General features: G+C 38.9%; 428 protein-coding genes, 1 tRNA gene, 2 rRNA genes, 1 other RNA gene, 13 pseudogenes, 7 riboswitches and 1 other annotated feature (2 of these 453 running past the window's edge). Of the genes and pseudogenes, 105 read left to right on the plus strand and 340 right to left on the minus strand.

Going from position 1 to position 461,373, the window contains the following annotated elements; translation table 11 throughout:
• Both OLD84_RS12315 and OLD84_RS12320 read right to left on the minus strand, forming a co-directional pair.
• Positions 1-1,500: ribosomal RNA gene (locus OLD84_RS12315) — 23S ribosomal RNA — on the minus strand (it extends 1,420 nt beyond the left edge of the window).
• Between the two features lie 195 nt (positions 1,501-1,695).
• Positions 1,696-3,263: ribosomal RNA gene (locus tag OLD84_RS12320) — 16S ribosomal RNA — on the minus strand.
• The 16S and 23S rRNA genes sit together here, the layout of an rRNA operon.
• Before the next feature lie 941 nt (positions 3,264-4,204).
• Here OLD84_RS12320 and OLD84_RS12325 point away from each other — a divergent pair.
• Positions 4,205-4,960, plus strand: coding sequence for a hypothetical protein (locus tag OLD84_RS12325; RefSeq protein ID WP_209462746.1), 756 nt, complete (start codon positions 4,205-4,207; stop codon positions 4,958-4,960).
• A gap of 51 nt (positions 4,961-5,011) precedes the next feature.
• On the opposite strand, the gene leuS is transcribed toward OLD84_RS12325, so the two are convergent.
• Complete coding sequence (gene leuS, locus OLD84_RS12330) at positions 5,012-7,426, minus strand: leucine--tRNA ligase (protein WP_209462745.1); 2,415 nt, start codon at positions 7,424-7,426, stop codon at positions 5,012-5,014.
• A 43-nt stretch (positions 7,427-7,469) separates the two neighbouring features.
• Positions 7,470-7,684, minus strand: a binding site (T-box leader).
• A gap of 179 nt (positions 7,685-7,863) precedes the next feature.
• Here leuS and OLD84_RS12335 point away from each other — a divergent pair.
• Positions 7,864-8,424, plus strand: coding sequence for a tRNA 5-(aminomethyl)-2-thiouridylate-methyltransferase MnmM (locus tag OLD84_RS12335; RefSeq protein WP_209462744.1), 561 nt, complete (start codon positions 7,864-7,866; stop codon positions 8,422-8,424).
• Positions 8,425-8,447: 23 nt separating this feature from the next.
• Here the strand turns inward: OLD84_RS12335 and OLD84_RS12340 are convergent, their stop codons facing one another.
• Positions 8,448-9,515, minus strand: coding sequence for a tetraprenyl-beta-curcumene synthase family protein (locus tag OLD84_RS12340; protein WP_209462762.1), 1,068 nt, complete (start codon positions 9,513-9,515; stop codon positions 8,448-8,450).
• A gap of 97 nt (positions 9,516-9,612) precedes the next feature.
• Here OLD84_RS12340 and OLD84_RS12345 point away from each other — a divergent pair, with 97 nt between their 5' ends.
• Positions 9,613-10,128 (plus strand): gamma carbonic anhydrase, encoded by a 516-nt coding sequence (locus OLD84_RS12345; protein ID WP_209462743.1) that lies wholly within the window; start codon positions 9,613-9,615, stop codon positions 10,126-10,128.
• A gap of 212 nt (positions 10,129-10,340) precedes the next feature.
• Here the strand turns inward: OLD84_RS12345 and metK are convergent, their stop codons facing one another.
• Positions 10,341-11,552 (minus strand): methionine adenosyltransferase, encoded by a 1,212-nt coding sequence (gene metK, locus OLD84_RS12350; protein ID WP_209462742.1) that lies wholly within the window; start codon positions 11,550-11,552, stop codon positions 10,341-10,343.
• Between the two features lie 122 nt (positions 11,553-11,674).
• A riboswitch (SAM riboswitch) is annotated at positions 11,675-11,792 on the minus strand.
• A gap of 362 nt (positions 11,793-12,154) precedes the next feature.
• Between metK and pckA the strand changes: the two genes are divergently transcribed.
• The 4 genes from pckA (at position 12,155) to OLD84_RS12370 (ending at position 16,556) form a co-directional block, all read left to right on the plus strand.
• Positions 12,155-13,741, plus strand: coding sequence for a phosphoenolpyruvate carboxykinase (ATP) (pckA, locus tag OLD84_RS12355; RefSeq protein ID WP_209462741.1), 1,587 nt, complete (start codon positions 12,155-12,157; stop codon positions 13,739-13,741).
• A gap of 206 nt (positions 13,742-13,947) precedes the next feature.
• Positions 13,948-14,937, plus strand: a complete 990-nt coding sequence (locus OLD84_RS12360; protein WP_209462740.1) for an ABC transporter substrate-binding protein — start codon at positions 13,948-13,950, stop codon at positions 14,935-14,937.
• 13 nt (positions 14,938-14,950) lie between these two features.
• Entirely contained in the window at positions 14,951-15,760 is an 810-nt protein-coding gene (locus tag OLD84_RS12365) for an ABC transporter ATP-binding protein (RefSeq protein WP_209462739.1), read from the plus strand.
• The gene (locus tag OLD84_RS12370; RefSeq protein WP_209462738.1) at positions 15,750-16,556 is read left to right on the plus strand and encodes an ABC transporter permease; all 807 of its coding nucleotides are present in this window, start codon (positions 15,750-15,752) and stop codon (positions 16,554-16,556) included. The genes OLD84_RS12365 and OLD84_RS12370 overlap by 11 nt, the downstream gene beginning before the upstream one ends.
• A gap of 699 nt (positions 16,557-17,255) precedes the next feature.
• Here the strand turns inward: OLD84_RS12370 and ytkD are convergent.
• The 8 genes from ytkD to OLD84_RS12410 form a co-directional block, all read right to left on the minus strand.
• Positions 17,256-17,738, minus strand: coding sequence for an RNA deprotection pyrophosphohydrolase (gene ytkD / locus OLD84_RS12375; protein WP_209462737.1), 483 nt, complete (start codon positions 17,736-17,738; stop codon positions 17,256-17,258).
• A gap of 17 nt (positions 17,739-17,755) precedes the next feature.
• Complete coding sequence (locus OLD84_RS12380; protein ID WP_209462736.1) at positions 17,756-18,280, minus strand: hypothetical protein; 525 nt, start codon at positions 18,278-18,280, stop codon at positions 17,756-17,758.
• 121 nt (positions 18,281-18,401) lie between these two features.
• The gene (locus OLD84_RS12385; RefSeq protein WP_209462735.1) at positions 18,402-18,722 is read right to left on the minus strand and encodes a hydrolase; all 321 of its coding nucleotides are present in this window, start codon (positions 18,720-18,722) and stop codon (positions 18,402-18,404) included.
• Between the two features lie 112 nt (positions 18,723-18,834).
• Positions 18,835-20,292 (minus strand): o-succinylbenzoate--CoA ligase, encoded by a 1,458-nt coding sequence (locus tag OLD84_RS12390; RefSeq protein ID WP_209462734.1) that lies wholly within the window; start codon positions 20,290-20,292, stop codon positions 18,835-18,837.
• A gap of 413 nt (positions 20,293-20,705) precedes the next feature.
• Entirely contained in the window at positions 20,706-21,524 is an 819-nt protein-coding gene (gene menB, locus OLD84_RS12395) for a 1,4-dihydroxy-2-naphthoyl-CoA synthase (protein WP_209462733.1), read from the minus strand.
• 43 nt (positions 21,525-21,567) lie between these two features.
• Entirely contained in the window at positions 21,568-22,377 is an 810-nt protein-coding gene (gene menH, locus OLD84_RS12400) for a 2-succinyl-6-hydroxy-2,4-cyclohexadiene-1-carboxylate synthase (RefSeq protein WP_209462732.1), read from the minus strand.
• A 4-nt stretch (positions 22,378-22,381) separates the two neighbouring features.
• Entirely contained in the window at positions 22,382-24,121 is a 1,740-nt protein-coding gene (menD, locus tag OLD84_RS12405; RefSeq protein ID WP_209462761.1) for a 2-succinyl-5-enolpyruvyl-6-hydroxy-3-cyclohexene-1-carboxylic-acid synthase, read from the minus strand.
• A gap of 2 nt (positions 24,122-24,123) precedes the next feature.
• A complete protein-coding gene (locus OLD84_RS12410; RefSeq protein ID WP_209462731.1) occupies positions 24,124-25,509 on the minus strand; it encodes an isochorismate synthase in 1,386 nt (461 codons plus the stop codon).
• Positions 25,510-25,760: 251 nt separating this feature from the next.
• Between OLD84_RS12410 and OLD84_RS12415 the strand changes: the two genes are divergently transcribed.
• From OLD84_RS12415 to OLD84_RS12425, 3 genes are read left to right on the plus strand one after another with little or no spacing between them, the layout of a single operon-like run.
• A complete protein-coding gene (locus OLD84_RS12415) occupies positions 25,761-26,696 on the plus strand; it encodes a 1,4-dihydroxy-2-naphthoate polyprenyltransferase (protein ID WP_209462730.1) in 936 nt (311 codons plus the stop codon).
• Positions 26,697-26,712: 16 nt separating this feature from the next.
• The gene (locus OLD84_RS12420; protein WP_209462729.1) at positions 26,713-27,105 is read left to right on the plus strand and encodes a hotdog fold thioesterase; all 393 of its coding nucleotides are present in this window, start codon (positions 26,713-26,715) and stop codon (positions 27,103-27,105) included.
• A 15-nt stretch (positions 27,106-27,120) separates the two neighbouring features.
• Positions 27,121-27,483, plus strand: coding sequence for a TraR/DksA C4-type zinc finger protein (locus OLD84_RS12425; RefSeq protein ID WP_209462728.1), 363 nt, complete (start codon positions 27,121-27,123; stop codon positions 27,481-27,483).
• Positions 27,484-27,598: 115 nt separating this feature from the next.
• Here OLD84_RS12425 and OLD84_RS12430 read toward each other — a convergent pair whose 3' ends face one another.
• The 3 genes from OLD84_RS12430 to OLD84_RS12440 form a co-directional block, all read right to left on the minus strand.
• Positions 27,599-28,183, minus strand: a complete 585-nt coding sequence (locus tag OLD84_RS12430; RefSeq protein WP_245301529.1) for an ECF transporter S component — start codon at positions 28,181-28,183, stop codon at positions 27,599-27,601.
• A gap of 154 nt (positions 28,184-28,337) precedes the next feature.
• Positions 28,338-28,487: riboswitch (FMN riboswitch) on the minus strand.
• Positions 28,488-28,581: 94 nt separating this feature from the next.
• Positions 28,582-32,991, minus strand: a complete 4,410-nt coding sequence (locus OLD84_RS12435) for a S8 family serine peptidase (protein WP_209462759.1) — start codon at positions 32,989-32,991, stop codon at positions 28,582-28,584.
• Positions 32,992-33,801: 810 nt separating this feature from the next.
• Positions 33,802-34,857: a M20/M25/M40 family metallo-hydrolase gene (locus OLD84_RS12440; protein WP_209462727.1), complete on the minus strand. Its 1,056-nt coding sequence runs from the start codon at positions 34,855-34,857 to the stop codon at positions 33,802-33,804.
• Positions 34,858-34,982: 125 nt separating this feature from the next.
• Here OLD84_RS12440 and OLD84_RS12445 point away from each other — a divergent pair, with 125 nt between their 5' ends.
• The 5 genes from OLD84_RS12445 (at position 34,983) to OLD84_RS12465 (ending at position 40,028) form a co-directional block, all read left to right on the plus strand.
• Entirely contained in the window at positions 34,983-35,537 is a 555-nt protein-coding gene (locus OLD84_RS12445) for a thioredoxin family protein (protein WP_209462726.1), read from the plus strand.
• Between the two features lie 103 nt (positions 35,538-35,640).
• Positions 35,641-36,648 carry a potassium channel family protein gene (locus OLD84_RS12450; protein ID WP_209462725.1) on the plus strand — a complete coding sequence of 336 codons (1,008 nt, stop codon included), beginning with the start codon at positions 35,641-35,643 and terminating at the stop codon, positions 36,646-36,648.
• Positions 36,649-36,743: 95 nt separating this feature from the next.
• Entirely contained in the window at positions 36,744-37,118 is a 375-nt protein-coding gene (gene yugI, locus OLD84_RS12455; protein ID WP_209462724.1) for a S1 domain-containing post-transcriptional regulator GSP13, read from the plus strand.
• A gap of 160 nt (positions 37,119-37,278) precedes the next feature.
• Positions 37,279-38,625: a glucose-6-phosphate isomerase gene (locus OLD84_RS12460; RefSeq protein ID WP_209462723.1), complete on the plus strand. Its 1,347-nt coding sequence runs from the start codon at positions 37,279-37,281 to the stop codon at positions 38,623-38,625.
• A gap of 233 nt (positions 38,626-38,858) precedes the next feature.
• A complete protein-coding gene (locus OLD84_RS12465; protein WP_209462722.1) occupies positions 38,859-40,028 on the plus strand; it encodes a MalY/PatB family protein in 1,170 nt (389 codons plus the stop codon).
• 76 nt (positions 40,029-40,104) lie between these two features.
• On the opposite strand, the gene OLD84_RS12470 is transcribed toward OLD84_RS12465, so the two are convergent.
• Both OLD84_RS12470 and OLD84_RS12475 read right to left on the minus strand, forming a co-directional pair.
• The gene (locus tag OLD84_RS12470; RefSeq protein ID WP_209462721.1) at positions 40,105-40,674 is read right to left on the minus strand and encodes a superoxide dismutase family protein; all 570 of its coding nucleotides are present in this window, start codon (positions 40,672-40,674) and stop codon (positions 40,105-40,107) included.
• Positions 40,675-40,779: 105 nt separating this feature from the next.
• The gene (locus OLD84_RS12475; RefSeq protein ID WP_209462720.1) at positions 40,780-40,983 is read right to left on the minus strand and encodes a hypothetical protein; all 204 of its coding nucleotides are present in this window, start codon (positions 40,981-40,983) and stop codon (positions 40,780-40,782) included.
• Positions 40,984-41,261: 278 nt separating this feature from the next.
• Between OLD84_RS12475 and kapB the strand changes: the two genes are divergently transcribed.
• Positions 41,262-41,654, plus strand: coding sequence for a kinase-associated lipoprotein KapB (gene kapB, locus OLD84_RS12480; protein ID WP_209462719.1), 393 nt, complete (start codon positions 41,262-41,264; stop codon positions 41,652-41,654).
• Positions 41,655-41,745: 91 nt separating this feature from the next.
• Here the strand turns inward: kapB and OLD84_RS12485 are convergent, their stop codons facing one another.
• Positions 41,746-42,009: a phosphocarrier protein HPr gene (locus tag OLD84_RS12485; RefSeq protein ID WP_209462718.1), complete on the minus strand. Its 264-nt coding sequence runs from the start codon at positions 42,007-42,009 to the stop codon at positions 41,746-41,748.
• A gap of 216 nt (positions 42,010-42,225) precedes the next feature.
• Between OLD84_RS12485 and deoD the strand changes: the two genes are divergently transcribed.
• The 3 genes from deoD to OLD84_RS12500 all read left to right on the plus strand — a co-directional run bounded on the left by deoD (position 42,226) and on the right by OLD84_RS12500 (position 44,206).
• The gene (deoD, locus tag OLD84_RS12490; RefSeq protein WP_209462717.1) at positions 42,226-42,933 is read left to right on the plus strand and encodes a purine-nucleoside phosphorylase; all 708 of its coding nucleotides are present in this window, start codon (positions 42,226-42,228) and stop codon (positions 42,931-42,933) included.
• 90 nt (positions 42,934-43,023) lie between these two features.
• Positions 43,024-43,617, plus strand: coding sequence for a biotin transporter BioY (locus OLD84_RS12495; RefSeq protein WP_209462716.1), 594 nt, complete (start codon positions 43,024-43,026; stop codon positions 43,615-43,617).
• Between the two features lie 115 nt (positions 43,618-43,732).
• Positions 43,733-44,206, plus strand: coding sequence for a divergent PAP2 family protein (locus OLD84_RS12500; protein WP_209462715.1), 474 nt, complete (start codon positions 43,733-43,735; stop codon positions 44,204-44,206).
• Positions 44,207-44,247: 41 nt separating this feature from the next.
• Here OLD84_RS12500 and OLD84_RS12505 read toward each other — a convergent pair whose 3' ends face one another.
• The 3 genes from OLD84_RS12505 to OLD84_RS12515 all read right to left on the minus strand — a co-directional run bounded on the left by OLD84_RS12505 (position 44,248) and on the right by OLD84_RS12515 (position 46,642).
• Positions 44,248-44,952, minus strand: coding sequence for a 3D domain-containing protein (locus OLD84_RS12505; protein ID WP_209462714.1), 705 nt, complete (start codon positions 44,950-44,952; stop codon positions 44,248-44,250).
• Positions 44,953-45,011: 59 nt separating this feature from the next.
• Entirely contained in the window at positions 45,012-45,323 is a 312-nt protein-coding gene (locus OLD84_RS12510) for a YuiB family protein (RefSeq protein ID WP_209462713.1), read from the minus strand.
• Between the two features lie 98 nt (positions 45,324-45,421).
• Positions 45,422-46,642, minus strand: coding sequence for an NAD(P)/FAD-dependent oxidoreductase (locus tag OLD84_RS12515; protein ID WP_209462712.1), 1,221 nt, complete (start codon positions 46,640-46,642; stop codon positions 45,422-45,424).
• 323 nt (positions 46,643-46,965) lie between these two features.
• Between OLD84_RS12515 and OLD84_RS12520 the strand changes: the two genes are divergently transcribed.
• Complete coding sequence (locus tag OLD84_RS12520; RefSeq protein WP_209462711.1) at positions 46,966-47,949, plus strand: NAD(P)/FAD-dependent oxidoreductase; 984 nt, start codon at positions 46,966-46,968, stop codon at positions 47,947-47,949.
• A 417-nt stretch (positions 47,950-48,366) separates the two neighbouring features.
• Here the strand turns inward: OLD84_RS12520 and OLD84_RS12525 are convergent, their stop codons facing one another.
• Positions 48,367-48,723, minus strand: a complete 357-nt coding sequence (locus OLD84_RS12525) for a HesB/IscA family protein (RefSeq protein ID WP_209462710.1) — start codon at positions 48,721-48,723, stop codon at positions 48,367-48,369.
• Between the two features lie 434 nt (positions 48,724-49,157).
• A pseudogene (locus OLD84_RS12530) lies at positions 49,158-49,256 on the minus strand (DUF1462 family protein); the annotation flags it as partial.
• A gap of 143 nt (positions 49,257-49,399) precedes the next feature.
• Between OLD84_RS12530 and OLD84_RS12535 the strand changes: the two are divergent.
• A complete protein-coding gene (locus tag OLD84_RS12535) occupies positions 49,400-49,624 on the plus strand; it encodes a NifU family protein (protein WP_209462709.1) in 225 nt (74 codons plus the stop codon).
• Positions 49,625-49,829: 205 nt separating this feature from the next.
• Here the strand turns inward: OLD84_RS12535 and OLD84_RS12540 are convergent, their stop codons facing one another.
• The gene (locus tag OLD84_RS12540; protein WP_209462708.1) at positions 49,830-50,792 is read right to left on the minus strand and encodes a 2-hydroxyacid dehydrogenase; all 963 of its coding nucleotides are present in this window, start codon (positions 50,790-50,792) and stop codon (positions 49,830-49,832) included.
• A gap of 36 nt (positions 50,793-50,828) precedes the next feature.
• Positions 50,829-51,803, minus strand: coding sequence for a protein kinase family protein (locus OLD84_RS12545; RefSeq protein WP_245301521.1), 975 nt, complete (start codon positions 51,801-51,803; stop codon positions 50,829-50,831).
• A 93-nt stretch (positions 51,804-51,896) separates the two neighbouring features.
• Here OLD84_RS12545 and OLD84_RS12550 point away from each other — a divergent pair, with 93 nt between their 5' ends.
• Positions 51,897-52,409, plus strand: a complete 513-nt coding sequence (locus tag OLD84_RS12550) for a phosphatidylglycerophosphatase A family protein (RefSeq protein ID WP_209462707.1) — start codon at positions 51,897-51,899, stop codon at positions 52,407-52,409.
• 17 nt (positions 52,410-52,426) lie between these two features.
• On the opposite strand, the gene OLD84_RS12555 is transcribed toward OLD84_RS12550, so the two are convergent.
• On the minus strand, positions 52,427-53,209 hold the full coding sequence (locus OLD84_RS12555) for a TIGR01457 family HAD-type hydrolase (RefSeq protein ID WP_209462706.1): 783 nt from the start codon (positions 53,207-53,209) through the stop codon (positions 52,427-52,429).
• Positions 53,210-53,441: 232 nt separating this feature from the next.
• Positions 53,442-53,882 carry a DUF86 domain-containing protein gene (locus OLD84_RS12560; protein ID WP_209462705.1) on the minus strand — a complete coding sequence of 147 codons (441 nt, stop codon included), beginning with the start codon at positions 53,880-53,882 and terminating at the stop codon, positions 53,442-53,444.
• A 101-nt stretch (positions 53,883-53,983) separates the two neighbouring features.
• On the opposite strand from OLD84_RS12560, the gene OLD84_RS12565 reads away from it, so the two are divergent.
• Together OLD84_RS12565 and OLD84_RS12570 are read left to right on the plus strand one after the other, a co-directional pair.
• Positions 53,984-55,432, plus strand: coding sequence for an amidase (locus OLD84_RS12565; RefSeq protein WP_245301520.1), 1,449 nt, complete (start codon positions 53,984-53,986; stop codon positions 55,430-55,432).
• A gap of 601 nt (positions 55,433-56,033) precedes the next feature.
• Positions 56,034-56,312, plus strand: coding sequence for a hypothetical protein (locus OLD84_RS12570; protein WP_209462704.1), 279 nt, complete (start codon positions 56,034-56,036; stop codon positions 56,310-56,312).
• 38 nt (positions 56,313-56,350) lie between these two features.
• Here OLD84_RS12570 and OLD84_RS12575 read toward each other — a convergent pair whose 3' ends face one another.
• Positions 56,351-56,623 (minus strand): YutD family protein, encoded by a 273-nt coding sequence (locus OLD84_RS12575; protein WP_209462703.1) that lies wholly within the window; start codon positions 56,621-56,623, stop codon positions 56,351-56,353.
• 138 nt (positions 56,624-56,761) lie between these two features.
• Here OLD84_RS12575 and OLD84_RS12580 point away from each other — a divergent pair, with 138 nt between their 5' ends.
• Positions 56,762-57,325 (plus strand): YhcN/YlaJ family sporulation lipoprotein, encoded by a 564-nt coding sequence (locus OLD84_RS12580; protein WP_245301519.1) that lies wholly within the window; start codon positions 56,762-56,764, stop codon positions 57,323-57,325.
• Between the two features lie 86 nt (positions 57,326-57,411).
• Positions 57,412-58,338 (plus strand): M23 family metallopeptidase, encoded by a 927-nt coding sequence (locus tag OLD84_RS12585; RefSeq protein WP_209462755.1) that lies wholly within the window; start codon positions 57,412-57,414, stop codon positions 58,336-58,338.
• A 181-nt stretch (positions 58,339-58,519) separates the two neighbouring features.
• On the opposite strand, the gene OLD84_RS12590 is transcribed toward OLD84_RS12585, so the two are convergent.
• The 21 genes from OLD84_RS12590 to OLD84_RS12690 all read right to left on the minus strand — a co-directional run bounded on the left by OLD84_RS12590 (position 58,520) and on the right by OLD84_RS12690 (position 81,080).
• Positions 58,520-60,079: a Na+/H+ antiporter NhaC family protein gene (locus tag OLD84_RS12590; RefSeq protein WP_209462702.1), complete on the minus strand. Its 1,560-nt coding sequence runs from the start codon at positions 60,077-60,079 to the stop codon at positions 58,520-58,522.
• 145 nt (positions 60,080-60,224) lie between these two features.
• Positions 60,225-60,489: riboswitch (Lysine riboswitch) on the minus strand.
• Between the two features lie 73 nt (positions 60,490-60,562).
• The gene (yunB, locus tag OLD84_RS12595; RefSeq protein WP_245301518.1) at positions 60,563-61,279 is read right to left on the minus strand and encodes a sporulation protein YunB; all 717 of its coding nucleotides are present in this window, start codon (positions 61,277-61,279) and stop codon (positions 60,563-60,565) included.
• A gap of 786 nt (positions 61,280-62,065) precedes the next feature.
• Positions 62,066-62,377, minus strand: coding sequence for a YunC family protein (locus OLD84_RS12600; protein ID WP_209462700.1), 312 nt, complete (start codon positions 62,375-62,377; stop codon positions 62,066-62,068).
• Between the two features lie 60 nt (positions 62,378-62,437).
• Positions 62,438-63,838: a bifunctional metallophosphatase/5'-nucleotidase gene (locus OLD84_RS12605; protein WP_209462699.1), complete on the minus strand. Its 1,401-nt coding sequence runs from the start codon at positions 63,836-63,838 to the stop codon at positions 62,438-62,440.
• Between the two features lie 12 nt (positions 63,839-63,850).
• Positions 63,851-64,669, minus strand: a complete 819-nt coding sequence (locus OLD84_RS12610) for a sulfite exporter TauE/SafE family protein (protein WP_209462698.1) — start codon at positions 64,667-64,669, stop codon at positions 63,851-63,853.
• Between the two features lie 238 nt (positions 64,670-64,907).
• Positions 64,908-66,305 carry a Fe-S cluster assembly protein SufB gene (gene sufB / locus OLD84_RS12615; protein WP_209462697.1) on the minus strand — a complete coding sequence of 466 codons (1,398 nt, stop codon included), beginning with the start codon at positions 66,303-66,305 and terminating at the stop codon, positions 64,908-64,910.
• Positions 66,306-66,373: 68 nt separating this feature from the next.
• Positions 66,374-66,802, minus strand: a complete 429-nt coding sequence (gene sufU / locus OLD84_RS12620; protein WP_209462696.1) for a Fe-S cluster assembly sulfur transfer protein SufU — start codon at positions 66,800-66,802, stop codon at positions 66,374-66,376.
• Positions 66,789-68,012, minus strand: a complete 1,224-nt coding sequence (locus tag OLD84_RS12625; RefSeq protein ID WP_209462695.1) for a cysteine desulfurase — start codon at positions 68,010-68,012, stop codon at positions 66,789-66,791. The genes sufU and OLD84_RS12625 overlap by 14 nt, the downstream gene beginning before the upstream one ends.
• Positions 68,012-69,319, minus strand: a complete 1,308-nt coding sequence (gene sufD / locus OLD84_RS12630) for a Fe-S cluster assembly protein SufD (protein WP_209462694.1) — start codon at positions 69,317-69,319, stop codon at positions 68,012-68,014. Before sufD ends, OLD84_RS12625 begins: the two co-directional genes overlap by 1 nt.
• 17 nt (positions 69,320-69,336) lie before the next feature.
• Positions 69,337-70,128 (minus strand): Fe-S cluster assembly ATPase SufC, encoded by a 792-nt coding sequence (gene sufC / locus OLD84_RS12635; protein WP_209462693.1) that lies wholly within the window; start codon positions 70,126-70,128, stop codon positions 69,337-69,339.
• A gap of 303 nt (positions 70,129-70,431) precedes the next feature.
• Positions 70,432-70,602 carry a YuzK family famiily protein gene (locus OLD84_RS12640; RefSeq protein WP_209462692.1) on the minus strand — a complete coding sequence of 57 codons (171 nt, stop codon included), beginning with the start codon at positions 70,600-70,602 and terminating at the stop codon, positions 70,432-70,434.
• Positions 70,603-70,826: 224 nt separating this feature from the next.
• The gene (locus tag OLD84_RS12645; protein WP_209462691.1) at positions 70,827-71,681 is read right to left on the minus strand and encodes a MetQ/NlpA family ABC transporter substrate-binding protein; all 855 of its coding nucleotides are present in this window, start codon (positions 71,679-71,681) and stop codon (positions 70,827-70,829) included.
• A 20-nt stretch (positions 71,682-71,701) separates the two neighbouring features.
• Complete coding sequence (locus tag OLD84_RS12650; RefSeq protein ID WP_209462690.1) at positions 71,702-72,370, minus strand: methionine ABC transporter permease; 669 nt, start codon at positions 72,368-72,370, stop codon at positions 71,702-71,704.
• Complete coding sequence (locus OLD84_RS12655) at positions 72,360-73,391, minus strand: methionine ABC transporter ATP-binding protein (protein ID WP_209462689.1); 1,032 nt, start codon at positions 73,389-73,391, stop codon at positions 72,360-72,362. Before OLD84_RS12655 ends, OLD84_RS12650 begins: the two co-directional genes overlap by 11 nt.
• A 107-nt stretch (positions 73,392-73,498) precedes the next feature.
• Positions 73,499-73,612, minus strand: a riboswitch (SAM riboswitch).
• Between the two features lie 121 nt (positions 73,613-73,733).
• Positions 73,734-74,048, minus strand: a complete 315-nt coding sequence (locus tag OLD84_RS12660) for a thioredoxin family protein (RefSeq protein WP_209462688.1) — start codon at positions 74,046-74,048, stop codon at positions 73,734-73,736.
• 10 nt (positions 74,049-74,058) lie between these two features.
• Positions 74,059-74,406 (minus strand): toprim domain-containing protein, encoded by a 348-nt coding sequence (locus OLD84_RS12665; RefSeq protein ID WP_390336730.1) that lies wholly within the window; start codon positions 74,404-74,406, stop codon positions 74,059-74,061.
• A 124-nt stretch (positions 74,407-74,530) separates the two neighbouring features.
• Positions 74,531-74,920 (minus strand): glycine cleavage system protein GcvH, encoded by a 390-nt coding sequence (gene gcvH / locus OLD84_RS12670; protein ID WP_209462686.1) that lies wholly within the window; start codon positions 74,918-74,920, stop codon positions 74,531-74,533.
• A 191-nt stretch (positions 74,921-75,111) separates the two neighbouring features.
• Positions 75,112-75,468, minus strand: coding sequence for an arsenate reductase family protein (locus OLD84_RS12675; RefSeq protein WP_209462685.1), 357 nt, complete (start codon positions 75,466-75,468; stop codon positions 75,112-75,114).
• Between the two features lie 182 nt (positions 75,469-75,650).
• Complete coding sequence (locus OLD84_RS12680; RefSeq protein WP_209462684.1) at positions 75,651-77,435, minus strand: acyl-CoA dehydrogenase family protein; 1,785 nt, start codon at positions 77,433-77,435, stop codon at positions 75,651-75,653.
• A gap of 50 nt (positions 77,436-77,485) precedes the next feature.
• Positions 77,486-78,661 carry an acetyl-CoA C-acetyltransferase gene (locus OLD84_RS12685; RefSeq protein ID WP_209462683.1) on the minus strand — a complete coding sequence of 392 codons (1,176 nt, stop codon included), beginning with the start codon at positions 78,659-78,661 and terminating at the stop codon, positions 77,486-77,488.
• 19 nt (positions 78,662-78,680) lie between these two features.
• Positions 78,681-81,080: a 3-hydroxyacyl-CoA dehydrogenase/enoyl-CoA hydratase family protein gene (locus OLD84_RS12690; protein WP_209462682.1), complete on the minus strand. Its 2,400-nt coding sequence runs from the start codon at positions 81,078-81,080 to the stop codon at positions 78,681-78,683.
• 910 nt (positions 81,081-81,990) lie between these two features.
• On the opposite strand from OLD84_RS12690, the gene OLD84_RS12695 reads away from it, so the two are divergent.
• The 4 genes from OLD84_RS12695 to OLD84_RS12710 are packed head-to-tail and all read left to right on the plus strand — an operon-like array spanning position 81,991 to position 85,026.
• Entirely contained in the window at positions 81,991-82,950 is a 960-nt protein-coding gene (locus OLD84_RS12695; RefSeq protein WP_245301517.1) for a metal ABC transporter solute-binding protein, Zn/Mn family, read from the plus strand.
• Between the two features lie 42 nt (positions 82,951-82,992).
• Positions 82,993-83,748, plus strand: a complete 756-nt coding sequence (locus OLD84_RS12700) for a metal ABC transporter ATP-binding protein (RefSeq protein WP_209462681.1) — start codon at positions 82,993-82,995, stop codon at positions 83,746-83,748.
• Positions 83,749-83,764: 16 nt separating this feature from the next.
• Positions 83,765-84,616: a metal ABC transporter permease gene (locus tag OLD84_RS12705; protein WP_209462680.1), complete on the plus strand. Its 852-nt coding sequence runs from the start codon at positions 83,765-83,767 to the stop codon at positions 84,614-84,616.
• Positions 84,613-85,026, plus strand: coding sequence for a Fur family transcriptional regulator (locus OLD84_RS12710; protein WP_209462679.1), 414 nt, complete (start codon positions 84,613-84,615; stop codon positions 85,024-85,026). The genes OLD84_RS12705 and OLD84_RS12710 overlap by 4 nt, the downstream gene beginning before the upstream one ends.
• 236 nt (positions 85,027-85,262) lie before the next feature.
• On the opposite strand, the gene OLD84_RS12715 is transcribed toward OLD84_RS12710, so the two are convergent.
• The 9 genes from OLD84_RS12715 to OLD84_RS12755 form a co-directional block, all read right to left on the minus strand.
• Positions 85,263-85,772 carry a YfiT family bacillithiol transferase gene (locus OLD84_RS12715; protein ID WP_209462678.1) on the minus strand — a complete coding sequence of 170 codons (510 nt, stop codon included), beginning with the start codon at positions 85,770-85,772 and terminating at the stop codon, positions 85,263-85,265.
• A 103-nt stretch (positions 85,773-85,875) separates the two neighbouring features.
• Entirely contained in the window at positions 85,876-86,664 is a 789-nt protein-coding gene (locus OLD84_RS12720) for a VLRF1 family aeRF1-type release factor (RefSeq protein ID WP_209462677.1), read from the minus strand.
• Positions 86,665-86,758: 94 nt separating this feature from the next.
• Positions 86,759-87,946, minus strand: coding sequence for a hypothetical protein (locus tag OLD84_RS12725; protein WP_209462676.1), 1,188 nt, complete (start codon positions 87,944-87,946; stop codon positions 86,759-86,761).
• Positions 87,936-89,153: a DUF58 domain-containing protein gene (locus OLD84_RS12730; RefSeq protein ID WP_209462675.1), complete on the minus strand. Its 1,218-nt coding sequence runs from the start codon at positions 89,151-89,153 to the stop codon at positions 87,936-87,938. Before OLD84_RS12730 ends, OLD84_RS12725 begins: the two co-directional genes overlap by 11 nt.
• On the minus strand, positions 89,150-90,094 hold the full coding sequence (locus OLD84_RS12735; protein WP_209462674.1) for an AAA family ATPase: 945 nt from the start codon (positions 90,092-90,094) through the stop codon (positions 89,150-89,152). The genes OLD84_RS12730 and OLD84_RS12735 overlap by 4 nt, the downstream gene beginning before the upstream one ends.
• Positions 90,095-90,558: 464 nt before the next feature.
• Positions 90,559-91,857: a C40 family peptidase gene (locus OLD84_RS12740; protein ID WP_209462753.1), complete on the minus strand. Its 1,299-nt coding sequence runs from the start codon at positions 91,855-91,857 to the stop codon at positions 90,559-90,561.
• Positions 91,858-92,192: 335 nt separating this feature from the next.
• Entirely contained in the window at positions 92,193-93,467 is a 1,275-nt protein-coding gene (aceA, locus tag OLD84_RS12745) for an isocitrate lyase (protein WP_209462673.1), read from the minus strand.
• The gene (gene aceB, locus OLD84_RS12750; RefSeq protein WP_209462672.1) at positions 93,460-95,061 is read right to left on the minus strand and encodes a malate synthase A; all 1,602 of its coding nucleotides are present in this window, start codon (positions 95,059-95,061) and stop codon (positions 93,460-93,462) included. Before aceB ends, aceA begins: the two co-directional genes overlap by 8 nt.
• Before the next feature lie 69 nt (positions 95,062-95,130).
• The gene (locus OLD84_RS12755; protein ID WP_209462671.1) at positions 95,131-95,244 is read right to left on the minus strand and encodes a YhfH family protein; all 114 of its coding nucleotides are present in this window, start codon (positions 95,242-95,244) and stop codon (positions 95,131-95,133) included.
• Between the two features lie 155 nt (positions 95,245-95,399).
• Between OLD84_RS12755 and OLD84_RS12760 the strand changes: the two genes are divergently transcribed.
• Positions 95,400-96,419 (plus strand): FUSC family protein, encoded by a 1,020-nt coding sequence (locus tag OLD84_RS12760; protein WP_209462670.1) that lies wholly within the window; start codon positions 95,400-95,402, stop codon positions 96,417-96,419.
• Between the two features lie 89 nt (positions 96,420-96,508).
• Here OLD84_RS12760 and OLD84_RS12765 read toward each other — a convergent pair whose 3' ends face one another.
• The 8 genes from OLD84_RS12765 to OLD84_RS12800 form a co-directional block, all read right to left on the minus strand.
• Positions 96,509-97,141, minus strand: coding sequence for a response regulator transcription factor (locus tag OLD84_RS12765; protein WP_209462669.1), 633 nt, complete (start codon positions 97,139-97,141; stop codon positions 96,509-96,511).
• Positions 97,134-98,177 (minus strand): sensor histidine kinase, encoded by a 1,044-nt coding sequence (locus OLD84_RS12770; RefSeq protein WP_209462668.1) that lies wholly within the window; start codon positions 98,175-98,177, stop codon positions 97,134-97,136. Before OLD84_RS12770 ends, OLD84_RS12765 begins: the two co-directional genes overlap by 8 nt.
• A complete protein-coding gene (liaF, locus tag OLD84_RS12775; protein WP_209462667.1) occupies positions 98,174-98,905 on the minus strand; it encodes a cell wall-active antibiotics response protein LiaF in 732 nt (243 codons plus the stop codon). The genes OLD84_RS12770 and liaF overlap by 4 nt, the downstream gene beginning before the upstream one ends.
• Before the next feature lie 92 nt (positions 98,906-98,997).
• Positions 98,998-99,630, minus strand: a complete 633-nt coding sequence (locus OLD84_RS12780; RefSeq protein ID WP_209462666.1) for a PspA/IM30 family protein — start codon at positions 99,628-99,630, stop codon at positions 98,998-99,000.
• 18 nt (positions 99,631-99,648) lie between these two features.
• Positions 99,649-100,002: a lmo0954 family membrane protein gene (locus OLD84_RS12785; RefSeq protein ID WP_209462665.1), complete on the minus strand. Its 354-nt coding sequence runs from the start codon at positions 100,000-100,002 to the stop codon at positions 99,649-99,651.
• Between the two features lie 185 nt (positions 100,003-100,187).
• Positions 100,188-101,177 carry an LLM class flavin-dependent oxidoreductase gene (locus OLD84_RS12790; protein ID WP_209462664.1) on the minus strand — a complete coding sequence of 330 codons (990 nt, stop codon included), beginning with the start codon at positions 101,175-101,177 and terminating at the stop codon, positions 100,188-100,190.
• Positions 101,178-101,205: 28 nt separating this feature from the next.
• Positions 101,206-102,261 carry a M42 family metallopeptidase gene (locus OLD84_RS12795; protein ID WP_209462663.1) on the minus strand — a complete coding sequence of 352 codons (1,056 nt, stop codon included), beginning with the start codon at positions 102,259-102,261 and terminating at the stop codon, positions 101,206-101,208.
• 525 nt (positions 102,262-102,786) lie between these two features.
• A complete protein-coding gene (locus OLD84_RS12800) occupies positions 102,787-102,891 on the minus strand; it encodes a YjcZ family sporulation protein (RefSeq protein ID WP_209462662.1) in 105 nt (34 codons plus the stop codon).
• Between the two features lie 199 nt (positions 102,892-103,090).
• Between OLD84_RS12800 and OLD84_RS12805 the strand changes: the two genes are divergently transcribed.
• On the plus strand, positions 103,091-103,534 hold the full coding sequence (locus OLD84_RS12805) for an Hsp20/alpha crystallin family protein (protein WP_209462661.1): 444 nt from the start codon (positions 103,091-103,093) through the stop codon (positions 103,532-103,534).
• Positions 103,535-103,609: 75 nt separating this feature from the next.
• Here the strand turns inward: OLD84_RS12805 and OLD84_RS12810 are convergent, their stop codons facing one another.
• Positions 103,610-103,852, minus strand: coding sequence for a hypothetical protein (locus OLD84_RS12810; RefSeq protein ID WP_209462660.1), 243 nt, complete (start codon positions 103,850-103,852; stop codon positions 103,610-103,612).
• Positions 103,853-104,070: 218 nt separating this feature from the next.
• Between OLD84_RS12810 and OLD84_RS12815 the strand changes: the two genes are divergently transcribed.
• The 8 genes and pseudogenes from OLD84_RS12815 to cbiQ all read left to right on the plus strand — a co-directional run bounded on the left by OLD84_RS12815 (position 104,071) and on the right by cbiQ (position 109,588).
• On the plus strand, positions 104,071-104,178 hold the full coding sequence (locus OLD84_RS12815; RefSeq protein WP_209462659.1) for a YjcZ family sporulation protein: 108 nt from the start codon (positions 104,071-104,073) through the stop codon (positions 104,176-104,178).
• A gap of 50 nt (positions 104,179-104,228) precedes the next feature.
• Positions 104,229-104,354, plus strand: coding sequence for a YjcZ family sporulation protein (locus OLD84_RS12820; protein WP_209462658.1), 126 nt, complete (start codon positions 104,229-104,231; stop codon positions 104,352-104,354).
• Positions 104,355-104,763: 409 nt separating this feature from the next.
• Positions 104,764-105,117, plus strand: a pseudogene (locus tag OLD84_RS12825) (arginase family protein).
• A gap of 338 nt (positions 105,118-105,455) precedes the next feature.
• Positions 105,456-106,280 (plus strand): ATP-binding cassette domain-containing protein, encoded by an 825-nt coding sequence (locus OLD84_RS12830; protein ID WP_209462657.1) that lies wholly within the window; start codon positions 105,456-105,458, stop codon positions 106,278-106,280.
• Between the two features lie 629 nt (positions 106,281-106,909).
• Positions 106,910-107,548 (plus strand): CbiM family transporter, encoded by a 639-nt coding sequence (locus OLD84_RS12835; protein ID WP_209462656.1) that lies wholly within the window; start codon positions 106,910-106,912, stop codon positions 107,546-107,548.
• Positions 107,541-107,987 (plus strand): hypothetical protein, encoded by a 447-nt coding sequence (locus OLD84_RS12840; RefSeq protein ID WP_209462655.1) that lies wholly within the window; start codon positions 107,541-107,543, stop codon positions 107,985-107,987. The genes OLD84_RS12835 and OLD84_RS12840 overlap by 8 nt, the downstream gene beginning before the upstream one ends.
• Entirely contained in the window at positions 107,984-108,814 is an 831-nt protein-coding gene (locus OLD84_RS12845) for a DUF4198 domain-containing protein (protein WP_209462654.1), read from the plus strand. The genes OLD84_RS12840 and OLD84_RS12845 overlap by 4 nt, the downstream gene beginning before the upstream one ends.
• 30 nt (positions 108,815-108,844) lie before the next feature.
• Positions 108,845-109,588 (plus strand): cobalt ECF transporter T component CbiQ, encoded by a 744-nt coding sequence (gene cbiQ / locus OLD84_RS12850; protein WP_209462653.1) that lies wholly within the window; start codon positions 108,845-108,847, stop codon positions 109,586-109,588.
• A gap of 138 nt (positions 109,589-109,726) precedes the next feature.
• Here the strand turns inward: cbiQ and OLD84_RS12855 are convergent, their stop codons facing one another.
• From OLD84_RS12855 to sda, 7 genes are all read right to left on the minus strand, one after another.
• Positions 109,727-110,008, minus strand: coding sequence for a nucleotidyltransferase substrate binding protein (locus OLD84_RS12855; protein ID WP_245301526.1), 282 nt, complete (start codon positions 110,006-110,008; stop codon positions 109,727-109,729).
• Complete coding sequence (locus OLD84_RS12860) at positions 109,980-110,105, minus strand: hypothetical protein (protein ID WP_264917509.1); 126 nt, start codon at positions 110,103-110,105, stop codon at positions 109,980-109,982. The genes OLD84_RS12855 and OLD84_RS12860 overlap by 29 nt, the downstream gene beginning before the upstream one ends.
• 232 nt (positions 110,106-110,337) lie before the next feature.
• A complete protein-coding gene (locus tag OLD84_RS12865) occupies positions 110,338-112,164 on the minus strand; it encodes a gamma-glutamyltransferase family protein (protein ID WP_209462651.1) in 1,827 nt (608 codons plus the stop codon).
• Complete coding sequence (locus OLD84_RS12870; protein WP_209462650.1) at positions 112,161-113,435, minus strand: CapA family protein; 1,275 nt, start codon at positions 113,433-113,435, stop codon at positions 112,161-112,163. The genes OLD84_RS12865 and OLD84_RS12870 overlap by 4 nt, the downstream gene beginning before the upstream one ends.
• 258 nt (positions 113,436-113,693) lie before the next feature.
• Positions 113,694-114,143: a poly-gamma-glutamate biosynthesis protein PgsC gene (pgsC, locus tag OLD84_RS12875; RefSeq protein ID WP_209462649.1), complete on the minus strand. Its 450-nt coding sequence runs from the start codon at positions 114,141-114,143 to the stop codon at positions 113,694-113,696.
• Positions 114,144-114,361: 218 nt separating this feature from the next.
• Complete coding sequence (gene pgsB, locus OLD84_RS12880; RefSeq protein WP_209462648.1) at positions 114,362-115,630, minus strand: poly-gamma-glutamate synthase PgsB; 1,269 nt, start codon at positions 115,628-115,630, stop codon at positions 114,362-114,364.
• A gap of 324 nt (positions 115,631-115,954) precedes the next feature.
• Positions 115,955-116,104 (minus strand): sporulation histidine kinase inhibitor Sda, encoded by a 150-nt coding sequence (gene sda, locus OLD84_RS12885; protein WP_209462647.1) that lies wholly within the window; start codon positions 116,102-116,104, stop codon positions 115,955-115,957.
• A gap of 1,151 nt (positions 116,105-117,255) precedes the next feature.
• Between sda and OLD84_RS12890 the strand changes: the two are divergent.
• Positions 117,256-117,397, plus strand: a pseudogene (locus tag OLD84_RS12890) (cell wall hydrolase); the annotation flags it as partial.
• Here OLD84_RS12890 and OLD84_RS19475 read toward each other — a convergent pair.
• The 7 genes and pseudogenes from OLD84_RS19475 to secG all read right to left on the minus strand — a co-directional run.
• Positions 117,395-117,686 (minus strand): annotated as a pseudogene (locus OLD84_RS19475) (cell wall hydrolase); the annotation flags it as partial. The pseudogenes OLD84_RS12890 and OLD84_RS19475 sit on opposite strands and share 3 nt — an antisense overlap.
• A gap of 411 nt (positions 117,687-118,097) precedes the next feature.
• Positions 118,098-118,438, minus strand: a transfer-messenger RNA (tmRNA) gene (gene ssrA, locus OLD84_RS12900).
• Between the two features lie 129 nt (positions 118,439-118,567).
• Positions 118,568-119,035 (minus strand): SsrA-binding protein SmpB, encoded by a 468-nt coding sequence (gene smpB, locus OLD84_RS12905; protein WP_209462645.1) that lies wholly within the window; start codon positions 119,033-119,035, stop codon positions 118,568-118,570.
• Between the two features lie 80 nt (positions 119,036-119,115).
• Positions 119,116-119,925 carry a zinc transporter ZupT gene (zupT, locus tag OLD84_RS12910; protein WP_209462644.1) on the minus strand — a complete coding sequence of 270 codons (810 nt, stop codon included), beginning with the start codon at positions 119,923-119,925 and terminating at the stop codon, positions 119,116-119,118.
• 229 nt (positions 119,926-120,154) lie between these two features.
• Positions 120,155-122,350, minus strand: a complete 2,196-nt coding sequence (gene rnr / locus OLD84_RS12915; protein ID WP_245301516.1) for a ribonuclease R — start codon at positions 122,348-122,350, stop codon at positions 120,155-120,157.
• Positions 122,351-122,399: 49 nt separating this feature from the next.
• Positions 122,400-123,146: an alpha/beta hydrolase gene (locus tag OLD84_RS12920; RefSeq protein WP_209462642.1), complete on the minus strand. Its 747-nt coding sequence runs from the start codon at positions 123,144-123,146 to the stop codon at positions 122,400-122,402.
• 144 nt (positions 123,147-123,290) lie between these two features.
• Entirely contained in the window at positions 123,291-123,524 is a 234-nt protein-coding gene (gene secG, locus OLD84_RS12925) for a preprotein translocase subunit SecG (protein WP_209462641.1), read from the minus strand.
• Between the two features lie 152 nt (positions 123,525-123,676).
• Between secG and OLD84_RS12930 the strand changes: the two genes are divergently transcribed.
• Positions 123,677-124,588, plus strand: a complete 912-nt coding sequence (locus OLD84_RS12930; protein ID WP_209462640.1) for an alpha/beta hydrolase — start codon at positions 123,677-123,679, stop codon at positions 124,586-124,588.
• Between the two features lie 90 nt (positions 124,589-124,678).
• Positions 124,679-126,391 (plus strand): phosphoenolpyruvate--protein phosphotransferase, encoded by a 1,713-nt coding sequence (gene ptsP, locus OLD84_RS12935; protein ID WP_209462639.1) that lies wholly within the window; start codon positions 124,679-124,681, stop codon positions 126,389-126,391.
• Positions 126,392-126,701: 310 nt separating this feature from the next.
• Here ptsP and OLD84_RS12940 read toward each other — a convergent pair whose 3' ends face one another.
• From OLD84_RS12940 to OLD84_RS12985, 10 genes are all read right to left on the minus strand, one after another.
• Complete coding sequence (locus OLD84_RS12940; protein ID WP_264917202.1) at positions 126,702-127,289, minus strand: nitroreductase family protein; 588 nt, start codon at positions 127,287-127,289, stop codon at positions 126,702-126,704.
• A 256-nt stretch (positions 127,290-127,545) separates the two neighbouring features.
• On the minus strand, positions 127,546-128,832 hold the full coding sequence (gene eno / locus OLD84_RS12945) for a phosphopyruvate hydratase (RefSeq protein ID WP_209462638.1): 1,287 nt from the start codon (positions 128,830-128,832) through the stop codon (positions 127,546-127,548).
• A gap of 68 nt (positions 128,833-128,900) precedes the next feature.
• A complete protein-coding gene (gpmI, locus tag OLD84_RS12950; RefSeq protein WP_209462637.1) occupies positions 128,901-130,439 on the minus strand; it encodes a 2,3-bisphosphoglycerate-independent phosphoglycerate mutase in 1,539 nt (512 codons plus the stop codon).
• A complete protein-coding gene (gene tpiA, locus OLD84_RS12955; RefSeq protein WP_209462636.1) occupies positions 130,436-131,194 on the minus strand; it encodes a triose-phosphate isomerase in 759 nt (252 codons plus the stop codon). Before tpiA ends, gpmI begins: the two co-directional genes overlap by 4 nt.
• Positions 131,195-131,257: 63 nt before the next feature.
• The gene (locus tag OLD84_RS12960; protein WP_209462635.1) at positions 131,258-132,439 is read right to left on the minus strand and encodes a phosphoglycerate kinase; all 1,182 of its coding nucleotides are present in this window, start codon (positions 132,437-132,439) and stop codon (positions 131,258-131,260) included.
• 120 nt (positions 132,440-132,559) lie between these two features.
• Positions 132,560-133,567 (minus strand): type I glyceraldehyde-3-phosphate dehydrogenase, encoded by a 1,008-nt coding sequence (gene gap, locus OLD84_RS12965; protein ID WP_209462634.1) that lies wholly within the window; start codon positions 133,565-133,567, stop codon positions 132,560-132,562.
• Positions 133,568-133,611: 44 nt separating this feature from the next.
• Complete coding sequence (locus tag OLD84_RS12970; protein WP_209462633.1) at positions 133,612-134,640, minus strand: sugar-binding transcriptional regulator; 1,029 nt, start codon at positions 134,638-134,640, stop codon at positions 133,612-133,614.
• 270 nt (positions 134,641-134,910) lie between these two features.
• Positions 134,911-135,153, minus strand: coding sequence for a glutaredoxin family protein (locus OLD84_RS12975; protein ID WP_209462632.1), 243 nt, complete (start codon positions 135,151-135,153; stop codon positions 134,911-134,913).
• Positions 135,154-135,165: 12 nt separating this feature from the next.
• On the minus strand, positions 135,166-136,449 hold the full coding sequence (rpoN, locus tag OLD84_RS12980; RefSeq protein ID WP_209462631.1) for an RNA polymerase factor sigma-54: 1,284 nt from the start codon (positions 136,447-136,449) through the stop codon (positions 135,166-135,168).
• 88 nt (positions 136,450-136,537) lie between these two features.
• On the minus strand, positions 136,538-136,813 hold the full coding sequence (locus OLD84_RS12985) for a hypothetical protein (RefSeq protein WP_209462630.1): 276 nt from the start codon (positions 136,811-136,813) through the stop codon (positions 136,538-136,540).
• Positions 136,814-137,061: 248 nt separating this feature from the next.
• Here OLD84_RS12985 and OLD84_RS12990 point away from each other — a divergent pair, with 248 nt between their 5' ends.
• A complete protein-coding gene (locus OLD84_RS12990; protein ID WP_209462629.1) occupies positions 137,062-137,451 on the plus strand; it encodes an RNase H family protein in 390 nt (129 codons plus the stop codon).
• 54 nt (positions 137,452-137,505) lie between these two features.
• Here the strand turns inward: OLD84_RS12990 and OLD84_RS12995 are convergent, their stop codons facing one another.
• From OLD84_RS12995 to OLD84_RS19570, 3 genes and pseudogenes are all read right to left on the minus strand, one after another.
• Complete coding sequence (locus tag OLD84_RS12995) at positions 137,506-138,441, minus strand: fumarylacetoacetate hydrolase family protein (protein ID WP_209462628.1); 936 nt, start codon at positions 138,439-138,441, stop codon at positions 137,506-137,508.
• A gap of 90 nt (positions 138,442-138,531) precedes the next feature.
• Positions 138,532-138,687: an SMR family transporter gene (locus tag OLD84_RS13000; protein ID WP_264917203.1), complete on the minus strand. Its 156-nt coding sequence runs from the start codon at positions 138,685-138,687 to the stop codon at positions 138,532-138,534.
• A pseudogene (locus OLD84_RS19570) lies at positions 138,680-138,757 on the minus strand (IS200/IS605 family transposase); the annotation flags it as partial. The pseudogene OLD84_RS19570 and the gene OLD84_RS13000, both read right to left, overlap by 8 nt.
• Before the next feature lie 339 nt (positions 138,758-139,096).
• Between OLD84_RS19570 and OLD84_RS13005 the strand changes: the two are divergent.
• Together OLD84_RS13005 and OLD84_RS13010 are read left to right on the plus strand one after the other, a co-directional pair.
• Positions 139,097-139,873 carry a FixH family protein gene (locus OLD84_RS13005; RefSeq protein ID WP_209462627.1) on the plus strand — a complete coding sequence of 259 codons (777 nt, stop codon included), beginning with the start codon at positions 139,097-139,099 and terminating at the stop codon, positions 139,871-139,873.
• 496 nt (positions 139,874-140,369) lie between these two features.
• Positions 140,370-141,824, plus strand: a complete 1,455-nt coding sequence (locus tag OLD84_RS13010) for a UDP-N-acetylmuramoyl-L-alanyl-D-glutamate--2,6-diaminopimelate ligase (RefSeq protein WP_209462626.1) — start codon at positions 140,370-140,372, stop codon at positions 141,822-141,824.
• 68 nt (positions 141,825-141,892) lie between these two features.
• Here the strand turns inward: OLD84_RS13010 and OLD84_RS13015 are convergent, their stop codons facing one another.
• From OLD84_RS13015 to OLD84_RS13035, 5 genes are all read right to left on the minus strand, one after another.
• Entirely contained in the window at positions 141,893-142,819 is a 927-nt protein-coding gene (locus OLD84_RS13015; RefSeq protein WP_209462625.1) for an ABC transporter permease, read from the minus strand.
• Positions 142,820-142,833: 14 nt separating this feature from the next.
• Entirely contained in the window at positions 142,834-143,835 is a 1,002-nt protein-coding gene (locus OLD84_RS13020; protein WP_209462750.1) for an ABC transporter permease, read from the minus strand.
• A 124-nt stretch (positions 143,836-143,959) separates the two neighbouring features.
• Entirely contained in the window at positions 143,960-145,660 is a 1,701-nt protein-coding gene (locus OLD84_RS13025; RefSeq protein WP_209462624.1) for an ABC transporter substrate-binding protein, read from the minus strand.
• A gap of 36 nt (positions 145,661-145,696) precedes the next feature.
• Positions 145,697-146,674, minus strand: coding sequence for an ABC transporter ATP-binding protein (locus tag OLD84_RS13030; protein WP_209462623.1), 978 nt, complete (start codon positions 146,672-146,674; stop codon positions 145,697-145,699).
• Positions 146,649-147,680, minus strand: a complete 1,032-nt coding sequence (locus tag OLD84_RS13035) for an ABC transporter ATP-binding protein (protein WP_209462622.1) — start codon at positions 147,678-147,680, stop codon at positions 146,649-146,651. Before OLD84_RS13035 ends, OLD84_RS13030 begins: the two co-directional genes overlap by 26 nt.
• Before the next feature lie 316 nt (positions 147,681-147,996).
• Between OLD84_RS13035 and OLD84_RS13040 the strand changes: the two genes are divergently transcribed.
• Complete coding sequence (locus tag OLD84_RS13040; protein ID WP_209462621.1) at positions 147,997-148,533, plus strand: shikimate kinase; 537 nt, start codon at positions 147,997-147,999, stop codon at positions 148,531-148,533.
• A 66-nt stretch (positions 148,534-148,599) separates the two neighbouring features.
• Here OLD84_RS13040 and OLD84_RS13045 read toward each other — a convergent pair.
• Positions 148,600-148,673, minus strand: a tRNA-Arg gene (locus tag OLD84_RS13045).
• A gap of 363 nt (positions 148,674-149,036) precedes the next feature.
• Between OLD84_RS13045 and clpP the strand changes: the two genes are divergently transcribed.
• Positions 149,037-149,630: an ATP-dependent Clp endopeptidase proteolytic subunit ClpP gene (clpP, locus tag OLD84_RS13050; protein WP_209462620.1), complete on the plus strand. Its 594-nt coding sequence runs from the start codon at positions 149,037-149,039 to the stop codon at positions 149,628-149,630.
• A 42-nt stretch (positions 149,631-149,672) separates the two neighbouring features.
• Here clpP and OLD84_RS13055 read toward each other — a convergent pair whose 3' ends face one another.
• The 21 genes from OLD84_RS13055 to OLD84_RS13155 form a co-directional block, all read right to left on the minus strand.
• The gene (locus tag OLD84_RS13055; RefSeq protein WP_209462619.1) at positions 149,673-149,927 is read right to left on the minus strand and encodes an HPr family phosphocarrier protein; all 255 of its coding nucleotides are present in this window, start codon (positions 149,925-149,927) and stop codon (positions 149,673-149,675) included.
• Between the two features lie 170 nt (positions 149,928-150,097).
• Positions 150,098-151,042 (minus strand): DNA-binding protein WhiA, encoded by a 945-nt coding sequence (gene whiA / locus OLD84_RS13060; RefSeq protein ID WP_209462618.1) that lies wholly within the window; start codon positions 151,040-151,042, stop codon positions 150,098-150,100.
• 36 nt (positions 151,043-151,078) lie between these two features.
• Entirely contained in the window at positions 151,079-152,041 is a 963-nt protein-coding gene (locus OLD84_RS13065; RefSeq protein ID WP_209462617.1) for a gluconeogenesis factor YvcK family protein, read from the minus strand.
• Positions 152,042-152,043: 2 nt separating this feature from the next.
• Complete coding sequence (rapZ, locus tag OLD84_RS13070) at positions 152,044-152,928, minus strand: RNase adapter RapZ (RefSeq protein ID WP_209462616.1); 885 nt, start codon at positions 152,926-152,928, stop codon at positions 152,044-152,046.
• A gap of 25 nt (positions 152,929-152,953) precedes the next feature.
• Positions 152,954-153,421, minus strand: a complete 468-nt coding sequence (locus OLD84_RS13075) for an 8-oxo-dGTP diphosphatase (protein ID WP_209462749.1) — start codon at positions 153,419-153,421, stop codon at positions 152,954-152,956.
• Between the two features lie 651 nt (positions 153,422-154,072).
• Positions 154,073-155,026 (minus strand): thioredoxin-disulfide reductase, encoded by a 954-nt coding sequence (gene trxB / locus OLD84_RS13080; protein ID WP_209462615.1) that lies wholly within the window; start codon positions 155,024-155,026, stop codon positions 154,073-154,075.
• A gap of 84 nt (positions 155,027-155,110) precedes the next feature.
• The gene (locus OLD84_RS13085) at positions 155,111-156,118 is read right to left on the minus strand and encodes a tetratricopeptide repeat protein (protein ID WP_209462614.1); all 1,008 of its coding nucleotides are present in this window, start codon (positions 156,116-156,118) and stop codon (positions 155,111-155,113) included.
• Between the two features lie 577 nt (positions 156,119-156,695).
• On the minus strand, positions 156,696-158,360 hold the full coding sequence (locus OLD84_RS13090; RefSeq protein ID WP_209462613.1) for a glycerol-3-phosphate dehydrogenase/oxidase: 1,665 nt from the start codon (positions 158,358-158,360) through the stop codon (positions 156,696-156,698).
• A gap of 229 nt (positions 158,361-158,589) precedes the next feature.
• The gene (locus OLD84_RS13095; protein WP_209462612.1) at positions 158,590-159,132 is read right to left on the minus strand and encodes a glycerol-3-phosphate responsive antiterminator; all 543 of its coding nucleotides are present in this window, start codon (positions 159,130-159,132) and stop codon (positions 158,590-158,592) included.
• A gap of 13 nt (positions 159,133-159,145) precedes the next feature.
• Entirely contained in the window at positions 159,146-159,664 is a 519-nt protein-coding gene (locus tag OLD84_RS13100) for an acyltransferase (protein WP_209462611.1), read from the minus strand.
• Between the two features lie 3 nt (positions 159,665-159,667).
• Positions 159,668-160,303, minus strand: coding sequence for a pyrophosphatase PpaX (gene ppaX / locus OLD84_RS13105; RefSeq protein ID WP_209462610.1), 636 nt, complete (start codon positions 160,301-160,303; stop codon positions 159,668-159,670).
• The gene (locus OLD84_RS13110) at positions 160,278-161,237 is read right to left on the minus strand and encodes a nucleoside recognition domain-containing protein (RefSeq protein WP_209462609.1); all 960 of its coding nucleotides are present in this window, start codon (positions 161,235-161,237) and stop codon (positions 160,278-160,280) included. The genes ppaX and OLD84_RS13110 overlap by 26 nt, the downstream gene beginning before the upstream one ends.
• Positions 161,238-161,270: 33 nt before the next feature.
• Complete coding sequence (gene lgt, locus OLD84_RS13115) at positions 161,271-162,149, minus strand: prolipoprotein diacylglyceryl transferase (RefSeq protein ID WP_209462608.1); 879 nt, start codon at positions 162,147-162,149, stop codon at positions 161,271-161,273.
• Positions 162,150-162,160: 11 nt separating this feature from the next.
• The gene (gene hprK / locus OLD84_RS13120; RefSeq protein ID WP_209462607.1) at positions 162,161-163,099 is read right to left on the minus strand and encodes an HPr(Ser) kinase/phosphatase; all 939 of its coding nucleotides are present in this window, start codon (positions 163,097-163,099) and stop codon (positions 162,161-162,163) included.
• An 869-nt stretch (positions 163,100-163,968) separates the two neighbouring features.
• Positions 163,969-164,325: a phage holin family protein gene (locus OLD84_RS13125; protein WP_209462606.1), complete on the minus strand. Its 357-nt coding sequence runs from the start codon at positions 164,323-164,325 to the stop codon at positions 163,969-163,971.
• Positions 164,325-164,519 carry a PspC domain-containing protein gene (locus OLD84_RS13130; RefSeq protein WP_209462605.1) on the minus strand — a complete coding sequence of 65 codons (195 nt, stop codon included), beginning with the start codon at positions 164,517-164,519 and terminating at the stop codon, positions 164,325-164,327. Before OLD84_RS13130 ends, OLD84_RS13125 begins: the two co-directional genes overlap by 1 nt.
• Positions 164,520-164,697: 178 nt before the next feature.
• Complete coding sequence (bshB2, locus tag OLD84_RS13135; RefSeq protein WP_209462604.1) at positions 164,698-165,366, minus strand: bacillithiol biosynthesis deacetylase BshB2; 669 nt, start codon at positions 165,364-165,366, stop codon at positions 164,698-164,700.
• A 24-nt stretch (positions 165,367-165,390) separates the two neighbouring features.
• Complete coding sequence (locus OLD84_RS13140) at positions 165,391-165,744, minus strand: YojF family protein (protein WP_209462603.1); 354 nt, start codon at positions 165,742-165,744, stop codon at positions 165,391-165,393.
• Between the two features lie 965 nt (positions 165,745-166,709).
• Positions 166,710-169,598, minus strand: a complete 2,889-nt coding sequence (uvrA, locus tag OLD84_RS13145) for an excinuclease ABC subunit UvrA (protein WP_209462602.1) — start codon at positions 169,596-169,598, stop codon at positions 166,710-166,712.
• Positions 169,599-169,605: 7 nt separating this feature from the next.
• Positions 169,606-171,588 carry an excinuclease ABC subunit UvrB gene (uvrB, locus tag OLD84_RS13150; protein WP_209462601.1) on the minus strand — a complete coding sequence of 661 codons (1,983 nt, stop codon included), beginning with the start codon at positions 171,586-171,588 and terminating at the stop codon, positions 169,606-169,608.
• 262 nt (positions 171,589-171,850) lie between these two features.
• Positions 171,851-172,978: an MGDG synthase family glycosyltransferase gene (locus tag OLD84_RS13155; protein WP_209462748.1), complete on the minus strand. Its 1,128-nt coding sequence runs from the start codon at positions 172,976-172,978 to the stop codon at positions 171,851-171,853.
• Positions 172,979-173,067: 89 nt separating this feature from the next.
• On the opposite strand from OLD84_RS13155, the gene OLD84_RS13160 reads away from it, so the two are divergent.
• A complete protein-coding gene (locus OLD84_RS13160) occupies positions 173,068-173,889 on the plus strand; it encodes a metallophosphoesterase (protein WP_209462600.1) in 822 nt (273 codons plus the stop codon).
• Here the strand turns inward: OLD84_RS13160 and OLD84_RS13165 are convergent.
• The 3 genes from OLD84_RS13165 to OLD84_RS13175 all read right to left on the minus strand — a co-directional run bounded on the left by OLD84_RS13165 (position 173,882) and on the right by OLD84_RS13175 (position 176,983).
• Entirely contained in the window at positions 173,882-174,424 is a 543-nt protein-coding gene (locus OLD84_RS13165; protein WP_209462599.1) for a YkoP family protein, read from the minus strand. The two genes, OLD84_RS13160 and OLD84_RS13165, sit on opposite strands and share 8 nt — an antisense overlap.
• Positions 174,425-174,634: 210 nt before the next feature.
• Positions 174,635-175,723, minus strand: coding sequence for a class II aldolase/adducin family protein (locus tag OLD84_RS13170; protein ID WP_209462598.1), 1,089 nt, complete (start codon positions 175,721-175,723; stop codon positions 174,635-174,637).
• 36 nt (positions 175,724-175,759) lie between these two features.
• Positions 175,760-176,983, minus strand: coding sequence for a zinc-dependent alcohol dehydrogenase (locus OLD84_RS13175; protein WP_209462747.1), 1,224 nt, complete (start codon positions 176,981-176,983; stop codon positions 175,760-175,762).
• A gap of 468 nt (positions 176,984-177,451) precedes the next feature.
• Here OLD84_RS13175 and OLD84_RS13180 point away from each other — a divergent pair, with 468 nt between their 5' ends.
• The 3 genes from OLD84_RS13180 (at position 177,452) to OLD84_RS13190 (ending at position 181,526) form a co-directional block, all read left to right on the plus strand.
• Positions 177,452-179,026 carry an alkaline phosphatase family protein gene (locus tag OLD84_RS13180; RefSeq protein ID WP_209462597.1) on the plus strand — a complete coding sequence of 525 codons (1,575 nt, stop codon included), beginning with the start codon at positions 177,452-177,454 and terminating at the stop codon, positions 179,024-179,026.
• A 630-nt stretch (positions 179,027-179,656) separates the two neighbouring features.
• Positions 179,657-180,568: a diacylglycerol/lipid kinase family protein gene (locus OLD84_RS13185; RefSeq protein ID WP_209462596.1), complete on the plus strand. Its 912-nt coding sequence runs from the start codon at positions 179,657-179,659 to the stop codon at positions 180,566-180,568.
• Positions 180,569-180,632: 64 nt separating this feature from the next.
• Positions 180,633-181,526, plus strand: coding sequence for a diacylglycerol/lipid kinase family protein (locus OLD84_RS13190; RefSeq protein WP_319961196.1), 894 nt, complete (start codon positions 180,633-180,635; stop codon positions 181,524-181,526).
• Between the two features lie 130 nt (positions 181,527-181,656).
• On the opposite strand, the gene OLD84_RS13195 is transcribed toward OLD84_RS13190, so the two are convergent.
• Both OLD84_RS13195 and OLD84_RS13200 read right to left on the minus strand, forming a co-directional pair.
• Positions 181,657-181,989 carry an endonuclease/exonuclease/phosphatase family protein gene (locus OLD84_RS13195; RefSeq protein WP_264917205.1) on the minus strand — a complete coding sequence of 111 codons (333 nt, stop codon included), beginning with the start codon at positions 181,987-181,989 and terminating at the stop codon, positions 181,657-181,659.
• 22 nt (positions 181,990-182,011) lie between these two features.
• Positions 182,012-182,401, minus strand: coding sequence for an endonuclease/exonuclease/phosphatase family protein (locus OLD84_RS13200; protein WP_264917206.1), 390 nt, complete (start codon positions 182,399-182,401; stop codon positions 182,012-182,014).
• Positions 182,402-182,488: 87 nt separating this feature from the next.
• Between OLD84_RS13200 and OLD84_RS13205 the strand changes: the two genes are divergently transcribed.
• Positions 182,489-182,755: a hypothetical protein gene (locus OLD84_RS13205; protein ID WP_209462594.1), complete on the plus strand. Its 267-nt coding sequence runs from the start codon at positions 182,489-182,491 to the stop codon at positions 182,753-182,755.
• 85 nt (positions 182,756-182,840) lie between these two features.
• Here the strand turns inward: OLD84_RS13205 and OLD84_RS13210 are convergent, their stop codons facing one another.
• From OLD84_RS13210 to secA, 9 genes are all read right to left on the minus strand, one after another.
• Entirely contained in the window at positions 182,841-183,884 is a 1,044-nt protein-coding gene (locus tag OLD84_RS13210; RefSeq protein ID WP_245301512.1) for a multicopper oxidase domain-containing protein, read from the minus strand.
• Positions 183,885-184,375: 491 nt separating this feature from the next.
• The gene (locus OLD84_RS13215) at positions 184,376-185,551 is read right to left on the minus strand and encodes a PDZ domain-containing protein (RefSeq protein ID WP_209462592.1); all 1,176 of its coding nucleotides are present in this window, start codon (positions 185,549-185,551) and stop codon (positions 184,376-184,378) included.
• Positions 185,552-185,684: 133 nt separating this feature from the next.
• Positions 185,685-187,142, minus strand: a complete 1,458-nt coding sequence (locus OLD84_RS13220) for a S41 family peptidase (protein ID WP_209462591.1) — start codon at positions 187,140-187,142, stop codon at positions 185,685-185,687.
• 162 nt (positions 187,143-187,304) lie between these two features.
• Positions 187,305-188,705, minus strand: coding sequence for a murein hydrolase activator EnvC family protein (locus tag OLD84_RS13225; RefSeq protein ID WP_209462590.1), 1,401 nt, complete (start codon positions 188,703-188,705; stop codon positions 187,305-187,307).
• Positions 188,706-188,764: 59 nt separating this feature from the next.
• Complete coding sequence (gene ftsX / locus OLD84_RS13230) at positions 188,765-189,658, minus strand: permease-like cell division protein FtsX (RefSeq protein ID WP_209462589.1); 894 nt, start codon at positions 189,656-189,658, stop codon at positions 188,765-188,767.
• The gene (ftsE, locus tag OLD84_RS13235; RefSeq protein WP_209462588.1) at positions 189,648-190,334 is read right to left on the minus strand and encodes a cell division ATP-binding protein FtsE; all 687 of its coding nucleotides are present in this window, start codon (positions 190,332-190,334) and stop codon (positions 189,648-189,650) included. Before ftsE ends, ftsX begins: the two co-directional genes overlap by 11 nt.
• 483 nt (positions 190,335-190,817) lie before the next feature.
• On the minus strand, positions 190,818-191,177 hold the full coding sequence (gene cccB, locus OLD84_RS13240) for a cytochrome c551 (RefSeq protein WP_209462587.1): 360 nt from the start codon (positions 191,175-191,177) through the stop codon (positions 190,818-190,820).
• Between the two features lie 201 nt (positions 191,178-191,378).
• Positions 191,379-192,480 (minus strand): peptide chain release factor 2 gene (prfB, locus tag OLD84_RS13245; RefSeq protein ID WP_209462586.1). Its coding sequence is split into 2 segments (ribosomal slippage): positions 191,379-192,407 and positions 192,409-192,480, totalling 1,101 coding nucleotides; the frame shifts between segments, so codons are not numbered across the junction.
• Between the two features lie 124 nt (positions 192,481-192,604).
• Positions 192,605-195,121, minus strand: coding sequence for a preprotein translocase subunit SecA (gene secA, locus OLD84_RS13250; protein ID WP_209462585.1), 2,517 nt, complete (start codon positions 195,119-195,121; stop codon positions 192,605-192,607).
• Between the two features lie 259 nt (positions 195,122-195,380).
• Between secA and tnpB (OLD84_RS13255) the strand changes: the two genes are divergently transcribed.
• A complete protein-coding gene (gene tnpB, locus OLD84_RS13255) occupies positions 195,381-196,556 on the plus strand; it encodes an IS200/IS605 family element RNA-guided endonuclease TnpB (RefSeq protein ID WP_264917207.1) in 1,176 nt (391 codons plus the stop codon).
• Positions 196,557-196,804: 248 nt separating this feature from the next.
• Here the strand turns inward: tnpB (OLD84_RS13255) and OLD84_RS13260 are convergent, their stop codons facing one another.
• The 5 genes from OLD84_RS13260 to OLD84_RS13280 form a co-directional block, all read right to left on the minus strand.
• Complete coding sequence (locus OLD84_RS13260) at positions 196,805-196,972, minus strand: hypothetical protein (protein ID WP_209464227.1); 168 nt, start codon at positions 196,970-196,972, stop codon at positions 196,805-196,807.
• 313 nt (positions 196,973-197,285) lie between these two features.
• Positions 197,286-197,843, minus strand: coding sequence for a ribosome hibernation-promoting factor, HPF/YfiA family (gene hpf, locus OLD84_RS13265; protein WP_209464228.1), 558 nt, complete (start codon positions 197,841-197,843; stop codon positions 197,286-197,288).
• Between the two features lie 176 nt (positions 197,844-198,019).
• On the minus strand, positions 198,020-198,151 hold the full coding sequence (locus OLD84_RS13270) for a hypothetical protein (RefSeq protein ID WP_264917208.1): 132 nt from the start codon (positions 198,149-198,151) through the stop codon (positions 198,020-198,022).
• Positions 198,121-199,950 carry a YhgE/Pip domain-containing protein gene (locus OLD84_RS13275; protein WP_209464229.1) on the minus strand — a complete coding sequence of 610 codons (1,830 nt, stop codon included), beginning with the start codon at positions 199,948-199,950 and terminating at the stop codon, positions 198,121-198,123. The genes OLD84_RS13270 and OLD84_RS13275 overlap by 31 nt, the downstream gene beginning before the upstream one ends.
• Before the next feature lies 1 nt (position 199,951).
• Positions 199,952-202,003, minus strand: coding sequence for an efflux RND transporter permease subunit (locus OLD84_RS13280; protein ID WP_209464230.1), 2,052 nt, complete (start codon positions 202,001-202,003; stop codon positions 199,952-199,954).
• Positions 202,004-202,166: 163 nt separating this feature from the next.
• Between OLD84_RS13280 and OLD84_RS13285 the strand changes: the two genes are divergently transcribed.
• On the plus strand, positions 202,167-202,718 hold the full coding sequence (locus OLD84_RS13285) for a TetR/AcrR family transcriptional regulator (RefSeq protein ID WP_209464231.1): 552 nt from the start codon (positions 202,167-202,169) through the stop codon (positions 202,716-202,718).
• A gap of 253 nt (positions 202,719-202,971) precedes the next feature.
• On the opposite strand, the gene OLD84_RS13290 is transcribed toward OLD84_RS13285, so the two are convergent.
• From OLD84_RS13290 to OLD84_RS13370, 17 genes are all read right to left on the minus strand, one after another.
• Positions 202,972-203,325: a flagellar protein FliT gene (locus tag OLD84_RS13290; protein WP_209464232.1), complete on the minus strand. Its 354-nt coding sequence runs from the start codon at positions 203,323-203,325 to the stop codon at positions 202,972-202,974.
• Complete coding sequence (fliS, locus tag OLD84_RS13295; RefSeq protein ID WP_209464233.1) at positions 203,325-203,726, minus strand: flagellar export chaperone FliS; 402 nt, start codon at positions 203,724-203,726, stop codon at positions 203,325-203,327. The genes OLD84_RS13290 and fliS overlap by 1 nt, the downstream gene beginning before the upstream one ends.
• 36 nt (positions 203,727-203,762) lie before the next feature.
• Positions 203,763-205,274: a flagellar hook-associated protein 2 gene (locus OLD84_RS13300; protein ID WP_209464234.1), complete on the minus strand. Its 1,512-nt coding sequence runs from the start codon at positions 205,272-205,274 to the stop codon at positions 203,763-203,765.
• Positions 205,275-205,287: 13 nt separating this feature from the next.
• Positions 205,288-205,548 (minus strand): flagellar protein FlaG, encoded by a 261-nt coding sequence (gene flaG / locus OLD84_RS13305; RefSeq protein WP_209464235.1) that lies wholly within the window; start codon positions 205,546-205,548, stop codon positions 205,288-205,290.
• A 119-nt stretch (positions 205,549-205,667) separates the two neighbouring features.
• Positions 205,668-205,892, minus strand: a complete 225-nt coding sequence (csrA, locus tag OLD84_RS13310) for a carbon storage regulator CsrA (RefSeq protein ID WP_209464236.1) — start codon at positions 205,890-205,892, stop codon at positions 205,668-205,670.
• Between the two features lie 2 nt (positions 205,893-205,894).
• Positions 205,895-206,344: a flagellar assembly protein FliW gene (gene fliW, locus OLD84_RS13315; RefSeq protein ID WP_209464237.1), complete on the minus strand. Its 450-nt coding sequence runs from the start codon at positions 206,342-206,344 to the stop codon at positions 205,895-205,897.
• Positions 206,345-206,364: 20 nt separating this feature from the next.
• A complete protein-coding gene (locus OLD84_RS13320; protein ID WP_209464238.1) occupies positions 206,365-206,928 on the minus strand; it encodes a DUF6470 family protein in 564 nt (187 codons plus the stop codon).
• 63 nt (positions 206,929-206,991) lie between these two features.
• Entirely contained in the window at positions 206,992-207,876 is an 885-nt protein-coding gene (flgL, locus tag OLD84_RS13325; RefSeq protein WP_209464239.1) for a flagellar hook-associated protein FlgL, read from the minus strand.
• Positions 207,877-207,886: 10 nt separating this feature from the next.
• Positions 207,887-209,410, minus strand: coding sequence for a flagellar hook-associated protein FlgK (gene flgK, locus OLD84_RS13330; protein ID WP_209464240.1), 1,524 nt, complete (start codon positions 209,408-209,410; stop codon positions 207,887-207,889).
• A 78-nt stretch (positions 209,411-209,488) separates the two neighbouring features.
• Positions 209,489-209,980, minus strand: coding sequence for a flagellar protein FlgN (locus tag OLD84_RS13335; RefSeq protein ID WP_209464241.1), 492 nt, complete (start codon positions 209,978-209,980; stop codon positions 209,489-209,491).
• Between the two features lie 37 nt (positions 209,981-210,017).
• Positions 210,018-210,281, minus strand: a complete 264-nt coding sequence (gene flgM, locus OLD84_RS13340; RefSeq protein WP_209464242.1) for a flagellar biosynthesis anti-sigma factor FlgM — start codon at positions 210,279-210,281, stop codon at positions 210,018-210,020.
• A gap of 227 nt (positions 210,282-210,508) precedes the next feature.
• Positions 210,509-210,931 (minus strand): TIGR03826 family flagellar region protein, encoded by a 423-nt coding sequence (locus OLD84_RS13345; RefSeq protein WP_209464243.1) that lies wholly within the window; start codon positions 210,929-210,931, stop codon positions 210,509-210,511.
• Between the two features lie 43 nt (positions 210,932-210,974).
• Positions 210,975-211,607, minus strand: coding sequence for a ComF family protein (locus OLD84_RS13350; RefSeq protein WP_245301660.1), 633 nt, complete (start codon positions 211,605-211,607; stop codon positions 210,975-210,977).
• 49 nt (positions 211,608-211,656) lie between these two features.
• Positions 211,657-212,784 (minus strand): ATP-dependent helicase ComFA, encoded by a 1,128-nt coding sequence (locus OLD84_RS13355; RefSeq protein WP_245301661.1) that lies wholly within the window; start codon positions 212,782-212,784, stop codon positions 211,657-211,659.
• 389 nt (positions 212,785-213,173) lie between these two features.
• Positions 213,174-214,016 carry a DegV family protein gene (locus OLD84_RS13360; protein WP_209464246.1) on the minus strand — a complete coding sequence of 281 codons (843 nt, stop codon included), beginning with the start codon at positions 214,014-214,016 and terminating at the stop codon, positions 213,174-213,176.
• Positions 214,017-214,525: 509 nt separating this feature from the next.
• On the minus strand, positions 214,526-215,218 hold the full coding sequence (locus OLD84_RS13365; RefSeq protein ID WP_209464247.1) for a response regulator: 693 nt from the start codon (positions 215,216-215,218) through the stop codon (positions 214,526-214,528).
• A 136-nt stretch (positions 215,219-215,354) separates the two neighbouring features.
• Entirely contained in the window at positions 215,355-216,491 is a 1,137-nt protein-coding gene (locus OLD84_RS13370; RefSeq protein ID WP_209464248.1) for a sensor histidine kinase, read from the minus strand.
• Between the two features lie 130 nt (positions 216,492-216,621).
• Between OLD84_RS13370 and OLD84_RS13375 the strand changes: the two genes are divergently transcribed.
• Positions 216,622-217,269 (plus strand): YigZ family protein, encoded by a 648-nt coding sequence (locus OLD84_RS13375; RefSeq protein WP_209464249.1) that lies wholly within the window; start codon positions 216,622-216,624, stop codon positions 217,267-217,269.
• Positions 217,270-217,393: 124 nt separating this feature from the next.
• Here OLD84_RS13375 and nagB read toward each other — a convergent pair whose 3' ends face one another.
• From nagB to OLD84_RS13425, 10 genes are all read right to left on the minus strand, one after another.
• Entirely contained in the window at positions 217,394-218,113 is a 720-nt protein-coding gene (nagB, locus tag OLD84_RS13380; RefSeq protein WP_209464250.1) for a glucosamine-6-phosphate deaminase, read from the minus strand.
• Complete coding sequence (nagA, locus tag OLD84_RS13385; protein WP_209464251.1) at positions 218,091-219,296, minus strand: N-acetylglucosamine-6-phosphate deacetylase; 1,206 nt, start codon at positions 219,294-219,296, stop codon at positions 218,091-218,093. Before nagA ends, nagB begins: the two co-directional genes overlap by 23 nt.
• A gap of 223 nt (positions 219,297-219,519) precedes the next feature.
• Positions 219,520-219,681 (minus strand): hypothetical protein, encoded by a 162-nt coding sequence (locus tag OLD84_RS13390; RefSeq protein ID WP_209464252.1) that lies wholly within the window; start codon positions 219,679-219,681, stop codon positions 219,520-219,522.
• Between the two features lie 540 nt (positions 219,682-220,221).
• Positions 220,222-220,545 (minus strand): helix-turn-helix domain-containing protein, encoded by a 324-nt coding sequence (locus OLD84_RS13395; RefSeq protein ID WP_209464253.1) that lies wholly within the window; start codon positions 220,543-220,545, stop codon positions 220,222-220,224.
• Positions 220,546-220,617: 72 nt separating this feature from the next.
• Positions 220,618-220,752, minus strand: a complete 135-nt coding sequence (locus OLD84_RS13400) for an anti-repressor SinI family protein (RefSeq protein WP_209464254.1) — start codon at positions 220,750-220,752, stop codon at positions 220,618-220,620.
• A gap of 23 nt (positions 220,753-220,775) precedes the next feature.
• Positions 220,776-220,860, minus strand: a riboswitch (cyclic di-GMP riboswitch).
• Between the two features lie 129 nt (positions 220,861-220,989).
• Positions 220,990-221,679, minus strand: coding sequence for an LPXTG cell wall anchor domain-containing protein (locus OLD84_RS13405; RefSeq protein ID WP_209464255.1), 690 nt, complete (start codon positions 221,677-221,679; stop codon positions 220,990-220,992).
• 39 nt (positions 221,680-221,718) lie between these two features.
• The gene (sipW, locus tag OLD84_RS13410) at positions 221,719-222,300 is read right to left on the minus strand and encodes a signal peptidase I SipW (protein WP_209464256.1); all 582 of its coding nucleotides are present in this window, start codon (positions 222,298-222,300) and stop codon (positions 221,719-221,721) included.
• The gene (gene tapA, locus OLD84_RS13415) at positions 222,297-223,127 is read right to left on the minus strand and encodes an amyloid fiber anchoring/assembly protein TapA (protein ID WP_209464257.1); all 831 of its coding nucleotides are present in this window, start codon (positions 223,125-223,127) and stop codon (positions 222,297-222,299) included. The genes sipW and tapA overlap by 4 nt, the downstream gene beginning before the upstream one ends.
• A gap of 142 nt (positions 223,128-223,269) precedes the next feature.
• Positions 223,270-223,806, minus strand: a complete 537-nt coding sequence (locus OLD84_RS13420) for a TasA family protein (RefSeq protein ID WP_209464258.1) — start codon at positions 223,804-223,806, stop codon at positions 223,270-223,272.
• 85 nt (positions 223,807-223,891) lie between these two features.
• Positions 223,892-224,539: a TasA family protein gene (locus OLD84_RS13425; protein ID WP_209464259.1), complete on the minus strand. Its 648-nt coding sequence runs from the start codon at positions 224,537-224,539 to the stop codon at positions 223,892-223,894.
• A 522-nt stretch (positions 224,540-225,061) separates the two neighbouring features.
• Here OLD84_RS13425 and OLD84_RS13430 point away from each other — a divergent pair.
• The 3 genes from OLD84_RS13430 to OLD84_RS13440 all read left to right on the plus strand — a co-directional run bounded on the left by OLD84_RS13430 (position 225,062) and on the right by OLD84_RS13440 (position 228,967).
• Complete coding sequence (locus OLD84_RS13430) at positions 225,062-225,640, plus strand: class D sortase (protein WP_209464260.1); 579 nt, start codon at positions 225,062-225,064, stop codon at positions 225,638-225,640.
• Between the two features lie 194 nt (positions 225,641-225,834).
• Positions 225,835-226,779 carry an LCP family glycopolymer transferase gene (locus tag OLD84_RS13435; protein WP_209464261.1) on the plus strand — a complete coding sequence of 315 codons (945 nt, stop codon included), beginning with the start codon at positions 225,835-225,837 and terminating at the stop codon, positions 226,777-226,779.
• A gap of 166 nt (positions 226,780-226,945) precedes the next feature.
• Positions 226,946-228,967 (plus strand): penicillin-binding transpeptidase domain-containing protein, encoded by a 2,022-nt coding sequence (locus OLD84_RS13440; RefSeq protein WP_209464262.1) that lies wholly within the window; start codon positions 226,946-226,948, stop codon positions 228,965-228,967.
• Between the two features lie 74 nt (positions 228,968-229,041).
• Here OLD84_RS13440 and OLD84_RS13445 read toward each other — a convergent pair whose 3' ends face one another.
• The 7 genes from OLD84_RS13445 to OLD84_RS13475 form a co-directional block, all read right to left on the minus strand.
• Positions 229,042-229,479: an IDEAL domain-containing protein gene (locus OLD84_RS13445; RefSeq protein WP_209464263.1), complete on the minus strand. Its 438-nt coding sequence runs from the start codon at positions 229,477-229,479 to the stop codon at positions 229,042-229,044.
• A 234-nt stretch (positions 229,480-229,713) separates the two neighbouring features.
• Positions 229,714-230,157 carry an IDEAL domain-containing protein gene (locus OLD84_RS13450; RefSeq protein WP_209464264.1) on the minus strand — a complete coding sequence of 148 codons (444 nt, stop codon included), beginning with the start codon at positions 230,155-230,157 and terminating at the stop codon, positions 229,714-229,716.
• A 138-nt stretch (positions 230,158-230,295) separates the two neighbouring features.
• Positions 230,296-231,348 (minus strand): hypothetical protein, encoded by a 1,053-nt coding sequence (locus OLD84_RS13455; protein ID WP_209464265.1) that lies wholly within the window; start codon positions 231,346-231,348, stop codon positions 230,296-230,298.
• A gap of 268 nt (positions 231,349-231,616) precedes the next feature.
• Positions 231,617-231,976 carry a DUF779 domain-containing protein gene (locus OLD84_RS13460; protein ID WP_209464266.1) on the minus strand — a complete coding sequence of 120 codons (360 nt, stop codon included), beginning with the start codon at positions 231,974-231,976 and terminating at the stop codon, positions 231,617-231,619.
• Between the two features lie 93 nt (positions 231,977-232,069).
• A complete protein-coding gene (exaC, locus tag OLD84_RS13465) occupies positions 232,070-233,590 on the minus strand; it encodes an acetaldehyde dehydrogenase ExaC (protein ID WP_209464267.1) in 1,521 nt (506 codons plus the stop codon).
• A gap of 711 nt (positions 233,591-234,301) precedes the next feature.
• On the minus strand, positions 234,302-234,484 hold the full coding sequence (locus OLD84_RS13470; protein ID WP_209464268.1) for a cold-shock protein: 183 nt from the start codon (positions 234,482-234,484) through the stop codon (positions 234,302-234,304).
• A 150-nt stretch (positions 234,485-234,634) separates the two neighbouring features.
• Entirely contained in the window at positions 234,635-235,513 is an 879-nt protein-coding gene (locus OLD84_RS13475; protein WP_209464269.1) for a LysR family transcriptional regulator, read from the minus strand.
• 150 nt (positions 235,514-235,663) lie between these two features.
• Here OLD84_RS13475 and OLD84_RS13480 point away from each other — a divergent pair, with 150 nt between their 5' ends.
• Positions 235,664-236,683 carry a YeiH family protein gene (locus OLD84_RS13480; RefSeq protein WP_209464270.1) on the plus strand — a complete coding sequence of 340 codons (1,020 nt, stop codon included), beginning with the start codon at positions 235,664-235,666 and terminating at the stop codon, positions 236,681-236,683.
• Positions 236,684-237,048: 365 nt separating this feature from the next.
• On the opposite strand, the gene OLD84_RS13485 is transcribed toward OLD84_RS13480, so the two are convergent.
• From OLD84_RS13485 to motA, 13 genes are all read right to left on the minus strand, one after another.
• On the minus strand, positions 237,049-237,792 hold the full coding sequence (locus OLD84_RS13485) for a Cof-type HAD-IIB family hydrolase (protein ID WP_209464271.1): 744 nt from the start codon (positions 237,790-237,792) through the stop codon (positions 237,049-237,051).
• A gap of 99 nt (positions 237,793-237,891) precedes the next feature.
• Positions 237,892-238,401 (minus strand): DUF1648 domain-containing protein, encoded by a 510-nt coding sequence (locus OLD84_RS13490; RefSeq protein ID WP_209464272.1) that lies wholly within the window; start codon positions 238,399-238,401, stop codon positions 237,892-237,894.
• 77 nt (positions 238,402-238,478) lie between these two features.
• Complete coding sequence (locus OLD84_RS13495; RefSeq protein WP_209464273.1) at positions 238,479-239,684, minus strand: MFS transporter; 1,206 nt, start codon at positions 239,682-239,684, stop codon at positions 238,479-238,481.
• A 63-nt stretch (positions 239,685-239,747) separates the two neighbouring features.
• Positions 239,748-240,959, minus strand: coding sequence for a CynX/NimT family MFS transporter (locus OLD84_RS13500; RefSeq protein ID WP_264917209.1), 1,212 nt, complete (start codon positions 240,957-240,959; stop codon positions 239,748-239,750).
• A gap of 387 nt (positions 240,960-241,346) precedes the next feature.
• The gene (locus tag OLD84_RS13505) at positions 241,347-241,436 is read right to left on the minus strand and encodes a putative holin-like toxin (protein ID WP_245301662.1); all 90 of its coding nucleotides are present in this window, start codon (positions 241,434-241,436) and stop codon (positions 241,347-241,349) included.
• Positions 241,437-241,631: 195 nt separating this feature from the next.
• Positions 241,632-243,602, minus strand: coding sequence for a TRAP transporter permease (locus OLD84_RS13510; protein ID WP_209464274.1), 1,971 nt, complete (start codon positions 243,600-243,602; stop codon positions 241,632-241,634).
• Between the two features lie 105 nt (positions 243,603-243,707).
• Positions 243,708-244,703, minus strand: coding sequence for a TAXI family TRAP transporter solute-binding subunit (locus OLD84_RS13515; protein ID WP_209464275.1), 996 nt, complete (start codon positions 244,701-244,703; stop codon positions 243,708-243,710).
• Positions 244,704-245,209: 506 nt separating this feature from the next.
• Positions 245,210-246,898, minus strand: a complete 1,689-nt coding sequence (locus OLD84_RS13520; protein ID WP_209464276.1) for a methyl-accepting chemotaxis protein — start codon at positions 246,896-246,898, stop codon at positions 245,210-245,212.
• A 35-nt stretch (positions 246,899-246,933) separates the two neighbouring features.
• Entirely contained in the window at positions 246,934-247,290 is a 357-nt protein-coding gene (locus OLD84_RS13525) for a response regulator (protein ID WP_209464277.1), read from the minus strand.
• Between the two features lie 19 nt (positions 247,291-247,309).
• The gene (locus OLD84_RS13530) at positions 247,310-247,771 is read right to left on the minus strand and encodes a chemotaxis protein CheW (RefSeq protein ID WP_209464278.1); all 462 of its coding nucleotides are present in this window, start codon (positions 247,769-247,771) and stop codon (positions 247,310-247,312) included.
• An 18-nt stretch (positions 247,772-247,789) separates the two neighbouring features.
• Positions 247,790-249,769: a chemotaxis protein CheA gene (locus tag OLD84_RS13535; protein ID WP_209464279.1), complete on the minus strand. Its 1,980-nt coding sequence runs from the start codon at positions 249,767-249,769 to the stop codon at positions 247,790-247,792.
• Between the two features lie 56 nt (positions 249,770-249,825).
• Positions 249,826-250,644, minus strand: a complete 819-nt coding sequence (gene motB, locus OLD84_RS13540) for a flagellar motor protein MotB (protein ID WP_245301663.1) — start codon at positions 250,642-250,644, stop codon at positions 249,826-249,828.
• Entirely contained in the window at positions 250,637-251,425 is a 789-nt protein-coding gene (gene motA, locus OLD84_RS13545; RefSeq protein WP_209464280.1) for a flagellar motor stator protein MotA, read from the minus strand. Before motA ends, motB begins: the two co-directional genes overlap by 8 nt.
• A 324-nt stretch (positions 251,426-251,749) precedes the next feature.
• On the opposite strand from motA, the gene OLD84_RS13550 reads away from it, so the two are divergent.
• The 3 genes from OLD84_RS13550 to OLD84_RS13560 all read left to right on the plus strand — a co-directional run bounded on the left by OLD84_RS13550 (position 251,750) and on the right by OLD84_RS13560 (position 255,839).
• The gene (locus OLD84_RS13550; RefSeq protein WP_209464281.1) at positions 251,750-252,601 is read left to right on the plus strand and encodes a methyl-accepting chemotaxis protein; all 852 of its coding nucleotides are present in this window, start codon (positions 251,750-251,752) and stop codon (positions 252,599-252,601) included.
• 15 nt (positions 252,602-252,616) lie between these two features.
• Positions 252,617-254,077, plus strand: a complete 1,461-nt coding sequence (locus tag OLD84_RS13555; RefSeq protein ID WP_209464282.1) for an aldehyde dehydrogenase family protein — start codon at positions 252,617-252,619, stop codon at positions 254,075-254,077.
• A gap of 433 nt (positions 254,078-254,510) precedes the next feature.
• Positions 254,511-255,839, plus strand: coding sequence for a short-chain fatty acid transporter (locus tag OLD84_RS13560; RefSeq protein ID WP_209464283.1), 1,329 nt, complete (start codon positions 254,511-254,513; stop codon positions 255,837-255,839).
• A gap of 22 nt (positions 255,840-255,861) precedes the next feature.
• Here OLD84_RS13560 and OLD84_RS13565 read toward each other — a convergent pair whose 3' ends face one another.
• The 6 genes from OLD84_RS13565 to OLD84_RS13590 form a co-directional block, all read right to left on the minus strand.
• Positions 255,862-256,776, minus strand: coding sequence for a DMT family transporter (locus OLD84_RS13565; protein ID WP_209464284.1), 915 nt, complete (start codon positions 256,774-256,776; stop codon positions 255,862-255,864).
• Positions 256,777-256,892: 116 nt separating this feature from the next.
• Positions 256,893-257,141 carry a hypothetical protein gene (locus OLD84_RS13570; RefSeq protein WP_209464285.1) on the minus strand — a complete coding sequence of 83 codons (249 nt, stop codon included), beginning with the start codon at positions 257,139-257,141 and terminating at the stop codon, positions 256,893-256,895.
• A 583-nt stretch (positions 257,142-257,724) separates the two neighbouring features.
• Positions 257,725-259,035: a globin-coupled sensor protein gene (locus OLD84_RS13575; RefSeq protein WP_209464286.1), complete on the minus strand. Its 1,311-nt coding sequence runs from the start codon at positions 259,033-259,035 to the stop codon at positions 257,725-257,727.
• A gap of 223 nt (positions 259,036-259,258) precedes the next feature.
• Entirely contained in the window at positions 259,259-259,564 is a 306-nt protein-coding gene (locus tag OLD84_RS13580; protein WP_209464287.1) for a hypothetical protein, read from the minus strand.
• A 42-nt stretch (positions 259,565-259,606) separates the two neighbouring features.
• On the minus strand, positions 259,607-259,903 hold the full coding sequence (locus OLD84_RS13585; RefSeq protein ID WP_209464288.1) for a DUF2730 family protein: 297 nt from the start codon (positions 259,901-259,903) through the stop codon (positions 259,607-259,609).
• Between the two features lie 458 nt (positions 259,904-260,361).
• Positions 260,362-260,691, minus strand: a complete 330-nt coding sequence (locus OLD84_RS13590) for a DUF2399 domain-containing protein (RefSeq protein WP_319961229.1) — start codon at positions 260,689-260,691, stop codon at positions 260,362-260,364.
• Between the two features lie 95 nt (positions 260,692-260,786).
• On the opposite strand from OLD84_RS13590, the gene OLD84_RS13595 reads away from it, so the two are divergent.
• A complete protein-coding gene (locus tag OLD84_RS13595; RefSeq protein ID WP_209464290.1) occupies positions 260,787-262,043 on the plus strand; it encodes an IS110 family RNA-guided transposase in 1,257 nt (418 codons plus the stop codon).
• Between the two features lie 400 nt (positions 262,044-262,443).
• Here OLD84_RS13595 and OLD84_RS13600 read toward each other — a convergent pair whose 3' ends face one another.
• The 6 genes and pseudogenes from OLD84_RS13600 to OLD84_RS13625 form a co-directional block, all read right to left on the minus strand.
• A complete protein-coding gene (locus OLD84_RS13600; RefSeq protein ID WP_245301667.1) occupies positions 262,444-262,755 on the minus strand; it encodes a DUF2399 domain-containing protein in 312 nt (103 codons plus the stop codon).
• Positions 262,756-263,887, minus strand: a pseudogene (locus OLD84_RS13605) (TIGR02679 domain-containing protein); the annotation flags it as partial.
• Positions 263,888-264,106: 219 nt separating this feature from the next.
• Positions 264,107-264,510, minus strand: a pseudogene (locus OLD84_RS13610) (DUF2397 family protein); the annotation flags it as partial.
• A 196-nt stretch (positions 264,511-264,706) separates the two neighbouring features.
• Positions 264,707-265,591 (minus strand): annotated as a pseudogene (locus tag OLD84_RS13615) (IS3 family transposase); the annotation flags it as partial.
• Complete coding sequence (locus OLD84_RS13620; RefSeq protein WP_319961232.1) at positions 265,537-266,100, minus strand: transposase; 564 nt, start codon at positions 266,098-266,100, stop codon at positions 265,537-265,539. The pseudogene OLD84_RS13615 and the gene OLD84_RS13620, both read right to left, overlap by 55 nt.
• 159 nt (positions 266,101-266,259) lie before the next feature.
• Positions 266,260-267,222 (minus strand): agmatinase family protein, encoded by a 963-nt coding sequence (locus OLD84_RS13625; protein ID WP_209464591.1) that lies wholly within the window; start codon positions 267,220-267,222, stop codon positions 266,260-266,262.
• 282 nt (positions 267,223-267,504) lie between these two features.
• Between OLD84_RS13625 and OLD84_RS13630 the strand changes: the two genes are divergently transcribed.
• Positions 267,505-267,876 (plus strand): hypothetical protein, encoded by a 372-nt coding sequence (locus OLD84_RS13630; protein WP_209464590.1) that lies wholly within the window; start codon positions 267,505-267,507, stop codon positions 267,874-267,876.
• On the opposite strand, the gene OLD84_RS13635 is transcribed toward OLD84_RS13630, so the two are convergent.
• From OLD84_RS13635 to ftsW, 17 genes are all read right to left on the minus strand, one after another.
• Complete coding sequence (locus OLD84_RS13635) at positions 267,816-268,658, minus strand: carbohydrate ABC transporter permease (RefSeq protein WP_209464589.1); 843 nt, start codon at positions 268,656-268,658, stop codon at positions 267,816-267,818. The genes OLD84_RS13630 and OLD84_RS13635 overlap by 61 nt on opposite strands.
• Before the next feature lie 84 nt (positions 268,659-268,742).
• Positions 268,743-269,636, minus strand: a complete 894-nt coding sequence (locus OLD84_RS13640; protein ID WP_209464588.1) for a carbohydrate ABC transporter permease — start codon at positions 269,634-269,636, stop codon at positions 268,743-268,745.
• A gap of 200 nt (positions 269,637-269,836) precedes the next feature.
• Positions 269,837-271,201 carry an ABC transporter substrate-binding protein gene (locus OLD84_RS13645; protein WP_209464587.1) on the minus strand — a complete coding sequence of 455 codons (1,365 nt, stop codon included), beginning with the start codon at positions 271,199-271,201 and terminating at the stop codon, positions 269,837-269,839.
• 191 nt (positions 271,202-271,392) lie between these two features.
• Complete coding sequence (locus OLD84_RS13650; RefSeq protein WP_209464586.1) at positions 271,393-272,145, minus strand: ChbG/HpnK family deacetylase; 753 nt, start codon at positions 272,143-272,145, stop codon at positions 271,393-271,395.
• 97 nt (positions 272,146-272,242) lie between these two features.
• The gene (murQ, locus tag OLD84_RS13655; protein ID WP_209464585.1) at positions 272,243-273,148 is read right to left on the minus strand and encodes an N-acetylmuramic acid 6-phosphate etherase; all 906 of its coding nucleotides are present in this window, start codon (positions 273,146-273,148) and stop codon (positions 272,243-272,245) included.
• A 35-nt stretch (positions 273,149-273,183) separates the two neighbouring features.
• Positions 273,184-274,389 carry an exo-beta-N-acetylmuramidase NamZ family protein gene (locus OLD84_RS13660; RefSeq protein WP_209464584.1) on the minus strand — a complete coding sequence of 402 codons (1,206 nt, stop codon included), beginning with the start codon at positions 274,387-274,389 and terminating at the stop codon, positions 273,184-273,186.
• A gap of 102 nt (positions 274,390-274,491) precedes the next feature.
• Entirely contained in the window at positions 274,492-275,805 is a 1,314-nt protein-coding gene (locus tag OLD84_RS13665) for a 6-phospho-beta-glucosidase (protein ID WP_209464583.1), read from the minus strand.
• A complete protein-coding gene (locus OLD84_RS13670; RefSeq protein ID WP_209464582.1) occupies positions 275,802-276,782 on the minus strand; it encodes an N-acetylglucosamine kinase in 981 nt (326 codons plus the stop codon). The genes OLD84_RS13665 and OLD84_RS13670 overlap by 4 nt, the downstream gene beginning before the upstream one ends.
• 73 nt (positions 276,783-276,855) lie before the next feature.
• Positions 276,856-277,728, minus strand: a complete 873-nt coding sequence (locus OLD84_RS13675) for a carbohydrate ABC transporter permease (protein WP_209464581.1) — start codon at positions 277,726-277,728, stop codon at positions 276,856-276,858.
• 14 nt (positions 277,729-277,742) lie between these two features.
• Positions 277,743-278,612, minus strand: coding sequence for a carbohydrate ABC transporter permease (locus tag OLD84_RS13680; protein WP_209464580.1), 870 nt, complete (start codon positions 278,610-278,612; stop codon positions 277,743-277,745).
• A gap of 124 nt (positions 278,613-278,736) precedes the next feature.
• A complete protein-coding gene (locus OLD84_RS13685) occupies positions 278,737-280,026 on the minus strand; it encodes an ABC transporter substrate-binding protein (protein ID WP_209464579.1) in 1,290 nt (429 codons plus the stop codon).
• 75 nt (positions 280,027-280,101) lie between these two features.
• Positions 280,102-281,250, minus strand: coding sequence for an exo-beta-N-acetylmuramidase NamZ family protein (locus tag OLD84_RS13690; protein WP_209464578.1), 1,149 nt, complete (start codon positions 281,248-281,250; stop codon positions 280,102-280,104).
• A gap of 26 nt (positions 281,251-281,276) precedes the next feature.
• Complete coding sequence (locus OLD84_RS13695; RefSeq protein WP_245301698.1) at positions 281,277-282,386, minus strand: serine hydrolase domain-containing protein; 1,110 nt, start codon at positions 282,384-282,386, stop codon at positions 281,277-281,279.
• Positions 282,387-282,720: 334 nt separating this feature from the next.
• Positions 282,721-283,581, minus strand: coding sequence for a MurR/RpiR family transcriptional regulator (locus OLD84_RS13700; protein ID WP_209464575.1), 861 nt, complete (start codon positions 283,579-283,581; stop codon positions 282,721-282,723).
• A gap of 16 nt (positions 283,582-283,597) precedes the next feature.
• A complete protein-coding gene (locus OLD84_RS13705) occupies positions 283,598-284,563 on the minus strand; it encodes an N-acetylglucosamine kinase (RefSeq protein ID WP_209464574.1) in 966 nt (321 codons plus the stop codon).
• Positions 284,564-284,722: 159 nt separating this feature from the next.
• Entirely contained in the window at positions 284,723-285,895 is a 1,173-nt protein-coding gene (rodA, locus tag OLD84_RS13710; protein ID WP_209464573.1) for a rod shape-determining protein RodA, read from the minus strand.
• 86 nt (positions 285,896-285,981) lie between these two features.
• Positions 285,982-287,118, minus strand: coding sequence for a putative lipid II flippase FtsW (ftsW, locus tag OLD84_RS13715; protein ID WP_209464572.1), 1,137 nt, complete (start codon positions 287,116-287,118; stop codon positions 285,982-285,984).
• A gap of 435 nt (positions 287,119-287,553) precedes the next feature.
• Between ftsW and OLD84_RS13720 the strand changes: the two genes are divergently transcribed.
• The 3 genes from OLD84_RS13720 (at position 287,554) to OLD84_RS13730 (ending at position 290,421) form a co-directional block, all read left to right on the plus strand.
• On the plus strand, positions 287,554-289,611 hold the full coding sequence (locus OLD84_RS13720) for a thioredoxin domain-containing protein (RefSeq protein ID WP_209464571.1): 2,058 nt from the start codon (positions 287,554-287,556) through the stop codon (positions 289,609-289,611).
• 223 nt (positions 289,612-289,834) lie between these two features.
• Positions 289,835-289,963 carry a hypothetical protein gene (locus OLD84_RS13725; RefSeq protein ID WP_264917211.1) on the plus strand — a complete coding sequence of 43 codons (129 nt, stop codon included), beginning with the start codon at positions 289,835-289,837 and terminating at the stop codon, positions 289,961-289,963.
• Positions 289,963-290,421 carry a hypothetical protein gene (locus tag OLD84_RS13730; protein WP_209464570.1) on the plus strand — a complete coding sequence of 153 codons (459 nt, stop codon included), beginning with the start codon at positions 289,963-289,965 and terminating at the stop codon, positions 290,419-290,421. Before OLD84_RS13725 ends, OLD84_RS13730 begins: the two co-directional genes overlap by 1 nt.
• 135 nt (positions 290,422-290,556) lie before the next feature.
• Here the strand turns inward: OLD84_RS13730 and OLD84_RS13735 are convergent, their stop codons facing one another.
• The 5 genes from OLD84_RS13735 to OLD84_RS13755 all read right to left on the minus strand — a co-directional run bounded on the left by OLD84_RS13735 (position 290,557) and on the right by OLD84_RS13755 (position 295,026).
• On the minus strand, positions 290,557-292,218 hold the full coding sequence (locus tag OLD84_RS13735; protein WP_209464569.1) for an acyl-CoA dehydrogenase family protein: 1,662 nt from the start codon (positions 292,216-292,218) through the stop codon (positions 290,557-290,559).
• 15 nt (positions 292,219-292,233) lie between these two features.
• Positions 292,234-293,748 carry a class I adenylate-forming enzyme family protein gene (locus tag OLD84_RS13740; protein WP_209464568.1) on the minus strand — a complete coding sequence of 505 codons (1,515 nt, stop codon included), beginning with the start codon at positions 293,746-293,748 and terminating at the stop codon, positions 292,234-292,236.
• Positions 293,745-294,143 (minus strand): MerR family transcriptional regulator, encoded by a 399-nt coding sequence (locus OLD84_RS13745; protein WP_209464567.1) that lies wholly within the window; start codon positions 294,141-294,143, stop codon positions 293,745-293,747. The genes OLD84_RS13740 and OLD84_RS13745 overlap by 4 nt, the downstream gene beginning before the upstream one ends.
• Before the next feature lie 129 nt (positions 294,144-294,272).
• A complete protein-coding gene (locus OLD84_RS13750; protein ID WP_209464566.1) occupies positions 294,273-294,512 on the minus strand; it encodes a ferredoxin family protein in 240 nt (79 codons plus the stop codon).
• A gap of 184 nt (positions 294,513-294,696) precedes the next feature.
• On the minus strand, positions 294,697-295,026 hold the full coding sequence (locus tag OLD84_RS13755; protein WP_209464565.1) for a CHY zinc finger protein: 330 nt from the start codon (positions 295,024-295,026) through the stop codon (positions 294,697-294,699).
• Positions 295,027-295,207: 181 nt separating this feature from the next.
• On the opposite strand from OLD84_RS13755, the gene OLD84_RS13760 reads away from it, so the two are divergent.
• Positions 295,208-295,405, plus strand: a complete 198-nt coding sequence (locus OLD84_RS13760) for a DUF2188 domain-containing protein (protein WP_209464564.1) — start codon at positions 295,208-295,210, stop codon at positions 295,403-295,405.
• 202 nt (positions 295,406-295,607) lie between these two features.
• Here OLD84_RS13760 and OLD84_RS13765 read toward each other — a convergent pair whose 3' ends face one another.
• Entirely contained in the window at positions 295,608-297,785 is a 2,178-nt protein-coding gene (locus tag OLD84_RS13765; protein WP_209464563.1) for a DNA topoisomerase III, read from the minus strand.
• Between the two features lie 193 nt (positions 297,786-297,978).
• Here OLD84_RS13765 and ytaF point away from each other — a divergent pair, with 193 nt between their 5' ends.
• Positions 297,979-298,602 carry a sporulation membrane protein YtaF gene (ytaF, locus tag OLD84_RS13770; RefSeq protein WP_209464562.1) on the plus strand — a complete coding sequence of 208 codons (624 nt, stop codon included), beginning with the start codon at positions 297,979-297,981 and terminating at the stop codon, positions 298,600-298,602.
• A 191-nt stretch (positions 298,603-298,793) separates the two neighbouring features.
• Here ytaF and OLD84_RS13775 read toward each other — a convergent pair whose 3' ends face one another.
• The 3 genes from OLD84_RS13775 to speG form a co-directional block, all read right to left on the minus strand.
• Entirely contained in the window at positions 298,794-299,585 is a 792-nt protein-coding gene (locus tag OLD84_RS13775) for an SDR family oxidoreductase (protein WP_209464561.1), read from the minus strand.
• 546 nt (positions 299,586-300,131) lie between these two features.
• On the minus strand, positions 300,132-301,028 hold the full coding sequence (locus OLD84_RS13780) for an AEC family transporter (RefSeq protein WP_209464560.1): 897 nt from the start codon (positions 301,026-301,028) through the stop codon (positions 300,132-300,134).
• Between the two features lie 26 nt (positions 301,029-301,054).
• The gene (gene speG / locus OLD84_RS13785; protein ID WP_209464559.1) at positions 301,055-301,567 is read right to left on the minus strand and encodes a spermidine N1-acetyltransferase; all 513 of its coding nucleotides are present in this window, start codon (positions 301,565-301,567) and stop codon (positions 301,055-301,057) included.
• 637 nt (positions 301,568-302,204) lie between these two features.
• Between speG and OLD84_RS13790 the strand changes: the two genes are divergently transcribed.
• Positions 302,205-303,062: a CvfB family protein gene (locus tag OLD84_RS13790; RefSeq protein ID WP_209464558.1), complete on the plus strand. Its 858-nt coding sequence runs from the start codon at positions 302,205-302,207 to the stop codon at positions 303,060-303,062.
• Positions 303,063-303,726: 664 nt separating this feature from the next.
• On the opposite strand, the gene OLD84_RS13795 is transcribed toward OLD84_RS13790, so the two are convergent.
• The 5 genes from OLD84_RS13795 to OLD84_RS13815 all read right to left on the minus strand — a co-directional run bounded on the left by OLD84_RS13795 (position 303,727) and on the right by OLD84_RS13815 (position 306,615).
• Positions 303,727-304,110 carry a winged helix-turn-helix transcriptional regulator gene (locus tag OLD84_RS13795; protein ID WP_209464557.1) on the minus strand — a complete coding sequence of 128 codons (384 nt, stop codon included), beginning with the start codon at positions 304,108-304,110 and terminating at the stop codon, positions 303,727-303,729.
• A 188-nt stretch (positions 304,111-304,298) separates the two neighbouring features.
• Positions 304,299-305,072 (minus strand): SDR family NAD(P)-dependent oxidoreductase, encoded by a 774-nt coding sequence (locus OLD84_RS13800; RefSeq protein WP_209464556.1) that lies wholly within the window; start codon positions 305,070-305,072, stop codon positions 304,299-304,301.
• 230 nt (positions 305,073-305,302) lie between these two features.
• The gene (locus OLD84_RS13805) at positions 305,303-305,869 is read right to left on the minus strand and encodes a TetR/AcrR family transcriptional regulator (RefSeq protein WP_209464555.1); all 567 of its coding nucleotides are present in this window, start codon (positions 305,867-305,869) and stop codon (positions 305,303-305,305) included.
• A complete protein-coding gene (locus OLD84_RS13810) occupies positions 305,850-306,371 on the minus strand; it encodes an MFS transporter (protein ID WP_245301697.1) in 522 nt (173 codons plus the stop codon). The genes OLD84_RS13805 and OLD84_RS13810 overlap by 20 nt, the downstream gene beginning before the upstream one ends.
• Positions 306,343-306,615 carry an MFS transporter gene (locus tag OLD84_RS13815; RefSeq protein WP_245301696.1) on the minus strand — a complete coding sequence of 91 codons (273 nt, stop codon included), beginning with the start codon at positions 306,613-306,615 and terminating at the stop codon, positions 306,343-306,345. The genes OLD84_RS13810 and OLD84_RS13815 overlap by 29 nt, the downstream gene beginning before the upstream one ends.
• Before the next feature lie 992 nt (positions 306,616-307,607).
• Between OLD84_RS13815 and OLD84_RS13820 the strand changes: the two genes are divergently transcribed.
• The 3 genes and pseudogenes from OLD84_RS13820 (at position 307,608) to istB (ending at position 309,807) form a co-directional block, all read left to right on the plus strand.
• Complete coding sequence (locus tag OLD84_RS13820; protein ID WP_209461903.1) at positions 307,608-307,883, plus strand: hypothetical protein; 276 nt, start codon at positions 307,608-307,610, stop codon at positions 307,881-307,883.
• An 18-nt stretch (positions 307,884-307,901) separates the two neighbouring features.
• A pseudogene (gene istA / locus OLD84_RS13825) lies at positions 307,902-309,086 on the plus strand (IS21 family transposase); the annotation flags it as partial.
• Positions 309,079-309,807, plus strand: a complete 729-nt coding sequence (gene istB, locus OLD84_RS13830) for an IS21-like element helper ATPase IstB (RefSeq protein WP_264917212.1) — start codon at positions 309,079-309,081, stop codon at positions 309,805-309,807. The pseudogene istA and the gene istB, both read left to right, overlap by 8 nt.
• Positions 309,808-310,163: 356 nt before the next feature.
• Here the strand turns inward: istB and OLD84_RS13835 are convergent.
• Positions 310,164-310,290, minus strand: a pseudogene (locus OLD84_RS13835) (winged helix-turn-helix transcriptional regulator); the annotation flags it as partial.
• Between the two features lie 550 nt (positions 310,291-310,840).
• Between OLD84_RS13835 and OLD84_RS13840 the strand changes: the two are divergent.
• Entirely contained in the window at positions 310,841-311,353 is a 513-nt protein-coding gene (locus tag OLD84_RS13840; RefSeq protein ID WP_209463851.1) for a type 1 glutamine amidotransferase domain-containing protein, read from the plus strand.
• Between the two features lie 263 nt (positions 311,354-311,616).
• Here OLD84_RS13840 and OLD84_RS13845 read toward each other — a convergent pair.
• Positions 311,617-312,930: pseudogene (locus OLD84_RS13845) on the minus strand (IS91 family transposase).
• A 306-nt stretch (positions 312,931-313,236) separates the two neighbouring features.
• Complete coding sequence (locus OLD84_RS13850) at positions 313,237-313,527, minus strand: hypothetical protein (protein ID WP_209463850.1); 291 nt, start codon at positions 313,525-313,527, stop codon at positions 313,237-313,239.
• Positions 313,528-313,704: 177 nt separating this feature from the next.
• Between OLD84_RS13850 and OLD84_RS13855 the strand changes: the two genes are divergently transcribed.
• On the plus strand, positions 313,705-314,907 hold the full coding sequence (locus OLD84_RS13855) for a dicarboxylate/amino acid:cation symporter (protein ID WP_209463849.1): 1,203 nt from the start codon (positions 313,705-313,707) through the stop codon (positions 314,905-314,907).
• Positions 314,908-314,938: 31 nt separating this feature from the next.
• Here OLD84_RS13855 and OLD84_RS13860 read toward each other — a convergent pair whose 3' ends face one another.
• Complete coding sequence (locus tag OLD84_RS13860; RefSeq protein ID WP_209463848.1) at positions 314,939-315,133, minus strand: YwbE family protein; 195 nt, start codon at positions 315,131-315,133, stop codon at positions 314,939-314,941.
• Between the two features lie 20 nt (positions 315,134-315,153).
• Positions 315,154-315,381, minus strand: coding sequence for a DUF2164 domain-containing protein (locus tag OLD84_RS13865; RefSeq protein ID WP_209463847.1), 228 nt, complete (start codon positions 315,379-315,381; stop codon positions 315,154-315,156).
• Between the two features lie 125 nt (positions 315,382-315,506).
• Between OLD84_RS13865 and OLD84_RS13870 the strand changes: the two genes are divergently transcribed.
• The 3 genes from OLD84_RS13870 to OLD84_RS13880 all read left to right on the plus strand — a co-directional run bounded on the left by OLD84_RS13870 (position 315,507) and on the right by OLD84_RS13880 (position 319,668).
• Complete coding sequence (locus OLD84_RS13870) at positions 315,507-316,754, plus strand: SulP family inorganic anion transporter (protein ID WP_209463846.1); 1,248 nt, start codon at positions 315,507-315,509, stop codon at positions 316,752-316,754.
• 124 nt (positions 316,755-316,878) lie between these two features.
• Positions 316,879-318,576: a M3 family oligoendopeptidase gene (locus tag OLD84_RS13875; protein ID WP_209463845.1), complete on the plus strand. Its 1,698-nt coding sequence runs from the start codon at positions 316,879-316,881 to the stop codon at positions 318,574-318,576.
• Positions 318,577-318,882: 306 nt separating this feature from the next.
• Entirely contained in the window at positions 318,883-319,668 is a 786-nt protein-coding gene (locus OLD84_RS13880) for an HAD family hydrolase (RefSeq protein WP_209463844.1), read from the plus strand.
• Positions 319,669-319,754: 86 nt separating this feature from the next.
• Here OLD84_RS13880 and OLD84_RS13885 read toward each other — a convergent pair whose 3' ends face one another.
• The 3 genes from OLD84_RS13885 to ggt are packed head-to-tail and all read right to left on the minus strand — an operon-like array spanning position 319,755 to position 322,516.
• On the minus strand, positions 319,755-320,285 hold the full coding sequence (locus OLD84_RS13885) for a chromate transporter (RefSeq protein ID WP_209463843.1): 531 nt from the start codon (positions 320,283-320,285) through the stop codon (positions 319,755-319,757).
• Positions 320,282-320,863 carry a chromate transporter gene (locus tag OLD84_RS13890; protein WP_209463842.1) on the minus strand — a complete coding sequence of 194 codons (582 nt, stop codon included), beginning with the start codon at positions 320,861-320,863 and terminating at the stop codon, positions 320,282-320,284. The genes OLD84_RS13885 and OLD84_RS13890 overlap by 4 nt, the downstream gene beginning before the upstream one ends.
• A 39-nt stretch (positions 320,864-320,902) precedes the next feature.
• Positions 320,903-322,516: a gamma-glutamyltransferase gene (ggt, locus tag OLD84_RS13895; protein ID WP_209463841.1), complete on the minus strand. Its 1,614-nt coding sequence runs from the start codon at positions 322,514-322,516 to the stop codon at positions 320,903-320,905.
• 189 nt (positions 322,517-322,705) lie between these two features.
• On the opposite strand from ggt, the gene OLD84_RS13900 reads away from it, so the two are divergent.
• A complete protein-coding gene (locus OLD84_RS13900; protein WP_209463840.1) occupies positions 322,706-323,155 on the plus strand; it encodes an Lrp/AsnC family transcriptional regulator in 450 nt (149 codons plus the stop codon).
• A gap of 197 nt (positions 323,156-323,352) precedes the next feature.
• Here the strand turns inward: OLD84_RS13900 and OLD84_RS13905 are convergent, their stop codons facing one another.
• The 8 genes from OLD84_RS13905 to OLD84_RS13940 form a co-directional block, all read right to left on the minus strand.
• Positions 323,353-324,246 (minus strand): MFS transporter, encoded by an 894-nt coding sequence (locus OLD84_RS13905; protein WP_264917213.1) that lies wholly within the window; start codon positions 324,244-324,246, stop codon positions 323,353-323,355.
• Positions 324,191-324,601, minus strand: coding sequence for an MFS transporter (locus OLD84_RS13910; RefSeq protein WP_264917214.1), 411 nt, complete (start codon positions 324,599-324,601; stop codon positions 324,191-324,193). Before OLD84_RS13910 ends, OLD84_RS13905 begins: the two co-directional genes overlap by 56 nt.
• A 95-nt stretch (positions 324,602-324,696) precedes the next feature.
• Positions 324,697-326,118: an SLC13 family permease gene (locus OLD84_RS13915; protein ID WP_209463839.1), complete on the minus strand. Its 1,422-nt coding sequence runs from the start codon at positions 326,116-326,118 to the stop codon at positions 324,697-324,699.
• A gap of 8 nt (positions 326,119-326,126) precedes the next feature.
• The gene (locus OLD84_RS13920) at positions 326,127-327,614 is read right to left on the minus strand and encodes a tripartite tricarboxylate transporter permease (protein WP_209463838.1); all 1,488 of its coding nucleotides are present in this window, start codon (positions 327,612-327,614) and stop codon (positions 326,127-326,129) included.
• Between the two features lie 12 nt (positions 327,615-327,626).
• Positions 327,627-328,085, minus strand: a complete 459-nt coding sequence (locus OLD84_RS13925; protein ID WP_209463837.1) for a tripartite tricarboxylate transporter TctB family protein — start codon at positions 328,083-328,085, stop codon at positions 327,627-327,629.
• A gap of 98 nt (positions 328,086-328,183) precedes the next feature.
• Positions 328,184-329,191, minus strand: a complete 1,008-nt coding sequence (locus OLD84_RS13930) for a tripartite tricarboxylate transporter substrate binding protein (RefSeq protein WP_209463836.1) — start codon at positions 329,189-329,191, stop codon at positions 328,184-328,186.
• 198 nt (positions 329,192-329,389) lie between these two features.
• The gene (locus OLD84_RS13935) at positions 329,390-330,064 is read right to left on the minus strand and encodes a response regulator (protein WP_209463835.1); all 675 of its coding nucleotides are present in this window, start codon (positions 330,062-330,064) and stop codon (positions 329,390-329,392) included.
• Between the two features lie 11 nt (positions 330,065-330,075).
• Entirely contained in the window at positions 330,076-331,668 is a 1,593-nt protein-coding gene (locus OLD84_RS13940; RefSeq protein ID WP_209463834.1) for an ATP-binding protein, read from the minus strand.
• Positions 331,669-331,904: 236 nt separating this feature from the next.
• On the opposite strand from OLD84_RS13940, the gene OLD84_RS13945 reads away from it, so the two are divergent.
• Together OLD84_RS13945 and OLD84_RS13950 are read left to right on the plus strand one after the other, a co-directional pair.
• Positions 331,905-333,251 (plus strand): alanine/glycine:cation symporter family protein, encoded by a 1,347-nt coding sequence (locus tag OLD84_RS13945; protein ID WP_209463833.1) that lies wholly within the window; start codon positions 331,905-331,907, stop codon positions 333,249-333,251.
• A 238-nt stretch (positions 333,252-333,489) separates the two neighbouring features.
• On the plus strand, positions 333,490-334,446 hold the full coding sequence (locus OLD84_RS13950) for an arsenic resistance protein (protein WP_209463832.1): 957 nt from the start codon (positions 333,490-333,492) through the stop codon (positions 334,444-334,446).
• Positions 334,447-334,555: 109 nt separating this feature from the next.
• Here the strand turns inward: OLD84_RS13950 and OLD84_RS13955 are convergent, their stop codons facing one another.
• The 11 genes from OLD84_RS13955 to OLD84_RS14005 all read right to left on the minus strand — a co-directional run bounded on the left by OLD84_RS13955 (position 334,556) and on the right by OLD84_RS14005 (position 349,666).
• Positions 334,556-335,848 carry an O-acetylhomoserine aminocarboxypropyltransferase/cysteine synthase family protein gene (locus tag OLD84_RS13955; RefSeq protein WP_209463831.1) on the minus strand — a complete coding sequence of 431 codons (1,293 nt, stop codon included), beginning with the start codon at positions 335,846-335,848 and terminating at the stop codon, positions 334,556-334,558.
• A 130-nt stretch (positions 335,849-335,978) separates the two neighbouring features.
• Positions 335,979-336,089: riboswitch (SAM riboswitch) on the minus strand.
• Positions 336,090-336,163: 74 nt separating this feature from the next.
• Positions 336,164-337,108: a threonine ammonia-lyase gene (gene ilvA / locus OLD84_RS13960; RefSeq protein ID WP_209463830.1), complete on the minus strand. Its 945-nt coding sequence runs from the start codon at positions 337,106-337,108 to the stop codon at positions 336,164-336,166.
• Positions 337,109-337,222: 114 nt separating this feature from the next.
• Positions 337,223-337,813 carry a 3-isopropylmalate dehydratase small subunit gene (gene leuD / locus OLD84_RS13965; protein WP_209463829.1) on the minus strand — a complete coding sequence of 197 codons (591 nt, stop codon included), beginning with the start codon at positions 337,811-337,813 and terminating at the stop codon, positions 337,223-337,225.
• Positions 337,814-337,825: 12 nt separating this feature from the next.
• Positions 337,826-339,232 carry a 3-isopropylmalate dehydratase large subunit gene (leuC, locus tag OLD84_RS13970; protein WP_209463828.1) on the minus strand — a complete coding sequence of 469 codons (1,407 nt, stop codon included), beginning with the start codon at positions 339,230-339,232 and terminating at the stop codon, positions 337,826-337,828.
• A gap of 19 nt (positions 339,233-339,251) precedes the next feature.
• The gene (leuB, locus tag OLD84_RS13975; RefSeq protein ID WP_209463827.1) at positions 339,252-340,358 is read right to left on the minus strand and encodes a 3-isopropylmalate dehydrogenase; all 1,107 of its coding nucleotides are present in this window, start codon (positions 340,356-340,358) and stop codon (positions 339,252-339,254) included.
• A gap of 160 nt (positions 340,359-340,518) precedes the next feature.
• Complete coding sequence (locus OLD84_RS13980; RefSeq protein ID WP_209463826.1) at positions 340,519-342,066, minus strand: 2-isopropylmalate synthase; 1,548 nt, start codon at positions 342,064-342,066, stop codon at positions 340,519-340,521.
• Positions 342,053-343,087 (minus strand): ketol-acid reductoisomerase, encoded by a 1,035-nt coding sequence (gene ilvC, locus OLD84_RS13985; protein ID WP_209463825.1) that lies wholly within the window; start codon positions 343,085-343,087, stop codon positions 342,053-342,055. Before ilvC ends, OLD84_RS13980 begins: the two co-directional genes overlap by 14 nt.
• Positions 343,088-343,134: 47 nt before the next feature.
• Positions 343,135-343,653 (minus strand): acetolactate synthase small subunit, encoded by a 519-nt coding sequence (gene ilvN, locus OLD84_RS13990; RefSeq protein WP_209463824.1) that lies wholly within the window; start codon positions 343,651-343,653, stop codon positions 343,135-343,137.
• On the minus strand, positions 343,650-345,329 hold the full coding sequence (gene ilvB, locus OLD84_RS13995; RefSeq protein WP_209463855.1) for a biosynthetic-type acetolactate synthase large subunit: 1,680 nt from the start codon (positions 345,327-345,329) through the stop codon (positions 343,650-343,652). The genes ilvN and ilvB overlap by 4 nt, the downstream gene beginning before the upstream one ends.
• Positions 345,330-346,933: 1,604 nt before the next feature.
• Entirely contained in the window at positions 346,934-348,610 is a 1,677-nt protein-coding gene (gene ilvD / locus OLD84_RS14000; protein WP_209463823.1) for a dihydroxy-acid dehydratase, read from the minus strand.
• A 96-nt stretch (positions 348,611-348,706) separates the two neighbouring features.
• A complete protein-coding gene (locus tag OLD84_RS14005) occupies positions 348,707-349,666 on the minus strand; it encodes a bile acid:sodium symporter family protein (protein WP_209463822.1) in 960 nt (319 codons plus the stop codon).
• Between the two features lie 251 nt (positions 349,667-349,917).
• Here OLD84_RS14005 and OLD84_RS14010 point away from each other — a divergent pair, with 251 nt between their 5' ends.
• The gene (locus tag OLD84_RS14010; protein WP_209463821.1) at positions 349,918-351,012 is read left to right on the plus strand and encodes a branched-chain amino acid aminotransferase; all 1,095 of its coding nucleotides are present in this window, start codon (positions 349,918-349,920) and stop codon (positions 351,010-351,012) included.
• 402 nt (positions 351,013-351,414) lie between these two features.
• Here OLD84_RS14010 and glpK read toward each other — a convergent pair whose 3' ends face one another.
• The 14 genes from glpK to OLD84_RS14080 form a co-directional block, all read right to left on the minus strand.
• On the minus strand, positions 351,415-352,908 hold the full coding sequence (gene glpK, locus OLD84_RS14015) for a glycerol kinase GlpK (RefSeq protein ID WP_209463820.1): 1,494 nt from the start codon (positions 352,906-352,908) through the stop codon (positions 351,415-351,417).
• Between the two features lie 14 nt (positions 352,909-352,922).
• Entirely contained in the window at positions 352,923-353,753 is an 831-nt protein-coding gene (locus OLD84_RS14020; RefSeq protein WP_209463819.1) for an MIP/aquaporin family protein, read from the minus strand.
• A gap of 197 nt (positions 353,754-353,950) precedes the next feature.
• Positions 353,951-355,171 (minus strand): formaldehyde dehydrogenase, glutathione-independent, encoded by a 1,221-nt coding sequence (fdhA, locus tag OLD84_RS14025; protein WP_209463818.1) that lies wholly within the window; start codon positions 355,169-355,171, stop codon positions 353,951-353,953.
• A 205-nt stretch (positions 355,172-355,376) separates the two neighbouring features.
• Positions 355,377-356,015, minus strand: a complete 639-nt coding sequence (locus OLD84_RS14030; protein ID WP_209463817.1) for a queuosine precursor transporter — start codon at positions 356,013-356,015, stop codon at positions 355,377-355,379.
• Between the two features lie 52 nt (positions 356,016-356,067).
• On the minus strand, positions 356,068-356,556 hold the full coding sequence (queF, locus tag OLD84_RS14035; protein WP_209463816.1) for a preQ(1) synthase: 489 nt from the start codon (positions 356,554-356,556) through the stop codon (positions 356,068-356,070).
• A gap of 79 nt (positions 356,557-356,635) precedes the next feature.
• Positions 356,636-356,683, minus strand: a riboswitch (PreQ1 riboswitch).
• Between the two features lie 128 nt (positions 356,684-356,811).
• Entirely contained in the window at positions 356,812-357,078 is a 267-nt protein-coding gene (locus OLD84_RS14040) for a YciI family protein (protein ID WP_209463815.1), read from the minus strand.
• 26 nt (positions 357,079-357,104) lie between these two features.
• Positions 357,105-358,100 (minus strand): sodium:calcium antiporter, encoded by a 996-nt coding sequence (locus tag OLD84_RS14045; RefSeq protein ID WP_209463814.1) that lies wholly within the window; start codon positions 358,098-358,100, stop codon positions 357,105-357,107.
• A gap of 360 nt (positions 358,101-358,460) precedes the next feature.
• Positions 358,461-359,141, minus strand: a complete 681-nt coding sequence (gene rpiA, locus OLD84_RS14050) for a ribose-5-phosphate isomerase RpiA (RefSeq protein WP_280953321.1) — start codon at positions 359,139-359,141, stop codon at positions 358,461-358,463.
• Positions 359,142-359,183: 42 nt separating this feature from the next.
• Complete coding sequence (locus tag OLD84_RS14055; protein WP_245301627.1) at positions 359,184-360,041, minus strand: chemotaxis protein; 858 nt, start codon at positions 360,039-360,041, stop codon at positions 359,184-359,186.
• A gap of 190 nt (positions 360,042-360,231) precedes the next feature.
• Complete coding sequence (gene opp4A / locus OLD84_RS14060; RefSeq protein WP_209463813.1) at positions 360,232-362,100, minus strand: oligopeptide ABC transporter substrate-binding protein; 1,869 nt, start codon at positions 362,098-362,100, stop codon at positions 360,232-360,234.
• A gap of 167 nt (positions 362,101-362,267) precedes the next feature.
• Positions 362,268-363,176 (minus strand): ABC transporter permease, encoded by a 909-nt coding sequence (locus tag OLD84_RS14065; protein ID WP_209463812.1) that lies wholly within the window; start codon positions 363,174-363,176, stop codon positions 362,268-362,270.
• Between the two features lie 30 nt (positions 363,177-363,206).
• The gene (gene opp4B / locus OLD84_RS14070; protein ID WP_209463811.1) at positions 363,207-364,169 is read right to left on the minus strand and encodes an oligopeptide ABC transporter permease; all 963 of its coding nucleotides are present in this window, start codon (positions 364,167-364,169) and stop codon (positions 363,207-363,209) included.
• A 6-nt stretch (positions 364,170-364,175) separates the two neighbouring features.
• Positions 364,176-365,108: an ABC transporter ATP-binding protein gene (locus OLD84_RS14075; RefSeq protein WP_209463810.1), complete on the minus strand. Its 933-nt coding sequence runs from the start codon at positions 365,106-365,108 to the stop codon at positions 364,176-364,178.
• Positions 365,095-366,111 (minus strand): ABC transporter ATP-binding protein, encoded by a 1,017-nt coding sequence (locus tag OLD84_RS14080; RefSeq protein WP_209463809.1) that lies wholly within the window; start codon positions 366,109-366,111, stop codon positions 365,095-365,097. Before OLD84_RS14080 ends, OLD84_RS14075 begins: the two co-directional genes overlap by 14 nt.
• 594 nt (positions 366,112-366,705) lie before the next feature.
• Between OLD84_RS14080 and OLD84_RS14085 the strand changes: the two genes are divergently transcribed.
• The 9 genes from OLD84_RS14085 to OLD84_RS14125 all read left to right on the plus strand — a co-directional run bounded on the left by OLD84_RS14085 (position 366,706) and on the right by OLD84_RS14125 (position 376,448).
• Positions 366,706-367,860 carry an acyl-CoA dehydrogenase family protein gene (locus OLD84_RS14085; protein WP_209463808.1) on the plus strand — a complete coding sequence of 385 codons (1,155 nt, stop codon included), beginning with the start codon at positions 366,706-366,708 and terminating at the stop codon, positions 367,858-367,860.
• 1,219 nt (positions 367,861-369,079) lie between these two features.
• Complete coding sequence (rfbA, locus tag OLD84_RS14090; RefSeq protein ID WP_209463807.1) at positions 369,080-370,012, plus strand: glucose-1-phosphate thymidylyltransferase RfbA; 933 nt, start codon at positions 369,080-369,082, stop codon at positions 370,010-370,012.
• Entirely contained in the window at positions 370,005-371,042 is a 1,038-nt protein-coding gene (gene rfbB, locus OLD84_RS14095) for a dTDP-glucose 4,6-dehydratase (RefSeq protein WP_209463806.1), read from the plus strand. The genes rfbA and rfbB overlap by 8 nt, the downstream gene beginning before the upstream one ends.
• The gene (locus OLD84_RS14100; protein WP_209463805.1) at positions 371,018-371,971 is read left to right on the plus strand and encodes a glycosyltransferase family 2 protein; all 954 of its coding nucleotides are present in this window, start codon (positions 371,018-371,020) and stop codon (positions 371,969-371,971) included. Before rfbB ends, OLD84_RS14100 begins: the two co-directional genes overlap by 25 nt.
• A 104-nt stretch (positions 371,972-372,075) precedes the next feature.
• Positions 372,076-372,765, plus strand: coding sequence for a GNAT family N-acetyltransferase (locus tag OLD84_RS14105; RefSeq protein ID WP_209463804.1), 690 nt, complete (start codon positions 372,076-372,078; stop codon positions 372,763-372,765).
• Between the two features lies 1 nt (position 372,766).
• Positions 372,767-373,123 carry an EamA family transporter gene (locus tag OLD84_RS14110; protein ID WP_209463803.1) on the plus strand — a complete coding sequence of 119 codons (357 nt, stop codon included), beginning with the start codon at positions 372,767-372,769 and terminating at the stop codon, positions 373,121-373,123.
• Between the two features lie 5 nt (positions 373,124-373,128).
• On the plus strand, positions 373,129-374,259 hold the full coding sequence (gene rffA, locus OLD84_RS14115; protein ID WP_209463802.1) for a dTDP-4-amino-4,6-dideoxygalactose transaminase: 1,131 nt from the start codon (positions 373,129-373,131) through the stop codon (positions 374,257-374,259).
• The gene (locus OLD84_RS14120) at positions 374,222-375,919 is read left to right on the plus strand and encodes a DUF6044 family protein (protein ID WP_209463801.1); all 1,698 of its coding nucleotides are present in this window, start codon (positions 374,222-374,224) and stop codon (positions 375,917-375,919) included. Before rffA ends, OLD84_RS14120 begins: the two co-directional genes overlap by 38 nt.
• A 274-nt stretch (positions 375,920-376,193) precedes the next feature.
• Positions 376,194-376,448, plus strand: coding sequence for a hypothetical protein (locus OLD84_RS14125; protein WP_264917215.1), 255 nt, complete (start codon positions 376,194-376,196; stop codon positions 376,446-376,448).
• 307 nt (positions 376,449-376,755) lie between these two features.
• On the opposite strand, the gene tnpB (OLD84_RS14130) is transcribed toward OLD84_RS14125, so the two are convergent.
• Together tnpB (OLD84_RS14130) and OLD84_RS14135 are read right to left on the minus strand one after the other, a co-directional pair.
• Complete coding sequence (gene tnpB / locus OLD84_RS14130; protein ID WP_209463800.1) at positions 376,756-377,928, minus strand: IS200/IS605 family element RNA-guided endonuclease TnpB; 1,173 nt, start codon at positions 377,926-377,928, stop codon at positions 376,756-376,758.
• A 290-nt stretch (positions 377,929-378,218) separates the two neighbouring features.
• Positions 378,219-378,734: a hypothetical protein gene (locus OLD84_RS14135; RefSeq protein ID WP_245301626.1), complete on the minus strand. Its 516-nt coding sequence runs from the start codon at positions 378,732-378,734 to the stop codon at positions 378,219-378,221.
• Between the two features lie 94 nt (positions 378,735-378,828).
• Here OLD84_RS14135 and OLD84_RS14140 point away from each other — a divergent pair, with 94 nt between their 5' ends.
• Together OLD84_RS14140 and OLD84_RS14145 are read left to right on the plus strand one after the other, a co-directional pair.
• Complete coding sequence (locus OLD84_RS14140) at positions 378,829-379,173, plus strand: hypothetical protein (protein ID WP_245301625.1); 345 nt, start codon at positions 378,829-378,831, stop codon at positions 379,171-379,173.
• Between the two features lie 200 nt (positions 379,174-379,373).
• Positions 379,374-380,246 (plus strand): YitT family protein, encoded by an 873-nt coding sequence (locus OLD84_RS14145; RefSeq protein WP_209463798.1) that lies wholly within the window; start codon positions 379,374-379,376, stop codon positions 380,244-380,246.
• Between the two features lie 540 nt (positions 380,247-380,786).
• On the opposite strand, the gene OLD84_RS14150 is transcribed toward OLD84_RS14145, so the two are convergent.
• The 3 genes from OLD84_RS14150 to OLD84_RS14160 all read right to left on the minus strand — a co-directional run bounded on the left by OLD84_RS14150 (position 380,787) and on the right by OLD84_RS14160 (position 382,584).
• Positions 380,787-381,617, minus strand: a complete 831-nt coding sequence (locus OLD84_RS14150) for an aldo/keto reductase (protein ID WP_209463797.1) — start codon at positions 381,615-381,617, stop codon at positions 380,787-380,789.
• A gap of 156 nt (positions 381,618-381,773) precedes the next feature.
• Positions 381,774-382,073, minus strand: coding sequence for an iron-sulfur cluster assembly accessory protein (locus OLD84_RS14155; protein ID WP_209463796.1), 300 nt, complete (start codon positions 382,071-382,073; stop codon positions 381,774-381,776).
• A 73-nt stretch (positions 382,074-382,146) separates the two neighbouring features.
• Positions 382,147-382,584 carry a hypothetical protein gene (locus OLD84_RS14160; RefSeq protein WP_209463795.1) on the minus strand — a complete coding sequence of 146 codons (438 nt, stop codon included), beginning with the start codon at positions 382,582-382,584 and terminating at the stop codon, positions 382,147-382,149.
• Positions 382,585-382,836: 252 nt separating this feature from the next.
• Between OLD84_RS14160 and OLD84_RS14165 the strand changes: the two genes are divergently transcribed.
• The 3 genes from OLD84_RS14165 to OLD84_RS14175 all read left to right on the plus strand — a co-directional run bounded on the left by OLD84_RS14165 (position 382,837) and on the right by OLD84_RS14175 (position 385,505).
• Entirely contained in the window at positions 382,837-383,679 is an 843-nt protein-coding gene (locus OLD84_RS14165; RefSeq protein WP_209463794.1) for an ABC transporter ATP-binding protein, read from the plus strand.
• Positions 383,612-384,364, plus strand: coding sequence for an ABC transporter permease (locus OLD84_RS14170; RefSeq protein ID WP_209463793.1), 753 nt, complete (start codon positions 383,612-383,614; stop codon positions 384,362-384,364). The genes OLD84_RS14165 and OLD84_RS14170 overlap by 68 nt, the downstream gene beginning before the upstream one ends.
• A 133-nt stretch (positions 384,365-384,497) precedes the next feature.
• Entirely contained in the window at positions 384,498-385,505 is a 1,008-nt protein-coding gene (locus OLD84_RS14175) for an aliphatic sulfonate ABC transporter substrate-binding protein (RefSeq protein ID WP_209463792.1), read from the plus strand.
• A 195-nt stretch (positions 385,506-385,700) separates the two neighbouring features.
• Here OLD84_RS14175 and dmpG read toward each other — a convergent pair whose 3' ends face one another.
• From dmpG to OLD84_RS14210, 7 genes are all read right to left on the minus strand, one after another.
• The gene (dmpG, locus tag OLD84_RS14180; protein ID WP_209463791.1) at positions 385,701-386,720 is read right to left on the minus strand and encodes a 4-hydroxy-2-oxovalerate aldolase; all 1,020 of its coding nucleotides are present in this window, start codon (positions 386,718-386,720) and stop codon (positions 385,701-385,703) included.
• Complete coding sequence (locus OLD84_RS14185; protein ID WP_209463790.1) at positions 386,717-387,619, minus strand: acetaldehyde dehydrogenase (acetylating); 903 nt, start codon at positions 387,617-387,619, stop codon at positions 386,717-386,719. Before OLD84_RS14185 ends, dmpG begins: the two co-directional genes overlap by 4 nt.
• On the minus strand, positions 387,600-388,280 hold the full coding sequence (locus OLD84_RS14190; protein ID WP_209463789.1) for a GntR family transcriptional regulator: 681 nt from the start codon (positions 388,278-388,280) through the stop codon (positions 387,600-387,602). Before OLD84_RS14190 ends, OLD84_RS14185 begins: the two co-directional genes overlap by 20 nt.
• A gap of 208 nt (positions 388,281-388,488) precedes the next feature.
• A complete protein-coding gene (locus tag OLD84_RS14195; RefSeq protein WP_209463788.1) occupies positions 388,489-389,730 on the minus strand; it encodes a benzoate/H(+) symporter BenE family transporter in 1,242 nt (413 codons plus the stop codon).
• A 212-nt stretch (positions 389,731-389,942) separates the two neighbouring features.
• Positions 389,943-390,875, minus strand: a complete 933-nt coding sequence (locus tag OLD84_RS14200; RefSeq protein WP_209463787.1) for a 3-hydroxyacyl-CoA dehydrogenase family protein — start codon at positions 390,873-390,875, stop codon at positions 389,943-389,945.
• A 565-nt stretch (positions 390,876-391,440) separates the two neighbouring features.
• On the minus strand, positions 391,441-392,220 hold the full coding sequence (locus OLD84_RS14205) for an enoyl-CoA hydratase/isomerase family protein (RefSeq protein WP_209463786.1): 780 nt from the start codon (positions 392,218-392,220) through the stop codon (positions 391,441-391,443).
• A 267-nt stretch (positions 392,221-392,487) separates the two neighbouring features.
• Positions 392,488-393,474, minus strand: a complete 987-nt coding sequence (locus OLD84_RS14210; protein ID WP_209463785.1) for a catechol 2,3-dioxygenase — start codon at positions 393,472-393,474, stop codon at positions 392,488-392,490.
• Between the two features lie 371 nt (positions 393,475-393,845).
• Here OLD84_RS14210 and tnpB (OLD84_RS14215) point away from each other — a divergent pair, with 371 nt between their 5' ends.
• Positions 393,846-395,021, plus strand: a complete 1,176-nt coding sequence (gene tnpB, locus OLD84_RS14215) for an IS200/IS605 family element RNA-guided endonuclease TnpB (RefSeq protein WP_264917216.1) — start codon at positions 393,846-393,848, stop codon at positions 395,019-395,021.
• Positions 395,022-395,082: 61 nt separating this feature from the next.
• Here tnpB (OLD84_RS14215) and OLD84_RS14220 read toward each other — a convergent pair whose 3' ends face one another.
• Positions 395,083-395,652 carry an MFS transporter gene (locus OLD84_RS14220; RefSeq protein ID WP_319962297.1) on the minus strand — a complete coding sequence of 190 codons (570 nt, stop codon included), beginning with the start codon at positions 395,650-395,652 and terminating at the stop codon, positions 395,083-395,085.
• Between the two features lie 87 nt (positions 395,653-395,739).
• On the opposite strand from OLD84_RS14220, the gene OLD84_RS14225 reads away from it, so the two are divergent.
• From OLD84_RS14225 to OLD84_RS14235, 3 genes are all read left to right on the plus strand, one after another.
• On the plus strand, positions 395,740-396,195 hold the full coding sequence (locus OLD84_RS14225; RefSeq protein WP_209464354.1) for an SRPBCC family protein: 456 nt from the start codon (positions 395,740-395,742) through the stop codon (positions 396,193-396,195).
• Between the two features lie 459 nt (positions 396,196-396,654).
• Positions 396,655-398,094 carry a sodium:solute symporter family protein gene (locus tag OLD84_RS14230; RefSeq protein WP_209464353.1) on the plus strand — a complete coding sequence of 480 codons (1,440 nt, stop codon included), beginning with the start codon at positions 396,655-396,657 and terminating at the stop codon, positions 398,092-398,094.
• A 69-nt stretch (positions 398,095-398,163) separates the two neighbouring features.
• On the plus strand, positions 398,164-399,813 hold the full coding sequence (locus OLD84_RS14235; protein ID WP_209464352.1) for an amidohydrolase: 1,650 nt from the start codon (positions 398,164-398,166) through the stop codon (positions 399,811-399,813).
• 8 nt (positions 399,814-399,821) lie between these two features.
• On the opposite strand, the gene OLD84_RS14240 is transcribed toward OLD84_RS14235, so the two are convergent.
• The 11 genes from OLD84_RS14240 to OLD84_RS14290 form a co-directional block, all read right to left on the minus strand.
• Positions 399,822-400,157: a hypothetical protein gene (locus tag OLD84_RS14240; protein ID WP_209464351.1), complete on the minus strand. Its 336-nt coding sequence runs from the start codon at positions 400,155-400,157 to the stop codon at positions 399,822-399,824.
• A 110-nt stretch (positions 400,158-400,267) separates the two neighbouring features.
• On the minus strand, positions 400,268-401,209 hold the full coding sequence (locus OLD84_RS14245) for an MBL fold metallo-hydrolase (protein WP_390337009.1): 942 nt from the start codon (positions 401,207-401,209) through the stop codon (positions 400,268-400,270).
• Positions 401,210-401,229: 20 nt separating this feature from the next.
• The gene (locus OLD84_RS14250) at positions 401,230-402,036 is read right to left on the minus strand and encodes an MBL fold metallo-hydrolase (RefSeq protein ID WP_209464350.1); all 807 of its coding nucleotides are present in this window, start codon (positions 402,034-402,036) and stop codon (positions 401,230-401,232) included.
• Positions 402,037-402,328: 292 nt separating this feature from the next.
• Complete coding sequence (locus OLD84_RS14255; RefSeq protein ID WP_209464349.1) at positions 402,329-402,760, minus strand: acyl-CoA thioesterase; 432 nt, start codon at positions 402,758-402,760, stop codon at positions 402,329-402,331.
• Positions 402,761-402,841: 81 nt separating this feature from the next.
• Positions 402,842-403,966, minus strand: coding sequence for a zinc-dependent alcohol dehydrogenase family protein (locus tag OLD84_RS14260; protein WP_209464348.1), 1,125 nt, complete (start codon positions 403,964-403,966; stop codon positions 402,842-402,844).
• A 75-nt stretch (positions 403,967-404,041) separates the two neighbouring features.
• On the minus strand, positions 404,042-405,184 hold the full coding sequence (locus OLD84_RS14265; protein WP_209464347.1) for a CaiB/BaiF CoA transferase family protein: 1,143 nt from the start codon (positions 405,182-405,184) through the stop codon (positions 404,042-404,044).
• Positions 405,185-405,262: 78 nt separating this feature from the next.
• Positions 405,263-406,414 (minus strand): thiolase family protein, encoded by a 1,152-nt coding sequence (locus OLD84_RS14270; protein WP_209464346.1) that lies wholly within the window; start codon positions 406,412-406,414, stop codon positions 405,263-405,265.
• Between the two features lie 192 nt (positions 406,415-406,606).
• Positions 406,607-407,752 carry an acyl-CoA dehydrogenase family protein gene (locus tag OLD84_RS14275; RefSeq protein WP_209464345.1) on the minus strand — a complete coding sequence of 382 codons (1,146 nt, stop codon included), beginning with the start codon at positions 407,750-407,752 and terminating at the stop codon, positions 406,607-406,609.
• Between the two features lie 170 nt (positions 407,753-407,922).
• The gene (locus OLD84_RS14280; protein ID WP_209464344.1) at positions 407,923-408,690 is read right to left on the minus strand and encodes a 3-hydroxyacyl-CoA dehydrogenase; all 768 of its coding nucleotides are present in this window, start codon (positions 408,688-408,690) and stop codon (positions 407,923-407,925) included.
• A gap of 18 nt (positions 408,691-408,708) precedes the next feature.
• On the minus strand, positions 408,709-409,299 hold the full coding sequence (locus OLD84_RS14285; protein WP_209464343.1) for a TetR/AcrR family transcriptional regulator: 591 nt from the start codon (positions 409,297-409,299) through the stop codon (positions 408,709-408,711).
• Positions 409,300-410,085: 786 nt separating this feature from the next.
• Positions 410,086-410,514, minus strand: a complete 429-nt coding sequence (locus OLD84_RS14290) for a MaoC/PaaZ C-terminal domain-containing protein (RefSeq protein ID WP_209464342.1) — start codon at positions 410,512-410,514, stop codon at positions 410,086-410,088.
• Between the two features lie 682 nt (positions 410,515-411,196).
• On the opposite strand from OLD84_RS14290, the gene OLD84_RS14295 reads away from it, so the two are divergent.
• On the plus strand, positions 411,197-412,153 hold the full coding sequence (locus OLD84_RS14295; RefSeq protein WP_209464341.1) for an acetamidase/formamidase family protein: 957 nt from the start codon (positions 411,197-411,199) through the stop codon (positions 412,151-412,153).
• 200 nt (positions 412,154-412,353) lie between these two features.
• Here OLD84_RS14295 and OLD84_RS14300 read toward each other — a convergent pair whose 3' ends face one another.
• From OLD84_RS14300 to OLD84_RS14445, 30 genes and pseudogenes are all read right to left on the minus strand, one after another.
• A complete protein-coding gene (locus OLD84_RS14300; protein WP_209464340.1) occupies positions 412,354-413,142 on the minus strand; it encodes an enoyl-CoA hydratase/isomerase family protein in 789 nt (262 codons plus the stop codon).
• 26 nt (positions 413,143-413,168) lie between these two features.
• The gene (locus tag OLD84_RS14305; RefSeq protein WP_209464339.1) at positions 413,169-413,582 is read right to left on the minus strand and encodes an acyl-CoA thioesterase; all 414 of its coding nucleotides are present in this window, start codon (positions 413,580-413,582) and stop codon (positions 413,169-413,171) included.
• 39 nt (positions 413,583-413,621) lie between these two features.
• On the minus strand, positions 413,622-414,791 hold the full coding sequence (locus OLD84_RS14310; protein ID WP_209464338.1) for a thiolase family protein: 1,170 nt from the start codon (positions 414,789-414,791) through the stop codon (positions 413,622-413,624).
• A 77-nt stretch (positions 414,792-414,868) separates the two neighbouring features.
• Positions 414,869-415,273, minus strand: coding sequence for a MaoC/PaaZ C-terminal domain-containing protein (locus OLD84_RS14315; protein ID WP_209464337.1), 405 nt, complete (start codon positions 415,271-415,273; stop codon positions 414,869-414,871).
• Positions 415,270-415,719, minus strand: coding sequence for a MaoC family dehydratase N-terminal domain-containing protein (locus OLD84_RS14320; RefSeq protein WP_209464336.1), 450 nt, complete (start codon positions 415,717-415,719; stop codon positions 415,270-415,272). The genes OLD84_RS14315 and OLD84_RS14320 overlap by 4 nt, the downstream gene beginning before the upstream one ends.
• A 31-nt stretch (positions 415,720-415,750) precedes the next feature.
• Positions 415,751-416,515 carry an SDR family NAD(P)-dependent oxidoreductase gene (locus tag OLD84_RS14325; protein ID WP_209464335.1) on the minus strand — a complete coding sequence of 255 codons (765 nt, stop codon included), beginning with the start codon at positions 416,513-416,515 and terminating at the stop codon, positions 415,751-415,753.
• 28 nt (positions 416,516-416,543) lie between these two features.
• Entirely contained in the window at positions 416,544-417,719 is a 1,176-nt protein-coding gene (locus OLD84_RS14330) for an acyl-CoA dehydrogenase family protein (RefSeq protein ID WP_209464334.1), read from the minus strand.
• A 152-nt stretch (positions 417,720-417,871) separates the two neighbouring features.
• Complete coding sequence (locus OLD84_RS14335; RefSeq protein WP_209464333.1) at positions 417,872-419,104, minus strand: ABC transporter substrate-binding protein; 1,233 nt, start codon at positions 419,102-419,104, stop codon at positions 417,872-417,874.
• A gap of 95 nt (positions 419,105-419,199) precedes the next feature.
• On the minus strand, positions 419,200-419,919 hold the full coding sequence (locus OLD84_RS14340) for an ABC transporter ATP-binding protein (RefSeq protein WP_209464332.1): 720 nt from the start codon (positions 419,917-419,919) through the stop codon (positions 419,200-419,202).
• Positions 419,900-420,676, minus strand: a complete 777-nt coding sequence (locus OLD84_RS14345) for an ABC transporter ATP-binding protein (RefSeq protein ID WP_209464331.1) — start codon at positions 420,674-420,676, stop codon at positions 419,900-419,902. Before OLD84_RS14345 ends, OLD84_RS14340 begins: the two co-directional genes overlap by 20 nt.
• Complete coding sequence (locus OLD84_RS14350; protein ID WP_209464330.1) at positions 420,676-421,680, minus strand: branched-chain amino acid ABC transporter permease; 1,005 nt, start codon at positions 421,678-421,680, stop codon at positions 420,676-420,678. Before OLD84_RS14350 ends, OLD84_RS14345 begins: the two co-directional genes overlap by 1 nt.
• Complete coding sequence (locus tag OLD84_RS14355) at positions 421,680-422,543, minus strand: branched-chain amino acid ABC transporter permease (protein ID WP_209464329.1); 864 nt, start codon at positions 422,541-422,543, stop codon at positions 421,680-421,682. Before OLD84_RS14355 ends, OLD84_RS14350 begins: the two co-directional genes overlap by 1 nt.
• 36 nt (positions 422,544-422,579) lie before the next feature.
• Positions 422,580-423,323, minus strand: a complete 744-nt coding sequence (locus tag OLD84_RS14360; RefSeq protein WP_209464328.1) for an SDR family NAD(P)-dependent oxidoreductase — start codon at positions 423,321-423,323, stop codon at positions 422,580-422,582.
• A gap of 90 nt (positions 423,324-423,413) precedes the next feature.
• Complete coding sequence (locus OLD84_RS14365; RefSeq protein WP_209464327.1) at positions 423,414-424,394, minus strand: NADPH:quinone oxidoreductase family protein; 981 nt, start codon at positions 424,392-424,394, stop codon at positions 423,414-423,416.
• Positions 424,395-424,535: 141 nt separating this feature from the next.
• Positions 424,536-426,074 carry an acyl-CoA carboxylase subunit beta gene (locus tag OLD84_RS14370; protein WP_209464357.1) on the minus strand — a complete coding sequence of 513 codons (1,539 nt, stop codon included), beginning with the start codon at positions 426,072-426,074 and terminating at the stop codon, positions 424,536-424,538.
• 62 nt (positions 426,075-426,136) lie between these two features.
• A complete protein-coding gene (locus OLD84_RS14375; RefSeq protein ID WP_209464326.1) occupies positions 426,137-426,916 on the minus strand; it encodes an enoyl-CoA hydratase/isomerase family protein in 780 nt (259 codons plus the stop codon).
• Between the two features lies 1 nt (position 426,917).
• The gene (locus OLD84_RS14380) at positions 426,918-427,796 is read right to left on the minus strand and encodes a 3-hydroxyacyl-CoA dehydrogenase family protein (protein WP_209464325.1); all 879 of its coding nucleotides are present in this window, start codon (positions 427,794-427,796) and stop codon (positions 426,918-426,920) included.
• Positions 427,797-427,994: 198 nt separating this feature from the next.
• Positions 427,995-429,602, minus strand: coding sequence for a long-chain-fatty-acid--CoA ligase (locus OLD84_RS14385; protein WP_209464324.1), 1,608 nt, complete (start codon positions 429,600-429,602; stop codon positions 427,995-427,997).
• A gap of 34 nt (positions 429,603-429,636) precedes the next feature.
• Positions 429,637-430,617 (minus strand): phosphotriesterase family protein, encoded by a 981-nt coding sequence (locus OLD84_RS14390; RefSeq protein WP_209464323.1) that lies wholly within the window; start codon positions 430,615-430,617, stop codon positions 429,637-429,639.
• 48 nt (positions 430,618-430,665) lie between these two features.
• Positions 430,666-432,315 (minus strand): long-chain-fatty-acid--CoA ligase, encoded by a 1,650-nt coding sequence (locus OLD84_RS14395; RefSeq protein WP_209464322.1) that lies wholly within the window; start codon positions 432,313-432,315, stop codon positions 430,666-430,668.
• 54 nt (positions 432,316-432,369) lie between these two features.
• Positions 432,370-433,344 (minus strand): quinone oxidoreductase family protein, encoded by a 975-nt coding sequence (locus OLD84_RS14400; RefSeq protein WP_209464321.1) that lies wholly within the window; start codon positions 433,342-433,344, stop codon positions 432,370-432,372.
• A 2-nt stretch (positions 433,345-433,346) separates the two neighbouring features.
• Positions 433,347-434,123 carry a 2-phosphosulfolactate phosphatase gene (locus OLD84_RS14405; protein ID WP_209464320.1) on the minus strand — a complete coding sequence of 259 codons (777 nt, stop codon included), beginning with the start codon at positions 434,121-434,123 and terminating at the stop codon, positions 433,347-433,349.
• Positions 434,120-435,193: a phosphotransferase family protein gene (locus tag OLD84_RS14410; protein WP_209464319.1), complete on the minus strand. Its 1,074-nt coding sequence runs from the start codon at positions 435,191-435,193 to the stop codon at positions 434,120-434,122. Before OLD84_RS14410 ends, OLD84_RS14405 begins: the two co-directional genes overlap by 4 nt.
• 184 nt (positions 435,194-435,377) lie before the next feature.
• Positions 435,378-435,941 carry a TetR/AcrR family transcriptional regulator gene (locus OLD84_RS14415; RefSeq protein WP_209464318.1) on the minus strand — a complete coding sequence of 188 codons (564 nt, stop codon included), beginning with the start codon at positions 435,939-435,941 and terminating at the stop codon, positions 435,378-435,380.
• 75 nt (positions 435,942-436,016) lie between these two features.
• Positions 436,017-436,790 carry an SDR family oxidoreductase gene (locus tag OLD84_RS14420; protein ID WP_209464317.1) on the minus strand — a complete coding sequence of 258 codons (774 nt, stop codon included), beginning with the start codon at positions 436,788-436,790 and terminating at the stop codon, positions 436,017-436,019.
• 18 nt (positions 436,791-436,808) lie between these two features.
• The gene (locus OLD84_RS14425; RefSeq protein WP_209464356.1) at positions 436,809-438,014 is read right to left on the minus strand and encodes an acyl-CoA dehydrogenase; all 1,206 of its coding nucleotides are present in this window, start codon (positions 438,012-438,014) and stop codon (positions 436,809-436,811) included.
• Positions 438,015-438,391: 377 nt separating this feature from the next.
• Positions 438,392-439,168, minus strand: coding sequence for a 3-hydroxybutyrate dehydrogenase (locus OLD84_RS14430; RefSeq protein WP_209464316.1), 777 nt, complete (start codon positions 439,166-439,168; stop codon positions 438,392-438,394).
• A 117-nt stretch (positions 439,169-439,285) separates the two neighbouring features.
• Positions 439,286-439,618: pseudogene (locus OLD84_RS14435) on the minus strand (aldehyde dehydrogenase family protein); the annotation flags it as partial.
• Between the two features lie 357 nt (positions 439,619-439,975).
• Positions 439,976-440,119, minus strand: a pseudogene (locus OLD84_RS19335) (sigma 54-interacting transcriptional regulator); the annotation flags it as partial.
• A 230-nt stretch (positions 440,120-440,349) separates the two neighbouring features.
• Positions 440,350-441,444 carry a CdaR family transcriptional regulator gene (locus OLD84_RS14445; protein WP_209464314.1) on the minus strand — a complete coding sequence of 365 codons (1,095 nt, stop codon included), beginning with the start codon at positions 441,442-441,444 and terminating at the stop codon, positions 440,350-440,352.
• Between the two features lie 141 nt (positions 441,445-441,585).
• Between OLD84_RS14445 and OLD84_RS14450 the strand changes: the two genes are divergently transcribed.
• The 3 genes from OLD84_RS14450 (at position 441,586) to larA (ending at position 445,208) form a co-directional block, all read left to right on the plus strand.
• Positions 441,586-442,746, plus strand: coding sequence for a glycerate kinase (locus tag OLD84_RS14450; RefSeq protein ID WP_209464313.1), 1,161 nt, complete (start codon positions 441,586-441,588; stop codon positions 442,744-442,746).
• Positions 442,743-443,873 (plus strand): 2-keto-3-deoxygluconate permease, encoded by a 1,131-nt coding sequence (locus OLD84_RS14455; RefSeq protein WP_209464312.1) that lies wholly within the window; start codon positions 442,743-442,745, stop codon positions 443,871-443,873. Before OLD84_RS14450 ends, OLD84_RS14455 begins: the two co-directional genes overlap by 4 nt.
• A gap of 72 nt (positions 443,874-443,945) precedes the next feature.
• Positions 443,946-445,208: a nickel-dependent lactate racemase gene (gene larA / locus OLD84_RS14460; protein ID WP_209464311.1), complete on the plus strand. Its 1,263-nt coding sequence runs from the start codon at positions 443,946-443,948 to the stop codon at positions 445,206-445,208.
• 284 nt (positions 445,209-445,492) lie between these two features.
• Here the strand turns inward: larA and OLD84_RS14465 are convergent, their stop codons facing one another.
• From OLD84_RS14465 to OLD84_RS14530, 14 genes are all read right to left on the minus strand, one after another.
• Positions 445,493-446,446, minus strand: coding sequence for a hydroxyacid dehydrogenase (locus tag OLD84_RS14465; RefSeq protein WP_209464310.1), 954 nt, complete (start codon positions 446,444-446,446; stop codon positions 445,493-445,495).
• A gap of 796 nt (positions 446,447-447,242) precedes the next feature.
• Complete coding sequence (locus OLD84_RS14470; RefSeq protein ID WP_209464309.1) at positions 447,243-448,550, minus strand: TRAP transporter large permease; 1,308 nt, start codon at positions 448,548-448,550, stop codon at positions 447,243-447,245.
• Entirely contained in the window at positions 448,547-449,050 is a 504-nt protein-coding gene (locus OLD84_RS14475; RefSeq protein ID WP_209464308.1) for a TRAP transporter small permease, read from the minus strand. The genes OLD84_RS14470 and OLD84_RS14475 overlap by 4 nt, the downstream gene beginning before the upstream one ends.
• Positions 449,051-449,065: 15 nt before the next feature.
• Positions 449,066-450,181 carry a TRAP transporter substrate-binding protein gene (locus OLD84_RS14480; RefSeq protein WP_209464307.1) on the minus strand — a complete coding sequence of 372 codons (1,116 nt, stop codon included), beginning with the start codon at positions 450,179-450,181 and terminating at the stop codon, positions 449,066-449,068.
• Between the two features lie 548 nt (positions 450,182-450,729).
• Positions 450,730-451,674, minus strand: coding sequence for an acetamidase/formamidase family protein (locus OLD84_RS14485; RefSeq protein ID WP_209464306.1), 945 nt, complete (start codon positions 451,672-451,674; stop codon positions 450,730-450,732).
• Between the two features lie 158 nt (positions 451,675-451,832).
• Positions 451,833-453,137 (minus strand): TRAP transporter large permease, encoded by a 1,305-nt coding sequence (locus OLD84_RS14490; RefSeq protein ID WP_209464305.1) that lies wholly within the window; start codon positions 453,135-453,137, stop codon positions 451,833-451,835.
• Complete coding sequence (locus tag OLD84_RS14495; RefSeq protein ID WP_209464304.1) at positions 453,127-453,630, minus strand: TRAP transporter small permease subunit; 504 nt, start codon at positions 453,628-453,630, stop codon at positions 453,127-453,129. Before OLD84_RS14495 ends, OLD84_RS14490 begins: the two co-directional genes overlap by 11 nt.
• 5 nt (positions 453,631-453,635) lie before the next feature.
• Positions 453,636-454,727, minus strand: coding sequence for a TRAP transporter substrate-binding protein (locus OLD84_RS14500; protein ID WP_209464303.1), 1,092 nt, complete (start codon positions 454,725-454,727; stop codon positions 453,636-453,638).
• Between the two features lie 138 nt (positions 454,728-454,865).
• Positions 454,866-456,326 carry an aldehyde dehydrogenase family protein gene (locus OLD84_RS14505; RefSeq protein WP_209464302.1) on the minus strand — a complete coding sequence of 487 codons (1,461 nt, stop codon included), beginning with the start codon at positions 456,324-456,326 and terminating at the stop codon, positions 454,866-454,868.
• The gene (locus tag OLD84_RS14510; RefSeq protein WP_454617769.1) at positions 456,313-458,082 is read right to left on the minus strand and encodes a thiamine pyrophosphate-requiring protein; all 1,770 of its coding nucleotides are present in this window, start codon (positions 458,080-458,082) and stop codon (positions 456,313-456,315) included. Before OLD84_RS14510 ends, OLD84_RS14505 begins: the two co-directional genes overlap by 14 nt.
• 1,463 nt (positions 458,083-459,545) lie before the next feature.
• A complete protein-coding gene (locus OLD84_RS14515) occupies positions 459,546-460,535 on the minus strand; it encodes a catechol 2,3-dioxygenase (RefSeq protein WP_209464300.1) in 990 nt (329 codons plus the stop codon).
• A 321-nt stretch (positions 460,536-460,856) separates the two neighbouring features.
• Positions 460,857-461,048 carry a 4-oxalocrotonate tautomerase gene (locus tag OLD84_RS14520; RefSeq protein WP_209464299.1) on the minus strand — a complete coding sequence of 64 codons (192 nt, stop codon included), beginning with the start codon at positions 461,046-461,048 and terminating at the stop codon, positions 460,857-460,859.
• A gap of 46 nt (positions 461,049-461,094) precedes the next feature.
• Positions 461,095-461,241: a hypothetical protein gene (locus tag OLD84_RS14525; protein ID WP_209464298.1), complete on the minus strand. Its 147-nt coding sequence runs from the start codon at positions 461,239-461,241 to the stop codon at positions 461,095-461,097.
• Positions 461,242-461,254: 13 nt separating this feature from the next.
• Positions 461,255-461,373: the 3' end of a 2-keto-4-pentenoate hydratase gene (locus OLD84_RS14530; protein WP_209464297.1), read on the minus strand. The gene runs 676 nt beyond the window's last position; 119 of the gene's 795 nt are visible here — the last part of the coding sequence; its start codon lies off the right edge, out of view; it ends in the stop codon at positions 461,255-461,257.

Consider the following 461,373-nt stretch of genomic DNA (forward strand, 5'->3'; position numbering starts at 1 on the left):
TGTGCGCATTCCTTATCCTACTGCGTCCCCCCCATCGCTCAAACAGTCACGAGGTGGTACAGGAATATCTACCTGTTGTCCATCGCCTACGCCTTTCGGCCTCGGCTTAGGTCCCGACTAACCCTGAGAGGACGAGCCTTCCTCAGGAAACCTTAGGCTTTCGGTGAAAGAGATTCTCACTCTTTTTTCGCTACTCATACCGGCATTCTCACTTCCAAGCGCTCCACCAGTCCTCACGGTCTGACTTCACAGCACTTGGAACGCTCTCCTACCATTGTTCATTAGAACAATCCGCAGCTTCGGTGATACGTTTAGCCCCGGTACATTTTCGGCGCAGAGTCACTCGACCAGTGAGCTATTACGCACTCTTTAAATGATGGCTGCTTCTAAGCCAACATCCTGGTTGTCTGGGCAACTCCACATCCTTTTCCACTTAACGTATACTTTGGGACCTTAGCTGGCGGTCTGGGCTGTTTCCCTCTCGACTATGAACCTTATCACCCATAGTCTGACTCCCAAGGCAAAGTAGCTGGCATTCGGAGTTTGACTGAATTCGGTAACCCGGTGAGGGCCCCTCGTCCAATCAGTGCTCTACCTCCAGTACAATCAACCTTGAGGCTAGCCCTAAAGCTATTTCGGAGAGAACCAGCTATCTCCGTGTTCGATTGGCATTTCACCCCTACCCACACCTCATCCCCGCATTTTTCAACATACGTGGGTTCGGGCCTCCGGTCAGTGTTACCTGACTTTCACCCTGGACATGGGTAGATCACACGGTTTCGGGTCTACGACCACATACTAGAGACGCCCTGTTCAGACTCGCTTTCGCTGCGGCTCCGTGTCTTCCACTTAACCTTGCATGTAATCGTAACTCGCCGGTCCATTCTACAAAAGGTACGCCGTCACCCATTAACGGGCTTCGACTACTTGTAAGCGCACGGTTTCAGGTTCTATTTCACTCCCCTTCCGGGGTGCTTTTCACCTTTCCCTCACGGTACTGGTTCACTATCGGTCACGAGGAAGTATTTAGCCTTAGGAGATGGTCCTCCCAGATTCCGACGGAATTTCTCGTGTTCCGCCGTACTCAGGATACACTCCGGAGGAAATGCCTTTTCGACTACAGGGCTCTTACCTTCTATGGCTGATCGTTCCAGATCGATTCGTCTAACGCATTTCTTTGTAACTCCAATGGAATGTCCTACAACCCCAAAGAGCAAGCTCTTTGGTTTGGGCTGTTTCCGTTTCGCTCGCCGCTACTTGGGAAATCGCATTTGCTTTCTCTTCCTCCGGGTAATGAGATGTTTCAGTTCCCCGGGTCTGCCTCATTTATCCTATGTATTCAGATAAATGTCCTGTTCCATTACGAACAGTGGGTTCCCCCATTCGGAAATTCTCGGATCAATGTTTACTTACAACTCCCCGAGACATATCGGCGTTAGTCCCGTCCTTCTTCGGCTCCTCGTACCAAGGCATCCACCGTGCGCTCTTCTTCACTTAACTAAGTTACTTGTTTTTATTCAAAAGAACGTACAATTTAATTTGATGTCGTTGATTACTCTTATTTAGTTTTCAAGGTACAAAATAACAAAATGAGAGATTTACATCCCTCAAAACTGAACCAAACAACCATGTATGTCCCTGACCTCAGAGAACCCGTTAGGGTACCTCTGAAGCGTTCCTTCTATTTATCCTTAGAAAGGAGGTGATCCAGCCGCACCTTCCGATACGGCTACCTTGTTACGACTTCACCCCAATCATTGGCCCCACCTTCGGCGGCTGGCTCACGTAAACGTGTTACCTCACCGACTTCGGGTGTTGCTAACTCTCGTGGTGTGACGGGCGGTGTGTACAAGGCCCGGGAACGTATTCACCGCGGCATGCTGATCCGCGATTACTAGCGATTCCGGCTTCATGCAGGCGAGTTGCAGCCTGCAATCCGAACTGAGAATGGTTTTATGGGATTTGCTACACCTTGCGGCTTCGCTGCCCTTTGTTCCATCCATTGTAGCACGTGTGTAGCCCAGGTCATAAGGGGCATGATGATTTGACGTCATCCCCACCTTCCTCCGGTTTGTCACCGGCAGTCACCTTAGAGTGCCCAACTTAATGCTGGCAACTAAGATTAAGGGTTGCGCTCGTTACGGGACTTAACCCAACATCTCACGACACGAGCTGACGACAACCATGCACCACCTGTCACTCTGTCCCCGAAGGGAACCCGGTATCTCTACCGGTTGCAGAGGATGTCAAGACCTGGTAAGGTTCTTCGCGTTGCTTCGAATTAAACCACATGCTCCACCGCTTGTGCGGGCCCCCGTCAATTCTTTTGAGTTTCAGCCTTGCGGCCGTACTCCCCAGGCGGAGTGCTTAATGCGTTAACTTCAGCACTAAGGGGCGGAAACCCCCTAACACCTAGCACTCATCGTTTACGGCGTGGACTACCAGGGTATCTAATCCTGTTCGCTCCCCACGCTTTCGCTCCTCAGCGTCAGTTACAGACCAGAGAGTCGCCTTCGCCACTGGTGTTCCTCCACATCTCTACGCATTTCACCGCTACACGTGGAATTCCACTCTCCTCTTCTGTACTCAAGTCCTCCAGTTTCCAATGACCGCTCACGGTTAAGCCGCAAGATTTCACATCAGACTTAAAAGACCGCCTGCGAGCGCTTTACGCCCAATAATTCCGGACAACGCTTGCCCCCTACGTATTACCGCGGCTGCTGGCACGTAGTTAGCCGGGGCTTTCTGGTTAGGTACCGTCAAGGTACCGCCTTATTCAAACGGTACTTGTTCTTCCCTAACAACAGAGTTTTACGATCCGAGAACCTTCATCACTCACGCGGCGTTGCACCGTCAGACTTTCGTCCATTGCGGATGATTCCCTACTGCTGCCTCCCGTAGGAGTCTGGGCCGTGTCTCAGTCCCAGTGTGGCCGATCACCCTCTCAGGTCGGCTACGCATCGTCGCCTTGGTGAGCCTTTACCTCACCAACTAACTAATGCGCCGCGGGCCCATCTGTAAGTGACAGCTAAAAGCCGCCTTTTAACTTCTCATCAGGAGATGAAAAGTGTCATTCGGTATTAGCTCGCGTTTCCGCGAGTTATCCCAATCTTACAGGTAGGTTGCCCACGTGTTACTCACCCGTCCGCCGCTCGGTCCACAGATTTCCTCCCGAAGGATTCCATCTGCTTCACGCGCTCGACTTGCATGTATTAGGCACGCCGCCAGCGTTCGTCCTGAGCCAAGATCAAACTCTCCAAAAAAGTTTGAATAAGATCGACACCGTCAATCTCATCAATTGTCTTAGCTTTCTTCCTTTCATGTGCAAAAGAAATTTGTTTTTGTCGAATTCATAGAATACGGACATTCACTTACCTCTTCTGACATGTGAAAAACAGTAACCTGTTCTTCTTGACATACTGGTTGTTTTGTTCAGTTTTCAAGGAGCAAATTCATTAATACTTAAAATATCAAGCTATTCATTATAGCATGCCCGAAACTTAAAGTCAACACCCTCTTTCAAGAAGGGCATTTATATTGTCGCTAAATCGGGAGGTGATTAATTTACCACATAAGGTCATTACTTGTCAACAAATAATTAAAGTGAAATATTTTTGCTAAACAATGTCTCAACCTGTGGATTTACATTATAGCATCTTGACATAATGCTTGTCAATACAACAATTCTTTCAATATCAAATTGATTTTTCTCGTTTGGATAGGAAACTATAGAATTTAAAAGTTATGGATAACTTATATACTGGAATAGCCACGTCCAGCTCCAGCGCCCAGCAACTATCAAACTCCACACTCCTCCACTACGATAAAGAAGACTTGCCGATTGGCTCTGCCAGAGGCCTAGTCGCACTTATACCCTTGTGGTGAAAGTCAACATCGACTCACTCCGTTCGTCGTGTTTCCTTTATCTCATTGCGAAGTGCTCCAGTTTGTACGTTGCTAAACGGGCGCTTGCGCTTTTGTTCTATAGTAGTAACTCTCTTGTTAAATACTCAAGTTTGAAGCCAAACTTTTTTAACAGCAAGAACCATAATACAACCGAAACCTTAAGATGTCAATAGCCTTTCCAAATTCATTATGAGTTATGAGAGTAGTTATACGCTGGAAGGTAATACACGAAGACTTTGTGAATAGTATACACCTATACTACAAATAATAAGAGTCACTAAATAAGAGGAGCATTTTTATGAAGTATTTAATTCATGTTATTGTTTGTATACTCGTATTAATTTACCCTTTTGAAAATAAAACAGTTGTTGCTCAAGATAATTTAGATCCTGTACTTATTGAAACATATGAGGCTGATATTACAGGTGACGGACAAAACGAAGCCATTGAATTAAAAGGCGTTTTATTCTCTGAAGACTCGAGTTTCTTTCGTGAAATTTGGATAGATATAAGCAGTGCACATGATGAACATTGGAAGATTACGTATGAAGGTGGTTACGATCCATCTATTTCATTTATTGATTTGAATCATGACGGTGTTCAAGACATCTTTTATCAAAGTGCAACTGGTGGTAGCGGCGGATTATATAATTATCACCTCCACACTATAAAAAATGAAGTAGAAAAAGAGATATCATTACCTGAACAACTGTATATTAAGGGTGAATTTCTGGATAATTTTAATGTTGAGATTCAACTATCACCACATATTGAACCATCTATTATGGATGTTAAAGATCGGGCAGATGAGTATATACGACTTGGAATTTATAATGAAGAAGGTGACGTGCAACAACCAAATTCAGTTATGATAGATCCGATTGCTTTTTTCGAACCTGTTTTACTGAGTAAGCCTAAAGGATATGGTTTAAAAAGTTACCAACAAATTAGTGGTGCTTACCACGCAGACCAATTAGGAACGGTTGAAACACTTTGGTATTATGAGAATGATGAGTGGATCATTCTACAGACCGATTGGATTCCAAGCCAATAATTAATTACGAAAAGGATCCCTTTCATTAGAGAAAGGGATCCTTTTTAATCATTAATTTGCTACAATATTTACTAACTTTCCTGGTACAACGATTACTTTTCGAATCGTTGTGCCTTCGAGCGACTCTTGAATTTTTTCGTCTTCGAGAGCTTGTTTTTGAAGTTCATCCTTTGAGATATCTCTTTCTACATTTATTTTGGATCGAACTTTACCCATAATTTGTATTGCGATCTCTACTTCGTCCTCAACCAGTTTTGATTCATCATATACAGGCCATTCTTCGTAGCTAATGGTTCCTGGATACCCAAGACGTTCCCACAATTCTTCTGCAAGGTGTGGTGCAATTGGTGAAAGTAATTTCACAAATCCTTCTATATATTCTTTTGAAAGTTTTTCAGCTTTATATCCTTCATTAATAAACACCATCATTTGTGAAATAGCTGTATTGAAATGCAGGTTATCGAAATCCTCGGTTACTTTTTTAACGGTTTCGTTGTAAACTTTATCTAATGTTGCATCATGCTCATCCACTACTTTATCCGAAAGGGTACCATCATCACTTATAATCAGGCGCCATATTCGGTCAAGAAAGCGCCTTGCACCATCAAGTCCGTTTGTTGACCAGGCTACAGCAGCATCCAACGGTCCCATGAACATTTCATACAGACGCAATGTATCCGCACCATGAGAAGCAATGATTTCATCAGGATTAACAACATTCCCCTTTGACTTACTCATTTTTTCATTTCCTTCTCCGAGAATCATGCCTTGATTAAACAATTTCATAAATGGCTCCTTCGTAGGAACAACACCAATATCATACAAAAATTTATGCCAGAATCGCGCGTATAAGAGGTGAAGCACGGCGTGTTCTGCACCACCTATGTAAATATCGACCGGGAGCCATTCTGCTAGAGCTTTTGGATCTGCTAATTGTTCCGTGTTTTCGGGATCAATAAACCGAAGGAAATACCAACAGCTCCCTGCCCATTGCGGCATCGTACTTGTTTCACGGCGACCTTTCATACCCGTTTCAGGATCCACTACATTGACCCAATCCTTATTGTTCGCAAGCGGAGACTCACCAGTACCAGATGGTTTAATTTCTGTCATTTCCGGCAATTCCAATGGAAGCTCCGATTCAGGTATAGCTGTAGCTGATCCGTCTTCCCAATGAATAATAGGGATTGGTTCTCCCCAATAACGCTGTCTGGCAAATAACCAATCACGCAGGCGATAGGTAACTTTTTTCTCACCTTTCCCATTCGTTTCAAGCCATTCAATCATTTTTGAAATGGCTTCACCTTTATTCAAGCCATTCAAAAATTCGGAATTGACAAGTTCGCCATCACCAACATAGGCTTCTTTGGACAGGTCTCCACCTGCAACGACTTCTACTATAGGAAGATCAAATTTCTCCGCAAATTCATAATCTCGTTCATCATGACCTGGAACCGCCATAATTGCTCCCGTTCCATACGTCATTAATACATAGTCAGCGACCCAGATTGGCATTTTTTCCTTACTAACAGGGTTGATTGCATATCCCCCTGTAAATACACCAGTCTTTTCTTTCGCCAGATCCGTACGTTCCAGATCGGATTTCGTTTGGATTTTATCCAAATAGGAGTCAACAGCTTTCTTTTGTTCGGAACTCACTACTTTTTTTACAAGTGGATGCTCTGGCGCTAGTACAGCATAGGTAGCACCAAACAATGTATCCGGCCGTGTTGTAAATGCAGTGAATTTCTCTTCATGTCCATCAATATCAAACGTCACTTCTGCACCTTCTGAACGTCCGATCCAGTTTCGTTGCATATCCTTAATGCTTTCTGGCCAATCAACTTCTTCTAAATCTTCTAAAAGTCTATCCGCATATGCCGTAATCTTAAGCATCCATTGTTTCATTGGCTTGCGTACAACAGGATGCCCACCACGTTCACTTTTCCCGTCAATCACTTCTTCATTGGCAAGAACGGTACCGAGTGCTGGACACCAGTTAACAGAAACTTCATCCATGTAGGCAAGGCCTTCTTCGTACAGTTTGGTGAAAATCCATTGCGTCCACTTGTAATAATTAGGGTCGGTTGTATTGATTTCGCGGTCCCAATCATAAGAAAACCCAAGTTCTTGAATTTGCCGCTTAAATGTTGCAATGTTCTTTTTTGTAAATGCAGCCGGACTATTCCCTGTATCAATAGCGTACTGTTCAGCTGGTAAACCAAAAGCATCCCACCCCATCGGATGAAGTACTTCATATCCTTGCATTCTTTTTACACGGGAGAATATATCGGTTGCCGTATAGCCTTCCGGATGACCAACATGCAATCCAGATCCAGACGGGTATGGAAACATATCCAGTGCGTAAACTTTTTCTTTTTCAGAATATGTATTCGTTTTAAAAGTTTTGTTAACTTGCCAATGTTCTTGCCATTTCTTTTCAATTTCCTGGTGATTAAAACTCATTTCTATGCCCTCCTTTGTAAATAAAAAAAGCCACTCATCCCCAGAAAGGGACGAGAAGCCATATTCCCGCGGTACCACCCAAATTAACACAATCAGTTGCATTCGCTTGTACCCTTAACGCGGATGAACGGCAGAAGCTACTTGTTCACTCCTGCAACATTAAAGGTGAGTTCATAAATTCTCAGGAACAGTTTCCACCAACCACTGTTTCTCTATACCTGAAAAAGACTTATTACTATTCCTTTGCTAAGTTGTTCCATTATTCATTGCAGGTTAAACGACATAACCCGACTGATAAACTACGTTATATAGAATAGTAATGAATGCAGTGCACTTTGTCAAGGTTACCCATCCTCTGATAGAATTAACATACCCAGGACATGTCGTATTTAATCGACTTGCCCGTTAAAACTTGATAAAAGGAGCACTTACTAACAATGCTAAGCGGAATACTTCATTATGCGCACGAACTATTAGAAGGATCGATCAATAAAGGAGAAACGGTTATTGATGCTACATGCGGAAATGGAAATGACACATTATTTCTGAGTAAAATAATTGGAGACAGTGGCCATGTACTCGCTTTTGATATTCAAAATCAAGCTATTATCAATACGAAGCAATTATTAGATGATCATAAATGTACCAATGTAACAGTCATTCAAGACAGCCACGCCAACATTTTTAATCATGTATCTGCAAATCAAGAAATAGGTGGAGCCATATTTAATCTAGGCTACCTGCCAAATAGTGATAAGTCCGTTATCACAAAAGGTGAATCCACATTATCAGCTATTCATTCCATATTACGTCACCTTAAAAAGAATGGCCTTATCGTAATCGTTGTATACCACGGGCATCAAGGTGGCAAGCAGGAAAAAGAATCGTTATTGGAGTACTTAACCAGTCTAAATCAAAAGGAATTTAGTGTGTTAAAACATGAATTCATTAACCAAAAAAATAACCCGCCTTTTGTTTTAGCCATTCAAAAGAGGTAAAACGGACGAAGCCGTAACTCGGCTTATCCAGTTTTTCCACTAATTTTATAATACATCCTAGTATTCCAATGGAAGAAACGAGACCTGTAGCCACTCGTTCGCAACAGTTCCCTTGTCATTTCGGCCCCTCCATCTATTTCCTTTACCTTTGGATCACCTAAATATAAACCAACTAATCCTTGATGAATCATTTCATGAAAAGATTGATTCGGCAACACTTGAACGTGTTTATTTACTTGTCCAATAAAATAAGTAAGCCGTTCCTTCATTACATCCTGGTCTGGATAATAGCTGCAAAAATTTAAATCCGCTTCCACCATATCCTCATGCTGATCAATATAATAATCCAGTAAAATATGTAAGGCTTGCATGTATGGAAAGTAGCTCTGATAAATTTTCTCAGCCAAATCCGCTGTCATTTTTCCGTTCATTGTATAGGAAACCATACAAAAAACTCCCAAAGTAGATCCTGCTGCAGCGGAGAATTCATACCAGCTCAACCCAGGGGATTCCTCTGTATGCCTATCATACCAATTTGTTAATCGTGGGATTCGCTCTTCAACTTTAACGTGTTTGTGTACTTGGAGATCCCCATACATTGCCTCAAGCTTTAACAAATAGCCCTGTATAATAGAATAATCATCAAGGTTTCGCAACGTTTTTTGACATGTTCGAACGAGATCCGCTAAATACTCTCCGTCTAACTGTACATCCCGTAACGCATAATAGTTTTTTATCGTATTTCCTGGTTTCAATGCATCAATCATCGCATCATGCAACAAACGAAAATCAGCTGGATCCATTGATGTACTGCGGTCACATAAATTATCCAGGTAATCACTTATCGTTTGATAAGCCACGATAAAACGGATTGCTTCTCTCCATTCATACCCTGCTAGCAATGCGTAAACCCCTCCGCCCTGACAGTGGAATCTTTTTGTTTCAATACTAGCTAGTGCTTGTTTACGTAATTCTTCATCTGGTATCTGCTCAGCACGATTTTTCCAGTGTGTTAATTCTTGATTGACTGCAGGGAAAATTTTTCTGTATACGCTGTTCATTAAAGTCAAAGCCGTTATAGGTACACGCATTGTCAAACCAATTACTCCTTTCATAGATCGTATGAAACGTCAATTCGGTATTTTTTGTTATACTGTATATACCACCATAATAATTAGGAGGATTCAAATGATAGACCATTATAAAAATACAATACCTTCCATTCATGAAACAGCATTTATCGCGAAAGATGCACTCGTAAACGGCGATGTAACGATTGATGAACATTCGAGTATATGGTTTAAGACTGTGATACGCGGAGACGTTGCACCAACTCGAATTGGAAAAAGAGTCAGTGTTCAGGACCTATCCATGCTTCACCAAAGTCCCAATAACCCTTTAATCATTGAAGACGATGTAACAATTGGACATCAAGTTACCTTGCATTCTGCAATCATTCGTAAAAACGCATTAATCGGTATGGCCTCTATCCTATTGGACGGAGCTGAAGTTGGGGAAAACGCATTTATTGGCGCGGGAAGTCTTGTCCCACCTGGAAAAAAGATACCTGCAAACACATTAGCAATGGGAAGACCCGCAAAAGTTATTCGTGATTTGACAAAAGAAGACTATGCTGAAATGGAACGGGTACGAACATCTTACGTTGAAAAAGGGCAGTATTATAAAAATCACACCAACCTATAACAATTGCGCTGGTGCGTATTCTGGAGGTCAGAGACTAGAGGTCGGATTAGTAGAAATCGGTAAAAAAGCCGATTTCTTTATCGGCTTTAAGTCTTATTTTTTACTTTTTTCAACTGAAATCGATGGGGGTGATTTCGTTATCACTCCCCCTTACATTTTCACTCATTAGGTTATAAAACAAGCCATACAACCATCTGCTGTATGGCTTGTTTTTAAACTGTTTTATATTTTTCCACGAGTGCCTTTAACTCTTCTACTTTATCCGTTTTCTCCCACGGAAACATAATATCTGTTCTCCCAAAATGACCATAGGCAGCTGTGCTTCTGAAAATTGGCTTTTGCAGATCAAGCATACGAATAATTCCTGCCGGCCGTAAGTCAAATATCTCCCGAATCGCTGAAACGAAGTCTTCTTCACTCACGACACCAGTTCCAAATGTATTGACCGCAATTGACACAGGCTCCGCAACACCTATTGCATAGGCGAGTTGCACCTCACATGTTTTTGCTAATTTAGCTGAAACAATATTTTTAGCTACATACCGGGCTGCATACGCAGCGGAACGATCGACTTTCGTTGAATCTTTTCCACTGAATGCACCACCTCCATGACGCGCATACCCACCATAGGTGTCGACCATAATTTTACGGCCTGTTAAGCCCGCATCTCCTTGAGGTCCCCCAATAACAAAACGTCCGGTTGGATTAATAAAATAGTTAGTTGTTTCGTCTAATAGACTAGCAGGAACCACTGGGCGTATAACATGTTCTATTAAATCTTTTTCAATTTGCTCAATGGTTATATCCTGATGATGCTGTGTTGAAATAACAATTGTATCCACTTTAATTGGGTTGTTATTCTCATCGTATTCAACGGTTACCTGTGTTTTCCCGTCCGGACGTAGATAGGAAAGAACTTTTTCTTTTCTCATGTCTGATAAACGTTTTGCCAGTTTATGAGCTAATGAAATTGGCAATGGCATTAATTCTTCGGTTTCATCACATGCATAGCCAAACATAAGACCTTGATCACCTGCACCAATTGAAGCGATTTCTTCATCACTTATTTTCCCTTGACGTTCTTCAAGTGCATGATCGACCCCACCTGCAATATCTGCAGATTGCTCATCGATTGCTGTTAATACAGCACATGTGTCGGCATCAAAACCAAACTTAGCACGCGTATATCCTATATCCTTTATTGTTTGACGGACAATCGCAGGTATATCCACATATGTACTTGTAGTAATTTCTCCAGAAACTAACACAAGCCCTGTGGTTACAGTTGTCTCACATGCAACACGCGCATGCGGATCATTTTTTAAAATTTCATCCAGGATAGCATCTGATATTTGATCAGACATCTTATCTGGATGCCCTTCTGTTACAGATTCAGATGTAAATAAACGGCGATTTGGAGCCATACGGCTAAATCCTCCCTCAATATTATGTTACGGTACTCTATTCATTAATTATGTTTCTTTATTATTCAAAGTGCAAAAAAAAGCCCTTCCTGCAACATGAGGAAAGGTGGTATATCCTTTCACTCTTATTATTCAAGGAAATATACTACTATAATCCTTGCATCAGGTGAGCACCTTTTCACTGGTGTGACGGTTGCTGGGCTTCATAGGGGCTGTCCCTCCACCAACTCTGAATAAGAGAGTATCCATACGTAATTTAGCTTATCGAAAGAGGCCTATTATGTCAACCGATTCATTCTATAAATACGATAAAATAAAGCTTCATTCAATGAGGGTTTTATGACGTACAAATGTTTTCGATGTAATTTCATACTTATCCGTATTGTTACCCTACCCAAACTTTTCACTCTAACTCCATTTTTAAGTCGGAGTTTAACCGCTCGTTAAACTCCGATATAAAGCTTAATGAAAATTCATCAAAAGAAATCTTTTAAATAGTATGGACTAATTTAACTAATGTGTTATACTATTTGTAAATTAAAGCATATGATAATTTTATATTCCATTTTTTAAACAAATTCATCAAAAGGCGGGTATCATATATGAAAACGGTAGAATCATTTATTAAAAACGAGCTATATTCTCATGACAATTTACAAAAGAATCTGTCTGTTCCCAGATTGGTTGAGAAAATCCTATCGAAGAATGAAGGTGTTTTAACCGCAACAGGATCAGTTCGTGCTACTACAGGCGCATATACTGGGCGTTCGCCAAAAGATAAATTTATTGTGAAAGATGAATCTTGCGAGGAGTTTATTGATTGGGGACCCGTTAATAAAGCAATTGATGAAAAGGCTTTTAATAAGTTATACAAGAAAGTAACCGCTTATTTAATGGAAAAAGATGAATTATATCAATTTAAAGGATTTGCTGGTGCGGATTCCAATTCTAGATTACCGATTCAAGTTATTAACGAATATGCTTGGCATAACTTGTTCTCTCGTCAGTTATTCATTAATCCAACAGATGAAGAACTAGCATCACATGAGGCTGATTTCACAGTAATTTCAGCACCAACTTTCAAAGCTGATCCTGCAATTGATGGTACAAATTCAGAAGCATTTATTATTATTTCTTTTAAAGAGCGGGTTATTCTAATCGGTGGTACAGAATACGCTGGTGAAATTAAAAAATCAATATTCTCTATTATGAACTATATATTACCAAGGAACAATATCTTATCGATGCATTGTTCTGCAAACGTTGGCCAAGAGGGAGATGTTGCTTTATTCTTTGGCCTTTCAGGTACAGGAAAAACAACCTTATCTGCTGATCCCTACCGGCGTTTAATTGGTGATGATGAGCATGGTTGGAGTCCAAGTGGTGTCTTCAATATCGAAGGTGGATGTTACGCAAAATGTAACAACCTTTCCGAGAAAAAAGAACCACAAATATTTAATGCCATCCGGTTCGGATCCGTGTTGGAAAATGTAATTCTGGATGAAGAATCGCGACTTCCAGATTATGATGATACGTCATTAACCGAAAACACAAGAGCCGCATATCCTGTGGAAAACATTGATAACATTATTACACCAAGTGTTGCGGGACATCCGAATACGATTATTTTCTTAACGGCAGATGCATCTGGAACATTGCCACCTATTAGTAAATTAACAAAAGAGCAAGCAATGTACCATTTCTTGAGTGGATATACGAGTAAATTGGCTGGCACAGAGCGCGGAATAACAGAACCTCAGGCAACATTTTCTGCATGCTTTGGTTCTCCCTTCCTACCATTAGCACCAGCGACTTATGCTAAAATGCTAGGAGAAAAAATCGACCTCTACCAGTCGAATGTATTCTTAGTGAACACAGGCTGGACTGGTGGTTCTTATGGTACTGGAAATCGAATGAAGCTGCTCTATACTCGTGCTATGATACACGCTGCTTTAGAGGGTGAATTGAACTCGGTTGAAACAACACAGGATGAGATCTTTGGCTTAGATATGCCAATCCATGTTCCTGGAGTTCCAGATGACGTGTTAATTCCTAAGCATACATGGGAAGATCCGGTAGCATATGATAATGAAGCAAAGTCACTTGCTATGAAATTTCACGAGAACTTTAAGAAATTCACACAAGTAAGTACTGCTATTCAGCAAGCAGGTCCAATTTATCGTTCATAACAAATATTGTATCCTCATCCCAAAAGGATTTTATATAAGGCGGAATTATCCGCAGCCGATCTCTAACACAGAGGTCGGCTTTTTTCTGCATTATTTAATAGATTCTTCATTTAGAAAGTAGAGCCCACACTGGGCATTCACACATTTTTCAGGTAAGCATAAACTGTGTTGACATTAAATTATAACGCTGGAGGAGGTCAACCTTTATGAAACGAACAAAATTTTTAGTTGTATGTTCCATTGCTCTGTTTATCTTCCTTGCCGCATGTAATGACAGTGGAAATACGTCCATCAGCCTGGCTGAAGTAACACGTTCCGTTTTCTATGCGCCGCAATATGTTGCAATTGAAAAAGGTTTTTTTGAAGAAGAAGGATTGGATGTTGAATTGCAAACAACATGGGGCGGTGATACTACGATGACGACCCTGTTATCAGACGGTGCTGATATTGCCTTGGTTGGTTCAGAAACTTCTATCTATGTATACGCACAGGATTCCAGTGATTATGCAATCAATTTTGCACAATTAACTAAGACAGATGGAACGTTTCTCGTTGCGAAAGAAGAACAACCTGATTTCACATGGGAGAATCTTAGAGATAGTAATTTCTTAGGACAACGTGTGGGTGGTATGCCACAGATGGTCGGTGAGTCTGTGTTAAAAAACCATGGTATTGATCCACATGCTGACCTAGATTTAAGCCAGAACATTGATTTTGGAAATATTCCAGGCGCGTTTGCATCTGGTGATTATGAATATGTTCAATTATTTGAGCCAACAGCAAGTGTATTTGAAGCAGAAGGTAATGGGCATATTGTTGCTTCCTTCGGCGAGGAATCCGGCAATGTCCCTTACACGGTATTTATGGCAAAACAAAGTTACATGGATGAAAACGACGAAGAAATTAGTAAATTTACGAGAGCAATTTATCAAGCCCAACAATGGGTGGAAGATAGTAGTGCTGAAGAAATAGCAGAAGTGATCGAACCATATTTTGAAGATAGTGATCTGGATATGTTGACTGCATCTATCGATCGTTATAAGAGTCAGGATTCCTTTGCTACGGATCCTACCTTGGACGTGGAAGGATGGGAGAACCTGAAAAATATTATGGATGACGCCGGCGAACTTCCAGCAGATGTACCATACGATGAACTGGTAAATACGGAGTTTGCTGAAGAAGTAGTTAATAACTAAGGAGGGGGATCATTTGTCATTTCTAACCTTAGATCAAGTCGAGCACCATTACTTTTCTAAAGAAAGTTACACAAAAGCTTTAGCTAACATATCCTTCTCGGTTAAAGAAGGCGAGTTCATTGCCTTGCTGGGCCCAAGCGGCTGCGGAAAATCAACTATTCTTTCTATCATTGCTGGAATTATGAAACAAACTGCCGGTAATGTACTCCTCCAACAAAGGCCCATTAGCGATTCCGAGATGGCGATTGGATATATGCTACAACAGGATTACTTGTTTCCCTGGAAAACAATCCTAGATAATGTGTTACTAGGACCAAAAATATCCAAAAACAAGACAGAAGAAGCAAAAGAAACAGCATTGGAGTTATTAAAAGAAGTAGGTTTATCAGATGTAACAAACGCTTACCCTGCCTCGCTTTCTGGTGGAATGCGCCAACGGGTTGCACTTGTTCGTACACTCATTAACAATCCTAAAATATTACTATTGGATGAACCTTTTTCAGCCCTGGATTATCAAACTAAACTTAAACTTGAAGATTTAGTATCACAATTACTAAAAATGTATCATAAAACGACCGTTCTTGTAACACATGATATCGGTGAAGCAATTGCAATGAGTGATCGTATTTTTATTATGGATACCAATCCTGGCACCATTTCAAAGGTTTTTGAGGTTCCAATTGAATTACGTAATGAAGAACCATTTTTAGTAAGAAGGCATCCAAAATATCATATTATATTTGAAAAAATTTGGAAAGAGTTGGATAAAGAGGAAATCGTAACAACAGAATCAAAGGTGGTGTCAAAAGAGAATGGTGACTAAATCAGATCATCACCTGTTTGAGAAATATAAAAATCAATTAAAAAGTGAAAAGAAGATTGTATTCGCTTGGCAAATTAGTATTTTGGTGGCATTTTTTGGACTATGGGAAATGGCGAGTAGACTCTATTGGATTGACCCGTTAATATTCAGTTCCCCTACAAGGGTATTAGATTTACTCGTCAATCGATTTGCTAATGGCTCCATGATTACACATATCCAAGTAACGCTTTTTGAAACCGTTCTAGGATTCATTATTGGAACCGTTGTCGGTATCGTAATTGCTACATTACTATGGTCATCAAGACGATTTGCCAGAATTATGGATCCCTTCCTTGTTATTATGAACGCTATGCCTAAAGTGGCGCTTGGACCGATAATCATTGTGGCACTTGGACCTGGCTATCTATCCATCATCATGATGGGTGCGATCATCTCCGTTATCATCACGACACTCGTCGTTTATTCAGGCTTTAATGAAGTTGATCCAAACTACGAAAAAGTATTGATTAGCTTTGGTGCTACAAGATGGCAACTCTTTAAAGAAGCTATTTTCCCTGCGACGCTCCCAGTCATGATTTCAACTTTAAAAGTCAATGTTGGACTGTCGTGGGTTGGTGTCATCATCGGTGAATTCCTCGTTTCAACACAAGGATTAGGGTATTTAATTATTTACGGATTCCAAGTGTTTGATTTTACACTTGTTATGTCGAGTTTAGTTGTCATTGCAATATTTGCAGCAATTATGTATAAGCTTATTGAGAAATTAGAGAAGTGGCTGATCAAACATTCAACCTAATAATTGTTCATCATCACTATTGCATTCTCATAGAGGTTTTTCTAACAACTTTAGATTGTGTATCTTATAAGAAGGCTGTTTTCTAAAAGATTGGGACTGCGATTACTCGTCCCACTGTAAAGAATTGTTGTTTTTGGCACAAAAGCTATAAAAGACGACGTAAATTGAAATTAAGGGTGGTGCTTTTTATACCCGCTACGGAAATACAATCCGCTTTCCGCGGGCGGCTGGTGAGCCTCCTCGTGCTAACGCACTCCGGGGTCTCACCTAGGCCATTCCTCCCGCCGGAGTCTCCATGTATTTCCTCCGCTGGAATTCCCGTTACTACCGCTCAATAGCATTTGTAATCAATATTCAAAACATCGAACCGCCTCACCAGTTCGGGTGAGCGAAGGGCGGTGACTCCTGCGGGAACAAATGTTTTCGATGGGGCAAGTAATCGCAGTCCCAGCACGAGTCTGAAGACCCCGGAGGAATATCCTAAGGAAGGCCGACTAAACCGTCCTTTGCGGACAACGTCGGCATACCCCTCGCCGGGGCAAGGAGGCTCAGGCCGTACCCGCGGAAAGCATCCTCCCGGAGCGATCCCGAACGGCGTTTATAGCAAAATACTTAAGCAAACAGTAGTTTCGTCGTCTTTTATATCAACTCCGAAGATTTAAAAGCAACAATGCTTGTGAATTGAGCCTATAGGAAAAACTAGGCTCTTGCGAGTAGCCTCGTTTTCCTTATCTGTTTCATGCAATAGTCTAGGACCCCATCTTTCATAATGAAGCTATATAAATGATTGTATCTTACATTGGATGGGATTTTTTTCAATAAGATCGGGCCTTCCGTTTCATAATAAGTGTCTTGTTGAATAAGTTGATTAATTTTAGCAAAGTAAACATTTTTGATCACTGTTTCATTTCGACCCGTAACGTTATATTGGCCAATATAATAGATTTTTTCTACATTACCGCCTGTTTCTTCCTTTACTTCACGGATGGCGGCTTCTTTTGCATTCTCGCCTTCTTCTACATTGCCTCCAGGAAATTCATACCCTCTGCCTTTGTGTTTTGTTAGGAGCCATTTATCCTTGTGTCTGCATACAACCCATACATGTTTTGGTTCCAATGAAAAAGGATGATCATCAAATGAAAGTTTTACTTCGTTATTATAGTAATCCTTGAATGTATACATGATGTCAACTACCTTTATTAATTAATACTTATATTTGTAATCTTCCATTCTTTATCAAAAGTAAACGCAATCTCGATCGTATAGTCATCATAGAAAACCGTTTGATTCTCCTGTATAACTTTTACTTGTGTTTCATCTAATTGTAACACATCATATGCATTTCCTTCCACGAACCATGGTGGTGTTTCCGTTGGAAGAATATACAATCCGTCTGATTCCTCAGTATAATAATAGTCAACATACGGTTCTACTGTTTCCCTTGTTGCAATCTGTTCAAAATCATTTAGCAATTCATCTATTGTATCATAATTCATAACTTTATAATGGTCATCTGCATCCTGTACCAGCATATTCATAAACTGATCTGTTAAAGAAACAATCTGTTCATGTGTGATTTCTTCTACATCTTCATCATGCTGCTCCGTTTCAGCATTCTCGTTTGCTAATGTTGTCTGCATTACATTTGTATTAAAAAGTACGATTAATAGTAAAATAATTCCAGAACTGAAAACCAACGTCAATTTTTTCGCATCCATATTCATGTTAACCTCCTTGATATGTATAAGTTTTTCTATTCTATTACTATTATTCCTTATACACTAGAAGGATAAACCAGAAATATAGGAATAGAACACATTTTAAGTATCCTATTCCTTATACTATTTACATATGATTATCAGTTAAAACACCCATCTCTACAATATGAGATTTTGTTTGTTCATCGCCACAGTCGTATAGCATTTGAAATGCTTCTGTAATATTACGATCATAATCGTCATTAGATTTGTCATTATGGTATGGCATAATCGGTATATGGGCACGGATAAACGTTCCAAAGCTTGCATCGTGCAAATGATTTAATTTTGAACGTAATTGTGCCACCTCGTCTTTCGTTGCATGAATAATAAAATCATCATTATCATCATAGCTGATCTGAGAAATTTCCCCAGTCCCAACATTTACATAATACTTTTTCTTTTCCATCACAGTACACCTCCTATACTTAATTTACCTAAAATCAGTAGAAGCATGTATGTAATTTTATGTATGATTTTTGATGGGCGAATAACTTTGAATTTGCAAGTAAAACACTTCGTTAGCTCAGTAATTCCAATAAACTCGCTCTTACTAATTTATTGGAAGCATTTCTAGGTAACTTATCAATAAAATAAATTTGCTTTGGTAATTTATACTTAGCCAAATAATTGGCTGCATATGCTATACATGCTTCTTCTGTTAACGTACTGTTCCCCACGATAAATGCAACCGGAACCTTCCCCCATGTATCATCGTTTTTTCCAACAACCCCAACTTCTTTAACCTCATCCATCCCTGAAAGAACACTTTCGATTTCTGACGGATAAATATTTTCTCCACCAGAGATGATTAAGTCTTTTCTGCGATCTACGACATACAAGAAACCAGATTGATCTACATAGCCTAAGTCGCCTGTAGCCAGCCAGCCATTTGCAACTGCTTTTTTAGTGGCATCTGAATTATTAAAATAACCTTTCGTCACCATTGGGCCTTTGACTAAGATTTCTCCAACCTGATCATTATTTTGGCTATTAATTTTTAATTGCGCAGGAAATAAAGGTTTTCCAGCTGAACCTATTTTATTTAAAGCATCCTCAGGACTGAGTGTTACAATTTGTGACGCCGTTTCGGTCATGCCGTAAGACTGAAAAACAGGTATGTTTCTTTTTTTCGCTTTTTCCAGCAATGGTTCTGGTGCTGGGCCTCCACCTAACAGCATGCAGCGAAAGGAAGGTGGATACCTATTTCCACCCTCCTCTAGCAGGTTGATGAGTCTTTGCAACATGACGGTTACAATCGAAACGATGGTTACTTCACGATACATAATTGCCTCATGAACATTCTTTTCATCGAATTTTTCAAGTAAGTAAACAGGCATTCCATATATGGCACTCCTAATAAAAATAGACAAGCCACTAACATGGAAAATCGGTAAAGCTGCCAACCATTTGTCCTCTGCACGCAACCCTAGATTTAATGCGGATCCAGTGGCACTCCACCAATGATTTCCAAATGTATGGACAACTCCTTTTGGAAAACCAGTTGTCCCAGAAGTGTATATAATAGTAAATGCATCATCCAAATTAATTTCTTGAAGTAACGTCACTTCGCTCTCCTGCTGCTTGTCTATATCTGTAAAAGTCTTTACATCGACAGGGAAGTTCATTTGCCTGATGGACGGACCAAGGCTGTCACAAGCTAAGACAGTCCTAACCTTTCCATCACTAATTTGATAATGCAATTCTTCTTTTGTCAATTTTGTATTTAACATCACAGATACAGCGCCAAGATAACTAAGTGCATGGATAGCAATAACCATGGAGACATTATTCGTTGAAAAAATACCAACATGCGCCCCATTCGTTACTCCACTACTGGCTAGCTTTTTAGCAAATTGCTCACTTTTTTCGTTTAGTTCCAAAAAAGTAATTTTATCGCCTTCTTTTGTTTCAATTGCAATTTGTTTCGGTGCCAAGAATGCTTGCTTGGTTAACCAATGTGGTATGATTTCAGACATAATTTAAATCCTCCTCTAAGCTGTTGTACTGTATAAAGGAAAAACCTTTGCTAGTTGAGAAAGCAAAGGTTTTTCCTTTAAGAAGTTGTTCAAAAAGTCCGGTAAATATGACACGTCTAGGGGAGCTTCTGCTAAAATCGCCCACGTCCTGTGGGCAACGCAGAAGTCACCACATCCTGTGGAAGCTCGTTGGCTTGTTTATCCGCTCCTTGGAAAAGAAAAACACTTTTCCTGCGTGCTAGAGCGTTTGCTCATGTATCTAAAAACATACATTCCGCTGCTCCAAACTGCGCCGCCTCGAACTTTCAACGCACAGGACGTGCTAGTGTCGGTGTTGCCACAGGACGTGGCGAACTTAACCGATGCGGTCCTATTTATCCTCCATTTTGAACACGCACTTTAATAACCATCCATCACGGAAAGCGTGGGAACTGTTTGAAATTAGGCTTTCTTTTTTCTTTGAAAGCGTCTCTTCCTTCTTTCGCCTCATCCGTTGTATAATAAAGAAGTGTTGCATCGCCGCCCATTTGCTGCAACCCTGCCAAACCATCTGTATCTGCATTAAAAGATGCTTTTAGGAATCGCAAAGCGGTAGGTGATTTATCAAGAATCTCTTCACACCATTGCACGGTTTCTTCTTCTAGTTTATCTACGGGTACAACTGTATTTACCAGTCCCATTTCATACGCTTCATCGGCACTATACTGACGACATAGATACCATATTTCACGCGCACGCTTATGACCAACCATACGCGCTAAGTAACCAGCACCATACCCCGCATCAAAGCTTCCAACTTTCGGTCCGGTTTGACCAAATACAGCATTCTCTGCTGCTATCGTTAAATCACAAACAACATGAAGTACATGTCCTCCACCTATTGCATAGCCTGAAACCATTGCAATTACTGGCTTTGGAATCGTACGAATTAACCGCTGTAAATCTAGAACATTTAAACGAGGTACCTCGTCACCTCCAACGTAACCACCATGACCGCGAACAGATTGGTCACCCCCAGAACAAAATGCCTTATCACCAGCACCAGCTAAAATAATTACACCGATGGATGAATCATCTCGCGCATCTGTGAATGCATTAATCATTTCGTTTACAGTTAGCGGTGTAAAAGCATTGCGTTTTTCAGGTCTGTTTATTGTCACCTTCGCAATACCATCGTATTTTTCGTATATAATTTCTTCATATTGCCTTACTTGCTCCCATTGTACAGTCATTCAATTTCCTCCTTATAATATGTTTCTTATATGTAGCAAATTTTTACCTTTGCTGCTTAATAAACGCTATAACTAGTTTACCAAAAATTTCAGGTTGTTCCACATGAATTGCATGACCTGCCTGTTCAATAACCTTCAAATCACTTGCATACATGCGGTCTTTCATACGTTTATTGATCGAAATAAATTTTTCATCATATTCGCCATTTAGTAATAAAATCGGTTTTGTGAAGTGCTTAAGCTGTTCCCACCAAGAAGGCTGAAAACCCGTTCCCATATAACGAAGCGATTGCGCCAGCCCATCAGCAGATTGAGCTAAACGCTCCTTTCGAATATTCTCTTGTACAGAAATGGATAAATTTCGCTGGGATTGAAACATAGGGATAGACTCCCAAAAATCAATAAATTTCTGTACACCTTCTGTTTCTAGTTTGTGTGCAAGCATTTCATCTTTCTCTATCCGTTGATCTCGATCTTCCTTGTACGCTAGACCTGGCGAAGCACTTTCAAGGATCAATGATTGAATAAACGCAGGATAAAGCATAGCAAAAGATAAAGCCACTCTCCCCCCCATTGAATAGCCAAGCAAAACAATTTCTTCAAGCTGCAGAAACTGAAACAATCCTTTTAATTCTTCGCAACATGCTTCTATTGTTCTGGGGGTTGGTGTTTGAGTTTGCCCGTGACCAGGTAAGTCAATTGTAATAATTCTCAACTCACTTTTCCAATTCGAAACAAAATCCGACCATGTGGACGTACTCCCTGTAAAGCCGTGAAGCATAACGACAGGAGGTTTAGCCGAATTCCCATCTATTTCATACCAATAGGTGGCATCATTTATAGCATAATACAACGAATCATTCCCCCTTCTTTAAGAGTTCTTGCTCAATTGCTTGCCACTTTTCACGATGCCATTCTACATTTTCAGTTCTTTCCGTTTTCACTTCGACAACGGATAACCCTAGCTCCTGATAACTGGTTGTGAGTACATCTTTTAGTTCCGCTTCATGCGTAACGACGGTGTGACTTCCACCATACATCGTAATCGCTTGTCCAAAATCAATATCCACCGGCGTGCCAAACAATGCTTCAAAGTGTTTTGGATCCTTTGCTTGTGGTAAAAAGGAAAAGATCCCGCCCCCATTATTATTAATTAATACGATTGTTAGATTAAGCTTATATTGCTTTGACGCCAGTAACCCATTCATGTCATGAAAGAAAGACAAATCTCCAAGCAATAAGGTTATGGGCTTTCCAGTAGTAGCGGCACCAAGTCCACTTGATATCATTCCATCGATTCCGTTAGCTCCACGATTGGCTAAAATGGAAATGTGCTTATCCGTTGTCATGAAGAATGTATCCACGTCTCTCACTGCCATGCTGTTACCAACATATAAACTGCTGTTAGTAGGAATAACATCCATTAGACCTCTTACAGCCTCTCCCTCAGTTACTTGATTGCTTGATCCAGACAGTAAGTGTTTTTTTGCTGTCTGATTCATGTCCTGCCATGTTCTCAACCAGTGACTATCTACATCCATACCAGGTGATGCTGCTATAAGATCTTCACAAAGTAAGATTGGATCGGCAAAAATAATTTCCGTTCTATTACCTGCAGGTTCTCGGTATCCTGCATGATTTTCCACAATAAACTGCGTGGCATGTTGATGCTGTTTTACGTAAAAAAGATAGGGCTTGGATACAGGCATTGCTCCAAAACGTATAATGAAGTCTGGCTTCAGCTGTTCACGAACTGCTTCACTACGCAAAATAGCATCATAACCTTCAATAATTTGAGTTTTATCATGATTGCCTGCTCTCACCTGGGATAAGGGATCCGCAAGTATAGGAAGTCCCCATTTCGCTGCAAGTCGTGTAATGGCTTCTGCAAAATGTTCATTTATCTGTGGTCCACAAACAATAATGCCTTTCTTTTTACGTTGGAGTCTGTCTACAAGTTGTTGTACTTGTTGATCTGGCAGTTTTTTCATTCCATCAAATGTTGAAGTGAAGGGTTTTTCATTCTCGCTCCCCCATATATTATCCAAAGAAAAGTCTATATGAAGCGGCTCTCGTAATGGAAAATTTAAATGGACAGGTCCTGCGTTTCCTTCTTCAGCCTTATAAATGGCAATTCCTGCCTTGCTTCTTACATATCCTAACATATTAGGTGTAGCCTCAGGCAATGCCATTTCATGAAACCATTTTACATAGTCCCCATATAATTTAATTTGTTCAATGGCTTGTGGCGCACCGACATCTCTTAATTCATGTGGGCGATCAGCTGTTAGAACCAGTAAGGGAACCCTACTATAATATGCTTCGACAATTGCAGGAAAATAATTAGCTGCTGCTGTACCAGAAGTACAAATAAGGGCAACTGGACGTTTGGTTTCTTTGGCAATACCTAGTGCAAAAAAGGCAGCAGATCGTTCATCAAGAATGATCCACTCTTTAATACCTTTATGCTCAGACGCTGTTAATGCAAGAGGCGTTGATCTGGATCCTGGTGAAATAACAATATCCGTTAAGCCGTTTTTTGAAAGTTCATCTATGAAATTTGCTGTATAACGTGTTAAAACTTCTATATGGTTCATCATTAGTCTCCTAGGACGGAAAGCATTGGTTTAAATTTAATGGTCGTTTCCTCGTATTCTTCTTCCAGATTGGAATCTTTTACAATGCCACCACCTGCAAATAAGGAAGCTTCATTTCCTTGTATAAGCCCAGAGCGAATGGCTACAGCAAATTCACTGTTTTGGTTACTATCCAACCAACCGACCGGTGCTCCGTACCAGCCACGATCCAATAATTCATGATCACGAATAAAAGCCATTGATTCCTTGTTTGGTGTTCCACCAAGTGCTGGGGTGGGGTGTAATTGCTTCACGATATCAAAGATACTGTACCCATCTTTTAGAATAGCCGTAACGGGTGTATACAAATGCTGTAAATTTTTTAGCGGATAGACAATTGGTTCGTTTGGAATTTCAATTTCTGTACTATACGTTTCCAGCGCTCCCTTAATCATTTTAACAACAAATTCATGTTCCTGACGATTTTTTTCGTCTTTCAGAAGATCCTGGCTGATTTTCAAATCTTCTTCTTTTGTTTTACCCCTTGGGGCTGTACCTGCTAAACATGTCGATAATAGCTGTTCCCCGTTAAGTTTGACTAATCGTTCTGGGGTTGCTCCAACGAAGCAATCCTCTCCCTTTTCAAATGCAAAAATATAACTATTAGCATGTTTATCGATTAGTTTTTGGAGAATGGAGGCAATATTTGCTTCTTTATTAAATTTCAAACGCATCTCACGCGCCAATACAATTTTTTCAGCTTTGTTTGTACGAATCGCTTCTCGAGCTTGACGAACGGTTTCTCTCCATTTATCTGGTTTAACTTCTATTTTTTCATTAATCGTTAAATGATCGGATGGTTGTTCCATATTACGAAATAATAATGATTCTTGATGTTCTATTTCCGTTGCCAATTGACGGGGATGGTCATCTTTTGTCACATACGTATTTATTGTAAAATAATAATTATTATTATTTTTTGTTAAGATAAACGCTGGTATCGTGAACTGACTCGGGCTAAATTTTTCCCATAAATGTGTTTGCTCCTTTTTCGGATCAAACGCCATTCCACCAAGCGCTACTACTCCAGTACCTGCTACTTGGTATGGATTAAAAATCTTTGCATTAGCCAACAATTCATTCCATTTATTCTCTGTTATTTCAAAACGATTTTCTTTTGCATGAATTTCATACGCATTGCCAATGCCAACAACATCATATTGTTCTGCAGTGCTTGTCCAAAATATGCGATCTTTATTAAGTGCTTTAGCACCTTCGAAAAAGTGAAGGGTATTCACTTCTTTAATTTTTTTTGTGATACTTACTAGCTGATACTTTTTATTAGAAGGCAAATTTGAAATGACCCTGTCTAATAGTTCCTCTATTGGTGTTTCCTTGACTTCAATCATCTTTTAACCTCCGTTACACTTCCGATGGTAAACTTTATTTCTATTTTATTCTCTTTTCGCTTGATTCTCAAGGAAAGGGGTTATTTTTCACTATTACGTCAAGAAGAATTTATCACTCTTTCGTATCGATAACGAAAACTTTCTAACCTACTGATAGCAATTAACAAGTATTTTTCAAATTTCGAAAATTGACAGGCTATACTAAATTCCTTATATTAATGATATTGATATATTTCAGGGGGAGAACTTCCATGCAATCGACAGATAAAATAGATATAAAACAGGCTTTAAATGAAAAAGAAGGTTTTCAAATCTGGTGGCGCTTATTACGCCCGCATACCTTAACAGCGTCATTCGTCCCAGTCTTTGTTGGTTCAATGTTAGCTTTTACACATGATTCTATAAACATATTGCTATTTATCGCTATGTTGGTAGCATCCATGCTTATTCAAGCTGCAACGAATATGTTTAATGAATATTATGATTTTGTTCGTGGACTCGATAATGAGAATTCTGTAGGCATTGGCGGTACAATTGTACGAGATGGTATTAAACCAAAAACAATTTTAACCATTGCTTTCTCATTCTTTGGGGTCGCATTACTGCTTGGCATCTATATATGTATCGCTTCCAGCTGGTGGATTGCAGTAATTGGTTTAGTAAGTATGATTATCGGTTATTTATATACAGGAGGACCCTACCCGATTGCATACACCCCATTTGGTGAACTTTTTTCCGGATTTCTGATGGGAACCGTCATTATAGGTATCAGCTATTTCATTCAAACGCAAACCGTAACCGCAACTGTTATCTGGATTTCCATTCCAGTAGCTATCTTCATTGGAAGCATAATGTTATCAAATAACATTCGGGATCTAGATAATGACAAAGAAAACGGCCGTAAGACAATCGCCATTTTACTTGGCAGGAAAAAGGCCGTTAATTTCTTGGCCATATTATTTATCGCGGCCTATGGGTTTACTGCAATCTTTATTATAGCAGGAATGCTCCCTTTATGGTCTATAATTACATTTCTTAGTGTGAAAAAGGCAATAGAAGTTATTAAAAATTTCCGCGGGAAAACACAACCAATTGAAATGATGCCAGCAATGGTCGCTACTGGAAAAACAAATACCATCTATGGATCTTTACTTGGTTTATCGTTATTGATCAGCTCGTTTATTTAAGGAGGAGACATTACCTATGACCTTAGAAAACACACTAATAGAAGCACTTGGTATCGAGTTAGTATCATTGGATAAACATTTAGTTGTGCTGACAATGCCTGTTGATAAGCGAACCCATCAACCAGCTGGATTCTTACATGGTGGAGCAAGTGCAGCACTTGCAGAAACGGCTGCCAGTATCGGTGCAAATGCACAAGTGGATCCTGAAAAATCAATTGTATTTGGGATTGAAATTAACGCAAATCATATAAAAAGCAAACGTGACGGTGTCGTAACAGCTAAAGCTACTCCACTGCATATAGGAAAAACAACGATGGTATGGGATATCAAAATAGTGGATGAACAAGATAACCTTATATCTGCATCAAGATGCACAATCGGAGTTGTCCCAAGAAAAGCGAACAATTAAACAAAGGTGGTTCCTATGACCAAACATGAAAAACTTACGGATGAAAAAATAATGCATATCAAAAAACGTTTACAAGAACTGAAAAATGAGAATGAGGAAAAACTTGAATCAAATAAAGGCACCAACCCGAATGATGAAACACAAGAACTGGCAGACCATGCTAATCACCCAGGCGATTTAGGTACAGAACAATTTGAGCAGGAGCGTGATGCTGGCCTTGATCTCGTTCGAGAAGATCGCCTGCAGGATATTAATGATGCGCTGGAACGTATTGCCAACGGGACATACGGTTTAAGTGAGAAATCAGGAAAACCAATACCAATAGAGCGACTTGAAGCACAGCCGGCTGCAAGGAACCTGGTCGAAGAAGAAGAATAATGTGGAGTCCGCCCCCTTTTTGAAAGGGGGCGGACTTTATTGTAGTGGACAAGTTTTCGGTCGCCTATAGCTAGAATAAAGCTAATCCTCTATGGATTAGCTTATTCTATCTATCCTATATTACCTTTGCTTGCTGTTGTTCTATCCAATTGCGCATTTTTACAAATAAGGGAATAAACAATAATCCTACAACGATCCCTTTAATAATATTAAATGGCAGAACACCTGCAATTACGGATATCCATTTTATCTGTCCCGTCATTTCCCAGCCCATAAACCATGCATATGCTGGTAAAATAAAGAAATAATTTAACACACTCATACCTAAAGCCATAACAATTGTACCTGTCACCAAACCTGAAACAATGCTTTTGACTCCTTTAAATTTATGGTAAATCACTGAAATTGGCACAATAAACATAACACCTGCCAAAAAGTTTGCAAAAACACCTATCGGGTCACCTGCTCCGGATACAAGTAAGTACAGTAAATTTTTAATCGCAACTACGATAACACCTGCAATAGGTGAAAATATAAAGGCTGCAATTAATGCCGGTACCTCACTAAAATCAATCTTTAAATAAGCTGGTAACAGTGGTAACGGAAAATTTAAAAAGAACAAGACTAGCGATATCGTTCCCATTAAAGCTAAAATAATAAGTTTCAAAAGCTTAGATGATTGCATGTTTGTAGGTTGCATCATATTCTCCTCCTTCATCTTTTACGATTCCAATCTCGTGATGAAGGATTTGCCTATCCCTAGATTAAAAATAAACAAAACCCTAAAGCCTAATGGGGCTTTAGGGTTTAACTATCACAGGAAATTCAAGGCACACTATGCACCTAATTTGGCTCTACATCTTCTCCCATCCAGACTGTAACTGTCGGTTCCGGAATTTCACCAGATCAACCACTTCGCAAAATGCTTTGTGGGTCACGGACTTAGAGCTTAATATAAGCTCCTTACCGTCGGTCGGGAATTTCACCCTGCCCCGAAGATATGGAATCGTATAATATTGTTACTTTTATTATACATACTTTTTAACTTTTTGCAAATTGTTTCATTCTTTCTTTCTACTAAACAATCTTTGTCAGCCTTTAATTATTTCCTGGACCGTTTCCTTGGCCTGGATGACCACTACCAAAGCTTGGAGGGCCATTTCCGTTGCCAGGATGATCATCACCAAAAGGAGGACCATTTCCGTTGCCAGGATGACCATCACCAAAGCCTGGAAGGCCATTACCATTACCATTGCCGTTACCGTTATCATCTTCTTCGTTGATCGTTACGGTGCCTTCAGCTTGTTCAGTCGCTTGATTACCATATCCATCAACGACACTGACTTCAATAACCGCATTCTCTGCTTGAACATTACTAGTCGCAGTGTAATAGCCAACATAGTGTCCATCAGACGTTTCCTGCATTGGTAACTCCGTTGCATTCGAAATCTGACCATTTGTTAGCGGCATAAGGATTGAGAATGTTGCATCTAATCCTGGCTCGCTTTCAAATTCGATCGTAACCGTTTCTCCAGCTTGAATATACTGATCTTCGGTTGGATTTACGTTTTCAATCTCTGGTGCAGTATAATTAACATCTATCGTGACGTTCTGCGTTTCCGTATTTCCAGCTAGATCACTGGCAACAACTTCTATTTCATTTTCCCCATTGTCAACCATGATTCGTTCTGAATAGCTTCCATCAGTCACTTCCGCTTCTTGTCCATTAACTTCTACTGTATCAAGATGGTCATCTGAAACCGTTCCTTCTACCGTTACCGTTTCACTATTTGTTCGATCCCCGTCCTGAGGAGTGTCTATCGTCAGTTCCGGCGCTTCGGTATCTAGTGTTGCGATAACTGGTTCAGATTCCCCTACAGAAGTTCCATCAAGAAAGGATACTACTGTAATTTCATTTTCACCTTCTGTTAACGCTGTTGGTATGGCAAATTCACCATCATCTCCAACTTCAGCACTTCCAACCTCTTCTTCATTATTAAATACTTGAGCAGTAGTGGTCGGTGAAGCAGTACCTTCCACTGTATATTCACTTTCGTTTGTTATAAAGTCTTCGGCTGGTGAAGTAATAACAGGTTCTTCAGCCTCATAGCTAACACGAGAACGGATCATGTAATTCCCTTCATCTGCAGGAGATTGTGACCATTCCCCGCCTACATATTGATAGCTACGTTCAGCATTAGGACTAGTTTCATCCGTAGCTAAACCAGGGGCACCTGTATTTGGTTGTGTTTGGATATACACCATATAGAAATCGCCGTCAACTGTGATGCTATGATCGGACAAATCAACAACTGTCCATTCATCAAGATCACGAATTGCTTCTGCTTCTACTGGTCCAGCAATTTTCTCACCTGGAGTTCCATCTGCACCCGTAGCGTCCCATACTTCAACTTCAAAAGCTGTACCACCTGGATCTGGGAATTCTTCATCGTGAAACTGGAAAACCCCATCCGTTACTACTGCTGTATCTTGCCCCTCTGATAATGACATTTTTACAGACCAACCATTACCTGCATCGAAGAAAGCACGAGCATTGTCTGCATTTCCATCATCGTAACCAATTTCACCACCTGGAATGGTGTAGAAAGGTTCAAGCGCAACATCTACTGTAGAGTCCTCATCCAGATTCACTTCCACTTCTTCTGTATGATAACCACTCGCCAACACTCTTAAGGTGTACGTATCTTCATACGCGGTTAGAGAATAGCTACCATCCGCATCTGTCTCTACAGGTGTCACATTAGCATCTTCCATCAGAATAATCGTCGCACCTTCTATCGGTTCATCTGTTGCTTCATCTGTAATGGTACCACTTACTGTATTTTGATCGACTTCTTCTAACGTAAAGTTTGCCTGCGTTGTTTCATCATCTTCAATCGTTACGGTTTGTTCAGCTGAATGGAATCCATAAGCTTCAGCTTGAACCGTAAATTCTCCCGCAGCATGCAGCAAGGAATACGTTCCATCTGCCGGATCTGTATTGGTCGAACGATCCGTTTCAACCACATTAACCTGTGCACCGACAGGTAGTGCTGCTGGATTTATTGCTTGCTCTGCTATAGGCTCTTCTTCCACTGGAAGTATTTTATTTGGATCTACTCGTTCATTTAAGTCGGCTTTTTCCTTATCTTCCACTTCAAGATCATTGTTACGTTCAAGTCCTACTGATGCACCATCACTTTCTGTCGAATCAGACAATGCCACATCATCGATATATAGTCCTTCTTCATTTATCGTGACATCAGATGTTAGGTTAAAACCAATATAAACACGTTGATCACTGTATTCTGATAGATCAACTTCAGCACTTTCCCATCCATCAGACTCGCCAGTCATTTCCATTAGCGGTGTCCAGTCTTCTTGATCTGTCGAAATAAATACATGTCCGTAATCCCAACCAGATTCAATGTCAAACCATTGATCGAATTGAAGATAGGAATCTCCTTCAGGTAGATCAACTGGTGGCATCATAAGTGTTGTATTTGCATCGTTATCATAATTACCATTAAGATTCGTTGCATATACATGCTCTCCAGTTGATGCTTCGCCTGGTCCAGATGTTGGCTCACCCCACTCCCATGAATTCATTTCACCAAACACAGTCCATCCAGTAGGTTCTGTTTCAAAGTCTTCAGAATACCCTACCGTTATGCCTTGTTCTACTGATACAACATATTCATCACTCGTTACTTCGTTATTTCCGAAATCATCAACTACCCAGTAATAGGTTAGAGAATCGCCATCAATATCCTCTCCAGGGATTGTTGCAACATATTCTCCATCTGTATAATTTCCAGAAGTAAGTGACGCCTCAACTGATTGCCACTCTCCATTAGTATCTTGATAGTTCAATTCAACTAAAGTGACACTAATATTATCACTTGCCTGAATAGATAAATCTAAATCCATACCAGCATATGTTTCAGTTGGCGCTTCATGACCAAAAGTAGGTGCTTCTGTATCTTCACCATCTTTCGTAACTTGCCCTTGCAAAGTACCAAGCCCATCTACGATGGATGCTACGGCATCATGTGCATTAGCTAATCCATGACCATATCCATTATTAGGTGCATCTGGATATTCATCATCTGTTAACGTTGTTGCAGTCGATTCTATAATTTCTTCAATTTCATCAACTGTTAAACTTGAATCCACGCCTTTTAATAGAGCAACTACCGCTGAGACGGCAGGTCCTGACATGGATGTTCCATTCCAGCCACCTTCATATCCACCACCTGGTACGGAAGAACGAATATTAACACCAGGAGCAGAAATATCTGGTTTCACTTCATCATATGGTGAAGGTCCACGTAAAGAAAAGTCTGCCAGTTCATCATTACTATCCGTTGCACCAGTAGCGAATGATTCAGGATAGTTTGCTGGAACTGCTACTGATCCAGGTCCACCTGGGTTCGTTAATGTTGTATTGCCAGCTGAGAATTCTGGAAAAATTTCTGCTGCTCTCCAGTTCTGAACAACATCACGATACCATTCATCAAGACCTGGCCCACCGCCCCATGAGTTATTCACGACGTCTGGTGCCATATCAACATTGGTATTTCCATCTGAGTCCGTTGGGGCTAAAATCCACTCTGCCGCTGCTAATAAATCTGCATCGGTTGCATTTCCACCAGAATCAAATGCATTAACGGCAATCCACTCTGCCCCAGGCGCAACTCCGACTTGATTGGATCCATCAGGCTCAGCTCCAACCATTGTTCCTGTGACATGTGTACCATGTCCATTAGGATCATACGGTTCCTCTTCACCTTCTGGTGCATCAAACCAGTTGAATTCATGATCAACCTCACCCGTTGCAGCATCGTAACCACGATAATTTTCTTTTAGAGCCGGATGATCCCACTCAGCACCTGTGTCAATACTTGCGACAACGGTTCCAGAACCATCTGCCCCCATATCCCAAGCTGCTGGTGCACCAATTTGCTCAACATTCCATTCAATATCAGCAACTTCAGATTGTGGAGCTTCCTCCTCTGTTACCGTTGTTTCATGCAATTCACGTATTTCATTAGGTAGTACCTTTTCAACTTCCGCAAATCCTGAAACTTTTTCCGCTACTTCTTTTGTGGCGGTAACAGCCATGCCATTTACAATATGATAGGAATTAATATTGTCGGCATTGCCATTTTCAACTTCTTGTTCAAGATAAGCTTTTACATCCGCCTGAGCAGTCAGTGCCGTTGTCTTTAGTTCAGAAACAACTGCTGATCGCTGGGTGTGTTTTGCTTCTTGTGCTGATAGATTTGCTTGGTCAGCATTAACCCTTGCTTCTTCAGCGATGCTCGCCGTATCCGTTGTTTCGCTAAATTTAATTAAAAAAGTTACTTTTTCGTCCTCATCATCACTAAATGATTCTACTAAACGATCACTCACCTTAGCTTGTTGCCGGGGGTCATTTAAAGACTCGTGTAATTTTTTATTAGATTCTGCATGAGCTAGTCCTGGTGTAATTAAAGAAAAAGTCATTAGAAAAGATGCTGCAATACTAAATGCTCTAAATTGACGCTTTTTCTTATGTCTCAAAATCTATTCCTCCTCTCCATTTTAAAACTCTACACACATTGAAAAGAACACTGCTAAAAATACACGAGCCTCCCTTTTACAAGAATTGTGTCGCTTTTCCAAATGTTGGTGATGATGCCTAGAATCTAAGTTGTTGATGTAAGTATAATAGATTAAAAGTTAGAATGGTGTCGAAAAAAGTCGAAATAAATAGCAGTTGTCAGAATTGATTAATTAGTATCAATATTTCTTATTATATTTCATAGGTTATAGACCCTATTAGGATATATCTATCGTTAAAAATAGATCTAATTGCTGATAACAAAGCATTTCGAGTTAAAATCTAGTTCATAGAATATTTTCTTTTCTTTCAAAAATGATTAAATAGGCCTAATAAGCAAACTATTATTAACAATATATTTTCATAATAGAAGAAATAGTAGTACTTATTATTATTTTCATGCTGTTCATATAGGTGATTTAGTACATGTTTTGTAAATAATTATTATCTAATGAGCCTTTAGACTCATTAAAATCATATCTAATTTTAATTTAGAATTTTTACACAGTAGAACCTCACTGAATAAAGTTTTGATTTTATCTATTTCTTACTATTAGTGGGGATGTGAAAAAGAGGATAAAAAAGCACTAATAGACTAAGGGAGCAACGTCTTGTTACACCCTTAGCCGACATTAGTACTTCTCGTGGCAAATACCTGAATTAGCTACGTGCTAAGCATCCAGCGATCGTCTATCAATAGAACTACCAGCCTTTTATTCCAATGGATTCAAACTCTCTTCTCCTGTTAGTTCTGAAATCATTGTCGCTAACAACTCTATTTCCTCATCAATATCTTTTATGCTTGCAGTTTCTACAGGAGAATGCATATAACGAAGTGGCAAGGAAACCAAGGATACTGGAACTCCACGTCCAGTTAAACGCATCCTATCTGCATCTGTTCCCGTCATACGAGGCGTCAGTTCATATTGTACAGCCATTTTCAATTTTTGCGCCGATTTTTCTAGCAATTTATTTATTTTATAATTAATTGGAGCACCCTTGGCTAAGACGGGGCCTCCTTCAAGACTAACGTCACCATGTTTATTCTTATTAACTCCAGGATAATCTGTCGCAAATGTAACATCAACCGCAATAGCCATATCAGGTTCAATACCAGCAGCGGCAAAATAGGCGCCACCCATGTTTGTTTCTTCATTAACCGTACTTGCGGCATACACGCCAACCTGGCAGCCTTTCTCTGCTAAACGCTTTAAAACTTCTGCTACGATAAATGCTCCTGTTCGGTTATCTAATCCGCGACCTGCTATATATCGATCCCTCAGGATTTCCGGATCTGTCTTATATACTGCCAAATCGCCAATTTGTACATAATCCGCTGCTTCCCCTTTTGTTTTATATCCACAATCGATAAATAAGTCTTCTAGTCCAAAGTCATCTTTCAAACCACCATGGTGTTGTGCATTCACACCGATAACACCAGTAACCGTTTGATTATACCCGAGCACCGTTACTTTCATCCCAACGGCAGCTTTTGGATTAATTCCACCCATCTTTTCAAAATGCAGAAAGCCATTTTCATCAATCCGATTAACTACTAACCCAATTTCATCACTATGCCCAGCTAATAATACTTTAAAAGGAGCCTCCGGATTCAATACACCGATGGCATTTCCTGCGTTATCTGTCCTTATTTCATCAGCAAAACGCGTCACATAATTTATCCACTTCTTTTGAATTGCCATCTCATTACTTGACGGGGATGGCGTATGTAATAACTCTAACAAAAATTCTTGATTTGATTTTTGCATCTTATCCCTCCTTCATACATGGTACAATCATAGCAAAATATGATGCGAAGAGCACATCTATTTACTAAGTATGTGTAAATGGGTAAAATTTAATATATAAATAACAGAGTGGGAGTGAACGATTAATGGAATTAAATCAATGGTTTGAAAAAGCAATGTCCCCTGACACATATATTGAATCAATGGATAAGCATAAGGAGAATCTCTTACATGTTTATGATAACTTCACATTGCCAAGTGATGAGGGATTTTTTAAAGCATTAAAAGAAAAGAACCTTCGCGTTATCGTGTTAACAGAGGATTGGTGCGGAGATGCGATGATGAATATGCCTATTTTACTTCATCTTGCGGATCGGTCATATATGGATGTAAGGGTACTACTACGTGACGACAACTTGGAATTGATGGATCAGTATTTAACAAATGGAAAATCACGTTCCATTCCAATTTTTATATTTATTGATGAAAATGGAAATGAAGTAGCAAAATGGGGCCCCCGTGCTGATACCGTACAACAATTTATTGACGAATCAAAACAAACCTTACCCGCCAATGATGCCGATGATTACAAAGAAAAAATGCAGGAAATACTCGTCTTTACGACAAAATCATTCCGTGACAACACAGATTTCTGGGATGATGTATATACGAGCATGAAACAGACACTTCAAGATAGCTAATATGCTTAACCAAGGCTGACGAAACGCGTCAGCCTTTTTTGTATAGTCCTACAAACCTTTTGTCCATACTATTTAGATATAGAACGCGAAAAAGGTGAAAAGGATGAGTATAAAACGTTTTAAATATGTCTTCTATCGACTTCCTATCATATTGAGGTTATTAATCACTATTTTTATTGTGATGTTTGTTTATGGGTGTGTGATCCACCTTGTGGAGCCGGAGCAGTTCCCATCCATTTTCGAGGGCGTATGGTGGGCTATTGTGACTGCCTCAACGGTTGGTTATGGTGATTACGTCCCTTTAAGTAACTCGGGGAGGATTGTCTCCATTTTATTGATTCTTACTGGTGGCGGGTTAATTGCATTCTATATCACGACATTCGCAGCAACTACCGTTCAACGCGAGCAGGATCTAGAAAGTGGGAGAATTTCGTTTAAAGGAAAGGATCATCTTGTTTTCATTGGCTGGAATGAACGCACAAGACAATTGCTTGATATAACGTTAGATAATAATCCAGATATTCGAATTGTTCTTATTGATCGCACACTCAATCATATCGCTTTTCAACATTATCCTGTTCATTTCATTCACGGGGATGCCACAGAAGATAACACCTTAAAACAAGCGAATATCCCTCAAGCAAAACGTGTTATTATAACAGCTGATATAACGAAAAACGAACGACAATCAGATAATTACACGATTCTAACCACGGTAGCTGTTCGTGGGAATAATAATGACGTCCCCATCATCGCGGAAATTTTATCTGAAATTCAAATTGACAATGCATTACGAGCTGGAGCCTCCACGATTATTAAATCAAATGATTTTATGAGTGCATTGCTTTATCATGAGCTTTCAAGTCATGATAAAGCCAAACCTTTTGATGTTATTTTGCATCTATTAAAAACACAACAATTTAGTCAGCAAGAAATAACAGAGGATTTGGAGGAAAAAACATTTCTGGAAGCATCCAGTTACTATTTAAAAGATAGCGAGGAACAACATATTTTGCTGGGTTTCATACGAGATAATGAGTGGCATGTAAATCCATCCGCAGATTTTATACTAGAAAAAGAAGATATTCTTATAAGTATTTGTAATTGGTAACCGCTGCTGATCAAATTTATTTTTTTGCCTCTTAAGAATATATATGGTAAAATATTATATTGTGTAAAAAGAAATGAATATAGGAGTTGTTCAGCATGACTAACAAATTTGAGGCTGGTCAAATAATAGACGGAAAAGTTACAGGAATCCAACCATATGGAGCATTTGTTGCTTTAGATGAAGAAGTGCAAGGTTTGGTTCACATCTCTGAGGTTACACATGGATATGTTAAAGATGTTAATGAACATTTAGCAATTGGTGATGAAGTAAAAGTTAAGGTTTTAAACGTGGATGCAGCGAAGAACAAAGTTTCCTTATCCATTCGTGCCACACAAGAGGATCCAGAAAAACCTGCGAAAACCCAAAAAACCAATCCTACAAACCAACATGAAAATGATGATTCCGGCTTTAATACGTTAAAAGACAAGCTAGAAGAGTGGATTGAGCAGTCAAAAAAGGCTAAGAAATAAAAAAAGAGGCATTCTCAAATTGATATTGGTAAACCAATACGATTTGAGGGTGCCTCTTTTTTTACCAGAAAACAAATCTAGTAAAAGTTCTTTCTTGAATTATAGACGGCTCTTGGGTAAAGTTAAATGGTATGAATATCAATCAAAGGAGGCAGCAAAAATGACGCACGTAACGTTTAACTATGACAAGGCTCTTACATTCTTTGACCAACAGGAAATGACTAACTTAGATAGCCATGTTCAAGTAGCCCATCAAGCTTTACATAATAAAACAGGTGCTGGAAATGACTATTTAGGATGGATCGATTTACCAAATAACTATGATAAAGAGGAATTTGCTCGTATAAAATCAAGTGCTGAAAAGATTAGAGAGGATTCCGATGTCTTACTCGTAATAGGTATAGGTGGCTCGTATTTAGGTGCTCGCGCAGCCCTTGATATGCTGAACCATTCGTTTCAAAACCTTCTTCCGAAAACGGAAAGAAAGGCACCCCAAATAATTTTTGTTGGACATCACATGAGTTCTACTTATTTGAGTGAATTATTTGATATATTACAAGATAAAGACGTATCGATTAATGTTATTTCAAAAAGTGGGACAACCACCGAACCAGCCATCGCCTTTCGTATTTTCAAAAAGTTCTTAGAGGAGAAATACGGACAAGAAGAAGCAAAACATCGTATATACGCCACGACGGATAAAGAAAAAGGTGCATTGAAAACGAGTGCTGATAAAGCAGGCTATGAAACGTTTGTAATCCCCGATGATGTTGGTGGACGCTATTCTGTTTTAACAGCTGTCGGCTTATTACCAATCGCTGTCAGTGGCATCTCGATAGATGATATGATGCAGGGTGCACAAGCTGCCAAAAGCGATTTTGCTGAACCGACACTCGCTAAAAATCCGGCATACCAATATGCTGCAGTAAGAAACATCTTATACAACAAAGGCAAAACAATTGAAATGCTGATCAATTATGAACCGCAATTACAATATTTTGCGGAGTGGTGGAAACAGTTATTCGGGGAAAGTGAAGGGAAAGATCAAAAAGGGATCTACCCATCTTCTGCTAATTTTTCAACTGATTTACATTCATTAGGACAATACGTGCAAGATGGTAGGCGTGACCTTTTTGAAACGGTTCTCCATGTTAACAAGTCAGCTAAAGAAATGACCGTCGAAGAAGAAAAAGACGATTCAGATGGCCTAAACTATTTAGCAGGAAAAACAATACATGAAATTAATGACAAAGCATTCCAAGGTACATTATTAGCACACACAGATGGTGGTGTGCCTAACTTAATTATTGAGGTTCCTGAACTCAATGCTTATACATTTGGTTATCTCGTGTACTTCTTTGAAAAAGCTTGTGCGATTAGCGGATACTTACTAGGCGTAAATCCATTTGATCAACCAGGTGTAGAAGCATATAAGGAGAATATGTTTGCGTTATTAGGCAAATCTGGATTTGAGAAGCAAAAAGATGAATTAGAAAAAAGACTATAATAATAGCAAGAAGCCAACGAAATGATCATGTTGTATCATTTCTAATGTTTTTTGTAAATATGGTTTATAAAAATTTTCATGGGGTATACTATTGATGTAAGACTTTCTCGTATTCCCCCTGTAAGCAAAGCGTTTTTAACGCTTTGCTTTTTTTTTAGGTAATTTTAATTTGTTTTCTAAGAACCTTCCTCAAATGTTTGTTATAATAGTACTAGCGTCAGGAGGGGTAAATAATGAGTATATTTAAAGAAATACATGATCGAAAAAATACTCGGTCGGTAAAATGGGACATGCTAAAGCCAGTTTTCCAAACGGATGATGTTTTGCCAATGTGGGTTGCCGATATGGATTTCAAAGCGCCCGAAGCTGTGAATGAAGCATTAGTTAATCGTGCAAAACACGGTATTTATGGTTATACAATCATTGATGATGATGTAACCAACTCTATTATAAATTGGATCCGTAAACGTCATAACTGGGATATTAATAAAAACTGGCTATCCTTTAGCCCAGGTGTCGTTACAAGCTTGCATATCGCCATTCAAGCTTTTACCGAACCAAGTGATAAAATATTAATCCAAACACCTGTCTACACACCCTTTTACAAGATGATTGAGCAACATGATAGAGAACTTGTTAAAAATACACTCGTTCTAGAAGACAATTATTATACGATTGATTTTACAGATTTCGAAGAGAAGCTGAAACAAGGGGTAAAAGCCTTTATTTTATGTTCCCCACACAATCCTGTTGGACGTGTTTGGAAGGAAGACGAATTACAAGAAATGGCCAGATTATGCTTAAAATATGATGTACTTATCTTAACAGATGAAATCCATGCAGATCTCATTTATCCTGGTGAGCAACATATTCCAATAGCATCTCTTTCCGAAGAAATTGCTGAACAAACCATAACATGCATGTCACCATCCAAAACATTTAATTTAGCTGGATTACAAGCTTCCTACATCATTACGTCAAATAAAGAGAAAAGAGACTTACTTAATGATCATCTAAGCAAACAAGGACATAATATGCTAAATACGATGGGGAACACAGCTATGGAAGCAGCCTATTTACACGGAGAGGCGTGGCTTGATGAACTACGAACTGTTCTAAAAGAAAACCAAGCGTATGTTTCGGAAATGCTGGAAAATCATACGAATGAACTTAAAGTTACGCAAACTGAGGGAACTTATTTATTATGGATTGATTGCAGTGGACTCGATATGGACAATAAGACGTTAAATAAATTTATGATCGAAAAAGCTAAAGTTGGTCTTAATACTGGAGCTGAATATGGGAAAGAAGGAGATTCCTTTATGCGAATGAATATTGCTTGTCCAAAAGCCACCGTAGTAGAAGGTGTTAAACGCATCATAGACGCGGTGAACAACAGGTGATATTCCCAATCACGTTATCTGGTAAGATAATGAAAGCCATGTCTTATAAGGGCATGGCTTTCATTCATACAACATTCTACTCATCTTGTTCTTCATTAAATTGGGTAGGATCTGTCGGTGAATCGTCTACATCCACTTCATCATCTTTCTTTATCTCACCACATATAATGCGGGCTCCAGAATCACCACCTGGTTGACTAACTCCATCGTCTTGCTCTTCTTTGATAACTAAAGATGTACCTCCTTCTAATATAGACATCCGTCCATCTAAAAGTGTTGCCTCTTCTATAATCAATTCTGCTTCCACCTGTCCGTCATCATCCGCTTCTATATTCGGTAAATCACCCAAATGAGATCCCTCTGGATGCATTAAACCATGATCGTCCCCTTCTGGATTAAGATGATTTCCTGCGCTCGTAAAATCCGGCCCTTCGCAATTTGGGTTTTCATGAACATGAATCCCGTGAAACCCAGGATCTAAACCTTCTAGTGTTAACTCTATCTCAACACCATCCGATTGTTCAGATAAATTAGCCGTTCCAACCATATCACCTGAGGCATTATACATTTCCACTGTTTTTGCAGACTGATCATCACTTTGACATGAGACCATGAAGAGAATCATTAGTAAAAAGATTAACCGCATGCTATTCTCCTCTCCTTTTAAATACTTTTCTATTTAGTATCTACAATTAGGCTCTAATATAAACATAAAAAAGACCCCCATCAATGAATTGACAGGGACCCCTTCTTAATGATTTTCGTTAGAACTATTTTCATCATCTTCTTCTATGTTATGTTGACTATATTTTTCGTTAAATAATTCTTCTTCTTTTTTTGATTTTTTATAAATGAGATACATTGCTCCAACAGCTAGCAGCATAAATATGACGAGCACGATAAACGCTGGGAGGTATTCTGATTTATCTTCAGGAAAATACAAGAATTCCATCATAATTATCACTTCCTTCTTAAAGTGCGTGTTCAAAAGTTGCCGAATTAGAAGCAAGGAGGTCGAGGAGGCGTAGTTTTGAGCAACGGAACGTATGCTTTTAATACGTGAGTAGCGGAAAAACAAGCCAACGAAGAGATTCGCCGCTTATCATTTGGTAACTTTTTGAACATCCCCTTAAAGTATTATATCAAAGTTTTTGTTTTCACCAAACCACTATAGTAAATGTTCGCTAATTTGTTATATTTTTGGCACAATGAAGGGAAGGGAGGTTGAGAAATTTGGCAGATATTACTATTGGTACAATTGTACGTGCTCATTATAATTCCGGAACTTACATAGGAGAAGTGAAAGAAGATCGTGGAGAACATTATTTAATCGAAGTCTTGGCTGTTAAGAAACATCCCATGCAGGGTGACCTTCATAATCCCGGTGAAGTGGAGGACGTATTCTTCCACGAACGTAAAGCGTTAGCCCCACATGAAAAAATGAATGTAAAAAAACCTGCAGCAAAGCCTTTTGATGAAGGGGTTCCTACTTACGGAAAATCATTAAAGCAAGCCGTAGAATCCTATAAAGAAAAACTTACAACCGAAGAGACAGCATTTAATAAGAAAGCATTGCAAACATTAATAGAACTAGAAGAGAAACATTACGAAAAAAATTACTATTAAATAAATTAACACGGATAGCCTAAGTCAATACTTACAGACACAGGTGTGTAGTGCAGAAAAAAAGCTAGAGGATATCCTCTAGCTTTTCTTCTTATTCACCTAAATGTTCTGTAACTACTTCTTTAACGCCTTGGATCGCTTCTTCTTCATCAGATCCAGTTGCCGTAATTTTAATTTCTGCCCCTTTGGGAATTCCTAGTGACATGACACCCATGATGGATTTCAAATTAACCTTTTTATCGTTATAGGAAACCTCAACTTCTGATTCAAATTGACCTGCTTTGTTAACTAACAACGTAGCTGGACGTGCATGTACGCCTGTTTCTGCTGTTATTGTAAATGTTTGTTCCTTCATATATAACATCCTTTCAAATCTATTTTCTATTTATGTACTATTTTTAGTACATTATCCACTTTACTAGTGAAAAGTTAACCATCTATATTATATACAATAATACGCATTTTTGAAACAAAAAACTACTAAATTCTCCTATATCCCATTATATATTTGTTTTTAATAAATCGTTATGATAACGTTATTTTTGAATGAGTAGCATTAGGAGGAATTAGAATGAGTGTTCATATTGGTGCAAAACAAGGTGAAATTGCTGATAAAATTCTATTACCAGGAGACCCTTTGCGAGCAACCTATATTGCAGAGACTTTCTTGGAAGATGTAACGCAGTATAATCAAGTCCGTGGCATGTATGGCTATACTGGCACATATAAAGGAGAACGAATTTCCGTACAAGGAACAGGAATGGGCGTTCCATCCATTGCCATTTACGTAAATGAGTTAATTCAAAGCTATGATGTCCAAAAATTAATTCGTGTCGGAACATGTGGAGCTATTCAGAAAGACGTTAACGTTCGTGATGTTATTCTCGCACAAGGATCTACTACGGATTCACAGCTTAACCGCATGGTATTTGGGGGTATTGACTATGCCCCAATCGCTGACTTTGATCTACTAAAAAACGCATATGATGTCGGTGTCGACAAAGGAATGAACCTACGTGTAGGTAATGTATTTACAAGTGATACATTCTATCGCGACAATGCACAAGAAATTAATGAATTGTTGGCGAAGTATAAAGTCCTTGCCATTGAAATGGAAACCTCAGCACTTTACACGTTAGCTGCAAAATTCGACCGTCAAGCATTATCCGTATTAACTGTTTCTGACCACATTTTAACTGGCGAAGAAACGTCATCTGAGGAGCGCCAAACAACATTTAATGAAATGATGGAAGTTGCATTGGACGCAGCATTGAAATAAATGAAGCAACCATTATTGTCACCCTTCTAAAATTCAAGTTGACAATAGTCCCCCCTCTGACTTACGATCAACATAAAGGGGGATATTTTTATGATAAATTTACGTCCAATTGATTTAACATTTGGTGCCGTATTTGTCTGTCTAATGGCAATTGGCGCTAATATTTCGATTTGGTTTCCATTCCTGACTATCCCAATAGGTGGAGCTTCTGTACCTTTATCCTTGCAGACATTCTTTGCTCTTTTGGCAGGACTAATTCTTGGAAAAAAGCTTGGAGCCATAACAATGATTACCTATATGCTTATCGGTATAGCTGGACTTCCTGTCTTTGCAGGCCTTAAAGCGGGGCCTATGGTATTAATCAGCCCCACAGGCGGGTTTATTATTTCATATATTTTTGTTACATTCTTTGTCGGTTTGATCGCAGAACGAAGTAAAAATAATTCTATATATGTTTACGTTACCGCCTGTATAATTGGTTTAGTTTTTAACTATGGAATTGGGATATCTTATATGTGGCTGGCCATGAATACATGGTTGGAACTCAATATCTCCTACGCATTTGCTTGGGTCGGAATGTTTCCTTTTCTGATAAAAGACACAGCACTAGCCTGTTTATCCGCTTCATTCATGGTCAATATAGCCAAGCGTATTCCAGCACGTTGGTTGGAAGCAGGAATATAGACCTTCATTTGTTTTACATGTGCTTATCTGATCAATGTGATAAAATAATAGCAATTAAAAAGAAATGTAGCCCTATTACAAGGAATGCATAGCAGGAAGGATGTTTTTACGCTATATGGATCTGTTTTTAAACTTTCCGTTAACGGCTGCGATAACAGCAATTATTTTTGCACAAGTTATTAAAGTTCCTATTGGATTAATCTTAACAAAAGAGTTTAAACCAAGCCTAGCATTCAGCAGTGGGGGTATGCCAAGCAGTCATTCCGCAGCAGTTACAGCATTAACTACTGGTGTGGGGATCCTCGAAGGTGTAACTTCAATCATGTTCGCTATCTCCTTCGTTTTCAGTATCATTACCATGTACGATGCAACAGGAGTACGTAGACATGCAGGTGAACAGGCTGTTGCTCTAAACAAATTAATAAAAGACTTCCAATACTTTATCGATGGTGCCAAAGATTGGAACAAAAAAGAGGAATATGAAAAACGACAGGAGCTAAAAGAAATACTGGGACATCAACCAATTGAAGTGTTTTTCGGTGGATTGTCCGGTGTTGGCATTGCTTTGCTTCTCTTTCAAATGTATTAAAAAAGTAACAGACTCCCTATAATTGGAAGTCTGTTACTCTTTTAGTTTTCTGCCATTTCTTGTCTAAATACTTGTAGTGCTTCATCTTCATTCAATTCGACAAGTGCTTCTTCCGTTAATGTTCCCTCACCCATCTCTACAACGTAAACCTCAACTTCTTTTTTACCCCACTCAGAATAAACTTCTTCGACTGTGTCGTAGTATAAATCAATTTTATTTCCAGTAATTGCACTACCTTTATCAGCAACCACACCATAACCATAATCTGGAATGTACATTATCGTTCCAATTGGATAAACGCTCAAATCGGCAGCTATAGTAGAATACAAGTCTCGTTTCACTTGTACACCAGAAAAAGTGACGCCATATTGTGGGTGGTCAGGTGTTTTCCCAGTAGATTCTACACCAGCAGTATAGCCAGTTGCCTCCACGGTAGCAGTAGGGTATTGTTCAAAATCCACTGCTTCTTCCAATGTTTCTGGCCCTTCAATTTCATCACTGGAAATGTACGTCTGTCTCTTCTCGATTGTGTTTAACCCTTTTTCTTTTAATGCCGTTTGTCTATATTTAGCTGGTTGATTAGCCTCAGATGTGTAAGTAGGATTGTGAGATACATGCATTGTTGTCGCTCCAGATACATGTAAATCTGTTAACGTTACATTTGAAATGGAACTTACCGTCATATAAAATGCGCCTAAAAACAGTAAAGACATTCCAGTTCTTCGAATAAAACTTTTGATTTTCATTTTAACACCTCTCTGGATGTCATCATTTCCAATCATTCATCGTTTTATTCATATAACATTTAAAACATTTGGTAGCCGCTCTTACGTAGAATTCTAATTACGATCCCGGAAACAATTGTACCTGCGAATCCAGACAACAATATCGTTACATCAACTGCGGTGATTTCCGTGAATCTGGTAATGGCTGTTGAAAAAGCTTCTCCAGGATTAGTGAAATACTCCCATGTTGATAAATTGTCCACAATCATTATTACGATAATTGGGTATAAACAAGCCATCAGCCATGTTCTTCTTAAAAGCATATTTAGTATAAAAGCTATACCAAAAAATATAACAAAGTACAATAATACAGAAACAATTAGTTGGATCAATGTTGCAACTCCTTTACTCTCTAATATATACAACATTCATTTTATAATAAAATAAAGAAAAAGCAAAGACAGCTGTCTGCCTTTGCTTTTTCAATCATCTAATAGAAAGGATTAAATTTACCTTTTCTCATTAATAAGCTAATCCCACCTAATTTAAACAGGTAACGATTATCAATCACTTTTTTCATGACAGTAGCTTTCCAGCCAAATAGTTTCCGGTTATTCATAACCATACCGATTGCATCATTGTTCCCCAAAGATGCAACGGTTCCAAGGAGATTTGGTTCAAATTCTTCCATCTCTCCCCCATTAATAAGAGATTTTACGTTATGTGCAACTACATTAGACTGTTGGATAGCAATTTGTGCAGTAGGTGGGTATGGATTTCCACTTTCCTGATCCATAATAACGGCGCAATCACCGATAACAAATATGTCATCGTAATCAGGGGCTCGCATATCTTTACGGACTTCTACTTTTCCGCGGTTTGTTTCCATGCCAGATTTTTCAACGATCGAGTTCGCTTTAACGCCTGCCGTCCAGACTGTGGTCATTGTTGGAATTTCTACTTGTTTTTCATCCTTCTCATAGACAATACTAGCAGCTTTACACTCTTTCAGCATTGCACCAGTTATAAATTCAACTCCTCTGGCCTCCAGTGAATTCATTGCGTAATTCACAAGCTGAGGGTCAAATCCTGGTAATACCGTGTCAGCACCTTCTACATTGATGATACGGACTTGCGCTTTCTCAATGTCATACTCTTCACATAGTTCGGGAATACGGTTCGCCAATTCACCTGCAAATTCAATACCAGTGAATCCTCCACCACCAATTACGATGTTCAAGCGAGCCTCCCTTTTCTTTTGTTCATCATGATATTTAGCAAAATTGTAATCCAAATGCTCACGAAGCAAGCGAGCACTGTTAATATTTTCGATTTTAAATGCATGTTCTTCTATACCAGGAATACCAAAGGTGGCTAGTTCAAATCCCAACCCGATTACTAAATAATCGTAGAATATTTCGCTGTTTTCTAGTTTAACTTTCTTTTCTGCAGGCTTAATAGAGATTACTTTATCCTTAATAAAATTAATTTTATTCGTTGTGTTAACTATTTCTTTAATAGGAATTCGTGTGCGATCATGATGTAATGTACCTGCTGCATTCTCATGCAGCCAAGTTGCTTGGTAGTGGTAATCATTTATATTAACGAGTGTGAGATTCGCCTCGTTCGCACCTAGTGACTTCTGTAATTTAGTAGTAGTCATCATGCCACCATAACCTGCACCCAAAATCACTATATTTGGATTATTCATTTCTTATCACTTCCATTTATAATTTTTTCCAGGTAAATAATTCATATGTGACATTTTTTACTTATATGAAATTAAAACGTTTGTCCACAAACAGATTAAAAATAGAAAAAGTCATCTTTTAATTTTCTTGTTACACAATTGTAATATATCCATTGACCATACTAGCTTCTTTCTCCCTATTTTTCAACCCTATTTTTAAAAATTAATAATTAGCAATAGTAATCTTTTCCCCTGATTCAAACGGATAGATACACAATAGCTATTTGTTTATGATATTATAGGAATGTCGTACAATTTACGATTGAAGAATTGGGGGGATTTCCTTGTCAGACAAAGTATACGATGTCACGATAATTGGCGCTGGGCCTGCTGGTTTATTTACTGCTTTCTATGGTGGAATGCGTCAAGCTAGTGTGAAGATTATTGAAAGTTTGCCACACACTGGTGGTCAACTAACTGCCCTATACCCAGAGAAACATATATATGATATTGCGGGATTTCCAAAGGTTGGTGCCCAAGAGTTAGTAGACAATCTGGAGGAACAGGCAAACCTATTTGACCCGACCATCGTCTTAGAGCAGGCTGTTGAAAAGGTAGAGCGATTAGAGGATGATACGTTTAAACTTACTTCTAATAAAGAAGTTCACTATACGAAAACGATTATTATTACGGCGGGTAATGGAGCCTTCCAACCCCGACGTCTAAACGTTGGAGAATGTGATCAATTTGAAGGTGTGAACCTCCATTATCATGTTAAGGACATGGATCAATATAAAGGGCAAAACGTCGCACTATTAGGTGGAGGAGATTCAGCAGTTGACTGGGCATTGATGCTAGAGCCAATTGCAGAAAAGGTAACGCTTATCCATCGCCGGGACAAGTTTAGAGCACATGAGCATAGTGTTGAGAAACTCATGTCTTCAAATGTCGATATACTAACACCCTTTGTTCCAACAGATATAGTTACGAGTGACAAGATAGACAAACTACTATTAGAAGAAGTAAAAGGGGATAAACAAATAGAACTCGACGTCGATTCCGTTTTATGCAACTATGGATTCGTCTCATCGCTAGGACCAATTAAAGACTGGGGACTTGAAATTGAGAAAAACAGTATCGTAGTTAACTCAAAAATGGAAACCAATATTCCTGGTATCTATTCAGCAGGCGATATTTGTACCTATGACGGAAAGGTGAAATTAATCGCAACAGGCTTTGGCGAAGGCCCAACTGCTATTAACAACGCCAAACAATACATTGATCCCAAAGCACGCATCCAACCCAAACACTCCACAGCCATGTTTTAGATTGAAAAGCTGAGGCGACTGTTTAGAGACGGACGCATAAGTAAGGAACCGTAAAGCACACGGGTTACCGTGCTTGAAGTGTTCATTGCTTATGACGACAGTCTCTAGAAGCCGAAGCTAGACAGTGAAAAGCTGAGGCGACTGTTTAGAGACGGACGCATAAGTAAGGAACCGTAAAGCACACGGGTTACCGTGCTTGAAGTGTTCATTGCTTATGACGACAGTCTCTAGAAGCCGAAGCTAGACAGTGAAAAGCTGAGGCGACTGTTTAGAGACGGATCAATAAGTAAGGAAACATTGAGCACTGGAGCGAAAAAAAGAGCCAGAGCCTGGAAAACCCCAGTGCTCTGGCTCTTTTTAAATTATTAATTATAAAAAAGGCTGAAACACCCTATTAATATCCTAACATCATCCCAATTAACAGTCGCCAGGTGATCCTTCTCTTTCTTTTGCTTTAAATGACGATCCACATCCACATGATACGATAGCATTCGGATTATCGATACTGAATCCGCCACCCATCATATTCTCTTTAAAGTCTATTTGTGTTCCTTCTATGATCGGAACATCCTGTGAAAAGAATACTACTGGTATTCCATTTATCTCTTCAGCTATATCCAGTTCTTCATTCACTTCATAATCGAAACCTAATGAATATGACAGTCCGCTACAACCTCCACCTTTAATTCCAAAGCGTAACCGGGCTTCAGCAGATTCGTCTTTCATCATTTCCTTAATTTGTTCGCCAGCATTATCTGTAATCGTAATGGCCATGTCACAGACCCTCCTCTTTTCACCTATTAGTAGATAACTTATCAGCATGTATACCTTTATTCATACCTATTACTATAAGTATACAAACTGTAGAGAAATTATTCAATTATTTCAGTCCATTTATTTTAGAAAACTTAGCTTTTGTTAAAGGGATTCTTAGAAAGCGTTCTTTGCTTTATTAGGCAGCTAATTCTTACTGCATAAGTGCGGGCTTTGGCTATCGCCATTAAAAGATTGGCGATAAGCCAAGTTTTCTAAAAACCCTTATACTTTGGAGTGCAAGCTTTTACGGCAAAAGGCTTAGTTGCACTTTGTACTTTATTACTCCATTGATCATTGTATTGCCACCTTGTAAATGGACAAATATCCTCTTTGCCAAAACATGAAAGTTCGTTCCACTTCACACCAAAATACTTACGTCCTATCGCTGCCTATAGCCATTCATAAGTATCTTTGGATCCTGGTGCACCTACACAGCTAGCACATATTTGTTCAGCACCATATATTGTAATCATGACTTTATTTGTATCCATCATATAAACCTAGTTACTTTTATTTTACAAAACCTTCGTAAAAAGATAAACTATAATCAACTAAGTTCCTGAAATAATAATTTTAGATAGATTTTTTTATCAATACCCTTTATAATTGTGGTATAGGAAGGAGAAGATGAATAATGGAAGAACAAGTACAAGAGGTAATTACCAAACTTCGTCCATTTTTATTACGTGATGGTGGAGATGTGGAATTAGTTGATGTTGATGAGGAAGGTATTGTTCTTATTCGTCTCATGGGCGCTTGTGGTAACTGCCCAAGTTCTACTATTACGTTAAAAGCTGGAATCGAACGTGCATTAGTGGCCGAAGTTCCAGGCGTTAAAGAAATTGAACAAGTATTTTAATAGACTAAACACATATAATAATGGTAGCAGACAGCTCTTATCAGAGTATGTCTGCTTTTTTATTTTTCACCGTAATCTTCGCAGTTGATATAAAAAGACGACGAAGTGACAATTCTTTTGCAGCGACTGTACGCAGTGGAAATCAACCTGGTAGTTACATCGTCTTTTATAGAAATAAAACACTTACGAAAAGAGCCTTTTTATTTCACACAGGGGTTTTTGGATCGAGTCCATTACATACAGCCGAAATATTTTCAAAGCATACGTTCACCATATCCGTTCTCGTTTCAGTAGTAGCTGAGCCAATATGTGGCAAAGTTACAACATTCTCTAACTTTACAAGTGGATGGTTTGCTCGAATTGGCTCTTCTTTAAATACATCCAAGCCAGCTGCTTTTATTTGCTTTGTTTGTAATGCTTCATATAGTGCATCTTCATCAACAACAGCGCCACGTGATACGTTAAGGAAAATAGATGTAGGCTTCATTTTCTGAAATGCATCATGATTGAATAATTCGTTTGTCTCCGTTGTTGAAGGAACAAGAGAAACAATGAAATCCGATTTCGCTAACAATTCATTAAAATCCATATAGGTTGCCTGCAGCGTTTTTTCTACTTTATATTTACGTGAGCGATTGTGATACATAATAGACATTCCAAATCCTTTTGCGCGCTTAGCAACTGCTTCACCAATTCTCCCCATACCGACAATTCCGATCGTCTTATGATGAATATCAGACCCCGCAAATAAATAAGGAGCCCAATTTCTCCATAGATCTTTCTCTATATAATTGCTCGCCTCAACAATACGGCGAGCGGTTGCCATTAATAGAGCAAATGTTAAGTCGGCAGTTGTTTCTGTTAAGACATCAGGTGTATTCGTAATCGTGATCCCCTGTTGCTTTGCTTCATCAACATCAATATTATCATAACCTACCGCCATATTAGCCACAATTTTCAAATGGGAATTTTCCATTAAGAAATCCTTATCAATTCGTTCACTTAACATACATAAAAGTCCATCAGCCTGCTTCGATTCTTGAAGCAAAATATCTCTTGGAACTGGTTCATCCGTCTTTTCCCACATTCGAATGTCAAATTGATTCGCATAAGGTTCCACCAGTTCAGCAGGAATTTTTCTAGTAATATAAATGCGTGGTTTTGTCATATTGATACCCCCTAATAAGTTCAGCAAAACTACTTGTTACAACCAGTGTAACACAGGGATGTGGAGGGCATCATTGTCAACACTTACAATGGTAAAAAAATCACGCAATGTTTCCTCATATTTCACTTGTTTTTCGAGTAGTATTACAAATTCTTTATGGAGTTGATCCAAGTCCTGTCTGATGAAGCCATCGCTGATGAAGTCAAATAAATGCATAGGAAAAATCAATCTAGCATACAATAAGCGCCAGCTGAAAACGGACAATGGTCTAATGGTTTGATAGTCATTTAACAGGGTTACAATTGCTTCTTGATCTGTATTATCCAAGATTAGCAAGCGAATATATTCCGCCAAATCTCTAATTGGATGGTCATATACCAATTCATTCATCCACATTACTGGACTAGATAAATTATTGGCATACCTTCTAAATGCAATACTGCCTTGATCCGACTCATGAAACCGGTAATCTTTTTCACTCTCTCCGATATATTGAATTGCATTTTCACTGATTCCTATAATATACGGTAAAGTATCCATCATTAATCGATAATAGGCTGAGGAATTATCCAACGCTTCTTTTTCTATTTTCGTTTCAAATACAGTTAACTTATCAACCCACAATTGCTTCCATCCACCATAACTTGAAATCTCTTGTGGTTCGTAGCTATATGCTGAACCTATTCGATGAAAGTCAGCCAATAATTTCCCTTTCGATCCATTATTATCTGGCTGAATGTGGTTTACTTGTAATACCATATACGTTTTATCCTGGTAGGAACTGAACCACTCTCCCTGTACATTTGGAATTGGGATAGCAGTATGAGTATATCCGTTTTCAACAAGGTAATAGGCAAGTGCAGCTTGCTCCATGTAAATAATTTCCTTGTTATCCATAAGAATGGTAAAATAAACATATTCACCCTGTTTATAGCCCTCTTTACCATCTATTAACCATTTTTCTTCGCTCTGTATAGCGTAGTATGAAGCAAGAAAGTCTCTCAAAGGCAAAATTATCTCCCTCCCCATTTGCTTTTATATTATTAGTGTATGAGTACAGGAAGTAATTCTTAACTGAAATTTTAAAAAGAAAAGGTGATCATAGTGGAAAACAAAAGAAAACAAAGTGAATTGGAATTAAAAGCAAGGACATGGTTGACTGAGCGCGGTGTCAAGTTAGAAGATATCGCAGAGCTTGTTTATTACTTACAATCAAAATACCACGAAGATTTAAGTATGGATGAATGTAGATATAATGTTGATCGTGTATTAACAAAAAGAGAAGTTCAAAATGCTGTTTTAACAGGAATACAACTGGATAAATTGGCCGAGCAAAAGATGTTGGAGCAGCCCCTACAACAAACGATTGATACCGATGAAGGTTTATATGGCATAGATGAAGTAATTGCATTATCTATCGTAAACGTGTATGGATCTATTGGATTCACAAATTATGGATACATTGACAAACAAAAACCTGGAATTTTGAAACGATTAAATGATAAATCGACAGGGGAAGTTCATACATTTTTAGATGATATTGTCGGAGCCATTGCAGCGGCAGCTTCAAGTAGGCTTGCACATAGCACTGTCGAGGACACAGAATTAGATGATTAAAAAATATAAGGAAGAGCTCATATGCTCTTCCTTATATTTTTGATCCAATCCTTTAAATTTTCCACGTGATAGGTAGGTTTTTCTACTACTCCCTCCATTTGTTCGTAGGAAGTAACACCAGTGAATACCATTAAGGTGTCGATACCTGCATGAATTCCTGCAAGAATATCCGTATTATAATTATCTCCTACCATTAATGTATCGTTTCGCGCCATTCCTAGAATCTCTAGCGCCTGATCCATGATGATTGCTTCAGGCTTTCCAATAAATATCGGTGTGATTCCAGTACTTACTGCAACTACAGAAGTGAGCGCCCCATTTCCCGGTAGAAGACCACGCTCTGTTGGTATAGCAACATCACTGTTTGTTGATATAAACGTAGCCCCTTTACGAACTGCTATACATGCCTTGGCGAATTTTTCATACGTTACATGGCGATCGATTCCAACTACAACAAAATCGCAATCCTCTTCCGTAATGATTAGCCCTTGTTCTTCTAAAGCACGATGAATACCCTCTTCACCAATAACGAAACAACGTGCGTCTGATTTTTTTTGTTTAATATATTTCGCTGTTGCTAAACTCGTCGTTACAACATCATCAGGTGTAGATTTTATTCCCATATTATTAAGTTTATCAGAAACGTCTACACGAGTTTTTGACGAATTATTGGTAAGAAATAAATAAGGAATGTCATGCTGGTGCAAAGCATTTACAAACGCTGAGGCTCCATCAATCGTCTCATTTCCTCGATACATTGTCCCGTCAAGATCAATTAAATAGCCTTTATATTCCTTCAAGTTATACCCTCCTTTCCCTGTTAGAAAAGAAAATGACTCCGATACCACCCTGTCCATTTACAAACATTATCTCCCTTGGTTATAGCAGGTATGTGTAATGGATGGCTTTCTTACAGCGACTTCCGTGATAGTGAAATACTCCATAATCCCATCAATTGTAAGCTCTTTTTCTTTTTTTAAATATGTAGGAGCTTTTGCTTTGTAGGCGTACGTTTATTCATTTCTCATCACCTCATGACTCATTTGAAAATGCGTTCGCAACTCCAAATTCATTATCTAAATAGGTCCTTATATGTGTACTGAACTTTTCAATAGTATGCTTATTTGCAAAAATAACTTCTTTCAATCTGTCATGATCTACTGCTATATAGTCGTGCACAACCATTTTGCGTAACCGTATGATCTCTTTATAGGTTTGCTCTTCTTCTCGGGGCAACACTTGCTCATCGACTAAAATGTCAATAATATCTTCATACCCGCCTGGATCGCGCATAATAAACCCATCTATCATCATATTACCTACATCCAGCGTTGATTCAATTAATACATGAACCATTCTTTCCAAGCTTAATTTTTCCACCAATGATTCATAACGATGAAGGCTCAACTCCTGAATTATTTCTTCCATATATAAAAGTGTTTGTTCAATTTTACTTTGATCAACAAAATACATAGGTAAAACCTCCAATTCCTATACTAGTCCCTCTATAATAACATATTTCAAATGAATAAAAGTAGGTAATATGGTATAGTTATAGAAGATTAAATAATTTTATGGGGGTATTAAAAATATCCGAATTCATTCTTAACATGGATGCTACGTCGATTGCTAAAGCGATTCAGAATGGGGAAATAACAAGCCTCGAAGCTGTGACTACCTATATAGAGCAAATAAAAAAAATAAATCCCAGTATTAATGCTCTTGTAGAGGATCGTTTTGCGGAAGCCTTAACGGAAGCGAATGTTGTGGATAATAACGAAAATATCGAGAATAAACCATTATATGGTGTTCCTATCAGTGTGAAAGAATCTTTTCATGTGGCTAATATGAAGACAACTGGTGGACTTGAACATCGGCAGGATTTAATAGCTAGAAATGATGCAGAAGTGGTCAGCCTGTTAAAAGAAGCAGGTGCGATAATACTGGGTAAAACAAATACTCCTGCATTATGTTTTTGCCAGGAAACAGAAAATAAATTATACGGGCGAACGAATAACCCATGGGACCCTACCCGAACTGCAGGTGGCTCAAGTGGTGGAGAAGGTGCGCTGCTTAGTGCGGGGGGATCTGCATTAGGAATTGGCTCGGATATTGGTGGTTCTATACGTTTCCCTAGTCATTTTAATGGCGTCATCGGCTTTAAGCCCGGGATGGATCAAGTTTCAGCTGTTGGACACTTTCCTGCCATTTACCATCCATTGCAGAAAAGAATGCTAGCAATGGGACCAATGGGGAAATCGGTTCAAGACATGGAGCTTATGTATCGTATTATAGCGAATAATACAATGTCTACGCTTACACTGCAGGATTTTAAAATTGAAATTTTACCAGGTAATACAAACTACCCACTATCAGAAAGTACAAAAGAGATTCTCGACCAGATCGAAAATTTTTTAACGGTGTCCCACTCAACGACTAGAAGGGTGCCTCCGTTCTTCGAGGATAGTGCGCTATTATGGCAGGAGATTATGTCCATACAAGGTAGCAAACTCGTACAAAATGAAGCGTTTAACAATGATCGATCAAATGTGTTGAAGGCTTATTTGAAAGAAAAATTAACCCAAAGAACAACGATCCACCCCTATTTATCCTGGGCGCTTCTTGGCTCCAAGCTATTCAAACCTTCCAAGAACAGGGTAAAGGAAATAGAGACGGTTATCCACAATGGGGACACTGATTTAGCTACGTATCTGGATAAGCGCTTACTAATTTTTCCTGTATATCATTCAGGTGCACTTCATCATGGGAAGGTATATAAGGAGATTTTCTCCATTCGTAAAACAGTGTTAGCGTATATGCCTTATGTAGCTTACGCAAATGTATGGGGATTACCCTCCTTAACCATCCCTGTTGGTACAGATGAAAATAACATGCCAATAAGCATCCAAGTGATGAGCGCCATTGGAAATGAAGACGCACTGTTTCAATTAGGGAAAATACTGGAGAAAAAATTTGGTGGTTATATTCAAAGTGATCCAGTCCATTCGCTCCAGTTCGTCTAATATCAAGGCATAAACACAAAAGTGATCCTCTAATTTTATAGGATTACTTTTTTTCATTACTCAATGGTAGCCTTTCTGCCATATCAACTAATTCATCATTTCAAGTTCCCTTTGTTTGATATTATAAATAATTCTATCCTTTAATATATTCTTCTTGATCCAGTACTTCAATAACATTAGACCAGTGTAAAGCAGTTCCTACACTCTTGCTCCCTCGTTAATGAAACAACCACGAATAAAATTAATAAATTTTTGCTAGTTGTATAAAATAAGGTAAGAACAACACTAAAATCTACGGTTGATAATAATGAATAAATATGATGATAAGACTAACTAGCGGAGGAAAAACACGGAGACTCCTCGAAAATACAAACCAATTTTCTTCGTGCGATGCAATGCTGCCGTAGCCTTCCTTGTCCTGTGGGAAAGCGCAGTGGGAAGACCCCGCAGGAAAAAAGCGAACTTCTTTTTTCCGAGGTGGCTGAGCTCAAGCCCACGGAAAGCGTAGTGTTTTTCTGCAGCGGCACTATAATTTATAATTACAGCTAGTTTGTCAACAATAGATTTTGGTGAAGAGCCAAAAAGGAAGGAGGGATTCAATATGAAGAAAAAGGAGAAAAAGAATTACTCCGATTTTTCCAACGTGGACAGTATGAGGAATAACTTAATACCAGAAGAATTCCCAGAAGGGCCATCAGGTTCTATCATCCATAAAGATGAAGAAGTTGAAAGTAAATCAACACCATGGAAGGAAGGCCAAAAACGAGAAAGCGCCTATGTATTTCCATACAAGGAATTGCATGATGACCTCCCAAGACAAGCCCCTGGTGCTCATCCTATACACGATGAAGATGGAGATCCCAAAGAAAAAGACGAGTAGTTGACTCAGAACTACTCCTCTTTTGTTCCTGCATGTTCCTAATTCATCTTTTTTAATACAAAATAAGCACAACCAAAGTTACAGTACTCATACAGGTAATCATCCAATGCAGTTATTTGGGAATCCAAAGATGCTTTTATATTTTGATCATTGTAAAAACCCTTGAGCCTTAGCTGCTCATAGCCCCAATCGCCTACAATATAATCATATTTAGATAAAATATCAGAATAACGTTCTTTGAAGGCTTCTTCTTCAAATCCTTCTTTTATTTCCTCAACAATTTCATAATTTTTCCCATGTAACTCAACCAATGATACTCACCCCACTTAACTTGTATATAGTTTATCATATTTCCTATATCACAAACCAGCAATATTTATATGCATGAATTCCTTTTGTATACAGACACTATGAAGGATAAATTCAATTTCCTGTAGAGGAGGGAAACCATGATGCATTCAAAGAATTTTTTGATCGCTTTTCTCATGTTTATCTTCAGCCTGGCAGCATGTGGGCAAATTGATAACACTGCAGAACCAAATGATGAACCGCTAGATCCGACCAGAGAACAAAGGCAACAACAAACACCCGCTGATGAAGAGTTGGAAAATGATCTGGGTTATGTTCGATATACAGAAGATCAAATGGATAATGACCGCGAAAGAAACCGTACCATGGAGATAGATCGAAACGAAATGGCTAATATGATTACACGAAACATTTTACGAAATGATGGATTTGAAGAAGTTGCAACACTTGTTACCGATGAGGAAGTATTAATCGCCTATCAAAAGGATGAAAGTAAAGATGAAGACAGCGCTGCTGACATTGCAAAGAAAACAGCAATGTCTATCATGCCAGCATTCTTCGAAATATATGTTTCAGACAACCATCTCTTAATTGAAGATATACACAGTTTGCATAATTCAAGCACAACTCCGAATCATGATTACGATAACACAACCGATCGAATAATAAATGAAATGGAAAAATCTTCACAAGGAAACAATTAAATCAAGCAATAACTATCATATAATAGTTCAGGGGGTGAAATACTTTGCTCTATCGATACATTTTCAGCTTTTTAATTATTTTTATCATGATATTTTCCTATTCAGGGACGCTGAATGCCGAAGATGACGAAGAGGATATTTATGATGAGCGAATGGCGCTTTTCAAAAAAACAGAGGCTCTTACACAAATCCCATGGTATTACTTCGCAGCTATCGATAACTTTGAAAGAAACATAAAAGAAAACGATGACGATGAACAAGTTATTTCGATTGATATCCCAGCTGATCGTTGGTTTGGAATAGGGAATAGTGCCATGATTAAAGATAAGCGCATCATTGAATTTTTTAATGGAGTAGGGAAAGATGGAAGTGGGAATGGGAAAGCTGACCCAAATGATCCTGAAGATATCCTGTACACAATGGCAAATATACTTCTCGAGTCTGGGCCAACAAAAGATGATATCAAGATTGCCCTGTGGAACTATTATAAACGAGATCTAACCGTACAAACCATTATAAATACTTCCAAAGTATTTAAAGAATTTCAGGAAATTAATTTAACAAATAGGGATTTCCCAGTTTCTACAGAATATAATTACAGCTACAATAATACATGGGGGGACAGACGTGGCTTCGGCGGTTTGCGAATCCATGAAGGAACAGATATATTTGCAGATCATGGGACGCCAGTAAAATCCACAACCTATGGTGTAGTTGAAATAATGGGATGGAACTTATATGGTGGATGGAGAATCGGCATACGTGATATATTTAACATTTACCATTATTATGGGCATATGAATGGATACAGTGATGACCTGAAAGTAGGTCAAGTTGTTCAGCCAGGAGATGTTATTGGAAGTGTCGGCTCTACTGGTTACGGGCCTCCAGGGACATCTGGAAAATTCCCACCTCATTTGCACTATGGCATGTACAAGGATAACGGGGAAAGGGAATGGTCATTTGATCCTTATCCTTTCCTACAGAAATGGGAAAGAATAGCAAAAGAATAATCGTATACACGTAAAGAGCCTGATCAAATGATCAGGCTCTTTACGTTTGGCTTTTTATACTTTATATCATTAAAGAAGAAACTTTCTATACCCGGAAGCCATTTCCCAGGCATCGATACACAAGCTACTAGGTGGATATGATGAATGCTGCTACAACACCCAAGCAACCACTTCCCCCTTTTTATGCCTTATTTATTTTTGATTTGTTTACAAAACCAATTATTATCCCAATACCTATAACAACAATGAAAGTAGCTAATAATGGCAGTAAAACTTGGTTTGTTACACCAATAATAAGATAACCAATACTAGCAGCGACTGCTGCTAGGATAGCGTACGGCAATTGTGTTAGAACATGATCAATATGATTGGATCCAGCTCCAATGGAAGACAAGATCGTTGTATCCGAAATTGGCGTACAATGATCACCAAAAACGGAACCAGCTAACACAGCAGCTAACGAGGGTAGAAGCATGTTGATGTCTGTAATAACAGCTACTTCTGCTGCAATTGGCAACATGATACCAAATGTTCCCCACGATGTCCCCGTTGAGACTGCCATCACCCCAGCGATAAAGAAGAAGAGGAATGGCAGTAACGACGCGCTAATCGAGGCATCATTTACAATTTGCGCTAAATACTCCCCTGTTTCTAACGTGCCAATTATCGAACCGATCATCCATGCCAATACTAATATATATATAGCTGGAAGCATGGTTTTTATACCTTCTATAAAAATGGTAAGTCCATTCGCTCTCGGTTCTTCTTGTTGCAAATGGAATACAAGACCGGTTAAAACTGCACTTAAACCACCGATAAACAAGGACAAATTAACATCTGTATTTGCAAAAGTAGTTAAAATTGTAACGTCACCTTTACTGGCATTAGCACCCGTAACAATCATCGAAACAACTGTAGCTCCAATTAACATAGCAATTGGTATTAATAAATGAAATATCTTACCACCTTTATGAGGTACAAAGGTATCACCCAGATCCCCTGGTGCATTATCTTTTTCTGGATTTAACAGCTGCCCTGTTTCAATTGCTCGTTGTTCATGCGTACGCATCGGGCCGATATCCATTTTAAAATAGGCTACCAGAAAAACAAGTAATAGTGCTGATAATGCATATAAGTTCAATGGAATCATTTGAATAAAAGCCTCAAGTGGTTGAATATCGGTTATTCCATTAGCAGCAAATAAGCCACCGAGTATCCCAATAATATAAGCTCCCCAGCTTGATATAGGTGAAATCACGGTTATCGGAGCTGATGTTGAATCAATGAAATAAGCAAGTTTTGCCCTTGATACTTTATGACGATCGGTTAGCGGTCTAGCTATTTGTCCAACAGCAAGACTATTGAAGTAATCATCTATAAAAATAACTAAGCCCAGTACAGGAGTCATAATCTGCGCACCTGTTCTTGTCTTCACACGCTTTATCATCCATTCACCAAACGCTCTGCTCCCACCAGATGCTTGCAGGAATGCTGTCATCGTACCTAGTAATAGCAAAAAAGCAATAAGTAAAATATTACCTGTATTTAATGCCCCATCCAAAATAAAGATTTCATAAAAAATAGTCCAAATCTCTCGTATCGAATCCAAGATTGCGAAATCATGAATGAATAATGCCCCAATCAGAATGCCTGTACCAAGCGAAATCAATACATTCCTCGTTATTAATACGAGTACAAGCATTAATACTGCTGGAATTATTGAAAAAATGGTTCCTTCCATTGTTATTACCTCCTAAGTTTTTACGTTTGTGCAGGGATTGAGGTTTTAGAAATTAATGTTTCAATACATCTTTAAAAAAACATACAAAAAAGACAATGATAGGAAATAACTTATCATTGTCTAGCGATATAGGTTATCCTCCATTTCGATCGGTAGTCCTCCATGCACAAACGTTTAGCATGACAGTACATCCCTTATTCAAAGACATACCAGCCATAATAAGTTTGACCCTTATTATAGCTTCGGCAAACGATCCTTTCATTTAGAAAACTTGGCATTCGCAAAGGCTTTAGGCGAATGTCCTTAGTCTGCACTTATGCAGTAGGAAAGGAATACTTTCCTATCTGCCAACGATCAAAGGTGTCAACCTCCCGTTGATTACTCTTATCATTTGCTCCTCTACCTCACCGATCAGTAAGGTTTAATTATTTAATTTGTAAGTATCTACTATACTAAATTCTTAGCCAACCTGCAAGACAAAATTTAGTCCTGAAAGTCTTCTCTTGGTACAGATATTGATGGATCATTATTCCCCCCACCGAAGAAATCTGGCACTTCTCCCATAACGGTTCCAGAGTCAATATAAATTTTCGTAGTCACTTCTGCAACTTCGGTCGTAAATGGAATGACAATTTGCACATCAGCTTCCACGATTAGATATAGGATAAGTAAAGCACCATTTATTCCAAATGGCTCTATCTCATGAACGACATCGGTTCTAACAGCACCCACAAGTTCAAGGTTAACGGGAATAGTCGGACCTAAATTAGCAAGAATTGCATTTCCAGTTGCTTGCCCGATTGGAACCTCGATTAAAGTCGGGTCTTGCTCAACATAACTAGCGTCACCTTCAGCATCGATTGGTTCTTCAAGGGGGGTGTCAAAGCTTAATGGCTCCCCTCTGTTCATCTTATAAAAAAACTCTTCCACACGATCTGTTGATACTCGATTTATTTCACTTACAATGTTTGAACTCCATCCGTATGTCGTAATATTCCCTTCATTATCTCTGGTCATTTCTGTAACCTCTTCAAAATCATACTCCTCCGCAAATCGGACTGCGGAATTAATAGCACGTGTTGCAAATTCTTCTGTTCTTAACTCAGCTATTTCCATTAACGTTGGAGTGATTCCATCGTTAATTATCCATATACTTAATAAAACAAATATAACAAACAGAATCATTGTAATCACTAACATATTTTTTACTCTAGACGGCATTCTATTTTTACGAAATCCCATTCGATGTCTCAGATAAAAAACCCCCTTAAAACAAACTATGCTTGTTTTAAGCAGGTTAGAATTTAAAATTATCGGTTTTAATAATGGAAAGCATAATCGTTTTTCAAGATATTATCACGCTAGCCAGACCAATCTCATACATTTTTTCACCTGCGACATTCTCACAACTTCGGTGGTATGATAGTTCCAACGTAACAAAACATCTTAAAGTAAGACTCTAAGTATTGTTGCTTTTAAATCTTCGTAGTTGATATAAAAGACGACGTAACTTGAAATTAGGGATGATACTTTTACCCCGCTACGGAACATACACTACGCTGGTAAGATGCTTTTCAACTTCATTAAAATTGCTTAATATATAACAAATATAGCCATGCACTCTTATAAAGGTTGATTGGAGCGGAGTACAGTCGACTCCTGCGGGAATAGCACGATTCTGAAGACCCCGTAAAACTATCCTAAGGAAGGTCGACTACATACCGTTCTTTGCGAACAACGTCGACATACCCTTTGCCAGGGCAAATCCGTGCCCGCGGAAAGCGACTGTACGCAGCGGAAATCAACCTGGTAGTTACGTCGTCTTTTATAGATTTTGTGTCTAAAACAACAATTCTTTTCGGTGGAACGAGTAACCGCAAATGTCTTCGGTGGGACGAGTAAGCGCAGTCCCAGTCCCAATTTTCAGGAAACGTCTTAAAGTACTAAAAGAATGCCTTCCAATCTGACTGGAGGGCATTCTAATGCTTATGATATTTTAACTAAGGCGTCCCTTCCGATCATGCCTTCTTCCCAGCCATATGCTTCCTTTGAAGCGTCCGTAATTTTTTCCAGTGGAGCGTTTAACAGTTCATCAATTGTTCTTACTCCAACTGCTCGACCAGCGATCACCTCACGCTTTTTCAATTTTTCATTCTCGTTAAAGATATCCACATCTAAGGCCGCACACATTATATATCCTATGTCATTTGATATCACTAATAAATTGGTTTTTGGCAGCTCTACCCGTGTTGCCATAAATACAATTCCATCTACCTCTAATGGATTTACTGTAATCATTAAAAAATGCCTCCTTCTTCATAACACTATATCTGTATGCAAGAAAGAGGCCTATTGTCACTATTTATCTCCAAATTTAATTCGTAACGTATCAGCAAGTATATCCCTTAGAAATTCAGGAAGAAAATAATGCTTATTTTCCGACTTGGCTATTTCAGGTAACAGCCGACCAAACGTAAACGTGTCTGCTGTTGCAACCTTATAGGTCCGTTCAGCATCCAAAGGCTCTCCATCAAACCAAACATGTTGAACATATTCTTCGCCCGTCTCATGTACATATGTCTCCACTTCTATGCCCGAAAATTGCATCCGTCCTAAAATCTCTCCACGAAAGCCAAATCCTTTCAACTTCAATTCCATAAAATCCTTAGTAAAGGACGCACGAATCACCTCAAGCAACTCGTTACCTTTGAGATCGATTACAACCGGATTGATTGGATGTGGACAAATTTGATGAATGTCCTTATATGTAACATCTCCAGCAGGAATTTGATCTAATAAAAGTCCTGCATTCAACATCGCACAATCGGCATTCGTCCAGTCCTGTACAGTGTTGGTCAGCTCCTGCATGATTACTGTATCTTTGAACCACTTTACCTCAATTGGTGAATGGATATGAACAATCTTTTCCTCTAGAATTTTATCCGCTTCTTCACTCAACTCATATAACTTTTGTTCCGTTTCTAAATCTTTTGCAAGATGCGTAACATCCGTGGTATATGCTTCTTTTGTCACTAGCTTTCCCTGATCATGATCCCATGTTAAAATAACTTCTCCAATAAATGCGCAATGCTTACCAGCAGCTGTAATCACTGTATTGTTGATATGTTCCCCTGTTCTCAATAAATGGTGTGTATGTCCACCAATAATGACATCAATATCTGCAAACCTTCTTGCTATCTCCTGATCTTCGCTTAATCCCAAATGAGACAATAAGATAATAACATCTGTAGACTGTTTCAGCTGCTTCACGTATTTTTTCAATGTTTGGTATGGCGAGGCTACATGCCAATCAAGTAATTCATAAAAAGCGTTAAATGGTGCAGTTAGACCAATAACACCAATTCTAACACCATTAATAGATTCAATTTTCACAGAAGGATGAAGCCAATCCGGCTCCTGATTATCCATGCTGTGTAAATTCGCGCAAACTACTTGAAACGCTGCATCATCATACAAATGAAAGAAATCATCTCGAGATAATGTAATTCCTTCATTATTTCCGATTGTTGCTAAGTCATAGCCTGCATCATTCATTAATTCCACATTTGCTTTCCCCATAAATGCTTCAGCAATTGGATGAACACGATCCACATGATCCCCAATATCAATTGTCCAGGTAGATTCATTTGCTGCTTCTTTCATTGCTTTTTTTTCTTTTAAAAATCCAGTAACACGTGCCCACTGGTCAAAATTGCTATGTAAATCATTTGTATAATAGAAATAAAGTTTTTCCAGCATATGTCATACTCCTTAAGCTAGTCCTTGAAAAATCATGCGTAATCCTATCATTATCAATAGAATGCGTAATATCCATTCGAGGGTTTTCCCTGGCAGCATCTGGTTTACCGCTACACCGAGTTTCCCACCAATCCACGCACCCACAATAAAAAATAAAACATATTCCCATGCGATATGTCCAAGTATAATATGTGTGCTACCACTTATCGCACTTACAAAAAGAATCATAAACATGGAAGTTGCTGTGGCGATATGTACTGGAAATCCGAATAACATTATCATAGCAGGTACCATAATTGCCCCGCCACCAATTCCAAACAATCCCGATAGTGTACCTACAAATAGTGAAAGAACAAACGCTAGCCAGATCGACACGGTGTAATGATAGGTAATCCCATCTACACGAAATGTTCGCATTACCTGCCATTTACCGGTTACAGGCTGTTCCTTTGGTTTTAGTTTCACAAAAAATAGTAATGATATCATAATCATTACAAAGCCGAAATACAGTAAAAAATCATTCGTATGGACAAATTGATTGAACCAGGATCCCAACACACCACCAGGAATGCTGCCTGATAAAAATAATAATCCTGTTTTATAATCCACGCGCCCTATTTTAGAATAGGCAATCGTTGATGATAATGCAGTAAAAATCATTGTCACTAGTGAGATGCCTACAATCGTTTGCGGTGACACCCAAGCAAATGAATCCATAAAACTACTTAAAAACAACAAGATAGGTATGAGGATAACCCCGCCACCAAGTCCCATTAAACTACCGATAAATGCAGTCGTCAAACCAATTAAAATACATAGTATAAAAACCAATAGCTAACCCTTCCATTTCTCATTAACTCTTACTCTATATTAGCACTGATTATCATTGATTCCCATCCATAAACATTCTACAAACCAATAAAGTTAAACTTCATTCAGTGAGGTTCGACGCATAGGAGTTAGTGCAGACGTGGCTGATTTAGTCGACCTGCCCGTTAAACTTCGATCATTTTAAACTAAAATCCATATAAAAAGAGCCCACCAAAGCGAGCTCTTCTTACTTTAAAATTTAACCGATTGAACCTTCCATTTCATGCTTGATCAGGCGGTTCATTTCAACTGCATATTCCATTGGAAGTTCTTTCGTGAATGGCTCAATAAAGCCCATTACGATCATGTCCGTTGCTTCTTGTTCACTAAGCCCTCTACTCATTAAGTAGAACAGCTGCTCTTCTGAAACTTTAGAAACTTTCGCTTCATGCTCCAATGAAATATTGTCATTGTATATTTCATTATATGGAATTGTATCAGATGTTGATTGATTATCCATAATTAACGTATCACACTCAATATTCGACCGAGCACCATCTGCTTTACGTCCAAAGTGAACGATTCCGCGGTAGGATACTTTACCACCTTTTTTCGAGATGGACTTTGAAACGATAGATGATGACGTATTTGGTGCCAAGTGATGCATTTTAGCTCCAGCGTCTTGGTGTTGACCTTTACCAGCGAGTGCAATGGAAAGCGTCATTCCACGCGACCCTTCTCCTTTTAGAAGAACAGATGGATATTTCATGGTAAGTTTTGATCCCATGTTGCCATCGATCCATTCCATGGTACCATTCGCATCAACGGTTGCTCGTTTTGTAACTAGATTATATACATTATTAGCCCAGTTTTGAATGGTTGTGTAACGGCAATATGCATCTTTTCCTACGAAAATCTCAACCACTGCACTGTGCAGGGAGTTTGTTGTAAACACTGGTGCTGTACAACCCTCTACATAATGAACAGATGCACCTTCATCAACAATGATTAGTGTTCGTTCAAATTGTCCCATATTTTCCGAGTTAATTCGAAAATAGGCTTGTAGGGGAGAACTTGTGTGTACTCCTTTTGGAATGTAGATGAATGAACCACCAGACCAAACTGCGGTATTCAATGCAGAGAATTTATTATCAGCGGCTGGAATTACTTTACCAAAGTACTCCTTGACTAATTCTTCGTTCTCTTGAAGTGCAGTATCTGTATCCTTAAAGATAATTCCTTGTTCTTCTAAATCTTTTTCCAAGCTATGGTAAACAACTTCTGATTCATATTGTGCAGATACACCTGCTAAATATTTCTGTTCTGCTTCTGGAATGCCCAGTTTATCAAAAGTTTCTTTAATTTCTTCTGGTACTTCATCCCACGTTCTACCTTGTGTTTCAGAAGCTTTTACATAGTAGACGATTTCATCAAAATCTAATTCATCTAGGTCTCCGCCCCATTGTGGCATTGGTTTACTATAAAAAACTTCCAACGCTTTTAGACGTTTCTCAAGCATCCATTCAGGTTCGTCTTTCATCCGTGAAATTTCCTCAACAACAGCCTTCGTTAAGCCTCTTTCTGTACGGAAGACCGATACGTCTTTATCCTGAAACCCATACTCATAACCTTCCATTTCTGGAATTTCTTTTGCCATTATTAAAAACCTCCTATTAGATATTCGTACTTTAAGCTTATGCCTTTGTACTCTAATCCTTTGGCTTTCTACTCTTCATGAACACCTTTTTCCATTGCCTTCCATGCGAGAGTTGCACATTTAATACGTGCAGGGAATTTAGAAACCCCCTGAAGCGCTGCAATATCCTCTAGCTCCTCTGTGTCAACATCTTCCCCAATCATCATATTTGAAAATACTTTTGACATATTCAATGCATCATCAAGTTTTTTCCCTTTAATAGCCTGGGTCATCATTGACGCGGAGGACATGCTAATGGAACAGCCTTCACCTTCAAACTTCACATCTTTAACAATCTCGCCTTCCAGTTGTAAATGCAATTCTATACGATCACCGCAAGTTGGGTTATTCATATCAACAGTCAATGTATCTCCATCGATAGCCCCTTTGTTACGTGGGTTCTTATAATGATCCATAATTACTTGCCTATATAGTGTATCTAGGTTATTCATAGACATCACCGAAATACTCCTTTGTTTTCAAAAGTCCATTAACCAAAAGATCGACATCTTCTTTTGTATTATATAGATAAAAACTTGCTCGAGCTGTTGCCGTTACATCGAGCCATCGCATGAGTGGCTGTGCGCAATGGTGACCTGCACGTACCGCAATACCTTCTGAATCAAGCACGGTTGCCGTATCATGTGGATGTACATCAGCTAAATTAAACGTAACCAAGGCCGCACGACTTTCTGGGCCATACACGTTTATACCTTCAATTGTACGCATTTGTTCCATTGCATAATCTGCTAGTATTTTCTCATGCTTTGTAATGGCATCCATTCCAATTTCACTTAAGAAATCTATTGCAGCACCAAGGCCAACTGCTCCAGCGATAACCGGTGTCCCACCTTCAAATTTCCAAGGGAGTTCCTTCCATGTTGAATCATACAAGTTGACGAAATCAATCATTTCTCCACCAAATTCAAAAGGTTCCATTGCTTCTAGAAGTTTTTTCTTTCCATATAACACACCGATTCCTGTTGGTCCGCACATTTTGTGACCAGATAATGCATAAAAATCGCAATCCAGATCCTGCACATCAACCTTCAAATGAGGCGCTCCCTGTGCACCATCCACTACAATAACTGCATCATGATCATGGGCTATCTTTGCAATTTCCTTAACCGGATTTACAGTTCCCAGTACGTTGGATACATGCGTAATCGCAACAACTTTAGTATTTGAAGTAACTACTTCACGGACATCCTCAAGTGCTATAGTACCATCTGGTTGCAACGGTATATATTTTAAAGTTGCTCCAGATGCTTTTACCGCCTGTTGCCATGGAATAATGTTGCTATGGTGTTCCATTGGAGTAATGACAACTTCATCTCCCGGCTTTAAATTCTGGCGCGCATAACTAGATGCAACGGTATTGATTCCTGATGTTGTTCCGCGATTAAATATCACTTCAGCATGACTGTCTGCGTTAATAAACTGACAAACTTTCTCACGTGCGCCCTCATATTTATCCGTTGCTCGTGAGCCTAGCGTATGAACGCCTCGGTGCACATTCGAATTATCTTGCTTATAATAGTCATTAACAGCATTAATAACTGCCAAAGGTTTTTGAGAGGTAGCCGATGAATCTAGATATACGAGTGGATGTCCGTTAACTTCCTGATCTAATATCGGAAATTGTTGCCTGATGGCTTTTACATCCATTAGTATACCTTCCTCTCAATTAATTGCGTCAATTGCTCTCTGACAGACGCAATCGGTAATTGATTTACAACAGGAGCAAGGAATCCGAAAATAATTAACCGTTCTGCTTCTGCTTGTGAAATTCCACGACTCATTAAATAATATAACTGAAGCGGATCAACTCTACCGACAGAAGCGGCGTGCCCTGCTGTAACGTCATCTTCATCAATTAATAAAATTGGGTTTGCATCGCCACGAGCTTTTTCACTTAACATTAACACCCTTGATTCCTGTTCCGCGTTCGATCTTGTTGCACCATTCTCAACTTTACCAATGGCGTTAAAAATCGATGTTGCTTTATCTTTCATAACACCGTGTTGAAGAATATGTGCATCTGTATCTTTCCCGAAATGCACACTTTTCGTCGTAAGGTTTTGAATTAAATTTCCTCGGCCAACTGTCACCGTTTTCGCATGGCCTGTTGAATTATCACCCACTAAGTGTGTAATGTTTTCAAAAACAGTATGTCCGTCGTTCATTTCACCAATCGCCCAATCAATGGATGCATCTCGGTATGCAACGCCACGACGATTCATATAGGACGTTGTTCCAGCTGCAAAGTTATCCACTCCACCAAATGAAATCTTCGCATTATCATGTGCAATTACTTCTGTAACTACATTTGCGATGGTTTCTTGCTCATAATTGTGGGAAATATAATTTTCCACGTATGTTAAGGAACTGCTTTCCTCTGCAACAACTAACACATGATTAAACAATGCTACTTCTGGATCTTCCTGCCAAAAAATAGTTTGTATCGGAGTCTCCACTTGAACATTCTTTGGAATATAAACAAAAATTCCACCGTTCATTAAAGCAGCGTGCATGGCTGTCAATCGATGCTCATCAATAGTGACAGCATCTTTCATATAATATTTTTTCACTAGATCTTCATGTTGTTGAAGTGCTGTAAAGATATCTGTGAAAATAACACCTTTATCTTTCAAGTCCTGACTTAATGATGTGAATGCAACTGAGTTATTACGCTGTATGAGTATATTTTCAGGTGCATTATCTTTATCAAGAAAACCGTGTATCTCGGCTGGTAATTCATTTATTGATGAAATTGCTTCGCCTTGTGCCGTATGTTTAAAACGACTGAAATTCCATTTGCCTATCTTCGTCTTATCAGGCTTAGGCATTTCAAGCGAATCAGCTTGTTCTAAAGCTTGAAGGCGTAGGAGCCGCATCCATTCTGGTTCGTTTCTTACTTGCGAAAACTGATCAATATAATCTTTGTCATATGGTAGTTTGATGTCTACAGTCATAGTACCCCTCCTAACTATTAAGCTTCTTGCCCTTGGCCTACTGTTTCGTCTTCAATGCCTAATTCTGTTTTAATCCACTCATAACCTTCAGCTTCCAAACGCTGTGCTAGTTCAGGTCCACCAGATTTAACAATGCGTCCTTGCATTATAACGTGTACATGGTCTGGCGTAATATAGTTCAATAAGCGTTGGTAGTGTGTAATGATTAAGCAACCGAAATTCTCATCACGTAATTTATTAATTCCTTTTGAAACTACTTTTAATGCATCAATATCAAGTCCTGAGTCAATTTCATCCAAGATTGCGATTTCAGGTTTTAATAGCATTAATTGAAGAATTTCATTACGCTTTTTCTCGCCACCTGAGAACCCTTCATTTAAATAACGTTGTGCCATGTTTTTGTCGATTTCCAGGTAATCCAATGTATTATCCATTTCCTTAATGAATTTCATCAAAGGAATTTGATCGCCTTCTTCACGGCGTGCGTTGATAGAAGAACGCAAGAAATCAGATGTCGTTACACCACTGATTTCACTTGGATATTGCATGCCTAGAAACAGGCCAGCGCGTGCACGTTCATCAACTTCCATCTCCAATACGTCTTTCCCATCAAAATGTATACTTCCTTCAGTAATTTCAAATTTAGGGTGTCCCATAACTGCAGAAGCCAGTGTCGATTTCCCAGTACCGTTTGGTCCCATTACTGCATGAAATTCGCCACCATTTATCGTAAGGTTTAAACCTTTTAATATCTCGTTCCCTTCAATATTTACATGAAGATTCTTGATTTCTAGAGTTGATCCTGCCATTCTGATACCTCCAAGTACTAGTATTATTGTTTAAAATGAATATGACATCCATTCTCAATCTATTCTCATTACAATCTTAAAGCATTTCGAATTTAATATCAACTCTTTTAGGCTATTAAGTCTTGTAAGAATCTAACTTTCTGGACGTCCATAAAATGTTCCTATCTAGATGAAAAATTATAAATCAACTTTTAGTGTGAGGAACTATTTGCTTCCACCACATTATACCGTTTTTCCTACATCAGTCAAAATAAAAGGCTACTGTTGTCCTTTTTATAAGAACAACAGTAGCCTTTTCCATTATTATTTTTGAAGTTGACTAACAAATTCAGCTGATAGTTTTTTACATTCGGCATATTCCTGATCTCTTCTTTTCTCTACTGCGATGCGTTTTTCAAATTTTCTTTCGTATTCAGCATAACAAATCTTATTCGATTGCTGCATCGCTTTCTCCATCTCTGGAGTGTAATTCAAACTTATACCACTATTAATAGTGAACCATCCTTTCGACTTAAGTACAATACTAATCGTAACACGGGGATGATTCCCCTAACAAAGCGTGTATAAACCCATTAACAAGGATTATTTCGAACATGAAAGGCTGAATCTATACAGCGACATTTCTCCATAATCATATAACGAATTACTGGCAAATACGATGTATTGCTCCAAATTTGCTAAAAAAGTTATTCGAAAACTTAGTTATTACCTCCAACAGGAACGACAGCTCCGTTATATGTTTCCGTAATATAGGTTTGAATTTCTTCTGACTGCAATACGTTGACTAGTTCATTCAACACTTCATTGTCTATATCTTCTGATTGAACGGCAATCACATTCACATATGGAGATTCATCATCTTCTATAAAGAGTGCATCCTCCAAAGGATTTAAATCTGCATCAATTGCATAATTCGTATTGATTGTAACTAAGGCATCCTCTTCAGAAAAATACAACTCAGGTAAAAGTGCTGCGTCAACATCTGCTGAAAACGTTAAGTCATGTGGATTTTCAACAATATCACTTACTTCTGCATCTACCTTTTCTACGTCTTCGTCTAAAGTAATCAGACCATTCTGTTCAAATAATGCTAGGACTCGCCCGTGATCAGCTACAGAACGACTTAGAATTACTTCTGTTCCATTCTCTATCTCGTCAATATCAGTTATGTTTTGAGAATAAACCCCCATCGGCTCGATATGAATGCCATCAATATAATCAAAATCATAACCGATTTCCTCTATTTGACCCTCTAAATATGGGATATGCTGGAAATAATTAGCATCTAGATCTCCCGTTTCCAAATCATCATTTGGTAATACATAATCCTGGTACTGTTCAACTGAAAGTGATATTCCCTCTTCCTCTAAAAGCGGTTTGGCTTCTTCCAAAATCTCCGCGTGTGGTGTACTTGAAGCACCAACTGTGATTTCCACTGGTTCAGAGCCATTATCACCCGTATTTTCATCTGTATCTCCATCTGTATTTCCATCCCCACAAGCTGCTAGTACTAATACTACTAGTAGCATTAAAAATGCCACGTTCCTTTTCATTATAATCTCCCCTTATATTTTTATCTTTTATCTAATTTAGTAGACAGATAATCTCCGATAAATTGGAAAATAAATACAATGACTACAATCAAAATGGTACAAACAAGTACCACATCAAAATCACGGCGTTGAAAACCGAAGAAGTATGCATAATCTCCTAATCCTCCAGCACCAATAACGCCCGCCATCGCGGTGTAACCAATTAACGCTATTGCAGTAACAGTTATCCCAGACACCAATGCTGGCATAGATTCCGGTAATAGAACCCGAAAAATAATTGTCCGTGTCTTTGCTCCCATTGAGGTTGCTGCTTCAATCACGCCTTTATCAACTTCCTTTAGCGCAATTTCCACCAGTCGTCCATAAAATGGTGCTGAACCTATAATCAATGCAGGTAAAGCTGCAGTGGGACCCCGAATAGTTCCAATTAAAAAGTCAGTGAATGGAAATAACAATAAAATTAATATAATAAACGGAATAGCTCTGAACACATTTACAACCGTAGCTACAATAAAGTTAAGTGTTTTGTTTTGCCACATGCCGCCTTGCATTGTCAGGTATAAAAGTAAACCTAGAATAATGCCTAAAATTATGGTCCCTGCCAATGCGAACAACGTCATATAAAAGGTTTCATACGTTGCTTCCACCAAGTCTTGAACATCTAGATTTGGAAATAAGTCATTCAGCATGACGAACAACCTCCACTTCTACCGAGGTCTCATCATGAATAAAGCTTACTGCCCTATTTATTTCCTCTGAATCTCCTTCAACTTGAACAAACAATGTACCGTATGCGGCCGCCTGGGTCTGGGTAATTTTCCCCTGGAGGATGTTAATAGCTATATCAAACTTCTTGGCTACTTGACTTATTAATGCTTGATTTGCTGTTTCACCAATAAAATGAAGTCGAATGATTATTCCTTGGTCATACGTATCAATCAAATGACTTACACTTTCGTCTTCATCATCTGCACCCATAACCTGCTCCACAAATTTTCTTGTCACCGTTTCCTTTGGACGCCGGAATACATCCAGTACTTCACCTTGTTCTACGATTTTCCCTTGTTCCATTACTGCAACCTGGTTACATATTTTGCGTATAACATGCATTTCGTGGGTAATAAGAATAATCGTTAATCCCAGCTTCTCATTAATATCCACCAGTAAATCAAGGATAGAATTCGTCGTTTCTGGATCTAATGCTGAAGTTGCTTCATCGCATAATAATACTTTCGGGTTATTTGCTAACGAGCGAGCAATACCCACACGCTGCTTCTGTCCTCCACTAAGTTGAGAAGGGTAGGCATCCTCTCGTCCGGAGAGACCGACTAAATTAATTAACTCCTGTACACGTTCTTGCCGTTCAGCTTTTGCTACTCCTGCTATTTCAAGTGGAAAAGCAATGTTATCTCGCACAGTACGTGACCAAAGTAAATTAAAATGCTGAAAAATCATCCCAATTTCCTGTCGTGCTAGCCGAAGTTTTTTTGCATTTAATTTTGTTATTTCCTGGTTGTCAATCACAACTTGACCATCTGATGGATCCTCCAACCGATTAAGTAAACGTACAAATGTACTTTTACCTGCACCACTATAGCCGATAACGCCGAATATCTCACCTTCTTTTATATTAAGGGTCAGATCATCAACAGCTGTTATTCTTTGTTTATTTGATGTGAAATATTTACTTAAACCCTTAATCGAAATCACAAATAATCCTCCTTAAATGGTACATACCATGCTTATTATACCAAACCAAAACACAAAAACGCCTTCCTGTAAGAGAACAGAAAGACGTAAATAATCGTTTTCTCGTTCCCTCATCTGCCAAAGCGTACACTTTGCAGGAGTTGGCACCTTTCAGACTTCGTAATGTTCTGAAGGTTGCCGCAGTTTCACAGGGCCAGTCCCTCCACCGCTCAAGATAAGAGATATAATCGTACCGTTTAGCTTTGAAAGCTTTAATTGTACTGATGCAGGTAGGAACATTTATACTCTCCTACTGCAAAAATACTAGCACACTAGTTTTCTAGTGTCAATATTGTTATTTCATTAACTTTTTACGAACAGGTCTGGTTTATACTCTGTCAGATAGCTGTAAATATTTGCGATAGACCGAAAAGCATAAATTTTTTCTTTTACTTCATTACCTTCCTTAATTAACAAGCAGGGGACACTCTCTATTTTGTGTTCCTGCATAAATTCAGCATACAGTGAAGCGTTCATTTGGTAAAAAATAGTTTCTTTGTGCACCGACTCAATTTTTGTTAACATCGTTCGCGCTACATGACATGTACCACAAAAAGGAGTATAAATATATAATATATAGCTATCTTGTTCCAGTACTTCGTTTGTTATCTCTTGCAACACTACCACCCTAAATTAAAAATATTGGATTAACCGCTATTCGTTTACTCAGTAAAGCAGTAGCAAGTACATGCTCAGGAGTTGTCGCTACTTCACGATATTCACTGCTCACATAGATATGCTCGGCATGCGGAAGCTCATGTCTCAATTGTTTACGTAATTTTATGCCTGAATAATCTTCATCAACAAATATCAATACATTTTTATTATCTAAATCATAGGTTTCCAAGAGATCATCAAACTTCTCAACACCAAGGGTACCATTCGTACAAACAATAGCGACATCATCGGTAATTATCTTCTCAATTTGCCTTTTATCTGTTAATCCTTCGACTATAATAACTATTTCATGTGCCATCATCCCACAACACTCCTAATGAAATCAAGCAAAAATGCTTCTGTTATATGTATACTATGATACAAACGTGGCCAACTATACAACATTGTTGCAAGTTAGCCAGTTATAGTCGCTATTCATGATATTAGTCTTCTTCTTGGTCCGTAACTGCATCATATTGCTCTGCTGATAATAGACGATCAAGATGCGACGAATCAGATGGCTCGACCACGATCATCCATGCCTTATCATATGGTGAGTCATTTACAAATTCAGGATTATCTTCTAAATCCTCGTTCACTTCAATAACTTTTCCGCTTAGTGGAGCATATAACTCAGAGACTGTTTTAACGGATTCAACACTTCCAAAAGGCTCATCTAATTCAATCTCTTCTCCAACCTCAGGAAGTTCAACGAATACAATGTCTCCGAGTTCATCCTGTGCAAAATCTGTAATACCGATACGTACTTGTTCGGCTTCTTTCTTAATCCACTCATGTTCTTCTGAATATAATAAATCCCCTGGTACGCTCATTGATATCCCTCCGTTTATTCATTCCATTATAACTATACAATGTAAGCATGGATTTTTCTAGTGTTTTACAATAATTCATTGACGCTGTTCTAACTCCCATCATATGATAAGCGGGAAACCTCTACGTTGACTAATTTATTACACTACTCACGTATGATGGATAGGCTTTTACTAAAACTTCCCTACACACATTATAGCCAATTTTCATTAAACGTTTCTTCCTTAAATCCAACTGTCACGTTTAGTCCGTCCGTTACGATTGGCCGCTTAATCAGCATCCCATCCGAAGCTAAGAGTTCTACCATTTCTTCAGTGTCTGCATCTTTTATTTTTTCTTTCATATTCAACTCACGGTATTTTTTCCCGCTTGTGTTGAAAAATTTTTTTGCAGGCAAATTACTTTTTTCAATTAGTTCTTTTATCTCTTCTTTTTTCGGTGGTGTATCCACTATATGTATGGTACGGTACTCAAGTTTATTCTCATCTAACCACTTCTTCGCTTTTTTACATGTACCACAGCTTGGATACCAATAAAATGTAAGTGCCATATACATCATCCTCCTTCGTAAATGTATTGATATTTTTAATTCTATCATGACTATAGCTAATTATTCATTCTTTTCGTTTGATAATTATGTACTAGCGTTTTTGAACTGCTTAACTGCTTATAAAAAGATAGCTCTCCCTATTTTAATAGGAACGAGCTATCACATATTCTTCCTGAATTATATTAAACGATATATTCTTCTTCCTCTATAATTTTAGCTGCAACCTCCCGCTTTTTCGCTATTACATTTGTTGGTGTATGGCGAGTTAGCTTACGAAGTGACGACAACATCGTACGTAATGTGTCCCCTTCTTCGACTGCAATTAATGTTTCTTTTGCATCTGCTTCAATTCGGTTGAAAGCTTCCTGTACATAAATTTGAGTGTATAATAATTTTTGTTTGTTTTTCTCATCGCCTGAACGATTGATCGCCTTTTCAGTACGAAGAATTGCAGCTTCCATGTTATATACTTCTGCAGTCATATCTGCTAGGTTAACTAAAATTTCTTGTTCCTTTTCAATCTTCTGCATATACTTCTGTGCGGCTAGACCAGCGCCAAGTAAAACAATCTTCTTGGCATTTTTCAACAGGTGTTTCTCTTGCGCTAAACGCTCGTCGCCCACTTCCTCCGGCATCATCATCATTAATTCTTCTTGTAACGCTTGCGCTTTTTGCAGTAATGGAAGTTCGCCCTTCATTGCTTTTTTCAACAATGTTCCAGGTACGATTAGTCGATTGATTTCATTTGTACCCTCAAAAATACGGTTAATTCGTGAATCACGATAGATTCGCTCTACTTCATATTCTTGCATAAACCCATAACCACCATGCAATTGTACTGCTTCATCTGCTGTATAATCCAATAATTCTGTAGCCATATATTTATTCATCGAACATTCAATTTGGTATTCAGCTATGGCACGTGCTACTTCACGTCCATCCTTCATTTGTTCGTCTGTCAATGCGCCCATACGCTGTTCAAATAAACCAACTGTTCGGTAGACGGAACTTTCATTCGCATAAATCTCCGCAGCCATTGTTGCTAATTTTTCCTGCGTTAAGGAAAAGCTGGAAATTGGTGTATCGAACTGTTTACGTTCATTCACATATTTTGCCGATAATTCCAGGGCACGCTTGGATCCACCAACACCACCAATCGCAAGCTTATAACGTCCAACATTGAGAATATTAAATGCGATAATATGGCCTCGCCCTTTTTCCCCTAATAAATTCTCAACAGGAACTTCTGCATCCTCTAAAACGAGTGTGCGAGTAGATGAGCTCTTAATACCCATTTTCTTCTCTTCTGGACCGGTTGACACACCGGGGAATTCACGTTCAACGATAAATGCTGTGAAATGCTCTCCATCTATTTTTGCGTATACAACGAACACATCTGCGAATGCGGAGTTTGTGATCCATTGCTTTTCACCGTTTAAAATATAATGCGTTCCAGCTTCATTTAATGTCGCTGTTGTTTTTGCCCCCATTGCATCAGAACCTGAACTTGGTTCTGTTAGTGCATATGCAGCTAATAGTTCTCCAGTTGCAAGCTTAGGTAAATATTTCTGCTTCTGGTCATCATTCCCAAAAAACACAATTGGAAGGGAGCCGATCCCTACATGCGCCCCATGTGTCACCGAGAATCCACCGGCACGTGAAAATTTCTCCGTTATTAAAGAAGAGCTAATTTTATCCAAAGCAAGACCGCCATATTCTTCAGGGACGTCAACACCCAACAGCCCTAAATCACCAGCCTTTTTTAATAAATCAACAGAATGTTCGAATTCATGATTTTCTAGGTTTTCAATCTTTGGTAAAACATCACCTAATACGAAGTCTTCTGTCGTTTTGGCAATCATTTTATGTTCCTCTGTGAAATCCTCTGGTGTAATGACATCATCTGCAGTCAAATCTTCCGTTAAAAATGCTCCACCCTTGAAAACCTTATCTTTTGTTTCACTCATATTTATTCTTCCTTCCTTTTTGGAATAGTTTAATTTAGATAAGAAGCCGATTACAATAGTTCAAAAACACCAGCAGCCCCCATGCCGCCACCAATACACATGGTTACAACACCATATTGCACGTTGCGGCGTTTCATTTCATGAATAAGGCTTAATGTCAGTTTTGTCCCTGTCATCCCAAGTGGATGGCCAAGCGCAATGGCACCGCCGTTAACATTAACTTTATTTATATCAAGATCCAGTGCTTGAATAACACGGACGGCTTGAGATGCAAATGCTTCATTCAATTCAAATAGACCAATATCTGATAGGTTTAAACCTGCTATTTTCAATGCTTTTGGTACGGCTTCTACAGGTCCTACCCCCATTATTTCCGGCTCTACACCTGCTACTGCAAATGAGCGAAATTTCACTAATGGTGTTAGCCCTTCTGCTTCTGCTCTTTCTCGATCCATGACTAGTACGGATGCTGCACCATCACTCATTTGCGATGCATTACCTGCAGTAACAGACCCTTTTATATTAAATGCTGGACGAAGCTTACCAAGTACCTCCGTCGTCGTCCCGGGACGTACGCCTTCGTCCATATCAAATTGAAAGGACTTCTCTTCAATCTTATTTTTATCTCCTACTATTCGGTTTGTCACGCCGACAGGAACAATCTCGTCTTTGAATTTCCCTTCATTAATAGCTTTTTCTGCTCGCTCATGGCTTTGAACAGCAAATGCATCCTGATCAGCTCGTGAAATACCAAACCGATTTGCTACTTCCTCTGCTGTATGACCCATTTCCATATAATAGCCAGGTGCGTCCTGAACCAATTTTGGATTCGGCTTAATTACATGACCACCCATTGGAACGAGACTCATAGACTCAGCTCCACCAGCAATGATAGAATCGCTCGCACCAATCATGATCCGTTCTGCTGCAAAGGCGATACTTTGTAAGCCTGATGAACAGTAACGATTAATCGTAATTCCTGGCACATCATTCTTCAGTCCTGCAAGCCCAGCGATATTACGTGCCATATTCATGCCTTGTTCTGCTTCTGGCATCGCATTTCCAATAATCACATCATCAATATTGCCATCATAATTCCCTGCACGTTTTAACGTTTCCTTTATTGTTATCGCTGCTAAATCATCTGGTCGACTATCAGCTAGTGCACCTTTATTTGCTTTTCCTACAGGGGTTCTTGCACCTGCAACAATTACTGCTTCCTTCACATTCCTTCCCCCTATTCAATTAGTTTCGTAAAGGTTTTCCTTTTACAAGCATGTGCTGCATTCTAGCTTGCGTTAACGGTTCCTGAATCAAGCTCAAGAATGCTTCGCGTTCTAGATCGAGCATTACCTGTTCATCGATAACTGTTCCTTCTTTTATTCTTCCACCTGATAACACATATGCCAATTTTTCAGCAATTTTCACATCATGATCTGAAGCATACCCACCAAATCGTAATGATTTTGCACCTAGGAGCATTGCTCCATAACCTGCATCCCCTACGACCGGTATTTTTTCACGCTTAGGCGCATGGTATCCTGATCTTGCCAATTCCAACACCTTCTCTTTTGCATCATGTAAAAGGTGATCCGGATTAGCGCTTATACCATCTTGATTATCTAAAAATCCATTTTCACGTGCTTCAGCAGCTGACGTTGATACTTTAGCCATTGCTACTTTCTCAAATACATCATTCGCTACTTTTGTGAGATCAAAATGAATACCTTCAGGCAAATTGCGAAGTTCTTTCAAGTAAAGCTCCTTCGTCCCTCCACCACCAGGAATTAATCCAACACCAAATTCAACCAATCCTATATACGATTCTGGTGATGCTTGAATGGCAGCTGCTGGAAGGGAAACTTCAGCCCCACCCCCTAACGTCATATTAAAAGGGGCGGCAACAACTGGTTTATTGGCATACTTAATGTTCATTCCCATATTTTGAAACTGACGAATGACCATATCCAATTCAAAGATATTATCGTCCTGCGCTTCCATTAACATCATGGCAAGATTTGCACCGACACAGAAATTCTTCCCCTGATTCCCAATAACAAGGCCTTTATAATTCCTATCTACTTCCTCAAGTGCGTAATTAACCATTTGAATGATATCAAGGCCGATTGCATTACTTTGAGAATGGAATTCAAGACAAGCAACACCGTCACCTAAATCGATTAAACTGGCACCAGCATTCTTTTTAATAACTCCATTGACATCTTTTAACTTTTTGAGATTAATCTCTTTCTTATTACTAATTTGTTGTTTATACTCGCCATGGTCGTAGTAATATACATTTCCATTTTCCTGTTTATAAAAAGATTCATTCCCATCTTCAAGTAGCTTAAGTACCCATTCAGGAACCGTTTCTCCTTCTTCCTGCATGCGTTCGACTGATTTACGCAACCCAATGGCATCCCATGTTTCAAATGGACCAACTTCCCAACCGAATCCCCATTTCAGCGCTTGATCAATGGAAACCACGTCATCAGCAATTTCATCAATCAAATCAGCGGAATAGATTAATACGGGCTTCAATACGGACCATACAAGGTCTCCCGCTTTATCTCCTTTTGATCGTATAAGCGCTTTCAATTTATGCTTGGTTCCTTTTTCCTGTTTCGCCATTTCTGTTGCAGCTGTATTTAACTTTGTACGATCCTCGTATTCTAGTGTTTCTGGATTTAATTCATAGATTGTACTGCCATCTTTTCCTTTTTGCTTTAGGTAGAATCCTTGGCCACTTTTCGCACCTAACCAGCCTTTTTCATGCATTTTCTTCATAAAGTCTGGTACATCAAAGACTTCCTTTTCCGCGCCATCCACTTGGTCATACACATTTTTGGCCACATGGATGAATGTATCTAAGCCGACAACATCCAATGTACGAAACGTCGCACTACTCGGGCGACCGATCATTGGACCTGTTACAGAATCCACCTCACCGACGCTGTACCCTCCTTTTTGCATTTCTCTTACGGTTACAAGTAAACCATACGTACCGATACGGTTTGCAATAAAGTTCGGTGTGTCTTTTGCTTCAACAACGCCTTTGCCCAGCACATCTTCACCAAATGTTTTCATGAATTCCAATACTTCCGTGTCCGTGTCTTTCGTTGGAATAACCTCTAGTAATTTTAAGTAACGAGGCGGATTAAAAAAGTGAGTCCCAAGAAATGATTTACGAAAGTCTTCCGTACAATCTGCAACCATATCCTCTACAGAAATCCCTGATGTGTTAGAGCTTACAATGGTACCTTCTTTACGATGTTTTTCTACATTTGCAAATACCTTTTTCTTAATATCCAGATTTTCAACAACTACTTCAATAATCCAATCAACATCAGCTAGTTTTTCCATGTCATCATCCATATTACCGACCTCAATTAAATCAAGGCTCTTCTTCGTCGTAATTGGAGATGGTTTTTGTTTTAAAAGTGCTTTTTTACTTTGAGAAGCTGCTCGGTTACGTACGACTGAATCCTCTAATGTAAATCCTTTATTTTGCTCTTCCTTCGTTAATTCTCTTGGTACAATATCAAGCATAATTGTTGGAATACCTACATTAGCCAAGTGGGCGGCAATACCAGCCCCCATAACCCCGGATCCTAGCACCGCAGCGCGCTTGATTGATTGCTTCATTTTTTGTCCCCCTTCACTTTGAATGAATACTCATTCATTTTATTGGTAAAAAGAAAAGATAGTTCCCTATCCGTCTATTTTCTACTATAAATTATAATCAGATATTTCGCAATAAAAAACTCTTTTTTAGAAGGATCTTTTCGTAAGTATCTTCGTAGTTGATATAAAAGACGACACAGTGACAATTCTCTTTCGTGACGCTGCCTCTCGTTCTAATGATGGTTGGTGCTTGGATTCGCTACGGCAGAATACTCCGCTTTCCGTGGGCACGGCCTCAGCCTCCTCGCGGAAGATCGCCGCTGCGGGGTCTTCGGTCACGTGCTGGGGCTGCGCGTAAATGCTCGCCCCACCGAAAACCATTGTTCCCACAGGAGTCTACGTATTCTGCCTTCGCTGATTTGAGGATTTCTGATTATCGATTTGTTATAGACCATGAAATCAACGTTTTGCTTAGCTCTCTCACATGAAAAGAAACGGTTCGAAGCCGCGGAAAAACGCGAACTCCTCGAAAATACAAACCGATTTTCTCACGAAGATGTAATGCTGACGAATCTTTCTAAAAAGTTACAAAGAACAATACCAGCGAAGGAAATACACGGAGACTCCTGCGGGAATAGTGGCCAGAGTGAGACCCCGCAGAACGGAGTTCGAGGAGGCTCACGGGTCACCCGCGGAAAGCGAAGTGTATTTCCGTAGCGGTTTAAAAAGCATCAACCTAATTTTCAAGTTACATCGTTTTTATAAATTTTGTGTTAAAAACAACAATTCCTTTCGTTGGGACGATTAACCACAGTCCCAATCTTTTAGAATACGTAGCATTCGTATTTGCTAAAAATACATAATCGTAACGATTCCTATTTACAAATCGTAATCATTACGTTAATATCTATAAGGTAAGGAGGAATGGACATTGAGCTTATTAAATAAAATTACATGTATCATTTTGATTAGTATTGCTATAATTGGTTGCAGTCCAACAGAACAAGGAACTACAGAAGCCGATTCTTCTAATCTTACAATCTATACGACCATTTATCCCATTCAATATGCTGTTGAACAAATCGGTGGAGAGGCAATAACTGTAGAAACTGTTTATCCCCCTGGAGTGGATGCACATACATATGAGCCTACCACAAGGGATATGACAAAAATAGCTGATGGTGATGGATTCATTTATTTAGGTGCTGGAATGGAAGGTTTTGCTGAAACTGCTGCTGATGCACTAGCTTCACAGTCTGTTAAATTAATTGAAATTGGTGAGCATGAAGAACTTTTTAGTGACGCATCCCATGAAGGACATGATCACGAAGATCAGGAAGAAGATTCTCACCATGGTCATGATCATGGTGACCATGACCCGCATATTTGGTTAGATCCGCAACGCATGACAGAAATGGCACACATTATTAAAGATGAATTGATTGCGTTAAATCCAGAAAATGAATCATTATTTAATGAAAACTTACAAGCATTAGAAGAAGATTTAATGGAACTCGATCAGAACTTCACTGATGTCCTAGAAACGAAAAACAATACGAAAATACTAGTATCGCATGCAGCTTTTGGATATTGGGAAGAGAGATATGGCATTGAGCAAATTTCGATTCATGGGTTATCATCTGAGAATGAACCTTCACAGAGAGAGCTCATCGAAATAGTAGATCATGCTGAAGAACACGAATTGGACTATATTATTTTTGAACAGAATACGTCTACTCAAGTATCAGAAATTATTAGAGATCAAATTGGCGCAGAAACGTTAGTCATTCATAATCTTGCTACTTTACGAGATGAAGATATAAGCAATAATGAAGATTATATCTCTTTAATGAATTATAATTTAGATATTTTGGATGAAGCCACGAAATAGGTTATCTATTAGGAGTAGATCCGAAGAAAGGAAGTGCTACGAATGACCGAATCAGTTGTCTCCATGAAAAATATTAGCTTTACGTACGAGCAGAAAAAAGTACTGGATCACATAAATTTCGAAATTCCACGTGGTGCGTTCATGGGATTACTTGGACCTAATGGTGGCGGTAAAACAACGCTAATCCGTTTAATTCTTGGTTTGCTGCAACCGGATGAAGGATCTATCCATTTACTACATCAACCTATTGAGAAATTTAAACAACGAAATAAGATAGGTTTTGTATCGCAAAAAGCAAGTGCATTTAATGCAGGCTTTCCTTCTACGGTGTTTGAAGTCGTCTCGATGGGTTTGACAGCCAAAGTAGGTTATCTGAAATTCTTCAAACAGCAACATAAAGAGAAAATACTTCATTCAATTGATCAAGTTGGAATGCTTGACTATGCTTATGAAAACATTGGAAACTTATCTGGTGGGCAACAGCAACGTATATTTATTGCACGTTCCCTCGTTAATGAACCAGAACTGCTCATCCTGGATGAACCAACAGTCGGAGTTGACTTTGAAAATGTGCAACGTTTTTATGAACTATTACACTATCTAAATGAAACTAATAACATTACATTATTGCTTGTAACTCATGATACGGGTACGATAACGAAACATGCAACAGACATTGTTTGTTTAAATAAAACATTGCATTTCCATGGAAATCCTACTGAGTATAATTCATTAACCGAAAAAGATTTATCACAATTTTATGGTCATCCCATAAACATTGTCACCCACGATCATTGATGTTGGAGGCGCACTTATGCTAGCAGATTTTTTTCAATATGACTTTTTACGTTACACCTTTTTAACCGGGATACTAATTGGAATTATTGCACCTCTATTGGGGACATTCATTGTAGTAAGACGGTTATCATTAATAGCAGATGCATTATCACATGTAACACTAGCTGGAATTGCCTTCGGATTAATGCTTGAAAAATTCGCCATTACATTTTTCACCCCATTATATAGTGGGATGTTTTTTTCCGTTATCGGTTCTGTTTTAATTGAAAAATTAAGAAGTGTTTACAAAACCTATCAAGAACTCGCCATCCCCATTATTATGTCTGGCGGTGTTGGGTTAAGTGTTATATTCATATCAGTAGCGGACGGATTCAATACAGATCTATTTAACTATCTGTTTGGTTCCGTTTCAGCTGTTAGTCAAAATGATTTCTATTCGATACTTGGTATTTCTATCTTCATTATATTGGTTGTTACATTATTTTATAAGGAATTATTTACTTTATCATTTGATGAAGAACATGCTACTGTATCCGGCATTCACACAAGAGGCATTCATATGCTTTTTACCATCTTAACAGCATTGGTAATCGCCGCATCCATTCGGATAGTAGGTGTATTATTAGTTTCGGCATTAATGACACTTCCTGTAGCTGCGAGCATGCGAATTGCAAAAGGATTTAAGCAAATGATGTTTCTATCCGTTGTCTTTGGTGAAATAGCTGTTATTATAGGGTTAATATCCGGTTATTATTTAGATATACCACCTGGTGGAACAATTGTAATGGTAGCAATTCTTATTTTATTACTTAGCATTGGTATTAAACGTTTTACGTTAACGTCTAAAAAAGTGAGGGAAGCTGAATGAATTTAAATGAAGCGATCGATCTTTTAAAAGAAAAAGGGTATAAAACAACTGGAAAAAGAAAAGACATTTTAACCTATTTTGAAAAAGCGGACGGTTATCGTACTGCTAAGGATTTAATCCAATATATGGAGCTTAGCCATGAAGGAATCAGCTTTGACACCGTCTATCGAAACCTTCATCTATACGATAAGGTTGGCATATTAGAAACAACAGAGTTAAATGGAGAGAAACAATTTCGCATGAACTGTACAGACCACCATCATCACCACTTTATTTGTAATGATTGTGGAAAAACAAAACCATTAGAAGTATGTCCAATGGATGATATAGAAAATAAACTGGCTAATTATGCAATTGAAGGGCATAAGTTTGAAATTTATGGTTTATGTCCAGGTTGTATAAGTGCATGAGAAATTAATTAGAAAGACTCGGCTGCCTCTCGACTTTGCAAAATTTAGAAACCAGGGCGGCGTTTCCAAGCGTAATTAACACAATAAATAACATACAAAAATGCTTGGAATAATTCCAAGCATTTTTAAATTCTTTCTATTTTTCTAAATACGCGTCTTTAGTTGAATAAAACTTCTGTTTCCTTTCTAGGAATTGGCTTATCAAGATTTGATAAGCCAATTCCTAAAATATTACATTATTTTGATAATGCGATTTTTATATGTTCCAAGTGATGCTGTTGGTGCCAATCTAATTTTGCTACCTTTTTTGCAACTGTTATTTTTCCGTTTATCTGGTGAGTAAAAGCTCGGGTCAATTGCTCTTCAGTTAAACTTTGGCCCAAAGATACGATGCGCTCATTTATGCCTTCCAGCATTTTAATAGAACTTTCTATAGGAAGCTTTGTATCAGGTTGAACAGCCCACTTATCTTGATCAAAACTTGGTACAGTTGGATTCTCATCTGTTAAAGCCAGTTTCAAACGTTGATACATGTTCAATTGAGAATCTGCGATGTGATGAACAAGCCCGCGAACTGTCCAACTACCCTCACGATAAGTTTTGCTTAATTCCTCATCACTTAATAAGTCGACAGTTTCTCTTAATCGAATCGTGTACGTTTCTATTTGTTTTAACCATTCTTGAATATTTTCAAGTGTTACCTTTTCGGGTACTTGTAATTCGCCAATTGGGTATCTTACATCCATTCTCCATCCCCCTTTCCCCTATTACATTATATTTCTATATTAACCTATAATATACCTATCTACTTAGCTTTTGTAAATCAATTGACGTAGTTATACTCATCTATTAGCCAAATACTTCCTGAAGTACTTTCGACTCTTCATGATCCAGCATATTCTTTTGAATGACTTCATTAACAGGTTTGTTCATCTGTTCTTTCAATTCATTTGCAGGGTCCGACTCACCTATTACATATATATTCTCCCAGCTTTTATCCTTCGCCTGCTTATCCAATTTTGGTGCAATTTTCTTATACCAACGTTGCTGATTCGCTTCAACTCTGTCTTCAAATTTCTCCGTATGTTGGTTGGTTGACCCAGATCCCGTATCTGTAGTCGTTTTTTCACGCCAATCATCTGTATCAAGATCCAACTCATAGGAAAAGGTATCTTCTATTTCATTTAAATAGGAATCGATAACTTTCACCTCATTTTGTTGGATGAGTATGATACCTGTCTTTGGATAATCGACACTAAGTTGCTTCAACTGCTCCAAATGAGGAGTTTCCTGCCAATTAAAAGCTGTCTCCAATGGTATTTGTACGCGAGTCGCAAACCATACTTCTTCATCCGCAGTTGCAAATAATACAATTCCCTTTAAAAATTTCTGCTCATTACCTACAACGAATCTTTCTACCTTTTCTTTCACCGCTTGAAAATTCTTCAACTCTTCCTTGTCATCGTCTTCCTTTAGGTATTGTTCAAAATTGCGTAGCCCATTTTTTAAATGAATTTTCCATTCTCCACCCTGCTGTTCAGGATCAGATAGATCTGTGTTTAAGTACATCGTAAATACTTTATTTGAATTATCGTTTCTTATCGTTTCTAATTTTTGAATTTGCTTGTTTAAATCCATAGACAGTATCGCTCCTTAAAAAGAATTATTCCTTCACTTAGTAGTATTTATCCTTTTCGCCTATGGTTTAAACATTCGATTGCCTGAAGGCTCATTAGTTACCATGCTTGAACAATTCAAACTTTATCTTTTCTAGCTGTTCGTTTAATTCTTCTAATTCTTTATCGCTCACATTTTCGTCACCGTATCTGGCCTTTTGATATACAGCAAGCTGTGTATGTATTCCAAGTCGTCTCAGCCATTCTTCGATCGTTTCAAACTTTAGCCTGCCATAATTGCTTTGTGCCGCCTGCCGCTCAAATTGGAAAACCATTTTACGGGCAGGATGCTTAGGTCTTTTAAAAAGGGAAGTGAGTCTACTTTTGGCAAATGCTTTTCCTTTCGTCTGTTCACCTAATGTACTGTAAGAAACACTTTCGTTAACCTCGGGCTGCTTTAATGCAGTAAATTTGCGTTTATGCAACATTAAAACCAGAACGATCACAATCCCGATAATTAAAATAGTGATTCCAAGATAAGAAAGTATATATGTCGCTACACCATCTAAAATAGATGTGCCAAGTTCCGATTCTTCCTGGTATTGGACCGATTCGATTGTTTCTGGATGCTGCTCTGCTTCATAATCTATATCCCCAAAAAATCCTGCTAGCATACTCGCACCGTAACCGAGCAGATAGGTAATTCCATTCCAAATACTTGTAATGATATAGCGAACCGTATCAAACAACAGAAACACAACTGATGCACCTAGGGCAAGAAATAAAGAAATATACAACCAAAATCTATGATCAAACTGTTTTCGTTCATGCTTGTTAACAATTGCTGCATGACTGCTAATATAACCAGCAACTAATAGAATGAACTGAAAAAAAAGGTACAGTAAAACGCGATTCTCTTCAATCCACAGTAACAATATAGTTGTGAGCACAATTGTAAATAAAATATAACTATTTTCCCGGCTAATCATACCCTCCTGTCGTATATTGCTATATCTCCATGTCAATAAAACAGAAAAAGAAACACTCATCACCATTGGATAATCACATACATAAAACAGCCCCACCATAAATGGTACAAGCCCTATATACCACAAATAATGCTTCGTGTACGTTGTAAGGACTGAAAAAACGAAACAGATTAAAAGAATAATAGCTAAATAACTCCAATAAGGCGGGCCCCATTCGTAATGAAAATGCATGATAGGCAATGCTAACAGAAATATAATGATTGCTTCACTCATAAAATGATACGCATATGTAATAGTCGGGTGGTTATTTTGCATCAGTATACGCATCCTTTATAATAGGTTTGATTACTGCCCCATCACTCGTTTGAGCGATATGAAATACCGTATTCTGCGCTTGTTTCCAAGCATTCATCAGTTTTGTTGCACCTGGAGGCACCTCACCAATAACAATGATCGTTTTCGGTTTAAAAAATTGTTTCCCCACTTGATGGAGCATATTGTTAAAAGGTATGATCATTGACTGCTTATGATTTCTTGCCAATGTTTCTAATGCTAGCCCGTAATGCTTGTTACCTTCCCCTTCCCGCAAATGAACATAGGGAACTTTCCCTGGCTTTCGTGCATTGATAATAATTTCATAAGCAACGCTCTTTTCGGTTGCGTATTTCGCTAGATACGCTGTGTAGGATAAGAGGCTTTCTAGATTTTCATTAAACGTTGCCATGTTTACGCTATTTTCTGACTGGAGATTCACGATAAAAACAAACGACCTATCGACGATTTTTTCATATACATTGGTTTGTAGCTGTTGTGACTTAAGCGAAGCATTCCAATTAATACGATGAAAGGGATCCGTGTAGCTGTAATCTCTCGTGCCAAGCTGGCTCTGAATATCCTCAAACGGTGAAAAATTTGAACGTCCGGTTCCCGGTATCATGTGAAAAACTGCCTCAGCTCCATGTACAGGAAGCAGACTAGGAAACACGATAAATTCCGTATGATAAAAAGGTTTATACTTTAATGTGATGCTGTCAAAATTAAGTAAATGTGGGAAAAGAAAATGAATATTACTAATCCTTGAAATGCCTCGTTCTTCAGCGATGACAGGCAATTCGATGAACGTCTTTTTTCTTTGAAGTATAGATAACGGGATTGTTATGGGTCTCCAGTATTTTGAAGCATCTTCTACATGATCAAATGCCTTAATGGCAGGCCCGGTCTGTAAGCTGAACGCTCCGTTAATCATAGGAAATATGGACCTATTCCGTAATTCAAACTTCAATTCCATTTCCTCACCTGGAAACAGCCTTATTGTACGACGCGGGTTTTCCAACTCTAATCTTCTCCCAATACTTTTATCATATAGCTTATAAACAATAAGAAAGCTTGCGAGTATACCCGCTCCACTAAATACAATTTGATTTTGAAACAGAATACCAATGATAAAAAATAGAATCATAGCTACAAGGATATAGTCGAATGTCTTCATATGCGCTGAACCATATTCCTTCTTCCACATCATTCGCCTCCTGCTCCTACCTCGACAGGAACTGGTACTTCCCTCATAATTTCACGCACAACCTCTGCAGATGTTTTTTTAATCGAACCTTCCATGGTTAGAATAAGACGATGTTCAAAGACATATGGCGCCAGCACTTTTACGTCATCTGGAGTAACAAATTTACGACCCTGCAAATAAGCACGAGCTTGTGAAGCGCGCATTAAAGCAAGCATGCCTCTTGGGCTAATACCCAGATCCACCTCATCATGTTCTCTTGATTGATGGATGAGGTTTACTAAATAATCGCCAGCAACATCTGATAATGTTACCTGTTGGATTTCATCTTGCAGTGATCGTATTGTTTCTACTGTAAGTGAAGGCATAATTTCAGTAAAAGGATCTTTTGTACGATATGTATGCAAAATCGTTTTATCATCCGCTTTCGATGGATACCCTAAATCAATTTTAAATAAGAAGCGATCCAACTGTGCTTCAGGAAGTGGGAATGTTCCATAATTACTTTCCACAGGATTCTGTGTAGCAAGGACAATGAACGGAGCATCTACCTTAATCGTTTCCCCATCAATGGTAGCTTGAAATTCTTCCATGACCTCAAGCAGGCTGGACTGTGTTTTCGGGGTTGCTCGATTAATTTCATCAGCCAGCAAAACATTAGAAACAACTGGACCAACCCGTAGCTCAAAATCCGTTGTTTTCGGATTGAAGAAACGAATCCCGGTCACGTCACTTGGCAAAACATCAGGAGTGAACTGCACCCGACTAAATTTACCGTCCATTATTTTCGCAAAACTTTTGGCCAGTTTTGTTTTCCCTGTTCCAGGAACACTTTCAAGCAGTACATGACCCTGGGCAAGTAAGGCAATAAATAACAAATCAACCACCTCCTCTTTACCATAAATCACCTTATTCAACGCTTCCTTTGCTTGTTTGATATTTTCCACGCTTATACCACCTTTTTAGAAAACTTGGCATTTGTTAAAGGGATTCTTAAAAAGCGTTCTTTGCTTTGTTAGGCAGCTATCACTATTAAAAATCCTTATACTTTGGAGTGCATGTCTTAACAGTAAAATCCTTAGTTGCACTTTCTTATCTGCCAAGATTAATAATTTTCATTATTGTACCATAATTTTGATATGGGTAGAAGATGGGTAGGTTTCTATTTCTATTCATAATTTCCCGTAAACGATCATACAATTTAAAGAAAGGGCTTGGACAAGGTAGTTAGCTTGTAATTAAAGAAATAGTTGCCATAATTACAGGAATGCTTTCCTATCTACCAAAAACAACAACTTTTTTCGGTGGGACAAATAACCGCAGTCCCAACCCTTTATAAAACAGCTATTATTTATGAAAGAGAAAAAACCTACTCTTTTAATTTTAAAAGAATAGGTTTATAGATTTTCTATTAATTTACACGACGCACATGACCGTTAAAATTGTCTTTCCAATACCCACTGGTCATATCAGCTACATCTAATCCCGTTGAATTTTGGGCTCCAATAAATTGACCTCCACCAAGATAGATGCCTACATGGCCGTTTGTTCCTGGTCCTCCTGTGGTATCAAAGAATACTAGATCACCAGGTTGTGCATTACTGTATGAGACTTTAGAACCTGTGCCTGCTAGTGCTCCTGTTGTGGATGGAATAGAATATCCTCCTTGCGCGAATGCCCATGATACAAATCCGGAGCAATCAAACCCACTAGGTGTTTTACCTCCCCAGGTATATGGTACTCCGATATGATCAAATCCAGCATTAATAACTGTGCTCATGCCGCTTCCACTGTTGTTATTGTCGTTATTATTATTGTTACTGCTATTGCTGCTATCATTGTTACTATTACTTTCTTCACTGCTCAATGTTGTAAGATTACCTTCCACTTCGTCGTCCAACTCCGGCTCCGATGATTGGGCAACATTTTGTGAACTGGATGGTTCTGGACGATTTGCAGCTGTAATGCTCTCGCTGACTTCACCTTCCAGTGCTGCTAAATCACTATCTTCAATCTCCAACTCTTCTTTTAATGTCGTTAAATCATCTTGCCTTGCCAATAATTTTTCCTCGGACTCCTCGTTTTGCTGTTGCTGATCTTCAATCAATACCAATATTTCATCAAGGTCTGCCTTCATATTCTCTAACTCTTCAAGCTTGTCCAATACTTCATCTTGTTTCGCTTTTACTTTCTGCTTATCTTCTTCCTGCTGTTCGATCAAGGATGCATCAGAATCAGTAATTTTATTAATCGCTGATACGCGATTAACGAAATCTCCAAAATTCTGAGAACCAAATATTACTTCAAGATAATTAATGTTTCCCCCATTTTTTTGATAGGAAACAATTCTCTCTTCTAGAATAGCAAATCGTTGTTCAATCGTTTCTTCTAATGTGTCAATCTCTTCTTCCAATGATGTTACTTTTTCTTCACTTTTTTCAATACTCTCTTCGGTTTCATCCATCTTAGTCGTGTTATGTTCTAATGCATCATCAACACGATTCATTTCTTCATTTAATTCTTCTAGTTCAAATAGAATATCTGCAATCTCTGACTCCGCTTCTGATAGATCCGCCTTTATATCCAAGCGTTCACTTTCGATCTCAGTTTGTCTGTCTTCTAATTCATCGACCGTATTTGCATGAGCAGATATACCAAAGAACGCACTACTTATACCAACCACAGCTACTGTGGTCATTCCAACTACCATCTTTTTCAATTTTATTCCTCGCTTCCCGTTCACAACCTATCAAACCTTATGTCTATTATGTATGTATCTTACTTCACGTAGGTCGTGATATCTATTTATTTCTATGAATCTATCTTCTACTTATTAGGTAATTTGAATTATATCAAAAGATCATGACAGTCATGTAATAGAAATATTACAATTGTATTTCATTTATTGACAAAATATTCTCCAAATGTCAAATATCTACAAATTGATTCATTGAAACAAAAATACCCCCGCAACCACGATGGTTGCGGGGGGAATTGAGGTTATTTGTCTTTATTGCAAAGCATAATGGATTCAAAACTTGTATATCATTTGCTAAACTGTTCTTTTTCCGTAGATCCTGTCAAAGCCCCTGTCGAAGATAATCCACCAGAAATAACTTGAGCCACTTCATCAAAATACCCAGTTCCTACTTCACGTTGATGACGTGTAGCACTATAGCCATACGTTTCACTGGAAAATTCGGCTTGCTGTAACTCGGAATATGCTGCCATTCCTTCTTCTTTATACTTTCTAGCCAGGTCGAACATACTATGATTCAATGCATGGAAACCAGCTAATGTAACAAACTGGAACTTATATCCCATTTCTCCTAATTCTACCTGAAAGCTAGCAATTTCACTATCTGATAGTTTCCGTTTCCAGTTAAAGGATGGCGAACAATTATACGCTAATAATTTATTTGGATACTTTGCATGTATCGCATCAGCGAAACGTTTTGCTTCCTCTATATTTGGCTCAGAAGTTTCACACCAAATCAGATCAGCATAAGGGGCATATGCCAGTCCGCGAGCAATTGCCTGATCAATACCAGCCTCTGTTTTGAAAAAACCTTCCGATGTACGTTCTCCTGTAATAAAATCTGCATCATTTGGATCAACATCACTTGTAATCATATCAGCTGCGTTTGCATCCGTTCTGGCAATAATCACAGTCGGTGTGCCCATTACATCTGCTGCAAACCGGGCAGCTATAAGGTTTTTAATTGCCGTTTGTGTTGGCAGTAATACTTTCCCACCTAGATGCCCGCATTTTTTCTCCGAAGACAGCTGATCTTCAAAATGAACAGCAGACGCTCCCGCTTCAATCATTGCTTTCATTAATTCAAACACATTCAATTGACCGCCAAATCCTGCCTCGGCATCTGCAACAATTGGGGCAAACCAATCCGTAGATGTATCTCCTTCCGAATAATGAATTTGATCCGCACGTTGTAGGGCCTGGTTAATCCGTTGTACAACATTCGGTACACTGTTTACAGGGTATAAGCTCTGGTCTGGATACATTTGCCCAGCCATATTCGCATCTGCCGCTACTTGCCATCCGCTCAAATAAATTGCTTGTAATCCTGCTTTAACCTGTTGTACGGCTTGGTTTCCGGTTAGTGCTCCTAGTGCATTTACATAGTTTTCCTGGTTAACAAGCTCCCATAACTTCTTCGATCCTACACGCGCAAGTGTATGTTCAATATCTAGTGACCCTCGCAACCGAATAACATCCTCTGCTGTGTAATCACGCTCAACACCTATCCAGCGAAAATCATTTTCCCATTCCGTTTTCAATATTTCTATACGTTTATTCATACTTCATTCCCCCTTTTAATAGTTTGCGATACGCAGGCAATGTTAGAAATTCTACAAAATCATCCTGCTTGATAAGTTCATCAAATATCTCTGCTGCCTGTCGGTAATTTAGGCTGAAACCTTCATTCGAATCTTTCAAAATAAATTGTAATTCTTCTTCTAGAAGCTGATCAACCAGTTCAAATGTTACGTTTCTGCCATCTTCCAGCACCCCTTTTGGATGGCGGATCCATTGCCAAACTTGAGCCCGTGAGATTTCTGCAGTTGCTGCATCCTCCATTAAATTATTGATAGGGGCAGCACCGTGACCCGATAACCAGTAGGTGATATATTGAATGCCAACATTAATATTCATACGCAGCCCTTTCTCCGTAATCGCTCCATTCGGAACTTCCAATAAATCTGCTTGTGTAATCGTTCTAGCTTCATATGTTTTTGCGATTTGATTCGGTTCAGGCATGCCTTTATCAAAGATAGCTTTAACAAATTTAACCATACCTGGGTGTGCAACCCATGTACCATCATGCCCATCCCTTACTTCACGTTCTTTATCCACACGAACTTTTTCAAACGCCGCTTGATTCGCTTTTTCATCATTTTTCACCGGGATCTGTGCGGCCATTCCTCCAATTGCTGGGCTGTTTCTTTTATGACAAGTTTGAATCGCCAGTAAGGAATAGGCACGCATAAACGGCACTTCCATCGTAACGACAGATCTGTCAGGTAAAATAATAGCTGGATCATTTTGAAACTTTTTAATATAGCTAAATATATAATCCCATCTGCCACAATTAAGCCCTGCTGAATGTTCACGTAATTCATATAGTATTTCATCCATTTCAAATGCAGCAGTAATTGTCTCAATCAGTACTGTTGCTTTAATGGTACCTTGTGAAATGCCAAGTTCATTTTGAGAAAAAATAAATATATCATTCCATAAGCGTGCCTCCAGATGATTCTCCAGTTTTGGTAAATAAAAATAGGGGCCAGTTCCTTGCTTCAATAATTCTTGTGCATTATGAAATAAGTAAAGTCCAAAATCTACGAAACTTCCAGAAATAGATTCTCCGTCTACTGTTATATTTTTTTCTGTGAGATGCCATCCACGAGGTCGCACCATTAATACAGCTGTTTCTTGGTTTAACGAATAAAATTTTCCGTTTTCACCTTGAAAATCAATTTTTCTTCGGACAGCATCTTGTAAATTAAGCTGCCCATTCATTACGTTTTCCCATGTGGGTGACGTTGCGTCTTCAAAATCAGCCATAAATCCTTTTGCTCCAGAATTGAGTGCATTAATAATCATTTTTCTATCAACTGGTCCTGTGATTTCCACTCTACGATCCTGCAAATCTTTCGGTAATGGTGCAACCTCCCAGTTCCCTTCACGAATCGTTTTGGTTTCTGGCAGAAAATCTGGTTTTTGACCCTTATTAAATTGCTCCTGCGTTTGATTTCTCATTTTCAATAACGTTCTTCTTCGTTCGTCAAAGTTGTTGTGAAGCTTTTGCAGAAATTCCAGCGCTTCAGGTGTTAATACCTCTGCAAATTTTTCTTGATTCTTGACCTGTACATTTGAATTCTTTATCAGCATATAATACCTCCTTTGTTATAATACATGTTTAAAATAAAATTATTGTTCTATAACAGCATGCATAAAAAATTATTCTTCCTTTTTGGATAGACAGTATTCACATTCCAGCATATAACTTTGCGGATCAACATGATTTCCACCACATTCTGAGCATGTAGCAAGATTTTTTGTTTTTTCCATCATTTCCACTCTCCTTTTAAATGTTATGTAACAGATTATCATTTATCTTGTTGTTATAATACAGTCTATTCGAAGATTGGTAAAATTGCAACCCCTTTTTTTAAAAATAATTAAAATGTTATAATAGTTTTATATATCGGTTAAAGGTGGTTGGAAACTTGAGAAGATTTCATTTTTTTGGTAGCCGTGTTGTAAAAACGGGAGTGGCCATTTTTCTTACGGCTTGGATTTGTGAAATGTTAGGATGGCCACCTGTATTTGCGGTCATAACAGCTATTGTTACAATAGAACCTACTGTGTCTGATTCCATAAAAAAGGGGTTAGTTCGCTTTCCCGCATCCGCTATTGGCTCAGCATATGCTGTATTATTTATTTCTTTATTAGACAACTCACCATTAACCTATACACTTGCAGCTGTTTTTACAATTGCCACATGTTTCAGGCTAAAATTGCATGCAGGTCTGCTTGTTGCGACACTCACAGCTGTTGCCATGGTCGAGGTTATTCACAGCAATTATTTGATTTCATTTTTTATTCGACTAGGGACAACCACGGTCGGACTATTGGTTTCGACAGGAGTAAATATGTTTGTATTACCACCGGATTACACAGAAGACATTGTCAAAAATATTCGAGCCATGAGCAAACGAACAGGAAAAATCATTGATATTGTTTTCCGGGATATACTGGAAGATAAACATGATCAGGACACGCTTGAAAAGAATATGGTGGATCAGCTTGAAAAAAAGATCATGCAAACCGAAACCTTAATCCGTTTTCAAAAAGAAGAAGCAAAATACCATCCGCTTGTAGGGAGCGAAAAACTTCAATTTGACCATGCACAAAATCAAATGGCGCAACTGCGTTTATTCCATTACCATATCGATAATTTAATTAACACACCTCTAAAGATGAACAATTGGTCGAAAGAGGAAAGAACTATTATATTACATGCTGTTACGGAGCTGGCTCAAGCAATGGAAAACGTAGCGTACTACAATCCAGTAAAACATCAGCAGGAATTGCAACAAATAACGGAAATTTTTTGGGAGGATAATGAAAAAATCACGAAAAATAGTAAAAACTATCCGACAAATTTCCCACCAGAATTAATTATCTTGTATGAATTACTCTCGATCTACAATATTGTTACAAAATTTTATAAAGAGAAAAATTGAAAAAAGCCACATGTTAGGTGGCTTTTTGTATGGGTGCACTCGGGTTGATATTTCTGCTATGCGGTTGACTCTCAAGCTTTCCAACCAAATCACTTAATCAAATCATGCTTAAACGCATAAATCACAGCTTGTGTCCGGTCCTGGACTTCTAATTTACCTAAAATATTGCTCACATGCACTTTCACAGTTTTTACTGCGATAAATAATTCATCCGCGGTCTCCTGGTTTGTCTTCCCCTGAGCTACTAATAACAAAATTTCCATTTCACGGTCTGTCAATTGATCATGCAGATTTTCAGCAGGTTTTTCCCGCATACGATTCATGATTTTCCCTGTAACTTCAGGTTCCAGGATTGATTGCCCTTCATACGTAGCACGGACTGCTTTAGCGATTTCACTTGCTTTTGACGTTTTCAACATATAGCTCGTTGCACCAGCTTCCAGTGCCGGATAAACTTTTTCATCATCAAGAAAACTTGTAACAATAATAATTTTCGCTTCCGGCCACTGTGCAATAATCTGGCTGGTTGCTTCAATCCCATCCATTTCTTTCATAACAAGATCCATCAAAATAATATCCGGTTTTACTTCCAACGCTTTCTCAACAGCAGGCCCGCCATCATCCGCTTCAGCAACAACTTCCATATCGAGTTGAGCAGAAAGGTATGATGAAACACCAATCCGTACCATTTCATGATCATCGGCGAATAGAATTTTAATCATTATGCTCAACCTCTTTTCTTAAATTTGGAACTTTTACCTCTAACTGTGTACCTTCATTGGGCACACTGATAATTTTAAAGATACCTCCAACCTCATAAGCACGTTCACGCATATTTTGTAGACCATAAGAACCTGTTCTTATATTTTCCATATCAAAGCCCTTTCCATTATCAACTGTTCGTAAAATTACTGTTTCATCTCGTTCAATTAACATGACATGAAATGTGATAGCTTCAGCATGTCGAAGTGTATTCGACATCGACTCTTGCAGGATGCGAAAAAGTTGATCTTCCACACCTTTATCCACAGTGAACTCCTCAACCTTCCAATCAATCTCCATCGGTACTTTTTGGGTCATTTCAACCAACAATTCCTCGACGCCTATTTGCAATGATTTCCCTTTTAATGCAACTGGACGTAGATGCAATAATAATGCACGCATTTCGAGTTGGGATTGATGGATCATGTTTTCCACCATTTGCATCTGTTTTTTTATCGATTCATTCTCCGGTGGATTCGATTCATTGATAGCTGACATCATCATCGATGCGGCGAATAACTGTTGACTCACCGAATCATGCAACTCCCGTGCCAGTCGATTTCTTTCCTGAACAACGACTTCCTGGAGACTTTGCTCCCGTTCATTGGCCCTTTCTGTAGCTAGCCGCTGTGAATACTCTGCTTGCTTTCTCATTTTCTCCTGCAACTGCCCGATTTGCTGCTCTATGCTGTCCAATTCCTTGTAGGACTCATCATCTACGGTTACTTTTTGACCCTTAACCATTTCATCCAGCTTACGATCAATCTGCTGAAGTCGCTGTTTCCAGTACCATCCTGTAGACATACCAAGTATCGTACCCGCCATAATCGGTATTCCAATCACTATTAGCAGAAATGAAACATTGCCGATTTCTTGTTTAAAAATAAGCGACCAATCATCTAAAGGAAAAGCCAGTAATGTTACACCAACTAACATAAGTGCAATGAATAGACTAACTAATATTGCGGTAAAAACATGTCGTATAATTGTAGTCATGTTCGCTTCACCTCGATATCTCCGGAAAATATAGAGGTAATGATTTTTACACGTGGGTACGATTTGTCATAGTTTGGGGTTTGATAGAAGAGCGATTTATTCATTAATTTCCAGTGATGTTTTCCAAAAATATGTGCCCTGCCAAAAACAGAGCTATGATGGATACTAACTTCCACTTCGTAGGGAACATAAATTTCAATATTTCCCATTAGGTGTCGTATGGAAATGATCGCCGTGTCTTTAGGCAAAACCGTGTTGCTCAAGTCAATTATGCGCTCCCCAAACACCCCGTGGATATTTACATCCCGCCATTGATACGCAGCATCCACCGTTTCCTGATCATCAAACAGTTTATGTTCAAATAAAGGTTTCATCTCTATTACAGGATCCGTCCTTACCTCATCAACACCAGGAAGAATCGGATTTATGCGCTCTGCTTCTTTTTTAGACTTTGAATAATTAAGTATGAATAAGACAATTGCTGCAATTATCAAGAACCGGACCGCCAACAAATTCAATACAGAAAACACTAGACCAATTAATGAAATCCAAAATAAAATTTTGCCCCATAATTGGTCGAATTTTTTCCAGCCGATATACATAAAAAAACCGGAGAATAATGCCGGGATGATCGTACCACCAAAAAAGAAGGCTATTTCAAAAATAAAGAGGATCACTCCAATAATCAGGATCCAGTTGTACGTATCTGTTGTCAGCTTTTTGAACATGAGAGTGACCCCCTTCTCTATTATGTAAAACAGGCACAGCAGACTGCACCTGTTTCAGTATAGCATTTTTTCTCGAAAATTGGATAGACCATTTAGTTTGCTTTATCTTCCATTTCTTTTTCAAGCTTGGCCATTTTACTGTCGAATGTACTTCGGTAATAGGAGCTATTTACTTTATACTCCAAGCCCTCAATATACTGTTCCATTTCCTCAAAGCGAGAAATTGGCTTATTTGAAGCTTCTTCGACAACTTTGTTTATCTGCTGATTCGCATGTGCAATATTCTCTCGTCCCATCAATTCCATACGACGTAAATGCATGTCTTTTAACTTATGCTTCATTTCTTCATATTTTTGTTCCAGTGTTTCCAGTTGTTCAACCGCATCTGCACGGGAATGCTTCATACGATCTGCTCGCACGTTGTATTCCTCATATTCCTTGATCGCAAATTCACGCATTTGTTCTTCACCGGCTTTTTCTGCAATATTTGCCTGCTTTAACCGTTTATCTGCAAGATCCTGTGCCTTATGATACTCTCTCGTAAATTCATCCTTTAATTTATATTGGCGATCTACCAGTTTTCTGACTTTTTCCTTTTCCTGCTCACTTTGACGCAGGTATTGATTTAAAGCTGCGATTGGGTTTTTTTGTTCCTTTTGATCCACCATATTGTGTAAATCTGCTGAGATTGATTCTTTCATACGTGTAAATATGTTTGTAGACATTGATATTCGCTCCTTTTATTAGTTATTAATTTCCGACCATTGTCTTTCAAAATTTGTAAACGGGTCATCATCATTTACCACATGTACAACTGGATCCCTGTTATCTTTCTTCCAGCTTGAATAAATAAGATACAATGCATAGGCCGCCACTAAGCCGATCACCGCAAATATATTGGATAATGCGATACTAAGTAGAATCAAGCCAACGATCACCCAACCAACTTTTCCTGCTGTTGAATTACTCTTCACGAATTTCTTAAAGACTACATATAGCAACCATACGCTAAGCGCCAATAAAACCATTGGCCCAAGATTAGCAAGTAAAATAATTAACGCAACTAATCCACCAACAAACAACATAAATTTCTTCATCACTTCGCCTCCTTTCTTTATCCTAATTTCATTTTACCGAGGAAACGAAACAACAGTAATGAGCCTGCGCCATATTTTGGACTAGGTCTTCGGACGTATTGGGGAGTGGTTTTTGGTTTATGAAGCATATAATGGAAGAATAAACAAGCCACTAAAGGGAATAACATCTCCCTTTAGTGGCTTGTTCATGATATGGTAGACCCGAATTCTTTTGCAATCAGCTCATATGATTTTTTTCTAGTTTCATAGTTATGTGTAATTGTAACGATCATGAACTCATCGGTCCCATATAAAAGTTGTAACGCTTGAAGTTGCTGTTTGACTTCGGGTGGGTTGCCGATAATCGTATTCTTTCTCACATCCTCAACTGTACCTTTTTCCGCATTGGAAAACTTATATGCCTTCGCTTCTTCCACAGATGGAACACCGTCTTTTCCCTCGCCTATCTCTTGTTGAACTTTCCAGAGAAAGTTGCTTAATGCAAGCTCTTCCGCTTCTTCGGTTGTTTCTGCACAAATAACAGACACTGCTATAATTGCTTTCCCCTCTGGAAAACGTTCATGGTATGTCTTTACAATTTGAGGGCCATCCTGATCGGTCATAAAATGACCAAACGCATAGGGAATCCCTTTTTCTGCTGCTAAAATGGCACTTTTTTCACTTGTTCCTAATAACCATGGATCCGGTAGCTCTTCAGGAACTGGTGCCGCCGTAATTTTCGAAAACATATGATCTTTTGGAAAGTCATCATGTAAAAAGGTTAGCAGCTCAGATAAAGATTCAGGCATTTTACGAACCTGTTCGAGGAAATTATCTGACAGAGCCATCGTCACTTCCGCTGATCCACCTGGAGCTCGTCCTATACCTAAGTCCACTCTCCCTGGATACAAGGTTGCTAACATATTATAACGTTCCGCAATATTATAGGGTTTATAGTGTGGCAATAATACAGCACCTGCACCGATTCGAATTCGTTCTGTTTGTGATCCAATTATTCCGAGCATGATATCCGGAGCTGGGGATGCAAGTCCTGACAGATCATGATGTTCAGCAACCCAGTACCTTGTGTATCCTAATTCATCAGCATGCTTAGCGAGCTCTACCGTCGCACGTAATGCTTCTTGAGCAGTTTTCCCAGATGAGATTGGTGATTGATCTAATATGCTGAGTCTCAATGTGTCATACCTTCTTTCTGGCTCTATATTAATAGGAAACTATTTCAGAGTGTACATAATGATATACCAACTGTTCTGTATTATCCAATGATGTTTCATGCGTTCTTTCATAGGCATGCGATGAATCAATTCCCGGACCTATAAGTCCGTGAATAATATCATGACCAGCACGGATTGCTGCTGAAGCATCTGATCCGTAATAGGGATATATATCTTTTTTATAAGCAATATGATTCGCTTCAGCTAACTGAACAAGATGCTCCCGTAATCCGAAATGATAGGGGCCGCTCGCATCTTTCACACAAATGGAAGTCGTATATTCATCGGTTGATTGTCCATCCCCCATAGCCCCCATATCTACAGCCAAATATTCAACGGTTTCAGGTGTAATATTAGAATTTCCTCCATAGCCAATTTCCTCATTGTTAGAAATAAGAAAGTGGGTTGTATATGGTAATGCCTTCTTTTCTTCTTTCAATCTCTTCATTAACTGCATCAAAATGGCAACACTGGCTTTGTCATCGAGATGGCGGGATTTTATAAAGCCGTTATCTGTCATTTGCACACGAGGATCAAAGGAAACAAAATCCCCAACTTCGATTCCAAGTGCACGAATATCATCCGCATTTTCCACCTTTGCATCAATACGGAGTTCCATATTTTCTTGATTGCGCTTCGCTTTACCTGCATTCTTGTACACATGAACAGAGGTTTGATGCATCAGGATCGTTCCTGTGTAAATCTTCCCGCCAGAGGTATGGATTTCACAATACTCACCTTCTATAGCGTTATATTTAAAACCACCAATAAGATCGAGTCGAAGACGACCATTGCTCTTTATTTCTTTTACCATGGCACCAAGTGTATCAACATGTGCTGTTAACATTCGATGCTCGTTGTTATTTTCTCCAGGTAGAGTTGCGATTAAACCACCCTTCCGATTCCTTCTCGTTTCTATATTTAACGCTGTAAGAAAACCCTCCACATATTGAATTACTTTCTTCGTATTTCCTGATGGGCTAGGGATCGACACTAACTGTTTAATAATTTCTTTTGTTTCTTTACTATTTGGATATGTACGCAAAATAATTACTCCTTTATAAAAAATGACTCTTTTCTTAAGTGTCTGTTGCTTTTAAAACTTCGCAGTTGATATAAAAGACGACACAGTGACAATTCATTTGCAAACGCTGGTTGAGAGCAGGGATTCGCTACGGAAACACATTTCTCTTTCCGCGGAAATCAACCTGGTAGTTACGTCGTCTTTTATAGATTTTACGTCATAAAATAGCAATTCTTTTCGGTGGAACGAGTAACCGCAGTCCCAGTCTTTTAGAAAACAGCCTAAAAAATAGATAACTCTATTATACCGAAATTTTTACTCTTTTCAATTCAGCGTATTCACAAACAAATCACAATGTTAAAAAACGCTGACCAGATAATATCCAGTCAACGTTTTCAACAGGTAAGAAGAGCCAAATATCATTTACCGTTTCATAGAAATAAAGGAAGAAGCAATCTGGACTTTACTGCTACTTAGTAACGGAGAGCGTTCAAACGGTGATACTTGAAAGGAAATTTGACATTCTGACCCCACTACCATTAACCATTAATAACCAACTCCACCGAAGCCACTTCCAGCTCCAATAATTATTAACAGGATGAAAAGAACAACAATTAACGCAAATCCTCCACCTGCACCATATGCACCCATTTATTCCACCTCCCTTTATGAATAGGATATGTAATAATTCGTTTAACGAGTGGGTTAGCATACTAGGGCCTTTAAGATTAGGCAAATTATTGGTAGCTTATTTTTTAAAAAATTAGTGTGATTCCCATTGTTTGCCCAGTACTCTTTTTATTTAGAGCATACATTATTAATGGAATTAATTTAGAAAAGAGGTGTAAAAATGGCTCCTGATAAAGAAAATTTCTCTAAACGCCGCCATTCATCATTTGATGATCTGCTCAATAGTATGGATTCATTTCTCAACGGATCCTTTAATCATTTCAATTCCTTTATGAATCCCAAATTTGTCGTTCAAACCTATGAGACGGATACCAATGTTGTGATTAAAGCAGAATTACCTGATATAAATCGTGACCAAATTCAGCTAGAAATCATCAGGAATCAAGTACGAATTTCCGTTGAAAACGATACAGACCTTACAGAAAAAAAAGATTCTAATAAGCAGCTTTTTAATCAACAAGCTTCTCAACGGATGGAACGCACCATCTCCCTACCCTTTATTATTTCAGAAGAAGATACTAAAGCCAGATATAGAAATGGGATATTAAAAATTTCCACCCCAAAAAATAAAGAAACAAGAAAGTTTATTAAAATAAACGAATAAAACAAGTAACGCATGAGGTTGTTGTATACCTCATGCGTTACTTTCAGTCAATTAATTGTTTTGCCGGATTTTCCACTACCAGAAGAAAAATGGAAGTAAGGCTAGTGTAGCAATAGAACCTAGTGCAATTCCAGCCCCCAAGCCCCAAAAACCAAATCCAAATCCACCTAAAGATTTACCACCAAGCGACTGCAAATATACGCAGCGCCCGTCAACATGACCAATTATACCTCGGTGCCTTTTTCCATCTTTTGTAGTTATTTCAACAGCTCTTCCTTTGTATTTATGGCATAGTTCATTGTAATGTGCAACTGACATTATCTCACCCCCCCATATCGCATCAAAACCCTATGACATCATATGTACGAATACGAACTTACGTAAAGGCTAATGCAATGGATGTAAAATAAAGTCTAATATAGGTCGACCCTTCATTCTCTTACCAATTTAGCCGAAAAACCTATACAATCTGGGTTTCTATCCATATCAATAATGGTTGATTAACATATAGTAAGGATTATGGAGGTGTTGTATCAATGAGTGGTGCTGTTGCAGGAGGCTATGGCGGAGGATTTGCCTTTGTTGTAGTATTGTTTATCCTATTAATCATCGTTGGCTCTTCTGTCGGAGGATACGGCTTTTAGTAGTTAACTATAAATGAAACCAAAGTAGCAAATTTCTAGGAGGAGTTTATATGTCATTTTGTGGTTGTGGTGGATATGGACATGGATATGGCGCACCTGTTGCTGGAGGCGGAGGTTTTGCGTTAATAGTCGTGTTATTCATCCTTCTTATCATTGTTGGTGCAGCTTGGTTCTAAACCGTTTTTAAAGTATATTAGATAAATAGAATTACGATATGAGAATTAAATCTTTTAAATCCATCGCAGGCTGCGAATTGTGACAGCCTGTGATTTTTTTTGCATAAAGTGAAACTTCATTCAGTTGGGGTTTTACGACATACATGTTTTCGATGGGGCAAGTAATCGCAGTCCTAGGACATGCGTATTCAGTCGACCTCTCCGTATGGAATCGATGGAAAAAATGCCTAACTTTTTAGGGTAGGATTTCTTTGCAAGTATTGATAATTTAGCAGATGTCAGAGTGGATATATATGACTTAGATACAGAGTGTTTTTTGTGATAATTTATGAAACTGCGAATATAATAAACTGATTGTCTTTAAACATCGGTAATATAAACAAGGCATTGGAAATATGATGTAGCTTTTATCGGTGCTCCGTTCGACATTGGAACAACATACCGTGCAGGTACCAGATTCGGCCCTGAAGTCTTATGACGAATTTCAAAACTATATGATACCTACAGCTTTGAACTAGGTGTGGATCTAAAGGAATCCTTAAAAATGTGTGAAGTTGGAGATATTTTTACGATAGCAAATATTGAAAAGGATTTTGACCAAGTCTATAAAGCTGTCTCCCATGTGTTCAATCAAGGAACGTTTCCTGTATTGCTTGGTGGTGACCATTCTATCGGCTATCCATCCCTAAGGGCTATTGCTGACAATATGGATGGAAAAGTTGGTATTATTCACCTCGACCGCCATCTTGATCTTCAGGAATAAGATATGGATAAACGTATGCATACAACGCCTTGGTTTCACGCCAGCGATATCCCAAACCCTCCACCAGAAAATCTCGTCCAAGTTGGAATCGGTTGATGACAGGTACCTAGAGATGCAGTAGAAAATGTGTGGAAATTTGATACGACTGTTATTACGATTGATGATATCGAAAGACTCGGTGTAATAACAATTCTTTTTTACGGTGGGACGAGTAACCGCAATCTCAATCTTTTAGTAAACAGCTTAAAATAATGATGTAAGAATACCAACCTGCTTCTACCCTTATGGCGACAGGTGTTTAATCCAAGTATTCTAATAAAGGAGTTGTGATAATTGAAATGAATGCTATCGAAATAAAAAACGTGACCTATCGCTATCAAAACAATATGGATGCTTTAAAAGATCTTACATTACGCATTCCACATGGAGCAAAAGTAGCAATATTAGGACCAAACGGCGCGGGGAAGTCTACCTTATTACATCATTTGAATGGATTAAAGATTCCGAACGAAGGATCTGTTTCGATAATGGGCAATCCCTTAACGAAAAAAACGGCACTCTCTATCCGTAAACATGTAGGACTAGTCTTTCAAGATCCTGATGATCAAGTATTTTCCGAAACTGTTTGGGAGGATGTGGCATTTGGACCACGTAATTTAGCCATGACGGAAGAAGAAATTGAAGAAGTATGTGGAGCTGCTTTAGGAAATGTAGGAATGTTGGAGCATAAAGACAGAGCGCCCTATCATTTAAGCTATGGACAAAAGAAAAGAGTGGCTATTGCTGGTATTCTTGCAATGGGACCAGAGATCGTGATACTAGATGAGCCTATGGGATTTTTAGATCCTGCTGGTCAAGATGATATCGCAGGACTCCTGCAAGGATGGAACTATATGGGCAAAACAATACTATTGTCCACACACGATGTAAACTTTGCTGCTTCGTGGGCCGATATGGTTGTCCTCCTAAAGAACGGAGAACTTCTAGTGGCAGGTAATGTAGATTTGTTAGTAGAAGAGAAGTGGCTTAGAAAGGCAGATTTGCATCTACCTATCATTGCTAGGTTATTTAAATTGATCCCAGAACTGGCGACTGATACGCTCCCCAAAAATGAATTTGAAGCATCACGTATGCTATTCAAACTATTAAATGATCAAGATTAGAAAACCCTTATGCTTTGAAGTGCAAGCTTTATGATAATAGCCAAAGCCGTATTTACGACGCACAAATGTTTTCGATGGGGCGAGCATTCACGCGCAGTCCCAAGACTATAAAATCCCTTATCCATATGGATTCTTAAACACCAAACATCATCAAACTGAAAATCATGTACCGTATGAAATGAAGAACAAAAGCGCAAGCGCCCGTTTAGCAACGTACAAACTGGAGCACTTCGCAATGAGATAAAGGAAACACGACGAACGAAGTGAGTCGATGTTGACTTATCGTAGTGGAGGAGTGTGAAGTTTGATAGTTGCTGGGCGCTGGAGCTGGACGTGGCTATTCCAGTGTATAAGTTATCCACAGCTTTTAAATTCTATAGTTTCCTATGCAAACAAAAAACCGTTTATAACGACCTTTATACCTCAATTCCCTAACTTCCTTTACTCCTAGAACATAATTTCCATAAGGAAGACCGTGTTAAACCTACGCGGTCTTTCTTATGGTTCTACATTGAATGATACCTTCATTTATTAATTATCAGTGGACAGGCATAATAAATCGGGTATTTCAATATAGTTATTGGAGTAGCAAAAGGTTCAGTTCAGTATAGGAGGGAGGATCGTTATTTTTGCATATTGCTGACGGTGTGTTAAGTTTTTCTGTTGCTATTACGACAACAGTTGGTGCAGTTGGCATATTGGCTTATTCTCTAAAAGGGACGAAAGAAGAAGAAATCCCCAAAATAAGCCTTCTTTCTGGTGCTTTTTTTGTTGCTTCCTTAATTAATATTCCTATTGGCCCTACTTCCGTTCATCCACTATTAGGAGGTTTCCTCGGATTAGTTCTTGGTCGCCGTGCTCCTTTTGCTATATTTATTGGCCTTATACTTCAAGCTATTTTATTTCAACATGGCGGAATTAGTACGTTTGGTGCCAATACATTATTAATGTCTATACCAGCCCTGTGCATCTATTGGCTCACCATTTTCTTAAATAAATTTCACTTATTTTGGAGAGGGTTTATTGCGGGTTTTTCAGCCATTCTTATCGGTGTTGGTTTACTAATCATTCTCCTTCTATTCTCTGATCAACGATATGGCGAAGGTTCGTTTTCTGTTATTCGAATTGTCGTATTGGCCTATTTCCCTCTCGCATTACTGGAGGGTGTACTAACTGGGTTTTCTGTGAAACATTTACATACCTTGATGCCGCGTTTTTTTGGCATTACCCCTACAATTAATGGAGGTGATAACAAAGAACATGAATAAAATGAACAAAATCCTATTCGTAGTGTTGTGCTTTGGGTTGGTTTCTTCCGCTTTGATTTATCCGAATTCAAATACGGTTTTCGCACATCGAATGATTGTTGAAACGGTAGAAGATGGTCTTATTCATGTTCGCTATGATGATGGTACGGATGCTCCTTTAGCTGTTGTTTCTATATATGATGAGGACGGGAAACAGCTGGTCGAAGGGGAAGTTGATGAAGATGGTTATTTTTACTATGACGAGGAAATAGACGTACATCGTATTGTTGCAGATGACGGAATGGGACATCGAGCATCTTCTGTTAGCGAAGAAGAAGAAAGCATTGTGGAAAAAATTCCACTTTTCATCAGAGCACTCTTAGGTGTGTCCGTATTACTGTTTATTGCTTCCACCTTTTATTTTCGTTCTAATAAAAAAAGAAGTGAGGAATTGTCATGAAAAAAAGAAGTCTGATAGCCTTTATCGGCCTAACCATTGCTTGTTCATTATTTTTTTCTCAAAAGGTTTCAGCACATGAACTATATATTGAAGTAGATGAGTTTACAGATAGTGAAGAGCTACGAGTAGATATCAAATGGGGACATATTCGTGATTATGTTGATCCGGCCGATGTGGAAGATTATCAACTACATGTTCGTTATCCAAATGAGGATGTCGAACAATTGGATTTGGAAGAATCGGGGGTTTATGTCAGAGCATATGTACCGATAGAGGGAGATGGCGATTACGTATTTTGGGCAGAAAGAAAACCGATTACTTACGAGCCAGATGACAGTGTCACCCAACTAAGTAATCAAATGGCGAAACATATCCACCATGTTGGTGATGGAAACTCAACTGCAAATGAAGCTGTTGAGGCAGAACTAGAGGTTATTCCTACTATGAATACGGCCAATTTTTCTACTGGCAATTTTAGTGGGACCATTATTTTGGATGGAGATGAGGTGAACGACGCAACAGTAACAGCGTATGGACCTGAATTCGAAGTACTGGAAACGGTATCCGCTGATGACGGAACGTTTGATTTTACATTCGACTCTGCTGGTAAGTGGTTAATAAGGGTAAATGTAGAAGTTGATGAACCAGGGTCCATTGAAGGTGAAGAATACGAACTTATAAGTCATACTTCAACATTGCTAATCGATACAGAACAACCAGCGGAAGATGAAGCGGGGGATTCTAATATTTGGTCACTTGCCTCCATGCTTGTAGTCGGTTTACTAATTGGAGCTTCTGTAGGAATGCTGATTCTAAGGAGAAAATAACGTTAATTTTACGTAGGTGGTGAGAATAAATTGGCCAATAATGGTGCAGTTGAAGCAGTGACTGGGGTATCAAAATGGGCATTTTCATGGGAACCAAGAGCAAAATTGCTGGCAGCTATCTTTTTCATTTTCGGTGTAATTAGTTTAACCACACCTTCTATTGCCGCTGGTGCATACTTAATATCCATTATTGCAATCCTTTTATCGGGAGTGTCTTTTACGCTATTGTTAAAAAGATACTTAATCATACTACCCTTTCTTTTATTAATGACTGTCCCACTATTATTCGGCCAGGGGCTTTCTTATACATCAGATAATTTATCTTTTGCTACCCTAATCTTCATCAAAGCATTTACATCCATGACAATTATTACGATTGTATTAGATTCACAATCACTTGATCAATTTATGAATGGCCTTGCAGGTTTAAAAATCCCTTCTGTCATGATTACTGTTTTAATCCTCTCCTACCGTTATGTGTTTTTATTTCTGGATGACATTCAGAAGATGCAAACGGCTGCTAAATCGCGTTTCTTTAATGGCGGGGTTCGAATACGTAGTTTGAAAGTTTATGGTCAACTTACCGGTATGCTGCTTATTCGATCACTTGACCGCGCCGATCGAATGTATCAGGCAATGGCATCACGAGGTTTTAATGGACGGTTACGCTTCAAGGAATCACAAAAGATAACGAGATTAGATTTGTTTAAGACAGCCCTCGCTTCTATCATTATCATTTCATTAGTCGTTATTGAAATAGGTTATGTTCGTTGACTCCATTATAAGGGGGCTGTTCGATTTTACATCCCTCTCCATTCCTTTAGAACTTACAAATGCCTCTCCTAATGAGTGGCATTTGTAGTATTATTGATCATTACTAGAAAGCGTTTCACATTTGCTGTAACGCATTATTCATTCGCTCCATCCATTTTCGCAGAAACTGATAATATGGGGGTGAATTGCTGAAAATTCAACGGCTAATTCTTCATTGTACGTGTGTACAGTCAGATTGCGTTCATTCACCATATGCAAACCAAGAACTGTTTCATCTTCAGACAACATCCCGATTGCACGAAAAGAACGTAAAACACCTTTAGGAGAATCCATATCTAATCCCTCTACATCGTATAAGTTCTGTTTTTCCGCTTTCCAGCAAGCCTCGAAACTATATTTGAACCGCTGAAATTCCAGCATCTCTTTGGATAAGAGAAGGAGTTTTAATGTCAACGATTTCTTGAAACGTATCTAAAGCTTTCTCTGCGCTTTGTAGTCGTTCGTGCAATCTCTCCATAAGCTCCCCTCCCCCTATTTTCTCGTTTCTGATTTAGAAAAAGAGATATTTCCCAGTAGCTTCGAATCAGCCGCATAAGGTTAACTGATAGTACATTATTTTGGTTCATTTATTCAAAAACCTCCATTGGCTATCTTCATATCCTAATTATACCATACAGAAAATAATGTAAATAACACAAAACTGCCCTCATACTTAGTATGAAGGCAGTTTGCATTATTTTCTGTTGTATTTATTCCTCAGATCCTCCTTCGATTTGCCAAGAACCATTTCTACGAGGATCTCCTCCGCCGTACATGCCTTGTGTCTCCCCGTTTTCATTAAGGATAACTCCTAGGCCTTGAATACCTCCATAGAAAAGAGGGGAGTCATGTCCAATGACAGAATATCCCATATCACGGAGCCTCTGAGCCGTTTCTTCAGGAAGTGCCTCTTCTACATAAATAACTTCCTCTTCATTATAAAAACGCGGCGCTTCAATGGCTTGTTGCAGGCTAACCCTTTCATCATCTTCGTTAAAAGCATGCTGGTATTGCATAATCGTTTGAAAGAGCATGGCCGGTATACGCCTTCCACCTGGGGTACCTATTCCAAGAATTGGCTGGCCACTCTGTTCAAAGATCAACGGTGATACAAATGATCTCGGTCTTTTTCCAGGTTCATAGCGATTTAAGGATTCGTCGTTCGGACTGAAGTTTTCCATTTGGTTATTGAGAAAGAATCCATTTATATACCTTCCCGATCCATAAAATTCCCCTAACGAATGGGTGGCTGAAACCATCCTTCCCTCTTTGTCTACAATAACAAAGTGTGTGGTATGCCTTGAATCTCCTTCTTCTGCAGGTGAATCAAATAGCGTGGATGTATCTGCTTCCGTTATTTCGTCATATGAAATCTCATCAAACAAATCATCTATATGTGCTTCGCTGGTTAGGACCTCATGATCGATCTGATCATATTGCGGATCACCTAATGTATCCAGACGGTCGTTGTAGGTTATTTTCGTAATCTCATTAATTAAATGCGTATAAACGTGATGCAGTTCTTCATGATTAACTAAGTCCCCAAACGCAAGATTCTCTGGAATATTTTCCTCAGGAAACATTTCCGTAAGGTCTATTCTCTCAGCCATTTTTAATGCTTGAAGTACAACAGTTCCTGACGAAGGTGAAGAACCACCATAAACGACCTGGTTCCCGATTTCTGCTTCAACCGGATCTGATAGTTGTGGTTCATATGCCTCTAAGTCTTCCGCCGTAAAATCTAATTCCTCCTGGAGTGATTCCCCAACTGGCCCACTATAAAAACCATCCGATCGATTTTCCTGGATAAGCCTCAATGTTTCCGCCAGCTCATTTTGCACAAGGTGATCATTGACTGCCAATACCTGGCCGCCAGGAAAGAATAATTCACTTTGCTGTTCATCCAGCTGAAGATAACGTACAGAGCTACTTGTCTGCTGATTAAAAATTTCCCCGACTTGAAATCCTTCCTCGGCTGTTTCTATAGCCGGGGCTAAAAGTTCTTCCCAAGACAACTCGCCATGATTTTCGTGAATAGAATCCATCCCTTTAACGAGACCTGGAACAGCGACCCCTCGTTCTGGCCTCTCCTCACTTTCAGGTGCGGCTTCTCGGTAATCATAGCTGACAGCCCCTTCTTCAGGATCATGATAAAGCATTTGGCCACCACCGCCTATACCCGAGCCATATGGTTCAACAACATTGAGCATAAACGAAACAGCCACAGCTGCATCGATGGCGTTTCCTCCATCTTCAATAATTTGCATACCTACATCTGCAGCTAGCGGATGAAGTGAACTGACCCCGTAAATCTCGACCTGTGGCTCCGCCGTGGCATCATTCGTATTCATGTCATCTTGGCTATCGTTACTATCCACTCCTACAGATTCCACTTGTCTTTCTGTAAAATCTCCACCAGAATACGGTTCTCTGAACGGGTCAAATTCATCTTCAAAATAAAAATTCCAGCCAATTAATCCAATCAAAACAATTCCTGCAATAAGATAGGTGATTTTTAAATCACGTTTGACATTCATGATGTGATTTCCACTCCTTCAAGGACACCTGCTTTGTCTAAGTCAATGTTAAGCCGGCCGTCTTCCACCGTCCACCATTCATTGTCTAACTCCTTCCTCAGAGTCCTGAATATGCGGTAGTCTCGATAAAATTTCGTCAAACCTGCCGTTTCTCTCGGCCGAGTATCTTCAATATACATTGGTACAAACGAAAGTTGTTTGGAACCGTCATCCAAGAAATCAAGTTGAGCGATAGCGGATTCCTTCGTGCGGGTCCAGCCCTGATCGAACACGAAATTCCCCATGCTATTCATAACTATTGCGCGATTTCCATCTACTCCTTCGACGACAGTGACAGGTTCCAGTACATGCGAGTGATGTCCAATGATAATATCTGCGCCATAATTGGCTAAGTATTGAGCACGTTCCTCTTGAGTGTCATTGGATCCAACCTGGTACTCATCCCCCCAATGAATATGGACAATAACAACATCTGCCTCACCTCCACCGTCTTCTTCAGCAGCTTTTGCTTGAAGCAGGCGATTCCTTAGCTCCATCAGCCCTTCATTCTGTGGTGTGAATACGCCTCCTACGTAGTCCTGAGCACTGAACCCTTGTACAAAAACATCCGTAAAGCCAATGATGCCCGCTCGAACGTCGTCATTGATGTCAAAATAGGACATTTCAGCAGCATCAGTTGCCCCTTCCTCTATTTCCTCATCCGAAAGGTTCATAGCATCACCGATTCCCACTGTCTCAATTGGCGCATCTTCAATATGTTCCAGCGTTTGCTGAAGCGATAAATCACCGAAATCAAGTGCATGATTATTGGCAAAGCTAACAGAATCAAATCCTGCATTTACAAGCGCATCCATAGCCCATGGTTCTGAATAAATATGGATATCTTTATTATGCAGTTCTGCATCGTCCATCACTGCAGCTACTTCTTCGTCATCAACATTTAGTATCGGGGTTTCAAAATTTCCTGTAACATAATCCGATTCCTCAAAAAAAGGGTGAACATAGTCAAAAACACGGTCAATCGGTTCATTACTTCGTATCGCAGCGTCATGTACATGGCGTCCCATCATCATATCACCCACCATGGACATCCGATACTCTACATTATCCGGCCTGGTATCAGATGGCGGGGATGCAGAAAAGAACAACTGATGACCGAAGAAGGGAATAGCCAACACAATGAGCGCAATGATCGAATGAAGCAATGCTTTGTCACGATGGCGAATCGTCCACAATTTTAGTCTTTCTTTAAAAGATAATTCTTTCGACATTTTTTAATGCACCTACTTTTGAAAACTTGGCTTTGTTAAAGGGATTCTTAGAAAGCATTCTTTGCTTTATTAGAAACCCTTATACTTTGGAGTGCAAGCTTTTATGGCAAAGCCTTAGTTGCACTTACGACGCACAGGACGTGCTAGTACTGGCGTTGTCACAAATCTCTTCGGTGGGGTGAGCATTTACGCGCAGCCCCAGGACGTGACGGTTTTAGCCAGTGAGCAGAAAAGGAAGTTGTAAACTTTCTTTTCTACCTAAAATAAATGGTAAATAGTAATAATGACAAATGTAAAAAAGGCAATGATAAATGTTGATGAGAATGTGGGAAGAACTCCCTGTTTATGAATCGAATTGGCTATTAATCCAGGCACAATAACCCCTATCCCTCTTAACTCCATCATCGGAAATGGTGTTAGCGGATAGAGATAATCCATCCCCATTTTCAGCAATACCCCTACAGTCAGCATGGCCGCAAACTTGCGCCGTCCATATAATACGGTCATTCTCCCTATTACCTGTGTGACAATGAGATATGTCAGTAAACTGATCACTGCCACAACGACAATGTACAATAATTGATCGAAAACAAGAGCAAGATATCCCGGGACAACTAGGCCTGCGGGGACAATTCCTGTTTTTTCAGCATATAACAGGGAAAACAGAACCCCTATAATAATAGCAATATACAAATCTGTTCCAAACACGTTTCTGCCAACTCCTTCATTTAAATCCTGCCCCGTATCCCATTTCCTTCTATCTCTGTTTAAGAGGATGCTCAAAAATCCCAGTGACTGACATATTGTAGATAGGGGGTCTTCTACTTTGCCCGCGCACGGCAATAGTCAACTGTAGAGTTAGACAACAAACCCACTACGGGTACTGCGCTGTCTTGAACCTCTTGTCTCCTTTTTAAACACGCACTTTAAGAAGGCGTTTGGGCAAAAGCATTTTCTTTTTTGAGTGATTTAAGGTTATTTTGTTTCTCCATTACTGTATCATCGGTAACGTTTATTTTCTCCAATTCCTGTCGTTCAATGGCGTCCGCTAGTTCTTGGCCACCCCCGTGGATATTTCCGATGCCATAAATCGAGCTTTTTTCCGGCAATTCCCTAATCTTCGCCAAGATTTGCTCGGTCGATTGTTTTTCAAGATTAATAAGCTTATTTACTGGCAGTTTTCCACTCTCATATGCTTGTACAACCGAATCAACACCTTTCCCTGTCAAAATAAGGGTATCGGCGTTTATTTGGGGGAGCACCTCTTCAGAAAACTGGATTGTTCGACCTACACGATCGTCCCGGCAATTCATGATCACCACATTATGTTCGCAGGGGTAGTCTTGATCCTGTATTTTGTTCCAAATGTTAATGGTAGAAGTGGTATCATTTGCTGCAAAGCCGTTAAAGAAAAAGCTCGGAGCTGTTTCTTTACCAAATGCATGAACCCGCATTGCACCTGGATCCACGGGCGCGTTAAGCATACCACGAAGTGCAACATCACGGTCAATCTCAAGAATATCAGCAACAGCTAAACCAATCGCAGCATTTTCGGCAAACATCATAAATGGGAATTCAGTTAAATACGCTTCATCGATGAGATCCGTATCTGCGACGACTACTTCACTACCGCGGCTCTCAGCTATCTCCGCAAAATAATGATGATAGCTTGTAGGAGGGATGACGACGTAACCATTATGGGGAATCGTTCGGCCAAATGCTTCCGCAATCTGGTCAATAGTAGGCCCCATGACATCTAAATGGTCTTCCATTACATTCGTAATAACCGTGATATTCGCCTTCACAAAACGTTCTTGAAAGACATTCTGGTATTCTGGATTCACAGCCATACATTCTGTCACAAATGCGTTCACCCCACGTCTTGCTACTTTATTAACCATTACCTTTTGCTCGGATATATTTGGTCCTTGCAGACTTCGAATGATTGGTTCCTCTTCCTCTTTGTCCCAATAAAATAAACGCGGGGACGTACCAGTCGTTTTACCAGCTACACGCTGTTTATCTTCTTTAATAATTCCCATTAGCAATCGTGTTACGGTAGATTTACCTCTAATACCGTTAACGAGGATCCTTGTGGGAATTCGTTTTATATTCCTATCCAATTTATTTCGTTCACGGATCCCTATGTATAAAACAATTGCGGCAAAAAATGTCAAATAAATCAGTTCATTCATTTTAAACCTCCTATTAATCTATAAAAGTATACTACTTTCATCATAAATCGACAAATAAAAAGACCCTCTCACGATAATCTAAAATCTCAGTTTACTAGATACAAACTAAGCTATCTCGTCTCTGTTTTCAATTAGTTGCTAAAGGCTAATTTACAGCATTCTTGTTCAACATTGATTAGAAAACTTGGCAGTAGGAAAGTTTATAAGGTCCTATCTGCTGAAAAAACGGGCAGCGTAAACAGATATACGCTGCCCGAATCACTGTCATGGAAACAATGATTTTGTTTTCATGCCCTTTCCCTAACGATTAAAAACACAGTATATTCAATCAAGATTTTCTATGTTTTTAAAAGAAAAATGGAGCTTTCTTCTCACTAACTCTCTTTCCAAAACCCGAATGAAGTCTTGATTTAAATCAAGATCCAATGCTTTTTTATACGAATCAATCAAAAGCTTATCGGATAGATATTCCATACTGCACCCCCTCTCCTCATGAAATTTGAAAAAGTGGTTTCCGCATCACCTCCTTTCAATAAGATAGCTTGGCATTCGCCAAGCCTTAAGGCGAGCATTTACACGCACAATTATTTTCGATGGGGCGAGGAATCGTAGTCCCAAATGTATTCGATGGGACAAGCATTTACGCGCAGTCCCAAGACGAGACAGTTTTATCCAATGAAGCTGAAAAAATATGGATACATTTTTCACTGGTTAGAAAACTCGCCATTCGTTTAAGGGAATTTTAAAAAGCGTTCTTTGCTTTCTTATCTGCAAATAAAAAAAGCATATCAGAAAGAGTAAGGTCGAGTGAATCTGTTTAAATTTGACCTGATTCTTTGATATGCTTGTTGTTTACATCTTTTCATACGAGTGGTTGCTCCTGAATCAATTTTCTCAAAGTTATAAACTATGCGCAAATTATTGGACATGGATCAACATGCAACCCCTTATCGCGGGAAAATAGTCATAATAGTAATTATTCCAACTATTAAGAAGGCAGTAGTGAACATTCTAGCGAAAATTGGGATCGACATTCCAGTATTTCCTACCAGTAAAAAATGATATTATCGAACGTAGCGGGGACAGAGTCAAGTACCATAAGTCATACTTCAACTAATAACCATAACTATTTCTATAACAAGATTTTTAACTAAATATAATGTAAACTAAAAGTAAGTAGAATACCTAGAACGGGTTCTTTAATTAGCAGATAAGTTATTCCTTCCTGCTTATGTGCTAGGTTTCGGTCAATCATCATTAATGCGCTTACCATTAAATACCCCATTTATAAAAATTGAAACAGGTCATCTATTTAAGTAGAATTTAATAATGAAGGAATATGGGTCAACCGATGCACGCCCTTATTCCCCTATATAGTCGCATCGTTTCCTAACAAACTTCCGAATAGCTTCTCTGAATTTCCATGTATTACGTTTCTTTTATATGTCGGTATAATCACAATATGGTACATGCAATTCCATTTTATATGTATGTAATAAAGCATTTTCTTTTAGGGTTTCTGCGCATAGCGTGGGACTTAATCTGGAGTAAAAATTTGGTTAAACTCATGAGTGGTGTCAACCTACCAGTAAAACATGAGTGAGGATGATCATATAAAGCAAAATGCCTCCTATTCCTTTAGACCAGCAGGTGAATGTCCGCCTACTTGGTATGACGAACCCTTTGTGGGCCAATATAAACTTCATTGTTTTTATGAACCAATAGTAGCAGAATGTGAAGAGTATTTATAATACGTTCTTACTATAAACTATTTTCAGCAGGCCAGCCCCTTTCCCCATTATTAACTACGTGCTAAACGTCTTTCACTTTCTCTTGCTCTTTGATAAAAAGTACCATGTAGAGTGCCTCATAAGCAGATGGTGATTGATCACTAGCGGAAGTGTACAGTAACCCTTCAAAAGTCAGAACATTCAACTCTTGCCCGATTTACTGTAACTGCACCAACATGTAACATACCTAACTTCCCTTCCGCTTCTACTTCTGCTCTAAGCAATCTTGCTAAGAAGTTAATATCCGCTGCCAAAAAATAAAGCATAAATTTTCCTGTTTGGAAAACTTATGCTTTACGTCACATTATAAAATAAAAAAACCACCAACATTATGTATTGGTGGAGACGGTGGGACATGCTCTTCCATGCTTTCGACATGGCACTGACTATATCTTGAACCTGATTGTATCAGGTTCTTCGGCGTCTTATGCAAAATATAAATTTACCTTTTCCAGGCAGCATTTCGCATCTTAGTACTACCAAGTTTGGCAGCCTATAAGTCGATACATGGCTATTGGATTGCTCCACACACCACTCGGTATTGCCCTATTGCTGAATGTCGTTAAAAACTTTAGCACTTTAACATAGTGGGGACAACCCCCTCACATGAGCAACTTAGGTTTCACCGATAAAGCCGAATTTTCACTTTTGTATTACTACAAAAGGCGACTAATTACTAATCGAACCCACGTCCAGAGATATCGCCACTCAGGCTTCTACACGCATAGTTGATATATTATCATTCGCTATCATGTCAGCCTACCAACAGGCTTCCAAGTAGCTAGTCTGATTCATTTCAACTATCATCCTCAGACGGTGAATGACAGTGTAGCCCGCTTCATTTGAGACCCTTCTATCTGCCACACGGGCGATAGCAGGAAGGATCGCTTAAGTCAGCTTATGCAGCTGCTAAAGCTGGTGTATTGTTTTCTTTGCCAGTTATATTTAGGCGATAACGTTTTACGAGCCGTAACCTCGACGCGCAACCTGAGCTCAATCTATCCCTGTCGAATCCGTAACGTCCCCATAAATGAGTAACGCTCAGAATTTATATTGAGCATTTAATTATATATTTCCTCTAACCAACTACAGTATTCATTATAGCATAAATACGATTGAAGTCAAGGCCTGGAAGGTTTTACAAGCCTTATTCCTTCGTATGCTCCTTAATCGCTCTATCTGCATCACGTTTCATTTGTTTTCGTTTTAAATCTTCTCGCTTGTCGTATTTCTTTTTCCCTTTTCCAAGTCCAATCAACACTTTGGCAACACCGTTTTTGATATAAATTTTCAATGGGATGAGTGCATAACCCTGCTGCTGTGTTAATCCGATTAATTTATCAATCTCTTTACGGTGCATTAGCAATTTCCTTGTTCGTGTTGGGTCATGATTAAACCGATTCCCTTGCTCGTATTCTGCAATATGCAAATTAATAAGTCTTATCTCTCCACGATCTATTCTTGCATGGGAATCCTTAATGTTGATCCTTCCTGAACGTATTGACTTTATTTCCGTTCCTTGTAGAACAATCCCTGCTTCATATGTTTCTTCAATGGTAAAATCATGGGATGCTTTCCTATTTTGTGCAATTGCATTTCCTTTACCTTTTGGCATGGTGTTTCCTCCTACTACTTACATGGGATCTATTTTACCAAATAATTGTTGGGATTCCAATCAGAAAAGCTATTTCACTGTTAAATAAGAAGCACTAAACTTATCGCCATAACAGCCATTCCACTTATTACCCCATAGATTGAAATATGGGATTCGTCGTATTTTTTGGCAGCCGGCAATAGTTGATCCAATGAAATAAAGACCATTATTCCACCTACTCCTGCAAAAATGATACCAAATGTTACACCATTTAAAAATGGCATTAGAAATAGAAATGCAACTACTGCACCCGCCGGCTCAGCTAATCCTGATAAAAATGATAATTTAAAAGCTTTTTTCTTATCATTTGTTGCATAGTATACCGGAACCGATATTGCAATGCCTTCAGGTATATTGTGAATAGCCACAGCTATTGCTATTGCAAGACCTAAAGACGGATCCTGTAATGTGGATACGAATGTAGCAATGCCTTCAGGAAAATTATGAATAGCTATTGCTATCGCCGTATATCCCCCCATTTGTAATAATGCAGGATCCTTGATCGCTTTTCCTGGATCTTTCATGTCTTCTACTTTTTTTAACTCATGTGGGTTTGATTGCTTTGGGATAAACTTATCTATTAATGCTATAAATATCATACCTGCAAAAAATGAAATAACGGTTAACCATATCCCATTTTGTTCTCCAAGTTCCGCAACAAGCGCATCTTGAGCTTTTGGAAATATGTCGATCATCGATACGTAAATCATAACACCTGCTGAGAACCCTAATGCAAACGATAGAAATTTCGTATTGGTTGTTTTTGCAAAAAAAGCAATAAAGCTTCCTATCCCTGTAGCAAGTCCAGCGAACAACGTAAATAGAAATGCTAATAATACATCTGATCCCACTAAACTCACTCCTTTGCAAACGACATCTTATTAAACTGCAATAAGTAACTATTTTTACTAAATTGATTATTAGTATTAACTTACACGTCAGTTGTTATCACTCTAAGATGAAGTTTATAAGAGGATAAATTATATGTCAACAATTATTTTTCCCTAGTCCAACTTTTGAACACGCTTATTAATGAAAAAGATGAACCGAACATCGTTCTGGCTCATCCTTTCATTTCATTTACTTATTTTTCTTTTTTCGTTTTTTCGTTTTCGTTTCTTTTTTCTGCCGTGGAGGCTTTGGTGGCTTCGATTCTTCTGATTTAACCAATTCAAAATCAACGGTTCGTTCATCGATGTTAACACTTACTACTCGTATCTCTACTTCGTCACCAATACGGTAAATATTTGCTGTTCGCTCCCCGATAAGTGCAAGACTTTTTTCATCATAATTATAATAATCGTCTGTCAAGTTACTAACATGGATAAGCCCTTCCACGGTATTTTCTAATTCTACGAACATACCAAAGCTCGTTACAGATCCAATAATACCTGTAAATTCCTCACCAATTTTGTCTTGCATATATTCTGCTTTTTTCAAATCATCTGTCTCTCGTTCCGCATCTACTGCAGTACGTTCCTTGTCAGATGTGTGTCTTGCTATTTCTGGAAGACTTTCCTTCCATTGTCGAATTGTTTTCTCATCCAAATTTTTATCGATTAAATATTCTCTGATCAATCGATGGACAATTAAATCAGGATATCTACGAATTGGTGATGTGAAATGTGTATAGAATTCAGTAGCTAACCCGAAATGTCCTATACCCTGTGGATCATATTTTGCCTGTTTCATCGAACGAAGCATTAGCTTGGATACAATCATTTCCTCTGGTTTACCCTGTACGTCATCTATTACTTGTTGCAATGCTTGTGGATGAATCTCGTTTGCTGTTCCTTTCACAGAGAGACCTAGACTGCCCAGGAATTCAAAAAAGCTTTGTAATTTACTTTCATCAGGGTCTTCATGAATGCGGTGAATAAATGGAACATCCATCCAATGGAAATGTTCAGCTATCGTTTCATTCGCCGCTAACATGAATTCCTCAATTAAACGTTCACCGACAGAACGCTCACGTAATACAACGTCTTCTGCTTTCCCTTTTTCATCAACCAGTACCTGAGCTTCTTTAAAATCAAAGTCGATAGCACCCCGACCCATTCGCTTGCCGCGTAATATCGATGCAAGACTTTCCATTTGTTCAAACATGGGTACTAAAGAATTAAATTTTTCCCTTGTTTCTTCATCTTTATCGGCTAATATTTTGTTAACGTCCGTATATGTCATCCGTTCCGTAGTCTTTATCACACTTTGAAAGATCTCATGATTAACCACTTCACCAGCGGACGTAATTTCCATCTCACACCCAAGCGTTAATCGATCAACGCGAGGATTCAATGAACATATTCCATTAGAAAGACGATGTGGAATCATTGGAATGACTCGATCAACTAAATATACGCTTGTCCCACGTTCGAAAGCTTCTTTATCCATTGCCGAATCTCTATCCACATAATAAGTGACGTCCGCTATATATACACCAAGCTTGTAATTCCCGTTATCAAGCTTCTTGACCGTAACTGCATCATCCAAATCTTTTGCGTCCGCGCCATCAATTGTCACGATAACCTCATCACGTAAGTCGCGCCGATTCTGAATTTCATCTTCGGTAATCGCCTCCGGTGCATGAGCAGCCTGATCCAATACTTCTTCAGGAAAATCTACTGTAATCCCATGTTTATGGATAATCGAAATAATATCGATTCCTGGATCATTTTTATGCCCGAGAATGTGAATGATTTCTCCTTCTGCACTTTTTCGGCCCTCTGGATACTTCGTAATATGTGCAATAACTTTATGACCACTGACTGCACCATTTGTCACGCTTTTCGGGATAAAAATATCATTTGGAATACGTTTATCATCCGCAATAACGAAGCCAAAAGCGCGGTTATCTTCATATGTTCCAACCACTTGTAATGTAGCTCGCTCTAAAATTCGTATGACGGTTCCTTCTGGGCGTTTGTCATTGTCATCTTTCGTTTCCAAACGAACGAGCACTTTATCCTTGTTCATAGCTGAAGCTAAATCAGAAGGATTAATGTATACATCTGTTTGATTTTCATCATCTGGAATTAAGAAAGCAAATCCCTTGGCATGCATTTGGATTCTTCCGCGAACAAGATTCATCTTTTCGGGCAGACCGAAGCGGTTTTTCCGTGTGCGAACAAGTTCTCCTTCTTCCTCCAGTTTATTTAGTGCTTTGACAAATTCCTTGAAATCTACTGCATCATCAATTTCCAATGCTTCTTCTAATTCATCAACTGCTAATGGTTTCGTCCCTGTCTCTTTAAAAAATGTAAGTATATTATCTTTCATTTGTTCACCTTCTTTCATAAGTATTGTTAACTTTTTTCTGAGAATTTAATCATTCTTTCCAATCAAGTGTTTCTAAGAATTGATAAATATCCTCAAACAGCTGATCCTTTTCCTTATCTAAGGTGATCACATGGCCAGATTCCTCATACCATTTCAAATCTTTCTCATCGGCTTCTACATTTTCGTAAATGTATGTAGCGCTTTCTGTGTTAATCATTTGATCTTTTCTAGCCTGGATCACATAGGTTGGTGTGTAAATCGTATCAACATTCGATTTCACTTCATTAATGAGGTTGGCAAGCTTGTCAAATACAGCTGTTGATTGTTCCATTACATCCGTTAGTTCCTGTTTAATGGTAGCTTCATCTTTTCCTTCTAATTGCTTGTATTCTTTTGAGAATTGTTTAAAGCCTTGAGTTAGTTGTGTTTCATTATCAAAAAACATTGGTGTGCACATCGGAATAACTGCCTTTAATTTCTCAGAATAAGCCAGTTTTAATCCTAAGACCCCTCCCAGTGAAAGGCCGGCCACTGCTATTTCATCATAGCCTAGTTCGCGCAAGTGCTCAAAAGCTTTTGTAACATCCTCCCACCATTCATCTGGATTGGATTCAATCAATTCCTCTGGTGGCACTCCATGCCCACGATAAATTGGTGCATGACTTGTATAGCCTTTCTTCTCTAGAAATCTTCCAAGCATTCGAACATCGGCAGAATGTCCCGTTAAGCCGTGTAATAGTAAAACCGCTCGGGGTCCTGCTTCCATTGTAAATGGTTCTGGTTGTTTGACTTTCACTTCATTACATCTCCCTACTCTTTTTCTATTATTTACTATACCCTTTTTGTTTGATTATACAACATCTTTTAATGAGAAAACTTACAAGTATTTCCTATTTGCAAATTAAAAGCCCTTACCACGCTTTGTGATAAGGACTAATTTTTATTGTATAACATATGCACTTAAAAATGCTAATACAAAGAATAAAACTCCAGTAACAATAGTTCCACGGTGAAGAACATAATCCATTCCCCGTGCTTTTTGTTTTCCAAATAATTGTTCAGCCCCACCAGAAATAGCACCAGATAGACCTGCACTTTGACCTGACTGTAACAATACTAATACAACCATAACAATCGCATTAACCACTAATAATATATTTACTAAAGTAGCCATATTTAAACGCACACCTCCTATAACGACAATTACCTAACATAACTTTAGCATAAATTTCGTTTACAAAGCAAGCTATATTATTGAAAGTGGACGTTTCCATGAATTAATTTTATCCTATTAATAGAGACTACAATAGAATGGATGATTATATAATGGAAAAAAACGTTTGGATGATGATGGAAGATAACGTGGAAGTTTATGTCAAGAAGTGGTATTCATCAATAGAAAAACCAAAAGCGATTGTGCAACTTTCCCACGGAATGGCAGAGCATATTAATCGCTATAATGAAATTGCTAAGTTCCTTGTCAAACAAGGTATATTTGTTTACGGCAACGATCACCGCGGGCATGGCAGAACAGGTGAAAAACAGGGGATATTCGGATATTTTGCCGAGGAAGATGGTTTTACAAAAACAGTTCACGACCAACTTGTTATCACAAAACAGATTAAACAAGAACATCCCAACACGCCTATCTTCCTTTTTGGCCATAGTATGGGTTCTTTTTTAGCTAGGGAATACATTCAACAGCATAGTCACATGATTGATGGTGTAATGTTGTCAGGAACAGGTTATTTTCCTAAAACAACCTCTATAGCAGGAAGAACCATTTCCTCTATTATGCCACCGAAAGAAGAATCAAAGCTAATGAATTCATTTGCGTTTGGTTCCAATAACAAAAAAATTGGCAAGAAATTAACTAGCTTCGACTGGCTGAGCAATGATGAAGAGGTCGTCGAAACCTATATAAATGATCCATACACTGGCTTTATACCAACAGGAAGGTTTTTCTATGATTTATTATCAGGCCTACTAAATATCCATAATCCTGAGCGCAATGACGCTATTCGAAACGATCTTCCCATGTTACTAATAAGCGGAGATGCAGACCCTATTGGGGACTATTCTAAAGGCATTTGGAAGACAGCTCATCTCTATGAAAAAGCCGGACTAAAAGAGGTAATGGTTATGTTGTTTACCGACGGTCGTCATGAATTATTACATGAAATGAATAAAGATGAAGTGCATACCATGATTCACACATGGATTCATAACCATTTGTAGATGACTATGCTTGAATACAATGATAGAACAGTATAAAATAGAGTTGTCCTATATATTTAACTAGAAAGAGAAAGGTCGGTAAAACTAATCATGACAACTATTCAAGGAATTGCAGCATCACCAGGCATTGCTATAGCAAAAGCCTATCAACTAACTGCACCAGATTTAACTTATGAAAAAGTAACAACAACTAATCCTACTAAAGAAATAGAACGATTAGATAAAGCGTTGAAAATTTCAAACCAAGAACTTGAAAAAATTAAAGCACACACGAAAAAAGAAATGGGTGACGAGCATGCGGAAATTTTCTCCGCCCACTTGCTTGTATTGAGTGACCCGGAATTAATTAATCCAATGAAAGATAATATTAACACCAATCATGTCATAGCAGAGAGCGCCTTAGAAGAAACTGCAAACATGTTTATTGATATGTTTAAAAATATGGATAATGAATATATGCGCGAACGTGCAGCTGACATTCAGGATGTCACAAAACGTGTGTTAGCTCATTTACTCGGAGCTAGTTTTCCCAATCCAGCATTAATTGACGAAGAAGTCATTGTTATTGCTAATGATTTAACACCATCTGATACAGCACAATTAAACCGCCAATTTGTAAAAGGATTTGCAACAGATATTGGCGGGCGTACATCCCACTCTGCAATTATGGCTCGTTCGCTTGAAATTCCAGCAATCGTAGGTACAAAAGAAATTACGTCATCCATTTCTCAAAACGATGTTCTAATCGTTGACGGTAATGAAGGTGTCGTTGTCATTAACCCATCTGATGAGGAGATTGCAACCTATCGTGAGAAACAAGAATCCTTTGAGCGACAAAAAGAAGAATGGGCGAAATTAAAAAACGAACCTACTTTTTCCGCTGATGGAGAACAGGTTGAACTAGCTGCCAATATCGGAACACCGGAAGACGTCACAGGCGTTTTAGATAATGGTGGTGAAGGAATCGGACTGTACCGTACGGAGTTTTTATACATGGGTAAAACGGAATTACCTACAGAAGATGAGCAATATGATGCTTATAAAGCTGTGCTCGAACAGATGGATGAAAAACCAGTAGTTGTTCGTACACTGGATATTGGTGGAGATAAAGAACTGAGTTATTTAGATTTACCAAAAGAACTGAATCCATTCTTAGGCTTTCGCGCCATACGCTTCTGCCTGGAGAATGAAAATGTGTTCAGACCCCAATTACGTGCATTACTACGTGCAAGTGTACATGGAAACTTAAAAATTATGTTCCCGATGATTGCAACATTGGAAGAATTCCGCCAAGCCAAAGCCATTCTAATGGATGAAAAAGAAAACCTGAAACGTGAAGGTAATAAAGTTTCCGATGACATAGAAGTTGGCATCATGGTTGAAATCCCATCAACTGCCGTAATTGCAAAACAATTTGCAAAAGAGGTTGACTTCTTCAGTATTGGAACGAATGACTTGATTCAATACACAATGGCAGCAGACCGTATGAATGAAAAAGTTTCTTATTTATACCAGCCATATCACCCAGCAATATTAAACTTGATAAGCAATGTAATCGAAGAAGCACATCGTGAAGGAAAGTGGGTTGGTATGTGTGGAGAAATGGCCGGAGACCCGATCGCAATCCCAATCCTGCTTGGACTAGGTTTGGATGAGTTCAGCATGAGTGCATCATCTGTTTTACCTGCACGAACGCAGATAAGTGGACTGTCGAAAGAGAAATTGGTTTCATATAAAGAGAAGCTATTGTCTATGGAAACAGCAGAAGAAGTTGAGGAATTTGTTAAGGAGAAAACGGAATAGAGTTTGATGAGCACTCGAGCCTTTTGGTTCGGGTGCTTTTTTGTGAAGGGTGGTGTAGAGTCAGGTGGGAGTTCTCGCATTCCAATCTCGTTCATTGCATCGCTTAGCAACTCCGATAATACTTCTGTAACTTGCTGGACTACTTATCGTAGCTTTAGCCATCCGAACATGTAATCAGACCAACCGTTCTTTCTACCATTTTTTTCAAGCCTAACACTTCCTTCATTCGTCATTCCTTTATACCTCTCGTATGATGCTTATTATCCGCTCGATCCGGCGTGCGGTATTCACATTCAGCGCAGACTGCACGCTATTTCGCTATTATTTCCAACTTCTCCTCTATCGCTGTCCGACCCTTATCATGGGACACTTTCTTCGGATAACCAATTTGCATAACCGCTGCAATTTTCATCGTATCATGATTCAATCCAATATCACTTGCAAATTCAGGATCATGCATATATGGCGTGATTGTCCAAAGCATACCGACACCATACTCCCAGGCAGCTAATTGCGCATTTTGGATAAATGCACTTACCGAGGCATAATCCTCTTCGTAACGCACTGGATTATCATCTTTTTCAAAATAAATGACTGCATGATGTGGTATTTCCAGTAGAAAGCTTTTCATGGAATCTATCATTTTTAATGTCTTCGGAGACTCATCTGTTTTTATCATGCCAATTCGTTGATAGCTTGAGATAATCGCATCAACAAACTTATGCTTCCCCTCTTCCTGATACATTTTTATATTCCAAGGTTCTTTCATATAATGTGTTGGTGCATAGGATCCGTATGTAAATATTTCTTTTAAAATAGCTGCGTCCACTTCTTGTTCTTTAAATGTATGGATGGACCTGCGTGCTTTGATTGTTTTTAATATATCGATGATAATCACCTCTTTCCTAGACTAGCATATTTGCTGTCTGGGTAAAAGATTGTGGTTGTTTTGGTGTAGATTTTGATCATTATTTATCGGTGCTGATTTTCGTTTATCAGCGTCCATTGTTTCTTATTTAGAATTTATGTAGACAGGTTTGTGATTCGTTTCTCTCCCAATTATGGTGCGCTGTCTCCCGGTTTGAGCCCAGCTCCAAAAACACAAAAAAAAGAGACAGATCACTCTGCCTCTTTAATGCGACTCACTATAAAATTTATTTCTTCAAGTTATAAAATGCTGTTTTACCAGCATATTCGCCCATGCCAGCTAACTCATCCTCAATACGTAGAAGTTGATTGTATTTCGCAACACGGTCGGTACGTGATGGTGCCCCTGTTTTGATTTGGCCTGCGTTTGTTGCTACGGCGATGTCAGCGATGGTTGCGTCTTCTGTTTCACCGGAGCGGTGGGAGATGACTGCTGTGTAGCCTGCGCGTTTTGCCATTTCAATTGCTTCAAATGTTTCCGTAAGTGTTCCGATTTGGTTCACTTTAATAAGAATAGAATTACTATTCCCTTCTTCAATGCCTCGAGCTAGTTTCTCCGTGTTTGTAACGAATAAATCGTCACCTACTAACTGTACTCGATCGCCAATACGGTCGGTTAATAATTTAAAGCCATCCCAGTCATTTTCGTCAAATCCATCTTCAATTGAGATAATTGGGTATTTATTAACGAGATCCTCATACCAATCAACCATATCTGCTGATGAGCGGACGACACCTTCACCTTTGAGGTTATATTTCCCATCTTTATAAATTTCAGATGCTGCAACGTCCATTGCTAGTTGGATTTCTTCACCTGGCTTGTAGCCTGCTGCTTCGATTGCTTCAACTATTGTTTGCAATGCTTCCTCGTTGGAGCCTAAGTTTGGAGCAAATCCACCTTCATCCCCAACACTCGTATTGTACCCTTTTGATTTCAAAACATTTTTCAATGAATGGAAAATTTCTGCACCTGTACGAAGTGCTTCTTGGAATGTCGGAGCGCCTACTGGCATAATCATGAACTCCTGGATATCCACATTATTATCGGCATGCTCTCCACCATTTAGAATATTCATCATCGGTGTTGGTAATGTTTTTGCGTTGAAGCCACCTAGGTAATGATATAATGGTAGCTCTAGATAGCTTGATGCAGCATGTGCAGCTGCCATTGATACACCTAGAATAGCATTAGCCCCTAGATTTCCTTTATTATCGGTACCGTCAAGTTCCATCATTAAATGATCGATGATATTTTGACGCGTAACATCTAAGCCTAGTAATTCAGGCGCAATCGTTTCATTTACATTTTGCACAGCTTTCGTAACACCTTTACCAAGATAACGATCTTTATCACCATCACGTAACTCTACAGCTTCATATTCACCCGTAGACGCACCGCTTGGTACAATTGCCGAACCAAATCCACCTGATTCTGTAAAAAGTTCTACTTCTACTGTAGGATTACCACGTGAATCTAGTACTTCGCGAGCATAAACATCTGTAATATATGGCATGAAAATCTCTCCTTCGAAATTATAATATTTTTTTAACATTAGGGGCATCATGTTTTGAATAAGCCTTCTTATTTCCTCATTAATGATTCGCCAGTCATTTCTTTCGGTTTGGGTATATCTAATAGGTCAAGTAAAGTCGGTGATAAATCTGCTAAAATACCGCCATCTCGTAATTCTATACCTTCTTTTGTTACAATAACAGGTACTGGGTTTGTTGTATGTGCTGTCATTGGCTCTCCATCCATGGTTATAACCTCATCTGAATTTCCATGGTCTGCAGTAATAATGGCATGTCCACCCAGGTCCGTTATCTTATCAACGATTTTACCTAAACATTCATCAACTGTCTCAATTGCTCTAATTGTTTCCTCTAATTTTCCTGAGTGACCAACCATATCTGGATTAGCAAAGTTTAAAATGATTGCATTATGTTCCCCTGTATCCAGTTCATTCAACAGCGCATCAGTTACTTGATATGCGCTCATTTCTGGCTGTAAGTCATAGGTTGCTACTTTGGGCGAGTCAATAAGGACACGTTTTTCGCCCGGAAATTGATTTTCTCGACCGCCACTCATGAAAAACGTAACATGGGGATATTTTTCCGTTTCCGCTATTCTCAGTTGCTTCATATTATGCTGCGTTAGAACTTCTCCTACCGTGTTATCAAGGTTGACCGGTGAGTAGGCAACATATCCATCTACTGATTCACTGAAGTCTGTTAGCATGACAAAATCCAGATCCTTGGGAACATTTTCGCCGCGGTCGAAATCCTGAAAGTCTTCATCCGCAAACGTTCTGGATATTTGAATGGCGCGATCTGGACGAAAATTATAGAAAATAATGGAATCCTTATCTTCCACTTTTCCAACAGGGGCACCATTTTCGTCTAAGATCACAGAAGGTAAAACGAATTCATCGTGAATACCATTATCGTATGAATCATTGATAACTTCATACGGATTATCATACGTCGGCCCTGCACCATGAACCATGGCATCATATGCTTTCTTAACCCGTTCCCAGCGTTTATCCCGGTCCATGGAATAATAGCGCCCAGAAATCGTCGCAAATTTACCAATACCATACGCTTTCATTTTCGCTTCCGTCTGTTCAATGTACGTTTTAGCCGTTTGCGGGCCTACATCACGACCATCTAAAAATGCATGTATATATACGTCTTTCAAATTATTATCTTTTGCTAATTTCAATAATGCAAACATATGATTAATATGACTATGCACGCCGCCATCAGACAATAGTCCGAATATGTGCAACGCTTTATCATTCTCTTTTGCATGTTGAATCGATTTTAGAAATGCTTCCACTTCAAAAAAGTCGCCTTCCTCAATCGATAGATTAACTCGAGTTAAGCTTTGATAGACAACACGACCAGCACCAATATTCAGGTGGCCTACTTCAGAATTACCCATTTGTCCATCTGGAAGTCCTACAGCTTTACCACTGGCTAATAATTGATTATGAGCATACTTATTCCAGTACCGATCCATATTCGGTGTGTTGGCTTGCTTAAATGCATTTCCCTTTTCTTCATCACGAATCGCAAGGCCATCTAAAATAATTAGTGCACCTAATTTAGTTTCACTCATCTGGTACCTGCCTCCACAAGCTGCAGGTAGGATTCTGCTTCTACACTTGCTCCACCAACTAATGCTCCGTCAATATCAGATTTTGCGAGTAATTCATCAATATTCGCAGGCTTCACACTGCCGCCGTACTGAATCACTACTTGTTCAGCAATCTCCTCAGAAGTAATGGCTTTAATAACCTGGCGGATATGAGCACAAACTTCATTTGCTTCTTCACTCGAAGCCGTTTTACCTGTGCCAATTGCCCAGATTGGTTCGTATGCAATAATCGTTTCTGTAACTTGTTCGTCAGATAGACCTTCTACCGCTTTTTTCACTTGGCTTTCTACATGATTCATCGTTTCATTTGCTTCTCGTTGTTCAAGTGTTTCGCCTACGCATACAATTGGCGTTAATTTATGATTAAATGCTGCATGTGTTTTCTTGTTGACCGTTTCATCTGTTTCAGCAAAATGTTCGCGACGTTCTGAATGCCCAATAACGACATGTGTTACGCCAAGGTCACTAAGCATACCTGGACTAACTTCTCCGGTAAATGCTCCACTATCTTCAAAATGCATGTTTTGTGCACCAATTTTAACTGTCGTTCCTTTTGTTTTTTCTGCAAGTGAAGCTAAAAAAGGAAATGGTGCACAAACAATTGCCTCCACATCATCGCTTGTAGGTGCTTTCTCTACTACCTCATCAATAAATTCATTCGCTTCAGATGACACCTTATTCATTTTCCAGTTTCCAGCAATAACTTTTTTGCGCATCCTCTCACCTCTCCATTATATTATGTGTTGAAAAGCACACATTTATCATTTTGTTTATTTCTTCTATTTATCCGTTAAAGCTTCTACGCCAGGAAGAACTTTTCCTTCCATGAATTCAAGTGACGCTCCGCCACCAGTAGATACGTGATCCATTTCTTCTGCAAGGTCGAATTTTTCTACAGCTGCAGCTGAATCACCACCACCAATTATGGTATACCCTTCTGTGTTTGCTAAACTCTCGGCAACTTCCTTGGTTCCACCAGCAAAAGTATTCATTTCAAAAACACCCATAGGCCCATTCCAAATGATCAGCTTCGAATCAGCTACAACTTGGCTATACGTTTTTCGCGTTTCAGGGCCAATATCCAACGCTTCCCAATCTGATGGAATCTGGTCAATTGGTGTGATTTTGGTGTTTGCAGAATCGGAAAAATCATCTGCTACAACAACATCTGTTGGTAGAAGAAAGTTAACGCCTTTTTCTTGTGCTTTTTTCATGAAATCTTTTGCTAAATCTAGCTTATCTTCTTCCAATAATGATTTTCCAACTTCATGCCCCTGCGCTTTGACAAAGGTATAGGCTAGTCCACCACCAATAATTAAGTTATCTACTTTATCCAATAAATGGTCAATAACATTTATTTTATCTTTCACTTTTGCTCCACCGATAATCGCTGTAAAAGGACGATCCGGGTCCTCTAATGCTTTGCCCAATACCGCAAGTTCTTTTTCCATTAGATGGCCTGCAACAGCAGGTAACTTTTCTGCAACACCTGTTGTGGAAGCATGTGCGCGGTGCGCTGCACCAAATGCATCATTGACATAGTAATCTGCCATATCTGCAAAAGCTTGCGCTAAAATGGCATCATTTTGTTCTTCACCAGCTTCAAAACGGACATTTTCAAGCAATAACACATCACCATCATTCAATTGTGAAATAGCGTCATTTACTTCTGCACCATGAACAGAATCAGTCTTTATAACTTCTTTACTGATTAATTCACTTAAGCTCTTTGCAACAGGATCCAAGCGCAATTCTTCTACTGCCTCGCCCTTAGGCCGGCCAAGATGGCTTGCCAAAATCACTTTCGCACCTTTTTCAGATAAATAATCAATGGTTGGACGTGCTGCTTTTATACGTGTTTCATCAGTAACGGTACCATCTTTCATTGGCACATTAAAATCCACACGACAAAAGACTTTCTTTCCTTTGAGTTCAAGGTCTTGAAGTGTTTTCTTATTCATTTGGACAACCTCCCTATCTTCATTTATGTAATTCTTATTAGGTTTTCCCCTAATCAGGCTCTATTAATCATTATATAGGAAACGGAGGAGGAATGCTCTCCTCCCCCGTTTCTCTGTACCTTATAGTCCTTGTTTTTTGATATATACAGCCATATCTACACAACGTGCAGAGTAGCCCATTTCGTTATCATACCAAGAAATTACTTTAACCATGTTGTCTTGAATTACCATAGTAGATAAACTATCAAAAATAGATGAATTTGGGTTACCGATAATATCTGTTGATACAAGCGGGTCTTCCGTATATTCTAATACGCCGCTCAAATCTCCTTTAGATGCTTCTTCAAATGCTTTATTTACCTCTTCTTCTGTTACATTTTTATCAAGATCTGCAACAAAATCGATTAGTGAGCCATCTGGTGTCGGTACACGAACAGCCATACCATTAAGTTTACCGTCTAATTCTGGTAATACTTTTCCAACTACTTTAGCCGCGCCTGTTGATGTTGGGATAATATTCTCTGCTGCTGCACGTGCACGACGGTAATCTTTATGCGGTAAATCTAGGATTTGCTGATCATTTGTATAGGAGTGAATAGTTGTCATTAGTCCATGTTTTAAACCGAAATTCTCATGAAGTACCTTAGCAAGTGGTGCGATACCATTTGTAGTACAAGATGCATTGGATAATACATGGTGTTGACTTGGATCGTAATCTTTTTCGTTTACACCCATTACCATTGTAAGATCTTCTTCCTTAGCAGGAGCTGAAATAATAACTTTCTTCGCTCCAGCATCAATATGCTTCTGTGCATCATTACGTTCAGTGAAACGACCAGTAGATTCGATTACGACTTCCACACCTAGATCGCCCCATCCTAGATCTGCTGGGTCGCGCTCTGATAATACTTTCACTTCTTTTCCACCAACAACAATATTAGAACCATTTACGGTTACTTCTTCTTCTAATCTGCCGTGAACAGAATCATATTTCAGTAAATGCGCTAGCATATTTGCATCCGTTAAATCATTTACTGCAACTACCTCTACCTCTTCATTCTTTAATGCTTGACGATATACGTTACGACCAATTCTTCCAAAGCCATTAATACCTATTTTTACTGTCATATTTACTCCTCCTATATTTTCTTATATATTTTTTAAAATTATATTTAAAGGGGACTTCCCCTTAAAATCTGTTCTGCTGCTGCTTCATCTGTAATAAGCAAGTCACTTTTACCCTGCTTAAAATAGGATGTGATAGCTTGTCCTTTTGATTTCCCTCCAGCTATTGTAATAACATAGTCGATGGTAGATAAATCTTCTAATTGGATACCTACTGTTCGCACTTTATGAACAACATTTCCGTCCTTATCAAAATAATAACCAAATGCTTCACTCACGGCTTTATTTGTTTTTAATTTGGCAATAGTGGTCTCTGCTGTTTTCCTGCGCTTTGCCATGGTTAGCGCATCACCTATTCCATGTAAAACAACATTTGCGCCTTTTATTTGCTGTAATGTTTCATTGATGGAAGGCTCATTGATGATCGTCTGATAAGCTGACTCACTTAATGGATCCGGGACATATAACAAGCGATAGTCCCCATTTGTTTTCCTCGCCATCTCGGAAGCAATTGTATTTGCCTGGTTTTCGACTTTTTCACCAATTCCCCCACGAGCTGGTACAAATAAATAGTTATTTTCCTTGTTTAACACTGTCATCACATCTGCTGCTGAAGCCATGGTTGTACCACCTGTTACAGCAATTGTATTGTTAGGCTGAACGATTTTTTTCAGGAATGCAGCGCATGCTTTTCCCATATCTTGCTTCACCCATTCATAATCATCGCTATTACCAGGAACAATAATAACATGCTCTACTTGTAATTTATCCTTTATTTGCTTTTCTAAAACACTTAAGCCCATTATTTCATTCATAAAGTCAGTAAGTTGTTCAAGCGTTAATTTACCCTCTTTTGTTACATACATTCCTTTAGCCGTTACTTGGATTAAGCCTTGTTCATATAAGAATTCGACCTCGCCACGTACATTACGTTCTGTCAAATTAGTGTTTTCCGCAAGTCCTCTCCTCCCAATTGGTTGAAAAAGTTCTACACTGTGCAGAATCGAATACCTTTGCTTCATAACATCTAACAGATCAGGTAATAATTTTTTCTGCAAATCAATTAAAGCTCTCATGAAAAGACTCCTTTTCATTGTAGGACCTAATAGTCCCAGATGGTTATATTATGTCCCGGAACGGATAAAAAAATTTAACGCTTGCTATATTTTTATTATAGCATATCGTGAATGATACACAAATAATATGCTGTTGAAGTGAAAAGGAAATTCGTTTTCCGTGAGCGGATTGCTAATTCGAGTGGGTAATGGGATGCATTTTACTTCGCGCTTTTGAGAAAACTTGGCTTATCACCAGGATTTGTGGCGTAAGCCTTTTGTTCCCCGCACCTAGGTGTTTTCCTTAAGTGCTTGCTCCAACGTATCAATATTGATTTGCTCGCCATCTAATTCCGTTTCATTTATTATTACATATGGAATTAAGAGCTGATATTCTTCGAGCCAAGCATCATTTGTATATATATCCCTTGGCTCAATCGTAAATTTGTAATCATGCTGAAGCATGGTAAGCAATGCATGTGCATCATCGCAAAGCGAGCAGTTTTCTTTCATATAATAGATAACATTCGTCATCCTATCTCCCCCCTATTGTTTTCGTTTTGTTGATGATGGAATGTTTAGTTGCTTACGATACTTCATAACCGTTCGGCGGGCTATTTTAATATCGAACTCATCATCCAACTTCTTTTTAATCTGTTCATCTGACAAGGGTTTTATTTTATTTTCATGTTGCATTAATTCACCTATTAATTTTTTTATCACAAACGAAGCAGTCTGTTTTCCATCTAATTGTTTTATACCTGATTGCAAAAAAAATTTCACCGGCGTAACGCCCTGCGTTGTTTGGACATATTTATTATTTATTGTCCTGCTAACAGTTGATACATGCAGATCTAAATCATTGGCAATCTCTCTTAGCGTAAGAGGCTGAAGCATAAATGCACCATGTTCAAAATACATATACTGCTTTTCAACTATATTTTTCACAACATGCTCTAACGTATGAGACCGGTATTTAATCGCCTGTTGTAACCAGTCCACTTGTTTATACTTTTCTTTTAGGTATGCAGCAGTTTCCTCTCCCACATCCTTAAATTCTTTATAGGATTGATTTATTTCTATTGTTGGTGAATTCCATTTATAAAAAGATACCTTCCAAGTTCCTTCTGCCTTATAAATGGACGCCTCTGGAATAATATATTCAGGTTTTTCTGTCACTAAAAGCTTTCCAGGTTTTGGGTGACATAATTTAATACAATCGATAATTTCCTTTATATTCGCTTCATTCGTTGCATAATGTGCCGCAATTGTTTGATAATTCTCTTCAGCAATCCAATTCAAATGCTCTTTTAATAAATCTTCAATAAATGACTGCGTAATATTCATTTTCTTTAATTGTATTAAAATACATTCACTAAGTGAACGAGCAGCAATACCAGCTGGTTCTAGGGATTGGATCATTACCAAAGCTTGTTCAACTGTTTCTTCCGTTGTATGACATTGCTTCGCCCAGAGGTCGATATCTACAGTTAAATAACCATCTTCGTCTAACGAATCAATTCCAAATAGAATAATCGGCTCCTGTTCGTCGGTCATATCCAGTGTATATAGCTGATTTTTCAAGTGGTCATACATTGTTAACTCTGCTTGATTGATTTCACCAATTGAAACATCATTGGAACTTGAGGATTTATATTGCGCAAAATCATAATCGTAATTAACTTCTTCAATCAGTGGATTTTCCTTAGACACTTCTTTAATATAATCAATCAATTCCACGCTATCAAACTGAAGAATATGAATGGACTGTAGAAGTGACTGATTCATTTTCCATTGTAACGTCTGTTCCTGGACAAGCCTCGGCTTCATTATCAACACTCCTGTAAAGCGCCTTCATCTCTATTATGCCATACATGTATAATGTCTGTCATTCCCAACGTGCACCAATTCACCAAGCTTATTTACGTTCCATTTTCAACGAATCTACATATTCCTTCCCCTCTACTAATGAAAACCCTAATACTTTTCTAGCCTCTTTTATCGCTTTTACATCTTCACCTTCTTTTATAAGTTCACGTAGTTCCTGATTTATTGGATCTTCCGGTAATTCAACCTGTTTTGTAAGCTGATCTACCGTATTTTTCATTCTTATGACGCGACCTTCCAGTGTAACTATCCTATTAAACAAATATAGAAATGCTACTAAAACTAACCCTATAAGTGTATAATCCACCTATACTCCTCCTTTGTTCAGATTTTTTAAATGTATATTAATTTCCTTAAAATTACCATAAACACAATCATAATTCTATACAATATGAAATTTCTTATCATCAAAATAAACGGTTCTTCTCTGCCTTAATCATGAAAACTTTTGAAATGCGTATTATAATGATAGTAAAACTTCATTCAATGGGGGGCGGAATTCTAGCACCTTTAATCACTCATAGCTATTATGGAATGAAAGAAAGGACGTTTTAAATGATTGAAGTATATACAGATGGAGCATCAAGTGGGAATCCTGGCCCAAGTGGAGCAGGGATTTTTATTAAAGAAAACAAAAGAAATTATGAGTACGCATTTCCGTTGGGGGATTTATCAAACCATGAAGCTGAATTCCAAGCAGTTATCAAAGCGCTTGAGATCTGCAGCGAATCCTTTCCTAAAGAGATCGTTTCCTTCCGTTCCGATTCCCGAACAGTTGTGGATATCATCGAAAAAGACTACACGAAAAACAAAGTGTTCCTTCCCTTTTTAGAAAAAATAAGGGAAGAAACAACGAAGTTTCCGCATTTTTTTATTAAATGGATTCCTGAAAAGCAAAACAAACATGCCGACAGACTAGCTAGAGAGGCAGTTCGCATGAATTGATTTTGCCAGAATATCAGATCGCTACATAATTTGTGCAAATTGGGTTACTGTTATTTATTCTGGCTCTTGTACTTTATTCACCATTTTACCAATATTTTCTATTTCTAGAGTGACAACATCACCACCGGTTAAATACTGTGGTGGATCCATGGCAAATCCTACACCATCTGGAGTTCCAGTTAGGATAATGTCGCCTGGTTTCAAGGTAATCAAATTAGATATAAATTCAATTAGATAAGGGACATCGAAAATTAAATTACTTGTAGTTGAAGATTGACGCACTTCTCCGTTTACATAGGAACGAATAGCTAAGTCCGAAGGCTCAGTCATTTCATCTGATGTAACTACCCATGGTCCAATAGGTGTACTACGATCCAAGGTTTTCCCTTGCAGCCATTGCGGTGTCCTTTTCTGCAAGTCACGAGCTGAAATATCATTTCCAATCGTATAGCCAGCCACATAATCGAGTGCGTCCTCTTGGCTAACCTTTGAGGTTTCTTTACCAATCACGACAGCTAATTCAACTTCATAATCGAGTTTCGTTGTAACTTCTGGTTTTTCAATGGCATCCTCAGGTCCAATAAGCGCATTGTTAAACTTCGCAAAAAGCACAGGGTATTCTGGGAGATCGCTTTTCATTTCAGCTACATGGTCAGCATAGTTCTTCCCAACACAAATTATTTTTGAAGGATTAAGAACAGGGTTGGATAAGTATAAATCCTCCAGATGAAAGGCAGTAAAATGACTATCGCTCACCCTTATATAATTATAAGCTTCTGCCGCTCTTTCAATAGCACTTTCCCCAATAGAGAAAAAACGATCTGGATCTGCAGGAAGTACAGTGTCAACAGCATTTGCCAAGTCTTCTTCCTGTCTAAAAATCAATAATTGACGATAACCTTCTTGTATGTCGTACACTTTTTCATTTATTATAAAGCCTATTCTAAGATCTCCCAAATTTTGCTTAAATTTGTAGCTTACCAGTTTCATAATAAACACCTCTTCTAAAATAATTATAATTAGCATTTAATAAAGTTTACCAAAGAATTACGAAAAAATATAGAATAATCGCAAATTTCTTCACCATACATATAGAAAAAGAGGATTCGTTTCCAACCTGTAAGCTTCATTGAAAAACATAACTCCCATTAACACTGCTCCTGCTGCGCCTAACCCTACCCATACAGCATAGGCCGTTCCAAGCGGAATTGATATTGTTTTATTACGAAAAATCACGTTTGACGAAACGTGAACTAACGCTCTTATAGCTGTTAATTGCTTTTGATAAGTCGATACTTGGAACTGAACATTAGAAAACTTGGTATTCGCCAAGCCTTTAATGGCGAGTGCCTGAGTTGCACTTATGCAGTAGGAAAGTTTTATACTTTCCTATCTGCGAACAAAATATGAATGTAGTCGCCTTCATGGTTCCATTCTTCTACTGTACTTCCTATTAGAACGAGAAACTACTTGGATATTGATAGAATCTACCTACATTATCCATTATCCCTAAAATCTGCTACTATACTTAAATCCTTCAACCAAAAAAAGTTCACTAATCATTCACCAATCAACTAAATTTAAATGTTATACTATGGCTATATTTCTAGCACAAATTGTACCTTTATGAACTGGAGGGAATACGATGAAAACTAAATTCTGGTTACTGCCATTGATAGTGGCTTTAACTTTACTGTCTGCATGTGGGGATGAAGATAACACCGAAGGATCTTCTGAGGAAATAACGGAAGATGATCTAGATGTGCTTGAAGTAGAATTTGACGTCCCTGAAACTGCTGATGTAGATGAAACAATTGAGATGGAAGCATTCGTTACATATGGTGAAGAAGCTGTAGAAGATGCGGATGAGGTTGTTTTTGAAGTCTGGGAAGTAGGTAACGAAGAAGATAGTGAAATGATGGATAGTGAAAATCATGGAGACGGAACCTATACAGCTGAAACTGTATTCGAACAAGATGGTGTTTATGAAATGTATGCCCATACGACAGCAAGAACCATGCATACGATGCCGAAAAAATCAGTAACTGTTGGTGAAGGAGCACCCGTTGATCAAGAAAATGCAGATGGAGATGGAGATGCAGAGGAAAATGAGTTTCATGCAGATGGATTTGGAATGCATTTTGTCCAGCCTGATGAAGTGAACGCTGGCGAGGACACTGAATTGATCGTTTATTTACAAATGGATGAGGAAGAATTTGAAGGTGCGGATGTTCGTTATGAAATTTGGAATTACGAAGTATCAGATCAGCATGAATGGATTGATGCTGAAGAATCTGAAAGCGGAGAATATATAGCTACTCATGAATTTCCAGAGGATGGAACGTACTACATTCAAATTCACGTTGAAGATGATGACGGTTTACACGAACATGAGGAGCATGAAGTAATAATTAATGAATAGAACGAGATGCTGAATTTCTCGTATTGTCATAACTTGATCGTGAACGTTTAAGCCCTTGGTAACTCAATTGGAGTTGCCAAGGGCTTCTTTGTGTAGGATTGAACTAAAACATAGATGGTATTTCTGATAGCTGGTTTCCTACCTGCCTATAAACTCTACTTCCTTCATTCAATGATAATTTTACTTTCCGTTAACTACGATAAAAACACAAAATAGCACTTATTGTAATTTTATGTAAAAAAATGAAATATTTTTGTAATTTATCGTATCTTAATTGAAATGATTGTAGTATAATTTACCTAAAATGGGTATTAAATTTTGTTCGTCTAGTTATATTAGACTGGTCGAATACATAAAGTAAAACTTCATTCAGTAGGGTTCAACGCATAAATATTTTCAGTTGGCGAGCATTTATGCATAGTGCCATATTTAGTCGACCTGCCCGTTAAACTGCAATAAAAACTGAATTCTAAGCAAACAAAAGGGAGTGGATTTCGTGAAACTACGCGATATATTTTCAACCATTTATTCACATGAAAATTTTCCTGATACAGGTATAGAAGATATTTCTGTCGATACCAGAGATGTACCAAAAGGCTCATTATTTATTTTATTAGAAGGAGAGAATTTTGATCCACATACAAAGGTACAAGATATAGAAGATAATGTTTCTTTTTTTATCGCTGAAAAAGAAATAAATACGCAAAAACCATATATGATAGATCCAGATGTTAGGGAAAAGTTATCCCAGATTTTTTCTTCATTTTATGATCAGCCAGAAAGAAAAATGGAACACATTGGGATCACGGGAACGAACGGTAAAACCAGTGTGGGTAGTATCATTCAACACCTTTATAACGGTTATGTGAAAACCTCCTATATCGGTACCCTTGGAATACAAATAGACAAGGAGCCCGTAACATTTAGTTTGAACACACCTACCACACCGCAAGCGCCGGAGTTGTTTGGGATATTGAACTATTTCGTGGAAACTAATATTGATAAAAACATTATGGAAGTATCAAGCCACGCGCTACATCAAAAGCGAACAAAAGGAATTCCATTTAAATATAGTATATTCACAAATCTATCAACCGATCACTTGGACTACCATTACACAATGGAAAATTACTTACAGGCAAAAAAATTATTATTTGATGAACTTCCGATTGATAGTTATGCAATTATAAATAAGGATGATCCTTACGCAGATACAATAATAGAAAATTGTGATGCTAAAATTATAACGTATGGAATTGAAGCTAAAAGCGATTTCCAAGCAACTTCTATTCAAATTTCAGAAAACGGAACGGCATTTAGCGTTTTACATAATGATGAAGAATATCGATTTGAAACAAGCTTGATTGGTATGTTTAATATTTATAATTTAACTGCAGCAATTTCAACATGCTTACTCGAAGGTATGGACTACTTAACGATTAAGAATCAGGTAAAAACATTTAAGGGAGTGCCTGGCAGACTTGAAAAAGTTCTTACGGATGAAAGAAATATTTATGTCGATTATGCGCATTCACCAGATGGTTTAGAAAACGTGTTGGAAACATTGAACAAATTAAAAGGAAACAATAAGATTATCACTGTGTTCGGTTGTGGAGGAGACAGAGATACTGAAAAAAGACCTTTGATGGGGAAAATTGCTGAAGAACGAAGTGATGTGGTTATTGTAACATCAGATAATCCTCGTACTGAAAAAGAGGAATTAATCATGGAAGATATTAAATTCGGTATGGAAAAACAGCCTATTTCACTAACAAATAGAGAAGATGCTATCAAAAAAGCAATCGACATGTCCACCTCAGAAGATTTAATACTGATCGCAGGAAAAGGACATGAGAATTATCAAATCATTGGAAAAGAAAAAATAGAATTCGATGATAAATTAGTCAGCCTCGAGATTTTACAAAGTCGTAAAAGCCTAATTTCATCATAATAAACAGATAGTATCCTTAAGATTAAAGGGTACTATCTGTTTTTCCCCGCAATATCTATCAATCCCATTTAATTCTTCATCTTCGGATCCAGTGCATCCCTCAATCCATCACCTATTAAATTAAACCCTAAGACAACTAACATAATAGCTACACCAGGTACAATTAGCGTCCAAGGAGCCAACTGAATAAAATCACGTGAGTCTGCAAGCATTTTTCCCCATTCTGGAGTCGGTGCCTGTGCTCCCAGTCCAAGAAACCCTAAAGCCGCCGCTTCTAAAATAGCTGTTCCAAATCCAAGGGTTGATTGAACAATAATCGGGGCTGCGCTGTTTGGTAATATATGATGTAATAAAATTCGTCCATTCTTCATTCCCTGTGCTTTTGCTGCCATGATATATTCTTCCTCACGTAGGCTAATTACTTTCGAGCGAACTAGTCTACCGAAAATAGGAATATTTATTATGGCAATTGCAATTAATGCATTTTGCAAAGAAGCTCCTAAAATAGCTACAACTGCAATGGCTAATAGAATGCTTGGAAATGCAAGTAATATATCAAATATACGTGATATAATCATGTCAATCCAGCGGCCGAAATACCCGGCCACAATCCCCAATAACGTCCCAAAGACTAAAGCACCTGTTACAGCAAAAAAGCCTACTTGGAGAGAGACTCTTGCCCCATAAGCTATTCGTGTAAATATGTCTCGTCCAAGATCATCCGTTCCAAGCCAATGCTCAGCGGATGGTGACTGTAATCTATTAGCAAGCTCCTGATCCTCATATCCTGAAGAGGTTAGAAGCGGTGCAAATAACCCAAGACATATAAAAAAAACAATTATAATGACTCCCGCAAATGCAAAGCGATTTTTCCGTAACTGTTTCAATGTATCCTTCCAGGGAGAAATCGCTTCAATTTCTTCTGTATCCAATTGCTGACCACTTTTTGCAGGGTTTGCTACTTGCTGTTCTGATCGTTTTTCTTTTGTCTTCATCGAAACGTCCCCCCTTAATAGTTAATCCGTGGATCAATAAGTTTATAAAGTATATCAACAATTAAATTAATAAATACAAAAATAACCGCGATGACAAGAATACCTGACTGAATGACTGGATAATCCCGATAACTTATTGCTTCATAAACATACCTTCCGATACCAGGCCAACTAAAGATAGTCTCGGTTAGAATAGCGCCGCCCAAGAGTACGCCTGTTTGTAAGCCAATAACCGTTACAACTGGGATGGTAGCATTTTTTAATGCATGCTTGTAAATGATCATAAATTGACCCGACCCTTTTGCACGGACTGTTCGAATATAATCTGAATTCATCACCTCAAGCATACTGGAACGTGTCATTCTAGCGATAATTGCCATTGGAATCGTACCTAAAGCAATACTTGGTAAGACTAAATGCCTTAAACTCGTTATAACTCTGGAAAAATCCAGATGAATGAGTGAATCTAATACGTAAAAATACGTAATTGGGGCTATCGGGTCTCTACTATTTTCCCTTCCGTATGCTGGAAGCCAGCCAAGCTCCTGGGCAAAAACCCACTGTTCCATTAATGCTAACCAAAAAACCGGCATCGATACACCGACTAGTGCAAAAAACATTGCTAGAAAATCAAACCACGAATTTTGCTTCCATGCGCTTATAATCCCAGCATTAACACCGATAAAAACGGCAAATATAATAGCAAAAAAAGTTAACTCAAAGGTAGCAGCTATGTAGGGCCATATTTCACTGCTTATTTCTGATTTTGATCGTAGGGAAGTTCCTAAGTCCCCTTGAAGCAAATCCGTTACGTAAATACCATATTGAATAGGATAAGGCTCATTAATCCCCATCGTTTCTTCCAAGTCTTCGATGGCTTCTGCTGTTGCCGTTTCCCCTAATATTACCTGTGCTGGATTCCCTGGTATAAGATGTACGATAGAGAATGTGATTAATGTCATCCCAATTAAAACAGGAATGAGCATTAATAAACGGCGCATAATATAGGCAAACATCATTTCACCCCTATTCTATTTATAATCGAAGAAACAATAACTATAACTGGGTAGGCGTACAGAACTTGTCTTTCTTATTAGATAGAAATGGGGCAGTAGTAAGCAACTACTACCCCTTGAAATCTTAGTTCGTTAACTCTACTTCTGTTAATGGTTCACTTGTTGAAGGATGTGGTACATAATTTAATACATTACTAGAAGTTGCTAAAACAGGAGTAGAATGGACTAATGTCACCATTGGTGAATCTTCTGAAATTAGCGCCTGAGCTTCTTGATAAAATGCTGCGCGTTCATCTTGATCAACCGATCTTTTTGCTTCGTCTAACAAGTCATCCACTTCAGGATTCTCATAAAACTCTCTGTTACTACTACCTATATTATCTCCATGTAGTAAACTACTTAAGAAATAATCCGGATCTCCATTTGTTCCTGACCAACCAAGCATATACATTTCATGTTCCCCATCCATTGTCTTATCAAGATAAGGAGCCCATTCTTCTCGCACGATCGTTACATCAATTCCTATGTCTGCTAAATTATTTTGAACAATTTCAGCAGTTGTCTCTGGATCTGGCATATACGGTCTTGCTACAGGCATTGTCCAGAGTTCAATCTCTAGACCATCCTCGTAACCAGCTTCTGCCAGTAATTCCTCTGCTTTGTCGAGATCATATTCATAGGCTTCCACATCATCGTTATATCCCATATAACTAGGTGGAAGTGGATTTTTAGCAGTATTTGCGTACCCAGCATATAGTGCGTCAGCAATTGCTTGTTTATCAATTGCATAATTAATCGCATGACGCAAATCCGGATTATCTAATGGTTCTTTCTCAACATTAAAACCTAAATAGCCAATATTATTCTCTGCACGTGTAAACAATTCTAACCCTTCTTCGGATTCAATTCCTGCAGCATCATCTGGATTCAATCCATCCATGATATCTATCTCACCTGAACGAAGTGCAATCAAACGTGCCGCATTATCAGGTACCACTTCGAAGACTACTTGATCAAGATGTGGTAATCCATCAATACGATAATCCTCATTTTTTTCCAGAACAATCGAATCATCTTTGCTCCAGCTAACAAATTCAAACGGCCCAGTTCCTACCGGGTTTTCGTTAATTTCGGGTCCAAATTCTTCAAAAGCTGCCGGAGAAGTTATCCCAAAATAACTCATGCCCATATTTTGTAAGAAGAAACCTAATGGTTGTGATAAAACAAATTCTATTTCATGATCATTTACAACATTGATCTCATCAATTACGTGCCCATCATCTCCTTTGAAACCACCGAACATGGTTCCATACATGGAGTACACATAATTATCATCCGCAAATCCATATTCATGCTCCGGATCTGACCAACGTTCAAAGTTTGTTTTTACTGCATCGGCGTTAAAGTCCGTCCCATCGTGGAAAGTGACACCTTCCTCCAAATAGAACGTATAGTTTAAACCATCACCTGAAACATCCCAGTCATGCGCTAACCCTGGTTGCAGTTCAAATGAATCTTCTTCAAATTGTAGTAAACTTTCCAGTACTTGAACGGTCACACGAGATGACTCACCATCTGTCGTACTCGATGGGTCTAAACTTTCAGAATCACCGCCACGGGCAAATAATAGAACTTGGTCCCCGTCTGCTTCTGTGTCAGCTTCTGAATCTGCATCGTCATCACTTTCTTCAGCGTCACCCTCTTCTTCCACTCCATCCTCTTCCTCTGATGAAGCAGAATCTGCTCCACCATCTCCACTACATGCTGCAAGTACTAAAATAAAAGCAAGCATTAGAGCAAATAAAAATGAATACTTCAACTTCATGCCTTTTCCCCCTCTTTTTATAAAAATTGATAAATTCTATTGCACGTCACCATAAAGGTGGCATGCAACAAAATGATTATCCTCAATCTCTTCAAACTGTGGCCTGACCTGCTTACAAATATCCATTGCTTGTGGGCATCTTGTGTGAAATGCACAGCCAGCAGGTGGGTTCGCAGGACTTGGTACATCCCCCTTTAATATAACGCGGTCCCTGGGGACATCGGGATCTGGCGAAGGTACAGCCGATAAAAGAGCTTGTGTATATGGATGTTTCGGTTCATCATATAATTTATCTTTCGTTGTTAATTCAACCATCCTACCTAAATACATCACACCAACCCGATCACTTATGTGTTTCACCACACTAAGGTCATGCGCAATAAAAACATACGTCAAATTAAATTCATCTCGAAGCTCTTCCATCAAGTTCAATATTTGGGATTGAACAGATACATCTAAGGCAGAAACAGGTTCATCACAAATGATTAGTTTCGGATTATTCGCCAATGCCCGAGCAATGCCTATTCGCTGTCTTTGTCCCCCGCTGAATTGATGTGGATACCTAGAGGCGTGATAAGCACTTAAACCTACAATCTCCAATAATTCCTGAACACGCTCTTTTCGTTGTTCAGACGAAAGTTCACTGTGAATTAACAGTGGCTCATTAATTATTTTTTCAACCGTATGCCTCGGGTTCAGGGAAGCATACGGATCCTGGAATATAATCTGCATATCACGTCTTAACTGTCGCATTTCTTCAGGGTTTAAATTGGTTATGTTTCGATCCTCGAACCTTACTTCTCCTTCAGTTGGCTCCATTAGGCGCAGAATTGATTTACCTGCTGTAGATTTTCCACAGCCTGATTCTCCTACTATTCCAAGGATTTCTCCTTCCATGACCGCGAATGAAACACCATCCACTGCTTTTACTTCCCCTACTTTCCTCCCAAAAACGCCACCATTTATATCGAAATATTTTTTTAAGCCTTTAACTTCTAATAGTGGATTCGGCATTTTCTGCCTCAGCTCCTTCCTTTCCGCCCTTCTCATCGTATAAGAAGCAACGACTTACGCGATTATTTCCTAGGGAATAAAGCTTTGGACTTTCCCCGAAACAACGATCAAAAGCAAACTCACAGCGAGGTGCAAAATGGCAGCCAATCCGTTCCATCTTGGGCTTAGGTACAGTACCTGGAATCGAATAAAGTTTTTGCTCCCTTTCGTGAATTTTAGGCAAGGAACGAATTAGGCCCTTGGAGTACGGATGCTTTGGATCTTTTAAAATTTCTCTCATTGTACCTTCTTCCACAACCTGACCAGAATACATGACCGTAACTCGATCACAAATTTCCGCAACAACCCCTAAATCATGAGTGATTAATAAAATAGCAGTATCTTTTTCTTTATTTAAACTTCGCATTAAATCCAATATTTGTGCTTGAATGGTGACATCCAATGCTGTCGTTGGCTCATCAGCAATTAATAATTCTGGATCACAGGACATCGACATCGCAATCATCACACGCTGTCTCATTCCACCGGATAATTGATGTGGATATTCGTCGATAATAGCTTCTGGTCGTGGTATTTCCACTAGCTTTAACATATCGATTGATTTACGACGCGCTTCTTTCTTACTCATTTTTTGATGAAGACGAATTGCTTCTCCCATCTGATTGCCTATCGTAAATAATGGGTCCAAAGAGGTCATTGGTTCTTGAAAAATCATGGATATCTCGTTTCCACGTATTTTCTTCATACGAGCTTCCGTTGCATGAGCGAGATTTTCTCCTTTAAAATTAATTTCACCATTAACAATTCTACCTGGTGGACGAGGTACCAAATGCATAATAGATAAAGATGTTACACTTTTCCCACACCCTGACTCACCAACTATACCAACCACTTCACCTTTATGTACGTTTATACTAACACCATCTACAGCAGGGATTTCACCAGCATCTGTAAAAAAATGTGTATGCAAATCGTTTAATTCCAGAACGACGTCTGAATGTGACATGATCCTGTCCTCCTTTATGCAAGCGTTTTCTAAAAACGTAAATTATATTAAGTTTTTCTACTAGTACTTTTGATGCCAATATTGAGAATTTTATAATTAATATGTTACTAATATACTTAATAGTACCTAATATTGCAAGTATATTTTTAAAGTGTAGAGTACATTCCATTTTTTTACGTTTCGTTTTTTCCCTAAATAGTTCTTTTAAATCATGACTGTTTTATAAACCGCCTAACCAAAAATTCTAGCATCTTTTTACAAATAAATAGAATTAGATTATACTATTTTTAACCAATAAGATAGAAAGAGGCATATTATGGATACTGATGAGGATTTGCTTAGAGAGAAAGATCTTGTGTTGATAGGGTTTATGGGTGTTGGTAAAACGACGATTGGTAGAGCATTGGCCAACAAATTACAATGGGATTTTATAGACATAGACGAAGAAATTGAAAAAACATACAGCATGCCAACTTCTCAAATATTCCAAACGATAGGAGAGGATGCCTTTCGCGCCAAAGAAAAAGATATGATTAAAAATTACACAGGCATTGAAAAACTAAAAATCATTTCTGTTGGCGGTGGAGCTTTTTTACAAGATGAAACGAAGAAACTCTGTTTATCGGAATGTATTGTGATCTTCCTGGATATCTCATGGGAGGTATGGCAAGATAGAATTAGTTTACTAGTCGATAGTAGGCCGGTGTTACAAGGAAAAACCATTGATGAAATGGAGAAGCTATTTTATGATAGGCAATCTACTTACAAGGATCACCATTTCAGGGTGAAAACCGATGATTATTCAATTGATGAAACGGCTGACTTCATTGTTGACTCTATCCTAAAGAAGTAGTGTCTGTACATAAGAAAAGACAAGGGGAAATGTTGCTAGCGCCCTTGTCTTTTCTATGCAATGAAGTGCGCCCAGAGGGATTCGAACCCCCGACACTTGGTACCGGAAACCAAAGCTCTATCCAACTGAGCTATGGGCGCATGAGATTTATTCGTTAGAAAACTTGCATTCACGCATTAGTCGAAATGCCCTAGTTGCACTTATGCAGTAAGAAAAGTATACTTTTCTTCTGCCAAAAATTATTATAACCCTTCACCCTCATATATACAAGTTAGAAAACTTGACATTTGTTAAAGAGATTCTTTAAAAGCATTCTTTGCTTTGTTAGGCAGCGATTTCTTACTGCCAAAAAATAGTCAACCAGGTTTATTTTAGTGATAGAAGGGTATGATGGAAAGTGTGATTTATACTAAAATATTTGTTGAACGTTTTTGTTTGACCTTCATTGACCATTTAGTTATCATGAAAATAGATTGTTTACCAGATAAGGGAGGATTTTTTACATGAATTTAATACCTACAGTTATTGAACAAACCAACCGAGGAGAACGCGCATATGATATTTACTCACGATTATTAAAAGATCGTATTATTATGCTTGGAAGTGGAATCGATGATAATGTTGCGAACTCAATCGTAGCACAATTGCTTTTCCTTGAGGCTGACGATCCAGATAAGGATATTTCACTTTATATCAACTCACCAGGAGGATCCATCACGGCTGGTATGGCAATATTTGATACGATGCAATTCATTAAACCTAATGTATCAACAATCTGTACTGGAATGGCAGCATCAATGGGCGCATTCCTGTTAGCTGCAGGTGAAAAAGGAAAACGTTACGCACTTCCAAATAGTGAAGTAATGATTCACCAACCATTAGGCGGTACACAGGGTCAGGCAACGGATATCGAAATCCATGCAAAACGTATCGTTGAAATGAAAAGAAAAATGAATGTGATTCTTGCTGAGCGTACCGGGCAACCAATGGAAGTAGTTGAACGTGATACGGAACGTGATAACTTTATGACTGCTGAAAAATCAGTTGAGTATGGTTTGATTGATAAGATCTTAGAACGTAATAATACCGAAAAATAAAGTAAAAACTCCCTTTCATCGTATATGAAAGGGAATTTTCTATTATGAACTGGATACAAAGGTAATTAAATGATTTAATGCTTCTTCTTCATCATGGCCTTCAGCAATGATTGTAATCGTCTCTCTCCTCGTTACAGCTAAGCTCATTAGTCCCATAATGCTTTTCGCATTGACTCTTTTTCCCTCTTTTTCAAGAAAAAGATCTGCTGCGTACCGGTTTGCTTCTTGAACAAATAACGCTGCCGGTCTTGCTTGCAAGCCTGTATCCAATTCTACTTTGATAGATTTCTCAACCATGTTGTCATCTCCTCTAAGTTCGTAACCGTTATCATCAATAATCAATTCTAATCAGCAGTCCCTCGTGGCACGGACACGATAGACTGCTGATCTAATAGGTAGCACCGTTTAAATTATCATTATTTACCACTATTATATCATAACAAGGCATAGGAATTCTATTTTCCTTCTTATAACAACTGCCCTTGCTTAATTTTATTTGCAAATTCATCGATCTTCTTTAATCGGTGATTAACACCGGATTTTGAGATTTTCCCGCTTGATACGTGTTCCCCTAATTCCTTTAATGACAATTCCTGATGCTGCACACGTAACGTCGCAATTTCCTGTAGTTTTTCTGGTAATTGATCAATTCCTACCGTATTTTCAATTAACTTGATATTTTCAATTTGCCGAAATGCTGCACCAATTGTTTTATTTAAGTTTGCTGTCTCACAATTTACCAGGCGATTCACCGAATTACGCATATCACGAATGATGCGGACATCCTCAAATTTAAACAATGCATTATGTGCTCCGATTATATTTAAGAACTCTGTCATCTTCTCAGCTTCCTTAATGTAAACAATATAGCCATTTTTTCGTTCCAATGTCCGTGCTCGAAGATCAAACTCGTTTATCAATTCACATAAGGAATCATTATGCTCTTTATGAAAATTAAAGATCTCTAAATGATAAGATGATGTTTCAGGATTGTTTATCGATCCACCTGCAAGAAACGCTCCACGCAAATAGGATCTTCTTAACTCATGCCCTTCTATGTACTTTTTTGATATGGACCGTACTAGTGTATATGGATCTCGCAATATATCCATTTCCGATAAAAGAATCCGTACATCTTCCTTCAATCGCACAATATAGACATTATTCTTTTTTAGTTTCATTTTTTTACGTACTAATAATTCAACAGGAATTTTATAAATGGATTTAATTAACGTATAGATTCTACGGGCGATTGCAGCATTTTCAGTTTGTACATCAAGCACATAGTCATCTCTTGAAACAGAGACAGCTCCATTCATTCGAATTAATGCCGCAAGCTCTGATTCTATACAGGCCTTATCGCCTAATTCCATGCCTGTTAATTCTTTCTTTATTTCAGATGCAAAGGACAATTTGATCCCTCCCTTGTTGCGATGTTAAAGCAGCTTTTATTCTGTTTCTATAATGGAGTAAAGTAATTTAGAAATTTTTGTAGTATCGTGCCTTAAGGTCGGTTTTGAATGGTCAATAATATCTCCTTCGATTATCTGCAACCCCATCTCGAGTAGACGATCCGTATCATAAACGACTGGTTCAGCATTTTCTTCTGCATAGACAGCACGGACTGTTTTTTCAATTGGTTCGTTATGCACAACGATCGAATTCACACTTCCTTTTCCAACGTGGTTGATGATTGCTTGGACATGCTCGGAAGCTGTATAACTTGTTGTTTCACCAGCCTGAGTCATGACATTACAGACATAAACTACTTTCCCTTTGGTGTTTCTGATTGCTTCGTCCATTTGTGGCATGATCATGGCTGGTAGGATACTGGTATACAAACTTCCTGGTGCAATCACAACTAAATCAGCTTTTTCGATTGCCCGAACTGCATTAGGCAATGGATTAATTGGCTGTGGGCTAAGGAATACCTTTTCTATTTGTTTATTCGAAAGAGGAATATTGGATTCACCAGATATAATGGTCCCATCCACCATTTGTGCATGTAAGGCCATATTTTCATTCGATATGGGGTATATTTTTCCTTTTACATTTAATACGCGGGATATCTCTTTAATACCTGTATTAAAATTACCAGTAACAGACGTCATGGCAGCTAATAATAAATTACCCATTGAATGGCCGGATAAACCATTACCTACTGCAAATCGGTGCTGAAAAAGTTCAAGTAACATTGGTTCAGCATCAGACAGCGCAGCTATTACATTACGTATATCGCCTGGCGCCGGAATTTCCATTTCTTCCCGTAGTCTTCCTGTACTCCCACCGTCATCAGCTACCGTTACAAGTGCTGTTAAGTGAATGGGCAGTTCTTTTAATCCGCGTAAAAGAACAGGCATACCAGTCCCCCCACCTATCACAACGACTCGTGGATGATTAACTTGACTCATAGCTAATGTCCCTTTCTTTTATCTATATCACGATGGCTAACATGTGTTATATAATTAGAAGATAGTTCTTTTGTGAAGTGTTCTGCCAGTGTTACAGATCGATGCTGTCCTCCTGTGCATCCTATAGCAACCACAAGCTGTGACTTTCCTTCTTTTTTATATTGCGGAAGCATAAACTGTAGTAGATCAAGCACTTTTTCAATGAATTTCTGTGTATCCGCCCACTTAAAAACATAGGACGAAACCTCAGTATTCAATCCTGTTAGAGACTTCATATGTGGGACATAATGCGGATTTGGTAAAAACCTAACATCAAATACTAAATCAGCATCGATTGGCAAGCCGTATTTAAACCCAAATGAAACCATGTGAACAGAAAATGTTTCTTGTTTTTCCTCTGTATATTTTTCAACTATTTTTTCTCGTAATTCTTTCGGCTTTAAATTAGTCGTATCAATAATACGTTGGGATCTTCCTCTTAATTCATCCAAAATTTCACGTTCCTGTTGAATTCCATTTAAAGGTAAACCCTCCACTGCTAATGGATGCGAACGCCTTGTTTCCTTATATCTGCTCACAAGTGATTCATCCTTCGCATCAAGAAAAAGGATATGCTCTTGAAGCCAGTCTTCTTCCCCTAAGACATCTAACGCCTCAAATAATGAATCAAAGAATTCACGCCCACGTAAATCCATTACAAGTGCAACTTTTCGAATATTGTTTGTCGAGTCTTTCATTAGTTCGAGAAATTTTGGCAGCAGGGTCGGTGGTAAATTATCCACACAATAATACCCTAAATCCTCGAAGCTTTGAACCGCGACCGTTTTTCCGGCCCCAGACATCCCAGTGATAATGACTAATTTTGTTTCCTGTTCTCCATTTCTCATCTAAAAATCTCCTTTTACCAACCCATTAAAGTGTCGAAGCATCCAAACGCAAATCAAGCAGTTCGTAATCTTCTGTATATGAAAAGGTACCATACAACTGTTTTTCGGAAGAGGACAGAACATGTTCAAAAATTTTCCGATCGCCCTCTGCCATTGGTAGACTTTTTATATGATCAAGCTGTACCCATTCTAATTCACCTTCTGCGCAATGCTCAATTAAGTCTCCATCATAAGAATGACAAACAAACGTAAACATCATCCATTCTTGAATAAAGCTACCTGAGCTAAATATGGAGAATGTAAATGTCCCCATTAATTCAGGCTGATGAATATTCAAGGCTGTCTCTTCTCTATACTCTCTCACTACCGATTCTTTTATGGATTCCCCTCGTTCCATCTTTCCACCTGGAATCGCATACCAGCCACGGCGTGGTTTTTTTAATAATAATATATGATCGTTATCTATTACTATGCAGTTAGTCACTCGCTGCATGACAAACTCACCTCGTTTATATATGAAACTCCATCCATGAAGTTCTAATTCCATTGAACGGTCGTTTAGATTCAATAAACCTTACTTCCATTATACTATGAAAAAATTAAAAGCAACAAGGATACGATTTAAGAGGTTGTTCAAAAGTCCGCTAAAAATTTACACGTCTAGGGGAGCTTCTGCTAAAATCGCCCACGTCCTGTGGGCAACGCAGAAGTCAGCACAACACGCGAGAAGCTCGTTGGCTTGTTTCTCCGCTCCTTGGAAAAGAAACACACTTTTCCTGCGTGCTAGAGCGTTTGCTCATGTATCTAAAAGCATACATTCCGCTGCTAGAAACTAACGCCGCCTCGAACTTTCGACGCACAGGACGTGCTAGTGTCGGCGTTGCAGGCAGGACGCCTGCGACTTTAGCCGACGCGGTCCTTTTAATCCTCCATTTTGAACACGCACTTTAGGAAGACCTAGCCATCCGACAAGTTTGGACAAGATGGGTGAAGGAAGCAAAAAAAATGCACAGGCGCTATAACCTGTGCAAAAAACTAATTTATTTATTAAAAGGGGGTCAATTAGTTACTAACATTGTACCCCATAATTATTGCATGCGTGTTACAACAGCGTTAAAAAGCAGTTACTTTTTTATTTTTAACATTATGCATTTGCAGCTTTTAATTCCTCCAATAAATCTTCCGTGTACTTAATAGCTGCTTCGCCTGCTATACTTCCGTCACCTGTTGCTGTCACAATTTGTCGAAGGGTTTTCGCACGAATATCTCCGGCTGCGAATACGCCAGGTACACTTGTTTCCATGTGTTCATTTGTTGGAATATAGCCTTCTTCATCTGTGATACCAAGTGATTTGAAAGGCTCACTTAATGGAACCATGCCTATATAAACAAATACTCCATCAATATCATAATCGTATTCTTCTTTCGTTTTCACATTTTGAAGGGAAACACTACTGACTTTTCCGTCTGGGCCATTGATTTTCTGGGCCACAGTATCCCAAATAAAGTCAATCTTATCATTATCAAATGCACGATCTTGGATGATCTTTTGCGCACGCAATTCATCACGACGGTGAACAACTGTTACTTTTTCTGCAAACCGTGTTAAATAAATGCCTTCTTCTACTGCAGAATCTCCCCCACCGATCACGACAAGATTTCTGTTTTTGAAAAATGCGCCATCACACACCGCGCAATAGGAAACACCACGACCGCCTAACTCTTCTTCACCCGTAATGCCCAGTTTCTTAAATTGTGCACCTGTTGTAATGATGAGTGTTCTCGTTTTATATTCCTTCTTGCCAGCAATAATTGTTTTATATTCCCCATGATCAATAACTTCTTTTATATCGCCATAAGCATATTCGGCTCCAAATTTCTTTGAATGGTCGAACATTTTATTCGATAAATCAGGTCCTAAAATATGGTCAAAGCCAGGAAAGTTCTCCACATCTTCCGTATTTGCTACCTGACCACCTGGAATCCCACGTTCAATCATTAATGTGTCTAAGTTAGCACGTGATGCATAAAGTGCTGCAGTCATCCCTGCTGGTCCTGCACCAGCAATAATGACATCAAACATACGATCTTCGGACATATATATCGCCCCTTTTTTTTCAATAATAATTAAGCCATATATAGCTTATTAAAACAACAGCGATTCGTCTATTATTTTGCTCATTTACGAACGCAACGGGAATTCTTCATTGGCTAATTGTGAGTGTTTTTTACTACCCTCTTCCCATAAAGCAAGCGCAGCATCCTGTTTTCCTACATGATAGGACGCGATGCTATACCATCTATAATAGGAAACATGATTATTCACCGAACTTTTTATAAGTGAACGAAAGCGGTTATACGCATCCTGATAGTATCCTGTTCTGGCCAATGTAACTGCTATACGTAGTTTTTGCTGTTCATGAATAGGATATACGTTTAGTAATGCCTGAATATTTCTTTCGTATGCTTGTTTTTGATTTAATTCATAATAAAAGAGTGCTAAATTTGTATGACTGTATAAGGAAGTAGGATCTTCTTCTAAGATATCTTGTTCCATTTGAATGGCATCGTCCTTATGACCAAAATAAAATAACGCTTTTGCATAGTCATGTTTTGCAAGCTTATGATCCGGAAATAACGTCATCATTTCTTCAATAAGCGGAAGTGCCTTTTCCCATTGTCTATTTTCCATATGGTAAAAGACCGTCTCTTGATAGATAAGAAGTTCATCTTCTTCCTCAAGGTCCCAATTATTATCTTCCTCATCGTCCTCTTCATCAATGTCAATGAGATGAAGTAAACGTTTGGCTTCTTCTGTAAAATCACCGTTAGGCTCTTTATCAATATATGAATTAGCGTATTTTTTTGCATCATTTAAGAGACCTAAATGGGCATAATTATTTGCTATCAAGTAGTAACAATCGACATAATCCGTTGATTGCAGTACTTCTGTCAACAATTGATTTGCTTTATGAAACGAACCGATTTCTGTATATATAATGGACATTTGACATTGATACAAGGCCTCTTCTGGTTTAGCCTCAATCGCTTTTTTAATCCATTTGATAGAGATGTCAAATTTTCTTTTCTGAAAAGCTTCTACACCTTTTGTGAAATAAAAATCGCCTTCAGGAATAAACGGGACAATATTATTCTGTTTTCCATCAGTTTTATCTTTCACTTGCTGCATAAGTCTGTCCCCCTATAATTCATTGCATACCGCTTCAAAGTATATCATATTTATAAGGGGAATAATACGTTAGGTTTCGGACAAAATAAACAATTGCATAAAAACAAGGGCTCTTTTCGTAAGTATTGGGACTGCGCTTACTCGTCCCACCGAAGACAATTGTTACTTTTAAACCTTCGTAGTTGATATAAAAGACGACGCAGTGAAAAATCTTTTGCAAACGCTGTTGAGAGCAGGGAGTCGCTGCGGAAACACATTTCGCTTTCCGCGGGCGGATGGTGAGCCTCCTCGTGCTAACGCACTCCGGGGTCTCACCGAAGCCTTTCCTCCCGCCGGAGTCTTCATGTGTTTCCTTCGCTGGGTGTTCCGGTTACTGCCGCTAAATTGCATTAGTAATCAATAGTCAAAACATCCAACCGCCTCACCAGTTCGGGTGAGCGAAGGGCGGTGACTCCAGCGGGAACAAGGGTTTTCGGTGGGGCGAGTAACTGCAGTCCCAATCTTTTAGAAAACAGCCAAAACAAACTAACCTTTATCACCATTTTACGGGCAAGTAAGTTTTGCTTCATTTCTTCTATTATTCTTCTGGTGTTACGGCATCATGCATTAATTGTTCCAATTCGTTCCTATAGTTGGCTTTTTGTTCATCCGTCCAATTTAATTTTTTTGCCATATAATTGGTTACATTTTCTTTATGAGCGTTAACCCACTCTATTTCAAAAAACAAAGCTCCTGTACGGCGGACAAAGAAATCAGCCGGTTTATATGCTGATTCGTATTCCATTGCGTAGTCAAGCTCTGCAACAACAATCGGGTCTATCCCTGCTGTTTCTGCTTCTTCCTGTTTATTTTGATAGATCTCAAACACGATCGTACTATTCGCTCCATATAAGTTGATAAGTTTCAGCACCATATCTTCTTCTAGCCCAATCGCGATCCCTTCGGCTACTTGCTGTTTTTTAAATTGTTCAAACCCTGCTGCTCCACCTACTTCGCCTCCAGAAATCGGTAAATGCTTCGTTTGTGAATCGGTGTAAAGGATTTGTTCTTCCTCTTTGAATTGTTTAGCCACAGCATCAACTATTTCCTTCGCCATTTTCCGGTAGCCTGTCAACTTTCCACCAGCCATCGAGATCAACCCTGAATCAGATACAAAAATCTCATCTTTTCGTGATATTTCTCCTGGTTTATTTGTTTTTTCTTCGGCAATTAACGGACGTAAACCTGCCCAACTTGATTCTACATGATGGGCTTGCATGTCTAGTGATGGGAACATATAATTGATAGAATCCAGTATATAATCTCGATCTTTCATTGTCATTTTTGGATTAGCAATATCTCCCTCATAAGCGGTATCTGTTGTACCTACATATGTTTTTTTGCCACGCGGTATTGCAAAGATCATTCGTCCATCCTGTGTATCAAAGTAAATAGCCTGTTGTAGTGGAAAGGTTTCATTTGAAAAGACTAAATGAGCTCCCTTCGTCAATACTAGTGATTTTCCTTGTTTAGACCCATCAATTTCTCTTAATTCATCAACCCAAGGTCCTGCTGCATTAATAATTTTCTTAGCATACACATGACGTGTATCCCCATTTACTTCATCTTTTACCACTACACCTATAACTTTATTTGATTCATCATAAATGAAATCAATTATTTTCGCATAATTGATAGCATTGGCGCCTTTTTCTACCGCTTTCTTTAACACTTCAATGGTTAAGCGAGCATCATCTGTTTTATATTCCACATAAAATCCTGCACCCCTAAGGTCTTCTTTTTTTATAAGTGGTTCCTTTTCCAACGCTTCTTCCGGCTTGAACATGGTGCGACGTTCGCTTTTCTTAACCCCTGCCAGAAGATCATAAACACGCAATCCTATATTCGTCATCAAGGGACCGAATGTTCCTCCTTTATGAAATGGGAGCATCATCCATTCCGGTGTGGTTACATGTGGACCATTTTCATACACAATTGCACGTTCCTTGCCCACATCCGCAACCATTTTTACCTCAAACTGCTTTAAGTAGCGTAATCCCCCATGTACAAGCTTCGTTGAACGACTCGATGTTCCAGCAGCAAAGTCCTGCATGTCAATTACTGCCGTGCTCATTCCCCGCATTGCAGCATCCAAGGAAATTCCCGCACCTGTTATACCACCACCGATGACGAGTATATCCAATTTTTCGTTTTCCAGTTTGTTAAACCTATTAACTCGATTATAGCTTGAAAAGATAGACATGATTATGACACTCCTATTCCTTGTTTTTCTATACCTATATTTACCCTGATCGTACTGAACTCATGTGTTTACAACGATTGGAAAAACCTGTTCAAAACAAAAAACCGCAAAATAGACTAATGCTTTTTGACATTAGCTATTTGCGGTTTCTCCACTTCTCCATCCGAAACATATTAACTTACCTTTAGTATAGCATAGCTTTACTTCTTTCGTATAGTACAAGGACTTCTTAATTCCATAATTCAGTTTTTGATGTCGAAACAGCAACGGCACCAGCATCCAGTGCAGCTTTTACCTGCATATCGTTTTTTATTAATCCTCCAGCTATGATTGGTATATTCGTTGATTGAAAAACTTCCTCAATAATACTTGGGATCAGACCAGGAAGCACCTCTACACAATCTGGTTGTAAGCGTTCGACCAATTTCAAATTATTATCGAGCGCTTTACTATCAAGTAAAAACAGGCGCTGAATAGCTATTAGGTGATGTTTTTTCGCTAAACTAATCACATTCCCGCGCGTCGAGAGAAGGCCGTCCGGTTTCACCTCCCGAATTAAATATTCCATCCCATATTCATCCGATTTCAATCCTTGTATGAGATCAGCGTGAATAAAGACTCTTTTATTCGCTCGCTTTGCATAATGAACGAGGTTTTTCAATTGGGAAAGGCGTGTTTCCAGAAGAACAATCGTTGCTTGAGAGGTTTCCAATGCCTTATCAAAATCTTTCATATTCCGTACTGCTGGTAATACCCCTGATTCAATCTCCATCTATCTCACCTACTTATTCCGAGAAATCAGATTTACGTTTCTCCATTTCATCTTTTGTATAAATAACTTTCATCGGGTTTCCCCCAGCAAAAGATCCGGCTGGGACATGCTTATGCACCAATGTCCCTGCCGATACAATTGCCCTGTCACCAATTGTAACGCCAGGTAATATTGTCGAATTTGCGCCAATTAACACTTCATCGCCAATACGAACGTCGCCGATTCGGTACTCTTCAATCAAATACTCATGTGCTAATAAGGTCGTATTATAACCAATAACACTATTTCGACCAACCGTTATTTTTTCTGGAAACATGATGTCAGGCATAACCATTAAAGCAAAGGCTGTTTTATCGCCTATCTTCATACGTAAAAACGTTCGATATAGCCAATTTTTCATACGTAAAAAAGGGACGTATCTTCCAAGTTGTATGACAATAAAATTTTTAACCACTTTCCAGAAAGGTACTGTTTTATAAATTTGCCAAAGTGAATTAGCATTTTCTACCTGGAATCGTTTCGTATTCCGCATTTTCTACACCTCTATGATTTTTAACAAATCATGCATTTCTTCCAGCATATAAGTAGGGTCATATTCTAGAAGTCGTTCCTTCCCTTTCTGCGACCACGCTACACCAGCGGTTTGTACATGAGCGTTTTGACCTGCTTCAATATCATGATGATTATCACCAACCATTAACGTGGTGGCTGGATCAGCTTGTAAATCTTCCAACGCTTTCCAAATAGGCTCGGGATGTGGTTTGGCTTGTGTCACATCATCCAGCGTAATCACGGATTCAAAGAAGGTATCCAGTTCGGTCAAAGCTAGTCCCATCTTTACTGCTTCACTCATCTTTGTTGAAACAATTCCAAGCTTTATCCCCTTGCTTTTCAATTGATAGATTGTGTCCGTCACTTGTGGAAATGCTGTAACGTACTTGTCATGATTTGCATGATTATGCTCCCGATACGTTGCTATCATATTCTCCGCACGGACCGGATCTATTTTTTTCAAGGTTTCAATCAAAGGGGGGCCATTAAACTCGGCTAGTTCTTCCCTTGTAAAAGATAAATTATATTGTTTAAATGTATGATCAAAGGATGCGAATATTAATTCATTGGTATCAATTAACGTGCCATCAAGATCAAAGAGTATTGTATGAATGTTCATTTACTGCTTCCTTTCTTTTTTTCATATCGCTTCGCTTCCAAATAAATGCTACAGCCATGGTCAATACAATAGCCGTTACCAGCCGAATGAGCAGCAATGGCCATACCGGAATCCCGAGAGGAATAAAAATTAGTGTATCCTCAACGACAGCGTGACAGGCTACAAGAAAGATCATCGCTAGATACATATCCCTTTTAGACACACCATCTTCTTCCACTGCCTGGATCATTAATCCTGCTCCATAAGCCAACCCTATCGTTAATCCTGCTACAAGTGTCATGGATGTATTTTTTTCCATTCCAAGCATTTTTGTAAATGGAGCTAGTTTATTTGAGAAGACAGTCAGCCAGCCTTTTTCGCGCAAGAATTGCATGATCACCATCAACGGAATAACAATTGCTGCTAACTGCACCACGGCAATTCCTGCAGTTTGCAGACCTAACAACGTAATTTCTCCCCAGCCTGTTGCTGTAGCTTCCGTGCTTGAAATAAAACCGTATTGTGCAGGTTCAGCTCCACCGTTCCACATCAGATTAATCATTATTCCTGAAAATAACGCCAGACCAATACGAACACCTATAATGAGCCACAAATTCACTCCCACTTTCGAAGCAACCGCTGACTCAATAAATAAATTATGCGAAAAAGAAAGCATTACAGCTAATATAAATACCTCTTTCACACTAAATTCAAAGGATACGATTGCAGCAATTCCTGCATATAAATTAAGTGTATTACCCAACACCAGTGGAACAGCTGCTTCACCTGACAACCCTAATAACCCCATCACGGGTGTTAATTTTTCTATAATCCATGGCAGGACTGGTGTATATTGTAAAATGGTTACAATTAATGTGATCGGGAAAATGATTTTTCCTAATGCCCAAGTTGTGCTTAAGCCCTGTTGTAACCCGCGATACATAATTGCAGACATACTCCATAACCTCTTTTCTTTCATTCAACGCTATTATTTTTTCTTTTTGCGTTTCTTTTTCTTGTTCTTATTCCCCTTCTTCTTTTCAGGTACCTTCACATGATTGTAACGTTTAGTTCCAGTCGAGTTACGGCGATAAATAATCAAAATGAGTGAAGCTACGATTAAGACAATCGAAACAACCTGTGCAGTGCGTAATTCCCCAAATAGATACAAACTATCTGTACGCATCCCCTCAATGAAGAACCGACCAATCGAATATGTAATCGCATAGCTTAACAAAATTTCTCCACGTAATGGATTGTATCTTCGTAACACCAACAGAAAAACAAATACGACTATATTCCAAAACGATTCATATAAAAACGTCGGATGATACATAACGCCATCTATGGTCATTTGATTCATAATAAAGTCGGGAAGGTACTGGTGAAAGCTTTGATAAGTTGATTCAGCAATCGGTCCACCATGTGCCTCCTGATTCATAAAATTGCCCCAACGTCCAATCGCCTGCGCAAGTATCAGGCCAGGAACGGTAACATCGGCTAACTGCCAGAATGATTCTTTCTTTACACGTGCAAAAACAATCATTGTAAGAATAGCCCCAATTAATGCACCATGTATGGCAAGGCCACCTTCCCACACAGCAAAAACAGTCCACCATGGGCTATCTGCATAACGCTCCCATTCAAAGATCACATAGTACATACGTGCAAATAAAATCGCAATTGGAATTGCAAAAACAACTAAATCAATTATTATATCCTTTTTCAAACCCAGGCGATCGGCTTCTTTTGTTGCTACGTACAAACCTAAAAATGCGCCAAGGGCTATAATGACACCATACCAGTGAATAGATATAGGGCCTAGTTCAAGAAACACAGGATCCAACGCAGTTGCAACGTTTGGCATTTACATCACTCCTATTCAAACTTATCTTTTTCTTCTCTCTCTATCATTGTCGTTAATTGATCGGAAAACTCCTGTGCAGTATTCACACCCATCCGTTTTAACCGGAAGTTCATTGCAGCAACCTCTATAATAACGGCAAGATTTCTACCAGGTCGTACAGGAATCGTTGCTTTAGGTAAGTGTACATCCATGATCTTCATCGTTTCTTCTTCTAAGCCTAAACGGTCATACTGTTTTTTCTGATCCCATAACTCTAAATTTACAATCAACGAGATTTTTTTATAGCTTCTAACGGCTCCCGCGCCGAATAATGTCATGACATTAATAATGCCTAACCCGCGTATTTCCAGTAAATGTTCGATCAGTGGGGGAGAATTCCCGATCAAGGTATCATAATCTTCCTGACGAATTTCCACATTATCATCAGCTACTAACCTGTGTCCTCGTTTGACCAGCTCTAATGCAGTCTCACTTTTACCAACACCACTTTGTCCAGAAATAAGAACACCAACACCGTTAATATCGACAAGTACACCATGAATGGCTGTAGTTGGAGCAAATGCGGTTTCTAGATAATTGGTTAGTCTACTAATAACACGAGTCGTTTGTCGTGGTGATTTCAAAATTGGCACTCCTGATTCATTTGCTGCTTCTATCATAACTGCTGGAATGTCCATCCCCCTCGATACTACAATCCCAGGAGTTACATCTGTACACAGCTTTTCTACCCGATCCTTCTTCTGTTCCTCTGTAAGTTCCAGATAATATGCCATTTCGGTTTTACCTATTAATTGTAAACGTTCTCGCGGATAATATCTAAAATATCCCGTCATCTCAATGCCTGGCCTTGATATATCACTCGTAATTATTTCTCTATGTATACCGTCATCACCGGCCACAAGAGTAAGATTAAAATTTTCAAGTAAGTCTTTGATTTGAACCTTTGGCATGGTAACACCTCCTATTAGAAAACTTGACTTATCGCCAAGCTTTAAATGACGATAGCCTTATGCAGTATTAACTGCTAAAGTAAAACTTCATTCATTGGATCATTTGCACGTTGACTATTCGTTCGGTCCATACGACGTGCGTTACATAGACCTAGCATTCTGATCGTTATTTTTACTTACCGTTAGGCTCTTTTCGTTAGTATTGGGACTGCGCTTACTCGTTCCATCGAAGACAATTGTTGCTTTTAAATCTTCGTACTTGATATAAAAGACTACGCAGTGCCAATTCTTACAAACGTTAGTTGAGAGCAGCGATTCGCTACGGAAACACATTTCGCGCACCTTAGGGCGGCTGGTGAGCCTCCTTGTGCTGGCGCACTGCGGGGTCTCACCGATGCCTTTCCTCCCGCAGTAGTCTTCATGTGTTTCCCCCGCTGATTCAGATGATCCTGCAACTTCATCAAAAAAATTATATTGTTTAATTATATAACAAATATAGCCATGCACTCTTATGAAGGTTGATTAGAGCGGAGTACAGTCGACTCCTCGAAAATAAAAGCCAATTTTCTTCGTGCGATGCAATGCTGCCGTAGCCTTCCTTGTCCTGCGGGAGCAATGGTCTTCGGCGGGGCGAGTAACCGCACCGCAGTCCCAGTCCCAATCTTTTAGAAAACAGCCTACCGTTAAAATTCGAAAAAAATATAACTGTTTTTATTGTAGCATATTTTGTAAAGAAAAACGCTATTGCACGTTTGTTTATACGTGTTCCTAAGAAGATCTTATTTGCCATGTTCACCGGACTTTTTGAACATCCTCTTAAAGTATTTAAACATAAGAAAAACGCAGGCAACAATACCTACGCATTTTCTTTATCTCACCGAATCTCTTATGAGCGTGTTTAAAAATAAATTTATTATAGAAATAACAATCGATGCAAGAATCGCCATACCAAACCCTTCAATCACAAAGGAATCATCCATTAATGCCTGTGTAATCATCAGTGTGATGGCATTGATCACAAACAAGAACAACCCAAGGGTTAAAACCGTTATAGGTAAGGTGAAAAGAACTAAAATCGGCTTTATAATAACATTCAAAATAGATAAAATGAAACTTGCTAATAATGCTGCTGGGAATCCTTCTAGCTGAAAAGAATTAAATAATTGTGAAACTGCAATTAATGCAACGGCATTTAATACGATCGTAATTAGCCAACGTAACAGCATTAATAGATCTCCCTTTCATTCGGTATGATAAAAATGGCGACTAAATAAATTAGCGCAAATGTAAATATACTCATAAACAATAGAATAACAAAGGCTAACCGCATAATCGTTGCATCTATATTAAAATATTCAGCAAGGCCGCCTAGTATTCCAGCCACCATTCTATTCGTATTAGACCGGTAAAGTTTTTTCATGTGATTGCCTCCTCCCTTTTTAATTTTCCTGTTAGCCTATTTTTGTAAACACGCTTTTATAATTTATGCCCTTTTATGAAGAAATGATTCTGATTATTGTAAGAGGATTTTTCGAGGTAGACAATTGCTCAATCATTGAGGGGATAAATCCTTGCTATAATAGCAAGGAGAGCCCTTATTAATCTTCAAAATTCCATGTAAAGAATTGTTCTGTACTAAATCTTTCTTTGATGTCTTCATTAATAATATATTCTCCATCTTTTTGTGTAAACTGACTAAGAATCCCATCAACTTGAGAGCTATGTGCTGATATTGCTTCCATTTTTGTATCAAAGTAATGGGTAATATCATTTGAAATATCCGGTATACCAATTTCTTCATAATAGGTATTGGTAATTGCCTGTGCCCAAACGGTTGGACGTTTTTCAGGATTTATTAATCTTACAGCTTCAATCGCCGCTGCTCCTAATGCATTATGATCCGGGTGTACAGCATGATCCGGGTAATGTGTAATCACAAGGCTGGGTTGGATCTCTTCTAAAATACCTTTCAAATGTGCTGCCACTTCTCCGCGATCCTCATACTCCATCGTTTTATCTCGATAGCCCAACATTTTTAACTCGACATCAAGAACATTACATGCCTTGACCAATTCCTCTTTTCGTATTTCAGGTAACGATTCTCGGTTGGCAAATGGTGGTGTTCCCATATTTCTTCCCATTTCCCCCAATGTTCCACATAAATAGGTTACCGGAACTCCCTGTTTGCGAAATTGTGTAATTGTACCAGCCGCTCCAAACGATTCATCATCCGGATGTGGGTAAATAACTACTACATGTTTTTCCATTACTTTCCCTACTTTCCTTAAGCCTTAATATTGAAAAGGAACTTCACTAATTTCTAATGCTACCATCAAGCGTCCATTACGGTCATGACCAGCAAGCAATAATTCTTTCTTTTCGGTTAGTTCCCAATCGGTTAAGCCTTCTGCGTAAATCCAACCCATTTCCAATTTCAAACCAACGCGATATATCTTATCATCTTTGATTATTTTTGCTTGATTAAATGAAACTTGTGCATTTCGGATATAAGCTCCGACATTGTATGCATTTTCGTCTAAATGGCTTGCATATGCTCCATTTGTCGTTTCCAAATGAATGTAAACATCTTTTTCTACAAAGTCATTTAAAATTTCCTGAACTTCATTACTATCAATCGTCTTCATCTATTTGAGCCTCCCCAGACACTTCTATCATTACCTTACCCAATGGAAAGGATCACGTCAAAAATTTCGTGCTTTATCGTTGATTGGAATTCTCCCTAATTATTTGTTAAAGACTGTTTTCTAAAAGATTGGGACTGGGACTGCGCTTACTCGTCCCACCGAAAAAAATTGTTGTTTTTGGCACAAAATCTATAGAAGACGACGTAACTACCAGGTTGATTTCCGCTGCGTACAGTCGCTTTCCGCGGGCACGGCTTCAGCCTTCGACGCACAGGACGTGCTAGTGCAGGTTTTGCGACAGGACGTCGCGAACTTAACCTGCCTCGCAGGAAACCGCTGCTGCGGGGTCTTCAGACTCGTGCTATTCCCGCAGGAGTCGACTGTACTCCGCTCCAATCAACCTTCATGAGAGTGCATGGCTATATTTGTTATATAATTAAGTAATTTTGATGAAGTTGCATCTTACCAGCGTAGGAAATACACGGAGACTCCTGCGGGAACAGTGGCCAGAGTGAGACCCCACAGTGCGTTAAATGATGAAGGCCAACTAAAACCGCCCTTTGCGGGCAACGTCGGCATACCCCTTGCCGGGGCAAGGAGGCTCACGGGTCACCCTAAGGTGCGCGTAGTGTATTTCCGCAGCGGTATGTTACGTCGTCTTTTATATCGACTCCGAAGATTTAAAAACAACAATGCTACGAAAAGAGCCTTGTTAAGTTAGTAAACTTAGCAATTGTTAAAGGGATTCTTAGAAAGAGTTCTTTGCTTTATTAGGTAGCTAATTCTTACTGCATAAGTGCAGGCTTTGGCTTATCGCCATTAAAAGATTGGCGATAAGTCAAGTTTTCTAAAAACCCTTATACTTTGAAGTGCAAGCCTTTCGGTGAATGCAAGAGCCTGTAATTATGCAAATAGTTTTATAGGATTAAAGGAAGGTAGCAAACCTTCTTATCAGGCCTGCTACCTTATTTTGTTCCTGTACTAGATGCAACTTTTTCTTTCTTAGCAAATGATTCTTCCATTCGCTTTCGATCCCGGTCCAGAATTGGTTTTAAGTAGTGACCGGTGTACGAAGCTTCTACTTCGGCAATTTGTTCTGGTGTTCCTGTTGCTATTATTTCTCCACCGCGGTCGCCACCTTCTGGGCCTAAATCAATAATATGATCTGCTGTTTTAATAATGTCCATATCGTGTTCGATAATTAAAACAGAATCCCCATTATCAACCAGACGCTGTAATACGCTTAATAGACGTTTAATATCATCTACATGCAACCCTGTTGTCGGCTCATCCAAGATATAAAATGACTTACCGGTTGAGCGTTTATGCAGCTCACTTGCTAACTTGACACGCTGCGCTTCCCCGCCTGATAATGTTGTTGCAGTCTGCCCGAGTCGAATATACCCAAGCCCAACATCATAAATCGTTTGCAGTTTCCGTTTGATTTTAGGAATAGGAGCAAAGAAGTCAAGCGCCTCTTCAATTCGTAACTCCAACACTTCTGCAATGCTTTTTCCTTTGTATTTTACTTCCAGTGTTTCACGATTATATCGTTTCCCGTGGCATACTTCACACGGAACATAGACATCCGGAAGAAAATGCATTTCAATTTTTATGATGCCGTCACCACGACATGCTTCACAACGACCGCCTTTTACATTAAAGCTAAAGCGTCCTTTCTTATAGCCACGTACTTTGGCTTCATTCGTCTGTGCAAAAATATCCCGAATATCATCAAACACACCAGTGTATGTTGCAGGATTGGATCGTGGCGTCCGACCAATTGGTGATTGATCAATATCGACTATTTTATCAATATGATCCAAACCTTTTATTTTTTTATGTTTTCCTAGTTTAACTTTGGCACGATTTAGTGATTTTGCCAATGATTTATATAAAATATCGTTCACCAATGTACTTTTTCCAGATCCCGAAACACCGGTTACGACGGTTAACACTCCTATTGGGAATTTGGCCGAGACGTTTTTTAGGTTATTTTCCTCTGCCCCTACAATTTCTACCTTGCGTTTATCTGGTTTACGACGCTTGGCAGGTATGGGAACAAAATTTTCACCAGCTAAATACTTACCTGTCAATGACTTTTGGTTTTTCATTACTTCTTCAGGCGTACCACTGGCGACAATCTCACCACCATGTTCACCAGCACCAGGTCCAATGTCAACTAACCAATCCGCTGCAAGCATGGTATCTTCATCATGCTCGACAACAATTAACGTGTTATCCAAGTCACGCATACGTTTCAATGTATCAATCAATCGATTATTATCACGCTGGTGAAGGCCGATCGATGGTTCATCAAGTACATATAAGACTCCAGCTAATGCTGACCCGATCTGCGTGGCAAGACGAATTCGCTGCGCTTCCCCGCCAGATAAAGTTCCTGCCGCCCTTGATAAGGTTAAATAATCCAAGCCTACGTTATTCAAAAATTCAAGCCGGTTGTCAATTTCTTTTAAAATCATCTGGGCGATTTGCTGTTCCTTTTCCGTTAAATCAAGATTCCTGAAAAAATCGTTAGCCTCTACAATCGAATAATTCGTTACGCTGCTAATATGTTTCCCGTTTATCAAAACGGCCAATGCTTCTTCTTTCAACCGATGTCCTTCACAAGTGGGACAATCCTTTTGTGCCATATATTTTTCCAATGTTTCACGAATAAAATCAGAGGATGTTTCCTTATAGCGCCTAGACACATTATTCAAGACACCCTCAAACTGGACTTCATTATCTCGAACCTTGCCAAAGTCATTCTTATAATAAAAATGGATTTTTTCCTTCCCGCTACCATATAAAATTTTATCCATTTGCTCTTTCGGAATTTTTTTAACTGGAATATCCATTTTAATCCCATAATGGTCGCAGACACTTTTCAATAATTGCGGATAATACTGGGAACTAATTGGTTCCCATGCGGCAATCGCATGCTCGTTTAATGTTTTATCCCAATCTGGAATCACCAACTCAAGATCTACTTCTAGATTTGTCCCCAGCCCATCACATGCCGAACAAGCCCCAAATGGGCTGTTGAATGAAAATAAGCGTGGCTCTAGTTCCCCAATGGAGAAGCCGCAGACCGGGCAGGAATGATTTTCATTAAATAATAATTCTTCCTCTCCGATAACATCTACAATTAACTTGCCCTCTCCAAGTCTCAAAGCTGTTTCGATCGAATCACTCAGACGACTTGCTACACCTTCTTTCACAACAATGCGGTCAACCACCACTTCAATCGAATGCTTTTTATTCTTCTCAAGCTGGATATCATCCGTCACTTCGCGCATTTCATTATCCACACGCATCCGAACATAGCCTTCCTGTTTTAGCTTTTCAAAGATTTTTACATGTTCCCCTTTTCGCCCTGAAATAATCGGTGCTAAAATTTGCATCTTGGTTCGTTCCGGATATTCCAAAATTCGATCTACCATTTGCTGTATCGTCTGTGAGGTGATCTCAATCCCATGATTCGGACAAGTTGGACGCCCAGCGCGTGCATAGAGTAGTCGTAAATAATCATAGATTTCGGTTACTGTTCCAACCGTGGAACGCGGGTTCCTACTCGTTGTTTTTTGGTCAATCGAAATGGCCGGTGACAGGCCGTCAATGGCATCAACATCCGGCTTATCCATTTGACCTAAAAATTGACGCGCGTAGGCGGAAAGTGATTCGACGTAACGACGCTGTCCCTCTGCGTAAATGGTGTCGAACGCTAGGGATGATTTTCCAGACCCGGATAAGCCTGTCATGACAATCATTTTATTTTTTGGAATGGTTACATCGACATCTTTCAAGTTATGTGCTCTTGCACCTTGTACTTTTATTGATTTACTAGGCATATCATATTCACGCTCCTGCTTTAAGCTCAAGTAAAATATCACGAAGCTCTGCCGCTTTCTCAAAGTCAAGCGCTTTTGCAGCTTCCTTCATTTCTTTTTCCATTTGCTCGATGGCTTTTGTTTTCTCTTTTCCAGATAGTTCTGTCAGGCTCTTTGTCTTTTCATTGTATTCTTCCTGATCTTCTGCTGCAACTGTTGCACGTATGACATCACGGACTTCCTTCTTGATGGTTGTTGGTGTAATATGATGCTGTTCATTATACGCTATTTGTATATTGCGACGTCGGCTTGTTTCATCTATCGCTGCCTGCATTGAATCGGTAATACGATCGGCGTACATCACCGCTTCCCCGTTTTCATTTCGCGCGGCTCTTCCCATTGTTTGGATCAAGGAACGTTCCGAGCGAAGGAAGCCTTCTTTATCGGCATCCAGTATGGCAACAAGCGAAACCTCTGGTATGTCCAGACCTTCACGTAATAAGTTTATTCCTATGAGTACATCATACTTTCCAACCCTTAGGTCACGAATAACCTCAATTCGTTCCAGGGTTTTGATCTCAGAATGGAGGTAGGCAACTTTGATACCGAGTTCCTTTAAATAATCCGTTAGATCTTCTGACATTTTTTTCGTTAGCGTGGTTATCAGAACCCGCTCGTTTTTTTCGCTTCGTTTATTAATTTCACCAATTAAATTATCAATCTGCCCATCGATTGGGCGTACATCAATCTTGGGATCCAGTAATCCTGTTGGCCGAATAATTTGCTCTGTCATCTCTGGCGAATGTTCCTTTTCGTAAGGACCAGGTGTTGCTGAAACGTATACGAGTTGATTTGTTTTCGTCTCAAACTCTCCAAATTTCAATGGTCGATTATCTAAGGCAGAAGGTAGCCTGAATCCATGATCAACCAGTACCTGCTTCCGTGCCTGGTCGCCATTATACATCCCTCGTACTTGTGGCAATGTCGCATGTGATTCATCGACCACAACTAGAAAGTCATCTGGAAAGTAATCAAATAAGGTATACGGGGTTGCTCCTGAATCCCTAAGTGTTAAATGCCTCGAATAATTTTCGATACCTGAACAAAAACCCATTTCCTGTAGCATTTCAATATCATAATTCGTTCGTTGTTCAATGCGCTGTGCTTCCAGAAGTTTATCCGCTGCACGCAGTTCTTTTAAACGGACTTCTAATTCGCTCTCGATATTGGCAATTGCCTTTTTCAACTTTTCCTCTCGGGTAACATAGTGAGATGCTGGGAAAATTGCTATATGCTCTCGGTCGCCAATAACTTCACCGGTTAAAACATCCACTTCCCTAATTCGATCTATTTCATCACCAAAAAATTCAAAACGAACACAAAGTTCTTCCCTAGAAGCAGGTATTACTTCTACAGAATCTCCCCGTACACGAAATGTTCCACGTTTAAAATCAATATCATTTCGAGCATATTGAATATCGACTAAATTACGCAATAACTCATCACGATCTATTTCCATTCCCATTCTCAGTGAGAGCACTTGGCTATTGTATTCTTCTGGAGAACCTAAACCATAAATACACGATACACTGGCTACAATTAAGACATCATTTCTTTCAAAAAGCGATGAGGTAGCTGAATGACGTAATTTATCTATTTCATCATTAATACTTGCATCTTTTTCAATGAATGTGTCTGTTGAAGGTACATAAGCTTCTGGCTGATAGTAGTCATAAAAACTAACAAAATACTCCACAGCATTATTCGGAAAAAATTCCTTAAACTCGCTATATAATTGACCGGCAAGTGTTTTATTATGGGCAATAACTAATGTTGGTCGATTAATTTCCTGTACGACATTGGACATGGTGAATGTTTTTCCCGTACCTGTTGCCCCAAGTAATGTTTGATGCCGTTGTCCAGCCTGAATTTTTTCAATGATTTCTTTAATTGCCTTTGGTTGGTCACCAGATGGTTCATAATGCGACACTAGCTCAAATTTATTTTCCATAACGCATGCCTCCGTTCTTATCAATCTTTAGTTTACCATATCTATATAATTATTTTAACATAGTTGCGAACGAATATTCGATTATTTTGCCTGCCTTCATACCTTTACAGTATTACCCGTATTTAATGAAAGGCAATCATTTGCAGGTTAACCTTTCAATAGAAAACTTCGGAATTCGACAAGCCTTGCTTTCGGAGTGAATTAAATAGGAACGTTTTATGCTTTTCTATTTGCTAAAAGAAAAAACATTAGCATATTAGCGCTAATGTTTTTCAATATCTGAGATGCTTATTATTTCATTTAAAATTTCCACCATTGGTTTTGTTTCTAAACTGTGATGATAGCCTTCTAAATGATGTTCCAAGTGCTCTTGCTTCTCTTTATCGGAAAAATAGGTCACTATTTGAGTTTCTACGGATTGATGCGTATCTATCGGAATAGCCAGTTGTAATTGCTTTAATTGTTCCAGATTGACCTTTTCCTGCCCTGGTAGTGCATTGCATACAAATAGAACTTTACGCTTCATAAGAGATTCACTTACTGTAACTCCACCAGGCTTCGTTAACACAGCATCAACCTTATCATATAAATGGTTCATTTCTTCCTTCGATTCGATATAAGGGAGTGGCGTAACATTTGGATTTCGCTTATTCATGAGTTTCGTATATAAGCCTTCATTTTCTCCGCATAGAACATAATAGTGAAGTTTCTTTCTTGATTCATTGTTTGGTAATAATTCATCAATAGCCCCCACTCCTAGACTCCCGCCAGTGACTAACACATTGATTCCTTGATTTTCCGCTGATTGCTCTTTTTTTTCATGAAAGGCAGCATCTACTGGAATGCCCGTAACGAAAATTTTATCCGCTTCTACACCATTACGCATTAGAAATTCTTTCACCAACTTAGAAGGAACAATATGATAGTCTACCCCATCAATTCCCCATATGTGATTGACAAAATAATCTGTATAGACATTTACGATAACGCTATTTAGTTTTCCACTTCTTTTTAACAGGCCCGCAATATGTGATGGCAATGCGTGTGTACAAAACAAGATAGAAGGGTTGTTTTCTTTCATAAGCCTTTTAAATGAATACGTAAATAACGCTTCAAAAAGGAATTGCCGTCTCCTTTTCGAAAGTTTCTTATTTGCCACCCGGCTGTAAATCCAATCATATGCTTGCGGAAGCATTTGAATCCAGGCCAAGTATGTCGAAGAGACCAATCCTTCTATCCTTCCGTAACTATAGGATAAAATATCAACTTTATGACAACGAATACGGCGATTCACTTTTTCCAGTTCATCCATTAACGTATTGGCAACATGATGATGTCCGGTCGTAATTTGCATAAAGGGTAAAAATAATGCTTCTTTCTTATCCAGCATTTCCATGTCCTCAACTCCAACTATTATCCTGCAATTACCAATGAAAAACATGTATAGCGATGTTACACTCCTTATTGGGAGGGAAAACCATGACTTATATTTTAATTTCACTTATTTTAATCACATTTAGTTATCTAATTTACAAAGCATATAAAAATACAAAAGATATACAAATCAATAAAGTTAAAGTTGAAACGGGAGACCCATTAACTCATACTTCATCACTTTCTATTCTTCACTTATCCGATCTACACTTGGAAAACATCTCCATTACGCCTACAGAATTAGCAGTGAAATTGAAGCAAGAGTCGCCTGACCTGATTGCCCTAACTGGGGACTTCTTAGACCGCAAACGTACCATCCCCAAATTGGCTCCCTATCTAAAAGTCCTACAGGAAATTGCCCCCAAGCATGGCATGTATGCCGTACTTGGAAACCATGATTATGTTTTAAAAGATGAAGATTTAATAAAATTGAAAGACTTGCTTCATCAGTATGATTGTCATGTTTTACAAAATTCGAGTGAAACCATTTCTGTCAATGGTCAGTGGGTCAACATTATCGGTATTGATGATTACAGCACAAACCGAAGTGATCCAACATTAGCTTTCGATCAGGTTAAAGAAGGCACAAATCTCATTTTGACTCATGATCCAACTATCGTACTTGATATGAAAGACTATACGTTTGATTATTTATTAGCAGGACACTTTCACGGTGGTCAAATTTGTTATCCGAAAGCTTATCATCTTGTTAAAATGGGAAAGTTGGCACAAGAGAATATAATAAAAGGATTGCACATGCACAATAATTCTCCCTTTTATATCAGTGAAGGCCTTGGACAAACAGGGGTCAATATTCGAATAGGAAGTCGCCCTGAAATTACGCTCCATGACATGGCCATCAAATAGTGGAATGATATCTATTTAGCAAGGCATCTTTAGACATGAATAAGTAAACCGGATCTTGTTGGCTTGTATTGGCGATGTAATGAATAGGGAAAAAGGTGAACCTTTTATAGGTGCGGTAATAGGAATTTTTGATGGGGAATGACTCAAACCCTAGTCTATTCGCACCTTTATATAACGACGTAATTCCTATAATCCCCTTAATATTGCTACTCTTTTGATGTCCTATCGCATAATTAGCCAATCGTGGAAGCGCACGTTTCACTTTATGATAAATAAATACTGCTTTTTTCATATCGCTTTCAATCCTGTTTAATTCACTCAACATTCTAACATTATGCAAATGTATTTTAATGAGTAAATCATTTTTGTGGATAATAGTTCCGTCATGAAGCCTTACCTCATTGCCTTGGTAACTTGTAAGTCGTATCCGAAACAAGGTGTTAGCTACTTCATTTTCAGGCAAATAATGCAAACGCGAACAGGTGTAATAAATGGGGTCAATCACATTCCATACCCCTAGTAAATAGCTTCTCATCAGGCTGCTCCCTTTCTTTTTAATGAGTCATAACTAGTTTGTTTAGTAAAGGGGTAAAATATGAAAGGTATTTTTTAGCAGATAAAAAGTATATAACCTTTCTTACTGCCTAAAAGCAAAGAACGCTTTCTAAGAAATATGGCTAAAGTTCACCATAAAAAGCTTCGATTCGCGATTGAATCGAAGCTTTTTATGATTTTCTTATGACTACTAGCCCATTGGAACTTGTGAAACGACTTTTCCTTCTATACGTTCAAATATATCATCCAAATCATGACCAGTTATCGTAAGGCCATGATTCTTAAGTCCAATGATTGCTTGGGATGGATTTTCGTCATTTCGTACTGCTTCAGCTACAGCCTCTGCCAACTGAATGGTTCCACAAGGATAATTAATTTCTGTTGCTTTCACACCTTCGATCCATCCATGTATATGAACGATTGCTCCAACACTTGGATGTTCCTTATAAATCATCCAATGTTCTATAGCATCAACGGAGGCCCTTTTTGGAGTGACCTCGGGAGGCACACTAATTTCCATCGCGTTACTTCCAGAATTAAAGCCAGTTATATATAACAGATCCTTTCCAACAACCTGCAAATTGGCTTTGTCCACACCACTCGCGCTCATCCAAAAGTTAGTTTCACTTTCTCTGCTGCTAAGGTTGCCGTAACTAAGACCACCAATCCCATACAATTTTTTCAAATGTCGCATATCACGGGTCGTTAAATAACTCTCGAGTGGAAATGGAGCAGGCAATAAGTTCATATCATCCAATTTTTTACCTGATACATACATTTTTTCTGTTCGTTGATTTCCATCCCATAAACTTTTATGAAGATTATCTTTAAAATCATTGTTAATGACTAATTGTGAGGAAGCAACCGGCTCTAATCTTTCATATACTTTTTGGAAAAAGGAAGTTTCCTCACGTTGTTCATACGCTAATTTGTAAAATCCTTGTTCAGGCGTAACAAAATATATCTCCGTTTTATCTTTCTTATGTAAGATATATATGAGATGATTCGCTAAAGACCTGATCAAATAAGGATACGCAGATTCAAATGTATTCTCAGGCTCCTCATGTTTCTCTATAACAGAAACCACAAAAGTTGCTTGGGCTTTCCTGCGGTAAGGGCGTGGTCTCTCTTCATTGAGAACATTAAAGACTATCCTTAAATCATCATCCCCTTCTTCGGCATATTCATATCCTTCTGTCGAAAATTTTTGCTTGATTCCATCGATAAACCAAGTGAGAAAAGAAGTTCGTACGTCTCCTGCTACTGCAAACTGATTCAAGGTAATTCCTCCTCTTATTTTTAACGTCTTGACATATTACGGTTCAAAAACGACTTTCATTGCTGCACTATTATTCTTATTTGTAGCTGTATATAAAGCATTTTTATAATCTTCAAGCGAAAACTGATGCGTAATTAATGGGGAGAGGTCAACTTTTCCAAGACGCATTAATTCAATGGCAATCTCAAACGTTCTTACTCTTTTCCCTTGATAATCCTCCGTGCTATACGCAAAGCTTCCCTTTATATCTAATTCATTGAGCCATACCATTGTCCAATCAATTCCATCCATCACACCAGCAAGCCCTACAAGAACAACTTTTCCACCACTTTTGGCAAATCGAAGCCCATCGTTAACACTTTGCTTTTTACCAACACACTCAAAAACGACATCTGCTCCTCCCTGTATCACCTCTGTTCCATAAAGTGGTTTTAAAACTTTTCCATCAAGGGATTTTGCTAATTCATTCGTATACGTCGATTTACGCAAAAAAATAATATCATCTGCCCCGTAATGGGATGCAAATTCAGCTTGGAGCTCATGTTTAACTAAAGCAATAATTTTACAATCAATATCTAGTGATCGAATAGCTGCAATAATGCTAATTCCAATCACTCCTCCTCCAATGACAAGAACGGTATCATTCTTACTAGGAGGATTCTGCAAGACGCTATGTAAGGCGCAACTAAAAGGTTCAATCATTGCTCCATTCAAATCTCCTACTTCTTGAGGGAGTTTAAAAACCTGGCTTTTATGTGCAACCATATAGGAACTCCAACCTCCACCAGTATCCCGGCAAGAACCAATTAATAAGCCTGGAGATATTTCACCTTCCGCTTTATATACACATAAACTAAAGTTTCCGTGTCGGCATGCAGAACATGGATGCTCAATCCCTCTTGGTTCACAAGAGAGTATCGGATCAATGGCCACTCGTTCCCCTATATTTAGCTGGGAGACCGTAGAACCAACTTCGTTTATTTCGCCAACAATCTCATGACCTATTGTGAAAGGAAACGATGCATATGGGGAAATAGCTGGACTATCGTTTAGAGAAATAAGATTAAGGTCACTGCCACATATACCACCATACTTCACTTTCACCTTCACCCAATTCTCATTCGGCAATACTAGTTCAGATTGATCGCCAAGTTGTACACAGGAACTCTTTGAATTCCAATAGAAAGACGGCATCAATTTCCCAGCTAGTTTACTAAAAACATAACGGGGCAACTTATAATCAAATTGCAATTCTTTCACCATAAATCACCACCTTATTTTCCAGAATAACGAATAATAACATCCTGCCCCAGTTCATTTTTATTATTCAACGATCACCTTAAAATAGGCTCTATCACTTATCCATTTCTTTCAAAGCCTCATCATAATCAAATTTAGCTAATGCGACAATCATCTTCATTAGGTTTTCCGCAAAACGCTTAGCGAAATAAATCATGATATCGTTGAACACTCCTTTCTGATAAACAAGTATAACCCCACCTGTCTTACTGCATAAGTACGGGGTTAGCTTACTCACAAAGATTGGCGTTAATCCAGGTCTTCTAAGTTTGCATTTATTCTATTCATACATGTTTATTTTGCACAAAAAGTATAGCTGCATTCAATTTATAGTGATTTGATAAAAATAATGAACATAAAACTGACTATTTTAACCATACTAATACTGGTCTTATTATGTATAAATATCACCTTAAGGATGATCTTGGTATGATAAAAAAATTAGTTATTGCGTTCATCGCCTTTATTCTAATCTTAGCTGTCATTAACTGGTACGGTATAGCTACTCCGACAAAGGACATAGAAGATCAATCATTAAACCCTTCTTCTAAACCTGTTGTATTTTTACTTGTCGACTCCTTAATGGACGAACCTTTACAAAAAGCTATTGAAGAGGGAAAGGCGCCTGCTCTCGAATATTTAGCTGCAAATGGAAACTATTTGCCTGAAATAGTAAGTTCGTATCCTACCATGTCTGTCTCAATTGATAGCACATTGTTAACCGGTACTTACCCTGATCAGCATCGTATTCCAGCACTTGCCTGGTTTAATAAAGAAGATAATCGCCTAATAAACTATGGCAGCAGTGTAATGGAAGCCTACAACCTTGGTTTTAAGAACATCTTGCACGACACTGTTTACAATTTAAACCAGGAGCATTTAAGTGAAAATGTCAACACCATATTTGAAAAATTGGATGAAAGACAGATGAATTCTGCTTCACTAAATGGGCTGATCTATCGAGGAAATCAAAGTCATAGCCTAGAGATTCCGAGAATACTCCCTGCATTTAATCTCTTGTCCGGTGAAGTAAGTGTCAATGGACCTTCCCTATTATCAGTTGGCAGCTTATCACAATTTAATCCTGAAAATAATCGTCACAATAATTTTTGGCAAAAACTAGGGATTAACGATACCTTTACTGCCAATGAACTGAAGTACCTTATTCAAAATGACACCCTACTTTCCTTTACACTAGCCTATTTCTCTGATCTTGATCAGCGGGTTCATGAAGAGGGGCGAATGGATATAGAAGGAATTGAAGAAATCGACAAACATTTACAAGAACTTTTAAATGAATACCCCACCTGGGAGGAAGCACTGGAAGAAGTAATATTTATCGTGTACGGGGATAGTGGCCATTCTCACATTGAAAAGGATGAGTCAAAAGCGTTAATCGATTTAAATTCACTGTCAGATACTTACGAGCTTTCAAGTTTAGGAGACCCCATTCGTAGTGAAGATCAAGTTGTCCTTGCTGTCAATTCACGTATGGCATATATAAATCTGTTAGATGATGAAATAGGTTATACAGAAATGGCTTCCCATTTAATTGAAGATGACAGAATTGGTTTTATCGCATGGGAAGACGAGCGTGGGAATCATGTTATATCACCAGACTCAGATGATCAGCTGACTTTCAAACCACAAGGACAATATGTGGATGAATATAATCAGGAATGGGATTTAAGTGGCGACTTTTCCATATTGGATTTCTCTGTTAAAGGGGAAAACAGAATAGAATATGGGGATTATCCCGATGGACTTGCCCGTTTATATGGGGCGCTTCACTCTCATGATGGCCGTTATCTAATCGTCGATGCTAAGCCTGGTCATGAATTCATTGGCGATTATTCTCCTACCCATCTTGGTGGTGGCGGACACGGTTCATTACATGAACAAGATTCCCTTACCCCGCTGATTACAACCGGAACTGACATCGAACCTGAACATAAACGCATCGTAAATTTTAAAGACTGGATACTTGAACTAACCAGTGATTAAAAAAGGAAGGAAAAGGCTTTTTACTAAAGTTTTTGACACAAAATTTATAAAAGACAACGTAATTTACCAGGTTGATTGCCGCTGCGTACAGTCGCTTTCCACGGGCACGGCCTCAGCCTTCGACGCACAGGACGTGCTAGTGCAGGTGTTGCGACAGGACGTCGCGAACTTAACCTGCCTCGAGAAAACCACTCTGCGGGGGCTTCAGACTCGTGCTGGGGTCGACTGTACTCCGCTCCAATCAACCTTCATAAGAGTGCATGTATATTTGTTATATAATTAAGCAATATAATTTTTTTGATGAAGTTGCAGGATCATCTGAATCAGCGGAGGAAACACATGAAGACTCCTGCGGGAGGGAAGGCCTCGGTGAGACCCCACAGTGCGTAGCACGAGGAGGCTCACCAGCCGCCCGCGGAAAGCGAAATGTGTTTCCGTAGCGAATCCCTGCTCTCAACTAGCGTTTGCAAAAGAAATTGTCACTGCGTCGCCTTTTATATAAACTGCGGCGGTTTAAAAGCAACAATTGTCTTCGGCGGGACGAGTAAACGCAGTCCCAATACGTACGAAAAGCGCCTTAGAAAAAGAATCGACATCACCTATAGTATGGATCGAAACAGAGGTTTTGTTATGAATAAAACATATAAACAAGCTTTAATAATTTTCAATCCTGAATCAGGAAATAAGAAAAACCATAAATCGATCGACCTTATCATAGATAAGCTATCAGACATTGGTTATAACGTAACGGTCCAACAATCTATGTTAGAGGATAACAGGGATAATCCAGTGAAAATAGCATGCGAATATAAATGGGATGCTATTTTTATTGCTGGTGGTGATGGGACAGTGAATCATACAATTCAATACCTGGCGAAACAAGCTTATCGACCGAAATTAGGAATTTTTCCATTTGGTACGAGCAATGAATTTGCAAAGATCATCGGAATGCCTTGTAACATTGAGGAAGTCTTAACTATTATTGAAAGGGGAAAAACAAAAACCATTGATATCGGAAAAATCGGTGACGATTACTTTGCAAATATTGCAGGAGCGGGGTGGTTGACAGATATTACATACAAAGCCTCTCCTATCCTGAAAACCTATTTTGGTGAATTTGCCTATAGTCTTTGTTTGATCAAAACATTACTATTTACAAAGCAACCAGCAAGCATTTCAATCAATGTTCCTTTGAACCAGCAATTTTCTGACCTATCTATCTTCATCATTATGAGCGGGAATTCTATAGGGCCATTGGAACAACTAATTGATACAACAACACCGCTTAAAGAAGGACACCTCCACCTGCTTACATGTAAAAGAACCAATCGATTTAAACTACTAATAGCTTTGCTGAGAAAAATGCTCCATATGACAGATAGCAACACACCCCTTACCTATTCCCAGGTAAATTCAGGTTCCTTTACAATTCCTGAATCATGCTTCGTAAATCTTGATGGCGAACAAACGAAAGTCACAAGTAAAGAATTTAACGTTCTTCCCCATCATTTCCATGTATTTACTGCTTTAAAAGAAAACTAATTATGCAAATAGAGTATATTTAAAGCACAAGAAGGCGATATTTTTAATAAAACATAAATAGGTGATGGCTTTGTATTGTGTTATTGTAAATGAAGCTGCAGGTAATGGGAGAGCTCTGAAAATTTGGCAGCATACGAAGAATACACTTCAGCAAAAGGGAATTCATTATCGTGTACGTTTTACGAAGTATTCTAATCACGCTACTGAATTTGCTCATGATATTGTGCAGCGGCAAGAAGCAAAGGCTGTCGTCGCAATAGGTGGGGATGGTACGATTCATGAAGTAATTAATGGATTAATAGGATCGAGTATACCATTAGGAATTATTCCGGCTGGGTCAGGAAATGATTTTTGCAGAGGTATGCGCATACCACTAAATTACGATCAAGCTATAAAACGAATTTTAAAGGATGAGCAGAAGGTGGTTGATGTCGGGCATATTAACGATAAATATTTTGCCACTATAGCAGGTATAGGATTTGACGGACAGGTGGCTCAGGAATCGAACAAGACAAAAAACAAAAAAATAATGAATGCAATAAGAATGGGAAGTATCCCTTATATCATTAATGTATTGAAAGTTTTGCTCTATTATAAACCAACCAGCGTCGATTTACATATTGATTCACAGAAAACCTCCCATCAAAAAGTGTGGTTAATTGCTATTGCTAATTCTCCTTTTTATGCTGGGGGAATGATGATTTGTCCAGATGCTAAAAACAATGATCAACTTTTTGATATTTGTATTATTAAAGGAATATCAAGGTGGAAACTTTTAAAAATATTCCCTTCCGTTTTTAAAGGAAAACATATTAACCACCCCTCTGTTACAACGCTAAAAGGAGAGAAACTGGAAGTATTATCAAACGCGTCTATGATAGCACACGGAGACGGCGAGATTATTGGTGAAACACCCTTTAACGTAAAGATCGCCAAATCAAACTTATACGTATTGTAAAGCAAAACTTCATTCAGTGGGGAGGCGACGCACAGTCCCAAATGATTTTCGGTGGGACGAGCATTCACGCGCATCTCCAGGACGCGCCGTATTTAGTCGGCCTGCCCGTTAAACTGCGATAAAAGACCTTTTAAATAGATAAATGTGCTTTTAACGGTAAAGAATCAGATGCTTTTGGTATGCTAGTTACAACATTTGCTTCAAGAACCTTCACACTAGGACTTACAAATATGTAGTCTAATCTTGACCTAGGTTGTAGTGATGGATAGGTACTTCCCTTTCCATCTCCTGCAAGATGCCAAACATCTTGAAACTCACTGGTCATCTTCTTCCATCCACCTGAACCAGACTTCATATTAAAATCCCCCATAATAATAACTGGGTGCGTATAGTCATTGACCTGATTTATCAAAAAATCTGTTTGAAGACGATGAATATACGGGTTAAGACTTAAATGGCTCACATTTAGTTGTACAACTTTTCATTTATTTGAATAGTGGAGTCAAGTATCGGTCTTCCTTCGATAAGACGTGATTTAACTTCAAACGGATACGTTTTTTGCTTATAATTGGATAACGAGACAAGATAGCATTACCATATTGTCGAAGTTCGGAATAGTGTTTTGGCGGTAAAGATAGCGACGGAGCGAAGGCATAGTCCATGTCCAACTCCCTAGCAAGCCAATTGGGTTGATCGATATGTAGACTCCGGGAATAATAGCGATCAATTTCATTAATACCAATAATTGCAGCATCACTTCTTTTTATAACCTCAGCTATTCTGTATAAGTCTAGTTGTTTATCCTTCCCCTTACCGTGGCGAATGTTATAAGTCATGACCTTCATTTCCACAAAATAGTCACCTTTCTCTTTCAATGTACTCCTAACATATCCGAATAATTTCATTTAATAATCGAATACTAAAACGAAACAGGTAGAAAAAATAAAAGGGTGTGGAATATTATGGATAACCGTCAAGTTATGTTGAATTCATTAATAACTATCGGTGCAGTCAGTGCTATTTACGGTATTACAAGAGGGGTTCAAAATGGAACATTTCAGCGATTGCCTAAAATATTTTCTAATGCAATGAATAATCCAACTATCCAAGAAATAAGACAACCCTTACAGAATATGATCAATAACCAAGATTCTCAGCATACAATAACTCCCTCACAAGGTGGAGTAGAAGAAACACAACAACAAATGGATAACATGAATCAATTATAATTTAGTCTGGAATTACAATAGTATTCAATTACATGGCGCTAAAAAAGCTTTCTACCCATACTGGATAGAAAGCTTTTTAAAACTGTTACTCTGTTACATTAATAACGCCCATGGCCCCTTTCGTTGCATGCTTAAACTGATGGGTTACGAATGGATATTCGCCTTCTTCTGTTACCGTGAATTCAACAACAGCCCCACCACTTGTTGGTAACATTACTGTCTGCATTCCTTCCAAGTGATTTGCTGGATTTCCGTCCAAGTAAACATCATCAAATAGCGTCCCAATAACGTGGAATGAACTCACTTCATTCGGACCTACGTTATTTACATAGAATCGAACTTTGTCGCCTACATTTGCTTCTAAAGGTTCGTCTTGCAATGCTCCAATGACACCATTTGTATTTGCCTGTCCTTCCTCAAGTGCTTTTGTAGAGAAAACGACTTGAGAAGGTTCATTATTTGTCATATCGTCTAAGTCATTGTATCTATACCATTCGTTTTGAATAATGACGTATTCTTCATCCACTTCGTCATCTGTTGGATAACCATCATCTGGATGTACGATAATTACGCCATGCATACCATTTGCAATGTGAGAAAGAACTGGGTCTGTTCCACAGTGATACATGAATACTCCAGGATTGTCTGCTTTATAAGAAAATCTCCCTTCTTCATTTGGTGCTACATCAGCAAACCCCTTATCTGGTGCTGTGTGTACTGCATGAAAATCCATACTGTGTGGTATTGCTGGATCCAAGTTGTCTAATGTAAAGTGGATGGTGTCCCCTTCATTTACTTCAACAAGTGGACCTGGCGCTTCCCCATTAAATGTCCATGCTTTATAATTATAGCCTTCTTCAATTTCAATATCCGTTATTTGTGCCGTCATCTTAACATATACATCTGACCCATCACGTTCTACTTCCAACGGAACTGGTTCCTGGTTCAAATCTTCATGGGATCCAATTACTTCTGGGGCTTCTTCTTCAGCACTTACCGTTTCGACCGCATCTTCTGCTTGGTCTTCTGATACTTCCGCTTCCCTATTCACATCTTCACCACAAGCAGTCAACAGCAAAACAGTTGCAATAATACCGACAATTAGAATAAAGTTTAGTTTTTTAAACAACTTACTCACCTCTCCATTTTTTAGTTGAGATAAGTTTAAAAATGCTTCCATCCAATCTTCGGTATTATTTCGTGTATATGCTTAACTGATTGAATGTTCTACCTTATCTCTTACTTATATTGTAGTTTACTACTACTTTATACCCTGTGATTCAAATCACGTTTATTCGTTAATTTATGAACAATCTTTGACGTTAGTAAATATAGTATTAACCTTTGTAATAGTGTTAACATCGCATTTTTAAATTGATTTAAATTGTGATTTATTTCACAATTAATGCTATTTTTATTTTCAAAAGAGAGACTTTTAGCCTGGATTGGTAACTTTGAATTCTAGCGTTATAATAACAAATGAAGAATACTACGCACACCATCCATTGCATTTCCCAAAATAATGTTTATATCTCACGGCGATCCTGCAAAAATAAAGGCAGGCTAGTTAAAAAAGCAACAACACATCATTACCGATGCGTTGCTGCTTTTTCGCAACTATTACTTTTTCCTATAAGGATCTGTGGGAAAAATAATACCTAATTTATGATGATCCCCCTCATACAAAGCACTTTGGACAAATCTGATTTCACCTGCATCATCCAGGACGCCTAATTTAAAAGATGCCCCACTAGCTTGTAGGGATTGGTAAAACTCATGAACACTACTGATTTTTATTCCATTAACTTTTACAATTGTTTCTCCCACAAGAATATCAAGCCTCTCTGCTGGCGTTCCAGGTATTAGTCCGAGTATTTTTAATCCATGATCGGTTTGATGAAAATAGGCACGTCCTAAACGATCATTCATGCGCTGCCTATATTTTATAAATTCCCTACCTAATAAAGCGAATAACACTGCCACAAGTGATAACCAAGATACGAAAATACTACCAATTGCTAAAGCGATTACGATTAAGCCTAGAACTAAAACATATGCAGCCAGTCTAATTGCTGTATTTTGTGGCAAGCTTCCTTTAACTACATGATCAAACCCAATTATAAATGGCACAAGCAAAAGACTATACGTTTCATCCCCTAATGAAAAATAAGGCCAAAACGGGGCAATTGGTGTAATCATTCCGGCTGGCACCAATATAAAAAATGGAATGATACTTAGCTTTTTAATATGATGACGACCAATCCATCCCCCGCGATTTCCAATAACTAGCTCAGGAAATGTTTCATTACGCTTTATGCGACCAAGGTTTATCGCTTCCACCAGTAAGAAGATCCCTAATAAAAGACTTAATCCCGTGAAGTTAACAGACGTAAATAAGTCAGCATCTATATATGTTTGGTCTTGCAAAACAAATGGTAGGAACAAAAGTAATAAATATGTAATCCCTATCGTATAACTTGCTGACAGCATCGTGAATTTTGTCGTTATACTTAGCAGGATGACGACCAAACTTAACAAGAGGATCGTTTCATATGTGAAGACTAAACCTGCTCCTAATGCAATAATAGAAATAATAATACCAACAATAATCGACGTAATCCAGGTATTTTTCCATTCTGAAAAAATATCAAATACCTTAATACCAAAATCCATTCGTTCTCTTTTAATCCGCTTATACCCTGCGAATGCTGTTAATAGTAAAGCCCAATACAATAATGGATTTAAAAATAATTTTCCAATTCCTGACGCTATTTCTATTCCCCATGCTTCTGTCATTATTATCACCTTCCAGAAAACGCTTCTCTATCTATTAATACTATTCGATATTTGTCGAATTATTTCCTGCTTCATTTACTGGAAATTATTATAACAGATGAAAGTCCGCGAGCAATACTCGCGGACCTAAAACTTATTGATACAATTCGCTTAACGCTTTTTCCAACTGGAGGTCATCTTCACCATTACGAATTTTTTCTACTACGTTCGTCTCAATCGTACCAGCTGTATCGGAGTCAACTTCTCCAGTTACTTCCAGGTCATTATCTGCCTGAAATTCACTTACAGCCGTTTCCGTTTCTTCACTGAAGTAGCCATCCGAACGTCCAGTGTCGTAGTTTAACCCCATAAGCATAATTTGAATATTTTCAATGTCTTCATCTATTTGATCATATGTTAAAGGTTCTTCAACTTGGATTGGATTGGTGTAAAAATAATCAGGTTGAGAAGCTTCGATCGTCGGCTCAACACCCGTTTCATCTATCCATTCGCCATCCGGAGAAAGCCATTTATCTGTTGTAAGCTTAATCGAACTTCCATCTCCCATTGGGACAGCTTGCTGAACGGTTCCTTTTCCAAAGCTCGGTTGTCCAACAACATCATAACCCATTTCCTGTAGTGCAACTGCCAGAATTTCAGATGCTGAAGCACTTCCCTCATCAATTATCACGCTTATCGGATATTCTTTTGTTTCTTGGAGTTGAGAATAAAACGGCGTTCTCTCTCCGTCTTTATCTTCTATCTGTAAATAAGGTTGATCCTCAGGTATAAACAATGAAAGAATATCTTCAACGATGTTAAGGAGACCACCAGGATTTCCACGTACATCGATTACTAAACCTTCCATGTCTTCATTTTCGAGCATTTCTAGTTGTTCTTCAAATTCTGTTCCGGTATTCTCAGAGAAATTGGTTATTTCCAGAATTCCAGTTTCGTTGCCATCAATCGTTTCCATACTGCTATAAACAGTTTCAACTGGAATTTCATCACGGACAATCGTCACCTCAAATGAATCGGAGGCACCTGATCGTTGAATTTCCAAAACGACTTCTGACCCTTTTTCGCCGCGTATTTTAGCAACAGCTTCATTTAAATTCAACCCAGTCAGACTCTCGCCGTCAACTGATAACACCTGGTCATTTGGACGTAATCCAGACTCTTCTGCTGGAGAATCTTTAATGGGAGATATGATGGTTACCATCTCATTCTCCATACTTACCTCGGCGCCTATACCTTCAAAAGAAGACTCGATCTGTTCATTAAATTGTCCCATCATTTCAATATCCATATAAGAAGTATGTGGATCTTCCAGGGTTGACAGCATTCCTTCAATAGCACCCTCAATTAATTGTTGGTCTTCTACGTCATCTACATAATTTTGCTTAATTACATTAAATGCCTGACCAACCTTTTGCATCGTTTCAGGTGAATCTTCTTCCGTTCCCTCACCTATCATACCGTGTAATGCTTCAGGAACTTCCTGTCCCGCACCATCGGCTTGTGCATATTTAACACCAGCATATGCGCCGCCAAAGCCCAGAACAATTGCCGTAAGCAAAATAATGATTATATGTGACTTTTTCAGATTCATTTACTCACCTCTTAATAACGTTTATCCTATAAAAAAGCATACCATTATCTTACTCTAATGACTATGGTTTTGACTTTTAATTTATGTAATTGTAACCTTTTTACTATTGTAAAAAGGCATCACACCGTAATGGTAGATGCCTTTTTTATCGGACATTTATTTTTATTTCATAAGTGGTAGTGGGTTTACAGGATTTCCATAACCACCTTTATGTATTTCAAAATGCAAATGTGGCCCAGTAGAGTTACCTGTGTTTCCTGTTGCTCCAATCGTTTGCCCTTCACTCACTGTTTGCCCGCTCGAAACAGACATACTGCTTAAATGTGCATAAACGGTTGTATAACTTTGACCATTAATCGAGTGGGAAATTATAATTACATTTCCAAAGCCACCTTGCGTTCCGGCTGTGCTCACGACTCCGTCTGCAGCAGCTCTGAGTGTAGTGCCTATTGGAGTTCCAAGGTCAATGCCATTATGCATTCGCGCATCTCCATGTATAGGATGGGAATCCCTCATTCCAAAAGTATCCGTTAGGCCTCCTGATGCAGGCATGCTAAATTTACCATTCCCACCACCAGAATTTGTTGTAGATGCTACGACTGAATTACCGGAACCAGAATCATCATTTGAACCGGATTCTTCTTCTTCTGCTTTCTCTTGTTCAGCTTGAGCTGCTCTTTCTTTTTCACGTTCTTTTTCCTTCGCTAATTGTTCCAGTTCACTTTTTTCATTCTGTGCTAATTCGATCGCTTTTCTATTTGCTTCTTCTTCTGCACGTATTACTTCTTGTTCTTCTTCCTGTGTGAGCATTTTTTCTTCCAATTCACCATGCTCTTCTTCTAGCTCTGCCATTAATGTTTCTCGTTCGTCCATTTGATCATCCAATTGGCTTTCTAGTGCTACCAACTCTTCTTTCTGGCTTTCTAAAGCAGCTTTTGTTTCTTCTGCTTCAACAAGCTTTGTTTCCACTTCATTTTTATTTTCTTCCAAGGCTAGCTTGTCCGCATTATGTGCCTCCATAATCGATTTATCCTGATCCATGATGACATTTACTGCAGAAGACCTGTTAATAAAATCACCAAAACTTTGAGAGCCTAAAATCACTTCCAAGTAATGCATTCCACCACCGTTTTTTTGAATCGAACGAAGACGGTCTTTTAGTAACTCATCACGTTCTTGTATACGATCCTCTAAAATAACAATCTCATCTTTTAATTCTTCTATTCGGTTGTCTATATCTTCAATTTCCTGATTTGTTTCATCAATCTCCGTTTCTTTTGATTGAATATCAGTCTGTGTTTCGGATAACTGGCTTTCAATATCACTAATTTCATTGTTCACCGTGCTTTGTTCATCTTTATTTTCATTTATTTCTTCTTCGATTTGTTCTTTATCACTTTCTAGATTTCCTTTTTCATCTTCAAGGTTACCCTGTTCATCCTCTAATTCGTTAATTTCTTTCTCTAAATCACTAATTGATTCGGCAGAAACCGATCCAAAATTCACTAAACTTAGTATTATTGCCAGAGCTGCGCTAATAATACCTAAACCTATCTTTTTCATCCTCGTTTCCCCTTCCCTCTGTACAAACTCATTTTTCTATTTTTCTTTCAGTTTCCCTACTATACTTTCAAAAATTTACGTACACTCATTACACTTCCCCAAACGCCAATGAATGTACCTATCGCTAGAATAAGGATAGAAAGTTGCCATGCAAATGGATTAAATGGTAACAGTTCTACAAATCCGTAGCTTATTTGTCCGCTAATATTAGCATCTAAATAATAGTATCCTGTCAGGATCACGGTGATCGGAATAATAGAACCTAATATTCCAAGTAACATTCCTTCTATAAAAAAGGGCCACCTGATAAAGCTATTTTTTGCCCCTACTAGTTTTTGAATACCTATCTCCGTACTCCGAGCCATGATTGTGATTTTTATTGTGTTAGATATAAGGAATATTGCTGTAAATACCAGTCCGATAATTAATACTAGGCCAATCACTCGAGCATATTGATTAAACTCGAATAATTGTTGTACAACATCTTGTCCGAATTCCACTTCCTGGACACCTTCAAGTTCTTCAATATTCGAAGCCACGTTCATCGTTTCTTCTGGATTTACTGCTCTTACAACGTAAGCATGATTTAACGGGTTGTCCTGTTCAAATAATCCCCATGATTCCCCCTCTTCTCCCATGCTTTCAACTAATTGTTCTAATTGTTCATCTTTTGATGAAAATACAACAGATTCAACACTATTAATTTCTTCTATCTCATCACCTAATGTGGTGATGTTCTCTTCGTTTAATGTCGGGTCGATTAGTGTAGTCATTTCAACATCATCTTCAATATTGGATGCCATTTGGTTTAAGTTGAGCATTAATGCAAGAAACACACCAACTAAAACTAAGGTCATCGTCACTGCACCTACAGAGGCAACTGTCATCCAACCATTTCGTCCTATATTTCTTATCCCTTCACGTAAATGTCTTGTTAGTGTTCTAAACTTCATAGCCGTATTCACCCCGGACTTCATCTCTAACAATTAGACCATCTTCAATAGCAATCACACGTTTTTTTATCGTATTTACTATTTCCCTACTATGAGTGGCCATGATAACGGTTGTTCCTTTTGTATTAATCTCTTCAAATGTCTTCATAATTTCCCAGGATGTATCAGGATCCAAGTTTCCAGTCGGCTCGTCAGCAATGACTATTTTCGGATTATTTACGATAGCACGCGCGATCGATACACGCTGTTGCTCCCCGCCTGATAATTCATCAGGAATAAACCGGGCTTTGTTTTTTAAGCCGACGAGTTCCAATACGTCCATCACACGTTTTCGAATATTGCGAGGAGTTTCCTCAATGACTTCTAAAGCAAAAGCAACATTTTCATAGACTGTTAGTTTTGGCAACAACTTAAAGTCTTGGAAAATCACACCTACATCTCTTCGTAAATAAGGGACCCTTTTTTCTTTTATTGTACTCAAGTCAATGTCATTGACAATAATAGAACCATCTGTTGGTTTTACTTCTCTATATATTAACCGTATAAATGTTGACTTACCAGCGCCACTAGGGCCAACAATATAGGTGAATTCACCCTGTTTTATATCAATATTTACACCACTTAGAGCACTAACTCCATTGGCATAGGTTTTATGTACATCTTTCATTAATATCATATATCTATCACCTTTGTATTTGTTGTTATTCCTAGTTGTCTAAAATCTATTGTCTATTTCGTATAGTTTGCGGCTCGCTCGTACCATATATCAATTTGGCTTCACTGCCAGGATTCCCGTAGGATAAGGAAATCTTAAGCACTGTTACATCTTCGTGCGTGATTGTGTATGTATTTTCGAGGAGCCTATGTGTATTCGGACTGCTAGGCAAATTTGTAGCATGTTAAAACATGCGCACATTTCTAATTATGTAATCTCAATAATTCCTTTTACAGTATAACATTTTTCTACAGGTTTTTTGGACACAATATTATTACATTTGTATTTCAATTTGATTATTTTTGTAATAATATAGGGGAAATTGCATTATTATGGAAAAAAGCATAACTTTGCTTCGTTGGGTCCGTCTGTTAAATTACGATAAACGACAAAAAACCCGACTCACATTATTGTGAGTCGGGTTTTTATAGTAGGTATTTACGTTTATTCCATTCCTGCTAACCATGTTGCAAGTTCGTCTAATTCATCCTCAGGAACATCAACAGGTTGCATGCTTCCCATGCCATTGTTAACAATATCCTTGATTTCTTCAGCTGAATAGGTTGCACCTGCTTCTGTTAACCCTGGGCCAGCGCCGCCAGATAGGTCCGCACCGTGACAAGCCGCACAATTACTTTCATAAATTTCTTCAGCTTGAGCAGTATCAACGGATGCGCCCTCTTCCGTGCCATTATCCCCATTGTCTGCTGGATCTTCTGTTGCACCATCGTCATCTCCGCCGCCTCCGCATGCGCCGAGCACTAGAAATGAACTAAATAATAGTGTGAATAACCATTTTTTCAACTTAAAACACCCCTTCATTCGTTAATTGTAAAGAATATCAAACCTAGTATAACCCTTTTATTCCTTTTTTAATACTAAATAAAACATGAAAATAAGCGTGCAAGCGAAGTAAAATGCAAGTGGCGCAATGCCTTTGGTAATTTGTGTCAATTTAGTAACTTTTATAGCTACTGAGCTGTAATACCTTTTCGGTTTGTTAAACTAATTCATTTGTGAACGTAAAAATGAATCAATAAATGAGCCTATACCACCATCCAGAACGGCCTGCGTATTTCCAACTTCCTTATTCGTTCGGTGATCTTTTACCATTGAATAGGGATGCAATACATAGGAGCGAATTTGACTACCCCAGCCAATCTCCTTTTGTTCTCCCTGAATATCATCAAGCTCTTGTTGCTGACGCTCTATTTCTTTTTGATACAATTTCGACTTCAGCATCTTCATCGCAACTTCACGATTCTTAATTTGGGATCTTTCGTTCTGACACGTTACAATAATGCCAGTTGGAATGTGCGTCATTCTTACTGCCGAGTCCGTTGTATTTACATGCTGCCCACCTGCACCACTTGCACGATAGGTATCTATCTTAATATCTTCTGTTTTCACTTCTATATCCACATCATCGGTTATTTCCGGTAAAACTTCACAGGACACGAAAGAAGTGTGACGACGTCCCGATGAGTCAAACGGGGATATACGCACCAATCGATGAACCCCTTTTTCTGCTTTTAAGTAGCCATAAGCATTAGGCCCATTAATTAATAACGTCACACTTTTAACTCCAGCTTCGTCGCCTGGTAAATAATCCAGTGTCTCTATTTTGAAGTTTTTACCTTCAGCCCAACGTTGATACATGCGAAGTAGCATGCTTGCCCAGTCCTGCGATTCTGTTCCTCCAGCACCAGGGTGAAGCTCAAGTATTGCGTTATTCGCATCATAAGGTTCACTTAACAGCATTTGTAATTCAAAATCATTTACTTCCTTCATTAAACTTTTTATTTCTGAATCCAGTTCATCAAATAACTCCTGATCTTCTTCCTCTTTCACAAGTTCATAAGATACCTCTAAATCACCTAAACGATTATCAATCTCATCGAACTTATACACATAACTTTTTAACCCGTTACCTTCGTTGATAACTTTTTGAGCATGTTCCTGGTCATTCCAAAATTCCGGAACCGTCATTTCCATTTCTAATTCTTTAATGCGAGCCCTTTTATCATCTAAGTCAAAGTGACCCCCTAAAGTCTTCAATTCGTGTGCTCATTTTATCCAATTCATTTCTAATATCTACCATTTCCATCCATTTCACCTCAACTGAATTTATTATTATATGTCTTTTACGTTTAATGAAAACACTCCCTTTCTTGGAAGTGTTCTCACCCATTTCAGTTATCTGTTCAAATCCGTACGATTAGCCAGTTTTTTTAGGCGGCGCCATGACAATTTTTATATTTTTTACCACTGCCACATGGACATGGTTCATTTCGGCCAACATTATGCTTTTTTATATGTGGTTTACGCACTTTTTTCTTTTCTTCCTGGCCACCTGAGACTGCCTGGGTATCTTTTACTACTTCTTCTCGTTGTAGATTATCACGAATTTTTGCTTTCATTACGTATTTGGCAACTTCTTCTTCAATATTCTCAATCATCACTTCAAACATCGAAAAGCCTTCAAATTGATATTCACGCAATGGATCATTTTGCCCATATGCCCGTAGGTGGATCCCTTGACGGAGCTGTTCCATTTGATCAATATGGTCCATCCATTTTGTATCTACTGTTCGCAGTAAAATAACTTTTTCAAATTCACGCATTTGATCTTCTGATAGTTCTTCCTCTTTTGCATCATAGCTTGTACGAACTTTTTCCATAATGAATGCATTGATTTCTTCGGGTTCTTTTCCAGTAATATCATCTACTGAGATATCTTCTGGTTCCAATAGATTACCGTGTGCGTATTCAATAATCGATTGTAAGTCCCAATTATCTTCATCATCATCCTGTGTATGTGTTGCCACAACACGATTAAGTGTCGATTGAATCATGTTTTCAACTATTTCACGAAGATTTTCATCGGCATCGATAACTTCAAATCGCTGTTTATAAATAATTTCGCGCTGCTCACGAAGAACATCATCGTATGAAAGTACTTGTTTACGTGCATCGAAGTTATTTCCTTCTACTCGCTTTTGAGCAGATTCCACAGCCCGTGAGACCATTTTACTTTCAATTGGTTGATCATCTTCCATACCTAAGCGCTCCATCATTGACCGTAAATTATCGGAACCAAAACGGCGCATTAAGTCATCGTCCATTGATAAGTAAAATTGAGTCACACCAGGATCTCCTTGTCGACCAGAACGACCACGCAGCTGATTATCAATCCGTCGTGATTCATGTCGCTCTGTACCAAAAACAGCAAGGCCACCAGCATCCTTAACGCCAGAGCCTAATTTAATATCCGTACCACGACCTGCCATATTTGTTGCAATCGTTACAGCGGATTTTTGACCAGCATTTTCGATAATCTCTGCTTCACGAAAATGGTTTTTCGCATTTAATACATTATGTTTTACTCCTGCTTTTTTCAATAGCTGAGAAATAATTTCTGATGTTTCAACAGCAACTGTACCAACCAGAACTGGTTGACCTGCATTATATCGCTCTTTAATATCATTCACAACTGCTTGAAACTTACCCTGCGTTGTTTTATAAATCATATCTGCCCTATCATCACGTATGATGGTCTCATTCGTTGGAATGGCAATTACATCCATATTATAGATGTTTCGGAATTCCGATTCTTCTGTCTTTGCAGTACCAGTCATCCCAGAAAGTTTATTATACTTTCTAAAGAAGTTTTGGAACGTAATGGAAGCCAATGTCATACTTTCATTTTGAATCTGCAATCCTTCTTTGGCTTCAATTGCCTGATGTAAACCATTACTATAGCGACGACCTTTCATAAGTCGACCTGTGAATTGGTCCACAATAACTACTTCGTCCTCTTCTATTACATAATCCGTATCTCTATGCATGGATGCATGTGCCTTTAATGCTTGGTTTATATGATGGATAAGCGAAACATTATCAAGGTCGAATAGGTTTTCAATTTTAAAATAGCGTTCAGCTTTATTAATACCTTCTTCCGTAAGCTGAACCCCTTTTGTCTTTTCATCGTACGTATAATCAGTCTCTTGTGAAAGGGTACTAACGAAACCATCTGCACCTTGGTATAGAGATGCTGACTTTTGTGCGGATCCTGATATAATTAATGGTGTTCTTGCTTCATCAATTAAGATCGAGTCAACTTCATCAATAATCGCGAAATTCAATGGTCGCTGTACCATTTGTTCTTTGTACAACACCATGTTATCCCTCAGGTAATCAAATCCATATTCATTGTTTGTACCATACGTAATGTCACAATTATATGCTTCTCTCTTTTCTTCTTTCGACAAGCCATTACCATTTAGACCAACCGTTAATCCTAGAAATTGATAAAGCTCCCCCATCTCTCTTGCATCACGATCTGCCAGGTAATCATTCACTGTGATGATATGAACACCCTTACCGGATATTGCATTTAAATATGCCGGCATTGTGGAAGCTAACGTCTTACCTTCTCCTGTTTTCATCTCAGCGATATTCCCTTGATGAAGGGCTACTGCACCTACGAGCTGCGAAGGAAATGGCCGCATACCTAATACACGATTTGCTCCCTCACGAACAACTGCAAACGCCTCAGCAAGTATATCATCCAAACTTTCACCATTAGCGTATCGTTCTTTAAATTCTTCTGTCTTTTTTTGAAGCCCTGAATTGGATAACTTTTTTATATCCGTTTCCAAAGCTTCTATCTGGTCAACTTTTTTTTGTATTCTATTAAGCTGTTTTTGGTTTCCATCACCAAATATCTTTGTCAATAACCCAGCCATTGCAAAACGCTCCTCAATTAATTCAAAAATTATACATTAAAATAGTGTCTTATGCTCCATTACAATAATAACACTATCCAAACAAAGATGACAACTGCTTCCCTCACCCTACTTTATCTTTTCCCGAAAGAAGACTCCCTCTTCAAGCGCATGAAGGACTATAGTCCATCGGTAAAGGGGAGATGAATTTCGGTTGGCGATAGCAAAAAGATCCTCCCTATGATATAATAGGAACATATATACGGATGAGGTGAATAGGATGCTGGTCCAAAAAGCTTTTAAGTTTCGTATCTTTCCGAATAAAAAACAAGTAGAGCTTATTAATAAAACAATCGGTTGTTCCCGATTTGTTTTCAACTTCTTTCTTGGTAAACAGAAAGAGAAGGATGCCTATTGGTACATAACGGAAGAAATGAGACTAAACGGGCAGCTACCAATCAACAACTGGAAAGGTCAATATTTCAATAAATACGAATCGGTGAAGACGGTTCGCCAGCTCAAAGAATACTATCCTTTCCTTAAAGAGGTAGATAGTATTTCGCTTCAAAAGTCCGTTGAAAACGTAGCTGATTCCTACCAGCGCTACTACAGGAAACAAAACCAAAAACCGCGTTTTAAAAGCAAAAAGAACAAGGTCCAGTCCTATAGTACAAAGCAAACAAATGGCAATATTGATGTGTTAGGTAAACACATCAAATTACCGAAATTGGGTCTTATCCGTTTTGCAAAGAGCCGTGAAGTGGAGGGGCGTATCATAAATGCCACCATCCGACGTAATCCAAGTGGGAAATATTTTGTATCCATCCTAACAGAAACGGAAGTTCAAGCATTTGCTAAAACCGATTCGGTTGTCGGCGTTGATTTGGGGTTAAAAGATTTTGCAACACTTTCAGATGGGAGCGTATTCCGTAACCCGAAATGGCTCCGTACATTGGAAGGAAAATTAGTGAAGGCACAGCGCATTCTTTCAAGGCGTACCGTGAACAGCTCCAATTGGAACAAACAACGAATCAAAGTTGCACGTATTCATGAAGCGATAGCCAATAGTCGAAAGGATTATCTGGATAAGATTTCAACCTCCCTCGTCAAAAACCACGATGTGATTGGTTTGGAAGACTTGTCTGTAAGCAATATGCTTAAAAATGGAAACCTTTCCAAAGCTATAAGTGAAGCCTCCTGGGGCCAATTCAGAACGATGTGTGAATACAAAGCAGCGTGGTACGGCAAAAAGGTCGTTGTTGTTGGCAAAAACTTTGCAAGCAGCCAGCTTTGTTCTGGATGTGGCCATAAAAATAAAGACGTTAAACATCTCGCTTTACGTGAATGGACTTGCGCTTCTTGCGGAAGTCATCACCAAAGAGATATTAACGCAGGATTAAATCTTAGAAACGAAGCCATTCGTCTCTTAACTGTCGGAACGACAGGGATAGCCTAATAAAAAACTGGCGGTTACGCCGGTGTTCTTAGGAATCCCCCACTTCAAATTTCAGGAGAAATTAAGCGGAGGGTAGTTCAATGTATCATATCGAACAACAGCTTTTCCTCCAATTTGCATAGTAAAGTAAGGTAAACCATATGAAAAACTTTGCCTTTACGGCACATAAAAAGAGTAACCTGAGGATAGGCTACCCTTTGACTTTGGGGATATTGGAGGAAATTCTGCAGTTTCATAAAACGAGGAAATCATTTATGAAAGGTATAATCATGTTGAATTTCGTCCTTTTTAGAAGCTGCGTCCGAAACTCTCCGATTTGTTGCAGCTATGATTTTAACCAATTGAGAAATTGTCTTTTCCTGCTGTTGTACTTTTCTAGTTAATTCATTCAGTACCATACGGTCTTGATCACTCAATGAGTAACACCTCCTAGTTCAATTGATATAGTTATATCATGTGTATAGGTCAAAGGTCTAGTTTCTGTTTTTCAATTTTAGAATCTGATTCGACAAAAAAATTGCCTTTTGACCTAGGTTTAAGCATGATTTTAAACGATTTTTGCAGATTTTACTCCTTTTAGTCCTTCCAAAATTCAAAATTAGCATTTTGTTCTACAATATTCGACATATATAACTAAAACACTTATAGAGGTATGCTGGTTTCCTACCCGTGAACAAAAAAAGACAATCCCATTTGTAATAGGACTGTCTTTTGATATGTTTTGTTGTATTATACATTCGGCTCAATTAAACCGTATTTTCCATCTTTACGTCGATAAACGACGTTTGTTTCATTTGTAATCGCATTTGTAAATACATAAAATGCATGGCCTATCATGTCCATTTGTAAAACAGCTTCTTCTGAATCCATCGGTTTTAAATCAAAACTTTTCTTTCTCACAATTTCAATTTCGTCTGATTCTTCTTCAAGTGCAATATTATTTGCTTCTCGTTCCAATTCAGCAAATACATGCTTTGGAGCTCCATTTTGTCGGAATTTTCGATTTACTTTTGTTTTATATTTACGTATTTGTCTTTCTAGCTTGTCAACAACTAAGTCAATGGCAGCGTACAGATCAACGTGCTGTACTTCACCTCGCAATAATAAATCTGTCATTGGGATTGTGACTTCAATTCTCTGTTCTTCGTTATAGACACTTAAATTGACATGTACATCGGATGCGGGAGGTGTATCAAAGTATCTTTCTAATTTACTGATTTTCTTCTCTACATATTCCCTGATTGCTCCGGTTACCTCAAGATTTTCGCCACGAATGTTATATTTCATTAAAGTGTCCTCCTTTTTTTCCTTTGAGTATAGTATACTACTTTTCCCACAAAATTTCTCGATTAAACTAGATAAATAATCTATTAAAAATAGATACCTTCTTAAAGATTGTCTTGTAGGTGTTTACAGCGTTATATAAATACTAATTTCTTTTTAGAAAACACGCTCGTTTATTTTTAGGCAGCTAACACAGCGGATCTATTTCGTTTCTTATCTGCAAATAAAAACCAGCCTGTTGTGTTTCCACCAACAGACTGGTTTTCTAGCATGAAGCGATTTACCGAAAAAGGTCCATCAAACGGTCCCAAAAACCTTTTTCCTCTTCTTCCACTTCTTCCGTTGTTTCAGGTTCTTCCATTTCAATACTTTCTGTTTGCAAGACGAATTGCACGATGTCGATTTTTTCATTTTGATCCGACACAAACGATTGCGGTTCAAAATCAGAGGAATCATATTCATCCATCATTTCATCGACCTCTGACTGCATTTCGTTGGGTAAATCACTGGTTTCTTCCTGCAGCTCTTCTGTTCCGTTCTTGAGCTCATCTGCCCCGCTGTCAAGGGAGGAAGTACCGTCAGACAACCCCTGAATACCGGAATTAATATCCTGGTATGAAGAAGCCAGACTGCTGACGCCATCCGTATAATCAACCAAACCGCTATGGAAGGATTGGTACTCGGATGAAAGGGTGGATAATCCGTTCTGCAACTCTGCTAGAGCATCCAACTGATCCAGGTTTTCCATGCCACTATCAACCTCATCAGCCAGCGAATCCAATTGATTTGCCATTTCCTCCATTGGTCCGGATGCTTGATCTAATGCTCCCGTGACAGCTCCAAATGCTTCCTGAACAGCAACATACGTTTCTTTTACAACCTGGGAAGCCTGGTATGTTTCAATCAATTGATTCATGATTTTCGTGTCAATTTCATTATTTTGCAGCTCCTGAAGCAGCTCACCAATTTGTTCTTCACTAATTTCATAATCCGGGATGCCGTTTATAGCTTCATCCAAATTGCTATATGCTTCATCATAATTGTCACGCAATGTATTTAGTCCGTCACTAGACTCTCGCAAACCACCTGCCAATTCACGAAGGCCTCCAGGCAATGCTTCAAGCTCGCTAAGATCCGGACTGTCAGTACTTCCCTGGACAGCATCACTCACATTTTGCAAAGCATCACGAATTTCCGCTGACCCATTAATCAGATCGCCGGATGATTGATCAAGCTCGTTGATGCCATTCAGATAGTCGCTGGAACCACTGCTTAGATCTGATGCACCTGCATTCAAGTCAGAGATACCGCTGTTCAAGTCACCTACACCTTGGTTGATATCGCTGATGGCATCAGTTAGTGACTGCATCTCACCCTTCACTTCGCTTAAGTCTGGATCCTCAATCGACATGGACGCTGGTGTTGCCGAAATGTCTATTGGGGTCATCTCAAAATCAGTGACATTTGTAGATACAATAAATGCTTCCTCTTGCTCAGGCATCACGGTAAATGAAATTTGTTTATCTTTTCCTGAAGTAGCTTCTATTCCATCCGGAGCCTGAATATCATCAGCAATTGATGGATCGAGCGTCAATGAAATTTGCAGCAAATAGTTTTCGAAAAACGATGGATCAACATCTTCATTTGCGGAAGTAGCAATCTGAATTTCCAGTGAACCACTTTCCCCCGCCAAATCTTCAGGTTCCACTTCTTGGCCATCCAATAAATAGGTAATCGTAATATCCCACGGGAGCGATTGATTTTCCAAATCTCCCTGGTAATAAAATTCATCTTCTTCTGCTTGAATATGGACAGTATTATTCGTTAGTTCGATATCTGTTAAATTACTCAAGTTGCGTACATTCGTGTAATTTCCGTGATCCACAATTTCACCAGGTTCGGTAACGTGGAAGGTATTCACGACATACATGTTTTCCAGTACGCCATTTGCATCTAAATTGCCGTAAATGGCTTCATCCTTAGCAGCATACTCACCTGAGCCGTGCGCGTCCTCTTCACTGGTATTATCTTCAGCAAAAACATGTAAAGGAAGCGATCCAGCCACCATTACAGCACACATTATCACAATCGCTATTTTCCGTATGCGCACATCATAACGCCCCTTTATAAAAATTTGATTTCCATGTTGTTTTTTCAATAACCCGGTCAAATACAACAAGCAAGGCCGGAAGAAAGAGCACGACCATCATAAATGCGAGCAAGGCACCACGTCCCAATAGAAGCCCAATAGACGATACGATTGGATCCGTCGACGTTGCCCATAAAATAAAGCCAACACTGGACAGAATAGATGCCGAAACACCGATCGAGAAAACCTTCTCATTAAGGGATTTCTTAATCGCATCCATGGCGCTCATCGCTTTTCGGTTTTTCGTATAGTCTTCTGTCAATAGTATCGCGTAATCGACTGTTGCAGCAAGTTGAACCGTACTAATTATCAGGTAACCTATATACACAAGGGGAGAATCTGCAAAGTATGGCACCGATAAATTTATCCATACAGCTGCTTGAATCGTTAACAGTAGTACGATCGGGAAGGAAATGGACCGGAATGTAACGAGCAGGACAAGAGCTATGGCAATCACAGTCAATACGTTGACCATCGTATTATCATTCTCCACGATTTCTCTCATATCATATAGCGTTACACTTTCCCCGAGCGCGTGATAATCATCACCGTAGTAGTCCGCCGCAGCGTCCCTTACACCTTCCACTAGAGCAAATGCTTCGTCACCCTCTATATCAGTTGTTGTATTTAACGTAATCCGGCTGTAGTCCTCTGAAAAGAACTGTTCCGTCTGGGAATCATCAAGATATTCCGGCGGTATGCCTGCACCAATGGTATTGACATAGGAAATCGTACTTGCTACTTGATCAAAGTCATCAAGTTCCTGTACGAGCTCTTCTTCTCGTGCGAGATCACCTTTTGGCACCATCAAAACCATTGGTGTATGCTCACTAAATGACGCTTCGATTTCAGCTGCATCACTGCCGGCTCGTGTATTCTCAGGATGATCCCCGGTTCCATAAATGAAATTGGTCTGACCCTGCCCCAAAAATGCCGGAACGATTACGATCAGTACAAGCAGCAAAACAGGGATGCGTAATTTAATGAGGTGTTTTCCGATATTATACACACTCGGCATGAATTGTTTATGCTGTGTTTTATCAATCCATTTATAAAACATTAATGTAAGTGCCGGTAGGAAAACCATGACACTGATAAAACTGAGCAGGATGCCTTTCACCAGGTTCAAACCTAAATCGGCACCAAGTCCAAATTCCATAAATGTCAACGCTGTGAACCCGAAGAACGTGGTCGACGCACTCGCTGCGATGGCCGGGAATGATCGCTTCATCGCACGCTTCATTGCTTCTTTCGGGTCCGCTATCTCCTTCCGGTAATCGTCAAAGCTATGAAGCAGAAATATCGCGTAATCAAGCGACACGGCAAGCTGCAGAATTGGTGCTACCGCCTGCGTTACAAAGGAAATCTCACCAATAAAAATATTCGTTCCCAGATTGATCACTACAGAAACGCCAATAGCCGCCAGGAAAAATACCGGCTCGATCCATGACCTCGTTGACAACAGAAGAATCAAAATAATCATTGGAACGAGGATAAGCGCTGCATTCAACGTTTCCTCGCCTGTCATTTGTTGCGATATCGCTGTATCCAAGGCTTCCCCTGACATCGCATTGTCCTCACCAATCAGCTCATAGACTGCATCGGTTGTTTCCACTTCTTTGCCTTCTTCAATATGAAAGGAAAACAGCGCATTGCCATCCTGGTAATGCGACTCAACCGTATCCGTATCAGCCATTTCAATTGGTGTCTGGATATCGATCACATCATCGAGCCACATGACATCAGAAACACCTTCAGCCGCTTCAAGATCTTCCTTGAATGCCATTGCCTCCTGGATGCTGATGTCCTTCATCATGACTCGTGTGTTGGTCATGCCTCCGTCAAATTCATTTTCCATCTCATCCATCGCTTGAATGGACGCGGCATCATCCGGCAGGTAGTCGACCATATCATAATTGATCGATACCGCAAATTGCACCACCGCACTGACGATTGCCAGAATGATAAAAGTAATAACAATCGGTTTTCTTTTGTTTAAAATGCGTGTTGTCATATCAATCGGTGTTCATCCTCTCTTGCATCATTCATTCGAACACGATAATATTATATACGACACTATGTTGGATTTACAACAAACAGTTTTATAACATACGTACAAAAGCCAACATATGATTAAAAAACGTTGGCTAACACTAAAATGAAAGAGTGACAATTTTATGAACGAAAGACTCGATCGTCGCAAAAAATATACTCGTATGGTTTTAAAGGATAGTCTAATCGCCTTATTAAAAAACAAACAGATCTCGAGCATAACGGTCAAAGAAATTTGTGAACATGCGGATATTAACCGTTCCACTTTCTACACACACTACAGGGATCACTTTGATTTGTTGGAGCAAATAGAAGAAGAAATCATTACGGACTTAAATGCCTATTTAAGTCAATATAATTTCGCGAAGGAAGAGGAAGCACTGCAAATGACGGAGAAGCTCCTGGAGTACATCGCCTCAAAATATGACATCTGTCATACCCTTCTCAATGAAAATGGTGATCATTCCTTTGAGCGACGAGTCATGGACGTAGCGCGAACATTTCTGATCAAAAGCTGGATGGACAACAATGAAGTTGACCCTGACACATCTGAATACGCCAGCACCTTTGCCATCAGCGGAAGCATTTACGTTATCAAACATTGGTTGGCAAACAATATGGACCAACCACCGAAACAGATCGCGCGATTAATTAATAGTTTTAGGCTTAGGGAGTGAGAGAGGGTACAAAATTGATAAAAGTCGACGTAGTGACAAATCTTTTGCAAACGCTGGGTTGAGAGCTGGGATACGCTACGGAAACACATTTCGCGCACCTTAGGGTGGCTGGTGAGCCTCCACGTGTTGGCGCACTGCGGGATTTAGATATCAATTTCAATTCCAAATTCATATGAAAAAGCAGTTCAATTAAGTGTACAAATAGTATTTTTGTACTCCAAAACTGAACTACTCAAATGAAGGATTCCTTACCTTATTTTTTACTATCCATAAACATCCCATCCATTGCTTGGATACTTTTATATGGATTTGTATAGGTTCGATTCGATTTTTTTTGTTTTTTTACTTGTTTCATTTCCGTTTTTAATTGGCTAAATAAATGGTTCATTTCTACTTGAATGGCCTCATTCAATTGAACGAGTTGTTGTCCTAGTTGTTTTTCTTCTTCTGTGTAAGGGGGTACTAGCTCCTCTATATATTGGCTTCTTTTTTCAACTAGTTGATTAACCTTCTCGATTACTTCTTCTCTATTTTTCGCTGTAATCTCCTTATCTAGTACATGCTTTAGGTTTAATGTGATTTCATAAAGTGATGTTAGTCGATTCATTATGCGTGTACACCTTTTGCAGGTTGTGCTTTACGTGTTTTCAAGATAACTTCTTTCCATGTATCTCGAAACTCCGTTACAAGTCGTAACGCTTCTTCCAGTTTATCTACTTCATTTTTTACGTTACCTTCTTTAAGCTGAAATTGGATATAGTCGTATAATGGTAGCATTTGTTTCGAAATTTCGACCTCTTTGTCTAACGTAAGCATCAATTCTTGAATAATGTTTTGAGCTTTTTGGATATTTGTATTTTTTGCCTCATAATTCGTTTCATTCATTTCTTTCATTGCTTGTTTAATAAACTTGATACACCCATTATAGAGCATGAGCGTCAATTCCCCTCCAGAGGCAGTATTGACAGAATTGTTTTGATAGACTTGATAGGGATTATTAAGTGTCATTCTTTTTCACTCCTTTATCATTGGACATGGCATAGATTATTGACCACCAAATTGGTCCATTAACATCGTTGATTGTTGATTCATCCTTGAAATTGCTTGTTCCATTGCAGCAAATTCATTCAAGTAGCGTGTTTCTGTCCTGGTTAATCGATCTTCAAACGCACTTATACGATCATCTAAATCTTTTAAATTCTTCCCTATCGTATAATTTTCAAGGGTATCGGTTCCTTTACCCGCACGCTCTTCAATGCGCCCCATTGTTTGTTCAATAGAATCCTCTAAACGATTTACGAGGCCTCTGCTTTCATCATCTTCACTATTGGAAAACAGCTTTTGGACTTCATTCGGGTTCTCTTCTAGCGCACTCCTTAAAGTATCTTCATCAACTTCAAGTTTTCCACCATCTAAGTAATTCGCACTTGTTGTAATACCAATTTGTGTTATCGACGTTATATCTCCATCTGTCTCCACGTTGGAATACCAACTTTGACGCATGGAAAATAAACCATTCGTTATAGACGATTCACCTTTGAGAATTCCACTCATCGCTTGTTCTTCCCAAAGTTCGATTTCATTCTCGGTCATTTCATTTTTTTGCGCTTCAGTAAGTGGAGGGTAATCACGGTTTCGTTCTTCCTGCTGGGTTCCATTTAACGTGTCCACCACTTCATTGTATTGGTCGATGAACTCCATAATCGAATCAAAAGCAGCATCTGTATCATTGTCTACAGTTAGAGTCGCATTTCCTTCTGTTTCACTTTTGAATTCAAAGTTTATACCGTTGAGCGTATAATTATTATCCTTTGATTCGATTTCAAATTCATTGTATTCGAACACTGCGTTTTTTCCGCCTGTTTCTTCTCCGATATCCATTTTCAGTTCGTTATCAAGAAATGAATCCTTTTTAAAATATATTTCTGGTTCAATTATCTCACCATCACCATCTATTTCAATTTCTCCGTTATTGTAACTCCCTGTCCTCGTCGTTTCCATAAATACTCTGTTAGACTGCTCATCATAGAAAGCTCGAACATGATTGTCCTCATCATTTGTGATTTTTGCTAAGACATCGTTTAATGTATCACCTTCATTAATATCATAACTGTGTGATGGTTTTATTTTTTCACCGTCCTCATTAAAGGTATCAAATTCAACTGTTCTTTCCTCATCTACAGAACCCTGTCCCACTAGTGGCTCATCAGCTTTAATATCTAACTCACCCTGAGTCACATTCATCGCCGAAGTCGCCAGTTGAGTCACATTTATATTATAAGACCCTTCCGGAGAATCGGCATTTCCTGTTGCTGTTACTGCATCTTCCTGCGTAGAATTAACTGTTTTTGAATTATAAGTACGACTATATTTCATATCCGACAGCATATTATCTAATTCTAGTAGACTTTTATTAATATCTCGAAACCCATCTCGCTCCCACTCCAACATTGTTTTATCCTGTTCCATTTTATTAAGTGGTATTCGTTCCGCAGCCATTAGATCGTCTACCATGGAATCTGTATCCATTCCACTTACTAACCCACCAACTCGCATCTAATCACTCCCTTTAAATCTTTTCATCAACAAGAATTCCCATAAATTCTGCCATTTCCGCATACATATCCAACATTTTTTTTGGAGGAATCTCCTTAAGAACTTCATCTGTATTCGTGTCAACAACGGACACATAATATTTCTCTAGCCTCTCATGCATTTCAAATTTCACATTTGTACGTATTGGATCCAGGGATTCATTTAACATGGAAATTGCCATGTCAATCTCTTCTTTGTTTGTTGTTTTCACTATATTGCATAGGCTGTGGTTCATGCATTGGTTTATCTATTCGCATCCCGCATGCAACTCCCATGATAAGTTATTTCTTCTTATATCGGTTTAAAGTTGTTAAGTATGTAGGTTTCCCCCAAAAAATAGTTCGATTGCACCAGTTACTCTTTATTTTCCTTTAATAACTCAAGCAAATCTGATGAAACATTCGCTGCTTCATTATTTTGCTCTTTGATATCAAGGTAAATTTCTCGGCGATAGATATCCACAGATTTAGGGGCATCAATTCCAAGCTTTATTTGGTCCCCTTCTATTGCGAGCACCTTTATTTCTATATCTTCGCCCAGCTGTATTGCTTCATCCTGCTTTCTCGTTAGCACAAGCATAATTATTCTCCTCCCGCTTTCAAATGATTACCTGGAGATATTGGAGCTTTTGCAGGGATATTGTCCATGTTTAATATGTATTGCTTTCCCTGTTTACTGGAAGGATTAATAATGACTGGTGCTTTTAAATTTAAAGTGCTTGTGTTAAATGGATTTTTTAATGTAACAATCGTAACAACCATAACGTCCTTCTCACTTTTAACTTCTAAACTCTCTACTATACTATCATCAAGTTCAAATGAATAATCATGGTAAAAGTGATAGGGATTCGTAACAATGAATGCAGTGTTTACGGACTTAACGGATTGTAAAACCTGAAAAATTGGATTATCTGGAAAGTCCACTAAAGCAAATTCCGTTTCATCGATAAATCCGGGTAGACCTACAGGAAATTGAATGATTTTGGATGCGTCAATTTCTACTTCTCCTAAATATTTTGTATGTAAATGCATGCTAGTTAGGTCATCCTTTCCTATGTAAAAAGATTGATAACATCTATTTCTAAATGCTGATATTGTTTCATGCTTGTTTCGACAGACCCTGGTTCATACTGATGGACCGGACTACGTGCTTCTGCATTAATAATTGGCTTATAAGTTTGTACATCAATTTGTACGGTCGAGGGTTGATAGTTCGTTTCAACAGCAAATGGTGATGGTATAAAATCTATTCCTAAAGCTCTCTTATCATCAAATGCATTCGTTACAGCCTGGTTACTAATAGGGGCGCCGTCGCTCTCTATTTTCATCAGTTCTGCGCCTTGTTGCGTCCTTCGTTCTAATCCATTAAGCCAATCGCTTTGTGCAGCTTGTGAATTCTTTGCATTCCATTTAAAGATATGCATTACGTTCATATCTTCCCATGCTTTTGTTTGATCAATTTGAAGCTTGGAAGGAGTTGTATTCATCGACAATTCTGCTTGCGGTTGCTGTATGGAAAGCTCAGCTTCAGGTTGACTAATTTGTTGATTTGAAGGTGTATGTTGGATTTGAATCTGTGCCAATTGGGATTCCATTCGAATTTGTGGTACTTGCATGCACAATCTCCCTCCCTCTATTTATAATGACCCCGCCCTATGACGGGACAGGGTCATTTAGTATCAGCGTAGAAAATCCATTAACGTAGGCTGAACAATTCTTGCTCCAGCTGATAAAGCTGCACGATGTAAACTTTCTTGTGTAATTAATTCCGTAATCGCTTTTGCATAATCTACATCTTCATTTTCTGACATCGTTTGGGTCGCAACAATTTCCTGGTCATTTAGGCGGTTCTCAATTAACTCTAATCGATTCATACGGGCACCTAAATCCGCCCTTGCATTGATCGTGTTATTAATGTTATCGTCCATGGATTCGATACTCTGCTCGATAGTTGGTTGTTCATTATTATCTAATGCATCTATAAATCCATCGATATCCCCAAATAATTTATCATTAAAAACATCTCCAGAATTAACATTTGCTTGCAACTTCGTGCCATCAGCTACTTCTATTCTTACAGCCTCATCATTAAGATCAATTTCTACTATTTCCCCATCTTCATTGACCTCTATTGGCTTTGTATCTGTATTCGTTCCATTAAAGATATATTTCCCATTTACATTTGTGTTCGCAATATCAATGAGATGCTCTTTTATCTGTTCCACTTCTTCTTGCATGTTCTCTCGTTCGTCCGCATTATATGTATCATTACTAGCTTGTAAAGCCAATTCACGTAAATTCTGCATCGCTTGTGTTGCTTGATCGAGTGCAGCATCTGAGTTGTCCATCCAATTATGAACTTCATTCGTATTACGCTGAAATTGTTGAATTTCAGTCACTTGACTACGATAATTCATACCCTTCATCGCAGTTACTGGGTCATCAGAGGGGCGATTGATTTTTTTACCAGTACTCACCTGGTTCATATAAGTATCCAATTTGGCATTACTGTTGGATAAATTTCGCATCATATTATGTGATAGCATTCCTTGGGTTACGCGCAAAAATGATCACCTACCTTCCTACTAAGCCCATATTATTTATTACTTGATCAAGCAATTCATCTACTGCTGTCATACTTCTCGCTGCTGCGCTATATGCATGTTGAAATTTAATCATATTCGACATTTCCTCATCTAAGGAAACTGCACTCACGGACATGCGTTGATTTTCTACCTGTGATTTGAGTGCACCCGTATTATTCGTCATACGGTTAGCTTCCTGTGCAATAACACCCATATCAGCAATAAGGGACTCATAGAAACCATTTATAGAAGTACCTGGTCCTAATGCATCGCTTTCTAGATTTGTTTTATTAAAAACTTCTGCCAAATTGGAGGCATTATCACCATTTCCAGCATTTTCATCTTCACTAGCCGCTAGTTTATCAGGTTCTTGTACAAGATAGTCGGACACAACAATAGAACTGGCTGCTGCGTTATCCTCAAAATTAAAAAAATCTGCGTCTGTTTCGCCATTCAAATCATAACCGTTGCTATGAACGTCGTTAAATTCAGTTGCAAACACATCAGCCATATCATCCAAATCAGAAAGCATATCGGTATAAATACCCGCCGTCTCGTTGTCTTCATCTTCTGATTCATAGCCATATGCTTCAACTAATCCTTTTAAAGAACCATTGGAACCCATTATTTCCACTGGTTCTTCACCGACAGTAACCGATGTAACCTCTTCAGAATCATTATCGGCATAGTTAACTTCAAGTTCATTAACTCTCTCGTCCTCATCCGCTTCTGCGTCAACCAATTTCACACCAAGTGAATTACCTTTATCATCTACTATCTCAATGGTTGCCAATCCATCAGCGACATCCGGTGCGCTCTCTGCGCTCTTCGAATAGCTGACCTTTATGTTAATAACGTTTGAAAGTTCATCAATTAAGCGATCACGTTCATCATATAAATCATTTGCTACATTTCCATTCACTTCCGTTTGCTTAACCTGCTCATTAATGTTATCAATTTGATTTAATAGTGAATTTACTTCTTCTTCCGTTTGATCAATTTGGTTTTTTAAATCAGAACGAATGGAGTCTAGCGATTCAGATAAATAATTAAAATTTTCAGCAACTGCAACTCCTCGTTGAACAGCTACAGATCGTTCCCCAGAACTTTCAGGGTTCACAGAAAGATCCTGAAGTGACTCCCAAAATTGATCCATTGTATTGGATAGACCATTTTCGGACGGTTCATTCATTAAACCTTCCATACGACTAAGTGCGTCAGACTTTGTTTCCCAGTACCCTTCTTTACTGTTCTCCGCACGATACTGGTGATCCAAGAATTCATCTCGAATTCGCTGAACGGAACCTGCTTCCACCCCTGTTCCCATCTGCCCAGCGGTTACAGGTTGATTTCTTGAAGCAGCAGGATACGGGGACGCACTTTCAAAATTGACTCGCTGTCTCGAATAGCCTTCCGTATTAGCATTTGCTATATTATGACCTGTTGTATACAGTGCAGATTGTTGGGTAGATAGTGCTTGCCTTGCCATCTCTAAACCATGAAATGTACTCATGTTTTTTTCCTCCATTTCAAACTTCTTACTTAAGGCTGTCTAACAGGCAGACCGACTACATGTGTTGTAGCCCTCGACTTATGCTTGTGAATCAAATACAGAACGTTTCATCGCGCCTGAATCCTGCTGTTTATTTCCATAGTTTATATTCGTAATCGATGGTTGCAACGTATCGATTGATAATTGGACAAATTGCATCGATTGGTTGATTAAGGATAGATTGAGCTGTTCCTGTTGCTTCAATTCGGTAATTATTTGAGTTAAATTAATGGTAGCCTGCTCCAGCTCCTGCTTCTCCTTTTGATCACTTACGATCTCAAGCATACGTGTTATTGTTACATCATTAGATGGGAGTTCATTCTTAAACAGCCACGTCTCAACCGCTTCCTGTCTACTCTTTTCTTCTTTTTCCAATACACGTATTTGTTTTCTTTCTTTTACAAGTAATGCTTGTAAATTCTCAACAGATCCTTCTTTCACTACTTCTGTTTTTTGCTTGGAAATAGCTACTAATTCCTCATGGATGTTTACTAGATTTTGTAATTTTTCAAGAATCGTTTCTACGGACAAAATAACGCCCCCTTTAGAGGTTTTTACACTTTATTCATTATTTCTTCGACCAAAAATCAATCATTTTCTCTGCTGTGCGCTCGGGATTTACCTTGTATTCTCCAGATTCAACAGCGTTTTTAATTTCCTGCACATAGGAAGCGCGCTGCACATGTGGCTTTTCGTTTTCCTGCAGTTGTTTTGCCTGACTGGATATCTCTATTTGATCCTTTTTATTTACTTCGTTCTTATAGTCCGCTTGCTTCTGCATTTGATTTTTGTATGGATTAAAATTTGTTTGATTCGGTCCATTTATTTTCAAAGGAAATTCACCTCTTTAGGTTTCGTTAGTTATTTTATTATCGGTCAATTTCTTATTTTATAAAGGGAATGTTCAAAAAGTCCGGTAAAAATGACACATCGAATTTCTTCGTTGGCTTGCTTTTCCGTTACTCACGTATTTATTGCATACGTTCCGCTACTCAAAGCTACGCCGCCTCGAACTTCTCGGTCCTTTTTATCCTCTTTTGAACACGTACATAAAGGGCTTTACTTTCTTTTTTCATCAAAGGAATAATAGATAGAAGATTGCCGTTCTTTTTTTCGCTGTTGTTCTGAACGTTCTTCATTCTTCTCGTGTTGTTCTAAATCTCTTTTTAACTCCTCGTAACAATCAAAACACAGATGACCCTTGACTATTGTTGTTCCACATTTATCACATGGGTACGCTAGCTTTGGAAATTGTGACGTTCGTAAACGTTTCTCTTTAACGAATTTCATGATCAATGTTTTGGGTACCTCTGTTGCTTTTGCAATCTCTTCTACGGTTGCTTCTCTATTTTTGCGATCACGTAAAAAACGGTAAACAGTGTCAAAGTCTCTTTCTTCTTCTTTGTAGCAATTTTGACAAATCGTTCGAATATCTTTCACAAAAACAGCATCACAACGAGAACAATTTGCGAGTTCAGCCATTCTAGTCTCACCCTCATTCTATCAATTATAGCACATCATAAACCTACCCTCGAATCAATGTGTAAGCATAAATCTTGGGACATCCATGCGCTTTTAATAGGTTAGCAGCATGACGTAATGTTGTACCTGTTGTATATATATCATCGACAAGAATGGCTGGTTTGTTAACAGGAATCGTTAGTTCAAATGGATTTTTTGTTGCTATTCTGTCACGGCGTGTTTTTTTGGACTGCTTTTCCCCGTCAACACGTGTGATGAGTTCTTTCGTCTCTATTGGTAAAAAACCAGCCAGCATCTGTGCTTGATTAAATCCACGACTCATTAATCTCTCTTTGCTTAAAGGAATTGGTACAGCAATTGCATCTTTTGCTAAAAAAGAAAATGCATCAGCAAATCCGTTACGAAACGACTCCTTAAAGGCATTCCCCAAATGGTAATCACCACGGTATTTCCACCTTGCAACCATATCCTGCATCAGTTGATTATACGAAAAAACCGAGTAATTAAATGCTATTATTTCTTCTGATGCCTGTTCTTTCCACCATGTACAATCCGCACAAATTCTATCATCACTTTTACGACTACAAATCTGGCAACGTCTCCCACGTAATTTATCCAATGCTTCTTCACATGGCTGACACAAGCTCTTTGGTTTGGTAAGTATGAATAAATTCAACCAGCTTACCTCCTGAATAATATGTTCATCGCACCACAAACAACGCATCTCATACGCCCCCTCGTTTGTTCATTGCAGTTATCGATTGGATAGCAGCTACCATTGCATCCGTTTTTCCTTCATGAAAAAATACGACTTCACCTGTTGGATCATCTGGACTTCTTCCGGCTCTTCCTGCAATTTGCACCAGAGCCGCTTCATCAAATACTTCATGCCCTGCATCCAATATGGCGACATCCACCGAGGGGAATGTGACGCCTCTCTCCAATATAGTCGTTGTAACTAATGCGTCCACTTTTTTCTCTCTAAAAAGTTGGACTTTATCTTCCCGATCTGAATCTGATGCATGTACAGCTATTAAATTATCACCTGATTGAAACACCCCTTCATTTACTAGTCTTACAGCCAGGTGTTCTTTTAGCGCTTCAGCCAATAATATCGTAGGAACGAAGATTAGTAATTGCCTATCAGCGTTCTCCCTCTTCCTTAGCCATTTGATAAAGGCTGTTGGAGCTTCATGTTTTGTTAGATCTTTCTTTAAGGAAAGAACCATTTTCATGGTCGGGACTGGTAAAGGCTGACCGTGAAACCGAATGGGGACAAATATATGGGCTAGCTTTTTTCTCATGATCTGGTATTGGTGATCTTGCCGGGGTGTTGCTGTTAAATAAATGGTTGTGCTATTTTTAGCCTTCGCTCGATTTGCTGCATAAGGTAAAGTTGGATCCGCGTGAAATGGAAAAGCATCGATTTCGTCAATAATCAGAACATCAAATGCTTCTCGGTACCGGAGTAATTGATGTGTTGTGGCAATCATTAGTTGGGCTGTTCCTTCTTTATCTTTACTACCACCATATAACCCTTGAACTCCTATTGTGTTGAAGGCTTTTTCCAAACGTGGCACCAATTCGCGAACAACGTCAGCTCGTGGAGTAGCGATACAAACACGCTTACCAAGGTGTAGTGCTTTTGATATTCCTGGGAAAAGCATCTCCGTCTTTCCAGCTCCACAAACAGCCCAAACTAATAATTCTTCCTGAGCTACTACTGCTCGAACAATTCGATCCGCTGCCGTACGTTGGGCAGGTGTAAGCTCTCCAACCCATGAACATGGGTTGGCATGTGTAGGCCATTCCGGCTCTTCCCCAGACCAATAGTAAAGGGGTTCGCACTCCATTACCCTCCCCATATCAATACAACTGCGGCAATAAACATGTGTTTTACCACAAGATTGACAAGGGATTGAAGCAAATAAGGATCGCTCTTGGTTCCCACATCTCTGGCATTGATACGTGAACTTATTTCTTTTAATCGACTTAATGGGTGTAAAAGCTCTTGAAGAAAGTTGTTGTTGGAAGGTGCTCTCATCTAATGGGATTTCGTTACGTAAAAGTAATTTTCCTGAGAAACGGATGGGAAAGGTTGATTGTTCGTAGATAAATATCGCCTGAGACGGAGGCATGTCTCACACTCCTCTATTAATATTTGAATGATGCTAAAATGTAAAAGTAGGACGGGAGGATGATTGAGAAATCGGCGGGGTTGCCGATTTCATTTAGAAATTTGCTATTTCACATACCAACCAACGCCGACTGCCCCTTCACCTAAATGGGTGCCAATAACAGGGCCAAAATAACTGATCGATGTATCGGCTGTCGGATATTTTGCTAGAAATTCATCCTGCAAACTCACTGCAGCTTGTTCATTATTAGCATGAATAAACACAACTTTAACATCTTTCCCTATGCTTGCGTCTTCTTCCAACATTCCCATAATCCGGCTTAATGCTTTTTTACGTGTACGGATTTTTTCAAATGGAACGATTACTTTATCAACAAAATGTAGAACTGGTTTCACTTGTAAAATACTACCGACTAAAGCTTGGGCGCCATTTAATCGTCCACCACGTTGTAAATTAGTAAGGTCATCTACCATAAAATAGGCACGAATACTCTGACTCACGACGTTCAGACGTTCTAGAATATCAGCTGGAGTTCTACCTAATTTCGCCGCTTCTGCAGCTTCTAAAACATAAAAACCCTGCGCCATCGCACTAAGTTCAGAATCGTATGCATATACGTCAATTCCTTCAACCATTTCTGCGGCACTAACAACTGCTTGATAGGTCCCACTAATTCCGCTCGAGAGGTGTATTGAGATAACAGCATCATAATCTTTCGCTAATTCCTCAAGCTTGTTCGTTATATAACCAATCGATGGTTGGGACGTTTTCGGAAAGTTTTCCGTTTCTTGTACTTTTTGATAAAATTCTTCATTTGTAATATCGATTTCCTCTTGATAGGATTCGTCACCAAATATGACATTTAACGGAACCATATGAATAGTATATTCATCCCGTATATGTGCAGGTATATAAGCCGTACTATCTGTCATTACAGCAACTTTCATTATGACCTACTCCTCCATTAGCTACATTCATCTATCTTCATTGATAATTTATTTATATAAAAGGTTGTTCAAAAAGTCCAGTAAAAATGACACGTCGAATTTCTCGGTCCTTTTTATCCTCTATTTTGAACACGGACTATAAAATAAAACTTCAATCAGTTGGGGTTGCTACCCGTTAAACTGCGATAAACTTTTATATGTTTTTTATTTTACATGAATGAGTAGAAAAATGCATTATATATCTTAGAAAACTTAGCATTCATTATAGGCGTTTAATGGTGCGTGTCATAGAGCAGTTATGCAGTAGGAAAGTTTTTTACGCTTAGCTGCTTAGAAATCTGGCTTATCGCTATGCTTTGTGGTGAACCGCTAAGGCTCGGACTTGTAGATAGAAAACTTTATACGATCTACCTACAAAAAAACCCTGACACTACATTCAGCATCAGAGCGTCTTGTGAAATTGTTATAGGGGTTGTTGCGTCTCTTTTTACAAAGAATGTAAAAGCCTATTATAAAACTTCAACCCAGCCTTTTTTTATTGCGGAAACTACTGCTTGGGTACGATCATTACAGTCCATTTTTTGTAGGATGTTACTGACATGGTTTTTAACCGTTTTTTCACTAATGTATAAAGCTTCTGCCACAGAGCGATTACTTTTCCCATCAGCTAGTAGCTGCAATATTTGACTTTCTCGTTTCGTCAGTATATGAAGCGGCTTCCGGTATTCAACACCACTATCTGCTACACTGGATGCATTTTCTTTTGCTAAGCGACGGTATTCTTGAACTAGATTATGCGTTACTCTAGGATGAAGATAGGAACCACCCTCACCCACAACTTTTATTGCCTCTATTAATGAATCAGAATCCATCTCTTTTAATAGATAACCTTGCGCACCTGTTTTTAGCGCGTGCGTTACATAGCTTTCATCATCATGGATCGAAAGAATAATAACATTTGTATCTGGAAAGAATCGAACTAAATCTGTAGTAGCTTGCACCCCGTTCATATGAGGCATATTTATATCCATTAATACAACATCAGGCTTGTTTTCTTTTACTAGTTTCGAAGCTTCTGTTCCATCTTCACCTTCTGCAACGACTTCAAATGATGGTTCAAATTCTAAAATTCGCTTTACCCCTTCACGAAATAACTTGTGATCATCAATTAAAACAATACGCATACGTTTCTCCGTCTTCATATTCTCTTTTCCTCCTGCTTCCATTTCTATTTCTATCTGCCCTATTACGAATAGCTTTCAATTACTTTTTATCTATATAATGTAAAACTCCATTCAGTAGGAGGGTTACTCTCAAATTCCTACATTTACGTTATTGCTATACCTTATATGGTACTTTGATTAATACTTTCGTTCCTTTGCCCTTTACTGAATCTATATTTAAATTCCCTTCAAGCATTTCTACACGCTCGCGCATGCCTATCAGCCCAAAAGATTTATCTTTTTTTATGGATGGGTCGAAACCTTTACCATCATCTTTAATAATCACCGTCAGGTAGTCTGTACAAATTTCCAAATTAACTCGAATTAAAGATGCATCTGCGTGTTTCACCGCATTTTGAACGGCTTCCTGTACTAATCGAAAAAAAGCAATTTCATACTTCTGGTTCAAGCGCTTATCTTCGCCTATAGATGAAAATTCGATCGTGGAGCCATTATAATCTTCAATCGTTGAAACATATTTTTTAAGCGTTGGTATTAGACCTAAATCATCAAGGGCCATTGGACGAAGATCATAAATAATTCGCCTGACTTCATATAATGAGGTACGAATCATCTTACGGACACTTTTCATTTCATTTAATGCTTTATCTATATTATTTTCACGAAAAGACCGATCTACAAGCTCTGAACGTAGTAAGATATTTGCTAGCATTTGCGCTGGGCCGTCATGAATTTCCCGTGATATCTTCTTACGTTCCTCTTCTTGTGCCTCGATAATCTTCAGGCCAAACTCCTGTTTTTCTTTTGCTTCTTCGATCATTTCATTAACTTGTCTAAAATCATCCTGTAAATAAGTGAGAATGACGGTAATCTTACCAGCTAAACCTTCTGCACGTTCTATCGTCTGATTTAAGGTGATTAACCTTCTTTCTATATCATCACGCTTCTCACGCAATACTTTTTCCTCTTGTTGCAGCATGGCAAGCCTGGTTTGCATCTCATGTGTACTCTCATATACTTCGCGAATTTCTGTTTCTGTGTATCGATCAAAATATCTACTAACTTCTGCTAGACGCCGCCTGGAAAATCTCACCTTTTGTTCAAGCTGGTCTCCATTACTAATATGCTGGAATACTTTTTCTTTTGTCTCTTTCAACTCTCGTACTAGATGCTCATGCTCACTACGAGCCTCTTCACTGATATGGAATATCTCATCTTTACTATTTTCTACCACATCAATCATTTCGTCGATTACATAGTCTAAAGCATTTTCAGTTAACTTTTGTGCCAAAGTCTTTCACCAACCTATGCTATAATTATACGCAGACGTTCTTTTTTTTAACAGGGTCTTTTATCATACTTTCATAAAGTTCTATTCTTATTATATACTAAATTCCAGGTTTTAGGGAGGTTCCAATTAGATGTTAGCAAATTATTTCACCGTTAAAAAAGAAGGAGAAGACCAGGTAATCATCCAAAAGTCACGATTTATTGGGTATGTCAAGCGTGTTGAAACAGAAGAAGAAGCACAAAATTTCATTCAAAAGATAAAGAAAAAGCACCATGATGCTACCCATAACTGCTCGGCTTATATGATTGGCGAAAATGATCAAATCCAAAAGGCAAACGATGATGGCGAACCGAGCGGTACAGCCGGAGTTCCCATGCTGGAAGTATTAAAAAAACAAGGCTTAAAAGATACAGCCATCGTAGTTACAAGATACTTTGGAGGCATTAAACTTGGAGCTGGTGGTTTAATCCGTGCCTATGGGAGTACAACCTCAAAAGCCATTCAAACAACCGGTATTGTTAAAAGACAACTTATGCAAGGCTTTTCCATAACCATTGACTATAATCTGTTAGGAAAACTCGAACATGTATTACGTGATTCAGACCATATACTAGAGCAAATTAATTACATGGAAAAAGCTGAATTGATCGTTTATGTGAAAGATGGAGACGAGCAAGATTTTCACGAATGGATCATTAACCTGACAAGTGATCAAGCGGAGATTGTAAAAAAAGGTAGTGCTTATATCGAAATTGATGTTGAATCTACTGTAGAATAATAAAATTCGAGATCCACCGATCGAATATACCAATTCGATCGATGGGTTTTTAAGTATACAATATATTGTGATTACACTGCGTTTGCTAGCGTAAATTTCCCGATTCCTCACGCGACCTAGGAAATCACAATTTCGACAATGCTGCCTCATCAGCAATAATGGTTACATGTTCATGCTGTTGTAAAATGGATGCTGGAAAGGATTCCGTCACTTCACCATTTACTAACCGAGCAAGGGCCTCTGCCTTTGCCTCACCAGAAACAAGCAATAAAATTTCTTTACTTTCCATAATTGTTTCGATTCCCATGGTAATTGCTTTCGTTGGAACTTCATCTATAGAACCAAAGAAACGCGCATTTGCATTCCGAGTAGACTCATCTAAGTCGACGACATGTGTTCGACTTGAAAAAGATGTGCCAGGCTCGTTAAAGCCGATATGTCCATTTAAACCCAATCCTAAAATCTGAATATCGACATGCCCTGCTTCACGAATGAACCGCTCATAATCGTGACATTCTTTCTCCAAATCTACAGCCACACCATTTGGCAGATGTGCATTTTCATCAGGTATGTCAATATGCTTAAATAATTTATCATTCATATAATACTGATAACTATTGGGGTCCTCTTTATTCAAACCAACATATTCGTCTAAATTAAACGTTGAAACATGGCGAAATGAAACGTCATCCGCTTCATCAATTATACGATGATATAACCCTTCTGGCGTAGAGCCTGTTGCCAACCCTAATACTGGATTTTGTAGATGCTTTATCTTATTTAATACCATGGAACAAGTCTTCTCGCTCATTTCTTCATAACTATTTACGCTTATAATTTCCATCTTCTTCATCCTCCTCAAATGCAACCGCGCCACGGCAAATCGTGTATTTTATGTTTAATGCATCATCAACTAGGAGAACATCCGCATCTTTCTGTAATGCGATGCTACCTTTTTTTTCAAAAATACCGAGTTGTTTAGCCGGGTTAGCTGAAGCCATTTCAATAATATTTCGAATAGAAACGTTCGTCAATTGAAGCATTTGCTGCGCACCTTGATGCATCTTTAAAATACTGCCAGCCAATGTTCCATCTTCTAATACTGCACGATCACTGGTAACGGTAACTGGCTGACCGCCTAACTCATAATCCCCTGCCTGCAAGCATTTAGCCCGCATCGCATCTGTAATTAAAATCAACCGTTCACTGCCCATATTCGCATAAATTAATTGAAGCATTCCAGGTGAAACATGAATCCCATCCGCAATCAATTCTGCACGCAATTCCTCCAGTTGAAAAGCTGCACCTACAACACCAATATCCCGGTGGTGTATACCCGACATAGCGTTACATAGATGCGTCACCTGGCGAACACCATGTGAAACAGCCTTTTTCATACTAGCAAAATTTGCATCCGTATGACCAGCAGAAACATTCACACCAGATTTATATAAATAGTGAATAAAGGAGCCGTCCTCATCATGCTCGGGTGCCATCGTAATGGTTTTAATTTTATTGTTTGAAAGGTTTTGCCATTTTTTAAATTGCTCAATATCAGGCTTACAAATGTATTCGATTGGCTGTGCACCCTTTTTACTTCCTTCAATAAACGGACCTTCCAAATGCATACCAATTATTTCAGCCTGACCGCGTTTGGTTTCATAGGTAGCTACATTTTGTAAGGCGGCCTCAATATTTTCAGGGGACTGCGTAATCGTGGTTGCCAAGAAACTTGTTGTCCCCTCTTTTGGCAAGGCAGTTGCCATTGTATCTAACGCATCTGCAGTCGCATCCATCACATCTGCACCATTCGCCCCATGGATATGTCCATCAATAAACCCTGGAATAAGGTTTAAATCTGTACCATCTATTATTTTTAAGTTACTCGGATAGCTTGTCAACTGTTCATGTTCTTTTAAAATGGTCTCAATTCTACCATCTTTCATTAATATATTTCCGTTCATAATGACTGTTTTCTCTGTAAATATAGTGACATTTTTAATATATAACGATAAGGAGGTATTCATATTTGTTTAGTCCTTTCCGCAAAAAAGTATATAGTTGTCTATACATTAATATAAGTATATACAAATGCTAATTACTTTGCTAAGATTTTAAGTATATAATAAAGTAAAACTTCATTCAGGGGTCGCATGTTAAACTGTGATAAAATAATACTTCATTCAGTGGGGTTGTCCGTAAAATTGCCATAAAAAAAGCTACATTCCTAAAAATGCAGCCAGGTATATCCTATTTTGCTACTGTTCCCGTTTTATTACTTTTTGCGCTTACACTATTCGTCAATTCACTAACCAATGTTTGCACTAATTCCTGTGAGGATTTAATCTTATGACTTTCCGTTTCTTCAATTACTCTTTTTAACATGTTTTTATATTTTTCTTGCTCGCTCATTTTCTCCACCCTTTGATATAAAATGACATCATCTCGTCAGATCGTACTATAGTACAAAACAAAAGTAAACCACCTGCAAAAACGAAACTATCTTATAAAACTTTCCTATTTGCTAATAAAAACATCACCAGTATACAGTGATTAGCTTGATGGGGAGACCTTGATAAAATTAATCTACGATAGCATATGCAATCGTTAGAAAAAAGGAATAAGCTAGGTTGTCCACATTTTGAAAATTTTCACAAGCATAAATCCATTATAAAGGCTTTCTCCTCAAATTACATCTTTTACCTTTCCAATTCTCGACTTATTTTGACAAATCACTGTTTTGACACAAGATCAAAGAAGACACGTAACTATCAGGTTGATTTCCACAGCGGGGTAAAAGTATCATCCTTCATTTCAAATTACGTTGTCTTTTATATCAACTCCTACAATTTAAAAGCAACAATTGTCTTCGGTGGGACGAGTAAGCGCAGTTCCAACACTTCCGAAAAGTGCCTTACAAAAAAATAAACAGTAACCAGTATGGATCTATGGTTACTGTTTATTTCTCCATTTATTAAATTCGAGGTATTCCTTAAATTGTTCTTTCGTTACACCTGATTTCATTGCTTCTTGAACGATCGATAACCATTCGTCATCCAATTTATCTGTTACTTCCGTATTGTCTTCCTTAATTAGATCATTTGCGGAAACACCCAATACTTTACTTACTTTTTCGATAAACTGGATCGATGGGTTGGTTTGGAGGTTTCGCTCTATAGAACTTAAATATGATTTAGCTACTTTCGCTCGTTCAGCCAACTCAGATAGAGACATCTCCTTTTCTTGCCGTTTATTCTTTATTTTTTCACCGATCAAGCCTTCTCACCCACTTTCAATGAAAATCATAACATATAACAGGTGAGGAGTTCTATATAAAGCACAACTTAGTTATGTATTTTCTTTCTGCTCTGCATTGCTTAAAAATAAACGGATTTCATCAAGTGTCATCCCCTGCTCTTTCGCTTCCTTCATTAAATTCACCCATTCATAATCGATTGCACGCTTCTCCATTGTATCCATCATATTCCCATCCCCCGCTTTAATTTCCAGGAAATCCAGCCATCTTAGCCGTCAAGCTTTAGACCTGAGACTTTGCGTCCTTATTTTTCAATAAGTATGCCTTTTCTTAGGAAACATATTAGTTTGTAAGACTATTATACTATAATAAGCCAGTCTTTAGTGTGTCTTGTTTTGTCATATGGGAACTAGTTTTGTAAGGTAGTTCAACCTTATATTTCACTTTCTGTCGATTCAGATTGTCTATGCTTCATTAACCGGTTTATCTGCTTTTCTCATTCTTCTTCTATTATAAGCAATTAGTATCCCGCCACTTACCAGAAGCAATCCGCCGATCAATAGTAAATTAAATATATTCGTAGCTGTGTCCGGCAGCCTTGATCCCCCAGCTAATCCATCGCCGCCACTACTGCCAATTGTTCCTGCACTTACAGCTTCCTCCTCCATTTGACTTTCTTCTCCTGACGCTGAAAAAATCAATGAGAATTGTGCAGCCAATCCTTGGAAATCATTTCCTAACCCTGTCGGAAATCTTACTATAAAATTTAATTCCTCATCACTCGAGGCTTCTAGACTACGTGGTAACAATCCATCGAAATCTGCAAGTTTACCATTATACAATTCTTCCTCTTCGTCACTGACTTCAAGTAATAATTCATTGAATAACTTTTCTGATTCACTATCATTTCGAACTGTGGTGACATACTCAAATGCTGTTGCACCATTATTTTGAATAACAGCAGACCTTGGTGCCCAGTCACCTGGTTTCATATTATCCACATCAAATAACATATCTTCAGGTGAAATGTTGATTATAATTTCTGCGCCCTCTTCTGCTTCTTCTGCAACAGAAGGTAAACTTGGAACACTTAAAGAAAGAATTATACTACCTAACATGGCTGTTATAAAAACACGGAGCTTCTTTCCCTTCATAAGCATCTTCCTTTATCAGACATGAATTTTCAAAAAGTGTTACTTTGCATCAACCGTTTCTGTTTCTTGTTTTTTCTCCAATGTGTTTAACGTTCTCCATATTGAAACAATAGAATAGCCAAACAGTAACATGCCAGGAAGGATGAGTAATAACGCGCTCCCTTCAGGTGATTGAGCAAAATTGACGACATAACCGACATAAGGGATTGTCACCCCACTATATACACCTACAACATTTTCAGCTAAAACTGGATTTGAGTCTACGGCATTATTATTGTCCCCTTTGGTTGTATAAAGAACGCCATTTTCTGTTGTATCTACCTCTGTAATTCGGTGGGTAATCAATCGATTCTCTTCTTCCACAAATGTAATAACATCCCCATTTTGTAAAGTTGCTGCTTCTTCAGATCCATCAATAGATTCAACAGCAATAATGGATCCGGTTTGAATTTCAGGCTCCATCGAACCAGATAGGACTGTCTTCAATTGATAACCAAACACTTCTGGTTCTCCACCTGATAGACTTGTGAAAACAACCATTGCCGCTACGCTTACTAATAAAGTCATTAAGACCGTGGATATAACTCGATTTCCCCATTTCAATACGTTACGTTTTTTCAACCTTCGTCACCTTCCTCTTCAGTGGTTGCTTTATTACTGGATTCTTCTTTTGTTTCTTCTTTGTCAGCATTTTCTTCTACTTCACTTCCGCCTTCATCATCCTTTTTGCCTTCCTCTTTTGTATTTTTCTCTTCAGTATTTGTCTCATTTTCTTCGTTCTCTTCTTTTTCATTTTCTTCTACTTCTTTACTTGCTGCATTATCTTCATCAGGTTTTTCATCCTCTGATGTTTGTTTCTCATTATTTTTTGTAGTCTCTTCCTTATCTTCTATATTTTCATCTGTATTTGTCTGGTGCCCTGGAGGACAATTAATCTTAATCGATTTACTCCACGCTTCTTCTTCCACATGCTCATCATGTTGATAGGCAACAAATGCATATCTTCCCGGTTCACTGGCCTTAAAAGTCAGTTCCGTTGTTTCTCCACTTTTTAGCGCTTCAATGCTTCCTTCTCCTTTACCAAGATCCATTTTATCTCCGTGCTTTTCAGGATTGCCATTTTCTATATAGTACACATCATAGGTACTATCGCTTTGCATATCCCCGTCAGCAGTATTTTTTATCTCCGCTTTTAAGGTCGTTGGTTCACAAGTCTTGATATTTTCATTTCCATTTTTTATAAATGCTAATGAACTTTCATCCACAGGTTCCCAAAACCCTGCATAAATAATTCCATTTGTATTATTCGCATTTGTAAAATAGGCAGAGGTATTCGTAGTTAAGTAAGTTACAGAAAAAACCATTAAATACCAAATCATAATCACCTTACCGATAAGCAAAAACAGTTGAAAATTCGATCTATGTTTCCTTAACCGAGTCCTTCTCAATTAAATCTCCACCTTTACAAAATGCTAGATTGTTGGATCTTTATATGTATTCCTAAGTACATTATTTACTGTAAGTAATGCACTTAAGAATAGATAGAAAGGATTGGAAGGAGAAAGGTCTCCTTCCTTACTATAAAGCCCTTTATTCATCAATTGTTTGCATTGCTTGAAACTTCCATTCTAGTTCCATTGATTCCCCTTGATATTTATTCTGATCAATATTTTCATCCTCAACAAACTCAAACTCAACATCAACCCTGATTTCTTCATCGACCGCAAATTCTTCAATAATAACCAACTTTTCCAGTTCATCTAATGACATTTCCTTATCCGCTTCAATTTCATCTTTATTAACTTTCAATGAATTAATAGTAATTTGACTTCCAAAATCCTCATTATCAGTTATAATTGAAAATAGCGTTACATCTCCAATTTCCAATGACCCATCATTCGTTAAATCAAATGAATAGTCAAATTTATCTCCTGGTTGCTTATTATCAAATTCAAACAATACCCCATCTTCCATATCACTTATTCCTAATTCCAATGTTCCCGATTGAATGTTATTTGTTGTTTCTATCTCATCACTAAAGTACGCGAATGTGCCTCCACTAATTAAAATTATTCCTAATGCACCTGCAACAAAACTCGTGATTAATTTATGTTTTATATTCAGCATGACCTCCCCCCCCCTTCTATATATATTTTGTATGTAAGTCAGAAAGGCGAGCGATACTCGCCTTCCTAATTATTAAGTCAATCGCTTATAGTTCTTCCCCATCTTCTTGGAAACCTTCAAATGTCCAAGTTAAATCTAAATCTAAATTTTGAAGAACATTTTGGTCTTCTCCTGTTTCTTCAAATACGAACTTCACGTCAAAGTCTGCTGTATCGCCAGCTGCAAGTCCTGTATGTTCTACTTCATATGGCAAGTAAACAGGTGGAAAAGGCCATACTAATTCCCACTCAACATCTATTTCAGTTGCTAAATCTTCTGGATTCATGTCACGTAAATCTTTTAATGAGGTTTCATAAATTATGGTGTGATCTTTATCCCCTCCAGAATTCTTCAAGAACTGTACGGTTAGAGATTCTGCATATGCATCTTCCAGCGTACCTACAACTGACTCACCATCCCGCGTAACGGAATATTCAGTTTGAAGATCGACATATTTAATCGGTAGGGTTCCATCATTTTCAAGTTCAAATGATTCATTTGTCCAGTCACCCGGTTTTATGTTCTCTAGTTGCACATTCACTTCAGGATCCACGCTCAAGTCTAATGTTCCTGATGCAAAGCTATTTGTCTGTTCTGCTGTATCACTAAAATAAGCAAACGTTCCTCCACCTACTAATGCTAATCCTAATACTGCTGATCCTATGCCCATTCCTAATTTACGTTTAATTCCCATTCTTGTTTCCTCCTCTAATTTGATTTTGATTCATTTACATTTCTAATGTCTTGAATATTGAATAAAATTTGGCGCTGCATTTTCATGTTGATTGATTTGTACAAATGATTTCTTGTACTAGTTCATAGTTTAATAGTACTATTAGTCCATGATCATCGAGCTAAACTTGACGGAGCTATTAGCCTCCCTTCGTTCTTATGTATGGTTTAATTAACACAGCGTTCTTTTTAAGGATTCACTTTGTACCCTATAACGAACGAATAATTGAAGTATAGCCCATTATATGCATATTGAAAAACTTCAAAAATGGTCGTTTATTCTATATAAAGAACATTTATCTTTCTTTTACTTTAAAATACTCATTTTTACGTATATTTATACTTTTTACAAAATTATTTATTCTTAATAAAGAACAGATCAGCAGTGCTACATCAACATAATTACATCTTTTATTAAAAAAGACTTTCAAATCTTTCAAAAGTTTTATATACTGTAGATAGGAAAATAGGAGGAGTTTTGCCGATGAAGAAGTTTTCTATTCTGTTGATCGTTGCTGGAATAGTGGTCATGGGATTTGGAGGATATGAATTGCTGCAAACCAATCAAGCGCAAAGCAATAGCCTGGCTGAGGCAGAAGTCTTACTGGATGAGCGTAAAACAACAGACAACCATTCGGATGCTGGTAACTTTGATCCCTCCACAGGAGAAACAGCGGGTATCTTACAAATTCCTAGACTAGAGGCTGATCTTCCTATAGTTGAAGGAACGCATGAAGATGATCTAGCAAAAGGTGTGGGACATTATAGCGGGACTGCTTATCCTAGGCAAGGTGATCAGATTGTTTTATCCGGACATCGTGATACTGTATTTCGTCGTATGGGGGAGTTAGAGATTGGTGATATTTTAACCATCCAATTACCTTATGGAGACACATCCTATGAAATAGTAGAAACAAAGATTGTGGATGCAGATGATCGTTCTATAATTGTACCCACAGGTGAAGAGGTTCTAACACTTACGACATGCTATCCCTTTTCATACGTTGGAAATGCACCCGATCGCTATATCATCACAGCATTACCAATTACAGAAAACAATTAAATTTTTATAGACTAAACACTCACAATTCGATATACTATTTGCAGCAGGATAGAACTTTCCTACTGCATATGCTTGGGCTTGGCATTCGCCATTAGAGGCTTCTTAAGTATAAATATGTCTTAATTCCTAAACATCCTAATAAACTTCATTACCGTTCGTAACCTAACAATTATATTGCACAGAGGAGAATACCAGTGAGTTCAAGAACAGATAAAAGACAAAATAAAAAAAGACGCAAGTGGCCATATTGGGTCGGTGGCATAATTTTAGCTTTATTATTAAGTGTTGGAGCATTCGGCTTCTATATGTACAATCAATTAGGGGACACCGTTTCGACTATGCATGACCCATTGGAAAGAGACAACAACCCTGAGCGTCAACAAGAGATAGACAGCCTTTTTAACGATAATGATGCTGTTAATGTTCTTTTAATGGGAGTTGATCAAGATGATGCACTTGAAGGACGATCAGATACAATGATTCTTATGTCCTTAAATCCAAAAACGGATGCAATGACCATGTTAAGTATTCCGCGAGATACGTATGTTAATATACCTGGACAGGGAATGGACAAGATTAACCACGCTTATGCTTTCGGTGGGGTAGAATTATCCGTTCAAACCGTTGAAGATGCTTTTGATTTACCAGTACATTTCTATGCCAGTGTAAATATGGATGGATTCGAACAAGGGATTGATGCCATTGGTGGAGTAACGGTTCATAACACGCAAGCATTTTCCCAAAGTGGTTCTACTTTTCCAGAAGGCGAAGTACAATTGAACGGAGAACAAGCTCTAGACTATATACGTATGCGAAAAGAAGATCCGCGCGGTGATATAGGACGTAATGAACGTCAACGAGATGTCGTTGCGGCAGCAATTGACGAGGCAGCCAGTTTCTCAAGTATTACGAAAGTCGGCGATATTCTTGGAATTCTAGGAGGCAATGTGAAAACAGATATGGATATGAGTCAGATGCAATCACTGTTTAGTCATTATCGTGGTGTAGTTGACAATGTCCATACAATTGAACTTGACGGAAGTGGAATAATCATTGATGGTATATGGTATTATGAAGTGCCTGATTCAGAATTTAACCGGGTAACAAACGAGATTAGAGAACATATGGAAGCAGGGTAACAATAGAAAAGCCACCCAGATGAACCTATCATCAGCGTGGCTTTTCCTATATCCACTAACAATTTATAATAAAGTAAAACTCATTCAATGGGGACTTTATTGCTCGTTAAACTGCGATAAATGTTATAATAGATAGAAGTGACTAGCGACTTAGGGGGAGTCAATTATGAAAAAAACTCTAGCTTTTTTAGCGATCATTGTCGTTGTATTTCTTTCTGCTTGTTCAGAAGATGATATAACACCAAATGAGCGTTTTGCAACATATGTTGATCAGTGGAATGATAGAGAGTTTGCCAGTATGTATGAAATGCTTTCAGCTGAATCCACAGAAGCCTATACAAATGAGGATTTCATTGATCGTTACAATAAAATTTATGAAGATCTGGATGTATCCGAATTAAACGTTACATTTGAAGAATTAACCGAAGAAGAACTTGAAACTGTAATGGACGGGGAAACCGCAACCCTTCCTTTCTCCGTAGAAATGGAAACCCTGGCAGGTCCGGTAGACTTTGATTATGAAGCAACACTTGTACAGGAAGATCACGGGGACGAAGATGAAAATCTCAATTGGTATGTCCAATGGGATTCAGGTTTTATTTTTCCTGAAATGCAAGACGGTGGGGAAATAAGTATAGAAACAGAGAACCCTACAAGAGGGGATATCCTAGACCGTAATGATATGCCATTAGCAATGAATGACACGGTATATGAGATCGGAATTATCCCGGAAGAGTTAGGACAAAATCAGGAACAAGTAATTGAGAGTATTGCCGACTTACTTCCTATCTCGGTTGATGAAATTAATTCCGCTTTAGACGCTGGTTGGGTCGAGCCGCATCTATTTGTTCCATTAAGAGAAGTACTGCAAACAGATGAAGACCTTTTAGATAATCTCTGGGCAACTTCTGGTGTCGCAGGACGTGAAGTATCTGGTCGCGTGTATCCAGCAGGCGAGGCTACCGGTCATCTTATCGGTAATATTAGGCAAGTAACGGCAGAAGATCTGGAGGAGCATGAACCAGGTGCGTACCATTCAACCGACATGATTGGTGCTCGTGGCTTGGAATCCTTATATGAAGATCGTCTTAAAGGAGAAAAAGGATTTAAAATCATTGTTTCAAAAGAAGATGAAGATAATGCCGTTCTGGCTGAACAACCTGTAGAAGATGGAGAAGATATTTCAGTCACGATTGATGTTAATGTTCAGGAGAAAATTTATGAATCCTTTAACGGCGATGCAGGCACATCAGCTGCTATCGATCCAGAATCTGGCGAAACATTAGCACTTGTAAATAGTCCATCATTCGATTCAAATGATTTTTTGTATAATAATACACAGGATCTGTGGGATAATCTCCAAGATGATGAGCAGTCCCCTTTGACTAATCGTTTTCAATCAACATACGCCCCTGCATCCGTCATAAAACCAGTAACGGCAGCAATTGGCCTAGAAAATGGAAGTCTCGATCCGAATGAAGGTATCGAAATCGATGGCTTGACTTGGAGCAACGGAGAAGGTTGGGGGGATTATGAAGTCCGCCGTGTAACTGAATCGGATGGTCCAGTAGATTTAAACGATGCATTGGTGCGTTCCGATAATATATACTTTGCTATGCAAGCAATTGATATGGGGAATGAGGTACTAGTTGAAGGACTTGAACAATATGGTTTTGAAGAAGAGCTTCCCTATGAATACCCAATTGAACCTTCCTCTATCTCGGCGGATGGAACACTTAACGATGAGGTGTCACTAGCAAATACGAGCTATGGACAAGCAGAGCTTGAAATGAGTGCACTTCATTTAGCAACAACCTATACAACATTTCTAAATGAAGGAAATATGATCAAACCCACACTGCTTACATCTGAAGATACAGGACAAATCTGGCAGGAAGAATTACTCGCTGCTGAGCATGCTTCTTTAATCGCAGAAGACTTAAGAGATGTAGTAACGGATGGAACTGCTCAACAAGCGCAGGAGGCCGACTTCCCTATTTCAGGAAAAACTGGCACTGCTGAATTAAAACAAACAAGCGATGAATCAGGAGTTGAAAATAGCTGGTTTGTTGGCTATCCTACAGATGAACAAGACATCCTCATAGCCATGATGGTGGAAGAAACGCAGGGCGATGATGGTGGAGACGCGGTTGAAAAAGTAACCAATATCATGATGGAATTAAGATAAATTAATCAAAAGCTCTACTCCTATATGGAAGTAGAGCTTTTATTTTACAAGATCGATTAAAAAAACAAACACCTTTACAATAACTCCGACAAAGCATAAAACGTCTTTTCATCACGTTCGTCTAAGGCTTTATCTATTAGCCGGAATTTGTTTAAACGTTCTAATTCTTCAATTAAAATATCATTCTCTCCATCATCATATTCATTTACGTCGTTAACATAAAAAGGTGCAGCGATGGAGTCTAATAGCGCTATAAAATCAGGATCTAATATAAAATCCGTCATCGTTATGTAGATAATATCTGTCCCTTTTTGAAAAGCAAATTCTACTTCTGCATTTTCTATTGCTTTCGTTTTACGATTAATAATCATTTCCTTTGCTTTAATAGGAATGAACTTATACTCCTCCTCATTAATGGCTACGGTGAAATATGGAGGTGATACGATTATATACAACTTCTTTGAATCAGCTTTAATATGATAAGGTTTAAACATCTTAACAGTAACGACCATTTACCTGCCTCCATCTTTTTATAATATGATGTGTTCTTTAATAAGAACGATTGAAACTAGTATAGGTCATCGTTTTCCATTTGTCAAAACAAAATGAATTCTTGATAACGAATGAAATTTGCCACTTCCCTTTGAACTGGAAGTCTTACGACGTACAGATGTTTTCGATGGGGGCCTGTTAAACTGCTAAAAAAGAAGCATTCCCATTACTGAATTTGGGAATGCTTCTTTGTATTATAATAATTTTACCAAACTATAAAAAGCGCTTTCATTTCTTTCATCAAGTGATTTATCGATCAGTCTTTGAAGATTTTGTCTTTCTAATTTATCAATCATAATCGTCGTTTCATTTAATTGATCGTTTCTATTTACGGTACTTTCATTTAAATAATAAGGTTCGGCAATGGTATTCAATTGATTCAGGAAATCTGGCAGTGCGGTTAACTCAGACATTGTCATATAAACGATATCTTTTCCTTTTTGAAAAGCAAACTTATCTTCCGTGTTCTCAACTTCTCGTGTGCTACGATTAATGTGTATCTCTTTCGCTTCCACTGGTATAAATTGATAGACTCTTTGATTAATCAATACAGAAAAATATTGGTATGCTAAAATAACACGTATATGTTCCGTTTCCTCTTTAATGTAATATGCCTTAAGCATGTTAACAGTTACCATCCGTTCCACCTCCCGAATTTTGTATCTAAATTTTCAGTTAACTAATTGTACATCATTTTCCTAAAAAAAACAAGTGGATTTTGCAAATTGCATAAAATAAGGAAGGACAATTCCCCGAATGGATAATTGTCCCACTGTCTACTCCGCAATATTCGTGGTTATAAAACCTGTAACCTGCTTTACATCCTTTTCTACAACGTTATACACTTTCTCCATGTTACGCAAGTGTTCGCCCGCAATTTTTAAATCAGAAATACCTCTTTTCATGAACGATTTATAGGCTGTATTTAGCTTATGAATTTCTTCCGCAAATTTCTCATCCGTTCCTGGGGTCACTGCCTCTTCATATAAATCAATAATTACTTCCCCTTTTCGCTGAGGAAAAAATTCATGCGGATCCGTACTATCAAAAATACAGAAGTCCAGTTCTCGAACAAGTACCATATCGATGCTATTCGGGTCGAAACTGCAGTAGTACAACTCAACATCTAGGCCATGATTCTCACAAGCTTCTACAATTTTTTTCATGAAGGTCGATTTTCCAGTACCTGCACGGCCTTTAATATGATATACATTGTAAATAAATTCAGTTAAATGTGGCACAACGTTAACAATCCCATCCGCTGTGTTCGTACCAAATAGACGGTGGAATGTTTGAGTTGGACGATCTTTTACCGCTACACTTCCTAAAAGAATCGTTATAAGCTTTTCTGCAAGCTGGTTTGCATGATCGAAATTCATTTGGGAAATAAAAATTTCTTCCAGCCCATCATGAATTTTCAAACCAATATGGAAGTTATCATATGCTGCCTTCACTTGTTCTTCATACTTGTTTTTCATTTTCATACGTTCATCTGTAAGGATAAAATCTTCCTGTGCAAATAAGCTTAAATCAAGTTCAATTGCTCCTTTGACATCAGGTGTAGCAATGGTATCGACTACAACAGCAAGTGATTTCTCCCGAATAATCACACCATCAAGAAACTCCCCCGCAATTGAGCTTTTAAGTACTTCCAAATCATATTCAAACTCATATTCTTTAATTAGTTCACTTATAACAGCTGTTTTCAACGTATATGAAGGATGATTCAGTATAACAACATGGTTAAAATCTTTTACATTTGTTGGCAGTACGTTAATAAAACCACTAGCCGTATTACCCGTTACGTAATAATACGTTTTCTTGGACAAGGAGACACTCCCTTTGTAAATTTATTCTTCTTTAATTTATGTATAGTAGTGATTATAGGTGAATTATTCATAGAATAACAGAAAATTATACGTATCAAGTTATTTTTGAAAACATGCTGCAATTATAACGTAATTTTTTACTCATACCATTAAACAATTTCTAGTATCAGCAGAGATGCTTGATCAAGCAAGTAGATGGTACCTATTCGACTATTTAATTAATTAAAAACCGTCAGCTCGCACATTACATGCAATTGACGGTTTTTTGTTATTTCGCAGAAAGCATAGCATTTTCTTCTTTTGTAAACACTCGTGACCTCGTCAGAAATCGCTTCCCTTCAGGTCCTTCCAATGAAAACATGCCGCCGTGTCCGTCCACAGCGTCAATTATTAGCTGTGTGTGCTTCCAGTATTCGTATTGATCTTTTGCCATATAGAAGGGCGTTTCTGCGATCTCTCCAAGCAAGAAGTCGGAGTCACCAGTGCGAAATTCGTCTCGTGGAAAGCACATTGGTGAACTCCCATCACAACACCCTCCTGACTGATGAAACATCAACGGTCCGTGCGTCTCTTTTAACGTGTTGATCAGGGCATGCGCCTCATCTGTCACGGTTACGCGTTCTACCATTTTCATCATCCTTTCTGTATTACGATATGCAAAAAAGGAACCGGACTTCACTACCTATCCAGCTCCTCCCTTGTGATGTTAGAATTTCAAGCTTTAAAATAATCCGGCCGCATCTTCGCTGTAGCTGATGAGTAAATTTTTCGTTTGCTGGTAATGGCCAAGCATCATGAGATGATTTTCACGGCCGATACCGGATTTTTTATAGCCGCCGAATGCCGCATGGGCTGGATACTCGTGATAACAATTTGTCCACACACGACCTGCCTGAATACCGCGGCCAAAGCGATAGGCCGTATTGATATTACGTGTCCATACACCCGCACCTAATCCATAAAGCGTGTCATTTGCGATTTCCATCGCTTCCTCTTTATCTTTAAACGTCGTTACTGAAAGCACAGGGCCAAAGATTTCCTCTTGGAAAATACGCATTTTATTGTCACCTTTGAAAATAGTTGGCTCTACGTAATAACCGCCACCAAGTTCCCCATCGAGTTCATTCACATTTCCTCCAACAAGAATCTCTGCACCTTCTTGTTTTCCAATATCCAAATAGGAAATGATTTTTTCCATTTGCTCCTGTGACGCCTGGGCACCCATCATAGTTTCCGAGTCGAGCGGATGACCTATTTTAATCTGGTTAACCCGTTCAATCACGCGCTCCATAAACTTATCGTAAATGGATTCATGCACAATTGCACGGGAAGGACATGTACAGACCTCTCCTTGATTCAAGGCAAACATAACAAATCCTTCAACCGCTTTGTCTAAAAATCCATCATCCGCATCCATCACATCTTCAAAGAAAATATTTGGAGATTTCCCACCAAGCTCTAGCGTAACTGGGATGATATTTTCCGAAGCATATTGCATGATCAGCCGTCCCGTCGTTGTTTCCCCTGTGAATGCAACCTTCGAAATTCTACTGTTTGAAGCAAGCGGTTTTCCTGCCTCCACACCAAATCCATTTACAATATTAATGACGCCAGGAGGTAGAAGATCTTTGATAAGATCCATCAGCACATGAATCGATGCTGGCGTTTGTTCCGCTGGCTTTAATACAACACAGTTTCCGGCTGCTAAGGCAGGTGCCAGCTTCCATGTAGCCATTAAAATCGGGAAGTTCCACGGAATGATTTGTCCCACAACACCAAGCGGCTCATTAAAATGGTAGGCGACTGTATCATCATCAATCTGACTTAGTCCACCTTCCTGGGCACGAATCGCTCCGGCAAAATAGCGGTAATGATCCGCTGCGAGCGGTATGTCCGCTGCCAGGCCTTCACGAACCGCTTTACCGTTATCCCATGTTTCGGCAACTGCCAGCATTTCCACGTTTTCCTCAATCCGATCTGCTATTTTATTTAGGATATTTGCCCGCTCTGCAACTGCCGTTTTCCCCCAAGCATCCTTAGCAGCCTCTGCCGCATCAACCGCAGCTTCTACGTCTTCCTTCGTCGATCTGGCCATTTCAGAAAATACCTCGCCAGTTACAGGGCTTACATTATCAAAATATTTCCCGTTCGTAGGCGGCCTATATTCTCCACCTATAAAATTATCGTACTTTGCTTTGAAGGTTACAAGTGAACCTTCCGTATTTGGATTTTTGTATCTCATAAAATTCCCCCTCTACATATACTGCTTTGATAAACGATTAAACCTGTGATAATAGCTTGACCTAATTCTATTAATATGTATGTAGTTAGTTTAGGAATAATTACAATTATTAAATTATATTACTGAAGAACAAAAGCGCAAGCGCCCGTTTAGCAACGTACAAACTGCGCCCGCGCATCGCGGGTGGTTCAACGTTGCCACGCAAAGTGGCGGTTTTAGTTGAACTTCCACTCCGCAATGAGATAAAGGAAACACTACGAACGAAGTGAGTCGATATTGACTTTCACCACAAGGGTATAAGTGCGACTAAGCCTCTGGCGGAGCCAATCGGCAAGTCTTCTTTATCGTAGTGGAGGAGTGTGAAGTTTGATAGTTGCTGGGAGCTGGAGCTGGGCGTGGCTATTCCAGTGTATAAATTATCCACAGCTTTTAAATTCTATAGTTTCCTATGCAACAAAAAAATACCCTGATCCAATAGAATCAGGGGGCAAGTTTCGTTGAGGCTATTTTCTATAAGTAAAGACTCATGACATCGGCTAGATCCAACGTCATGAGTTAATAAAAGCTATACGTATTCTTATGATCAAACAATGAATAAAACCGGCAAATTTTCCGATTTTTGGTAACACCTTTAGAACAATGTGGTATATATGATTATTTCAATTCTGTAAAAGTTAGCCTCAACAGTTACGTAAGGTCTTGCAACTACGCTTATTTTACTTCTGGAAGTACGCGTACTTCCTGTTCCATAGATGATTTACAGAGTGGACATTCTGGCTCTTCACTAAAACTATATGATTCCCGCATCCAGCCTTGACACGCTTCACTGGTACATGACCACACATTTGTATCCACTTCTGGAACCGGTTCTTTTGGTCCACGAGAAAATGACATAATTGCATCCCCTTTCCTGGTACACTTCTTATTATACTCTTTTCTTATCAACAAAGAAAGGCTTCTTCGAAAATCGTTGCTAATATAACAAGGATTGCCTATTGCCGCCTGTAATATACATCACTCACAGTTGCGCAGTTTCCCTGTTACTTAAAGTACTGTCTTGACAATCTGTTCAAACACTTGTAAAGCCTTGGAATGAAACTCTTGTTGATTTTTTATAATGGAAAAGTTGCGTTTAATAGGTGTACCTTTCACATTAAGCTTGTGAATTAATCCTAGCTCCAATTCCTTCTGTAAGGTTAATTCTGATAGCAGACTGATCCCCAGCCCCGAGGTTACCCCCTCTTTAATTACTTGCGTACTGCCAAATGTCAGTATGCGCTCTGGATTTACAGCATTATTTTGGAAAAATTCCTCCAGCATTTTACGCGTTCCCGATCCAGTTTCACGAATAATCCATGTCTCTTTTTCTAAATCCGGGACGGATACGGTTTCTTGATCCTTCAACTTCTGGTGATTACCTGCAATAATATACATTTCATCAATGGCAAAAGGATCGACAACAAGCTGCTTATGGGAAAAATCACCTTCAATTAAGCCAATATCAATCTCGTGATTAACCAGTTTCTGACCAATATCCTCCGTATTTCCAATCGTCACTGCAGGTATAATTCGCGGATATTCCTTTTGCAGAGCTGCTAGGATTCTTGGGAGTAAGTACTCCCCAATCGTATAACTAGCTCCTATTTTCAACTCCCCACTCGGCTCGTTCTTTAAATCAGATACGTGAACGGTCATCTGATTATAACTTCTCAAGATATCTTTCGCATATTGATAAACAATCTCTCCTGCTTTATTTCGCTGTACAAATTTGTTATTTCTCTCTAGTAGCCTCAAGCCAAATTCCTTCTCAAGTGAAGAAATATATTGACTTACTGCAGGCTGCGACATATGTAAAGCCTCGGCAGCCCTAGAGAAATTTTTACGTTCTACGACTTCTACAAAGACGATTAATTGCTGATCCACTTTTTATTACCTCCTACAGCACTTTCTTGTATGACAGCACACATACATTTCGATAATAAGTAAATGTTATCATATATATTATTATAATTTATTTTCCTTATCATTAAACGAAGACTATAATTAAAATATACCAAGAAAGAGGCGCATCTGATGACATCACTACTAAACGAAAATAAGTATTGGAAAAAATTATTGCTTGGAATTGGTTTTACATTTTTAATTGCAAGCATTGGGTATCTGCTTGCTTTGGTTCCAGGTTTCAACCTTGTAGGTCCGCTTGGTAGCGCCATTGTGCTTGCTATTATTTACCGGCAGATTTTCGGATATCCGGATTACCTTCGAATTGGAATTCAATTTTCTTCGAAGTATTTGCTACGATTTGCCATCATTTTATATGGATTAAAATTAAATATTGACGTGATCTTTGATGATGGACTTGGATTGCTAGCCAAAGGTGCTGTAGCCATCCTATTTTCTATTCTCCTTACTGTTTATTTAGCGAAATTATTTAAAGCGAATCAACAACTTGCTTTACTGCTCGGCGTTGGAACCGGTGTGTGTGGAGCTGCTGCAATTGCCGCAGTGTCCCCCGTTATCAAAGCAAAAGAGGAAGATACGGCAATCGGTGTTGGGATCATCGCGCTCGTTGGAACAATATTTTCCATTATCTATGCCCTTTTGCAACCGATTTTACCATTAACAGAAATCCAATACGGGACGTGGGCCGGACTTAGCTTGCATGAACTTGCCCATGTTGCATTAGCTGCAGAACCAGCTGGTGAGGAAGCACTTGCAGTTGCATTGTTAGCTAAGCTGGGACGTGTTTTCCTCCTTGTACCACTATGCTTTGTGTTAATTTTTTGGATGAAGAATCGTAAAGAAATCGATGTGGATGGCAGCCCGAGGGTACCATTCCCGTGGTTCTTACTCGGCTTTATTGCAATGAGTCTTTTCGGCAGCTACGTACTTGGGACCTATATTTCCGTATCACAAAGTGTACTGAATAGTGTAGACTTTATGACGACATTTATCCTAACGGCTGCAATGGTCGGGCTCGGTTTAAACGTCAGTTTGAAAGATGTTAAAAATAAAGCACTCAGGCCGCTTCTAGCAATGGTTATTACATCCGTTTTACTTTCCGTCCTAATGTTTTGGATCGTATTGCTATAAGATAAAAAACAGCTCTACTACTTCCATAGAGCTGTTTTTCTCTTAAAGTACGTGTTCAAAATGGAGGATAAAAAGGACCGCGTCGGTTAAGTTCGCCACGTCCTGTGGCAACACCGACACTAGCACGTCCTGTGCGTTGAAAGTTCGAGGCGGCGCAGTTTCGAGCAGCGGAATGTAAGCTTTTCAATACATGAGCAAACGCTCTAGCACGCAGGAAAAGTGTTTTTCTTTTCCAAGGAGCGGAGAAACAAGCCAACGAGCTTCCACAGGATGTGGTGACTTCTGCGTTGCCCACAGGACGTGGGCGGTTTTAGCAGAAGGTCCACTTCGACGTGTCATTTTTACCGGACTTTTTGAACAACCTATTAAAGAGCAAATCGTTCAATTGCCTTGGCAACACCATCATTATCATTCGCGTCTGTTACATAATCGGCAACATTTTTTATCGCTTCCTGGGCATTGCCCATTGCGACACCTACTCCTGCCTCTTGAATCATTTTAATGTCATTCAAACTGTCGCCAACCGCCATGATCTCATCCATCGTAATGCCGATTTCCTTGCATACAAAATGAAGTGCAGCTGCCTTACTAACTCCAGCAGGATTTGCCTCCAAATTTGTCGGCAATGAGTTTGTCAGCTCCAACCCTTCAAAATAGGAAAGCTCTTCAACCATTTTATCAAGCTTGCTTTTATCAAGGGAGCTGCAACCAAATTTGAGCCAATCATGGTCATAAAAGTTTTCTGGGCGAGAATCGCGGTAAACCCCAGTTGTCGACACCATCCATATTTGCACATCCACTTCTCTTCCTAAATTCCACATTTTTTCTATTTTTTCCGTTTCCATTAAATGTTGATCCAATAATTTTTTATCCATTGTATAAATCTCTCCACCATTGGATGTAATAAGATAAGACGTGAGATTTAACAACGTTGCATAGGGATAGCAGGTATCCAGCGATCTTCCTGTACTTAAAACCACATGTACGTCATTTGCCAATGCTTCTGCAATTACTGCTTGTGTGGGTTCAGAGACCTCAAGTTCATTATCCAATAACGTTCCATCCATATCTAGTGCAATTAATTTTATAGCTTGTTTCGTTTCTGCCATGTAAATGTTCCTCCAAGTCGGTTATACTGATTGTGTTTATCAACGCAACGTAAGTGTAATATATTTCAATTAGGCTAGCAATGTTTGTATCCTGGCTACTCAACTAGTCAGTTCCTTTTTCAATCGATTCATTCGCAGCAAAAAATAGCCAATGGTAGCCAGAGGAGCAATTGTGATAAGAACAATCATCCATACCCCCATTGTCGCATTCCCCTGTGCAGTATGAGCCATCTCCCACGTAATTAAAGCAAAAATAGCAACCATTTCGAAATTCATTGCTGCCAATAACAATCGAGATTCCCTGTACAGCTTTGGCGCATTCTGTTCGGTTACTTTTACAGGATAATTATGGATGTGAGGGGCTTTCCCTAAAAAAAATAACAGCATGAACATAGGAAGCGATAGGAGTGGAAGCATAAAAATTGATCCCCTGCCTCCCCAATTATCCGCTTCACCGGCAGCATTAAAGTGGATTGGAACTTCATCAGGTAACCGATTGAACATCACAATCGCATAGACAAACATGACGATAATTACTATAAATGCGAAGAAGTGGAATAACTTCTCCCACGTACTTGCTGACACTTTTATATTCGACTGATCTTTCATTCTATCCATCCTCTACATACATGAAATTCAAGTTCTACCAACTTTAAAAACAGCCTTCGCTTTTTTAAAAAGAGATACTATTTCGAACGAACAGTCTTCCTTTTATCGTTTGTCCCTTTTATAAAAAGCAAATACGTCACAGGTAATAGTGCTGTAAAGATTACCAGACCAGCCCAACCTGCTGCGTCCCATAACGGTCCGAGCGCCGAACTTCCAAGCGCCACCCCAATATAATAGGAAACTAAATAAAGACTTGCGGCACTGCCCTTGTGATGTGTCGCTTGCTCCCCTACCGAAGTAGCTGTAAGTGAATGGGCTGTAAAGAATCCCAAACAAGATACACATAAACCAATAACAATCAGGATTAATGACGGGCTCAACGTTAAACATATCCCAATCGTTAAAAGCATCACACCAACAATTCGAATTTTAGATAAACCAAATTTACCTGCGAGCCACCCTGCCAATGGAGAGCCTATCACTCCAAGTCCGTACGCTAAGAACGTATACGAAATAGCTTCTAAGGATAACGAATATGGCTCCGCCAGTAAATGAAATGGCAAATACGTCCACACACCTGTAAAAGCGAATTGCAATACGATACCGAGTCCAAAAACAACTAATAATGCTGGGTTTCTTAAATGAAATAGAAAACCTTCAATGTCTTTACGAAATGTTAGATCACTAGATTGAAAGAAACGTGATTTTGGTAGCATTAGTAGAACCACAACCAATATAGCCAGTCCTACTATGGCTAAACTATAAAACGCCATTTCCCATGAATAATGATCGGTTATATATCCGGTAAATACCCTTCCAACCATACCTCCAAGCGCATTACTGGAAATATACAGCCCGATAGCAACCCCAACACTTCTTCTATCAATTTCTTCACTCAGGTATGCAAGTGATGCTGCAGGCAACCCTGCTAATGCAAAACCTTGAATGAAACGAAGGACGACAAGGATATAAAATGAATCCACTATTGGCAGGATGAGAAAAGGGATAACAGATCCAGCTAAGGAAAGTTTAATAAACATTGTACGACCCATTCGATCAGAATAAAATCCCAATACAATTAAGCCAATAATAATTCCAACAATCGTCATAGATAAGGCTAAACTGGACTCGGAAACAGACACTCCGAATTCTTCCACAAAAACTGGAAGAAGTGGTTGCACCGCATACATACAAGCAAAAACAAAAAAGGAAGCCAGTGCCAGGCTGATCGTAATCTTCCAGAAATACGCGTCGCGAATTGTGTATTTTTTGCTTTGATTCATGATTTCACGTCCATTATAATGTACTATTTTTTCTATAGTGATGGTGTCCGATTATCCTAACAATTAATCCAACACAAACTTATTGCGACCAGCACCCATGCCAAAAATCACAACCATTATAGCGATACCGATCAATGTGATTAATGGTACTGTCCAAACCTGCGTGATATCATATAAATAGCCAATAAGCATCGGACCAATTGCGGCCAAGACGTATCCGAGCGATTGTGCCATTCCCGATAACTCGCCGGCCTGTTTTGCATTTCGCGCACGCAAGCCCAAAAATGTTAAGCCTAGGGCAAAACTTCCACTCATCGCACTCCCAATTAAGATTGTGCTTATCACCATAATGGCATAGGAACTCCCCAAAAGAAGTCCACTAAATCCAGTTACCGAACATATTCCCAATGCAATTACGATCGGACGTTGTGATTCCACCCTACCGGCGATCATAGGTACAAGAAAGCTAGCAGGAAGTCCGATAAATTGTGAAAATGACAACATCCATCCTGCTGTTGCCATCGTCACACCATAATCATGCAGGATTTCTGGTAGCCAGGAAATCGTCACATAAAATAAAAATGATTGAAAGCCCATATAGCCAGCTACTTGCCAAGCAAGCGGTGATTTATACATTCGGTTCTCTGCAACACGCACATACGTAACCTCAGCATTATCATCATCTTTTGGTGTTTTTCTAGCAAGATAGACCCAGATAATAGCCGCAAGTATTGCAGGGATCGCCCATACAAGTAAAGCCAACTGCCACCCTAAATCCATACCTGTTGCCAATGGAATACTTAAGCCGGATGCTGTTGCAGCAAATATCCCCATTGCAGTTGAATAGACGGCTGTCATGAGCGCAACTTTTGCTGGATATTTTTCCTTAAGAACACCTGGTAATAATACATTACAAATGGCAATTCCCATTCCGACAAACAACGTGCCAATCAAAAGAAAGACTAGTAAAGAAATGGATCGCATACCGATTCCGAATACGAGTAAAATTAATCCTAAAAGCATTGTTCTTTCATATGTAAATCGTTGACCAAGTTTAGGTGCAATTGGAGATATGACGGCAAATGCGACGAGTGGCAAACTCGTTAAGACTCCTACACTCCAATTGGACAGACCAATATCATCACGAATAATTCCCATCAGTGGTCCGACTGAAGTAATAGAAGGTCTTAAATTAAATGCTACAAAAATGATACCAGCAAGTAGCAAATAACGATACACGCTTGGTTCATTTTCTTTTGTATTATATCCTTCCACCTATACACCTCCCTAAAAACTACTATAGCATATTGAATTTAATGAAGGGAAATGGATGCAATATATTACGATCTCTGATTGAAATTTCAATCGCACTTGAATATATAAGAAAAAACTCAGCTGCTGCCTCGTCGTTCCAGAGGTTAGAGGTCAAAGGTCGGATAAAAGTTCACTTCTTATTGCCCAGGAAATAACTAAATACATATTGAACTGGCTGCTTATTTCTTTTCAAAACCTTGGTTTATGGTATACTATAGGAAAAATGTTGCATACACTAAAGAAGACCACAGAGGCAACTGTGGTCTGATGATAAGCGGTTCCCCTAGGGATCGACCATCCTTTACAAACAGACCTCTCTTAGCACAGTACAGTTACGACTAGAGAGGTCTATTTTCTATTAATTATTTCTACCACGAGCGTAATCAACGCAACTAGAAAAGTGCCAAATGAAAACAGCACCACAAACACTTCAAACATGCTCAGAAGGCGTCACCCCCTATTCCTCCGAAAACAGGGTAAGCCGATCCAATCCTATTCGAAACTTTATCATTATTGATAGTGTATCATAAAATTCATGGAGGTAACCACTAAATAAGAACATTTGTTTGTGTTATTTTGTTTGATTACATTTTTTTGCTGAGCCTTTTAGTGCATGTTATCGCCTAATCATACTTAGCCTTCTGTCGATAATGATTGATCTGTACCCATTTCCCCAGAGTCATCCTTACGTTGCTTTTGAATAAACCATACGATAACAATTAAGATAATTCCAGCAATACTGCTAGCTAACGCAGGCGTAATTAGCATTAGGCCAGATCCAAATAATATAACTCTTTCCCAATTTGTTGAATTGCGTATAAAGAATCCGATCATAGAGCTACTAATAGCAATCATCCCTAAAAGTGCAGTGAGTACGGAAATTATTAGATTTACTGGTGTGACATCTACTAACACTAAAATTGGATTATAGATAAATATATACGGGATAATAAATGCTGCAATTGCAAGTTTCACCGCGTTCACACCCGTTTTAAACGGATTCGCCCTAGCTATTCCAGCTCCAGCATACGCGGCCAAGCAAACAGGCGGTGTAATATCAGCAACAATTCCAAAGTAAAATACAAACATATGCGCAGCGATCGGAGTAATACCAAACTCATTAATTAACGCCGGTGCTGCAACAGTTGCTGTTACTACGTAATTTGCAGTTGTCGGTAATCCCATACCAAGAATAATACAAGCAATCATCGTGAAAAATAATGCTAAGAAGAGATGTCCACTTGATAATGCAATAATACCTGAGGCAAATTTTGAGCCAAGACCTGTTATACTCACTACCCCAGCAATTATTCCAGCGGTTGCCACAGCGGCAATTACCGGTAGCGCAACTCGAGCCCCCTGTTCTAAAACGTGAATAATTTGTTTGAAATTCATACGTGTTTCTTTTCTAATCAAACTAACAAGGAATGCTGCTAAAATTCCCATTAAAGCAGCTCTCTGTGGGGTAAAACCTACTATAATCGTTCCTACAATTACAACTAACGGGAGAAGCATATAACCATAATGAAGCATTAATTTTCGAAATACCGGAAGCTCTGACTTTGGTAATCCGAATATACCTAATTTCTTAGCTTCAAAATGCGTTCCAATAAAAATTCCACTAAAGTATAAAACAGCCGGAATGACCGCAGCTAACATTATAGTAACATAAGACACACTTAAATATTCCATCATTATAAAAGCTGCTGCACCCATCAGTGGTGGCATGATCTGTCCACCTGTTGAGGCAGAGGCCTCCGTCGCCGCAGAAAATTCTGGCTTAAATCCTGCTTTTTTCATCATTGGGATCGTAAAGGATCCAGATGCAACCGTATTGCCTACCGAGCTTCCTGATACCATGCCTTGTAAGGCACTCGCAGAGACCGCAGCCTTCGCCGTACCTCCCGTGTACCTGCCAGTTAATGCAAATGCTAAATCGTTGAAGAATCTACCTATCTTCGTATGTACAAGAATAACCCCAAAGAAGAGAAATAGAAAAATGAATGTCGAGGAAATTTGAATCGGTGTTCCAAACACACCACTCTCCCTATACCATAAATTCGTCGCCAACCGATCGACTGAAAAACCTGGATGCGAAAGTATTTGTGTTGGAATAAAGTTTCCAAAAATCGCGTATAAAATGGTAATAAATGCAACGATAACAATTGGTAATCCAACCGTTCGACGTGTGGCTTCAAGTAGCAACAACACTCCTATAACAGATATGATAATATCTACCACGCCGTATCCTGAAATCCTGCTTTGTAGAATAGGTGCGTAAAAGAAAACTTTATGATAAGACACATACATCGCGCTAAATGCGAATATAACATCATACCATGGAATGGTTTTCTGTTTTTTTTGCAGCCCTATTTTTGCAGGGAAAAGTAAAAAAATAATGCCAAGCCCTGTCCCCAAATGAATAGCACCTTGCTGTTGAGATGGCAATGTCCCAAAGTATCCTGTATATAAATGGAAAAATGTTAATGTCACACCGAGAAACGTAACAATCCAAGCCCATTTTCCAATATTGATCCGGTAGTTACTTTCTTTATCATATTTTTCTAGAATATCTTTTGCATTTGTTTCCTGATTGCTTTGCATACAACCACCATCCCCTTAGAATAGGTAGAAGAAAAGGGATCTGCTTTAAACAAGATCCCCTCTCTAGATTTTCTTCTATTATCGGGTTTTGTTTCCCACCAAAACTTAGTTCATATCATCTAAGCTTTCAATATCAGCATTTTCACGCGTGACTATTTGAACAACCTCTGGATAAATGTGTCCGATGAAAGCAGCATTCGTTACTTCATTACCTTCAAAGTCCCCCTCACCATTCAATGCGTCTAGCGCCGGCACATGAACAGTCATACCAAGATCCATATCTCCATCACGAATACTAGCCAGGTTTTCGATTGAGGCCCCTGTTTCTGTATTCGTCACATTTATCCCATCGATGTTGTTGTTCCATATATTCGCCATCTCGCCACCAAGTGGATAATACGTACCACCCTGACTACCGGTTCCTAAAATAAATTCATCTTTACTATCCGTTGCGCTTAGCTCTGCTTCAGGATTATCAACCGTTAACCCTTGTTCTTCATAATAGCGTTTTGCACCAGGGTGAATCTCTAATCCATCAGATCCTTGCAGCGCGTTTTCCAATGTCATTTGCTCTGACTGGGCATGCGTATTTTCGTCTGCATTTTCCACCATCGACTTAGCCAGTTCATAACCCAACTCTTCATCAATGGCATCCGTATTACCCACCAAAACCGCATACGCTGTAACTGTCTCTACATCAGCGTCAAGAAAATCATAAGTATCTTGTGGAATCGTATAGCGCTGATATCCGCTATTCTCCTCCATATGATCAATTGCATCATCAGATAGATCTAGCATCTTCACATCACCGGCTGACGCTTGCAAACTTTCAATACTGCCTGCAGGCAATCCCAATATTCCAATCGAAATATCAATATTTCCATCCTGTACACCATCAGCCGCATCTCCAAATCCCTCTTGGTATGCACTATAGTCATCTTCACCCAACCCATACGCTTCCAAAATTAAGCTAGACACCGTATTTGTTTCACTCGCTGGCGGACCAATCGCAATATTCTTCCCTCCGCCTCCACATGCTGCAAGAACTAAGACCATGGTTAACATTAGTATAAATAATCCAACTAATTTCTTTCTTCTCATGTTTTAACCCCTTTTTCTTTTATTTTTAGCTTCCAACTATGGGCGTTTTTTAGAAAGAGGGAAATCTCATGGATGTGCAGAATTAAATGGGAAGCTCGTTTTAAATATATTTATTCTTATTTTTTAATTTTATGATATGTTCTCTGATTATTTATTCCTAGATGGCATACTTTCAACGATGCTAATCCTTCGCAGCAATTCGGGTGACTTTATATACTTTGGGGGTGGTGATGATTTATATCATTAAGGCGATGTTTACGTAGATTTGGGTGATGTTCTGGTTAAAAATTCATGTTTTTATAATATTTTAATGTTCTTCTGATCTAAGCTAAGCTTCATAGCCATAAAGATGATTCTCTGATAAATTTATAAAGTTGATTGACATGATAAAAATCTAAATCCTTTTTAAGCACACCTTTTTCTATCTTTTGCGATCCCCCCCCCTCTACAAATCTATAATTAGAATTGATAGTCCGTTTGTATCAAACGAACTATCAATTCATCATTTACAACTTAAATTGACGTACTAAACTATTTAGTTCTTCAGCTAACTTGGAAAGTTGGTCAGAACTTGCTGCCACCTCTTCCATCGAGCTACTCGTTTGTTCGGAGGAAGCGGACGTCTCTTCCACTCCTGCAGCTGCTTCCTCAGAAGCTGATGCAATCTCCTCAATCGAGCCATTCATTTCCTGACTATTAGCCACTATTTCTGAAAGGTTCTCCGATACAGAATGAATATTCGTTACCATTTCATTTACAGATGTACTTATATCGCTAAAGGTTTCACCAGTGGTCTTAATTTGGCTTGTACCCTTTTCAACTTCTGTATAGCCTTCTTTTAATGATTCTGCTACCGTACTGGATTCATTCTGGATCGCACTTACAAATCCAGTGATATCCGTTACAGAAACAGATACTTGTTCCGCTAACTTTCTTACTTCATCAGCCACAACCGCAAAGCCTTTGCCATGTTCACCAGCTCTTGCAGCTTCAATCGCAGCATTTAAGGCTAATAGATTTGTTTGATCTGCAATGCCTTGAATAACAGTTACTAACTTTGATATCTCCTGTGATTGCTTATCTAAACTTTGCATCTTTTGCACGGATTCCCGAACAATTTGATCAATATTTGCCATTTGCTTCGTTGATTCGTCCATATATTGACTGCCTACTGTAGTCATTTCCAAAACTTCAGTTGAGGACTGCTGAATATTCTCCCCTTTTTCATTTGCTTCTTGAACTTTTGTAGTGAATGTATTCATAATGGATGCTAGATCACTTGCACTATTCGCTTGCGTCTCGGATCCAGCTGCTAATTCTTGCATCGTACTTGCCACTTGTTCAGATCCTGACTTCACTTCATTTGCAGATTGCGTCAATTCTTCACTATGACTTGATACCGTATGTGATACGTCATTAATCTTATGTATGACTTCTTGCATACTCGTATTCATTTCGTTCGTCGCCGTAACAAGTTGCCCTATTTCATCTCGTGACTTTGTCTGGATTGGCTCACTGCTGAGGTCACCGTTCGCAATTAATTTCATGCGTTCCATAACTGCGATAATCGGTTTCGTAATACTCCTAGAAGTAACGAGGGCAACTACTACACCTAAAATCATGACAAGAATGGTTATACTAGCGCCTATATAAAAAGTAAGTTCCCCGTTTGCGATGATTTCGTCGCCTATTTCATGAATTTGTGTTTCTCTGCTGGTGGCCATATCCTGGAAACCGTCAATTAATTCATTCGCAATCGGCTGGACCTCGTCCGCCATAATATCCATTGCTCGTTCTTCGTTACCACCATCATAGTGTGCAAACACTTCATCTGTTAAGTGTCCCCACTCAATTTTCCTATCAATAAGTTCTTGCGCTTGTTCGGAGCTGCTGTTTTCAAGTACAAAGTTTTCCAGTTCTATACTTTCTTCTAACGTGCCTTCAAATTCATCTTTGTAATGCTGATCTCCATATAATAAATACCCTCTTAGCAAACTTGTTCTTTCAGCCATATCGACCGCCAACTGTTCATCCGCTATTAGCATCTCAAGCTGGTAATCCAAGATTTCTTCTATTTCATTATTCGTATGATAAGTAGAATAATTATTAAAAATCCCCAATAAAAACACCAGTAAAATTACGATAGAAAATCCGAAAATTATTTTAGCCTTAACGCTTTTGAATCCCTTTTTCAATTCGTGCACCTCATTATTATTTTACTAAAATTATCTTATAGAGCTTTCTTCATTGCTTCTTCAATTCGTTCCGCAGTAAAAGGTTTTACAATAAAATCTTTTGCTCCAGCTTGTATAGCTTCTAAAACCATCGTTTGCTGCCCCATTGCCGAACACATAATAATCTTGACGTCATCGTTTAGCTGTTTTATTTCTTTCACTGCTTCAACACCATTCATTTCAGGCATCGTAATGTCCATCGTTATAATATCAGGCTCGAGTTCCTGATATTTTTCAATAGCCTCCTGACCATTTCCGGCTTCACCTACTACTTCATGTCCTAATTTTGTTAATATATCTTTAAGTTGCATCCTCATGAATGCCGCATCATCTGTTATTAATACTTTTGCCATTTTAGCCCCTCCTGTTTTCCTATTCTTCTATTATTTCTCTCACTTCATTGGTTTCATTGAAATCTAATATTTTCTCTAAATCTAGTAAAATTAACAGTCTTTCTTCTAATTTCGCTACGCCTTTAAGAAAGGTTTCCTGTATTTCACCAATAATCTTAGGTGCTGGTTCTATCACAGCTGGATCAATATCGATTACCTCTGATGCTGAATCGACGATTAACCCCACTTGTATATCATCCAATTGAACAACTAATATACGATTAGCATCCGTTTTTTCCGTTTCACCAAGCTGTAAACGTTCCTTAAGATCAATGATAGGTGTCATTTCCCCACGAAGTTGAATCACCCCTTTGATAAACGCTGATGTTCGGGGAACCGCTGTAATTTCCTGTGTTCGTTCAATCGATAGAACTTGTTGCACATCAACACCGTATGATTGATTTTTTAACTTAAATACGATAAATTTTATCATTTCCTCCATAATCAAGACCCCCTATTCCTATTTAATCAATGCATTCGGATCTATAATCAAAGCGACTTGACCATCTCCTAAAATTGTTGCACCTGAAATAGCATAAACATCCTGCATATAGTTTCCTAATGACTTTAAAACCACTTCCTTTTGGCCAATAAAAGAATCCACGATTATCCCTGTTACTTTTTCACCTTTTTTAATAACCACAATGGCATGGTGCTTTTCTGTGGTATCTTCAGCTTTTGGGACGTTAAATACTTCGGCTAACGATACGAGTGGAATCACTTTACCTCGGAAGTCCATCACCTTTTGACCATGGGCATACATCATCTGTTCCTCTTCAAGCAGTACCGTCTCAATAATGGACGAAAGTGGAACAGCATAGGTTTCGTGTTGAACCTTAACCAATAATGTTGATAGAATAGAAAGTGTCAAGGGCAATTGAATCGAGAATTTACTACCCATACCATGTTTCGATTCAATATCAATTTGCCCACCCAAGGATTCTATTTTATTTTTTACAACATCCAATCCAACCCCGCGCCCAGATATATCAGAGACTTCATCCGCTGTGCTGAATCCAGATGCTAATAGGAGTTGGAATATGTCGTTATCGGTTTTCTCTTTACTTTTTTCAATTGTAAGTAATCCTTGTTCAATTGCTTTTGCCTCCACTTTTTTGCGGTTAATCCCTGCTCCATCATCTTCTATTTCAATAAACACATGATTCCCGCTATGAAAAGCTCTTAATGTTAACTCACCGGATTCAGATTTGCCTGCTTGGATACGTTCTGAAGTTGACTCAATTCCGTGATCAATAGAATTGCGGATCAAATGCACCAATGGATCCCCTATTTCGTCAATAACCGTTCGATCCAGCTCCGTTTCAGCTCCGATAATTTCTAAATTTATCTTTTTATCCAAATCCTTAGCCAACCCTCGTACCATACGTGGAAATCGATTAAATACCTGGTCAACAGGCACCATCCGCATGCCTAATATCAAACCCTGCATGTCTTCTGAAACACGTGTAACATGCTCAACCGTCTCTGTTAATTCCGGATTCTCTATATGCTCAGCAAGATCTTCCAGGCGACTTCGATCAATAACAATCTCTTCAAATAAGTTCATCAACTCATCAATCCGATCCAAATTCACACGAATCGTTTTGGAAGACGTGTTTTTACCTTGCGCTGGCTTCTCCTCTGTGGAAGTGGCTGAGGTTTCTTCTGTAGCTTGTTCCACCATCTTGGATTCTTTTATAGGCGAAACTGTTGAAACTTGAACATCTTTTACTTCAGACACATTATAAATTAATTCCTTCATTTCTTCTGAAGAGGTCTTGGACAAAAAGAACAAAGAAAAATCTTGTTCAAACTCTCCTTCTTCTAGCACTTCCATTTCAGGTATGGTCTTTATTAGTTCTCCATGGCTATCAATTGCTTCAAAAACCATATAAGCACGAACGGATTTCAGCATACAATCTTCAGCAAGTGTGACTGTAATTTGGTATGTATGAAATCCCTGCTCTTCTGCCTGGGCAACTACAGTAGCTTGGAATTCATCTAATTCAACTTCTTTTTTCTCTTCTCCTTTTTCATCTTCTGGCTGGTTCTCTTTAGATGTTCCTGTTTCCAACTGCTCCAATCGACTAACTAGCCCTGAAACATCCTTTTTGCCATCGCTTCCTTCACTGATTGCGTTAACCATTTCTTCCAGCGAATCTAGTGCTAAAAAAATAATATCAATAAGTTCTGTAGAAACTGCTAATTGACTGTTTCTAATTTTATCCAGAACGTTTTCCATATGATGTGTCAGGGAAGCAATATCCTCAAATTCCATGGTCGCAGCCATCCCTTTTAGTGTATGGGCTGAACGGAATATTTCATCGACAAGCGTAAGGTCACCTGGTTGTTTTTCCAATTGGAGAATATGATCGTTAACTGCTTGTAAATGCTCACGGCTTTCATCTAGAAACATATCAATGTATTGAGTCGTCTCCATTCCACACTTCCTTTCTTTGAGTCTATTAGAAATTCTAGCCAAGCACGCTACTATATTTATTGATCTTCTAAATCATCTAATTCCGTTTGTATTTCAAAATTAGGTAATACGAGTACTTCCACCCGTCTATTTAACGCTCGATTTTCTTCACTTGTATTTGGTAAAATTGGTTGATGTTCCCCGTATCCTTTCGCACTATATCGTGCTGGATCAAGTTCGTCATTTTCCAAAATGATGCCCATAAAATTAACAGCCCGCTGCACACTTAATTCCCAGTTGGATTCGAATTCTTCATTATTCATTGGTCGATCATCAGCATGTCCGCTAATCACAATTTGACGTGGAGGATCTGTATGTAGAAGGTCAGCTATCTCATGAGCAATTTCTTCGCCTTCTCTATTTACAACAGCACTTGCTGATTCAAAGGTTATTTCATTCTCAATAGAAATTAATAATCCTTCATCCGTTAACGCCGTCCCTAACTCCTCTGCTAAATTATTTTCTTCAATATAATGGTCGATCTCTTCTTGGAGGTCCTGTAATTGAAGCAATTCTAAAGCAGTATCACGTTGATCCTCTATCTCTTCTTCCTCTTCGGATTCGTCTTCCTCTACTTCATCTTCTTCATTGGATTCTACCGGTATTTCCACTGGAACCTGATCATATTCCACAATTCCAGTCCCAGCAGAAGAGAATTCACTTTGAAAAACTTCTGCTAATTCTTGGTATCGTTGAGCATCAACATCACTCATTGCAAATAAAACGATAAACAGCGCCACTAATAGGGTCAGGAGATCTGAATACGGAAGTAACCAGGATTCGTCGATATGTCTATCCTTTCGCCGCCTATTTCTACGCATTGGCCTTCTACTCATTTTCATTCTCCTGCTTCGGTGCGTTTAACTCCTTAGCTGACAAATAAGAAGCTAACTTATCCCGTACAACCATTGCAGAGTCACCATTCGTTATCGATACGATACCCTCAATCATGATCTCCTTTTGTTGCACTTCTTTTTTCGACTTTTCACGTAGCTTATTTGCAAACGGGTGCCACAGCATATACCCCGTAAAAATACCAAGCAATGTTGCAATAAATGCAGCAGAAATCGCCGAGCCTAATACATCCATATCCTGCATATCACCAAGTGCAGCAATCAAACCAATTACCGCACCAAGCACGCCTAACGTCGGAGCATAGGTACCGGCTTGTGAGAATACAGCCGCCCCTTCTTCATGTCTTCTTTCCATGGCATCAACTTTCTCCAACATAACGTCCCGAATAAACTCAGGTGTTTGTCCATCTATAGCCAGTTGCAAGCCAGAAGATAAAAATGGTTCATTGTCAACTCTATCTATCTGATTCTCTAAAGATAGCATGCCTTCTCTACGCGTCTGTTCCGCCCATTCCGTAAATGTCGTAATGAGCTCTTTTGTATCGATTTGTTTTTCCTCTACAAATAATTTCTTGAATAGAGATGGAACTTTCTTAATCGTACTCATAGGAAATGCAATGACTACCGATGCAGCCGTACCTACAACAATAATAATAAAAGCACCTGGATTAATTAAAGCCTCCAATTCAACGCCCTTCAGTATTATACCAACACCGATGGCAATAAAACCTAAGAAAATACCTATTACGGTTGTCTTATCCATATTGAACCCCCCAAAAATAAATTATAGAAATCTGTATGTATCGTTACGTGATATCATCGGTTACGAGTCACCCTATGTTAAAAGTTAGAACTTCTCGAGATCTTTTTGGAATTATACCTATCTTTATGTATCGGTTTATGTCGAAATAGTTGAAGGGGTTTTATTAATTACATAATATTTACATAAATATGAGTTATCAAGATCGATCGTTGGGCTGAAATTTTACATTTCTGACATTAAGTCAATCCATTCAATTTTATTATATATAAACCGATAATAACTTAGTTGGATATAATTTGAGAAACAGGAGTGAATTAGATAAATATGGAAACAGATCAGAAGCACCAACCCTTATTTCAATCATTTATACAAGTTTCCCCCTTTTTGCAATCATTAGTAAACGATGATATTACGATCGGCATATATGACACAGAGAAGTTAATTATTAATTTTCCAGCAAAAACATTTTCATTAGATGTAACACCTGGTGATCCGTTACTTGAAGGAGATATCGTTACAAATGCAATTCGGGAAAATAAAAATCAAGCTATGGTTGTACCTGCACATATACTTGGTGTAAACCTTGTATCCAGGGCAGTACCTCTACATGATGAATACGGTAAAGTAATTGGAGGAGTTGGTGTCGGCTTAAATACTGAACGAGCAAATCAACTCTCAGATATTGCATCTAATTTGTCTACCGTTGTAGATGAAGTAACAAATACCATCCAAGACATGGCGCAATCAACCTCCGATCTTGCAAGTAACATGACATTCATCAACGATAAAGCATCTGAAGTAAACAACAGTGTAGATACAATTGAAGAAGTCTCTACAGTTGTGAAGGGAATTGCCGACCAAAGTAATTTACTTGGTTTGAACGCTGCAATTGAAGCTGCTCGTGCAGGGGAACATGGCAGAGGTTTTTCTGTAGTAGCCGATGAAATACGTAAAATGGCCAACAATTCCAAGGATCAAGTCACCGAAATCTATGGAATTACCGATAACATTAAACAGGTGATTACTAACTTAAACCAACATATTCAAGATACTAACTTACAATCAGATACACAATCAGCAGCTATCGAAGAACTAACCGCAACCATGCAAGAAATCAATGGAAACATTCAAGAACTAGCAGAACTAGCAAAAGAGAATATTGAAATTAAAAACTAACGAGGAGTGAATGAAATGATAGATTTCAAACAATTAAACAGTCAATATATTAATGGGAAATGGCGTGAAGGATCAAGTTCTCGAAAGATGGAGAATAAAAACCCTTATAATGGAGAATTAATTGCTACATACCAAGCAGCAACCCTTCAGGATCTGAATGATGCCTATACATCCGCAAATCGTGTGCAGAAACAATGGGCCAAAACAAATCCTATTAGTCAACGAGACATTTTCGACAAGGCATTTGCGTATATGGAAGAAAATCATGAAGCGCTCATAAATGTAATCATTGATGAGATTGGTGGTACACGATTAAAAGCTGAATTTGAAATTGGGCTTGTAAAGAATATGATTAAAGAATCATCCACTTTCCCAATGCGTATGGAAGGTAAAATTCTACCTTCGCCAATTGACGATAAAGAAAACCGTGTTTACCGTGTTCCTGTTGGAGTAGTTGGAGTTATTAGTCCATTTAATTTCCCTTTCTTCCTATCCATGAAATCAGTAGCTCCAGCATTAGGAGCGGGAAACGGTGTTGTGCTAAAACCGCATGAACACACTTCAATTACTGGCGGAACCATGATTGCAAAGATTTTCGAAAGTGCGGGATTGCCAAAAGGACTATTAAACGTCATTACAACGGAAATTGAGGAAATCGGAGATAACTTCGTCGAGCACCCTATTCCGCGGGCTATTTCGTTTACAGGTTCCACGAAAGTTGGGAAACATATTGGTGCAGTCGCTGGGAGAAATTTAAAAGAAGCTCATTTAGAATTAGGTGGAAACAGCGCACTTGCTGTACTGGAGGATGCAGACATAGACTTAGCTGTAAGTGCAGCTGTGTTCAGCCGTTTCACCCATCAGGGTCAAATATGTATGTCAGCAAATCGTTTAATTGTTCATGAAGATGTTTATGATGAATTCGTTGAAAAATATGCTGCTAAAGTATCTACATTGACATGTGGCGATCCGACAGATCCGAATACCATTATCGGACCATTAATTAACAAACAACAAGTGAATGGAACGGTAGCTCTTATTGAGAAAGGTATCGCAGAAGGAGCAACTCCAGTTGTAAAAGGGGAAGTAAAAGGAAATGTGGTGGAACCTGTCGTGTTCACAAACGTAACACCGAACATGAGCATTGCCCAAGAGGAATTATTTGCACCAGTTATATCGATTATGAAAGTATCTAGTGATGAAGAAATCTTAGATTACGCAAACAACAGCGCGTACGGTTTAAGCGGAGCCATTCACACTGGTAATGTCGAGCGAGGAGCAGAACTTGCTAAACAAATGGATACAGGCATGATTCATATTAACGATGGAACGATTAATGATGAACCAAACGTAGCATTTGGCGGCGTAAAGAACTCTGGACTTGGCCGATTAAACGGCGACTGGAGCCTAGACGCATTCACAACAACAAAATGGATCTCTGTCCAGCATAAAACTAGGCAGTATCCATATTCTTAGGATTTAGTTTAGAGGCGATCACCTGAAGGTGGTCGCTTTTACTTGCATTCGTACTTGGTTTTTACTTCCTACTAAGCCTTTGGTAGTTCTGGAATGTTTGCAAAAACGTCTTCCATTGTAAACGAAACACATGGAAAATAAGCTGACCATTTGTTCTTCCATAAATACTTCTGATAAGACATAAATTTCCTTGCTCAGAATATATTGTTCCAGTGTTTTTTAAACCGGATCAACTAACCAATATTCAGCGATACAATCTTTTAGAAAACAGCCTTTCGTTTTGTCATTCGACAAAAAACGGGAAGTGACAGGCACTAAATCATAGGACATATTTCTTGCTGAAAAACATACTATTACTTATATTTTAATAGTGTTAAAGTTTGAGATAGCTCGCTTTATAAGCGTATCTATTCAATAAAAGGAAGGGGAAGTCATGAAAACACTCACTTCATTTTTTGATCGTATGGTGCAGCGATATTTGCCTGATGCATTTTTATTTGCCATCATTTTAACGTTTTTAGTTTTTCTTTTAGGTGTCTTTTTCACCGATAGTGGCCCTGTTCAAATGATTGAGCATTGGGGAGGCGGTTTCTGGGATTTGTTAGATTTTGCGATGCAAATGGCTTTGGTTGTGGTGACGGGGTATATTTTAGCCAGTGCTCCTATTATCCGAAATGGACTTGCCAAATTAAGTAACCTTGCCAAGACGCCTGCTCAAGCTATTATGTTGGTTACATTTGTTGCTTTGATTGCCTGTTTAATTAATTATGGATTTGGCTTAGTAGTTGGGGCATTGTTTGCCGTTCACGTAGCGAAAAGAGTTCCTACAGTGGATTACCGTTTGCTGATCGCCAGTGCCTATAGTGGAATGCTCGTCTGGCATGGGGGTTTTTCTGCTTCCATTCCGTTACTTATAGCAACACCCGGCCATTTTCTAGAAGATACAATCGGAACCATTCCAGTTGTTGAAACATTATTTAGCCCCATTAATATTTTTATCGTCTTGTTTTTGGTCGTAACGTTGCCATTTTTCAATCGCTATTTAATGAAGGGAACTGACCCGTTAGGCAACACGGACACTAGTTTATGGAAAACAGATGAAGAAGACGCACAGGTAACTCAAGAATCAACCGAAGCATTAACACCTGCAGATCGACTAGAAAATAGCCAAACCGTTTCATTTATTGTTGGGATTATGGGCTTAGCTTATATTTTCTATCATTTTGTCTCAAATGGCTTTAACTTGAATATTAATATTGTAAACTTTATCTTTCTATTCCTTGGAATCATCTTTCATCGAACACCGAAACGTTTTCTAGACACGGTCATGAAAGGTGTTCGCAATGTTGGTGGCATCATTGTTCAATTTCCTTTCTATGCAGGAATTATGGGCATGATGGTAGCATCAGGACTGTCGCAGCAAATGTCTGAATGGTTCATCAGTCTTTCAACGGAGTTTACATTCCCACTGTTTACCTTTATCAGTGCTGGAATTGTTAACTTTTTCGTCCCGTCTGGTGGCGGACAATGGGCAGTCCAAGGTCCGATTATGATTCCAGCTTCCATTGAAATTGGTGTAGATACAGCCAAGACAGTCATGGCAGTTGCATGGGGAGATGCATGGACGAATATGATACAGCCTTTCTGGGCGCTACCAGTACTCGCTATTGCAGGATTGAAAGTCCGTGATATTATGGGGTTCTGTCTCATGATTTTGCTTTACAGCTTTATACCAATAGCTATTGGTCTCTTATTCTTTTAAATCAATCAAAATCCTCACGACCCTACTCGGCGTAAGGATTTTTTTTCGTAATCGTAGCTATAATGATGCCAATAATAATCAGAGCTGAGCCTGTTAACACACCGGCGGTCAGTTTCTCGTCTAATAGGATGCTACTGAATACCAAGCCAAATATAGGGACGAGCAAGGTTGAAATCGTAGCGGTTACCATATCAATTTTACTAATGATGAAGAACCAGACGGTAAAGCACAATGCTGAAGCCAGGATACCTGTGAATAAAATATAATACATGCTGGTAACATTTAAAACGATGGGGTCTCCCCACTCCATTACGAGCATGGCAATACTTATTCCAATTGCACCGAAAAACATTTGAAATGCAGATGCCTGTATTTTCGGTAACTCCTGTACGTTTAATCGGTAATATGTATTCGATATTGCCCAAGAGATAGCCGCGATTATGATAAGGATTTCACCAAATATAACTTCAAAGCTCTGTCCTGTCCAAATATCCCAGCCTAAGATGGTTAACAGCCCGAGCATACCAATAAGTAATCCAGTCATCCTCACAGGAGTTATTTTTTCACCGAGAAATTTCACCGCTAGCAGGCTACTCCACATTGGCATGGAATATAGGAGTACGGATGATTTTCCTGCATCAACAAACTCCAGTCCATACATTACGAGCAGGAAAACAATAGATGTTTGCAGGATCCCTACAATGATTAGGTGCTTCCAATAGCGTTTTGGTGGCAAGCCTATTTTCATAATCCAGACAACAAGCAATAAGGTGATGGCACCTATTCCAAACCGAAACGCCGAGAATGTAAACGGCCCCATGTATTCCAGGGCTTCTTTCATAAGCACCCAAGCATACCCCCAGAGGAGCGTGATTAATAGAATTAAGGACCAGATTATGGCTTTATTTCTTGGAAGGATCGCTTTTATTTTTTTCATAATTTCCTCCCCTTCCTCTATTTTCAATATCAATATATGATAGCAGTTTACAGCGGGATGAAACAAGTAAAGGTGTTTGACCAAAAAAAATAAGCCTGCATGAATGCACGCTTGAACTAGCTCGCTTTCTTTACTATCTGTCTTTTAACCTTTGTTTTCATAAGGCCTTCAACTAAATTAAACTTCTGATCCAACTTCCAAAGATTCTGCTGTAGTCCGTTTAAATTTATTGTTACATCTTTAACTTTATTTTCAGTTTTTAAAATAAGATCATTCATATGATTGCCATTCGCTTGTATATCCTGCAGATCCTCGGTCATTTTCGTGAAACCTTCCAACAAATCCTCCATCATCTCTCTCGTCAACAGATGTCCCCCTTTGTCATCATCATCTATAGATTAGCACTGGTCCAGCTACAGCTACAAGGGTATTTTGAATTAATTTCCCAAATGAAGTAGGTCTATTTATCCGTAATTCAGAAGAAAATCAGTTCAGGTTCCAGAACAAAAGCGCAAGCGCCCGTTTAGCAACGTACAAACTGCGCTCAGCGCTGCGGGTGGTTCAACGTTGCCACGCAAAGTGGCGGTTTTAGTTGAACTTCCACCCCGCTAAAGGAAACATGCCCCTTCATAGGGGTATGCCGACGCCTGAGCGCAAGCCCGGTTTTAGTCGGCCTTCCTTAAACCAAGGGAGTCGATGTTGACTTTCACCACAAGGGTATAAGTGCGACTTTACTTCTGCCTACGCCTCCGGCTTGGCAATCAGTAAGTCTTCTTTATCGTAGTGGAGGAGTGTGAAGTTTGATAGTTGCTGGGCACTGGAGCTGGACGTGGATATTTCGGTAACTTAGTTATTCACAGCATTTAAATTCATAGTTTCCTATGCAATGATGAAAAAATTGAAACCTCCACAAGGGGATTTCAATTTTAGGACATATGGTATGGGAGATTAATTTTCACCCATCAGGTAATTCAATTCCTCTGCTGACTGGGTAATCGTTGCTGCTGATTCTTCAATTCCACGGATTACTTGTCCAAAGGCTTCTAGATCACCCTGGATGTTTTCATTACTTGTTTTGTTTTTTGACATGCTGGTATCTATATTTGCGAATGCATTTTCTGTGTTTTTCATCTGTTCATGAACATCAGTTAAAAAAGTCTTCACTTCCTGCATCGATGAGGAACTGTTGTATATTTGTTCATTTGTTTGGTTAACCAGTCCACTAACATTCGTTACCGATTTCGCTGTCTGCTCAGCTAATTTACGTACTTCGTCGGCCACTACCGCAAATCCTCGGCCATGCTCTCCTGCACGTGCCGCTTCGATGGATGCGTTTAAGGAAAGCAGGTTTGTTTGATCTGCAATGGATTTCACGATTTCTACAATATCCTTTATTTGTGTGGACGTTGTTTCCAAACTATCCATTTCTTCACTTACCTTCGACGTACTTTGTTCCATGTTTTCTAATGAATGATTCATTTCGGTTAGCCTGTTTTTTCCTTGATCCGCGAATGTTCCCGCCTCTTCTGCCAGCGCTGTTCCTGCCTGCGAATTGGATGTAATCAGGTCAATTTGTGCTGTCATTTCCTCAATGGATGCATTCGTTTCTTCCGCCAATGCAGCAAGTTCAAGCGATGTCTTCTCCACCGTCTCCAACATATGCATTTTGGTTTGGAGTTCTTCTTCTTTTATTCTGCTCACTTCATCATCGTATGCTTCCAGTACAATCTGCTGCTCTAGATTCAACAGCTTGTTACATAGGTTGATCGCTTTTACTCTTTCATCAATTGATTCAAGGTTTTCTTGAATCACCTCCATTAATCCACTGAAAATTTTCTCAAAAGAAGCGATATACCATTTTTGCGTCAAGCCGATTCGCACATGAATATCCGCAATTAGCTTCCGTTTTTTAATAAAGGCATCATTCATCTCACCTGAAAACATCTCTGTAATATGTATGCGCAATGTTTTTTTCAGACGTTCAAATGAACTATTCGTCTCGACAATCGTGATCAGATCAGGGTTATGCGCTAAATTATCGTAAAAATCGTCAACTATGTATTTAATATTTTCTTCAACATAAGGCTTGAGTACTAGCGCCAGCGCAAAATCTTCTGTTTTTAAAGCAAGCATCTCCAATTGCTTCTCTAAATCAGAGCCTTTTTCAACTTCTACAACCGGGTTCATTTCGTAACTTTTTTCAGTCAATGTTTGGGGGTTCTTTGTACGCTTTTTCGTTTTCGTGAAAAGTAAACTCATATTGTTTCTACTCCCTTATAAATATGTACTTCTATTATCGGATTACATATACATAAAGTGTAGTACTTTTTCACTAGAATTAATAGGAGTGATCGCTCGGTTAAGGTAAAGGAGGTTAGTATTGGCCTATCGCCAAGTTTTGTGGTCAAAGCCGGCACTTATGCAGTAAGAGAGTTTTAAACTTTCATAAGCTGCTAAAAAAATAAGCTATGCAGGTGCACGCTTAGTTGACTTCTTGTTGAAGTATGGATATGTCTGCCCTTGCATTGATCAAATCCCTAGAAAGAATGATGAATTTCTCATCCACTTTACGAATATCTTGTTTTAATTCCGTTCTCATCTCATTCATTTCAGTTCTTAGGTCTTTTATCTCATTTTCAATACTTGAAACTCTTGATTCGATACTTGAGACTCTTGTTTCGATGTTTGAGACTCTTGTTTCGATATTTGTCACGCTTGTCTGTACATCTTTCACTTGTCCTGATAACTCGTTAATAGCAACCATTATATCTTCCATTTGAACAGCCATGTGAATCCCTCCCTTTTTCACGGAGCGTTTGTGCAACAAACCTTAATTTGCTTCTTGTTGCAATATCGTAATTTCTGCTCTTGCTTTCATTAGATCACTCGAAAGGAGCGTAAACTTCTGATCCATAATACGGATATCATGTCTCATTTCCTTCATCTCTGTCTCTATATTCGTTACCCTCGTTTCGATACTTTCTACTCTGGACTCTATATTTGTCACTCTTGTTTCGATATTTTCAACCCTTGTTTCGATACTTCCAACTGTCGTTTTCACTTCATTCAGACTAGCTCCTAGTTCTTTCATTATTAAAAATAGGTCATGATTTGAAATGTCAGCCACGCGTTTCTCCTCCTCTTTTCTAGTCTATTAAGTATATCATCAGCCTTCATGTCGAACAAGTGAACATAATGTAAAATTTCGATTTGGAAAACTCCCGAATCTGTCAAAGAAAGGTAGAGAAAATACAATTTTCTACTAGTGGAAAATTGTATTTTCAGGTACCTATGACTGTGTAATATATAAAATCAATTAATCTTTTAATGGGTCAACACTAAAATCTATGGTTGATAATAATGAAAAAATATGGTAATGAGACTAGCTAGCGGAGGAAAAACACGGAGACTCCTGTGGGAAAGCGCAGTGGGAAGACCCCACAGGAAAAAAGCGAACTTCTTTTTTCCGAGGAGGCTGAGCTCAAGCCCACGGAAAGCGTAGTGTTTTTCCGCAGCGGCACTATAATTTATAATTACAGCTAGTTTGTCAACAATAGATTTTGGTGAAGAGCCCTTTTAATTATGTTATATTTTCTCCCGCACATCCTGCATCATTACATCTACTAACGCTTCCTGATAACCCGCCTTGCCATGCCGCTCCATCGCATCTGCAACCATTCGTAAATCTTCTTGTACAATGCCGCTTAATTTTACCAATCGTTTCTGATCCAATTGCTTTACAGGTTCACTTTGTTGATAGGATTTTAGATCCATACGCCATAATTTCACATTGTCTGGATACCGAGCCAATAACCGTTGTGCCATACCAAGTCCTTCTGGATCAAAATCACCTGCATAATGCAATGTGCACCCCTCTTCTGTTAACAAGTCCATCAACATTAGTGCCGCTAGCATTCCTGTAGAACGTTAAATTTCAGGTTGGAAAAAAATAGAGCTCCTCGATAAGATGAATTTACACACAAAGAAATCAACTTAGGAGGAAGCTCTACATGAAGTATAAAATGCAAGACAAACAAAATCAACTTATAGAAAGAATATCAGACCAACATCTAGTCGTTGGAGTGGATATTGCACAACAATTCCATGTAGCTCGTGCTGTAAATTACAGAGGTATTGTGATTGGTGATCCTCTCACTTTTGAAAATGATGAGACTGGGTTTACTAGATTACAAGAATGGATGAACGAATTAAAAGATTCAAAAGGTTATCGTACCGAAATTGTTGGGATGGAACCTACCGGACATTATTGGTTAAATTTATCCAAATGGCTGTATGATCAACGTATTGACGTCGTAACGGTTAATCCTCATAATGTTAAAAGGAATAAGGAAAATCGAGATAACACGCAATCGAAAAGTGATAAGAAAGATGCTCTCGTCATCGCTGATATGGTGAAGAATGGATACTATTCTAGTATACATCCAACTTCAGAGGCTTTCGAAAAACTAAGAGTACTAATGTCTAACCGTGACGTAATCGTTAAACGACTTGTCAGTTCCGTTAACCAAATAAATCGTTGGGTAGATATTGTCTTCCCTGAACTTAGAGAAGTGTTTAAAGATGTAAAAGGGAAAGGTGCAATCGCAACTCTTCGCCTATTTCCTACACCAAATGAATTACGTTCGATGGAACCCCAGGATATTATTAAAGGTTGGAAAACGTTAATGAAACGACAACCTGGTTTAAAAAAAGCACAATCTTTAATTCGACTAGCTAAAAGTTCTGTTGGTACCATCCAAGCACTTGATGCATATAAACTACACCTAGAACAATTACTTGAAGAGTTTGATCTCGCTACAACCCAACTTGAAAAGGTTGAAAAAGAAGCAGCTGATGCACTGGAACAAATTACTTTCGCTAATAAAATACTTGGCATGAAAGGAATTACTAAAATTACGCTAGGAGGCATTATAGGTGAAGCTGGTGATTTAAGTAAGTTCGCCCATGGTAATTCTTTATTGCGACATGCAGGATTAAACTTAGCGGAAGCTAGCTCAGGGAAATGGAAAGGGCAAATTGTCATTTCTAAACGTGGAAGATCTCGTCTAAGGCGTTACCTGTTCCTAGCCACCATGAGTCTAGTGGCAAACAACCCTGAATTTAAAGAACTTCATGCCCACAATGTTAAAGTAAAAAAGATGAAAAAAATGAAATCTATCATGAAACTGATTGGTAAGTTTGCGAGATTATTAGTAGGAATTGCCCGAAGTAATAAGCCTTATTGTCCTGAAAAACTAGCAGCATAACTACCAGTTAAATTGAATGATTTTTAATAAAACAGAAATAGACTAAAATTTAATATTAGTATCATAGTGAATGTTGGCTTATTCGTAGGATCTCAAAGAAAGCACGGAGTACTGGAATACTTAAACAAAAGGGCACTGACCCATTCCGTTAGCAAAACCGGCCTCCACCCCTTGGATAGGCGTGACGAAGGAATGAGAGGGCAATAGACCCGTTGAGACATGGGAGGGTAAGCCTCCAGGGGCGGCGTGGAGAATGCGTGCAGTATATTTTTTAGAATATTTGGAGTTTATGACTCCTTTATTCCCGCATGCCTTCATGTAGCCTTTATTATCAACACTTATTCCATTTATCCGTTATTGTACTGAAAAGTGGTTTGAAATCCTGCGAATAAGCGAGCATTTACGAGTAAATTGAATCTATCTGAGGGAGTTTAAATTGACCGTTTGTACAGATAATTGGTATTGCAGGTTCATAATCGAGTAAGGTCGAACAAACTCCTGAATTTTCGACAATCCAAACGTCATTCCCTTTTGCTGGATAAACGCGATCCAGTGAAACAAGTTCACGTAGTGGCAGGTTTTGTACCGTATTGCATTCCGCTGCAGCCTTCCATACTGGGTGAACACTACCATCAGTCTTCTCCGCACAAAAGTTAGCACATGTAACAAAATTTAATAAATCATCACGATAAATGTGATAGTGCTGCAACATTTCGTTCACCGCTTCGGTAGTTGAAGGAACAACAGCAACAGAATCACCTGAATCATTCGACCAATCCACTGCTAATACATGCAGGAACAGTTTCCCTAAATCTGCATCAATATCAAAAGCATGCGGATTTCCAGCGATTCGCTGACTGAACATCGGTAGACGCTCGGCCGTTTCTGGTAATGCACGATACGCATGCGCCAAAACCGTTACCAATTGTGTAGCAATTTCAGATTCCAACTTGGATGCTGCTTGTATTTTTTCCTGAGCAGCTTTTTCCTCTTTGGTAAATCGTTTTTTAGATTCCATAAGATAATCAGCTTTTTCAGCCAGTTGATACTCATTATAGGTATGGTACCGTTTAACCACCTTATTCAACGCTTCTTGTTCACGCTCAAGCTGTTCAATTTGCTGTTTGGTTTGATCCATATGTTCAATCGTATCCGATAGGTGTCGTAGATCCTCATCCGTCAAAGGCGGGAGCGCTGCTTCTAAAATGTCATAAATAGCGGTCGGCCGAAATTCCTTCGACAACTTTGGACTGCGTAATTGGATCAGAAGCTTAATCAAATCTTCATAGGCTTCCATTGTTTCAAAGCCAAATATATACTTATTTACCAGTTTCATATATTCGCCCTGTGTTCGTACAACTTGTCCGCCATTATCTATTCTGTTCTCTAATTGAACCCTGGATAGCGGAATCTGCTGCTTTTCTCCTGCATTATTCTCTACTTCATATAACTTAAAATCCTTACCAATTCGCCTATTATCTGTGATTGCAAATCCCCAGAAATTCATTGTTTTATGACGGCGAGCTTGCAACCCAATTCCAGTAGTTAGGTATTGATTCGTATCTTCCCGTTTGTATTCAATAAATAAATAAATAACCAGTACGCTCATCCCGGTCAACAATATCCTTTTCACCCAGTAGGTAATCCTCCATTTTTCTTGCTCGCGAACCAAATGGGTCTAGTCGATCGGGTGATTTTTTACCATCAAGCAAAACAGGTAGTAAACTTTGCATGGTTACGGATTTACCCGAACCATTACTACCACGCAACAATAATTTCCCATCTGCAAAATCGAATATTTCGTCGTCATAATACCAAAAATTCAATAACCCAGCGCGATTCATTTTCCATTTATTATGTTTTTCCATTTAGGATGTCCCCCTCTTCAGCAAAATCTTTCGGATACGTTCCGGAAATGCGTCCAAATAACGTTTTTATTAAATAGGCATCAGTTATCGCTTCTTTCTCCAGCATTTCCCAGTCATACAATAAATTGATTAGTTCGTTTGTTGTGCTTACAATCGACCCTTCTCGGTAGTGTTTGCTCCACCCTTTGCCATAAAGTATAACCGTTCAAATTCTTTCTTCTCTAACGAACCACCAAAACAGATCCACCTTTTTTCATATCTTGTAACATTCGTTCAAACTCAACTGTATAAGGAGTTGTTTGGTAGCGAAAACGCTTTTTCTTAAATTCTTCAATCGTCTTTGAACGTCCCATTTCTTGACGTGCAACCAAATTATTCCACATGACAAGCTGGTCTAAATCCTGGTGAAGTTGCTCCTCCGTGTAACCATCAAACCCTTGTGATTCAATCAGGTGTGCATATATTTCTTCAGGGAAAAGGAATTCACGCATTCGCTCATGCTGGATATAAAAATAACGCAGAATTGCTCGATAGCTCCAAGCCTTATCTGCTGTTAAATAACTCGCTTCCGTCACTTTTTTAAACGGTTGTGCTTGCATATGTTGTTCACCTACATTTTTCGACTTTCTTCTATTGTAAGTTGTGGATGGGAATATGTCTATGGATGGCATGTGATAACTTTTTCCATGAAAAGGATTGTGAGCGAAGTGAAGAAATGCAAGGAGGGTGAAAAGAGAGCTACTATACGAAAAAAACAGAGCGCCTCGGTGGTTACCCCCAAAAGTTAGAGTTTTATTATGCAGCTGATTGGATGGATTGAGTTCGGTACTCAACTGGACTCAATCCATCCATTTTTTCTTTTGAACGTTCATGATTGTACCAGTAGATATATTCTTCAATCCGTCTTTTTAATTCTTCATAGCTTACTAATTCTTCCCCATAATACATTTCTTGCTTTAAAATCCCAAAGAAATTCTCTATCGGCGCATTATCTGCGCAGGTTGCTTTGCGTGACATACTTTGAAATACGTTGTTCTTTTTTAATGTTCTCACCCATTGATTGTGCTGATAGTGCCAACCTTGATCAGAATGGATGGTGGTCCGATAGGTTGCACGACTTTTTATTATCTCTATCGTTTCTTTTAAAGGTTTCATGACAAGATCTAATGTTGGACGTTTCTTGATTTCAAACGCAATAATTTCTCGGTTATAAAGATCAAGAATTGGATTTAAATATAATTTCTCTTCGCCTAGACATTTGAATTCCGTAATGTCGGTTACTAATTTTTGAAGGGGGATTGGTGTGCTGAAACGACGTGCTAGTCGGTTTTTCGCTACTTTCCCTACGTTCCCTTTGTAGGAATTGTATTTACGGGATTTGCGCATAAACTTTACACATTTTAACCCCAATTCTTGCATCAGGCGATACACTTTTTTATGATTAATACAATGTCCTAATTTCTTTAATTCTTTCGTAATTCGTTTATATCCATAACGTTCATGAAACTTCTTAAACAGGTTTGTAATGAGTTCTTTTAGTTCTGTTTCCGAATCTTCTTTCTCAAAGTTTTTGACATGGTAGTGATAGGTTGCTTCAGGAATATCCACTGCTACGAGAATATCCTTTAATCTGAATCCTTCTTGTTTGAGCTCGAATGCCAGCTTTGCTTGAACTTTTCGTGGAAGGCATTCGGATTTTCCCGAAAAGCTTTTAGCTTTTTTAGATACGCGTTTTCTAGCCTTAGTAGTTCATTCTCATGTTTCAACTCTTCTTCACGCGTTAAATTCTTCTCGTCTTTCTTCTTAGGTTTATTGTGTTTCTTAGACATAGAAGGTCGCCCCTTTGATTTTGGTCTCAGGCCTTCTATTCCTTGTTCATTAAATACTTTCATCCAATGGTTAATTAATGAAGGATTGTTCAATTTAAATTGATCAGCAGTTTCCTGATAAGAAGCACCTGTCTCTAACATAAATTGTACAGTATCTAATTTAAATTGAACAGAGTATGCTTCTTTCCTTTTTCTTCGTTTTAAACCCTCCATCCCTTGAGTTTTAGAGGCTCTTACCCAATCTTGTAATGGTGTTTGAGAAGGCATATTGTATTTTTTTGCCAATAATTTATATCCCAGATTCCCATGCAAATACTCAGTGACAAGTTTAATTTTAAATTCTTCACTATATTTAGCCATAAAAACACCCCCGAAAGTTAGATTTTTCTACTCTAACTTTCGGGGGTCAGTACCCTCCTATTAAGAGGGCATGCTCTGTTTGATTTGTAAGATTTAATGAGGATATTTGTCACTGTATCTAATGTAGCTGTTGGTGATCCAAGTCCACTCTCGCTCCACCTATTTACCCTGCTCGTGTAAAATATTCCCCGCCAATGCATATAACACAGCATAGGTTACAAAATGGGAAGAATTGTCATTTGTATCCTGTTGCGGGTACACTTCCACGTAATCCATACCGCGAATTCCAAGCTTAGCGAATTCATGTACGAGCTCTAATAGTTCAAAGGAAGTTACGCCATTTCCGTCGACTGGACCGCCTGGGTTAAAGGCAAAATCAAGCACATCACTGCAGATACTTAGATAAACAGCTTCCGTTCCTTTACTCGCAATTTCATATGCTTTTCGGGCTAACGCTGGCAAATCATTTTCATTCCCAGACTTACGAATATCCCTTACTGAAATCGTTGTCGCGCCAACCTCTTGCGCATATTTTCCTGTTTCAGGCTTGTTACGCGGCCCGTGAATTCCCATGTGGACAATGCTTTCATTACGGACACTTTCACTTTCATATATGCGGTGAAATGGGGTGCTGCGCGCGTATAAATCACCTTCGTAATCTGGATGATTATCATAATGGGCATCCAAATGTATGATCCCGACCTGTCCGTCGATCTCTTCACTTAACGCCTTCACAATCGGGTATGTAATGCCGTGATCGCCACCAAAGGCTACCGGGAATTTATCTGTTTTCCAAACATTACTTGCAAAATTTTCAATCCGGGTCATCGTTTCAATCGTATCTGCAGGAACCACATCGACATCGCCTAGATCCCCCATTGTGTATTTTTCAAATACATCCATATGATTTAATTCCGGTAAATACCCTGAATAACGTGCTGAATTCAGACGAATCACTTTCGGACCTAGTTCTGCACCCGTATAGTCCCCCCATGTTACAGCACCTTCCCAAGGAACCCCGTATATTAGAACATCTCTATCGCTTGTACTATCATCTTTCAAATTAACTTTTTTACCACCTAAAAAACAAGGTGTATTGCCATATATTCTATCTTGACTCATGTTGTATCACTCCTAAGATTAGTTTACATCAGTTACTTTATCGTATTCTTCTTTAATTTCGTCTGAGACTCCTGCTCCAATAAGGTTAACACGGGTGAGGGAAAATTTCATTAAATAGAAAATGCTAATGTTTCTTGGCATTATGAGAGGTGGTTTAATTTTACAATGCTCTCATTTCCTCAATTTATAATTCTATAATATAAAACTCTAAAAATTGGACTTTCCATACTTATTGAGTATAGGTAGAAAAAGATTTATGATAGATTCAGGAGGTTTTTTTTAATGGGAAAGCGTAAGAAGAGGAAAAATAATTCGAGTACACCCAGACATAAACGACTCAAACGGTCTTCGCGACTTCAGGCTGCCAGGCATTGGATTCCGAAATACGAGGGGAAAGATCTTGTAAAAGGATATAGCAAACATTTCGCAGTGAATAAATTTTGTGCTGTGAAGGAATTAGAAATGCTCGGCCATACATTTAAGGGTACATATAAGCAAAAATTGAAGGACGCTGAGATTCAAAAGCAGCGAGAAGCTGAAAAACGTAATGCTGCTAAAAAGCAAAAACGACACCCTAATGGATATCGCTTTATCTATCCCTTAATAGCCCCTTCTGTCATTCCCTTCGAAATCCGTCTTTGGAAAATCGCGTAAAGAACGATAACCGGAACAATGGCTATTACGAGACTAGCAAACAATGTACCCCAGGCATTCGTATATTGGGCTTCACTGCTGATAAAATCAATCGCTAATGCCAATGTGTAATTCTCACTACTTTGCAGAAAAATCAAGGCCATGAAATATTCATTCCAGAATTGAATACTATTCATAATCGTAACCGTAATAATTCCTGACATACTGAGTGGCATGATTATTTTTAGCAGTATCCCATATGGAGACATTCCATCGATTGCTGCAGCTTCTTCCAATGATTTAGGTATGGTACTCAAAAAACTCGTAAGGACAAAAATAGTGAATGGAAGCTGACTTACCGCGTAAACGATTGCCAATCCAACTATATTATCAAGCAAGTTGAATTCCATCAACAGAAAGAACAACGGAATCCACCCAAGTACCATCGGAATCATCATCGCCGAAACATACAATATGAATAAAAAGTTACTACCACGAAACTTCATGCGCTCAATTGCATACGCCGTCGGAATAGCAAGCACCAACGTTAATAGCGCACCTACAAAAGTCACAATCAAACTATTAAATACACTTGTATCAATATTATAATTGGTCCATGCATCGGCAAAATTTTGAAAGCTAAAGGATTCAGGAAAACCCCACGGATTTCTATAGATCTCCGCATTCGATTTGAAAGAACCTAGAAACATCCAGAAAATGGGATATAATACTGCTATGGTCCAGAGAATAAGCGGAATACGTATTCCTGCTTTTCCTAGAATTTCACCTATACTACGCTTCACGATTTTTCCCTCCTTCCCTTTTATTTTTTTAATGTGCGTGTTCAAAAAGAAGGATAAAAAGGTCATCCTCTTTATGTTCGAATTCTAGTATTCTACTTTGTCTCTTCGCATGAGCAATTGTAAAATGAACACCGTAATTAAGGAGAGGATTAAAATCATTACTCCAATTGCGGTTCCATAACCAAAGTTATATTGCACAAATGCTTGTTGGTAAAGGTAAGAACCCATTACGTGTGTAGAATTATTAGGCCCGCCACCAGTCATTACCTGCACAATAATAAAGGAACCATTTAACGTGGTGATGACGATGTAAAGAACAGAAATTTTAACCTGCGGCCATACAAGTGGCAACGTCACTTTCCAAAATTGCTTCCAGCCATTTGCCCCATCAATCTCAGCCGCTTCATAATAACTTTTCGATATATTCGCAATACCACCCATAAGCATTAACATAAACAAACCAATACCAGCCCATATCGACGGTAAAACCAGACTTGGCAGTGCCCATGTTTCACTACCTAACCAAGGCCGCGTCCAACTTTCTAATCCAAGAAACTCTAGACCCGAATTAACTAAACCTAAGTTTGGATTATAAATGAATGTCCAAAGTATACCAATTACGACGACCGACATAATGTTCGGAAAGAAAAAGACGATGCGATAAAAAGGCGCCTCCTTTATTTTCATTTGCGTTAAAGCAACGGCAAAGAACATGGCGAGTATCATAATACCAATAATCTTCGTTACCACTAGAAAATAATCATGAATTATTGTATTTGGTATAATTGCATCATTTATTAACCGTATGTAATTCTCTATTCCAATGTATTCCATATTTGCTGATGAACCTGAAAAATCAAAGAAGGAATAGTACAACCCGCTAAACAAAGGATAGAGTGTAAAGATAGAAAACATAATAAAAGTCGGAACTAAACAAAAGGCCAGAAACATATATTTTTGTTTTTTAGACTGTACCATTCAATCACCCTTTTCTATAAAGTAAACCTTCATTCAGTGGGGATACTCCCATGAAAATAAATCACTTTCATCATTATGGTAAAGTTTCCACTCTTGATTGGCTGTCCGTTAAACCTGCAAATGTAAAACGAATGAAACGGTATGGAATATAAGGCGGTGGACAAAACGACCTTCACATTCCATATCCCCTCTTCATTTACTTAATCTCGATATTCTGCAGCTGCTGCTTCCGCTGCTTCTGTAAATTCTTCTGCACTCATATTACCGAGCATCAGAGACATTAAGGCATCTCCAATTGGTGTTTCCAAATCCGAACTCATCGGATGTGGCATCTCATAAATTTGTACTTGTTCTGGATCATTAATCATCTCATTCGCTTCGATCAAATAAGAAGGAACATTTTCATTTTCCGTTAAATCAACATCAGAAATATTCATAATTGCTCCCGTGTGTTCCGAGAATGACATAGCGTATTCTCTTGAAAATGCAAATTCTACAAAGGCCTTTGCAGCTTCAGGATTCTCCGCTTCTTCTGCAATTGCTAATGGACGTAAATCGGGAACAATTCCATACGGCTCACCCGCATCCTGCATTGGTGATGGAATAAATCCATATTCAAATCCTTCAGGTACATCATCTTCCATTTCATTTGGAAGCCAGAACCCTACTGGAACAAAGGCATTTTCTTGAAGCAAGAAGTTCATTTGGGATTGTGTATGGTTTAATGCTCCTAATCCTGAATCAAACATACCTTCCTGTTGCATTTGTTCAACTTTTTCCATGGTTTCTAGTACTGCATCACTCGTCCATGCCCCTTCTGCACCCGTAATTAGATCGTGTAGCAACTCATCGCCTCCAGCTGCACCAAATGCTGGTTGAAGCATGCCACGTAGGAAGTAATACGGATGTTCACCACTCGTGACAAAAGGTTCAATTTCTTCCCCTGTTTTGATTTCCTCCATGGAATTCATGAAGCTGTCAAAATCAGTTGGAACTTCATAGCCCTCTTCTTCAAATAATGCTTTGTCATACCAAGTACCCCAAGCATCAAACACCAAAGGTAATGTATACATTTCACCGTCAAATTTTCCTGGCTCAACAATAAAACTATCTAATAATGCGCTACCATCTTCCAACTCAATTTCTTCTGCCCACTCCGTTAAATTCATCAATTGCCCATCTTCTACCATTTGTGTTTCACTTGAACCGGCACCGTCAATATAAACGACATCAGGTGGATCTTCAGAAATCCAACGTGTACGCATCTCATCGTTAATATTTGGACCTGCATGTTCTGTAATGGTTACATCTGGATATTCCGCCTCAAAATCAGCAATAACTTCCTTCCACCATGAATCTCCATACCCACCAACAAAGTATTGAATCTCTAATTCCCCAGCTATTTCTCCATCTCCGCCTTCGTCACTATTCGATGTTTCCTCTGATCCACCATTTTCTTCTGTTCCTGATGCTTCTTCATCATCTGATGAACATGCCGCTATTAATGCCAACAATAGAACTGCAATTAATAGAAACAATGAACGCCCTTTGAATAATTTCTTCACTTTATTCGCCCCCTTTTCATTAGACTCTTGTCATATTAAAATATATGACTAAAGTCTGGGGAGCATGCCTTTAATTTGGAATTAACTTTTAATAGGAATATTGTTATAGAAAATCTGATATGTAAAGGAAGAGGAAATATAAATAAAGTGCTGACACCTTTTCCAGTCAGCACTTTATTTAGTCAATGATTCTATTCCAAATCTCCATAATGGATCATTTCAATAGAATTATTCTTAAACCAATTTATTATTCTTTTATTTACTAGAACTTCTAACTCATTCATTCTGTCATCTGTATAACTACTTCTCCTATATAACCATGCATCTAAAAACCCAGGATGACACATCACTTCCGTAACCCCTGGCTTTACGTCGGAAAACGTCTTTATTAAATGATCATTTACTATCGTTTCGGATCCATAGAAATCATAGTTAAAATAATCGGTAGTCAACACATTATCTATTGTTTGTTCAGAGAATGAGCGTATAGGAAGCTTGTATTCTTCAGCTACTTCCCCAACGGCCTCTAATGCACACGGTATATGGAGATGCATGTGATGGTGACTGTCGATATGGGTAACATTAATACCCCATTTATATAATAAATCTAGTTGTGCCTCAAGTTCTATTTTCACATCACGTTTAGTAGCAGATTGCACAAGTTCTTCTCCCTTTAAAAAGAAGCCTCTATGGTCTGTCAAACTATTAACCGAAGAAGAAACAGACTGACCCATATCCAAAACCAGATGCAAACCTATCCCTAGATTTCCATATTCTTCTGTCATTGCATCCTCCACACTCTGTTTTGCAAATTCTGTATTAACCATTGCAGTTGTACTCGTTATGATACCTTTCTGATGTCCATAAAGAATTCCGGATGATACGCCAGGTGTCAAACCGTAATCATCTGCATTTATTATTACCTTTGTTGTAGATTTATTCAAATTCTTTTCACCTCATTCTTTCTTTTATATATAAACGAAAGTGCTAACCCAAATGGTCAGCACAATTAGCTTTATTCTATATAAACCTGAACACTTATTATAAAAAATGATCAATCGCTTGTCGCACATAACCGTTATTATATGTGATCGCCTCTTTCGCTTTTGAATAAGTAACATCAGCTTCGATCATAACGATTGCAGGTTTTACTTCACAGTTTGTCTGTTTAAGAACCTTTTCTGCTTCTTCATATGAAATATTTGTTGCTTCCATTGTCGTTCGTTTTGCACGCTCGATTAATTTATAATTACTTGCATGTACATCAACCATCAAATTCTCATGAACTTTGCCCAATTTAACCATAGTAGTTGTACTAATCATATTTAGAACCATTTTATGAGCTGTAGCTGCTTTCATACGAGTAGAACCAGTCAATACTTCTGGCCCAACAACTACCTCAATTTCGCAATCGGCAAACTCGCTAATCAATGAATCCTTATTACAAGATAATGATATTGTATAAGCTCCCAGACTCCTGGCATATTTTAATGCACCAATTGGATAGGGGGTTCTGCCACTGGCTGTTATACCAAGAACAATATCCTTATTTGTAATATCTTTTGCTTTAAGATCCTTTTCCCCCTGTACTTCTAAATCTTCAGTACCTTCGACTGAATTGAAGAAAGCATCATTCCCACCAGCCATAATCGTCTGTACCATATCTGAAGGTGTCATAAATGTAGGGGGGCATTCGGATGCATCAATTACCCCTAATCTCCCACTTGTTCCTGCGCCAATATAGAATAACCGCCCACCATTGTTCAGAGCCTTACAGACCTGCTCAACAGCAATTTCTATCTGGGGTAATACACCTTCTACAGCTAGCGCTACTTTTTTATCTTCATTGTTAATTGTTTGTAAAACTTCCATTGTGTTCATCTGATCCAAATTCATACTATTTGGATTTCGTTGTTCAGTTGTCAGTTGGGATAATTCTATTTTCATGTTGATCTCCTCGTCTATCAGTATATTATTAGGCATTACGTCGATTCATATAGTAAATACTGATTACGCACTTGCGTAATCCATGTATTCAATTCGTCGATCCAGGAATCAATAATTTCATCAACAGGCTTATGCTCCAGAATCAGTTTTGGTACTTCTGTGTTACCAATAATATAGGAGTAATTGGCATGCATTTCAAACTTATCTGGATTCTGATTTCTTATAGCATCAACTAAATGGAGACCTAGTGATACTAAATCAATCTGTGAGGGATCCTCAATATGCACTTGAACTCCTCCAACTAATCTACCTTCATAGTCGCCGTGCATCGGCGTATAATATATTGATCTGAAAGTGACCCCAGCAATATTACGACTATTCATTTCTTTCTGCAGTTTTTCACCATTAACCCAAGGAGCACCTACGAACTCAAATGGTTTTGTAGTACCTATACCTGTAGAAAGTGTTGTGTTGCCTAGTAATTCAGTCCCTGTATATAAGTATGCACTTTCCTGTGTCGGTATGTTAGGGGACGTCATTACCCAAGGAAGACTTGTATCTCTGAAAAACATGGTACGCTTCCAACCCTTCATTTTGGAAACCTTTAAATCCACACCCATGCTATACTCTTGATTCCACATGGTGGCAAGTTCACCTATTGTTAAACCATGACGAACTGGTAATAGAAATCTCCCCATAAAACTAACTGTATCTTCAGACCGAAGTGGTCCTTCTACCCTTATACCACCAATTGGATTTGGCCGGTCTAATACAATGATTTCTTTATCAAATTCAGCTGCTGCTTCCATAGCGAAACCAAGGGTATAAATGTAGGTATAAACATTTGAGCCGATATCCTGAATATCAAATAATAATACATCTACATCGTTCAACATTTCCTTACTTGGTACCCATGTAGATCCATATAAACTGTATACAGGTAAGCCTGTTGCTTCATCCATGTATGATTCTACATGTTCTCCACCTTCTTGATTACCCCTGATACCGTGCTCAGGTCCATATAAGGTAGTTAAATTAACAGCTTTATGTTCATGCAATAAATCAATATCACTTGTTAAATGACGATCCACTCCAGTCGGATTTGTTATTAGTCCAACTTTTTTATCTTTCACCCAATCTAAATGTTCCTTTAAAAAGACATCAATACCAGGAATTACGCTGTTTTTAGTATCATTATGCCCTTCTAATTTTGAAGCAGATAATGATATTTCTTCTACCACAAAAACACTCCTCATTTAGTATAGTTAAACGCTTCGGTTACAATCTTTTTCTTCTATATTTTTGTGCAGGTTGACACGAATTAGGAATCTCCATCTATACGTTCAATGGAATTGTGGAAGAAAATCACGATTTTCTTTTAATATGTCATCAAGTATCGGTTTGGCAACATCTACAGAAGTAACTAATGGATGAACGGTTAACGCTTGTAATGCAATATCATAATCTCCATTAAATGCAGCTTCTACTGTTAGTTCTTCATAAGCTTTTACCACTTGCAATAATCCACGGATGTGCGGCTCAGGTTGTTTATCAATTTGGACCGGGTGGGCTCCTTCTGCATCAATAACACAGTTAACCTCAACGGAGACATCGTTATTTAAACAAGTCAATATTCCTTTATTTTCTATATTAACCGTTTGGATATCCTTTTTATTATTATAAATAGACGTGATAAGGTTAACGGCTGCCAAGGAATAGTAGGCTCCACCTCGTTTTTCTAACTGTTTCGGCTTATGATTTAAAACAGGATCCTTATATAGTTCAAAAAGCTCCTTTTCAATTCCCATTACCACTTCGGCTCGTGTTCCTTTTGTTTCTAGGGAGTCCAATTCTTCATTGAGCATCTTATCACTCATATAATAATAACGAAGGTAGCCACATGGAAGGGAACCAAGTGAGCGTAAGAAATCCCGGTCCCATCCAAAATCAGGGATATTCTTAACATTTAACCCTTCTGTACCAGGAGACTTATTCAGAATTTCTTCAAGGATATCTTTGCCTTTGACTTGAATTTTTGTTGTCCAATTCAAATGATTAATCCCAACCCATTCTATGTCTACGTTAGAAACATCAGTATTTGTCATCTTTGCAATTTGCATATTTGTGCCAATAGGTAGGTTACATAAGCCAATACTTTTGACGTTCGAATACTTAATAACAGCCTCTGTGACTAGTCCAGCTGGATTCGTGAAATTTATTAGAAACGCTTTCGGAGCTAATTCTTCTATTTCTTTACATATATCCAAAATGACAGGGATTGTACGTAAGGCTTTAGCAAACCCTCCAGCGCCTGTAGTTTCTTGACCTACACATTTATAGGTTAAAGGAATCCTTTCATCACGAGCACGAGCTTCTAAAAGACCGACTCTAATCTGAGTAGTGATAAAATCAGCATTTCTAATTGCTTCCTTTCGATTCATCGTTAAATGAATACGAATAGGTAATCCCGCTTCTTCAACCATGCGTTTTGCTAATGCTCCAACGATATCAAGTTTTTCCCTTCCTTCTTCAACATCTACTAAAAACAGATCTCGAATAGATAATTCATGGTACCGATGGATAAACCCTTCAATCAATTCTGGTGTATAGGAAGATCCACCGCCTATTACAGCGATTTTTAATTGTTTCCTCGTCATGATTGATACCCTCCATATGAAATGAATTTATTCAAAATGGTATCATCGGCTTCAATAGAAAGCTTATCCATAGCTAATAAAACCGAACCATATACCGGTTCCATTTCTAAGTTAATTAATTCATAATCGGCATTCTCATCTTGTATCGTTTTCTTAAGCATTTCAAAAAGAGCTGGGTTCTTCCCTTCCTGCAAAACAGAACCCACGAGGATAATTGGAATTGTTTCACCATCGAAACCACCTAACCTCTTGATAACGGAATTGGCCGCAATTCCTAATTCCCACCCAACCTTTTTCAGAATATTCATTGCTACCAAGTCCCCTTTATCTGCTGCACGATGAAGAATTAATGTGACTTCAAATGGCACTTTTTCATTTAAATTATCTATATAATAGTTATACAATTCTTCTATATTCTGATACCCTAGCTCTCTTGGTATCATTTCCGTTAAAAGGGTACGTTCACCGCGATATTCCCAGGAACGGATGGCCGCACGAAATGCTTCATCAGCCATAAAGGCACCTCCAGCACCATCACCAAATCGATAGCCAAAACCACCAGTTTGTACTGTCTTTCCATTTTTTGTTTTACCTGCAGCATTCGTTCCAGCACCGCATACGAGCACAACTCCTGTATTCGTAGGGCTTCCAGCTCTAATCCCCTCTAGGGCATCAGATACTACATCCCAATTTTCAAATGGTAATTTTGCTAAGGAGGCTTTGAGAATCTTATAATCTTTCTCTCTATCTGCCCCAGCCAATCCAAATTGTGCGAAGCTAATATCACCCGATTGCAGACCGCCTTCGTTAAGAGCTTGGTCTACAGCGGATTGTATGTTTTCTAGAAATCTATCAACTCCTACACCCTGGTGATTTCCATTTCCTGAAATGCCATGTCCGATTCGATTTCCTTTTTCATCAACGATTACTGCATACGTTTTACTATTTCCACCATCTACACCAAGTATATATCTCAATATGCTTTTCTCCTAACTTACAACTTATTAACCCTGAAAAACCCCCATTTCCAAGGTGTTGTATTTAACACTATTAGCCTTTGACTGCACCTTTCATAACACCCGAAATAAAATACCTTTGAAGGAAAAGGAAGAATAGTACTACTGGAATCATCGAAATAATTGCCCCAGCTGCAATTAAACGCCAATCTGAAGTAAATGTACCAGAAAGCATATTTAAACCAAGTGGAAGTGTGTACATGTCTTGGTCACTTACAATTATTAATGGCCACAGGAAATCTCCCCATGCTGAGATAAATGTAAAAATTGCCAGTGTAACCATCGAAGGTTTAACGAGCGGCATCAATATTCTAAACCAAATTTGAAAGCTATTAGCTCCATCTATCCTTGCCGACTCATCTAATTCCTTAGGTATCACAGTGAATGCCTGACGCATTAAAAACACGCCAAACGCAGTTGTTATATGTGGTAGAACCATACCTGCGTATGTATTACCAAGCCCAAGATTTAAAGACATAATATAAATCGGTATCATTAAAAGTTGGAACGGTATCATCATCGTACTAAGAATTAAGATAAATATGATATTTTTTCCCTTAAAATACATCCTCGCAAGCGGGTATGCGGCCAATGAACAAAATAAAACGTTAAAAATGACAGTTAATACTGTTACTATTGTACTGTTAAACAAGTATCTCCAAAACGGAAAGGTTTCCATTACTTTAACAAAGTTAGTAAACGTCACTTGATCTGGAATTAATTTAGGAGGATATTGAAATATATTCTCACCGCCGGATTTCAGTGCTGTTGAAAGAAGCCATATAAACGGGCCTAACATAAATAAAGTAATGAAAATTAAAAGTAAATATATCAGTAACTTCTTCGATACACTCCATAGTTTTCTAGTTATTGTTTTTTCATCATTTTTAACAGAAGATAAAGCCATATTATCCCACCTCCTTACCTAATATTCCCTTTTTTCCCCATAACTTTCAGATTAATAATTGATAGAATTAGTGTGAATATAAATAATATAACCCCAGCTGCACTTGCATAACCCATATTTAAATTACTAAAAGCCTCTGTATATATATAAAACACTAATGTTTCAGAACTGTGAAGCGGTCCCCCACCTGTCATGACATAAATTTCCTCAAAAACTTTCATTGCAGAAATGGAAGACATAATCGATACGACTAATACAAATGGCATCAACATTGGAATCGTTATACGTGTTACTTGTTGCCACCAGTTTGCTCCGTCTATTTTAGCTGCCTCATAAAGATCTGAAGGAATGGATTGTAACCCGGCCAAATAGATAATCATGTAATATCCTAAACCTTTCCAAACCGTAACAACCATTACAGCGAACAGAGCTGTAGATGTTGAAGTCAACCACCCTATTGGTTCCGTGATAATCCCCACAACTTCAAGCGCATAGTTTAACAAACCATGTTCCTTATACACCCAATCCCATGCTATACCTGCAACAACTAATGATGTAACAACAGGTATAAAAAAAGCTGAGCGAAAAAAGGATATCCCTTTGATATTCTGGTTTACTAACACTGCTAGAAAAATAGGAATAATTACCAGCGCTGGCACAACTCCGATTAAATAAATAAACGTATTCATTAGTGTTTGCCAAAATAAATCATCTTGAAGTAGGTTCTCATAATTTTCTAATCCGATAAATGTTGCATCTTCAATCATATTAAATTCGGTAAGACTTAACCATATCGCTTGCAGCATCGGATAAAAAATAAATGCACCTAAAATTATGCAACCTGGAATCAAAAATAAATAAGGTGTTAATTTCTGTCTCTTCATGAAATTCCCTCCCTTTTTCAGGAGATCCAACAAAATTTGCCTCTTCTCCGATATAAACTTAATAAACTTACAATCTGTTTATCGAAAGGATAGGGGAAATACCCCTACCCTTTCGCTTTCCATATTACTCAGCTACTATTTCGTTCCATTTCTCTTCTGTTTCAGCTAACGCCTCTTCTGGTGATAACTCACCAAGCATCGCCTTGGAAAACCCATCATACATTACTGTTTGTAATTCATTCAGGTTATCCATTGGTGGAACAAGCAACTCAGCATCTGGTAATTGTTCGGCCGATGTAATTCTCACTAGTTCTAATGGATCTGCGTCTTCAGGTGGATCTGTGAAATAAGGATCTTCTAGAGCTTCGGTTGAAGAAGGTAGAATTGGTGTGAGTTGAGCAAATTCCAACTGATTTTCTGCGCTCGTAATAAACAGTCCGAAATCAACTGCTGCTTCCTGGTGCTCACTTTGTTCAGGAACAACTAGATTTTGTACACTCATGGTTTTTTTACCTGAGTCTCCAGTTATTGCCACGGATGGTACAGTTGAATCATAAATGTCCGGTGCGTTTTCTTCAATTTCTGCTATGAAAAAGTTAACTCCAAACGCAACTTGGCCTGACTGGTAAAAGTTAGTACCCTCTCGCTGATCACCAGTTAAGGACTCAGCTGGAATCAAATTATTCTCATATAATTCCGTAAAGTACTCAAATACTTCAACACCATCTGGAGTATTGAAAGCTGCAGTTCCATCTTCATTTGTCAATGGTACACCCATCAGTTCCATGTGTTGCAACGGCAAAGAAAGATCAAGTGATGGGAAGTATCCGTATTTATCTGTTTCTTCACTTATAATTTCTGCATATTCCTTCGCTTCTTCGTATGTCTCTGGAGGTTGGCTTGGATCTAAACCGGCTTCTTCATAAATATCAGCGTTATTTAAGGTGACTGCAGTATCAAGATACCATGGAATGCCGAAAGTCTCTCCATCTAATTGACTTGCCTCCCAGGCCCCTTCAACATATCGATCAATTTCCTCGTCTGAAAGTGCTTCATCCATATTTACAGTTGCATCTAGTTCAGCTAGACTTCCGCCAAACGATGGATTTAAATTTACGAGATCTGGAGCATTGCCAGCACTTACATCAGCTAATATCTTCTGTTCAAGATCACCTGCTGGAACATCCAACCAATTTATCGTTATATTTGGATTATCAGCTTCAAAGTCATCTATCATTCCATTAATATAGTCAGTAAATGTTGGCTGTAATTGCATGGTCCAAAATTCAAGCGTTATTTCCTCATCTTCGCCACTGTCTGAGCCTGACGTTTCAGTCGAATCATCATTACAAGCAGCAAGAAAAACCATTGCTGCAATCAAAAACATAAAGAAAATTAATTGATTCCTTTTCATTTTTCTGTCCCCCTAATTATTTATTTGACATTTTAAATACTGCCTTACTCTCTAACTTTTCTAGGATCACCCCCTTTATGTATATAATAAATGGGCCTGTCTACGTTTCATAAACCAAGTTGCATAATCCTGCCACTCCTGACTTATTTCGGAAACTGGTCTCCCAAGTTCAATATCATAGCGATATGTAGAGTTACCCCATAACAGATCAATAAAATAATCATTTCCTGTTTTAACCCAACTAAATTTAGTTGGATAAAGTTTTCTCGTTTGATCAATGATATGCAGTCCTATTTCTGTAGGGACAATACTTCTTTGATTCGTTAGATGGATTTCAACTCCTTCAACTGTTACATCTTGATGCTTGGAAAGTGATGGCTTAAACATAACCGGGCGAAACCGAACACCAGGAAGTCCTATTTCATTCAACACATTAGAAAGTTTCTCCCCATTAATCCACGGAGCACCAATCCATCGAAATGGCATTGCAGTCCCTCTGCCTTCTGATAAGTTGGTTCCTTCTATAAAAGCGGTTCCGGGATAAAGCAAGCATGATTCAAAATCCGGAATGTTTTGAGAGGGTGGCACCCAAGAAAGATCAGTGTCCGAAAAAAGCCAATCTCTTTTCCACCCTTCAACTTTAACAATGTCAAGATCCACATCTAGGCCATTTTCAAATTTGTATAAACTAGCCAGCTCTCCAATCGTCATACCATGTCGAATAGGTAGATCATAATCTCCTACAAATGAATGATAGTTACCTTCAATTCCTCCCCCTTCTATTATGGTTCCACCTAGCGGATTTGGACGATCTAATATAACAAGCGGCACACCTACTTGTGAAGCTGTTTTCATTACACGAAACATCGTTGAAATATACGTGTAAAATCTGACACCAACATCCTGAAATTCCATTATTAAAACGTCGATGTTATTCAATAAGCAAGGATCCATATTTTTTTCCTTATCATATAGGCTTATGATATCAATACCAGTCTTTCTATCGACCTCATTAGCTATCAATTCCCCAGCCTTCCCTACACCGTAAAAACCATGCTCTGGCGCGAATAGTTTTTCTATGTTCGCACCCCTTTCTATCAATCTATCTATTGTTCTTTCAAAATTTAGGTTGATTCCAGTATAATTGGTGACCATTCCGATCCTTGAATCCTTCCATAAAGAGTCGTAAGCATCAGTAAACAGATTTTCATTTCCTAATTTCATAAGCTACTTATTTCTCCTCTCAAATCTTATTCGGTTATGCTTGCAGTGACAGCATTGTGAAATATCCTTCTTAAATTGGAAATAGATCCGTTTCTTCCAAGGTGCACGCTGTTCGTTAATAGTACAACAAACAAATCTGTGTCTGGATCGATCCATATGCTAGTACCAGTAAATCCAGTATGACCATATGAATATGCTGAAAACAAATCACCTGACGCATCAAGTTCGTCACCTTTCAAAGCCCACCCAAGCCCCCTATTCCCACCGAGCACATTCGTATGATTTTGAATCGCTCTTTCAACAGTTACTGGTGAAAATATAAAATTATTACCTAATTTTCCTTTGTTCAACCACATTCGAGCATATTGCGCTAAATCACCCACAGTAGAAAACAAACCCGCGTGTCCACTTACACCACCAAGAGCATTGGCATGTTCATCATGAACTTCTCCCCACTGATAACGCCCAAGATCATTTCGATATTCCGTAGCCGCAATTTGATTTTTCAGATATTTCGGAGGACAAAAATAGCTATCGGACATCCCTAAAGGTAATAAAAGATAATCTTTCGCCGCTATATCTAGCGGTCTGTCTAAAATCATTGAAATGATCTCTCCAAGTATGATAAAACCGAGATCACTGTAGACAACTCTTTTTCCTGGTTCCGCCTCAACTTCTTGAGAATAAATATATTGCTTAATTTCATCTGGATGCCAGTTTGTAAAATTTTTGTTGACACCTGGCTTTAAGCCAGATGTATGGGTCAATAAATGTTTAATTGTCACAAGAGATTTTTTCCCCTCTTTGAACGCTGAAATAAAAGTGGATACAGGTTCATTCAATTCAATTAAACCTTGTTCTACAAGTCTTAAAATGAGAGGCATGGTAACAACCACTTTTGTTAGAGATGCACAATCAAAGATCGTATCCATATTAACAGGATGTTTATCAGCACCGTCCAGCCTTATGTAACCATCTGTAAAGCTATCGACTACATAATCACCGCGCCCTACAATAGCTGCCGCCCCTGGAATCTTTGCGTTTTCTATTTCACGGGACAAAATTGAAAAAGCATGCTTTAACCTTCCTTCATCCATACCAACGTTGCTTGGAGTTTCCTTGGATAATTCTCGCATTACATGAACACCCTTATCATCTAAGTCTCATTTCATTTCTTTAAGCACTTTTATTCAGTCATGGTTTAGCTTACTAATAAATTGATATATTCAAATAAATGAATGCCCTTTCAAAAAATGTTATACCTTTAACTTTTTAGGGATTAAATCCTATTTCAATTTCATTATATTTCAATTGAAATAATTTTGCAACATTATATTGGAATTTTGTTATAAAATTTCAGTTTTCACAAAAACTACTATATTAACCTTTCATCTACTTATTAGAAAACTTGGCATACCAAATCCTTTTAATGTATTTCTCCTTATTTTTGCTTAGGCAAACAGGAAATTCCTATGCTTTCCTATCTGCCAAAAAAGCAATAGCGTCTCTTGTTTTGTCTAAGTGCATAATCGTTTCATCATACTCGATAGAAGCTAGACTCATAAATAAAATATCAATAACATGAAGCTGCGCAATTCGTGAAGATGTTGCTCCACTTCGAAATGTTGCTTCTTTCGCTGCTGAAGTGTGTAATTGGATGTCAGAAAACGGACTAACTAACGAATTTCCATATTTTGTTATACTTATTGTTGTTGTGTTTTTGTTATGGGCAAGTTCAAGGAGTTTTGCTGCTTCCTGCGTGTTGCCGGAAAAAGAAATACCAACCACGACGTCACCCGGACCTTTGTTGGCGATTGATGTGGCCGCCATGTGTACATCTGAGAATGAAAATACATTTTTATTTATCCGCATGAATTTTTGTTCCGCATCTCTGGCAGCAATATAGGATGCTCCAAACCCAATAAATATAATTGACTTTGCATTGGTTAGAGCTGACACTGCCTTTTCTAGATTCTGTTCACTCATAATATCTACTGTTTCTTTCACGGTCTGGATCGTATTCGATGTAACTTTATCGATAATACTTCTGTATTCTTCATTTGGTTCAATATCGCGATGATCGTCGACTGATTCAACTCGCAAATCCCCTGCTACACGGATCTTCAGTTCCTGAAATCCACTCAAACCAAGAGACTTACACAGACGTATCACTGCCGCACTACTCGTTTGGCTCTTTTCCCCCAGACTTAATGCCGTCAATAAGATAGATTCCTCAGGGTTATTCAAAATATAATCTGCTATTTTTCTCTCCGATGGTGGTAAGCTACTTACCATTTCCTTCAAAATTACGAGCCCGCCTGTATGAGACATCCCATCACCTCTTTTATTAGATTGTGTTCCGAATTGTAGTAATTATTGCTTCATCTAAATCGATATCCTGCATCAAATAAGCGCCAATCAGTGCCCCACCCACCGGGCTTATCTCAGGTAAAATCACATTGATAGTAGGGTACTTACTCAAATTCTCTTTTATAAGCCGTGGCAGTACATGTTCATCATTAAAAACGCCGCCACACAGAACAACATCTACCTTTTCTCCTACTTCAAATTGCTTTTCGTATAATGTCTTAATACTAAATGTGATTTCTTTTGCTGCTTCTGCTAAAATCTTACATGCCAAGGGGTCCTTTTGTTTATAAGCCTGAAAGACAATTTTAGCAAGCGGTGCAATTTTATTCTTAGGCGTAGGAGATGAATATATTTTTTGGATTAAGTCCTGTGCACGTGATACATTAAAATGCGTATACAACCAAGGAAGCATAATCGTTTCTGATCCACGTCCATCGACTGCTTTGAGTGCTGCAATAAGCCCTTTTCTCCCAATATCATACCCGCTTCCTTCATCACCAAATAAATACCCCCACCCACCAACGCGATCATGCTCCAGGTGGCGATTGATTCCATATGTAATCGATCCAGTACCTGAAATTTGTACAATTCCTGGCGCTCCATATGTGCCAGAATATAGGGCATTAATCGTATCAACCTCAACCTGAACAGCTATGTTACCTGGTACAAATTGTTCTATTAATAGATGCAAAACTCGCTTATTCTTGTCATTCCCTGCACCAGAGATTCCAGCAAACAGGCAAGTAGTTGTTTGAAATGGAATAGGTGCCTTTCTTTCCAAAGAAGTGAATAATATTTCGAGTGTATCCTTTAGCTCTTCTTCAGAAACAATGTTTGGATTCGTTGGCCCGACCATATGTTGCGCTAGTACTCTCCCTTTCCTATCCGCTATTACTGCTTTTGTTTTCGTTCCACCACCATCGATCCCCATTACATAGCTCATTTCATCCATCATCCTTTGATAGCTATATTACTTCTCTTTATCTTCTACAATATATTCTTTTATGTTAATAAACAAGTACATTATTAAAACTTAATTTCATTGCCTACTAACATTCTACAGTAAAAAAGACGTCAACCCCTATAGTCAACGTCTCTTTCTCTAATTTTCAAACATATACTCTTTCGTATGAACATGCACATTCATAACAATGCCAACTGCAATCATATTTGTAAGCAAGGAACTTCCGCCGTAACTAATAAATGGCAGGGTTAAACCTGTTATTGGCATGAGACCAATCGTCATGCCGATGTTTTGGAAAATCTGAAAAGTGAACAGCCCAATTACTCCTGCTATCAGACACATGCCAAATAAATCCTTACTATTTATTGCAATTAAAACCATTCTGTAAATCATAATAAAGAAAATCAACAATAGTATCGAAACACCAAAAAATCCAAACTCCTCACCTATTACAGTGAAAATGAAATCGGTGTGAATTTCTGGCACTCTTCCACTTTGGGACATAGCTCCTTCTTGAAAACCACTCCCGAATAGTTGTCCAGAACCTATCCCCATTCTTGCTCCGCTCAATTGATAACCAAATGTATTCGCAAATTGATCGGGCTGTAACCAACCATAGATACGCTCTAATTGATGGTCTTTTAATAACAAATTAAAAATATCAGGAAAGTTTACAAATACCCAAGCTAAAGCTGCCAAAATAACTCCTATCCCCAACACAATAAATGATATTAGCTTAGCGGATACACCTGACATAAATAACATGGTCCCTGCAATCGCTACGATGACGAGCGAAGTTCCAAGATCTGGCTGCGAAAAAATAAAATAGAACGGGATAAGTGATAACACAGCCACACTCGTTAATATAGAAACATCTCGTTGCATCAAGTTCTTAGATCTTTCCGTAATTTTGTATATTGCTGTAGCCAACATAATAATTAAGAAGATTTTCACAAACTCAGATGGCTGAATGTCAATACCACCAATTGATACCCAACGTTGAGAGCCTTTACGCATTTCTCCAAAGAAATGGACATAAATTAACGAAAGCAAACCGATAACATAAAGCGGAATGGCTAACGACCGATAATGTTCATATTCGATAAAGAGAACAACAAAAATAATTGCAATAAACCCCAGCCCAAACCAAATAGCTTGCAAAATCAAATAATAAGAAGGGTCCTGACTATACTGACCAGATGCACTATAAATAGATATTAGACTAATGATAAATAATAAAAACACACACAGGAGAAGCGTGTAATCTAATCTATTCACAACATTTCGTATTCCGTGTTTTAAAGAGTCCATAATATTACCCTTCCCTTATTATTGCTTAGAAAACGTGGCATTTACCAAGCCTAATTTATCTATGAAGTTACAATTGAAAAACTTTTTCAAGCGGAATTCTTTTCCTCGCTATTCTGCTGTTCGGCTTTATTATTCTGCATCGAAATATTCATTAACATTCCTATACCAGCTAATGTAATAACCATCGATGATCCGCCGTAACTAATTAATGGTAGCGTAATACCTGTAATAGGTAGCAGCCCTGATACGGATCCTAAGTTTAAAATAGCTTGAAAGCAAATTTGGATCGTAATACCGAATGCTAGAAACTTACCGAAGTAATTAGGTGTTTTTTTGAATATATCAAAGCCTTTCAGCAAGAAAGTTACAAACATTCCCATGACAATAATTAAACCTATTATACCTAACTCTTCCAAAATGATGGCCATAATAAAATCGGTATGTGCCTCGGGAAGGTAACCCATTTTCTGGATACTGTTACCTAGGCCTTCTCCAGTAAAACCACCTGTCCCAATCGCGATGTAAGAATTAACTAGTTGTAAGCCTTGACCAAGCGGATCTGCAAAAGGGTCGACAAATGAAGTCATTCGATCCATCCGATAATCTGCAGAAAATGCCAACATAGCAACTCCTGAAACAGCCAACCCACCTAATACACCTAAATGTTGCCATTTCGCGCCAGAAAGCAGGAGAACTCCACCACAAGCAATGATAATAGATATTCCCGTTCCCAAATCCGGTTGCATAATAATAAGGAAGAACACAAAAGCAAGAATAAGCAGCGGAGGCAAAAACCCACGACTAAATTCACCAATATAATTCCGCTTATTACTATACGCTTTAGCAAAGTATATAAGCATAATAAGTTTTGCTATCTCAGATGGTTGAAATACGAATGGTCCAACTCCCAACCATCTCGTCGAGTAATTCCTTTCCACACCTATCCCTGGAACGAGTACAAGCCCAAGTAGAACGATCAATAGTAGAATTAAAGGTGCAATAAATTTTCCTAATAGTTGATAAGGAATGAAACTAACGACAAAAAATATAACGAAACCCACTACAATCCAAATTAATTGTCTGTTAAAGAAATAATTATCTTCCCCATGTTGCAATATAGCATATGGAAAACTGGAACTATATACCATCATTAATCCAAATAAAGCCATCAATAAAATGAGCGTAAATAATCCAAAGTCCCAACGTTTCATTATATTCTTCATCGCCAGCTCACCTTCTTCTGTGCATCTATATATTTACAATTAACTACCACATTTATGATTCTGAAAATACGACTAACCGAGAATAATAGATTTGATTTGAGTCAATGTCTATATTATTTCCTCTTCCATTATTTTAAATCAAAATGCACATCTCTGCTAGTCGTATTATAGTGAGATTTGTTATTTTCTGTGTAACGACATAAAGTAACCGTTCCTCATTAGAATTTTACAACGCACAGGACGCTCTATAATAAAACGGCTTAAGAGTATAATTATAGCAATTAAACAGTAATATGAAAAGGATGTAACCATTGAATAATCAAAGAAATTGTATAAAAGATAAAAATTCGCCATATTCATTACAAAATACCGTGTCTTTTTTCCTTTGTTGGGGAAGATACATTATAGTGAAATACGTAGAAGGAGGTACATATAATGTCACGTACATATAATAGGTTAACGGAGGAAAAATCCCCATACCTTCTCCAACATGCCGACAACCCAGTAAACTGGTATCCATGGGGCGAGGAGGCATTTGAAAAAGCCAAACAAGAAGACAAACCCATCTTCCTCTCTATCGGCTACAGCACATGTCATTGGTGTCATGTTATGGCCCATGAATCATTCGAGGATCAGGAAGTAGCTTCTTTATTAAATGATAAATTTATTTCGATAAAAGTCGACCGTGAAGAACGTCCAGACGTGGATTCTGTTTATATGAAAGTATGCCAAATGATGACTGGACACGGTGGCTGGCCACTAACAATATTCATGACGCCTGACAAGATACCTTTTTATGCTGCTACTTACTTGCCCAAGACAAGTAAATATGGAATGCCTGGCATCATGGAAGCCTTAACCCAGCTTCATATAAAATATAAGGAAGATCCAGACCATATCGAAGAAGTAACGGACAGTGTAACAAATGCACTTAATAAGATGGTAACAGCTAAAAGCGACAGCCGCCTTACGAAGGAAACCGTTGTAAAAGCACATCAACAATTAGTGAGCGAAATTGATTTTTCCTATGGTGGATTTGGTAAAGCACCTAAATTCCCCATGCCGCAAAATATACTATTTTTGCTAAGGCACTATTTTTTTAATGAACAAGGGAAGGAATCTAAGATAGTAGAAAACACATTGAATTCCATGGCCAAAGGCGGGATATTTGATCATATAGGTTATGGATTCTCACGCTATTCTACCGATGAGAAGTGGCTTGTTCCACATTTTGAAAAGATGCTCTATGATAACGCCTTGTTACTGATTGCATATACAGAATGCTATCAAGTTACAAATGACCCTTTCTATAAAAAAGTTTCCGAACAAATTATCACCTTTTTAAAGCGAGAAATGATGAACACAGAAGGAGCCTTTTACTCTGCAATCGATGCGGATTCAGAAGGTGTGGAAGGGAAATATTATGTGTGGGATTATGAAGAGATATTCACAATCCTCAATAAAGACCTTGCTGAATTATACACGTCTGTCTATGACATCACACCACAGGGAAATTTCGAAGGGAAAAATATTCCTAACCTGATAAATAAGAACTTAGAACACGAAGCGTTAGAGAACAACCTTTCAATAGAGGCACTTCAAGCCCAGTTGGAAGCTGCACGAGAAAAACTTTTGGTGGAGCGCGAAAAGCGTATCTATCCACATGTGGATGATAAAATTTTAACAAGCTGGAACGGGATGGTCATTGCAGCTCTAGCTAAGGCGGGAAAAGTATTTAATAACGGCGACTACCTGCAACTTGCTGTCGAATCCATGGCGTTTATCGAAAGCAATTTATATGAGAATGACCGCTTAATGGCACGCTTTCGGGAAGGTGAAACAAAGTACAAGGCCTACATGGATGACTATGCATTCCTCCTATGGGGTTATATCGAACTGTATGACACAACCTTTGAAGTCGATTACCTGCAAAAAGGAAAGAAACTTGCAAATGACATGATTGCCCTTTTTTGGGACGAGCAAGATGGTGGCTTTTATTTTAGCGGGAGGGACAGCGAGCAATTAATTGCAAGGGATAAGGAAATCTATGATGGAGCGATCCCATCAGGCAATAGCGTTGCAGCTGTTATGCTCACGCGTTTGGGTTATTTAACTGGGGAGAATGCGTATCTCGATAAAACGGATGAAATGTACTATACCTTTTTTGATGACATAGAACGAATCGCGTCAGCAAGCCCGTTCTTTCTGCAATCCCTTCAGTTGACGGAAATTCCAACCAAAGAGGTTGTCATACTAGGACCGGCAAAAGATCCAGAACGAATAAAGCTAGTAGACAGACTACAACAAGCATTTTTACCAAATGTTACGATTCTTGCAGGGGAAAATCCGGAACATTTTTCCGATATAGCCCCATTTGCTGCGTCCTATAAACAGTTAAATGATCAAACAACCGTTTATGTTTGTGAGAACTTTTCCTGCCAACAACCAACCACAGATATAGAGGAAGCTTTGCAAATGATTATGGGAAAATAATCAAGAAGTGTCGTTCTGAAACGGAGCGTCACTTCTTATTTTTATTAACTCCTAATGGACGACCATATTCTTAAAAAAACTACTGTGAACGGAAAAATCTATAACATTGATAAAGCTACTGCAAAGTGCAAAACAGATGGTAATGAATGATAAAATCCGACAATTTTCATATAGCCAAATCTAGTAATATGGGCTATAATGTTGAATCAAGGAGGTGAAACAAATGAGTGAAGAGCGATTTGACCGCTTGGAAAACCGCTTTGATAAACTGGAAAATATGATTGTACAGTTAATCAATACCGTAGGAAATGTTATAGAAGAACAAACTGGAATGCGCATGAACAGAAGGTAATGAAAGAAGAACAGGTTTCATTTCGAGAAGAACAAACTTCGTTGAAAAATGAAATGGCCGCTTTCCGCACAGAGCAGGATGAAATGAAAAGCGAAATGGCTGCTTTCCGCACCGAGCAAGATGAAATGAAAGGTGAAATGGCCGCTTTCCGCACAGAACAAGATGAAATGAAAGGTGAAATGGCCGCTTTCCGTATAGAGCAAGATGGAATGAAAGGCGAAATGGCTGCTTTCCGCATAGAACAGGATGGAATGAAAAAGGAACAGCAAGAAATGAAGCAAGACATTTCTTTCTTGAGAAGTGATTATCAGGACATGCGCATGGAAAGTGATCAACGACATTCAGAAGTAATGAGAAATTTCCGATCTCTAGAAGCTGATCAAGAATTTGTATGGAGAAAAAACACAAGGAATGAAAGAGATATTGCGAAAGTAAAAAAACAATATCTCGGCACATAATTTTAATTGATTATATCTACCTCTATACATCCTAGATTTCCTCATAAAGAATTATATATCCAAACTAGAAAAATATCCTCGTTACATATACCTCACAAGTAGTATAGTATTACGAGGATATTTTATTTATCTCATTCACTCTCCAACAATTTCGCTAAACTTTTCCAGCGTCACTGGCTCCTTCTGAAATTCATCCTTCTTCCAAAGTGACTGTAAATATACAGCGGCAACTGCCTTATCCCTGCTTCCCTCTGTATTACTCATCTCAAGCGCAACGACACTTTCAAAAATATCAGCCATTCGTTTGGCAATTTCCTTGCTATAATAGGTTTGCAGATTCCGAGAAAGCTCTTTTACCGAACCAATGGTTTCCATCAATTTAAGTATTTCTAATTCAACAACTTTCACCCAAGACTTTAATGCTTCATCCGCAATTTTTGCCAGCCTTACCTTCATCTCTGCTTCAAAAAGTTCAGCAGCCTGATATTTCCCCACCAAGCGCAACACTTCCAGTCCTAAAATATTAGCCGTTCCTTCCCAAACAGTCAATACCTGGGCATCACGCAACAAACGTGGGGTGACGAAGTCCTCAATGTACCCGTTACCTCCATGCATTTCAATCGCTTCATGGGAAAAGTGAATGGCCTGTTCCGCAGTTTCCTTTTTCATAATAGCAACATATAAGCGGAATAGTATTTGATCTTTCTCAGATCTTTCCACCTTTGTTTTCAGTCCCATCACTAAATCCATCAATCCAATTACTTCAAACATGGCATTCATTTCCACCTCTTGTTTCGCCGCCATTTCACTTAAAGTTGCTTGTACCATTGGATACATTGTCAGCTTATTGCCGAAAGTTACACGATCCGTCGCATAGGACTTTGCTTCCAAATAAGCCCGGCGCATGATTCCTAGGGAGGCTACAGCATTACTGACTCGTGAAAGGTTCAAAGCTTCAATCATATAGGAGAACCCGTTATTGGCTTCACCAACCAGATAACCTTTCGCTCCTTCAAATTCCACTTCGGCTGAAGGCACAGCCCGCACGCCTAATTTATCTTTTAGCCGCCGAATCCGGAGTTGCCCCGCAGCTCTATTTTCCTCCCATGGTACAAGAAAGAGACTCAACCCTCTCGTTCCTTCAGGTGCCCCCTCCAGTCGTGCGAGTACCATTGCAACACCACAAGCACCCGCATTACTGGCAAAATATTTTTCTCCGGTAATTCGGTAATATTCGCCTTCTTTTACAGCTTCCACTTCATTAGCCCCAACATCTGAACCACCCTGCCGCTCAGTTAAAAGAGTCGCCCCTTCATAGAGCTCAACATCACCTGTTGCAAGTACATGTGGCAAAAATTCCTGTTTCAAATCATCTGAAGCATAGTGATCGATTAAATAAGCAGTCGCCATGGAGAGCGTAACCGGACAGTAAAATCCAGGCTCTGCATGGGAAAGCAAATACCCTTGCGCGAAAGAATACACATAATTCCCCTTATAGCCCAGTGCAGGAATTTCCTTGTGGATGTACCCGACAATTCCTGCATTGTACGTCTCTTCCACCGTCTTTTTATATCCTTCATTCAGCAAGACCTGTGACACTTCATTTCCCATTTTGTCATAACGGATCAGCTGCGGCTGGCCTTCCCGGTCTGTGTGCACCGCTCGCTCGTCAATTGGCCCGGCAGTCAATGTTCCAAACGCCTCTAATTCGTTATCTGCCCACTTGTAAAAATCAGCAGGTAGCATTTCTTTAAGTAATCGCTTCAGATTAGGATCCTCATTGTAGAAGTTTGACATTGTTCCCCTCCTTCCTTATTGTTCGACACGCTCACGCAGCTGATTTTTTAGTAATTTTCCTGTTGCATTCCTAGGAAGCGCTTCCAATTGTTCGTAAATCCTAGGAATCTTGAAATCTGCTACCTTGCCTTTTAAAAACTCCCTGCATGTGTCTGCTAAATTCTCTATTTCACCCTCCATTACCACATATGCTTTCACTGTTTCACCCCAGTCCGGATTAGGAACACCAACAATAGCCACATCGCTAATCTGCGGATGGTTGTTTAATATATTCTCAATTTCTTGTGGAAAAATATTTACACCACCAGATATGATTACATCCTTTTTTCGGTCGACCACCCAGTAAAATCCGTCTTCATCCTGCTTCGCCATATCACCTGTATACAACCAATCTCCCCGAAGCGATTCCTGCGTTTTTTCTGGATCCTTATAATAACCTTTCATATTCCCCTCCCCACGCAGAATAATTTCTCCAACCTCGCCTTGACTTACATCTTCCTCGTCTTCATTCACCAACCTAATTTCACAATTCAGTGCTGGGCGTTTTCCGATACTTCCCGCCTTCTTATCCTGATCATCAAAGCCTAATAATGTGCCATTTGGTCCAGCTTCTGTCAGTCCATATACACACATTAGTCTATCGGTTGAAAATTTTTCTTTTATAAATAGTACTTCCTGTTCTCCCAGAGGCGCACCGCCATATACCCAATATTCCATTGAGGTTAAATCGTGCGTTCTGATCTTCGGATGCTTGGCACTGCCAAGATAGGCGACAGGTGCACCAAAAAAATGTGTTGTTTTTTCCTTTTCGACAGTTTCCAGTAGTAAATCAGGTGTAAATGTCGGCACAAGTACGTGTGTCGCGCCAACATATGTCCCTGCAATCATGAATAAATGCAATTGCGCTGAATGACTAAGCGGCATCATATGCAGCACCCTGCTCTCCGGCTTCATTGACATTTCAATACAAATCATCGTTGCTACGGTTAAAATACTCCGATACGTGAAGACAACACCCTTTGGAGCACCAGTTGTTCCAGATGTATACAGTAAGGAGGCCTCATCATCCTCTGTTAATTCACAGCGGATTTCAGCTGGCGATCCTTCCGTTATTAATTTTTCAAACGAAAGCCAGTCACCATCAACCTCTCCAGTTTTCACATATAGGAGATCACCAGTTTTCGGCATCCCTTTCACCTGTTCAAATAATAAATCATGTGTAATAAACACCTTGGCGTCACTGTGATTTAAAATATACATTATTTCCTGATGAACAAGCTTAGCATTAATCGGAACAATCAGTGCTCCTATGCGCTGAACGGCAAAATACGTATATAAAAATTCCTTCGTATTCGGCATATGGAGGATCACTTTATCCCCTTTCGTAACACCACGCTTCAGTAAACTATCTGCCAATTGATTGACTGTCCTATCCCATTCCATGTACGTAATACGCTCCGAAGGGGTTATGATCCCTTCATGATTTGGAAATTTTCTCGACTGGCTTGCAAGCAAATTAGGTATATTCATTCATTTTCACACTCCAATTCTTTTAATTTGGTTTGAAAATCCTCGATCAGCCATTCCATCTCTGAACGAATCAGGACTAAATCATCAATCCGATGCGTCACCTCTCTCATCTTTTGCTGGCCATATTCGATGGTTCGTTCAAGCTGTTGTTTTCCCGATGGATCCTGATCAAATAGCTTAATCATTTCCCGTATTTCTTCTAAACTGAAACCATATTTTTTCCCACGAAATACTAGCTTGAGACGAATCTTCTCTTTTTTGGTAAAAATCCGCTGCCCACCCTCACTACGCACTGGATTCAGTAAACCAATCTCCTCATAATAACGGATCGTTCGTGTAGAAACAGCAAAATGTGATGCAAGCTCTGATATCGAATAGGTCTCCTTTTTATCCATTTGCAATCACCTTCGTTAGCAAATTTTCTAACAACAATAGTTTATCATTAACGTTAACGTCAACTACAACCCATATTATAAAAAAACAAGGCTGCCTTAATCAAAATTAAGACAGCCTTACCTTTCAATCTATCTATTTGCAAAAAACTCCTCAGCCTTATCCAGGAACACTTCCTGATCAGGTGACAAATCATATTCTTCTTCAATTGCATCGACCGGACAAACCGCTTTACATGCCCCGCAATCTATACATACATCTGGGTCTATGTAGAACTGGTCTGCTCCCTCTTCGATACAGTCAACCGGGCATACACTTACACACTCAGCTGACTTCTCTGGGCCACATGGATCCAAAATCACAAAAGCCATCTATGATTACCTCCCTTATATCCTTTAACAAAGTTTAGAAGACTTGGTTATCGCCAAGCTTTATGTCGATAGCCAAAGCCCACAATATGCAGTAAGAAAGTTTTTATACTTTTTTATCTGCGAACAAAAGATTCTACTTCTATTTAATGATACATGAGGTAAGCATTGCAAGTAAACAGCTTGCTTAACTTTTTTCAAAATATAAATGATAATGCAGTGCGCAACCGGGATTAAATGATACCCCGCAGGAAGGACAACTATTACCGCTCGCTAAATAATCATTGATCGTCAGTTCCGTTCCACATCCCCCACATAAGATCGCCTGCTGATCAAATCTCTCACGGGGCCAGACCTGAATGACTCCACAGCCATACGCCTCATGGCATTGATAACACGGAAAATATTCCTGGCAACAATAAAATTTAATGGCAATCCGATCATTTGCCTGATGATAATGCCCGCAACGTGTCTCCCCGTCCATTGCACCTTTAACTTGCTTACCATGAATCTCCATGTCAACCAACTCCTTTTTCTATAAATATGTGCCTACCCCAGGATCGATTGGTATTTCCAAGAAGAAAAATTCTGCTACTAACATTATACTGAAGACTACCATTATTGTATATAACCACCATGTTTTACTAGCTATTCATTTGGGAACATAATAATATACAGACGATAAAGGAGTTTTTTACATGAAAACATATAGTGTAGCACCAAATGCTGATGTTTCAGGCTGGTTTGTTAAATTAGAAGATGTTGCACCAGAAGAGGAATATTTATCCAAAGATGCTGCCATCTCAGCAGCAGAAGAAATGGCCAAGAAAAAAAGCCCCAGTAAAGTACAAATATTGGACAAGGATCATATGATAATAGAAGAAAAACAATATTAGAAAAGAATCAATACAAGTAGAGGTACAACTCGCACGCCGATTGGTACCTCACTTTTATACCTAGTTATATGATGACATTTTAAAAACGCTCAGAATCCATCTGAGCGTTTTTACTTATACTGCCATTTTGGTAAAAGCATTTTTCTCTCCCAAAACTGTATCCGTTACAGGAAATCATGGCGTCCTTACTTTTATTCTTCGATTACTTATTTTTCAATTTCGCCAGTTGCTCAGCCATTGCATTATTCTTAAAACCATCATCCTGCTTGTTCAAGTATTTCTTTACATCCCCTTTTGAAACTTTATGCTTTTGCTCCTGTTTCTTGCGTTTTTCAAAGGTGGAGAGCTTTTCTCGATGTCCACATTTGCACATGAACATTTGCCCTTCCCCTTCACCACGCAATTCCAGACGCTTATGACAGTTCGGACAACGTGCATTCGTTTGTTTGGCAATATTCTTTTTATGTCCGCAAGAACGATCCTGACAAACAAGCATGCGCCCTTTTTTATTATTGATTTCCAACATGTGCTTGCCACAATTCGGACACTTGGTCCCCGTCATGTTATCATGTTTGAAGTTATCATCACTATTTTTTATTTCCTTAACGACTTCATCTGCATACGTCTTCATTTCGGATATAAAACGTTTTTTATCCAGCTTACCTTCTGCAATCTGGCCAAGTTTTTCTTCCCATTCTGCTGTTAAAGCTGGGGACCGCAAATCTTCTGGAACCAAATCCAGTAGTTGACGTCCTTTTGACGTTAAGAAAATATGCTTCCCTTTCATTTCCATGGACATGCTATTGAAAAGCTTCTCGATAATATCAGCTCGTGTGGCAACTGTTCCAAGTCCTCCAGATTGATTGAGGCTACCAGCTAAATGCTTCTCATCCGAACTCATATAGCGTGCTGGATTTTCCATCGCTTGCAATAACCCACCTTCTGTAAAACGTTCTGGTGGTTTGGTTTCTCCATTCGTCATGGACACACGCAAATTCGAAAACACGTCGCCTTTCTCCACAACTGGTAGCCGCTGATCATCACGATCATCATCATCTTGATAACGATTATTATAGATTTCCTTCCAACCCTGCTTTTTCACAATTTTCCCTTTCGCTACAAAGCGTTCATTATCGACTTGAGCCGTAATTTGGGTCTGTTCATATTCATACGGATCCGATAATACAGCAAGAAATCGTTTCACAACAAGATCGTAAATTTTCCTTTCTTTATCATCTAAGTCATTTAAAATAACATGCTGCTCTGTTGGGATGATGGCATGGTGGTCTGAAACTTTAGCATCATCCACCACAGATTTTGGCAATTTTTTTATATCTTTTTTCATAATCATCGTTGCAGCTTTTGCATACTGATCTACCCCACACGCCTTCACGCGGTCTTTCAATGTTGGAACAATGTCGGATGAAATCACCCGCGAATCACTACGCGGATAGGTCAATACTTTATGCTGTTCATAAAGCTTTTGCATGATAGATAACGTTTGTTTTGCCGAATAATTGAAAATCCGGTTCGCATCCCGTTGTAATTCTGTTAAATCATAGAGCTGCGGTGCATGTTTCTTTTTGTACGATTTATTTACATCGACGACTTTAGCAGGTTTACTTTTTAACTGCTGAAGCAGAGTATCTGCCCGGTCTCTCGAGAATATACGGCTATTATTTTTCGCATCCTGCCATGTTAAGGTAAAGCCTTTATCTGTCTTCGCTTGAATTCCGTAAAATTTCTGGGGTTTAAATTCCTTGATTTCCTTCTCCCGCTTCGCAATCATGGCTAGAGTTGGTGTCTGTACGCGACCAGTTGACAGCTGTGCATTGAATTTCGTTGTCAGTGCGCGGGTTGCATTTAACCCAACATACCAATCCGCTTCTGAACGAGCGACCGCAGAGGCATATAAATTTTCGTATTGCTTACCAGGCTTAAGCTTATTAAATCCATCTCGGATCGCTTTATCGGTAACGGATGAAATCCATAAACGTTTCACCGGCTTATGATTACGAGCTTTTTTTAAAATCCAACGTGCAACTAGCTCCCCTTCACGGCCTGCATCTGTCGCAATGACAACCTCGCTCACATCTTTACGATTAAGTTGTGTTTTCACCGAATTAAACTGCTTTCCTGTCTTCTTAATCACGACTAAATTTAATTCGTCTGGCAACATTGGCAAGTCTTCCAATTTCCATGTTTTGTATTTTTCATCATATGTCTCAGGGTCTGCCAATGTAACTAAATGACCGAGCGCCCATGTCACAATATAGTTTGATCCTTCCATATACCCATTGCCTTTTTGATTACATTTTAGGACTCGGGCAATATCACGCCCAACGGAAGGCTTTTCTGCTAATACTACTGTTTTACTCATCCTTGAAAATCCTCTCTCTCATTAAAAACCATCTATGTATACTTTACCATAAAGTTTATATTCTTTCATTTAGGGGGGATATGAGACGTCTCATACCATTTAGGGTTAAAAAATATTTATTGATTTGTACACTCACGTTTCCCAGCGCCTTTCCATACAATGAACCTAGAAATGTAGCAAAGGACTGGGTACTATGCTTTTTTATACAGGGTTATTATTCTTAGTAATTGCTGTTAGCCTCGATGGGTTCGGGGTCGGTGTTACGTACGGAATGCGAAGAATACGAGTTCCACTTATTGCCTTGTTAATCATTATGCTATGTTCTGGTATTATGGTTTTAGTAGCAATGACAATCGGAAATATAATTAGTTCATTTATTTCACCTAATATAGCAGAAATGCTTGGGGGATTTATCTTAATTTCAATAGGTTGTTTTTCTTTATATAACATTAGTAGACCAAGACGTGAAGCGGAGGTGGAATCTAGTTCAACCGAGAAAAGACAGAACACTATCTCAACCGTTCTTACGACACCAGACAAAGCTGACTTGGACCGTTCTGGAACCATTTCAGCCAATGAAGCGGTATTACTTGGTTCTGCACTTGCGCTAGATGCTTTTGGTGCTGGTATTGGAGCAGCAATGCTTGGATATTCACCAATTTTAACCGCAGTTCTTATCGCTTTGATGAGTGGATCATTTGTATTTTGTGGCATTAAAACAGGTATATTTTTATCCAAAAATAGATACCTGAAACGCATGACTTATATCCCACCACTCTTGTTAATAGCCCTTGGGATTTTTAATATTGTATCGTGATAATACGCTTTTTAAAAAATTGCCGAGTGGAAGTCTCTGTTGTAATTTCAGAGAATTTCATCGTATATAGACATGACTACCAAATAGGAGACGAAGCTATTCGCCTCCTATTTGGTAGTTTCTTGAACACCCTTGTAAAACGTGGCATTCGTTAAAGATTTCTTAGATATACAATTAAACTTCCCTATTGCCTACAAAGCTTTGACAAGCCCTCCATCAACGATCAGCGATTGGCCTGTTATATAGGTATTCGCACCAGATGCTAAAAATACAATTGCTTTAGCAAATTCATGAGGCTGCCCGTAGCGGTTCATTGGGATTGCTTGTTCCGCCTCTTGTTTAATAGCTTCAGGAGACGAATCGCTTTTATCTGCACTGACCTGGTTCAATTCCATGATTCGATCTGTTTCAATTGTTCCCGGACCAACCGTATTAACCAAGATATTGTCTTCGCCTACTTCCTGTGATAATGATTTCGCCATTCCAACGATTCCTGGGCGCATCGTATTAGAAAGGGCTAAGTTATCTAGTGTCTGTTTAATGGAAGATGAAGCAAGATTGACAATATGTCCTCGTTTTTGTTCTTTCATATATGGAATAACTTCTCGCGTTGACCGAATAAAACTAAGCAAGTTTAACTCAAATGCATGATACCAATCCTCATCTTCCATATCGATAAATTTTCCTGCCGGTGGTCCACCAGCATTGTTAATTAGTACGTCAACCGTTCCATTCCATTCTACGGCTTTTTCTACCAATCCCTTAATTTCCTGCGCATCTTTCATATCGCATGTTGCATAATCAACATTCTCATTCCCTGTTTCTTGTTTTATCTCTTTCACCGTTTGCTGTAAGGTATCCGCATTACGGCTGCTAATTAAGACATGTGCTCCTTCATGTGCAAATTCTGTCGCGACTGCTTTGCCAAGCCCTTTGCTGGCAGCTGTAATAACTACTGACTTACCTTTTAAATCAAGATCCATCCTTATACACTCCTTCTTCATAATAAAAAACGAAATCTACTCCTATTACCATAATAAGGGAGATTTCGGTTTTTACAAAGTTAGTTGCACTTACGACGCACAAGTGTTTTCGATGGGACGAGCATTTACGCGCAGTCCCAAATGGTTTCGGTGGGGCGAGCATTTACGCGCAGCCCCAAATGGTTTCGGTGGGGCGAGCATTTACGCGCAGCCCCAGGACGTGATGGTTTTAGCCACTGAGCAGTAGAAAAACTTATATTATAAGAGGGACAGGATCCAACCTATTACTACAATTGCACCAATCACCATTAATATTGTTCGCAACATTTCATTCATCCTTTCATGAGGCTAGTAGGCTTTAAGTTATACGTTATAAAAAACCAACCGAACTTACGCGGGCTTGACCCACGGTTAGCCAGACATCTATCAACAACTATACCCCAAAGCCCGGAAATAAAAACATACAAGCCCTTGACTAGAATGCTCAAACGCCTGAAGAAAAGGACACACTCGAGTTGTCTACAAGACAGGAGAGGTAACAGCTACTTATACGATATTCAATAAGATCGTAATTGAGACAATACTAACAAGTGTTGCGACCAATGTAATACTGGAGACCAGTTCTGGTTCTGTATCAAATTCAATGGCATACATGGTCGTTGTTGCTGCAGTAGGCATTGCAGAAATAATGATTATAACCGACCCAATTAATGGATCCAAGCCCAATAAATAAACAAATCCAAATCCGATCACCGGAGACACTGCCATTTTCAATATTACAGAAGATGTGATGACCTGCCAATTTAGATTGATGGATGTAATCGATGCGAGTTGCATTCCAAGCATGATCATCATTACTGGGATTGCTGCATCCCCGACCATTGCTAATGTGGAATGAATCGAGTCAGGCAGTGGTCCGAGTGAAAAATACTGAAAAATAAATGCCAGGAGCGCTGCATAGGTAGTAGGCATTTTTAACACATTTTTAAAGGCACGCTTGATTCCACTTGTGCTGCGTGAAGCGTAATATATTCCGAAAAAATTATTCATTAATGATTGCACAATCATAATAAATACTGCATAAGGTAACGCCGCATTCCCCAAACTGAACAGCACAACAGGTAGTCCGTAATTTCCTGAATTCATAAAACCTGTTGATAGAATCGCTGCACTCTCAATGGAAGGCCCCCACTTGAATAGTCGAGCAAGAATTTTATTGATCACTACCATGAAGAAAAATAAAACAAGCATATAAATAACAATAATCATATAACCCTTATCAAATTCAGCGTCATATAGAGAAGTAAATACAAGTGCAGGAGTCAAAATATATAATGTTATAGTTGAAACCGATTTTACATCCATTACTCGGACTCGCTGCAAAATAAACCCTGCCGTAAATACAGCAATGATTGGTAAAATTACATTAAAAAACAAACTCATGATGACATCCCCAATACCTTATGCTTTTATGCTTTATAAAAATCGTCCTGAAAAATAGACATGATAACCGCATTATGATAAGCACCTTTCACAAAAAACTCATCCTTTAATTCGGCTTCCACCTCAAATCCAGCCTTTCTATAAATATGAATAGCCTTTTCATTTATTTGATCGACAACCAAATAAAGCTTATGTAAATTTAAGTTTGAAAAAGCATAGTTCATTGCCAGCTGGGTAGCTGTAATCGCATACCCATTCCCTTGCTGAACTGGATCGATCATAATTGTAAATTCTGCTTTTCGATGAACATAATCAATCGAAGCCAACTCTACCAAGCCGAGCTTTTCCTCCCCTTTTTTCAAAATAAATCGTCTCTCATGTGGATTGGACATATTTTTATCGTACGAATCTTGCAACTCTGCTAATGATTTATAAGGTTCCTCAAACCAGTAAGACATAACCTCACCATTATTATATAACGTATGCAAGAATTCTAAGTCATCCTTTTCCAACGTTCGAAGTCCAACTGCTTCATCCATAAATTACAAACACCTCCGAAAAAATCTCATTCTTTTATCAATAATAGCACATTTACAGAAGGATGCTCAAAGCGATTCATTTAGAAAGGTCGTTTTGAAAAGTACTTCGTATAAGTTGACAAACGAAACGATATGTGAGACAATACTTAAGTTAAACAAATGAAGTAACAAATAAGTATATCTGGCATTCTACGTAATGTTTTTAAAGATGCTTATTCACACTGGCGCGGCTTAGGGGTCGCAAGGACGTAAGAGCAGGTAGGGCTTACGTTGCTTAAGTTAGAGAACACCCAGTGGAACATGTACCGCGGTTAAAGTGAAATTTTAGACAGCTTGGGTTTTGTTAAAGGATTCTTAGAAAGCGTTCTTTGCATTATTAGAAACCCTTATACTTTGGAGTGCATGCTTGTACAGCAAACCCTTAGTTACACGTATGCACATAAATGAAATTTCCCACCCGAATTAAACGGGATTAAAATAAAATAAAAACTTATGTGTTACTTTTGAAATCAAAGGGGTACTCTTATAGTAAGAGTACCCCTTTTCCAATACATATGAATGAAAAGCAACTCCAATGGGAGCGACATACCACACACCACGTAAATCCCATGAATAATGAATGAAAGAAGGTTTAAAAATGACTCATTTACCACTTGGAACGATTCAAACAATGACGGTATTACGTAAAATTGACACAGGCTATGTGTTGAAAAAAGGTATGGAGGAAGCGCTGCTCCATCATAATGAAACGGAGCATGAATTGGAGGTCGATCAGGACGTAGACGTCTTCTTATACAATGATAAAAAAGGCCTCGTTATAGCAACCACCCAATTACCAGCTATTAGAATGGATGAATACGATTGGGCAGAGGTTACCGAAGTCGTTCCAAAATTAGGAGCCTTTGTCAAAATTGGCATTGGGTTGGAGATGCTTGTATCCGTAGATGACCTGCCGTTATTTGAAACAGTTTGGCCAAAAGCAGGAGACAAGCTATTCGTCACACTGGGAAAAGATCAAAAAGGGCGTTTGCTTGCTCTCCCGGCAACGGAAGGAATTATTGCAAGAGAAGTTGAACTTGCACCAGATGAATTGCTGAACCAACCTATTAGCGGCCATGTTTATCATACGAACAGAGAAGGTTCCGCCTTTTTATCAAAAGATGATTATCGCGGTTTCATCCATCATACCGAACGAAAAGAGGAACCACGGCTTGGAGAGTATGTACATGGACGTGTGATCGTAGTGAAAGACGATGGAACACTGAATGTTTCACTTAGACCACTTAAAAAGGACAGCATGGAGGAAGATGCTGCCGCTATCCTAGCCCACCTCGAGGAAAATGGCGGGGAAATCCCGTTCAACGACAAAAGTGATCCAGAAGATATTCGCGAAACATTTAACATCAGTAAAGCAGCTTTCAAACGCGCGCTCGGAAAGCTGATGAAAGAAGGAAAAATCGAACAGCATAATGGAAATACGCACATAAAAAAATAATTTTAAAGCCACAGAGCAACGAAAATCTGTGGCTTTTTTTGCGCATAAAAAAACTAAATGAGAAGTCTCAAATTTAAACATTATGTTAGCATTTTGTTAGTAAATCACTAAATAGTCCTTATATATCAAGGGTTGGAACGGCAACTTACATCATGACGCCCATATACCAAACTCCTGTTGCTATATTCGCTACTGCTTTTTTTTACTACATATACCGATCCAAGATAACGGAAGCCAAGAACAAATATTCGTATCCTTTCATTGATGAACATCTTTTTAGTTACTTTTTTGTGACTTTTTAAAAGTCACAGTAGGTTGAAGGATATTTGTTGAATGAAAATAGAGCCTAAATTGCAATAGTAAATGCAACACCCTTTGTGAAACCGCTATATAAGGTTTTCCTGTAATTTGTTGGTGTTGGGGCCTAGGCCCCAACACCAACAAATTTTGCGAACGCTTCGGCTGGAGTCCGCCTCTCCCTCTTTACATACCGTCAACTTCTAATAAGCCAACGTTTGTAATTGTAATTTAGATATTGAATTTTGATTTCAGAAAACCCTTTAAATTAGGAAACCTTTTTAAAAGTAAAGTATCCACTTTTTGATGTTCAGTTTCCAATGACTCCATGATTTTGTATTTAGAAGTAATATAATTTAAAGTCGTACTACTTATCTTTTGGTTCACTTTCAGCTTTCAGTTGATCGATTCTAGTTCTTCCCCATTCATACATCATTTCTATAATAGGTAGGAGAGTAAAGCCCAATTCTGTTATATAATATTCAACTTGTGGTGGAGAAACAGGATACACTTTCCGAGCAATTAACCCATCTTTCCTCAGTTCTTTTAGTTGGTTTGATAAAGTTTTATGGGATATATCTGTAAATAGACGTTCTAAATCACTATATCTAGTAGCGCCATCGACCCCTAAATGATATAAAATAACCACTTTCCATTTGCCGCTGAACATTGACAGTGTAAACTCTTTAGCACAATGGTAATCCCCATTTTCTAGACGTTTTCTGATACTATCCCTAAGCGTTTCAGCCATTTTACCATCGCCCTTCTTTCCTATAACACTTAGTTAAATAATCCTCTCTCTAAAACACAAGACAAATTAAACCCCCTTCAATAAAGGAAGAGGGTTTTAACTTACTATAGTTCCCTTTGTATTGGCATAGACAAGAAGACAAATGTAAGCAATTTGTTAACAAACCATTTATTCAGTAACTCTGAAAGTTATTCAGCCCACTTCGCCAATCCAGCAGGACTTGTACCAGCCATGTAACCACCGTCAATAATAATGTTTTGGCCAGTGAGGTACAAACAGTCATCCGCAGACAAAGCATGAATAATAGCGACAGCCTCTTCTGGCTCCATGAATCGTCCTAAAGGCCAAGCGTATTTTGCAACCTTAACCTCAGTCTCAACACCTTCTGCGTAAAGCATCGGCGTATTCATAGAGCCTGGGGAGATACAATTGCAGCGTAGTCCACGATGAGCTTGTTCCATAGCTACAGTCTTGGTCAAATTGGTGATGGCTGCTTTAGATGGTCCATAAGCACCATATCCCGGCATGGCCGCGATATCACCAAGTGAGCTGGTGTTAACGATGGCTGATTTATCCGGCATAATCGGCAATGCATATTTAATAGTATGGAATGTTCCGAAGTAATTGACATCCATTACTTTGCGTACATCTTTCATTTCCAAATCCTCTACAGGAATTTCAGGAGTTATAGTGCCCGCACAGTTAACCAAAATATCAATGCGCCCGTGTTTTTCTTTGACGTTCTCCATAATCGACTTTACGGCCATCTCGTCAGTGACATCAAGCTGATGAAATTCGCATTTTCCAGGAAGACTGTCGGCAACTTCCTGTCCAAGTTCTGCCTTGATGTCTGTACCGATTACATAGGCGCCAGCTCCGACGAAACGGCGCAATACACCTTCACCCATACCTTGGGCAGTACCTACTACAAAAGCAACTTTACCAGTTAAATCAAAATACATTCCTAACACTCCTTTTAATTGAGTTAAACAATCTTACTTAATAAAGTCTGGACCTATTTTACTATTTTGCATACTAATCATTGAAATAAGAAGGTGCAGCAACAAAAAGCTGCTGGACAACTTTTATTCAAACTTTATTTAACTTATCATGAATCCCAGCAACAGTAACAGTAATAAATTCATGTAATGACCTACCAATTTCAATTGAATCGTTTAGGTGTCGACCATAACTATTCTGTACAACTAATACCTTTCCAAAATATTTCAAATGAAGCATCTAGTGAGTGTTCATAAGATTGGCCAGTATTATAAAAAAGATGAACAATCAAACCATCAAAAAGCGTGACATAACCAAGGGTACATTCTTCTGCCCCTGAAGTGAATGCTTCTTTTTCAAACACTTTTCTCACTTCGTTCTTAAATACATTGAAGTTGGTCAAATACCGGGAAGCCACAAATGTGTCGATTTCCATAGGCGGTGAATACGACATTAAATGTAGAAAATCGACAGTGGTATTTTCACTTGTCCGTCTTTTTATTTCCTTTAAGAAACGATAAAGCAACTCCTTGGAAGTAACATCCGGTTGATCTTTAAAATATGCTTGTATAAATTTAATTTCTTCTTCAATCACTTCGTCGTAGAGTTCAGTAAACAAGTCTCTTTTGGTTGGATAATGGTAGTAGATTGACTGTTTTCTCATACCTGCCTCTGTGGCAACCTGAGCCATTTTGACACCTTCATACCCATATCTGTGGAACTGATTGATTGCTGCTTGCTTAATTATTTGTTTGGACATTATTACCTCCATATTTCACTGATTTTCTTTTCACAATCAAGTGAACCATATAAATAACCAGAAGTACAACGTAAATTAGCATAGCGATGATATAGATAACTTGATAGGAATCGGTCGCAACAACTGCCAATCCGAGAATTAATGAACCTCCCCCGATCCCTAAATCAAAGAAATTAAAGAAGGTGGCCGTGGCATCCTCATGTTCATGTTCTCCTACTAGGTTCAAACACCAAGTTTGAATCGCCGGTAATATGGCACCAAATCCAAATCCGTAAAAGACCGCTGCTGTCAGTAGCATAACGTCACTAGCCGCTACATAGAGCAATAGTAACCCTACGATTGAAAAAAGAGAGCCCAGGATAATAATAATGGTTGGTCCATATTTATCAAATAACTTTCCTGAAACAATACGGACAACGAAACTGGCCACAGCAATTAGGAAGAAAAACAGTCCTACTTGTGTAAATTCTCGTTCAAGTGCATAAAGCGAAAAGAAGGACATAATCCCCCCCTGCAGCGATACCCACCAACAAAACTAATAGCCCTGGAAAGAGGACACGTTTCTCGAAAAATTTTATCTTCACATTGATTTCCTTGTCCATTTTCTTTCCTTCGGGTGTTCTCTTAATAAAGACCGCCATAATTACGGCCAGTATCAGAACAGCCATTCCGCCTAAGAACAATCGCTGGAAATCATACAATTCCAGCGTCAAAATACCAATCATCGGACCTACCGAGATGGCCACGGTTTCCCCGACCCCAAAATAGCCAATTCCTTCGCCTCTTCGCTCCTTAGGTTACGGGTTTCATTTCGAACTTCCTCCTAGATAATTTGTTCGTTCTTAGAACAACTATCACAGTATATAACTGACTTTAGTCAGTTGTCAACACTATTAAATTAGATTTTATAATTAATTTAATATGACTTTGGTCAGTTTAATTTTTATTTCAATAAATTTCTAGAGATATATAGAAGTATAGGATTCTTATTCTTGAGAGTGGATCAACTGATTTATCAAAAAAAGAAGCTTCTTGGGTAGAAGCTTTCTAGTTCGTAAATTGTTGAATAAACTGCTGGATTTACAGCTATTGTTCATTTTAATCTATCTACTTGTAAGTGGGTTGTCGACAAGTGTCAGTGGATGGCTTGGAATTTTAGATTTCTCAATATTAGTAGGATTGATGATATTTTTTATGCATTTATTTCTTTGAAGCTTTGCCTATAATAGAGACAGGGATTTAACCTAATAAGGATATTGAATAAAGCAAGAAGCTATGTCTCAAAGCCATTTTCATGATTTTTTGGACAGGCTTTTATATTTTATTTATTAGGAGATACAATTGACTACTTCTGATAACATCATGATATGTGAAAGAACATCCTGCTTAATCATTGTTATGAATTGGTTCGATTTATGAATTATTTAACACCATAAAAGAAATATCCAAAAATCAGTTTTCACCTCTAATGTTTGGGGTGCAACACCTAAACACAACCTCTTCCTTTCTTGGTCCACTTTCATTCTCTTTCAAAGGTATTTTTATAAATTCTTTTCTTCTTTTTGGAGATATTTATTATCTCTGCCTTCTGGATAGATGTTTAATGCATAATAAAAGTACAGAGTATTGCAACCAAAATGTTAGAAGGTTGTACAAATAAAAAAGGCTTGCCAGCCCTAACAAAATACCCTACCGTTAATAGCGACTAAACAAATTAATGGTGGAGGTAAGTGAAAGGATGTTAGCAATGCCTGAAGTTAATCATATCAAAAATTTACGTAATAATAAATCACTATCAATTAATGAAATAGTAAAACGAACCGGTTTTGCTTGGAAAACCGTTAAGAAATACGCGGATGAAGATCAATTACCCGAGGAAAAAACACCATTTAAAAAGGGTATGATGCATGAAGAAAAATGGGGAGAAATTGTATCTGACTGGCTAATGGAGGACCAAGCACTTAAAAAGAAATTGCGAAGGAATAATAAGAATATATTTAAACAATTACAGTAATTAAAGTTCCCAGGTTCTTACCGAACCGTTTGTAACTTTATCGCTGAATGGAAAGACAAAATGTTAGATGAAACTGACACAGTAAAAGAGGAATATGACAGGTTAACACATCCCCCAGCGGAAGCACAGATAGACTTTGGAGTTACAGAAGTTGTACATGAAGGGAAAGTAAAAGATATCCATTGTCTGATTTTGAGTTTCCCCTTTAGTAATGGAGGCTTTGTAACACCATTGCCAGCAGAAAATCAAGAGTGCTTTTTGGAAGGTATTAAACTACTTTTTGCACAAGTCGGCTTTGTTCCGAGGGAATTACGGTTAGATAATCTATCAGCAGCCGTTGTAAAGGCTAGAGGTCATGGTCAGGAAACCATTTTCACTGATGGTTTTCAACGATTTGCCAGTCACTATGGATTTGAGCCAATAGCCTGTAATCCAAGAAAGGGAAACGAAAAAGGGCATGTAGAAAATAAGGTTGGTTACGTTCGATATAATTTCTTTACGCCGTCACCGGTTGTTCAGGATTTGACGCACTTGCGTGAGTTATTGTTCAAACATTGTCAGGATGATCATTTAAGAATGCATTATAAAAAGGGAATTTGTATCGCTGATCTCATAAAGGAAGAAAAGAAATATGGTCTCGCATTACCTGAGAAAGAGTATCCAGTATTTAATAAAACGCTGGTTTCGGCTAATAAATATGGTGAGGTAAGAATTGATGGAAAGGAAATCCACATACCGAATAGTTATCACTATACACAATTGTACGTAATTAAGTACTGGGATGACTTTAAAGTGGTCTCTCCGCAAGGAGAAATGCTTTATAAGGGACCTAGACCATATATGAATCGTTCTAGAGAAATTCCATGGCAATCCATTTTGAAAAATTGGATGAGGAAACCAAGATCAATTACCTATTCTAGATACTTCCCATATCTTCCAGGAAGAATCGCGCATCATTTGAATAGTGAATCAATGAAACTCAGAAAAGAACGTGCCGACTGGTTACAGAGTTTAATAATAAAATACAGTATGCAAGAAATAGATGAGCGTTTCTATGAATTGTTAGCAGTAGATGATAAAGAAAATGGAAATGAATCATTACATGATTCGATTGCACATCCGTATGATGTAAATTGGAGTATCTACGACTCCCTTCAACCTTTAAACCATTCGTTGAAAGGAGAGGAAGTAGAGAATGTCTAATTTGATTAGAGAGAAATGCAAATCGTTACGTTTAGCATATGTTGCAGACATATATGAGCAGATTCCCTTCGAGAATCCTGAGCAGTATATCTCGGCTTTATTACAACAGGAATTAGAACATAGAGAGGTAGCTAAAGGAGAGCGTTTGATCAAAAAGGCGAAATTCATGAATGAAAAAGATTTAGAGGATTACCGGTGGAGTGAACATATTCGTTTCCCTCCACAATTGGATAGAGAAAGTCTCGAATCACTATATTTTATCGATAAAAAAGAGAATCTAATTTTAACAGGTGCACCTGGGACTGGAAAGTCTCATCTGGTTACAGCGCTTGGGCGGAAGGCATGTAGATCTGGATATGAAGTCCGTTTCTATCGAGTGGCTGATTTGGTAGAACTACTTGAAAAATCTTGGAGAGAAGGGCGCTTTCAAGCCTTACGCAACAGGTTTAATAAAGTAGATATGGTTATTTTAGACGAGATGGGATATGTTCCATTTAGTAAGGAAGGCGCTGAATTATTATTCCAATTGATATCTGATTGGTATGAGAGGTCTAGCCTTGTGATTACCTCCAATTTGGAATTTAGTCAATGGAATAGAATATTTGTAGACGCACGTTTAACAGTTGCATTAGTGGATCGAGTTATTCACCACGCACACATTTTGAGCTTTACTGGAGATAGTTATCGCGTCACACATGCGCTTTCGAATCATCAATCATAATAAAATATGGGCTGGCAAAGTTCTAACCTTTTCATTGCAATCTTGTAACCTTTTAGGTTGCAAAACACAATAGCTAGCTAATTGGTAAATTCGGGATTAGGAGCTATAATATTGCCTGATAACATGTTAGATCATTTGAATATTAACTCGGTTATACCAATAAAAATTATTGATACGAAGTTGACTAATGAGACTGAAATTCTTTGGTCCAAAAATCGATATTTACCTAAGTCAGTAAAAAATTCTTAGCATTGTTCGAAGAAGTATAAAAACAATGTTAGAATAGAAGAGACCCTAGAAGTTTATAATAGACTTTCAGAATCGTATATACAAACTATAAAAAGGAGGTTTGTTGACTATTTTTCCATACTTTCAGATTTTAGTTGATCGATTCTGGTTCTGCCCCATCCATACATCATCTATGATAGGCAAAAGGGTAAAACCCAAATCGGTCATGGAATATTCAATTTGCGGTGGAATTTGCTCCTTTATTTATACTTTAATAAATACTCATGTAAGTCCACTCATCAGCTAACAAAGTTCATAGCCTAATTTTGAAGGCAGTTTCCATAACCTTTCAAAATATCTCATTTACTTCTAATTACTCACTATTCATTTAGAATAAAATTCCTCTAAACTTTAGAGTGAAGACAAGAAAGCGGAATAGCGCTCCGTTTTTAATAACAAGATGATATAGTGAAGCTGTACAAATGTTGTGTATTATTATGACACTATTGCCCAAGCAGGATTTTTCTTAAGAGAAAGAAGGCACTTAACTATAATATAGTTGTTGTTTTGGTTATTTTATAGTAAAGAACATAAAAATAATGCTTGAGACAAATGCTATTTTATTTGCCTGACTCATTCATCTCTTCATACTTCACCAAAAAACTCAAAAAATATTATAGCCTCTGTATCCCTGCAAGACTCAATAGTAACCATAAGGTTAGAACCTATGAAAAAAGTGCGTGCTTTTCTTTCTCCTCATTACCTTGTACAGTAAGGGGAGTACAAAATAGAAAGGGATGGTTACATGTCAAAGAAAGTAGCAATCTTAGTTACAAATAGGGTGGAAGATATTGAATTGACCAACCCAGTTCAACATTTAGAAGAAGCAGGTCATAGTGTAGAACTTCTTAACGCCGACGGCCCTATGGAAATTACAGGAAATAAGGGTGGACAATTCAAAATCGAGAAGAGGTTTGATGATGTTACTCCAAAAGACTACGATGCACTTTTAGTTCCTGGTGGCTTCTCTCCCGATCTTTTGAGAATTAATCCGAAAAATGCGGAGTTCGCTGCCCACTTCATTAAAGAACAGAAGCCGGTGTTCTCAATCTGCCACGGCCCTCAATTCCTAATTGATACAGATCTCATTAAAGGTTACGAGATGACAAGTTTTATATCAGTCCGTAACGATCTTAAGAATGCAGGGGCAATTGTGAAAGATGCAGAAGTTGTAATAGACCGCAACATTGTTACGAGCCGTACACCGGATGATTTGGAAGCTTTCAATCGCGAGTCACTTAAACTTTTAGAAGCTTAATTTCTTTTCATCTAAACGGGCAGGGTTTTGAAGCCGAGAATGTTATTGCTTAAAACAAGAAAAGGACCGGGCAAACCCCGCCCGGTCCTTTTCCAAGTTAGTGGACGTCTGATAATTTATATTCCTGGCCATGGACACCTTTATAATACGCCGGGTACATCTCTCCTCCACACTGCTCACAACGAAACTGAGGTGGAACAGTTGGATCTCCTCCATCCATCAAATCAAATTCTCTGACTACTTCACTTGGGATTTCTTCTTCCTCATGACACGTCAAACAATGATAGTTGACGAAGGCCTTCTTCGGATGTAAGTGATTGGCTCCTTTCCTCTTTTTTCTCTTCCCAGTTTTCCGGTTCTTGCCTGGTACCTTCGAGATGGCGGATCACCCTTTCCAAATAATTTCTTGCTTCTGTAGTTAATGCCACTTTTATTTCCAGTCTACCACCATCGTCAGGACATACTTCTCCCTTGTACTCATAATAATTGTCGCAATGCGGACATATCATGGGGTCTTTTTGGCCACTGGAAATAACACGCTCTCTCCAGGTCTGGCGGCGTAATGTTTTCTTCACTTTTAGTATCCAGCGTTTTCTTCCTTGCTGCCATGCTGCCAGCAATTTTTTGCTCAAGCTTTTACTTCTTCTCGAATACATGCCATAATAACGAATCGTTTTGAATTGCTCATCCGGAATATGCCGGATTAAACGGCTTATGAACGCTTCCACCGTCAACGTTTCACGCTTCTCTTGCTTATCTTTTTTATCGATATACTTGAAGGTGACATAGTGTCCATCATATGCCTCAATCCAATTGATTCCAATCGCAGGTCGACGCATATAACGGCCAATGTAGCGTAATTGATCCTTTATTTTTCCTCTCTGTTTTGGCGCATATACATAGAAGCCTTCTCCATTTTCGGAAAAAACCTTTTGTAAGCGAGGCTAAACCTTTTTCTTTTCTTTCTTTGGCAGATTTTTTCGGATGAACTTTAAAACAACGGTCTGCCATTGCTTTCGAAGCATTTGGAACGGAATAAAATCATGTCCTTTCCACTCTCCTTTTTTTGTTATCCCTCCCATTGTTACTAACATATGGACATGTGGATTAAAATTCACCCTCGAACCGTATGTATGCAGCCCAGCGATGATCCCCGGTTTTACCTTTGCCTTCTTTCCAAAGTAGTCTTGGATCAACTTGGCTGCCTCATCCATCAACGGTTTTATCAGATGGCGATGTAATAAAAATATATCCCGTAGTCCCTCATCAATCGTAAATATCACATGACGGTGGTTCACTTGTAAAACATCTTCCATTAGTAGACGACTCCACTCTTCACTTTCTCCAAGGGAACAGGTGGTGCAAAAGCGGCCTTTACACCGATAAGGAACTCTTCGAACATCATGACAGCCTTCACAAACAAAGAGTTTAAATCCATTTTTCGGATTCCCGCAGTCTCGAAATCGCTCTACCTCCTTGATGACTACTGGACGGATCCTGTCTCCGTGTTCCTTTTTAAATGACCCCCAATGCTGATTTTCATCAAATAAAATTTGTTTTAAAATGTTTTTCTCCATATATCAAAAATACCACAGTGATCAACACTATGGTAGGATGAAATTTTATACTTTCTTATCTTTGAACAAAGGCGCAAGCGCCCGTTTAGCGACGTACGGACTGGACTGAGCCGGAGGAGATAAAGGAAACACGGCGACGAAAGGATCCGATGTTGACTTATCGTAAGGAGGTGAAGGAAGTCGCGCTGGGCGCTGGAGCTGGACTTGGCTATTCCGGTAACTAAGTTATCCACAGCATTTAAATTCTATAGTTTCCTATTCAACAAAAAAAAGAGCGACTATGTCGCCCTTTTTCACTCATTAAAATTAAGCATCTGGTTCTGCATTTTTATATGCATCCATCACAGAAGTGACAACAAATCCAATAGCTGAAGCAAATATAGCTGCGATTCCCCAACCGCCTAAACCTGCTCCCATAATGTCCACTCGCTCCATTACAGATCCAGTTAAAACCAACAATATTCCAACTATCCCTAAATAAATGCTTGGATAATAGCGTTTATACGACTCCTTCGTAGAAGCATTAGCCATAAATAAACTGATCACAACAACCACGGCAGTTAAAATAGCACCAATTGTGAAGACTGACTGTATCATGATTTTTCACCTCATAAGTAATATGTATTGTTGCATTTATTTTACAAGTCTATGCATATAAAGTCAATTGAATAGATAATTTATGCGAACTTTGTTTAATGTAAAATTTTTAGAATTTTCGATGAAAACGAGAATAGAATAGTAATATAACTAAAATAGAAAGGAGGTAAAATGACGATGAAGAAGAATATTATATGGCAAATTGTTGCTGCTTTCATTCTCGCTATTATCGTCGGTTTGATTTTCGGAGAAAGGGCGAGCTTCGTTCAGCCACTTGGAGATTTATTTTTACGACTTATTCAATTCATTATTATTCCATTAATCTTATCAACTATTGTGGTTGGTGTTACTAGTGCAGGCGATATCAAAAAACTAGGTCGCTTGGGTGGAAAGACCGTTTCTTACTTTCTTGTGACGGGCTTCATTGCCATAGCAATTGGTCTGACAGCTGGATACCTATTTTCACCTGGAACTGGTGCAGATGTCTCAATCGATGAAGGCGCCGTAACATCTAATGAAACCGAGGGAGTCGTTCAAACATTATTAAATATTGTTCCGACAAACCCGATCGAAGCCCTAACAAGTGGTAACGTATTGCAAATTATCTTTTTCGCCATCTTTCTTGGAATCGGCATCATCTTAGTTGGAGAAAAAGCAGCACCTGTAAAGCATTTTTTTGATGGATTCGCAGAGATTATGTATAAAATTACTGGCATGATTATGGTGCTCGTTCCGCTTGGGATTTTTGGTTTACTCGCACCAATTGTTGGGGAATATGGAGCTTCCGTTTTATTACCACTGATCAAGTTAATTCTCGCCATGCTTGTCGCCTGTCTCATTCATGCTGTGGTTGTCTATGGCTCTGCTGTCAAAACATTTTCCAAAGTAAACCCGCTTGATTTTTTCAAAGGTATTTTCCCAGCTACAGCTGTCGCCTTCAGTACAGCCAGCAGTGCAGGAACTTTACCTGTTACCATGAAAAACACACAAGAAAGTTTAGGTGTATCAAAGGAAACGAGTAGCTTTGTCCTTCCATTAGGTGCAACTATTAACATGGATGGAACAGCCATTTATCAAGGGGTTGCCGTTCTGTTTATCGCACAATATTTTAGCGTTGAGCTTTCCTTTGCACAAATTATGACTGTTGCATTAGTTGCCACGCTCGCTTCCATTGGAACTGCAGGTGTACCTGGCGCAGGTTTAATTATGCTAACAATGGTTCTGGCTGCAGTGAATCTTCCACTTGAAGGAATTGCATTGGTCGCCAGTATAGATCGAATTCTGGATATGATGCGAACTGCTGTGAACGTCACAGGTGATGCATCAGCAAGTGTTGTTGTCGATTCATCCGAAAAAAACAGGGATTCACCTGCTGCATAAGGTAGTTGTCCATATGAACTTACAAAAATTGTTAGTTCATATGGACTCTCCCTACCTGTCCATCTTCCAATCGTACCTTTATTCCGTGTGGATGAAAGTTGGAATTCGTAAGCAGATCTTTTACGATTCCACTTGTCGTTTTGCCTGTTCGTTGATCCTTTTTCAATACAATTTCAACTTTTAAACCTGGATGAATATTTGCGCGATGTCTTCCGTCAATTGCCATGTTCCAAATCTCCTTAAATCCTATTTTTGAATCTCAAATATATCGTCAAGCTTTTCGGTCATATGTGCATGACTATCCTCTACCCCTTTATTATAAAACACAGGCGCAAGTTCTTCCATGAAAAAATCCAGCATTAACATTGCCGCCAAATTACCAATCTGCTCATTACGTTCCTTTTCGAAATACCCTTGGATTAAGCCAACCATTTCATTCTTTTGATCCTTTGTTAACTCGAATTTCGGTTTCATTTTATCCTTCTCATTTCTTTTTATTTCATTATAACATTTTCAAGTTACTACTTAATAGAATAAATCACTCCCCCACAAAATATAGTACAAGTACATGCTAAATGCTTAAAGGGGAGGATTATCTGATGTACAACCTATTTCCTGGATTAAAACAACTTCTATCCTACAATAAGTCTAACTTAACAGGAGACATTACCGCTGGATTGATTGTTGCGATATTGCTAATTCCCCAAAGCATGGCCTATGCAATCATCGCAGGCGTCCCCATATCCCTTGGTTTATTTGCTGGTACCTTCCCATTACTTATGTATGCATTAGCTGGATCTTCAGCGTATTTATCAGTGGGTCCAGTATCCATTGTCTCGCTTCTAGCATTTTCTGGTATCTCTGGCATTGTACAAGCTGATTCTTCTCACTTTATGGAGCTAATGGTCATACTGACATTACTTGTTGGGGGGATTCAACTCTTTCTAAGCTTGATAAAAGTTGGGTCTTTTTTCAACTTTGTCTCTTATGCTGTCATTAACGGATTTATTTCTGCGGCGGCTGTTATTATTGCATCAAACCAAATAAGTGCAATGATGGGGGTCTCTTTGTCCAGCTATAACGACCTTATAACGCATGCTATTGAAATCATAAAGCACCTTCCTGAATCAAACGCTTATACGGTTGGAATTGCTTTAGGAAGTATTTTCCTTTTGTTATTAATAAAGAAAAAATATCCCGCCATTCCTGGAGCATTTATCGTTATTTTTACATCGATTATCATTGTGGATTATTTTAATTTAAACGAAAAAGGGGTGGCTATCGTAGGAGGTATTCCACAAGCATTACCAGCGTTTTCTTTCCATACCCCTACACTTGAAACCATTCAACTATTGTTTCCAGTTGCTTTTATGATTACGTTTATAGCCTTTGTTGAGTCCTATGCAGTTGCAAAGCAGTTAGCGAATAAAGATAACGAACGTCTAGATCCAAATCAGGAATTACGCGGTTTAGGACTAGCCAATATCACAAGTTCATTTGTTGGCTCCATTCCGGTTGCAGGGGCTATTTCAAGAACAGCTGTAAACTACCAATCAGGTGCTAAAACTAATTTATCCCTAATCGTGACAGCCCTTTTTATGCTGTTCGCTACCCTTTATTTAACCCCTTTATTTTATTATTTGCCAAATGCAACACTTGCAGCAATTATCATTGTTGCTGTCGCCAATCTGATTAATATTAAACAACTGATCTATTATCTGAAAAACAAAATTTCTGATGCTATCATTTTTCTTACTACCTTTATAGCCACCTTAATGATTGATATATTTCTCGGACTAATAATAGGTATTTTTCTCTCGATCATCATTAAGCTACTGAAGCAGTAAAAGTCTGTCACTGTTCGGGTAAACACCGAACAGTGACAGGCACGCCCCGGTTTTTGTCGAAAAATATTAATGCAGGATTTTTTCTTTTGATGGCGTATAATAGATGTACAAGGGAGGATTATCTATGAAAACATTCGAGGAGTTTACATACGAGCGACCAAATATGGAAGAAGAGAAGAACAATTTCAAAGCGTTACTGGAAGCCTTTACCAGTGCCAAATCGACTGAGGAGGCGACAAACGCTGTTGAGGCGATTAATGCATTTCGCCAGAGACTATCAACCCTATTTGAGCTGGTTTTTATTCGCGCGTCCATCGACACTAATGATGAATTTTACCAAAAAGAACGTGATTTTACCGATGAAATGGATCCTGAAATAACAGCTATGGATACAGCGTTTTATAAGAAATTAGTAAAATCTCCTTATCGTGAGAAACTTGAAAAAAAATGGGGAACCCAACTATTCAACATTGCTGATTTCCAAATCAGAGAATTTTCAACGGAAATCATTGAGCTGCTGCAAAAGGAAAACAGGCTCATGTCTGAGTACTCAAAACTGGTCGCATCAGCGGAAGTGGAATTCGAAGGAAAAACCTATACACTTGCACAGCTCGAACCATTCACACAAGATACAGATCGCTCGCGCCGAAAACAAGCTATTGAGGCAAGCACAGGATTTTTTGAAAAGAATGCAGACAAATTCGATGATATCTATGATCAATTGGTAAAAGTACGTCATATAATCGCAACAACACTGGGATATAAAAATTTTGTGGAACTTGGATATATACGAATGCAGCGCTTTGATTATGATCCTGACATGGTTGCCGTATTCCGCAAGCAAGTGCGTGATATCATTGTGCCGATAGCATCCAAATTATACAAAAAGCAAACAGAGCGCATTGGTGTAGACACCTTTAAATTCCATGATGAAAATTTTGTATTCAAAAATGGGAATGCAACACCAAAAGGTTCCTCTAAATGGATTATTGAAAATGGTATAAAAATGTACGAAGAATTATCAGAGGAAACGAAGGCATTTTTCCACTTTATGCTTGATCGTAAGTTAATGGATCTTGAAGCAAAGAAAGGAAAAGAAGCAGGTGGATATTGCACCTATCTGGAAGACTATCAATCTCCGTTCATTTTCGCGAATTTTAATGGAACGTCAGGTGATGTCGATGTATTGACACATGAGGCAGGGCATGCATTCCAGGATTATTTCAGTAGTGATATCGGTGTTCCGGAATACCTGTATCCAACCCACGAAGCAGCCGAAATCCATTCGATGAGCATGGAATTTTTCACCTGGCCTTGGATGGAGTTATTTTTCAAAGAAGACACGGATAAATACAAATATGCGCACTTGTCGGAAGGGCTCACGTTTATACCATACGGTGTTGCTGTTGATGAATTCCAGCATCTCGTCTATGAAAATCCGGAATGGACGCCGGATGAGCGCAATCAGGCTTGGCGAAAATTAGAACAAATTTACCTGCCACATCGAGATTATGATGGCAATGCTTACCTCGGGTCTGGTGCTTTTTGGCAGCGTCAAGGGCATATTTATGAAGATCCATTTTATTATATTGATTATACACTAGCACAAATCTGCGCCTTCCAATTCTGGAAACGATCACGTGAAAATCAGGCGGCTGCTTGGGATGACTACGTAAACTTATGTAAATTAGGCGGCTCAAAACCCTTTCTGGAACTCGTGGAGACGGCAAATCTCCGTTCCCCATTTGAAGAAGGCACTGTCGAGTCAGTTGTAGGTACGATTGAAGCGTGGCTTGATTCGACGGATGATAAAGCATTATGAGAAAAATCATTCTTTTAGCAGCCACATATAAGAGCCGGTCTCTTCAAATTTAGACTTTCTTAAAAAGGAACCGCACTCAAAGCAAAGCGCGGTTCCCTTTTTAAAATCACACTATTACCCTCTAGCATTCTTAGGTATCTTCTCCCCCATAAAGTTGCAAATCAATATTGATTTTGCCGAATTTCCTATGATAAATATATGGAACGAACAGGGAAACTATTTTTGCTGCTGATCATTCACTTCTGATTTCAATAGTGTTTTATGATAAGATGTTTTTATACTAAATTTTACATAAAGGAGCACAACATGACCTACAAAGCACTTTTTCTCGACATTGATGGAACCATTTTAAAACCTGATCATACGTATACAGATTCAACCAAAGACGCTATTTTACAAGCCAAAAATCAAGGTGTTGAGGTTTTTATATGTACGGGGCGACCACTTCATGAAGTAGACGCCCTTGCAGAAGAACTACATGTGGAATCGCTTATCGGCTACAACGGCGCATATGCCGTATATCAGAATGAGACTATTATTGATGAGCCCATAGGCAAAAACCTGGTTCATCAATTTATAAAAATCGCTAAGGAACACGGGTCTGAAATCGTGATGTATACTAGCGAAAAGAATTATTTTACATCATTGGACAGCACCGCGGTTCAACAGTTCAATCACGTATTTCAGTTAACAAAAAATGAAATATACTCAAATGATGTAGCAGATAAAATCATCGGCGCTACCGTGATAAATCTCGATCCTGCCGATGCTGCACTGTATGAACTAGAAACAAACCTCAGACTTTCTGTGGTAAATATCGAAGGAGTTCCAATGTCCTATGATATAATCCGAAAAAACGTCAATAAAGGAGAAGCGATTAACGCGATCCTAAAACGGTTAAATATCCCGAAAGAACAGGCTATTGCATTTGGAGATGGAATGAATGATAAAGAAATGCTGCAAGCTGTTGGAGAAGGGTTCGCCATGGAAAATGCACATCCTGATCTTTTCGCCTATGCCAAACACACAACCACTTCTGTAACAGAGTCTGGTATTTATAATGGGTTACAGAAAATAGGCTTAGTAAAGTAAAACTTCATTCAATTGGGGATTTACTGGGGTAAATGCAAAAAATGAGAGCTAAGCCTACAAAAGGACTTAGCTCTTATTCAATGTATCTATAAAAAGAATCCACCATACACAAATGCGCCTATAATCACAAATGCTGGGTGGAACTTAAGTCGTTCCATCAACAAATAGCTTGCAACTGCAATAAGAGCGGTTTGCCATATACCAATATCCACGTAAGATTCCTGGAAAAATCGCCAAGCCATAACACCAAGCAATATAGCAATAACTGGACGGATATATAATGTCAATCGCTTCACTTTTGGCGAGTCTTTATATTTTAACAAAAACCCTAATAATAAAATCATAATAATGAGAGAAGGCGCAACTGCAGCAAAAACACCAATAAATGATCCCAGCACTCCACCTACTTCATACCCAATATAACCAGCCATCTTTGTGGCGATCGGCCCTGGCAATGAATTGGAGAGTGCCAACACTTCACTGAATTCCTGTACGGTCATCCAGCCATATCGATCGACAACTTCATTTTCTACTAGCGGAATGGATGCAGGCCCTCCACCATAACCAAGAATTCCAGGTATGAAAAATGCCACAAATATTTCCCAATATGTCGTCATGATGGATCACCTTCTTTACTGCCAGTGTCTTTCTCTTTCTTGGATGTATCTTTTTTTAATAGGGCAATAATCAGTAGAGCCGCAATCACGATACCTGGATGCACATTCATAAACTGTAACAGTATAAAAATAAAAATACTCATTATCCCTGTTTGCAACCAGCCCATTCCACCAACTGCCTTATCGATAAACTGCCATGTCAATACTGCGAGCATTACACCGACAACTGGAATGACCGCCGCAGTCATTCCCTGCACCCAATCAAAATCTTTAATCGAGGATAAAGATCTCAATAAAACAATCATCAAAATAATGGTCGGTACAGTTGTTGCCAGAACAGCGTTAATCATTCCCCATAGGCCACGAACACGATAGCCAATATAACCAGCTAACTTAGTAGCAATTGGTCCCGGAAGTGTATTTCCCATTGCTAGTATATCCCCAAATTCCTCATCACTCATCCACTTGTATTTCCCCACTACTTCCTTTTGAATTAATGGAATGGAGGCAGGACCACCACCATATCCGAGCATTCCAACTCGAAAAAATGCCATAAAAATATCCCAATGTATCTTCATATGATGCCACGAACCTTTACTTATTAATTTACTGAAAAACTACCACGCAGCAATCGTTCCATCTGTGCGAGATTCCGTTCCACCGACTAACACACCCGTTTCGGCATCACGCCAAATAATCTGTCCGCGCCCGAAACTATTCGGCTCTAGCTGAATACGTATATCATGCCCTTTTTCAGCCAGTTCTTGCGCAGTATGATGAGCAAATCGATGCTCCACTTCCACAGTCTTATCCTTTATCCATTGCCAACGTGGCGCATCCAGTGCAGCTTGAGGATTCATGCCAAAGTCAATGGTATTCATCACCACTTGCACATGCCCTTGGGGCTGCATAAATCCACCCATGACACCGAATGGCCCTATAGGCTGATTTCCTTTTGTTAAAAATCCAGGGATAATCGTATGAAACGTTCGTTTACCACCCTCCAGTGCATTGACATGACTGGGATCCATGGAAAAATTATGTCCTCGGTTCTGTAAAGCTATTCCGGTACCTGGAATCACTAAGCCTGAACCAAATCCCATGTAGTTACTCTGGATAAATGAAACCATATTCCCTTCATTATCTGCAGTTGATAAATAAACCGTTCCACTACTAGAAGGTTCACCAGCTTCAGGCTGTATTGCTTCATCAGAGATTAAGCTTCTTCGTGTTTCTGCGTAATCCTCACTCAAGATTTGCTCGGTTGTGTACCTCATAGAATTTTCTTCTGTTACATGTTTCTGACCATCTGCAAAGGCCAGTTTAATTGCTTCCATTTGCTTATGATAGGTAGCTGCTGCTTCTTTTTCTGTAAATGTGAATCCTTTCAACATATTTAACGCTTGAAGCGCAACGATTCCTTGTCCATTCGGCGGTACCTCCCATACATCATACCCACGGTAATTAACTTTTATAGGGTCAACCCATTCCGCCTGATGATCTGCTAAATCTTCTGCTGATAGAAAACCACCATGCTCTTTTGAGAATGCAGCTATTTTCTCAGCTATTTCCCCGCGATAAAAAGACTCAGCATTCGTGTTGGCAATAGACTCCAGTGTTTTCGCATGATCTGGAGATGACCAAACCTCCCCAACTTTAGGTGCGCGATCATTCGGCGCAAACGTGTTAAACCAATTACGAAATACAGCATCCGTTAATTTTGTTTTAAAACCTGTATAGGCCTTATTCCAATAATTACCTAATGTTGGTGAGATTGGATAACCTTCTGAAGCATAGTCGATAGCTGGTTGCATGACTTCTTTAAATGGGAGTTTGCCAAATTCCTCAGAAAGCTCTGCCCATGCTCCCGGAACCCCAGGCACCGTAACAGGAATCCAACCATGTGTCGGAATTTCATCATAACCAGCTTCCTTTACAGCCTCAATGGATATATTTTTAGGGGAGCGACCACTGGCATTCAAGCCGTGTAGCTTCCCTTTCGTCCATACCAATGCAAATGCATCACCGCCAATACCATTAGAAGTCGGCTCTACTACCGTTAAACAAGCTGCCGTAGCAATCGCTGCATCAATCGCATTCCCACCCTTTTTCAAAATTTCTAGACCAGCTTGAGCCGCGAGAGGCTGTGACGTTGCTACCATCCCATTTTTTGCATATGTAGCATGCCGTGTAACCGGATATGGATTGGATTTATTCGAAAAAGATTTCATATTTAAGCTCCCCCTTCATTAAGTATGATAGTTCTGAATTATATAATATGATACGAAATAACCCCTGTTTTGTCAATCAAATATTAAGGTTTTTAGCTCGTTAACTTTCATTTTAGCTATTTTTTATTATTAAAACCTTCATTTTGTGTTACAATAGAATGTAAATGACATTTCTTTAGGAGCCTTGCTATGAAATATGATGACATCGATAAAAAATTATTAGAAGAACTGGCTGAGGATGGACGATTATCCTATGTAGAATTAGCTGAAAAAGTAGGTTTATCCCGTGTAGCTGTTAAAGATAGAATTAAGAACCTACAGGATAGTGGTATTATCGAGAAATTCACCGTTGTCATTAACTCTGAGAAAGCAGGGAAAAAGGTATCAGCCTTCTTTGAAGTTGATGTGGAACCGAAACAATTACAGCAAGTAGCACAAAATCTTGCAGACAATCCAAGCGTTGCAAGTATCTATCAAATGACCGGCCCCAGTACACTGCATATGCATGTACTTGTGGAAGATTTTCAGATGCTGGAAGTGTTTATTAATAACGAATTATATGCGGTGGAAGGGATTACCCGTGTCGAGAGTTCAGTGATTTTGAAGCGGTTTAAAAGCAGGACAGGGTATAAGTTGTAACCATAAAGATTTAGATGAGCTCTTTTCCAGACTCCAAGTTCCGGGAGTGAAAAATTGGTAGAAATCGGCGGGATAGATTGCGTAATCAAAAGTTTGGGCGCCCCAAAATTACTTTCATATCTTTTGATAAAGACTGCCATTTTTAAATGACAGTCTTCTTTGTGTTTATTTGAATTAGAAAATCTAATGCTATCAAATTATTTTTCCGATTGAAGAGGTTTATCTTCTATAAAAATTACTAAAATCAATAAGATAGCAATTATTAACAAAATAGCAAATAGAAACATCCATCCTAATTGATAATTACCAAGATCAACCATTAATCCAAATAGTGGAGGAGCAATAATAACCCCCCAAGAGCCCTGCATAATACTGAAACCGCTCGCGACACCTGATTGTTCCCGTGGTACAAATTCTGTAACAGCGTTCATCCATATTCCATTGAATCCGGAAATACAAAAACCAAAAATCATTATAATCGGTACTACCATCCAGAACGGTGAATCAGCAGGAAGCAATGTTAGTGTTAATGCGGAAACAGCTGAAACCATTGCAATAATAATTAAAATAATGACTCTTTTTCCATTAAACAAGGTATCACTGATTATACCCCAAACCACTCGCCCAATCGATCCACTAGCTTCAGAAATGACAAGTAAAATACCTGATAAAAATAAACTTATTCCAAGTATTTCATATGCAAATAACACAATATAGGTATTTAAAATCATCTGTCCGCCATTTAATCCCACAGCACTTATACTAACCAACATAAAAGCTTTATGTTTGAACAGCGTATATACAGACGTCAAGAAACGGGGCTGACCTACATTAATGGAATGGTTATTTTTTTCTACCGGCGGATCATTGTAAAACCTGAAAGCTATACATCCAGCGACCATCAAAAGTAAACAGGCGCCGAAAAGAACAGGACGCCACCCCAACTCACTGGCAAGAGGAAGTAGAATAAGGGCGGCAAGAGCAGAACCTAGTGTCACTCCCGTCTGCTTAATTCCCATTGCAATACCGCGTTTTTTAGTAGAAAACCAATAGATAACCCCCTTTGTTTGAAGTCGGATGCATAGCTCCATAGCCAAATCCACCCAAAGCAATTAAAATTAGTATTAAAATATAAACTGATGTAAAAGTCATCAGCAAAAAACTTGTTCCTAAGCACACGGACAAGATAATAAGCAACTTCCTTGTGCCGATACGATCTACTAAAAATCCTGCAGGAATTGAAACAAGGGATTGCCCAAAAAAAAGTGCAGCAGGAAGCATTCCAATTTGTGCTTTTGTTAATGATAAATCTTCTTCAAATAGCACCCCAAGCGGCGCGAGGCTTCTTCCAACCAACGCAACAAGAACTTGTATTAAAAAAAGCCACACTAACATTTGCCAAGGATTGTGGGTTTGTATCCCTGTTCTTTTTTTAAATGTCCCCATATATTACTCATCTCTTTTAGCGGTATTCGATCAAATCATTGATGATATTATATTATATTTTTAAAATTCATCAAAATAACTGTTGATTCTTCTTCTCACCAAAAATATAGTGCTGCAAAAATAGCTATAAACATGAAAGTCACACTGGACACAAGTCCAATCACATATTGATCTTTCTTTGAAAAGACTCCGGTCTCATATGCTAAGTAAGTTGTTGTTGAATGAATTGGCAATATCATCATACTCCCTATCACCAATATAACTAAAAATGCAAGTTGCATGGGAGGTATACCGATTAATTCAGAATACGACATAACTATCGGAAAAATAACAATAACTGCAGATGATGGAACAATAAAGAAAAATCGTAATAGGAAAACAATAAACGCAATAATAATCACTTTACTTACGATACTTATATCCCCAGGAATAACTCCAATTAATACATCTGCTAAAACTTCAGCAGTACCATTCTCCGATAATAGTATTCCTAATGAAAAGGATGCACCTAACAATAAAAAATTCTCCCAATCATATTCACGAATTACTTTATTTGTAACCAGCCCTATTTTTGGTATGGAATAAAATGCAACTAATAGCATGGGCGGAAGCAAAAGCGGAACCTGTTCCTGATCTGTGACAATCCAAGTAATAATCATTGTTAAAAAACTTAATAAAACGACCCAAAGTTTGATAGATAAAGGATCTCTTGGTCTAAGCTCTATTTCTTCATTACTGTTCGATCTAACTATTTTTTCTTCTGGCATGGTTATTTTCAAAAAGTTCCAGACAAACAAAACCATGAATAAGGATCCTATCCAAAGGGGAGGCGCAACCATAAGAAACCAATCGAGCCATCCTAAATCAGCAACATTATAATCATTTAATAGTTGGGAAGCGAGAATCGGAAACCCGCCCCCGGTAAAAATAACCATTGTTGCATTTTGATTCATCATACCTATGATATAGATCCCGTATTTTTGAAAGATACTCTTCTCACTAAACCCGTATAACTGGTTCATACTGTTAATCAAGGGATACAACATTTTAAATCTTGCTACCGCAGATGGTAGTAATATAGGTAAAATCAGAATAAAAATAGGAAGTCCTATAATTATATAACGAGGGCCGCTTTTACTAATTTTGATTAAAAATTGTGCAATAACTTTATCTATTCCTACCTTCACTAATGCTTGACTAAGAATCGATACTATTAAAATGAAGTAAAGGGCGGGTGATAAAAATCCTGCTACTGCACCTTCAACATTATCAACTAAATTTAGAACAAGCATAAGTGCTATAAGCAATATACTACTTGCTCCAGTAGGGATCGGCGCAGCTACCCACAGATATACAGCGAATACCAATAACCCTAATGTTAGTTGCTGCTCACCCGTAAAACTCATCAAAAAAGTCGATTTACCTACCAAGAAACCACACAAAACCATAACCATCAAAAAAAGATTTAATAATAATTTTTTGTTAAAAAGTATATCCTTACTTAAGGTAGACTTCATTATATTCATTATCCTTTTTGTTTACGTAATTGACGTATGAGCGGTACAACAAAAGTAAGCAATGCAATAATAAGTAACGATAAAGCAATTGGTTCAGTTACAAAAACCATCAAACTACCATTTGAAATCGTTAATGACTGTCTAAAGGATTGTTCCATCATCCCACCTAGAATAAATGCTAGTATTAATGGAGGTGCAGGAAACGCAAATAACCTCATCAAGAATCCTATTACCCCAAATAGTAGTAACATATATAAATCAAATGTGTTAAAACTTATCGCATAAACACCGATCATACTAAACATAATTACCAATGAGATTAGTAGCGGGCGTGGTACCGTTAGTATTTTTGCGAAATAAGGAATTAAAGGTAAATTTAAAATCAACAAAAACACATTCCCTATGTACATACTTGCAATAATTCCCCAAAAGATTTCTGGACGATCTGTCATTAATAACGGCCCAGGCTGTACTCCTAATACAATAAAGGCCCCCAACATAACAGCAGTGGTTCCTGATCCCGGGATACCTAAACTTAACAATGGAACAAAAGCACCACTTGTTGCTGCATTGTTAGACGCTTCTGGGGCTGCAAGTCCTTTTACTGATCCCTTACCAAATTCTTCTGGCTTTTTAGCTATTCTCTTTTCTGAAATATAAGAAATAAACGATGCAATTGTCGCACCCGCACCAGGTAATACGCCAAGTATAAATCCTAAAAACGATTGTCTTGTAACAGGACCACTCATTTCCTTAAAATCTTTTTTGGTAAGACGCAAACTTCCAAGTTTATGAGCATTCTGTATGGATCTATCCTTTCTATTTATAATCAATGTACACACTTCCGCTAAAGCAAATAAACCTAAAGCTATAACCAAAAAATCCAGGCCTTCCAGTAAATTCACATTACCAAATGTAAATCGCTGTGTTCCGGTCTGACCATCAATCCCAATTGTTGCCACCATAAACCCAACAACAGCTGAAATTAATGCTTTAATGGTTGAACCCTCTGATAAACTTGATATCGCTGTTAACCCCATAAACATAAGGGCAAAATATGCAGGCGGACCAAATGCAATTGCTACACTTGAAAGTGCCGGAGCGAGCAACATTAATAACACAACACTAACTGTACCACCGGTAAAGGAAGCAATCGCTGCAATAGCAAGTGCCTTTCCTGCTTTACCTTGCTGCGCCATCGGATAGCCATCAAAAGATGAAGCAACTGTTCCAGATATCCCTGGGGCATTTAATAAGATGGAAGAAGTCGATCCTCCAAAAACAGCACCATAATATACACCTGCCATCATGATTAGTGCTGTTGTTGGATCCATCCCAAATGTAATGGGAATCATAACAGCTATTGCAGTAATAGGTCCTAAACCAGGAAGCATACCAATAAATGTTCCTACAAGGACACCGATCATCACAAATAAAATACCTTCTATACTAAACGCGGTTTGAAAACCAGTTAATAGTCCTTCTATCGATCCCATATGCTACCTCCTTTAAAACGGCAGGATTCCTTGTGGTAAATTAATTTTCAACAACTCTGTAAATGTTATATACATTAACAGAGGAAATAAGATAGATACAATCAAATTCGTAATATGTTTTCTGTAACCTAAAAACCATGAACAAAAAAAGATAAATAATCCTGTCACAACTACAAAGCCAAGGAGTTCTAGAAACATAATGTACACGAAGATAAAAGCAAAAACTGCAATTAAAACACCTAAATCCTTCTTTGGGATATCCCTTCTTGCTTTCTGTTCTTCTGTTTCCGAATCCTTTGAAAAAAACAGACATACTGCCAATACAGCTAATAACCAGCCCAACACCATTGGGATTACATCAGCATCAACAGAAGTATAGCCATAGGAGGGAAGTTGAAAAGTTAAAACTAAATAACCCACAGCTATAATAAATAAAACAATACTTATTCGTTGATTTAACGTTTTTAACATCTATTCACCACCATATGAAGTTAAGTAATCTTAGAAAAATGTGTCTTAAAGCTCTATAAAAATCAAGTCAATGATAATTATCATTGACTTGATTGGCTTTATTCTCCAAGCCCCAATTCCTCTAATAGTGATTCTAATTCTGCATTTTGTTCCTCTAAATATGTGCTGTACTCTTCACTATTCATGTACATTTCGTCCCATCCATATTGGTCTCGAATTTCAGCAAATCCATCCGATTCACTTAGTTCTTTAAATTTCTCCTCATAATAAGAAACAGCTGATTCATCCATATTTGCCGGTCCAAAGAAACCGCGCCAGTTAATGAAAGTAGTATCAATTCCTTGTTCGATTGCAGTAGGGAAGTCCTCTATAACTTCACCCTCTAATCTTTCTTCAGATGTTACACCTAATACTTTAATTTCTCCTGCTTTCACTTGTTCTATTGTTTCGGCAACCCCTGTAGAGAACACATCAACACTGCCATTTAAAACCTGAGTTAATGCCCCGCCACCCTGATCAGATACATAATTAATTTCAGTTACATCGACACCAGCAGCCTTAGCAACCTGTGCAAATTGTATATGATCCATACTACCTGGAGATGATGTTCCAACTACTGTGACACTTGATGGGTCTTCTTTCATATCATCAAAAAGTTCATTTAAATTATCCCATTCTGCATCTGCTGATACAGCGAAAGCAGCATAGTCAGCGATCATATTTGCAATTGGTGTAAAGTCTTCATAGTTATATTCTGATTGACCATTTAAAGGCACTAATAGAAGTGGTGGTGAACCAACAAACATATGATGTGGACTCGTATCTTGCTCGGCAACATAAGCCCAGCCTACAGCACCGCCGCCTCCTTCTCTATTTATTACCCCGATATCCTGATCAATAATTCCTTCCTCCCCAAAAACCTGTGCTGTCATCCTTGCAGTAGTGTCCCAGCCGCCACCAGCCCCAGCTGGTGCTACAATTTCAATTGCTTCTTCTGGTGCCCAATCTTCTTCAGCTGATCCGCCAGCTTCCTCTTCATCAGCAGAACACGCTGCAACAAAGACTATCAGAACCGTTAAAACTAGTAGCGATAAATACCTTTTCATGATTATTTCCCCCTTTGTTTTTATTGAATAAAAGCGTATCATTTCGCTTATTATTCACTATAATGAAATTTTTCCGTTATGTAAACGTTTTCAAAATAAAGTGTAATTCGTTTTTTACGTGTTTTTTGTTCATTTCGTTCATGATGTTTTTTACATAGAGAAGGGATGCCAGCATAATGCTTTTGGCATCCCTTTCCATTATTTTATATAATATTTTCGTTCAGGTCTTCCTACAACACCGTATTCGAGCTTTGCGGCAATATTGTCAACTGTAGTTAGATATTCTAAATACCGTCTTGCCGTTGTTCGAGATGCGCCAATTTGGACACCCATTTCTTCAGCTGTAATGCCCTCTTCTATACGATGAATAATTTGTTTGACCTTATCAAGTGTTAATGGATCAATACCTTTAGGTGTCTGCTTCATATTTGAACTTACTTCTGTTTTACGTCCAAAGTAATCATCTAAAAAAGATTGATCAACTTCTTCCTTAGATTCAAGCTTATGTTTCATTTTTTTATAACGTTCAACCGTTTCTACAAATCGCTCCATTTTAACTGGTTTTATAATATAATCAAATACACCATTGCGAATCACTTCACCAACTATCTCCGTTTCTGTTGCAGCTGAAATCGTGATTATATCTATGTTCGGGTTAATTGTTCTTATCTCATGAATGATATCCGTTCCAAGTATATCTGGCATGTATATATCAAGTAATACAAGATCAATATATTTAGAATCTACTATTTTAATCGCATCCTTACCGTTTAACACCTTTCCTGCTACTGTAAAACCACTAACTTTATCTAAGAATTCCTCATGAATACCAGCTATACGGTAGTCATCTTCTACAATAACGACCTTGATCATAAAATCCCCCATTAATCCACGTAACCTTCTTTTGGTATAAATACAGTGAACACTGCCCCACCAGTAGGCTGATTAGTTACTTCGATTTGCCCTTGTAATTCATTGACCGTTTCTTTCACAATTGCTAGTCCATAGCCACGATTTTCGTTGTCTTTTGTTGAAAATCCTTGTTCAAAAATTTGTTTCACCTTATCGTCTGAAATTCCTACCCCATTGTCAGCTATTTCAAAAACAATATCTCCACCTAAATCTGTAGCAAAAAACACAACATTTTTATATTCATTTGTTTCAACTGCTTCTATCGCATTATCGAGTAGATTTCCTAGAATAGTTATTAATTTAACTATATCTAAATGTTCTGGCAAATGGCCTAGATAGCTGCTGGATTCGATTTCAAAATTAATTTTCATCTCCGAGGCTTTTCCTATTTTACCTAACAAAATTGCTTGGACTGTTCTATCATTTATTTGCTCAATCAAAATTTTATTTTGATTACCAGTCAACTGAGACTCCGTCTGAATCAGCTCAATTGCCTTTTTATAATAGCCTAGTTGAAGCAGTCCAGATATTACATATAATTTATTTGTATATTCATGCGTTTGAGCACGAAGATCTTCTGAATACTTTCTAACCTCTGATAATGTATTAATCATTTCGTTCAGTTCTGTTTTATCTCGAAAACTGGAAACAACCCCGATAACTTCCTCATTTTCCATTATTGGTGTTCGATTAATAATGACATTTCGGTTATTCAGAATCATTTCATCATTCTTTATTACATCACCGGAAAATAGCACATTATACATCCTTGTATTAGGAAATACATCTTCTATTTTTTTATTGATATTATTCTCAGACAATCCTAGTATTTTTTGAGCAGATTCATTCATCATATTAATTTGTCCATCTTTGTCTATTGCAATAACACCCTCTTTGATTGACTCTAATATCGCATTACGATCCCTATATAATGAAGCAATTTGATGCGGTTCTAGTCCATATGTATCTTTTCGTATACTTCTAGCTAATAATATTCCACCAATAATCCCAATTGCAATTACCAATATGGCTACACCACTGATTTTTAATAGTTTATTAAAAATAGTAGTTCTAATATCTTCAACCATAAATCCAACAGAAATAATACCCACTATTTCACCATCATCATTGATAACTGGTGCTTTCCCCCTTAATGACGGACCAAGACTCCCTGTGGCTTTTGACGTATAATACTCTCCATGAATTAATGCTTTATCATTGTCACCACCTACCATCTCTCTTCCTACTTTTTCCTCATCCGGGTGTGCATATCGGATACTTTCACTATTACCGACAACAATAAACTCTGCGCCAATCATTTCACGAACCTCACTTGCAACTGGCTGTATTACTGTTTCGGGTTCATCCAGAGCAAACGCATCCCTGATAGTAGGCATTAAGGAAAGCGTTGTAGCGACATGGAGAGCTCTCTCTCCAATATGTTGTTCTGTTTCCTCTGATTCAAGATAGGCAATAATTGTTGTCAGTAATATAGTAATAAATACAATCAAGGTAATTATTAATACTAGAATTTTTGTTTGTAAAGAGACACTTACTCTTTTCATAACACTATCCTTTCCAATAAATACACGACTGATTTCTTCATTGAAATTTTATATACATGCAAAATTTGATTATATTTTCATGCTTCGAATATAGCATTTATTATACGACAGTTTATAGTCCATTCCAATAGTTTTATATCAAGATTCGGAAGACTCCATTAAATCTACTTTTTATAGATTCATTGACATTTTCTCAATATTCCTATATCTTTACTAATTAAGAGAGGGGGAAAAAGATGGGAGAATGGTTGGAAAATATAAGTGGTGAGATAGCTGATTTTGTCTGGGGTTTACCATTAATTATTTTATTAGTTGGAACGGGATTATACTTAACGATACGATTAATGTTCTTTTCTTTTCGAATGTTACCTTATGCATTGAAAATCACCTTTAAGAAACAGGATAAAGAATCCAAAGGGGATATATCCCATTTCCAAGCGCTCTCGACTTCTTTAGCTGCCACTGTTGGGACAGGGAATGTTGTTGGTGTGGCAACAGCTGTCGTGGCAGGTGGCCCTGGCGCTGTGTTTTGGATGTGGATTACCGCACTGGTTGGGATGGCAACAAAGTATGCCGAGGCTATTCTTGGCGTGAAATACCGGCAGGAAAATGCCAAAGGGGAAATGTCCGGAGGGCCGATGTACTATATTGAAAAAGGACTCGGACAAAAATGGCTCGCTGTGCTATTTGCACTTTTTGCTGTGTTTGCAGCGATCTTTGGAATTGGCAATATGATCCAAGCGAATGCGGCTGCCGATGTTGCCAATGATGTTTTCAACATACCGCTTTGGCTCACAGGTCTTGTGTTTGCGATCCTCGTTGGATTGGTTATTATCGGCGGTGTTAAAAGTATCGGGCGAGTGACTAGTATTGTTGTACCAGTCATGATTGTCTTTTATCTTATTGCAGGCTTCGTCATCATTTTTATAAATTTCAGTGAAGTCCCTGCTGCTTTTGGGTTGATTTTCACCGATGCATTTACAGGCCAAGCTGTTGCTGGGGGAGCAATAGGTACTGTCATCCAAATGGGGGTAGCCCGTGGCCTATTTTCCAATGAAGCAGGACTTGGTACAGGCGGTATTGCCGCTGCAGCTGCCAAAACGGATATCCCTGCACGCCAGGCACTCATTTCTATGACGCAAGTATTTATTGATACAATTATCGTCTGTACGGTTACTGGCCTCGCCCTCACCATGGCGAATTTGTATGCGACAGGTACGGAAGGCGCTGCACTCACCGCACAGTCTTTTGATGCGTTACTTCCCGCAGGTGGTGACATTGTCGTTGCCGTTACACTATTATTCTTTATTTTCTCCACCATTGTAGGCTGGGCTTATTTTGGAGAAAAGTGTTTTACGTATCTGGTTGGCGATAACTTAACCACCCTTTATCGAGTTATCTTCGTCTTGGCGATCATTCCTGGAGCAACCCTGTCTCTAGACACGGTATGGAACTTAGGAGACATTTTTAATGGATTAATGGCGATCCCGAACTTGGTCGGTCTATTACTCTTATCTGGGGTTGTTGTGAAAGAGACGAAACGATTTAATGAGTTACGCGTCTATGAGAGACAGGAAGGTTAGACAATAAGATGAGAGCGTCTTGATCCTAATATGATCGAGGCGCTCTCTTCTTATATCGGGTTTATCGACTAAGTTCTACATACATGAAAACGCCCTTATTGAAGTTTCCACGCTTCAACTATTCCCATATTACAGAAAAACTTAATTGGAGATAAATATGATGCAAGCATTAATTGATGATTTATATTATACTAAACTGTAACGAAGATTAGTCCTACCAGAGAAAAGAGATTGATTTATGAGAGCCTTAGAGAAACTACAAACCATTATCATACTATTCGCTGTTGGTTTAGGTTTTTTATTGGGACAGGTAGACATAATTGAACAATATGCCGAGAATTTCGTTATTCCGTTTCTATTCTTGATGCTATATGGATTATTTTTAACGATTCCATTGCAACAATTAAAGAAGGCCTTTTCAAATATTAAATTCCTTGGATCCAGCACGATCATTAATTTTATATGGACCCCCATTTTAGCTTGGAGCTTAGGAGCAGTATTCCTAGCTGATTATCCAGCTTTATGGATCGGTTTCATTATGCTTATGGTAACTCCTTGTACAGACTGGTATCTCGTGTTTACTGGTATAGCAAAAGGAAATGTATCGCTTTCTACATCGGTTTTACCGATTAATTTAATTCTACAGGTAGTGTTTCTGCCAGTATATTTACTCCTATTTGCTGGAACCATTGAAACAATAGCCGTATCAACGCTTGTAGAGAGCATATTGATTGTATTGGTTATTCCTTTTATACTGGCGCACCTTACGCGATTCTTATTAAGAAGAAGAGAATCTGTTTTAAACAACAAGATTATTCCCTTTTTCGGTAATGCTCAAATTTTCTTTTTAGCCCTGGCCATTATGGCAATGTTTGCTTCCCAAGGTTCTTACTTACTTGAAAACCTAGAAGTCATTTACATTTTAATTATACCCATTTTGATGTTTTTTGTTATTAACTACTTGATAGGGCGCTTGGTTGCTACGTTTTTAAATTTTTCTTATGAAGATTCAGTAAGCTTAAGTATGACGATTGTTGCCAGAAATTCACCAGTCGCCTTGGCTATAGCTGTAACAGCATTTCCAGATCAGCCTCTCATTGCCCTGGCTTTGGTTATAGGACCTTTGATTGAATTACCCGTACTTGCCATTGTCTCCCAAATACTGCTTCTAAAAAGAAGAAAGAGTAAAAAGTAAAGGTTACCCTATCGTTAGGATAACCTTTACTTTTCACTCCAACTTGATTCCATTTCTGGAACAAGAGATTGAATTGGTACTCCATATTTCATTCTACAATTTCTCGAATTTAACTTTTCCTCAGCGCCTGATCGATATCAGCTTTAATATCCGCTGCGTCCTCCAGCCCGATCGATAGTCGAATTTGCTCTGGCGTAACGCCAGCAGCGAGCTGTTCATCCGGTGATAATCTCGCGTGCGATGTCGTAGCGGGATGAAGGACGAGTGTTTTTGAATCGCCAACATTTGCGACATGGGATAACAGCTTCACGGAATTTATAAAGGTTTTCGCAGATTCGAGCCCGCCTTTAATTCCAATTGTAAAAATGGATCCTGCACCTTTTGGTAAATAGGTTTGGGCCATTTCGTATTGTGGGTCACCTTTTAATGTTGGATAATTCACCCATTCTACTTGCTCATGCCCGTCCAAGTATTCGGCTATCTGCTGTGCATTTGTCACATGCTGCTTCATGCGTAGTGGCAGTGATTCAAGACCTTGAATAAATAACCAGCTGTTGAATGGAGAAATGGTTACACCTAGATCATGCCCTAGTGTAAATCGAGCTTTGGCAATAAATGCATTTTCTTTAGCGAGTCTTACAAAAGATTGATCATCTAAAGAGGCCTTTGATTCCGTGAATTCCGGGAATTTGCCATTATCCCATGGAAATTTTCCAGAATCCACAATAACTCCCCCGATGGATGAGCCATGCCCGCCGATAAATTTAGTCGTCGAATGCACCACAATATCTGCACCAAATTCGATAGGTTTCTGTAAATATGGCGTTGTAAATGTAGAGTCCACTACCAATGGTAAATGATGTTCATGTGCGAGGTTACTAAGTCTGCTAATATCAGCAATTTCCAAGCTTGGATTCCCGATCGTTTCCGTAAAAATAGCTTTTGTTTTATCGTTAATTGCTCCAGCTATTCCTTCAAAATCTGTACCATCGACAAAGTGAACCGTTACCCCGAAGCGCTGAAACGTTTCCGAAAAAAGACTGAACGTACCCCCATATAAAGCATTGGTAGCTACAATTTCGTCACCTGCCTTTGCAAGGGTTAACAACGCAACCACAATAGCTGCTTGTCCGGATGAAACAGCAAATGCCCCCACTCCTCCTTCCAATTGTGCAATCCTATTTTCAAATACGTTATTCGTCGGATTTGCATTTCTCGAATAGATATATCCATTTCCCTGCATTTTGAAAAGCGAAGCTGCTTGATCTGTATCTTCAAATACGTAAGATGTCGTTTGATAGATCGGTACAGCTCTGGAACGAACTGATTCGTCAACATCATGCCCACCGTGCTGTGCTATTGTATCAAAATTCAAATTTCCTTTTGCGTGTTCATTTGTCATTTTGTCATGCCCCTTTTCTCCAATTCACAATAATGATCCCAAAGCTTTTAATTTGACTGTTTTCTAATTGTGAACACTAAAAAAACCTCTTCCAATGGGGAAGAGGTTTTTTAAAATTAAACGACACTCTCCCTCATCTTTCAAGCCAATACTGCTTGCTGGAAGTGGCACCATTTCACTATTTAGTAACGGTTGCCGCAGGATCATAGGACCAGGTTCCTCCCCCGACTCTTTATAAGGAATATTGCTATTAAGTTTTATATTGGTAATACGTTATCTCATTCTGAAGACTATCAAGAAAGAATATTTGATTGTTTAAGCAGAGTCATGCAATTTCTCAGCCAGGCGCTGGATTTTTGGTAAATCACTAATATCCATATTACCGCCACTTACAATGACGCCGCAATGCGCTGAATTAATTTGTCCGCTATTAGCGAATAATGCGGCTAACGCTGCAGCTCCTGCACCTTCCATCAATGTTTTATTTCTTTCAAGCATATAAACGAGTGCAGAAGCGATCTCTGCATCTGAAACGGTTATCATATCATCTACGTATTCACGTATGAGTGGCAACGTATTTTTACCAGGCTGTTTTACCGCGATGCCTTCTGCAATTGTAGAAACGGACTTCTTGTTCACTGCATCATGGTGATAACTGTCATGCATAGCAGACGCCCCGCTCGCCTGAACACCAATAACCTTTATAGCAGGATTTATATACTTAGCAGCAACTGCTATTCCACTAATAAGGCCCCCACCGCCAACGGGCACGATAATGGTGTCGAGTCGAGGTTCTTGGTGCAACATCTCCATGACAAGTGTACCTTGACCGGCCATCACATCATAATCGTCAAACGGGTGAATATAAACAGCACCTGTTTGCATTTGTCTTTTCAATGAAGCTTCATAGGCTTCCTGGAATGAATCGCCAGTAAGCACAACTTCAGCACCATAGTTTCGTGTGGCATTGACCTTTGCAAGGGGGGTACGTTCTGGCATGAAGATAGTTGCATGTGCGCCTAATTTGGCTGCAGCATGAGCAACCCCTTGCGCATGATTTCCAGCTGAAGCAGTGACAACACCTTTCTTCAATTGATCATCCGTTAATTGCATGAGCTTAAAACTAGCACCTCTAAATTTAAACGCTCCCGTTTTTTGTTGATTCTCCATTTTAAAATAAACGTTTTTGTCGAGTAATTCATCTGTGGTTGTTGATGTTAGTAATGGTGTACGGTGAACGATGGGTGACAGACGTTCCATCGCGGTATCAACCTTCTCACCTGTTAAGCAATCCCCAATGATTCCACACTCCTCATTAATTTGTATACTTTGTTTCCATGATGCTAATGCAAGCTCGAATACACCCCGTGGATCTTAGGATGACCCATGAGCTATCTCATAAGCCTCAATCTTATCCTCTAGCTTTAATGTTAAAGCTATTTCATCTAATCCATTCATTAGCTTTTCCTTGTGAAAGGCCGGGATATCAAAATGTACTTCATTTTGATCTGCATCAATAATGACTTGAGCTTCCAGATCGACATCTAATACCAATGTTGAATTCTCCGCCTGTTCCATCCATTGATTTACCTGCGTCTCATTCATTTGAACTGGAATAATCCCATTTTTTAATGCATTGTTATAAAATATATCAGCAAAGCTCGATGCTATAATAACACGAAACCCGTAATCCAACAATGCCCAGGGTGCATGTTCCCTAGAAGAACCGCAGCCAAAGTTCTCACCCGCTATTAAAATAGACGCTGTTTGATAAGCAGGTTTATTTAATCCGAACTCTGCTCGCTTATTCCCATCATCATCAAACCGCCAATGATAAAAAAGGAATTGACCAAATCCAGTTCGCTCTATTCGTTTTAAAAATTGCTTTGGAATAATTTGATCCGTATCTATATTTGTTCGGTTCAATGGGTATACCAATCCTTTATGTTCCTGAATAGCTTCCATTACATGCACCTCCTAATTCGCTATGCCCACAAATTTTCGAACATCCACAAAATGCCCTTCTATAGCAGCTGCTGCAGCCATTTCTGGACTAACTAAATGCGTACGGGCACCGTTCCCTTGTCTTCCCTCAAAATTCCGATTAGATGTTGACGCACATCTGCCACCTGGTGGAATAATATCATCATTCATTCCTAGGCACATACTGCAACCAGATTCCCGCCATTCAAAGCCTGCCTGTTTAAAAATAGTGTCCAGCCCTAGTTTTTCTGCTTCCAATTTAACGCTGAAGGATCCTGGTACAACGATCGCTTTCACATTTGTGTTTACTTGTTTTCCTTTAACAATGGATGCAGCCTTTTGCAGATCGCTTACACGGGAATTGGTACATGACCCAATAAACACATGGTCAATATCAATGTCTGTTATCGGTTGATTTTCTTCCAGTCCCATATACGTTAGGGCTCGCTCGACATCTTCCCTATGATCAACTTCATTTAGATTTGGTGTCTTGCCACTAACTGGGACACACATACTAGGGTTGGTTCCCCATGAAACTTGTGGTTCAATCTCTTCTGCATTAATTGTTACGGTCTTATCATAGGTAGCACCTTCATCGGTAGCCAGCTCCAACCACTCGTCGGCTACTTCTGTAAATGCCTCACCCTCTGGTACATATTCTTTTCCTTTTAAATAATCAATCGTTGTTTGATCCGGACTGATTAAGCCAGCCCGGGCACCTGCTTCGATGGACATATTACATATTGTCATACGTTCTTCCATAGATAATTTTCGAATCGCATCACCTGTGTATTCCATCACATAGCCGGAACCAAAACGAACGCCAAATTTAGCAATGATAGCCAATATTAAGTCTTTTGCTGTCACCCCAGGTCCTAAATCACCTTCCACCTGTACATTTAACGTTTTAGGTTGTTCCTGTTGCAAGGTCTGGGTCGCTAGTACATGTTCCACTTCACTAGTACCGATTCCAAAAGCCAACGCCCCAAATGCACCATGTGTTGACGTATGACTATCTCCACAGACAATAGTTTTTCCAGGCTGCGTCAATCCGAGCTGTGGCCCGATCACATGAACAATCCCTTGATCCGGGTGCATCATATCTGCTAGCGGAATTTCATGTTCTTCACAGTTATCCCGCAATGTTTCCATTTGTTTTTTGGCGATTTGGTCTTTGATGACATCCCTATTTTTTGTTGGGACATTGTGATCCATCGTAGCAAAGGTTAAATCCGGCCTTCGTACTTTTCTATTATTCAGTCGCAACCCTTCAAATGCTTGAGGAGAAGTCACTTCGTGAACCAAATGCAGATCAATATACATGAGATCCGGTTTACCACTTTCTTCATATACTACATGTTTATTCCATATTTTATGAACAATCGTTTCAGGTTTCGACACCGCTATCTCCCCCCTCTATTTAGGCATACATCGTACCTATTTGCTCGCACACACTATTTGTTGTTAAGTTATCTATCACCATTTCAGTCATTTCCTTTGTACCAACTTCTTGGCCACCCTTCATATGCAAGTCAGGGGTGTGGTATCCTTGCTCTAAGCATTGACTAACAGCTTCTTCAATTTCTAATGCTTCCTTTTCTAGGCCGAATGAGTGTCTAAGCATTAATGCAGCTGATAATATCATCCCTAATGGATTAGCAATTCCTTTTCCAGCAATATCAGGTGCAGATCCATGAACGGGCTCATAAAGTCCAACACCATCTGATCGTATACTCGCCGACGGTAACATTCCAAGTGAGCCTGTTAACACAGATGCCTCATCGCTTAAGATGTCACCAAATAAATTTTCGGTAACGAGTACATCAAATTGATCAGGTTGCGTTATTAGTTTCATTGCAGCTGCGTCAACGAGCAAATGCTCAACAGTTACATCCGGATAATCTTTGCTTTTTTCATCAACGATTTCACGCCACATTCGACTGGATTCGAGCACGTTCGCTTTATCAACAGACGTTAAATGATTATTTCTTAATTGCGCACTTTGGAAAGCTTTATCAATAATTCGCTCCATTTCATTCCGTTGATAATACAACGTATCAACTACAACTTCGCCATCCTCACGTCGCTCGCTAGGCTTTCCAAAATAAAGTCCACCTGTTAGCTCTCGTATAATTAAGATATCACTTCCCTTAATCACTTCCTCTTTTAATGGAGAAGCATCAAGTAAAGGACTAAAACCTTTAACAGGGCGCAGGTTGGCAAATAATCCAAGTGTCTTCCGAATCCCAAGCAACCCTTTTTCAGGCCTTAAGTATGCTGGTAGAGAATCCCATTTCTCCCCACCAACAGCTCCTAGTAAAATCGCATCCGCATGTTGACATGCTTTAATCGTATCTTCAGGCAACGGTGTGCCAGACTGATCGATCGCGTCCCCACCAATCTCATGCTGATGAAATGTAAAGCTATGACCAAATTCGCTGGAAATCGTATTTAATACTCGTTTTGCCGATTCCATAATTTCTTTTCCAACACCATCGCCTGGAAGCAGAATAATTTGTTTATCCATAATCTCCCCATCCCATCCGTTTTATTATTTTGTCTCTTTAACGTCCACCGGCTAAGGTTGCGACGTCCTGGGACTGCGATTACTCGCCCCACCGAAAACATTGTCGCAACGCCGGTCCTAGCACGTCCTGGGCGTCGAAAAACCCCAACTGAATGGAGTTTTACTTTATAACTTCTTTCTTCGTAATTGTCGAATTTTGTTGGACGATATAACGATTCACGGCATTTAAAAACGCATTTGCGGAGGCTTCTATCACATCTTGAGCAGTGCCTCTTCCGTTTACTTTTTCTCCATTTACCACAAGCTGTACATGTGATTCTGCGAGTGCATCTTTTCCACCGCCAACAGAGTTAAGAGAGTAATCTACTAATTGCAAATCCTCTTCAATTAGCGCATCCAGCGTTTTGTACAATGCCTCTACACTACCCTCACCTGTATAGGCAGTTTCAACTGTATTTCCTTCAGGGGTTTTCAAGCGCACTGTAGCTGTCGGGATATTCGCTGTTCCATATTGTACTTGGAACATTTCCAATTGGTATTTAGCAACTGAAGAAATATCTGTTTGGATTTCCATTAGCATCGTAAATATATCGTCGTCTGTTACCTCTTTTTTATGATCGGTTAATTTCTTAAATGTATTGAATGCTTCTTTTAGTTTTTCATCCGGCAGATCTATACCAAGTTCCGTAATTTTATCCTTGAATGCATGACGCCCTGAATGTTTTCCGAGGAATAAGGTGTTCGAATTTACTCCTACCATTTCTGGAGTAATAATTTCGTAAGTGGCTTTGTTTTTCAATACGCCATCCTGGTGAATACCTGCTTCATGCGAAAATGCGTTACGACCAATTACTGCCTTGTTTGCCTGGACATACATGCCAGATAGTTTTGCTACAAGGTCACTTGTGCGTTTTATTTCATTCAGTTTAAGGTTTGTTTGATATGGGTAGTAGTCGGCGCGTATCTTTAAAGCTACACCAACCTCTTCCAACGCAGCATTTCCAGCTCTTTCCCCAATTCCATTTATCGTTCCTTCGACCTGTGTTGCACCATTTTCAACCGCTGCTATCGAATTGGCAACAGCCATGCCCAAGTCATCATGGCAATGACAGGAAAGGTCGACACGATCTATATTCGGAACGGTTTCTCTAATAAATCGAAACAACTCTCCATATTCCGCTGGTGTCGTATAGCCTACCGTATCCGGCATGTTAATCACCGAGGCTCCTGCGTCGATAACACGCTCAATAATTTGGGCTAAGAAGTTCCAATCAGACCGTGTTGCATCTTCTGGGGAAAACTGCACCTGTGCGAATTTTTCTTTCGCATATGCAACCATACTTACTGCCGTGTCAATCACTTCTTCTGGTGTTTGCTTCAGTTTATATGTCATGTGGATCGGTGATGTTGCTAAAAATATATGCAACCGTGGCTCATCAGCACCTTTAAGCGCCTCCCAAGCAATATCAATATCTTTTTTAACCGCCCTTGCTAAACCAGTGACAGATGTACCTTTAATTGTATCTGCAATTGTCTTTACTGCATTAAAATCCCCTTTGGAGGAAGCAGGGAATCCTGCCTCCATTCGATCAACTCCAAAGCGTTCCAGCTGTTTAGCAATTTCCAATTTTTCTAATCTGTTCAAATTCACACCAGGTGACTGCTCGCCATCTCTCAATGTCGTATCGAAAATTTTAATTTGCGACATGCTGTTTCACATCCTTTTGTTTCGATTTCAACGGTTGCTTCACAAAAGGCATTAACTCTCGTAACTCCCTTCCTACTTTTTCAATCGGTAACTGATTTTCCCTAGCATTAATGGCATTAAATTGCGGGCGATTCGCCTGATTTTCAAGCACCCATCCTTGCGCAAACTTACCTGACTGTACATCTTCTAGAACTTCTTTCATCCGTTCTTTTGTTTCATCATTGATGACGCGTGGTCCCGATACAAAATCTCCCCATTGTGCTGTGTCTGAAATCGAATAACGCATGTTTTCCAGTCCGCCTTCATACAACAAGTCAACAATCAATTTCATTTCATGCATACATTCAAAGTAAGCTACTTCTGGCTGGTATCCAGCATCTGTCAATGTTTCGAAACCTGCTTTTATCAAGTTGGTAACACCGCCACATAGTACTGCCTGCTCGCCAAATAGATCCGTTTCCGTTTCTTCTTGGAAAGATGTTTCAAGGATACCTGCTCTAGCTGAACCAATTCCTTGTGAATAAGCAAGTGCAAGCTCTGTTGCATTTCCAGTAACATCTTGGTACACCCCATATAAAGAAGGTACACCTGCTCCGTCTTCATACGTCCTGCGAACTAAATGTCCAGGTCCTTTTGGTGCAACAAGGAATACATCGACATCAGATGGTGGAACGATTTGATTAAAGTGAATGTTAAATCCATGGGCAAATGCAATGGCATTACCTGATTTCAGATTTGGTTTAATACTTTCCTGATACACATATGGCTGAAGTTCATCCGGCAACAGCACCATAACAACATCTGCTGTACTTGTTGCATCTGCTACAGAAAGAACTGTAAAGCCATCTTCCTCTGCCTTTTCCTGTGATTTACCTGGTCTTAGTCCTACAACAACATCATAGCCGCTTTCTCGAAGATTCAGTGCATGTGCATGCCCCTGTGATCCATAACCAACTACTGCGATTTTCTTTCCTTGCAATACCTCTTTTTGAACATCTTTTTCATAAAGTACTTTTGACATTATAAACTTCCTCTCTTTTTTTAGATTATTAGATTATTAGATTAGACTTACACTGAAAATGAGTTAATTTCTGTTACCTGCTGTGGCTGTTGGCCTCTTAAAAAAGCAGTGACCCCTGTTTTCGTGAGCTCTTTTATTCCATAAGGCCGCAGTAAGGTGATTAACGCGTCCACCTTATCCGGTTTCCCTGTCACCTGTACCGTTAGACTGTCTTTACTCAGGTCGATAACCGATGCACGAAATGGTGCTATTACCCCCTGGATTTCAGTACGTGACTGCCCATTGCCACCAACTCTTATGAGAGCGAGCTCCCTGGCGACCATTGCTTTGTCTGTAATATCCGATACTTTTAAAATATCTATTTGTTTGTTTAATTGCTTCGTCAATTGTTCTAGTTTCTGAGGATCGCTGACTTCCACAACAAATGTCATTTTGGCTATGCCTTCTGTTTCCGAATTTCCAACGGTAATACTGTCGATATTGAACTGCCGCTTGTTAAGCATCCCTGTAATCCGGTTCAGAACACCACTTCGATTCTGAACAGTAGCTGTTATAATACGCTTCATTTTGTCACCCCTATCATTTCCTGGATCCCTTTACCTGGGGCAATCATTGGATAAACACTTTCTTTTTGTTCAACCCGGCAATCCAAAACAACCGGCCCATCATATGCAAATACATCCTCTAGCACTTCAACAACGTCATCCTCTTTGTCTACTCTCAGTCCACGGATGCCATAGCTTTCAGCAAGTTTTACAAAATCAGGATTGGTTGATAAAAGTGATTCTGAATAGCGTTCCTCATAAAAACTTTCCTGCCATTGCCTTACCATTCCTAACGCTTCGTTATTGACGATAATTACTTTGACAGGGAGATTCCTATCTTTAAGAACAGATAGTTCCTGTAACGTCATTTGAAATCCACCGTCTCCAACCAGTGCAACAACTAAATCATTTGGTGCCCCCAATTGAGCACCGATTGCAGCTGGAAATCCGAATCCCATTGTACCGAGCCCTCCGGAAGTTACCCAGCGGTTAGGTTTATCAAAAGGATAGTGTTGTGCTGCCCACATCTGATGTTGCCCAACGTCTGTCGTAACAATTGCTTCCCCTTTCGACATGCGGTACACCTGCTCGGTGAGCCATTGCGGTGAAATGACATCATTTGACCGTTCATACCACAGCGGATACGTTGTTTTATTATGTTCCAACTTTTCCTTCCAGGCTTTATGGTCTGGCAACTCAATATCGCTATTTAATAATGCCTTTAAGGCTTCTTTTGCATCTCCAACGACGGGAATAGCTGTTGAAATGTTCTTCCCAATTTCTGCCGGGTCGATGTCAATATGAGCGACCTTAGCATCTGGTGCAAAGTGTTCTAACTTACCTGTAAGACGATCATCAAATCGAGCTCCGATATTAATTAGTAAATCACATTCATAAATCCCCATATTTGCCGCATATGTTCCGTGCATCCCAGCCATTCCTAGTGAAAGGTTGCTGGTTCCCGGGAATCCACCTAAGCCGAGTAATGTATTCGTCACTGGAAGCTGATATTTCTCGGCAAAAGCTTTGAGTTCATCTGAAGCCTTTGCCGTTACGACTCCAGCACCGGTCAGCAGTATCGGTTTCTTCGATCGGCTTAACGCATCCGCCAGCTTGCCGATTTGTAATGGATTAGGATGTTTCGTCGGCTGATACCCTGGTAAATAAAAATCACGTTGACTTCGAGCTGGTGAAGTCTCTTGTGAAATATTCTTGGGAATATCAATGACGACTGGTCCTGGACGGCCTGTTACAGCAATGTGAAAAGCTTCTTTTATAATTCTCGGTAATTCAGATACGTGATTAACTTGATAATTGTATTTGGTAATTGGTGTTGTTATTCCCATAACATCTGATTCCTGAAAAGCATCTGTACCAATTACACCTTTTGCTACTTGACCGGTGAATATAACTAATGGCAAAGAATCCATCAATGCATCCGTAATTCCCGTAATCAAATTTGTAGCTCCAGGTCCTGATGTTGCTAATACTATTCCTGGCTTTCCCGTAACCCGTGCATATCCTTCCGCTGCATGAATAGATCCTTGCTCGTGACGCGAAAGTATATGCTTAAATGGTGCTAAACTCCGATACAATGCATCGTAAATTGGTAAAACTGCACCACCAGGATAGCCAAATATGGTATCGACTTGCTCATCAACCAATGATTCAATTAATAAATCAGCACCGGTTATCATTTCTTCCGTCTCTTCCACTTTGTCTCTTACCTCAGCTTTCACAACAACATGCCTCCTTTTAATTATTAAAAACAATATTCAAAAACTTGGCTTAACACCATGAACTGGCGGAAAGTCATCGTTTTTCTAACGTGAAAAGTTTATCGATTTTGCATATAAAAAAAAGACTCTTCTCCATAAATCTGCATAAAATCAGAATTTCAGGGGAGAAAAAGAGTCTTTTCACGGTACCACCCAGGTTTATAGCACTCTTGCGAATACTACCTTCGTGACTGAGATAATCAGCCTTTTTTGATAACAGGTACATGTGACTGTACCCGGCTAAGCCTACTAAATTAGTTCGTTCAGCCCAGCACTCAGAGAAGATGTCAGAACAATATGTACTTCTGGGCTTCCAGCACCCCCAGATCTCTGTAAATACATGTAACATGTTCCTTTTTTCTCATCATCGAGTTAATTTATTCTTTTATCATGAAAATTTTGATAATTGAGTCTGTGTGTTTTATGAATTTACTTAATATAAATAAATTCGAAATAATTGATATTGCGGATTATCATATAACGGATTTGCTAAAAGGTCAACCGTTATTTAGAAAGTTTTTTGATACTTTCGATAAGTCCGATAAATTGAATACGCTTACAATGGCTTCATGTTAATTTTTCAGATTTTAAAAATAAAATTGTTACATTTTGGTTACAATTGGATTGTTTATTAAAAAACGTGACTTTTGTTAAAGGGATTCTTAGAAAACGTTCTTTGCTTTGTTAGGCAGCTAATTCTTACTGCATAAGCTGACTTTGGCTATCGCCATTAAAAGATTGGCGATAAGCCAGGTTTTCTAAAAATCCTTATGATTTGGAGTGCAAGCCTTTACGGCAAAAGGCCAGAGCCAGAGCCCGGACTTATGCAATTAAAAAAGTATAAAATTTTCCTACTTGCAATAAAAAGAACCCCAGTTTTGAAAAACTAGGGTTCTTTTTATTTAGGCTCTTTTCTAATTATTGTTGCTTTTAAATCTTCGGAGTTGATATAAAAGACGGTATAAGTATTTGCTATAAACGCCGTTCGGGATCGCTCAGGGCGGATGCTTTCCGCGGGCCCTGCTTCATCCTTCGACGCACAGGACGTGCTAGTGCAGGTGTTGCGACAGGACGTCGCGTACTTAACCTGCCTCGAGAAGCCCACTCTGCGGGGTCTTCAGACTCGTGCTGGGGCTGCGCGTAAATGCTCGCCCCACCGAAAACCATTGTTCCCGCTGGAGTCACCGCCCTTCGCTCACCCGAACTGGTGAGGTGGTTGGATGTTTTGAATATTGATTACTAATACTAATGCAATTTAGCAGCAGTAATATCAGCGGAGGAAACACATGAAGACTCCTGCGGGAGGAAGGCATAGGTGAGACCCCACAGTGCGTAGCACGAGGAGGCTCACCAGCCGCCCGCGGAAAGCGAAATGTGTTTCCGGAGCGAGTCACTACTCTCAACCAGCGTTTGCAAAAGATGTCACTACGTCGTCTTTTATAGATCTTGTGTCAAAAACAACAATTCTTTTCGGTAGGACGAGTAACCGCAGTCCCAGTCCCAATCTTTTAGAAAACAGCTTTTTATTTAAAATCGGTGACTGCTCCTTTTGAGGAACTGGACACATTATGTGCATACTTACCCAATACCCCTTTTTTGTAAAGGGCAGGCGCAACCCATGAGGCACGACGGTTTTCCAATTCTGCATCTGATACATCCATGGAGATCTCTTTTTTATCGGAATCAATCGTAACCATATCCCCTTCTTTTAGGAATGCAATTGGCCCACCATCTTGTGCTTCAGGTGCGATATGGCCGACAACTAAACCATGTGTCCCACCTGAGAATCTTCCATCGGTTAACAAGGCAACCTTTTCACCGAGACCTTTTCCAACTAGAATAGAGGAAATGGACAGCATTTCAGGCATTCCTGGTCCACCTTTTGGTCCCACATAACGAATGACCAGCACATCTCCCTCGTTAATTTTATTATCCATCACTGCTTCAGTAGCTTCTTTTTCCGTGTCAAATACACGAGCAGGTCCTGTATGACGGTTGACTTGTACACCGGATACTTTCGCTACAGAACCCTCTGGAGATAGATTTCCTTTTAAAACAATTAAGGGGCCATCTTCGCGTTTCGGATTATCAAATGGCATGATTACCTGTTGATCCTCGTCAAGAGAGGAAACTTCTGCTAGATTTTCAGCGACTGTTTTACCGGTCACTGTCAAACAATCACCATACAAGTAGCCCGCTTCATAAAGAAGTTTCATTACGCCTTGAACTCCCCCAACTTTATGTAGATCTTGCATGACAAATTGGCCGCTTGGTTTTAAATCAGCAAGATGTGGCACCTTTGCCTGGATTCTATTAAAATCGTCAATCGTTAAATCTACTTCTGCCGCATGGGCGATCGATAACAAATGTAAGATGGCATTCGTTGATCCGCCAAGTGCCATGACAACTGTGATAGCATTTTCAAATGCTTCTTTTGTCATGATATCTTTCGGATAAATCTCTTGTTCTAACAAATGATAGACCGCTTCTCCAGCGTCCGCACAATCAGCTTCCTTTTCTTTTGATTCTGCCGGATTTGATGAGCTACCAGGCAGGCTCATTCCCATCGCTTCAACAGCGGATGCCATCGTATTAGCCGTATACATTCCACCACACGCACCAGCTCCAGGACATGCACTACATTCGATCGCTTTTAATTCATCATCGTTAATATCCCCGTTATTATTTTTACCTACACCTTCAAATACAGATACAAGATCGATATCTTTTCCATTGTGGGAACCAGGCGCAATCGTGCCACCATACGTAAAAACAGCCGGAACTTCCGCATTAGCAATAGCAATCATACAGCCCGGAATATTTTTATCACAGGCCCCAATGGCCACTAATCCATCCAAATTCTCTGCACCTACTACAGTTTCAATCGAATCAGCGATCACATCACGGCTCGGTAGTGAATAACGCATACCTTGCGTTCCCATGGAAATTCCATCAGAAACGGTTATCGTATTGAAAATAAAAGGAACAGCCCCAGCTTGTTTAGCGCCTTCCTTTGTACGAATAGCCAAATCATCAATATGTACATTACAGGGGGTCACCTCTGCCCATGTACTCGCTACACCGATCATTGGCTTTTTAAAATCGTCATCCGTTACTCCTACAGCCCGCAGCATCGCACGGTTCGGTGCCCTCATAGTACCATCAAACACTTTACTTTTAACACGTAAATCTTTTTCCATCCAGAACTCCACCTTTCTTTCGACATATTATAAGCCTAATTTTCGAATAGTTCAATCAAACAAATTTATAATAATTGGAAAATGATTTAGACTTTACTAACTTATTTTTTTCGCTTCTTCCAGGTCTTGACCTTCACTCTTTTTCCCCCACCATGTTGCCAATATAGGTCCGGAAATATTATGCCAAACACTAAATAATGCACTAGGAACAGCTGCTACCGGTGAAAAATGGGCAGATGCAAGTGCTGCTGCAAGGCCAGAGTTTTGCATTCCTACCTCGATGGAAACGGCTTTTTGATCCGAAAAGTCCAATCGCAGTAATTTTGCTAATAAATAACCAACCAGGAGTCCGAGTACATTATGCAATACAACGACACTGAAAATCAGCAGACCTGTCGTGATAATCGCTTCGGTATTCGTAGATACAACGGCTGCAGCAACCCCAACAATACCAACAACCGAAACAAGTGGTAATGCGGCAACACTTTTTTCCACTTGCTTGCGGAATAACAGGCGAACCACTATTCCTAAAACGATCGGGATCAAAACAATTTGAACGATGGACAGGAACATATCACCTGCAGAAACAGGCAGCCACCTGCTTGCAAGCACCAAGGTTAGCGCCGGAGTCAGTACCGGTGCTAGCAATGTTGATACGGCAGTCACCGACACCGATAAAGCCGTATTCCCTTTCGCCAAAAATGTCATCACATTTGATGCCGTACCGCCCGGACAACAGCCTACAAGGATAACGCCAACAGCCACTTCTGGTGGAAGCTGAAACGTGAGTGCAAGTCCAAGTGCGAGCAGTGGCATAATGGTAAATTGGGCCACAACAGCAATAAGAACACTTTTCGGTGCTTGAAACACACCTTTAAAATCGTCTAAGGAAAGTGTAAGCCCCATTCCAAACATGATAATCCCTAGCAGCAGCGATATGTATGGTGCAATCCATGTAAAACCGCCCGGGAAAAAGAAGCTAAGACTTGCAAATAAGATGACCCAAATCGCAAACGTATTTCCTGCAAAATTACTGACTTTTTCCAATGTCTTCATTACCTCATTCCCCCGTATACGTTTCTATGATTTTCGAAAAACTTTTAAACTATTAAAATTCTAATAATTTAATTAATGATTTTACCATAATTAAGACGAGAAGGGTAGGTTTATTTTTTATTTCTATATTTCTTATACAAAAGGTAAAATTAAGCTAATTGAGAAAATAAGTAACGTACCTATTGAATAATAATGCAATATGGCTTATTATAGTGAGAATACTTTTACATTTACAACAAGGAGATGGGGACATGGAGTCACAGACAATTCAAGTGGATCATTGTGCTGTAAGGAAAGAAAAACCAAAATCAGATCAATTGGACTTCGGAAGGATTTTTACAGATCATATGTTTATTATGGATTATTCAGATGATTTAGGTTGGCATGATCCGCGTATTGAACCCTATCAGCAACTATCTATAGATCCATCAGCAATGGTATTTCATTATGGACAATCGGTATTCGAAGGCATGAAAGCATATCTCACAGCTGAAGACGAGATACAATTATTCCGTCCTGAAAAAAACATGCAACGATTAAATAATTCCAACGATCGGCTCTGTATTCCGCCGATTGATGAGAAATTTGCCATACAAGCTATAAAAAAATTAGTATCTGTAGATTCGGACTGGATTCCAGAAGCGGAAGGAACGTCGCTATATATTCGTCCATTTATCATTTCCACCGAACCTTATATTGGCGTGGCACCATCGCTCCATTATAAATTCATCGTAATCTTATCGCCTGTTGGTGCCTATTACAAAGAAGGAATCAATCCGATAAAAATTGCAGTAGAAAATGAATTCGTCCGTACGGTGAAGGGTGGAACTGGTGAAGCAAAAACCGGGGGTAACTATGCTGCTAGCCTTAAAGCCCAAGAGATTGCTGGGAAGAAAGGATTCGCTCAAGTATTATGGTTGGATGGTGTCGAAAAGAAATATATTGAAGAAGTTGGTAGTATGAATATTTTCTTTAAGATTAACGGCGAAGTCATCACACCTGAATTAAATGGCAGTATTTTAGAAGGGGTAACCAGAAATTCAGTTATCCAGTTGTTAAAATATTGGGATGTTCCTGTGGTGGAGCGAAAAATTGGAATGGAAGAATTACAGCAGGCACATCATGACGGACTCCTGGAAGAAGCATTCGGTGCAGGAACGGCAGCAGTAATCTCTCCGATTAGCCAGTTTACATGGAATAATAATGATTCTCTTATTAAGGATGGAAAAACAGGTGCAATTGCGAAGCGATTATACGATACGCTAACTGGTATTCAATATGGAAGAGAAAAAGATCCTTTTGACTGGATTGTTAAAGTAGAAAAAGGTAGCAAAATAGCCCATTAGAATCGCAGCTTCTTTGGATTTGTAAACCTTGAATTATCAATTTTTATAGCTTTTTTTACAAAATAGCAGAGCAAATCACACACCAAATAGCAGGTTGGGAATGAATATTCTCAACCTGCTATTTATTTTGTTAGAAAACATGGCATTCGCTGAAGTGCGTGTTCAAAAAGGAGGATAAAAAGGACCGAGAAGTTCAAGGCGGCTTAGCTTTGAGTAGCGGAACGTATGCAATTAATACGTGAGCAACGGAAAAGCAAGCCAACGAAGAAATTCGATGTGTCATTTTTACCGGACTTTTTGAACATCCTCTTAAAGAGATTCTTAGAAAGCGTTCTTGCTTTGTTAGGCATGTAATTCTTACTGCATAAGTGCAGGCTTTGGCTTATCGCCATTAAAAGCGTCTTATTTAAAAGTTCTAGTAGACGCTACTGCCTTCTTCCAACCGTCATAAAGCGCATCACGTTTTTCCTCATCAAACGCGTTCGTAAACGTTTTTTCATTTTTCCACTGTTTGGCGATTTCTTCTTTGTCTTTCCAGTAACCAACAGCGAGACCGGCAAGATATGCTGCTCCCAGCGCTGTTGTTTCCTGAACTACTGGACGTTCTACTGGTACCCCAAGGATATTACTTTGAAATTGCATAAGGAAATCATTCCTAACAGCTCCACCATCTACACGCAATGTTTTTAAATCGATCCCTGAATCTTTTATCATCGCATCCACGACATCCTTCGATTGATAGGCGAGTGACTCGAGTGTTGCGCGAATAAAATGCTCTTTCGTCGTCCCGCGCGTTAACCCAAACACGGCCCCTCGTGCATCACTATCCCAGTACGGGGAGCCTAGGCCTACAAATGCTGGAACCATATATACCCCATCAGTAGATTCTACTTTTGATGCAAACTGCTCCGTTTGTTGGGCATCATCAACAATTCGCAATCCATCACGCAGCCATTGAATGGCAGAGCCTGTTACAAAAATACTTCCTTCAAGCGCATATTCCACCTTTCCGTCTACGCCCCACCCTAGCGTCGTAAGTAGGCCATGCTCAGATTGAATTGGTTTTTCACCTGTATTCATTAATACGAAATTACCTGTTCCATACGTATTTTTTACCATTCCTTCTTCAAAACATGCCTGGCCAAACAAGGCCGCTTGCTGGTCACCTGCAATGCCAGCAATTGGAACCTCGTGGCCAAAGAAATGATAATCAACCGTATTGGCATAGACCTCTGAGGATTGACGGACTTCTGGAAGCATGTTCTTTGGAACGGTCAGAATATCGAGTAATTCATCATCCCATTTCAAATCATAGATATTGAACATTAACGTTCTGGCCGCATTGGAGTAATCCGTAATATGGGTTTTTCCACCAGAAAGCTTGTAAACGACCCATGTATCCATCGTGCCAAATAATAGATCCCCTTTTTCCGCTTTTTCCCTTGCACCTTCCACGTTATCAAGAATCCACTTCACCTTTGTACCGGAAAAATAAGGATCAATTAACAAACCGGTCTTATCGCGAATCGTGTCATGATAACCTTGTTCATCTAATTCCCTGCAAATATATTCGGTTTGCCGGGATTGCCATACAATTGCTTTATAGATTGGTTTTCCAGTGTGCTTATCCCAAACAACCGTCGTTTCTCGTTGGTTCGTAATACCGATTCCAGCGATTTGACTAGGATCCGCGTCCGCCTTCCGTAAAACTTCTGAAATACAAGCAAGTATAGATGTCCATATCTCGTTGGCATCATGTTCTACCCAACCCGGCTTTTGGAAAAATTGTTCAAACTCCCGTTGGGCTGTTTCCACAATCTCCCCATCATGATTAAACAGGATGGCTCTTGAACTCGTTGTGCCTTGATCTAATGATAAAATAAATTTTTCACTCATTATATTTTCTCCTCCTACACAATATTTTCTTCCACTACATCTGCCTTTGTTTTATCTGTTTTCAATTCCGAACTCGCAGCACCTACTAAAATAATAGCAACTACAGTGCTTAAGATCCAGAATAATACAGTAAATTCACCTAAAAACATTGCTTGATAAAATACAGCTCCATATGCACCACCAAGAAGGGGGCCTACGATTGGAACCCAAGCATAACCCCAGTCGGATGAGCCTTTTCCGGGTATTGGGAGCAAGGCATGCGCAATTCGTGGCCCAAGATCACGAGCCGGATTGATTGCATATCCAGTAGTACCCCCAAGTGACATCCCGATTCCAACAATTAAAGCACCTACGATTAAAGGATTTAACCCTTCTGTAAATTCATTCGCACCGATAAACAGAAGCCCCATCACAAGGACGAATGTACCAATCATTTCACTCACCAGGTTTGAAAACGGGCTGCGAATAGCAGGCGTTGTTGAAAACACATCCCTTTTGGCAATTTTATCTTCGGTTTCCTTCCAATGCGGCAGGTAATTTAAGAAGACAATAACCGCACCAATAAAAGCCCCAATCACTTGGGCACTCATATACATTGGAACTTTTGCCCACGAAAGATCACCTGTAATCGCAAAGCCTAATGTTACAGCAGGGTTAATGTGTGCACCTGTGAAATTACCAACTGCATATACACCCATCGTTACACCTAGACCCCAGGCAAGCGTGATCAGTACCCAGCCAGTACCTTCAGCTTTAGACTTTTTCAAGACGACTCCAGCAACGACACCACCACCGAATATAACAAGGATCATTGTGCCAATTAGTTCAGCTAGAAATTCGGGCATTTCCATCACTCCTTTAAGTTTATCAATCTAGTTAACTATTTATTGCACAGAAAAAGACCCATACTCCAATAGACATACCTTCCCCTTAAGAAAGTACTATTAAAGTATGGGTCTCCATATCTCCACCACTTAATTAACTTGTTTTAGTAGAATATCATCTATTGTAATCGCTGTCAATTCGTAAGGGAAATATTCTTTTAGTTCGTTCCCACCATCCCATGTGGATCAATTACAAACTTTTTAGATGCTCCACCATCAAATGCCTTATAACTAGCTGGTGCATCCTCAAGTGAAATTAATGTGGCATTTACAGCTTTAGCAATTTGTGCGTTACCACTTAATATCGATTGCATTAAATCTCGATGATACTTCATTACCGGAGTTTGCCCGGTTACAAATGTATGCGCTTTTGCAAATCCTAAACCGAAGCGAATTTTTAACGTTCCTTCTTGTGCATCTTTATCTTCAGCACCAGGGTCACCAGTCACGTATAGTCCCGGTATTCCTAATCGCCCTCCAGCTCTTGTTATACCCATAACCGAATTCAACACAGTTGCAGGTGCTTCTCCGGCGTCTTGCCCATGACCGCTTGCCTCAAAACCTACCGCATCAATTGCACAATCCACTTCCGGTTCTCCTAATACTTGCTCGATTTGTTCCTCAAGATTAGCATGCTCTCTTAAGTTTACCGTTTCACAGCCAAAGCTTCTCGCCTGTGCTAACCTTTCTTCGATTAAATCTCCTACAATTACAACGGAAGCTCCCAGTAATTGTGCCGAGTGCGCAGCAGCCAAACCAACGGGACCAGCCCCCGCAACATAAACAGTTGAACCTGGTTTTACGCCTGCACTTACCGCTCCATGATATCCAGTTGGAAAAATATCAGAAAGCATGGTTAAATCAAGAATCTTTTCCATAGCCTGATCTTTATCCGGAAACTTCAAAAGTTGAAAATCAGCATATGGAACCATAACGTATTCGGATTGACCACCAACCCATCCGCCCATATCAACATAACCGTACGCTGAACCAGGGCGATCTGGATTTACATTTTGGCAAATATGTGTATCCTGTTGCTTACAGTTCCTACAACGTCCACAAGCAATATTAAACGGAACCGATACAAGATCACCCTTCTTCATAAATTCAACATCACGACCCACTTCCACAACCTCACCCGTTATTTCATGACCGAGAACTAACCCGCTCGGTGCGGTTGTCCTTCCTCTGACCATATGCTGATCACTGCCACAGATATTCGTTGTTACAACCTTTACAATAACCCCATGATTACATTTTCTGCCTACATTCAGTGGGTTGACACCAGGCCCATCCCTCAAAATTAAATCCGGATACGAAATATCCTGTATTTCCACTTCCCCTGGCTTGACATAAACTACCCCACGATTACTTGCCAAACGACCACTCCTTTTAAAATATAATAGATAAAAAGATGTATATCATGTTAGCACTATCAACTTAAATTATACCAGTATATTCAGAATAGTCAATAATAAGTTCAGTGCCTGTCACTTCCCGGTTTTTGTCGAATTATATTAGTGTGAAATCGTGCTATATGTGCTCCCTCTTTGATCTAAAACAATTAAAAATACGCCCTCCCGTTTACGAAGGACGTACTACTTCCATATTCGTCTGTTCCTGTTTGGTCTTTCTAGCCATTTTAACGAGTAAATAAACGATTGGTGTATCAACCAAAGCAACAATCAGTTTAAATACATACTGGGTTGCAACCATACCTAGGAGAACAGTAAACGGCACCGTTCCCCAGAATGCAATCGTGATGAAAATGGTTGTATCAACGAGTTGACTGGTCATTGTTGACACATTATTACGCAGCCATAGCTTATTTTTCCCGTGCTTTGCTTTTAAGCGTTGAAATAGGCTGACATCCAGATGTTGACTGGCAATATACGACAACAGGCTCGCAAGCATGACTCGGAAACTTCCACCTAGAATGGTTTCAAATTCTGCTTGAGAACCAAAAGCAGGTGCTGCAGGCAGTTCTATGGCAATAAATATAAAAATCATTACGATAACCTGTGTAAAAAATCCTGCTTGAACCGTTTTGCGCGCCGCGTTTTTTCCGTACACTTCTCCAATTACATCTGTAATGATAAAAGTTACGACATACACGATTACTGCTGCCGGTAAAATAAATTCACCAATACTAAACAATTTTACACCTAAAATATTGGACACGATTAACAGTCCAACAAATAGCGCATTTAAATAAATAAACATATATCGATCATCTCCTACTTAGAGAAAATCAAAGCCAACCCTCTAATCCATTTTAGCGATTATCTACTTTTTCTGGATACATATCGTGATTCATCATGCGGTGTTCGGCCATTTGCTCATATTTCGTATCAGCTTTCCCATAATTACAATAAGGATCGATTGAAATACCACCACGTGGCGTGAATTTGCCCCATACTTCAATATACCGTGGCTCCATCAATTCAATTAGGTCATTCATAATGATATTCATACTATCCTCATGGAAGCCACCATGATTTCTGAAACTAAACATATATAGCTTCAATGCCTTACTTTCCACCATTTTCTCATCTGGAATATAACTTAAATATACGGTAGCAAAATCTGGCTGACCCGTTATCGGACATAAGGTAGTAAATTCTGGGCAGTTAAATTTTACAAAAAAGTCCCTGTTTGAGTAATTGTTATCAACTGTCTCTAGCACTTCAGGCTTGTAATCAAAATTGTATTCTACTCCCTGATTTCCCAGTAGTGTTAACCCTGAAAGATCTTGTTCCTTCATCCTAATAACCTCCCTTATTTTTAAGAATAATAAAAAACCATGAACCTCTACTAAGGCACATGGCAGTATAATCGCGTCATCTGTCTTAGTTTTTTATAGAGGGTTAAAAGCTAAGAACCTCTCCCTATTCACCTAAATGATTATATATTCGAAAGGCAGAAATGTCAATTAGGTGCCTGTCACTTCCCGTAATTTGTCAAACATTGTCAACTCAAAGAGGGAGACTTCATCCAGTCACCCTCCTTCAATGTTCCTTTAATCTTCGATGGTCATTGTCCATTCATGCACTTCTAAATCCCTTGCATTAGAGGTGACATACGGATCTTGCTTAGCCATATTTTCAGCTTCTTCCAGACTTTCTGCTTTGTAAATGATCAATCCACCTGAACCATCTGAAAAGCGCCCTTTAGCAAAAATATTTCCCTCTTTTGCTTTTGTTTCTAAGTACGCAAGGTGATCAGCACGATATTCCTTGCTTTTCTCCTCATCTTTCATCGGCAATAAAACAGCAAAATATTTCATTTTCTATAACTCCTTCCCACTTTATTCTAACCCATAAAAAGTAAGTAAGAAACTACAACGTAACCAGCTATCGTTATAAGCGATGGTATCAAATAAGAGCTTTGGGACATGGAGCGATTTCGCATTAACGACCAGATAAGCACAATCGATAATATTGAAATACCTATTGCCGTTACCCGATTGTTTACAGATACATCTGCTAAGATAGATCCCCCTTGATAAACGGAATCAGATATTGCAATAATTACCATGTTAAACATATTACTTCCAAGAATAGAACCTACCGCCATGTTTGCATTTTTTAGACGAAATGCAGTGAACACCGAAACAGCTTCGGGTAGTGAAGTCGTTGCTGCTATTAGAAAACTCCCCACAAAACTCGAGCCAAGTCCTGTTATGACAGCTATTTTATCCCCTGTAATGGATAGGACACTACCAGCAATCATAATGGCTACAGCTGCTATTACAAAACCCGTAATTGCTTTTTTTACGGTCGTTGAACGATTAACCGCAGAATCCTCATCCGGCTTGTCTTTTTCCTTTTCATTATTTCCTGGCGGGGAAGGCATTCGACTTATAATGATCATCCCGATGATATAAACAAGTAAAATCACTATTGAATCTACACCAATTCCAATAATTGTATAATCAATACGTAAGAAAAGTGCTAACGTGACCATCACCATTAAAAACAGACCAAGTATAGCAGAGTAAATATGATTTCTATTTACAAGATGATAGAGCTGTTTTTTTCTGAAATAAAGATCAAAGCTAGCTATAATGAATAGATTAAATAAATTCGAACCAAGCATATTACCAATTGCGATATCAACATTTCCAATTATTACTGCGGAAAAACTTGTTGTGACCTCTGGCAGTGATGTAGCACCTGCTAATAAAACAGTCCCAACCAGCATGCCACCCATAGCTGTTTTTTTACTAATTACGTTGGCAAACTGTGACAACTTCATTGCGGTGTATACGGTTGCGATTGCTGCTAAGACAAAAAAGATAAATACCAAAAATTACCACCTCTTTTAATAACCTCACCCTATAATATACCCAATTAAGAAGTAATTAAAAGAAAATAAATCACAATGCGCAAATGTGAAATTATATAAAAAACCCTGCCAATTTTAACTGACAAGGATTTTGATCGATCTAATCTTTTACTTTAACATCGTATGTCCTTAACCAATAATCAATCTGAGCAAGGTGTGCTATTAATTGAGGCCCCTTCATTAATCGCGAACAGTGACAGGCACGTCCCGGAATTTGTCGAATAATAGCACGACTTTTTCCTGCCTTCATTCAGACAGAAAAAAAGCACCGCAGAACACGATGCAATTAGTAAATACTTATTTCTCCCTCAAATTTCAAACTTACCCCTTCGAAATAACTTCTACCTCATCACCCTCACCAACAATAACTTTATCCGTCATGCCAACAAACAAGCCCGTTTCCACAACTCCAACCAGTGATTTCAGTTCCTTATGTAATGTTTTAGGGTTAGGTATTTTATCGAAAGGACAATCTAAGATATAATTACCATTATCTGAGATAAATACCTCCCCATCTTTTTGCCGTAATTTAGGCACACATCCTAAGGTTGAAATATTATTTGCCGTCACTTCCCAGCCAAAGGGAATGACCTCAACCGGCAAGGGGAATGCCCCTAAGTGAGCTACTTTTTTTGAACGATCCACAATTATGATCAGCTCTTTAGCTGCCGAGGCAACGATCTTTTCTCTCAATAGTGCCCCTCCGCCTCCCTTGATAAGGTGTAAGTTCTCATCAACTTCATCCGCTCCATCAATGGTAACGTCAAGCTGTTTTAGTTCGGAAAAATCCGTTAAAGGGATGCCGAATTCCTTCGCCCATTGTGCCGTTGTTTGCGATGTGGGCACGCCGGTTACATCTAGTCCCTGTTCAACATATTCACCTAATTTTTTAATCATCCAATACACTGTAGATCCAGACCCTAAGCCCACTTTCATCCCATCTTCAATATATTTTACTGCTTCTTCACCGACTAGCTTTTTTGCGTTATCCATTTCACTCATCACGTACATCCTCCTTATAAAAACCCTCCCATTCATTATAACTTATCCATTAGCAGATCTCCACGTTCGAACCAGCCCATCCACAATCGTCTTAATTACTTCATCATCCGTGTCATAGTGATTATGAGATAACGGATTCCAACTCGTCAGCAATCCGCCAGTGTTTACTGGTACATCTTTTGTAACAGCAGCATCGTATGCTTCATTCACAGCCTTTAAAGGAAAAGCAAGTACATCATTCTTATTATAAAAATTAAGCCATTCCCCATATGTGGTAGGGTAAAATTTTTGAATCATGGGGGAGGGAACAGTGATTGGAGATCCAAAATCAATATACCGTAATGACCACAGAGCCATTGGACTACCCATTGTATAAAATAATGTCAGCGTTTCGCATTGCTCAATTGGTGTGTTGCTCGTACACTTTATGGTCTCCATGCCCCGATTTTCCCGTTTAAATTGTAAGTCATAAAAATAATTGCTCGCAACAATAGACCCGAGACTATGGCTGATCACACATAACGGAGCATTTGGACCTGCTTTTTTCCTTAATTTATTAAGGCTTGTAGCCACAATAGAATGAACCTTGTCATAATTTTGATTCCCCATTGTAGTTGGCTGGTATCCAATCGCATCCGCTAGAAACTCTATTACAAACTGTCGTAGCCTGGAATATCTCAGATCCGCATTTTCTTGTAATCGATCCGATAGTTCAGCTTGTTCTGGTTCAAATACGGAAGACCAGAAAACAGGCTCAAACACCAACTCCTTCTCCACATTTTTAATGGATAGCTTTTTCGCAAAATCTCGGGAAACACGTGTAATGATTTCATCTGCAAAATTTTCATCTGGCGTACCCGCACCATGAATAACAGCAACCGCAATTTTCTGAGCCACCATGTTCACCCTCCTCTAGAAAAGATCGTTATATTCATACTACTTGATATAATCAAATATTTTAAGCTGAAAATTACCTATTTTACACAAAAACTTTCGACAGAAAACGGGAAGTGACAGGCACCGCACCACCTAGCGTATGTGCTGCCACTCGCAAAAAAAAGACCCGCGTTAGCGAGTCTTTTTCACCTTATTATTCAGCTGCTGGTGTTTCTTCTTCCGTCACAGCAATATCACTGCGATAAACATCTGTTCCAGTTTCGATTGAGAAGTTGTGTACACGATTGTTAACCGGTACAAGTTCTGCACGATATACTGTCGGGAATACAGGAACGTCTTCTACCATAAGTTCTTGCCATTCACTGTACACACTTTGACGATGTTCAATATCAAATGAATCTTCAGAAACACCTTCTTCTAACAATGCTTCATTCTCTTCACTTGTATAACGAGAGTAGTTAAACATTGCATTAGGACCATAAAGTCCAGAAGGATTAACGTCACTACCTACACTCCAAGCACCTTGGTAAATGTCAATTTCAGGATCGTCTTCTTCTACCATGTCATAGAATGCATTAAACTCAATCAAACGACCATCTAAGAGTTGAACATTAATTCCTATATCTTCCCATGATTGAATGTAGTATTGTGCGATTGGTTCTGCAGTGTCTCCACCTGACATCGATGCAAAGTTAATTACTAACTCATCTCCATCTGGTGTTTCACGGAACCCATCATCCGTTACATCTTCATATCCAGCTTCATCAAGAATTTGATTAGCCGTATCTGGATCATAAGTTGGTGCTTCAATGGAATCATCATGATAATCTGGATGTGATGGTGCTATAAGTGTTGTCGCATTCCAACGAAGTCCATTATAGAACTGTTCACCAACTGCATCGTTATCAACAGCATGCCACATTGCACGACGCAAGTCTACGTCTGCCATTTTCTTGCTATCATCCATTACTACTTCTCCAGCGTCATCATCCCACTCACCTAGTTTAAATCCAATATAGGTGTATGCATTATCAACACCACCAAGATATTCAATATTTGACATTTCAGCATTTTCCGGGTATTGATCCGTTGGGAAGCTGTCTACCATATCAACTTCTCCAGTTTCTAATGATTGAACGACAACATTTGGGTTCACAACTTGCAAGGTAACACCGTCAAGATTTGGTTCCCCGCGCCAGTAGTCTTCATTTTTTGTATATGTGACAGATTCACCTGGTGTAATCGTATCAACTTTAAACGGTCCCATTCCAATTGGATTTTCACGAACCTCTGGTGCTTCTTCCATTTCAGCTACAGGAATATCCTCAAAAACATGCTTCGGCATTGCATAAGGCCATGCGCCACCAGCTAGAAGCGATGGATTTAGTTGCTTATACGTAATTTCCATCGATTTATCATCAATAATTTCAATACCGGAGATTTCATCTGCGTCCCCACTATTGTATTCTTCCATACCTTCAATAACAGTGAAGTCTGCACCATAGCGAATACCAGTATATTCCGGGTCGCCAATTACTTCATAGGAAAATGCCCAGTCTTCTGCAGTTACAGGTTCTCCATCATGCCAATTTACGTCATCACGAATCGTGAACGTAATGGTATTTGCATCTTCATCTGCTTCAAAAGTCGCAGCACCATCATTGGTATAATTATAGTTTTCATCAATTGTTAATAATGATTCATCGAACCATTCAATAACTTCTGCATCCGGTGCACCTTGATAGAAGTTCCAATTCAACGTTCCTTCGAAAACAGTATCAGATACTAGCCCAAAATTAAGTGTTCCACCATCAATGGCTTCCCCCTCATTTGTTTTGGTGTGATTAAAGTCATCGATCGAATACACAACATCCCCCGGATCGACTTCTTCCTCTTCCTCTTCCTCTTCATCGTCCTCGGTTCCTTCTGCATCTTCTGTTCCTTCGTCTGAACCGTTATCGTCCGCTTCCTCACTTGCACTTTCATCACTACAAGCTGCAAGTGCAAGCAATAATACGAGCATTAGCGCAAATAGCGCTTTACTAAAAGCTGTCTTTCCCATCTTGAACCCTCCCTTTTTTTAAATACCTCTTTCTCTTGTACCAGTCGAAAAATTCAAACTCGACCAATACTATTTATACTCAACACCAATACTGATCCAGCATTGATGATGGTAACTGCTTGAGTTGCTATTCGCTCCAGGCTGTCACCTCTTTAAATTGCTAGCATTTAACCCCTTCTTTGTCTTGCATCAGATGCACGTTTTAGCGCTTCGCCAACATTTCTAACAGCAAGCATTAAGACAAAGATCAGTATTGCAGCAGGCAACCAAATCCACCATCTGAACTCTAGTGTTTGTGGATTCCTTGCATAGCTTAACAGTGTTCCGAGGCTTGGAGTACTTTCTGGAAAACCAAACCCTAAGAAGGAGAGTCCGGATTCCAAGCCAATATTTGCAGCTAAATTCAATGTCATGGTTACAATAATCAAGGAGCTTATATTAGGTAATACTTGCGTAAACATAATCTTGAAATTGGAGGAGCCAAGCGTTCTGGAAGCCTGTACATAGTCAAGTTCTTTTTCCTGTAATGCCTTTGACCGAATTAGCCTGGCTATCCCCATCCAGAGAAATGCAGTCATAATCAATGAAAAGGATACAATCGTGTAATCCGGAACGATCGAAACAAACACAATTACCAACATTAACATAGGTAAAATGAGGAAAAAATCTAGAATACGCATTAATACATTATCCGTAGTTCCACCATAATAACCGGCAACTAAACCATACACGATACCAATAACACCAGTCATCAATGTAACCAAAATACCTATTGAAAGTGAATTACGTGTACCAATAATAAGTTGACCAAATACATCACGACCGCCATGATCTGTTCCTAATATAAAATCGTCACCTGGCGCTTGATGTATAGCAAATAAATCGACCGTAACAATCTCATCCTGATCCAAGAAGATTGAAATACCATAGACAAACGCTGCTATCAAGATTAGAAACACCAGCGAAATTAAGGCTACTTTATCCCGTATAATCTCACGCCAAAGGATACTTAAACCAGATGGGTTCCTCTGTTCATCTTGCTTCTGATCGTCTATATTTCCATTATTCATTTCCATTTAAAATCACCTCAGAATCTAGCTTAGTCCTTACTTAATACGTATACGCGGGTCGATTAGACTTAATATAATATCTGAAATTAAAGCACCTAAAATGGACGCAATCCCAAATAGCAGAACTAGTGAATTAACAACACTGTAATCACGTAAGTTGATGGATTCGAAAAATAGTTGCCCCATACCCGGATAACTAAAAATCTGTTCCACAAAAATCGTTCCGCCAATTAGATTCGTAATTTCAAATCCGAAGAATGCAGCGATTGGCAATACTGAGTTTCTTAAAATGTGACGATTATAGACCCGTGACTCAGAAGCTCCTTTCGATCTTGCGGTAATAATAAAGTCCTTTTGTTTTGTATCAATTATCTCACTTCGTAGATACTGTACAGTAGACACCGTTGTAATTAGAGCTAGGGATAGTGATGGTAATATTAAATGATATAATTTGCTCAAAATATAATCAAAGGTACCCGGTACAAGTCCTGGTGTTACACTTCCACTGGTAGGGAACCAACCTAATTGAAAACCGAATATCCAAAGCATTAACAATGCGAAAATAAATAACGGCATGGCAAACCCTATATAGGTGTAACCTGTTATACCTTGGTCTAGCAATGAATCATTATAACGCCCACTTGTAATTCCTAGTGGTATGGCAAGGGCATATGTAAATACTAAAGTCACGACCGAAAGCCAGATTGAATTAACCATCCGCTCTCCAATAATATCGGTGACCGGCATTTTAAACCGAAATGATTGTCCGAAATCTCCTTGAAATGCAGCTCCTACCCAATCCGCATACTGAACATGCCAGGGATCATTCAAACCAAGCCTTTCTCTTTGTTGCTCTATTGCAGCTGGATCAATACTAGGATCAATTTGTCCCGTCAGTGCATCCCCTGGCATCATTTGTGCCATTAAAAATACTAAAACACTGAGCACTATAATTTGAGGAATCGTTATTATCAATCGTCGTACGATAAATTTCCACATAAATTATCAACCTTTCTCCGGCAGAGCTACTAGATGTGTATCGGATACGGATTGCAAGCCGTAAGCCAAGCCTTCATTATCAAAGTATTCGTCGTAGGAATAGTCATACTCTTTCTGCACTTCTTGTCGGAAGTTAAACTGCTTCTCACGGTTTCTGGGATCAATATCAGGAATGGCTGCAATAAGACGTTTTGTATAAATATGCTGCGGGTTACGGAAGATATCCTCTTTCGTCCCTTGTTCCACATAACGACCTTTATACATAATCGCAATCTCATCACACATGTGTTCTACGATCCCTAGATCATGACTGATGAATAAATAAGTTAAATTTAATTCCTTTTGAATATCCTTCATAAAGTTCAATACTTGTGCCTGTACAGAGACATCAAGTGCAGATACAGGCTCATCTGCAATAATAAGTTTCGGCTTTAAAGCAATTGCTCTAGCAACCCCGATACGCTGACGTTGTCCGCCAGAGAATTGATGGGGATATTTAAAAATGCTTTCAGGACTTAAACCAACCAGTTCGAGTAATTCCTGCACTCGCTTTTTTTCTTCTTTTTTTGAGAGTTTTTCGTAATTGCGTATTGGTTCTGCAATAATATCCAACACTCGTTTCTTTGCATTTAATGAAGAATATGGATCTTGGAAAATCATTTGAATATCCCTACGAACATCCAGTGTCTTGCTTTTCTTTGACGTTATGTCTTTTCCCTCAAAGGTAACCTTACCTGAAGTAATATCATTTAAGCCGATGATTGCTCTTCCAGTTGTCGTTTTTCCGGAACCTGATTCCCCAACAAGACCATACGTTTTCCCCTCTTCAATGGAAAAAGAAACACCATCAACAGCTTTGATATGACCCATCGTTCGATTAAATATGCCGCCTTTAATTGGAAAATGTATCTTTAAATCCTCAACATCAAGAAACCCCATTTGCCTGACCCTCCTTGCTTTTATCTGGGAAGTAAAATTGACTATGGCATGTACATCGTACAAAGTGGCCAGGTTTCACCTCATGCAGTACAGGATTCTCTTCATGAGCAGATCCATCAATCCAGGGAATTCTTGCAGCAAACCGACATCCTTCACGAGGCAATTTTTGCAAGGATGGTACAATTCCTTGAATAACATGCAGCTTTTCTTGTCCTTCCTTTGTGTTCGGAACAGAATTCAGAAGTGACCGCGTATACGGATGCATCGGATTACGATATAACTCATGTACATCTGCTAATTCAACAATTTGACCAGCATACATAACAGCAACCTTGTCTGCCATTTCTGCAACAACACCTAAATCGTGTGTAATAAGTATGATACCGGCATGAATGTCGTCTTTTAAATTTTTTAACAAATCAAGAATTTGTGATTGAATCGTCACATCAAGCGCAGTAGTTGGTTCATCCGCTATCAATAACTCCGGTTGATTAGCAATTGCAATCGCAATAATGATTCGTTGCCTCATCCCACCAGATAGTTCATGTGGAAACTGATCATGGACATGTTCTGGGCGCGGAATTTCCACTGTATTCAATAATGCAATTACTTTGTCTCTCCGTTGTTTCTTAGACATATCTTTGTTATGTAATAATAATGTTTCCGCGATTTGATCACCAACCACCATAAGTGGGTTCAGTGCGGTAAGTGGGTCCTGGAAGATCATCGCCATATCTTCCCCACGTAATTTACTCAACTTGGGAGAAGAAGCATTCGTAATATCAATATCATTTAACATAATTTGCCCTTCTATTTTCGCACGATTATGTAATCTCATAATGGAGAATGCAAGAGCGCTCTTTCCTGAACCTGATTCCCCTACAATTCCAAGCACTTCGTTTTTATTAAGGGTTAATGACACATCATCAACAGCAGCATAATAATCATCTTGAATCCGAAATGATGTCTTTAGGTTTTTAATTTCCAATAATGCTTTACTCAAATTAATCCCCCCTCGTATGGACTGTTTATTCTATATTCGTTTAATGATGCTTATAGGTAACGGGAAAATGACCTTTAACGTACTAGACTACGACAATCAAATTCCATCCGTTGTAATATTGGTTATCTGCAGAACGTTCGGATAATTACATTTAAAAAAATTTAACTAAACTTCTTTTTTTAAACTTTTTGGAATTTGTTCTTTTACTACTTTTCCGATAATTATGAGTGAACGTTGCTTTCTGTTTTTTTATCACCCTCATTTTTATTATTCATTAGTTACCTAGGATTTAGAAGGTTAACTAATTTCAGAATTCTAAATGTAACACAAACTTAATATAGTATATGCAATTATAGGTGAATATTTTCAAAAAAGCAATATTAATTAAAATATTTTCTAGGTATAAATTTCCATTCATGTCGAACATTGTCGGACTAAAGTCATTTCATCAAGGTACTGATAACTAGCGTCTGTAATAATTATGAAATATGCTTGAATTATAATGCTTACACATTGCACTTCTATGCAGGAAATGAAATAATTCTATATAAATCCGACAAGTTTTATTGGGATAGAAATTGGAGGAATAAATAGATGAAATTAACAGAATATAAATCAACAACAGAAAGAATGGAAGCATTACAAAACAAAGTGGCTATTTTCTCAGATCGAGCAAAAAAATATGATGAAGAGGCGTCTTTTCCCTTTGAAAATTTTAATGAATTAAAAGAGATCGGTTACCCGGCTTTAACGGTTCCAAAGGAATTTGGTGGATTGGGAATTTCACTGTACGAGATGCTTTTTCTTCAAGAAATAATCGCCAAAGCAGACGGTTCCACTGCACTTTCCATTGGCTGGCACATGGGAATTACCAAACATTTAGGCGAAAATAAGATATGGAAGAAGGAAAAGTACAAGGCATATGCCCGTGATGTGATCGAGAAGGGTGCTCTGCTAAACAATGCTGCCTCAGAGCCTGCTACTGGAAGCCCAACACGTGGGGGGAAACCGGAAACCGTTGCAAAAAAAGAAGGTTCAGGGTGGGGGATTAATGGAAGAAAAACATTTACAACACTTGCACCAATTCTTGATTATTTTGTAGTCAGTGCATCAATTGATGGTACCGACAACGTAGGGAATTTTCTTGTGAAATCTGACAGAGAAGGCGTTTCAGTTGATGAAACATGGGATTCAATTGCCATGCGAGGATCTGGAAGTCATGATCTTGTGCTTGAAAATGTGCATGTGGATGCGGATGACTTGGTGGAAAACATAACTCCAGGTAATAAAGACGCGGCAGGATGGTTGTTACACATACCTGCATGCTATTTGGGAATTGCTCGTGCTGCTCAAGCATATGCAGTGGATTTTGCTGCTAGTTATTCACCAAACAGTATAGAAGGAACAATTTCTGAGCTACCAAATGTAAAACAAAAACTAGGAGAAATGGAATTGCTTCTTATGGAAAGTGAACATTTTCTGTATTCCGTTGCGCGTAAATGGGACGAAAGTGATGATGGAACCCGCCAGACCATGAAGCCGGAACTCGGAGCAGTAAAATTATCCGTTGTGAATAAGGCGGTGGAAGTTGTTGACTTGGCCATGCGTGTTGCTGGTGCACGAAGTTTGTCCAAACAAAATCCATTGCAGCGTTATTATCGAGACGTTCGTGCTGGATTGCATAATCCGCCAATGGACGATATGACGGTAATGCAGTTGGCTGGGAAAAGTGTTGCTGAGCGGGGATAGTTTGATTGCGTAATTGGAACCTGGAGACCCGAGGCTAACCTGTTTAGCTCGGGTCTTTACGTTACATTGGAAACTATAGAATTTAAATGCTGGGGATAACTTATATACTGGAATAGCCACGCCCAGCAACTATCAAATCTTTACGGTGGGGCGAGCATTTAGCGCAGCCCTAAACTTCACACTCCTCCACTACGATAAAGAAGACTTGCCGATTGGCTCCGCCAGAGGCTTAGTCGCACTTATACCCTGTGGGTGAAAAGAAGACTTACTGATTGCCAAGCCGGAGGCGTAGGCAGAAGTAAAGTCGCACTTATGCCCTGTGGGTGAAAAGAAGACTTACTGATTGCCAAGCCGGCAGGCGTAGGCAGAAGTAAAGTCGCACTTATACCCTTGTGGTGAAAGTCAACATCGGCTCACTTGGCTTAAGGAAGGCCAACTAAAACCGGGCTTGCGCTCAGGCATCGGCATCCCCCTATGAAGGGGCATGTTTCCTTTCGCTTTCCAAGCATAAGATTCACTTTGACTTTCTCCATTATTGGAGATAAGTCAAGTTCATCTAATCTCATTGCGGCAGTGGAATTTCAACTAAACCGCCACTTTGCGTGGCAATGTTGAACCACCCGCGATGCACGGGCGCAGTTTGTACGTTGCTAAACGGGCGCTTGCGCTTTTGTTCTTAGATAGTAGCTATTTTAATAAGCAGTTTGTTTTTCAATGAAATTACAAAAACCGTCTTTATTTTTAAGTGCACGCACTAAATTTTTAACTAGTTCTACATCGATTCCATTTTTATATAAGTTATCTATGCTTTTCTATATGCTAAAATAACTCACCCCCTCCTAAAAGTAAAAACCCTAAAAATCAATTCCCCGCTGACCTCCACCACTTAAAAATGAAGTTTATCCTAATACCAAATTAACCCTTTCACACATTCAACAAAACCCGGGTAGCGACTGGCACTCCGGTTGATGACAGACACTTTCTCTCAAAGGCCGATTTAATTTAATCTGTTTTTTTACACTCTTGCCACAAACTTGAAACACAAATGAAAGATTACTTTCTTCACAAAAGAGGTATAAGGGTAGAAGAAGGACTATGCCTAACACACATCAAGTAAAACTTCATTCAGTGGGGGTTTTACTGCCCGTTAAACTGCGAAAAAATCATTCGACAAAAACCGGGAAGTGACAGGCACTTAAACTTGAAGGAGTGGATTTAGATGAAGGGTATAATTCTTGCTGGGGGTAGTGGTTCGAGACTTTCTCCAACTACGGATAGTATTAATAAGCACTTGTTGGCGGTTTTTGATAAACCGATGATTTATTATCCATTATCCGTGCTTATGCTTGGGGGTATTAAAGAAATCATGATTGTTAGTACACCTGAGGATAAGCCACGTTTTGAAGATCTATTAGGTGACGGTTCCGAACTAGGAATCTCCTTTACTTACAGGGAACAAGCCGACCCAAATGGGATCCCTGAAGCGCTAACCATTTCTGAAGATTTCATTGGTAAAGATGATGTTACATTAATTCTAGCTGATAACATTTTCTATGGGCAGGGCTTTACAACACTGCTCCGTAATGCCATTCAAAATCATAAACATGCAACGGTTTTTGGGTATCGTGTAAAAGACGCAAATCGCTTTGGCGTCGTAGAATTTGATCATAATCAAAAAGTAATTTCTTTAGAAGAAAAGCCAGAAGATCCAAGATCGGATTTTGCCGTTACAGGGCTGTATATTTACGATCACAAAGCGGTTCAGGAAGCAAAAAAACTCCAACCTTCTGAACGTGGTGAACTAGAAATCACGGATCTGAATAAAGCATATTTAAACCGTGGACAATTGAATGTTGAGCTACTTGGGAGAGGTTTTGCCTGGATGGATGCAGGCACACATGAGGCGTTATTCGAAGCTGCTGAATTTGTAAAAATAACCCAGCAACGTCAAGGGTTTAAACTAGCATGTCTGGAAGAAATCGCCTATTATTTGGGATATATAAGTAAAGAAGCATTATACAAAAAAGGAAAATCAATGGAGAAGAACGATTATGGACAATACCTGATGGAAATTGCTGAGCGAAAACACACCCAGCAATACTGGGATTCCATTGATCGACATCCAATGTTAGGACTGGTGGAAAATGAATAAACAACAGCCAACCCTTCTTGTAACAGGGGGAGCAGGTTTCATCGGGGCTAATTTCATTACCTATTATATGGAGAAATACCCGAACTCTTATTTGCTCAATATCGATAAACTTACCTACGCTGGATCGACTGCTAATTTAAGCGAAGTCGCCCCTTTACCAAACTACCATTTTATCAATGGTGATATCACAGACGAAGCACTTGTAAGTGAAATTTTCGCAGACTTTGATATTACAGGTGTCATTCACTTTGCAGCTGAATCACATGTAGACAGATCGATCCAAGATTCAAAAGCTTTTGTAGAAACCAATGTAGTTGGTACCCTAAATCTCCTCCAAGCTGCGAAAAGAGATTGGGAAAAGAAAGATATGTTAGCAGAAAGACGCTTTCATCATATCTCAACAGATGAAGTATATGGATCCTTAGGTGAACAAGGGAAATTTTCCGAAGACACACCCTATGACCCACGGAATCCATATAGTGCTTCTAAGGCTGGAGCGAATATGCTCGTTAAAAGCTTCGGACATACGTACGGGATGAACATTGTTATTTCCTCAAGCTCCAATAATTACGGACCTAGGCAGCATGAGGAAAAGCTTATCCCAACCATCATTAAAAAAGCACTTGCTGGTGAACCTATTCCCATTTATGGCGATGGACAAAACGTACGTGATTGGATCTATGTAAACGATCATTGCAGGGCCATCGATACCATCTATCATCAGGGGAATTCACTTGAAACCTATAATGTCGGGGGAAGCAATGAAAAAACGAATATAGAGATAGCAGAAGAAATTTGCCAAATTCTTGACAAGCTAGCACCTGAATACAGAACACGTACATCCAGTGATAGCTTTAAAGATTTAATTACCTTTACAGAGGATCGTAAAGGACATGACAGAAGATACGCCGTTGATGATCGTAAACTAAGGAATGAATTGGGCTGGAAACCAACGGAAGACTTAAAGACAGGACTTCAAAATACAGTGGATTGGTATGTAACACAATGGAAAACGCACCTGACCCATTAATATCCGTCGTCGTTCCAGTTTATGGATGCGAAACCTGCCTCGTAGAACTTTGCAACCGCGTGGCAGAAACAGTCACAAAAATCCCAGCCCAGTACGAAATAATTTTAGTGAACGACGCGAGCCCAGATGATGCATGGCAGACGATCAAGAACTTAAGCAACCAGGACGAACGGATTAAAGGTATCGATTTTGCCAGAAACTTCGGACAGCATCACGCGATTACAGCTGGCCTTGACTACACGAACGGTGATTGGGTTGTCGTGATGGATTGCGATCTCCAAGACCGTCCAGAAGAAATCGCCACCTTATACAACAAAGCGATTGAAGGATATGAAGTGGTTTTCGGAAAACGGGAAGTGCGTCAAGACAATTGGTTTAAACGAAAATCATCACAGGTTTTTTACCGGGTTTACGATTACTTCAGCGGCCATGCATCTGATCACTCGATAGCCAATTTCAGTATGAACGAGAAAAAAGTAGTGGTAGGTTTCAGGCGCATGCGGGAGCAAAATCGTTTCTTTCCATTGTTTATTCAGTGGATGGGATATAAAACCGCAACGATACCTGTTGAGCATAACGCCAGAAAAGAAGGGAAATCTTCTTACAACATCAAAAAATTGATAAACCTTGCAACAGATGCGATTATATCCCAATCCAATAAACCGCTTCGTCTATCGATTCAACTCGGATTCCTAATTGCTTCTGCATCCTTTATTTATGCGGTGTATTTATTTGGTCGTTACTTTTTCCTCGACGAAACGGTGCAGGGATGGACCAGTGTCATGGTATCCATTTTCTTTATCAGTGGATTGGTTTTCTTTAATTTTGGCGTTTTAGGTTTATACATCGGAAAAATATTTAACGAAACAAAAGGCAGACCGCTTTATCTCATTAGAGAAACAACTTCAGACAAAACAGATGATTATTAGAAAACTTGGCATTCGCCAAGCCTTATGGTGAATGCTTTAGTTGCACTTATGCAGGTAAGAATGTTTTTATACTTTCTTACCTGCCGAGGAATGGAGCTGATAATATGGATAACATTTTACAACCAACCCCATGGGATAAACGTAATTTTCATATCGACACCTACCAGTTAACGACAACTTCACTTGAAGCACTGGAACAAACCAACGAAGTCGAAGGACACTTCACGTTAAAGGTAGACCCGTTTGAAAACAAGGAAAATCTGCTCAAATATGGATTTTATTATGTAGATACATTAATCGAACCCGTTGGTAAAAAGGAAAATCTACAACTTTTTGAAAAAGAAGGAATACGATTTTCACGTGATTACGACAAAACTGAGATCCTCGAAATAGCTACAGAAGCGTTCACCAATGGACGCTTTCATCGTGATTTCAACATCCCTGATTATATGGCAGACCGGCGCTATAAGAACTGGGTAAATGATCTCATTGAAAAAGATATTATTCTCGCATTACATTTTGAGGGAAGAACAGCAGGATTTTTCGCGTACGAAGATGATAAAATTCTGTTGCTTGGCATCCACAAGGATTTTCGCGGAAGAGGTTTAGCGAAAGCATTCACCAGTCACTGTGTTCAGGAACAATTCAAACTTAGCGGCTACGACACGTTGAAAACATCTATTTCACCGGTGAACCTCGCTTCGTTGAACGTGTTTATTGCGCTCGGATTCCGGTTGAAAAACACAGTCGATGTTTACCATAAATTACATGGTTCACTACCGGTTGGAGGTTAATATGGGGTATGCATATATTTTTGGAACCATCTTTTTTACGGTTTATGGTCAATTAGTTTTAAAGTGGCAAATTGATCAACAGGGGAATTTGCCCGAAGCCTGGCTGGACAGATTTTCCTTTCTATTCCAGCTTTTGCTTAATCCATGGATTCTATCAGGTTTTTTTGCCGCGTTTTTAGCAGCGCTTAGCTGGATGGCAGCGATGACGAAGTTCAATATTAGCTATGCCTATCCTTTCATGAGCCTATCGTTTGTTCTCGTATTCATCCTTTCAGCCGTCTTCTTCGGCGAACAGGTCAGCACACAACAAATAGTAGGGTTTTCCCTAATTATACTGGGTATTATCGTAATGAGGTGATAACAATGATTCCATTTAACAAACCATGCACGACAGGAAAAGAAGCAGCAGCTATACAAGAAGCAATCACGCAGGAAAAACTCGCAGGTAATGGGCCATTTGGAGAAAAATGCGTGTCCTGGCTCGAGGATCATTTAGCTTGCGAAAAAGCAATCCTCACCCCTTCCTGCACAGCCGCGCTTGAAATGACCGCATTATTAACCGAAGTCGGCGAAGGGGATGAGGTGATCATGCCCTCGTATACCTTTGTTTCCACGGCCAATGCGTATGCACTAAGAGGGGCGGCGATTCGATTTGTCGATGTCACACCTGAAACGATGAACATCAATCCTGAAGCAATAGAAGCAGCAATTACGGAGCGAACCAAAGCCATTGTTGTCGTTCATTATGCAGGTATAGCGTGTGATATGGACAGGATCATGGACATCGCACGTAGATACGGATTATGGGTCATTGAAGACGCAGCACAAGGATTGATGAGCAGGTATAAAGGAAAGGGGCTCGGCACGATCGGTCATCTGGGCACGTTTAGCTTTCATGAAACGAAAAATTATACCTCCGGAGAAGGAGGCGCATTGATTATCAACGATCCTAATTTAATAGAGCGCGCAGAAATTTTACAAGAAAAAGGAACGGATCGCTCGTTATTTATGCAAGGTATGGTCGATAAATATACATGGCGGGATCTTGGCTCTTCCTATTTGTTAAGCGAATTAAATGCAGCCTACCTATCCGTGCAATTCGAGCATGCGAATCAGATTAATAATGATCGATTGCGTACATGGAAACACTATTATGATGGATTAGAAACCTTAATGGATGCTGGGAAAATTACCGGACCACATGTCCCGGGTGATTGTGAGCATAACGCCCATATGTTTTATATCAAAACACGCGACGAGGAAGAGCGATCGAACCTCATCGATTACTTAAAAGAAAAAGGCATCATGGCCGTTACCCATTATGTACCGTTACATTCCGCTCATGCTGGTCAAAAATACGGCCAATTCATTGGTGAAGATAGATACACAACGGCGGATAGCAAAAGAATTGTACGCCTACCACTTTATTATGGAATAGAAAAAGAGGATGTCGCTTATGGGATCACAACTATTAAAAACTTTTTCACGGCATAAGTTTATTGCGATTGCTTGCTTGATTCTTATTGGGTATCTGCTGCCATATTACATATTGGGTGAGGATATGCATATCCGCGTACATGACAATTTGGATTCCAACATTGTTTGGTATCAAATGCTTGCTGAAAGCGGACAAATCTTCACCCTGTCGGATACGACGTTGCCAAATGTTATAAATGGCCTGCCGAGAAGTGCGCTCCCTTCATCCTTTGATGCTGTGGTATGGCTCTATGTGCTTTTTGAACCAATGACGGCTTATGCAATAAGTCAAACCATTATGCGTTTTGGGGCATTCATTGGCTTGTATTTACTACTAACGAGACATATTTTCCATGGAGTTGAAGGTAGAATATCACCCTGGATTACAGTCGGAGCCTCGCTGGCATTTGCGATGCTGCCATACTGGCCATCAGGGGCATTATCTCTTGCAGGTATCCCGCTAGCATTGCATTTATTTTTAACGATTCGGAAATTTGGATGGAAAACACCGAAATATAATTGGATCATCCTACTTTTGATTCCATTTTTCTCAAACTTCATTTTGAGTTTTGTTTTCTTCCTTGGGTTGATGGGCGTATTTTGGCTGATTGACTGGGTTCGTTTGAAGCATTCGAATTGGCCATTTTTTACGGCTATCGCTTCCATGACAGGTATTTATTTGATGAAAAATTACTTAGTCATCACGACGATGTTCTTTGATGAGGGGTTTATATCACATCGGGAAGAATTAAATCTAGGTCATAATACATTTGAACGTAGCCTAGAACTATCATTGGAAAATTTTCTAACCGGGCACACACATAATGAAGCACTTCAGTTATATATCATTATTCCCGTCATTTTAATAGCTTTATTCGTAGCGTTATACCGAAAATTTTTACCAAAACTGTTACTAGGGTTCTTACTATTCAATGTCGCGACTTCTGTATGGTATGCATTTTGGTATTGGGAAGGCTGGCGCATCGTGAAGGACAATTTCATGCTTGCAAACACCTTTAACTTTGCACGAATACATTTTCTCGATCCGGCCATTTGGTATATATGTTTTGCCTTGGCATTGGCGATTATATGGAAGTATATGAGATTCGGAAGAAAACTGGTAGTCATAGCGATTGCTATTCAATGCATCATCTTATTCAGCGTAAATGAAGAAATTAAATATAGTGCCGTTAACACACCGACATTTGCGGAGTTTTACTCGGAAGATTTATTCGATGATATCGAAGCTTATATCGGTGAAGATCAATCCGATTACCGTGTTGTCAGTATCGGTATGCATCCAACGATCGCACAATACAATGGTTTCTATACACTGGACACGTATAACAATAGCTTTCCATTAGAATATAAACATGATTTCAGAGAAGTTATCGCACCAGAGTTAGAGAAAAACGAATCGCTCAAAAACTATTTTGACACATGGGGCGGCCGTTTGTACATGTATGTCGCCGAACATGGCGAAGATTATCTGTTCACCAAAGACCGTAACGATCCCATCGAGCAACTTGATATCAATACAGAAGCACTGCAGGACTTAGGCGGAGACTACATTCTATCAGCAGTACCCATTGAAAATTATCAAGAACTCGGACTCGGGGCCGAAAACGTATTTGAAAACAACCAATCCCCATGGCAAATATGGCTCTATGCACTGTAGCAGGTGCCTGTCTGTTGTGGCGGGTGCCTGTTCTGTAGAGGTGCCTGTCACTTCCCGGTTTTTGTCGAATAGAATTTTTGTTAAAAAAGCTCCCAGTAGAAGATCCTAACGGGGGCTTTTTCGTGGTGCGAACATGCCGTCACTCCCCGATATTTTTTGGTCCTGATTTGGATTTTTTCATAAAATCCAAACCTTTTCAAAAAACAGCTCGTAGGTTATAATATCTATAATAAATAAGAGAAATAGGAGGTAACAGCACATAGAGGAAACAGGCGTGAAGGAAATTTTAAATGCATTAAAATCTTATTCTGGAGACATGGATAAGAAAATGGATCAGATGAAAGTAGACCTGGAAAATCGTATGGACGAGCGCTTTGATCGTATTGATGAAAGATTGGACAAGCTTGAAACAAAGTTTGACAGTCTGCGCGTAGAGTTTACAGAAACACAGGAAACCGTTGACTTTTTATCAACCAAAAATGTACAGCATGAGAAGAAACTTCGTAACGTATATGGACAGCAATCATGAGAACCTCACACATTCTAACTTTTATTTTCTATGTTTTATCAACCTACTATCATGTAAGGCACCGTTCTCATTTTAAATCGAACAGTGCCTTTTTCCCATTGGAACCTTTACTTATTCCCCATAGTCCCACATCACCCGCCATTCCTCTTCAACCAAGGTCACGTACACATCCTGCACAATCGTAAAATTTCCATACTTCCCATTAAATTTCTGTGCTACCTCCACTTTTTGAACTACCCCCTCTTACCACCCTTATGGCTTGAAGTGGGGGATTCCTAAGAACACCAACCTATCGATCAGTTATGGATTAGGCTATCCCCGCAGTTCCTGCGGTTAATCGTAATGCTTCATTACGAAGATTGATACTTGCGTTACTATCTCTTTGGTGATGGCATTTACATATTTCACAAGTCCATTCACGCAAAGCGAGATTTTTAACGTCTTTGTTTTTGTGACCACAATTTGAACATAGTTGACTTGATGGAAAGTTCTTAGCAACAGCAACTACCCGTTTACCGTACCAATTAGCTTTATATTCAAGCATGGTTCTAAATTGTGACCATGACACTTCGCTAATGGATTTTGCAAGATTGTGATTTTTTAACATATTTTTTATAGACAAATCTTCAATCCCGATGATGTCGTGGTTTTTGACTATCTCGGTTGAAATCTTATCTAACATATCTTTTCTTGCATTAGCGATTTTTTCGTGAAGTCGAGCCACTTTTCTTCTTTGTTTATTCCAATTAGCTGAGCCGATTTGTCGCCTTGACAGAATCGCCTGAGATTTTGCCAGCTTCTCTTCTAATGTGCGGAAAAATTTTGGGTTTTCATATACTGTTCCATTTGAAAGTGTTGCAAAATCTTTTAATCCTACATCGATTCCTACGGATGAACCTGTCTTTTCATGGTGCCCGACTTCGGTCTCGACTACTATAGAAACAACGTATTTACCTGAAGGCTTACGTCTGATAGTTACATTCATAAGGCGACCTTCCACTTCACGACTTTTGGCAAAACGAACGTTCCCTAGCTTTGGCAGTTTAATATGTTTATCCAAAACTGCAATATTTTCATTTACACATTTCGTTGTATACGATTGAACAGGATTCTTTTTTGATTTAAAACGAGGTTCACTGTTCTGTTTCTTGTAATAACGAGCATAGGAATCATTCACGTTTTCAACTGATTTTTGAAGTGCAATACTATCAACTTCTTTTAGAAATGGATAGTTTTTCTTTAATTTCCGAACCGCTTTGATAGACGCGTTTTTATTGAAAAACTCGCCCTTCCAATTATTTTGAAGGAGTTGCCCGTTTTGCACCATTTCATTCACAATATACCAGTAAGCGTCTTTCTCTTTTTGTTTTCCTGCAAAATAGTTATAGACAAAACGAGCGCAGCCAATCGTCTTATTTATTAAAGTTACTTGGTTTTTATTTGGATAGATGCGGAAATTAAACGCTTTTTTTACTTTCATTGACTTTCACCTCCTCATGTCCATTATATCAAATGAAAGAGCATATTGAAACGTTTGTTTGGTATGTTTTTCGGACAATTTGGATGGCAAAATCCAACCCTTGTCCGAAGGCGATTCATCTCCCCCTTACCATTGGGCTATGCCCTTCGCACGCTTGAAGAGGGAGTTTTCTCGCCTATTTCTGATAAAAAAATCCTCCTACCCTATTTTATTCAAGGGGTAGGAGGATTAGTATCGAACAGTCTTATACGAACAGTGCCTTACGAACAGTGCCTGGCACTGTTCGGTACTTATGCAAGTATTTTTTCCAATTGTTTTACCGTTGGTGTTAGATTCGCAAGGAAGTATGCTTCACGCAGTTTTCGTGCTGGTTGACTTTTATTTAAATAACCCGCACCACCGTTATGGAGCATACTTGCCTCAACGGATCTGAGCGTAAGATACGTGACATCCAGTCGAATTTGCGCTAACGTCTGCCATTCTAAAGTATCAACATGGGCTTCCATATAATCATAAACAGACTTCCTTTGCTTATGGTAAATAGCCTTCAGTTCATCAGGCTGTACTTGTAAATAATGATTGCTTCCTATTTGTTTTGTCTGCCTGCGCTGAATAGATTCAATAGAGGCACCTGTAACACCTAATCCAAGCGGAATTTGATAAAGTAAAAAGGTTGGACGTACCTTTTTAATAAAGGCATCCGCATCCTCTGACAAAACGAAGTGATCCGGCACAAAACAATTATCAAAGCGGCAGACATACGTCGCACTTCCATTAATCCCAAGGTAATCATTTTTCCCTTTCAATGAAAGCCCAGCAAGATCACAAGGAACACATGCCATGATACGCGAATTATCATCTGACCCGGCAACAATTCCAAACCAGTGACCTTCCCCCAGATTGGATACAGAAGGCAGACTACCCAAGTCAGTATCAAGAATTTTAAAGTGGATTTCTGGCGGATTTGAAGCATTACTAGGTATTCCAGTACTTGGAGCATCTATCGTAATAGGTCTTGCATGGACACCACTAGTAGCAATGTTAATCTTACATATAGTCACTTTAGTTTTGACTAAAAAAGACGGTGGAGCAACTGTAGGTAGTATTTTAGGTATCGTTACATCCTGTGTAGCCTGGATCCCAGGAGTAGGAATTGTAATGCACATACTTTCTGCAATATTCCTTATGATCAATGCTGCTACACCAGATAACAAAACAGGTGGCCAAGATACGTCAGCTGCATAATGCAATTACTCTATTTAAAAACTCGTCGATGACGAGTTTTTATTTTTGCTAATATGTTTCATTGATTCTACATTTGCATTGCAGTCAGCTGCAATTGCCCGAACAGTGACAGGCACTGTTCGGTTGCGACGAGATGTGTTAAAATAGAGCGGTTGTTGATAAAAATACTGCAATGAAGCGTTTTGAGGGGAATAGATTTCATGAGTAAACAATCGTTAATACGTAACAGAGTTACAATCGAATACCTGCAAATTATTATTGGTGCTACCTTGGTTGGTTTATCCTATAATTTATTTTTATTACCGTCTCAACTTGCAGCAGGTGGGATTTCAGGAATCAGCACGATATTATTTGAATTATACCAACTAAGTCCTGCGCTCACGCAACTTCTCATTAATATTCCCATTTTCATTATCGGTTGGCTAGCAATGGGGAAAAATTTCAGTGTAAAAACATTACTCGGTACGTTCTGGGTTCCCTTTGTAATAGGGATTACAGCAAACTTCCCATATACAATTGATAACCCACTGCTCGGAGCGATATATGGTGGCATTATCCTCGGTGCTGGACTTGGAATCGTTTATAAAGGAAACGGGTCTACGGGAGGGACTGCAGCAATTGCCCAAATCGTAAAGAAATTTACTGGCTTATCCAGCGGCTATTCGCAGCTAATCGTAGACGGATTTGTTGTGATCTCCTCCATCTTTGTGTTCAATTTAGAGCTTACCTTATTTGCTTTAATGTGTATCTATATAACGAGTAAAACGATTGATATCGTACAATTACGTACATCTGCTTCCAAGCTGATCTTGATTATCACGGAGGAAGAAGAGAAAATTCAGGCACTAATACGAACACGCATAGATCGAGGTCTAACAAAAGTACGATCTGTTGGAGGGTATTCCAATCAAGATAAAACAATGATTCTATGTGTTACCGAACAACAAGAAGCAGTACAATTAAAGAAAATTCTACAAAAAGAAGAACCCTCCTCCTTTGTCATTTATATCAATGCATCAGAGATTCAAGGAAGAGGATTCTCATTGGATAAATATTACGGCCAGAAATTATAAAGCCTCTTTCAACAGTAAAAAGTCAGGATCACTATTAACCGGGTGATCCTGACCTTTTTAAATGTATAGGAAACTATAGAATTTAAATGCTGTGGGATAACTTAGTTACCGAAATAGCCACGTCCAGCTCCAGCGCCCAGCAACTATCAAACTTCACACTCCTCCACTACGATAAAGAAGACTTACTGATTGCCAAGCCGGAGGCGTAGGCAGAAGTAAAGTCGCACTTATGCCCTGTGGGTGAAAAGAAGACTTGCCGATTGGCTCTGCCAGAGGCTTAGTCGCACTTATACCCTTGTGGTGAAAGTCAACATCGACTCCCTTGGCTTAAGGAAGGCCAACTAAAACCGGGCTTGCGCTCAGGCGTCGGCATACCCCTATGAAGGGGCATGTTTCCTTTATCTCATTGCGGCAGTGGAAGTTCAACTTAAAACTGCCACTTTGCGTGGCAACGTTGAACCACCCGCGATGCGCGGGCGCAGTTTGTACGTTGCTAAACGGGCGCTTGCGCTTTTGTTCATGTAGTAGTGTTTATAAATGTTAATCATCATAACGATCCGGATTCGTTCCTGCTCTGTCGTTTTTATTCAATTCACTGATTTTATTCATTTCCTCATCTGTTAAAGAAAAATCATAGATATTTGCATTTTCTATAATACGCTCTTCCGTAATAGATTTCGGGATGGTAACGACATCATTTTGCAAGTCCCATCGTAAGATCACCTGGGCTGGAGTCTTTCCATGTTTATCTGCAATATCTATAATAGTTGGATCGTCAAACAGTTTTCCTCTTTTAAGCGGAGACCATGCTTCCAGTTGAATATTCTCTCGCTTGCAGAATGTATGTAATTCAACCTGTGTAAGATGCGGATGATATTCCACCTGATTAATAACCGGTTTCACCGTACAATCCGCCAGAAGGTTTTCCAGGTGTTGAATATGAAAATTACTCACACCAATCGCACGTATTTTCCCGTCTTCATATAGTTTTTCCATCGCTCTCCATGTATCTTTATACATATCTTTTACCGGCCAATGGATTAAATATAAATCCAGATAATCTACACCCAACTTCTTCAGACTCGTTTCGAAGGATTGCAATGTCTGCTCATACCCCTGATCGTCATTCCACACTTTAGACGTGATGAATAATTCCTCTCTAGGTACACCGCTTTCCTTAATTGCTTGTCCGACCCCTGTCTCATTGTCATAAAAGGAAGCTGTATCAATACTTCTGTAGCCATGTTCAATCGCTGTTTTCACGGAATGAATGACGACATCTCCATCCTCAACCTTATAGACTCCCAACCCAAAACCAGGCATCTTCACACCATTGTTCAACGTAATCGTATCTTGTAAATGATTAATCATGGTTTACCTCCTATGTTCTGTTAGAAAACTTAGCTAAGACTAGCTTTATAGGGATAGCCCTAGTCCGCATTTTACTGCTAAAAAAGCGAAATACCTATTAAAAGGGGACTTCGCTTCTTCATTCATGCTTTATTTACCATCGGCATACATTGTCACTTAAGGGTGGTGACTCCCTTTTGCTGAATTCGTTATTTCAAATCCTCGATTGTCGACATGGAAATACTTAATCCAAACCCCATCGAGAAAATCTTCCCGGGCATCCAGTAGAATATCCACATCTTTATCAGTTTTGACGATTTCATCATGTTCCGTTGGTGTGTCTAGCTTTACGTCATAATGAGCGTGATCGCCATGGTCAATTGTCACGTAGACACGCGGCATTTTCCCTTCCGCTTCCTCCGTATTTAGCATCTTCTTTAATTCTTTAGCTGCATTTCGATTGATTTTACACTTCATTGTTATATCTCCCATCTTCGTATAATACTATTATTATCTCATGCTTTTGATGAAAAATAAAAAAATCACTACATCAATCAAGGACCGTTTTATGATACGCATCATTTGATAGCTTCTCGCGATCCGCTACAAAATAATAACCATCCGATTGGAGCGTCCATAATATAACATGATCATCATCAAGTCTGCCTACCACAAGATACCAGTTCTCCTCATATCGTTTATCTAAGGTCTGGATCACTTCCGTTTGCAATTCCCGTTGACGCAATTCCTTTAAACTCATATTCGTAGCACCATACATTTCGCTAACCTCTGATGCCAGTTGTTCCATCACTTCTTCCAAGTTCTCATCAATAGATTCGTAATTTTCATCAAAAACGGTACGAATATAATCCTCATCACCAGTTTGTGCCGCTCGATAAATATCCTCAACAACGCTTGCTGATGCTTGATTCATACACCCACTAACAAAAAAACTCGAGATTAATAGGACAATCGCTATTCGTTTCATTATTTTTGTCCTCCATTGTGCAATATCGTTATGATCAAACAGCCAAGAAATACAGTTCCATTATAAATAGGATATAAATAAATTCACTCTCACCTTGTACATTTATTTTAACATGTTCTGCCAGACGCTTCTTGAAAAAATCACTTTAATTTTAAATTGTTTCATAGTTGACAAAAACGATCGGAAAAGAGAGTATATAGGTAATGAAATAATGCCAATATTATTACTTGGTTTCTGGAAAGAGGGATCAGCATGTATTTAACAATAGAAGGTGTGGAGAAAAGTTTTCATAACAAAGATAAACACCAAGTAAAAGTTCTTGAAAACATTAATTTGGAAGTGGAGAAAGGGCAGTTTTTATCGATTATCGGCCCATCCGGTTGCGGAAAATCCACCCTGCTATATTTAGTAGCCGGACTCGAAGACATGGATGAAGGCCAAATCACTGTTTCCGGAAAAAAAGTGACCAAACCCGGACCCGATCGGGTTGTCGTTTTTCAAGAAGATGGCCTTTTCCCATGGGCTTCCGTACTGGACAATGTCATGTATGGCTTACTTTTGAAAAAAATGTCCAAAAAAGAAGCCGAAGAAAAAGCACTAGCTATGCTGAAAATGGTTCATTTAAGCAACTACGTTGATGCCTATCCCCACCAACTTTCCGGCGGGATGAAACAGCGTGTCGCCATTGCTCGGGCACTTGTCATGGAACCAGATATTTTATTAATGGATGAACCATTTGCTGCTTTGGATGAACAAACAAGAATGGTACTGCACAAAGAATTACTCGATATTTGGCGTAAAACGAAAGTAACAATTCTTTTCATCACCCATAATATTCGAGAAGCCGTCCTTCTATCAGAAAAAATAATTGTCCTGGAAACACGTCCAGGTAAAATAAAAGCAACATTTACCGTTCAAACGATGCAAGATGGCGTCACACCTGATAGTGTCTCCCTTCATTTAGAACAACAAATACTAGCCACATTAGAAGAAGAAATGGAAAAAGTACTAAAGGAGGAGATGGGAGATGACTACAGCTTTAAGACGAATCATCTTCATCGCGATTCTAGCGGCGATATGGGAAGTCACATCTAGATTATCAGGATTACCGGCTTTTATGTTCCCAGGACTCTTCCAAGTACTGGAAACGCTTTTCAACGGAATTATAAGTGGACAAATAATCGTTGCCATTGGGCAAAGTTTAGGAAGATTGCTAATTGGATTTACCATCGCGGTATCGCTTGGGCTCTTGTTCGGTTATTTAATTTGGCGGTATAAGCTAGTTGAAGACACACTTGGATTTCTCATTACAGCCTTGCAATCCATTCCAAGTATTGTTTGGTTCCCACTTGCTATCATCTGGTTCGGGCTTAACAATTTTGCGATTCTATTCATCGTAACCATTGGCGCGACCTGGACGATGACGATCAATTCCGTTAGTGGTTTTAAAAATGTACCAACCCTTTACCAACGCGTAGCCAAAACATTTGGTTCCAGCGGACTACATTTTTTACGAACGGTAATTATACCTGCGTCCGTCCCGCAAATTATTTCCGGGCTCCGCATTGCCTGGGCATTTTCCTGGCGTGCATTAATGGCTGGAGAATTACTCGGTGCTGGAGGAGGACTCGGCCATCTGCTGGAAACGGGCCGATCGCTCGGACAAATGGACCTTGTCATATCCGTTATGATTATTATAGCAATTATCGGAACCATTATGGATAATGTGGTTTTCTTAAAACTGGAACGACGTGTGCAAAGAAAATGGGGATTAGCTTAATTAGGTAGATTTGTAGTTTGGAATTGATCTGCTAGTTATTTGGCACTGGAGCAGACATAGCCTTCGCTGCATATGCTTTATATATCTATAAATGTAATATATTCTTGATAAAGAAAAGACAGGAGAGAAAAAAATGAAACGTAATCCTATCATTCTAGCTTTTATTTTTATATCGATCATCGGGATGCTCGCTGCTTGTTCACAAAGCGGGGAAATAGAAGAAATAGATGGCCAAAAACAGATTACCATCGGGTATTTTCCTAACCTGACACATATTGCCACGATGGTTGCTTTAGAGAACGATTATTTCGACGAAGCTTTTGATGGAGATGTCGATTATCAGACGCAGATCGTCACGAACGGCGGATTATTTATGGAAGCAATGGCAACGAGTGATATTGATGTAGGCACAGTGGGTCCTGGTCCATTACTTAACTTTTATGTAAAAGATCCTCATTATCATATCCTTTCAGGTGCAGTAAACGGTGGCGCAGTGCTCGCTGTTAATGGGGAGAGCGGTATTAAGGATTTAGCCGATTTAGACGGTAAAAATGTCGCTATCCCTGTGATTGGGAGTACCCAAGACGTCATGCTACGAAAAGCATTGGAGGAAGTCGATTTAAAACCCGAGTCTAATGGAGGAACCGTCGAGTTATTCGCCGCAGATCCAGCAGACACCACAACCTTGTTTGCACAAGATTCCGTTGATGCCGCTGCAACCCAAGAGCCATGGGGTTATGTATTAGAAACGCAGGTAAATGGTGAACTATTACTTGATTGGGAATCCTTCGCCTGGGGCAAAGACTCCACCAATACAGTTGTTGCCGCTACAGAAGCATTTTCTAACGACGAAGAACTTGCGGCTTCCTATTTAAGTGCTCATGAAAAGGCTGTCCAATTTGTCAAAGATAACCCAGAAGAAAGCCAGGATCTGGTCGTTCAACATTTAAGGGATTTGACTGGTCAAGAAGTCAATAAAGATGAACTGGAAGCAGCCTTTAATAGACTGGAAGTTACAACAGATGTTAACGAAGAAGTTATTCAAGAAATGGCAGATATTAGTGAAGAAGCTGAATATATTCCGAGCAATGATATTGATGGATTGGTAGATTTATCGATTTTGGAGGAAGTGCTCCAGTGAGTAACTTTTCGATTGTAATGAGGCCCACTCAATGATGTTGGTTGTCCAAATGCTTGAAAAGCCTGATATCATATACAATAGCACCCTACATTCGTATGGGGTGCTTTTGCGTTGGGGAGAATAAACTTTAACTTAAAAAAATTGTGCAACTTAAAAAGATCAAAGCAGCTTAAGCCGCTTTGATCTTCATCTAACCTATACATGCACCTTTTGTTCTTTCGCCAATTCCTGTGCAACGCCGATGATCCAGTCTTCTTGTCCACCAACAGCGCCCATTTCCGCAACTTTCGTTAAAATATCACGAGGATCCACTCCATATTCTTTTCCGGCTCGCTCTGCAAACAATAAGAAGCTAGAGTACACGCCTGTATACCCAAGTGTTAAACTCAAACGGTCAATTTGCACGGGGCGTTCCATCATTGGTTTCATGACATTCTCCGCGGCATCCATAGCTTTGTATAAACCTACGTTATGAGGGATTCCCACTCTATCCATTACTGCAACCAGTTGTTCTGTGGCTGTATTCCCAGCCCCAGCTCCCATGCCAGCAAGGCTCGTATCTACCCGATCTGCTCCTTCTTCTAGAGCCACAATGGTATTAGCTACCCCTAGCGATAAATTATTGTGGCCATGAAAACCGACATTTGTACTTAAATTTTCTTTGAATAATGACATTCTTTTGCGTGTATCATCCATCGTTAGTGCCCCAGCAGAGTCAACAACATAGATCGTTCCTGCTCCATAAGACTCCATTTTCTTGGCTTCTTCCAGAAGATTTTCTGGAGTGGTTCGGGATGACATCATCAGAAATCCAACTGTATCCATTCCTAAATCTGCAGCCTTTTTAATATGCTGCTCAGATACATCCGCCTCTGTACAATGTGTCGCTATACGTACGACTTGCGCACCCCAGTTATGCGCTCTTTCCAAATGTTCAATCGTACCGACCCCTGGTAAAAGCAGTACGCCTACTTTTGCGTTTTTGGCATTCGCTACCGTCGTTTTAATGATAGCTTCCTCTGTTTCTTTGGAAAAACCATATTGAAGGGAACTTCCACCCAAACCGTCTCCATGTGTTGCTTCAATAATATCTACACCTGATTCATCAATTAACTTTGTCAGTTCAGCAATTTGTTCTGTTGAATACTGGTGGCGAATGGCATGCATTCCGTCCCTTAACGTCACGTCATTAAAAATCACTTTTGCTCTACTCATTTAACTGCCTCTCCCTTCAATAAACTTTCTGCCATAATTTCTCCTGTTTTTACAGAAGCTGAAGTTATGATATCCAAGTTTCCTGCATATTTTGGCAAGAAATCACCATTTCCTTCTACTTCTACAGAAACAGTAACAATATTTTCTTTCACTACAGGGTCTGCTTTAAAGCGGTAACCATTCACATAACCTTGTACGGTTTCAAGCATAGAATCTAAGGATTTAATAATCTCATTTTTATGTGGTTCGGCATTTTCTGTTGTTTGAACAAATATCGTATTTCTCATCAAAATCGGAGGGTCAGCCGGGTTAAGCGTTATAATCGCTTTTGACTCTTTTGCTCCGCCTACCTCTTTCAAGGCATTTGCTGTCGTTACGGTAAATTCATCAATATTTTGCCGTGTTCCAGGTCCTGCACTCTTACTAGATATGGATGCAACAATTTCCGCATAATCCACTTCGAGCACATCAGAAATAGCTTTTACCATTGGTATAGTTGCTTGCCCACCACAGGTAACCATATTCACATTATCTAAGGATGGAATCTCCTCTTCTTTCAAGTTCACGGAAGGAACCAAAAAGGGGCCAACTGCAGCTGGCGTCAAATCGATTGCCTTTTTGCCCATTTCCTTTAAAATCGGAGCATTATGCGCATGCGCTTTTGCTGAGGTAGCCTCGAATACAATTTCCGCAATATCAGGGTCTTCCTTCAAGCCATCAATCCCATTATCAATAGCCTTTACCCCATTTTCACGCGCTTTTTGAAGCCCTTTTGATTCGGAATCTATCCCGATTAAAGCTGTCACTTCTAGCTTCTCACTTCTCAGTAGCTTATACATAAGGTCTGTTCCAATGTTACCTGAACCGATAATCGCACATTTAATCTTTTCCTGTGACATATTTCTCTCCCCTTTTATTTATCATTATTCCATCGCAGCAATAGTTACAGGCCTCTTCTAAGTGAACTTTCAACAATTGCTGGGCTTTCTTAACTTCTCCATCAGATAAAGCCACGACAACACGAGAATGTTGTGCAATGATTTCGTTTTGATTAGAGGCCGTTACTTCGCTTGTAATATCGATTAGTGTTCTAAATAAATCTCGTAATGCTAACCAAAGTTGTGTCAGCGCATTATTATTTGTCATCTTCACTAAGAGTCCATGGAAAGCGAGGTCAATTTCAATATCTCGTTCCCCTTTTTCATGAGCTTCCTTCATTTGATCAATATACAAGAACAGTAGATTCTCATTTTCTTTCAAGTCATCCAACGAAATTTGAGTTAAAGCGTGATTTTCTAAAAGTATACGGCTATCATACAAATCCTGAATATCTTTAACCTCAAATCCCTTCACAACCGTACGGCCATTCGAATGTTTCTCTACTAAATTTTCTGCTTCCAGTTTTGCTATCGCTTCCCTAATAGGACCACGACTTACATTTAACTCTTTTGCTAATGTTACTTCTACCAAATATTCCCCCTTTGAATAGTTCCCGAGAATAATTTCCTTTCTTAAATATTCCAGTACGTGATTAAAGATATTTTTTTTCATTATTCTCATCGTCATCCACCTAAACAAATATTCTGTAATGTTAACAATTAACATTAGGTCAATTATAGACAGCGTTTTCAAAAATGTCAATGGAATTGGTGGATTTGTTTTACATAATAAGGGATTTTCGGAGAACCTTAACGGGGACACTTTTTATCCTTCTAATCAATGGCGATTGATGGAAAATACGAACCGCACCTCGTTTTAGTTTGTATGCTTAAGAAGCACTTGTTTCTATTTTTTTCTCTTTATCTTCTTTGAATGCAAAGTCATTTTTTTCAACGAGTAAGGAGACGAACAAACTTCCGACAATGGCCCATAATGGCGCACCGATATTGAAGAAGTTGACTCCTGACATGCCGATGATTAAGGCGAAGAATGCCCCCATTTGAAACGTATTATCGGAGAACGCTGTTTTCAGTGAATTGATGAGAACCCCTAACATAGCTAAACCAGCGATGACCGTAACAATAACCTCCGGCACAGCAATAACAAATGGAACAACTAACGCTGCAAATAGTCCAAAGCTCGCGAAAAACATGCCGTTTACAACCGATGCCACGTAGCGGGTATCTTTTTTTCCGACTTCGTCTGCTGAACAGATGGCAGTCATTGGTCCAGCAATGTTGATTGCATGTCCCCCGAATAGTGAAGCCAGTAGTCCAACCGATGATCCATATACCGCCATGCCCGTCGTCGGTGGCTTGTAACCTTGCGCCATTAGTACCCCTGTCGCTTGAGCATTTTCAGTACAGATGATCAAGAGTGCAAGTGGAATACTAATAGACATAATCGCATCCCAACTAAATGTTGGCATCACGAGTTCTGGCAGGACAAACACATGCTGAATAGCTGGAAATTCAAAGGCATTTGTTAAAATTGCCACGACCGCCGAAACGAATAACGCAGACAATACAGGTGGAAATTTTTTAACATATCGTGATGAAAGTAAAAATGCAAGAATTGCTGAGCCTGCGAGTAGCGGCGCCAGGGTAATCGATGTAATCATGTCTGTCGCAAATTGAATCATTATACCAACAATCATCCCCATAACAATCGGGAAAGGGATCCATCTCATAACTTTTTCTATTAAACCAGTAAAGCCAAGAATGATGACAAGAATATTTGCAATGATATATGCCCCAATTGCTTCATGGATTGAAAAGTGAGTTAAGGATCCTGCCACTAATACAGCTCCAGCAATCGTATGTGCTACTGAAATCGGTTGGCGGTACTTTAATGCCATAAAGATACCGAGTAACCCACTAAAAAAATAAACAGCAAAAATCCAGCTGATTGCTTGGTTATACGTTAATCCACCAGTCGTTGCCGCTCCAATGATGATTAATGCAGGTCCAGTGCACCCAAAAATGGCTGCAACTAAACCAGCACTAACGGTATTCATATTCAAATGCTGAGGCAACTCTTTTAGGTTTGTCCGAAAACGATTCCCATCCATTATAAACTCCTTTCAATAAGGCCAAATTAGTTGAGCGGAAGCCAGCTGAACAATTTTCAGGATAGATAGTGGCTACGAGAAGCGTAGCCATGTTGGTATCCTATCTGCCTAGAAAATTCGTAAAGGTCGGTAAAGCCATGATCAACAAGAATCCCCCTAATGATTCGCACTTTACAGGGGAATTTGTCCTTCACTTTTGTTCGAAGCACTTATTATTCTTTTCTTTTTTGTAACTTTAGGAGATCTAGGAAATGATCGTCTCGTGTATGGATGGCTTTTTCACCATGATCATCATAGTTGTAAAAACCTTGATTCGTTCGAATGCCATGTTGATCATTTTCCACCATTTCCGATAAGAAAGAAGGAACATCTCTTGTATTTGATAGATCTTTCATAATGTTACCAACCATCGCTTGTGTTGTTTCCAGACCGGCTAAATCCTGGCTTTCCATTGGACCGCAGAAAGCCCATTTAAAGCCCATGCTTCCTTTCATAGCGATATCGATATCTTCAGCAGTAGCTACTCCCTCTTCGATTAAGTGAAACGCTTCGCGAAGCATAGCTACTTGAACACGGTTGACGATAAATCCTGTAATCTCTTTATTTAGAACTACTGGAGATTTTCCGATTTCCTTCATTAAATCATAAGTCGTATTCACGACGTTTTCAGCTGTTTGCTCGGTTTTAACTATTTCTACAATTGGTACAAGTTGTGGTGGATTAAAAAAGTGAGTAATGATAAATCTTTCAGGATGCTTTGCCCTTTGCGTTAACTCTTTCAATGGGAAAGTAGATGTATTAGACGAAATAATCGTTTTGTCAGAGACTTCGCCTTCAATAATTTCATAGGTATCTAGTTTTTGTTCAAGAACTTCCGGAATGGATTCCAGAATGAAGTCAGTATCCCGAATAGCTTCAAGCAAATCTGTTGTGTATGTAATACGGGCTAATGCCTGTTCCATTTCAGTTTCGGTCAGCATTTCTTTTTCGACCATGACTTCAAAGCTGTTTGTAATAAGTTCTTGTGCTTTTTCCAGCGATGTCTCTCTTCTTGCTCGAATGCTTACATTTTTTCCTGCTTGGGCAAATAACTGAGCAGCTCCATGTCCCATAATTCCTGCTCCAAGCACTGTGATTTTTTTCATTTTAATACCCCTTTTCATGATTAATATTTTGGCCTTTTTCTAAAAGATTGGGACTGGGACTGCGCTTACTCGTCCCACCGAAAAGAATTGTTGATTTGGCGAAAAATCTATAAACTGCGACTTACCTTGAAATTAAGATTGATGCTTTTTACCCGCTGCGGAAATACATTCCGCTTTCCGCGGGCGGCTGTTGAGCCTCCTTGTGCTATCGCACTTCGGAGACTCACCGAGGCCTTTCCTCCCGCAGGAGTCTCCATGTATTTCCTTCGCTGAGTGTTGTGTTTTTCTACTTCTAAAAATATATTATTTGATTAATTTAAACGATTGCTTGCACTTTTCCGGTAGTTGATTGGAGCGGAGGACCGTTGACTGCTGCGGGAATAGCTCGTTTCTGAAGACCCCGCAGCGGAAATCAACAACCACCTACGTCGTCTTTTATATCAGCTCCGAAGATTTAAAAGCAAGAATACTTGCGAAAAGAGCCCTTATTTTAAAGCTTAAGTAGCCATTTCCTTCGATCCTCTACAATTTCTTATCATTCCTCTACTTTACTAAACTGCCTTCATTATCTACCTTTAAAATTTGGTTTTCTGTTCTCCAAACGTGCAGCTATACCCTCTTTGCGGTCTTGTGTCGCAAATGAACCATCATAGGAGGTTGCTTCAATCGTCAAGGCTGATTCAAGATCAACATTTGCGCCTGTATTTACCGCCAATTTCATCATTCTTAACGCTACAGGTGCTTTTTGCGCCAGCTTCCTTGCCCATTCTTTTGCTGTTGATGAAAGTTCATTTTGATCAACTACTTTATTAACAATTTGCAACTGATAAGCACGTTCGGCATCGATCGTTTCACCAAAATACAATAACTCTTTCGCAGTGCCTTGTCCAACCACTTTTTGGATGCGCTGTGTGCCACCACCTCCCGGGATAACGCCTAAATTAATTTCGGGAAAAGCAAATTGTGCATATTCAGAGGCAATACGTAAGTCGCAACTTAAGGCCAGTTCAAGGCCTCCTCCACGTGCCTCTCCATTAATAGACGCAATTACCGGCTTGTTCAGGTTTTCAATTTTTGAATAGGACGTTCTTGTTATTTGTGTTAAATCCATCATACCAACTGTATCTAGATCTGCCAGTTCATTAATATCCGCCCCAGCGACAAATGCCTCTTCTCCCTCTCCGGTAATAACAATGGCATTTACATGTTCATTGGCTTCTAGTTCACCCATTATTTGAGTGATTTCTTGGTATACTTGTGTATTTAATTTATTACCAGGTGAATGACTAATTGTCACAGTGGCAACTTTATTTTCAATATCACAACGTAAAAATTCATAATTCATTATGTCGCCTCCAAAAATTTAGTGTTCCATCATAGTAGGAGGGTGCCGTCACTTCCCTATGATCTTGGTTTCCTATCTGCCAAAAACAAAAAACCGCTCCCATTGGTGAGAGAAACATTCACCAATGGTTGCAGTTGCCTCTACTGCTGCGGCATAATTTTTCGTATAGCTTTTTTCATAAATACGTTCAAGATTCCGGTAGTCGCCACGTTAACGACTACCGAAAATAGCAGAACTCGCTTTATTAAAAAGTCTATTTTAACTATGTTATTTATTTGGAACCGTTGATTTAACCAAAGGTGTTCCATATTTAAAGTATGAATCAGGCAGTGGTGCGCCGTAAAAAATAATTGCCTGTTCCGTTTCCTCTTCTCTCCAAGTTACCGGTTTCCATTCCGGATCGAAAATTAGATAACCGGAATCTCCAAATAACTCTACTCTGTTCCCTCCAGGCTCGATTACATATATACACATTGCCTGGGACACCCCATGCTTTAAAGGACCTGCTTCAATTTTAATTCCGTTTTCAGTCAAGAGATCAGACAAATCATCCAAATGCTGCGGAAAGCCGTACCAGAACGCTAGATGATGAAGTCTTCCCAATCCCTTTTCAGGAGTACCCTGATCTGCCATAAAAGCTAGCTCATGAACAAGTGGGCTGACGCTTTGCCATGCTCCAATTTCTGAACCATCATTTTTGACTACATGCTCTCTTAAACGGAATCCAAGTTCATCTTCCATAAAATTTCTATTTACCGTTACATCACTTGATAATAAATTAACATGGTCGATACGACGTACTGGAATTCCTTTGTTCGGTCGTTTCTGTGGCCGGTTTTTTAACAATGATATTTCATTTTCCGGGGCCTGGTAATACTCTACATCAAACAGAATTTCCATATTATGATTGTCAGGAGTTACAAATTGGTAGGCTTCTCCATGGCCCAGATCTCCATCAATCCAGCCCTTGCCGAAACCAGACTTTTGAAGATCCCGTACTCGACGCTCTAAAGCCATTTTTGAACTTGCCCTCCAACTTACATGGCCTAATCCAGGTTCATTTCTCTCGGTCACCTTCAAGGAATGGTGATAAAAGTCTTCATAAGAACGGAGATAAACAGATTGCCCCTCTCTCGCAGTTTCTGACATCCCTAACAGTTCTTTAAAAAACCATAATGTTTCGTCCGGTTTTGGTGTGAAAATTTCTACATGAGCTAGTTGCGCAACATCAAATTTTTTTAATTCATTTTCCATTAAAAATCCCCCCATTTGTTGATAACGCTTTCAAACTCTTGAAAAGTTTTGTGATTATTTATTATTATAACTTAATTTAAATCAAAACAAATAGTTCAGTTCCTCTATACGCAATGAATTTAAATTCTTTCTCACTCTTTTGCTGCTGCTACTTCCCCTTTACTTAGCTTACCAATTTTCTTCTTGCTAGTTGCCCTAGCCGCCTCTATATGGGAAACCGAATATTTATCTTTTCCCGAAAGAAGACTCCCTCTTCAAGCGCATGAAGGACTATAGTCCATCGGTAAAGGGGAGATGAATTTCGGTTGGCGATAGCAAAAAGATCCTCCCTATGATATAATAGGAACATATATACGGATGAGGTGAATAGGATGCTGGTCCAAAAAGCTTTTAAGTTTCGTATCTTTCCGAATAAAAAACAAGTAGAGCTTATTAATAAAACAATCGGTTGTTCCCGATTTGTTTTCAACTTCTTTCTTGGTAAACAGAAAGAGAAGGATGCCTATTGGTACATAACGGAAGAAATGAGACTAAACGGGCAGCTACCAATCAACAACTGGAAAGGTCAATATTTCAATAAATACGAATCGGTGAAGACGGTTCGCCAGCTCAAAGAATACTATCCTTTCCTTAAAGAGGTAGATAGTATTTCGCTTCAAAAGTCCGTTGAAAACGTAGCTGATTCCTACCAGCGCTACTACAGGAAACAAAACCAAAAACCGCGTTTTAAAAGCAAAAAGAACAAGGTCCAGTCCTATAGTACAAAGCAAACAAATGGCAATATTGATGTGTTAGGTAAACACATCAAATTACCGAAATTGGGTCTTATCCGTTTTGCAAAGAGCCGTGAAGTGGAGGGGCGTATCATAAATGCCACCATCCGACGTAATCCAAGTGGGAAATATTTTGTATCCATCCTAACAGAAACGGAAGTTCAAGCATTTGCTAAAACCGATTCGGTTGTCGGCGTTGATTTGGGGTTAAAAGATTTTGCAACACTTTCAGATGGGAGCGTATTCCGTAACCCGAAATGGCTCCGTACATTGGAAGGAAAATTAGTGAAGGCACAGCGCATTCTTTCAAGGCGTACCGTGAACAGCTCCAATTGGAACAAACAACGAATCAAAGTTGCACGTATTCATGAAGCGATAGCCAATAGTCGAAAGGATTATCTGGATAAGATTTCAACCTCCCTCGTCAAAAACCACGATGTGATTGGTTTGGAAGACTTGTCTGTAAGCAATATGCTTAAAAATGGAAACCTTTCCAAAGCTATAAGTGAAGCCTCCTGGGGCCAATTCAGAACGATGTGTGAATACAAAGCAGCGTGGTACGGCAAAAAGGTCGTTGTTGTTGGCAAAAACTTTGCAAGCAGCCAGCTTTGTTCTGGATGTGGCCATAAAAATAAAGACGTTAAACATCTCGCTTTGCGTAAATGGACTTGCGCTTCTTGCGGAAGTCATCACCAAAGAGATATTAACGCAGGATTAAATCTTAGAAACGAAGCCATTCGTCTCTTAACTGTCGGAACGACAGGGATAGCCTAATAAAAAACTGGCGGTTACGCCGGTGTTCTTAGGAATCCCCCACTTCAAATTTTAGGAGAAATTAAGTGGAGGGTAGTTCAACAGCAATTAATGATAATCCGAAGGCAGCGACAATACCAACAATTGAGAATACGAGGAAATTCATGAAGTTAGGTAAAGCCAGTGACACCAAGAATCCACCCAAAATGGGTCCAGTCATACCGCCGAATCGTCCAATCCCTGAAGCCATCCCCAAACCTGTTGATTTCATTGCTGAAGGGTAGAACGATGTTACATAAGCTTGAATCAAAACTTGAGAACCTGTTGTAGCAGCCCCTGCAATTGCTACTAGTATGAAAATATAGAATATACTTCCGCCAAATCCTAGTAACGCTAAAGAAATCGCTCCAGCTATATAAGATGAAATAATAACCTTTTTAGAACCATATTTTTCACAAAGATTACTAAGAACTAGAATCCCGACTACAGCTACGCCTTGAAGGGCAATAAGGAAACCTAAACTTGAATTTAATCCATAACCAGTTTCAATCATTACTGTTGGTAACCACGTATTTAATCCATATACCATTAATAGAGCACAGAAGAATGCTAACCAAAATACAAGCGTACTTAAATCATAATGATAAATAATTCAAGTATTCATTAATATAATCCTGGTCTATTATGAAAATTCCAAGCATAGGCTGTAGAGTGAGAAATTTTTAGAAGGAGGATACCAATGCCAAGTGGAATTCATCAAGTTGAAATGAATATTCCTATTGAAAATGTTTGGTCTTTCGTTAGTGATATGAATAACTGGGCTCCTTTAGTGCCTGGATACGCAGAACATGAAATTTTAAGTGATAGACAATCAACCTGGAAGTTCAGGGGTGATGTCGGTGTCATCCATAAAACAGTCGATCTTAAGATAGACATTACCAAGTGGCTGGAACCAACAACGGTATGCTTCGACTTAGTAGGACTGAATGAAAATTTCAAAGGTGATGGGTACTTCAAGGCAAAGGTAATAAATGGAAGGCAAACCGAAATGACAGGCTATATCGACATTACAGCTAAAGGTGTAATGGGGCCAATGATTAATTCTGTATTACGGACATTAGTTGCAAAAAAAGCAAAACAATTAACAGAAGCAGTAGCAAATCAAGCGGCTAAAATGGAAACAGTAGCTACATAAAAACACTGGAAAAACCAACCTTTGTACACGAATATAAAAATAATTGAAAAAACACGGATTTCTGAATACCTATCAGATAATCCGTGTTTTTTTCTGTTTTAAATACACTACAACATTGCTACGGTGCTACCGAGTCTTTATCTTTGTTCACTTTCCAATAAGTAGTTCTGACAGATATCCTGCAGATTTTTGTTGAATTATAGATACATGTGTTTTAAGATGTACACTATGTTTTATCGAACACCGTAAAATTGAGTGCTACCCCCGATGCATACGAATAAGGTTCACCTCTAATAATAAATCCGTTAATAGCGTTTTTAGTGGGCTTCGTATTTACGTATTTTAAAGCTATCTAAAACATCAAAAATAGCTCATTCGTTAATTTATTTAACTACGTCAAAAAATTCCAAGGCAATTTCATAAAACAAATACACAACAAAGAGCGAGGAGACTTTTTATATGGCATGGTATTTAACGTATATACTTCTATACTTTATTATAATGTTTGTGATGGGATTCTATTATTTTTTCAGAATAAAAACCTATGATGAATATTTAATTGGGAGTTGGAACACCGGATTCTGGCCGATTGTAGGAACCATTATCAGCACGTGGTGTGGTGCTGCTGTTTTCATTGGTTGGGTTGGTATGGGCTTTACTGTAGGTCTTTCCGGCTTCTTTAAATTTGCACTACCTGGGGTGCTGTTTTCGCTGTTACTAATCATTGCATTTGCTGGACCTTTAAGAAGACAAAGGCTATATACAATAGCTGATTTATTTGGAGAAAGATTTGGCGGGAGAGCTGGGATTGTGCCTTCTGTACTTTCAGCTTTTATATATTCTGTTCCAACACTAGCTTTACAGATGGTTGGAATGTCTACCATTTTTAATGTTACACTAGGTCTTGAAATAAATACTGGAATCACGCTAGCTTTTGTTGTCATAGTAGTTTTTACTATTTTAGGTGGACTGCCAGCAACCATTATTACAGATGCATTTCAGTCCATTGTTGTTGTGATCGGGATTATTGTGTTGGCTATAGCAAGTATTGTTTATGCAGGTGGATTTGAGGATATTTTTGCAAATACATCGATCGAATACCTCAGTCCACTTGGCCCTGACGGCTTGGGCGAAGTATTACTGTATGCATTATCAGTTGGTCCATTCTACATGATATGGCAGTCAACTTGGCAGCGAATTTTTGCATCAAAGGATGAAAGAGTTGCCAAACGTGCTGGAATTACCGGGTTTCTAATCGGTGGTGCCATATCCATATTGCCTTTCACTATTGGCGTAATCGCACGGCAATATGCTCCGTTAGACATGGATCCCGATCTATTGTTTTCTTATGTAGCGACAGAGTTATTGCACCCTGCCATAGGTGGTATCGTTGTTCTCGGTCTACTTGCTGCATTGATGACCGGAGCGACTTCCTTTATTTTGCAGGGAAGTTCCAATTTAACAAGAGATTTATATCAACGATTATTGAAACCCGATGCTAGAAACAAGCAACTCATGTTTACAGCGCGTTTATCGGTTGTCATTATCTCTGTACTAGGGTTATTTGTATCCTACTTCCTTACCGATATAGAGAGTGCCTATCAATGGGCGCTTAGATTATCAGCAACCGTATTAGTATTTCCGTTTCTTGCAGTGATGTTTTGGAAGAGAGCTACAAAAGCAGGTATGCTCTGGAGTATGATTTTAGCTTTAATGGCAACGATAAGCTGGCCTTTCTTAGGAATCGCCATTGATCACACGATATTTGGTTTTTCTGTATCGCTTATTACTTTAATCGGAATCAGTCTAATCACAAAACATGATGATACAGAGCAGGTTAGGGCTGTTTACTGGAATGATTTAAATTCTGCAAATCCTACCGACGAAACGAATAAGTAGTTCTGACTTATGGCTATTACTGTTAAGAATAAGTAACGATTCCATTATTTTAAAGGGGCACACCATTCAATGAACACGATTGATTTACTGATAACAAACGCCAATGTCATAACACTCGACCAACAAAATACACGCGCGCGATCTGTTTCTGTCTCAAATGGTCGTATAACTAACATTTCCGACGTTCCGGAACCTTCACGTGATGCAACTCCTATTTGTTCCCATACGAAAATAATGGACTTAAAGGGAGCAACATTAATACCAGGATTTATTGATACACATAATCACCTATTAATGTATTCTCAATCTCGCAAACAAGCGAATTGCAGTACACCACCAAATCGAAATATTCAAGCTATATTAGATAGAGTGGAAAAATTAGTAGCAACTACACCTAAGGGTGGATGGATTATGGGGTGGGGTTATGACAATACCCTTCTAGAAGAAAAAAGGCATCCCACCCGCAAAGAATTGGATAGGATAGCACCTGATCACCCAGTTCTCATTCGCCATATTTCCACCCACTTTGCTGTTGCTAATTCGAAAGCGTTAGAGGCAGCTGGTATCGATGAAACTATCCAAAATCCACATGCTGGTTTTTTTGGACGCGATGAAGATGGGTATTTAAATGGGGTATTACATGAATTACCTGCATTAGCACCTATACTAGCAGCTGTTCCTGCTCCATCAGAAGAAGAATTGGCCTCTTTAATAGGAGAAGCATCCAAAGACTATTTAGCAGAAGGGATTACAACCAGTTCAGATGCTGGCGTTGGATTGGATCTCGGGATAGCTGAATTTGATGCGCATTTGAGGGCATTAGCAAGGGGAAATAATCCACTTCGCATGCGATTAATGGTTCTTCATCATCTGTTGAATGAAAATGGGGCTTTTAAAGACTATTCAGCTCAACAGCTCGGTGAAAAAATTCGCAAGCAATCAAATAATCGTGCAACATTGGATAGTGCAAAACTATTTCAGGACGGCTCCATTCAAGGATTAACAGCGGCGCTCAGGGATCCTTATTATAGCGAATCAGCTGTTTATGGGGAATTGTTACATCATCAGGATGATTTTAATGCTGAATTGTTAGATTTACACAATAGAGGATTTCGAATTACGATACATGGTAATGGAGATAGAGCAATTGGCTCGATCTTAGATGGTTTTGAACATATTTTAACCGCTAATCCCCATTCGGATCACCGTCACCGGATTGAGCATGTTCAAACAGCAACACTAAATGACTTAAATAGAATGAATGAATTAAACGTTAAAGGTTCTTTTTTTATTAACCATGTTTATTATTGGGGAGACAGGCATAAACGTATATTTTTAGGTGAGGATAGAGCAAAACGAATTAATCCATTGGCAGACGCATCAGAAAGAGACATTCTTTATACGTTGCATTCTGATTGTCCCATCACACCTATTTCACCACTGTTCTCGATTTGGGTAGCAGTAAATCGCCAAACGATGGAAGGTCATACGTTAGGGGAAGATCAATGTATCAGTGCTGAAAAAGCATTAGAAACAATGACAATTGACGGCGCTAAATTAAATTTTGATGAAGCTAATCTTGGTAGCATTGAGGTTGGAAAAATAGCAGACTTTGCAGTACTTGAATCTGATCCAACAACCGTTGACCCAATGGAGATTAAAGCTATTTCTGTACAAGCAACCATTATCGGAGGAGAGGTTGTATACTCCTCCAACTAATAAAGACTCTATTCATGCGTATGGTCTTCACTATGAATGGTTTCTTCCAAAAATGTTTCAGAATACGTATGATCATGAACATCACAATAATATACGACTGTTTTTATTTTATGGGAAATATTACAAGTGCGAGATTCCCTCCCAAAATTTTTCCAGTATGTATATTCATGTGACCCTGTATGGATAATTTCAGTGTCCGTACTATATTCCTCCCAGTTGTGTTGTGTTTCATCAAGAACAGTGTTCTCGTTATCGTACACGAAAAATGAATCTTTTATTTCCAGCACATCCATTGGCAGAAAAGTCATAAATGCAAGGCTAATAGCTAAAGAAAGTTTTACCAATTTAATCACCACTTTGGATAGTTTCGTCTTTCTTTAGATAATCTATCCAAACATTCATAAAGTATACTTTTCATTTCATTTAATTCCTCCCTCGAGAAGGGATAATGAAATTACGTATAATACCAATACTTCCCATCTCTCATCTCTCTTTTACATTCTCCCTCATACCTTAAATATTCCAGATGTGCTAGCGTTTCACCAATCGCAAATCTTGTTTCATGAACGGTTAGTTCCTTTTGAAACAGTTTCTGACAAGACCCATGAATGGTAGCTCCACCATTAATTGATTCCAGTGTTTGCTCCAGCCGTTCGTCATGGTGTGCTTTTATTTCATCGATTCGATCGTTTGCCCCGTGGAAAGGCTTCCCGTGAGAAGGCACAACAAAGTCGACATCCAGTTTTCTTATTTTTTCAAGGGATTCCATATAACGCTTCAATGGGTTCGCATCTCCATGAAACCAGTATGATATATTCGGTGTTATTTTCGGTAAAATATGATCCGTTGAGAGTAACATGTTCTTTTCTTTATTATAAAAATTCACCATACCATCTGAATGACCAGGGGTTACGATCACCTCATATTCGTACTTGCCTATCTCGACAATTTCACCTTCCTCAAAATAATGATTTACTTTCGGATATGGTGTTACAAGTGAAACAAAATCATTGGTATTCGTCGTCATTTGGCTTGCCGTGTCTGTTGGAATGCCTGCTAATGCATAATTGTCCTGCAATTTATTAATCGAATGCTCCTGCCAAGACTCCATGCCCGCATCAGCGTCAATCTTCGTCATGGAGACACGTGCACCCGTTATTTCCTGCAGCCCACCAACATAGCCAAAATGGTCCGGGTGATAATGGGTAACCAAAATATCAGTAACCTTTTTTCCTGCCAGTTCCTGTTCCCATCTGTTTACAGTTGGAGGATTATGAAGCCCTGCATCGATGACTTTCCAGCCACCTTCTCCTTCAGCGAGAAAACAATTAACGTGATTTAGACGAAAAGGAAGATCTAATCTTATAAGTTTTAATCCATATTCTTCTAGCAACAAATCAATCACATCCTAATTTATTATATATTATCTTCATCTGAAAGAATGGACGACACAATATGCACAGAGTCCCATTGGCCCTCAGAAATCGCAGTAATAGGGTACTTTTTCGGGAAAAGCTTTTGATCGATTTCGTCAACAGATAATCCTTCTTTATCCAGCTGTTTTACTTCTCCCGAAACATTTTCAAGATAGTCTAATTTCTGCTTCAGCATAGCTCTTCCGTCCGGTATGTATCCAGCATGGCAGCAAAACATCGACCCGAAATCATAGGACAATAATTTTCGAATTGATTTCATGGTAACAGGAATCGATTCACTATCCATAATTACCTTTGTCTTCGGGCTGACAAACAGATCCCCTGAAAATAACCTACCTGTTTCTTCATCAAGGAGCGAAATATGATCCGCTGCATGACCTGGTGTATGAATGACTTTCCATTCCTTACTCCGGGACTGAATTGTATCTCCGATCGGCAAAGCATCAAATGGATTACGCACTCCCCATGCCATCTGCCGGTATTTTGGATAGGGACAAGACGCGCGGCATGTGCTAATCCCCAACGGATGAATATAAATAGGTACATCTCCTTTTTCCTGGAAGTGCGATGCTGTACCGGTGTGGTCTTCATGACTATGTGTCAATGTGACCAAATCAATGGAATGTTCTTCATAAAAAGGAATCAAATCAGCTTCAAGATGTTTCGGACCGGTATCAATTAGCATGCCATCTGTCAAAAAGGTGTAAACGGGACGTCCTTTTTGACCAGCGTGTTCAATCGTCCCTTCTACGCAAATAACGCCCTCTTTCTCAAAAACATCTATCATGTTTTTCACTCCTTTCTCGTTTTACTAATACATATTCAACCTGCAGCCTTTCAGTTAATCGGTGTTTGATTCCTGATCCGAAGTGGTAAAATCCATCTTATTTCCCTTCGCCTGTCATGTTGCTGCTGTTACCATAAAGTGAAACTTCATTCAGTGGAGATTTGGTCCCCCACTTAATGTTAGTTCGGCCCACACGACGTGGGTTGCATAGACGTTGCCACTGGATGTGGCGTACCTAGTCTATGTTCCTTAATGCTTATACGGGCAGTTATCCTCCACCTAAATTTTCGTCCTACTCCATTTTTGAGGTGGGGGATTTACTTCCCGTTAAACTGTGATAAACGTGTTTTTCCAGCTCTTCTCTTATATTTCCTGGAATGGGTTCGGATTTTTGCGTTTTCTTATTGTAATTAACATACACCGCCTTTCCCTTTGCACAAAGCGTGCCGGCTTGATGAATTTCTTCATATAATTCCAAGCTTGATGTCCCTATTTTATTCACCCATGTATAGATTTCTGCTTCTTTTCCAAAATAGATTTGACTTACATAATCAACATTTATATTTAAAATAATCATTTTCCAATTCTCAAATGAATCATCAGGTGTGAACAACTTAAAAATCGGATTTCTTGCGGCTTCTAACCATATTGGTAACGTTGTATTATTGATGTGACCTACTCCATCTGTTTCAGAAACACGCGGTTCGATAATTTTCTTGTACATGGCTTTTCACCTCAAAATATTAATTAGACTGTTTCCGGCATACATTATTGCTCTTATGGCCCCACAGCCCGTTTTGCTTCATTAAAAACTTATGATAATCCTCGACGACTCTCCCTTAGCCAATTTATCAAATCCTTCATTAATTTCATCTAGCGTTATTATTTCTGTCATTAGTTTATCCACTTGCAAGCGACGCTGTTTAAATAAATGAATAAAACGAGGGATATCCCTATGTGGTACACAACTGCCAACATAAGAGCCTTTTATTGTTTTTTCCTCCGCTGTTAGGCTGACATACGGGAATGAAAAGTGGTGATTTGGATGTGGCAAGCCTGTTGTGACTGTAGTTCCGCCACGTTTCGTTACCCTGTAAGCAACTTCCATCGCAGGTACTGCACCAGCTGTTTCAAATACATAATCCAGCCCGCCACCCGTTGCTTCACGGATTTGATCGCTAACATCCCGGTCCCGCGAGTTAAACGTATCGGTTGCGCCGAGTTCCTTTGCCTGTTCTAGTTTCTTTTCATTTAGATCCACGGCGACAATTCTGCTCGCGCCAGCTGAAACAGCACCAATCAGTGCACTCAATCCAACGCCTCCAAGTCCTACAATTGCAACCGTGTTTCCTAATTTTATAGCGGCCGTATTTACAACAGCTCCTACTCCTGTAATGACGGCACATCCAAACAAAGCTGCTTTTTCAAAAGGAATATCTTTCTCCACTTTTACTAATGAATGGCTTGAGACAACGGCATATTCCGAGAAGGCAGACACACCTAAATGGTGATTGACAACTTCCTTTCCTGCATGCAATCTCTTTCCACCACTTAGTAATGTACCTGCATTATTGGTCGCCGCCCCTTTTTCACACAATGCTGGGCGTCCTTCTTTACATGGAAGACAATCACCGCAACTTGGTACGAATACACATACAATGTGATCGCCTGGATGCAGATCTTCTACACCAACTCCGGTCTCCACCACTACACCTGCAGCCTCATGTCCTAACGCCATTGGCAAGGGACGTGGTCTGCTGCCATTAATGACTGATAAATCGGAGTGGCAGAGACTTGCCGCTTTCATTTGAATGAGAACTTCACCTTGTTGGGGAGGGTCCAGTTCTAGCTTTTCGATGCTGATCGGCCGGCTTGTTGAATAGGGAGTATCCAGACCAGATTGACGTAGTACAGCTGATTTTACTTGCATGGAATCATCTCCTTTCTGAGGATGTTCAAAAGGTCCTTTTTGAACATTTTTGAAACAATTTAATAGATTTACTCGCTATTTTTCACCTTGAAATCTTCCTTTTTTCAAAATTTCCTCGGTATGCTCACCCAGTTTCGGGGCCTGACCCAAAATTTTACCAGGTGTTTCCGATAATTTAATGGGGGTACTGATTTGTTTCACAGCCCCTAAACCCTCATGATTAACTGTCTGGATCATTTCTCGTTCCGTGATTTGCGGATCGTGAATCATTTCTTCGATGGTGAGAACTGGTGATACACAAGCTTCTAAATCGGAAAAAATAAGGAGCCACTCAGCAAGGGATTTTTTAGATATAATGAGTTGAATTTCGTATTTTAAACGGTGCTGTTCATGCAAAGGTGCATCCAGAAGCGGGATAAAGTCACTTCTGCCTATTCCTTCACAAAATGCTTTCCAGAATTTCGGTTCGAGTGCTCCGACAGAAAGCCAGCGTTCGTCGTTTGTTTCATATACTTCATAAGCAGCCAGACCGCCCGATAACGTTTGGTCGCCACGGTTAGCTGGTGTATGATCCGCTAAATAATTAGGTAAGATCGTTTGCAACCATGACACCACCCCGTCCAGCATGGAAATGTCGACAAACTGTCCTTTATCAGACTTTTCCCTTTCATAAAGAGCTAGCAAGATACCGAGTGTAGCTGGCAGAGCTCCTCCTCCAATATCAGCGATCTGCGTGGCGGGCACGATTGGTTTTCCACCTTTTTCACCCATCAGGTGCAGCAAACCAGCATAGCTGAGATAATTTATATCATGACCGGGACGGTTTGCATACGGGCCAGTTTGTCCGTAACCGGTCACTGCACAATAAACGAGTCCGGGATTGATGCTTTTTAACTCTTTATAATTTAGCCCAAGCCGCTCCATCACCCCTGGACGAAAGGACTCTACAACCACATCTGCGGTTTCAACTAGTTTAAGAAAATAAGCTTTCCCTTCTTCAGACTTCAAATTTAAGCAAACACTTTTTTTATTGCGATTAAGCGAGTGGAACATCGCGCTATCTTCATCTAATTTCGGATCATACGCCCGAGCATAATCACCACCTCTTGGATCCTCCACTTTAATAACCTCTGCTCCAAAATCAGCAAGCAACATCGTGCAATACGGACCTGGAAGCAAGCGCGTTAAATCCAACACACGAACTGAGTTTAATGGCAAAACAACACGTCCCCCCTTATATTTCGGATTCCCATTCGACAATATATGACAAAACCCGGGAAGTGACAGGCACCTTTCCTACTCTATTCTTTCGATAATGGTGGCGTTTGCCATGCCGTGTCCCTCGCACATGGTTTGTAGACCGTAGCGCTTTCCTGTTCGTTCCAGTTCATTCATCATTGTTACCATCAATCGTCCACCACTTGCTCCAAGTGGATGACCAAGTGCAATCGCACCACCATTTGGATTTAATTTTTTCGGATCAGCTCCGGTTTCTTTTAACCAGGCAAGTGGTACGGAAGCAAATGCCTCATTCACTTCGAAAATATCGATATCCTCAATCGAGAGCCCTGCTTTCAACAACACTTTTTCTGTTGCAGGGATTGGCCCTGTCAGCATTAATGATGGATCCGATCCTACAACAGAACGAGCAATTACACGAAATTTCGGTTTAAGTCCAAGTTCCTCTGCTTTCTCACGTGACATCATCAGAATGGCGACCGCTCCATCACTGATTTGACTGGAGTTGGCAGCTGTTATTTTCCCATCTTCCGCAAAAGCAGGTTTAAGTGTGCCAAGCTTTTCCAACGTGGAATTTTCTCTTGGACCTTCGTCATCCTTGATTACCGCCTGCTCCCCATCTGGAAGTGTCACCTCCAATGGCATGATTTCTTTTTCAAATCGCCCATCGTTTCTGGCAGCCACCGCCTTTTGATGACTTTCCAGTGAAAATTCATCCATCTGTTTCCGGCTGAATCCCCATTTATCTGCAATTCGATCTGCAGATAAGCCCTGATTAATCATTTCGTACTTGGATGTCAATGCCTCACTCAGTTTCACACCTTGCATGTTTGAACCGATTGGCACACGTGACATATTCTCAATGCCACCAGCAACCACTACATCCATATCCCCGCTAATAATTGCCTGTGAGGCAAAGTGAACAGCTTGCTGACTGGAACCACATTGTCGGTCAATTGTTGTTCCTGGAACTTCCACTGGATAATCGGCGATCAATGCTGCTTGCCTCGCAATATCAAAAGCCTGCTCCCCCACTTGGGAAACACACCCCATAATGACGTCCTCCACTAATTCCGATGAAACACCAGCTCTTTTTATCACTTCCTTGAGCGGTTTTGCCGCTAGTTCCTCCGCTCGAATGCCGCTAAGTGATCCGTTGCGTTTTCCTACTGGAGTTCGGACTGCCTCTACGATTACTGCTTCGCGCATATAAATCTTCCTTTCTATGTATGCTTTTTGTTCTGTATTCGGGGGCGTGGGTTCCGCGGTTGGGTGCGGTTGTCAAGCGATCACGTGTGGTCGTTCCGCGCTCGGGTGCAGGGGTATCGCACTCAAGTCCGTTCGTCCTGCGATCGCACCCATTCGTTCCGCGTTCGTACGCGTGAGTCCCGCGCTCACGTATCATAACCCCATGTTCTTAGCAATAATAACTTTCATAATCTCATTGGACCCTGCATAAATCGAGGAAACGGCCACGTCACGATACCTTCTCGCAATCTCATATTCTTCCATATAACCATAACCACCATGTAGCTGCATGCATTCGCCCGCCACCTTTTTCGCTAGGTCCGTCGTCCACCATTTTGCCATTGATACCTCTGTTACCACATCTTTTTCTGCAACATGATCCTCAATGAGACGATCAACAAACGTCCGCCCAATTTGAAATTCCGTTTTCATTTCTGCAAGTTTAAACTGGGTATTCTGAAACTGGCTGATACTCCGACCAAATGCTTTTCGTTCTTTCACATAATCAGTCGTTAATTCCAGCATAACTTCCGTTGATGTCATACTCTGAATTGCTACCATTAAACGTTCCTGCTGCAGCTTTTCCATTAAATAATAGAAACCTTTCCCTGATTCGCCAAGTAGATTGCTAGCAGGAACACGAGCATCTTCGAAAATTAATTCACATGTATCATTCGAATGTTGTCCGACCTTATCGAGCTTTTTCCCTCTTGTAAATCCAGGTGTATCTGCCTCAACAACCAGTAAACTAATTCCCCTATGAGGCGGGTCAGCCTGCGAATCCGTTTTACAAACAACGACCACTAAATCGGCGGTGGATCCGTTTGTAATAAACGTCTTCTCCCCGTTAAGTATGTAGCCATCCCCGTCCTTGATTGCCGTCGTCTTAATCGCCGCCAAATCTGATCCCGCTCCAGGTTCTGTCATAGCAATTGCGGACACCAAATCTCCTGTTATCGCGCCAGGCATCCAGCGTTCCTTCTGTGATTCGGTGCCATAGGAAGCTATGTACGGCATGGCAATATCATTATGAAGACCAATTCCGACCATTCCAGTGCCAATCCGCTCAAATTCCTCGTTGATCACAACCGAATAGCCAAAATCAGCATCAAAGCCACCATACTTCTCGTCTACCCATGGACAAAGAAAACCTTGTTCTCCTGCCTTTTTCCAGAAATTCCTGGGTACTAGCTGATCTCTCTCCCACTGTTCAAAATAGGGATACGCTTCCTTCTCCAAAAACTTTCGTAAGGAACGACGAAAAATATCATGCTCTTCCCGTAAGTACGCTCTTTCCATGCAAAATTCCTCCTTTCGTTTTTACGCAGTTTAACGGGCAGTAAATCCCCACCTCAAAAATGAAGTAGGATTAAAACCTTAGGTGGGGGATAACTGCCCGTATAAGCCCGATTGGTTCAACTAACATTCAGTGGGGGGAGAACTAACCCCCTACTGAATGAAGTTTTACTTTATCTAGGTTGCATTCGTATCGCGCCATCAAGCCTAATCGTTTCCCCGTTTAACATCGGATTTTCGATTATGCTCTGCGTTAGACGTGCATACTCTTCTGGATAACCTAAGCGCGATGGAAACGGTGTCATTTCTCCCAACGCTTTTTTCGCTTTTTCTGGTAATGTTTCAAATAATGGCGTCTCAAATAGACCTGGTGCAATCGTCATAACCCTGATTCCAAGCGTAGAAAGGTCTCTTGCAATTGGCAGTGTCATGCCAACAATTCCACCCTTTGAAGCACTATAGGCAACCTGACCAATTTGCCCTTCATACGCTGCAACCGACGCCGTATTAATGATGACACCACGCTCGTTGTTTTCATTCGGTTCATTAGCCGCTATTTTTTCTGCAGCAAGACGTATGACATTGAACGTCCCGATTAAATTAACCTGAATCACATTTGTAAAGGAGGCTAAATCATGCACACCTCTTTTGCTATACGTCTTTTCCGCGATCGCAACCCCTGCACAATTGACAACTACATGAATTGGTCCAAACGTTTCGACAGCCTGATCCAATGCTGCCTGAACACTCGTTTCATCGGTTACATCTGTTTTGATAAAATATGCAGCTTCACCCAGTTCTTCCACAAGCTGCTCACCTTTTTCTTCCGCCATATCCAGAATAATAGTCTTAGCTCCTCTGGAAACGGCATTTCTCACAGTGGCCTCACCTAAACCAGATGCTCCACCAGTAACAACGATTACATGATTTTCAACTTTCATGAGGTTCCTCCTCCGTAACTATGTTTTTATTAAAATATGCAACAAATAATCCGCGATGTCTTCGGCGATTTCCGTTTTATCTTTTTTTCCGTCATCGGAATACCATTGCGTAACCCAATTCATCGCACCTAAAATGATATTTCTCACTATTTTTATATCCACCGATCCGAACACATCTGCCTCTATTCCTTCCAAAATTAGCTGATCAAAACATATCCCGTAATCATCTCTTAACTGAAAAATCGTTTCAATCTGCGGACTAGAAAAATATTGTTCTGGTTTAATCATCATTTCGAAACCACTGCGTTCCACCAAGATGTATTCGATATGTACAATCATAGCCCTACGCAACTTAGCTTTTACTGGCAATTCTTGATGCCGAACACCTTCTACGTTTTCAATACTACGCTCCAGTAGCATGACATGGCTTTGATACAACAAGTCTTGCTTATCTTTAAAATAATAATAAACAGAACCCTTCGTCATCAGAAGCTTGGAAGCAATCTCTTCCATTGTTGTACCATCGTATCCTTTCTCTGATAAAACGCTTACAGACATCCGCAGAATATCTTCTTTTTTCTTCGCTGTTTTTCTTTCGCGCAAAGACATTTCGTGTTCACTTCCTCTAGCATATCTTGTTTATTATTCTAATGGGTAGATTTTTGAATGTCAAGTTAGTTTTCTGAAAATTTTAATTGACAATAAATTATAACTCCCAACAGTTGATCGCCTTTCCGGCCTCTTTGGTTTGAATATTTTTAGATTATATGACCTTCTTATTAGGGAACGGGTTGATTGTGACCAAAAACGTTTCTTTGAAAATTCAGGCTAGAGAATAAATTTTTGTTTGCAAACCACTTTTTTGTGGTATAATATACATAGAAATACAAAAGTATCATAAAATAATAAAGACCGAAGATACGTCCATATCTTCGGTCAGCAATGAATCGCTCCCCTTCATGAAGGGTCAGCGCAAGTAAGTTCAAATAGACCTCACTCTGCTGTTAACATAAGGGAGGTCTATTTATTTTGGTCTAAGATTATCACAACAAGCGTTGCGAATGAAATCACCAAAACCATTGCCTCGAAAACAGACATAGGCAGCACCCCCTTCCGTTATAGCATACCGCATGGCACTACAACCGACAGAGATGCGCCGACCCCCCTAGAGAAAAATACGATTATTGCATGTTTTTATTATACCACTATTACTTTCCTTTTGTAAGATTCAAATAAATATTTACTTTATGAGTTATCAATATAATAAGATACTTGTTTGTCTTGTCACCTAACCATCGTATTAAGTATGGCTTTAGCGAACAGGCAAGTTAAAGCGCTCCCCATTAAATAAACGGTAAATCTACACGATTGTTATGTAGGTTGCTGTAGCGCCGCTCAAGTTGCCACAAACACCTCTGTTTTTGCTGTGAGAACTTCCTGATTTCTTTGATTTCGTATAACGATTTCAATCGATAATACTCCCCGGCTTTTATCAGAAAGTTCCTTTGTATTCACAATAGAAAATTCTCCAGTAAGTTGGTCGCCAGGACGAACTGGGGCTCTCCATCTTATTTTCTCTGCACCAAGACCACCAACACTGTCTGCTCCAAGAATATCCATTTTTATAAATTCCGCCCATACCACCGCTAAAGTATGAAATCCTGAAGCGATCAACGACCCATATGGAGTTTTTTCTGCTGCCTCCTCGTCCATATGTAAGTGTTGAGGGTCATACTTTCTCGCAAATCCTATGATTTCTTCCTTTGTCATTACCACTTCATTGGTGAAAAATATGTCACCAACAGAAAATTCATCAAATTTCAATTGGATGCTCCTCTTTTATTTTAAATATTTTTTCGCTTTTTGGAATACGTAATTTAATTATTTTTCCTTCTCAGGCTACTTTTACTTTCTACTAAAAAGCTCGTAAACCCTGTTTTCTTGCTATTTTGCCGTTTTTAGTCCATACTTATTATGAGGTGAGAAAATGCCTGCTAAAAATAGGACTATCAGTAGGTTCGTTATGTTTCCCAATGATTTATTAGAGGAAATCCAAACCTATCAGGAAGAAAACAAAATTCGTACCAATAATGAAACCATCAGGATGCTTATAAGAAAAGGCTTAGAAGACTCTCAGGAATAGAGAGTCTTTTTTTCCTGCAACAAATTACTAGCCAACTGTCTCTCTAAAACCTCACCAACAATCGGTCAAGGAACCTGATCCTCTGTCTTAATTAAGCATACCACTCTCTAATTTTTTCGTCTAAAAATCTTAACATATTCTCGCGATTCCCTATTTAACTTTATCCTACTGCTTGATTAAAATCTTCATGCTATTTAAACTATTATAGAGAGAATACAATATTCAAGATGAATACAGATATATTTTGAGAAAGTATAAAGGCGTGAGCAGCCGCCTAACAACGTACTGCGTGCTTCTTGTGATCTAGCATGAAACATATTAAAAGGGCACTAAAATCACAAAATACCAAAGGAGAGATATCAAATGACCATTCACCACCACAATCATCCTTATATGACTATTCACGATTTTGAATCGAACAGTCATGTAGGCTGGGATAATTCTTTGAAGCCTATTGCTGAAGTTGATTCAGGCCAGACCATTACGTATGAAATAACAGAAGCTTCCGGGGGACAATTTACTAAAAACGCTACAAAAAAAGATGTAGAAACCCTTGATTTCAGCAAAATCAATCCAGTCTCAGGACCTGTTTATGTTAAAGGAGCAGAACCTGGAGACACACTGGAAATAGAAATGTTGAATTTTTCCCAACTTGATTGGGGGTGGACAGCGCTTATCCCGGGGTTTGGGTTACTTGCCGATGAGTTTAAAGAACCTGCAATTAAGAGCTTTGACCTGACCGGTAAAAATAAAATGGAATTCCTTGATGGGATCGATCTTTTTATAAAACCTTTTCCGGGGACAATGGGCGTTGCTTTGCCTGAACCGGGCAATCACAGTATTGTTCCACCAAGAAAAAACGGTGGAAATATGGATACACGACACCTGACACGGGGAACCAAGCTTTATCTGCCAGTCTGGGTCGAAGGTGCTTTATTTTCGATTGGTGATACACATGCTGTCATGGGTGACGGTGAAGTATGCGGAACGGCTGTGGAAGCTTCCATGGAGACCACGATTCGCTTTAAGCTTCACAAAGGAAAATCCATTGCTGAACCAAGATATGAAATTCCGGGACCACCTACTCCTGAAGCAGACAGCAGGGGGTATTATGTTACCACAGGCCATGGAAAAGATCTATATAAAGCTTCCCAAAATGCGATCCGTTACATGATTGAGCACTTGGTGGATACGTATAGAATGAGTGAAGTGGAAGCGTATATGTTATGCAGCCTGTCAGTAGATTTGCGGATTAATGAGATTGTTAATCAGCCCAATTGTTTGGTATCGGCGTTTTTGCCTAATTCTATTTTTAGGTAGAATCAGAAATGTTATGCAAAAAAACAAATGGCCCCTTCTTTTGATAGGAGGCCGTTTGTTCATTAGCATATTATCAATTATAGTTTTACTTCCTTTCCCCCCTCTGGATCATCGACATACCAAATAAATTTACTTGTGTAGCCATATATAAGGCACACTTTCCTTTTGAAGATTCAAACAAATATTTATTTTATTAGTTATTAGCCTTTTTTAAAGTTCGGTTTTCGTTTTTCAAAAAAGGCCTGAACACCTTCTTGATGATCTTCTGTATTTATAACTGTGGCCTGTGTAATACGTTCCTGTTCAAGAATTTCATCTAAACTTGAGACTAGTGATTGATCAGCAATTTTCTTAATGAATCCATATGCTACGGATGGTCCAGAAGCTATTTTAGCAGCAAAAGCACTAACCTTTTCTTCAAATTCTTCCAATGGAAAAACGTGATTAACAATGCCTAATTTATGCGCTTCATCGACTTTTATTGGCTCCGCGCTAAATAACAGCTCTTTTGCACGGTATGGCCCGATTAGTCTTGGAAGGAAAAACAATCCACCTCCATCGGAAATCAAGCCTACTTGAGAGAAACTTAATACAAACTTACTGTCCTCTGCTGCTAAAATCATGTCACAGGCTAAAGCTAGATTGAACCCTGCGCCTGCAGCAAATCCATGTACAGCAGCAATAATTGGTTTTTCCAAATCTCGCATCGAACGAATCAATTCATTCAATTCACCAAGATGTTCATAAACCTCTATAGGTTCTTTTTTTCCCATCGTTTTCAAATCACCGCCGGCGCTAAACGTACGACCTGCACCAGAGAGGATAACAACACGAATCTCTTCTTCCAGCTTTGCTTGATTTATTGCCTGTTTTAAACCTGTAATCATTTCTGGACTAAAAGCATTTAAACTATCCGGTCGATTCAACGTGAGATGCATGATCCCCTCATTTATATCGACCAGTAAATTTTCTGTAGCTACATTTTCCATATTATTTCTCTCCTTTACACATTCAGTTACCCTACTAGAATAGGCTCTAATAAACTTCTAATTGAGTCAGGAATTGCTTCCGTTTTTTGCTTGGCATAATTAAAGTAAACAAGTGTTGCAGTAGCATGTGCCACTACTGTTTCAGTATCAGTTGTGGTAATTACATGATCTACTGTGAAACTTTTTGTTCCTATATTTGAAACAGAAGTAGATACGTTTAATGTTTTCGTAGCAAATGCCTGTTCCAAGTAATCACATTTTGTTGACGCCAAGATAAAATTATATACCAAATTAGAATCCTCTTGACCAATACCAAGTTTATAAAAGAACTTTGTTCGGGCTTCTTCAAGATATAAAAAGTAACTTGTATTGTTTACATGCCCGGCTGCGTCCGTTTCACAGAATCGAACATACACCTCTATTTCATGTGAAGTTGTCATAGGTTCCTCCTTTCATCCAACGAATAGATTTTCAATCAACTATCCTCTTTCAATAATTGTTGCAATACCTTGGCCGCCACCAATACAAGCAGTAATAAGTGCGTATTTTCCATCCGTACGTTCTAATTCATACAGTGCTTTTGTTATAAGAATTGCTCCCGTAGCACCTAATGGGTGACCATGCGCAATTGCCCCGCCGTTAACATTTACCTTATCAAAATCCAAGTTAAGTTCTCGATCACACGCAATGACTTGTGCAGCAAATGCTTCATTAATTTCGATAATATCCATATCACTTGTGGAAAGGTCAGATTTTTCCATCACTTTTTTGACTGCTGGAACTGGTCCAATACCCATGATGTTTGGATCAACTCCTGCAACAGCTGATGCTCGAATAGTAGCTAAAGGGGGAACGGCTAATTCTTCTGCCTTCTCTCTAGACATGACGACAACCGCAGAAGCAGCATCGTTTAAACCAGAACTCGATCCCGCTGTCACACTACCCCCCTTAAGAAAAGCGGGTGGTAATTTCGATAGTCCTTCCATTGTTGTTTGGGGACGAGGGTGTTCATCTTTTGAAAAAATAATTGGTTCTCCTTTTCGAACAGGGATATCTATCGGTACGATTTGCTCATCAAAACGCCCTTCTTCCATTGCATTTGCCATTCTTTGCTGACTTCTTAGAGAAAATTCATCCTGTTCTTCTCTCGTAATTGCATGTTTTTCTACTAAATTTTCTGCAGTAATACCCATTGGCGGGTCACCAATTTCCTTTGGTGAGAGATCCGAACTTTTAAATTTTGGAGGTGCAGCACTGTATGCCTTTTCAGGACGATCCATTAAGTATGGCGCACGGCTCATGCTCTCTGTTCCACCAGCAATATAAACATCACCTTCTCCAGCTTTAATTGCCTGTGCAGCTAAGTTAACCGCATTTATCCCTGAACCACACTGTCGATCAACGGTTAGACCTGGTAAATCAAGTGATAATCCTGTCTGTAAAGCTGTTAATCTGGCAATGTTTCCTCCCCCACTCAGTACATTTCCAAAGATTACATCATCTATTGTTTCTGGTTCAACATTCGCTCGTTTAACAGCCTCCTTAATAACTTCTGCCCCGAATACATGTGCAGGGACAGACGCCATTGCACCTCCCTGTCTGCCTATCGGTGTTCGAACTGCTGATACGATAACAGCTTCTCTTTTCATATATAATCTCTCCTTCTATCATTTATCTATTAAATAAAGTTCGATCTACTAATTTTCATCCAGCCACATATCACTGCTTAGATATACAGATTTAGCGTTACGTTGCCTTTAATAACATCTTCACCTTTTTGATTAACAGCTGCTACTTTAAAATGGAGGAACGTCTCACTGGAATCTTGTAATACTGCTTTAAGGGTAATAACATCCTCCAGAAAAACCATTCCTGAAAAGCGTATTTGATAATCCTGAATAAACGCTTCTTCTAAATAGGGGGTAAATAGTTTAGACAAGTTTCCCATCGTCCACATCCCATGGGCAATAATACCTGGAAGCCCTGCATTCTTTGCTTCATCATCAATCGTATGGATAGGATTAAAATCTCCTGAAGCACCTGCGTATTTAATCAAGTCAATTCTAGATACAGGTTCAAGGGTTATTTCTTCCAGTGCTTCGTTTTGTTTTAATTCAACTAAGCTACTCATCGAATCAATTCCTTTCTTACTGTTTCTGATATGATGACAGTTTGTGATTCTGTAAAGATAGTTTTACCCTCCAGGTCTTCGCCGTATCTTTTTAAAATGACAAAGCCAAGTAATCCGTTATTTCCTTCTTTTTCATAGTAATCCATCAGTTCTGTATAACAATAAACCTCTTCTCCCACGAATAGCGGCCGTTCATAATGATAGATTTGTTCACCATGAATAAGTCCAATATTAGGAAGATATAACCCTTCAATATCTCCGTAATCAAAGACACGTGGGAAAGTCGGCGGTGCAATATTTTGACCGTATCTGGTTTGCTTTCCATATTCTTCATTTATAAATATCGGGTGTGGATCCCCAATAGATTCAGCAAACTTTTTTAACATTCCTCTTTCTACTATATTCTTTACTTTATTAGACTTATTTCCTATCTGATCTTTATACATTAATTTAGCTCCCCTTTATCTCAATTTGGGTTTAATCTTTTGGTCCACCAGCAACATAGATGACTTGGCCATTAACAAATGATGATTTCTCATCTGCAAAAAAAGCAACGGCATTCGCGATATCCACTGGTTTTCCGCTTCTACCAACTGGGATCGTTTCGACACTTGCTTTTACCAATTCCTCAAATGGTACACCAATACGTTCTGCTGTTTCTTTCGTCATTTCTGTTTCAATGAATCCAGGTGCAACCGCATTTGTTGTAATGCCAAATTTACCGAGTTCAATGGATAACGTTTTGGTTAGACCTTGCAGCCCTGCTTTTGCTGTTGCATAATTAGCTTGGCCTCGATTACCAAGAGCTGAAGTCGATGACGTATTAATGATTCGCCCATATTTATTCTTTACCATGTATTGCTGGGCAGCACGGACAGCATTAAATGCCCCTTTTAAATGAACGTCCATTACTTGGCCCCAGTCACTATCTGTCATCTTAAACAATAAGTTATCTCGAATAACTCCAGCATTATTCACAAGAATGTCCAGTGATCCAAATTTGGTCACTACCTCTTTCATCGCTGTCTCCACTTCATCTGATTCCACAACGTTTACTACCTTAGAAAATACGTCATAACCTTGATCCGTTAATTCACTTGCTGTCTTAACAAGCGCTTCTTCATTAATATCAATAATGGCTACTTTAGCACCTTCTTCAGCTAAAGTTTGAGCTACTCCTTTTCCTATCCCTCGACTTCCACCTGTAATAAAAGCTACTCTTCCTTTAAATCGACCTGTCATGCTTGATTCCCCCCTGCTTCTATATAGTTTAAATATACTGGCCTATTTTTACGTTTCCTTTTAATAGATTTCTGGAAATAATTAATCGCTGAATCTCATCTGTACCATCATAAATCCTCCATAATCTTGCTTCACGGTACCAGCGCTCAATTGGCAATTCTTTTGTATACCCCATACCACCATGAATCTGTAGAACCCGGTCTATTACTCTATTTCCCATGTTAGATCCATACAGTTTAGCCATAGATGCCAAATGACGATTGTCTTCCCCTTCATCAAGGGTGAACGTAGCATTTAGCACGAGCCATTTAGCTGCTTCTATCTCCACTGCAGAGTCAGCAATTTGCCACTGTATTGCCTGTCTTTCAGAAATTGGTTTCCCAAATGTCTCACGTTCCTTCGAATAATCGATAGCCATTTGTAGTAAACGTTCCGAAGCACCAACTGCCGTAGCTCCTACAACCCATCTAGCAAATCCAATCCACTCCAGTCCAAGTTGATATCCTCCGTGAACCTCTCCCAATATATTTTCTTCAGGTACTCTTACATTATCGAAGACTAAGCTAGCTGGACCCCATTCTCCCATTGTGTGAATATACTCTGATTTCCAACCCATACTTCGATCAACAATAAAGCAAGTTACGCCACCACTACCGGTTTTCTGATGTGTTTCTTTATCTGTTACTGCAATTGCCATAACGAAATCGGCCTCATTCCCACCAGTGATGAATGTCTTCTCTCCATTTAAAACCCACTCATTTCCATCTTTAACTGCTGTCATTTGTATATTCCTCGTATCGGATCCTGCACCAGGTTCTGTCATGGCAAAACAGGATTTTTTATCACCATTTATGGTTGGTATCAAGTACTTTTCTTTTTGTGCATCGTTACCATAATAAAGAATATTATCTGCCGAACCTCCGAAGTCAAAAGGAACAAATGTCTTGGAAACTTCCATTAATACAATTGCCAACATTAACTGTCCAAGATCAGCACCTCCGTATTCACTCGGGGTATTAATTCCCCAGAAACCTGCTTCCTTTGCCTTCAATTGAAGTTCTTCCATTTGTTCTGCTGAAAGACTTGGCCTCCCTTCGCGTTCGTTTCGCAGCACCTCATTTTCAAGTGGAATTAATTCCTTTTCTACAAATTTCCGAATCGTCTTTTGGACCATTTTCTGTTCATCATTTAAACGTAAATGCATATTATTCACTCCTGTTTTTATTATTCATACTAACTGGTAAGTATGTTTAGTTTAAAAAGAGAAAAACCCATGAATTAAATATCCCTACTCTATAGCTTATTCAAAGCCAACATGAGTTTTTTTTGTTTTCACATATTTCTATAATTTAATTTCTATTCATCCAGTGGTATGGAAATTACTTCTCCATCTTCTACAGCACCAGCCTCAAACTTCCATTGCATACTGCCTTCATCATCAATCTCGTGAAGAGGAAGTACCGATTTCTCTTCTGGAATATTTTCGATACCTTCATTCAAAGCGTCCATAATTGCTTTTCTATCATCAACTGTCCCAGCAACTTTCATCCCTTCCACTAATGCATGCACACTTTGATACGTAAGAGACGATTCAGATGTCGCGAACTCTTCATCAAACTGCTCCTGATAAGTTTCAACAAACAGATTACTCGCCTCCGTGTTCTCTTCTTCGATAGGAAGAACACCAATTGATCCATTCAACATATCATAGCCATCCAAAAACCCAGCCATTTCTTCTAATTTTGCTTGATCCATTATCATGAATCCACCTTCATAACCCAATTCCTTTGCTTGTTGAATAACAAGTGCAGTTGGTTCAGAAGGGCCGCCTACAAATAGAACATCCGGGTCATTATCTAAAGCGTTTGTCATAACAGTAAAATAATCCGTATCTTGACTATAATCTATATCGCTTTCATAAACAATTTCTCCACCCTTTTCTTCCCAAACAGGCTCTATCGCTTCTGCCCAGTCCATACCGTACTGTGAATTTGTTGGGAGGAGTGCCATTTTACCCCCAAAATTCTCCATCATATAATCGCTAAATGTATCTGGCCAAACACTGTATTGAGGAGAGATACCCATCAACAACTCATTCCCTTGCTCATACATCCTTGGTTCACTCGTATAGGCCATAATAATAAAATCATCCTGTTCATTAAACTCTTGCGCTGCAAAAACTCCTCCACTGTGTGGAATAAGAATCGCAACTGGATCGTCTTCTGAGACCATTCTTGTTATATTTACACCAGCCTCATTGGGCAAATATTGGTCGTCAAGTGCAACGAGTTCAACTTTGTGTGTGGTTCCATCTATTTCAAAACCTTCTTCATTAATCTCTTCAACAGCCATTTCCATTCCATTTAATACATGTAATCCATATTGGGCTCCTGGACCGCTTAAGGGACCCGTATACCCAATTTTAACAATTTCTTCATCATCAGTTACTTCTGGCGTTTCAGTTTCAACTGTTTCACTTTCATCCACATCCGGTGAATCACCTGATACATCGTCTTCTAAACAAGCTGTTAAACCAAAAGCCAGTAGTACTAGAATCCCAAGCAGAAAAATGCTTTTTATTTGCTTCATTTTGGAACCTCCCATTTTTTTATACACTGCTAAATTTCTTCAACATAAACTAGTTTTTTTTAAATACCTCCTCCTTTAGAATAAGATTCTATTGTTTAAGCACCGATATAAGCTTTTCTAATTTCTTCATTATTGAAAAGCTCTTCACTGGTACCTTTGACAACCATTTGACCATTTTCTATCACATAACCTCTATCTGCAATTTTCAAGGCTGCACTTGCATTTTGTTCCGCTAATAGAACCGTAGTTCCTTCTTGATTAATTTGCTGAATGATCTCAAACATCTGTTTTACAATCATTGGAGCAAGGCCTAAGGAGGGTTCATCAAGTAATAGCAGCCTCGGTTTAGCCATTAATGATCTACCAATTGCAAGCATTTGCTGCTGACCACCACTTAACGATCCAGCTAAATTATTCTCTTTATCTTTTAAAATTGGAAACAAATCATAAACATGTTTCATTGATTTCTGCATTTCCTTTTTTTTGCCCCGTTGAACAAATCCCCCCATTTGTAAATTGTCATTAACAGACATCCTTGGGAACAGTTTTCTCCCTTCAGGGCATTGTACGATACCATATTTTACTAATTTATCTGGTGAAAACCCATTAACTTTATTATCATGAAAATGTATTTCTCCTTTAGCTGGTTTGTTTAGACCACTAATAGCACGAAATAAAGTACTTTTCCCCGCACCATTTGCCCCTAGTAAAACAACTAATTCTCCTTGACTTACTTCTAAATTAATCCCTTTTAAAGCAGTAAAATCTCCATATTTAACTGCTAATTCAGATGCCTTAAGCGTTAGCTGGCTCATTCTCCTCACTCCCCAAATATGCTTCAATAACAACCTGGTTATGCTGTATTTCCTCTGGTGTTCCTTCTGCTATTCTTTTCCCTTGATTCAATACCATGATTCTATCTGCTAGTGACATAATCATCGACATTTTATGTTCTATTAAACATACAGTAATCCCACTCTTTGCTATTTTTTTAATCAAATAAGCAAGTCCATCCGTCTCATCTGGATTAACCCCAGCTGCTGGTTCATCCAACAGCACAAGCTTAGGATTCGTAGCTAGCGCCAAAGCAAAAGCAACTCTTTTTCTTTGTTCTTGGGTAATACTACCAATTGGCGCATCTGCAAGATGTGACAATTCAATAAATTCCAATGATTCATAAGCTTTCTGAATGCTTTCTTCTTCCTCTCTTTGTTCACGCTTGGTACGCAATATTGCATCCCAAAGACCCGATTTTGTTCTCAATCGATTTCCTATAATAACATTGTCCATGACGGTCGCATCTTCAAACAGATTGGTTGTTTGAAACGTTCTTGCTATTCCTAGCTTGGCAACTTTATTAGGCTGCATCTTTTCTATGCTTTCTCCTTTATAAGAAATATTTCCAGAGGTAGAAGGATGGAAGCCGCTTATCAGATTAAAAAATGTGGATTTACCCGCTCCATTTGGACCAATAATTGCTTGGATATCCCCTTCCTTCACATCAAGGTCAACATTATCAACTGCCGTTAGTCCTCCAAACGCTTTTGTTAACTGTTCAACTTTTAAAACCATTAACTGACCTCCTCTATATCGTTACCCTTTTCCTGAGCAGCGCCACCTTTTGTTTTTTTTCTTTTTAACTTATTAATAAGTTTATTTACCCCTCCTACGATACCTTTAGGATAAAATATTACGATTAAAAGTAAGATGGGACCGAATAAAAGCATTCGGTATTCTTGTAAAAACTGTAAATATTGCGTTAATGATACAAGCAATAATGTACCAACAACTGGCCCTGACAATGTCCCAATACCTCCAATGACTAAGTAGGTCAGCATTTCGAATCCTAGAAAAAGCGTACTAACTTCCGGTCCAATAAATCGGACAAAAGATGCATACAGTGCCCCTGATAATGCTGCAAAAAAACATGAAATCGCAAAAGCTAATAGTTGATTTTTCTTAGTTGAAATTCCAATCGTCATTGCAAGTTCCTCACTGTTACGAATAGCTATAAATGTCCTACCTAGGAGGGAATGGACGATACGTTTCGTAATAAAAATGGTCAGTACTAGAAAAAATAACAAAAGATAATATTGGGATGTCAAACTATCAAAAGTGATTGGTCCAATAGGTGAGGGTGTCGGAATTCCAACCAAACCTCGAACTCCACCAGTAAGACTGTCCCATTTATCAATAATGAGATAAATGATAAATCCTACACACATCGTATAAATGGCAAAGTAATGTCCATTTGTTCGAAGGGAAATTAACCCAACTAATATCCCTAAGATGACTGCCATAACACAAGCTGCAACTAGAGCTGGCCAAAAATTCCAGCCGGCAGTTACTGTTAAGAGACCAAGTGCATAAGCTCCAAAAGCAAAAAAACCGATATGCGCAAGTGACAACTTCCCCGTATAGCCTGTAAGGATATTGATCCCATATACACTAATTGACCAGATACAGACTAAGGATAAAACGTGTAAAATATAATCATTTGGTACTAAAAACGGTAATAGGAGAGCGATTCCAAGAATAAACAATACACCATTTCTGTTAGTGAAAATTTTTGCCATTAGTGTACCCTCCCTGGAAATAATCCTGTTGGTTTAAAAGTCAAAATAATTACAAGCAACGCAAAAGCGATGACATCTCTATAATCCCCTGAAATATAAGTTGCCCCAAAACTTTCTACTATGCCAAGCATATAACCTGCCACAATTGCTCCTGGGATACTACCCATGCCTCCAATAATAATAATTACAAACGCTTTCATAATTACCAATTCTCCCATATCAGGGAAGACCAAATTGATTGGCGAAGATAACGTTGCAGCAGCTGCAGCTAATGCACCTGCTATGGCAAAAGTCATCATTGCTACCATATTTGCATTTATTCCTACCAAATAGGCACCTTCCCTATTTTGAGCCATTGCGATAATTGCTGAACCAATCATAGTCTTTGTAAGGAAAAGATGTAGCAGAAGCATAATAACCATCGATGCCAAGATGACAATTAAGCGTTGTTGTGTAAAGGTAACCCCGAAAATAGTTATGGCATCCCCATATGGACTGGCCATTTGCTGAAATCTAGGCCCCCATACCACTTCGGCAAAAGCCACCAAAAATAACAAAATACCGATTGCCCCCATCATTTGATGAAGAGGTTGCGCATTGCGAAGCGGATGAAATACCAACCGCTCGGATAAAACGGATAGCAAAGCAATTATTACCATGGAAATAATTAATGCTATCCAATAAGGTGCGCCTAACAATACCATGGCAGTCAGTGTTACATATGCCCCAATCATATAAAAGGCTCCATGAGCAAAATTAGGGATATGCAGAATACCGAAAACCATTGTTAATCCTAAAGCAACTAAACTATAAACGCTTCCATTGGAGAGTCCGTTTAACAATTGCTGGAAAAATAAGTCCATTGTCTTCCTCCCTCATTTTAAATTTTTTACTCTCTTTTAAATATTCATCGTTCCACCATCAACTACAAGTGTTTCGCCGGTAATAAAAGAGGCTTCATTTGATGCAAGAAACAAAACTGCATTAGCAATTTCTACTGGTTTCCCAATTCTCTTTAATGCATTAGCAGTAGATAATACCGGCCATTTTTCTGTTTTCTTCCACTCTCCTACCATATTTGTATCAATAATTCCTGGGGCAATGGCATTCACACGAATATTTTTCCTTCCAAATTCTGTTGCTGCTGTCTTAGATAGAGTTATGACACTACTCTTCGAAGCCGAGTAAGCAGAAACAAGTTTTTGTCCCTTGATTCCGGCTATACTTGCGGTATTAATAATACTGCTCCCCGCCTCCATCTGTGGAATAGCAAATTTCATACCTAGGAACACACCATTAAGGTTTACATCTATTACTTTTTGCCATTCCTCCAATGAAACATCAGGTATTTTCTTTTCAGTGCTATCAACACCAGCATTATTGAATAAGATATCAAGACGACCAAAAGTATCCATTGTCCTTTCTATCATTTTCTCAACATCTTCAGGATTACTCATATCAGTGCGAATAAATTCGACTTCACCTCCCGTTTCCCTAATTAAGTTTACTGTTTTCAGACCCGCTTCTTCACCAATATCTGATATCATAACGCGGGCACCTTCTTCAATAAATCGCAAAGCCGTGGCTCTACCGATGTCGCCTCCACCACCCGTTATAATGGCGACTTTATTTTTTAATCGCATTCAATTCACTCATTTCTTTTGCGTTTTTGAACATAACTACTAATCTTCTATAGATTGTTTACTAGGCTCTATTATTTCCTAGTAGAAACATCAAGGTTTAGCTATCAATTTACCATATGTTTTACGATCTCCTAAAACTTCCAAGGCACTAGGCACATCCTTAAAATCATACTCTCGATAAATCAAAGGAAGAATAGCTTTCTCTTCATAAAGCCGCATTAAATCATGATGAATTTCCCTTACCTTTTCTGGGTTTTTCTTAGCGAACAGCCCCCAATGAACACCTACGATCGAGTAATTTTTAATTAATGCGTGATTGACGGGAGCGTCTGGAATACGTCCACCTGCAAAACCAATAACCAAAATACGACCATCAAAAGCAATACATTTACGAGATCGATCAAATATATCTGCACCTACTGGATCATAAATGACATCTGCTCCACGTCCTCCCGTTTCCTTCTTCACAATTTCTACAAAATCCTGAGACCTGTAGTCTATTGCAATATCAGCTCCAAGTTCTTTACATATCTGCACTTTTTCCGGCCCTCCAGCTGTTGCAATAACTTTTGCCCCTTTTGCTTTCCCTAGCTGAATAGCTGCTGAACCAACTCCACCGGCTCCCGCATGAACTAATAGAACTTCCCCTTTCTGCAGGTTACTTCTGTGATACAATGCATAATAAGATGTTTGATAAGTTATAAACATTCCCGCCGCTTCACTTGCAGACATCGTATCTGAAATAACATAAACAGAATGCTCGGGGACAGATACCCATTCTGATAATCCTCCTTCAGGAAGTCCGGGTGTTGCAATGACTCGTTGCCCTTCTTTTAACTGAGCCCCCTCACCTGTTTCTCGAATAATCCCACAAACTTCTGATCCTGGTGTAAAAGGGATAGAAGGCTTCTCCTGATATTTCCCTTGACAAAGTAATATATCAAAGAAATTAAGTGAAGAGGCTTCCACCTCAATTAAGACGTTACCTGCCTCTACAAAAGGAAGGGGAGTATCTTGTAATTCCAATACATCACTTGGCTCTCCCAGTTCTGTAACTTTCCAACTTTGCATATTAATTTCCTCCTTTTAATGTGGTGTTGTGGAATCGTACCTATATACTTATCTTTAAATACTGAACGTATGGTATGTTACATGTGCTTTTATTCCTAAAATTATTTATTCCAGAAACGCTTACCCATTAAATCGATCCTACTAAAAACCCGTCGGCCAGTTTGCAAGATTTCGTTCACTTTTAGAACCCTTATTTGCACATGCATATTCCAACGTTTGCGAGAGAAACTTTCGTGTGTCTCTTGGGTCAATAACATCATCTATTAAATGCTTTCCCGCAGCCTTATACGGTGAACTATCAAAACTCCATGATTTCAATAACTCTTCCCGTTTCTTCTCAGGATTTTCTGATTTCTGTAGTTCGTTTCCATATACAACATTGATTCCAACTTCAGGGCCTGTAAAATTTATCTCAGCTGTTGGCCATGCAACAACAAAGTCAGCCCCCATCGTTGGTCCGCACATATTACCATAAGCTGCACCAATACTCTTACGAATGACAACCGAAATTTTTGGAACAGTAGATTGGGCAAGTGCTTGATTCCACACCATGATTTTAGTCGGCATCTTTAATTTTTCCGCATCACTTGATACCCGAAAACCTGGAATATCGTGTAGAAAGACTAAGGGAATATTATAGGAATCACACAATACAATAAAATCTGTAGCCTTCTCACATTCTTTTGCACCTGCTGCACCGGCAAATTTTAGCGGCTGATTTGCAATAATCCCTACTACTCTCCCATCAATTCTCGCTAAGACAGTGATGAGTGCTGTACCATAAGATGATTTTAATTCGAAATAATCTCCTTCATCAACGACTAGTTTGATTACTTTTTTCATATCGTAAGCACGCTTTCTTCTCGTCGGAACAAGATCAACCATTTCATCAAGTCGGCGATATGGGTCATCTTTTGTTTCTTTATAAGGTGGTTCTTCTCCTCCATTAAGTGGCATATAGCTTAGGAATTGCTTTAATTCTTCGATGGAAGCATCCTCATCCTCAGTAAAACGCTCCACTTGCCCAGTAAAATTGGCATGAACCTCCCAACCACCAAGTTCTTCGTTTGAAATTTTCTCACCTGTAGCTACTTCAAGCATTCGAGGACCTGCCACTGCCATTGTTGTTCCCTTCATTAGTGTGACAAAGTCAGAAGAGACCGCTGTCCAAGTCGGTCCTCCAAAACTGTCTCCCAAAATTGCTGTAAGCATAGGAACCTCCCGATGATGTGTCAAGAGTTCATTTGGAAAAAGCATTTGACTTATCCCATCAGCCCCCATTCCATCTGGCATTCGCAAGCCGCCACCTTCCATTAGGTTAAGCAAAGGAAACCCACGCTTCACCGCAAAATTATGAGCGGCTTGTGTTTTACGAAAATATACCATTCCCTCCGTTCCAGCAAAAACGGTTTTATCCGCTGCCTGTATCACAACTGGACGCCCGTTTACTTTAGCTAACCCTGTAATGACACCATCTCCTGAACTTTTTTCTTCACTGCCTACTTGATCGGAGTGAGCAAGCATACCTAATTCTAAAAAAGTATCCGTATCAACAAGCTTGTCGATCCGCTCTCTGGCAGTGTAATACCCCAACCTATGTTGCCTTTCTATTTTTTCCTTTCCACCACCAAATTTTGCTTTTTCTTTACGCGCTACTAATTCTTCTATTTCTTTATCCATCATTTATCTCCTTGAAATATTTCTAATTTAACAAATCGGTCTACCATTTCCTAAATAATGATTTACCGATGTCTAAAGTGAGGTTTTCTTTTTTCAATAAATGCTTCTACTCCTTCTTTAACATCTTCTGTTTGAAATACTTCTTCAAATAAATCGGCTTCTTTTTCTATTCCCTCTATTAAACTCATTTCCAATCCTTCATCGACTGCGTTTTTGATTCTAGATAAAGGTTGAAGTGACTTATTTGCTATTTGTAGGGCAAGGTTCATCGCTTTATCAAATGCTTTCCCATTTGGTACCACATGATTTACTAAGCCGATTCTCTCAGCTTCGTCTGAAGCAATTGGCTCCCCTGTAAACATCATTTCTTTTGCTTTTGCTTCACCAATTAGCCTGGGAAGTCTTTGTGTACCTGCTCCACCAGGGAAAAGGCCCAACTTAATTTCTGGAAAACCAAGCTGTGTCTGCTCTTCAGCAACCCGCATATCACAGGATAATGCAAGTTCACATCCACCACCAAATGTAAGGCCATCAAGTACAGCAATGGTTGGTTTCGGTAATTGATCCAAGTCATTTAACATGCCATGCATGAACATTACTTCACTTCGCATATCTGGATTTCCCATCATCTCTGGAAATTCCTTTATGTCCGCACCAGCCATAAATGCTTTGTCTCCAGCACTGGTTAAAAGGACACATACAACTTCTTTATCATTTTTTATCTCCGCAGTAATCCCTTTTAATTCTTTTTGTATCTGTTGATTGAGCACATTTAATGGTGGATTATCGATTGTAATGATGGCAATCCCATTTTCTTTTTTATAGGTTACAAGTTGTGACATATCATTTATCCCCTTTCGTATAGTCATACCAACCTTTACCGGTTTTTCGACCAAGATTTCCAGATTTAACTTTTTCTTCTATTGATTTTGGAGGTTTATTCTTCGGGTCGCCTGTTTCCTCATAGAGCTGCATATTTCCATAATAGCCAACATCTATTCCTGAAAGGTCCATTAATTCAAATGGCCCAAGTGGGTGGCTTAATGCTTTTTTCGCAATTAAATCAATCGATTCAAAGTCCGCATACCCATTTTCATATAAATAAACTGCTTCATTGGACAGTGCAAATAATAAGCGATTGGCTACAAAACCATATATTTCTTTTTCCAAAAGCACGCCTTTACGTCCAATACGTTCACAGAAATCGAGTGCTGTTTGGGCAGTTTCCGCGGAGGTTTGATCACTTTTCACTACTTCGACACAATCCATTACCAATGGCGGGAAGAAAAAGTGCATATTAATCACCTTATCTTTTCTTGTGGTGACATCTGCAATTTTGGAATTTACAATCGTTGAGCTATTTGTAGCTAAAACAGCACCCTTTGGTGCATAAGAATCCAGTTTGGCAAATATTTCACGTTTTACATCTAATTTTTCCACTACGGCTTCGATAACCAAGTCTGCATCTTTAACTGCCGTTTCTAGCTCTGTCGTTGTAGAAAGTTTTTCGAAAGCTACCTCTTTCTGTTCTTTTGTAACTTTGTCTTTTTTTATCCAATCCTGCATACGAGCTTCTAATACTTCTTTCGCCTTATCTATAGCACCTACTTCAATATCCTGTAGGGAGGTCTCGTATCCGCCAAGTGCACAAAGCATCGCTATTTGATGCCCCATTGAACCGGCACCTAAGACTGCAACTTTTTGTACGTTCTCTATATTCATCGTTATCTCCTCCACTTTTAGACGTTTTCAAATTATACGTTATAGAGGTTGTTCAAAATGTCACCAAATGATAAGCGGCGATTCTCTTCGTTGGCTTGTTTTTCCGCTACTCACGTATTAAAAGCGATACGCTCCGTTGCTCAAAACTACGCCTCCTCAACCTTCTTGCTTCTAATTCGGCAACTTTTGAACACGCACTTATACTAATTCTTCTCTGATTTTTCTGCGTAGAATTTTTCCAACACTGGTTTTTGGTAATTCTTCTCTAAATTCAATGAGGCGGGGCACCTTATATGCCGCCAAGTTCTCCCGACAGTAAGCTATTAACTCTTTTTCATCGCATTGTTGATTTTCCTTTAAAACGACAACCGCTTTTACTGTTTCTCCGCGATAAGGATCAGGAATCCCTACAACAACCGCTTCCTGGACAGAAGGATGTTCATAGATGACTTCTTCCACATCTCGGGGATATACATTGTATCCACTTGCAATAATAAGATCTTTTTTGCGATCCACTATAAATAAATACCCCTCTTCATCCACATAGGCGATATCACCTGTATATAACCAGCCATTTTGAAGTTGTTGCGCTGTTTCCTCTGGCATATTCCAGTAGCCCTTCATTACCTGTGGACCTTTAATTAGTACTTCTCCCGTTTCGCCAACAGGCATTTCACTTTCACCAGCAGCTAAGTCAACGATTTTATAATCAGTACATGGAACACCAATCCCGACACTTCCAGGTTTTCGTTTACCGAAGTAAGGGTTACAGTGAGTTGTTGGTGCAGTTTCTGAGAGGCCATACCCCTCCAATATGTTTGCACCCGTTTTCCCTTCAAACGTCTTCAAAATTTCTCTAGGCATTGGTGCACTTCCACTATTACAAATTTCAATACTGTCAAGTCCATATTCGCTGACCTTTGGATGGTTAATTAAACCGATATACATCGTTGGAACCCCAGGAAATGAGGTTGGCTGTACTTCCTTAATTGTCTGCAGAACTTCTTCCAGTTCAAACTTTGGTAACATGATACTCATCGCTCCTGTATAAATGGAAAGGTTCATACATGACGTCATACCATAGACATGAAACAAGGGAATAACAGTTAGAAAACGTTCTTTGCCTGGCTTGATGGCATCTTTAAAGTATTCATATGTCTGCATGACATTTGCCAGCAGGTTTTTATGTGTAAGCATCGCTCCTTTTGAACGACCTGTCGTACCGCCTGTATACTGCAGAACAGCTACATCTTCACGAGAATCGATAGTCACAGGTTCAGGAGGTTTCGATGCTTTTTTCAAAAACGCATCAAAGCCAATTGCCATACTGTCCTCTGTATCCCGGCCTTCTAGGTTTACTTTGATCACGCGTTTTGCAGAAGTTTTATCTTGAATCTTGTTTAAGACGGGAAGCAATGGTTCATAGATCACAATTGTCTCCGCACCCGAATCCGTCAATATATACTCCAATTCCTTACCAACAAGCATTGGATTAATTTGGGTAACAATGGCCCCAGCTTGCAAAGCTCCATAATAACTAATTACATATTGCGGACAATTCGGTAGCATAAGCGCTACCCGGTCCCCTTTCTTTATGCCTTCTTCTTGAAGAACAGAAGCAAAGGCACCAGCTAGTTTACCAAGCTTGTTATAATTTATCTCATGCCCATAAAAGTAAAGTGCAGATTGATCTCCGTAATTCGAAATGGTTTCTTGTAACATCTCTGGAATAGATTTATCTGGTATTTCCAATTCTTTGTTTATATGCTCTGGGTATTGGTCAAGCCATACTTTATTCATTAACATTCCTCCATAAAGATAGGTTTAAATAGGATAACGCTTACATTTTTGATTTATGTTTATTTTTTAAATAAAACATTTCATTCAGGACATTTTCAGGTACATTATTACGTTTTAACTCAGGTATAATATTTTCAAACAAGTGAGTTGGGTGCCAATTCTTAACCAACTCTGATACATCATCACCCATTTCAGGCGGACGTCCCATCCAGTAAGTAATTGAATCATGGGAAAGCATAATTTGATTTTCATAACCTTTCTGAATCAACTTTGTTAGTGTCTCGATACGTTCACTGTCCATCGGAGCACCAACCAGTTTTTGAATCCCGAATCGGTCGAATCCAATCCTCACACCTGTTTTTAGCGTTTCTTCATGATAGTCAAGGTTTGTATTTCCACACATATGCCCTATCACAATTTTGGACGGTTCAACCCCTGACTCGACTAGCAATTTGGCCTGTTCTGGACCCATTGTTCCTTCCTGAGTATGGGTAATTATTCGGATACCAGTCTCCTTATGAACCTTCGCCGCAATGTCAAAAAACATTTTCTCATAGGCTGTAATCTCATCTTTACTAGAAGCAAGTTTAATAACTCCCGGACGGATACCAGTTTTTGCAATCCCTTCATTTATTTCTGTCATGAACATGTCATAAATGTCTTTTTCCGCTGTTCCTAACCCATAACGAAACTTAAAATATGGTGTTGCCCCTTCACCTTCATAATAGTAACCGGTGGAACAAATAATTTGTAGTCCAGTCGATTCAGAAATTTTCTTTAATAACGCTGGATTCCTTCCACACTCATTTGGTGTTGGATCAACAACTGTTTTCACTCCATTTCTCTTTACCGCGTTAGCAGCTTCAATCCCAACCCTTAATGCCTCTTGCTCATTAAAAGCTCCCTTTGTCACATCGCCACTGAAACCCGGATATCCAAATACAAAATGCTCATGTATTAATGTCTTTCCCATATCTTCAACCAGGATTTTTCCTGTCACGGTTTCTATCCATTCTTCCATGTTTTACAGCTCCTTCAATTTTTAATTCAAAGGTATTAATTGTTACAATCAGCTGTTCTTCTGTAATTCTCTCCATAAGATCTTCCCACTGGTTGTCGTTGGGAAGCTTTCAATAAATTCAAGGATACGTGGATACTTATAGGCAGCCATTTGTTCCTTCGACCATTCTATGATGTCATTTTCAGTTACCTTCCCAATAAACTCATCTTTCAGAATGACAAATGCTTTGACAGTCTCGCCACGCTTGGCGTCAGGGGCGCTGACTACACATGCCTGTTGTACGGCATGATGTTTATATAAAACGGATTCAACTTCCGTTGGCCATACTTTAAACCCCGCTGCATTGATCATTCGTTTCAGGCGGTCAACGATGAAAAAGTAGCCTTCCTCATCTACTTTCACAATGTCACCCGTCCGGAAAAATTTTTTCTCACCTATTTTGATATGCGATTCTCTATTATCTTGATCACGTTTGTAATAACCGCGGAAAACTTGTGGTCCATTTACAACAAGTTCTCCCTCTTGATTAGCACCAAGTTCGTTTCCTGTGACTAGGTCAATAATCCGTGCATCTACATCAAATGAAGGAATCCCTAGGCATTGTAACTTTGGTCGATTAGGTGGATTGAAATGTGTTTGTGATATGGTTTCGAACAAACCGTAACCCTCAATATATCTGAGACCTGTTCGATTATACAGTTGTTCCCCAACTGCCTCTGGAAGTGGAGCGCCTCCTCCGCCGATTGCTTTCAAAGAAGATAAATCATAGTTAACTAGATTCGGATTGGACAAAAAGTCGATCAACATGGTGCTGATATTAATCCAATTAGAACAGCCATGCTTTTCAATCGTTTTAGCTGCATAATCACGATCCCAGCGTGTCATCATTACCATGGTACTTCCTGAATATAAGGGAGCTAACGCGCTATGGATTAGTCCGGTCACATGGAATAGTGGTAAGGTGGTCAGAATCACTGCATCGGCGGTAACGTTCATCCAGTGACTCGTTCCAACTGTATTAGCCTGAACGGTTTTATTCGTGTGAACGCAGCCCTTAGGCAAACCTGTTGTCCCAGATGTATACGGAATCATTGCAACATCTTCATCTTCTCCGGTATATGCAGCAGCTTGACGGGTTGTATTTAATGCATCCTTCCATGAAGTATCTTCGGTTAATGCATTCGATGGTGCTGTTAATTCTGGCGGTAAATTCTCACGTGCTTTTTCCGTATCCATATAATCTGAATAGGATGCCACAATAAGATTTTTCAAAGAGGTTTCTTCTTTTAGTGGTATTACTTTCTCATATAATTCCTGTCCAACCAATGCTTGCCTGATGTCACAATCCTGAACATAAAACGTTAGATCTTTCGTAGTACTCATTGGGTTGATTGGTACAACTACTGCCCTCAGGCGCAAAATCGCAAAAAAACTAATTAAGAATTGAGGTGAATTCTGCATGAACAATAATATTTTTTCTTCTTTTTTAACGTTTAACTCGCTCTCTAAATATCCGGCAAGCTGTTCCACTTCCTTTAGAAGCCGTTTATAAGAATATGCCTGCCCATAATACTGAATGGCTATTTTATCCGGGTATTTTTTTGCAGAAATAACCAAGTTATCATATAATGTCGTCTTCGGTACCGTTAATGTTTTCGATAAAAGAGGGGGCCAAAATTCAAAATGATTGGGATTCATTATATTTACTCACTCCTCATTGAAACTGGAAATCGAAAATACCTAACTTTTCTCTTAAGGAACCAGAACAAGCTTCCCTTTGGTTTCCCTCCCCTGTAATTTTCGGTGTACTTCAGCAGCATCAACTAATGGATAAATGCCACCAATAGTAAGCTCGAGCTTTCCTTTAGTCACATAAAGCAACAATTCCTCTAAGCTCTCTTGAAATAAGGTTGGTTTATTCATAATTTGCGGCAAGAAAAAACCGACCACGGACTGATTCCTTCTCATTAGAGTAGAGGGATAAAACGCCGCCTGTTCTCCACTTGCAGCTCCATAAATAACAAGACGTCCAAAAGGAGCTAGGCATTTAACCGTTTTCTGAAAAATGTCACCGCCGACCATTTCAAGCGCTACGTCCACGCCTTTTCCACCGGTTAATTCACGAACCCTTTTCTCCCATCCCTCTTCCGTATAATTGACAAGGTGATCTGCACCCATTTCCTCTGCAAATGTTAACTTTTCCGTTGTACTGGCTGTAGCGATCACCTTTCCTGCACCAAATAATTTCGCCAGTTGTACCGCCAATGAGCCAACACCACCGGCCGCTGCATGCACAAGAACGGTCTCCCCTTCTTCCAGTCTTCCCATTGTTTTCAATATATGATAGGCACTCAACCCTTGTAATGGCAGAGAAACTGCCTTCTCAAAACTAACATCATCCGGTATTGGGATAAGATTATCTGGTTGCACTACTGCATATTCCGCATAACCGCCAGAACCAATCAGGGTTACTACTCGATCTCCTTTTATCACGCGTTGAACGTTCTCACCAACTTCAGCTACAACCCCAGCAATTTCTGCTCCTGGTATAAAAGGCAACTCCGTGGGCACTACGTAAGACCCTTGGCGCCTCGCCGTATCTGCGTAATTTATACCTATTGCCTTAATTTCAATTAATACCTCTTCCTTGCCAATAGCTGGTACTTCCTGTTCTATTACGTTTAACACATCTGGTCCACCAAACTCACTGAATTGAACTACTTTCATTTTCACTTTCCTCCTAAATTCTGCTTTTCTAAACTCGCTTCAGCTTCCTTTTCAAGGACGATTGTTTTACCATCTATTAACCTTGGCACAATAGCTAACACTCCTTGCTGACTAACAAGTTCTATATCTTCTTGCAGATTATATTTTTTCAGCATCTTCCCTACTCTTGTATCACTTAGCACCTGAAAAGCATAATGAGATAAATTTTCATAGAATAGCTTTGCAGATAGTGCGCTGTCTGTTAAATCTGCATTTGTCATGCCGGATTCGTTAACGAGTTGCGATATGAAATACCCAGCACCATAAAAATCTTCCATGCAAAATTGATTGGATGATCCTGAACATACAACCACTATCGTTTCATCTTCGTACGTACTTGCAATTCGTTTACTCACTGCTTCTCCATTTAATAAAGAAGCGATATATACTTTTTTCGCTGGTGCCGACCTTCGAATAGCAACCGTTCCATTCGTCGTTGAGAGTATGACTGTTTTTTCCTTCAACTGTCCTTTGAGAGTAGAGGGAGCCGGATTCATAAATCCATCGATTGTAATTCCGTTATATTCCCCTACAAGTGCGATTTCTTCAGACAAGTAATTTTCAGCTTCTGATATAGCTTCTGCTTCATCCATCACAGGAATGACACGGTCTGCACCATAGTTCAGGCTTGCCGTAATAGTAGAAGTTGCAAGCAATACATCAAAAACAACTGCAATTTTATCGTCATTCATTTGAGCCGAATCTATTTCTTCTTTTTTTAATAAGAGATGTATCTTCACTGGATCACACCTTTGGCAGAATTTAAAGCGTGATGTATGAGACTCTCCACGTATTCGTTAAACCTAGCAAACCGCTGGTCACTTGTTTGTCCCTTTTTGTAACGGTAGTAGATCTGCTGACAAATAACAGCAAGCTTGAAGTATGCAAACGTAAGATAAAAGTGAATTTTTGATACATCACGACCACTTTTCGACGCATAGTCTTCCAGAAATTGGGCTCGACTGAAGAATCCATCCTTTATCGTTACAGAAGGTTTTCCTAGTCCCTTTTTTAGTTCATCTGGATCGCCTGCTTCAATCCAGTAGCTTAATGCTGCCCCGAGGTCTGCTAAAGGTTCACCCACGGTGGTCATTTCCCAATCAAACAAACCTGTCATTTTACTGAAATCATTCGAAAACATTGCGTTATTTAATTTATAATCATAATGTATAATTGCTGGTTCAGGAGAGACTGGAACGTTATTCTTAAGCCAATTCGTTAATTGATCAAGCCCAGATATCTCATCGGTTTTAGAACGAAAATAACGGTTCGTCCATCCCGCTACTTGACGTTCCATAAATCCATCTGGTTTGGTCATGTTTACCAATTCTGTTTTCGTGTAATCTACCTGATGTAATTCTACTAAGTTATCAACCATCACTTCCGATATTTTTCGGCCTAATGATGGATCGTAAACCACATCTTCAGGAAACGCAGAATCTACCACTATCCCTTTTCTTCTTTCCATGATAAAAAACGGACTCCCTACTATAGATTCATCCTCCGAAAAAACAAATGGTTTTGGTGCAGTAGGATATAATGGATGTAAACTTGATAAAATCTGACTTTCCCGTCCCATATCATGCGCTTTTGGCGCTACTGGCCCTAATGGTGGGCGGCGCAACACCGCTTCCCAGTCCCCTACTTTCAATAAATAAGTTAAATTAGAGTGACCTGCGCCAAACTGTTCAATCTCCAATGTCCCATTCGGAATATCCGTTATATTTTCTCGGATAAATTGAAATAATACCTCATTATTTAACTCTTCCCCTTTTCGAACACTTATCGTATCACTATACGAAGATTTCATTTCTTTTTCCCCTCCTACTAACACAACAAGTAGCAATTAAATTAATAATATTAGATTAATTGAAGTTAGGTGTATAAATTGCCATTAAACAAAATAAGTTCTTGCATTCATAGCACTAACTAGTTGGTATGTTAAAACTATTCCGTTAATTTGTTGCATATTACTATCCTAACAAATAGTAATATTAATTTTGAATACCGTTTAAAATCATATCAGCATAAATTTTTACCAATTCCTCCGGTGAGGTACTTCCACCTGATTGATACCAATTGTAGCTCCAATTCGTTATACCAACAATCCCAAACGCTACCATGTCTGGCTTCAAAGATTTTCTGAATTCTCCTTGTTCCATTCCTAGTTGCACAATTTTTTCAACATTCAGGCGGAACTTTTTTCGTTCTTGTCTTATTTTATCCCTATTTTCATCTGTTAAATGTCTTAACTCCCGGAAAAACACTCGGGCACTTGGTCCTTCCTCTATAATATTTCTGATTAATAAACGTATATTCTCCGTAAGTTTATCTTTTTGAGACATCTGATCCTTATTTAGGATTTGTTCTTGACGTTTTAATAGCGTTGTAATGTAATCATAGTGGATATCCATTAGCAGCTGTTCTTTACTATGAAAATAGTAATAAAATGTTCCCTTTGTGACACCTAATACATCAACGATATCCTGTATTGATGTTGTACTGAAACCCTTTTTTTCAAATAGTAAGATACTCTCTTTCGTTATTTTTTCCTTCATATGCACACTATCCTCGCCAGCCGTATATTTTTTCATAGCCTTTAATGTATCACAATGTACCATACAATTCATCTATTAAAGAGTATGTGATCCACCATCAACCGTCAAAATATCCCCTGTTATAAAGTCGGATGCCTTCGTAGCTAGGAATAGTGCTGCACCTTTCATATCTTCATCACTACCAAATCGATTCAATGGCGTTCCTTCCAATATTTTATCGCCACCTTTTTCAAGTAATCCATTTGACATTTTCGTCGGGAAAAACCCTGGAGCAATTGCATTGACATTGATATTATATTTGCCCCATTTTGCCGCAAGATCTTTTGTAAACGTCATGACTGCACCTTTACTTGTATTGTAGCCGATTGTATCCATATACCTCGGATCTGATCCGCCAAACCCAGCAACCGAAGCAATATTAATGATTTTTCCACTTTGTTGTTTAATCATTTCTTTGCCAACAGCCTGGCTCATCAGAAATGTTCCTGTTACATTGACATTCATCACCTTCTGCCACGCTTCAAAAGGCATATCAACCACCGATGCCCCCCATGTAGCTCCACTATTATTTACTAGAATATCAATTGCACCAAAGTGTTCAACTGTTCCTTCGACTATTTTTTTTATATCATCCTGATTTGCCACATCACAACTAAAAGCTAATGAGTCAACACCTAACGTTTTAAGTTCTTCGCTTTTTTCTTTACATGCATCATATTTCCTTGAACAAACCACAACATTTGCCCCTGCTTCTGCAAAGATTTCCGCAATTTGTGCACCTAACCCTCGTGCTCCGCCTGTAACAATCGCAGTTTTACCTTCTAAATTGAATAAGTTTTTTATACTCATTTATTTCCCCCTATATAATCAATATTTCCGTAGTTCTAAATTAGCAATCTGACGACGATGTACTTCATCTGGTCCATCTGCAAGTCTTAATGTTCTTGCATTCGCCCAATGATATGCCAGGGTAAAATCATTACTAACACCTGCAGCTCCATATGCTTGAATTGCTTTGTCAATTACGTCCAGCGCCATATTTGGTGCGACAACTTTAATCATCGCAATCTCTGCCTTCGCCTCTTTATTGCCAACCGTATCCATCATATAGGCAGCTTTTAATGTTAATAAACGTGCTTGTTCAATATTGATTCGAGAATCAGCAATCCATTCTTGCACAACACCTTGTTCCGCTATCTTTTTACCAAAAGCCTCCCTTGTTTGTACGCGCTTACATAAATCTTCAAGCGCACGCTCTGCAGCACCAATTAACCGCATGCAATGATGGATTCGTCCAGGCCCAAGTCGCCCTTGTGCAATAGCAAATCCTTTCCCTTCATCCCAAAGCATATTTTCTGCAGGTACCCTCACATTATCATAAAGAATATCCGCATGACCATGTGGCGCATCATCATAACCAAACACTGGGAGCATACGCTCAATTTTAACACCTGGTGTGTCTAACGGAACTAAAATCATCGATTGTTGTTCATGCTTTGAAGCTGCCTCATCCGTTTTCCCCATTACAATGGCAATTTTGCAGCGAGGATCCCCTGCACCAGAAGACCACCATTTCCGTCCATTAATGACATATTCATCACCATCTCTTTTAATACTGGTTTGAATATTTGTAGCATCACTTGAAGCAACATCAGGCTCTGTCATTGAAAAACAAGAACGAATTTCCCCGACAAGAAGTGGCTCCAACCACTGTTTCTTTTGTTCCTCTGAACCATAACGAGCCAATACCTCCATATTCCCTGTATCTGGCGCACTACAATTAAACACCTCAGGTCCTATCATCGATTTTCCCATTATTTCACAAAGTGGTGCATATTCTTGATTGGTTAAGCCAGCACCATATTCGCTCTCAGGTAAGAATAAGTTCCATAACCCTTCTTCTTTTGCCTTTTTCTTTAACTCATCCATAATGGCAGGAGTGTCAGACCAGCGACTTTCCTGTTTATTTAACTGTTCGTTATACACCTTTTCATTCGGGAAAATATGTGCTTCCATGAAATCATTTACCTTTTTCTGTAATCCTACAACTTTTTCTGAATACGAAAAATCCATCATTTCATCCCCCAATGTTTTATTTTAATTAACCTACTGGATAGTATGTTCAGAATATTAATTTTAATTATAACAGAATAGAAGATGATTGCAAGACATTTTTGTATGTAATTTCAGCGTCTTATTCAAACGTCCAGTAATATCATACATAACCAGCGAAAGATTAATGTTATGCGTTTTTTATAAGAGCAATCTGAGCAAATGTACAAAGTTCTATCCTATCGATAACATTTTTTATCCTTCTTGATTTTCTTTCTATTCCCTGCAAACTTTTTTCAATAAGCGCTACCGGATCACACATCATTTCTCCATGTCTTGGATAGATGATAGCAAAATAAATCTATCCAAGACATGGAGAAACTTAACACCACCCTATATTACTGCGCCGTATACCCACCATCGATAACAACAGCCTGACCAGTTACACCTTTGGCCTTGTCACTTGCCAAGAATAATGCATAATCGGAAACTTCCTGAACGTTTAATAATCTTCTTTGAGGTACTAACGGATAAAGCACCTCTTCAAGTACTTTTTCCACTGATACATTTCGGTTTTTAGCTAAATCATTAAATTGATTCCTAACAAGTGGTGTGTCAGCATACCCGGGGCATAACGCGTTAACTGTGATACCATAATCTGCACCTTCTAATGCTGCTACTTTTGATAACCCAATCACCCCATGTTTCGCACTATTGTATGCTGCTTTTCCAGCAAATCCAATTAATCCATTAACCGATGCCATATTTAGGATGCGACCAGATCCTTGCTTTTTCATAATTGGAAATACATGCTTTGTTGCCATGAATGGGGCAACAAGCATAACTTTGGTAATAAACTCAAATTTTTCAGTAGAGAAATCTTCAATTGACGCTACATGTTGTAACCCTGCATTGTTAAAAAGAACATCAATCCTACTATATTTTTCTACCGTTAAATTAATTGCTTCCTGTAGTTCTTCTTCTTTTGTCACATCACACTTTATACCGATGCATTCGTATCCTTTTTGCCTTAAGTGTTCAGTTACTTCTTTTACTTTATTCTCATCAATGTCAGAAAAAACTACTTTTGCACCATTTTTTATAAATTCGACGCCAATTTCATAACCAATTCCACTTGCTGCACCTGTAATAAACACAACTTTATCTTCTACCATTTTTCTACCTCCCATTTAGTAAGACCGACTAAAGAAAGTACTAATTAAGAATAGAACAAAAGGAATCAGAAGTTAAAATTCTGATTCCTTTACCCTTAAAAAGTTACTTTTAACACCTTACACCCAGCGAGTAGTAATAACTTTTTTACGTGTATAGAAATTAAGTCCATCTTTACCGTTGGCATGAAGATCCCCATAGAAGGAATCCTTCCAGCCAGAGAATGGGAAGAACGCCATTGGTGCTGGAACCCCGATATTTACACCAAGCATCCCCGCATCAATGGTTTCACGGAACTGACGTACACTTCCACCATCTTTTGTAAAGATACATGCGCCATTTGCAAATGGGGATTTATTCGTTATTTCGACAGCAGCATCAAGATCCTTCACTCGGACAATGGATAAAACAGGTGCGAAAATTTCATCCTGCCAAATTTTCAGGCTTCCACTTGCTAAAGCATCTGTAGACATTTTACCGGAAGCGGTCTCAAATTCTTGTTTATCAATACCCCATCCACTAAGATTGGGAATATTTAAATTTAAACAGAGCTTTTTCACAGAAGAAACGGCTAGATCAGCAGCATCTTCATCCGTATAATTCCTAGCTTTTGGTGAAAAAATCCTCCCTAAATCTGCTAAACGGCTAATTGATTTTACTGGTATTTGATACTCAGTACAGATAACATTTAAATAATTTGAAACCAGCGGTGGAATGTCTTCTGTCCGCTTACGAAGCGGTGATATCGGCAACTCGATAACATTTATTCGATAAAAAAGATCCTCACGAAAGTCCCCCGCTTCTACCATCTCTTTTAAATTACGATTTGTAGCCGCAATAATTCTCGTATTAATTTCGTATTTCTCAATACCACCGACACGTTCAAATTCCTTTTCCTGCAAAATCCTCAATAATTTTGTCTGCAGTAGTACAGTATATTCAGGGGCAGGCAATGGTTGTACATCGTATTCCGATCTGGAAGAATGACAGGATTATTGGGGCAATTGGTATGCTTATTTTTGAAGGTGTTACAGAATTGTATCGAATCTATGAAAGATTCCAGAAAAATACAATTATAAATAACCAAGAACAGCGATCTATTCCTATAAAAAAAAGGAAAAGTAGAAAAATGACGTTTGGTTATTTAACTTACAATCATTTTTATAATCAAACTCTATTTCTATCATCCCTTCCCCTTCCGCCAAATCCACAATGCCACCTGCAATATCAAAGCATCTCGAAACTTCCTCGGATCATAACCTGTTTCTTCTATAATTTTATGAAGCCGATAAATAAACGTATTTCGATGCACATACAAATCATCGGCTGCCTTTTGGATATTAAGATCATTCACAAAAAAGGCTTCCAATGTACTTGCCTTATTTTCGTCCAAATTTACCAGCACCCGATAAGAAAACCGCTCTGTAATGTCATCATCGACTTGATAAATTAAAGCTTTTGCTTCAATTTCAGCAAAGGAGATAACCTCTTTTTCATGTTTACTTATTTTCAACGTTATATCACAGTCCAAATAAGCCTGGCTGAATTCTTCTAACTTATAGAAAGGTAAACTGTAAGCAATCCTAAAAACAACATTTTGTTTCTTCAATAAAGCATAAACGCTTTCAATCTTTCTCCTTATTTCCTTCTTTTCTAATCCGGAAGTCGCTATAATTAGTCGATTCACATTAATAAATGCGACTATTCCATTTTCGTCTCCAATCGTTTCCTCCAATTTTCGAATTAATTTCTGGTTTGTGATCGTTCGTTCTGTTATTTGTATAACCATCGTCGTAAAAGGTTGCTCGAAATTTATTCGGAGCAAACTGAGGCCTCTATCAATATCGTTAAACGAAGGTTCCCTTTTCATCAACTGCTCTATGATCATCTCTTTCGTCCGCTGCTTCCATTCCATTTGTGAGACGACAAATTCCTGCCTGATCATAAGTTCAGTAGTCATCTTAACTAGCTCACCGATATCTCCCATTTCAGCAGGATCTCCTGTAACACCTATGACACCAATGATTTCTTCCTGAAAATTGATGGGGAGATTAACACCAGGTTGGGTTCCTCCCCATGATTCCTTATCAGCAGAAATAATTCGAGTTTCCCCGCTTTTAAGAACCTCTAGCGCCCCCTCATGAAAAGACCCTATTCTGAAAGTATCTCGTGTCGCAATAATTATTCCTTCCGTATTCATAATATTAACGTTGCGATGAAGTCGAATCGACGTTTCTTCCACAATTGCATTTGCAATTTTTTTCGTTAACACCTTCATTTTATCCCACCTTTTGGTTATACCCTATAAATAATAGCTAGAATTCAACCTTATTTTCATATATTATAACCATATACATATCTCGTCAAGATTCTTATAATTAAGGTTAGATACTGAAAGCGTTTACCGAAGGAGGATTACATGAAAATCATTATCGCACCAGACTCATTTAAAGGAAGTTTAACCGCCATAGAGGCAGCTCAGGCGATGAACAAAGGAATTAAAAAAGCATTTTCTGATGCAGAAACGGTGTTATTGCCGGTGGCTGATGGTGGAGAAGGGAGCATGGAGACACTGGTTTCAGCTACCAATGGAAAAATAGAGCACGTCCAGGTTGTCGGGCCTTTAGGCAGTAAAGTAGAAGCAGCTTATGGCATATTGGGAGACAGTGAAACATGTGTGATTGAAATGGCAACAGCATCAGGGTTAAACCTTGTTCCAGACGAGCAACTTTCTCCATTAAGAGCAACTACTTACGGCACTGGTCAATTAATTAAACAAGCACTGGATGATGGGTTCTCTTCCTTTATAATTGGTATTGGAGGATCGGCGACAAATGATGGAGGAGCTGGAATGCTGCAAGCACTGGGACTGCAAATTTTAGACAAAAACGGAAATGAAATCGGTTACGGTGGCTGTGAATTAAGTAAAATTAATCAAATTGACATGAGGTCTTTCGATAAACGTATCAAAGACTGCAACTTTATTATCGCATCAGATGTACAGAATCCACTTATCGGAGCAAATGGGGCTTCTGCTATTTTTGGTCCACAAAAAGGGGCAACAGCTGAGGATGTAGCATTGCTGGATGGAAATCTAACGCATTGGGCGGATGAGGTTGCAGAGATAACGGATATAAAACTACATGACCTACCGGGTGCTGGTGCGGCTGGTGGCATAGGGGGAGCATTTCAAGCGTTCTTTCCGTTCGTGATGAAACGTGGAATAGACGTGGTCCTGGACTATATAAAACTGGATGAAAAGGTAATGGGTGCCGACCTTATTATTACCGGAGAAGGTCAGGTTGATAGTCAAACAGCTTCTGGAAAAACCCCGATGGGAGTCGCTCAGGCTGCAAAAAGGAGAGACGTCCCAACAATTATTATTGCGGGGGCAGTAGGAAAAGGGATTGAGGTACTCTATGATTTTGGAGTGATAAGTGCCAACAGTATTATCAATAGTCCTATGCCTTTGGAGGAAGCGATTGAAAGGGCAGCAGAATTGGTTGAATTGAGTGCTGAACAAGTTGTCCGGTCTTATTTTTATCAGAAGATAAACGGTAGTGGGAGGGTAAATACATGAGAATAAAAGAGTCGGTAGAAAAAGTGCCAGGGGGTTTAATGGTGATCCCACTTCTTTTAGGGACAACACTAAACACAATTGATCAAATGCATATTCCATTTGTAATGGATATTCTAAAAGCACTCGGCGCACCAGAAACAGAAGAAGGATATTATGAATTTTTACAAATTGGCGGGTTTTCTCAAGAACTTTTTAAAGACAGTGCACTCGTCCTTATCGCTTTATTCTTGTTTTGTGTTGGTAGTCAGATGAATTTAAAAATAGGCGGAAGGGCTTTAAAAAAAGGTACCTTAATCACCACATCAAAATATCTTAGCGGTCTAGGAGTTGGAATGGCATTCGGATTTTTCTTTGATCCATGGAGTGGAATATTAGGGTTATCAACTTTAGCAATTGTAGCCGGAATGACAAATAGTAACAGTGGAATGTATGCTGCTTTAACCGGACAATATGGAAATAGATCCGATGTAGGAGGATTGTCCATTCTCGCGATTAATGATGGGCCCTTCTTAACACTAGTATCGTTGGGTATTATAGGAACTGCTTTCCCTATGATTTCCTTCATTGCTGTATTATTACCAATCGGGATTGGAATGATATTAGGAAATCTAGATCCAAAAATACGTGAATTTCTAGCACCGGGGGAAACGTTAACAATACCTTTCTTCGCATTCTCTTTAGGAGCAGGTATGAATTTGGCAGTCTTCTTTAACCCTTCTGTCCTTGCAGGTGGATTAGTTATCGCTGTTTTTACCTTTGTAATTTCTAGCGGAATGGGAATCCTTGCATTTAAACTTTTCAAGGAAAAAAGTTATATTGCCCCAATTGCTGAGGCATCTACAGCAGGAAATGCTACCGCAACACCTGCAGCAGTGGCTTCGGCTGCCTCTGTAGCAGTAGGTTCAGGGGCTATGACAGCAGCGGAATACGAAATGATACAGAATATTGTTCCGATTGCTACAGCACAAATTTCCATAGCAACCATCACAACCTCTCTACTCTGCCCACTTGGGGTAATTCTGATGGATAGATATCAAAGGAGAAGAGGAATTGATGGAACCCGTGAAGATCTAGGAATAAAGAAAGAGAAAAATAAAGAGGAAACCAAACATGCAGCAAATAATTAATTCTTTTTCATATCAAAAGAGTAAGCGTTATCTTATAATAGAACTAAATACAATCAAGGGGTGGGATACAGTATGAACACAGAACTACTCTACGGAAAAGAAGGTCTAACACTCGACCTACCGGAAAATGCCTATATCATCGAACCAAAAAACCTACCAAAACTGGGAAATGATAAGGAAGCAATCAAAGAACACTTACGAAATCCAATTGGATCACCGTCACTAAAAGAATCGGTGAAAACCACAGACATCGTATCCATCGTAATCAGCGATATCACCAGACCAACACCGAACCATATTTTAGTGCCCATATTAATAGAAGAACTCGATCATGTTCCCTTAGAAAACTTCGTAATTATCAATGGAACAGGGACACATCGCGATCAAACAAGGGAAGAATTTGTACAGATGCTAGGTGAGTGGATTGTGGATAATATCCGTATCGTCAATAACCACTGCCATGACAAAGATACGCTGGTGAACGTTGGCAAAAGTAAATTCGGCTGTGATGTATATCTAAATAAGGATTATGTGGAGTCAGACTTTCGAATTGTAACAGGCTTTATCGAACCACATTTTTTCGCAGGGTTCTCCGGTGGGCCAAAAGGAATGATGCCTGGAATCGCGGGAATTGAAACGATTATGACCTTTCATAATGCCAAAATGATTGGAGATCCGCTAGCGACTTGGGGCAATATGGAAGATAATCCTGTTCAGGACATGACGCGTGAAGTAAATGGAATGTGCAAACCGGATTTCATGTTAAATGTTACGTTAAATCGTGAAAAAGAAATCACAGCAGTTTTTGCCGGTGAACTCTATGAAGCACATGACAGAGGGTGCGAATTTGCCAAAGAGCATACCATGTCCCGCTGCGACGAACGGTTTGATGTCGTCATCGCCTCAAATTCCGGCTATCCGCTTGATCAAAATTTGTACCAAGCTGTAAAAGGGATGAGCGCAGCACACAAAGTCGTAAAAGAAGGTGGATCTATTATTATCGCATCTGAATGTTCGGATGGCTTGCCCGACCACGGAAACTATTCCAAGATCTTTGATATGGCAGACAGTCCTCAGGGGCTACTCGATATGATCAACGACCCGGAATTTAAAATGTTTGATCAATGGCAGGTTCAAAAACAGGCAGTAATCCAAGTTTGGGCGGACGTATATGTGTATTCCAAGCTGACAGATGAGCAGGTGGAAGGAACGATGCTGAAACCGTCGCATGATATTGAGAAAACGATAGAAGATTTAAAGGGAAAATATGGTGAGGATATGAGTATTGCTGTATTACCGCTGGGGCCTTTGACGATTCCATATGTGGAGGAATGATGGTACTTATATATACAGCAACGTGCGAATCGCAGGAAATTCTCTCGTTCTTTTTGCTATATGCCCTCGTAATAGGGTGACACCGTTTGTAGAAGCTAAAAAGTTAGATTTACGTTAATAATTATGTTTTCTATGAATTCAGCAATTTTGTCTGTGCTAATTTTTAAGAGTTCTAGTGCTGCCGGATTTTCGATTACGTATAAGAAAAGTTTTTTAAACAGTAAAAGCAGCCCATCCTTATTTTTGACAGGCTGCTTTTTCTTATTTGAAATTAGTACTCTATTTTAATTCACCCTGCAAAGTGACTGACTGCCATTCAACACGCTGTCTACTTCCTCTGCTATTAGCATAGCTGTCCGGGATTGTGCTTCAATCGTCAAGCCGGCAATATGTGGGGATAAACGGATGGATTTTACCTGAGCAAGCGGAGAATCCTTCTCTACCGGTTCCTTTTCAAGCACATCAAGATAGGCACCTGCTAGTTGTTTTGATTTTACAGCTTCAACAAGATCCGGCTCGTGTATAATTCCTCCCCTTGCTGAATTAATCACATAGGCATGCGGTTTCATCAATGGGAAGTTATCTCGATTGATCAAATGCTTCGTCGATTTCGTCAATGGTACATGCACAGAAATAAAATCGGATGCTTTTAAAAGATCTTCCAGTTTTTCAAATTGACGGATTCCTGTTTCCTGGACCACATGATCAAACGGAGCCACAAACGGATCAAAGCCAACCACGTTCATGCCAAATGCCTTTGCTCGCTTGGCAACACGGTGGGATATTTCACCCATCCCCACAAGGCCAAGTGTACGTTTATTCAGCTCATACCCTGTGAAAAATTTACGATCCCAATTTCCCTGACGAACATCCTCATCCGCATCCGATAACGGCCGTGAAGCATCAAGCATCGCCGCCATTACATATTCGGCAACAGAGGTCGCATTTGCATTTCTTGCCGATATAACCGGAATGTTTCGTTCTCTGGCTCCCTGTAGATCAATATTATCCAATCCAACTCCAAGACGGCCGATAACCTGCGTTTTTTTAGCCGCCTCAAGAAATTCCGTATCAACTTTTGTTTCATTTCGTACGATAAGTGCATCATATTCTGGTAGCAAGCTAAGTAATTCTTCTCGTTTACGGCTCAGTTCCATATCATAATCGACCGTATACCCTTTCCGCTTAAGTTCATCGATTCCGTCTTCCCACATTAACTCTGTTACAAGAATCTTCATTCGATGCCCTCTCCTTTTGGTTAAGTAATCTGATAATCCTGTATCATCTGTTAATTATACTGCTAGGTCATCAACTTAACAATATATTTCGGTTTTTAAGTTTCCCGATTTTCTTCCTACAAAATGAACTAAATATGATTCTATGAGCAAAAATTCAATTTGGTCGGTTCTTCAAGGAATGTCTTATTTTCACCAACACATATAAACGTCAAACTAGCACTTTTTTGAAAAGTACATTTGGATATTTCTATGTATTTAAAATACTGAATACTATTCCTATCCTTTTCCAATATTGCTTTTATTCGTGGCAAAAATCAATATACATCTTGATCTGATCTTTGGCTTTCATATCTTTTTCCAGTTCAATGACAGCATGGAAAAATCCTTTTTTCTTTTGATTTTTAACGTCTTAAAGGTGATCATGATGGATAGAAGTAAAATATTCTTTTCAGGCTAGTTAAAGACGAACATGAATGCCTTCCATGAAATTGATGCTTTTACACACGAAACTGCAATCTAGTAATGTAATTTTTTAAATTGGAATTGCTCCTATTATTCAATTCGGGCAAATCTTGCCCGGTTTTTCTTATCATACGTAAAGGCTATAAATGATAATCTAAGAGTGCACAGAAATGATTGTGGTTTTTTTATCGTTTCATCAAAAAAGACTTATTTTTCACATGTTTTATTTGTTTTCAACTAGGGAGTCGGGATAAGTTTGTGAGATTAGACGCATTACTAATTCATACGCCTAATCTATTTTCAAAATCTAACACTCTTAACATTTATTGATCTGTCATTCAGTCATTATGTCAGGTAGAAAAGTAACTATTTCTGGGAAAATAATTAATATGACTGTTAGAATAACCATTGTTCCAATCATAGGAGCAACATTAGCAAAAATGCGTTCAAGTGGGATTGTACGGTCGATTCCATGAATGATATAACATACAACTCCAAGTGGAGGTGTTAATAAACCAATATTTATCATTAAAACCATGATTACCGCAAACCAAACTCCATCAAAACCTAAATCGATTATAATTGGATACACAATTGGTAACGTTAATACTTGAATCGCAATACCTTCCATAAATAATCCCATTATCAAGTATACAAGTAAAATTAAAACAAGAACTACATATGGAGAAACAGATAAATCTGCAACAAATAAAGTTAATGTTGCGGGAATACGAGTAATGGCTAAGAAACTACCCAATAAATCAGCGCCAATGATGATAACAAATATCATTGCCGTTAATCGTGCTGTTTCATCAAATGCATCTTTTAATTTTTGCCAATTAAGTCTACCCGTTAAAGCTGTGTATAAAAACGCCCCGAATGATCCGACACCCGCTGCTTCTGTTGGAGTGAAAAGACCAAAGTAAATTCCTCCAACACTAATTACAAAAATGAGAAGAAAAGGCCAAACAGGAGTAAACGCTTTTAACTGTTCCTTCAATGGTGCTCTTGTTTGACCAGTTGGTGCTAATTTTGGATTTTTCATAACTAATATATAAACTGTCGCCATTAAGAAAAGTGAACAGAGTATTCCTGGAACTATTCCAGCAATTAGTAAAGGACCAATTGGCTCCATGGTTAGTACCCCGTAAAGAATCAACGCTACACTTGGAGGGAGTAAAATTCCTAATGTCCCACCTGCTGCAACGCTAGCAGCGGAAAGACCAGGATTATATCCAAAACGCTTCATTTCAGGTAATGAAAATCGGGCAACGGTTGCAGTTGTAGCGTTAGCAGAACCTGATATAGCTGAAAATATGGCACTTGCACCTATTGTTGCCATCGCCATTCCGCCCTTAACATGACCAAACCATTTATCTACACCTTCAAATAACTCGCGGCCTAACCCGCTATAAGATAAGATCATCCCCATTAAGATAAAGAGTGGCATAACGCTTAAAACATAGGAAGTTGCAATATTTAATGTTGTCATTCCAAGTTGCGCCAAACCAACGTCTAGTGTTGTTAAATATGAATATCCACTAAATCCTATCAAGAATAAAGATAATCCAACAGGGGCGCGAAATAAAATCAGAGCTATTAACAGAACAATCCCAATTACTCCAATCATTTCAGAACTCATTCATTCTTCACCACCTTTTGTACAGCTTTTAGTAATTCTAATAGCATTGTAAATGCAAAAAATAAAATTCCAATACTTGAAATAACCGCGATCACAAAAACAGGTATACCCAAATCAGCTGTTTTATCATTACCAACATGTAATCGAAATGCATAATCGGCAACTTGCCATGTAATTAATGCTACTAATAAAAAGAAAATAAGATAAGTAATTACATCAACAATTGCTTGAGTTCTTTTTCCAAAGCGATCTACAAGAAATGTAACGTGAATATGACCTTTTTTAATTTGTGTATAGCCTAAACTAAAGAAAATTACTATTGCCAATGCGAATCCAGTTAATTCAAAAGCCCCGTAAAGGGGCTTTATAAAGATCCGTCCTGTTACATCAACAACTGTAATCATCATTAGGATAAAAAGAACAACCATAGCTATACGTTGTGCAATTGCATTCAATGGATAAATGACTTTTTCAAGATCTTTAATTGTTTTATCAAGCAAAGCAAACACTCCCTGTTAGTATTCTTCACTTATGCGTAAGGCTTCTTCATGAACTTCTAAACCTGGCAACCCTTCACTTTCCATCTCTTCAACCCAATTATTATGAATAGGGTCAAGAGCTTCTTCAAATTCTTCTTTGTCTTCTTCAGAAAGCACATTAATTTCAATACCAGTCTCTTCTGCTAAATCTTTACCTCTTGCAGCGTCACTCGCATAGACGTCAGCAGAAAGTGCTTTATATTTATCTATTACACTGTTAATTGCACCTTGATCTTCCTGGGATAAACTTTCCCAAACATTTTTGTTCATCGAAATAACAAAATTCGTAGTATAGAAGTCCCCCTCTGTAATATAATCGGTTACCTCATTTAATTGAAAGTTAGCTACCCCAGAATAAGGTCCCATTCTTCCATCAACTACTCCCCTTTGCATTGCTTCATATACTTCATCCATTGGCATGAATACAGGCGTTGCTCCCCATGCCTCAACTACCTCGTTAGATGCTGGTGAGGGTGTACTGATTTTTAAGCCTTGAAGATCCTCTACTGAATCAATTGGTTTCTCTGTAGTTAATATTTGGTCACTATCAATACCGAATAACCAAAGTACTTTATTATCTGCATATTCCTCTTGAATTTCAGGGAATTTATCATATAGATCTCCAATTAAATCAGTTGCCTTTTCAGGAGTTTCTGCAATAAAAGGTAAGTCAGCAACCGATGTGAGTGGGAATTTCCCTGGATTATAAGCCTGAATTGCATAAGATAGATCAGCAACTCCAGTAGTTGTCATTTCATATTGTGCTGTAGCATCACCAAGCGCAGCACCTGGATAAATTTCTGCAGTAACTCTTTCATCTGTTAGTTCTGCAATTTCCTCAGCAAATGGTTCTAAAACATCTGTATGATAACCATGTTGTGGTGATACAAAATGAGAAACTTTGAGGGTAACTGAATTTCCAGCGTCAGCAGTGTCATCGGAATTTTCACTTTTATTTTCTGAAGTTTCTGCTTCTGCACCAGTAGATGTAGTATCATTGTCCGTAGAACAAGCAGAAATAATTAACACAACCATTAATAATAGTGCCACGTAGATGCTTTTAAGTAGATTGTTTTTCCTTTTCTGTAACATTTAAATTCGCTCCTTTAAAATATTATTTTTTATTAAAAATAATTGAAATACTCAAATAGACTACAAAAAACCACCCCCCCCCTTTCAATGAAGAGATTCCGCTATAAGCCCAAATTTTAGTTCGCTTTTATACAATGGACTTTGGGTAATATTGTTCATGATTATACCCAACATTTTTATGAAGACAACCTATTTATTGCTTTAGACACTTTAAAATAAATAATAAGTCAATTCAAACCAGCCCACCTAATTAACCATAAACACGAACATTAATTTTTCAGTTCATTTTTTTTGAAATTATAGGTTCATCAAGGGGAATTTATCTCGTTTTTTCTAAAAAAGGGTATAGGTCCCCCTTTCCCCCAATATCTGTTTACTAGATAGGTTACACTCGACAAATCAGAAAATCAGCAAATTAATTATAAGTCAATTGCAGCATTGGTATGACGCTTTTCCCAATTATATCAAGGCATACCTACCTAATTTGTGCTGCGAAAGTTGAGTAAAAAAGTTAAATTTAAAAAAACAATTTGTTAAATAACCTCTATTTAGTTGAATATAGATAAAGGCAAATACGCGGAAACAACATAGTTCGGTTCATTAACGATTTCACTAATTTTCAAGTCAACTGTTAAACTTGATAAGATATAAGCTTCTTTCCTTGATAAAGAATGATTTCTTTCTAAATGGTCGATCATGTTTTTAACAGCAGTCTCTGCACATTTTTTTAAGTCAGGACCAATTCCTGTCGTACCAAAGAAACCTTTTGAATTATCGGCAAAGCATGCTGATTTTGTAGAAGTATAAAAATAAGGTGTTTTGCTTGTTGAACCTTTATGTAAAGTAAACTTTAATTCACCATAAAGGGGACTTTCTACGCCATTGATACAGATTTCTCCATCACCTTGCGCTGCATGTCCATCACCTGCAGAAAAGAGTGCTCCATTCACTTGAATAGGTAAAAATAACCTTGCACCTTTCGTTAAATGACGAATATCTATATTCCCTCCAAATTTATTTGGTGGGATAATTGGATGATCTCCATCCACTTCAGGTGCTACTCCCATTGTGCCTAAAAAAGGAATAATTGGAACAGTTATATTCTTATTAAACTTAAAATGAGTTTTCTTATTTAAATCAAATGTTCTTATATATCCTTCAGTAAATTCTTCGCTTAGCAATCCTTTTCCAGGAATAATCGCTGTCCAACCCCAGCCTGTCGTTTGAAGATCCATTATTTCTACTTCCAAAGTATCTCCAGCTTCTGCACCTTCGATATAAATTGGCCCACTAATCGGATGCATTTGTGATTTATTCATACGTTGAAAATCTTCAATCTTTGAATATATATTGAGTTGTAGATTACTAACATCCCTAAAATTAAAAATAACAGAGTCCCCGGATTCAATAAACAAGGTTGGATTATGCTGATTATTCCATGTGTGATGAACTGTTTCTGGGCACACATGCGTTGCCGAACGAACATGATTCATTTCAAAACCTACTTTCCAATTTAGTGTTTTATATTTATAGCATTTAGAATAACCTTAAGTGGGTAAGGGCAAGTTATCCACAGGTTCGAAATACAGGATTATATTTTTTTAAAATTAAAAGATGCAATATCTTATTTCACATACATTTTAAAGTTTTTTTATTCCATTAAATTTGGCAAGGTCATCACAATCTCTGGGAAAATTATAAGAATGATTGTAAAGATTACCATCGTAATAACCATCGGGATAATCCCTTTGAATATTGTATGAATGGGGATCTCTGGGGCGACACCATTCACAACAAAAATGCTGATACCTAAAGGAGGTGTTAACGAACCAATGTTAAAAACAATCACCATAATAACTCCAAACCAAATCCCATCAAACCCTAATTCAATGATTAAAGGATAAACAATAGGCAACGTTAAAACTAGAATCGCAATTCCTTCAAGAAATAAACCTAGGAATAAATAGATTAATAAAATTAATGCCATTATTGTGTATGCTGATAAATCTGTCCCAACAACCAATGAAGTAAGTTTCGCAGGAATCCGGCTAACTGCTAAAAATTGTCCAAATAAGGTTGCACCAATTAAGATAATAAAAATCATCGATGTCAAACGAATCGTATCATCAAGAGAAGCTAAAAAATCTTTCCAACTAAGACGGCGGGTGAAAACTGCAAATAATAGAGATCCTAAAGCCCCTACACCCCCGGCCTCTGTTGGAGTGAAAAAGCCAAAATATATACCACCAATACTTAACATGAAAATTAGTATAAAGGGCCATATTTTTTGAATTGATTTTATTTTGTCTTTAAAAGGAACTGCCTCTTGTAAATTACCACCTAAGCTTGGCTTACGTCTAACTTGTATATAAACGGTCAACATCATTAAAAGAGCCAACAATATTCCGGGTATCAGTCCACCGATTAACAATGGCCCGACTGGTTCCATTGTTAAGACTCCATATAAAATCAAAATTACACTAGGAGGTATCAAAACTCCTAAGGTCCCTCCGGCTGCAACCCAAGATGCTGATACTCCCGGTTCATATTTATACTCTTTCATTTCTGGAAGTGCAACTCTTCCTAACGTAGCCGCTGTTGCATTATTTGATCCAGAAATTGATGAAAATATTGCACTGGCACCAATCGTCGCCATGCCCAAACCACCCCTGATATGTCCAACCCAACTGTCTACAGAGCGAAATAAATCCTTAGCCAGCCCACTGTATGACAAAAACATTCCCATCAAGATAAACATAGGCATAACACTCAGTGTATATTTACTCGCTGTACCAAATGCACTTGTTCCTAATTGGGCAAGCGCAACATCAGGTCCAGACAAAAAGTAATAACCAGTGAATCCGACTAAGAGAAGAGCTATCCCTACTTGTACACGTAAAAGAATCAGTACAACTAAAATAATAATCCCTATGGTACCAAGTGATTCAGGACTCATCTTGTTTCACCACCTTCTGTAAAGACTTTAAAAGGTCTAATAAAACCGTTAATAAAAAAATAAGAATACCAACTACACATATTAGTACAAATATGTATACTGGAAGTTCCAAATCGCCAGTAACAGTATTCATTCCTCGAATGGCATATTCATACGTTTGCCATAACATCAATGTGAGAATAATTAACATCAGAAGATAAGATAAAACATTAATAATCGCTTGACCTCGAGCTGGCAAATTATCAATTATCACACCTACCGAAATATGTCCTTTTTTCTGCTGTGTATATCCTAAACTTAAAAAGACCATAACAGCCAACCCTAAATATGTTAATTCGTGAGTTCCTTGAATGGGCCGCACTAAAAAGCGGCCCGCCACATCACTAAAGGTTAAAATCATCATGCCAAATAACAATAATGAAGCAAATTTTCCAGAAACAAAATTTAAGGGGGTAACTACTCTTTCAGTAACATTTATCATTTTTTGCAACATGTTAACTACTCTCCCTGATCACGTGATTCAACAGCTGCCTCATAAATGGCTTGACCTGGAAGGTCGTTCCCTTCCATTTCTTCTACCCACTCTTCACTAATAGATTCTAAAGGTTTTGCCCATTCTTCAATTTCCTCATCTGATAGTTCATTAATTTCAATTCCAGCTTCTTCAGCAGCAGTCCAACCTCCATCACCATCTTTGTCATACGTTTCTCCGGCTAGTAAGGCCATTTCTCTGTCCATTAGCTCCTCAATAACTTCTTGATCTTCAGGAGAAATTCTATTCCATGTACTTTCATTAATGACAACCATTAAACTACTTGTGTAGAAGTCCCCTTTTGTAATATAATTCATTACATCCCCTAATTGGAAGTTAGTAATAGTTGAAGCAGGTCCTAAAGCACCATCAACAACTCCTCTTTGCATTGCTTCATATACATCCCCCATAGGCATAGATACAGGAATTGCACCATAAGCCTCTAAAAGTTCAGTCCCTGCTGGGGAAGGGGTTCGAATTCTCATCCCCTCTAAATCCTCCCAATTATTAATAGGGTTATCTACTGAAAAAAGTTGCGCAGCATCATTTTTAAAGATCCATGCAATTTTTGTCCCTTCATGTTCCTCTGCAATTTCTGGAAACTGTTCATGTAAATCCCAGAAGATACGTGTACCGTCAACAGCATTTTCACCCATAAAAGGAAGTTCTGTGACGCTAGATAATGGAAATTCCCCTGGAGTATACCCATGTAAAGTCATTGACATATCTGCAACTCCAGTAACAGCTAAATCATATTGTGCATCTGATTCACCAAGTGCATTTGCTGGATACATCGTTCCAGTAACTCGACCATCTGTAGCCTCCTCTACACGCTCAAGAAAGGGTTCAATTACGTCTTTATGTTGTGGATGAGGCCCTGGCATAAAACTGGATACTGTTAAATCAATAACCTCTCCACTAGTACTACTTTCTTCAGATGAAGCTTCTTCAGTAGAACCTTCTGTTTCTTCTGTACCTCCACCACAAGCTACTAACACAAGGATGAAAATAGTTGCAATTGCTATAATCGGGATTTTTTTCCATGAATATTTTGTCATGTTAATTCTCCTTTTCAAATTTTTGGCTTATTCTTGATTCAAATAAAATAATAAAGCTTTATTATTTTAAACTATTTCACTAAGAAAGCATCTGAATAATATAAATACTAGAGATATTATTTAGATTATTTAGTTATCTCAAAAAGGAAAGACTCTTTCTTTCGTTTGAACAGATAGCCATTTCATTTGTGTAAATTCATCAATAACCCAAGGATTCCCAAAACAACCTACTCCACTTGCCTTTGTACCTCCAAATGGAACGTTTGGTGCATCATTTACAGTTTGGTCATTTATATGGGTCATTCCTGCATTCAACTGGACTCCATATTTTTCACCTTTTTCTAAGTCTGTTGTAAAGATAGATGAACTTAACCCAAAGTCTGTATCTTCAGCCATTTTTACAGCTTCATCATCTGAATCTGCTTTAATCACCATTGCAATTGGAGCAAATAACTCTGCCTGAGCTAATTCACTTTTATTATTTACATCTGCAAATATTGATGGAGTCATGACGTTTCCGTTAACTCTTCCTTCAAGAACAATTTTTGCACCTTCTTTTTTTGCTAGTTCAATGTAACTCTTTGCTTTATCAAGTTGCCCCTTATTAATAAGAGGCCCAATTACAGTATTTGGGTTTTGCGGATCTCCACAAGGAAGTTCTTTTGTTCGAGCAGTGAACTTTTCTAGAAATTCATCGTACTTATCTTTATGGATAATAAATCTATTAATAATCATACATATTTGACCTTGGTGCATAAATTTACCAAAAACAGCTGCATTAACTGCTTGATCGACATCCGCGTCCGATAATACAACGAACGGGCTATTCCCTCCAAGTTCAAGAGCCACTCTCTTTAAATGTTTACCAGCAACAGATCCAATATGTTGTCCTACAGGAGTTGAACCTGTAAAACCAATTAATTGAGTAATTGGATTCTCTAACATTTCATCACCGATTTCTTTACTATCAGTTAGAAGCATATTGAAAACACCCGCAGGAAGTCCGGCATATTCAAATGCCTTTGCTAACACAACACCCGCTACGATCCCTACTTCAATTCCTGGCTTATGCACAACAGCATTTCCAAGCGCGATACCAGGTATAATTGTCCGTAGTGACAAATTAACTGGGAAATTAAACGGCGATATGGATGAAATTACACCAAGTGGTTTACGATAAATCTTGTTAACTTTACCTTCTGGCCCCCCTGTTACCTCTCTTACCTCATCAAGCTGATCAGTGTAATTTAGTGCCTCTTGGATTACATCTAGCGCAAGAGAAAACTCAACGTTTCCTTTTATTATTGTTCCACCGGTTTCACGACTAATAAGTTGGATAATTTCGTCCTTGTTATCGTTGAAATATTCAATTACTTTTCTGATCACAGTTTTACGTTCCTCAGTTGTAGACATGCCCCATTGTTTTTGCGCTTCTTTTGCTACCTCAAAAGCTTCTTTTGTTTGTGCCTTTGAAGCTATTTTAATTTCTGCAATTAACGATTCATCATAGGGATTTACATTTCGAAAACTTCGACCGCTATCTCCTTCAACCCATTTACCATTAATGTAACTTTTAGAAACCTTTTCAAACTGTTGCATGTTCCTCATTCTCCTTTTCAAATTTATTTTTTTTAATTGCTGGTAAATATACATCTAAAACCGCAGATTGCCCCGACCTTACAACATCTAGAGCCTCTTTAAGCGCGCCTTTCATTTCTTCAGGTTTTTCAATTTTTCGTGCATAAGCTCCACCTGCTGCCTCAGCAATTTTTGATAAATCCGCATGAGGTGTGAAATCGACAAAAAATTGATCCGTTTCATTTGCAACCCCGTCTGGATGTACGCCAAGAGTTGATAATTTAGGAGAATTCCATCCACGGTTATTAAATATAATTGTTAAAATTGGTGCATCATATTTTCTCGCAACCCAATATACAGCTGAAGGGACGCTAAACATGTAGCAGCCATCCCCAGCTAAGTTAATTATTGTTTTTGTTGGATCCGCTAATTTTGCTCCTACCGCTGCTCCGCCATTCCATCCCAGGCCACCTGCACCACTACCTAAAATTGAACCAGGTTTCGTCATGTTTAAATGAGTATATGATGCCTGATAGCTCGAGATAAGTTCATTTGTAACAATTGTATCTTCGTCTACTATTTCTCTAACACTAGCAAGTACATATTCTGGTGTAAGTGCTTCTTCAGGATATTTTTCTGCTTCTTCTTGTTCTTGTCTTTGTTGTAAATGGTAATCTTTTATTTCTTTCCTACGCTGTTCAATCTTTCTTTCATTAATTTCAGTCAGCGAAAGTGAATCATTTATTTGTTGTAAAGCGGTTTCAGCATCTGCTGCAAAGAAACGTCTTGATGGTATATACCAAAGTGGCATCCCTTCCTTAAGAGGGTCCTCATCAATATAATAAATAACAGCATTTTTTGATGGTTTGTTCTTAAATGGAATCCAGGGTACATCACTGTCAATAGCTAGAATAAAGTCAGCTTTTGAAAGCAAATCATTTTGTCCCGGTGTGTTCCACTGATATCCACAATGAAGCGGATTGTCAGAAGGAAAGTTCATGTAATTGGGCACCGATTCTAGTACTGGAATTGCCATTTTATCGCAAAATTTCACAAGTTCTTCTACTGCTTGCTTATTTTTACCTAAATATGAGGTCACAACTAGAGGATGTTCGGCCTTTCGTAAATCCTCGATAAATGGTCCAATGTCTTTTGGTGCAATTGCGCTAGGTGCGATAGGCTCCCATAATTCAGTGTTTAGATTTACTTTCGTTGTTTCTTCTTCCATAACTTCCCGAGCCCCTACTAAATATACTGGCCCTTTAGGTCCAGACTTTGCAATTTGTAGTGCACGGTGTACCATTTGTTTAACGTTTGTCCCTGTACGAATTTCATTATCATATTTCATATATCCTCTAACTATTCCTCGTTGATCAGGAACATCTTGAATCCAGTGAATAAACTCGTTTCGACTTCCAAGTAATTCTCCCTCCTGGGTGTATGGTGAAGTCCCAGCAAAGACTAGTACAGGTACACGTCCTTTCCATGCATTATGAATCGCTGCACCTAGATTTTGAGTGCCGCACTCAACATGGACGATTACTGCTTGTGGTTCTCCACTTACTTGTGCATATCCGTGAGCCGCACTTAAAGCAACCATTTCATGAGGACATGTAATAACTTTCGGAAGTTTTTTTCCTTCCTTTTCTGCTTGTGCGAGAGCTTCAATCATAGCTGGATGATCACTTCCGAAGTTTGAAAAAAGATAGGAAACCCCTGCCTCCTGTAATGCCTCTAAAAATGCGGTACTAGTAGTATAATTCTCCAATTTATTCACGCCTTTCAATTAAGTTATTGAGTGATAGAATCATAACCAGTGTGAAAATTTGAATTAATATGATGTATAATACAATTTATTCTTTTTCCATAAATATCTCGCCCCCCTCTAAAAATTTATTAATTTATAATTTTCATTATATTACATATCTTATCTAATAAAAAGGCGATTGTTGAGCTATAGGGAACAATATGAAGTATTTTCTTAAAATATAATTTATTTCGACAGATACTCATCCCACCATCTATTATCAATGTACTTCCTATTTAAAACTACTTTGAGCTAAAACAAGAAAGTGAACAGATAGATCAATTTCACTTGGAGTAGCATGCCGCTTTAATGGAATCTTATCGTTAAACATCACCCACCATGTAAAGCGACGGCAATTGATGTCCTTAAACAGTCTGTGAGATATTCTGCGGTATTACATCGGTATCCAAGGACTCGGCACGATGATTTCCTTTTTTCTGCTGCTCATGTTAAAAAATCATCGCTTCATATGTCTTAATAATTGAAGTCGTTGTTAATTTACTTCAATGTAATATACAAATCCGTTTCAAAAATCTTTTTAAGGAATATACCATAACGTGCTCTTTCCTTTAGTGGATCTTATCAACAAAAGAAACCTTTGTACCATTGCTTTTTTATTTATGGTCGGAATCCATGAAATATCACTGTCGAACATTAAATTAAAATCCGCTTCAGCGAGTTGTTTATTTTATTTAGACTTATCCCATTGGAGATCACGATGTAGCAGATTTTAAAATAGCAAGTGCACCAATTCCTTAACATAGTCAGGATTTCTACATCCAAACATCACTTCACACACGCCGATTAAGTATACCGATCCTTTTGGGTCATTCTTCGCAAGCTGCATCCGAACGGCGGACAATCTACCGCCCATTATATCTTCCTTTTGATACGGCTAGATTTGTGTGGTCACTTAAATTAGCAAAAATGTAGGAACCCCCAATTATTAAAGTGTTTCCAAAAAGCTGCGTTTATTATATTCATCGTTATTTTAATTGAAATTACATCCTTGTTCCATTTCTCATTCCCCTTTCATATCATTTATTTACCTCTCCATCTATGTTAACGCTTTCAATACTGTGGAGAGAGAAAAAATGCTCCGTAAAATTAATTGTATAATCTTTTTTATGAAAAACAAGGGGATAATTCCGCTATGTGCAACATTTGTGTTTTGTTTATAAGGAAAATGATCTAGTTCAATAATATCAGTGGATTTTAACTTTATATTTCAAAGGGGCACGTAAAGACGCCCCCTATCCTTTAGACTACCTTTTCTGTTTCTATTGATCAGGTAATTTAATAAAATATACTAAAAACCAGGATTATCTTCCCAATTTACACTCTTCCCACCAATGACTCACTAACCGTATCGATGACATTTTTATTAATTCATCAACTTTCTCCAGCATCAGCCCTAATCTGTCAACAAGGTTTTATTCAATGGTTTGTTTTACAGGTTGCACACTTGGAGTCCCGTAATTATAAAAACTTTCCGGAAGTCTTGGTCCGAACCATATTGAGCTTTTTTCAAGGTCTGATTTATTGGAAACATCCCATACGACTGTTTCCCAATCCGGATCAAAGATGAGATATCCCGAATCTCCAAAAAGCTCTATACGATTACCACCAGGTTCGTAAATATATAAAAAGTACGCTTGGGTCGTCCCATGTTTACCAGGTCCCATCTCTATTTCTATCCCGTAATCAGCACAAAGATCTGCAATATCAAATAAATGCTGCGGATAACCGTACCAAAAAGCCACGTGATGAAGTCGACCCTTTTGTCCGGTGGCATCGCGAACCATGGCAATTTCATGAACGAGATTGGACACACTTAACCATGCTCCTATTTGGGTTTTTCCTTCACCCAATTTTAATTCCCTCAGATTGAACCCGAGTTCATTCTGTAAAAAATTTTGATTGGGCTCAACATCAGAAGCCATGATGTTAACATGATCAAGACGTCTTGTCGGTACTCCTCTTAAAGGGCGTCTTTGAGGGCGGTTTTTTAATAAGCTTTTTTCTTCCGATGGGGCTTTGTAATAATCAACATCCCACAATAGTTCAAATTGATGCCCATCTGGCGAAAGGAACTGATAAGCAGGTCCATGCCCTCTATCGCCTTCAATCCACCCCTGTCCAACACCAGCTTCCTCCAGGGAAATTGCAGATTCTTCCAATGCCTCGGGTGAAGATGTTCTCCAAGCAATGTGACCTAATCCGGCATGTGACGCCTCAGTAACTTTTAGTGAATGATGGTAGAAATCTTCGTATGCTCGCAGATAAACAGATTGCCCTTTACGTTCCGTCTCCGTTAAACCCAAAATTTCCTTAAAAAACCACAATGTTTCCTCCAATTTTGGTGTTAACAGTTCCACGTGTGCTAATTGAGCTACAGGTGGTTTTTCTAATCTTGATCTCATTTTCAGTCTCCCTTTTTTAGAATAGTAGTTCCCTTCACTATCTTTTTGCCCAGAAGCCCTAACCTCTTCGCCAAAAGCTTGCGTGCTCCCACTTATTAGTTAGATAAACACAAAAAATGCAATCGCTTCCAATTAAACTTAAAAAATTAAATAAAAGTTCTATAGAAAGATTAATAATAGTATATAGGTTAAGTTAAGTTATTAAAAGATTACAATTCCTTTATACGGAATCATCAGAAAATTTATTGAATTTTTTAGAACGAGGAAAACCTTCATGAAAGAATCTTCCTCGATTCATCTTTTTGTGACCACCCAACCATATTACTTCCCTAATTTCTTTGCTGATGTTCCCCCAATGGCCCAGTGTGTTTTTGGCACCTCATCCACAATAACGCGTACATTTTCTTTTGGTGCATCGAGTGATTCACTAACTGCATTGGTCACATTTTCCATCATCGCTTCAATTTTTTCAGGAGATCTTCCTTCCATAATTTGCACATTGATAAGTGGCACGTCTTTCACTCCCTCTTTTATTCTTTAACGAAAAAGGATACTTCGCCTAGCCCACCATATTTTGCTTGGACAAAATCACCAGGAGACAGTCGAACGGCTGCTGTGATTCCACCGGATAAAATGGGCTGTCCTGCTTTTCTTTTTCTGCATTATGCACATAATCAGCAAGCTCTTTGATTTTATTTTTATCCAAGTCGTTCCCCTCCTTATTCTGCGAATGAAATATGTACTTCCCCTAGGTCGGCAAACTTTGCGTAAAAATGATCCCCAGGCTCTGCTTCCATGGCACCCGATAGTGCTCCAGATAGAATGACCTCACCAGCTT

The organism is Virgibacillus natechei (assembly GCF_026013645.1).
GTDB lineage: Bacteria > Bacillota > Bacilli > Bacillales > Amphibacillaceae > Virgibacillus_L > Virgibacillus_L natechei.

Coding starts and splice junctions, on each gene's coding strand:
- OLD84_RS12715 (WP_209462678.1), bottom strand. CDS start 85,772: ATGGATGTAAGATACCCAATTGGCGAATTACAAGTACCCGAAAAGGTA.
- queF (WP_209463816.1), bottom strand. CDS start 356,556: ATGAAGGAACAAGATCTTTCAGGGTTAACACTACTGGGAAATCAGGGA.
- OLD84_RS13445 (WP_209464263.1), bottom strand. CDS start 229,479: ATGGTCGTTACTGTTAAGATGTTTAAACCTTATCATATTAAAGCTGAT.
- OLD84_RS12705 (WP_209462680.1), top strand. CDS start 83,765: ATGCTAGCAGATTTTTTTCAATATGACTTTTTACGTTACACCTTTTTA.
- OLD84_RS13780 (WP_209464560.1), bottom strand. CDS start 301,028: ATGAGTTTGTTTTTTAATGTAATTTTACCAATCATTGCTGTATTTACG.
- OLD84_RS13190 (WP_319961196.1), top strand. CDS start 180,633: ATGGCTTTGTATTGTGTTATTGTAAATGAAGCTGCAGGTAATGGGAGA.
- OLD84_RS12625 (WP_209462695.1), bottom strand. CDS start 68,012: ATGGATGTAAAAGCCATCAGGCAACAATTTCCGATATTAGATCAGGAA.
- OLD84_RS14320 (WP_209464336.1), bottom strand. CDS start 415,719: ATGTATAAAGATCAGATAGGAAATAAGTCTAATAAAGTAAAGAATATA.
- OLD84_RS13880 (WP_209463844.1), top strand. CDS start 318,883: ATGACCTACAAAGCACTTTTTCTCGACATTGATGGAACCATTTTAAAA.
- OLD84_RS12335 (WP_209462744.1), top strand. CDS start 7,864: ATGCTAAGCGGAATACTTCATTATGCGCACGAACTATTAGAAGGATCG.
- OLD84_RS12580 (WP_245301519.1), top strand. CDS start 56,762: ATGATGCATTCAAAGAATTTTTTGATCGCTTTTCTCATGTTTATCTTC.
- OLD84_RS12780 (WP_209462666.1), bottom strand. CDS start 99,630: ATGTCTACAAACATATTTACACGTATGAAAGAATCAATCTCAGCAGAT.
- OLD84_RS13850 (WP_209463850.1), bottom strand. CDS start 313,527: ATGATACAGTCAGTCTTCACAATTGGTGCTATTTTAACTGCCGTGGTT.
- OLD84_RS14275 (WP_209464345.1), bottom strand. CDS start 407,752: ATGGAAAGAGCGTACTTACGGGAAGAGCATGATATTTTTCGTCGTTCC.
- OLD84_RS14425 (WP_209464356.1), bottom strand. CDS start 438,014: ATGGATTTTTCGTATTCAGAAAAAGTTGTAGGATTACAGAAAAAGGTA.
- OLD84_RS12560 (WP_209462705.1), bottom strand. CDS start 53,882: ATGTATTTTGTTGATCAAAGTAAAATTGAACAAACACTTTTATATATG.
- OLD84_RS14420 (WP_209464317.1), bottom strand. CDS start 436,790: ATGAGTATAAAAAACTTATTCAATTTAGAAGGTAAAACTGCGATTGTT.
- OLD84_RS13405 (WP_209464255.1), bottom strand. CDS start 221,679: ATGAAGGGAAAGAAGCTCCGTGTTTTTATAACAGCCATGTTAGGTAGT.
- OLD84_RS13890 (WP_209463842.1), bottom strand. CDS start 320,863: ATGAAGATACATTGGGATATTTTTATGGCATTTTTTCGAGTTGGAATG.
- OLD84_RS13765 (WP_209464563.1), bottom strand. CDS start 297,785: ATGAGTAAAACAGTAGTATTAGCAGAAAAGCCTTCCGTTGGGCGTGAT.
- OLD84_RS14030 (WP_209463817.1), bottom strand. CDS start 356,015: ATGTTTATTTATTTAAATGCGCTATTTGTTGGACTGTTAATCGTGTCC.
- OLD84_RS13900 (WP_209463840.1), top strand. CDS start 322,706: ATGAAATATGATGACATCGATAAAAAATTATTAGAAGAACTGGCTGAG.
- OLD84_RS13490 (WP_209464272.1), bottom strand. CDS start 238,401: ATGAAAGATCAGTCGAATATAAAAGTGTCAGCAAGTACGTGGGAGAAG.
- OLD84_RS13920 (WP_209463838.1), bottom strand. CDS start 327,614: ATGGGATCGATAGAAGGACTATTAACTGGTTTTCAAACCGCGTTTAGT.
- OLD84_RS12995 (WP_209462628.1), bottom strand. CDS start 138,441: ATGAAACTGGTAAGCTACAAATTTAAGCAAAATTTGGGAGATCTTAGA.
- hpf (WP_209464228.1), bottom strand. CDS start 197,843: ATGAAATATAACATTCGTGGCGAAAATCTTGAGGTAACCGGAGCAATC.
- OLD84_RS14165 (WP_209463794.1), top strand. CDS start 382,837: ATGTATTTAACAATAGAAGGTGTGGAGAAAAGTTTTCATAACAAAGAT.
- OLD84_RS12600 (WP_209462700.1), bottom strand. CDS start 62,377: ATGATTACAGTAAATCCATTAGAGGTAGATGGAATTGTATTTATGGCA.
- OLD84_RS13510 (WP_209464274.1), bottom strand. CDS start 243,602: ATGCAAAGCAATCAGGAAACAAATGCAAAAGATATTCTAGAAAAATAT.
- OLD84_RS12970 (WP_209462633.1), bottom strand. CDS start 134,640: ATGAGAGCTTTAATTGATTTGCAGAAAAAATTATTACCTGATCTGTTA.
- OLD84_RS13675 (WP_209464581.1), bottom strand. CDS start 277,728: ATGGCTTTATCTTCTGTTAAAAATGATGAAAAAACAATAACTAGAAAA.
- OLD84_RS13110 (WP_209462609.1), bottom strand. CDS start 161,237: ATGTCTGCAATTATGTATCGCGGGTTACAACAGGGCTTAAGCACAACT.
- OLD84_RS13355 (WP_245301661.1), bottom strand. CDS start 212,784: ATGGAGTGCGAACCCCTTTACTATTGGTCTGGGGAAGAGCCGGAATGG.
- OLD84_RS12860 (WP_264917509.1), bottom strand. CDS start 110,105: ATGGAGAGATTGCACGAACGACTACAAAGCGCAGAGAAAGCTTTAGAT.
- OLD84_RS13595 (WP_209464290.1), top strand. CDS start 260,787: ATGAAGTATAAAATGCAAGACAAACAAAATCAACTTATAGAAAGAATA.
- OLD84_RS14355 (WP_209464329.1), bottom strand. CDS start 422,543: ATGGACTTATTTTTCCAGCAATTGTTAAACGGACTCTCCAATGGAAGC.
- ilvN (WP_209463824.1), bottom strand. CDS start 343,653: ATGAAGCGTATTATAACAGCTACTGTTCAGAATCGAAGTGGTGTTCTG.
- OLD84_RS13290 (WP_209464232.1), bottom strand. CDS start 203,325: ATGAATCGACTAACATCACTTTATGAAATCACATTAAACCTAAAGCAT.
- OLD84_RS14370 (WP_209464357.1), bottom strand. CDS start 426,074: ATGGATAAAGAAATAGAAGAATTAGTAGCGCGTAAAGAAAAAGCAAAA.
- OLD84_RS14150 (WP_209463797.1), bottom strand. CDS start 381,617: ATGATTAATCATTTACAAGATACGATTACGTTGAACAATGGTGTGAAG.
- OLD84_RS13790 (WP_209464558.1), top strand. CDS start 302,205: ATGACTCATTTACCACTTGGAACGATTCAAACAATGACGGTATTACGT.
- OLD84_RS13430 (WP_209464260.1), top strand. CDS start 225,062: ATGAAGAAGTTTTCTATTCTGTTGATCGTTGCTGGAATAGTGGTCATG.
- OLD84_RS13400 (WP_209464254.1), bottom strand. CDS start 220,752: ATGATGGATACAATGGAGAAGCGTGCAATCGATTATGAATGGGTGAAT.
- OLD84_RS13155 (WP_209462748.1), bottom strand. CDS start 172,978: ATGCTGGATAAGAAAGAAGCATTATTTTTACCCTTTATGCAAATTACG.
- ytkD (WP_209462737.1), bottom strand. CDS start 17,738: ATGTATACATTCAAGGATTACTATAATAACGAAGTAAAACTTTCATTT.
- OLD84_RS13810 (WP_245301697.1), bottom strand. CDS start 306,371: ATGTCCTTCTTTTCGCTTTATGCACTTGAACGAGAATTTACACAAGTA.
- OLD84_RS14300 (WP_209464340.1), bottom strand. CDS start 413,142: ATGGAAAATGTAGCTACAGAAAATTTACTGGTCGATATAAATGAGGGG.
- OLD84_RS13285 (WP_209464231.1), top strand. CDS start 202,167: ATGAACGAAAGACTCGATCGTCGCAAAAAATATACTCGTATGGTTTTA.
- OLD84_RS12650 (WP_209462690.1), bottom strand. CDS start 72,370: ATGCTGAATGACTTATTTCCAAATCTAGATGTTCAAGACTTGGTGGAA.
- OLD84_RS13555 (WP_209464282.1), top strand. CDS start 252,617: ATGATAGATTTCAAACAATTAAACAGTCAATATATTAATGGGAAATGG.
- OLD84_RS13320 (WP_209464238.1), bottom strand. CDS start 206,928: ATGCAAGTACCACAAATTCGAATGGAATCCCAATTGGCACAGATTCAA.
- OLD84_RS14155 (WP_209463796.1), bottom strand. CDS start 382,073: ATGAAGTGTAAAATCAATCGAAATGCAGCTAAAGAATTAAAGAAGATG.
- OLD84_RS13820 (WP_209461903.1), top strand. CDS start 307,608: ATGTTAGCAATGCCTGAAGTTAATCATATCAAAAATTTACGTAATAAT.
- OLD84_RS14365 (WP_209464327.1), bottom strand. CDS start 424,394: ATGCAAAGTTGGAAAGTTACAGAACTGGGAGAGCCAAGTGATGTATTG.
- OLD84_RS12680 (WP_209462684.1), bottom strand. CDS start 77,435: ATGAGTGAAACAAAAGATAAGGTTTTCAAGGGTGGAGCATTTTTAACG.
- OLD84_RS13725 (WP_264917211.1), top strand. CDS start 289,835: ATGAGTGAAGAGCGATTTGACCGCTTGGAAAACCGCTTTGATAAACTG.
- OLD84_RS13025 (WP_209462624.1), bottom strand. CDS start 145,660: ATGAAGTTGAAGTATTCATTTTTATTTGCTCTAATGCTTGCTTTTATT.
- OLD84_RS13055 (WP_209462619.1), bottom strand. CDS start 149,927: ATGGTTGAGAAATCTATCAAAGTAGAATTGGATACAGGCTTGCAAGCA.
- OLD84_RS14465 (WP_209464310.1), bottom strand. CDS start 446,446: ATGAAGATTCTTGTAACAGAGTTAATGTGGGAAGACGGAATCGATGAA.
- OLD84_RS12605 (WP_209462699.1), bottom strand. CDS start 63,838: ATGCTGGAAAAACTTTATTTCTATTATACAAATGATTTACATAGCAAT.
- OLD84_RS14105 (WP_209463804.1), top strand. CDS start 372,076: ATGGATAACATTTTACAACCAACCCCATGGGATAAACGTAATTTTCAT.
- rpoN (WP_209462631.1), bottom strand. CDS start 136,449: ATGAAGCCGAGGCTTGTCCAGGAACAGACGTTACAATGGAAAATGAAT.
- OLD84_RS13390 (WP_209464252.1), bottom strand. CDS start 219,681: ATGAGCGAGCAAGAAAAATATAAAAACATGTTAAAAAGAGTAATTGAA.
- OLD84_RS13365 (WP_209464247.1), bottom strand. CDS start 215,218: ATGAAGACGGAGAAACGTATGCGTATTGTTTTAATTGATGATCACAAG.
- OLD84_RS14295 (WP_209464341.1), top strand. CDS start 411,197: ATGACCATTCACCACCACAATCATCCTTATATGACTATTCACGATTTT.
- rpiA (WP_280953321.1), bottom strand. CDS start 359,141: ATGAGTGAAATGGATAACGCAAAAAAGCTAGTCGGTGAAGAAGCAGTA.
- OLD84_RS14160 (WP_209463795.1), bottom strand. CDS start 382,584: ATGAAACGAATAGCGATTGTCCTATTAATCTCGAGTTTTTTTGTTAGT.
- trxB (WP_209462615.1), bottom strand. CDS start 155,026: ATGTCCGAAGATCGTATGTTTGATGTCATTATTGCTGGTGCAGGACCA.
- fliW (WP_209464237.1), bottom strand. CDS start 206,344: ATGCATTTACATACAAAATATTTAGGAGAAGTAGAAATTGACGCATCC.
- OLD84_RS13515 (WP_209464275.1), bottom strand. CDS start 244,703: ATGAGAAGAAAGAAATTAGTTGGATTATTTATACTAATGTTAACCATG.
- OLD84_RS12430 (WP_245301529.1), bottom strand. CDS start 28,183: ATGCAACCTACAAACATGCAATCATCTAAGCTTTTGAAACTTATTATT.
- rapZ (WP_209462616.1), bottom strand. CDS start 152,928: ATGAGAAATGGAGAACAGGAAACAAAATTAGTCATTATCACTGGGATG.
- rfbB (WP_209463806.1), top strand. CDS start 370,005: ATGAATAAACAACAGCCAACCCTTCTTGTAACAGGGGGAGCAGGTTTC.
- OLD84_RS14185 (WP_209463790.1), bottom strand. CDS start 387,619: ATGTCACAGGAAAAGATTAAATGTGCGATTATCGGTTCAGGTAACATT.
- OLD84_RS13705 (WP_209464574.1), bottom strand. CDS start 284,563: ATGAGCTATGTAATGGGGATCGATGGTGGTGGAACGAAAACAAAAGCA.
- OLD84_RS12515 (WP_209462712.1), bottom strand. CDS start 46,642: ATGAATAATCCAAATATAGTGATTTTGGGTGCAGGTTATGGTGGCATG.
- gap (WP_209462634.1), bottom strand. CDS start 133,567: ATGACAGTAAAAATAGGTATTAATGGCTTTGGAAGAATTGGTCGTAAC.
- OLD84_RS12845 (WP_209462654.1), top strand. CDS start 107,984: ATGAAAAAAAGAAGTCTGATAGCCTTTATCGGCCTAACCATTGCTTGT.
- OLD84_RS14325 (WP_209464335.1), bottom strand. CDS start 416,515: ATGACAGGTCGATTTAAAGGAAGAGTAGCTTTTATTACAGGTGGAAGT.
- yugI (WP_209462724.1), top strand. CDS start 36,744: ATGACTAACAAATTTGAGGCTGGTCAAATAATAGACGGAAAAGTTACA.
- menD (WP_209462761.1), bottom strand. CDS start 24,121: ATGAACCATATAGAAGTTTTAACACGTTATACAGCAAATTTCATAGAT.
- OLD84_RS13020 (WP_209462750.1), bottom strand. CDS start 143,835: ATGTTTGCCTATATTATGCGCCGTTTATTAATGCTCATTCCTGTTTTA.
- OLD84_RS13450 (WP_209464264.1), bottom strand. CDS start 230,157: ATGGTAACTGTTAACATGCTTAAGGCATATTACATTAAAGAGGAAACG.
- OLD84_RS14175 (WP_209463792.1), top strand. CDS start 384,498: ATGAAACGTAATCCTATCATTCTAGCTTTTATTTTTATATCGATCATC.
- OLD84_RS13685 (WP_209464579.1), bottom strand. CDS start 280,026: ATGAAAAGGAATCAATTAATTTTCTTTATGTTTTTGATTGCAGCAATG.
- motA (WP_209464280.1), bottom strand. CDS start 251,425: ATGGATAAGACAACCGTAATAGGTATTTTCTTAGGTTTTATTGCCATC.
- ilvD (WP_209463823.1), bottom strand. CDS start 348,610: ATGGAAAAAGATTTACGTGTTAAAAGTAAAGTGTTTGATGGTACTATG.
- nagA (WP_209464251.1), bottom strand. CDS start 219,296: ATGAATACCTCCTTATCGTTATATATTAAAAATGTCACTATATTTACA.
- OLD84_RS14495 (WP_209464304.1), bottom strand. CDS start 453,630: ATGTTGCAAAAAATGATAAATGTTACTGAAAGAGTAGTTACCCCCTTA.
- OLD84_RS14395 (WP_209464322.1), bottom strand. CDS start 432,315: ATGAATCCCAATCATTTTGAATTTTGGCCCCCTCTTTTATCGAAAACA.
- OLD84_RS13065 (WP_209462617.1), bottom strand. CDS start 152,041: ATGAGTCAAGTTAATCATCCACGAGTCGTTGTGATAGGTGGGGGGACT.
- OLD84_RS14330 (WP_209464334.1), bottom strand. CDS start 417,719: ATGCATTTACGTTTAAATGATGAACAGAAAATGGTCCAAAAGACGATT.
- OLD84_RS13910 (WP_264917214.1), bottom strand. CDS start 324,601: ATGGGGACATTTAAAAAAAGAACAGGGATACAAACCCACAATCCTTGG.
- OLD84_RS14005 (WP_209463822.1), bottom strand. CDS start 349,666: ATGAAGACATTGGAAAAAGTCAGTAATTTTGCAGGAAATACGTTTGCG.
- leuD (WP_209463829.1), bottom strand. CDS start 337,813: ATGGAAGCTATTCAGGAACATAAAGGATTGGTATACCCATTGAACCGA.
- OLD84_RS14310 (WP_209464338.1), bottom strand. CDS start 414,791: ATGAAAAGAGAAGCTGTTATCGTATCAGCAGTTCGAACACCGATAGGC.
- bshB2 (WP_209462604.1), bottom strand. CDS start 165,366: ATGGAAAAACATGTAGTAGTTATTTACCCACATCCGGATGATGAATCG.
- OLD84_RS13480 (WP_209464270.1), top strand. CDS start 235,664: ATGACATCACTACTAAACGAAAATAAGTATTGGAAAAAATTATTGCTT.
- OLD84_RS12420 (WP_209462729.1), top strand. CDS start 26,713: ATGACCTTAGAAAACACACTAATAGAAGCACTTGGTATCGAGTTAGTA.
- metK (WP_209462742.1), bottom strand. CDS start 11,552: ATGGCTCCAAATCGCCGTTTATTTACATCTGAATCTGTAACAGAAGGG.
- hprK (WP_209462607.1), bottom strand. CDS start 163,099: ATGCCAAAGGTTCAAATCAAAGACTTACTTGAAAATTTTAATCTTACT.
- OLD84_RS13530 (WP_209464278.1), bottom strand. CDS start 247,771: ATGGAGGAAATGATAAAATTTATCGTATTTAAGTTAAAAAATCAATCA.
- OLD84_RS13140 (WP_209462603.1), bottom strand. CDS start 165,744: ATGAAGACGATTGATAGTAATGAAGTTCAGGAAATTTTAAATGACTTT.
- OLD84_RS13470 (WP_209464268.1), bottom strand. CDS start 234,484: ATGTCATTTTCTCGTGGACCAAAAGAACCGGTTCCAGAAGTGGATACA.
- OLD84_RS12505 (WP_209462714.1), bottom strand. CDS start 44,952: ATGAAAATCAAAAGTTTTATTCGAAGAACTGGAATGTCTTTACTGTTT.
- csrA (WP_209464236.1), bottom strand. CDS start 205,892: ATGCTTGTGCTAACGAGAAAGCAGGATGAAGCAATACAGCTGGGCGAA.
- OLD84_RS12585 (WP_209462755.1), top strand. CDS start 57,412: ATGATATTTTCCTATTCAGGGACGCTGAATGCCGAAGATGACGAAGAG.
- OLD84_RS12805 (WP_209462661.1), top strand. CDS start 103,091: ATGGCTCCTGATAAAGAAAATTTCTCTAAACGCCGCCATTCATCATTT.
- OLD84_RS13215 (WP_209462592.1), bottom strand. CDS start 185,551: ATGACAGAAGCATGGGGAATAGAAATAGCGTCAGGAATTGGAAAATTA.
- OLD84_RS13755 (WP_209464565.1), bottom strand. CDS start 295,026: ATGGAGATTCATGGTAAGCAAGTTAAAGGTGCAATGGACGGGGAGACA.
- OLD84_RS14380 (WP_209464325.1), bottom strand. CDS start 427,796: ATGAATATAGAGAACGTACAAAAAGTTGCAGTCTTAGGTGCCGGTTCA.
- OLD84_RS13700 (WP_209464575.1), bottom strand. CDS start 283,581: ATGTCTCATACAGGCGGGCTCGTAATTTTGAAGGAAATGGTAAGTAGC.
- OLD84_RS12765 (WP_209462669.1), bottom strand. CDS start 97,141: ATGATTAAAATTCTATTCGCCGATGATCATGAAATGGTACGGATTGGT.
- yunB (WP_245301518.1), bottom strand. CDS start 61,279: ATGTTAGTGATTACAATGATTCTGTTTGTTATATTTGTTTTATTAAGT.
- sufC (WP_209462693.1), bottom strand. CDS start 70,128: ATGGCAGGATCAACTCTAGAAATCAAGAATCTTCATGTAAATATTGAA.
- OLD84_RS13945 (WP_209463833.1), top strand. CDS start 331,905: ATGGGAGAATGGTTGGAAAATATAAGTGGTGAGATAGCTGATTTTGTC.
- OLD84_RS13040 (WP_209462621.1), top strand. CDS start 147,997: ATGGATACTGATGAGGATTTGCTTAGAGAGAAAGATCTTGTGTTGATA.
- OLD84_RS14020 (WP_209463819.1), bottom strand. CDS start 353,753: ATGCCCGAATTTCTAGCTGAACTAATTGGCACAATGATCCTTGTTATA.
- eno (WP_209462638.1), bottom strand. CDS start 128,832: ATGCCATATATTACAGATGTTTATGCTCGCGAAGTACTAGATTCACGT.
- OLD84_RS13015 (WP_209462625.1), bottom strand. CDS start 142,819: ATGAAGACAAAAGAAAAACGATCAGAACAGCAAGTAGCAAACCCTGCA.
- OLD84_RS13750 (WP_209464566.1), bottom strand. CDS start 294,512: ATGGCTTTTGTGATTTTGGATCCATGTGGCCCAGAGAAGTCAGCTGAG.
- OLD84_RS12415 (WP_209462730.1), top strand. CDS start 25,761: ATGCAATCGACAGATAAAATAGATATAAAACAGGCTTTAAATGAAAAA.
- OLD84_RS12870 (WP_209462650.1), bottom strand. CDS start 113,435: ATGTCGAAAGAATTATCTTTTAAAGAAAGACTAAAATTGTGGACGATT.
- OLD84_RS14360 (WP_209464328.1), bottom strand. CDS start 423,323: ATGCGATTAAAAAATAAAGTCGCCATTATAACGGGTGGTGGAGGCGAC.
- OLD84_RS14075 (WP_209463810.1), bottom strand. CDS start 365,108: ATGGGGTTTCTTGATGTTGAGGATTTAAAGATACATTTTCCAATTAAA.
- ftsE (WP_209462588.1), bottom strand. CDS start 190,334: ATGATATTAATGAAAGATGTACATAAAACCTATGCCAATGGAGTTAGT.
- OLD84_RS13950 (WP_209463832.1), top strand. CDS start 333,490: ATGAGAGCCTTAGAGAAACTACAAACCATTATCATACTATTCGCTGTT.
- OLD84_RS12385 (WP_209462735.1), bottom strand. CDS start 18,722: ATGGAAAAGAAAAAGTATTATGTAAATGTTGGGACTGGGGAAATTTCT.
- OLD84_RS13425 (WP_209464259.1), bottom strand. CDS start 224,539: ATGGGAATTAAACGTAAATTAGGAATGGGCATAGGATCAGCAGTATTA.
- OLD84_RS13485 (WP_209464271.1), bottom strand. CDS start 237,792: ATGGCAGAAACGAAACAAGCTATAAAATTAATTGCACTAGATATGGAT.
- OLD84_RS13180 (WP_209462597.1), top strand. CDS start 177,452: ATGATAAAAAAATTAGTTATTGCGTTCATCGCCTTTATTCTAATCTTA.
- OLD84_RS12645 (WP_209462691.1), bottom strand. CDS start 71,681: ATGAAAAGGAACGTGGCATTTTTAATGCTACTAGTAGTATTAGTACTA.
- OLD84_RS12960 (WP_209462635.1), bottom strand. CDS start 132,439: ATGAATAAGAAAACACTTCAAGACCTTGAACTCAAAGGAAAGAAAGTC.
- sufU (WP_209462696.1), bottom strand. CDS start 66,802: ATGTCTATGAATAACCTAGATACACTATATAGGCAAGTAATTATGGAT.
- OLD84_RS14515 (WP_209464300.1), bottom strand. CDS start 460,535: ATGAGATCAAGATTAGAAAAACCACCTGTAGCTCAATTAGCACACGTG.
- OLD84_RS13205 (WP_209462594.1), top strand. CDS start 182,489: ATGGATAACCGTCAAGTTATGTTGAATTCATTAATAACTATCGGTGCA.
- OLD84_RS13495 (WP_209464273.1), bottom strand. CDS start 239,684: ATGAATCAAAGCAAAAAATACACAATTCGCGACGCGTATTTCTGGAAG.
- OLD84_RS12450 (WP_209462725.1), top strand. CDS start 35,641: ATGAGTATAAAACGTTTTAAATATGTCTTCTATCGACTTCCTATCATA.
- OLD84_RS12325 (WP_209462746.1), top strand. CDS start 4,205: ATGAAGTATTTAATTCATGTTATTGTTTGTATACTCGTATTAATTTAC.
- OLD84_RS12535 (WP_209462709.1), top strand. CDS start 49,400: ATGGAAGAACAAGTACAAGAGGTAATTACCAAACTTCGTCCATTTTTA.
- OLD84_RS13420 (WP_209464258.1), bottom strand. CDS start 223,806: ATGCTGAATATAAAACATAAATTAATCACGAGTTTTGTTGCAGGTGCA.
- istB (WP_264917212.1), top strand. CDS start 309,079: ATGTCTAATTTGATTAGAGAGAAATGCAAATCGTTACGTTTAGCATAT.
- flaG (WP_209464235.1), bottom strand. CDS start 205,548: ATGAACCACAGCCTATGCAATATAGTGAAAACAACAAACAAAGAAGAG.
- OLD84_RS13035 (WP_209462622.1), bottom strand. CDS start 147,680: ATGTCACATTCAGACGTCGTTCTGGAATTAAACGATTTGCATACACAT.
- OLD84_RS13760 (WP_209464564.1), top strand. CDS start 295,208: ATGAAAACATATAGTGTAGCACCAAATGCTGATGTTTCAGGCTGGTTT.
- OLD84_RS13125 (WP_209462606.1), bottom strand. CDS start 164,325: ATGCTGTTACGTTGGCTAATTACGATCGTATTAAATGCCGTTGCATTA.
- OLD84_RS14210 (WP_209463785.1), bottom strand. CDS start 393,474: ATGGAAAATGAATTAAAAAAATTTGATGTTGCGCAACTAGCTCATGTA.
- OLD84_RS13695 (WP_245301698.1), bottom strand. CDS start 282,386: ATGCGAGAATTATCCAAGGAAACTCCAAGCAACGTTGGTATGGATGAA.
- OLD84_RS13440 (WP_209464262.1), top strand. CDS start 226,946: ATGAAAAAAACTCTAGCTTTTTTAGCGATCATTGTCGTTGTATTTCTT.
- pckA (WP_209462741.1), top strand. CDS start 12,155: ATGAAAACGGTAGAATCATTTATTAAAAACGAGCTATATTCTCATGAC.
- OLD84_RS12975 (WP_209462632.1), bottom strand. CDS start 135,153: ATGACGAATGTTATCTATTATATGAAAGAAAACTGCTCGCTTTGCGAT.
- menB (WP_209462733.1), bottom strand. CDS start 21,524: ATGACTGTACAATGGGAGCAAGTAAGGCAATATGAAGAAATTATATAC.
- OLD84_RS14500 (WP_209464303.1), bottom strand. CDS start 454,727: ATGACAAAATATTCATGGAAAAAAATCCCGATTATAGCAATTGCAACT.
- OLD84_RS12930 (WP_209462640.1), top strand. CDS start 123,677: ATGGAAAAAAACGTTTGGATGATGATGGAAGATAACGTGGAAGTTTAT.
- OLD84_RS12540 (WP_209462708.1), bottom strand. CDS start 50,792: ATGACAAAACCACGCATTTATATTACTAGAAAAATTCCTGCTGAACTG.
- OLD84_RS12565 (WP_245301520.1), top strand. CDS start 53,984: ATGGGGGTATTAAAAATATCCGAATTCATTCTTAACATGGATGCTACG.
- OLD84_RS14285 (WP_209464343.1), bottom strand. CDS start 409,299: ATGTCTTTGCGCGAAAGAAAAACAGCGAAGAAAAAAGAAGATATTCTG.
- OLD84_RS13690 (WP_209464578.1), bottom strand. CDS start 281,250: ATGAAATTAGGAAATGAAAATCTGTTTACTGATGCTTACGACTCTTTA.
- OLD84_RS14470 (WP_209464309.1), bottom strand. CDS start 448,550: ATGAGTTCTGAAATGATTGGAGTAATTGGGATTGTTCTGTTAATAGCT.
- OLD84_RS12840 (WP_209462655.1), top strand. CDS start 107,541: ATGAATAAAATGAACAAAATCCTATTCGTAGTGTTGTGCTTTGGGTTG.
- OLD84_RS14120 (WP_209463801.1), top strand. CDS start 374,222: ATGGGATCACAACTATTAAAAACTTTTTCACGGCATAAGTTTATTGCG.
- OLD84_RS13085 (WP_209462614.1), bottom strand. CDS start 156,118: ATGCAGCAAGTGAAAGATAAAACTGATGGAAAACAGAATAATATTGTC.
- nagB (WP_209464250.1), bottom strand. CDS start 218,113: ATGGAAATTATAAGCGTAAATAGTTATGAAGAAATGAGCGAGAAGACT.
- ilvC (WP_209463825.1), bottom strand. CDS start 343,087: ATGTCAAAAGTACTTTATGAAAAAGATGTTCAAAAAGAGGTATTGCAA.
- glpK (WP_209463820.1), bottom strand. CDS start 352,908: ATGAGTGAAAAATTTATTTTATCATTAGATCAAGGCACAACGAGTTCA.
- smpB (WP_209462645.1), bottom strand. CDS start 119,035: ATGCCAAAAGGTAAAGGAAATGCAATTGCACAAAATAGGAAAGCATCC.
- OLD84_RS13735 (WP_209464569.1), bottom strand. CDS start 292,218: ATGTCAAACTTCTACAATGAGGATCCTAATCTGAAGCGATTACTTAAA.
- OLD84_RS14400 (WP_209464321.1), bottom strand. CDS start 433,344: ATGAAAGTAGTTCAATTCAGTGAGTTTGGTGGACCAGATGTGTTAAAC.
- OLD84_RS13745 (WP_209464567.1), bottom strand. CDS start 294,143: ATGGATAAAAAGGAGACCTATTCGATATCAGAGCTTGCATCACATTTT.
- OLD84_RS14250 (WP_209464350.1), bottom strand. CDS start 402,036: ATGATAGATGTTTTTGAGAAAGAGGGCGTTATTTGCGTAGAAGGGACG.
- opp4B (WP_209463811.1), bottom strand. CDS start 364,169: ATGTGGAAATTTATCGTACGACGATTGATAATAACGATTCCTCAAATT.
- OLD84_RS14390 (WP_209464323.1), bottom strand. CDS start 430,617: ATGGAAGAATGGATAGAAACCGTGACAGGAAAAATCCTGGTTGAAGAT.
- flgK (WP_209464240.1), bottom strand. CDS start 209,410: ATGAGTACATTTCATGGTTTAGAGATGGCAAGGCAAGCACTATCTACC.
- OLD84_RS13505 (WP_245301662.1), bottom strand. CDS start 241,436: ATGTTTGAAGTGTTTGTGGTGCTGTTTTCATTTGGCACTTTTCTAGTT.
- OLD84_RS12475 (WP_209462720.1), bottom strand. CDS start 40,983: ATGATGGAATTCTTGTATTTTCCTGAAGATAAATCAGAATACCTCCCA.
- aceA (WP_209462673.1), bottom strand. CDS start 93,467: ATGAATAAACGTATAGAAATATTGAAAACGGAATGGGAAAATGATTTT.
- OLD84_RS14340 (WP_209464332.1), bottom strand. CDS start 419,919: ATGAGCCAGCTAACGCTTAAGGCATCTGAATTAGCAGTTAAATATGGA.
- OLD84_RS12470 (WP_209462721.1), bottom strand. CDS start 40,674: ATGCGGTTAATCTTTTTACTAATGATTCTCTTCATGGTCTCATGTCAA.
- tnpB (WP_209463800.1), bottom strand. CDS start 377,928: ATGAAAGTAAAAAAAGCGTTTAATTTCCGCATCTATCCAAATAAAAAC.
- leuB (WP_209463827.1), bottom strand. CDS start 340,358: ATGGATAAACAAATTATTCTGCTTCCAGGCGATGGTGTTGGAAAAGAA.
- exaC (WP_209464267.1), bottom strand. CDS start 233,590: ATGAGATACAAAAATCCAAATACGGAAGGTTCACTTGTAACCTTCAAA.
- OLD84_RS13160 (WP_209462600.1), top strand. CDS start 173,068: ATGACTTATATTTTAATTTCACTTATTTTAATCACATTTAGTTATCTA.
- OLD84_RS12785 (WP_209462665.1), bottom strand. CDS start 100,002: ATGAAGAAATTTATGTTGTTTGTTGGTGGATTAGTTGCGTTAATTATT.
- OLD84_RS12720 (WP_209462677.1), bottom strand. CDS start 86,664: ATGGATTTAAACAAGCAAATTCAAAAATTAGAAACGATAAGAAACGAT.
- OLD84_RS13720 (WP_209464571.1), top strand. CDS start 287,554: ATGTCACGTACATATAATAGGTTAACGGAGGAAAAATCCCCATACCTT.
- fliS (WP_209464233.1), bottom strand. CDS start 203,726: ATGACACTTAATAATCCCTATCAAGTCTATCAAAACAATTCTGTCAAT.
- OLD84_RS13865 (WP_209463847.1), bottom strand. CDS start 315,381: ATGAAACCGAAATTCGAGTTAACAAAGGATCAAAAGAATGAAATGGTT.
- OLD84_RS13100 (WP_209462611.1), bottom strand. CDS start 159,664: ATGCGGAATACGAAACGATTCCAGGTAGAAAATGCTAATTCACTTTGG.
- OLD84_RS13095 (WP_209462612.1), bottom strand. CDS start 159,132: ATGGAGATTGAATCAGGGGTATTACCAGCAGTACGGAATATGAAAGAT.
- OLD84_RS12465 (WP_209462722.1), top strand. CDS start 38,859: ATGAGTATATTTAAAGAAATACATGATCGAAAAAATACTCGGTCGGTA.
- OLD84_RS12340 (WP_209462762.1), bottom strand. CDS start 9,515: ATGCGTGTACCTATAACGGCTTTGACTTTAATGAACAGCGTATACAGA.
- OLD84_RS14305 (WP_209464339.1), bottom strand. CDS start 413,582: ATGACAACTTCACATGAAATAGAGGTGTATGTTCGATTCTGTGAAACG.
- OLD84_RS12815 (WP_209462659.1), top strand. CDS start 104,071: ATGAGTGGTGCTGTTGCAGGAGGCTATGGCGGAGGATTTGCCTTTGTT.
- OLD84_RS14450 (WP_209464313.1), top strand. CDS start 441,586: ATGAAAATCATTATCGCACCAGACTCATTTAAAGGAAGTTTAACCGCC.
- OLD84_RS14235 (WP_209464352.1), top strand. CDS start 398,164: ATGAACACGATTGATTTACTGATAACAAACGCCAATGTCATAACACTC.
- rodA (WP_209464573.1), bottom strand. CDS start 285,895: ATGGACTCTTTAAAACACGGAATACGAAATGTTGTGAATAGATTAGAT.
- opp4A (WP_209463813.1), bottom strand. CDS start 362,100: ATGGGAAAGACAGCTTTTAGTAAAGCGCTATTTGCGCTAATGCTCGTA.
- OLD84_RS14200 (WP_209463787.1), bottom strand. CDS start 390,875: ATGAAAAAAATCACAGTGCTTGGAGCAGGAATTATGGGACATGGAGCT.
- OLD84_RS13625 (WP_209464591.1), bottom strand. CDS start 267,222: ATGAGTCAAGATAGAATATATGGCAATACACCTTGTTTTTTAGGTGGT.
- OLD84_RS14255 (WP_209464349.1), bottom strand. CDS start 402,760: ATGTACAAGAAAATTATCGAACCGCGTGTTTCTGAAACAGATGGAGTA.
- OLD84_RS14230 (WP_209464353.1), top strand. CDS start 396,655: ATGGCATGGTATTTAACGTATATACTTCTATACTTTATTATAATGTTT.
- OLD84_RS12725 (WP_209462676.1), bottom strand. CDS start 87,946: ATGCAAAATAACCACCCGACTATTACATATGCGTATCATTTTATGAGT.
- OLD84_RS12770 (WP_209462668.1), bottom strand. CDS start 98,177: ATGACTACAATTATACGACATGTTTTTACCGCAATATTAGTTAGTCTA.
- OLD84_RS14190 (WP_209463789.1), bottom strand. CDS start 388,280: ATGAGAATAATGAAAAAAAATATCTTTAATCACGTACTGGAATATTTA.
- OLD84_RS12495 (WP_209462716.1), top strand. CDS start 43,024: ATGATAAATTTACGTCCAATTGATTTAACATTTGGTGCCGTATTTGTC.
- uvrA (WP_209462602.1), bottom strand. CDS start 169,598: ATGCCTAGTAAATCAATAAAAGTACAAGGTGCAAGAGCACATAACTTG.
- ilvB (WP_209463855.1), bottom strand. CDS start 345,329: ATGATAACCGGTGCTGATTTATTAATTGAATCATTGGTTGATGAGCAA.
- OLD84_RS12435 (WP_209462759.1), bottom strand. CDS start 32,991: ATGACTTTTTCTTTAATTACACCAGGACTAGCTCATGCAGAATCTAAT.
- OLD84_RS14445 (WP_209464314.1), bottom strand. CDS start 441,444: ATGAAGGTGTTAACGAAAAAAATTGCAAATGCAATTGTGGAAGAAACG.
- OLD84_RS12810 (WP_209462660.1), bottom strand. CDS start 103,852: ATGTCAGTTGCACATTACAATGAACTATGCCATAAATACAAAGGAAGA.
- OLD84_RS14505 (WP_209464302.1), bottom strand. CDS start 456,326: ATGCAACAGTTTGAAAAGGTTTCTAAAAGTTACATTAATGGTAAATGG.
- OLD84_RS13300 (WP_209464234.1), bottom strand. CDS start 205,274: ATGCGAGTTGGTGGGTTAGTAAGTGGAATGGATACAGATTCCATGGTA.
- OLD84_RS14410 (WP_209464319.1), bottom strand. CDS start 435,193: ATGAAATCTTCGTATAGTGATACGATAAGTGTTCGAAAAGGGGAAGAG.
- OLD84_RS13075 (WP_209462749.1), bottom strand. CDS start 153,421: ATGCAGCGAGTGACTAACTGCATAGTAATAGATAACGATCATATATTA.
- rffA (WP_209463802.1), top strand. CDS start 373,129: ATGATTCCATTTAACAAACCATGCACGACAGGAAAAGAAGCAGCAGCT.
- uvrB (WP_209462601.1), bottom strand. CDS start 171,588: ATGGAAAATAAATTTGAGCTAGTGTCGCATTATGAACCATCTGGTGAC.
- OLD84_RS12700 (WP_209462681.1), top strand. CDS start 82,993: ATGACCGAATCAGTTGTCTCCATGAAAAATATTAGCTTTACGTACGAG.
- motB (WP_245301663.1), bottom strand. CDS start 250,644: ATGAGTAGAAGGCCAATGCGTAGAAATAGGCGGCGAAAGGATAGACAT.
- OLD84_RS13740 (WP_209464568.1), bottom strand. CDS start 293,748: ATGAATATACCTAATTTGCTTGCAAGCCAGTCGAGAAAATTTCCAAAT.
- ptsP (WP_209462639.1), top strand. CDS start 124,679: ATGACAACTATTCAAGGAATTGCAGCATCACCAGGCATTGCTATAGCA.
- OLD84_RS13665 (WP_209464583.1), bottom strand. CDS start 275,805: ATGACGAGGAAACAATTAAAAATCGCTGTAATAGGCGGTGGATCTTCC.
- OLD84_RS13360 (WP_209464246.1), bottom strand. CDS start 214,016: ATGAAAGTTGCTGTAATGACAGATAGTACGGCTTATATACCTGCACAT.
- OLD84_RS12820 (WP_209462658.1), top strand. CDS start 104,229: ATGTCATTTTGTGGTTGTGGTGGATATGGACATGGATATGGCGCACCT.
- tnpB (WP_264917207.1), top strand. CDS start 195,381: ATGCTGGTCCAAAAAGCTTTTAAGTTTCGTATCTTTCCGAATAAAAAA.
- OLD84_RS12525 (WP_209462710.1), bottom strand. CDS start 48,723: ATGGCCATTACGATTACAGATAATGCTGGCGAACAAATTAAGGAAATG.
- OLD84_RS14335 (WP_209464333.1), bottom strand. CDS start 419,104: ATGAAGCAAATAAAAAGCATTTTTCTGCTTGGGATTCTAGTACTACTG.
- OLD84_RS14315 (WP_209464337.1), bottom strand. CDS start 415,273: ATGAGTAGCTTAGTTGAATTAAAACAAAACGAAGCACTGGAAGAAATA.
- ppaX (WP_209462610.1), bottom strand. CDS start 160,303: ATGAACATTCATACAATACTCTTTGATCTTGATGGCACGTTAATTGAT.
- OLD84_RS14085 (WP_209463808.1), top strand. CDS start 366,706: ATGAAATTAACAGAATATAAATCAACAACAGAAAGAATGGAAGCATTA.
- dmpG (WP_209463791.1), bottom strand. CDS start 386,720: ATGAGTAGAGCAAAAGTGATTTTTAATGACGTGACGTTAAGGGACGGA.
- OLD84_RS14270 (WP_209464346.1), bottom strand. CDS start 406,414: ATGCGCGAAGCAGTAATCGTAGAGGCAGTCCGAACTCCAGTAGGAAAA.
- OLD84_RS12485 (WP_209462718.1), bottom strand. CDS start 42,009: ATGAAGGAACAAACATTTACAATAACAGCAGAAACAGGCGTACATGCA.
- OLD84_RS13560 (WP_209464283.1), top strand. CDS start 254,511: ATGAAAACACTCACTTCATTTTTTGATCGTATGGTGCAGCGATATTTG.
- OLD84_RS12500 (WP_209462715.1), top strand. CDS start 43,733: ATGGATCTGTTTTTAAACTTTCCGTTAACGGCTGCGATAACAGCAATT.
- OLD84_RS12990 (WP_209462629.1), top strand. CDS start 137,062: ATGATTGAAGTATATACAGATGGAGCATCAAGTGGGAATCCTGGCCCA.
- OLD84_RS12740 (WP_209462753.1), bottom strand. CDS start 91,857: ATGGTAGTTGGAATGACCACAGTAGCTGTGGTTGGTATAAGTAGTGCG.
- OLD84_RS12445 (WP_209462726.1), top strand. CDS start 34,983: ATGGAATTAAATCAATGGTTTGAAAAAGCAATGTCCCCTGACACATAT.
- leuS (WP_209462745.1), bottom strand. CDS start 7,426: ATGAGTTTTAATCACCAGGAAATTGAAAAGAAATGGCAAGAACATTGG.
- OLD84_RS13860 (WP_209463848.1), bottom strand. CDS start 315,133: ATGGCAATTGACGGAAGACATCGCGCAAATATTCATCCAGGTTTAAAA.
- ftsW (WP_209464572.1), bottom strand. CDS start 287,118: ATGAAGAATATAATGAAACGTTGGGACTTTGGATTATTTACGCTCATT.
- OLD84_RS14225 (WP_209464354.1), top strand. CDS start 395,740: ATGCCAAGTGGAATTCATCAAGTTGAAATGAATATTCCTATTGAAAAT.
- ftsX (WP_209462589.1), bottom strand. CDS start 189,658: ATGAAGTTTAGAACACTAACAAGACATTTACGTGAAGGGATAAGAAAT.
- OLD84_RS13460 (WP_209464266.1), bottom strand. CDS start 231,976: ATGGTAGAACGCGTAACCGTGACAGATGAGGCGCATGCCCTGATCAAC.
- OLD84_RS13905 (WP_264917213.1), bottom strand. CDS start 324,246: ATGGAGCTATGCATCCGACTTCAAACAAAGGGGGTTATCTATTGGTTT.
- gcvH (WP_209462686.1), bottom strand. CDS start 74,920: ATGAGCGTACCAGGGGATTTATTATATTCAGAAGAACATGAGTGGATT.
- rfbA (WP_209463807.1), top strand. CDS start 369,080: ATGAAGGGTATAATTCTTGCTGGGGGTAGTGGTTCGAGACTTTCTCCA.
- larA (WP_209464311.1), top strand. CDS start 443,946: ATGAACACAGAACTACTCTACGGAAAAGAAGGTCTAACACTCGACCTA.
- ilvA (WP_209463830.1), bottom strand. CDS start 337,108: ATGGAACGTCTGTCACCCATCGTTCACCGTACACCATTACTAACATCA.
- OLD84_RS13620 (WP_319961232.1), bottom strand. CDS start 266,100: ATGGCTAAATATAGTGAAGAATTTAAAATTAAACTTGTCACTGAGTAT.
- OLD84_RS12690 (WP_209462682.1), bottom strand. CDS start 81,080: ATGAAGCAATCAATCAAGCGCGCTGCGGTGCTAGGATCCGGGGTTATG.
- OLD84_RS13165 (WP_209462599.1), bottom strand. CDS start 174,424: ATGAGAAGCTATTTACTAGGGGTATGGAATGTGATTGACCCCATTTAT.
- OLD84_RS13535 (WP_209464279.1), bottom strand. CDS start 249,769: ATGGAGACGACTCAATACATTGATATGTTTCTAGATGAAAGCCGTGAG.
- OLD84_RS14375 (WP_209464326.1), bottom strand. CDS start 426,916: ATGTCACAACTTGTAACCTATAAAAAAGAAAATGGGATTGCCATCATT.
- OLD84_RS14485 (WP_209464306.1), bottom strand. CDS start 451,674: ATGAATCATGTTCGTTCGGCAACGCATGTGTGCCCAGAAACAGTTCAT.
- liaF (WP_209462667.1), bottom strand. CDS start 98,905: ATGTTCAAAAAGCTGACAACAGATACGTACAACTGGATCCTGATTATT.
- OLD84_RS13375 (WP_209464249.1), top strand. CDS start 216,622: ATGTTAGCAAATTATTTCACCGTTAAAAAAGAAGGAGAAGACCAGGTA.
- lgt (WP_209462608.1), bottom strand. CDS start 162,149: ATGCCAAACGTTGCAACTGCGTTGGATCCTGTGTTTCTTGAACTAGGC.
- OLD84_RS13925 (WP_209463837.1), bottom strand. CDS start 328,085: ATGTTAAAAACGTTAAATCAACGAATAAGTATTGTTTTATTTATTATA.
- OLD84_RS13225 (WP_209462590.1), bottom strand. CDS start 188,705: ATGAAAAAGATAGGTTTAGGTATTATTAGCGCAGCTCTGGCAATAATA.
- OLD84_RS14455 (WP_209464312.1), top strand. CDS start 442,743: ATGAGAATAAAAGAGTCGGTAGAAAAAGTGCCAGGGGGTTTAATGGTG.
- OLD84_RS14055 (WP_245301627.1), bottom strand. CDS start 360,041: ATGGTGGCTCAGAAAATTGCGGTTGCTGTTATTCATGGTGCGGGTACG.
- deoD (WP_209462717.1), top strand. CDS start 42,226: ATGAGTGTTCATATTGGTGCAAAACAAGGTGAAATTGCTGATAAAATT.
- OLD84_RS14205 (WP_209463786.1), bottom strand. CDS start 392,220: ATGAATTATGAATTTTTACGTTGTGATATTGAAAATAAAGTTGCCACT.
- OLD84_RS13915 (WP_209463839.1), bottom strand. CDS start 326,118: ATGAAGTCTACCTTAAGTAAGGATATACTTTTTAACAAAAAATTATTA.
- OLD84_RS12730 (WP_209462675.1), bottom strand. CDS start 89,153: ATGATGTGGAAGAAGGAATATGGTTCAGCGCATATGAAGACATTCGAC.
- OLD84_RS13805 (WP_209464555.1), bottom strand. CDS start 305,869: ATGTCCAAACAAATAATTAAGCAAGCAGCAATCAATCAGTTCCACAGA.
- OLD84_RS14350 (WP_209464330.1), bottom strand. CDS start 421,680: ATGGCAAAAATTTTCACTAACAGAAATGGTGTATTGTTTATTCTTGGA.
- OLD84_RS13680 (WP_209464580.1), bottom strand. CDS start 278,612: ATGAAGAGACAGAAATTAACACCTTATTTATTTTTGATTCCAGGTTGC.
- gpmI (WP_209462637.1), bottom strand. CDS start 130,439: ATGAGTGAAACTAAATTAGGTGCACTAATTATTTTAGATGGCCTTGCG.
- OLD84_RS13730 (WP_209464570.1), top strand. CDS start 289,963: ATGAAAGAAGAACAGGTTTCATTTCGAGAAGAACAAACTTCGTTGAAA.
- OLD84_RS13840 (WP_209463851.1), top strand. CDS start 310,841: ATGTCAAAGAAAGTAGCAATCTTAGTTACAAATAGGGTGGAAGATATT.
- OLD84_RS14490 (WP_209464305.1), bottom strand. CDS start 453,137: ATGAGTCCTGAATCACTTGGTACCATAGGGATTATTATTTTAGTTGTA.
- OLD84_RS12800 (WP_209462662.1), bottom strand. CDS start 102,891: ATGGGTGCATATGGTGCAGGTGGAGGATTTGCGTTAATTGTTGTTCTT.
- OLD84_RS14040 (WP_209463815.1), bottom strand. CDS start 357,078: ATGAAATATTTTGCTGTTTTATTGCCGATGAAAGATGAGGAGAAAAGC.
- OLD84_RS13565 (WP_209464284.1), bottom strand. CDS start 256,776: ATGAAAAAAATAAAAGCGATCCTTCCAAGAAATAAAGCCATAATCTGG.
- aceB (WP_209462672.1), bottom strand. CDS start 95,061: ATGCTGATAAAGAATTCAAATGTACAGGTCAAGAATCAAGAAAAATTT.
- murQ (WP_209464585.1), bottom strand. CDS start 273,148: ATGAAAATAGAATTATCCCAACTGACAACTGAACAACGAAATCCAAAT.
- OLD84_RS12570 (WP_209462704.1), top strand. CDS start 56,034: ATGAAGAAAAAGGAGAAAAAGAATTACTCCGATTTTTCCAACGTGGAC.
- OLD84_RS13185 (WP_209462596.1), top strand. CDS start 179,657: ATGAATAAAACATATAAACAAGCTTTAATAATTTTCAATCCTGAATCA.
- OLD84_RS12590 (WP_209462702.1), bottom strand. CDS start 60,079: ATGGAAGGAACCATTTTTTCAATAATTCCAGCAGTATTAATGCTTGTA.
- OLD84_RS12380 (WP_209462736.1), bottom strand. CDS start 18,280: ATGAATATGGATGCGAAAAAATTGACGTTGGTTTTCAGTTCTGGAATT.
- OLD84_RS13795 (WP_209464557.1), bottom strand. CDS start 304,110: ATGGCTGAAACGCTTAGGGATAGTATCAGAAAACGTCTAGAAAATGGG.
- pgsB (WP_209462648.1), bottom strand. CDS start 115,630: ATGAATGAACTGATTTATTTGACATTTTTTGCCGCAATTGTTTTATAC.
- OLD84_RS14110 (WP_209463803.1), top strand. CDS start 372,767: ATGGGGTATGCATATATTTTTGGAACCATCTTTTTTACGGTTTATGGT.
- speG (WP_209464559.1), bottom strand. CDS start 301,567: ATGGATGAAGCAGTTGGACTTCGAACGTTGGAAAAGGATGACTTAGAA.
- OLD84_RS12855 (WP_245301526.1), bottom strand. CDS start 110,008: ATGCTGGAATTTCAGCGGTTCAAATATAGTTTCGAGGCTTGCTGGAAA.
- OLD84_RS14280 (WP_209464344.1), bottom strand. CDS start 408,690: ATGAAAGTTGAAAATCATGTAATCGTTGTTACTGGTGGAGCATCTGGT.
- OLD84_RS13870 (WP_209463846.1), top strand. CDS start 315,507: ATGTACAACCTATTTCCTGGATTAAAACAACTTCTATCCTACAATAAG.
- secG (WP_209462641.1), bottom strand. CDS start 123,524: ATGGCTACTTTAGTAAATATATTATTAGTGGTTAATGCGATTGTTATG.
- ggt (WP_209463841.1), bottom strand. CDS start 322,516: ATGAAATCTTTTTCGAATAAATCCAATCCATATCCGGTTACACGGCAT.
- sufD (WP_209462694.1), bottom strand. CDS start 69,319: ATGACTGTAGACATCAAACTACCATATGACAAAGATTATATTGATCAG.
- OLD84_RS12665 (WP_390336730.1), bottom strand. CDS start 74,406: ATGGCACATGAAATAGTTATTATAGTCGAAGGATTAACAGATAAAAGG.
- sufB (WP_209462697.1), bottom strand. CDS start 66,305: ATGGCAAAAGAAATTCCAGAAATGGAAGGTTATGAGTATGGGTTTCAG.
- OLD84_RS12370 (WP_209462738.1), top strand. CDS start 15,750: ATGGTGACTAAATCAGATCATCACCTGTTTGAGAAATATAAAAATCAA.
- OLD84_RS13600 (WP_245301667.1), bottom strand. CDS start 262,755: ATGTTGCAGCACTATCACATTTATCGTGATGATTTATTAAATTTTGTT.
- OLD84_RS13875 (WP_209463845.1), top strand. CDS start 316,879: ATGAAAACATTCGAGGAGTTTACATACGAGCGACCAAATATGGAAGAA.
- OLD84_RS12410 (WP_209462731.1), bottom strand. CDS start 25,509: ATGATTGAAGTCAAGGAAACACCAATAGAGGAACTATTAGACAGGGTC.
- OLD84_RS13775 (WP_209464561.1), bottom strand. CDS start 299,585: ATGGATCTTGATTTAAAAGGTAAGTCAGTAGTTATTACAGCTGCCAGC.
- OLD84_RS14260 (WP_209464348.1), bottom strand. CDS start 403,966: ATGCAAGTAAAATCAGCTGTACTACGTCAATCTGGTCTGGATACTCCC.
- OLD84_RS12830 (WP_209462657.1), top strand. CDS start 105,456: ATGAATGCTATCGAAATAAAAAACGTGACCTATCGCTATCAAAACAAT.
- OLD84_RS13280 (WP_209464230.1), bottom strand. CDS start 202,003: ATGACAACACGCATTTTAAACAAAAGAAAACCGATTGTTATTACTTTT.
- OLD84_RS13130 (WP_209462605.1), bottom strand. CDS start 164,519: ATGAAAAAACTTTACCGGTCTAATACGAATAGAATGGTGGCTGGAATA.
- OLD84_RS13525 (WP_209464277.1), bottom strand. CDS start 247,290: ATGGCAAAAGTATTAATAACAGATGATGCGGCATTCATGAGGATGCAA.
- OLD84_RS13930 (WP_209463836.1), bottom strand. CDS start 329,191: ATGAAAAGGTATTTATCGCTACTAGTTTTAACGGTTCTGATAGTCTTT.
- OLD84_RS13630 (WP_209464590.1), top strand. CDS start 267,505: ATGGGAAAGCGTAAGAAGAGGAAAAATAATTCGAGTACACCCAGACAT.
- OLD84_RS14065 (WP_209463812.1), bottom strand. CDS start 363,176: ATGGAAATGAATAATGGAAATATAGACGATCAGAAGCAAGATGAACAG.
- OLD84_RS12710 (WP_209462679.1), top strand. CDS start 84,613: ATGAATTTAAATGAAGCGATCGATCTTTTAAAAGAAAAAGGGTATAAA.
- OLD84_RS12755 (WP_209462671.1), bottom strand. CDS start 95,244: ATGATGGAAAAAACAAAAAATCTTGCTACATGCTCAGAATGTGGTGGA.
- OLD84_RS13640 (WP_209464588.1), bottom strand. CDS start 269,636: ATGGTACAGTCTAAAAAACAAAAATATATGTTTCTGGCCTTTTGTTTA.
- OLD84_RS14170 (WP_209463793.1), top strand. CDS start 383,612: ATGACTACAGCTTTAAGACGAATCATCTTCATCGCGATTCTAGCGGCG.
- OLD84_RS13090 (WP_209462613.1), bottom strand. CDS start 158,360: ATGTCTATCTTTTCAAGCTATAATCGAGTTAATAGGTTTAACAAACTG.
- rnr (WP_245301516.1), bottom strand. CDS start 122,350: ATGAAAGATAATATACTTACATTTTTTAAAGAGACAGGGACGAAACCA.
- OLD84_RS12460 (WP_209462723.1), top strand. CDS start 37,279: ATGACGCACGTAACGTTTAACTATGACAAGGCTCTTACATTCTTTGAC.
- OLD84_RS14345 (WP_209464331.1), bottom strand. CDS start 420,676: ATGGTTTTAAAAGTTGAACAGTTAACAAAAGCGTTTGGAGGACTAACG.
- OLD84_RS13030 (WP_209462623.1), bottom strand. CDS start 146,674: ATGCCGAATCCACTATTAGAAGTTAAAGGCTTAAAAAAATATTTCGAT.
- OLD84_RS14010 (WP_209463821.1), top strand. CDS start 349,918: ATGGAGTCACAGACAATTCAAGTGGATCATTGTGCTGTAAGGAAAGAA.
- OLD84_RS13800 (WP_209464556.1), bottom strand. CDS start 305,072: ATGTATTTTGATTTAACTGGTAAAGTTGCTTTTGTAGTAGGTACTGCC.
- OLD84_RS12390 (WP_209462734.1), bottom strand. CDS start 20,292: ATGTCTGAAATCATACCACATTGGTTAACCAAGCAAGCATTCTTGGCA.
- ytaF (WP_209464562.1), top strand. CDS start 297,979: ATGCTTTTTTATACAGGGTTATTATTCTTAGTAATTGCTGTTAGCCTC.
- OLD84_RS13580 (WP_209464287.1), bottom strand. CDS start 259,564: ATGGCTGTTCAAATGGAAGATATAATGGTTGCTATTAACGAGTTATCA.
- OLD84_RS12440 (WP_209462727.1), bottom strand. CDS start 34,857: ATGCAAAAATCAAATCAAGAATTTTTGTTAGAGTTATTACATACGCCA.
- OLD84_RS13005 (WP_209462627.1), top strand. CDS start 139,097: ATGAAAACTAAATTCTGGTTACTGCCATTGATAGTGGCTTTAACTTTA.
- secA (WP_209462585.1), bottom strand. CDS start 195,121: ATGGCTGGGTTATTGACAAAGATATTTGGTGATGGAAACCAAAAACAG.
- OLD84_RS14145 (WP_209463798.1), top strand. CDS start 379,374: ATGAGTAAACAATCGTTAATACGTAACAGAGTTACAATCGAATACCTG.
- OLD84_RS13955 (WP_209463831.1), bottom strand. CDS start 335,848: ATGACAAATGAACACGCAAAAGGAAATTTGAATTTTGATACAATAGCA.
- OLD84_RS13980 (WP_209463826.1), bottom strand. CDS start 342,066: ATGTCGCAAATTAAAATTTTCGATACGACATTGAGAGATGGCGAGCAG.
- OLD84_RS14385 (WP_209464324.1), bottom strand. CDS start 429,602: ATGTTAATGAATAAAGTATGGCTTGACCAATACCCAGAGCATATAAAC.
- clpP (WP_209462620.1), top strand. CDS start 149,037: ATGAATTTAATACCTACAGTTATTGAACAAACCAACCGAGGAGAACGC.
- OLD84_RS13590 (WP_319961229.1), bottom strand. CDS start 260,691: ATGCTAGCGGCACTAATGTTGATGGACTTGTTAACAGAAGAGGGGTGC.
- OLD84_RS12345 (WP_209462743.1), top strand. CDS start 9,613: ATGATAGACCATTATAAAAATACAATACCTTCCATTCATGAAACAGCA.
- OLD84_RS13575 (WP_209464286.1), bottom strand. CDS start 259,035: ATGAGTTTACTTTTCACGAAAACGAAAAAGCGTACAAAGAACCCCCAA.
- OLD84_RS14195 (WP_209463788.1), bottom strand. CDS start 389,730: ATGGATGGGAATCGTTTTCGGACAAACCTAAAAGAGTTGCCTCAGCAT.
- tnpB (WP_264917216.1), top strand. CDS start 393,846: ATGCTGGTCCAAAAAGCTTTTAAGTTTCGTATCTTTCCGAATAAAAAA.
- OLD84_RS12360 (WP_209462740.1), top strand. CDS start 13,948: ATGAAACGAACAAAATTTTTAGTTGTATGTTCCATTGCTCTGTTTATC.
- OLD84_RS13550 (WP_209464281.1), top strand. CDS start 251,750: ATGGAAACAGATCAGAAGCACCAACCCTTATTTCAATCATTTATACAA.
- OLD84_RS13935 (WP_209463835.1), bottom strand. CDS start 330,064: ATGATCAAGGTCGTTATTGTAGAAGATGACTACCGTATAGCTGGTATT.
- OLD84_RS13855 (WP_209463849.1), top strand. CDS start 313,705: ATGAAGAAGAATATTATATGGCAAATTGTTGCTGCTTTCATTCTCGCT.
- OLD84_RS14430 (WP_209464316.1), bottom strand. CDS start 439,168: ATGGTAGAAGATAAAGTTGTGTTTATTACAGGTGCAGCAAGTGGAATT.
- OLD84_RS14415 (WP_209464318.1), bottom strand. CDS start 435,941: ATGAAGGAAAAAATAACGAAAGAGAGTATCTTACTATTTGAAAAAAAG.
- sda (WP_209462647.1), bottom strand. CDS start 116,104: ATGGAATATCTATCCGATAAGCTTTTGATTGATTCGTATAAAAAAGCA.
- OLD84_RS13345 (WP_209464243.1), bottom strand. CDS start 210,931: ATGGCTGAACTCGCAAATTGTTCTCGTTGTGATGCTGTTTTTGTGAAA.
- OLD84_RS14100 (WP_209463805.1), top strand. CDS start 371,018: ATGGAAAACGCACCTGACCCATTAATATCCGTCGTCGTTCCAGTTTAT.
- OLD84_RS14480 (WP_209464307.1), bottom strand. CDS start 450,181: ATGTTACAGAAAAGGAAAAACAATCTACTTAAAAGCATCTACGTGGCA.
- OLD84_RS13940 (WP_209463834.1), bottom strand. CDS start 331,668: ATGAAAAGAGTAAGTGTCTCTTTACAAACAAAAATTCTAGTATTAATA.
- OLD84_RS12425 (WP_209462728.1), top strand. CDS start 27,121: ATGACCAAACATGAAAAACTTACGGATGAAAAAATAATGCATATCAAA.
- OLD84_RS12865 (WP_209462651.1), bottom strand. CDS start 112,164: ATGAATGTCAAACGTGATTTAAAAATCACCTATCTTATTGCAGGAATT.
- OLD84_RS13220 (WP_209462591.1), bottom strand. CDS start 187,142: ATGAATCTGAAAAAGTCACATATAATCATTATTTTGCTTACGGCAATT.
- OLD84_RS13885 (WP_209463843.1), bottom strand. CDS start 320,285: ATGACGACATATTGGGAAATATTTGTGGCATTTTTCATACCTGGAATT.
- tpiA (WP_209462636.1), bottom strand. CDS start 131,194: ATGCGCAAAAAAGTTATTGCTGGAAACTGGAAAATGAATAAGGTGTCA.
- OLD84_RS12675 (WP_209462685.1), bottom strand. CDS start 75,468: ATGGCACTTACATTTTATTGGTATCCAAGCTGTGGTACATGTAAAAAA.